The organism is Actinoplanes sp. NPDC048967 (assembly GCF_040649415.1).
Taxonomy (GTDB): Bacteria; Actinomycetota; Actinomycetes; order Mycobacteriales; family Micromonosporaceae; genus Actinoplanes.
On record NZ_JBEZFL010000002.1, the window covers coordinates 549,621 to 1,006,170 of the forward strand.

413 protein-coding genes, 7 tRNA genes, 1 other RNA gene, 5 pseudogenes and 1 riboswitch (2 of these 427 only partly in view) are annotated in these 456,550 nt (G+C 70.9%); of the genes and pseudogenes, 225 read left to right on the forward strand and 201 right to left on the reverse strand.

The annotated features are described in order from the left end of the window. The 4 genes from AB0C12_RS09325 to AB0C12_RS09340 form a co-directional block, all read left to right on the forward strand. Positions 1 to 722 carry the 3' portion of an MFS transporter gene (locus AB0C12_RS09325; protein ID WP_360545904.1) on the forward strand. 541 nt of this gene lie to the left of the window's left edge, so only the last 722 of its 1,263 coding nucleotides appear in the window; its start codon lies off the left edge, out of view; its stop codon occupies positions 720 to 722. Between the two features lie 11 nt (positions 723 to 733). After that, the gene (locus tag AB0C12_RS09330) at positions 734 to 1,744 is read left to right on the forward strand and encodes a GNAT family N-acetyltransferase (protein ID WP_360545906.1); all 1,011 of its coding nucleotides are present in this window, start codon (positions 734 to 736) and stop codon (positions 1,742 to 1,744) included. Between the two features lie 137 nt (positions 1,745 to 1,881). Next, positions 1,882 to 2,349, forward strand: coding sequence for a hypothetical protein (locus AB0C12_RS09335; RefSeq protein ID WP_360545908.1), 468 nt, complete (start codon positions 1,882 to 1,884; stop codon positions 2,347 to 2,349). A 406-nt stretch (positions 2,350 to 2,755) separates the two neighbouring features. Beyond that, complete coding sequence (locus tag AB0C12_RS09340) at positions 2,756 to 3,892, forward strand: amidohydrolase family protein (RefSeq protein WP_360545910.1); 1,137 nt, start codon at positions 2,756 to 2,758, stop codon at positions 3,890 to 3,892. Positions 3,893 to 5,019: 1,127 nt separating this feature from the next. Here the strand turns inward: AB0C12_RS09340 and groL are convergent. Next, on the reverse strand, positions 5,020 to 6,642 hold the full coding sequence (gene groL / locus AB0C12_RS09345) for a chaperonin GroEL (protein WP_360545912.1): 1,623 nt from the start codon (positions 6,640 to 6,642) through the stop codon (positions 5,020 to 5,022). Positions 6,643 to 6,983: 341 nt separating this feature from the next. On the opposite strand from groL, the gene AB0C12_RS09350 reads away from it, so the two are divergent. Together AB0C12_RS09350 and AB0C12_RS09355 are read left to right on the forward strand one after the other, a co-directional pair. Continuing rightward, positions 6,984 to 7,502 (forward strand): GNAT family N-acetyltransferase, encoded by a 519-nt coding sequence (locus tag AB0C12_RS09350; RefSeq protein WP_360545914.1) that lies wholly within the window; start codon positions 6,984 to 6,986, stop codon positions 7,500 to 7,502. Further along, on the forward strand, positions 7,502 to 7,993 hold the full coding sequence (locus AB0C12_RS09355) for a hypothetical protein (protein ID WP_360545916.1): 492 nt from the start codon (positions 7,502 to 7,504) through the stop codon (positions 7,991 to 7,993). The genes AB0C12_RS09350 and AB0C12_RS09355 overlap by 1 nt, the downstream gene beginning before the upstream one ends. Here the strand turns inward: AB0C12_RS09355 and AB0C12_RS09360 are convergent. Both AB0C12_RS09360 and thrC read right to left on the reverse strand, forming a co-directional pair. Beyond that, complete coding sequence (locus AB0C12_RS09360; RefSeq protein WP_360545918.1) at positions 7,932 to 8,876, reverse strand: GNAT family N-acetyltransferase; 945 nt, start codon at positions 8,874 to 8,876, stop codon at positions 7,932 to 7,934. The genes AB0C12_RS09355 and AB0C12_RS09360 overlap by 62 nt on opposite strands. A gap of 239 nt (positions 8,877 to 9,115) precedes the next feature. After that, a complete protein-coding gene (thrC, locus tag AB0C12_RS09365; protein ID WP_360545920.1) occupies positions 9,116 to 10,396 on the reverse strand; it encodes a threonine synthase in 1,281 nt (426 codons plus the stop codon). 11 nt (positions 10,397 to 10,407) lie between these two features. Next, positions 10,408 to 10,547: riboswitch (SAM riboswitch) on the reverse strand. Between the two features lie 203 nt (positions 10,548 to 10,750). Between thrC and AB0C12_RS09370 the strand changes: the two genes are divergently transcribed. The 6 genes from AB0C12_RS09370 (at position 10,751) to AB0C12_RS09395 (ending at position 16,365) form a co-directional block, all read left to right on the forward strand. After that, positions 10,751 to 11,329 carry a DUF4956 domain-containing protein gene (locus AB0C12_RS09370; RefSeq protein WP_360545922.1) on the forward strand — a complete coding sequence of 193 codons (579 nt, stop codon included), beginning with the start codon at positions 10,751 to 10,753 and terminating at the stop codon, positions 11,327 to 11,329. Beyond that, positions 11,326 to 12,174 (forward strand): polyphosphate polymerase domain-containing protein, encoded by an 849-nt coding sequence (locus AB0C12_RS09375; protein ID WP_360545924.1) that lies wholly within the window; start codon positions 11,326 to 11,328, stop codon positions 12,172 to 12,174. Before AB0C12_RS09370 ends, AB0C12_RS09375 begins: the two co-directional genes overlap by 4 nt. After that, positions 12,153 to 13,856 (forward strand): carbohydrate-binding domain-containing protein, encoded by a 1,704-nt coding sequence (locus AB0C12_RS09380; protein ID WP_360545926.1) that lies wholly within the window; start codon positions 12,153 to 12,155, stop codon positions 13,854 to 13,856. Before AB0C12_RS09375 ends, AB0C12_RS09380 begins: the two co-directional genes overlap by 22 nt. Positions 13,857 to 13,953: 97 nt before the next feature. Beyond that, a complete protein-coding gene (locus AB0C12_RS09385) occupies positions 13,954 to 14,943 on the forward strand; it encodes an ATP-binding cassette domain-containing protein (RefSeq protein WP_360545928.1) in 990 nt (329 codons plus the stop codon). Next, positions 14,940 to 15,947: an ABC transporter permease subunit gene (locus tag AB0C12_RS09390; RefSeq protein ID WP_360545930.1), complete on the forward strand. Its 1,008-nt coding sequence runs from the start codon at positions 14,940 to 14,942 to the stop codon at positions 15,945 to 15,947. The genes AB0C12_RS09385 and AB0C12_RS09390 overlap by 4 nt, the downstream gene beginning before the upstream one ends. A gap of 79 nt (positions 15,948 to 16,026) precedes the next feature. Continuing rightward, a complete protein-coding gene (locus AB0C12_RS09395; RefSeq protein ID WP_360545932.1) occupies positions 16,027 to 16,365 on the forward strand; it encodes a DUF3263 domain-containing protein in 339 nt (112 codons plus the stop codon). On the opposite strand, the gene AB0C12_RS09400 is transcribed toward AB0C12_RS09395, so the two are convergent. After that, a complete protein-coding gene (locus AB0C12_RS09400; protein WP_360545934.1) occupies positions 16,362 to 18,575 on the reverse strand; it encodes an AAA family ATPase in 2,214 nt (737 codons plus the stop codon). The two genes, AB0C12_RS09395 and AB0C12_RS09400, sit on opposite strands and share 4 nt — an antisense overlap. 78 nt (positions 18,576 to 18,653) lie before the next feature. Here AB0C12_RS09400 and AB0C12_RS09405 point away from each other — a divergent pair, with 78 nt between their 5' ends. The 3 genes from AB0C12_RS09405 to AB0C12_RS09415 are packed head-to-tail and all read left to right on the forward strand — an operon-like array spanning position 18,654 to position 23,028. Then, positions 18,654 to 19,358 (forward strand): hypothetical protein, encoded by a 705-nt coding sequence (locus tag AB0C12_RS09405; protein WP_360545936.1) that lies wholly within the window; start codon positions 18,654 to 18,656, stop codon positions 19,356 to 19,358. A gap of 47 nt (positions 19,359 to 19,405) precedes the next feature. Then, complete coding sequence (locus AB0C12_RS09410) at positions 19,406 to 22,177, forward strand: alpha/beta fold hydrolase (RefSeq protein ID WP_360545938.1); 2,772 nt, start codon at positions 19,406 to 19,408, stop codon at positions 22,175 to 22,177. After that, complete coding sequence (locus AB0C12_RS09415) at positions 22,174 to 23,028, forward strand: ABC transporter permease subunit (RefSeq protein ID WP_360545940.1); 855 nt, start codon at positions 22,174 to 22,176, stop codon at positions 23,026 to 23,028. The genes AB0C12_RS09410 and AB0C12_RS09415 overlap by 4 nt, the downstream gene beginning before the upstream one ends. A 53-nt stretch (positions 23,029 to 23,081) precedes the next feature. Here the strand turns inward: AB0C12_RS09415 and AB0C12_RS09420 are convergent, their stop codons facing one another. From AB0C12_RS09420 to AB0C12_RS09435, 4 genes are all read right to left on the reverse strand, one after another. Further along, complete coding sequence (locus AB0C12_RS09420) at positions 23,082 to 23,666, reverse strand: DUF305 domain-containing protein (protein WP_360545942.1); 585 nt, start codon at positions 23,664 to 23,666, stop codon at positions 23,082 to 23,084. After that, positions 23,663 to 24,454 (reverse strand): lytic polysaccharide monooxygenase, encoded by a 792-nt coding sequence (locus AB0C12_RS09425; protein ID WP_360545944.1) that lies wholly within the window; start codon positions 24,452 to 24,454, stop codon positions 23,663 to 23,665. The genes AB0C12_RS09420 and AB0C12_RS09425 overlap by 4 nt, the downstream gene beginning before the upstream one ends. Positions 24,455 to 24,544: 90 nt before the next feature. Continuing rightward, entirely contained in the window at positions 24,545 to 25,876 is a 1,332-nt protein-coding gene (locus tag AB0C12_RS09430) for a HAMP domain-containing sensor histidine kinase (protein ID WP_360545946.1), read from the reverse strand. Further along, positions 25,873 to 26,559, reverse strand: coding sequence for a response regulator transcription factor (locus tag AB0C12_RS09435; RefSeq protein ID WP_360545948.1), 687 nt, complete (start codon positions 26,557 to 26,559; stop codon positions 25,873 to 25,875). The genes AB0C12_RS09430 and AB0C12_RS09435 overlap by 4 nt, the downstream gene beginning before the upstream one ends. A gap of 110 nt (positions 26,560 to 26,669) precedes the next feature. Here AB0C12_RS09435 and AB0C12_RS09440 point away from each other — a divergent pair, with 110 nt between their 5' ends. Further along, positions 26,670 to 27,203: a DNA mismatch repair protein MutL gene (locus AB0C12_RS09440; protein ID WP_360547085.1), complete on the forward strand. Its 534-nt coding sequence runs from the start codon at positions 26,670 to 26,672 to the stop codon at positions 27,201 to 27,203. Positions 27,204 to 27,213: 10 nt separating this feature from the next. On the opposite strand, the gene AB0C12_RS09445 is transcribed toward AB0C12_RS09440, so the two are convergent. Beyond that, positions 27,214 to 27,999 carry a DeoR/GlpR family DNA-binding transcription regulator gene (locus tag AB0C12_RS09445; RefSeq protein WP_360545950.1) on the reverse strand — a complete coding sequence of 262 codons (786 nt, stop codon included), beginning with the start codon at positions 27,997 to 27,999 and terminating at the stop codon, positions 27,214 to 27,216. Positions 28,000 to 28,187: 188 nt separating this feature from the next. On the opposite strand from AB0C12_RS09445, the gene AB0C12_RS09450 reads away from it, so the two are divergent. The 3 genes from AB0C12_RS09450 to nagA are packed head-to-tail and all read left to right on the forward strand — an operon-like array spanning position 28,188 to position 31,171. Next, a complete protein-coding gene (locus tag AB0C12_RS09450) occupies positions 28,188 to 29,111 on the forward strand; it encodes a sugar isomerase (protein WP_360545952.1) in 924 nt (307 codons plus the stop codon). A 36-nt stretch (positions 29,112 to 29,147) separates the two neighbouring features. After that, positions 29,148 to 30,074, forward strand: coding sequence for an ROK family protein (locus tag AB0C12_RS09455; RefSeq protein ID WP_360545954.1), 927 nt, complete (start codon positions 29,148 to 29,150; stop codon positions 30,072 to 30,074). Continuing rightward, on the forward strand, positions 30,071 to 31,171 hold the full coding sequence (gene nagA / locus AB0C12_RS09460) for an N-acetylglucosamine-6-phosphate deacetylase (RefSeq protein WP_360545956.1): 1,101 nt from the start codon (positions 30,071 to 30,073) through the stop codon (positions 31,169 to 31,171). Before AB0C12_RS09455 ends, nagA begins: the two co-directional genes overlap by 4 nt. A 6-nt stretch (positions 31,172 to 31,177) precedes the next feature. Here nagA and AB0C12_RS09465 read toward each other — a convergent pair whose 3' ends face one another. From AB0C12_RS09465 to AB0C12_RS09475, 3 genes are all read right to left on the reverse strand, one after another. Continuing rightward, a complete protein-coding gene (locus AB0C12_RS09465) occupies positions 31,178 to 32,008 on the reverse strand; it encodes a hypothetical protein (protein WP_360545958.1) in 831 nt (276 codons plus the stop codon). A gap of 372 nt (positions 32,009 to 32,380) precedes the next feature. Continuing rightward, the gene (locus AB0C12_RS09470; RefSeq protein WP_360545960.1) at positions 32,381 to 33,136 is read right to left on the reverse strand and encodes a phosphatase PAP2 family protein; all 756 of its coding nucleotides are present in this window, start codon (positions 33,134 to 33,136) and stop codon (positions 32,381 to 32,383) included. Between the two features lie 15 nt (positions 33,137 to 33,151). Next, positions 33,152 to 34,561 carry a serine protease gene (locus AB0C12_RS09475; protein WP_360545962.1) on the reverse strand — a complete coding sequence of 470 codons (1,410 nt, stop codon included), beginning with the start codon at positions 34,559 to 34,561 and terminating at the stop codon, positions 33,152 to 33,154. Positions 34,562 to 34,673: 112 nt separating this feature from the next. Between AB0C12_RS09475 and AB0C12_RS09480 the strand changes: the two genes are divergently transcribed. Then, on the forward strand, positions 34,674 to 35,906 hold the full coding sequence (locus AB0C12_RS09480; protein ID WP_360545964.1) for a DUF4032 domain-containing protein: 1,233 nt from the start codon (positions 34,674 to 34,676) through the stop codon (positions 35,904 to 35,906). Here AB0C12_RS09480 and AB0C12_RS09485 read toward each other — a convergent pair. Next, positions 35,903 to 37,687, reverse strand: a complete 1,785-nt coding sequence (locus tag AB0C12_RS09485; RefSeq protein WP_360545966.1) for an NAD-binding protein — start codon at positions 37,685 to 37,687, stop codon at positions 35,903 to 35,905. The genes AB0C12_RS09480 and AB0C12_RS09485 overlap by 4 nt on opposite strands. 118 nt (positions 37,688 to 37,805) lie before the next feature. Between AB0C12_RS09485 and AB0C12_RS09490 the strand changes: the two genes are divergently transcribed. Then, positions 37,806 to 38,729, forward strand: coding sequence for a hypothetical protein (locus AB0C12_RS09490; RefSeq protein ID WP_360545968.1), 924 nt, complete (start codon positions 37,806 to 37,808; stop codon positions 38,727 to 38,729). A 65-nt stretch (positions 38,730 to 38,794) separates the two neighbouring features. Here AB0C12_RS09490 and AB0C12_RS09495 read toward each other — a convergent pair whose 3' ends face one another. Further along, on the reverse strand, positions 38,795 to 42,076 hold the full coding sequence (locus tag AB0C12_RS09495; RefSeq protein WP_360545970.1) for a S8 family serine peptidase: 3,282 nt from the start codon (positions 42,074 to 42,076) through the stop codon (positions 38,795 to 38,797). A 229-nt stretch (positions 42,077 to 42,305) separates the two neighbouring features. Between AB0C12_RS09495 and AB0C12_RS09500 the strand changes: the two genes are divergently transcribed. Then, entirely contained in the window at positions 42,306 to 42,782 is a 477-nt protein-coding gene (locus AB0C12_RS09500; RefSeq protein WP_360545972.1) for an MSMEG_6728 family protein, read from the forward strand. Here AB0C12_RS09500 and AB0C12_RS09505 read toward each other — a convergent pair. The 3 genes from AB0C12_RS09505 to AB0C12_RS09515 form a co-directional block, all read right to left on the reverse strand. Then, on the reverse strand, positions 42,779 to 43,966 hold the full coding sequence (locus AB0C12_RS09505) for a low temperature requirement protein A (protein WP_360545974.1): 1,188 nt from the start codon (positions 43,964 to 43,966) through the stop codon (positions 42,779 to 42,781). The genes AB0C12_RS09500 and AB0C12_RS09505 overlap by 4 nt on opposite strands. Next, positions 43,963 to 44,391, reverse strand: coding sequence for a GNAT family N-acetyltransferase (locus tag AB0C12_RS09510; RefSeq protein WP_360545976.1), 429 nt, complete (start codon positions 44,389 to 44,391; stop codon positions 43,963 to 43,965). The genes AB0C12_RS09505 and AB0C12_RS09510 overlap by 4 nt, the downstream gene beginning before the upstream one ends. A gap of 14 nt (positions 44,392 to 44,405) precedes the next feature. Then, positions 44,406 to 44,479 (reverse strand) — tRNA-Thr (locus tag AB0C12_RS09515). A gap of 174 nt (positions 44,480 to 44,653) precedes the next feature. Here AB0C12_RS09515 and ugpC point away from each other — a divergent pair. Then, positions 44,654 to 45,736, forward strand: coding sequence for a sn-glycerol-3-phosphate ABC transporter ATP-binding protein UgpC (ugpC, locus tag AB0C12_RS09520; RefSeq protein WP_360545978.1), 1,083 nt, complete (start codon positions 44,654 to 44,656; stop codon positions 45,734 to 45,736). A gap of 49 nt (positions 45,737 to 45,785) precedes the next feature. Here the strand turns inward: ugpC and AB0C12_RS09525 are convergent, their stop codons facing one another. The 5 genes from AB0C12_RS09525 to AB0C12_RS09545 form a co-directional block, all read right to left on the reverse strand. Further along, positions 45,786 to 49,247 carry an Hsp70 family protein gene (locus AB0C12_RS09525; protein ID WP_360545980.1) on the reverse strand — a complete coding sequence of 1,154 codons (3,462 nt, stop codon included), beginning with the start codon at positions 49,245 to 49,247 and terminating at the stop codon, positions 45,786 to 45,788. Between the two features lie 57 nt (positions 49,248 to 49,304). Beyond that, a complete protein-coding gene (gene rlmB, locus AB0C12_RS09530) occupies positions 49,305 to 50,432 on the reverse strand; it encodes a 23S rRNA (guanosine(2251)-2'-O)-methyltransferase RlmB (RefSeq protein WP_360545982.1) in 1,128 nt (375 codons plus the stop codon). After that, positions 50,432 to 51,847, reverse strand: a complete 1,416-nt coding sequence (gene cysS, locus AB0C12_RS09535) for a cysteine--tRNA ligase (RefSeq protein WP_360545984.1) — start codon at positions 51,845 to 51,847, stop codon at positions 50,432 to 50,434. The genes rlmB and cysS overlap by 1 nt, the downstream gene beginning before the upstream one ends. A gap of 89 nt (positions 51,848 to 51,936) precedes the next feature. Beyond that, on the reverse strand, positions 51,937 to 53,337 hold the full coding sequence (locus AB0C12_RS09540) for a class II fumarate hydratase (RefSeq protein ID WP_360545986.1): 1,401 nt from the start codon (positions 53,335 to 53,337) through the stop codon (positions 51,937 to 51,939). Then, complete coding sequence (locus AB0C12_RS09545; protein WP_360545988.1) at positions 53,334 to 56,360, reverse strand: BTAD domain-containing putative transcriptional regulator; 3,027 nt, start codon at positions 56,358 to 56,360, stop codon at positions 53,334 to 53,336. The genes AB0C12_RS09540 and AB0C12_RS09545 overlap by 4 nt, the downstream gene beginning before the upstream one ends. 377 nt (positions 56,361 to 56,737) lie before the next feature. Here AB0C12_RS09545 and AB0C12_RS09550 point away from each other — a divergent pair, with 377 nt between their 5' ends. Further along, positions 56,738 to 57,259: a hypothetical protein gene (locus AB0C12_RS09550; protein ID WP_360545990.1), complete on the forward strand. Its 522-nt coding sequence runs from the start codon at positions 56,738 to 56,740 to the stop codon at positions 57,257 to 57,259. A gap of 20 nt (positions 57,260 to 57,279) precedes the next feature. On the opposite strand, the gene AB0C12_RS09555 is transcribed toward AB0C12_RS09550, so the two are convergent. From AB0C12_RS09555 to AB0C12_RS09565, 3 genes are all read right to left on the reverse strand, one after another. After that, on the reverse strand, positions 57,280 to 58,947 hold the full coding sequence (locus AB0C12_RS09555; RefSeq protein WP_360545992.1) for a fumarate hydratase: 1,668 nt from the start codon (positions 58,945 to 58,947) through the stop codon (positions 57,280 to 57,282). Between the two features lie 59 nt (positions 58,948 to 59,006). Beyond that, positions 59,007 to 60,323, reverse strand: a complete 1,317-nt coding sequence (locus AB0C12_RS09560) for a hypothetical protein (protein ID WP_360545994.1) — start codon at positions 60,321 to 60,323, stop codon at positions 59,007 to 59,009. A 63-nt stretch (positions 60,324 to 60,386) separates the two neighbouring features. Beyond that, a complete protein-coding gene (locus AB0C12_RS09565) occupies positions 60,387 to 60,872 on the reverse strand; it encodes an Lrp/AsnC family transcriptional regulator (RefSeq protein ID WP_360545996.1) in 486 nt (161 codons plus the stop codon). 88 nt (positions 60,873 to 60,960) lie between these two features. Between AB0C12_RS09565 and hppD the strand changes: the two genes are divergently transcribed. From hppD to hisC, 5 genes and pseudogenes are all read left to right on the forward strand, one after another. Further along, positions 60,961 to 62,115 carry a 4-hydroxyphenylpyruvate dioxygenase gene (gene hppD, locus AB0C12_RS09570; protein WP_360545998.1) on the forward strand — a complete coding sequence of 385 codons (1,155 nt, stop codon included), beginning with the start codon at positions 60,961 to 60,963 and terminating at the stop codon, positions 62,113 to 62,115. Positions 62,116 to 62,125: 10 nt separating this feature from the next. Continuing rightward, positions 62,126 to 62,800, forward strand: a complete 675-nt coding sequence (locus AB0C12_RS09575) for an RDD family protein (RefSeq protein ID WP_360546000.1) — start codon at positions 62,126 to 62,128, stop codon at positions 62,798 to 62,800. Then, positions 62,797 to 62,946, forward strand: a pseudogene (locus AB0C12_RS09580) (DUF2510 domain-containing protein); the annotation flags it as partial. The gene AB0C12_RS09575 and the pseudogene AB0C12_RS09580, both read left to right, overlap by 4 nt. Positions 62,947 to 63,687: 741 nt before the next feature. Next, positions 63,688 to 64,308 (forward strand): RDD family protein, encoded by a 621-nt coding sequence (locus AB0C12_RS09585; protein WP_360547087.1) that lies wholly within the window; start codon positions 63,688 to 63,690, stop codon positions 64,306 to 64,308. Then, entirely contained in the window at positions 64,305 to 65,381 is a 1,077-nt protein-coding gene (gene hisC, locus AB0C12_RS09590; RefSeq protein WP_360546002.1) for a histidinol-phosphate transaminase, read from the forward strand. Before AB0C12_RS09585 ends, hisC begins: the two co-directional genes overlap by 4 nt. A 5-nt stretch (positions 65,382 to 65,386) precedes the next feature. On the opposite strand, the gene AB0C12_RS09595 is transcribed toward hisC, so the two are convergent. Then, positions 65,387 to 67,633, reverse strand: coding sequence for an FtsX-like permease family protein (locus AB0C12_RS09595; RefSeq protein ID WP_360546004.1), 2,247 nt, complete (start codon positions 67,631 to 67,633; stop codon positions 65,387 to 65,389). Further along, positions 67,627 to 68,352 (reverse strand): ABC transporter ATP-binding protein, encoded by a 726-nt coding sequence (locus tag AB0C12_RS09600; protein WP_360546006.1) that lies wholly within the window; start codon positions 68,350 to 68,352, stop codon positions 67,627 to 67,629. The genes AB0C12_RS09595 and AB0C12_RS09600 overlap by 7 nt, the downstream gene beginning before the upstream one ends. Positions 68,353 to 68,507: 155 nt before the next feature. Here AB0C12_RS09600 and AB0C12_RS09605 point away from each other — a divergent pair, with 155 nt between their 5' ends. Further along, the gene (locus AB0C12_RS09605) at positions 68,508 to 69,656 is read left to right on the forward strand and encodes a sensor histidine kinase (protein ID WP_360546008.1); all 1,149 of its coding nucleotides are present in this window, start codon (positions 68,508 to 68,510) and stop codon (positions 69,654 to 69,656) included. Positions 69,657 to 69,728: 72 nt separating this feature from the next. Continuing rightward, entirely contained in the window at positions 69,729 to 70,484 is a 756-nt protein-coding gene (locus AB0C12_RS09610; protein WP_360546009.1) for a response regulator transcription factor, read from the forward strand. Here the strand turns inward: AB0C12_RS09610 and AB0C12_RS09615 are convergent. Continuing rightward, positions 70,393 to 71,595 (reverse strand): MFS transporter, encoded by a 1,203-nt coding sequence (locus AB0C12_RS09615; RefSeq protein WP_360546011.1) that lies wholly within the window; start codon positions 71,593 to 71,595, stop codon positions 70,393 to 70,395. The genes AB0C12_RS09610 and AB0C12_RS09615 overlap by 92 nt on opposite strands. Before the next feature lie 46 nt (positions 71,596 to 71,641). Between AB0C12_RS09615 and AB0C12_RS09620 the strand changes: the two genes are divergently transcribed. Continuing rightward, positions 71,642 to 72,754 carry an ROK family protein gene (locus AB0C12_RS09620; RefSeq protein ID WP_360546013.1) on the forward strand — a complete coding sequence of 371 codons (1,113 nt, stop codon included), beginning with the start codon at positions 71,642 to 71,644 and terminating at the stop codon, positions 72,752 to 72,754. 5 nt (positions 72,755 to 72,759) lie between these two features. On the opposite strand, the gene AB0C12_RS09625 is transcribed toward AB0C12_RS09620, so the two are convergent. From AB0C12_RS09625 to AB0C12_RS09645, 5 genes are read right to left on the reverse strand one after another with little or no spacing between them, the layout of a single operon-like run. Then, on the reverse strand, positions 72,760 to 73,545 hold the full coding sequence (locus tag AB0C12_RS09625) for an SMP-30/gluconolactonase/LRE family protein (RefSeq protein WP_360546015.1): 786 nt from the start codon (positions 73,543 to 73,545) through the stop codon (positions 72,760 to 72,762). 47 nt (positions 73,546 to 73,592) lie between these two features. Then, entirely contained in the window at positions 73,593 to 74,717 is a 1,125-nt protein-coding gene (locus tag AB0C12_RS09630; RefSeq protein WP_360546017.1) for a PQQ-binding-like beta-propeller repeat protein, read from the reverse strand. A gap of 15 nt (positions 74,718 to 74,732) precedes the next feature. Further along, positions 74,733 to 75,191: an SRPBCC family protein gene (locus AB0C12_RS09635; RefSeq protein WP_360546019.1), complete on the reverse strand. Its 459-nt coding sequence runs from the start codon at positions 75,189 to 75,191 to the stop codon at positions 74,733 to 74,735. Positions 75,192 to 75,229: 38 nt separating this feature from the next. Next, positions 75,230 to 76,354, reverse strand: coding sequence for a fumarylacetoacetase (gene fahA, locus AB0C12_RS09640; RefSeq protein ID WP_360546021.1), 1,125 nt, complete (start codon positions 76,352 to 76,354; stop codon positions 75,230 to 75,232). Beyond that, a complete protein-coding gene (locus tag AB0C12_RS09645; RefSeq protein WP_360546023.1) occupies positions 76,351 to 77,196 on the reverse strand; it encodes a hypothetical protein in 846 nt (281 codons plus the stop codon). Before AB0C12_RS09645 ends, fahA begins: the two co-directional genes overlap by 4 nt. Positions 77,197 to 77,273: 77 nt before the next feature. On the opposite strand from AB0C12_RS09645, the gene AB0C12_RS09650 reads away from it, so the two are divergent. Then, positions 77,274 to 78,428 (forward strand): homogentisate 1,2-dioxygenase, encoded by a 1,155-nt coding sequence (locus tag AB0C12_RS09650; RefSeq protein WP_360546025.1) that lies wholly within the window; start codon positions 77,274 to 77,276, stop codon positions 78,426 to 78,428. A gap of 55 nt (positions 78,429 to 78,483) precedes the next feature. On the opposite strand, the gene AB0C12_RS09655 is transcribed toward AB0C12_RS09650, so the two are convergent. After that, entirely contained in the window at positions 78,484 to 79,728 is a 1,245-nt protein-coding gene (locus tag AB0C12_RS09655; protein ID WP_360546027.1) for a chitosanase, read from the reverse strand. A 282-nt stretch (positions 79,729 to 80,010) separates the two neighbouring features. Here AB0C12_RS09655 and AB0C12_RS09660 point away from each other — a divergent pair, with 282 nt between their 5' ends. Genes AB0C12_RS09660 through AB0C12_RS09685 form a run of 6 tightly spaced genes read left to right on the forward strand, consistent with a single transcriptional unit; the run spans position 80,011 to position 86,623 of the window. Further along, on the forward strand, positions 80,011 to 81,198 hold the full coding sequence (locus AB0C12_RS09660) for an ROK family transcriptional regulator (protein WP_360546029.1): 1,188 nt from the start codon (positions 80,011 to 80,013) through the stop codon (positions 81,196 to 81,198). 37 nt (positions 81,199 to 81,235) lie between these two features. After that, positions 81,236 to 82,561, forward strand: coding sequence for an ABC transporter substrate-binding protein (locus AB0C12_RS09665; protein WP_360546031.1), 1,326 nt, complete (start codon positions 81,236 to 81,238; stop codon positions 82,559 to 82,561). 3 nt (positions 82,562 to 82,564) lie between these two features. Then, a complete protein-coding gene (locus tag AB0C12_RS09670; protein ID WP_360546033.1) occupies positions 82,565 to 83,482 on the forward strand; it encodes a sugar ABC transporter permease in 918 nt (305 codons plus the stop codon). After that, complete coding sequence (locus AB0C12_RS09675; RefSeq protein ID WP_360546035.1) at positions 83,479 to 84,360, forward strand: carbohydrate ABC transporter permease; 882 nt, start codon at positions 83,479 to 83,481, stop codon at positions 84,358 to 84,360. Before AB0C12_RS09670 ends, AB0C12_RS09675 begins: the two co-directional genes overlap by 4 nt. Continuing rightward, entirely contained in the window at positions 84,357 to 85,613 is a 1,257-nt protein-coding gene (locus AB0C12_RS09680) for a 6-phospho-beta-glucosidase (RefSeq protein ID WP_360546037.1), read from the forward strand. The genes AB0C12_RS09675 and AB0C12_RS09680 overlap by 4 nt, the downstream gene beginning before the upstream one ends. Continuing rightward, a complete protein-coding gene (locus tag AB0C12_RS09685) occupies positions 85,610 to 86,623 on the forward strand; it encodes a BadF/BadG/BcrA/BcrD ATPase family protein (protein ID WP_360546039.1) in 1,014 nt (337 codons plus the stop codon). The genes AB0C12_RS09680 and AB0C12_RS09685 overlap by 4 nt, the downstream gene beginning before the upstream one ends. Positions 86,624 to 87,031: 408 nt before the next feature. Here the strand turns inward: AB0C12_RS09685 and AB0C12_RS09690 are convergent, their stop codons facing one another. The 5 genes and pseudogenes from AB0C12_RS09690 to AB0C12_RS09710 all read right to left on the reverse strand — a co-directional run bounded on the left by AB0C12_RS09690 (position 87,032) and on the right by AB0C12_RS09710 (position 90,550). Then, positions 87,032 to 88,051, reverse strand: coding sequence for a hypothetical protein (locus AB0C12_RS09690; RefSeq protein ID WP_360547089.1), 1,020 nt, complete (start codon positions 88,049 to 88,051; stop codon positions 87,032 to 87,034). Positions 88,052 to 88,172: 121 nt separating this feature from the next. Beyond that, positions 88,173 to 88,652: a 2-C-methyl-D-erythritol 2,4-cyclodiphosphate synthase gene (ispF, locus tag AB0C12_RS09695; RefSeq protein WP_360546041.1), complete on the reverse strand. Its 480-nt coding sequence runs from the start codon at positions 88,650 to 88,652 to the stop codon at positions 88,173 to 88,175. Between the two features lie 13 nt (positions 88,653 to 88,665). Next, positions 88,666 to 88,905: pseudogene (locus AB0C12_RS09700) on the reverse strand (2-C-methyl-D-erythritol 4-phosphate cytidylyltransferase); the annotation flags it as partial. A 654-nt stretch (positions 88,906 to 89,559) separates the two neighbouring features. Continuing rightward, positions 89,560 to 90,006: pseudogene (locus tag AB0C12_RS09705) on the reverse strand (2-C-methyl-D-erythritol 4-phosphate cytidylyltransferase); the annotation flags it as partial. A gap of 58 nt (positions 90,007 to 90,064) precedes the next feature. Beyond that, positions 90,065 to 90,550 (reverse strand): CarD family transcriptional regulator, encoded by a 486-nt coding sequence (locus AB0C12_RS09710; RefSeq protein ID WP_026206027.1) that lies wholly within the window; start codon positions 90,548 to 90,550, stop codon positions 90,065 to 90,067. A gap of 341 nt (positions 90,551 to 90,891) precedes the next feature. On the opposite strand from AB0C12_RS09710, the gene AB0C12_RS09715 reads away from it, so the two are divergent. After that, positions 90,892 to 91,656 carry a hypothetical protein gene (locus AB0C12_RS09715; RefSeq protein WP_360547091.1) on the forward strand — a complete coding sequence of 255 codons (765 nt, stop codon included), beginning with the start codon at positions 90,892 to 90,894 and terminating at the stop codon, positions 91,654 to 91,656. Between the two features lie 385 nt (positions 91,657 to 92,041). On the opposite strand, the gene AB0C12_RS09720 is transcribed toward AB0C12_RS09715, so the two are convergent. From AB0C12_RS09720 to AB0C12_RS09735, 4 genes are all read right to left on the reverse strand, one after another. Further along, the gene (locus AB0C12_RS09720; protein WP_360546043.1) at positions 92,042 to 92,500 is read right to left on the reverse strand and encodes a DUF6023 family protein; all 459 of its coding nucleotides are present in this window, start codon (positions 92,498 to 92,500) and stop codon (positions 92,042 to 92,044) included. A 9-nt stretch (positions 92,501 to 92,509) separates the two neighbouring features. Next, positions 92,510 to 93,562, reverse strand: coding sequence for a type III polyketide synthase (locus tag AB0C12_RS09725; protein WP_360547093.1), 1,053 nt, complete (start codon positions 93,560 to 93,562; stop codon positions 92,510 to 92,512). Positions 93,563 to 93,625: 63 nt separating this feature from the next. Beyond that, the gene (locus tag AB0C12_RS09730) at positions 93,626 to 94,786 is read right to left on the reverse strand and encodes an acyl-CoA dehydrogenase family protein (protein WP_360546045.1); all 1,161 of its coding nucleotides are present in this window, start codon (positions 94,784 to 94,786) and stop codon (positions 93,626 to 93,628) included. Continuing rightward, positions 94,783 to 95,508 carry a methyltransferase domain-containing protein gene (locus AB0C12_RS09735; protein ID WP_360546047.1) on the reverse strand — a complete coding sequence of 242 codons (726 nt, stop codon included), beginning with the start codon at positions 95,506 to 95,508 and terminating at the stop codon, positions 94,783 to 94,785. Before AB0C12_RS09735 ends, AB0C12_RS09730 begins: the two co-directional genes overlap by 4 nt. A gap of 46 nt (positions 95,509 to 95,554) precedes the next feature. Here AB0C12_RS09735 and AB0C12_RS09740 point away from each other — a divergent pair, with 46 nt between their 5' ends. The 6 genes from AB0C12_RS09740 to AB0C12_RS09765 all read left to right on the forward strand — a co-directional run bounded on the left by AB0C12_RS09740 (position 95,555) and on the right by AB0C12_RS09765 (position 100,955). Further along, complete coding sequence (locus AB0C12_RS09740) at positions 95,555 to 96,391, forward strand: UbiA family prenyltransferase (protein ID WP_360546049.1); 837 nt, start codon at positions 95,555 to 95,557, stop codon at positions 96,389 to 96,391. 81 nt (positions 96,392 to 96,472) lie between these two features. Then, entirely contained in the window at positions 96,473 to 97,240 is a 768-nt protein-coding gene (locus tag AB0C12_RS09745) for a hypothetical protein (protein WP_360546051.1), read from the forward strand. Positions 97,241 to 97,249: 9 nt separating this feature from the next. Further along, the gene (radA, locus tag AB0C12_RS09750; RefSeq protein WP_360546053.1) at positions 97,250 to 98,701 is read left to right on the forward strand and encodes a DNA repair protein RadA; all 1,452 of its coding nucleotides are present in this window, start codon (positions 97,250 to 97,252) and stop codon (positions 98,699 to 98,701) included. 181 nt (positions 98,702 to 98,882) lie between these two features. Then, the gene (disA, locus tag AB0C12_RS09755) at positions 98,883 to 99,986 is read left to right on the forward strand and encodes a DNA integrity scanning diadenylate cyclase DisA (RefSeq protein WP_212987880.1); all 1,104 of its coding nucleotides are present in this window, start codon (positions 98,883 to 98,885) and stop codon (positions 99,984 to 99,986) included. A 13-nt stretch (positions 99,987 to 99,999) separates the two neighbouring features. Next, the gene (locus AB0C12_RS09760; RefSeq protein ID WP_360546056.1) at positions 100,000 to 100,431 is read left to right on the forward strand and encodes a hypothetical protein; all 432 of its coding nucleotides are present in this window, start codon (positions 100,000 to 100,002) and stop codon (positions 100,429 to 100,431) included. Then, positions 100,428 to 100,955, forward strand: coding sequence for a GNAT family N-acetyltransferase (locus tag AB0C12_RS09765; protein WP_360546058.1), 528 nt, complete (start codon positions 100,428 to 100,430; stop codon positions 100,953 to 100,955). The genes AB0C12_RS09760 and AB0C12_RS09765 overlap by 4 nt, the downstream gene beginning before the upstream one ends. Positions 100,956 to 100,961: 6 nt before the next feature. On the opposite strand, the gene AB0C12_RS09770 is transcribed toward AB0C12_RS09765, so the two are convergent. The 3 genes from AB0C12_RS09770 to AB0C12_RS09780 all read right to left on the reverse strand — a co-directional run bounded on the left by AB0C12_RS09770 (position 100,962) and on the right by AB0C12_RS09780 (position 102,901). Beyond that, positions 100,962 to 101,768: an adhesin gene (locus tag AB0C12_RS09770; RefSeq protein WP_360546060.1), complete on the reverse strand. Its 807-nt coding sequence runs from the start codon at positions 101,766 to 101,768 to the stop codon at positions 100,962 to 100,964. Between the two features lie 81 nt (positions 101,769 to 101,849). Continuing rightward, positions 101,850 to 102,401, reverse strand: a complete 552-nt coding sequence (locus AB0C12_RS09775) for a peptide deformylase (protein WP_360546062.1) — start codon at positions 102,399 to 102,401, stop codon at positions 101,850 to 101,852. Further along, complete coding sequence (locus AB0C12_RS09780) at positions 102,398 to 102,901, reverse strand: ACT domain-containing protein (RefSeq protein WP_360546064.1); 504 nt, start codon at positions 102,899 to 102,901, stop codon at positions 102,398 to 102,400. The genes AB0C12_RS09775 and AB0C12_RS09780 overlap by 4 nt, the downstream gene beginning before the upstream one ends. A 25-nt stretch (positions 102,902 to 102,926) precedes the next feature. Between AB0C12_RS09780 and AB0C12_RS09785 the strand changes: the two genes are divergently transcribed. Then, positions 102,927 to 103,829 carry an A/G-specific adenine glycosylase gene (locus tag AB0C12_RS09785; RefSeq protein WP_360546066.1) on the forward strand — a complete coding sequence of 301 codons (903 nt, stop codon included), beginning with the start codon at positions 102,927 to 102,929 and terminating at the stop codon, positions 103,827 to 103,829. Positions 103,830 to 104,212: 383 nt separating this feature from the next. On the opposite strand, the gene AB0C12_RS09790 is transcribed toward AB0C12_RS09785, so the two are convergent. The 11 genes from AB0C12_RS09790 to AB0C12_RS09840 form a co-directional block, all read right to left on the reverse strand. Then, positions 104,213 to 104,785 carry a DUF4291 domain-containing protein gene (locus tag AB0C12_RS09790; RefSeq protein WP_360546068.1) on the reverse strand — a complete coding sequence of 191 codons (573 nt, stop codon included), beginning with the start codon at positions 104,783 to 104,785 and terminating at the stop codon, positions 104,213 to 104,215. Positions 104,786 to 104,882: 97 nt separating this feature from the next. After that, entirely contained in the window at positions 104,883 to 107,405 is a 2,523-nt protein-coding gene (locus tag AB0C12_RS09795) for an ATP-dependent Clp protease ATP-binding subunit (RefSeq protein WP_360546070.1), read from the reverse strand. Between the two features lie 355 nt (positions 107,406 to 107,760). Beyond that, complete coding sequence (locus tag AB0C12_RS09800) at positions 107,761 to 108,114, reverse strand: Lsr2 family protein (protein WP_212987871.1); 354 nt, start codon at positions 108,112 to 108,114, stop codon at positions 107,761 to 107,763. A 133-nt stretch (positions 108,115 to 108,247) separates the two neighbouring features. Beyond that, a complete protein-coding gene (gene lysS / locus AB0C12_RS09805; RefSeq protein WP_360547094.1) occupies positions 108,248 to 109,756 on the reverse strand; it encodes a lysine--tRNA ligase in 1,509 nt (502 codons plus the stop codon). A 52-nt stretch (positions 109,757 to 109,808) separates the two neighbouring features. Further along, on the reverse strand, positions 109,809 to 110,567 hold the full coding sequence (locus AB0C12_RS09810) for a type III pantothenate kinase (protein ID WP_360546072.1): 759 nt from the start codon (positions 110,565 to 110,567) through the stop codon (positions 109,809 to 109,811). Between the two features lie 117 nt (positions 110,568 to 110,684). Beyond that, a complete protein-coding gene (gene nadC, locus AB0C12_RS09815) occupies positions 110,685 to 111,548 on the reverse strand; it encodes a carboxylating nicotinate-nucleotide diphosphorylase (RefSeq protein ID WP_360546074.1) in 864 nt (287 codons plus the stop codon). Then, positions 111,545 to 113,191 carry an L-aspartate oxidase gene (locus tag AB0C12_RS09820; RefSeq protein ID WP_360546076.1) on the reverse strand — a complete coding sequence of 549 codons (1,647 nt, stop codon included), beginning with the start codon at positions 113,189 to 113,191 and terminating at the stop codon, positions 111,545 to 111,547. The genes nadC and AB0C12_RS09820 overlap by 4 nt, the downstream gene beginning before the upstream one ends. 62 nt (positions 113,192 to 113,253) lie before the next feature. Then, positions 113,254 to 114,189 carry a septum formation family protein gene (locus AB0C12_RS09825; RefSeq protein ID WP_360546078.1) on the reverse strand — a complete coding sequence of 312 codons (936 nt, stop codon included), beginning with the start codon at positions 114,187 to 114,189 and terminating at the stop codon, positions 113,254 to 113,256. Between the two features lie 92 nt (positions 114,190 to 114,281). Then, positions 114,282 to 114,710, reverse strand: a complete 429-nt coding sequence (gene panD, locus AB0C12_RS09830) for an aspartate 1-decarboxylase (RefSeq protein WP_360546080.1) — start codon at positions 114,708 to 114,710, stop codon at positions 114,282 to 114,284. Continuing rightward, the gene (gene panC, locus AB0C12_RS09835; protein WP_360546082.1) at positions 114,707 to 115,543 is read right to left on the reverse strand and encodes a pantoate--beta-alanine ligase; all 837 of its coding nucleotides are present in this window, start codon (positions 115,541 to 115,543) and stop codon (positions 114,707 to 114,709) included. Before panC ends, panD begins: the two co-directional genes overlap by 4 nt. Next, positions 115,540 to 116,427 (reverse strand): Rossmann-like and DUF2520 domain-containing protein, encoded by an 888-nt coding sequence (locus AB0C12_RS09840; protein WP_360546084.1) that lies wholly within the window; start codon positions 116,425 to 116,427, stop codon positions 115,540 to 115,542. Before AB0C12_RS09840 ends, panC begins: the two co-directional genes overlap by 4 nt. Before the next feature lie 146 nt (positions 116,428 to 116,573). Here AB0C12_RS09840 and AB0C12_RS09845 point away from each other — a divergent pair, with 146 nt between their 5' ends. Both AB0C12_RS09845 and AB0C12_RS09850 read left to right on the forward strand, forming a co-directional pair. Further along, positions 116,574 to 117,551, forward strand: coding sequence for an SAM-dependent methyltransferase (locus tag AB0C12_RS09845; RefSeq protein ID WP_360547096.1), 978 nt, complete (start codon positions 116,574 to 116,576; stop codon positions 117,549 to 117,551). Further along, a complete protein-coding gene (locus AB0C12_RS09850; protein WP_360546086.1) occupies positions 117,548 to 118,690 on the forward strand; it encodes an NADH-quinone oxidoreductase subunit D in 1,143 nt (380 codons plus the stop codon). Before AB0C12_RS09845 ends, AB0C12_RS09850 begins: the two co-directional genes overlap by 4 nt. A 3-nt stretch (positions 118,691 to 118,693) precedes the next feature. Here the strand turns inward: AB0C12_RS09850 and AB0C12_RS09855 are convergent, their stop codons facing one another. The 4 genes from AB0C12_RS09855 to AB0C12_RS09870 all read right to left on the reverse strand — a co-directional run bounded on the left by AB0C12_RS09855 (position 118,694) and on the right by AB0C12_RS09870 (position 123,456). Continuing rightward, on the reverse strand, positions 118,694 to 120,583 hold the full coding sequence (locus AB0C12_RS09855) for a hypothetical protein (RefSeq protein WP_360546088.1): 1,890 nt from the start codon (positions 120,581 to 120,583) through the stop codon (positions 118,694 to 118,696). 258 nt (positions 120,584 to 120,841) lie between these two features. Further along, positions 120,842 to 121,840, reverse strand: coding sequence for a glycine betaine ABC transporter substrate-binding protein (locus AB0C12_RS09860; protein WP_360546090.1), 999 nt, complete (start codon positions 121,838 to 121,840; stop codon positions 120,842 to 120,844). A 162-nt stretch (positions 121,841 to 122,002) separates the two neighbouring features. Next, positions 122,003 to 122,719, reverse strand: a complete 717-nt coding sequence (locus AB0C12_RS09865; RefSeq protein WP_360546092.1) for an ABC transporter permease subunit — start codon at positions 122,717 to 122,719, stop codon at positions 122,003 to 122,005. Then, positions 122,716 to 123,456 carry an ABC transporter permease subunit gene (locus AB0C12_RS09870; RefSeq protein ID WP_360546094.1) on the reverse strand — a complete coding sequence of 247 codons (741 nt, stop codon included), beginning with the start codon at positions 123,454 to 123,456 and terminating at the stop codon, positions 122,716 to 122,718. The genes AB0C12_RS09865 and AB0C12_RS09870 overlap by 4 nt, the downstream gene beginning before the upstream one ends. 2 nt (positions 123,457 to 123,458) lie before the next feature. Here AB0C12_RS09870 and AB0C12_RS09875 point away from each other — a divergent pair, with 2 nt between their 5' ends. Then, positions 123,459 to 124,472, forward strand: coding sequence for an ABC transporter ATP-binding protein (locus AB0C12_RS09875; RefSeq protein ID WP_360546096.1), 1,014 nt, complete (start codon positions 123,459 to 123,461; stop codon positions 124,470 to 124,472). 162 nt (positions 124,473 to 124,634) lie between these two features. On the opposite strand, the gene AB0C12_RS09880 is transcribed toward AB0C12_RS09875, so the two are convergent. The 7 genes from AB0C12_RS09880 to folP all read right to left on the reverse strand — a co-directional run bounded on the left by AB0C12_RS09880 (position 124,635) and on the right by folP (position 129,083). Beyond that, entirely contained in the window at positions 124,635 to 125,126 is a 492-nt protein-coding gene (locus tag AB0C12_RS09880; protein ID WP_360546098.1) for a hypothetical protein, read from the reverse strand. Positions 125,127 to 125,205: 79 nt separating this feature from the next. After that, a complete protein-coding gene (locus AB0C12_RS09885; RefSeq protein WP_360546100.1) occupies positions 125,206 to 125,490 on the reverse strand; it encodes a hypothetical protein in 285 nt (94 codons plus the stop codon). A 31-nt stretch (positions 125,491 to 125,521) separates the two neighbouring features. Further along, on the reverse strand, positions 125,522 to 126,784 hold the full coding sequence (locus AB0C12_RS09890) for an ABC transporter permease (RefSeq protein WP_360546102.1): 1,263 nt from the start codon (positions 126,782 to 126,784) through the stop codon (positions 125,522 to 125,524). A 76-nt stretch (positions 126,785 to 126,860) separates the two neighbouring features. Further along, entirely contained in the window at positions 126,861 to 127,340 is a 480-nt protein-coding gene (locus AB0C12_RS09895) for a DUF3180 domain-containing protein (RefSeq protein ID WP_360547098.1), read from the reverse strand. Positions 127,341 to 127,375: 35 nt separating this feature from the next. Beyond that, complete coding sequence (gene folK, locus AB0C12_RS09900; protein ID WP_360546104.1) at positions 127,376 to 127,903, reverse strand: 2-amino-4-hydroxy-6-hydroxymethyldihydropteridine diphosphokinase; 528 nt, start codon at positions 127,901 to 127,903, stop codon at positions 127,376 to 127,378. Further along, complete coding sequence (folB, locus tag AB0C12_RS09905; protein WP_360546106.1) at positions 127,900 to 128,259, reverse strand: dihydroneopterin aldolase; 360 nt, start codon at positions 128,257 to 128,259, stop codon at positions 127,900 to 127,902. The genes folK and folB overlap by 4 nt, the downstream gene beginning before the upstream one ends. Continuing rightward, positions 128,256 to 129,083: a dihydropteroate synthase gene (gene folP / locus AB0C12_RS09910; RefSeq protein WP_360547100.1), complete on the reverse strand. Its 828-nt coding sequence runs from the start codon at positions 129,081 to 129,083 to the stop codon at positions 128,256 to 128,258. Before folP ends, folB begins: the two co-directional genes overlap by 4 nt. 389 nt (positions 129,084 to 129,472) lie before the next feature. Here folP and AB0C12_RS09915 point away from each other — a divergent pair, with 389 nt between their 5' ends. From AB0C12_RS09915 to AB0C12_RS09945, 7 genes are read left to right on the forward strand one after another with little or no spacing between them, the layout of a single operon-like run. Then, positions 129,473 to 129,766 carry a hypothetical protein gene (locus AB0C12_RS09915; RefSeq protein WP_360546108.1) on the forward strand — a complete coding sequence of 98 codons (294 nt, stop codon included), beginning with the start codon at positions 129,473 to 129,475 and terminating at the stop codon, positions 129,764 to 129,766. Positions 129,767 to 129,782: 16 nt separating this feature from the next. After that, a complete protein-coding gene (locus tag AB0C12_RS09920) occupies positions 129,783 to 130,145 on the forward strand; it encodes a hypothetical protein (protein WP_125811387.1) in 363 nt (120 codons plus the stop codon). Between the two features lie 43 nt (positions 130,146 to 130,188). Then, on the forward strand, positions 130,189 to 133,830 hold the full coding sequence (locus tag AB0C12_RS09925; protein ID WP_360547102.1) for an ATP-binding protein: 3,642 nt from the start codon (positions 130,189 to 130,191) through the stop codon (positions 133,828 to 133,830). Position 133,831: 1 nt separating this feature from the next. Beyond that, on the forward strand, positions 133,832 to 135,799 hold the full coding sequence (locus AB0C12_RS09930; RefSeq protein ID WP_360546111.1) for an MFS transporter: 1,968 nt from the start codon (positions 133,832 to 133,834) through the stop codon (positions 135,797 to 135,799). A 6-nt stretch (positions 135,800 to 135,805) separates the two neighbouring features. Then, entirely contained in the window at positions 135,806 to 136,357 is a 552-nt protein-coding gene (locus AB0C12_RS09935; RefSeq protein WP_360546113.1) for a hypothetical protein, read from the forward strand. Beyond that, positions 136,354 to 137,502, forward strand: coding sequence for a M23 family metallopeptidase (locus AB0C12_RS09940; protein ID WP_360546115.1), 1,149 nt, complete (start codon positions 136,354 to 136,356; stop codon positions 137,500 to 137,502). The genes AB0C12_RS09935 and AB0C12_RS09940 overlap by 4 nt, the downstream gene beginning before the upstream one ends. Beyond that, positions 137,499 to 138,101 (forward strand): hypothetical protein, encoded by a 603-nt coding sequence (locus AB0C12_RS09945; protein WP_360546117.1) that lies wholly within the window; start codon positions 137,499 to 137,501, stop codon positions 138,099 to 138,101. Before AB0C12_RS09940 ends, AB0C12_RS09945 begins: the two co-directional genes overlap by 4 nt. A gap of 3 nt (positions 138,102 to 138,104) precedes the next feature. On the opposite strand, the gene AB0C12_RS09950 is transcribed toward AB0C12_RS09945, so the two are convergent. Further along, the gene (locus tag AB0C12_RS09950; protein WP_360546119.1) at positions 138,105 to 138,617 is read right to left on the reverse strand and encodes a hypothetical protein; all 513 of its coding nucleotides are present in this window, start codon (positions 138,615 to 138,617) and stop codon (positions 138,105 to 138,107) included. A gap of 155 nt (positions 138,618 to 138,772) precedes the next feature. Here AB0C12_RS09950 and AB0C12_RS09955 point away from each other — a divergent pair, with 155 nt between their 5' ends. Genes AB0C12_RS09955 through AB0C12_RS09965 form a run of 3 tightly spaced genes read left to right on the forward strand, consistent with a single transcriptional unit; the run spans position 138,773 to position 142,296 of the window. After that, positions 138,773 to 141,358: an FtsK/SpoIIIE domain-containing protein gene (locus AB0C12_RS09955; RefSeq protein WP_360546121.1), complete on the forward strand. Its 2,586-nt coding sequence runs from the start codon at positions 138,773 to 138,775 to the stop codon at positions 141,356 to 141,358. Beyond that, positions 141,355 to 142,023, forward strand: coding sequence for a hypothetical protein (locus tag AB0C12_RS09960; protein WP_360546123.1), 669 nt, complete (start codon positions 141,355 to 141,357; stop codon positions 142,021 to 142,023). The genes AB0C12_RS09955 and AB0C12_RS09960 overlap by 4 nt, the downstream gene beginning before the upstream one ends. Positions 142,024 to 142,035: 12 nt before the next feature. Then, complete coding sequence (locus AB0C12_RS09965; RefSeq protein ID WP_212987844.1) at positions 142,036 to 142,296, forward strand: hypothetical protein; 261 nt, start codon at positions 142,036 to 142,038, stop codon at positions 142,294 to 142,296. A 128-nt stretch (positions 142,297 to 142,424) separates the two neighbouring features. On the opposite strand, the gene AB0C12_RS09970 is transcribed toward AB0C12_RS09965, so the two are convergent. The 7 genes from AB0C12_RS09970 to dacB all read right to left on the reverse strand — a co-directional run bounded on the left by AB0C12_RS09970 (position 142,425) and on the right by dacB (position 150,259). Then, entirely contained in the window at positions 142,425 to 142,826 is a 402-nt protein-coding gene (locus tag AB0C12_RS09970; RefSeq protein ID WP_360546125.1) for a RidA family protein, read from the reverse strand. A gap of 28 nt (positions 142,827 to 142,854) precedes the next feature. Next, the gene (folE, locus tag AB0C12_RS09975; RefSeq protein ID WP_360547104.1) at positions 142,855 to 143,523 is read right to left on the reverse strand and encodes a GTP cyclohydrolase I FolE; all 669 of its coding nucleotides are present in this window, start codon (positions 143,521 to 143,523) and stop codon (positions 142,855 to 142,857) included. After that, positions 143,523 to 145,556: an ATP-dependent zinc metalloprotease FtsH gene (gene ftsH / locus AB0C12_RS09980; RefSeq protein ID WP_360546127.1), complete on the reverse strand. Its 2,034-nt coding sequence runs from the start codon at positions 145,554 to 145,556 to the stop codon at positions 143,523 to 143,525. The genes folE and ftsH overlap by 1 nt, the downstream gene beginning before the upstream one ends. Positions 145,557 to 145,938: 382 nt before the next feature. After that, positions 145,939 to 146,514 carry a hypoxanthine phosphoribosyltransferase gene (gene hpt / locus AB0C12_RS09985; RefSeq protein ID WP_360546129.1) on the reverse strand — a complete coding sequence of 192 codons (576 nt, stop codon included), beginning with the start codon at positions 146,512 to 146,514 and terminating at the stop codon, positions 145,939 to 145,941. A 127-nt stretch (positions 146,515 to 146,641) separates the two neighbouring features. Beyond that, positions 146,642 to 147,691 (reverse strand): tRNA lysidine(34) synthetase TilS, encoded by a 1,050-nt coding sequence (tilS, locus tag AB0C12_RS09990; protein ID WP_360546131.1) that lies wholly within the window; start codon positions 147,689 to 147,691, stop codon positions 146,642 to 146,644. A gap of 12 nt (positions 147,692 to 147,703) precedes the next feature. Beyond that, positions 147,704 to 148,765 carry a zinc-dependent metalloprotease gene (locus tag AB0C12_RS09995; protein WP_360546133.1) on the reverse strand — a complete coding sequence of 354 codons (1,062 nt, stop codon included), beginning with the start codon at positions 148,763 to 148,765 and terminating at the stop codon, positions 147,704 to 147,706. Between the two features lie 60 nt (positions 148,766 to 148,825). Further along, positions 148,826 to 150,259: a D-alanyl-D-alanine carboxypeptidase/D-alanyl-D-alanine-endopeptidase gene (dacB, locus tag AB0C12_RS10000; protein WP_360546135.1), complete on the reverse strand. Its 1,434-nt coding sequence runs from the start codon at positions 150,257 to 150,259 to the stop codon at positions 148,826 to 148,828. 516 nt (positions 150,260 to 150,775) lie between these two features. On the opposite strand from dacB, the gene AB0C12_RS10005 reads away from it, so the two are divergent. Next, positions 150,776 to 151,279 carry an inorganic diphosphatase gene (locus AB0C12_RS10005; protein ID WP_023562899.1) on the forward strand — a complete coding sequence of 168 codons (504 nt, stop codon included), beginning with the start codon at positions 150,776 to 150,778 and terminating at the stop codon, positions 151,277 to 151,279. Between the two features lie 63 nt (positions 151,280 to 151,342). On the opposite strand, the gene eccD is transcribed toward AB0C12_RS10005, so the two are convergent. After that, a complete protein-coding gene (gene eccD, locus AB0C12_RS10010; RefSeq protein WP_360546137.1) occupies positions 151,343 to 152,779 on the reverse strand; it encodes a type VII secretion integral membrane protein EccD in 1,437 nt (478 codons plus the stop codon). Between the two features lie 305 nt (positions 152,780 to 153,084). On the opposite strand from eccD, the gene eccCa reads away from it, so the two are divergent. Beyond that, on the forward strand, positions 153,085 to 157,062 hold the full coding sequence (eccCa, locus tag AB0C12_RS10015; RefSeq protein WP_360546139.1) for a type VII secretion protein EccCa: 3,978 nt from the start codon (positions 153,085 to 153,087) through the stop codon (positions 157,060 to 157,062). A 210-nt stretch (positions 157,063 to 157,272) separates the two neighbouring features. Next, positions 157,273 to 158,565, forward strand: a complete 1,293-nt coding sequence (gene mycP, locus AB0C12_RS10020; RefSeq protein ID WP_360546141.1) for a type VII secretion-associated serine protease mycosin — start codon at positions 157,273 to 157,275, stop codon at positions 158,563 to 158,565. Between the two features lie 76 nt (positions 158,566 to 158,641). Here the strand turns inward: mycP and AB0C12_RS10025 are convergent, their stop codons facing one another. Continuing rightward, the gene (locus AB0C12_RS10025) at positions 158,642 to 159,022 is read right to left on the reverse strand and encodes a hypothetical protein (RefSeq protein WP_360546143.1); all 381 of its coding nucleotides are present in this window, start codon (positions 159,020 to 159,022) and stop codon (positions 158,642 to 158,644) included. Between the two features lie 40 nt (positions 159,023 to 159,062). Between AB0C12_RS10025 and AB0C12_RS10030 the strand changes: the two genes are divergently transcribed. After that, entirely contained in the window at positions 159,063 to 159,605 is a 543-nt protein-coding gene (locus AB0C12_RS10030; protein WP_360546145.1) for a PadR family transcriptional regulator, read from the forward strand. Next, on the forward strand, positions 159,592 to 160,209 hold the full coding sequence (locus tag AB0C12_RS10035; protein WP_360546147.1) for a GyrI-like domain-containing protein: 618 nt from the start codon (positions 159,592 to 159,594) through the stop codon (positions 160,207 to 160,209). Before AB0C12_RS10030 ends, AB0C12_RS10035 begins: the two co-directional genes overlap by 14 nt. Here the strand turns inward: AB0C12_RS10035 and AB0C12_RS10040 are convergent. From AB0C12_RS10040 to AB0C12_RS10060, 5 genes are all read right to left on the reverse strand, one after another. Then, on the reverse strand, positions 160,206 to 161,384 hold the full coding sequence (locus AB0C12_RS10040; protein ID WP_360546149.1) for a MarP family serine protease: 1,179 nt from the start codon (positions 161,382 to 161,384) through the stop codon (positions 160,206 to 160,208). The genes AB0C12_RS10035 and AB0C12_RS10040 overlap by 4 nt on opposite strands. A gap of 22 nt (positions 161,385 to 161,406) precedes the next feature. Then, positions 161,407 to 162,090: a CoA pyrophosphatase gene (locus AB0C12_RS10045; protein ID WP_360546151.1), complete on the reverse strand. Its 684-nt coding sequence runs from the start codon at positions 162,088 to 162,090 to the stop codon at positions 161,407 to 161,409. Beyond that, a complete protein-coding gene (locus AB0C12_RS10050; RefSeq protein ID WP_360546153.1) occupies positions 162,087 to 162,806 on the reverse strand; it encodes a TlpA disulfide reductase family protein in 720 nt (239 codons plus the stop codon). The genes AB0C12_RS10045 and AB0C12_RS10050 overlap by 4 nt, the downstream gene beginning before the upstream one ends. Further along, positions 162,803 to 163,600 carry an endonuclease III gene (gene nth / locus AB0C12_RS10055; protein ID WP_360547106.1) on the reverse strand — a complete coding sequence of 266 codons (798 nt, stop codon included), beginning with the start codon at positions 163,598 to 163,600 and terminating at the stop codon, positions 162,803 to 162,805. Before nth ends, AB0C12_RS10050 begins: the two co-directional genes overlap by 4 nt. Before the next feature lie 87 nt (positions 163,601 to 163,687). Beyond that, positions 163,688 to 164,884, reverse strand: coding sequence for a CapA family protein (locus tag AB0C12_RS10060; protein ID WP_360546155.1), 1,197 nt, complete (start codon positions 164,882 to 164,884; stop codon positions 163,688 to 163,690). 203 nt (positions 164,885 to 165,087) lie between these two features. On the opposite strand from AB0C12_RS10060, the gene AB0C12_RS10065 reads away from it, so the two are divergent. The 3 genes from AB0C12_RS10065 to AB0C12_RS10075 all read left to right on the forward strand — a co-directional run bounded on the left by AB0C12_RS10065 (position 165,088) and on the right by AB0C12_RS10075 (position 169,468). Next, positions 165,088 to 165,765: a Crp/Fnr family transcriptional regulator gene (locus AB0C12_RS10065; RefSeq protein WP_203768799.1), complete on the forward strand. Its 678-nt coding sequence runs from the start codon at positions 165,088 to 165,090 to the stop codon at positions 165,763 to 165,765. A gap of 224 nt (positions 165,766 to 165,989) precedes the next feature. Then, a complete protein-coding gene (locus AB0C12_RS10070; protein ID WP_360546157.1) occupies positions 165,990 to 167,441 on the forward strand; it encodes a carboxyl transferase domain-containing protein in 1,452 nt (483 codons plus the stop codon). 20 nt (positions 167,442 to 167,461) lie between these two features. Next, positions 167,462 to 169,468, forward strand: coding sequence for a biotin carboxylase N-terminal domain-containing protein (locus tag AB0C12_RS10075; RefSeq protein WP_360546159.1), 2,007 nt, complete (start codon positions 167,462 to 167,464; stop codon positions 169,466 to 169,468). Between the two features lie 5 nt (positions 169,469 to 169,473). Here AB0C12_RS10075 and AB0C12_RS10080 read toward each other — a convergent pair whose 3' ends face one another. From AB0C12_RS10080 to AB0C12_RS10100, 5 genes are all read right to left on the reverse strand, one after another. Next, complete coding sequence (locus AB0C12_RS10080) at positions 169,474 to 170,988, reverse strand: serine/threonine-protein kinase (RefSeq protein WP_360546161.1); 1,515 nt, start codon at positions 170,986 to 170,988, stop codon at positions 169,474 to 169,476. Positions 170,989 to 171,019: 31 nt separating this feature from the next. Continuing rightward, positions 171,020 to 174,664 (reverse strand): adenylate/guanylate cyclase domain-containing protein, encoded by a 3,645-nt coding sequence (locus AB0C12_RS10085; protein ID WP_360546163.1) that lies wholly within the window; start codon positions 174,662 to 174,664, stop codon positions 171,020 to 171,022. After that, complete coding sequence (locus AB0C12_RS10090) at positions 174,661 to 175,473, reverse strand: MBL fold metallo-hydrolase (RefSeq protein ID WP_360546165.1); 813 nt, start codon at positions 175,471 to 175,473, stop codon at positions 174,661 to 174,663. The genes AB0C12_RS10085 and AB0C12_RS10090 overlap by 4 nt, the downstream gene beginning before the upstream one ends. A gap of 95 nt (positions 175,474 to 175,568) precedes the next feature. Next, on the reverse strand, positions 175,569 to 176,054 hold the full coding sequence (locus tag AB0C12_RS10095) for a RidA family protein (RefSeq protein WP_360546167.1): 486 nt from the start codon (positions 176,052 to 176,054) through the stop codon (positions 175,569 to 175,571). After that, positions 176,051 to 176,206 (reverse strand): DUF4177 domain-containing protein, encoded by a 156-nt coding sequence (locus AB0C12_RS10100; protein ID WP_212987823.1) that lies wholly within the window; start codon positions 176,204 to 176,206, stop codon positions 176,051 to 176,053. Before AB0C12_RS10100 ends, AB0C12_RS10095 begins: the two co-directional genes overlap by 4 nt. A gap of 162 nt (positions 176,207 to 176,368) precedes the next feature. Between AB0C12_RS10100 and AB0C12_RS10105 the strand changes: the two genes are divergently transcribed. The 3 genes from AB0C12_RS10105 (at position 176,369) to AB0C12_RS10115 (ending at position 179,511) form a co-directional block, all read left to right on the forward strand. Then, on the forward strand, positions 176,369 to 177,280 hold the full coding sequence (locus tag AB0C12_RS10105) for a hypothetical protein (RefSeq protein ID WP_360546169.1): 912 nt from the start codon (positions 176,369 to 176,371) through the stop codon (positions 177,278 to 177,280). Positions 177,281 to 177,302: 22 nt separating this feature from the next. Then, complete coding sequence (locus AB0C12_RS10110; RefSeq protein WP_360546171.1) at positions 177,303 to 178,253, forward strand: ArsA-related P-loop ATPase; 951 nt, start codon at positions 177,303 to 177,305, stop codon at positions 178,251 to 178,253. Positions 178,254 to 178,350: 97 nt separating this feature from the next. After that, a complete protein-coding gene (locus AB0C12_RS10115) occupies positions 178,351 to 179,511 on the forward strand; it encodes an ArsA family ATPase (protein WP_360546173.1) in 1,161 nt (386 codons plus the stop codon). Positions 179,512 to 179,515: 4 nt separating this feature from the next. Here AB0C12_RS10115 and AB0C12_RS10120 read toward each other — a convergent pair whose 3' ends face one another. Continuing rightward, positions 179,516 to 179,818, reverse strand: a complete 303-nt coding sequence (locus AB0C12_RS10120) for a WhiB family transcriptional regulator (protein WP_041832981.1) — start codon at positions 179,816 to 179,818, stop codon at positions 179,516 to 179,518. A gap of 313 nt (positions 179,819 to 180,131) precedes the next feature. Between AB0C12_RS10120 and AB0C12_RS10125 the strand changes: the two genes are divergently transcribed. Next, positions 180,132 to 182,531, forward strand: coding sequence for a transglycosylase domain-containing protein (locus tag AB0C12_RS10125; RefSeq protein WP_360546175.1), 2,400 nt, complete (start codon positions 180,132 to 180,134; stop codon positions 182,529 to 182,531). A gap of 147 nt (positions 182,532 to 182,678) precedes the next feature. Here AB0C12_RS10125 and AB0C12_RS10130 read toward each other — a convergent pair whose 3' ends face one another. Beyond that, positions 182,679 to 183,131 carry a GatB/YqeY domain-containing protein gene (locus tag AB0C12_RS10130; RefSeq protein WP_360546177.1) on the reverse strand — a complete coding sequence of 151 codons (453 nt, stop codon included), beginning with the start codon at positions 183,129 to 183,131 and terminating at the stop codon, positions 182,679 to 182,681. 25 nt (positions 183,132 to 183,156) lie between these two features. Between AB0C12_RS10130 and AB0C12_RS10135 the strand changes: the two genes are divergently transcribed. After that, entirely contained in the window at positions 183,157 to 184,050 is an 894-nt protein-coding gene (locus tag AB0C12_RS10135) for a metallophosphoesterase (protein WP_360546179.1), read from the forward strand. A gap of 72 nt (positions 184,051 to 184,122) precedes the next feature. Then, a tRNA-Pro gene (locus tag AB0C12_RS10140) sits at positions 184,123 to 184,199 on the forward strand. 140 nt (positions 184,200 to 184,339) lie between these two features. Here the strand turns inward: AB0C12_RS10140 and AB0C12_RS10145 are convergent. Both AB0C12_RS10145 and AB0C12_RS10150 read right to left on the reverse strand, forming a co-directional pair. After that, positions 184,340 to 184,630 (reverse strand): hypothetical protein, encoded by a 291-nt coding sequence (locus AB0C12_RS10145; protein WP_360546181.1) that lies wholly within the window; start codon positions 184,628 to 184,630, stop codon positions 184,340 to 184,342. Between the two features lie 123 nt (positions 184,631 to 184,753). Continuing rightward, positions 184,754 to 186,313, reverse strand: a complete 1,560-nt coding sequence (locus tag AB0C12_RS10150; RefSeq protein ID WP_360546183.1) for an alpha/beta hydrolase — start codon at positions 186,311 to 186,313, stop codon at positions 184,754 to 184,756. A 133-nt stretch (positions 186,314 to 186,446) separates the two neighbouring features. On the opposite strand from AB0C12_RS10150, the gene AB0C12_RS10155 reads away from it, so the two are divergent. Continuing rightward, complete coding sequence (locus AB0C12_RS10155) at positions 186,447 to 186,797, forward strand: DoxX family protein (RefSeq protein WP_360546185.1); 351 nt, start codon at positions 186,447 to 186,449, stop codon at positions 186,795 to 186,797. Here AB0C12_RS10155 and AB0C12_RS10160 read toward each other — a convergent pair. After that, on the reverse strand, positions 186,781 to 188,052 hold the full coding sequence (locus AB0C12_RS10160; RefSeq protein WP_360546187.1) for a PQQ-binding-like beta-propeller repeat protein: 1,272 nt from the start codon (positions 188,050 to 188,052) through the stop codon (positions 186,781 to 186,783). The genes AB0C12_RS10155 and AB0C12_RS10160 overlap by 17 nt on opposite strands. Positions 188,053 to 188,086: 34 nt before the next feature. On the opposite strand from AB0C12_RS10160, the gene cutA reads away from it, so the two are divergent. Next, positions 188,087 to 188,419: a divalent-cation tolerance protein CutA gene (gene cutA / locus AB0C12_RS10165; RefSeq protein WP_360546189.1), complete on the forward strand. Its 333-nt coding sequence runs from the start codon at positions 188,087 to 188,089 to the stop codon at positions 188,417 to 188,419. Here cutA and pyrE read toward each other — a convergent pair. Continuing rightward, positions 188,397 to 188,912 carry an orotate phosphoribosyltransferase gene (gene pyrE / locus AB0C12_RS10170; protein WP_360546191.1) on the reverse strand — a complete coding sequence of 172 codons (516 nt, stop codon included), beginning with the start codon at positions 188,910 to 188,912 and terminating at the stop codon, positions 188,397 to 188,399. The two genes, cutA and pyrE, sit on opposite strands and share 23 nt — an antisense overlap. Positions 188,913 to 189,079: 167 nt before the next feature. Between pyrE and AB0C12_RS10175 the strand changes: the two genes are divergently transcribed. Next, positions 189,080 to 189,376, forward strand: a complete 297-nt coding sequence (locus AB0C12_RS10175; RefSeq protein ID WP_360546193.1) for a hypothetical protein — start codon at positions 189,080 to 189,082, stop codon at positions 189,374 to 189,376. A gap of 66 nt (positions 189,377 to 189,442) precedes the next feature. Here AB0C12_RS10175 and AB0C12_RS10180 read toward each other — a convergent pair whose 3' ends face one another. Continuing rightward, the gene (locus AB0C12_RS10180; RefSeq protein WP_360546195.1) at positions 189,443 to 190,537 is read right to left on the reverse strand and encodes a glycoside hydrolase family 19 protein; all 1,095 of its coding nucleotides are present in this window, start codon (positions 190,535 to 190,537) and stop codon (positions 189,443 to 189,445) included. A gap of 203 nt (positions 190,538 to 190,740) precedes the next feature. Between AB0C12_RS10180 and AB0C12_RS10185 the strand changes: the two genes are divergently transcribed. Beyond that, entirely contained in the window at positions 190,741 to 192,027 is a 1,287-nt protein-coding gene (locus AB0C12_RS10185; RefSeq protein ID WP_360546197.1) for a methyl-accepting chemotaxis protein, read from the forward strand. A gap of 108 nt (positions 192,028 to 192,135) precedes the next feature. On the opposite strand, the gene AB0C12_RS10190 is transcribed toward AB0C12_RS10185, so the two are convergent. Together AB0C12_RS10190 and AB0C12_RS10195 are read right to left on the reverse strand one after the other, a co-directional pair. Then, entirely contained in the window at positions 192,136 to 193,200 is a 1,065-nt protein-coding gene (locus AB0C12_RS10190) for an aspartate-semialdehyde dehydrogenase (protein ID WP_360546199.1), read from the reverse strand. A 7-nt stretch (positions 193,201 to 193,207) separates the two neighbouring features. Then, positions 193,208 to 194,473, reverse strand: a complete 1,266-nt coding sequence (locus tag AB0C12_RS10195) for an aspartate kinase (RefSeq protein WP_212987807.1) — start codon at positions 194,471 to 194,473, stop codon at positions 193,208 to 193,210. A 221-nt stretch (positions 194,474 to 194,694) separates the two neighbouring features. Between AB0C12_RS10195 and AB0C12_RS10200 the strand changes: the two genes are divergently transcribed. The 5 genes and pseudogenes from AB0C12_RS10200 (at position 194,695) to AB0C12_RS10220 (ending at position 200,438) form a co-directional block, all read left to right on the forward strand. Next, entirely contained in the window at positions 194,695 to 195,501 is an 807-nt protein-coding gene (locus AB0C12_RS10200; protein ID WP_360546201.1) for a hypothetical protein, read from the forward strand. Between the two features lie 205 nt (positions 195,502 to 195,706). Next, positions 195,707 to 197,452, forward strand: coding sequence for a 2-isopropylmalate synthase (leuA, locus tag AB0C12_RS10205; RefSeq protein ID WP_360546203.1), 1,746 nt, complete (start codon positions 195,707 to 195,709; stop codon positions 197,450 to 197,452). A 106-nt stretch (positions 197,453 to 197,558) separates the two neighbouring features. Beyond that, a complete protein-coding gene (locus tag AB0C12_RS10210) occupies positions 197,559 to 198,236 on the forward strand; it encodes an HNH endonuclease family protein (RefSeq protein ID WP_360546206.1) in 678 nt (225 codons plus the stop codon). Between the two features lie 152 nt (positions 198,237 to 198,388). Continuing rightward, positions 198,389 to 198,790 carry a hypothetical protein gene (locus AB0C12_RS10215; protein WP_360547108.1) on the forward strand — a complete coding sequence of 134 codons (402 nt, stop codon included), beginning with the start codon at positions 198,389 to 198,391 and terminating at the stop codon, positions 198,788 to 198,790. A 76-nt stretch (positions 198,791 to 198,866) separates the two neighbouring features. Further along, positions 198,867 to 200,438 (forward strand): annotated as a pseudogene (locus tag AB0C12_RS10220) (beta-N-acetylhexosaminidase). On the opposite strand, the gene AB0C12_RS10225 reads toward AB0C12_RS10220, so the two are convergent. From AB0C12_RS10225 to ffs, 9 genes are all read right to left on the reverse strand, one after another. Next, positions 200,435 to 201,544: an oligopeptide/dipeptide ABC transporter ATP-binding protein gene (locus tag AB0C12_RS10225; RefSeq protein WP_360546208.1), complete on the reverse strand. Its 1,110-nt coding sequence runs from the start codon at positions 201,542 to 201,544 to the stop codon at positions 200,435 to 200,437. The pseudogene AB0C12_RS10220 and the gene AB0C12_RS10225 overlap by 4 nt on opposite strands. Next, entirely contained in the window at positions 201,541 to 202,524 is a 984-nt protein-coding gene (locus tag AB0C12_RS10230) for an ABC transporter ATP-binding protein (protein WP_360546210.1), read from the reverse strand. Before AB0C12_RS10230 ends, AB0C12_RS10225 begins: the two co-directional genes overlap by 4 nt. Positions 202,525 to 202,530: 6 nt before the next feature. Beyond that, on the reverse strand, positions 202,531 to 203,472 hold the full coding sequence (locus AB0C12_RS10235) for an ABC transporter permease (RefSeq protein WP_360547110.1): 942 nt from the start codon (positions 203,470 to 203,472) through the stop codon (positions 202,531 to 202,533). Between the two features lie 14 nt (positions 203,473 to 203,486). Then, on the reverse strand, positions 203,487 to 204,494 hold the full coding sequence (locus tag AB0C12_RS10240; RefSeq protein WP_360546212.1) for an ABC transporter permease: 1,008 nt from the start codon (positions 204,492 to 204,494) through the stop codon (positions 203,487 to 203,489). Positions 204,495 to 204,585: 91 nt separating this feature from the next. Beyond that, a complete protein-coding gene (locus tag AB0C12_RS10245) occupies positions 204,586 to 206,265 on the reverse strand; it encodes an ABC transporter substrate-binding protein (RefSeq protein WP_360546214.1) in 1,680 nt (559 codons plus the stop codon). 148 nt (positions 206,266 to 206,413) lie between these two features. Beyond that, entirely contained in the window at positions 206,414 to 207,007 is a 594-nt protein-coding gene (recR, locus tag AB0C12_RS10250; protein WP_360546216.1) for a recombination mediator RecR, read from the reverse strand. 4 nt (positions 207,008 to 207,011) lie between these two features. Next, the gene (locus AB0C12_RS10255) at positions 207,012 to 207,320 is read right to left on the reverse strand and encodes a YbaB/EbfC family nucleoid-associated protein (protein ID WP_239130031.1); all 309 of its coding nucleotides are present in this window, start codon (positions 207,318 to 207,320) and stop codon (positions 207,012 to 207,014) included. Positions 207,321 to 207,415: 95 nt separating this feature from the next. Next, complete coding sequence (locus AB0C12_RS10260; RefSeq protein ID WP_360546218.1) at positions 207,416 to 211,099, reverse strand: DNA polymerase III subunit gamma and tau; 3,684 nt, start codon at positions 211,097 to 211,099, stop codon at positions 207,416 to 207,418. Between the two features lie 68 nt (positions 211,100 to 211,167). After that, positions 211,168 to 211,263, reverse strand: an RNA gene (ffs, locus tag AB0C12_RS10265) — signal recognition particle sRNA small type. A gap of 80 nt (positions 211,264 to 211,343) precedes the next feature. Between ffs and AB0C12_RS10270 the strand changes: the two genes are divergently transcribed. The 3 genes from AB0C12_RS10270 to AB0C12_RS10280 all read left to right on the forward strand — a co-directional run bounded on the left by AB0C12_RS10270 (position 211,344) and on the right by AB0C12_RS10280 (position 214,327). Continuing rightward, positions 211,344 to 211,431 (forward strand) — tRNA-Ser (locus AB0C12_RS10270). A gap of 140 nt (positions 211,432 to 211,571) precedes the next feature. Beyond that, positions 211,572 to 213,290 carry a hypothetical protein gene (locus AB0C12_RS10275; protein WP_360546220.1) on the forward strand — a complete coding sequence of 573 codons (1,719 nt, stop codon included), beginning with the start codon at positions 211,572 to 211,574 and terminating at the stop codon, positions 213,288 to 213,290. A 50-nt stretch (positions 213,291 to 213,340) separates the two neighbouring features. Next, complete coding sequence (locus AB0C12_RS10280) at positions 213,341 to 214,327, forward strand: hypothetical protein (RefSeq protein WP_360546222.1); 987 nt, start codon at positions 213,341 to 213,343, stop codon at positions 214,325 to 214,327. On the opposite strand, the gene AB0C12_RS10285 is transcribed toward AB0C12_RS10280, so the two are convergent. The 7 genes from AB0C12_RS10285 to AB0C12_RS10315 all read right to left on the reverse strand — a co-directional run bounded on the left by AB0C12_RS10285 (position 214,282) and on the right by AB0C12_RS10315 (position 219,392). Further along, on the reverse strand, positions 214,282 to 215,559 hold the full coding sequence (locus AB0C12_RS10285; RefSeq protein WP_360546224.1) for an MFS transporter: 1,278 nt from the start codon (positions 215,557 to 215,559) through the stop codon (positions 214,282 to 214,284). The genes AB0C12_RS10280 and AB0C12_RS10285 overlap by 46 nt on opposite strands. Continuing rightward, positions 215,556 to 216,170: a helix-turn-helix domain-containing protein gene (locus tag AB0C12_RS10290; protein WP_360546226.1), complete on the reverse strand. Its 615-nt coding sequence runs from the start codon at positions 216,168 to 216,170 to the stop codon at positions 215,556 to 215,558. Before AB0C12_RS10290 ends, AB0C12_RS10285 begins: the two co-directional genes overlap by 4 nt. A 32-nt stretch (positions 216,171 to 216,202) precedes the next feature. Then, a complete protein-coding gene (locus AB0C12_RS10295; RefSeq protein ID WP_360546228.1) occupies positions 216,203 to 216,544 on the reverse strand; it encodes an STAS domain-containing protein in 342 nt (113 codons plus the stop codon). Positions 216,545 to 216,627: 83 nt separating this feature from the next. Further along, positions 216,628 to 217,152 (reverse strand): DUF6886 family protein, encoded by a 525-nt coding sequence (locus AB0C12_RS10300; RefSeq protein ID WP_360546230.1) that lies wholly within the window; start codon positions 217,150 to 217,152, stop codon positions 216,628 to 216,630. A 105-nt stretch (positions 217,153 to 217,257) separates the two neighbouring features. Next, on the reverse strand, positions 217,258 to 217,467 hold the full coding sequence (locus tag AB0C12_RS10305; protein ID WP_203768881.1) for a hypothetical protein: 210 nt from the start codon (positions 217,465 to 217,467) through the stop codon (positions 217,258 to 217,260). Positions 217,468 to 217,695: 228 nt separating this feature from the next. Further along, on the reverse strand, positions 217,696 to 218,169 hold the full coding sequence (locus tag AB0C12_RS10310; RefSeq protein ID WP_360546232.1) for a universal stress protein: 474 nt from the start codon (positions 218,167 to 218,169) through the stop codon (positions 217,696 to 217,698). Then, on the reverse strand, positions 218,166 to 219,392 hold the full coding sequence (locus AB0C12_RS10315) for an ArsB/NhaD family transporter (RefSeq protein WP_360546234.1): 1,227 nt from the start codon (positions 219,390 to 219,392) through the stop codon (positions 218,166 to 218,168). Before AB0C12_RS10315 ends, AB0C12_RS10310 begins: the two co-directional genes overlap by 4 nt. Positions 219,393 to 219,450: 58 nt before the next feature. On the opposite strand from AB0C12_RS10315, the gene AB0C12_RS10320 reads away from it, so the two are divergent. After that, complete coding sequence (locus AB0C12_RS10320) at positions 219,451 to 219,864, forward strand: glutaredoxin domain-containing protein (RefSeq protein WP_360546235.1); 414 nt, start codon at positions 219,451 to 219,453, stop codon at positions 219,862 to 219,864. Here AB0C12_RS10320 and AB0C12_RS10325 read toward each other — a convergent pair. Both AB0C12_RS10325 and AB0C12_RS10330 read right to left on the reverse strand, forming a co-directional pair. Next, positions 219,794 to 220,219 (reverse strand): DUF2809 domain-containing protein, encoded by a 426-nt coding sequence (locus AB0C12_RS10325; RefSeq protein WP_360546237.1) that lies wholly within the window; start codon positions 220,217 to 220,219, stop codon positions 219,794 to 219,796. The two genes, AB0C12_RS10320 and AB0C12_RS10325, sit on opposite strands and share 71 nt — an antisense overlap. 14 nt (positions 220,220 to 220,233) lie before the next feature. Continuing rightward, positions 220,234 to 221,310, reverse strand: a complete 1,077-nt coding sequence (locus tag AB0C12_RS10330) for a hypothetical protein (RefSeq protein WP_360546239.1) — start codon at positions 221,308 to 221,310, stop codon at positions 220,234 to 220,236. 117 nt (positions 221,311 to 221,427) lie between these two features. Here AB0C12_RS10330 and AB0C12_RS10335 point away from each other — a divergent pair, with 117 nt between their 5' ends. The 4 genes and pseudogenes from AB0C12_RS10335 to AB0C12_RS10350 all read left to right on the forward strand — a co-directional run. Continuing rightward, complete coding sequence (locus tag AB0C12_RS10335; protein ID WP_360546241.1) at positions 221,428 to 222,441, forward strand: hypothetical protein; 1,014 nt, start codon at positions 221,428 to 221,430, stop codon at positions 222,439 to 222,441. Then, positions 222,441 to 222,950 (forward strand): SigE family RNA polymerase sigma factor, encoded by a 510-nt coding sequence (locus AB0C12_RS10340; RefSeq protein ID WP_360546243.1) that lies wholly within the window; start codon positions 222,441 to 222,443, stop codon positions 222,948 to 222,950. The genes AB0C12_RS10335 and AB0C12_RS10340 overlap by 1 nt, the downstream gene beginning before the upstream one ends. A 594-nt stretch (positions 222,951 to 223,544) precedes the next feature. Next, on the forward strand, positions 223,545 to 224,396 hold the full coding sequence (locus AB0C12_RS10345) for a hypothetical protein (RefSeq protein WP_360546246.1): 852 nt from the start codon (positions 223,545 to 223,547) through the stop codon (positions 224,394 to 224,396). 29 nt (positions 224,397 to 224,425) lie between these two features. Beyond that, positions 224,426 to 224,752, forward strand: a pseudogene (locus AB0C12_RS10350) (tyrosine-type recombinase/integrase); the annotation flags it as partial. Positions 224,753 to 224,870: 118 nt separating this feature from the next. On the opposite strand, the gene AB0C12_RS10355 reads toward AB0C12_RS10350, so the two are convergent. Beyond that, complete coding sequence (locus tag AB0C12_RS10355) at positions 224,871 to 226,148, reverse strand: hypothetical protein (RefSeq protein ID WP_360546248.1); 1,278 nt, start codon at positions 226,146 to 226,148, stop codon at positions 224,871 to 224,873. A 482-nt stretch (positions 226,149 to 226,630) separates the two neighbouring features. Then, a tRNA-Ser gene (locus tag AB0C12_RS10360) sits at positions 226,631 to 226,720 on the reverse strand. Positions 226,721 to 226,828: 108 nt separating this feature from the next. On the opposite strand from AB0C12_RS10360, the gene deoD reads away from it, so the two are divergent. Then, positions 226,829 to 227,536 carry a purine-nucleoside phosphorylase gene (gene deoD / locus AB0C12_RS10365; RefSeq protein ID WP_360546249.1) on the forward strand — a complete coding sequence of 236 codons (708 nt, stop codon included), beginning with the start codon at positions 226,829 to 226,831 and terminating at the stop codon, positions 227,534 to 227,536. A 7-nt stretch (positions 227,537 to 227,543) separates the two neighbouring features. Here deoD and tadA read toward each other — a convergent pair whose 3' ends face one another. From tadA to AB0C12_RS10385, 4 genes are all read right to left on the reverse strand, one after another. After that, the gene (tadA, locus tag AB0C12_RS10370; protein WP_360546251.1) at positions 227,544 to 228,005 is read right to left on the reverse strand and encodes a tRNA adenosine(34) deaminase TadA; all 462 of its coding nucleotides are present in this window, start codon (positions 228,003 to 228,005) and stop codon (positions 227,544 to 227,546) included. Beyond that, on the reverse strand, positions 228,005 to 228,526 hold the full coding sequence (locus AB0C12_RS10375; RefSeq protein ID WP_360546253.1) for a tRNA adenosine deaminase-associated protein: 522 nt from the start codon (positions 228,524 to 228,526) through the stop codon (positions 228,005 to 228,007). The genes tadA and AB0C12_RS10375 overlap by 1 nt, the downstream gene beginning before the upstream one ends. A gap of 129 nt (positions 228,527 to 228,655) precedes the next feature. After that, positions 228,656 to 228,859: a hypothetical protein gene (locus tag AB0C12_RS10380; protein ID WP_212987928.1), complete on the reverse strand. Its 204-nt coding sequence runs from the start codon at positions 228,857 to 228,859 to the stop codon at positions 228,656 to 228,658. Positions 228,860 to 228,926: 67 nt separating this feature from the next. Next, complete coding sequence (locus tag AB0C12_RS10385) at positions 228,927 to 229,313, reverse strand: hypothetical protein (RefSeq protein WP_360546255.1); 387 nt, start codon at positions 229,311 to 229,313, stop codon at positions 228,927 to 228,929. A 94-nt stretch (positions 229,314 to 229,407) separates the two neighbouring features. Between AB0C12_RS10385 and AB0C12_RS10390 the strand changes: the two genes are divergently transcribed. Next, a complete protein-coding gene (locus AB0C12_RS10390) occupies positions 229,408 to 230,160 on the forward strand; it encodes a peptidoglycan DD-metalloendopeptidase family protein (protein ID WP_360546257.1) in 753 nt (250 codons plus the stop codon). Positions 230,161 to 230,234: 74 nt separating this feature from the next. Here the strand turns inward: AB0C12_RS10390 and AB0C12_RS10395 are convergent, their stop codons facing one another. Then, the gene (locus AB0C12_RS10395) at positions 230,235 to 231,374 is read right to left on the reverse strand and encodes a hypothetical protein (protein ID WP_360546259.1); all 1,140 of its coding nucleotides are present in this window, start codon (positions 231,372 to 231,374) and stop codon (positions 230,235 to 230,237) included. 102 nt (positions 231,375 to 231,476) lie between these two features. On the opposite strand from AB0C12_RS10395, the gene AB0C12_RS10400 reads away from it, so the two are divergent. Together AB0C12_RS10400 and AB0C12_RS10405 are read left to right on the forward strand one after the other, a co-directional pair. Continuing rightward, positions 231,477 to 232,484, forward strand: a complete 1,008-nt coding sequence (locus AB0C12_RS10400) for a prephenate dehydrogenase/arogenate dehydrogenase family protein (RefSeq protein ID WP_360546261.1) — start codon at positions 231,477 to 231,479, stop codon at positions 232,482 to 232,484. 40 nt (positions 232,485 to 232,524) lie between these two features. Beyond that, on the forward strand, positions 232,525 to 233,097 hold the full coding sequence (locus tag AB0C12_RS10405; RefSeq protein WP_360546263.1) for a DinB family protein: 573 nt from the start codon (positions 232,525 to 232,527) through the stop codon (positions 233,095 to 233,097). Here AB0C12_RS10405 and mtnA read toward each other — a convergent pair. After that, on the reverse strand, positions 233,094 to 234,056 hold the full coding sequence (gene mtnA / locus AB0C12_RS10410) for an S-methyl-5-thioribose-1-phosphate isomerase (protein WP_360546265.1): 963 nt from the start codon (positions 234,054 to 234,056) through the stop codon (positions 233,094 to 233,096). The genes AB0C12_RS10405 and mtnA overlap by 4 nt on opposite strands. A gap of 22 nt (positions 234,057 to 234,078) precedes the next feature. Beyond that, positions 234,079 to 235,920: a M48 family metallopeptidase gene (locus AB0C12_RS10415; RefSeq protein ID WP_360546267.1), complete on the reverse strand. Its 1,842-nt coding sequence runs from the start codon at positions 235,918 to 235,920 to the stop codon at positions 234,079 to 234,081. A gap of 141 nt (positions 235,921 to 236,061) precedes the next feature. Between AB0C12_RS10415 and AB0C12_RS10420 the strand changes: the two genes are divergently transcribed. From AB0C12_RS10420 to AB0C12_RS10460, 9 genes are all read left to right on the forward strand, one after another. Next, complete coding sequence (locus AB0C12_RS10420; RefSeq protein ID WP_360546269.1) at positions 236,062 to 237,021, forward strand: hypothetical protein; 960 nt, start codon at positions 236,062 to 236,064, stop codon at positions 237,019 to 237,021. Positions 237,022 to 237,037: 16 nt separating this feature from the next. Next, positions 237,038 to 238,105, forward strand: coding sequence for a PHP domain-containing protein (locus tag AB0C12_RS10425; RefSeq protein WP_360546271.1), 1,068 nt, complete (start codon positions 237,038 to 237,040; stop codon positions 238,103 to 238,105). A gap of 38 nt (positions 238,106 to 238,143) precedes the next feature. Then, the gene (locus AB0C12_RS10430) at positions 238,144 to 239,814 is read left to right on the forward strand and encodes a DUF885 domain-containing protein (RefSeq protein ID WP_360546273.1); all 1,671 of its coding nucleotides are present in this window, start codon (positions 238,144 to 238,146) and stop codon (positions 239,812 to 239,814) included. 560 nt (positions 239,815 to 240,374) lie between these two features. Next, positions 240,375 to 241,451 (forward strand): hypothetical protein, encoded by a 1,077-nt coding sequence (locus AB0C12_RS10435; RefSeq protein WP_360546274.1) that lies wholly within the window; start codon positions 240,375 to 240,377, stop codon positions 241,449 to 241,451. Next, positions 241,438 to 244,212 (forward strand): ATP-binding protein, encoded by a 2,775-nt coding sequence (locus tag AB0C12_RS10440; protein ID WP_360546276.1) that lies wholly within the window; start codon positions 241,438 to 241,440, stop codon positions 244,210 to 244,212. The genes AB0C12_RS10435 and AB0C12_RS10440 overlap by 14 nt, the downstream gene beginning before the upstream one ends. Further along, on the forward strand, positions 244,209 to 244,679 hold the full coding sequence (locus AB0C12_RS10445) for a roadblock/LC7 domain-containing protein (RefSeq protein ID WP_360546278.1): 471 nt from the start codon (positions 244,209 to 244,211) through the stop codon (positions 244,677 to 244,679). Before AB0C12_RS10440 ends, AB0C12_RS10445 begins: the two co-directional genes overlap by 4 nt. Beyond that, positions 244,676 to 245,146 carry a DUF742 domain-containing protein gene (locus AB0C12_RS10450; RefSeq protein ID WP_360546280.1) on the forward strand — a complete coding sequence of 157 codons (471 nt, stop codon included), beginning with the start codon at positions 244,676 to 244,678 and terminating at the stop codon, positions 245,144 to 245,146. Before AB0C12_RS10445 ends, AB0C12_RS10450 begins: the two co-directional genes overlap by 4 nt. Further along, positions 245,124 to 245,753 carry an ATP/GTP-binding protein gene (locus AB0C12_RS10455; protein ID WP_360546282.1) on the forward strand — a complete coding sequence of 210 codons (630 nt, stop codon included), beginning with the start codon at positions 245,124 to 245,126 and terminating at the stop codon, positions 245,751 to 245,753. Before AB0C12_RS10450 ends, AB0C12_RS10455 begins: the two co-directional genes overlap by 23 nt. 107 nt (positions 245,754 to 245,860) lie before the next feature. Next, complete coding sequence (locus AB0C12_RS10460; protein WP_360546284.1) at positions 245,861 to 246,580, forward strand: hypothetical protein; 720 nt, start codon at positions 245,861 to 245,863, stop codon at positions 246,578 to 246,580. Between the two features lie 11 nt (positions 246,581 to 246,591). On the opposite strand, the gene AB0C12_RS10465 is transcribed toward AB0C12_RS10460, so the two are convergent. Genes AB0C12_RS10465 through AB0C12_RS10475 form a run of 3 tightly spaced genes read right to left on the reverse strand, consistent with a single transcriptional unit; the run spans position 246,592 to position 254,189 of the window. Then, the gene (locus AB0C12_RS10465; RefSeq protein ID WP_360546286.1) at positions 246,592 to 251,523 is read right to left on the reverse strand and encodes a DNA repair ATPase; all 4,932 of its coding nucleotides are present in this window, start codon (positions 251,521 to 251,523) and stop codon (positions 246,592 to 246,594) included. Continuing rightward, a complete protein-coding gene (locus AB0C12_RS10470) occupies positions 251,520 to 253,586 on the reverse strand; it encodes a flotillin family protein (RefSeq protein ID WP_360546288.1) in 2,067 nt (688 codons plus the stop codon). Before AB0C12_RS10470 ends, AB0C12_RS10465 begins: the two co-directional genes overlap by 4 nt. 27 nt (positions 253,587 to 253,613) lie before the next feature. Continuing rightward, positions 253,614 to 254,189 carry a hypothetical protein gene (locus AB0C12_RS10475; RefSeq protein WP_360546290.1) on the reverse strand — a complete coding sequence of 192 codons (576 nt, stop codon included), beginning with the start codon at positions 254,187 to 254,189 and terminating at the stop codon, positions 253,614 to 253,616. A 493-nt stretch (positions 254,190 to 254,682) separates the two neighbouring features. Here AB0C12_RS10475 and AB0C12_RS10480 point away from each other — a divergent pair, with 493 nt between their 5' ends. The 4 genes from AB0C12_RS10480 to AB0C12_RS10495 all read left to right on the forward strand — a co-directional run bounded on the left by AB0C12_RS10480 (position 254,683) and on the right by AB0C12_RS10495 (position 259,327). Further along, a complete protein-coding gene (locus AB0C12_RS10480; RefSeq protein WP_360546292.1) occupies positions 254,683 to 256,029 on the forward strand; it encodes a glycosyltransferase in 1,347 nt (448 codons plus the stop codon). A gap of 33 nt (positions 256,030 to 256,062) precedes the next feature. Next, entirely contained in the window at positions 256,063 to 257,259 is a 1,197-nt protein-coding gene (gene wecB / locus AB0C12_RS10485) for a UDP-N-acetylglucosamine 2-epimerase (non-hydrolyzing) (protein WP_360546294.1), read from the forward strand. Then, a complete protein-coding gene (locus AB0C12_RS10490) occupies positions 257,259 to 258,896 on the forward strand; it encodes a polysaccharide deacetylase family protein (RefSeq protein WP_360546296.1) in 1,638 nt (545 codons plus the stop codon). The genes wecB and AB0C12_RS10490 overlap by 1 nt, the downstream gene beginning before the upstream one ends. A 65-nt stretch (positions 258,897 to 258,961) precedes the next feature. Then, on the forward strand, positions 258,962 to 259,327 hold the full coding sequence (locus tag AB0C12_RS10495) for a hypothetical protein (protein ID WP_360546298.1): 366 nt from the start codon (positions 258,962 to 258,964) through the stop codon (positions 259,325 to 259,327). A gap of 3 nt (positions 259,328 to 259,330) precedes the next feature. Here the strand turns inward: AB0C12_RS10495 and AB0C12_RS10500 are convergent, their stop codons facing one another. Beyond that, complete coding sequence (locus tag AB0C12_RS10500) at positions 259,331 to 260,092, reverse strand: dienelactone hydrolase family protein (protein WP_360546300.1); 762 nt, start codon at positions 260,090 to 260,092, stop codon at positions 259,331 to 259,333. A 183-nt stretch (positions 260,093 to 260,275) separates the two neighbouring features. Between AB0C12_RS10500 and AB0C12_RS10505 the strand changes: the two genes are divergently transcribed. Next, positions 260,276 to 261,703 carry a cellulose binding domain-containing protein gene (locus tag AB0C12_RS10505; protein ID WP_360546302.1) on the forward strand — a complete coding sequence of 476 codons (1,428 nt, stop codon included), beginning with the start codon at positions 260,276 to 260,278 and terminating at the stop codon, positions 261,701 to 261,703. Positions 261,704 to 261,833: 130 nt separating this feature from the next. On the opposite strand, the gene AB0C12_RS10510 is transcribed toward AB0C12_RS10505, so the two are convergent. After that, positions 261,834 to 262,436: a TetR family transcriptional regulator gene (locus tag AB0C12_RS10510; protein WP_360546304.1), complete on the reverse strand. Its 603-nt coding sequence runs from the start codon at positions 262,434 to 262,436 to the stop codon at positions 261,834 to 261,836. A 106-nt stretch (positions 262,437 to 262,542) separates the two neighbouring features. On the opposite strand from AB0C12_RS10510, the gene AB0C12_RS10515 reads away from it, so the two are divergent. Both AB0C12_RS10515 and AB0C12_RS10520 read left to right on the forward strand, forming a co-directional pair. Then, complete coding sequence (locus AB0C12_RS10515; protein WP_360546306.1) at positions 262,543 to 263,034, forward strand: MarR family transcriptional regulator; 492 nt, start codon at positions 262,543 to 262,545, stop codon at positions 263,032 to 263,034. Further along, positions 263,031 to 264,638 carry an MDR family MFS transporter gene (locus tag AB0C12_RS10520; protein WP_360546308.1) on the forward strand — a complete coding sequence of 536 codons (1,608 nt, stop codon included), beginning with the start codon at positions 263,031 to 263,033 and terminating at the stop codon, positions 264,636 to 264,638. Before AB0C12_RS10515 ends, AB0C12_RS10520 begins: the two co-directional genes overlap by 4 nt. A 204-nt stretch (positions 264,639 to 264,842) precedes the next feature. Here AB0C12_RS10520 and AB0C12_RS10525 read toward each other — a convergent pair whose 3' ends face one another. Together AB0C12_RS10525 and AB0C12_RS10530 are read right to left on the reverse strand one after the other, a co-directional pair. Then, entirely contained in the window at positions 264,843 to 266,270 is a 1,428-nt protein-coding gene (locus AB0C12_RS10525; protein WP_360546310.1) for an MFS transporter, read from the reverse strand. Positions 266,271 to 266,400: 130 nt separating this feature from the next. Next, positions 266,401 to 267,072 (reverse strand): TetR/AcrR family transcriptional regulator C-terminal domain-containing protein, encoded by a 672-nt coding sequence (locus tag AB0C12_RS10530; protein WP_360546312.1) that lies wholly within the window; start codon positions 267,070 to 267,072, stop codon positions 266,401 to 266,403. Positions 267,073 to 267,276: 204 nt separating this feature from the next. On the opposite strand from AB0C12_RS10530, the gene AB0C12_RS10535 reads away from it, so the two are divergent. Both AB0C12_RS10535 and AB0C12_RS10540 read left to right on the forward strand, forming a co-directional pair. After that, the gene (locus tag AB0C12_RS10535) at positions 267,277 to 268,881 is read left to right on the forward strand and encodes a GGDEF domain-containing protein (protein WP_360546314.1); all 1,605 of its coding nucleotides are present in this window, start codon (positions 267,277 to 267,279) and stop codon (positions 268,879 to 268,881) included. Positions 268,882 to 268,988: 107 nt separating this feature from the next. Next, positions 268,989 to 269,816 (forward strand): SAM-dependent methyltransferase, encoded by an 828-nt coding sequence (locus AB0C12_RS10540; RefSeq protein WP_360546316.1) that lies wholly within the window; start codon positions 268,989 to 268,991, stop codon positions 269,814 to 269,816. 934 nt (positions 269,817 to 270,750) lie between these two features. Here the strand turns inward: AB0C12_RS10540 and AB0C12_RS10545 are convergent. Then, a complete protein-coding gene (locus AB0C12_RS10545; protein WP_360546318.1) occupies positions 270,751 to 271,122 on the reverse strand; it encodes a hypothetical protein in 372 nt (123 codons plus the stop codon). After that, complete coding sequence (locus tag AB0C12_RS10550) at positions 271,100 to 271,351, reverse strand: hypothetical protein (protein WP_360546320.1); 252 nt, start codon at positions 271,349 to 271,351, stop codon at positions 271,100 to 271,102. The genes AB0C12_RS10545 and AB0C12_RS10550 overlap by 23 nt, the downstream gene beginning before the upstream one ends. 258 nt (positions 271,352 to 271,609) lie before the next feature. On the opposite strand from AB0C12_RS10550, the gene AB0C12_RS10555 reads away from it, so the two are divergent. Continuing rightward, positions 271,610 to 271,846: a DUF397 domain-containing protein gene (locus tag AB0C12_RS10555; protein WP_203768943.1), complete on the forward strand. Its 237-nt coding sequence runs from the start codon at positions 271,610 to 271,612 to the stop codon at positions 271,844 to 271,846. Positions 271,847 to 271,895: 49 nt separating this feature from the next. Here the strand turns inward: AB0C12_RS10555 and AB0C12_RS10560 are convergent, their stop codons facing one another. Then, positions 271,896 to 272,786, reverse strand: coding sequence for a helix-turn-helix transcriptional regulator (locus AB0C12_RS10560; RefSeq protein WP_360546322.1), 891 nt, complete (start codon positions 272,784 to 272,786; stop codon positions 271,896 to 271,898). Between the two features lie 313 nt (positions 272,787 to 273,099). On the opposite strand from AB0C12_RS10560, the gene AB0C12_RS10565 reads away from it, so the two are divergent. Then, positions 273,100 to 273,426: a hypothetical protein gene (locus AB0C12_RS10565; protein ID WP_360546324.1), complete on the forward strand. Its 327-nt coding sequence runs from the start codon at positions 273,100 to 273,102 to the stop codon at positions 273,424 to 273,426. Positions 273,427 to 273,620: 194 nt separating this feature from the next. On the opposite strand, the gene AB0C12_RS10570 is transcribed toward AB0C12_RS10565, so the two are convergent. Then, positions 273,621 to 274,022 (reverse strand): Rid family hydrolase, encoded by a 402-nt coding sequence (locus AB0C12_RS10570; RefSeq protein ID WP_360546326.1) that lies wholly within the window; start codon positions 274,020 to 274,022, stop codon positions 273,621 to 273,623. Further along, positions 274,019 to 274,903, reverse strand: a complete 885-nt coding sequence (locus tag AB0C12_RS10575; protein WP_360546328.1) for an NAD(P)-dependent oxidoreductase — start codon at positions 274,901 to 274,903, stop codon at positions 274,019 to 274,021. The genes AB0C12_RS10570 and AB0C12_RS10575 overlap by 4 nt, the downstream gene beginning before the upstream one ends. Before the next feature lie 79 nt (positions 274,904 to 274,982). Here AB0C12_RS10575 and AB0C12_RS10580 point away from each other — a divergent pair, with 79 nt between their 5' ends. The 7 genes from AB0C12_RS10580 to AB0C12_RS10610 all read left to right on the forward strand — a co-directional run bounded on the left by AB0C12_RS10580 (position 274,983) and on the right by AB0C12_RS10610 (position 278,447). Beyond that, complete coding sequence (locus tag AB0C12_RS10580) at positions 274,983 to 275,870, forward strand: LysR family transcriptional regulator (RefSeq protein ID WP_360546330.1); 888 nt, start codon at positions 274,983 to 274,985, stop codon at positions 275,868 to 275,870. Between the two features lie 14 nt (positions 275,871 to 275,884). Next, on the forward strand, positions 275,885 to 276,196 hold the full coding sequence (locus AB0C12_RS10585) for a CU044_2847 family protein (RefSeq protein ID WP_360546332.1): 312 nt from the start codon (positions 275,885 to 275,887) through the stop codon (positions 276,194 to 276,196). Beyond that, positions 276,193 to 276,642 carry a hypothetical protein gene (locus AB0C12_RS10590; RefSeq protein ID WP_360546334.1) on the forward strand — a complete coding sequence of 150 codons (450 nt, stop codon included), beginning with the start codon at positions 276,193 to 276,195 and terminating at the stop codon, positions 276,640 to 276,642. The genes AB0C12_RS10585 and AB0C12_RS10590 overlap by 4 nt, the downstream gene beginning before the upstream one ends. Positions 276,643 to 276,852: 210 nt before the next feature. Continuing rightward, positions 276,853 to 277,203, forward strand: coding sequence for a helix-turn-helix domain-containing protein (locus AB0C12_RS10595; protein WP_360546336.1), 351 nt, complete (start codon positions 276,853 to 276,855; stop codon positions 277,201 to 277,203). A 100-nt stretch (positions 277,204 to 277,303) separates the two neighbouring features. Further along, complete coding sequence (locus tag AB0C12_RS10600) at positions 277,304 to 277,894, forward strand: malonic semialdehyde reductase (RefSeq protein WP_360546338.1); 591 nt, start codon at positions 277,304 to 277,306, stop codon at positions 277,892 to 277,894. A gap of 66 nt (positions 277,895 to 277,960) precedes the next feature. Continuing rightward, the gene (locus AB0C12_RS10605; protein WP_360546340.1) at positions 277,961 to 278,254 is read left to right on the forward strand and encodes a hypothetical protein; all 294 of its coding nucleotides are present in this window, start codon (positions 277,961 to 277,963) and stop codon (positions 278,252 to 278,254) included. A 19-nt stretch (positions 278,255 to 278,273) separates the two neighbouring features. Beyond that, a complete protein-coding gene (locus AB0C12_RS10610) occupies positions 278,274 to 278,447 on the forward strand; it encodes a hypothetical protein (RefSeq protein WP_360546342.1) in 174 nt (57 codons plus the stop codon). Between the two features lie 3 nt (positions 278,448 to 278,450). On the opposite strand, the gene AB0C12_RS10615 is transcribed toward AB0C12_RS10610, so the two are convergent. Beyond that, complete coding sequence (locus AB0C12_RS10615; protein ID WP_360547112.1) at positions 278,451 to 279,287, reverse strand: phosphoribosylaminoimidazolesuccinocarboxamide synthase; 837 nt, start codon at positions 279,285 to 279,287, stop codon at positions 278,451 to 278,453. 250 nt (positions 279,288 to 279,537) lie between these two features. Here AB0C12_RS10615 and AB0C12_RS10620 point away from each other — a divergent pair, with 250 nt between their 5' ends. The 6 genes from AB0C12_RS10620 to AB0C12_RS10645 all read left to right on the forward strand — a co-directional run bounded on the left by AB0C12_RS10620 (position 279,538) and on the right by AB0C12_RS10645 (position 287,222). Beyond that, the gene (locus AB0C12_RS10620; protein WP_360546344.1) at positions 279,538 to 282,126 is read left to right on the forward strand and encodes a Z1 domain-containing protein; all 2,589 of its coding nucleotides are present in this window, start codon (positions 279,538 to 279,540) and stop codon (positions 282,124 to 282,126) included. Beyond that, positions 282,123 to 283,115, forward strand: coding sequence for a PD-(D/E)XK motif protein (locus AB0C12_RS10625; protein WP_360546346.1), 993 nt, complete (start codon positions 282,123 to 282,125; stop codon positions 283,113 to 283,115). The genes AB0C12_RS10620 and AB0C12_RS10625 overlap by 4 nt, the downstream gene beginning before the upstream one ends. A 155-nt stretch (positions 283,116 to 283,270) precedes the next feature. Beyond that, positions 283,271 to 285,043, forward strand: a complete 1,773-nt coding sequence (locus AB0C12_RS10630) for a hypothetical protein (protein WP_360546348.1) — start codon at positions 283,271 to 283,273, stop codon at positions 285,041 to 285,043. A 61-nt stretch (positions 285,044 to 285,104) separates the two neighbouring features. Further along, on the forward strand, positions 285,105 to 285,950 hold the full coding sequence (locus AB0C12_RS10635) for a hypothetical protein (protein WP_360546350.1): 846 nt from the start codon (positions 285,105 to 285,107) through the stop codon (positions 285,948 to 285,950). After that, positions 285,947 to 286,705 carry a DUF6339 family protein gene (locus AB0C12_RS10640; protein ID WP_360546352.1) on the forward strand — a complete coding sequence of 253 codons (759 nt, stop codon included), beginning with the start codon at positions 285,947 to 285,949 and terminating at the stop codon, positions 286,703 to 286,705. Before AB0C12_RS10635 ends, AB0C12_RS10640 begins: the two co-directional genes overlap by 4 nt. A 28-nt stretch (positions 286,706 to 286,733) precedes the next feature. Further along, complete coding sequence (locus tag AB0C12_RS10645) at positions 286,734 to 287,222, forward strand: very short patch repair endonuclease (protein ID WP_360546354.1); 489 nt, start codon at positions 286,734 to 286,736, stop codon at positions 287,220 to 287,222. Here the strand turns inward: AB0C12_RS10645 and AB0C12_RS10650 are convergent. Further along, positions 287,189 to 288,268 (reverse strand): DNA cytosine methyltransferase, encoded by a 1,080-nt coding sequence (locus AB0C12_RS10650; protein WP_360546356.1) that lies wholly within the window; start codon positions 288,266 to 288,268, stop codon positions 287,189 to 287,191. The two genes, AB0C12_RS10645 and AB0C12_RS10650, sit on opposite strands and share 34 nt — an antisense overlap. A 143-nt stretch (positions 288,269 to 288,411) precedes the next feature. On the opposite strand from AB0C12_RS10650, the gene AB0C12_RS10655 reads away from it, so the two are divergent. Continuing rightward, positions 288,412 to 289,236 carry a DUF1206 domain-containing protein gene (locus AB0C12_RS10655; protein ID WP_360546358.1) on the forward strand — a complete coding sequence of 275 codons (825 nt, stop codon included), beginning with the start codon at positions 288,412 to 288,414 and terminating at the stop codon, positions 289,234 to 289,236. Positions 289,237 to 289,240: 4 nt separating this feature from the next. Here AB0C12_RS10655 and AB0C12_RS10660 read toward each other — a convergent pair whose 3' ends face one another. After that, positions 289,241 to 289,747, reverse strand: a complete 507-nt coding sequence (locus AB0C12_RS10660) for a pyridoxamine 5'-phosphate oxidase family protein (protein WP_360546360.1) — start codon at positions 289,745 to 289,747, stop codon at positions 289,241 to 289,243. A gap of 82 nt (positions 289,748 to 289,829) precedes the next feature. Here AB0C12_RS10660 and AB0C12_RS10665 point away from each other — a divergent pair, with 82 nt between their 5' ends. From AB0C12_RS10665 to AB0C12_RS10680, 4 genes are all read left to right on the forward strand, one after another. Then, positions 289,830 to 290,282 (forward strand): helix-turn-helix domain-containing protein, encoded by a 453-nt coding sequence (locus AB0C12_RS10665; RefSeq protein WP_360546362.1) that lies wholly within the window; start codon positions 289,830 to 289,832, stop codon positions 290,280 to 290,282. Between the two features lie 147 nt (positions 290,283 to 290,429). Then, complete coding sequence (locus AB0C12_RS10670; RefSeq protein WP_360546364.1) at positions 290,430 to 292,007, forward strand: hypothetical protein; 1,578 nt, start codon at positions 290,430 to 290,432, stop codon at positions 292,005 to 292,007. A 109-nt stretch (positions 292,008 to 292,116) separates the two neighbouring features. Next, positions 292,117 to 292,626 (forward strand): SigE family RNA polymerase sigma factor, encoded by a 510-nt coding sequence (locus tag AB0C12_RS10675; RefSeq protein WP_360547114.1) that lies wholly within the window; start codon positions 292,117 to 292,119, stop codon positions 292,624 to 292,626. Beyond that, positions 292,623 to 293,678: a hypothetical protein gene (locus tag AB0C12_RS10680; protein WP_360546366.1), complete on the forward strand. Its 1,056-nt coding sequence runs from the start codon at positions 292,623 to 292,625 to the stop codon at positions 293,676 to 293,678. Before AB0C12_RS10675 ends, AB0C12_RS10680 begins: the two co-directional genes overlap by 4 nt. A gap of 72 nt (positions 293,679 to 293,750) precedes the next feature. Here AB0C12_RS10680 and AB0C12_RS10685 read toward each other — a convergent pair whose 3' ends face one another. Beyond that, complete coding sequence (locus AB0C12_RS10685) at positions 293,751 to 295,019, reverse strand: hypothetical protein (RefSeq protein ID WP_360546368.1); 1,269 nt, start codon at positions 295,017 to 295,019, stop codon at positions 293,751 to 293,753. A 45-nt stretch (positions 295,020 to 295,064) separates the two neighbouring features. Beyond that, entirely contained in the window at positions 295,065 to 295,757 is a 693-nt protein-coding gene (locus AB0C12_RS10690; protein ID WP_360546370.1) for a hypothetical protein, read from the reverse strand. An 18-nt stretch (positions 295,758 to 295,775) separates the two neighbouring features. Between AB0C12_RS10690 and AB0C12_RS10695 the strand changes: the two genes are divergently transcribed. The 3 genes from AB0C12_RS10695 (at position 295,776) to AB0C12_RS10705 (ending at position 298,346) form a co-directional block, all read left to right on the forward strand. Then, on the forward strand, positions 295,776 to 296,162 hold the full coding sequence (locus AB0C12_RS10695; protein ID WP_360546372.1) for a hypothetical protein: 387 nt from the start codon (positions 295,776 to 295,778) through the stop codon (positions 296,160 to 296,162). Positions 296,163 to 296,674: 512 nt separating this feature from the next. Continuing rightward, a complete protein-coding gene (locus AB0C12_RS10700) occupies positions 296,675 to 297,193 on the forward strand; it encodes a SigE family RNA polymerase sigma factor (protein WP_360546374.1) in 519 nt (172 codons plus the stop codon). Then, complete coding sequence (locus AB0C12_RS10705; RefSeq protein ID WP_360546376.1) at positions 297,186 to 298,346, forward strand: hypothetical protein; 1,161 nt, start codon at positions 297,186 to 297,188, stop codon at positions 298,344 to 298,346. Before AB0C12_RS10700 ends, AB0C12_RS10705 begins: the two co-directional genes overlap by 8 nt. Positions 298,347 to 298,902: 556 nt before the next feature. On the opposite strand, the gene AB0C12_RS10710 is transcribed toward AB0C12_RS10705, so the two are convergent. Further along, positions 298,903 to 298,975, reverse strand: a tRNA-Arg gene (locus AB0C12_RS10710). A gap of 169 nt (positions 298,976 to 299,144) precedes the next feature. On the opposite strand from AB0C12_RS10710, the gene AB0C12_RS10715 reads away from it, so the two are divergent. Beyond that, positions 299,145 to 299,699, forward strand: coding sequence for a SigE family RNA polymerase sigma factor (locus AB0C12_RS10715; RefSeq protein WP_360546378.1), 555 nt, complete (start codon positions 299,145 to 299,147; stop codon positions 299,697 to 299,699). Continuing rightward, entirely contained in the window at positions 299,699 to 300,376 is a 678-nt protein-coding gene (locus tag AB0C12_RS10720) for a hypothetical protein (RefSeq protein WP_360546380.1), read from the forward strand. The genes AB0C12_RS10715 and AB0C12_RS10720 overlap by 1 nt, the downstream gene beginning before the upstream one ends. Positions 300,377 to 300,430: 54 nt before the next feature. Here AB0C12_RS10720 and AB0C12_RS10725 read toward each other — a convergent pair. Then, a tRNA-Ser gene (locus AB0C12_RS10725) sits at positions 300,431 to 300,524 on the reverse strand. Positions 300,525 to 301,349: 825 nt separating this feature from the next. Between AB0C12_RS10725 and AB0C12_RS10730 the strand changes: the two genes are divergently transcribed. Next, the gene (locus AB0C12_RS10730; RefSeq protein ID WP_360546382.1) at positions 301,350 to 302,363 is read left to right on the forward strand and encodes a hypothetical protein; all 1,014 of its coding nucleotides are present in this window, start codon (positions 301,350 to 301,352) and stop codon (positions 302,361 to 302,363) included. On the opposite strand, the gene AB0C12_RS10735 is transcribed toward AB0C12_RS10730, so the two are convergent. After that, positions 302,350 to 303,123 (reverse strand): type II CAAX endopeptidase family protein, encoded by a 774-nt coding sequence (locus AB0C12_RS10735; RefSeq protein ID WP_360546384.1) that lies wholly within the window; start codon positions 303,121 to 303,123, stop codon positions 302,350 to 302,352. The two genes, AB0C12_RS10730 and AB0C12_RS10735, sit on opposite strands and share 14 nt — an antisense overlap. 156 nt (positions 303,124 to 303,279) lie before the next feature. Here AB0C12_RS10735 and AB0C12_RS10740 point away from each other — a divergent pair, with 156 nt between their 5' ends. Next, complete coding sequence (locus tag AB0C12_RS10740) at positions 303,280 to 304,389, forward strand: globin domain-containing protein (RefSeq protein WP_360546386.1); 1,110 nt, start codon at positions 303,280 to 303,282, stop codon at positions 304,387 to 304,389. On the opposite strand, the gene AB0C12_RS10745 is transcribed toward AB0C12_RS10740, so the two are convergent. Beyond that, positions 304,386 to 305,945 (reverse strand): peptide deformylase, encoded by a 1,560-nt coding sequence (locus tag AB0C12_RS10745; RefSeq protein ID WP_360546388.1) that lies wholly within the window; start codon positions 305,943 to 305,945, stop codon positions 304,386 to 304,388. The genes AB0C12_RS10740 and AB0C12_RS10745 overlap by 4 nt on opposite strands. A gap of 398 nt (positions 305,946 to 306,343) precedes the next feature. On the opposite strand from AB0C12_RS10745, the gene AB0C12_RS10750 reads away from it, so the two are divergent. Continuing rightward, positions 306,344 to 307,060, forward strand: coding sequence for a hypothetical protein (locus AB0C12_RS10750; RefSeq protein ID WP_360547116.1), 717 nt, complete (start codon positions 306,344 to 306,346; stop codon positions 307,058 to 307,060). A 29-nt stretch (positions 307,061 to 307,089) separates the two neighbouring features. Continuing rightward, positions 307,090 to 308,004, forward strand: coding sequence for a phosphotransferase (locus tag AB0C12_RS10755; RefSeq protein WP_360546390.1), 915 nt, complete (start codon positions 307,090 to 307,092; stop codon positions 308,002 to 308,004). A gap of 16 nt (positions 308,005 to 308,020) precedes the next feature. Here AB0C12_RS10755 and AB0C12_RS10760 read toward each other — a convergent pair whose 3' ends face one another. Then, positions 308,021 to 310,012: a hypothetical protein gene (locus AB0C12_RS10760; RefSeq protein ID WP_360546392.1), complete on the reverse strand. Its 1,992-nt coding sequence runs from the start codon at positions 310,010 to 310,012 to the stop codon at positions 308,021 to 308,023. A gap of 265 nt (positions 310,013 to 310,277) precedes the next feature. Here AB0C12_RS10760 and AB0C12_RS10765 point away from each other — a divergent pair, with 265 nt between their 5' ends. Then, on the forward strand, positions 310,278 to 310,991 hold the full coding sequence (locus AB0C12_RS10765; protein ID WP_360546394.1) for a class I SAM-dependent methyltransferase: 714 nt from the start codon (positions 310,278 to 310,280) through the stop codon (positions 310,989 to 310,991). A 69-nt stretch (positions 310,992 to 311,060) separates the two neighbouring features. On the opposite strand, the gene AB0C12_RS10770 is transcribed toward AB0C12_RS10765, so the two are convergent. After that, a complete protein-coding gene (locus AB0C12_RS10770) occupies positions 311,061 to 311,591 on the reverse strand; it encodes a YbhB/YbcL family Raf kinase inhibitor-like protein (protein ID WP_360546396.1) in 531 nt (176 codons plus the stop codon). 345 nt (positions 311,592 to 311,936) lie between these two features. Between AB0C12_RS10770 and AB0C12_RS10775 the strand changes: the two genes are divergently transcribed. Then, the gene (locus tag AB0C12_RS10775) at positions 311,937 to 313,136 is read left to right on the forward strand and encodes an ATP-binding protein (protein ID WP_360546398.1); all 1,200 of its coding nucleotides are present in this window, start codon (positions 311,937 to 311,939) and stop codon (positions 313,134 to 313,136) included. Here AB0C12_RS10775 and AB0C12_RS10780 read toward each other — a convergent pair. Together AB0C12_RS10780 and AB0C12_RS10785 are read right to left on the reverse strand one after the other, a co-directional pair. Further along, positions 313,133 to 313,774, reverse strand: coding sequence for a GNAT family protein (locus tag AB0C12_RS10780; RefSeq protein ID WP_360546400.1), 642 nt, complete (start codon positions 313,772 to 313,774; stop codon positions 313,133 to 313,135). The two genes, AB0C12_RS10775 and AB0C12_RS10780, sit on opposite strands and share 4 nt — an antisense overlap. Positions 313,775 to 313,816: 42 nt before the next feature. Beyond that, entirely contained in the window at positions 313,817 to 314,557 is a 741-nt protein-coding gene (locus AB0C12_RS10785; protein ID WP_360546402.1) for an NlpC/P60 family protein, read from the reverse strand. Between the two features lie 336 nt (positions 314,558 to 314,893). Here AB0C12_RS10785 and AB0C12_RS10790 point away from each other — a divergent pair, with 336 nt between their 5' ends. Then, on the forward strand, positions 314,894 to 315,235 hold the full coding sequence (locus tag AB0C12_RS10790) for a YciI family protein (RefSeq protein ID WP_360546404.1): 342 nt from the start codon (positions 314,894 to 314,896) through the stop codon (positions 315,233 to 315,235). Then, complete coding sequence (locus tag AB0C12_RS10795; RefSeq protein ID WP_360547118.1) at positions 315,223 to 316,434, forward strand: RNA polymerase sigma factor; 1,212 nt, start codon at positions 315,223 to 315,225, stop codon at positions 316,432 to 316,434. The genes AB0C12_RS10790 and AB0C12_RS10795 overlap by 13 nt, the downstream gene beginning before the upstream one ends. On the opposite strand, the gene AB0C12_RS10800 is transcribed toward AB0C12_RS10795, so the two are convergent. Both AB0C12_RS10800 and AB0C12_RS10805 read right to left on the reverse strand, forming a co-directional pair. Continuing rightward, complete coding sequence (locus tag AB0C12_RS10800) at positions 316,403 to 316,864, reverse strand: DUF427 domain-containing protein (RefSeq protein ID WP_360546406.1); 462 nt, start codon at positions 316,862 to 316,864, stop codon at positions 316,403 to 316,405. The genes AB0C12_RS10795 and AB0C12_RS10800 overlap by 32 nt on opposite strands. 4 nt (positions 316,865 to 316,868) lie before the next feature. Beyond that, complete coding sequence (locus AB0C12_RS10805; protein WP_360546408.1) at positions 316,869 to 317,162, reverse strand: hypothetical protein; 294 nt, start codon at positions 317,160 to 317,162, stop codon at positions 316,869 to 316,871. A 48-nt stretch (positions 317,163 to 317,210) separates the two neighbouring features. Here AB0C12_RS10805 and lipB point away from each other — a divergent pair, with 48 nt between their 5' ends. Continuing rightward, positions 317,211 to 317,843 (forward strand): lipoyl(octanoyl) transferase LipB, encoded by a 633-nt coding sequence (gene lipB, locus AB0C12_RS10810; RefSeq protein WP_360546410.1) that lies wholly within the window; start codon positions 317,211 to 317,213, stop codon positions 317,841 to 317,843. Here lipB and AB0C12_RS10815 read toward each other — a convergent pair. The 3 genes from AB0C12_RS10815 to AB0C12_RS10825 are packed head-to-tail and all read right to left on the reverse strand — an operon-like array spanning position 317,812 to position 319,786. Continuing rightward, the gene (locus tag AB0C12_RS10815) at positions 317,812 to 318,591 is read right to left on the reverse strand and encodes a TIGR02452 family protein (RefSeq protein ID WP_360546412.1); all 780 of its coding nucleotides are present in this window, start codon (positions 318,589 to 318,591) and stop codon (positions 317,812 to 317,814) included. The genes lipB and AB0C12_RS10815 overlap by 32 nt on opposite strands. A 12-nt stretch (positions 318,592 to 318,603) precedes the next feature. Next, on the reverse strand, positions 318,604 to 319,224 hold the full coding sequence (locus tag AB0C12_RS10820; RefSeq protein WP_360546414.1) for a hypothetical protein: 621 nt from the start codon (positions 319,222 to 319,224) through the stop codon (positions 318,604 to 318,606). A gap of 10 nt (positions 319,225 to 319,234) precedes the next feature. Beyond that, positions 319,235 to 319,786 carry an NAD(P)H-dependent oxidoreductase gene (locus tag AB0C12_RS10825; RefSeq protein WP_360546416.1) on the reverse strand — a complete coding sequence of 184 codons (552 nt, stop codon included), beginning with the start codon at positions 319,784 to 319,786 and terminating at the stop codon, positions 319,235 to 319,237. A gap of 90 nt (positions 319,787 to 319,876) precedes the next feature. On the opposite strand from AB0C12_RS10825, the gene soxR (AB0C12_RS10830) reads away from it, so the two are divergent. Together soxR (AB0C12_RS10830) and AB0C12_RS10835 are read left to right on the forward strand one after the other, a co-directional pair. Further along, complete coding sequence (gene soxR / locus AB0C12_RS10830; protein WP_360546418.1) at positions 319,877 to 320,302, forward strand: redox-sensitive transcriptional activator SoxR; 426 nt, start codon at positions 319,877 to 319,879, stop codon at positions 320,300 to 320,302. A 354-nt stretch (positions 320,303 to 320,656) separates the two neighbouring features. Next, a complete protein-coding gene (locus AB0C12_RS10835; protein ID WP_360546420.1) occupies positions 320,657 to 321,295 on the forward strand; it encodes a hypothetical protein in 639 nt (212 codons plus the stop codon). Positions 321,296 to 321,445: 150 nt separating this feature from the next. On the opposite strand, the gene AB0C12_RS10840 is transcribed toward AB0C12_RS10835, so the two are convergent. Together AB0C12_RS10840 and AB0C12_RS10845 are read right to left on the reverse strand one after the other, a co-directional pair. Further along, on the reverse strand, positions 321,446 to 322,420 hold the full coding sequence (locus AB0C12_RS10840) for an NAD(P)H-quinone oxidoreductase (protein WP_360546422.1): 975 nt from the start codon (positions 322,418 to 322,420) through the stop codon (positions 321,446 to 321,448). Positions 322,421 to 322,541: 121 nt separating this feature from the next. After that, a complete protein-coding gene (locus AB0C12_RS10845; RefSeq protein WP_360546426.1) occupies positions 322,542 to 324,401 on the reverse strand; it encodes a ricin-type beta-trefoil lectin domain protein in 1,860 nt (619 codons plus the stop codon). A 240-nt stretch (positions 324,402 to 324,641) separates the two neighbouring features. Between AB0C12_RS10845 and AB0C12_RS10850 the strand changes: the two genes are divergently transcribed. Beyond that, a tRNA-Ser gene (locus tag AB0C12_RS10850) sits at positions 324,642 to 324,729 on the forward strand. A 67-nt stretch (positions 324,730 to 324,796) separates the two neighbouring features. On the opposite strand, the gene AB0C12_RS10855 is transcribed toward AB0C12_RS10850, so the two are convergent. From AB0C12_RS10855 to AB0C12_RS10865, 3 genes are all read right to left on the reverse strand, one after another. Further along, on the reverse strand, positions 324,797 to 325,399 hold the full coding sequence (locus AB0C12_RS10855) for a hypothetical protein (protein WP_360546428.1): 603 nt from the start codon (positions 325,397 to 325,399) through the stop codon (positions 324,797 to 324,799). Next, on the reverse strand, positions 325,396 to 325,917 hold the full coding sequence (locus AB0C12_RS10860; RefSeq protein WP_360546430.1) for a SigE family RNA polymerase sigma factor: 522 nt from the start codon (positions 325,915 to 325,917) through the stop codon (positions 325,396 to 325,398). Before AB0C12_RS10860 ends, AB0C12_RS10855 begins: the two co-directional genes overlap by 4 nt. Positions 325,918 to 325,997: 80 nt before the next feature. Beyond that, positions 325,998 to 326,468 (reverse strand): hypothetical protein, encoded by a 471-nt coding sequence (locus tag AB0C12_RS10865; RefSeq protein ID WP_360546432.1) that lies wholly within the window; start codon positions 326,466 to 326,468, stop codon positions 325,998 to 326,000. A gap of 143 nt (positions 326,469 to 326,611) precedes the next feature. Between AB0C12_RS10865 and AB0C12_RS10870 the strand changes: the two genes are divergently transcribed. Next, positions 326,612 to 326,935, forward strand: a complete 324-nt coding sequence (locus AB0C12_RS10870) for a hypothetical protein (RefSeq protein ID WP_360546434.1) — start codon at positions 326,612 to 326,614, stop codon at positions 326,933 to 326,935. Then, entirely contained in the window at positions 326,936 to 327,505 is a 570-nt protein-coding gene (locus AB0C12_RS10875; protein ID WP_360546436.1) for a DinB family protein, read from the forward strand. Here the strand turns inward: AB0C12_RS10875 and AB0C12_RS10880 are convergent. Together AB0C12_RS10880 and soxR (AB0C12_RS10885) are read right to left on the reverse strand one after the other, a co-directional pair. Continuing rightward, positions 327,493 to 328,089, reverse strand: a complete 597-nt coding sequence (locus tag AB0C12_RS10880; protein WP_360546438.1) for a hypothetical protein — start codon at positions 328,087 to 328,089, stop codon at positions 327,493 to 327,495. The genes AB0C12_RS10875 and AB0C12_RS10880 overlap by 13 nt on opposite strands. A 73-nt stretch (positions 328,090 to 328,162) precedes the next feature. Continuing rightward, on the reverse strand, positions 328,163 to 328,612 hold the full coding sequence (gene soxR, locus AB0C12_RS10885; RefSeq protein ID WP_360546440.1) for a redox-sensitive transcriptional activator SoxR: 450 nt from the start codon (positions 328,610 to 328,612) through the stop codon (positions 328,163 to 328,165). Positions 328,613 to 328,651: 39 nt separating this feature from the next. On the opposite strand from soxR (AB0C12_RS10885), the gene AB0C12_RS10890 reads away from it, so the two are divergent. Then, positions 328,652 to 329,332, forward strand: a complete 681-nt coding sequence (locus AB0C12_RS10890) for a transketolase (protein WP_360546442.1) — start codon at positions 328,652 to 328,654, stop codon at positions 329,330 to 329,332. Positions 329,333 to 329,337: 5 nt separating this feature from the next. Then, positions 329,338 to 330,225, forward strand: coding sequence for a transketolase (locus tag AB0C12_RS10895; protein WP_360546444.1), 888 nt, complete (start codon positions 329,338 to 329,340; stop codon positions 330,223 to 330,225). Here the strand turns inward: AB0C12_RS10895 and AB0C12_RS10900 are convergent. Then, the gene (locus AB0C12_RS10900; RefSeq protein WP_360546446.1) at positions 330,222 to 330,677 is read right to left on the reverse strand and encodes a hypothetical protein; all 456 of its coding nucleotides are present in this window, start codon (positions 330,675 to 330,677) and stop codon (positions 330,222 to 330,224) included. The two genes, AB0C12_RS10895 and AB0C12_RS10900, sit on opposite strands and share 4 nt — an antisense overlap. 58 nt (positions 330,678 to 330,735) lie before the next feature. Beyond that, complete coding sequence (locus AB0C12_RS10905; protein ID WP_360546448.1) at positions 330,736 to 331,866, reverse strand: acetyl-CoA C-acyltransferase; 1,131 nt, start codon at positions 331,864 to 331,866, stop codon at positions 330,736 to 330,738. Between the two features lie 36 nt (positions 331,867 to 331,902). On the opposite strand from AB0C12_RS10905, the gene AB0C12_RS10910 reads away from it, so the two are divergent. Together AB0C12_RS10910 and AB0C12_RS10915 are read left to right on the forward strand one after the other, a co-directional pair. Continuing rightward, the gene (locus AB0C12_RS10910) at positions 331,903 to 332,325 is read left to right on the forward strand and encodes a PH domain-containing protein (RefSeq protein WP_360546450.1); all 423 of its coding nucleotides are present in this window, start codon (positions 331,903 to 331,905) and stop codon (positions 332,323 to 332,325) included. A 91-nt stretch (positions 332,326 to 332,416) separates the two neighbouring features. Further along, positions 332,417 to 333,127: a PASTA domain-containing protein gene (locus tag AB0C12_RS10915; protein ID WP_360546452.1), complete on the forward strand. Its 711-nt coding sequence runs from the start codon at positions 332,417 to 332,419 to the stop codon at positions 333,125 to 333,127. On the opposite strand, the gene AB0C12_RS10920 is transcribed toward AB0C12_RS10915, so the two are convergent. Beyond that, positions 333,100 to 334,014: a rhomboid family intramembrane serine protease gene (locus tag AB0C12_RS10920; RefSeq protein WP_360546454.1), complete on the reverse strand. Its 915-nt coding sequence runs from the start codon at positions 334,012 to 334,014 to the stop codon at positions 333,100 to 333,102. The genes AB0C12_RS10915 and AB0C12_RS10920 overlap by 28 nt on opposite strands. A gap of 32 nt (positions 334,015 to 334,046) precedes the next feature. After that, the gene (locus tag AB0C12_RS10925) at positions 334,047 to 334,571 is read right to left on the reverse strand and encodes a peptidylprolyl isomerase (protein WP_360546455.1); all 525 of its coding nucleotides are present in this window, start codon (positions 334,569 to 334,571) and stop codon (positions 334,047 to 334,049) included. Positions 334,572 to 334,771: 200 nt separating this feature from the next. Between AB0C12_RS10925 and AB0C12_RS10930 the strand changes: the two genes are divergently transcribed. Next, entirely contained in the window at positions 334,772 to 335,503 is a 732-nt protein-coding gene (locus tag AB0C12_RS10930; RefSeq protein WP_360546457.1) for a hypothetical protein, read from the forward strand. Between the two features lie 70 nt (positions 335,504 to 335,573). Here AB0C12_RS10930 and eccB read toward each other — a convergent pair whose 3' ends face one another. The 3 genes from eccB to AB0C12_RS10945 form a co-directional block, all read right to left on the reverse strand. Further along, entirely contained in the window at positions 335,574 to 337,043 is a 1,470-nt protein-coding gene (gene eccB, locus AB0C12_RS10935) for a type VII secretion protein EccB (protein ID WP_360546459.1), read from the reverse strand. 64 nt (positions 337,044 to 337,107) lie between these two features. Next, a complete protein-coding gene (gene corA, locus AB0C12_RS10940; protein ID WP_360546461.1) occupies positions 337,108 to 338,247 on the reverse strand; it encodes a magnesium/cobalt transporter CorA in 1,140 nt (379 codons plus the stop codon). 310 nt (positions 338,248 to 338,557) lie between these two features. Next, complete coding sequence (locus tag AB0C12_RS10945) at positions 338,558 to 339,652, reverse strand: PLP-dependent aminotransferase family protein (protein ID WP_360546463.1); 1,095 nt, start codon at positions 339,650 to 339,652, stop codon at positions 338,558 to 338,560. Between the two features lie 237 nt (positions 339,653 to 339,889). Between AB0C12_RS10945 and AB0C12_RS10950 the strand changes: the two genes are divergently transcribed. From AB0C12_RS10950 to AB0C12_RS10960, 3 genes are read left to right on the forward strand one after another with little or no spacing between them, the layout of a single operon-like run. Continuing rightward, positions 339,890 to 340,621 carry a phosphocholine cytidylyltransferase family protein gene (locus AB0C12_RS10950; protein WP_360546465.1) on the forward strand — a complete coding sequence of 244 codons (732 nt, stop codon included), beginning with the start codon at positions 339,890 to 339,892 and terminating at the stop codon, positions 340,619 to 340,621. Then, the gene (locus AB0C12_RS10955) at positions 340,609 to 341,670 is read left to right on the forward strand and encodes an iron-containing alcohol dehydrogenase family protein (RefSeq protein WP_360546467.1); all 1,062 of its coding nucleotides are present in this window, start codon (positions 340,609 to 340,611) and stop codon (positions 341,668 to 341,670) included. Before AB0C12_RS10950 ends, AB0C12_RS10955 begins: the two co-directional genes overlap by 13 nt. Continuing rightward, positions 341,645 to 342,382, forward strand: a complete 738-nt coding sequence (locus AB0C12_RS10960) for a CDP-alcohol phosphatidyltransferase family protein (protein WP_360546469.1) — start codon at positions 341,645 to 341,647, stop codon at positions 342,380 to 342,382. Before AB0C12_RS10955 ends, AB0C12_RS10960 begins: the two co-directional genes overlap by 26 nt. A 1-nt stretch (position 342,383) precedes the next feature. On the opposite strand, the gene AB0C12_RS10965 is transcribed toward AB0C12_RS10960, so the two are convergent. Together AB0C12_RS10965 and AB0C12_RS10970 are read right to left on the reverse strand one after the other, a co-directional pair. Continuing rightward, positions 342,384 to 343,904 carry an arylsulfotransferase family protein gene (locus AB0C12_RS10965; protein WP_360546471.1) on the reverse strand — a complete coding sequence of 507 codons (1,521 nt, stop codon included), beginning with the start codon at positions 343,902 to 343,904 and terminating at the stop codon, positions 342,384 to 342,386. A 30-nt stretch (positions 343,905 to 343,934) separates the two neighbouring features. Continuing rightward, positions 343,935 to 345,125: a glycosyltransferase family 4 protein gene (locus AB0C12_RS10970; RefSeq protein ID WP_360546473.1), complete on the reverse strand. Its 1,191-nt coding sequence runs from the start codon at positions 345,123 to 345,125 to the stop codon at positions 343,935 to 343,937. A 25-nt stretch (positions 345,126 to 345,150) separates the two neighbouring features. On the opposite strand from AB0C12_RS10970, the gene AB0C12_RS10975 reads away from it, so the two are divergent. From AB0C12_RS10975 to AB0C12_RS11030, 12 genes are all read left to right on the forward strand, one after another. Continuing rightward, on the forward strand, positions 345,151 to 346,011 hold the full coding sequence (locus AB0C12_RS10975; RefSeq protein WP_360546475.1) for a DNA-formamidopyrimidine glycosylase family protein: 861 nt from the start codon (positions 345,151 to 345,153) through the stop codon (positions 346,009 to 346,011). A 253-nt stretch (positions 346,012 to 346,264) separates the two neighbouring features. Further along, positions 346,265 to 347,761 (forward strand): sugar transferase, encoded by a 1,497-nt coding sequence (locus tag AB0C12_RS10980; RefSeq protein ID WP_360546477.1) that lies wholly within the window; start codon positions 346,265 to 346,267, stop codon positions 347,759 to 347,761. 45 nt (positions 347,762 to 347,806) lie between these two features. Then, positions 347,807 to 349,018: a histidine kinase gene (locus AB0C12_RS10985; protein WP_360546479.1), complete on the forward strand. Its 1,212-nt coding sequence runs from the start codon at positions 347,807 to 347,809 to the stop codon at positions 349,016 to 349,018. Then, on the forward strand, positions 349,015 to 349,758 hold the full coding sequence (locus AB0C12_RS10990) for a LytTR family DNA-binding domain-containing protein (protein WP_360546481.1): 744 nt from the start codon (positions 349,015 to 349,017) through the stop codon (positions 349,756 to 349,758). The genes AB0C12_RS10985 and AB0C12_RS10990 overlap by 4 nt, the downstream gene beginning before the upstream one ends. 224 nt (positions 349,759 to 349,982) lie before the next feature. Beyond that, a complete protein-coding gene (locus tag AB0C12_RS10995) occupies positions 349,983 to 350,678 on the forward strand; it encodes a response regulator transcription factor (protein ID WP_360546483.1) in 696 nt (231 codons plus the stop codon). Beyond that, on the forward strand, positions 350,675 to 351,826 hold the full coding sequence (locus tag AB0C12_RS11000) for an ATP-binding protein (protein ID WP_360546485.1): 1,152 nt from the start codon (positions 350,675 to 350,677) through the stop codon (positions 351,824 to 351,826). Before AB0C12_RS10995 ends, AB0C12_RS11000 begins: the two co-directional genes overlap by 4 nt. Before the next feature lie 580 nt (positions 351,827 to 352,406). After that, the gene (locus AB0C12_RS11005) at positions 352,407 to 353,960 is read left to right on the forward strand and encodes a DUF4173 domain-containing protein (RefSeq protein WP_360546487.1); all 1,554 of its coding nucleotides are present in this window, start codon (positions 352,407 to 352,409) and stop codon (positions 353,958 to 353,960) included. A 74-nt stretch (positions 353,961 to 354,034) separates the two neighbouring features. After that, a complete protein-coding gene (locus AB0C12_RS11010) occupies positions 354,035 to 354,430 on the forward strand; it encodes a hypothetical protein (RefSeq protein ID WP_360546489.1) in 396 nt (131 codons plus the stop codon). Next, the gene (locus tag AB0C12_RS11015; protein WP_360546491.1) at positions 354,427 to 356,064 is read left to right on the forward strand and encodes a cation acetate symporter; all 1,638 of its coding nucleotides are present in this window, start codon (positions 354,427 to 354,429) and stop codon (positions 356,062 to 356,064) included. Before AB0C12_RS11010 ends, AB0C12_RS11015 begins: the two co-directional genes overlap by 4 nt. Positions 356,065 to 356,173: 109 nt before the next feature. Then, positions 356,174 to 356,809, forward strand: coding sequence for a hypothetical protein (locus AB0C12_RS11020; RefSeq protein ID WP_360546493.1), 636 nt, complete (start codon positions 356,174 to 356,176; stop codon positions 356,807 to 356,809). A 90-nt stretch (positions 356,810 to 356,899) separates the two neighbouring features. Continuing rightward, positions 356,900 to 357,676 (forward strand): ABC transporter ATP-binding protein, encoded by a 777-nt coding sequence (locus tag AB0C12_RS11025; RefSeq protein ID WP_360546495.1) that lies wholly within the window; start codon positions 356,900 to 356,902, stop codon positions 357,674 to 357,676. Next, positions 357,667 to 359,265, forward strand: a complete 1,599-nt coding sequence (locus AB0C12_RS11030) for an ABC transporter permease (RefSeq protein ID WP_360546497.1) — start codon at positions 357,667 to 357,669, stop codon at positions 359,263 to 359,265. The genes AB0C12_RS11025 and AB0C12_RS11030 overlap by 10 nt, the downstream gene beginning before the upstream one ends. Here AB0C12_RS11030 and trpS read toward each other — a convergent pair. Then, positions 359,259 to 360,284, reverse strand: a complete 1,026-nt coding sequence (gene trpS, locus AB0C12_RS11035; protein WP_360546499.1) for a tryptophan--tRNA ligase — start codon at positions 360,282 to 360,284, stop codon at positions 359,259 to 359,261. The two genes, AB0C12_RS11030 and trpS, sit on opposite strands and share 7 nt — an antisense overlap. 161 nt (positions 360,285 to 360,445) lie before the next feature. Between trpS and AB0C12_RS11040 the strand changes: the two genes are divergently transcribed. The 12 genes from AB0C12_RS11040 to AB0C12_RS11095 all read left to right on the forward strand — a co-directional run bounded on the left by AB0C12_RS11040 (position 360,446) and on the right by AB0C12_RS11095 (position 372,487). After that, the gene (locus AB0C12_RS11040; RefSeq protein ID WP_360546501.1) at positions 360,446 to 360,985 is read left to right on the forward strand and encodes a flavin reductase family protein; all 540 of its coding nucleotides are present in this window, start codon (positions 360,446 to 360,448) and stop codon (positions 360,983 to 360,985) included. Between the two features lie 109 nt (positions 360,986 to 361,094). Continuing rightward, a complete protein-coding gene (locus tag AB0C12_RS11045) occupies positions 361,095 to 361,493 on the forward strand; it encodes a DUF485 domain-containing protein (protein WP_360546503.1) in 399 nt (132 codons plus the stop codon). After that, positions 361,493 to 363,172 (forward strand): cation acetate symporter, encoded by a 1,680-nt coding sequence (locus AB0C12_RS11050; protein WP_360546505.1) that lies wholly within the window; start codon positions 361,493 to 361,495, stop codon positions 363,170 to 363,172. The genes AB0C12_RS11045 and AB0C12_RS11050 overlap by 1 nt, the downstream gene beginning before the upstream one ends. A 70-nt stretch (positions 363,173 to 363,242) precedes the next feature. Beyond that, entirely contained in the window at positions 363,243 to 364,208 is a 966-nt protein-coding gene (locus AB0C12_RS11055) for an NAD-dependent epimerase/dehydratase family protein (protein WP_360546507.1), read from the forward strand. 110 nt (positions 364,209 to 364,318) lie between these two features. Next, the gene (locus tag AB0C12_RS11060) at positions 364,319 to 365,581 is read left to right on the forward strand and encodes an LCP family protein (protein WP_360546509.1); all 1,263 of its coding nucleotides are present in this window, start codon (positions 364,319 to 364,321) and stop codon (positions 365,579 to 365,581) included. 164 nt (positions 365,582 to 365,745) lie between these two features. Then, positions 365,746 to 366,951, forward strand: coding sequence for an LCP family protein (locus tag AB0C12_RS11065; RefSeq protein ID WP_360546511.1), 1,206 nt, complete (start codon positions 365,746 to 365,748; stop codon positions 366,949 to 366,951). Positions 366,952 to 366,966: 15 nt separating this feature from the next. Continuing rightward, positions 366,967 to 367,302 (forward strand): rhodanese-like domain-containing protein, encoded by a 336-nt coding sequence (locus AB0C12_RS11070; RefSeq protein WP_360546513.1) that lies wholly within the window; start codon positions 366,967 to 366,969, stop codon positions 367,300 to 367,302. Beyond that, the gene (locus AB0C12_RS11075; RefSeq protein ID WP_360546515.1) at positions 367,299 to 368,096 is read left to right on the forward strand and encodes a glycerophosphodiester phosphodiesterase family protein; all 798 of its coding nucleotides are present in this window, start codon (positions 367,299 to 367,301) and stop codon (positions 368,094 to 368,096) included. The genes AB0C12_RS11070 and AB0C12_RS11075 overlap by 4 nt, the downstream gene beginning before the upstream one ends. Positions 368,097 to 368,181: 85 nt before the next feature. Next, positions 368,182 to 369,624 carry an ATP-binding protein gene (locus AB0C12_RS11080; RefSeq protein ID WP_360546517.1) on the forward strand — a complete coding sequence of 481 codons (1,443 nt, stop codon included), beginning with the start codon at positions 368,182 to 368,184 and terminating at the stop codon, positions 369,622 to 369,624. 72 nt (positions 369,625 to 369,696) lie between these two features. Then, a complete protein-coding gene (locus tag AB0C12_RS11085) occupies positions 369,697 to 370,581 on the forward strand; it encodes a DUF5926 family protein (RefSeq protein WP_360546519.1) in 885 nt (294 codons plus the stop codon). Positions 370,582 to 370,662: 81 nt separating this feature from the next. Further along, complete coding sequence (locus AB0C12_RS11090; protein WP_360546521.1) at positions 370,663 to 371,742, forward strand: hypothetical protein; 1,080 nt, start codon at positions 370,663 to 370,665, stop codon at positions 371,740 to 371,742. A gap of 4 nt (positions 371,743 to 371,746) precedes the next feature. Continuing rightward, a complete protein-coding gene (locus AB0C12_RS11095) occupies positions 371,747 to 372,487 on the forward strand; it encodes a glycoside hydrolase family 16 protein (protein ID WP_360546523.1) in 741 nt (246 codons plus the stop codon). 6 nt (positions 372,488 to 372,493) lie between these two features. Here AB0C12_RS11095 and AB0C12_RS11100 read toward each other — a convergent pair whose 3' ends face one another. Next, the gene (locus AB0C12_RS11100) at positions 372,494 to 373,696 is read right to left on the reverse strand and encodes an arginine deiminase (protein WP_360546525.1); all 1,203 of its coding nucleotides are present in this window, start codon (positions 373,694 to 373,696) and stop codon (positions 372,494 to 372,496) included. A gap of 341 nt (positions 373,697 to 374,037) precedes the next feature. On the opposite strand from AB0C12_RS11100, the gene AB0C12_RS11105 reads away from it, so the two are divergent. The 5 genes from AB0C12_RS11105 (at position 374,038) to pheA (ending at position 377,678) form a co-directional block, all read left to right on the forward strand. Beyond that, on the forward strand, positions 374,038 to 374,772 hold the full coding sequence (locus AB0C12_RS11105; RefSeq protein ID WP_360547120.1) for a hypothetical protein: 735 nt from the start codon (positions 374,038 to 374,040) through the stop codon (positions 374,770 to 374,772). A 180-nt stretch (positions 374,773 to 374,952) separates the two neighbouring features. Further along, a complete protein-coding gene (locus AB0C12_RS11110) occupies positions 374,953 to 375,426 on the forward strand; it encodes a hypothetical protein (RefSeq protein ID WP_360547122.1) in 474 nt (157 codons plus the stop codon). 72 nt (positions 375,427 to 375,498) lie between these two features. Further along, positions 375,499 to 375,891 (forward strand): ACT domain-containing protein, encoded by a 393-nt coding sequence (locus AB0C12_RS11115; RefSeq protein ID WP_212992339.1) that lies wholly within the window; start codon positions 375,499 to 375,501, stop codon positions 375,889 to 375,891. Between the two features lie 147 nt (positions 375,892 to 376,038). Beyond that, positions 376,039 to 376,677: a hypothetical protein gene (locus tag AB0C12_RS11120; protein WP_360546528.1), complete on the forward strand. Its 639-nt coding sequence runs from the start codon at positions 376,039 to 376,041 to the stop codon at positions 376,675 to 376,677. A gap of 44 nt (positions 376,678 to 376,721) precedes the next feature. Continuing rightward, positions 376,722 to 377,678 carry a prephenate dehydratase gene (gene pheA / locus AB0C12_RS11125; RefSeq protein WP_360546530.1) on the forward strand — a complete coding sequence of 319 codons (957 nt, stop codon included), beginning with the start codon at positions 376,722 to 376,724 and terminating at the stop codon, positions 377,676 to 377,678. Positions 377,679 to 378,643: 965 nt separating this feature from the next. Here the strand turns inward: pheA and AB0C12_RS11130 are convergent. The 3 genes from AB0C12_RS11130 to AB0C12_RS11140 form a co-directional block, all read right to left on the reverse strand. Then, on the reverse strand, positions 378,644 to 379,378 hold the full coding sequence (locus tag AB0C12_RS11130) for an AIM24 family protein (protein ID WP_360546532.1): 735 nt from the start codon (positions 379,376 to 379,378) through the stop codon (positions 378,644 to 378,646). A 63-nt stretch (positions 379,379 to 379,441) separates the two neighbouring features. Continuing rightward, a complete protein-coding gene (locus tag AB0C12_RS11135) occupies positions 379,442 to 379,804 on the reverse strand; it encodes a metallopeptidase family protein (RefSeq protein WP_360546534.1) in 363 nt (120 codons plus the stop codon). Positions 379,805 to 379,849: 45 nt separating this feature from the next. Next, positions 379,850 to 380,278 carry an OsmC family protein gene (locus AB0C12_RS11140; protein ID WP_360546536.1) on the reverse strand — a complete coding sequence of 143 codons (429 nt, stop codon included), beginning with the start codon at positions 380,276 to 380,278 and terminating at the stop codon, positions 379,850 to 379,852. A 67-nt stretch (positions 380,279 to 380,345) separates the two neighbouring features. On the opposite strand from AB0C12_RS11140, the gene AB0C12_RS11145 reads away from it, so the two are divergent. The 4 genes from AB0C12_RS11145 (at position 380,346) to AB0C12_RS11160 (ending at position 384,187) form a co-directional block, all read left to right on the forward strand. Continuing rightward, a complete protein-coding gene (locus AB0C12_RS11145) occupies positions 380,346 to 381,107 on the forward strand; it encodes a hypothetical protein (protein ID WP_360546538.1) in 762 nt (253 codons plus the stop codon). 48 nt (positions 381,108 to 381,155) lie between these two features. After that, positions 381,156 to 382,460 (forward strand): serine--tRNA ligase, encoded by a 1,305-nt coding sequence (gene serS, locus AB0C12_RS11150; RefSeq protein ID WP_360546540.1) that lies wholly within the window; start codon positions 381,156 to 381,158, stop codon positions 382,458 to 382,460. A 108-nt stretch (positions 382,461 to 382,568) separates the two neighbouring features. Further along, positions 382,569 to 383,381 carry a Cof-type HAD-IIB family hydrolase gene (locus AB0C12_RS11155; protein WP_360546542.1) on the forward strand — a complete coding sequence of 271 codons (813 nt, stop codon included), beginning with the start codon at positions 382,569 to 382,571 and terminating at the stop codon, positions 383,379 to 383,381. Next, positions 383,381 to 384,187, forward strand: a complete 807-nt coding sequence (locus tag AB0C12_RS11160) for an HAD family hydrolase (RefSeq protein WP_360546544.1) — start codon at positions 383,381 to 383,383, stop codon at positions 384,185 to 384,187. Before AB0C12_RS11155 ends, AB0C12_RS11160 begins: the two co-directional genes overlap by 1 nt. Here AB0C12_RS11160 and AB0C12_RS11165 read toward each other — a convergent pair. Both AB0C12_RS11165 and ddaH read right to left on the reverse strand, forming a co-directional pair. Next, positions 384,184 to 384,759 (reverse strand): bacterial proteasome activator family protein, encoded by a 576-nt coding sequence (locus tag AB0C12_RS11165; RefSeq protein WP_360546546.1) that lies wholly within the window; start codon positions 384,757 to 384,759, stop codon positions 384,184 to 384,186. The two genes, AB0C12_RS11160 and AB0C12_RS11165, sit on opposite strands and share 4 nt — an antisense overlap. Positions 384,760 to 384,794: 35 nt before the next feature. Further along, positions 384,795 to 385,622 carry a dimethylargininase gene (gene ddaH, locus AB0C12_RS11170; RefSeq protein WP_360546548.1) on the reverse strand — a complete coding sequence of 276 codons (828 nt, stop codon included), beginning with the start codon at positions 385,620 to 385,622 and terminating at the stop codon, positions 384,795 to 384,797. A gap of 68 nt (positions 385,623 to 385,690) precedes the next feature. Here ddaH and AB0C12_RS11175 point away from each other — a divergent pair, with 68 nt between their 5' ends. Continuing rightward, on the forward strand, positions 385,691 to 386,149 hold the full coding sequence (locus AB0C12_RS11175) for an Lrp/AsnC family transcriptional regulator (RefSeq protein ID WP_360546550.1): 459 nt from the start codon (positions 385,691 to 385,693) through the stop codon (positions 386,147 to 386,149). A gap of 36 nt (positions 386,150 to 386,185) precedes the next feature. Further along, positions 386,186 to 388,024, forward strand: a complete 1,839-nt coding sequence (locus tag AB0C12_RS11180) for a beta-propeller domain-containing protein (protein WP_360546552.1) — start codon at positions 386,186 to 386,188, stop codon at positions 388,022 to 388,024. Here the strand turns inward: AB0C12_RS11180 and AB0C12_RS11185 are convergent. The 3 genes from AB0C12_RS11185 to AB0C12_RS11195 form a co-directional block, all read right to left on the reverse strand. After that, the gene (locus AB0C12_RS11185) at positions 388,021 to 389,109 is read right to left on the reverse strand and encodes a hypothetical protein (protein WP_360546554.1); all 1,089 of its coding nucleotides are present in this window, start codon (positions 389,107 to 389,109) and stop codon (positions 388,021 to 388,023) included. The two genes, AB0C12_RS11180 and AB0C12_RS11185, sit on opposite strands and share 4 nt — an antisense overlap. A 57-nt stretch (positions 389,110 to 389,166) precedes the next feature. Continuing rightward, on the reverse strand, positions 389,167 to 389,409 hold the full coding sequence (locus AB0C12_RS11190) for a DUF6457 domain-containing protein (protein ID WP_360546556.1): 243 nt from the start codon (positions 389,407 to 389,409) through the stop codon (positions 389,167 to 389,169). A 61-nt stretch (positions 389,410 to 389,470) separates the two neighbouring features. After that, positions 389,471 to 390,070: an NTP transferase domain-containing protein gene (locus AB0C12_RS11195; RefSeq protein ID WP_360546558.1), complete on the reverse strand. Its 600-nt coding sequence runs from the start codon at positions 390,068 to 390,070 to the stop codon at positions 389,471 to 389,473. 116 nt (positions 390,071 to 390,186) lie between these two features. Here AB0C12_RS11195 and fdhD point away from each other — a divergent pair, with 116 nt between their 5' ends. After that, positions 390,187 to 391,014 carry a formate dehydrogenase accessory sulfurtransferase FdhD gene (gene fdhD / locus AB0C12_RS11200; protein ID WP_360546560.1) on the forward strand — a complete coding sequence of 276 codons (828 nt, stop codon included), beginning with the start codon at positions 390,187 to 390,189 and terminating at the stop codon, positions 391,012 to 391,014. Between the two features lie 73 nt (positions 391,015 to 391,087). Beyond that, the gene (locus tag AB0C12_RS11205) at positions 391,088 to 392,740 is read left to right on the forward strand and encodes an alkaline phosphatase D family protein (RefSeq protein WP_360546562.1); all 1,653 of its coding nucleotides are present in this window, start codon (positions 391,088 to 391,090) and stop codon (positions 392,738 to 392,740) included. Between the two features lie 56 nt (positions 392,741 to 392,796). Here the strand turns inward: AB0C12_RS11205 and AB0C12_RS11210 are convergent, their stop codons facing one another. Together AB0C12_RS11210 and AB0C12_RS11215 are read right to left on the reverse strand one after the other, a co-directional pair. Then, positions 392,797 to 394,452, reverse strand: coding sequence for a DUF4192 family protein (locus tag AB0C12_RS11210; RefSeq protein WP_360546564.1), 1,656 nt, complete (start codon positions 394,450 to 394,452; stop codon positions 392,797 to 392,799). A 96-nt stretch (positions 394,453 to 394,548) separates the two neighbouring features. Continuing rightward, positions 394,549 to 395,052, reverse strand: a complete 504-nt coding sequence (locus tag AB0C12_RS11215; protein WP_360546566.1) for a GNAT family N-acetyltransferase — start codon at positions 395,050 to 395,052, stop codon at positions 394,549 to 394,551. A gap of 56 nt (positions 395,053 to 395,108) precedes the next feature. Here AB0C12_RS11215 and AB0C12_RS11220 point away from each other — a divergent pair, with 56 nt between their 5' ends. The 5 genes from AB0C12_RS11220 to AB0C12_RS11240 all read left to right on the forward strand — a co-directional run bounded on the left by AB0C12_RS11220 (position 395,109) and on the right by AB0C12_RS11240 (position 402,002). Beyond that, positions 395,109 to 395,990, forward strand: a complete 882-nt coding sequence (locus tag AB0C12_RS11220) for a fructosamine kinase family protein (RefSeq protein ID WP_360546568.1) — start codon at positions 395,109 to 395,111, stop codon at positions 395,988 to 395,990. A 146-nt stretch (positions 395,991 to 396,136) separates the two neighbouring features. Next, on the forward strand, positions 396,137 to 397,144 hold the full coding sequence (moaA, locus tag AB0C12_RS11225) for a GTP 3',8-cyclase MoaA (RefSeq protein ID WP_360546570.1): 1,008 nt from the start codon (positions 396,137 to 396,139) through the stop codon (positions 397,142 to 397,144). 1 nt (position 397,145) lies between these two features. Next, entirely contained in the window at positions 397,146 to 397,403 is a 258-nt protein-coding gene (locus AB0C12_RS11230; protein ID WP_360546572.1) for a MoaD/ThiS family protein, read from the forward strand. Then, positions 397,400 to 398,716: a metallophosphoesterase gene (locus AB0C12_RS11235; protein WP_360546574.1), complete on the forward strand. Its 1,317-nt coding sequence runs from the start codon at positions 397,400 to 397,402 to the stop codon at positions 398,714 to 398,716. Before AB0C12_RS11230 ends, AB0C12_RS11235 begins: the two co-directional genes overlap by 4 nt. Positions 398,717 to 398,840: 124 nt before the next feature. Beyond that, positions 398,841 to 402,002, forward strand: a complete 3,162-nt coding sequence (locus AB0C12_RS11240) for a UvrD-helicase domain-containing protein (RefSeq protein WP_360546576.1) — start codon at positions 398,841 to 398,843, stop codon at positions 402,000 to 402,002. Between the two features lie 147 nt (positions 402,003 to 402,149). Here the strand turns inward: AB0C12_RS11240 and AB0C12_RS11245 are convergent, their stop codons facing one another. Further along, positions 402,150 to 402,638 (reverse strand): prepilin peptidase, encoded by a 489-nt coding sequence (locus tag AB0C12_RS11245; RefSeq protein ID WP_360546578.1) that lies wholly within the window; start codon positions 402,636 to 402,638, stop codon positions 402,150 to 402,152. A 386-nt stretch (positions 402,639 to 403,024) separates the two neighbouring features. Here AB0C12_RS11245 and AB0C12_RS11250 point away from each other — a divergent pair, with 386 nt between their 5' ends. Together AB0C12_RS11250 and AB0C12_RS11255 are read left to right on the forward strand one after the other, a co-directional pair. Next, entirely contained in the window at positions 403,025 to 403,723 is a 699-nt protein-coding gene (locus tag AB0C12_RS11250; RefSeq protein ID WP_360546580.1) for a hypothetical protein, read from the forward strand. A gap of 90 nt (positions 403,724 to 403,813) precedes the next feature. Next, positions 403,814 to 405,016 carry an ATP-binding protein gene (locus AB0C12_RS11255; protein WP_360546582.1) on the forward strand — a complete coding sequence of 401 codons (1,203 nt, stop codon included), beginning with the start codon at positions 403,814 to 403,816 and terminating at the stop codon, positions 405,014 to 405,016. A 12-nt stretch (positions 405,017 to 405,028) separates the two neighbouring features. Here AB0C12_RS11255 and AB0C12_RS11260 read toward each other — a convergent pair whose 3' ends face one another. Further along, positions 405,029 to 405,511, reverse strand: a complete 483-nt coding sequence (locus AB0C12_RS11260) for an N-acetyltransferase (RefSeq protein ID WP_360546584.1) — start codon at positions 405,509 to 405,511, stop codon at positions 405,029 to 405,031. 85 nt (positions 405,512 to 405,596) lie between these two features. Here AB0C12_RS11260 and AB0C12_RS11265 point away from each other — a divergent pair, with 85 nt between their 5' ends. Continuing rightward, on the forward strand, positions 405,597 to 406,139 hold the full coding sequence (locus tag AB0C12_RS11265) for a DoxX family protein (RefSeq protein ID WP_360546586.1): 543 nt from the start codon (positions 405,597 to 405,599) through the stop codon (positions 406,137 to 406,139). 105 nt (positions 406,140 to 406,244) lie between these two features. Next, positions 406,245 to 407,726 (forward strand): glycosyltransferase 87 family protein, encoded by a 1,482-nt coding sequence (locus AB0C12_RS11270; protein WP_360546588.1) that lies wholly within the window; start codon positions 406,245 to 406,247, stop codon positions 407,724 to 407,726. 245 nt (positions 407,727 to 407,971) lie between these two features. On the opposite strand, the gene AB0C12_RS11275 is transcribed toward AB0C12_RS11270, so the two are convergent. The 4 genes from AB0C12_RS11275 to moaC are packed head-to-tail and all read right to left on the reverse strand — an operon-like array spanning position 407,972 to position 410,596. Beyond that, positions 407,972 to 408,403, reverse strand: a complete 432-nt coding sequence (locus tag AB0C12_RS11275; RefSeq protein ID WP_360546590.1) for a molybdenum cofactor biosynthesis protein MoaE — start codon at positions 408,401 to 408,403, stop codon at positions 407,972 to 407,974. Beyond that, on the reverse strand, positions 408,400 to 409,626 hold the full coding sequence (locus AB0C12_RS11280; protein ID WP_360546592.1) for a molybdopterin molybdotransferase MoeA: 1,227 nt from the start codon (positions 409,624 to 409,626) through the stop codon (positions 408,400 to 408,402). Before AB0C12_RS11280 ends, AB0C12_RS11275 begins: the two co-directional genes overlap by 4 nt. Then, positions 409,623 to 410,108 carry a MogA/MoaB family molybdenum cofactor biosynthesis protein gene (locus tag AB0C12_RS11285; RefSeq protein WP_360546594.1) on the reverse strand — a complete coding sequence of 162 codons (486 nt, stop codon included), beginning with the start codon at positions 410,106 to 410,108 and terminating at the stop codon, positions 409,623 to 409,625. The genes AB0C12_RS11280 and AB0C12_RS11285 overlap by 4 nt, the downstream gene beginning before the upstream one ends. Further along, positions 410,105 to 410,596, reverse strand: coding sequence for a cyclic pyranopterin monophosphate synthase MoaC (gene moaC, locus AB0C12_RS11290; protein WP_360546596.1), 492 nt, complete (start codon positions 410,594 to 410,596; stop codon positions 410,105 to 410,107). Before moaC ends, AB0C12_RS11285 begins: the two co-directional genes overlap by 4 nt. Positions 410,597 to 411,173: 577 nt before the next feature. Here moaC and AB0C12_RS11295 point away from each other — a divergent pair. The 4 genes from AB0C12_RS11295 to AB0C12_RS11310 all read left to right on the forward strand — a co-directional run bounded on the left by AB0C12_RS11295 (position 411,174) and on the right by AB0C12_RS11310 (position 416,117). After that, positions 411,174 to 413,690 carry a bifunctional diguanylate cyclase/phosphodiesterase gene (locus tag AB0C12_RS11295; RefSeq protein ID WP_360546598.1) on the forward strand — a complete coding sequence of 839 codons (2,517 nt, stop codon included), beginning with the start codon at positions 411,174 to 411,176 and terminating at the stop codon, positions 413,688 to 413,690. Further along, complete coding sequence (locus AB0C12_RS11300) at positions 413,687 to 414,931, forward strand: glycosyltransferase 87 family protein (RefSeq protein WP_360546600.1); 1,245 nt, start codon at positions 413,687 to 413,689, stop codon at positions 414,929 to 414,931. The genes AB0C12_RS11295 and AB0C12_RS11300 overlap by 4 nt, the downstream gene beginning before the upstream one ends. Before the next feature lie 7 nt (positions 414,932 to 414,938). Then, positions 414,939 to 415,361: a zf-TFIIB domain-containing protein gene (locus tag AB0C12_RS11305; protein WP_360547124.1), complete on the forward strand. Its 423-nt coding sequence runs from the start codon at positions 414,939 to 414,941 to the stop codon at positions 415,359 to 415,361. A gap of 69 nt (positions 415,362 to 415,430) precedes the next feature. After that, positions 415,431 to 416,117: a maleylpyruvate isomerase N-terminal domain-containing protein gene (locus AB0C12_RS11310; RefSeq protein WP_360546602.1), complete on the forward strand. Its 687-nt coding sequence runs from the start codon at positions 415,431 to 415,433 to the stop codon at positions 416,115 to 416,117. A gap of 4 nt (positions 416,118 to 416,121) precedes the next feature. Here the strand turns inward: AB0C12_RS11310 and AB0C12_RS11315 are convergent, their stop codons facing one another. After that, positions 416,122 to 417,354 (reverse strand): SUKH-3 domain-containing protein, encoded by a 1,233-nt coding sequence (locus AB0C12_RS11315; RefSeq protein WP_360546604.1) that lies wholly within the window; start codon positions 417,352 to 417,354, stop codon positions 416,122 to 416,124. A 124-nt stretch (positions 417,355 to 417,478) separates the two neighbouring features. Here AB0C12_RS11315 and AB0C12_RS11320 point away from each other — a divergent pair, with 124 nt between their 5' ends. The 5 genes from AB0C12_RS11320 to AB0C12_RS11340 are packed head-to-tail and all read left to right on the forward strand — an operon-like array spanning position 417,479 to position 427,992. Continuing rightward, positions 417,479 to 417,892 (forward strand): YbaB/EbfC family nucleoid-associated protein, encoded by a 414-nt coding sequence (locus AB0C12_RS11320; RefSeq protein ID WP_360546606.1) that lies wholly within the window; start codon positions 417,479 to 417,481, stop codon positions 417,890 to 417,892. After that, on the forward strand, positions 417,885 to 418,217 hold the full coding sequence (locus AB0C12_RS11325) for a hypothetical protein (protein WP_360546608.1): 333 nt from the start codon (positions 417,885 to 417,887) through the stop codon (positions 418,215 to 418,217). Before AB0C12_RS11320 ends, AB0C12_RS11325 begins: the two co-directional genes overlap by 8 nt. Next, the gene (locus AB0C12_RS11330; protein ID WP_360546610.1) at positions 418,214 to 426,769 is read left to right on the forward strand and encodes a toxin glutamine deamidase domain-containing protein; all 8,556 of its coding nucleotides are present in this window, start codon (positions 418,214 to 418,216) and stop codon (positions 426,767 to 426,769) included. Before AB0C12_RS11325 ends, AB0C12_RS11330 begins: the two co-directional genes overlap by 4 nt. Beyond that, complete coding sequence (locus AB0C12_RS11335; protein ID WP_360546612.1) at positions 426,756 to 427,265, forward strand: hypothetical protein; 510 nt, start codon at positions 426,756 to 426,758, stop codon at positions 427,263 to 427,265. Before AB0C12_RS11330 ends, AB0C12_RS11335 begins: the two co-directional genes overlap by 14 nt. Then, complete coding sequence (locus AB0C12_RS11340) at positions 427,258 to 427,992, forward strand: hypothetical protein (RefSeq protein WP_360546614.1); 735 nt, start codon at positions 427,258 to 427,260, stop codon at positions 427,990 to 427,992. The genes AB0C12_RS11335 and AB0C12_RS11340 overlap by 8 nt, the downstream gene beginning before the upstream one ends. Here AB0C12_RS11340 and dnaB read toward each other — a convergent pair. Next, positions 427,989 to 429,431 carry a replicative DNA helicase gene (dnaB, locus tag AB0C12_RS11345; RefSeq protein ID WP_360546616.1) on the reverse strand — a complete coding sequence of 481 codons (1,443 nt, stop codon included), beginning with the start codon at positions 429,429 to 429,431 and terminating at the stop codon, positions 427,989 to 427,991. The two genes, AB0C12_RS11340 and dnaB, sit on opposite strands and share 4 nt — an antisense overlap. A 574-nt stretch (positions 429,432 to 430,005) precedes the next feature. Here dnaB and AB0C12_RS11350 point away from each other — a divergent pair. Next, entirely contained in the window at positions 430,006 to 434,373 is a 4,368-nt protein-coding gene (locus tag AB0C12_RS11350) for a hypothetical protein (protein WP_360546618.1), read from the forward strand. A 275-nt stretch (positions 434,374 to 434,648) separates the two neighbouring features. Here the strand turns inward: AB0C12_RS11350 and rplI are convergent, their stop codons facing one another. The 5 genes from rplI to AB0C12_RS11375 all read right to left on the reverse strand — a co-directional run bounded on the left by rplI (position 434,649) and on the right by AB0C12_RS11375 (position 437,598). After that, positions 434,649 to 435,098, reverse strand: a complete 450-nt coding sequence (gene rplI / locus AB0C12_RS11355) for a 50S ribosomal protein L9 (protein WP_360546620.1) — start codon at positions 435,096 to 435,098, stop codon at positions 434,649 to 434,651. A 14-nt stretch (positions 435,099 to 435,112) separates the two neighbouring features. Further along, on the reverse strand, positions 435,113 to 435,352 hold the full coding sequence (rpsR, locus tag AB0C12_RS11360) for a 30S ribosomal protein S18 (RefSeq protein ID WP_007073789.1): 240 nt from the start codon (positions 435,350 to 435,352) through the stop codon (positions 435,113 to 435,115). A 35-nt stretch (positions 435,353 to 435,387) separates the two neighbouring features. Continuing rightward, positions 435,388 to 435,951: a single-stranded DNA-binding protein gene (locus AB0C12_RS11365; RefSeq protein ID WP_360546622.1), complete on the reverse strand. Its 564-nt coding sequence runs from the start codon at positions 435,949 to 435,951 to the stop codon at positions 435,388 to 435,390. Between the two features lie 68 nt (positions 435,952 to 436,019). Beyond that, entirely contained in the window at positions 436,020 to 436,310 is a 291-nt protein-coding gene (gene rpsF / locus AB0C12_RS11370) for a 30S ribosomal protein S6 (protein ID WP_023563150.1), read from the reverse strand. Positions 436,311 to 436,599: 289 nt separating this feature from the next. Beyond that, positions 436,600 to 437,598, reverse strand: a complete 999-nt coding sequence (locus AB0C12_RS11375; RefSeq protein ID WP_360546624.1) for a hypothetical protein — start codon at positions 437,596 to 437,598, stop codon at positions 436,600 to 436,602. Positions 437,599 to 437,748: 150 nt separating this feature from the next. Here AB0C12_RS11375 and AB0C12_RS11380 point away from each other — a divergent pair, with 150 nt between their 5' ends. After that, positions 437,749 to 438,525 carry a deoxyribonuclease IV gene (locus AB0C12_RS11380; protein ID WP_360546626.1) on the forward strand — a complete coding sequence of 259 codons (777 nt, stop codon included), beginning with the start codon at positions 437,749 to 437,751 and terminating at the stop codon, positions 438,523 to 438,525. A gap of 660 nt (positions 438,526 to 439,185) precedes the next feature. Here AB0C12_RS11380 and AB0C12_RS11385 read toward each other — a convergent pair. Further along, entirely contained in the window at positions 439,186 to 439,614 is a 429-nt protein-coding gene (locus tag AB0C12_RS11385; RefSeq protein WP_360546628.1) for a hypothetical protein, read from the reverse strand. Between the two features lie 151 nt (positions 439,615 to 439,765). On the opposite strand from AB0C12_RS11385, the gene AB0C12_RS11390 reads away from it, so the two are divergent. Continuing rightward, a complete protein-coding gene (locus AB0C12_RS11390) occupies positions 439,766 to 441,484 on the forward strand; it encodes a hypothetical protein (protein WP_360546630.1) in 1,719 nt (572 codons plus the stop codon). A 2-nt stretch (positions 441,485 to 441,486) separates the two neighbouring features. Here the strand turns inward: AB0C12_RS11390 and AB0C12_RS11395 are convergent, their stop codons facing one another. From AB0C12_RS11395 to AB0C12_RS11405, 3 genes are all read right to left on the reverse strand, one after another. Then, on the reverse strand, positions 441,487 to 443,004 hold the full coding sequence (locus tag AB0C12_RS11395; protein ID WP_360546632.1) for a glycosyltransferase 87 family protein: 1,518 nt from the start codon (positions 443,002 to 443,004) through the stop codon (positions 441,487 to 441,489). A gap of 128 nt (positions 443,005 to 443,132) precedes the next feature. Then, positions 443,133 to 445,724 (reverse strand): transglycosylase domain-containing protein, encoded by a 2,592-nt coding sequence (locus AB0C12_RS11400; RefSeq protein ID WP_360546634.1) that lies wholly within the window; start codon positions 445,722 to 445,724, stop codon positions 443,133 to 443,135. A gap of 450 nt (positions 445,725 to 446,174) precedes the next feature. Further along, entirely contained in the window at positions 446,175 to 446,642 is a 468-nt protein-coding gene (locus AB0C12_RS11405) for a DUF5318 domain-containing protein (RefSeq protein WP_360546636.1), read from the reverse strand. 164 nt (positions 446,643 to 446,806) lie between these two features. On the opposite strand from AB0C12_RS11405, the gene AB0C12_RS11410 reads away from it, so the two are divergent. The 3 genes from AB0C12_RS11410 (at position 446,807) to AB0C12_RS11420 (ending at position 449,188) form a co-directional block, all read left to right on the forward strand. Beyond that, positions 446,807 to 447,403, forward strand: coding sequence for a PadR family transcriptional regulator (locus AB0C12_RS11410; RefSeq protein ID WP_360546638.1), 597 nt, complete (start codon positions 446,807 to 446,809; stop codon positions 447,401 to 447,403). A gap of 20 nt (positions 447,404 to 447,423) precedes the next feature. Beyond that, positions 447,424 to 448,503: an inositol-3-phosphate synthase gene (locus AB0C12_RS11415; RefSeq protein ID WP_360547126.1), complete on the forward strand. Its 1,080-nt coding sequence runs from the start codon at positions 447,424 to 447,426 to the stop codon at positions 448,501 to 448,503. A gap of 334 nt (positions 448,504 to 448,837) precedes the next feature. Then, positions 448,838 to 449,188 carry a hypothetical protein gene (locus AB0C12_RS11420; protein WP_360546640.1) on the forward strand — a complete coding sequence of 117 codons (351 nt, stop codon included), beginning with the start codon at positions 448,838 to 448,840 and terminating at the stop codon, positions 449,186 to 449,188. Between the two features lie 161 nt (positions 449,189 to 449,349). Here the strand turns inward: AB0C12_RS11420 and AB0C12_RS11425 are convergent, their stop codons facing one another. Both AB0C12_RS11425 and AB0C12_RS11430 read right to left on the reverse strand, forming a co-directional pair. Then, positions 449,350 to 449,808 carry a methylated-DNA--[protein]-cysteine S-methyltransferase gene (locus tag AB0C12_RS11425; RefSeq protein ID WP_360546642.1) on the reverse strand — a complete coding sequence of 153 codons (459 nt, stop codon included), beginning with the start codon at positions 449,806 to 449,808 and terminating at the stop codon, positions 449,350 to 449,352. A gap of 29 nt (positions 449,809 to 449,837) precedes the next feature. Further along, on the reverse strand, positions 449,838 to 451,268 hold the full coding sequence (locus tag AB0C12_RS11430) for a CCA tRNA nucleotidyltransferase (protein WP_360546644.1): 1,431 nt from the start codon (positions 451,266 to 451,268) through the stop codon (positions 449,838 to 449,840). A 69-nt stretch (positions 451,269 to 451,337) separates the two neighbouring features. Between AB0C12_RS11430 and AB0C12_RS11435 the strand changes: the two genes are divergently transcribed. The 4 genes from AB0C12_RS11435 to sigM all read left to right on the forward strand — a co-directional run. Next, entirely contained in the window at positions 451,338 to 452,237 is a 900-nt protein-coding gene (locus AB0C12_RS11435; RefSeq protein WP_360546647.1) for a hypothetical protein, read from the forward strand. Positions 452,238 to 452,288: 51 nt separating this feature from the next. Continuing rightward, positions 452,289 to 454,055: a murein biosynthesis integral membrane protein MurJ gene (murJ, locus tag AB0C12_RS11440; protein ID WP_360546649.1), complete on the forward strand. Its 1,767-nt coding sequence runs from the start codon at positions 452,289 to 452,291 to the stop codon at positions 454,053 to 454,055. A 176-nt stretch (positions 454,056 to 454,231) separates the two neighbouring features. Continuing rightward, on the forward strand, positions 454,232 to 455,773 hold the full coding sequence (locus tag AB0C12_RS11445; protein ID WP_360546651.1) for a protein kinase family protein: 1,542 nt from the start codon (positions 454,232 to 454,234) through the stop codon (positions 455,771 to 455,773). Between the two features lie 44 nt (positions 455,774 to 455,817). Next, a protein-coding gene (gene sigM / locus AB0C12_RS11450; protein WP_360546653.1) for an RNA polymerase sigma factor SigM crosses the window boundary here: on the forward strand, positions 455,818 to 456,550 show its 5' portion. It continues 59 nt past the right edge of the window; 733 of the gene's 792 nt are visible here — the first part of the coding sequence; its start codon is at positions 455,818 to 455,820; its stop codon lies beyond the right edge, outside the window.

Here is a 456,550-nt window from a genome sequence, read left to right on the forward strand (position 1 = left end):
GCTATCTCGTGTCGGCGGCGCTGCTGCGCACCCTGCCGGCCCGGCGGGGGCACCGCCCGGACCGGCCGACCCCGATGGGCGCGATGATCCGCGAGGGCTGGGCGTACGTGACGAGGCACCCGATGATGGGCCCGGCCATGTGGTCGGCCACCGCGTCGAACTTCGTCAACGGCGCCTACCTCGCACTCTTCCCGCTCTACCTGGTCCGCGAACTGCACGCCCCGGCGGGCGTCGTCGGCCTGCTGCTCGCCGTTGACGGCGTCGGGACCCTGATCGGCGCGGCGCTGACGACCCGGGCCACCAACACTCTCGGCACGGCGCGCGGACTGATCATTCTGGGCTTCGTGGAAGCCGCTGCCGCCTTCGTCATCCCCGCCGGCACCGGCCGGGTGGCGTACCTCGGCTTCACCGCGGGCGTGCTCGTCTTCGCCGCCACCGGCTGCGTCTTCAGCGTGACCACCCGCACGTACCGGCAGATCGCCAGCCCGCCGGAGCTGCTGTCCCGGGTGATGGCGACGGTCCGGTTCGTCTCCTGGGGCGCCATCCCGGTCGGCGGGCTGGTCGCGGGTGCACTGGCCGGACCCCTCGGTGCCCGGGCCACCTTGCTGATCGTCGCGGTGGCCTCGGTGGCCGCGCCACTCGCGCTGGTGTTCTCCCCCGTACGCGGGCGCCGGGACCTGATCGAGCCGACCACGCCGGAGCGGGAGGCGGTCGTTGGGTAGGTTCGGCGGTTGTGGACAGCGAGTTCTGGATCTCCGAACTGACCGACGACGACGTACCCGCCGTGGTGGCGCTCTGCCGGAGCGCCCTGGACCTGCCCGAGGACGCCGCCGAGGCCGCGGAGATCGTGCTGCGCCTGCGCGAGACCACCGGCACTGACGGTTGGTCGGCCACTCCCCGCAGAATCACCGGCTTCATCGCCCTGCGCTCAGCCGGCGCGAGCGCCGCGGCCGGTGCGGCCCTCTCCGGGGAGCCGGTGTCGGTGACCGGCGGCCGGGTGATCGGGGTGGTACTGGGCTCGGTGTCGCACCGGGACCGCTCGATCGGCCACGTCGACCTGATCGCCGTGGACCCCCAGGAACGCCGCCGCGGCGTGGCCCGGGCCCTGATCTCCCGGGTCGAGGGCGCACTGGCCGGCCTCGGCGCCGGCGACGTGGTGATCGCCGGCAACGCCCCGTACTACGCCTGGCCGGGCATCGACGTGCGCTACACCCCGGCGATCTGCGCGGCGATGGCCTTCGGCTTCGAACAGGACCAACCCGCCTGGAACATGACGGTGGACCTGACGACGAAAGCCTCCGGAGCCGCACCGGGCGCAACGGCCGAGGACGAGGCCCGACTGGCCGGCGAAGGCATCACCCTCCGCCGGGCAGGCGCCGAGGACGTCCCGGCCCTGGTCCGCTTCACCCTGGCCAACTTCGGCGAAGGCTGGGCCGGCGAGATCACCCACTCGGTGGGCCGGGACCAGGCCGGCTGCCACCTGGCCCTGGCCAAGGACGGGGCAATCCTGGGCTTCGCCGCCTACGGCTCGTCCCGCCCGTCCTGGTTCGGCCCGATGGGCACCGCACCGGCCGCCCGCGGCTCGGGAATCGGCGCGCTGTTGCTCCGCCGCTGCCTCGCCGACCAACGAGCCGCCGGCCACACCCAAGCACAGATCGGCTGGGTCGGCCCCCTCCCGTTCTACGCGAAAGCCGTTGCGGCCCGAGTAGAACGCGTCTTCCTCCTCTACCGCAAACAGCTCTGACGTTCGCCTTGTACTGCGGGTTGTGTGACGGGGATAAATACGAGCGGCTGCCCGTCGGCCGTACGAGAACTCAGTGGTGGCTCCAGCGTTCCTGGTGGACGCGCGGGGCAGTCGTCGGCCTGGCCTTCGGAACAGTCATGTTCGTCGTCTCATGGGCGAGCGACGACGATTCCGATCCGACAGGACAGCTCATCGGCGCGGCGGCCTCAGCGGTGCTGTTCGCCCTCGTGACGGGTCTCTTCATCAGGTCCTACGAACGACGAATCTTCCAGGCCGGCGGGCATACCCTGACCCCGGAGGAGAGATTTACGGTCGTGCACAGCGTTGACGCCGGGCGGTGGCCGGACGACGTACGGCTGCATCCATCGGCCTCCCGGCTGGTGGACCAGCGGCTACGCCGCACGATGACGCCTGCTGTCGAGATCGCGGTGTTCGGCCTGATGCTCGCCGTGGCCGTGTTGAATGTGGTCCTGAACGGGCCGTGGTGGTGGCTCGCCGTCGTCTTCTGGGCAATCGCAGGTCCTTGGTCGATGCGGAGCGCCAGGCGCAGCCGCGCCGGGGCGCAGGCCTTGCGCGATGCCGCGCCGGCCCGCAGGCCCCAATAACGCCGCTGACGTGAAGCTCTGCCAGCCGCGCCAGTTCTCGATCATCGTCGGATCCCCCGAGAAGCGGTTGGCCGGTCCAGCGAGCTACCTGCAAATATCCGGCTCTGCCACCGGATGGCGCCAGCGAAAGCCGTCACCAGCGCCATGGTGTCCGCTTCAACCTTCCACAGTGGACCATAACCTCGGTCGAGGCTCGAAAGCCGGCCGGGAGATCGCGCCAGGAGCCTTCTAACAGTCGTCTCAGATTCGCTTGTTACGAATTCGGCGTCAGCTGAGCGAGGGGTCGTCAGCTCCACCACAGCCGCCGCGCGGTTCCTCGCGGTGCCACCGGTCGGCGCTGCCGCGATGCGCGAAAACCCGTGCCCTTCGCATACCAGACCACACAAACGCGTGAAGAGAGAATGACATGAAGCCCATGGGACGCCGCGGCTTTCTGGCCGCTGCCACGGCACTTGGCGCTGGTGCCGGCCTGTCCGCCTACGCCGCTGTTTCGGCAGCGGACGAGAACAAGACTCCGGACAGGAAGCCGGACATTGCGATGCGAGACCGGGACCTGCCCTTCATCGGCACGGAGGAGACCTTCTCGACTCCCGAACTGTTGAAACTGAACTCCATCAACGAGGATCACATAGCGTTCCTCGAGGAGATCGGTCTTTCGGATCTGGGCCAACGCCGCATCGGCGACATGGACGCGGGGGGACTCAACGTTCAAATCCTCTCCGCGCACACACCATCCGTGCAGAACGTCCCCGGGAAAAGGGGCATCGATCTTGCCTACCGTCTGAACCGGCAACTTGTGGACGGGCCGATCGCCAAATATCCGGGCCGTTTCAAGGCCTTCGCCACCTTGCCCCTGCAGAGCCCGGAAGCGGCGGCGGACGAACTGGAACGCTCGGTTCGGGAAGATGGCTTCCTCGGCGCCCTGACCAACGGACACATCACCAAGAAGTATCTCGATCATCCCGACTTCGAACCTGTGCTGGCCCGGGCCGTCGCTCTCGACGTGCCGATCTACCTGCATCCCGGCTATCCGGCTGACGAGGTTTTCAAGATTTACTACAGCACCACACGGTCCGAATACACCGAAGAGTTCCAGGACTACATTTTCAGTGGGTCCGGATACGGCTGGCACCAGGAGGTGCTGACCCAGTGCATTCGGATGATCACGTACGGGGTCTTCGACAGATTCCCCCAACTGAAAGTCATCATCGGCCACATGGGCGAAGGTCTTCCCTTCTACTACAAGCGGATCCTGGAAGACATGGGCGAGCCGACCGAAGATTCGCTCAAGAAGCCCTTCGGGCAGTACTTCCAGGACAACTTCTGGATCACCACCAGCGCATTCCCGCAGACCGAACTGCTCGATCTCCTGCTGAAGTTCATAAGCGTGGACCGAGTGATGTTCGCAACCGACTACCCGTTCGCGGACATCAAGGCCCAGACCGACTGGTTCCGCGGAGTCGATCTGCCGCGGGAGGACAAGGAGAAGATCGCGTTCCGAAACGCAGAGAACCTGTTCAAGATCAAGCTGCCCGTGAAGTGACGCGCCAGTCCGAGCGGAGCGACTCTGTCACCGATCTGGCGGTGCTGCGGCAGCAGGACGGCATGTGCGGTCTGGTGGCTTTGATCCGACCGCGTGGCAGGTCCTGGATGCGATCGACACCGCGGCCTTCGCACCGCCGCCGACCGGCGCTGAACCACCGACCTCAGCACGGCCTTCGAACGCCTCGCCGCGCTACCCGAGCCCGTGACCTGACAACGGGAACCACCGCCCACCACGACCAGGAACCAGGGAGCAACCGGGCCCACGGTCGGACAGCACCGCCTGCCCGGACTCCGGCGTCGACGCCAAACCCGCCGCGACCAGAACCCCGGCCGCCTTGATGAAAGACGAAGGCTGACGCCCTGCCAGCCGTCGGCCCGAAGTCACCCAGTTCGTTCCTGCGCCGGAACGGGTTCGTCGATGCTGTCAGCCGAGCACCGCGGCTAGCCGGCGTAAGAGGCTGCAACCGGCAGAAGAGGCGGCCCAGGAGGGAGGGTTGGCCAAGCGAACAAGCTCCGAATCTGCGTAAGGGCTGGCCAAGCGCCACGTTGCGGCCGGACGAGGCCGACCGGACGAAGCGCCGCGGGGCGACAGGCTACGGCCAGCCAACAGGCCGGCCAAGCGACGACGCCGCCCAGCCGCCCAGGCCAGCCAGGCGCCCAGGCCAGCCAGCCGCCCAGGCCAGCCAGGCGCCCAGGCCAGCCAGCCGCCCAGGCCAGCCAGCCGCCCAGGCCAGCCAGCCGCCCAGGCCAGCCAGCGACAACACCGGCCAGGCGAGAAGCGGCGGCTGGGCGACAGGCTGCGGCTGGGCGACAGGCTGCGACTGGGCGACAGGCTGGCAGGCGAAGAGCCGGCGGTCAGCGGCCCGAAACCGGCCGGCCCAAAGCCCCCACGACCGACCCGACAAAGACCCCGATGCCCGACCCGCCACCGGAAGCTCCGAAGGGAGTGCATGAAGCAGCAAGCCGAACCACAACAGGGCTTGGGGGCGGGGGATGACCCACGCAGATATCAAGCTTGACGGGCTGCGTGGGTCATCCCCCGCCCCCAAGCCCCCCATGCAACCAGCAAAAGGCGGGCCGCCCAAAAAAACTGGCGACCCGCCCCTGCCAACAAAAGCGAAGGACTTAGAAGTCCATGTCCCCGCCACCCGGAGCACCGGCCGGAGCCGGGTTCTTCTCCGGCTTGTCCGCCACAACAGCCTCGGTCGTGAGGAACAGCGCAGCGATCGACGCGGCGTTCTGCAGCGCCGAGCGGGTGACCTTGGCCGGGTCGATGATGCCCGCGGCCAGGAGGTCGACGTACTCGCCGTTGGCGGCGTTCAGGCCGTGACCCGCTTCGAGGTTACGGACCTTCTCCACCACGACGCCGCCCTCGAGGCCGGCGTTGACGGCGATCTGGCGCAGCGGGGCGTCGAGCGCGACCTTGACGATGTTCGCGCCGGTGGCCTCGTCGCCGACCAGGTCGAGCTTGTCGAACGCGGTCTTGCCGGCCTGCACGAGCGCCACGCCACCGCCGGGGACGATGCCCTCTTCGACGGCCGCCTTCGCGTTGCGGACGGCGTCCTCGATGCGGTGCTTGCGCTCCTTGAGCTCGACCTCGGTGGCCGCGCCGACCTTGATGACCGCAACGCCGCCGGCCAGCTTGGCCAGGCGCTCCTGCAGCTTCTCGCGGTCGTAGTCGGAGTCCGACTTCTCGATCTCGGCGCGGATCTGGTTGACCCGGCCCTGGATCTGCTCGGCGTTGCCGGCACCGTCGACGATGGTCGTCTCGTCCTTGGTGATGACCACCTTGCGGGCCTGGCCCAGCAGGCTCAGGTCGGCGGCGTCGAGCTTGAGGCCGACCTCTTCGCTGATGACCGTGCCACCGGTGAGGATGGCGATGTCGTCCAGCATGGCCTTGCGGCGGTCACCGAAGCCCGGAGCCTTGACGGCGACGGACTTGAAGGTGCCACGGACCTTGTTGACGACCAGGGTGGCCAGGGCCTCGCCCTCGACGTCCTCGGCGATGATGATGAGCGGCTTGCCGCCCTGCATGACCTTCTCGAGAACGGGGAGCAGGTCCTTGACCGCGGAGATCTTGCTGTTCGCGATGAGGATGTACGGGTCGTCGAAGACGGCCTCCATCCGCTCGGCGTCGGTCATGAAGTACGCCGAGATGTAGCCCTTGTCGAAGCGCATGCCCTCGGTGAGCTCCAGCTCGAGCCCGAAGGTGTTGCTCTCCTCGACGGTGATGACGCCTTCCTTGCCGACCTTGTCCATGGCCTCGGCGATGATCTCGCCGACCGTGGAGTCACCGGCGGAGATGGAGGCGGTGGAGGCGATCTGCTCCTTGGTCTCCACGTCCTTGGCGAGCTTGCTCAGCTCGTCGGAGACGGCGGAGACGGCCGCCTCGATGCCCCGCTTGAGGGCCATCGGGTTGGCGCCGGCCGCGACGTTGCGCAGGCCCTCGCGAACCAGGGCCTGGGCCAGGACGGTCGCCGTCGTCGTGCCGTCGCCGGCCACGTCGTCGGTCTTCTTGGCGACCTCCTTGACCAGCTCGGCGCCGATCTTCTCGAAGGTGCCCTCGAGCTCGATCTCCTTGGCGATCGACACACCATCGTTGGTGATGGTGGGAGCGCCCCACTTCTTCTCGAGCACGACGTTGCGGCCCTTGGGGCCGAGCGTCACCTTGACGGCGTCGGCGAGCTGGTTCATACCACTCTCGAGGCCGCGACGAGCTTCCTCGTCAAATGCGATGATCTTGGCCATACGGCTTTGTCCTCCTGGACATTCGCGGCGCCGGGCCGGTCCGGCCCGCTTTCCGCACGTTGAGAACCATGCGGACGTCACCACCTGGCGATGTGACGTCCTCAGGCCGAGCCGGATAGCCCGCGACGACCGGTCCCGTGCCCCGGCACCGATGGCGGTGCCGCAGCCGTGACCCCACCGTCCCGACCTGCTGGCACTCACATGGCGCGAGTGCCAATCACTTGTTTAGCACTCTGCTGGGGCGAGTGCAAGCAGAACGGACCGCCCGCACGGGTGCCCGCGGCGGTCGTTTATCGGCGTCCGACTTGCCCCCACCTGGGCGACGAGGTAGGCAGAGCAGCATGACCAGCACTGTCGCGCCCACCATGACCGTGCACCGGGTCACTCCCGCGGACGCCGGCCGGATGCGCGCGCTGCGGCTGGAGATGCTGGCCGACAGCCCGCTCGCCTTCCTGGAGACCCTGGCCCAGGCCGCGGCCCGGCCGCACGCCGACTACCGGCGCCGGATCGCCCAGGCGTCGACCGGCGGCCAGCTGGCCCAGTTCGTGGCCGATCCCGGGGGCCGGCTGATCGGTCACGCGGGCGGCACGGTGCTGCCGGAGGACCCGCGCGCGACGGTCGTCTTCGCGGTCTACATCACACCGGCCCAGCGCGGCCGGGGCGTGTTGCGGGAGCTGGTCGAGGCGGTGGCCGAGTGGTCGGTGGCGATGGGCCGCGGTGAGCTGATGCTCGAGGTCGTGGTCGGCAACGACCGGGCGGTCCGGGCGTACGAGCGGCTGGGCTTCGAGGACACCGGCGTACGGGTGCCGCACCCGGTCGTCCCCGGTCTGCTGGAGCTGCAGATGCGCCGGCGGGCCTGATGGGCGCCGGGTGGCCGCTGGCCCGTACGGTGCTGACCGCCCTGAACGGCACCACACTGGTAGGCCTGGGCATCGCCGCACTGACCGGCACCAAGGTGCGCCGCGGTCCCGGCGGCATCCTGATCGCGGAGGGCTACCGCCGCAAAGCACCCCCGGCGACCTGCTTCACCATCGGCTCGGTGATCATCACCCGGCGGACGGCCGAGTGGCTGCTGGACGAGAGCCGCGCCGCGCTGCTGGCCCACGAGAGCCGGCATGCCGGGCAGTACGCGGTGCTGGGCCCGCTGTTCTGGCCGGCGTACTGGCTGTCCTGCGGCTACTCGTGGACGATGACCGGCACCTACGGCACGCGTAACGCCTTCGAGCGGCACGCGGGCCTGGAGCACGGCGGTTACCGGGTGGCCCCGCTGCGGCCGGGGCTGCGCCGGTTCAGACGGTCAGCTGCCACTGGGTCCAGCGATCCACCGGCCGGAAGCCCATCGCCTCATTGATCCGGAGCATGTGCTCGTTCTCCTCGGCGTTGGAGGTGTCGATCGCCCGCAGGCCGGGGCGCGCCGTACGCGCGTACCGCAGGTTGTGGTTCTTGATCGCCAGCCCGAGGCCGTGCCCGCGGTGGTCCGGGTCGACGATGGTGATGTTCTGCCAGGCGTGCCAGCCGGTGTCGTTCTCGCTCGCGATCATCGTCCAGGCGACGAGGCGTCCGCTCTGCTCGTGCACGGCGCCGGTGTGGAACGTCGTACGCCTCCGGCTGCGCAGCGTCTCCTCGGCCGCACGGACCCGGGCAGCGTCCACTTTCTCGGACTCCACGGCCAGTTCGCCGGTGGGCGCGTCCTCGTTGAGCCGGCTGTCCAGGTAGCCGATGTCGTCCAGCAGTTCCTCGGGCGCCTCGTCCGTCCATCGGACGAGCCGGTAGCCGGGCGGCGCGGGGCTGTCGCCGGGCAGGGGGCCCGTGATGTCCAGCCGGCTGCGGATCTCCACCAGGGCCGGGATCGCGCCCGCGGCCCGCGCGAAGGCGTCGGCGGCCACAGCCTCTGTGATCAGGTGCCGGCGGCCGAGCTCTGTCGCGCGGCGCACCGCGTGGGAGAGCAGGGCCCGGCCGGTGCCCCGGCGGCGGTGGTCCGGGTGGACGAAGAGCTCGACCATGACGTTGGCCAGGTTGTCGAGCTGCGGCAGGTACAGCTCGAGGTGGCCGGCCGGGGTCCCGTCGTGGACGGCGAGGTACTGCTCCGCCCGGTTGCCCGGCCACGGGTGCCGCAACCGGGTGCGATAGGTCTCGAAGGAGCTGAACGGAATGTCGGGGGCGTCCGCTTCGGCGGCGGCCCGGTCGATCTCGTAGGCCGCCCGCTCGTCGGTGAGGGGAACTATCCGCAGCATCCCGACAGCCTGCGCCGCCGGCCAGCTGACCGCGACTGAGATTTGGTCGGGAGGACGCGCGCACAGCGCCTCCGGCACTGGGTCGTTGGGCCCCCAGGAGATTGTCGCCAAGCTCGAAGGTGGGGCCACGTACGGCGTCGCGTCCTCCCGCGTAGAGCATCCTGCCGACCCTGAGATCCTCGCGCAAGTCCTCGCGGGTAGGAATTCTCGACGTTAGGCAGAGTGCTGACTACCGTGTGTCACCCGAGCAGGCCGGCATCCCGGGCGCCGCGGAGGGACGGCTTGATCCGGTGGGTGGGTCCGACCTGGCCCGCGACGGCGTCCAGGGTCTTGAGGCCCTCGCCGGTGTTGTAGACCACCGTCTCCTTGTCCGGGTCGAGCTTGCCGCTGGCCACCAGCTTCTTGAGCACGGCCACGGTCACCCCGCCGGCGGTCTCGGCGAACACGCCGGTCGTGCGGGCGAGCAGCTGGATGGCGTCGCGGATCTCGTCGTCGTCGGCGTAGTCCATCCAGCCCCCGGTGCGGGTCACGGCCTCGATGGCGTACGCGCCGGCGGCCGGGTCGCCGATGTTGAGCGACTTGGCGATGCCGGTCGGCTTGACCGGGATGATCTGGTCGGTGCCGTTGTGCAGCGCGGTGGCGATGGGGTTGCAGCCGGCCGACTGGGCGCCGAAGACGGTCCAGCCGCCCTCGGGGGCCTCGACCAGGCCGATCTCCACCAGCTCGGTGAACGCCTTGTCGATCTTGGTGAGCAGCTCGCCGCTGGCCATCGGCACGACCACCTGGGCCGGGATCCGCCAGCCGAGCTGCTCGGCCACTTCGTAACCCAGAGTCTTCGAACCCTCGGCGTAGAACGGGCGGACGTTCACGTTGACGAAGGCGGTGTCCTCGAACTCGTCGGTCTCGACCAGCTCGCCGCAGAGCCGGTTGACGTCGTCGTAGGAGCCGTCGATGGCGACCAGGTCGCCGCCGTACACCGCGGTGGTGATGACCTTGCCCTGCTCCAGGTCACCCGGGATGAAGACGATCGAGGGCACCCCGGCCCGGGCGGCGTGCGCGGCCACGGAGTTGGCCAGGTTGCCGGTGGAGGCGCAGGCGAAGCGGGTGAAGCCGAGCTCGCGGGCGGCGGTGAGGGCCACCGAGACGACCCGGTCCTTGAAGGAGTGGGTCGGGTTGGCCGAGTCGTCCTTGACCCACAGCGGGGCCCGCAGGCCGACCTCGGCGGCCAGCGCGTCGGCGCTGACCAGCGGGGTCAGGCCGGGGTCGAGGGTGACGCGGGTGGCCGGGTCCTGGCCGGTCGGCAGCAGGGCGGCGTAACGCCAGATGTTGTGCGGACCGGCTTCGATCTGCTCGCGGGTGACCGCGGCCAGCGCGGCGGCGTCGTACGCGACCTCGAGGGGACCGAAACACTCATAACAGGCGTGCTGCGCGGCCAGCGGGAACTCGGCGCCACAGCCACGGCACACGAGGGCGCGGGCGGGGCTGGTGGACTGGCGGGGGGCGTCGACGGTGGACGTCACAATGAGGCTCCTTCTCATCTTTCCCCCGGCGTCGGTGGACGCGCGTGGGGACGGAATTAGCACCTGCCACACGCTGGGCCTCGCCATCGAGACATGTGTGGTGGTTGCCGGGGCGTCATCGGGCCGTTCCCTCAGCCCCTCTGGATGAGGTATTCAGTTGTGTCCCTCACCTTACGGCGTGGGCGGCCAAAGCGCTGCCAAGCATCCCGAGGTGTGAGCTTCAGCTCCCGGGTGCGCGTCCCACTGATCGATGTAGGTCGATTGATTCACAGCAATCTCCGAGGTTGAAACGCGCGCTCCGGCCCTACTGTCCATTGAAAGTTATGGATTTGTTGGCCGGATGGAGGACCCCCCGTGCTGTACGCGATCGATCTCGTCGCGGTGTCCGTGCTCGTCTTCGGGCTCTACTTCCCCCGGCACCGCCGCCGTGACCTCGTCGTCGCGTACCTCGGTGTCAACGTCGGCGTGCTGGCCGTGGCCGGCTCGCTCAGCTCGGGCACCGTCGGGGCCGGCCTGGGTCTCGGGCTCTTCGGCGTGCTCTCGATCATCCGGCTGCGCTCCACCGAGCTGGACCAGCACGAGGTGGCCTACTACTTCTCCGCGCTGGCGCTGGGCATCATCGGCCCGCTGGGCGGCGGTGCGGTGTGGCTGGCACCGGCGCTCATGGCGCTCATCCTCGTGGTGATGTTCCTGGGCGACCATCCCCGGCTGTTCCGCGGCTACCGGCGCCAGGTGCTGGTCCTCGACTCGGCGACCACCGACGAACTGGCCCTGGTCGCCCAGCTGGAACAGGTGCTCGGCGCCCGGGTGCACGCGGTCTCGGTCGAGCGGGTCGACCTGGTCAACGAGACCACGGTGGTCGAGGTCCGGTACTCGCGGACCCGCTCGGTGGCCGGCACCCGCGTGGCCGCGGCGGCCGGAGCCCGCCCGTGACCGCCGCGCCCCCGCGGCTGGAGGGCCTGGCCGGCCTCGGCCCGATCGGGCTGGCCGAGCTCACCACGCAGGCCGAGCTGCAGGTCAGGCGCGACCGCAAGTACGTCCTGCCGCTGTGCGAGCTGGCCACGCTGCTGCCCGCGCTGGGCCGCGACACCCGGATCCTGGACATCGACGGCAACCGGCTGTTCCGCTACGCCTCGGTCTATTTCGACACCGCGGACCTGGCCTGCTTCCGGCTCACCGCGCTGCGCCGGCGCCGCCGGTTCAAGGTCCGCACGCGGACCTACCTGGACTCCGGCACGTGCCTGCTGGAGGTCAAGACCGAGGGGGTACGCGGCGGCACGGTCAAGACCCGCCTGGCGTACGAGCGGCAGCACCACGACGACCTCGGACCCGGCCGCTGGTTCGTCGACGCCGTGCTGGAGGACCTGGACGTGAGCGGCCTGGTCTTCGCACCGGCGCTGGCCACCCACTATCGGCGCAGCACTCTGTATCTGCCGGCCTCGCAGAGCCGGGTGACCATCGACATCGACCTGTCCTGGACCGGGCCGGGCCGCAGTGCCCCGGACCTGAGCCCGCCGGACCTGAGCCTGCCGGGCATCGCCGTGGTCGAGACCAAGACCAGGGCGGCGGCCTCCGAGGTCGACCGCCTGCTGTGGGCCCGGGGTCACCGCCCGGCGTCCATCTCCAAGTACGCCACCGGCCTGGCCGCTCTGCGCCCCGAGCTGCCTTCCGCCCCGTGGCGCCGGCTGCTGCGCCGGCACTTCCACCCCGCTGCCCCGGCCGGCCCCGCGCCGGCCGCCGACCGAAGGATCGAGACATGCACCGTTCCCCCGTCCTGACCGCCGCGCTCGCCGGCGCCCTGGCCCTCGCACCGGGTGCCGCCGCCCGGGCCGCCGACCCGGTGGTGCTCGCCGCGGGCCCGGCCGCGGCGCAGGCGCTGGCCGCCAACGCCCCCGACCATGACGACCCGGCCGATCACGTCTGGAGCGAGTCGGCCGTCGCCGCAGTGACCCTGACCGGCTCCGGCGCCACGTCCACCAGCAGTGGCGTGTCGATCAGCGGCAGCACTGTCACGGTCACCGCCGCCGGCACCTACCGCTTCGCCGGTTCGCTCACGAACGGGCGGATCGTGGTCAACAGCACCGGGGCCGGCCTGGTGCGGTTGATCCTCAACGGCGTCACCGTCGCCAACTCGGGCACCGCGCCGCTCTCTGTCGTCGCCGCCGACGAGGTCATGGTGGTGCTGGCCGACGGCACCACCAACCGGCTCACCGACCCGGCGACGTACACGACCGCGGTCAACCCGGGCGCCGCCCTGTCCAGCGCGGCCGACCTGACCATCACCGGCACCGGGGCGCTGACCGTCACCGGCAACGCCGCCGACGGCATCGCCGGCGACGCCGGCCTGGTCATCGACTCGGGCACGATCACCGTCACGGCCAAGGACGACGGCGTCCGGGGCCAGGACTACGTCGTGCACACCGGCGGCACGCTGGGGGTCACGGCGAGCGGCGACGCGATCAAGTCCGACGAGACGACCGACGCCACCGAGGGGTACGTCTACCTGGCCGGCGGCGCCCGTACCCTCACCGCACCCGCCGGTGACGGCATCAGCGCGACCACCGACGTCATCGTCGCGGGCGGCAGCCTGACCGCGACGACCGGCGGCGGCAGCACCACGGCCCCGGGCACGGCCTCGACCAAGGCCGTCAAGGCCGGCGTCAGCGTGGTCGTCAGCGACGGGCAGCTCAACCTGAACGCGTCCGACGACGGGATCAACTCCAACAACCTGATCACCGTCGACGGCGGCACGCTGACCGTGGCCAGCGGCGACGACGCGGTGCACGCCGACACCGCCCTGACCGTCTCCGCCGGCAGCGTGACCGTGACCAGGTCGTACGAGGGTTTGGAAGCCATGCAAACCACGCTCGCCGGCGGCACAGTGACCGTGACCGCGACCGACGACGCCGTGAACGCCGCCGAGGAGGGCGTGGACGAGAGGCAGGTCGCGCCCAACGCCTTCATCAAGGTCACCGGCGGCACGGTGACGGTCAGCGGCGGCACGGACGGGCTCGACTCCAACGGCATCCTGGCCATCTCCGGCGGCACGGTCATCGCCAACGGCTCGCCCACCCGTGGCGGCGGCGAGGGCGGCCTGGACTCCAACGGCGCGCTGACCATGACCGGCGGCTCCATCCTGGCCACCGGCCTGACCGCGTCGACCAGCGCGCTGCCGTCCGGCGGTCAGGCCTGGGTGGCGTACTCGTTCGGCGCGAACCAGCCGGCCGGCACGATCGTGCACCTGGCCACCGCCGCGGGCACCCAGCTCGCCTCGTTCCGCAGCACCCGGGTGCTCAAGGGTGTGCTCTTCGACCTGAGCTCGCTGACCCGGGGCACGTCGTACCGGATCTACACGGGCGGCTCGGTCTCCGGCACCGACGCGGGCGGCGGCCTCCATCTGGGCGGCACGCTCTCCGGCACCCAGGTCGCCTCGGTGACGGCCGGCAGCGGCCGCGCCTGAGCTCTCCCCGGATCGGCCGTGACCCCGTCCTGGCCCCCGGACGGGGTCACGGCCCGTTTCGCCGGGATCTGTGGCGGAGAGTGATTAGGGTGACGGCGTGAATGCTGTCCTCGAGATACAGGGCCTGCGCAAGACCTATCGCAGCCGCAAGGGGGTGCGCAGGGCGCTGGACGGCTTCGACATGGTCGTCGAGGCCGGTCAGGTGCACGGCTTCCTGGGGCCCAACGGCTCGGGCAAGACCACCACGCTGCGTACGCTGCTCGGCCTGATCCGGCCCAACGGCGGCCGGATGGCCCTGCTCGGCCGGGAGGTCCCGCAGGCTCTGCCCGAGGTCGCCGGCCTGGTCGGTGCCATCGTGGAGAGCCCGCAGTTCTTCGGCAACTTCTCCGCCCGCGACACCTTGTCCCTGCTCGCCGACGCCGGCGGTGTCGAGCGGGTGCGGGTCCACGAGGTGCTGGAGCTGGTCGGGCTGCGGGACCGGGCCACCGACCGGGTCAAGACCTACTCGCTGGGCATGAAGCAGCGCCTCGCCGTCGCCTCCGCCCTGCTCAAGAACCCGCAACTGCTGATCCTGGACGAGCCGGCCAACGGCCTGGATCCGGGCGGTATCCGGGAGATGCGCACGCTGATGCGCAACCTGGCCGAGTCGGGGATGACCGTGGTGCTCTCCAGCCACATTCTCGGCGAGATCCAGCTCATCTGCGACTCCGTCACGATCATCTCGGCCGGGCGCCGGGTGGCCGCCGGTGGCGTCGCCGAGGTGCTGGCCCAGCACGCCACCTCCTCGGTACGGGTCCGCGTCGAGTCGATCGCCGACCTGACCGGCTCGGCCGGGGCGTTGCGTGAGATCGGCGCCCAGGTCGTCGTCGAGCCGGACCACCTGATGGTCAGCGGCATCGCGCAGCCCGGGGCCATCACCCGGACGCTCGCCGCCCGCGGCGTCTACGTCAGTGAGCTGGCCCCGGTCGCGGTCGACCTGGAGAGCGTCTTCCTGGAGCTCACCGGCACCGCGCCGGTCGAGGGCGAGCACCGCCAGGTCGACGAGTCCGCGGCCGCCCCGGCGATCAACGGCGGGTGGGGACAGTGAGCCTCTACACGGCGGAGACCCGCCGGCTGACCAAGCGCCGCTTCACCCGGTTCTTCGTGCTCGGCACGCTCCTGGTGCTGGCCGCCATCGTGGCCGGGATGTTCCTCACCAACCACAAGGCGTCGCCCGAGCGGCTCGCCGCCGCGCAGGCCGAGGCCGACAGCCAGTACCAGATGGCCGTGCGGCAGGCGAGCAAGGAGACGACGGACTGTCAGGCGGCCCAGGGCACGCCGGCGGCGCAGAACTATCCGCCCTGCGACCAGATCTACCAGCCGGTCCGGGACGACTTCCGCGCCGAGTGGTACATGGACCCGACGTTCAACTTCCGCGAGCAGTTCGGTTTCCTGGTGACCGCACTCGCCGCGCTGCTGGCGGTGACGGCGTTCGTGATCGGCGCGACCTTCGTGGGCGCGGAGTGGAGCAGCGGCGGCATGATGAACCTGCTGCTGTGGCGCCCGCGCCGGCTCCAGGTGCTGGGCACCAAGCTCGGTGCGCTGCTGGTGAGCCTGGCCGCGTTCACGGTGGTGGTCTCCGCGGTGTGGACCGGGCTGTTCGTGCTGATCGCGCAGCTGCGCGGCACGCTGGCCGGGATGACCTCGGGTGCCTGGCAGTCCATTCTGCTCATGGAGCTGCGCGGGCTGGTGCTGGTGCTGGCGGCAGGCGCGGTGGGCTTCGGCCTGGCGTCGCTGGGCCGGCACACGGCGATGGCCCTGGGTGCCGCGATCGGGGCGATCATCGTGTTCCAGTTCGGCCTCGGCACCGTGCTGACCCTGGCCAAGGTGCCGTTCGTGGAGGCGTACCTGGTGCCGGTGTGGACGCAGGCCTGGATGGACAAGTCAGCCGTGGCCACCGACTGGGACTCGTGCGACTACTCCAGCACCTCGGGGTGCGAGCCGGCCACGGTCACCATCACCTGGCCGATGGCCGGCGGGGTGCTGGCGGCGGTGGTGCTCCTCGTTGTGGGGGCAGCCATGTGGACTATGCGTAGCCGAGACATTACTTAAGGTAGCTTCGGCTGCATCGGCACTCACGGACGGCGGGGATCGTCGGCGGCCACTATGCTGACGATCCCTTCGTACATCTGTGCGTGCTCTCCCACCGCCCAGGAGCGCCATGCAGCCCGACGCCTCTCTCAACCAGCAGCACGTCCCCGCGCCCCGCGAGGAGACCCCGGCCGAACCGGCCGAAGCGCCCGCCCTCACCGAACGCGAGGTGCAGATCCTCGCGTTCGAGAGCAAGTGGTGGAAGCACGCCGGCGCCAAGGAACAGGCCGTCCGCGACGCCTTCGGCCTGTCCTCGACGCGCTACTACCAGCTCCTCAACGGCCTGCTGGACAACCCGGCGGCGCTGGCCCACGACCCGGTCCTGATCGGCCGGTTGCGCCGGCTGCGCTCGACCCGGGCCCGCACCCGCCGCCGCTAGCCGGGGGCGTGTGTGGAGGCATAGGCCTCAAGCCACGCGACCTGCACCGGATCGAGCGAGGCCCGCACCCGCTTGCGAGCCGTCGCCACGTGCTCGGCGGTGACCGTCGAGGCGTCCAGCGACTCGCGCATCGCCGACAGGGCCGCCTCGCGGATCAGCGCCGCGCAGTCCGCGGCGGAGAAGCCCTCCAGCTCGGCGCCCAGCTCGTCCAGGTCGACGGCGCTGTCCAGCGGCACGGACTTGGCCGAGGCCCGCAGGATGGCCGCCCGCGCCTCGCCGTCCGGCGGCGGTACGAAGACCAGCCGTTCCAGCCGGCCCGGCCGCAGCAGTGCCGGGTCGATCAGGTCGGGCCGGTTGGTCGCGCCGATCACCACCACGTTGCGCAGCGACTCCACCCCGTCCAGCTCGGTCAGCAGCGCGGCCACGACCCGGTCGGTCGTGCCGCCGTCGGTGGACTGGCCGCGGGTCGGGGCCAGCGCGTCCACCTCGTCCAGGAAGACGAGGGTGGGCGCAGCCTCACGGGCCCGGCGGAAGAGCTCCCGGACCGCGCGCTCGCTCTCGCCGACCCACTTGTTGAGCAGCTCGGCACCCTTGACCGACAGCACGTTGGCCTTGCCGGTGCCGGCGATCGCCTTGACCAGGTACGTCTTGCCGCAGCCGGGCGGGCCGTAGAGCAGAACACCGCGCGGCGGCTGCACCCCGAGCCGGGCGAACGTGTCGGGATAGGTCAGCGGCCACAGCACCGATTCGGTCAGGGTCTGCTTCACCTCGGCCATGTCACCGACGTCGTCCAGCGTGACCTGGGCGACCTCCAGCGTCGACTCGGCCATCGAGGTCGGCCGGACCACGTCCAGCGCGCCCTCGAAGTCGGCCATGGTCACGGTGGGCGACTCGGCGTCCTTCTGGCGCAGCGCGGCGCGTACCCCGGCCTCGCGGGCCAGCGCGCCCAGGTCGGCGGCGACGAAGCCCGGGGTACGCCCGGCGATGTCATCCAGCCGCACATCCTCGGCCAGCGGCATACCGCGGGTCAGCACCCGCAGCTGCTCGCGCCGCATCGCCGCGTCCGGCAACGGCACCGCGAGCTGGACAGCCAGCAGATCCGGCGACCGCAGCCCGGGCTCCACCGCCTCGGGACGGCTCGTCGTGCCCACCACCGCGCCGCCGGAGCGCAGCAGCTCACCCAGCACCTGCCGGAACACCGTGGCCAGCGGGCCGGGCTCGTCGCGCGGCGCGAGCGCCTCGACGTCGGCGATCAGCAACACCGTCGGACCGCCCGCGCGGGCGTCCCGGGCCAGCTCGCGCAGCCGGGCCGCGGCCGAGTCGTTGGTCAGCGCCGCCAGCTCCGGACCCCAGACCGGCAACACGGTCGCGCCGACGTTCGCCGCGACCGCGTGCACCAGCGCCGACTTGCCCGAGCCGGCCGGGCCGGTCACCAGCACCCCCAGCGACACCGTGGTGCCCAGCCGGCCGAGCACCTCGCCGTGGTGGAAGCCGAGGTCGAGCAGCTCGATCAGCTCCTGGGCCTGCGTACGCAGCCCGGGCAGGTCGTCCAGGCTGGGCGGGGGCGTCTCCGGATCGGTGGAAGCCGGCTGCCGGGCTGCCGCAGCAGTGGGAGCCGGCTGGTCCCGTACGGTCGAGAACTCCCCGTCCTGCCACCCCACCACCGTGTCCATGGTGACCAGCGCGGCATCGGCGTCCTCGACCGCGACCACCGTGAGCAGCGTGCTGGTCCAGGCGTAGCCGACCCGGTTGGCCAGGCTGCGCCGGGCGGCCTCGACCAGCGACCGGTCGCCCGCGTCCAGCAGCACGTCCTGCGGCAGCAGCGAGACGTTGTCGCCCGCGGTGACCACCTTGCCCAGCAGCGCCAGGCGCAGCATCTCCGGCGACACCACCGCCACGATCTCGGCCGGGCCGGTCAGCGTGACCCGCCGGGCCTGGACGACCGGCACGGGCGTCACGGTCACCTGGCCGCCGTCGCGCAACCCCAGATTGCCGATGATCAGATCGTCGGCGTAGAGCAGCGCCCGGCTCGCTGTCGGCTCGGCCCGCGCGGCGAGACCCGCGGTGGTCCGCCGGCCGGCCAGGCGCAGCGGATCGCCCGGATTGATGGCGAGCGCGGCCATCACCTCGGGGTGCAGGCGGACGATGCCGCGCCGCGCGTCGAGGGCCGCCGTCCGCTGGGTCACGGTCAGCGTGAGGTCGTCTGGCACCGGGGAGGCCTCCGTTTGGACGAGGGGACTAGGTTGACACGCTAGCCGCCGTACGCCGCCCGGGGAGGCACCACCGCGATGAGGCTTCGTCACGCCACTTTGGCCGTTGTCACGCTGACCCTGCTGGGGGTCGCCGGCTGCGGTGACGACTCCGACGACACGGCGCCCGCCGCGCAGGCACCGGGCGTCTCCGCGGGACCGTCCGCCGACGGCGGGCTGGGTGTTCCGGGAGCCTCGGCCGCACCGGGTTCCTCGGCTGCTCCGGGCACGCCACCCACCGAAGGCACGGCTGCCGCCAAGCCACCGAAGAAGGGCGGCGGGGCCGCGCAGGGTCCGGCCGGCAAGCCCGCGGTCTCCCCCGACGTGCTGACCGCCGCCGGGATCGGCCCGTACCAGGTGGGTGTTCAGCAGAAGGAGCTGACGTCGGCCGATCTGGTGGGCAAGGTCACCAGGACCAAGGACACCTGTACGACCGCCAAGGGTCTGGGTGAATACCACACGCCGGCCCTGGCGTTCACCGGCGGCAAGCTCCAGCGCCTCACCGTGACCAGCCCGAAGGTGGCCACTCCGAAGGGCGCCAAGGTCGGCACCGGCTACGCGAACCTCAAGGGCATGTACCCCGGTGGCAAGCAGCTCGACGACTGGGTCGGCGCCAGCGCCTGGTACGCGGTCGACGGCGGCAACGCTCTGCTGTTCCGGATCAAGGACGACAAGGTGACCGCGATCGACGCCGGTGCGGGTCCGGCCGTGCAGTTCTTCTACACCGACAAGCAGGGCTGCTAGGCACGTTCACAGCTCCCGCTCAGCGGCCCGCGGCTAGCGTGGGCCGCATGTCAGCCCTCACGACCCGGCTCCGCCGTGCCCTGCCCCGAGTGACACGGCGGCGGGTGGTGGCCGGATCGGTGGCCCTCGTCCTGATCGCCGCCCTCATCGGCTGGGCCGCGCTGCCCGAGCGCCACTCCTGGACGGCGGTGGACCAGCAGCTGACCGTGCTCTCCGGCCCGTCCGGCACCGAGCCGGTCGACCTGGACACCCGGTTCTACCTGCCGTCGGGCGACAACGAGGTGCCGGCGGTGCTGCTCGGCCACGGCTTCGGCGGCAGCAAGAATTCCGTCAGCGACGACGCCGAGTCCCTGGCCGACCGCGGGTACGCCGTCCTGACCTGGACCGCCCGCGGCTTCGGGCGCAGCGGCGGCGAGATCCACCTGGACAGCCCGGACTACGAGGTCAAGGACGCGCAGCGGCTGCTGGACTGGCTCGCCGAGCAGCCGCGGGTGCGGACGGATGCGGCCGGGGACCCCCGGGTCGGCGTGGTCGGCGGCTCGTACGGCGGCGCGCTGGCCCTGCTGCTCGCCGCCCAGGACCCCCGGGTCGACGCGATCGTCCCGCTGATCACCTGGAACGACCTCGGCAAGGCGTTCTTCCCGCAGTCCGCGACCGGGGTCACCGCCCCCGGCGTCTTCAAGAAGAGCTGGGCCGGCCTCTTCTTCGGCAGCGGCTCGGGGCCGCTCGGAGCCGGGGCGGTGGACGCTCCGCCGGTGCCGGTCCCGGTGGCGAACCCCGCCTGTGGTCGCTTCGCCGCGGACGTCTGCGCGGCGTACCTGAAGATGGCCACCACCGGCACCCCGGACGCCGCGACGACCGCGCTGCTCCAGCGCTCCAGCCCGGCCCCGGTGCTGAACAAGATCAAGGCACCCACGCTGCTCATCCAGGGCGCGGTGGACACGCTGTTCCCGCTCTCGGAGGCCGACGCCAACGCCAAGGGCATCGCGGCGACGGGCACCCCGGTCCGGGTCGCCTGGTTCACCGGCGGCCACGACGGCGGCTCCGGCCCGCAGACCGACCAGGACCGCACCAAGTTCCTCACCGCGCAGTGGCTCGACCACTACGTGAAGAAGGACGGCGCCACCCCGGCCAACAGCTTCACCTACTCGCGGGTGGCCGGCTTCAGCGCGCTGGACCGGGGGCTGGTCACCAACGGGTACTCCGATCCGACGTACCCCGGCCTGACCGGCACCGGCCGCGCCGAGGTCACCGTCAGCGGCGCCGCCCAGCCGATCGCCAACCCGCCGAACGGCAACCCCGGCGCGCTGTCCTCGCTGCCCGGCGTGGGCGGCCAGCTCAGCTCACTGCTCGGCAGCGTGGCCGGTGACCTCGCCGGTCAGCACGCCGAGTTCGACTCGGCGCCGGTCACGGACGCGATCGAAGTGGTCGGCGCGCCCACCGTGCGGCTGCGGGCGGCCTCCCCGACCGGCTCGGCGACCCTGTTCGTCAAGCTCTACGACGTCGACCCGAACGGCACCGCCACCCTCAGCGGCGGCCTGATCGCGCCGGTCCGGCTCACCGGGCTGCCGACCGACGTGAGCGCGGCCCAGCCGGTCACCGTGACGCTGCCCGCGATCGTGCGCCGGATCGACGCCGGGCACACCGTCCGGGTCACGGTGGCGACCTCCGACCAGGCGTTCCTGACGCCGCCGGACCCCACGACCTACACCGTCGCGGTCGAGCCGGCGGTCAGCCTGCCCACGGCGGTGGGCACGCCGATCGCCAACCCCCAGATCGTCTGGCGGTACGTGCTGCTGGGCGTGCTCGCGGTCATCATCGCCGGGCTCGTCGTGGTCCTGGTCGTGCGCCGCCGCCGGCTGCGCCGCCACGAGGCCCCGACAGTCGACGAGTACGCCGAGACGCCGCTGGTCGTGCGGGGCCTGCGCAAGGCGTACGGGGACGGTTTCGTCGCCGTCGAACGGGTCGACTTCACCGTCGAGCGCGGCCAGGTCGTCGGCCTGCTCGGTCCCAACGGCGCGGGCAAGACCACCACGCTGCGGGTGCTGATGGGCCTGACCATGCCGACCGAGGGCGACGCGCTGGTCTTCGGGCACCGGCTCGAGCCCGGCTCGCCGGTGCTGTCCCGGGTCGGCGCGCTGGTCGAGGGCCCGGGCTTCCTGCCGCACCTGACCGGGCTGCAGAACCTGCACGCGTACTGGCAGGCGACCGGCCGGCCGGCGGCGGACGCCCGCTTCGACGAGGCGCTGGAGATCGCCGGGCTGGGCGACTCGGTGCACCGCAAGACGAAGAACTACAGCCACGGCATGCGGCAGCGGCTGGCCATCGCCCAGGCCATGCTGGGCCTGCCCGAGCTGCTGGTGCTGGACGAGCCCACGGACGGGCTGGACCCGCCGCAGATCGCCGAGATGCGCCGGGTCCTGAAGCGCTACGCGACCGACGGCCGGGCGGTGCTGGTCTCCAGCCACCTGCTCGCCGAGGTGGAGCAGACCTGCACGCACGCGGTGGTGGTGAACAAGGGCCGGATCGTCGCGGCGGGACCGGTCGACGACATCGTCGGCGAGAGCCCGTCGGTGCAGCTGGAGGTGTCCGACGTACCGGCCGCCGAGCTGGTGCTGGCCGGGATGGACGTGCGGTCGGTGACCCCGGAGGGTGCTTCGGGGCTGATCGTGGACATGAACGGCACGCCGCGTACCGAGGTGGTGGCCTCGCTGGTGCGCGCCGGGATCGGGGTGGACCGGGTGGTGCCCCGGCGGCGCCTGGAGGACGCGTTCCTGGCCCTGGTGGGCGACAACTCGCGAGGAAGTGGAGACCGATGAGCGCCGCTGCGACGGGCTACCGGGCGACGGCCACCATGCCGTTGCTGGCCGAGGTACGCCGGCAGGCATCCCGCCGCCGGACCCAGCTGGCCCTGGGCTTCATGGCCCTGCTGCCGGTGATCATCCTGCTGGCGTTCGAGTTCGGCGGGGACGGCGACGACGACAACGGCGGCGGGGCCTTCGCCAGCCTGGTCGACCTGGCCACCTCGGGCGGGCTGAACTTCGCCCTGTTCAGCATCTTCGTGTCGGCGGGCTTCCTGCTGGTCGTGGTGGTCGCCCTGTTCTGCGGCGACACGGTGGCCAGCGAGGCGAGCTGGGGCAGCCTGCGCTACCTGCTGGCCGTCCCGGTCCCCCGGGCTCGGCTGCTGGGCGTGAAACTGGTCGTGGCGCTGGGTTACTCACTGCTGGCCCTGCTGACGCTGGCCGGCACAGCCCTGCTGATCGGCACCGTGCGCTACGGCTGGCATCCGCTGGGCAGCACGGTGGCGGCGGAGATCCCGGCCGGTGAGGGCGTGCTGCGCCTGCTGGCGATCCTCGGCTACCTGGCCGTGGTCCTGCTGGTGGTGGCCGGCCTGGCATTCCTGCTGTCGGTCCTGACGGACGCGGCCCTGGGCGCGGTCGGCGGCGCGGTGCTGCTCTGGATCCTGTCCGGCATCCTCGACCAGATCACGGCGCTGGGCTCGATCCGCAACTTCCTGCCGACCCACTACAGCGACGCCTGGCTGGGCCTGCTGTCGACCCCGATGCAGACGGACGACGTGGTGAAGGGGGCCATCTCGGCGGTCTGCTACGCGACGATCTTCTGGTCCCTGGCGTTCTACCGCTTCACCCGCAAGGACATCACTTCCTGAACGCGAAGCGGCGGCCCACCCCGCCAGGTGGACCGCCGCTGGTTCTCGGTGCCTCAGCTGTTCATGAGCTGGAGCATCTGCTTGATCTGATCGGCCCGGGAGGCCTTGACCCGGTCCGCGAACGCCTTGGCCTCGGCGTTGCTGCCCTTGGTCGTCTCCAGCTGGGCCATCTCCACGGCGTTGTGCTGGTGGGCGACGAACAGGTTCAGGAACGCCGTCTCGAAGGCCGTGCCCTTGGCGTCCTTCAGCGCCGCGATCTCCTCGTCGCCCGTGGCCGGGAGGCCACCGTGGTCGGCGTGGGCGCTCGGCGCGTGGTCCACCTTGGTCGGTGCCGACCACTGCTCCAGCCAGCCGGTCATCAGTTTGACCTCGTCGGCCTGGGTGACGTCGATCGCCTTGGCCAGGGTGCGGATCTCGGTGCGCCCGGCGCGCTTCTCGGCCAGGCGGACCATCTCCAGGCCCTGCTCGTGGTGCGCGACCATCATCTGCAGGTACATCACGTCGGTGGCGTTGTGGCCGCCTTCGGCCTGCACCGCCGCCTGGGCCGCGACCTCGGTCACCGGCGCTTCCTTGGCCGTGCCGCAGGCGCCGAGCAGCAGGGCGCCCGCCATCAGGACTGTCGCGTAGCGGAGTTTCACAGCGGCAGCCAGAGAGCGAGGGTGTAGATGGACGGCTCCCAGCTGCGGATCGACGAGTGCGACTGCCGGCACTGGTAGGTCTTGCCCTGGTAGGTCACCTTGTCGCCGGTGCGGTACGCGACGCCCGGCGCCCACTTCTTGCCGTCCTCGGCGATCGGGACAGCGGGAGCCTTGGTGGTCGCTGTGGGAGCCGCAGTCGGGGCAGTGGTCGGCGCGGCGGTGGTCGGCGCCGTGGTCGGCTTGGTGGTCGGTGGCGTCGTGCCTCCGGATCCGCCGCTGCCGCCCACGTTGAGGTCGATGCAGCTGTAGAAGGCGTTCGCCGTGTCGCCGATGTTCCAGACCGCCAGCACCTTCTGCTTGCCGGGGAACGCGCTCAGGTCGACCTTGTGGGTGACCACCGCATCGGGCTGCGCGTTGCCGCCGTCGACGGTCGCGACCTTCTTGTCACCGATGAAGTATTCCCAGTTGCTGGTGCGGTGCCGGGCCGTCATCACCCAGGTGAAGGTGACCGTGGAACCGACCGCCTTGGCCGGCCAGTTGCGGCTCTCGTCGGAGAGCACCGAGAAGCCGGCCACCCCGCCGTCGCAGGATCGCCGGCCCTTGGGGCCCTCGACGCTCTGCGGCTCGAACTGGATCTGCCCACAGTTGGCGACCGCGCCGGACGCGCACAGCGCCTGCCGGCTGGGCGGGGCGGAGACGTAGCCGTGCGCGAGGGCGGGCGCCGCACCGACCAGCGTCGAGCCGAGTGCTCCGAGTGCCACCAGCGGATAGGCGATGGACCTGCGCATCGTCTTGGTCTCCCAACGTGTCGTGCGGTTCGGACAGCGGGAAACGTAACGAGGCTTTCCATAAAGAAGCCTTAAAGGCAACGGAAACAATCATGAAGCAGCGCCGCGCCGACGGCGGCCCGCCGGGCGCGGGGCAGCCACGGCCCGCTCTCCTTCCGGTACGGGCAGCAGCATCGCGATCCGGGCCCCGCCCAGCGGCCCGCGCTCGATCATCAGCCGCCCACCGGCCGCCTCGGCGACCCGGCGCACGATGTCCAGCCCCAGCCCGGACGAGCCGGCCCCGCTGACCCCGCGGCGCACCGCGGCGGCCGGATCGCTGATCCCGGGTCCGGCGTCGTCGACCAGCAGCCCTGCCTCGGAGACGGTCACGCGGAAGGCCACGCCCTCCGGGGTGTGCGCGAAGACGTTGCCGAGCAGGGCGTCAACGGCCAGGATCAGCTCGCTGCGGGGCAGCGGCACCGGTACGGGATGATCACCGCCCACCACCTGCCAGGGCCGCGCCTGGTCCTCGGCCAGCGCCGACCAGAAGGCCAGCCGCTCGGCGAGCACCTCGACCAGGTCGGACTGCTGGGCGCCGCGGGCCTCGACGCCGAGCCGCGCCCCCGCGATGATCGCCTCGAGCTCCTCGTCGAGCATGTCGCAGGCCTGGCGCATCCGGTCCGCGATCAGCCCCGGCGGCATCGCCTCGGCGTCCAGGCGCAGCGCGGTCAGCGGTGTCCGGAGCCGGTGCGACAGGTCGGCCGCGAGCTCGCGTTCGGCGTCCAGCAGCCGGCGCAGGTCGCCGGCCATCGTGTTGAAGGCGACGGCGGCGTCGCGCAGCTCCGGCGGCCCGGACGGGGTGACCCGGGCGGTGAGCTCGCCCGCGCCGAGGCGGCGGCTGGAGCCGGCCAGGTCCCGGGTCGCGCGGACCAGCCGGCTGCCGAGCCGGTCGGCCACCAGCGTCGAGCCGGCCACCAGGGCGATGGCCAGGCCACCCAGGGCGAACCAGGCCGGCCACACCCCGCGCCGCATCTCCGCCTCGGGAACGTAGACCTCGATGACCACCGCCCGGCCGTCGCTGAGCACGCTGGGTTGCAGGTAGGCCAGGCCGCCGGCCGCCGGCGCGGTCACCGGCCGCCGGTAGGAGGTCGCCGAGGCGACGTCCGCGCCGGTCACGTGGGTGGTGCCGACCGGGGCGATGCCGGGCAGGTGCACCGCGAGCCGGCCCGCGCTACCGGCCACCGTGCTGGCGACGGCGCTGGTCAGCAGCTTGGGGTCGGCGTTCACGGCGAGGGCGGCGACCATGGCCGCGGCCTGCTGGCGGGCGTCACCGATGGCCCGGTCGTGGGCAATCTGCCGGGTCGCGAAGATGAGCGGCACGAGGAACGCCAGCGCGACCATCGACGTGATGGCCAGCGCCAGCCGGTTCAGCTGCCACCTCACTGGGGTTCGACCATCATCACGCCGACCCCGCGCACGGTGTGCAGGAACCGGGGCGCCGCGGCCGTCTCGCCGAGCTTGCGGCGCAGCCAGGAGATGTGCACGTCGATGGTCTGCTCCTCGCCGATCCGCGACTGGTTCCACACCTCGGTCAGCAGCTCCCGCCGGCTGACCACCTGCCCGACCCGTTCGGCCAGGTACGTGAGCACGTCGAACTCCCGCCGGGTCAGTTGCAGCGGCTTGCCGTGCAACGACGCCTTGCGCTGCCGCGGGCTGATCGTGAGCTCACCGACGGTGATGGTGTTGGGCGTGGTGTCGGCCGCCGCCCGGGTCCGCCGCAGCACCGCCTCGATCCGGGCCAGGATGTGCCCGCCGGAGAACGGCTTGGTCACGTAGTCGTCGGCGCCGGCGCTGAGCAGCGTGATGATGTCGGCCTCGGCCCGCCGGGCGGTGGCCACGATGACCGGCACCTCGGACACCTGCCGCATCATCCGCAGCGCGTCCGTGCCGTCGATGTCGGGCAGGCCCAGGTCGAGGATCACCAGATCGGGCCGTTCCTGGGTGAGGATCCGGAGCGCCTCGGTCGCCTGGCCGACCGGCCGCACCACGTGCCCGGCGTCGGACAACGCCCTACTCAGGGCGGCCGTGATGTAGCGATCGTCCTCGACCAGCAGAATCAGCGCCATGGCGACACCCTAGAACCAAGTGGGATCATGGTCGCGTGCGATCTCCCCTGGCTCCCGTGCTCGGCTGGTGTGCCGCGACCGTCACCAGCGTGGCGCTGGCGTCGGTGGCCATGCTGCCCGTGCTGCGCACCGCGACGCCGGACGAGAGCTCGCTCGTCTCGGTGGATCAGCTGCGCGACTCCGGGCAGGCCGGGCCCTCGCCGCTGCCGCCGCCCAGCACGTCCCCCACCGCGGAGCCCGAGCCGGAGCCCAGTGCCACGACCACCACCAGGGCGCGGCGGCCGACCTCAGCGCCGGCGCGCACCTCGGCCACGCCGTCCCCGCCGCGGACGACGACCACCACCGCTCCCGCCGAGAGCACCACCACGACCGAGGACGGCTGGACGGTGACCACGGACGGTGACGGCAGCAAGTCGTACGTGCGCTCGTTCCGGGTCGAGGGTGGCTCTGCGGTGATCCGGGTGACCGAGGACAACGTCAAGGTGGTCACCGCGACGCCCAGCGACGGCTTCTCGGTGGCGACGGTGCAGAACAGCCCGGACAACCTCGCGGTCTACTTCAACGAGGTCAACCACAGCTTCATCATCCATGTGGCCTGGAACATCAACAAACCGTTCGCCGAGGTCAGCGAGATCGGCGAGTAGGCCCGGCGGCTCAGGCGCAGACCACCTGGACGCCCGCGTCGCGGAAGCCGGCCAGCAGCTCTTCCGGGGCCCCGGAGTCGGTGACCAGTGTCTCGACCTTGCTGATCGGGCAGATCCGGGCGAAGGCGTGGCCGCCGAGCTTGGACGAGTCGGCGATCACCACGACCCGCTTGGCCCGGGCGACCATCAGGCTGTTCATCGCCGCCTCACCCTCGTGGTGGGCCGCCGCGCCCAGCTCCACGTCGAGCGCGTCCACACCGAGCAGCACGATGTCGAGGGTGACCTCCTTGAGCAGCGCCCCGCCCAGCGGGCCGACCAGCTCGAAGGACTGCGGACGGACCACGCCGCCGGCCACCACGATCTTCATCCGGGAACGGACCAGCAGCTCGTTGGCGATGTTCAGCGCGTTGGTCACCACGGTCAGCTGGGCACCGTCGCCGCTGGTGTTGAGGTCGGGCCGGACCGCCAGGGCCCGGGCCACCTCGGTCATGGTGGTGCCGCCGTTGAGACCGACCACCGTGCCCGGCACCACCAGGTTGGCCGCCGCCTCGCCGATGCGCTGCTTCTCCGCCGAGTGCTTGGCGCTCTTGTAGCGCAGCGGCAAGTCGTAGGAGACGCCGTTGGCGACCGCGCCGCCCCGGGTCCGGGTGATCATCTGCTGCTGCGCGAGCTGGTCGAAGTCGCGGCGGATGGTGGCCTGCGAGACGTCGAGCCGGCCGGCGGCGTCCTCGACGCTGACCCGGCCGCTCTCGGCCAGTAACTCGAGCAGGGCATTCCACCGCGCGTACCGGTCCACCCGAGCTCCCTGCTGCACGTTTCGTGATAAGAGTGTGCACATTAGTGCGCGAAACCTCACGAAGCAAAGAGCGTGCCTGCTCGAACACGCTCCGGTGGTTGCGGATGCGCAGACCTTCCACGCAGAATGACGCTCGAAATACCGGTGAACCGAGCGCATCTGCGCAGGCGATTGTAGGGAAAACTGCCATGAGTCACGTCAAGGTGGAGATCGCCAGCCAGCCCGACTGCTGGCTGCAGGCCGCCAAACTCGCCGACTCGCCCGGCCTGCCCGGCCCGGGCGAACGGGTCGCGGTCGTGGGTTGCGGCACCTCCTGGTTCATGGCGAAGGCCTACGCCGCCCTCCGGGAGCAGTCGGCCCTCGGCGAGACCGACGCCTTCCAGGCCTCCGAGTTCCCGCTCGGCCGCAGCTACGACCGGGTCGTCGCGATCACCCGTTCCGGCACGACGACCGAGGTCATCGAGCTGCTGGACGCGCTGGACGGCCGGACGCCGACCACCGTCATCACCGCCGACGGCGCCGAGCCGGCCGCCGCGGTGGCCAAGGACGCGGTGGTGCTGGACTTCGCCGACGAGCTCTCCGTCGTGCAGACCCGCTTCGCCACCAGCACCCTGGCGATGCTCCGGGCCCACCTGGGCGTCGACATCGAGCCGATCGCCGCCGACGCCGAGGTCGCCATCCGCCTGCCGCTGCCCGTGCACCCCGCGCTGGCCCAGCAGATCACCTTCCTCGGCCGCGGCTGGACGATCGGGCTCGCCGAGGAGGCCGCCCTCAAGTGCCGCGAGGCCGCGGCGTGGTGGGCCGAGGCGTACCCGGCGATGGACTACCGGCACGGGCCCATCTCGATCGCCGGCCCCGGCCGGGTGGTCTGGGCGTTCGGCGAGATCCCGGCCGGGCTGGCCGACGACGTGGAGGCGACCGGCGCCGCGTTCGTGCACAGCCGCTACAACGGCGGCTACGCCGCGCTGGGCAGCTGGTGCGGCGGCCGGGCCCCGCTCGACCCGATGGCCGACCTCGTCGTGGCCCAGCGGGTCGCCGTGCTGCTGGCCACCAGCCAGGGGCTCGACCCCGACCACCCGCGCAACCTGACCCGCTCGGTCGTCCTCACGTGAACGCCCGCCCCGGCCCGCGCGGCGAGAGGTAGCACCGTGAGCAACGACGTCGTGGTGGCGCTGGATGTCGGCGGCACCGGCATGAAGTGCGCCCTGGTGCGCCCGGACGGCACGGTCCACCACGCCGAGCGGCACCCGACGCTCGCGGCCCGGGGTCCCGAGGCGGTCACCGCGAACATCCTCGACGTCGCCGCCGGCCTGGCCGACCGGGCCCGCGCGGACGGGTTGACCCCGGTCGCCGCCGGTGTCGCCGTGCCCGGCGTCGTCGACGAGGAGACCGGCACCGCTGTGTGGTCCAGCAACGTCGGCTTCCGCGACGTACCGCTGCGGGCTCTGGTCTCGGACCGCCTGGGCGTGCCCGCCGCGCTCGGCCACGACGTCCGGGTGGGCGGCATGGCCGAGGCCCGCCTCGGCGCGGGCCGCGAGGAACGGCACGTGCTCTTCATCGCGATCGGCACCGGCATCGCCGCCGCGCACGTGGTCGACGGCAAGGCGTTCGCGGGCGCGCACGGCGCGGCCGGCGAGGTCGGCCACGTCATCGTGCGGCCCGGCGGCCCACCGTGCGGCTGTGGTGCCCGCGGCTGCCTCGAATCGGTGGCGTCGGCGTCCGCGGTCGGCCGCCGCTACGTGGAGCTCTCCGGCATCACCGGGGTCACCGCCTCCGACGTCGTCACCCGCGCGGCCGCGGGCGAGGAGCTGGCCCGGACCGTCTGGACCGAGGCCGTCGAGGCGTTCGCGGACGGCCTGCTCACCGCCCAGGCGCTGTACGACGCCGGGATCGTGGTGCTCGGCGGCGGGCTCGCCGAGTCCGGGGAGGCCCTGCTCGCCCCGCTGCGGATCGCCCTGGACGCCCGGATCACCTTCCACCGGATGCCGCGGATCGTGCGCGCGGCCCTGGGCGACACCGCTGGCTGCCTGGGCGCGGCTCTGCTGGCCCTCGACACCCTGGAGGCACCCTCTTGACGGAGAAGATCAGCGGCCGCGTCGTCCGGCCCGGGGCAGTGGTCCCCGGGTACGTCGAAGTGGACGGGCCGACGATTCTGGACGTCACGGAACGGGGCCACCCGGGCGACGACATCATCGTCCCGGGTTTCGTGGACCTGCACTGCCACGGCGGCGGCGGGCACACGTTCACCCAGGGCGACCCGGCGGCGGCCCGCGCCGCGGCGGCCTTCCACCTGCGCCACGGCACCACGACGATGCTCGCCAGCCTGGTCAGCTCCCCGTACGAGCTGATGCGCGACGCCACGACGGCGTACCGGCCCCTGGTCACCGACGGCACGATCGCCGGGGTGCACTACGAGGGGCCGTACCTGTCCCACACCCGCTGCGGTGCGCAGAACCCGGCCTTTCTGCGCGAGCCGTCGCTGGCGGAACTGAGTGCCCTGGTCGAGCTGGGCCGGGGCGCGGTCCGGATGGTCACCATCGCCCCCGAACTGCCCGGCGCCCTGGACGCGGTGAAATACCTGACCGGGCACGGGGTCGTCGCGGCCCTGGGACACACCGACGCGACGTACGAGCAGACCCTGGCCGGGGTCGCGGCCGGCGCGACCGTCGGCACCCACCTGTGCAACGGCATGCGACCGGCTCACCACCGCGAGCCGGGTCCGATCATCGCCCTGCTGGACTCCCCCACGATCGTCTGCGAACTGGTCGCCGACGGCATCCACCTGCACGACGGGATGCTGCGCTTCGCGGCCCACGCGGCCGGACCGGCCCGCACGGCACTGGTCACCGACGCGATGGACGCGGCCGGGATGCCGGACGGCCGCTACGAACTGGGCGGCCAGGAAGTGACGGTCGCCGACCGGGTGGCCCGGCTGGTCCGCGACGGCTCGATCGCGGGCAGCACACTGACCATGGATGCGGCGTTCCGGCAGGCGGTGGGCGCGGGGCTGGACCTGCCGGCGGCGGCGGAGATGGCGGCGACGACACCGGCCCGCGTCCTGGGCCTGGCCGACGAGGTGGGGGCGCTGGAGGCGGGGTTGCGGGCCGATCTGGTCGTGCTGGCGCCGGATCTGACGGTCAAGCGCGTGATGCGCGCCGGCGCCTGGCTCTGACCGGCGTCACTGCAGCGGGAACGGTTTGCCCAGCGGCCTCTGCTCGAGGTCGTTCAGCACCTTCCGGCAGTCGATGTTGTGCGAGACGTACGGGTTGCCCTGCAACGCCTCGAACAGCGGGCGGTCCCCGTGCAGCTGGTCGGCCTCGTTGTGGCAGGTCAGCCGGTACTGCACCTGCGACTGCGGGATGCGCATGATGTACCGGGTGTCGGCGTGCAGGACCGTCACCCACTCCTCGTTCTCGTCGATCGGGTAGCCGACGAAGCGGTTGGCCGTCTCGATGGTCAGCTCATCGGCGCGGACCTGCCTGTTCTGGGTGGACACCACCGCCGGGTCGGTCACCTGGAAGGCCTGGGCCGAGACCCACGGGACGTCGAGGCTGAAGAGGAAGAGGCCGGCCATCGCGCCGGCGCCCAGGTAGACGATGGACAGCCCGCGCAGTCCGGACAGGATCCGGCGGCGGCGCCGGCCCAGCTCGCCGGGCAGGTCCGCCCACACCCGCCGGTAGCGCCGGATCACCATCTCCCACCAGACCGCCACCAGCAGCACAGCCACCCCGCGGACCAGGTAGGTCAGCGGTGAGGCCAGCGCTGTCAGGATGACCACGATCGCGATCAGGGGCCAGAAGGCCGGCCGGATCCGGTCCCGGAACATGACGGCGAACCAGGCCGTGCCGAGCGCGACGGCCGGCAGCACGTAGTACGCGTAGATGGTCACCGTGCCCAGCGCGACCTGACTCGGCGTCGCGACGAGCAGTGCGGTGGTGGTCGTGAGCGAATAGTGGGCGACCCCGTACGACTTGATGATGAACAGCAGCAGCAGGAGCGCTGATCCCACCGCAACCACGTCCCGGAATTCCGGGCCGGACCGGGGGTCAGGATCGCGGTGCACCCTCGAACGCAAATGGGAGAGGACTGCGGCCGGGTGATCGACGGGGCGGGCGTGGCGTCGGGACATCCTGGGAAGCGTCATCGCTGAGCTGTCCTCTCGAACCGCTGACGGTCCTGACGCCTCAGAGGGTAGGGCAACTACGCAATCGCCGGTGTCCGGTCACTCAGAGCTTTCGGAAGAGCGAGCGGGGGGCGGGGTCACGGAATACCTTTGGGGTCCCGAGACTCGCCGGGGACCTTAATTTACCCGCCCCCCGTAGCCGCGCGGTCCACGATGGGTCGCTCAGTCCGGCTCACTGGCCAGCATCGTAAACCGGGCCTACGACAAGAACTGCGGAGCCTGCAGTCCGGCCGGGCGGTCGATGCCGCGGGGCAGGCCGGGCAGCGGGATCGTGTCCCACGGGATGCGGGCCAGCAGCCGGGTCAGGATCAGGCCGAGCAGCAGTCCGGCCACCGAGTCGGTGATCCAATGGAAGGCCAGCCAGGTCGTCGTGCAGAAGACGATGGCCGGTGGCAGCACCCGCAACGCGAGGTACGCCCGCGGCGACAGCACCGGCCGGTCCAGCGACCGCAGCACCGCGTTGAGCAGCACCGCGATGACGCCGTACCAGGCCAGCGCGTTCGCCACGTGCCCGGACGGGTAGCTCATCGCCTCGATGCCGGAGGCGTGGGCGTTGAACAGCACCAGCCGGTCGGGGCCGTCGAAGGCCGGGGCCGCGCGGTCCAGCCAGATCTTCAGCGGGCCGATCGTGACGTAGGTCAGCACGAACACCGCGGCGAAGACCAGCAGCGGCCGTACCGAGCGCCGCCGCCAGGCCACCAGCCCGGCCAGCAGCAGCGCGACCGGCATCAGCACCTGGCCGCCCTGGCCGAGGTAGTTGAGCACCCGCAGCAGCACGTAGAACGGTGTCGGCCGGTGCGTGCCGGCCCAGTCGGCCACCCGCTCGTCCAGGGTCAGCAGGTGGCCGCGGGCCAGGGCGACGGTCAGCACGACGAAGCCGGCCAGCAGGGCCAGGTCGATCAGCCAGGGCAGCAGCCGGCCGCGTCTCGTCACTGTCGCCACCGGAGCCCGCATGGCGCATACGGTACGTCAGAGATACGACTTGATCTTGGCGTTCAGCAGGTCGGCGCGGACTCCGGAGTTGGGGCAGCCGCCGAAGTGGTGCAGCGCCACGACCCGGTTGGTCTTGCGGGACAGCACCGGGCTGCCGCTGGATCCGCCCTCGGTGTCGCAGTAGTACGAGACGTCCGAGTCCGCGGCGTACCCGTCGAAGGCGGGGTCCGCGACAGCGCAGGTGCCGGCCCGGGCACCGTTGCGCCCGGCGATCCGGGTCGGCTCGCCGGCCGGGTGCTGCGGCACGTAGAGCTCCTGGCCCTTCGCCGGCCGGGCGGTGTCCAGGCTCAGGTAGCCGAACTTCTGCACCGCGCGGAAGTTCTCCACCGTGAAGAGTGTGAAGTCCAGCACGTGCTCGGTGGCCAGCACCTTGTCGCCCCAGACCTTCGTCGGCTTGAAGACCTCGAAGCCGCCGCAGGTCGCGCACTGGTAGTTGAACCACACCTCGGTCTCGTACGCGTTCGCCGAGTTGTCGAAGCAGTGGTTGTTGGTCAGCATCCGGTTCTTGCTGCCGACCCGCCAGCCGGTGCACAGTTCGGTGCCGTTGATCAGCAACCGGGCGATGGCCTTGGAACGGGTGTAGGCCACCGGGTCGGCCGAGCGGTAGCAGACCGCGTCCTTGCTCTCGTCCGAGCCGCAGACCGACTCTTCCCGGCCCGTCCGCCCGGGGGCGGTGAGCTGGGACTCCGGCACGCGCGCCTGTTCCTGGCGCGAGTAGCCGCGGGCCACCTGGTCCACGTTCACGCCGAGCCGGCCGAGCAGCGAGCCGACCAGGTTGCCGCCCCCGCGGTGCATCTCGACGATCGCGGTGTCACCGGTGATCGACATGGCCCAGCGGTCGGTGGACACGCCGTCCAGCAGCCGCGGCGCGTCGTACCGGTAGGACTCGCGGCCCTTGCCGTCGGAGACCGTCACGTAGTCGCCCGGCAGCATCGCCATGCGGCTGAAGTGCACCTTGACGTAGGAGGCCCGCGGGTAGTGGAAGACCTCACGTTCCGGGGCGCCGTACCCCAGCAGTTTGTCGATCGACAGCAGCTCGCCGACCTTCTGGCGGCCGTCGCCGCCCTTGGCCGTGGCGGACTCGGCGGTCCGGCCGCCGGGCTCGGCCGGCGAGGCCGACGCGGACGCGCCGGCCTGCGGCTTCACGGTCCGGTCGTCGGCGCCGGCGTCGGCGGCCGGGCTGCTGCTCGGGGTCCCGGCCGGGCCGGTCGTGGCCGCGGGCTGCTGCGCAGCGACGGGGGTACGGGCTGACCGCGCCTCCTGCCAGGAGCCGACCGGGCGACCCTCGTCCGCCGAGTACTTCCAGGCCGCCGCACCGGCAGTGCCGGCCAGTGCCAGGGCCGCACTCGCCCCGACGACGATGCTCACCGCGCGTCGCAAATTCACTCCTGCCCCTCGAGTCACATCGCCGACATACGAAACAATCCGGCGATCTCGCTTCTGTGTAACGAGCCACGTGCGGCAGCGACGTGCGCCCCGCAGCGTGCACACTGGGCACGTGCGCATCACGTCCGCCCTAGTCGACCCGGCGCTGCTGGACCTGCCGTGGAACGTGCCGCTCGAGGAGTGGCCCGCGTCCCACCTGGTCGCGCTGCCGCAGGGCATCTCGCGGCACATCGTCCGCTTCGTCAAGCTCAACGAAACCGTCTACGCCCTCAAGGAGACCCGGGAACGGATCGCCGAGAAGGAGTACGACCTGCTCCGCGCCCTGGAGCGGATCGACTTCCCGGCGGTGGAGGCGGTGGCCATCGTCAACGACCGCCAGGACGACGACGGCGAGCCGCTGGAGTCCGTGCTGATCACCCGGCACCTGCAGTTCTCGCTGCCGTACCGGGCTCTGTTCTCCCACACCCTGCGGCCCGAGACGATGAACAGGCTGCTCGACGCGCTCGCCGCGCTGATCGTGCGGATGCATCTGATCGGTTTCTCGTGGGGTGACTGCTCGCTGTCCAACACGCTGTTCCGGCGGGACGCGGGCGCCTTCGCGGCGTACCTGGTCGACGCCGAGACGGGCAACCTCTACCCGAAGCTCTCCGAGGGCCAGCGCAGCGAGGACATCGAGATCCTGCGGCTCAACATCTTCGGCGAGTGCCTGGACCTGCAGGCCGCGGAGCTGCTGCACGAGGCGATCGATCCGGAGACCGTGGTCGACGACATCGTGGCCCGCTACGAGCGGCTGTGGCACGAGGTCACGTACGAGCAGGAGGTGCGGCGCGACGCCCGGCACGACATCGAGGGCCGCATCCGCCGCCTCAACGAGCTGGGCTTCGACGTCGCCGAGGTGGACATGTCCACCGTGGACGGCGGTTACCGGGTCCGGCCCAAGGTGGTGGACGCCGGCTACCACACCCGCCGGCTGCTGCGCCTGACCGGCCTGGACGCCGAGGAGAACCAGGCCCGGCAGCTGCTCAACGACCTGGACGCGTACCGGGCGGAGTCGGATCTGGTCGACGAGCAGCAGGCCGCGCACCGCTGGCTGACCGAGGTGTTCGAGCCGGTGGTCCGGGCGGTGCCGGCCAACCTGCGCCGCAAGCTGGAGCCGCAGGAGATCTTCTCGCAGATCATCCAGCACAAGTGGCTGCTGTCCGAACGGGCCGGCCGGGACGTGGGCATGGGCCCGGCCGTGCAGTCGTATCTGACCGACGTGCTGGCCCACAAGCCGGACGAGCAGGCGGTCCTGGGCGTCGAGGTGAGCGCCCTGACCGACGGCGAGCCGGTCAGCGCGGGCTAGCCGCCCTCGTCGAGCTGGGGCGTCGGCTCGGCGGGCGGCGTCGCGTGCTCGACCAGCGCCCGCAGGCCGGCCCGCCGGGCCACGATCATCACCCGGTCGCCGGCGGCCAGGATCCGCCGGGGGTCCGGCGCCCAGTCCACCCACTCGGAGCCGGCCACGGACAGCCCGATCACCCGTACGCTCAGCGGCCGGTCGGCCTGGCTCAGCGTCGCCCCGTCGAGCGGGGACCCGGCGTAGACCTGCACGCCGGCCACCAGCAGCGCGTGCCGGTCGACCGGGATCGTGGCGAGCACGTCGCGGTCCAGCATCGCCGCGGCGAACGCGGGCGCGGCCAGCCGGGAGACACTGCGCGAGCTGTTGATGGTGAAGGCGGTCTGCACCCGTTGGGCGAAGTCGTCGTCGAAGAGCCGCAGCACCACCCGCAGATCCGGGCGCACCGCGCGGGCGTTCAGCGCCGCCTGCAGGTTGGTGACGTCGTCGGTGGAGACGACGACCAGCGCCTTGCTGGTGGCGATGGAGGCCGCCCGCAGCGTCTCCTCCCGGGCGGCGTCGCCGACGATGAACGGCACACCCAGCTGCTCGGCGGCCTTCGCACCCCGGGCGTCGGCCTTGCGGTCGATCGCGACCACCTGTACGCCGAGATCGACGAGCTGGCGCAGCACCCGGGTGCCCACGTTGCCCAGCCCGACCACCACGATGTGGTCCTCGTGCCCGGCCGCGGCCCGTCCGCTGGACAGGGCCAGCCGGGCGTTCACCATGCCCTCGACCACCGCCGCCGTGATCAGCGGCAGCAGCGCCAGCCCGGCGATGGTCAGCACCAGCTGCGCGGCCTGCGCGACCCCGTTGCGTTCCATCTCCACATCGGACGAGCCGACCACCGTCAGCAGCGTCACGTAGATGGACTTCCAGAACCCGTTCACCCGGTCGGCGTGCACCAGGACGGCGCCGGACACCAGGGTGATGACCAGGGTGGCCAGCACGGCGATGCCGAGCTTGCGGCTCAGGGCGGCCCGCAGCGCCCGGCCCATCACCCGCAGCGGGCGGCGGCGCCGGCGGGCCCGGACCAGGCGCTGGGCGGCGACGGTCTGCCCGGCCGGGCGCCCGGTCGCCTCGGCCAGCACCAGGTCGGTGGGGCGCTCGGCCTCCGGCGCCGGATCGGCGGGCAGCACGTCGACCCGGCCGGCGCCGTCCGCCGCCGTCAGCGCGCAGACCACGTGCTCGGCCCGGACATCGGCGCGGCGGGCCACGTACAGGGTGCGGCCGGCCAGGCGGACGTGGGTCGGTGCCACCTCGCCGAGGGACGCGGCCACGAACGCGGGAGCGGCCATCGCGGCGTCGGAGAGCACCGCACAGTCGGCGAACAGGCGGCGGACGCCGTACCCCAGACCGGTGTTGAACATCCGGATCACCAGGCGCAGGTCGGGCTCGACGGCCTGGGCGCAGAGCGCCGCGTGCAGGTTGACCACGTCATCGGGCATCACCAGGGCGAGCGCCGCCGCGCCGGCCAGCCCGGCCGAGCGGAATGTGCGCTCGTCGAGACGGTCGGCCCGGATCACCCGTACGCCGCGCAGCGTGGCCAGGTCGGGCACGTCGGCCCGGAGCCGGGCCGGGACGATCACCGTGAGCCGGATCCGGTGCCCGGCGTTGGCCAGCTCCTCGGCGACCGTGTAGACCAGCGCGTCAGCGCCACAGACCACGAAGTGCGGGCGGGTGTCGGCGGTGCGCCGCAGCCGGGAGACCAGGGATCGGCCGGGTGGTTCGCGGGCTGGTTCGACGGCCATGGCGGCATCGTAGCCAGCGGATCATCGCTGCTTGAACCCGTTGCTCCCCGAACCCTCCATGCAGGCCACTCGTTGGCCTTTCCGACCGATTGGTCCGAGTTCATGCTGGAGGAGATCGATGCGCAAGTGGTTCTACGCCGGGGCGGTGGTCGGCGGTTTCCTGCTGCTCGGCGCGGCACCCGCGCAGGCTGATGTGGTCCCGGCACCGGCCGGCGGACTGCTGGGCTCACTGGGCGGCGGCGCCACCCAGGGGCTCGGGCTGGACCCCGCGGGTGGACTGAACCTCGCGAGCCCGCTGGACGGCTCGTCGCTCATGGACGTCAAGCCGGGGCAGAACTCCGCCGACCTCACCGGACCCGCGTCGGGCCTGGCGGCGCAGGACGAGGCCCGTACCCGCGAGGCGGATGAACCCGCCGGTCGCCGGCCGGCCGGTGGCTCGGCCCCGGCGGACCTGCCCGTGATCGGCGGACTCACCGGCGGCTCGTCCAGCGGCAGCCTGGGCAGCGGCAGTCTGGGCGGCGGCAGTCTGGGCGGCGGCGCATCCCGCGGCACGGGCGGCGGCCTGACCGGCGGCGGGTCGGGCGGCGGTCTGCCGACCGGCAACCTGAGCAACCTGATCCCGGCCAACCTGCTCGGCGGCGGCCTGCTCGGTGGCGGGCTCACCCCGGACGGCCGTACGGCGTCGGCCGAGGCGCCCCGCGAGTCGGCGCTGTTCGACGGTGGCGTGCCGCTGCTCGGTGGCCTCGGCGGGCTGCTGCCGGCCAACGAGACGCCGCGCACCCTTCCGGCGACCGGCGACGACACGCCCACCGGCATGCCGGCCGGCGGTACGGCCGTCGACCCCGCCCTGGTCGACCCGGTTCCCGGGAAGCCGGCCGACGGACCGACCGGCGACGACCAGGCGGCCGCGCCGGCCGCGGACCAGCCGGTCGACGACCCGCGCCTGCACGAGGAGCCGGTCGACGACGAGGCCGGCGGCAAGAAGCGGTCCTTCTCGGACGGTGGCCGGCCGATCGCCGGCGAGGACGAGGACTTCCGGTAGGACCGGGGACAAAAGCACGAGCCCGCCCCCGGTCAGCGCCGGGGACGGGCTCGTGGTGTCGGTGTTTAGTTGACCGCGCCGATCGAGACGGTGCCGCGGCCGACGACCGCGCCCTCGTCCGTGATCAGCGTCATCTCACCGAACAGGCTGCGACCGGCCGCGGGCGCTGCCGTGGCGGTCACCGAGCCGGTGACCTTGGCCGTGGCACCGTTGGCGAGGTTCAGCACCGTGGCCGGCACCGTCATCGCGCCCAGCGCCGGGCTCAGGAACACGTCCCGGTAGTCGTACTGCGTGCTGCCCGAGGGCACCGCGTAGCCGTCCACCACGACCGTGTACGTGCCGGCCGCCGGGTTCGGGATCGACACCGACTCCTCCGAGTCGCCGTCGGCCGACTGCGCGACCTGCTCGCCGTCGAGCAGAACCGTCAGGTCCAGGTCGGCCGCGGCGTCGCTGACGTTGCCGATCGCCACGTCGAGGCGCTGCGCACCGGCAGGCACGTCGACCGTGTACTCCTGGCTCGCCCCGTCCTCGATCGTCGGCCGCTGCGAGAGCGCGCTGCCGAGCGGGCCGCCGGTGGCGGTGAGCCGCAGCGGACCGAAGTTGTTCTTGACGGTCCAGCTGACCGGCGTGGCCGCACCGGCCGTGACGCTGGGCAGCTCGACCGTCGCCGGCTCCACCGTGACGCCCTGCACCTTGGCGGTCAGCTCGTACGGGTTGCGCAGCGACGGCGAGGTCCGGCGGGACTCCACCTCGAGCTCCCACACGCCCGGCATCGGGTTCTCGTACGCCCGCTCCTGCGGCTTGCAGGCGGCCCCGTCCGAGAAGTTGGTGTAACACGCCGTGCTGGCCGTGCTCTCGACCGGAACGCCCCACGGGTTGATGGCGATCCAGCGGGTCTGCGAACCGGTCGCGATGCCGGACAGGTCGACCTGCAGCGCGCTGGCGCCCTCGGGCACGGTGATGAAGTACGAGTCCGACGAGTTGCGCTCGACGGAACCCTCGACGGTCATGTCGAACGCCGGCTTCTTCGGCGCCACGCTGGTGACGACCGTGTTGAGCACCTCGAAGTCGGTGACGGACGTCTTCGGGTCGTCCACCTCGAGGATGGCGCTGTTCAGGCCCTCGGCCGGCGTCACCTGCACGGAGACGTTCACGGTCTTGTTCAGCGGCAGCGAGACCGACGACTGCGAGCGGAACGACCGCTTGTCGCCGACCCAGGAGAGCCGGTGCGTGACCGAACCCTTCGGACCCGACGTACGGGTGAGCTTGACGGTGTAGCTCTTCGACTGACCGGCCTTGAGGCCACCGGCACCGCTCGCGCAGCGGTTGTAGATGCCGGTGCCCTGGTTCGGGGTGTCGAAGTCGGCCGAGAACGGCGTGCAGACCGGCGCGGACGAGGTGTACCTGCGCGCCTCGACCGTACGGGCCAGCAGCGCCCAGGTGCCCGGAACGTCCATCAGGCCGTTGCCCTGACCGGCGACCGAGGTGTCCGCGATCCGGTCGGCCGAGGTGTAGAGCGCCCGGCGCAGCTGGGCCGGGGTGACGTCCAGGTCGGTCGCCCTGGCCGCGGACAGCAGCAGCGCGGCGCCGCCGGTGGCCTGCGGGGAGGCCATCGAGGTGCCGTTGAACATCGCGTACCCGGTCGGCAGGCTGTAGCCGGCCTCCGCGATGGCCGGCTGGTCCAGCCAGGTGTTGACGGTGGAGATGGCCGAGCCCGGCGCGGTCAGGTTGGGCTTGAAGCCGCCGTCCTCACGGGGGCCACGCGACGAGAAGTTGAACAGCGCGTTCTTCTTGCTCACCACGGAGCCGTAGTTGGCCAGCCAGGTCTCCTTGCTGACGCTGGCCGCCACGCTGACGACGTCGGTGGCCACCGACGGGTCGCCGATCGTGTTCACCCCCGGGCCGGAGTTGCCGGCCGAGATGAACAGCTGCACGCCGTAGTCCTTGATCAGCTTGTCGTACAGCTGGGCGCGGGCGTTGTTGCCGTCGTTCAGGGCGGGCAGGCCGCCGATCGACATGTTGACGACGTCGACGTGCCGGTTGACGACCAGGTCGACCATGCCGGTGGTCAGCGCGGCCGCGGTGCAGCCACCGCCCCAGGAGCAGGCCCGCGCGGAGACGATCTTGGCGCCGGGCGCCTGCCCGTCCAGGTTGGTGTTGCCGAGCATGTCGTTGGCGGCGGTGATGCCGGCGACGTGCGAGCCGTGCGCGTCCTCCGGGATGCCGATGTTGACGTAGTCGACCGTGCCGAGCCCGAGCACGGAAGCGTCGACGTCCTCGCGGTACTCGACAACGAACGGCATGCGCTCGGCGATCGCGGTGGCCGGGTTGTCGGTGCCGAAGTGCCCGACGTCGAACTTCTCCCGGTACGGCCGCATCACGGCGTCGTCGGTGAAGTCCTTGTTCTGGTTCGTGTCCACCCGGATGTCGTGGTTGACCGGGTTGTAGAGGATGCCGAACACGTCGGTGGTGTCACCGTCGCGGTTGACGTCGCCGCCCGGCTCACTGGCCGCGGTGATCGCCTCGGTGAAGCGGTTGACCTTCCAGGTGCCCGCGGGCGCCGTCCAGGTCGCGCCCAGATAGGTGAACGTCGGGCCGGCCACCTCGGTGGCCATGGCCCGCCAGGTCGCGTCGCCCTCGGTCACCGGGTCGGTCGCGGTCACCCAGTCGACGATCTTGCGCTCGCCGGTGGTGGTCTTCTGCAGCGCCGGGTGCTCCAGCTCGACGCCGGAGTCCATGATGCCGATCGTGACGCCGCGGCCGTCCCAGGTCGGGTGCTGCTTCTTGAAGGCGACGGAACCGATCTCGTTCGTCGGCATGTACGGGTTCGCGGCCGGCGTGGTCGCGCCCGGGCCGGGAAGCGTCGCTGCCTGCGCGGCACCCTTGGCGCCACCGCGCCTGCCCGCCTCCGGGTCGGGGAGCTTGACGACCTCGTCGAGGTCCACCGCCGAGATGCCGGGCAGCTTCGCGGTTCTGATCACCTTGGCGGTGGGGACCGAGGCCAGCACGTAGCCGACCTTGTCGTAGCGCTGGGCGACCGTACCGCCGAGCTTCTTGACCTCGGCCGCGACGTCGGACGCCTCGCCGGACTCGGTCGAGATGATCAGGGTGACGTTGCGGACGCCGCTGCTCTCGGCTTTGGCCAGCAGCTCGGCGTCGTGCGAGTCCAGCTCGTCGGTCGGGCCGTCCTTGGGGGTGGCCGGGTCCGCCACCGGGGCGGGAGCCGGTGCCCGCAGGGGCGCGGCATTCGCGGGTGCGGGGCCGCTCAGCGCGGCGGCGCTGACGACCACGCCCGAGGCGAGCAGCGCGGTGAGTGTGCGCCGGCCCCGAGAAGATTGTTGTCTCACGTACGGGTCCTCCGAGGAGATGGGCGCTCGGGGGGTACGAGCACCTCTGAAGCGGATCGTGGAGTTCACGCGCTTCGATGTCACTACGGGAGGACGCATCGTGACGAGGACGTGACATTCAAGATTGCGCATGCAACCCAGGTATCGACGGAAGAACTACGGCTTCAAAACCGTTGCACCGCAAGACATCCTGTTTCGAACCAGGACTTCAAGGGCTGAAGATCATCTGATGCAGACATTCCTTCCCTACCCGGACTTCCTCACCAGCGCCCGCGCCCTCGACCAGAAACGGCTGGGCAAACAACGGGTGGAGACCGTGCAGGTGCTGCGCGGGCTGACGCTGCCGACGTACGGCTGGCGCCACCACCCGGCGGTGAAGATGTGGATCGGCTACGAAGAGGCGCTCGTCCGGTACGGCCTCGACATGTGCGAGATCTGGATCTCCACTGGTCGGGCCGACACGACGGCCGCCACGATGCGGGCGGACGTCGCCGAGGCCCGCGGCATCACGGTGATCCGCACCCAGGACGAGCTGGCGGCGGCCGGTGAGCTGCCATCCTGGCTCGGCGACGAGGCGCTGCACCTGAGTCACCGGTCCGCACTGTTCCGCAAGGACCCCGACTTCTACCGGCCGCTGTTCGGCGAGGTCCCGGCCGACCTGCCGTACGTCTGGCCGCCCTCGGACCGGGCGCGCGACACCCCCTAGTGCCCGGACTCGATGCGGTCCGGCACCCGGCGCCCGGCGGCCACCGTGATCGCCACCAGCACCACCAGCAGCCCCGCGATCACCAGCACAGGCTCCGGACCGAACGGCGCCAGCAACGCCAGCACGGCCACCGCCGGATAGGCCACCACGAGCGCCCCCTGCTGGTGCGGACGAATGTGCAGCAGCCAGACGAAGAACAGATAGAGCGCCACCGGCACGGCCAGCGCGAACCCGGCCGTGACCCCCGAGATGTGCGCATGGTGGGTGGCGTGGTCGACCGCCACCGCGATGCCGACCCCGGCCGCCGCGGCCGAGCCGAAGATGAAGTAGTGGCCGTAGCCCCACAGCATCCCGGCCCGCAGCGAGGTCAGCAGCCCCTGCGCCGAACGGTCGAAGTACAGCCACCACAGCGCGAAGACGACGACCAGCCCGGCCACCGCGATCGACACCAGGTCGGCGACGTGATCGCCGGTGTCGAGGCCGGTGCGGATCGCGATCGTCGCCGCCGACACCGCCTCGCCCAGCATGATGATCGTGAACAGGCCGTAGCGTTCGGCGATGTGGTGCGGGTGCCAGGTGGTCGGGCCGCCCGGGGCCCGCTCGGCGATGATCGGCACCAGCAGCTCGGCGACGACCAGCACCAGGAACGACGGCGTGCCCCAGCCTTCCGGCAGCGCCAGCCGCAGCAGCCAGAGGACCTGGACGACAGCGATGCCGGCCGCGTACAGCAGTGCGGTGGCCCGGCGCTGCTGATCGGCGCGGGCGGCCCGCAGCCACTGCGCCACCATGGCCAGCCGCATGATCACGTAGCCGATCGTGATGCCGACGTAGTTGCCGTCGTCGAACGCCGAGGAGACGCCGGCCGCCAGCACCAGCGCCCCGGCGATCTGCACGAACGAGGTGATCCGGTAGACGTCGTCGTCGGTGTCGTACGCCGAGGCGAACCAGGTGAAGTTCATCCAGGCCCACCAGATGGCGAAGAAGACCATCAGGTAGCTGGTGACCCCGTCCCACACGTGGTTCTCGGAAACGGCGTGGTGCAGCGGCACGGCGGCCTGCGCCACCGCGACCACGAAACAGAGGTCGAAGAAGAGCTCGAGCGGGGTCGCGACGCGGTGGTTCTCGTCGGCCGACCGGGCCCGCATCGGCGTCAGCCAGCCACGCCGTGCCTCGGTGAACGTCATGTCGCCCCGTCTCCCCCAGTGAGATCCCAGTTCAGCAGCACGAACGGCGTCTGCTCGGTGGCGCCCGCCCGGCGGTAGGTGGCCTGTGCGGCCTCGTTGTCGACCTCGGTCGCCACCCACATGCCGTAACAGCCGCGCTCGCGGGCCAGCTCGGCCAGCGCCCGGACCAGGGCCGTGCCGACGCCGAGCAGCCGGGCGTCGGGCAGGACGCCCAGCTCGTACACGAACATCTCGGTGCCTTTGTCCGGGTGGGTGGTCTCCACCCCGGAGATCATGCCGACCGGGCGGTCGCCGAGATAGGCGAAGAGCAGATGGTGATCCGGCTGAGCGAGAAACTTCTCCGTCGCGGCCGCCAGCGGCGGCCCGTCGAAAAGAGCTGCCGCGAGGTGTACGGCCGCGACGTCCACGACCCGCTCGATGCGCATGGCGCCACCCTAGGAGCCCCCGGTCGGAATCGAACCGACGACATCCTGTTTACAAGACAGGTGCTCTGGCCAACTGAGCTACAGGGGCGCGGGCATCAGCATACCGGTTGCCGTCTGACAGGCCGAAACGCCCTTTACCGGGCGCTCGCCTTGGCAGTTGCGGAAAAAAGACCTACGGTGACCAGCGTGTGGCTCACCACACTGTTCCTCCCACTCGGATCGTCCGGCACGTTCCTGCCGGTGGAAAGGAAGTAGATTCACCATGGCTACGGTCACGTACGACAAGGCGTCCCGGATTTATCCCGGACAGGAGCGCCCCGCGGTCAACGAGCTCAGCCTCGAGATCGGCGACGGCGAGTTCCTGGTCCTGGTCGGCCCCTCCGGTTGCGGTAAGTCCACCAGCCTGCGGATGCTCGCCGGCCTCGAGGATGTGGACCGCGGTCGCATCCTGATCGAGGGCAAGGACGTCACGAACCTCCCCCCGAAGTCGCGTGACATCGCGATGGTGTTCCAGAACTACGCCCTGTACCCGCACATGTCGGTGTACGAGAACATGGCGTTCGCCCTGAAGCTGCGCAAGACCCCGAAGTCGGAGATCGACCGCCGGGTCAAGGAAGCCGCCCAGCTGCTCCAGCTCGACGAGTACCTGAGCCGCAAGCCGAAGGCGCTCTCCGGCGGTCAGCGCCAGCGTGTCGCCATGGGCCGCGCGATCGTGCGTGAGCCGCAGGTCTTCCTCATGGACGAGCCGCTGTCGAACCTCGACGCCAAGCTGCGCGTGCAGACCCGCTCGCAGATCGCCACCCTGCAGGCCAAGCTCGGCATCACCACCGTCTACGTGACCCACGACCAGGTCGAGGCCATGACGATGGGCCACCGGGTGGCGGTCATGCTCGACGGCGTGCTGCAGCAGTGCGACACCCCGCGGGCGCTGTACGACAAGCCCGGCAACGTCTTCGTCGCCGGCTTCATCGGCTCCCCGGCCATGAACATCAAGACCGTCGGCCTGACCGAGGGCGGCGCGAGCTTCGCGGAGCTGGCCGTGCCGCTGACCCGCGAGCAGGTCGCGGCGGCGCAGGGCAACGGCAAGGTGACCATCGGCTTCCGCCCCGAGGCGACCGACCTGGTCGCCCCGACCGCGGGTGGCCTGCCGATCGTCGTCGACCTGGTCGAGGACCTCGGCTCGGACGCCAACGTCTACGGCCACGCGGCGCTGGAGGGCAGCTCGGAGCGGTTCGTGGTCCGCACCGACCGGCGCAACATGCCGACCATGGGCGAGACCGTGTTCATCAAGCCGCAGACCGAGAGCGTGCACGTCTTCAACGCCACCACCGGCGAGCGCATCTGAAGCAGGTAGTCAGCTGAACGGGCGGTCCCTCCAGGGGCCGCCCGTTTCGCTATCCGGCGAACCGCTGGATGATGAAGTCCGCGTCGGCGACACAGGCCAGGTGGCTGGTGTCCCAGGCGCAGGTCGAGGACCGGACGTCGGCCAGCGACCCGAGCGGAACGGCCTTGTCACCGACGTGCTCCCCGGCCAGCGCGGGATCGTCCGCGGAGGTCGACAGCGCCTTGGAGAACTGCAGGGTGTTACCGGCGTCCAGCCGTCCGGCCACCCCGGCCCGGGTCCAGGCGACCCGCCCGTCGGAACCCACCAGGCTGACCTGCGCCGGCGACGTGTTCTGCGGGACGAGCACCGCCTCGCCGACCGCGACCAGATCCTCGGCGTTCGCCACGGCACGCCGCCACACCACCCCGCCGTCGGCGGCGTTGACGGCCACCACCTGCGCGGTCTTGGCGTCGGAACCGGTGGTCTCGATCAGGCAGATCCGATCCGCGCCGCACGGCGTCAGATGCTCGAGCCGCGAGTTCGGGCTCGGCGGGGTGTAGAGCAGCTTCGGCTCCAGCTTCTTCAGGTCGTAGGCGAACAGCCGGTGCGCATCGGTGGACTCGGCCACGATGAGCCGGCCGTTGTGCGCGATGATCTTGTCGTCGGTCTGCGCCACGCTCTGCCGCGGACCGGCCACCACCTCACCGCTGTCGGCGTCCCTGACCTGCGCGGAGTCGTCGGCACCGATCTGCACGATCCGCTTGTCGTCATCAAAAGGCTCGGCGAACGCAACCCCGTCGGTGCCGGCCGGACCGGCGAAGTCATCCTCGGTCGTGACGGCGACGACCTGGGTGGTGGTCTGCCCGTACTCGCTCTTGGGGTTCCGCTTCTCCCACAGACCCTTGCCGGTGCGCGGATCGAGCCCGAGCAGCCGGCCCTCGCGGCGGTCGATGAGAACCACCCGGTCCCCGGCGAACAGCACGTTGTCGTAGCCGTCCATGGCCCGTTCCCAGCGCTTCTTGCCGTCGTCCGCATCGAGCAGCACCACCCGCCGCTGCCCCGTGATCGAATCAATGCCGGTGATGGCGACAACAGCGCCGGGAATGGTGAAGAAGAACTCCCAGCGGTTGGCCGACCCGGCGGCCGTGCTGGTCCAGGCGGTCTTGCCGGTATCGGTCGCCGCCGCGACGACCCCGAGCGTGTTCGTGTCGTCGGCACTGGCGAAATAGGCCCGCCCGTCCCGCAGCGCGGCGGCACTGAAGGCGGAACTGACCGGCACGGCGGGCTTGACCCGGTGCAGATCGGCGAGCGGCTCGTAGTCCAACGCCGGATACCCCGGCCAGAACAGCACGACAACGGTCGCGGCGGCCCCCAGCACGACGGCCGTCACGGCCGCGACGATCCAGACCAACTTCCGCTGGTACGCCGGGAGCTTGGCTCGCGCCCCCGGCTCCCCGGCCTCGCCCGGATCAGGATGCGTCGAGGCCAGCCACGGCTCGGCCCCCGGCGGAGTAGCAGCGCCCGAGACCGGGGCACCCGACACCGGGTGAAGGACGGGGCCGCCACCGACGTTCCCGAAGGCAGCAGCCTCACCCGTCGCCCAGGGATCAACAGGCTCGGCGTAGTGCGGCTCCGCACCCTGCGACCCGCCGGCGGCCACCACAGCGGCCGGCTTCGCATGCTGCGACGGCCCCGGCGGCTGATGCGACGGCCTCGCGGACGGCGGCTGCGGCGACGCCGCGAGCGGCTGTGGCGGCGGCATCGCGGCCGGCGGCTCGGAGTGTTGTGCCGGGGCGGCCCCCTGGGCGGAAGGCAGCGAGGCGGCGGCCACATCCGTCTCCGTGGGGATCGCCGCGGCGGCAGAGGTGGGTTGCATGGCTTCCGTGCTGAGCAGCCTCGGTGCATCGCCCTCGGTCGCGGGCGCAGGATGGGTCATGGTGTCAGAGATCGGCGGCACCGCCGCCGGCCGCATCGGCGCAGCCGGCGTCGCCGCGCTGTCCACCGCTTCGGCACCCACCGACCCGGCCGAGGCCGCCAAGCTGTCCGTTGTTGCCGCGCTGTCCGTTGTTGCCGCGGCGGCCCGCGCGGCCGTGACCGCCGGATCATCCGGCGTCCCAGCGCCCACCGATGCCGCCCCCGCAGCCGCGTTACCCGGACCGGTCGCGCGCTCCTGCCCGGGCGGGGTCGCCGCGCTTTCCGGCGCCGCAGCCCCCATCCGCGCGGCCTGATCCACCGCATCATCCGGCGTCGCGGGGGACACTGGCGCGGCCGAAATCCCCGCGCCGTCCGGCACGGCTCTGGCCGCCGCATCATCCGGCGTCGCGGCGGACACTGGCGCGGCCGAAATCCCCGCGCCGTCCGGCACGGCTCTGGCCGCCGCGTCATCCTGCGTCACCACGCCCGCCGGCGGGACCACCGCGTTGTCGGCCGCGGCGACCACGATGATCGCGCCCTCCGCCACCGGCAGTTCCGGCTGTTCCAGCACCGTAGGCGCGATCCCCAGCTCCCCGTGCAGCAGCCGAGCCACCAACGGCACCCGCGAAGACCCGCCGACCAGGAACAACCCGGCCAGCTCGGTCGGCGCCACCCCAGCCGCCCGGATCACCACGCCGGCCTCGGCCACCCCGCGCCGCAGCAACGGCCCCGCCGCGGTCTCGAACTCGTCCCGGGTCAGATGGGCCGCATGCTCCACCCCCGGCACCGGCACCGGAGCGAGCGCCGTACGGGAAAGCATCTCCTTCGCCCCGCGAACGTCCTCCCAGAACTGCCGCCGGGCCCGCCACTGGGCCAGGGTGACCGGCTCGGTCAGCGCCGCCCACGCACCTGGCTCGCTGCCACTCAGCTCAGCCCCGAGATGCTCGACCAGCGCCGCATCAAGATCGAGCCCGCCCAGGTCGTCGATGCCGCCGGACGCGGCGACCGCGAACCGCGGCAGCCCCTCCGGCGTGACTCCCTCGTTGCGGACGACGGCGATGTCCAGCGTGCCGCCGCCGAAGTCGAAGACGGCCAGCGCCGATCCGACCGGCACCGGGCGGCGCAGTACGTCCACGAAGTAACGCGCCGCCGCGACCGGCTCGGGCAGCAACTGCGTGGCCGGCGGCCAGCCGGCTCGGGCCAGCGCCGTCGTCAGGACCTCGCGACGCCGGGCGCCCCAGGCCGCCGGATAGGTCAGCACGGCCGGCGGCAGGAACCCGGTGGCCGCGACGGCCTCCCGGGCCACCGCGCCGAGCGGGGCCGCCAGCAGGTCAGCCGTCGGCACCTCGGTGTCGCCGAGCAGGACGGTTTCCGCGTCGACGTGCCGTTTCGGGTTCGGTTCGAGCCGGCCCGGCTCGGCCTGACCGAGCCGGACCGCGTCCCGGCCGACATGCAGCCGGCCGGTGGTGTCCAGGTAGACCGCCGACGGCAGCAGCGGCTGGCCGTCGAAGAGCAACGGCCGGGTGCGGCCGTCGGGCCGGCGCAGCATCGCCACCGTATGGGACGTGCCGAGGTCGACGCCGAGCAGCCAACCGCCGCGCGCCATGCCGTCGGTCATGCCCTGCTCCTCCGCGCCACGGTCCACTCGGCCCGTCACGTTACAGGCAGGCCGCGATTACCCGTAGATGCGGCGGCGGGACACCTCGGCGAGGGTGACCGCGGCGGCGACGCTGGCGTTCAGCGACTCCACGTCGGACATCATCGGGATGCTCACACGCAGGTCGCAGGTCTCGCCGACCAGCCGGGACAGGCCACGCCCCTCGGAGCCGACGACCACCAGCAGCGGGCCGACAGCGACCTCGAGCTGGTACAGGTCGGTCTCGCCGTCGGCGTCCAGGCCGATCGCGGTGAAACCGGCCTGCTGGGCCGCCTTGATCGAGCGGGTCAGGTTGACCACCTGGGACACCGGCACCCGCGCGGCCGCGCCGGCGCTGGTGCGCCACGCGGTCGCCGTGATGCCCGCCGCCCGGCGCTCGGTCATGAAGACGCCGTGCGCACCGAACGCGGCCACCGAGCGGATCACCGCACCCAGGTTGCGCGGGTCGGTCACCCCGTCGAGGGCCACCAGCAGCGGCGCGGTCTGCTCCATCGCCGCGGCCACGAGGTCGTCGAAGTTCTCGTACGCGAACGGGGGCACCTGCAGCCCGACGCCCTGGTGCAGGACGCCGCCGGTCATCCGGTCGAGCTCGAGCCGGCTGATCTCCAGGATCGGGATGCCCCGGTCACCAGCCGTGCGGACGATCTCGACGACCCGGTCGTCAAGATCGATGCCCTGCGCCACGTAGAGGGCCGTCGCCGGGATGGACGCGCGCAGCGCCTCGTTCACCGGGTTACGGCCGAGCAGCAGCTCGGGACCTTCCCGGGTCGGGTTGGACTTGCGCCCGGGGGCGATCCGGGGACCGGTGCGGCCCTGCGGGCGGTTGCCCCGCTGCTGGGCCGGCCGGCCGGTGGTGCCCCGGCCGCCGCCGCGGCCCCAGGTGGTGTCCTTGGTGCCCGGGATGCCGACCTTGGGCGCGCGGCCCTCGGCGGCGGCGGCGCGCCGCTCCTTCTCCTGCTTGCGCGCCGTCTTGTCGGGCAGCTTCTCGGTGCCGGAGTAGCCCTTGTGCCAGGGCCGCTCGTCGGCGGGCAGCGTCTTGCCCCGGCCCTTGAGGCCCGAGCTCGACCTGTTCTTACCGCCGGAGCCGGCGGTGGCGCCCTTCTTGGCCGACACGCGCTTGCTCACATTGAACGAATTACCCGGCATCAGTGCTGCTCTCCTACCGTCCAGCGCGGCCCGGCCGGAGTGTCCTCCACCTGAACTCCCGCGTGTTTCAACTGGTCGCGGACCGAGTCGGCCGCCGCCCAGTCCTTGCGTGCGCGCGCCTGTGCGCGCTGCTCGAGTGCGAGCGCCACCAGCGAGTCGACGATCGGCTTGAGGTCGCCGCCCTCGTCGCCGCTGCGCCAGGCGTCGTCGAGCGGGTCCAGCCCCAGCACGCCCAGCATCGCCCTGACCTCGGTCAGGGCGGCGCGCACGCCGGTCTCGTCGCTCGCGGCCAGCGCGGTGTTGCCCTCGCGGATCGTGTCGTGCACGACGGCCAGCGCCGCCGAGGTGTTCAGGTCGTCGTTCATCGCCGCGGCGAAGGCCGGCGGCACGTCCTTGGGCCGGCCGGAGCCGACGACCTCGACCGCCCGCTGCACGAAACCCTCGATCCGGCGGTACGCCGTGGCGGCCTCCCGCAGCGCCTCGTCGGAGTAGTCGATGCGGGAGCGGTAGTGCGGCACGCCCAGGTAATAGCGCAGCTCGACCGGGCGGATGCCCATGGCCAGCACCGCCTGCACGTCGATCACGTTGCCCAGCGACTTGCTCATCTTGGCCTCGCCGAGGTTGAGCAGCGCGTGGTGCACCCAGTGGCGGGCGAACGACAGCCCGGCCGAGTGCGACTGGGCGATCTCGTTCTCGTGGTGCGGGAAGGTCAGGTCGAGGCCGCCGCCGTGAATGTCGAACTCGGGGCCGAGGTAGCGCCGGGCCATCGCGGAGCACTCGATGTGCCAGCCGGGCCGGCCGCGGCCCCACGGGGAGGCCCAGGACGCGTCACCCGGCTCGTCGGCCTTGACGCCCTTCCACAGGGCGAAGTCGGCGGGGTGGCGCTTGCCGCGTTCGGGGGCCTCGCCGGCGGAGAGCATGTCCTCCGGGCGCTGCCCGGACAGCGAGCCGTACTCGCGGTAGCTGGGGACGTCGAAGTACACGTCGCCGGTGCCCTCGGCCGACACGTACGCGTGCCCGCGCTCGATCAGCTCGGCGATCAGCTCGTGCATCTCGGTGATGTGCCCGGTGGCCAGCGGCTCGTACGTCGGTGGCAGCACGTTGAGGGCGCGGTAGTCGGCGTCGAGGACGAGCTTGTTCGCGTACGCGATCGCCCAGAAGGGGCGGCCCGTCTCCAGCGACTTCACCAGGATCTTGTCGTCCACGTCGGTGATGTTGCGGACGAAGGTCACGTCGAGGCCGATGTGCAGCAGCCAGCGCCGCAACACGTCATAGTTGACCGCTGATCGCAGGTGACCGATGTGCGGCACCGACTGGACGGTGAGGCCGCACAGGTAGATACCGACCTGACCGGGCGTCATCGGGACGAAGTCCCGGACGGATCGGGTCGCGGTGTCATGCAGGCGGAGCGTCACCGTACAAGGGTACCGACCTCCGCCACGAAGTAACCTCCCGCCCGAGTGACGCCGGGCGGGAGGTTATCCACAAGCTCGTCCACAGCCGCTCAGGGGCGGGTCATCCGGAGCACGTCGAGGGCCGTGTCGAGCTGCTCCTCGGTCAGCGTGCCGTTCGCCACGTGACCCCGCTCGATGACCACGGCACGGATGGTCTTGTCCTCCTTGAGGGCCTGCTTGGCGATCGCCGCGGCCTCGTCGTAGCCGAGGAAGCGGTTGAGCGGCGTGACGATGGACGGCGATCCCTCGGCGTAGCCGCGGACCACGTCCTCGTTGACCTCGAGCCCGTCGATGCAGCGGTCGGCGAGCATCCGGGCCGCCGCGGCCAGCAGCTTGATCGACTCCAGCAGGTTGCGGGCCATCACCGGCAGCATCACGTTGAGCTCGAAGTCGCCCTGGGTGCCGGCGAAGGCGACCGCCGCGTCGTTGCCGATGACCTGGGCCACGACCTGACGGACCGACTCGGGGACCACCGGGTTCACCTTGCCCGGCATGATCGACGAGCCCGGCTGCAGGTCGGGCAGGCGCAGCTCGCGCAGGCCGGCCCGCGGTCCCGAGCCCATCCAGCGGATGTCGTTCACGATCTTGTACAGGCTGACCGCGACGACCCGGAGCTGCCCGGACGCCTCGACCAGCGCGTCCCGTGCCCCCTGGGCCTCGAAGTGGTTGCGCGCCTCACTCAGCGGCAGCCCGGTCATCTCCTTGAGCAGCGAGATCACCGCGGGCGCGAAGCCGGGCGGGGTGTTCACCCCGGTGCCGACCGCGGTGCCACCCAGCGGCAGCTCGGCCAGCCGGGGCAGGGTGTCGGTGAGCCGGTCGATGCCGTTCTGGATCTGCGCCGCGTACCCGGAGAACTCCTGACCCAGGGTGACCGGCGTCGCGTCCATGAGGTGGGTGCGGCCGGACTTGACGACCTGCGACCAGTCGTTGGCCTTCGCGCTCAGCGCGACCACGAGGTGGTCCAGGGCCGGGATCAGGCTGCTGGTCATCGCCTCGGTGGCGGCCAGGTGGATCGACGAGGGGAACACGTCGTTGCTGGACTGCGAGGCGTTGACGTGGTCGTTGGGGTGCACCGGCCGGCCCAGCGCCCGGGTCGCCAGCTCGGCGATGACCTCGTTGGTGTTCATGTTGGACGAGGTGCCGGAGCCCGTCTGGAACACATCGATCGGGAACTGGTCGTCGTAGCCACCGTCGGCGACGTGCGCGGCAGCCGTCACGATGGCCTTGGCCAGGTCGTCCTCAAGCACCCCGAGCGACGCGTTGACCTGCGCGGCCGCGCCCTTGATCTGGGCCAGGGCCCGGATGTGCGCGGGTTCGAGCCCGCGTCCGGAGATCGGGAAGTTCTCCACCGCCCGCTGGGTCTGCGCCCGCCAGAGGGCGTCGGCCGGGACCCGGACCTCGCCCATGGTGTCGCGTTCGATCCGGTAACCGCTCTCGTCAGTCGTCGTCACGCTTCCATCCTGCCCCCGCCGGCCGGGGTCCGCAGTTGATCCGCGCCACTGTCGAGCGCCGCCAGCCGCCGCTCGACGTCGTGGCGCTCGGGCACGCCCATCCGGTCGAACATGTCCAGCGCCTGCTCCAAGAGCCGACGAGCGGACCCGGCATCACCCTGCGCGAGATGGACGGCGGCCCGGCCGGACAGAGCCAGTGCCCACTCGTACGGGAACCTGGTGCGCGCCAGACGCAGCGCGTCCTCGCAGCTTTCCGCGGCACCGGCGACGTCGCCGGCCGCCAGCAGAAAGGCACCGCGGTGGACGCGGTACCAGGCCCCGTACCGGTGGTGACCGATGCGGTCGACGACCGCGATGGCCTGCTCCACCTGCTCGATGGCCGCCCCGGTGTGCCCCTCGGCGTGATCGAGCTGAGCCAGTTGGCCGAGGCCCTCGGCCTCACCGATGGTCCATCCGACCGAACGGCTCAGCCGCAGCGCCGCGGTGAGCATGCGTCGGGTGGTGGCGGCACCGGCCAGCCCGGCCTGCCACTTGACCCGGGCGATGTGGTGCAGGCTCGACGCGACGCCCACGGCGTCTTCGGTCGTGCTCGCCAGCTGCAACCGCAACCGCAGGTGGTGCAACGCCGGTCCGAACCGGCCGAGCCGGGCGTGGCCGGCCCCGACAGCACCGTGTTGCAGCCCCGCGTGTACCAGGTTGGACGGGACGCTCAGACCGATCCGCAGGGCTTGCAGGCTACTTTCGATCATCTTGTCGAAGCGGCCCTCGGACTCGTAGATGACGGCCAGATTGCCCATCGACCGCACGGTGTTGACAGCGTTGGTCCCGCGGCTGAGCCGGGTCGCGAGCTCGAGCAGACCCCGGGCCTCGTCCCGGCGGCCGAGGCGCTGCGCGGACGAGGCGAGATAGTTCGCACTGATCGCCACCGCGGAGTCGTCGCCCAGCTCCCGCGCCGCATCGAGTCCGCGGCGCAGCAACGCGTCGACCTCCGTGACGTAGCCCCGGGTGTAGAGGAAGCGCCAGGCCGCCCGGGCCAGCCGCCACACCAGTTCCGGCTGGTCGGCGGCCATCGCCGCGTCGGCGAACGCGGCCAGATTCGGCCGTTCCCGCTCCAGGTGGGCGACAGGATCCGCGAGGGCGGCGGCCAGGTCCGGGCGGCGCGGCACGGCCCCTCCCAGGTCCGCTGCCACGATGGCACGCTGCGGTCCGTCGTTCGCGGCGACGAACGCGTGCAGATGGAAATCGAGCAGGCGCCCCACGGCGTCCCGGCGCTCGGCCGCGGACAGCTCCGCCGCGAGCATCTCGGCGTACTCACGGAGCAGATCGTGCAGCCGGTACACCTCCGGCTCGGGCTCCTCCACCAGGTGCACGTCGAGCAGGTCGTCCAGCAGGTCGCGGGCGGACGCCAAGGACTCGTCCGCGAGGGCCGCGGCGGCGAGCGCCTCGAACCGCTCACCGGGGTGCAACCCGAGCAGCCGGAACATCCGCTGGGCCCGCTCCGGCAACTGCCCGTACGACAGGGCGAACGCGCTCGCCACCGTACGGTCCTCGGCCGCCAGCTCGGGCAGTGCCGCGTCGCCCAGCCGGCGCAGCAGGTCGGCGACGTGCCAGCGGGGGCGGTGGGCGAGCCGGGCACCGGCCAGCCGGATGGCCAGCGGCAGCCGCCCGCAGCGCCGGACCACCTCGAGGGCGGCCTCGGGCTCCGCGGCGACCCGGGCCCCGACGATCCGGGCCAGCAGCGCCACCGCCTCGGCGTCGTCGAGGACCGGCAGCGATTCGGGCTGCACCCCGTCCAGCCCGGCCAGCCGGCGCCGGCTGGTGATCAGCACCAGCGCGTTGCCGGAGGCCGGGAGCAGTGGCAGGACCTGGGCCGTCGAGGCGGCGTTGTCGAGCACGACGATGGACCGGCGGGTGGCCAGCTCACCGCGCCACAGCCGGACCCGCTCGTCCAGGTGGTCGGGGATGTGGTCGGCCGGCACGCCCAGCTGCCGGAGCAGCGTCACCAGGGCCGCCTCGGGCAGCAGGGGCCGTTCATCGCTGTGACCCTGCAGGTCGACGAAGAGGCTCGCCTCGGGGAAGCGGCTCCGGAGCAGCCCGGCGAGGTGGACCGCGAAAGTCGTCTTGCCGCTGCCCGCCATCCCGTCGACGACCCGGACGGCCGGTACCGGATCAGCGCTGTCCAAGGTCGCCAGCAAGCGGGCGGTCAGCTCGTCCCGGCCGGTGAAGTCACCGACCACCCGTGGCAGGCTGTCCACCGCTTCCGGACCGGGCGCGGACTGCTGCGGGGCGGCCGGCTCACCGAGCAGGATCTGCCGATGTACTTCCTGCAACGCCGCACCCGGCTCGATACCCAGCTCCTCGCGCACCAGGTCGCGGAAGCGGCGGTACTCGGCCAGGGCTCCGGCCTGGCGCCCGGCCCGGTGCAACGCCAGCATCAGTTGCGCGCGCAGCCGCTCCCGCAACGGGAATCGCTCGACGAGCCCGGTCAGCTCGGCGAGCAGGTCCGGGTCCGGGCCGGCGACCAGGTCCAGGTCCACCCGGTCCTCGACGGCCGACGCGTACTGCTCGTCGAGCACGGCGCCGCGCTGCCGCACCGCCGGCACGTCCAGGCCCGTCAGCACCGGCCCGCGCCAGAGGCCCAGAGCTTCCCGGAAGAGTTCGCGAGCCGCCACGGTGTCTCCGCCCGCGGCCACGGCCCGGGCCTGACTGATCAGCCGGATGAAGACAGCGGCGTCGAGGTCTTCCTCCCCGCAGCCGATGCCGTAGCCGGCCGGGTCGGTGAGGATGACGTCCGGCCCCAGAGTCCGGCGTAGCCGGGACACACAGGTCTGCAGCTGACCGCGTGCCGTCACCGGTGGCCGATCCGGCCACACCGCGTCGATCAGCTCCTCGAAACCGACGATCCGGCCCGGGTGCAGCAGCAGCATCGCCAGCACCACGCGGTCGCGGCCGGCGGTTATCGCCACCTCCCGCCCGGCGGCGGTCACCGACAGCGGTCCCAGAATGCGGAACGTCAGCAGCATGTGCGCCACCACCGGCTGACCCAACGGTCCGCGCGGGTCGCCAGCAGGCCTGGTCGCACCGGAGGTACACCTCATCTCCGCAGGTCGATCGGCATCGACCATAGCCGAATTCCACTCGCGGACCGGGCCCCGCCGAGAGCGGAACGACAGCGGAACGAGAGCGCCTCAGGGCAAGCTGTGGGACAGGCCGTTCCACTCCGATGTCCTACATCGCCCCAGAGGAGCGGAACGGCCCAACGGGGGGTGTTCAGCTCGTCCGCGACGATGTCGCGGACGAGCTGTTCGCGTTCCGGCGCCGGACGCCGGTTGGACGCCACCCGGGCCGGAACGTATCGTCGCGAAGGGTTTGGACTTCCCCGACGAACAGGATCTTTGTCATGCGAACCGCCCTCACCGCTGTCTGGATCGCCTGCGTGCTGCTCACCGCGACCGCCTGCAGCAGCGACGACAACGGCGCCGAGCCGATCGCCGAAGCACCTGCGGCGGAGGCGCCCTCGTCGGTGACGAGCACCGTGCCGGAGCCGGACTACGAAGCCAGCGACCGCAAGGTCTGCGCGACGCTGACCAAGGTCTTCGACGCGGACGTGGCCCAGTTCGGCACCGCGATGGGCAAGATGATCGCCTACAAGGAGGCGAAGCAGACCCCCGAGGCGGAGCAGGCCCGCAAGTCGGCCAGCAAGGAGCTCAAGGAGGTCGCCGCCAAGGTGCGCCAGGCCACCGCGGACGCCGAGAACCCCGAGCTCAAGCAGGCCGGCGCGGTGTCGGCGACGAAGTTCGCCAAGAGCGCCGACGACAAGGCCCTCTTCGACAAGGTGAAGACCACGAAGGACCTGGACCGGACGCTGGCGACGAAGATGCCCGACTGGATGGACCCGGTCGCCGGCCTCTGCGGCAGCTGAGCGCCGGAAGCCGGACGGCCTTACCGCCGGCCGATGCTCAGCACCGGCTTGGTGACCTCGGCGAAGAAGTCGTTGCCCTTGTCGTCCACGACGATGAAGGCCGGGAAGTCCTCGACCTCGATCTTCCAGACCGCTTCCATGCCGAGCTCCGGATACTCCAGGACCTCGACGTGGCGGATGCAGTCCTGGGCCAGCCGGGCCGCCGGGCCGCCGATCGAACCCAGGTAGAAGCCGCCGTGGCTCTGGCAGGCGCTGGTCACCTGGCCGGAGCGGTTGCCCTTGGCCAGCATCACCAGGGAGCCGCCCGCGGCCTGGAACTTCTCCACGTAGGCGTCCATCCGGCCGGCGGTCGTCGGGCCGAAGGAGCCCGACGCGTAGCCCTCGGGCGTCTTGGCCGGGCCCGCGTAGTAGACCGCGTGGTCGCGCAGGTACTGCGGCATCGGCTCGCCGGCGTCGAGGCGTTCGGCGATCTTCGCGTGCGCGATGTCGCGGGCGACGACCAGCGGGCCGGTCAGCGAGAGCCGGGTCTTGACCGGATACTTGCTCAGCTCGGCCCGGATCTCGGCCATCGGCCGGTTCAGGTCGACCCGGACGACCTCGTCGGTCTCCAGGTTGTCGTCGGTCACGTCCGGGAGGTAGCGGGCCGGGTCCGGCTCGAGGCGCTCCAGCCAGACGCCCGAAGGGGTGATCTTCGCCAGCGCCTGCCGGTCGGCCGAGCAGGAGACCGCGATCGCCACCGGGCAGGACGCGCCGTGCCGGGGCAGGCGGATCACCCGTACGTCGTGGCAGAAGTAACGGCCGCCGAACTGTGCGCCGATGCCGAAGTCGCGGGTCAGCTCGAGGACGGCCGCCTCCAGCTCGACGTCGCGGAAGCCGTGCGCGGACATCGAGCCGGTCCGGGGCAGGTTGTCCAGGTACTTCGCGCTGGCCAGCTTGGCGGTCTTGAGGGCGTACTCGGCGCTGGTGCCGCCGATCACGACCGCGAGATGGTACGGCGGGCAGGCCGACGTGCCGATCAGGCGCAGCTTCTCGTCCAGGAACTCCATCATCCGCGCCGGGTTCAGCAGCGCCTTGGTCTCCTGATAGAGGTACGACTTGTTGGCCGAGCCGCCGCCCTTGGCCATGAACAGGAACTTGTACGCGTCCGGCTGGCCGCCCGGGTCCTCGGCGTAGAGCTCGATCTGGGCCGGCAGGTTGGAGCCGGTGTTGCGCTCGTCCCACATCGTCAGCGGCGCGAGCTGCGAGTAGCGCAGGTTCAGCCGGGTGTACGCCTGGTAGACGCCCTGGGCGATGGCCTGCTCGTCGGTGCCGTCGGTCAGCACGTGCCGGCCGCGCTTGCCCATCACGATCGCCGTACCGGTGTCCTGGCACATCGGCAGCACGCCGCCGGCCGCGATGTTGGCGTTGCGCAGCAGGTCCAAGGCCACGAACCGGTCGTTCGGGGAGGCCTTCGGGTCGTCGATGATGGACCGCAGCTGAGCCAGGTGGGCCGGGCGCAGGAAGTGCGCGATGTCGTGCATGGCCTCGGCCGTCAGCAGCGTGAGCAGGCTCGGGTCGACGGTCAGGAACCGCCGGCCGCCGGGCCCCTCGACCACGTCGACACCCTCGTCGGCCAGGAGTCGATACTCGGTCAGGTCGTCACCCGTCGGCAACAGTGGCGAGTACGAGAAAGCGGCGGCTCTGCTCATGACGGGCAAGCCTAGGCCAGCGCCCGTACGAGGCGCGAACCAGCACGGTCACGGGTCGATCACTGTGCGGGCGACGAGCCGAACGGCAGGTACGCCATGTCCCGCCCGGCGACCAGGATCAGGCCCCCCGGCCCCACCGCGAAGACCTTCGCATCGGTACGCGCTTCGGTCAGCACCCCACCGGTACGCGGGCTCAGCGCGATCACCCGGGCCGGCTTGCGCTGGGCCACCACCGCCGCGTACGGCGTCAGCGCGGCCTGCGTGTCCGCGGTGATGCCCCGCCGCCAGGCCACCTTGCCCCGGCCGAAGGACCGGGCCACCAGCGTCCGTTTGTCCTCGGTACGGACCAGCGCGTACTGGTCGTCGACGGCGAGGACGTCCTGGCCCCGTTCCCCCCGCCAGAGCACCCGGCCGTCGTGGGCGGAGATCAGCTCGCGGCGGCCCACCGGGTCGACGCCGAGCACGACCTCGTCCCCGCCGGCCGGGTCGTGTTCCTGCTTGCAGGACGAGCCGTTGTCGGCGGTCCGCAGGTTGAGCCCGTCCCGCTGCCAGACCGGCCGGCCGTTGGGCGGGTCGTGCGCGACGACGCCGTAGTAACAGGTGCCGTCGCGGGCCTCGCCGGTGACCGTGAGGACCCGGCTGCCGACCACGGCGACGCGCTGGTCCCCGGCCGGGGTACGGGTCTGCACGACCCGGCCCTGAGCGGTGTCGATCACGTCGATCTTGCCGTCGCCGGGCAGCCCGACGAGATTGGGCAGCCGCCTCGGGCCGCCCGCCCGGTTGTCGATCTGCGACGAACTCAGCGGCTGCGTGTCGGGCAGGTCCGGGTTGGCCGCGTCCAGCACGAAGCCGATGCCGGGGGTGCCGATCGTCCACATCGGCTGGCTGCCGCGCGGCTCCCAGGCGCTCAGCTCGCACTCCCCGGCCTTGGGGCAGCGCAGGTCGAGGACCGCGTCGGCGTAGGTCCACACGGCGGTGGCCTGGGTGTCGCGGCGGCGGACCGCGCCGGTGGCCGGGTCCAGGACCTCGTACCCCTTGGTCAGCAGGCGCCCGACGACCACGACCGCGTCGCTGTCGCCGCCGGCGACACCGGCCCAGTCGGCGTCCGACTTCCAGAGCCGGACCCCGGCGGTGATCCCGTACGCCTCGACGGACGTCCGGTATTCGACGACGACAGCACCGCCGCTGATCGTGACGCTGCGCGGTGAGCCGCCGATGGGGGTCTGCCAGGTGGCGACGCCCTCGGCGATCGGGTCGCTCTGGTTGATCCAGGACCAGATCTTCGGGAACGGGTTCCACACGCCGGTGGTGGCCAGGATGACGACGACCACGACGCCGACCAGCGCGTAGCCTTTCGCCGACCCGCCGGAAGCCACGTCGGACACGGTAACGAGATCGACAGGCCCCGACTGCCAGCCCGAAAGGCCCGTGTCGCGGGCTTATGCCCGGCTTGCCGCCCGGACCAGCGGCATCGTGCGGTACGGGATCTGCTCGGCCAGCGCGATGATGGTCGACGCCCGCAGGATTCCCTCGTAAGTGACGATCTCGTCGATGACCCGTTGCAGGTCAGCGTTCGAACGGGCCACGATCCGGCACATCAGGTCCCCGCTGCCGGTGATCGTGTGCGCCTCCAGCACCTCCGGGATGTCCGCCAGGTGCGCGGTCACCGCCGGGTGGCCGTACCGCTGACTGATCTCCAGGGTGACGAAGCTCATCACGCCGTAGCCGATCGCGGCCGGCGACACGTCCGGGCCGAAGCCGCGGATCGCGCCCCGCGCGATCAGCTTGTCCAGCCTGGCCTGGACCGTACCGCGGGCCACCGCCAGCCGTCGGGAGAGCTCCAGCACGCCGATCCGGGGCTCCGCCGCGAGCAGCGCGAGGAGCTTGCCGTCGAGCGCGTCCAACTGCACACCTTGTCCAGCCATAGTGCCTCAGCACTCTACCGAATGTGCAGACTGACCAGCAGCAAATCCAACTATTGCCCAGCGGGCGACGGAGGGCCAGCCTCTGGACATGACGCAGATGTTGGAAACCGCCACCGAGACCGTCGACGTTTTCCCCGTCAAGGGCGTCGACCACCTCCAGTTCCTCGTGGGCAACGCCAAGCAGGCCGCCCACTACTACTCGACCGCCTTCGGGATGACCTGCGTGGCCTACCGCGGTCCCGAGCAGGGCTTCCGCGACTACGCCGAATACGTGCTGGTCAGCGGCTCGGCCCGGTTCGTGGTCACCGGGGCGGTGCACGCCGGGGCGCCGCTCGCCGGGCACGTCACCAGGCACAGCGACGGCATCTTCGACATCGCGCTGGCTGTGCCGGACGTGGACGCGGCGTACAAGCACGCACTCTCCGCCGGCGCCACCTCGGTCAGCGAGCCGCACGACCTCACCGACGAGCACGGCACCGTCCGGCTCGCCGCCATCGCCGCGTACGGCGACACCATCCACACCCTGATCGACCGCTCGAAGTACGACGGACCGTTCCTGCCTGGCTTCGTGGCCCGCGGCCCGATCGTCGACCGGCAGCCCGCGATCGACGCCGGCCTGCAGCCCAAGCGCTTCTTCCAGGCGGTCGACCACGTCGTCGGCAACGTCGAGCTCGGCAAGATGGACGAGTGGGTGGCCTTCTACGGCCGGGTGATGGGCTTCACGAACATGGCCGAGTTCATCGGGGACGACATCGCCACCGACTACTCCGCGCTGATGTCGAAGGTCGTCGCCGACGGCACCCGCAAGGTCAAGTTCCCGCTCAACGAGCCGGCCGTGTCGCAGCGCAAGTCGCAGATCGACGAGTACCTGGAGTTCTACGGCGGCCCCGGCGCCCAGCACATCGCGGTGGCCACCAACGACATCCTGGCCAGCGTCGACGCGATGCGGGCGGCCGGCTGCGAGTTCCTCGACACGCCGGACTCGTACTACGACGACCCCGAGCTGCGGGCGCGCATCGGTGAGGTGCGGGCCCCGATCGAGGAGCTGAAGAAGCGCAAGATCCTGGTCGACCGGGACGAGGACGGCTATCTGCTGCAGATCTTCACCAAGCCCGTGCAGGACCGCCCGACGGTCTTCTTCGAGCTGATCGAGCGGCACGGGTCGCTCGGCTTCGGCAAGGGCAACTTCAAGGCCCTGTTCGAGGCCATCGAGCGGGAGCAAGAGCTGCGCGGAAACCTGTAACACTGTCTTCGTGACGCAAGCGAACGACGACGCCGCGGCCGCGGCCGGCCCGCCCACCGGTGAGCCGGTCCGCGCCCCGGTGCCGCCGCAGACCCCGTACGGCCCCGCGCCGCACTACGGTCCACCCCCGCAGTACGGGTGGCGCCCACCGCCCGTGCCGCTGGCGCCCGACGGAAGGCCGCTGGCGGACTTCGGCACCCGCCTGCTCTCCCACCTCATCGACACCTCGATCCTCACCGGCATCGCGATGGTGATCTTCGTACCGGTGATCTTCGGAGCGTTCTTCGTGCTGATGCCGGACCTCGTCGACCCGGTGACCGGCACCGCCACGAGCGTGACGGCCGACGAGGTGGTGGCCGACTTCTTCCTGCCGCTGCTGCTCATCGAGCTGGGACTGGTCCTGGTGCTGCTCGCGGGCTACTACATCTACTTCGTCGAGATGATGTACCGCAGCGGCCAGACGCTCGGCAAGAAACTGATGAAGATCAAGGTCGTGCCGTTCGAACCGGGCGCGACGCTGACCCGCGGCATGGCCGCGAAGCGGTACCTGATCGAATTCGTGGCCGGCACCGTCGTGCCGCTCTTCTACTACGTCGACGGCCTGTGGCAGCTGTGGGACAAGCCCTACCAGCAGACCCTGCACGACAAGGTCGCCAAGACCGTCGTGATAAAGGTTGCGCCATGACTTCGCTGCCCGCCGGTTGGTACAAGGACCCGGCCGACCCGACAACCCAGCGCTGGTGGGACGGCGAGGGCTGGCTCGGCAAGGCCCTCCCGGCCGACGTGACGCCGCCCGACGGCCCGCCGCCGGCCGAGGAGCCCGAGCCGGCCGCGCCTGCGGCTCCGGGTGCGGCTGGGTCGGCTGGGGGTGCCTTGGGTGGCTCCGCTGCGGCGCATGGAGCGCCGGGCGCGCATGGAGCGCCGGGCGCTTCCGCGCAGCAGAAGCCGGGATCGCCGGCCGCCGGGCCGCCCGCCGGCTGGGGTGCTCCGCCGCCGGGCTACGGGCCACCACCTCCCGGCTGGACGCCACCTCCGGGCTGGACGCCACCGCCAGGCTGGACGCCGCCCGCCGGACATCAGCCGCCCGCCGGACATCAGCCGCCCGCCGGACATCAGCCGCCCGCCGGACATCAGCCGCCCGCTGGATATCAGCCGCCCGCTGGATATCAGCCGCCGCCCGGATGGACGCCGCCGCCGGGCTACGGTCAGCCCCCACCCGGATGGGCGCCACCGCCGCAGGGGTGGGCGCCTCCGCCCGGCTGGACGCCCCCGCCCGGCTGGACGCCGCCGCCCGGCTCTCCGCCTCCGGCGGACCTCCAGGCCTCAGCGGGCACGCAAGCTCCCGGGCATCCCACCTCGACGCCGGGCTCACCGGCCGCGACGGGCTCACCGGCCGCGACGGGCTCACCGGCCGCGGCAGGCTCACCGGCCGCGGCAGGCTCACCGGCCGCGGCGGGCTCACCGCCGTGGACCGGGAATCAGCCGCCCCAGGGCTGGCCGCCGCCCCCGCAGGGCTGGGCTCCGCCGCCCGGTTGGGTCCCGCCCCCGGGCTGGGCCCCGCCGCCCGGCTGGGTGCCCCCACACGCCTACGCCTACCAGGTGCAGGCCCGCCCGCACGGCCAGCCCTTGGCCGGCCTGGGCCGCCGCCTGGTCGCCCGGCTGATCGACATCGTCGCCGTGCTGATCCTCAACGTGCTGGTCAACGGCTGGCTGGCGTACCAGTGGTGGCTCGAGGTCGAGCCGATCTTCCGCGCCACCATGGCCGATCCGTTCACCAGTCCGCAGCCCGCCTCGCCCCGTTCCAGCTACCTCATCCTGACCATGCTCGTCATAGCCACCGCCCTGTGGTTCGCCTATGAGGTGCCGGCGCTGGCCAACAGCGGCCAGACCCTCGGTAAGCGGCTGCTGCAGGTCAAGGTCGTGAAGCTGGAGAACACCGAACCGCTCGGCTTCGGTCGCGCGTTCGGCCGGTGGGCCCGGCTCGGCATGTGGACGCCGCTGTGGAGCTGTTACGGGCTGGGCTTCGTGGCGCAGCTCGTCGACTCCGGCTCGGTGCTCTTCGATCAGCAACTGCGCCAGGCCCTGCACGACAAGTCGGCCGCGACTGTGGTCGTCGCCGTGCCACCCGGCCATCGGGAGCAGCCCGTGAAGGCGCCCGAGAACGCCGACGACTCCACCGGAGGGAAGAGATGAGCAGGCTGACCCGCGCCGACCTGGAGGCGCTGCCGGCGTACGTGCCCGGCCGCAGCGTCGCCGACCTGGCCCGTGAGCTGGGCATCGCCGAGGCGATCAAGCTGGCCAGCAACGAGGTGCCGTTCGGGCCGCTGCCCGGCGTACCGGAGGCGGTCGCGGCGGCGATGACCCGGTCGCACCGCTACCCCGACATGGGTGTGCTGGAGCTGCGGGACCGCCTGGCCGAGCGGTACGGCGTCAGCCCCGACCGGATCGTCACCGGCTGCGGCTCGGTGGCCCTGGCCGAGCACCTGGCCAAAGCGACCTGCCTGCCGGGCGACGAGATCGTCTACTCGTGGCGGTCGTTCGAGGCGTACCCGATCATCTCGGCCGGGGTGGGCGCGACCAGCATCCGCGTGCCCAACACTCCTGGTCACGGCCACGACCTGGCGGCGATGGCCGAGGCGATCACCGACCGGACCCGCCTGGTGCTGGTCTGCAACCCCAACAACCCCACCGGTACGAGTGTGCGCAAGGCGGAACTGGACCGGTTCCTGGACGCCGTACCGTCGGATGTGCTGGTGGTCCTGGACGAGGCATACCGCGAGTTCGTCACTGACGACCAGGTCCCGGACGGCCTGGTGACCTACGGCGACCGGCCGAACGTGGTCGTGCTGCGCACGCTGTCCAAGGCGTGGGGCCTGGCCGGGCTGCGGATCGGCTACCTGGTGGCCCAGCCGGAGGTGGCCGCGGCGATCCGCAAGGTGCTGACTCCCTTCTCCACCAGTCTGGTGGCCCAGGCGGCGGCGCTGGCCGCGCTGGACGCCGAGCAGGAGGTGGTCCGCCGCTGCGCGCTGGTGATCAGCGAACGGGAGCGGGTCACCGAGGCGCTGCGCAAGCTGTACCCGGACGTTCCGGCCAGCCAGGCCAACTTCGTCTGGCTGCCGCTGGGTGACCAGGCGATGGCCTTCGGCGCGGCGTGCGAGCAGCGGGGCGTCATCGTCCGGCCGTTCCAGGGCGACGGTGTCCGCATCACCATCGGCACGCCGGAGGAGAACGACGCTCTCCTGGCGGCCGCCGAGGCGGCTCTCTAGCGGCTTCACCTCGACGGCCGGGCGCGCAGGGCGGACGGTGTGCTCGCCACCAGAGCGAGCACGAGACACGCGGCGACGATCGCCGAGATCAGCGGCCAGGGCACGATCACGCTGATCTCGGCGCCGACCTGAGCGGCCAGGGAGCCGGCCGAGCCGAGCAGGGCCAGCATCGCGGTCGCGCCGCCCAGCAGGGATCCGATCGTCACGACCAGGGTCGACTCCAGGGCCACCGTGCGGGCGACCTGGCGTGGGGTGGCTCCGGCCAGGCGCAGGACGCGGTAGTCGCGTACGCGGTGGCGGGTGGACATGAGCAGGGTGTTGGCCACGGCCAGGGCTCCCGCCCCGGCCGACATGACCAGCAGGAGCAGCGTGAACGACCAGACCAGGCGGTCCTCCTCGGCGTCGGCCCGCTCGGCGTACGTGGCCACGGGGACCAGCTCCGACCCCGGTGTGGTGGCGGCCGTGGCGGTGAACGCGGCCGGGGCCAGTGCTGACCTGTCGTGGTCCCGGACGACGTCACGGGCCAGTACGAGCTCCGCCGGGACCGGGCCCGCCGGTGCTTCACCGGTTATCCGCAGCGTTTCCCGTGCCCCGTCCGCGTAGGTGAGCGTGACGCTGTCGCCGAACTTCCCGGCAGCGTCCGGGCTCACCAGTGCCGTGCCCGGCGACTGAGTGGGCAACCCGACAACGGCGACCGACGCGCCGGCCACGTACACCTGGGTCGGTAGCGGCGCGCCGGGCGCCGCGGCGTCGGTCAGACCCGGCGTGCCGTTCGGGATCAGCACTGTCCCGGTGTCCACGGTGGTGGCCCGGCGGACCGCGTAGGCCGCTGTCGAGGTCTGGACCGTGCCGGTGATGAAGACCCCGAAAGCCACGGTGAGCAGCACCGGCGCGGCGGTCGAGGCCGTGCGCCGGACCCCGGTCAGGGCACTCTCGCGGACCAGCGATCCGGTGATGCCGGTGACCGGCCACAGCAACAGCCGGACCAGCAGCGGCACGACCACGGGAGCCAGCAGGGCCGCTGCCACGATCAACGCCATGGCACCGAGCAGCGCGAACTGGGCCATGTCGGTGACATCCGCCGCGGTCGCGGTGTAGATGCCGGCGGCGGCACCGATCGCGGCTGCCGTCAGGCCGGCGATCCAGCGCGAGCGGGACATCGGCCGGTCCTCGACCTCAGCGACTCGCAGGGCCTCCAACGGGCCGATCCGTGATGCCCGGCGGGCTGAAGCCGCCGCCCCGAGCAACGACACCAGCGGCCCGGCCAGGAACGCCACGGCCAGGGCCCAGGGCTCCCAGTGCACGGTGAACCCGACCGGCTGGAAGCGCGCGTCGACCAGGAACCCGTCCAGCACCAGCGCCAGCACTGCGCCCAGCAGCACACCCAGCGCGGCGGCCACCCCGCCCACCAGCAGGGCCGACCGGTACAGAGTGGATCGGATCTGCCGCGGCGTCGCCCCGACCGCCCGCAGCAGCCCGATCTCACGGCGGCGCTGGTTGACCCCGAAGGCCGAGGTCGAGGCGACCAGGAACACGCAGGCGAAGCCCGCCAGCGCCACGGTCGCGGTCAGCACCTGCGTGCCGATCCAGCGCAGGCGGGCATCGGCACGAGGCTCCAGAGCCCCACGCCCCGCGCCGGTCAGCACCGTTCCGGCACTCCCGACGACTGCACGCACAGCAGCCGGGTCGGGATCGCCGCCGAGCCCGATCGCCCGGACGCCCGGTTGCAGCCGGGCCGCGACGGTCCCGGCCACGAGCACTGCCGAGCCCTCGACGTGGCCGGTGACCCGCCATGAGGCCGGCCCGGTCGCGGTCAGCACCGTGACCTCGTGGCCGATCGGCACCCCCAGATCACTGCCGACGACCACGTCCCGTTCCCCGGTCGGAGGTGTCCCCGCGACCAGTCGGGCCGCGCCCGCGCTCCAGCCGTACCCCGTGGTCAGGCCGGGGACCGGCCGCCCGGAGCGGACCGGCTGCGCGTAGAACGGCCGGTCCTGCACGACCGCTGTCACGCCCGGCAGCTTGCCCAGCCGATCCGCCAGCTCCTGAGCCGTGGCGGCGGGCCAAGGCACCGGCTCGGCGAAGAATTCGGCCGGATTCGTCGCGGCCGGGCTCTGCACCACGACGCCCAGCCCCGCGAACCGGTCCGGAACGCGGGGCCGGGAGGACGTCCAGAGCAGGAGCGCCGCCGCCACGATGGTCGTGCTGAGCACCACGGCGACGAACGTGCCGAGCCGGTCGCGGGTCAGCACGCCGACTCCAGCATGGTCATCCGGGCCGCGATGGCACCCGCGTCGGCCCCGGTGAGCTCCCCGGCGAGCCGGCCGTCGGCCAGCAGCAGCACCCGGTCGGCCATCGCCGCGGCGACCGGGTCGTGGGTCACCATGACGATCGTCTGGCCGTGCTCGTCCACCAGCGCGCGCAGCAGGTCGAGCACCTGCCGGGACGTACGCGTGTCGAGCGCGCCGGTCGGTTCGTCGGCGAACACCACGGCCGGACGGGTGATCAGCGCGCGGGCGATCGCCACCCGCTGCTGCTCACCCCCGGAGAGCTCGCTCGGGCGGTGCCGGGCCCGGTCGGCCAGCCCCACCGCGCCCAGTGCGGCGGTCACCTCTCCGGCGGCCGGGCGGCGGCCGGCCAGGCGCAGCGGCAGAGCCACATTCTGCGCCGCGCTGAGCGACGAGACCAGGTTGAACGCCTGGAAGACGAAGCCGACCCGGTCGCGGCGCAGCCGGGTCAGCGCTGTCTCGTCCAGGTCACCGAGCGGTGTGCCGGCGATCGAGACCACACCGCCGGTCGGGCGGTCCAACCCCGCGGCGCAGTGCAGCAGCGTCGACTTGCCGGAGCCGGACGGCCCCATCACGGCGCTGAACGTCCCCGGCGGGAAGTCCACGTTCACGTCGTCGAGGGCGAGCACCTGCCGGGTGCCCGAGCGGTAGATCATCCGCACGTCGCGGAGGGAAACGGCCATGGCGAAAACAATGTCGGCTCCGCCGCGGCCCGTCGTCATGCTCAGGACGACACCTTGAGTCCTCCTTGGGCAGGACGGCCGGCCGCCGCTTCATCCTCAGGTATGACGACTCAGGGACGACGACCCCGCAGCCCGGCGCCGCTAGGGTCGGAAACGTGCCTGTCCCGCCTTTCCAGCTCTGGCGACCCGGCCGGGTCCAGCGACGCATTTTCGATGCCGTCCTGGCCGCCGCGGTCACGCTCGTGTGCCTGCTGTCGGCTGTCGAGTCACCGGCCGCAGGCCCCCACGAGCCCGCCTGGGTCACCCTCGTCGCAAGTCTGGCGATGGGTGCGCCACTCGCGGTCCGCCGGCTCGTGCCGCTGGGTGCCGCGGCGGTCGTGCTGAGCGCGGCGGCGGTCTGCCTGGCCACCGGCCTGGTTCCGGACTTCGCTTTTCCCGGGCCGGTGCTGGCGGCGGGCATCGCGCTGTATTCGGTCGGTGCGCAGGTTCCCGGCCGCCGCGCGGTCGTGACCCTGGTGGCCGGGGCCGCCCTGGTGGCCGCGGCCACGGTGGTCGCCGGCGACTCCGCCGACGGTCCGGGGTCCTTCGAGGTGGCCCTCGTGGTGCTGGTTTTCGGGGTCTGCTGGCTGCTCGGCTGGACGCTGCGCGAACGCCGGGCCCATGCGGCCCGGACGGCCGCGCAGGCGACCGCGCAGGCGGTGACCGAGGAGCGGCTGCGGATCGCCCGCGAGATCCACGACATCGTCGGGCACAGCCTCACCGTGATCGCGGTCAAGTCGGCGATCGGCAGCCACGTCGCCGCCGAACGGCCGGCGGAGGCCGGTGCTGCCCTGGACGTCATCGCGGCGACCAGCCGCAGTGCCCTCACCGAGCTGCGCCGCGCGGTCGGCGCCCTGCGGACCGACCCGGACTTCGCCCCGACGCCGACCCTGGCCGAGCTTCGGAAGCTGGCCGACCGGGCCGCCGAGGCGGGGATCGACGTACGGCTCGACGTGCGCGGCGACTGCGAGGTGCCGGAGGGTGTCGCGCTGGCCGCGGTTCGCATCGTGCAGGAGTCTCTGACCAATGTCGTCAAGCACGCGGGGCCGACCAGCTGCCGCGTCGACGTCGAGGGGGTGCCGGGCGAGCTCCGGGTGGAGGTGACCAACGACGGCACGACGGCACGACGGCCGGCCGTCGACGGTGCGGGCCTGACCGGCATGCGCGAACGGGTCGCCATGCACGCGGGAGCGCTGACCGCCGGTCCGCGGGACCAGGGCGGCTTCCGCGTCCGCGCGACCCTGCCCTACGAGCAGCCCGCATGAACGCCCGGCTGGCGATCCCCAATGAACGGCCGGCATGAACGCCCGGCTGGCGACCCCCAACGAGCAGCCGGCATGAGCGCCCGCAGCGAGCCGATCCGCGTTCTCATCGCGGACGACCAGGCGCTCGTGCGTGCCGGTTTCCGCCTGCTCATCGACGTCACCCCCGATCTCGTGGCGGTGGGCGAGGCCGCCGACGGCAACGAGGCCGTGACCCTGGCCCGGCGCGAGCAGCCCGATGTCGTCCTGATGGACATCCGGATGCCCGAGCTCGACGGCATCGCGGCGACCCGGCTGATCACCGGCTCGCCCGAGACGCCGGACACCAGGGTGCTGATCCTGACCACGTTCGACCTCGACGAGTACGTCTTCGCCGCGCTGCGTGCCGGGGCCAGCGGCTTCCTGCTCAAGGACGTGTTGCCGGCCGACCTGGTGGCCGCCGTCCGGGTCGTCGCCGCGGGTGAGGCCCTGCTGGCGCCCACGGTCACCCGGCGGCTGATCACCCACTTCGCCGGGCTGGCGGAGTCGGCGAGCGAGCCCGCCGATTCGCTCGCCGGCGTCACGGACCGCGAGCGTGACGTGCTCACCCTGGTCGGCCGGGGCCTGTCGAACACGGAGATCGCCGAGCATCTGCGGCTGAGCCTCGCCACCGTCAAGACGTACATCGGGCGGTTGCTGGCCAAACTGCAGGCGCGGGACCGGGCCCAGCTGGTGATCGTGGCGTACAAGACCGGGCTGGTCAGACCGCTGCCGGCGCCTGCTCCGGCACCGGGGCGCGCACCGGGAAGGCCCGCCGAGCCACCAGGACAGTCAGGGCGGCGACCCCGGTGAGCACCGCGGCCAGCGCCGGCAGCCACCCCAGCCGACCGGCCGACACGAAGCGTTCGCCGAGCAGGGCGCCGCCGCCGATGCCGATCTGGAAGGCGACCACGTAGACGGCCGAGGCGGCGTCGCGGGCCAGCGGTGCGACCCGCAGGATCGCCGCCTGCAGCACCACCGGGATCGCCGTGAACGTGCCGCCCCAGATCAGCGCGGCCAGCACGGTCGGGGCGGCGCCGAGCACGGGCGCGAGCGCGATCAGCGAGAGGGCCATGAGGACGATGAGCGTGATGAGCAGCGGTCCGGGTCGCCGGTCCACGAAACGCCCGACGATCGCGTTGCCGATCAGGCCGGCGGCGCCGTAGCCCAGCAGCAGGGCGCTCAGGCCGAAGCCCTCCAGCCCGCCGTCGCGGCGCACCAGCGGGGCGATGTAGGTGTACGCCGCGAAGTGCCCGATCACCAGCACCACCGTGCTCAGGCAGACCGCCGCGACCGGCCCGTTGCTGATGATCCGCACCGACGCCTTCAGCCGGGCTCCCGCGCGCACGGTCAGGTCCTGGGGCAGCGCCGGCAGCTTCGGCAGCACGATCAGCAGCGCCACCACGCACGCGGCGCCGGCCACCGCCAGCACGGCCAGTGCCACCCGCCAGCCCAGCCATTGACCCAGGGCCGTGCTCAGCGGCACGCCCAGCACGATGGCCAGCGAGTTGCCGAAGAACACCAGCGCGGTGGCCCGTCCGGCCCGGTCCGGTGGCACCAGCCGGGCCGCCACCGGGGCGATCGTCGACCAGAAGACGCCGTGGGCCACCGCACAGATCAGACGCGACAGGGTGAGGATGAGCAACGAGCCCGCGAAAGCGGCGATGAGCTGGGAGATTGCAAATATCGCCACGGTCACGGCGATGAGCAGATGCCGCGGGATCCGCATGGTGAGCGCGGTCAGCGGGATGGTGGTCAGCGCCGCCACGACGGCGTAGCTGGTCAGCAGGAGGCCCACGTCTGCCTCGCTGACCGCCAGGCCGTCGGCGATCTGCGGGAGCAATCCGACCGGGAGCGTTTCCGCGGTGACGTAGACGAAGCAGGCAGCGCTGAGCACGATCAGTCCACCTCGGTGCTGGCTCACCACACGACAATATGCTCTTGATCCGAGCAAATGAAGGGGGAACGCTGTGCCGACGCGCGCAACCGAGCTGCTGCGGGTGGTGCACGCCCGTCCCGGCGTCACCCGGGCGGACGCCGCCCGGCTCATCGGCGTCGGCACCGGCGCGACCACCGAGCTGGTCGGCCGCCTCGGGCAGGCCGAACTGCTCGCGGAGGGCCCGACCGCACCGAGCGGGGCCCGCGGCCGCCCGACGACCGCCCTGATCCCGCACCCCCGCGGCCCGCTGATCGCGGCCGCCTCGATCACCCACGAGTCCTGGCGGGTCGACGTGGTCGAGCTGGGCGGCAGCATCCTGGCCACCGCGGGCGAGGAGCTCGCGGGCCGGGCGGGTGACGAGGTGGTCGCGGCGCTGGGCGCGGCGGTCCGCCGGCTGCGGCACGAGTACGGCGACCGGATCCGCGGCATCGGGATCGCCGTGCCGGGCACCGTCTCCCGCGACCTCATGCTGGACGCCAGCAACCTCGGCTGGCACGACGTCGACCTGGCGGTGGCCTGGCCCCGGGCCGAGATCTTCGTGGCCGGCAACGACGCCACGCTGGCCGCCTCGGCCGAGTCCCGGCGCGGAATGGCCGTCGGTGCGGCGGTCGCCCTGCACCTGCGCATCGAGGCGGGCCTGGGCGGCGCGGTGGTGGACGGCGGCAAGGTGCTGATCGGCGCGCTGGGTGCGGCCGGCGAGTTCGGGCACATGCCGTTCGGCGACCCCGCGGTGCGCTGCCCGTGCGGCGCGTACGGCTGCTGGGGCACCGCCGTGGACGGCTCGGCACTGGCCCGGCTGCTGGGCCACGAGCCGCCGCGCGACCTGATCACGTACGCCCGGCGGATCATCACCTCGCCGGAACCCGAGCCGGCCGCTGCCGCCGCGACCGTGGCAACCGCCCTCGGCCGGGGCATCGCGGGCCTGGTCAACGGCCTGGACGCGGACCTGGTCACGCTGGGCGGGCTCGGCGTCGACCTGCTCGCCGCCGCGCCGGAGCAGCTGCTGACCGCGTACGAGGCGGGCCTGATGAGCTTCCGGCGTGCGGCCCCGCCACCGGTGGTGCCGGCGCTGCTGGGCGACGACGGCCCGATCGCGGGCGCGGCGGAGGAGGCGTGGACTGCCCTGCTGACCCGGCTGGTCTGAAGGGGCTAGAGGGTCACGGCGACGAGCTGGCCGGCCGGCCCGTCCGTGCTGGGGTAGACCGCGGTGACCGCGTACAAATTGTCGTCACCGACCGCGCACGCGAAGCCGCCGCGGTCCAGCTCGACGGTCCGCAGGATCTCGCCGCCCTCGCGCACCCGCACGCAGCACTTGTTCGGCACGTCGGCGTACCAGACGGCACCCTCCGCATCGATGCAGATGCCGTCCGGGACGCCCGTGCCCAGCGCCGCCCAGGTCCGCCGGTCGCCGAGGCTGCCGTCCGCCGCGATGGTGAATGCCGTGAGCCGGCCCGCGTACGACTCGGCGACGATCAGGGTGCGGTCGTCGGCAGTCACCGCCATGCCGTTCGGGAACCGCACGCCGTCAGCCACCTGCCGGGCCGTGCCGTCCGGGTCGACCACGGCGATCAGGCCGGGGGCCGGCTCCCCGCCCGGGAAGTCGAAGCCGATGTTGTTCACGTAGGCGTGCCCGCGCGAGTCGACGGCAATGTCGTTCCACGGATGCGTCCCGCCCAGCGCCGTCAGGTCCGCGTGGGTGACCAGGCTGCCGTCCGGCTCGCGGCGCAGCAGCAGCCCGCGTCCGGTGATCACCAGCAGCCGCCCGTCGGGCAGCCAGTCGATGCAGAACGGGAAGTCGTCGATGCGGGCGACCACCTCGGGCTGGTCGGCGTTCATGACGACGATCTCGCCGGCGCCCCAGTCGCAGAACCAGAGCCGCCCGTCATGCCACCGGGTCGACTCGCCCATGACCAGGCCGTCCAGCACCACTCGCATGCGATCCACCCTAGAGTGCGTCCATCCGGCATGACGGCCGGCAGACTCTAGATAGCAGCGATGACCACGGGGTCCGTCGTGTAGAAGCTCGAATCCGGCAGGAGCCGCTGGACCGCCACATAGCCGTCCGTCAGCTGCCAACCGTCCGGCGTCCACGGCTCGACGCGCTCGTCGGGCACATAGAGCGGGAAGGTCGCCCGCTGCGCACCGGTGGCCGCGTCCAGCACGATCAGCCGCCGGTCCGGCGTGAGCAGCACGACCCGCCCGGCCCGGACGCCGAGCACCTGCGCCGCGCCGGTCCAGCGCCACACCTCGCTGCCCGCGCGGGAGGCCACCACAGCGCCGCCCGACGCGCTCAGCACCAGGTCGCCGCCGGCCGTGGCGTCCGGGGCGTCCAGGGCGGGAACCCGTTCCGGTCGCCGGCCGCCGGTCAGCCAGCCCTGACCGGTCCCGTCGCGCAGGCCGGCGCAGTCCGAGCGGGCCACGTCGCACCCGATCGCGGTGAACGGCCCGGCCGGCCAGCCCCGGACCGGGTTGCCCGACAGCACGTCCCATGCGCCTGAGCTGCACACGTACCGGCCGCCCGCGGTCACGAAGCCGGCGCCGCAGCCGGGCGGCAGGGTCACCGCCCAGCGTTGCGTGCCGTCCGCGCCGGCGCGGGCGATCAGCTGCCGGCCGTCGGTGATCAGCACGCTGGTCCCGGCGGTGTGCAGGCCCGGCGGGGCCCAGACCGCCGCGGAGCCGGTGCGTCCGGTGAAGGGTTCGGCGCCGGGCCCGGCGGCCCGCCAGACCGGCTTCCCGGTACGGCCGTCCAGCGCCACGAGCGCACCGTCCGACCACCGGGTGACCACCGTGGCCGCCACCGCGACGATCCCGGTGAGCTGCTCCGGCCAGCGCCGGAACGACCACCGCGGGGTGTACATCGTCTTCGCCTCGACCGGTCCGTCCGCCTTGACCAGGCGCTTGCCCGCGTAGACCCGGACGCTGCCGGCGACGATCAGCGGCGCCATCGTGGTCTTGCCGGTGACCCCGGGCGGCCGGGTGACGGCGACGGGCAGGGCACCGGTGGCCGGCTCGAGGACCTCGGCGGGGGCCAGCACGCGCCAGCCGATCAGGACCGCGGCCGCCAGCACGACGACGGCGGCCGGCACGCGCAGCAGCTTCCCGGTCACCACAGGGACGATAGGTCAGGCGGCGGCGGCCAGGTCCTCCAGGTCACGCCGGAGCGCGCCCTCGACCGTACGGGCTGCCAGCCCGCCGAAGACCAGCGCCAGGAACCGGCCCGCCGGCGCGGTCGGGGTGCCGTCCTGGACCACGGTGACCATCGTGCCGCCGCGGTGCCGGCCCTCGAGCACCGGCACGAACGTGTAGGTCATCCGGTATTCGGCGCCGATGCCGGGCGAGCTGACCACGAAGCGCTGCGGGCTCACGCACTCGTCGACGCGGAACTCCTCGGTGATCTCCGTGCCGTCGGCCATCGTGCGGGTCTCGCGCCATTCGGTGCCCGCGCCGAACGGGCCCTGGGTGAGCAGCTCGACGGCGATGACCGTGGACAGCCGTTCGCAGCGACTCGGCAGGTCGGTGAAGACGCGCCACACGGCAGCCACCGGCGCCTCGACCAGCCGTGTCACCGCAACCGTGGACATCCCCGACCTCCCGCCTACAAGGTACGGCGAGTCGTCCCTCAGCGACAGACAGTTCCGGTTACGGACCCCAGCCCGATCGGCGCGCCGTCCACGCCGGGTGCGGTCGCGCTGATGGTGACCGTGTCGCCGTCGAGCAGGAAGCCCCGGGCCGAGCCGTCGTCGAGCTTCACCGGCTCGGTGCCGTTCCAGGTCAGCTCCAGGAACGAGCCGGCCTGCGCGCGTTCCGGGCCGGAGACTGTGCCGGAGGCGAAGAGGTCGCCGGTGCGGACGCTGGCGCCGTTGACGGTCAGGTGGGCGAGCTGCTGGGCGGGCGTCCAGTACATCTGGGCGAACGGTGGTGAGCTGACCGTGGTCCCGTTCCAGTCGACCGTCAGGCTCAGGTCCAGGGCGTCGCCCGGGGGCCTGAGGTATTCCGCCGGTACCGGGTCCTGCGCGACCGCCGGCACGAGAGCACCGGACAGTGCTTCGAGCGGCACGACCCACGGCGACACCGACGTGGCGAACGACTTGGCCAGGAACGGCCCGAGCGGCTGGTACTCGAAAGCCTGGATGTCGCGGGCCGACCAGTCGTTGACCAGGACCACCCCGAAGACGTGCTCGGCGAAGTCGGCCGTGCTGATCCGCCGGCCCGGTACGCCCACCACGAAACCGACCTCGGCCTCGACGTCGAGCCGCCGGGACGGCCCGAACTCGCCGGGACCGAGCTGACCGGCGGGCCGCTCGACCGGGGTGCCGGAGACCACGACCGTGCCCGCGCGCCCGTGGTAGCCGATCGGCAGGTGCTTCCAGTTCGGCTGGAGCCCGGGTCGTTCGGGCCGCAGGATCCGGCTGACCTGGGTGGCGTGGTGCTCGGAGGAGTAGAAGTCGGTGTAGTCGGCCACCTCGAACGGCAGGTGCAGCTCGACGTCGGCCAGCGGGACGGCCGGCAGCGTGGGGGCCAGCTGGACGACCCGGGCCCGGATGGCACTCCACAGCGGACGTCCCAGCGCCATCAGCACGTTGAGCGCCGGCTGCCGCAGCGCACCCCCGGCCAGGATCAGGTCCTGCTCCTCGGCCCGGGACAGGTCCAGCACCGCGTCGCCCAGCCGGACGCCGATCCGCCGCACCCCGTCGCCGGTGCTGAACACGCCGTACGGGAGGTTGCGCAGGTCGAAGAGGGTCACTCGTAGCCGCCGTTGATCAGGCCGAGACGGATGAGCTCCGTCAGCGGCTCCAGCACGTTGAAGGCCCCGAAGCCGACCCACAGCGGCCGTGGCTCGGTCCGGCGCGAGCGGGCCGGCTCGACCAGCGGCACCGGATGCGTCGCGGCCAGCGCCTCGGCGACCTCGGCCACCTCACCGCCGTCACTGGCCGCCGCCGACGCGACCAGCACGTTCAGGAAGCCGTGGTGGGTGAAGCCGGTCTCCGGGTCGGTGTGCCGCAGCGCGTGGCGCAGCCCGGCGGCGAGCTTGAACGGCAGGTTGCGGTCGCGGCAGGCGCAGATGACCGCGGCCAGCTCGACCGGGGTGGGGAACAGCTCGGAGGCCAGCCCGCCGACCCGGAACTTGGGCGCGATCCGCAGGCCGTCGGCGCGCTGGGCGGCCACCGTGTCGAGGCCCGCGAGCAGGCCCCAGCTGAGCGGGATCTCCGCGTACACGTCCAGGTCGGGGGTCTCGACGGCGAGCGCGCCGAGCGCACTCAGGCCGGGCTGCGGGTCCTCGCCGCGGCGGGCGACGGCCGCCTCGACCCGGGCCACGTCGCTGCCGGCGGCCCGCAGCTTGGCCACCACCGCGGGCAGAGCGCCGATCGCGGCGTCGTTGACGACGCCGACGGCCAGGCCGCGGGGAGAGAGATCAAGATTGACGAGCGACGACGGTACGAGCAATGCCCCGATCAGTCCCGAATACCAGGAGTCACGGTGTTTGGTATGAGCCGCCAGCGCCTCCGGGGTCCCGATGATGCCCGGCGGCAGCAGGGACGCGTCATCGACGAGTCCTGCGAACAGCGGCGGCACCAGCGTTGACACGAAACTGAACCTAATGGACGCTTCGAGAGGCGGACAACACCGTCCGTAATGTCAGTTTTCTAGGGGTGGTGGCAACGATGCCGTACTACCGCAGCGTCGGGGAGATCCCCCGTAAGCGGCACACCCAGTTCCGCCGGCCGGACGGCGGACTCTACGCGGAGGAGTTGATGGGCCAGGAGGGCTTCTCCTCCGACTCCTCCCTGCTCTACCACCGGTACGCGCCGACCGCGATCAGCTCGGCCGAGGTGCACGAGCCGCCGGTCACGAGCCAGTCGCCGAACCTGCCGCTCAAGCCGCGCCACCTGCGTACCCACAAGCTCGACGCCGGCCCGGGCGACGCGGTCCTGGGCCGCCGCCCGCTGCTGGCCAACGGCGACGTCCGGATCGGTTACGTGGTCGCCGACCGTCCGTCACCGCTCTACCGGGACGCCGTCGGCGACGAATGCCTGTACGTCGAGGAGGGCGCCGCCACGATCGAGACGACCTTCGGCGCGCTGCGGGTCGAGGCCGGCGACTACGTGATCATCCCGACCTCGGTGGTGCACCGGATCGTGCCGGACGGCCAGGTGCGGATGCTGACCATCGAGGCGACCGGGCACATCGGGCCGCCGAAGCGCTACCTGTCGGTGCGCGGGCAGTTCCTGGAGCACTCGCCGTACTGCGAGCGCGACGTCCGCGGCCCGGACGAGCCGCTGCAGGCCGAGGGCACCGACGTCGAGGTGTACGTCAAGCACCGCGCGGGCTGGACCCGGCACGTGTACGCCCACCACCCGTTCGACGTGGTCGGCTGGGACGGCTGCCTGTACCCGTGGGCGTTCTCGATCCACGACTTCGAGCCGATCACCGGGCGGGTGCACCAGCCGCCGCCGGTGCACCAGACGTTCGAGGGGCCGAACTTCGTGGTGTGCTCGTTCGTCCCGCGCAAGGTCGACTACCACCCGCTGGCCATCCCGGTGCCGTACAACCACCACAACGTCGACTCGGACGAGATGATGTTCTACACCGGCGGCAACTACGAGGCCCGCCGGGGCTCGGGCATCGAGCAGGGCTCGATCTCGCTGCACCCGTCGGGCTTCACGCACGGCCCCCAGCCAGGCGCGGTGGAACGCGCGATCGGCGCCGAGGCCTTCGACGAGCTCGCCGTCATGGTCGACACCTTCCGCCCCCTGGACCTCTGCGACGCCGCACTGTCCGTCGAGGACACCGGTTACGCCTGGACCTGGAACAGGTGAGAAAAGGCGGGGGAGCTTGTGGCTCCCCCGCCCCTCTTTCCCCGGTGTGGTTTGACTATCCGATGTGGAACTGGTCGCCGTAGACGGCGAAGTCCAGCGGGGTGTTCAGGTCGAAGTTGCCGTTGCGCAGGAAGACGCGCTGGGCGGTGTCGATCCGGGTGACGTCGGAGTGGGCTTCTTCCTTCTTCATCTCCACGACGCGCTCGTCGAGGAAGGCGTTCAGCCAGGTGGTCTCGTTGCCACCCTGCGACGGCGGCTTGGCCAGCTTCAGCGCCCGGCTGCGGATCGACCGCATGCCCTCGTAGCCGTGCACCACCGAGGCGTCGTAGTACGCGAACTGGCCCAGGGCCCGGACTCCGTCGGACTTGCCGTCCCGCACGGACGGGTTGAAGTACACCCGGTCCCGCTCGGATTCCTGCGCGGCCTGGAACACCGGGTCGGCCGCCGCGGTCTTCCAGTCCCGGGTGAAGTTCGGGTCGAGCCCGGAGTGCGACGAGGTCCCGTTGACGTTGCGCAGCGCCGGCAGGTACTTGGCCAGCACGTTGCCCGGCTTGGTGGCCGTGTACGCCTCGACCAGCTCCAGCATGTCGCCGGTGCCGGAGCAGAAGCCGATGATCCCGGCGGTGTAGCCCCGGCCGTCCTTGATGTCCTCGATGTAGGAGAACTGGGCCCGCCAGTTGAGCGAGGAGTTCTCGGCGGCCGAGACGATCTGCATCGCCACGTCCTTCTTCGCCGGGTTGTCCAGGCCGACGCCGCTGTTCGGCGGGGTCGTGGTGGGTGGCGTGGTCGGCGTGGTGGTGCCGCCGGGCAGGGTCCACTTCTGGTTGGCGCCGGTGCCGCAGGTCCAGATCTGCAGCCGGTTGCCGTTCGCGGAGTTGTTGTCGGGTACGTCGAGACACTTGCCCGAGCCGGTGTTGATGAGGGTGCCGCCGGTGCCCGCGGTCCACTTCTGGGCGGCCGTACCGTTGCAGTCGTAGATCTGGATCTTGGTCCCGCTGGCCGTGCCGGCGGCGGTCACGTCGAGGCACTTGCCCAGCGCCCGGATCGTGTTGTCGGTGTTGCCGACACTCCAGGTCTGAGCGCCGGTGCTGTTGCAGTCGTAGAGCTGCACGGCGGTTCCGTTCGCACTGTTGGCGGCGGCGACGTCGACACATTTGCCGCCGAGGCCCTTGATGGCTCCCGCGGTCGCCGCGCTGGCCGGCATGAGGCTGTAGGCGATGCCGGCCGCGGGGATCAGCACACCGCCGAGGGCGTACGCGATCAGCTTCTTGCGGCGGTGCGGTCGTGAGGGGATGGTCATGGCGCTCCTCGTGGGGGTGGAGGCGGGTGGGCGCGCAGGGTTGAGCCATCGATGACGGGCGTTGGGGGTGCCCGTCGCCGAGGCGATGAGTGGTCACGCTAGGTCAGTTAAGTTGATTAATCAATCCCTGTCGATTAATCACTTTTGCCCGCTCCGGGGGTGATTCACCCGGCCGACTTGCCGCATGGGGGAAACGCAGCGCGACGAAGTATTGACAGCTCAACAGCGGCAGCCCTACGGTCCAGCTAATTGTTAGCTGATTTGCCAATCCGAGGGGGCCCCGTGCCGCGACTGGCGGGATCGTCCAAGCTGCTGCGCGCCATGAACGAGAGCGCGGCGCTCGCCCACCTGCTCGAGCCGGGCCGGCTCACCCGGGCCGATCTGCGCCGGCTGACCGCGCTCTCCACCCCGACCATCTCCGAGGTGCTGCGCCGGCTCACCGATGCCGGCCTGGTGACCGTCGTCGGCTACAACAGCGGCCGCCCGGGGCCGAACGCGGAGATCTATGCCGCCAATCCGGACGCAGCGTACGCCGCCGCGGTGTCGGTCCGCGACATCGGCGCCAGCGGAGCACCGTCGGTCGAGGCCGCGCTCTGCGATCTGACCGGCGCCGTCCGGGCCCGGATCGCCACCCCGGTCGACTTCCTGCAGACCGATCCCCGGACCGCGCTGGTGGACGTCGTCGCCGAACTGAGCAATGCGGCCGGCGTCCCGGCCGACCGGGTCCACCACGTGCAGCTCGGCGTGCCCGGCTCGTACGACGTCGGCGCGGCGACGATCCGGCACGTGGACGTGCCCGGCCTCGGCCGGGCCGGCCTGGTCCCGGAGCTCGCCGCGGCGCTGGGCACCCACGTCGGCGTCGACAACGACGTCAACCTGGCCGCGGTGGCCGAGCGGCGCCGGGGCGTGGCCCGCGAGGTCGACGGCTTCGCGCTGCTCTGGCTCGGCCAGGAAGGCCTCGGTCTGGCCATCGACATCGCCGGCACCCTGATCCGCGGTGCCCGCGGCGGTGCGGGCGAGATCGGCTACATGCCGCTCTACTCCCCGGATTCCACCCATCGCAAGGTCGACCTCCAGGACCTGTTCGGCGGCGCGGCCATCCTCGCCCTCGGCCAGGACCACGGCGTCTCCGGCGGCACCCCGTACGAGATCGTCGCCGCCGCGGCCGCCGCCCCGGACGCCTCCGGCGAGTTCTTCACCCACCTGGCCGACCGGATCGCGGTCGGCCTGGCCGCCGTGATCGCCGTGCTCGACCCCTCGCTCGTCGTGCTGGCCGGCCCGGTCGCCCAGGCCGGCGGCCAGACGCTGCTCACCGCGGTCAAGGGCGCCCTGCGCCGGGCCGCCCCGCTGGACAGCACCATCGCCGTCACCACGATCGACGACGACGCGGTCCTGCTCGGCGCCCTCGACGCCGGGCTCACCGCCGTCCGCGAGGCGCTGATCGCCTCGATCCGCGACAACCAAGCCTGAACCCCCTGCCGCACCACCCCTGAGAGGACCCCTCGAAGTGAACAAGCGGATACCTCATGCCCAGAAATCGATCGTCGCCGCCGCAGCCGCTCTGCTGCTGACCGCTGCCTGCACCCCCGCTGCCAAGGAACAGAAGATCGCCGACCCGGGTACGGAGGTGTCCGGCACGGTCGAGCTGTGGCACTTCTTCACCGAGCGCGAGGCCGCCGCCATCGACACGGTGATCAAGGACTTCACCGCCGGCCACCCGAACATCAAGGTGACGGTGAAGCCGGGTCAGGACGACTCGAAGATGACCCAGGCCATCGGGGCCGGCAACGGGCCGGACATCGGGCTCTCGTACTCCACCGACATCGTGGGCAAGTTCTGCTCGTCCGGGGCCTGGGTGGACCTGGCGCCGTACATCAAGCGGGACAATGTGGACCTGAACCGGCTGAACGAGACCACGCGCTCGTACACTGAGTTCGACGGCAAGCGTTGCGCGATGCCGTTCCTGGCCGACGCGTACGGCATCTACTACAACAAGGACATGTTCGCCAAGGCGGGCATCGCCGGCCCGCCCAAGACCCTCGACGAGCTGACCGAGGACGCCAAGAAGCTCACGGTCAAGAACAAGGACGGCTCACTGAAGACGGTCGGCTTCCTGCCGCTCTTCGACTTCTACGAGAACGCCGCCGCGCACCTGGCCCCGGCCGTCGGCGCGAAGTGGCTCACCCCCGACGGCAAGTCGGCGGTCGGTGCCGACCCGGCCTGGAAGACCCTGATGACCTGGCAGAAGAGCCTGGTCGACTGGTACGGCTACGAGAACCTGCAGAAGTTCCGGGCCGGCCTGGGTGACGAGTTCAGCGCGGACAACGCCTTCCAGAAGGGTCAGGTGGCGATCAACGTCGACGCCGAGTACCGGCTGGCGTTCCTCAAGGACCAGGCGCCCGACCTCAAGTACGGCGTCGCGCCGATCCCGGTCAGCGACCCGGCCCGGTACGGCGGCGGCTACGTCACCGGCAACATCATGGGCATCTCGAAGAACGCCAAGAACCCCGAGGCGGCCTGGGAGCTCATCAAGTACCTGACCACCGACGACAAGGCCATCGTGAAGCTGGCCAACTCGCTGAAGAACGTGCCGACCACCACCGGGGCCATCAGCGATCCGGGGCTGCAGGTGGAGCCCGAGTTCAAGGCGTTCATGGACATCTTCGCCAACCCGAACTCGCTGACCTCGCCGCCGGCCGCGTCCGGGCCCGCGTACCAGGAGACCTTCGGCACCTTCGCCACGAACTGGCAGTCCGGCAAGGTCAAGGACCTGAACGCCGGGCTGGCCGACGCGGACAAGCAGATCAACAGCGTGATGACCCTGGGCGGCTGAGCCATGCGCCTGCGCCGCAACCTGACCGCGTGGTCGTTCCTCGCCCCCGCGCTGATCGGCATCGTGGTGTTCTTCATCTACCCGCTGCTCAGCGCCGTGTACTTCTCGTTCACCAAGTTCGACCTGCTCACCGTGCCCGAATGGGTCGGGCTGGCGAACTACCGGCGGATGGGCGATGACCCGTACCTGCTCCAGTCGATCCGCAACACGTTGTGGATGGTCGTGGTGTTCGTACCCGTCCGGATCATCAGCGCGATCGGGCTGTCCATGCTGTTGAGCCAGCTCAAGCGGGGCGCGGGCTTCTTCCGGACGATCTTCTACCTGCCGGCGCTGGCACCCCCGGTGGCCGCCACCATCGCGTTCGTCTACCTGCTCAAGCCGGGTACGGGTCCGGTCAACAACTTCCTGGCCCGGATCGGCATCGAGGGACCGCTCTGGTTCAACTCACCCGAGTGGTCCAAGCCGTCGCTGGTGCTGCTCGGCCTCTGGGGCATCGGCGACATCATGATCATCTTCCTGGCGGCGGTGCTGGGCGTCCCGGCCAGCCTCTACGAGGCGGCCGCACTCGACGGCGCGAACGCCTGGCACCGCTTCCGCTACGTCACCCTGCCGACCATCCAGCCGGTGATCCTGTTCGCCACGGTCACCGGCGTGATCTACACGCTCCAGTACTTCGACCAGGCCGCGGTGGCCGGGTCCATCGCCAGCGGGCAGGCCGTGACCGGCGGCGGCATCTCGTCGTCGTTCGGCTTCCCCGAGGGCTCCACGTTCACCTATCCGCTCTGGCTCTACACGGTCGGCTTCCGCTACAACGCGCTCGGCTACGCCAACGCGATGGCTGTCGCGCTGTTCGTGGTCGCGCTCTCCGTGACGGTCATCCTGCTGCGCCGCTCCAAGGCCTTCTCCGGGGAGGAACAATGACGGCTCTGCTGGAACGGCCGGCCGCGGCCGCGCCGCCCACCATCCGACAGGTACGCCGTCAGCACCGGCTGGCGTGGATAGCCCGGCACAGCATCGCGATCGTGCTGGCCATCATGTTCCTGACCCCGGTGGTCTACCTGTTCCTGATCTCGGTGATGACCAGCAACCAGGCGCTGACCAGCGACTACTGGCCCAACACGTGGCACTTCGAGAACTACGTACGGGTCTTCGAGATCACCCCGCTGCCGCGCTACCTGCTCAACACGGTCATCTACGCGGTGTCCGCCACGGTGCTGATGCTGCTGTCCAGCGTGCCCGCGGCGTACGCCCTGGCCAAACTCAGGTTCCGCGGCCGCAACGCCATGTTCCTGACCGTGCTCTGCGTGATGATGCTGCCCCCGCAGGTCGTGACCGTCCCGCTCTACCTGATGTGGGCCCGGTACGGCCTGACCGGCTCGCTGGCCCCGTTGATCATCCCGATGCTGTTCGGCGACGCGTTCTGCATCTTCCTGCTGCGCCAGTTCCTGCTCACCATCCCGACCGACTACCTGGACGCGGCCCGGGTCGACGGCTGCGGCGAGTGGCGCACCCTGCTGCGGGTCGTGGTGCCGATGGCCCGGCCCGGGATCGCGGCGGCCGCCCTGTTCCAGTTCTTCTACGCCTGGAACGACTACTACGGCCCGCTGCTCTACACCAGCGAGAACGAGCACGCCTGGACCCTTTCCCTGGGCCTGGCCTCGTTCCACGGTGTCCATCACGTCGACTGGAACCTGGTCACCGCGGCCACGGTGCTGGCCATGGTCCCGATCGTCGTCGTGTTCTTCTTCGCCCAGAAGGCATTCGTCCAGGGCGTCACACTCACGGGAGTCAAAGGGTGAAGATCGCTGTCGTCGGCGGCGGGTCGACGTACACGCCGGAGCTGGTGGACGGGTTCGCCCGGCTCGGCACCATGGTGTCGGAGCTGGTGCTCATCGACCCGGCGCGGGAACGGCTCGACATCGTCGGCGCCTTCTCGGCGCGGATCTTCCAGCACTACGGCCACCCGGGCAAAGTCACCTGGACCACCGACCTGGACGCCGGCGTCACCGACGCCGACGTCGCGGTCATCCAGTTGCGGGTCGGTGGTCAGGCGGCCCGGATCAGCGACGAGACGTTCCCGCTGGACTGCGGCTGCGTGGGTCAGGAGACCACCGGCGCGGGCGGACTCGGCAAGGCGCTGCGTACGGTGCCGGTCGTGCTCGACGTGGCTGCCCGGATCCGGGCCCGGGCCAAGCCGGACGCGTGGATCGTCGACTTCACCAACCCGGTCGGCATCGTCACCCGGGCGCTGCTCGACGACGGGCACAAAGCGGTCGGCCTGTGCAACGTGGCGATCGGCTTCCAGCGCCGCTTCGCCCGGATGCTCGGCGTGGAACCGGCCGCGGTCGTCCTGGACCACGTCGGCCTGAACCACCTGACCTGGGAACGCGCCGCGTACGTGGACGGCGTCGACCGGCTCCCGGAACTGCTGGCGGCCCACCTCGGCGAACTGGCCGGGGAAGTGGACCTGCCGGCGGAGGTGCTGACCACGCTGGGCAACGTACCGAGCTACTACCTCAGCTACTTCTACGCCCACGACCGGCACGTCCGGCAGTCCCGCGGAGCCCAGACCCGCGGCCAGCGCGTCGCGGAGATCGAGGCGACGCTGATGGAGATGTACCGCGATCCGGCCCTGGTCGAGAAGCCGGCCCTGCTCGGCGAACGCGGCGGCGCCTACTACTCGGAAGCCGCGGTGGGCCTGATCGCCGCCCTGCACGGCCACGACCCGGACGGGGTCCACTCGGTCAACATCCGCAACAACGGCACCCTGCCGTTCCTGCCGGACCAGGCGGTGATCGAGGTGTCGGCCCGGGTGGGCCGCCCGGGCCCGGTGCCGCTCCCGGTCACCCCCCTGGCCCCGGACCTGGCCGGTCTGGTCGCGCACGTCTCCGGGTACGAGGAACTGGCGCTGGACGCAGCGGTACGCGGTGGCCGCAACCGGGTCTACCGCGCCCTGCTCGCCCACCCCCTGATCGGCCAGCACGAGGACGCCGAGGCGCTGACCGGCAAACTGCTCGCCGCGGGTGCGCAGCACCTGGCCTGGGCTCGATGAAGCCGCTGTACCTGGCCGTGGACGGCGGCAACTCCAAGACGGACGTCGTCCTCGGTACGGCGGAGGGCGAGATCCTCGGCTTCGTCCGCGGACCGACCAGCTCCCCGCACATCCTCGGACTCACCGGCACGATCGAGGTGCTGCGGGACCTGATCGCCGCGACCCGCACCGACGCCGGGCTGCCCCCGGGAACGCCGATCGACCTGGCCGCGGTCTACCTGGCCGGCGCCGACCTGCCGATCGAGGTCCAGCGCCTGCACACGGCCATCGAGGCGCAGTCGTGGACCGCGCAGACCATCGTGGACAACGACTGCTTCGCCCTCATGCGCGCGGGCACCTCGATGCCGGACGCGATCGCGGTCGTGTGCGGCGCGGGCACGAACTGCGTGGGCCGGGCCGCCGACGGACGCACAGCCAGGTTCCTCGCCCTGGGCCCGATCTCCGGCGACTGGGGCGGCGGCCACGACCTGGCCGACCACACGCTGCGCATGGCCGCCCGAGGCGAAGACGGCCGCGGCGACGAGACGTCACTATCACAGGCGGTCGCGAACCACTTCGGTTACTCGACTGTGGAGGAGGTGAGCATTGCTTTGCACCTCGGCGAGCTGGACCCGACCCGGGTCCGCGAACTGACGCCGCTGCTGTTCAAGATCGCCACGGAGGGCGATCGGGTGGCCGGGCAACTGGTCAACCGCCAGGTGACGGAGATCCTGGCCCAGCACCGGGTGGCGGCGACCCGGCTCGGCCTGCTGGAGGAACCGCACGCGCTGGTGCTGGGCGGCGGGGTCCTCCGGGCGCAGCACCCGGTGCTGCACGACCAGGTGGTCCGGGGAGCGGTGGCACAAGCTCCACAGGTACGGGTCGGTGTCCTGGACACGCCACCGGCTGTGGGGGCGGCGCTGCTGGCCCTGGATGCTCTCGGCACGGCCGGCCGAGCCGAAAAAGCAGTACGCACAACCCTCGCCGCTGTCGAGCCCGGCGCCGCTCCGCTCTTCGGAGCCGCAGCCTGAGCCTTTCCCTGGCGGTTCGGCGGCTCCTGCCGGCGGTTGGGCCGCGTTCCTCCCTCGGCCATTGGGGTTTGGCGGCTTCCCGGCCGTTGGGCCGCCTTGCCCTGGGTTCGGCGGCACTTCTTGGCCGTTGAACCCGCTGCCCGCGGGTGACCCCCTGCCCGCAGATGGCCCCTGCCCGCGGGTGACCCCCTACTCGTGGGTGGGCCCTTCCCCCAGATGGCCCCCCTGCTCGCGGGTGACCCCCTACTCGCGGATGGCCCCCTGCCCGCAGATGGCCTCTGCCCGCGGATGGCCCCCTGCCCGCAGATGGCCTCTGCCCGCGGATGGCCCCCTGCCCGCAGATGGCCTCTGCCCGCGGGTGGGCTGCTCTTACTAGCGTTGGCCGCACGTCCCGGCGTTGGGCTCCACCTACCGGCGCTGGGTCAGAACGGCGAGCTCGGCGGCGGCAGCGACAAGCATCGCGATGACCAACGGGATGACGCCGCCGAGCACCGCGAACGCCACCAGACCCAGCGGCGCCAACGCCGTCGCATAGACCGCGGCGACCAGCCGGCCCGCTCCGCGGATCTCGCCGAGAGCAATACCGATGGGCACCGGCAGCGCACGCGTGAGCCAGACCGCGACGGCCACCACGACCACCACTCCGATGACCCCGCCCCACATCCGGGCCACGCCGGTGCTGGCGGTGGTCATCACCGCGGCGAGCACGGCGGCGATCAGCACCCCGTTGCTGCCGTACAGAACGGCCTGCCGGAACGTGTCCGCGACCAGGGCCGAGCGGTCGAGCACCGGGCCGGCCGGCCGGGTGACCGGAGGCGGCGGCGGGGCCGGCACCTCCTCGGCGACCGGCTCCGGAACGGGCAGGGCGGCGTCGGCCAGGCTCTCGAGCGCCAGCGCCCACCGGCGGCGTTCCAGCCGGACCACGCCGACGTCCTGCTGCGCGTCGCCGATCGTGGCGTCGAGGTCGAGGGCTTCCCCGTACGCCCGCTGCGCCAGGTCGAACAACCGCAGCCGCGCCGCCACCACTGCCAACACCAGATGCGCCTCGGCGTCGGTGGGCGTGAGCCGTACCCCGTTCCACGCGGCATTGAGTGCGTCCTGGCCGTTACGCGCCTCACTCAGCAGGGCCGCCCCGGTGCGCTGCGCGTACGGGTCAGCCGGCCAGGCCGCCAGAATGGACGCCGCCACCTCGGCGGCCTCGCCGAACCGCCGCTCGTCCGACAACGCCATAGCCCGGGCGACCAGCGGCCCCACTGTCCCGGGTGCGGCCGTGACGGCCCGGTCCGCGGCAGCCAGCGCATCCACCGGTTGCGCCGCGGCCAGGTGCACCCGCGCCAACGTGGTCAGCAGCGCGGCGTCATCAGGCGCAGCGGCCAGACCACTGGCGATCTCCCCGGCCGCCTCGTCGTAACGGCCGAGGTCAGCCATCAGGAGGGCCCGCTGCCGGTACTCCTCAGGGGTGGTTTCCGGCTCGGACTGGGACGTGGGCTCGCTCGACACCCATCGAGCGTAGGTCTTCGGCCGCGAGATCACCCCGTCCGGGGCAGCCTCATGCCGAATAGATCAGCGCGGTGGCGACAGCAGCAAGCCCTTCACCACGCCCGGTGAGCCCGAGCCCATCCGTGGTGGTGCCGGAGACGGTGACCGGCGCACCGACCGCCGCGGAAAGCACCTGCTGCGCTTCTTCACGGCGCTTACCGATCTTCGGCCTGTTTCCGATGACCTGAATCGACACGTTGCCGACCGCGAAGCCGTGCTCGGCAAGCCGCCGAACGGTCTCAGCCAGCAAGGTCACCCCGGCGGCGCCGGCCCACTCCGGCTCGGCGGTACCGAAGTTGCTGCCGAGATCACCGAGCCCGGCGGCGCTGAGCAGCGCATCGCAGGCGGCATGGGCGGCAACATCGGCGTCGGAATGCCCGGCCAGCCCGGACTCACCGGGCCACATGAGGCCGGCCACCCAGCAGACCCGCTGGGGATCGAAGGCGTGCACATCGGTGCCGATCCCGACACGCTGGCTGGGCGGGCTCACAGAAGTCACCGCGTCAGGCTACGTGCAGCAGCGCCTCGGCGATCACCAGGTCCAGCGGACGGGTGATCTTCATGGCGAGCTCCGACCCGGGCACACAGGTGACCGGAACGCCGGCCTTCTCGACCATCCCGGCATCGTCGGTGTGGGCGCCGAGCCCGGCAGCATGCGCAGCGGCAAGCACATCCCGCCGAAACCCCTGCGGCGTCTGCACACTCCGCAGAACAGACCGATCAACCGTCCCGAGCACAACTTCCACCGGAATGCGGATGGGGCTGAGGCCAGCAGGATCAGCAACAGCACGGCCGGGTTCGGCAGAAACGGCAAGGACCGAGTGTGCGGTGTCGGCAAGATCAAAGGGATCGGCCGGATCAGCCAGATCGACCGAATCGGCGAGGTCGGCCGGATCGGCCGGATCGGCCGGGTCAGCCGGATCGGCCGGGTCAGCCGGGTCAGCCGGATCGGCAGGGTCAGCCGGATCGGCCGGATCGGCCGGGTCAGCCGGGTCAGCCGGATCGGCCGGATCGGCCGGGTCAGCCGGGTCAGCCGGATCGGCCGGATCGGCCGGGTCAGCCGGATCGGCCGGATCGGCCGGATCGGCAGGGTCAGCCGGATCGGCGAGATCGACCCGGTCGGCGGAGGCAGCTGAGACAGCGAAATCGGCCCGAGCGGCGGAGACAGCTGAATCGGCCGGGTCCGCGGGGTCAGCCGGATCCCCCAGATCCGCTGGGTCTGCGCGGTCCGCCGAATTATCAAGATCGACAGGGCTCAAGCCGGCAGGGCCGACGGAAACGACGTCGGCAGGGCCGGCAGAGCTGCGGTTGGCATACCCGCCACCGGGAGAGCCGAAGCCGGCAGAACCGGCCGAACCAACGTCGGCGCGGTCAGCACCATCGACGGGGTCGACTAGACCGACCTCCTTGATGGTGTCGACCACCGGCAGAACCGGAATCACCGCCGGCCGCCCACTGCGAACAGCGGCCGCGACCGACTCGATCAGCTCCGGCGGCGTAAGAGCGCGCGCCGCGTCGTGCACCAGCACGATCCCGACATTCTCCGGTACGACCGCCAGCGCCGCCGCCACCGAATCCTGGCGCTCAGCCCCGCCCGCGACCACAGTCACAGCGGCCACCGGGGCAAGCAGCCCTCGCACCGCGTCGACCTCAGCAGCCGGGGCGGCCACGACGATCAGGCGCACCGACGGGGCTGCCGCGATGCGCCGGACCGTGTGCACGAGAAGGGGCTCCCCCGCGAGCAGGCGCAGGGCCTTCGGACCGCCCGGGCCCAGGCGCAGACCTGCGCCGGCGGCCGGAACGAGGACCGCGACGTCACCGCGAGCATTGAGCTGCGCGGTCACGTCGCGGTCCTGTTCGGCTGCTGTCACCGTGGGGGGTGGTGCTGAGGTGGTGGGAACGTCAGGCCTCGGTGAGCACCTTGTCGAGGAGGACTTCCGCCTCGTCCTTGGTGCTCTTCTCGGCGAGGGCCACCTCACCGACGAGGATGTCGCGGGCCTTGGCGAGCATGCGCTTCTCCCCAGCCGAGAGACCACGCTCGCGCTCACGACGCCAGAGGTCACGGACGACCTCGGCGACCTTCAGCGGGTTACCGCTGGCGAGCTTCTCGAGATTGGCCTTGTAACGCCGCGACCAGTTGGTCGGCTCCTCGGTGTGCGGTGCGCGGAGGACGTCGAAGACCTTGCCCAGGCCCTCCTCGCCGACCACTTCGCGCACGCCGACGATCTCGGCGTTCTCAGCGGGCACCCGGACAGTAAGGTCGCCCTGGGCGACTCGCAGAACGAGATATTGCTTCGGCTCGCCCTTGATGACCCTAGTCTCGATTGCCTCGATGAGTGCGGCCCCGTGGTGGGGGTAAACAACGGTCTCGCCGACACTGAAAACCATAGGTTCGAAACCCCTTTCGCTGTGTCTAGGGTAACACGCTCAGGCAGCGATGTCCCACCCTGGCCGTGACTGTTAGTGCAGCTCAGAGGCCCTGTGAGCCGTCTTTCTACCGCTTGACATGCGGGCGAAGAGCTGCCTCAGTAACGGAGGGTGACTACGTCGTGACCACTTGACTCAGCGAGTCGGATATTCCGGACCTGAAGCCTTTGCGAGGTCAAGCTTATCGCTAGCGACCGGAACCGCCCACCACTGGCGGTCGAGGGCGTGCTTGGGGGAGGCTGGACGCAGGTCCCCGGCCACGCGAGACTCGTCGGCAGGGGGGAGGGTGAATCGTGGGCAGTATGAGCGACAACGGCGGCAACTGGCCGCCCGATGGCGGCTCCCCTGACGGTCTGCCGGACCTCCCCGAGGAGTGGGGCGTCATCGTCATCCCGGATGACCTCTCCGAGCTCTCCGATGAGGTCAGCGCCGTCCAGGCCGAGCTGCACCGCTCGCAGGAACGCACCGGCTGGCAGCAGTTCACCGACCGCCCCGGCATGCGCGCCCTCCGCCGGGTCGGCGCCGCCTGCCTGCGCGCCCCGGTCCTGATCATCTCGATGGCCGTCCTGGTCACCGTGGCCAGCCTGTTCGCCTCGGCCTGGCCCGGGCCGTCCCGTTCACCGGCCACCCAGCGCACCGCGACCACGACCGACGACCGCGGTGACATCCTGCCCGCCCTGGAGCTGATGGGCGGCGACGGCAAGACCGTCCCGCTACGCGGCCAGCTGCCGGCGGTCGTGCTGCTCACCGACGGTTGCGACTGCGCCGACCTGGTGGCCGACACCACGGCCGCGGCGCCGCCCGGGATCGCCGTGGTGACAGTCGTCGCCGCTCCCGTCGCTGGACAGACCGGTGGCGCCCCGCCCACGAACGCCGTACCACAGACTCAGTCCAGGACAGTGCGCGCGCTGCGTGACCCCACCGGGGAGCTCCGCGCGGGGCTCCAACTCGGCATGCCCGACGGCACCGCGGCGGTTTTGCTGGTCAACCGCGGGGGTGAAATCGTCCGCAAGATCGCCCGGACGTTCTCGATCGAGGACTTCCGCCCCGACCTGGCCCGACTCTGACGCTGCGTGACAACCCTCGCCCGGCAAGCCTCGGGCGGCCCCGGAGACGGTCGGCAAGATCCGCCCGGTAAGTGACGCTTGTCATGAGGCGCAGCAAATGCGAGACGGGGCCGCGCACAAGGCGGCGCAAGACGGGCTGCCTGCGCGAAACGGACAGCCGCGGACGGACCAGCATGCGAGGCGAGTCAGCCGACGAGCGGACCGGCATGCCGAGCCGAACAGCGCGGAAGACGAACCAGCACCCCGACGGGCTGATCGCGAGGCGAGTCAGCCGACGAATGGAGCAGCTCGCGCGCCACAGCTCGACCCACAAAACGGGCCAGCGCGGACCGGGCCAAGACGCGAAACGCACCAGCCCGGGAGACGGGCCGGTCCGCGAAGAGGATCAGTAGGAGCGGGTCCGGATCACGCGCCAGCGGAAGACCGCCGCGCCCCGGGTCTCTGCTGACACCGCCATGAAGAGGTTGTCCGCGAGGCCGACCGTCAGCTCCACCGGTTCCGGCTCCTCCGCCGAACACGGCACCGCCCGCCCCGAATCCTCCCCCGTAGCGCTCAGCCGTACCCGGACCTGGCCGTCACCCACGCACAGCATCGCCAGCGCGTACGCGCCCCCGACCACCGACGTGTTGCGTTCCTTGCGTCCGCCCGCAGCCAGCACCATCGTCTCCGCCCCCGCCTGCCGGGGCAGGTCAGGCAGCAGCCGTTCGACCGTGGCCCGGCCGGCCACCACCGCCGGGTCCTCTCCCACCTCCGGGGCCGCGCGCACGAACCACACGCCCCCGACCAGCAGCAGGACCAGGGCGAACGCGTACAGCGTCGCGCCCGCGGCCCGGTCCTCTCGCACGCGACAACACTAGGGTGTGTCGAGCAGGACGCCATAGAGCGTGAGGCCCGGCCCGAAAGCCAGCATCACGACCCGGCGCGGTGGCTGCGGCCTGCGCCGCAGCGCGTCCAGGACCAGCAATACCGTCGGGGACGAGCAATTCCCGTACGTCGCCAGCACCTCGCGGGACGCCGCCATCGCCTCGGTCGTCAGTCCGAGCTGTTCCTGCACCACGTCGAGGATTTTCGGGCCGCCGGGGTGCACCGCCCAGCCGTCCACGTCCGCGATCGTCAGGTTGTTGCGGGTCAGCAGGTCGTCGACCATGGCCCGGACGTGCAGGGCCAGCACGTCGGGGACCTGCGGTGACAGGCCCATCCGGAAGCCCAGGTCGGTGACGTCCCAGGTCATGTGGCCGGCTGTGGTGGTGTCCGTGAGCGCGGCGACGTCGCTGACGACGTACCCTCCGGGTCTGCTCTCCGGGGTGAGCACGACGGCGGCCGCGGCGTCCGAGAAGAGCGCGTGCGAGACGATCTGCTGGATGTCCGCCCGCGAATCCGCGGGCTGGATGTGCAGGCTGGTGAGTTCGGCACAGAGCAGCAGCGCCGGACGGCCGCGGGCCGCGACGTAGTCCGCGGCCGTGCCGAGGCCCGGAAGCGCGGCATAGCAGCCCATGTGTCCGACGAAGAGCCGCTGCAGTGACGGCGCCATGCCCATGTCGCGGGCCAGCAGGATGTCCAGGCCGGGCGTCGCGTAGCCCGTGCAGGAGCAGACGGCGAGCAGGCCCAGCTCGTCGGCGGCGACGCCGGCCTCGGTGAGCGCGCGGCCGACCGCCTCCTTGGCCAGTGGCATGGCCTCGACCTGGTAGCGGCGCATCCGGCGCTCGGTGGACCAGCCGGAGACGTCCTCCAGCAGCGGGCTGACCGCCGCCTGCCGGGTGCGTACCCCCGAGTTGGCGAAGATCCGCTTCGCCAGTCCGCGGCGGCCGCCCGTGTAGTGCTGCGAGAAGAAGCCCTCCCACAGGTCGTCCTGTGCCGCTGCCGGTGGCAATGCCGTACCCAGGCCGGCGATCACTGCCTGACCGATTCTTTTCACTTGTGCCTCCCCAGGCCGAACCCCGCCGACTGGTGCCTTACCCGCGAAAAGCGTTCACCACCGCGGGGCGGAGCCTTGCGAGTCCGGATCACCGCCCAGCGCCTCGACGCCGAGCCAGTCCGCGCACACGTCGGAGGTCGCGGGCTGTAGTGATCCGGCCCGGGCGTCGCGGTAGAGGCGTTCGAGCGGGTGCCCGCGCCGCATCGCCGAGGTGCCCGCCGCCTCCAGCATCGAGGCGGCCACCTCCGCGGCCGTCGTCCCGGCCAGCAGCTTGGCCCGCCACACCCAGCGGTTGGTCTCCGCCTCGCCGGGCTCCTCGTCGACCCGGCGGGCGGCCTCCATGACGGCCAGGTGCGCTGCCGCGACAGCCGCGTCCGCGCGCCCGATCCGCGCCCGTACGGCCGGCAGGTGCCCGAGTCCCCGGGCGGTGACGTGCTCGACTGCCGCGTCCACCGCCGCCCGGGCCACCCCCACGTAAACCGCCGCGTAGCTGGCCACCATCCAGTGCGGGGCGAGCTGGGCGACCACGAGCGCCAGCCCCTCCACCCCGCCGAGCAGGGCTGTGGTGGGGACGGTGACGTCGATGTGCACGTCGTTGGAGCCGGTCGCGCGCATGCCCAGCGCGTCCCAGGTCCGCTCGACGGTCAGGCCCGCACCCGGCGGGACCAGGAACTGCGAGACCTTGTCCGGGTCAGCCGAGCTGCGGGCCGCCACCAGGTACGCGTCCGCGTGCCCCGCCCCCGAGCAGAACGTCTTGGCCCCCTTGATGTGGAAACCCTCGTCGGTCTCCTCGTAACTTGTGGTCATCTGGGAGAGCCGGGAGCCGGCGCCGCGCTCGCTCATCGCCACCGCGTACCAGCTGCCCTCGGCGGCCGCGCGCAGGTAGCGGTCGCGGGCCTCCAGCGCCTCGGGTGGCAGGCCCAGCGCCTCGGCCAGTTCGTTGGTGACGCCGCCGAGCGCGCCGGTGACCGAGGCGTGCATGTTGAAGATCAACGCCGTGGCGCCGTTGCCCCGGGCCAGCTCGTAGGCGACCGCCGCGTAGTCGGCGAAGCCCGCTCCCGCGCCGCCCAGCCGCTCGGGCACCATCAGCCCGAACATGCCCGAGCGGCGCAGGTCGGCGAAGTCGGCCGCCGGGAACACACCCTCCCGGTCGTGCTCCGCGGCCCGGGCCGCGAACCGCGGCGCCAACCGGCGCGCCTCCTCGACAGTCGTCATGCCATCTCCCCCTGTTTGCGGCCCATGCCCTGGTAGACCACTGCGGTGGAACGGGTCGGGATCATCCGGCCCAGCGGACCCGCCCCGGGACCGGTGGGCAGGAACAGCCAGCGGATCAGCCCGACCACGCTCGGCCGCAGGCCGCGGACCAGCAGCTGCACGCCGTGCTTGGCGCATTCCACGGTCAGCTCGCCCGGATCGACGAACAGGTCCGGGTCGTGCAGGCCGACCGGCGCCACGCCGAAGCGCTCGCCGAGCGTGACCGTCAGGAACCGGCCGGCCCAGGTGCCGTTGACCGTGTCCAGTACCAGCAGCCCGCCCGGCCGCAGCACCCGGCACAGCTCGGCCACCGCGGCCTGCAGGTCGGTGACGTGCTCGAGGATCTCGCCGGCGACCACCACGTCGGCCGAGCCGTCGGCCAGCGGCAGCGCGGTGATGTCGCCGGTCACCGGAATCACTCCCCGGGCCGCGGACTGCTCCAGCCCGGCGCGGCGCAGATCGACGCCGACGTGCCGGTAGCCGAGCCGCTCGACGTGCGGGGCCAGCAGGCCGCCGCCGCATCCCGCGTCGACCAGGACCGCCGCCGGGCGCTGCGCCGGTGGCACCAGCGCGCCGCGGGCCCGCGCCAGCCAGTGCAGGATCTCGAAGCCTCCACCCGGCCGCCACCACTCGCCGGCCAGGTCGTCGTACTGACGAGGATCGTTGCGGGGCAGCGGGGGCATGTGATCGAGCGTGGCACGAGTGGGTCACAACCACCACACTGCTTTCATGTTCCGACCCGTCGCTCTGCTCAAGGCCTCCCACCCCGAACCGGGCGGAGCCGTCACCCTGGCCATGACTCTGCTCGCCGTCGGGGTGGGGCATCGGGGCTGGAGCGTGCTCGGCGTCGCCGCCGCGATCGGGGCCACCCAGCTCTCCGTGGGCTGGGTGAACGACTGGCTGGACGCCGATCGGGACCGGGTCGCCGGGCGGACCGACAAACCTGTGGCCTCGGGGGTGGTCTCCCGCCGTACCGTGGGGGTCGCGGGCCTGGTCGCCTCGCTGGCGATCCCCCTGCTCGGGCTGCCCTTCGGGGCAGCCGCCGCGATCTGCGTCACCCTGGTCGGGATCTTCGCGCTGCTCTACGACTGGCCGCTCAAGTCCACCCCGCTGTCGGTGCTGCCCTACCTGGTGGCTTTCGGGCTGATGCCGGCCTTCGTGGTGCTCGCCCTGCCGGGTCACCCCTGGCCGCCGGCCTGGCTGGTCGCCGCGGGCGCGCTGCTCGGCGGCGGGGCGCACTTCGCCAACGTGCTGCCGGACCTGGCCGACGACGCCGCGACCGGCGTCGTCGGGCTGCCGCACCGCCTCGGCGCGACCGGATCCCAGTTCGCGGCGGCGGGTCTGTTGCTGGCCGCGACCCTCACCCTGGTCTTCGGACCGGACGGGCCGCCGTCGTGGCCGGGCATCGCGGTCGCCGCGGCCGCCGTCTTGGTCCTGCCGCTGGGCTGGTACGCGGGTCAGCGGGCACTCCGCCGCGGCACCCGGCAGGTCGCGATGTTTCGATCGGTCATCGTGGTGGCACTCCTCGACGTCGTGCTGCTCGTGTTCAGCGGCCGGGTGGTGTGAATGGACGGGTCGCCGTACGCGCCGGATCCACGCCCTCTAGGCTGATCCGCGGAGCATTCTCGAGTTTCTTGGAGGACTGTGATGCGCTCGCCGGGAACCCGCCGCGCCGCTGTGGCCACGGGTGTCGCCACGCTGGCCGCCATCGCGCTCGCCGGCTGCAGCGCTGGTCAGGTCGCCGAGACGGCCCTCAAGAACCCGTCGGTCTACGGCGTGAACTCACAGAACTCCGACGCCTCGGTCTACATCCGCAACCTCGCGGTCGCGTACGACGGCACGACCGGTTACGCGGCCGGCGCCGCCGCGCCGCTGCAGCTGGGCCTCTACAACCAGACCAGGCAGGCCATCACCGTCCTGGTCAGCAGCCAGCCGGCCACCGACACCACGGAGCAGGACACCGTGGTCTCCGCGCGGTCCGTCGGCCTGGTCGGCGGCGCCTCGACGGCGCCTTCCGCGCCGTCGACGGCCATCCCGGAGCCCTCCGGCAGCCGGCCCTCGGACACCGAGGACGACCAGAACAGCAACCAGATCCCCAGCCCGGACCCGAATACCAACCCGAGCCCGGGCGAGGCGCCCTCGACCGCGCCCACCCCGGCGGGCGCCGCGGCGCGGCCGGCCCGGATCGAGATCGGACCGCTCGGCGCGGCCACCTTCCTGCCCGAGGACGCCGAGAAGCTGCAGGCCATCGGCCTGAGCGGCAAGCTCGTCCCGGGTCAGTCGATCAACCTGGTGTTCGAGTTCAGCAACGGCGCGCAGCCGCTGGTCCTGCAGGCCCCGATGGCCATCCCGCTGAGCCCGGCGTCGCGGGCGCCCGGCATCGGTCCCGAGGAGAATCTCGGCGAAGGGGAGTAAGTCCCCGGTTTGTCATACCGGCGGGCTAGCGTGACTGGTGTGACGACTTCCCGCACTCCGTCCCGCGCCCGCTCTGAGCCGCGGCCCGCCTATCAGTGCGACGCGTGTGGGCACCAGCCGCCCAAGTGGCTGGGCCGCTGCCCCGAGTGCAACGAGTGGGGCTCGATCATCGAGTCCACCTTGACCGGTCCCGTGGTGTCCGGCCGGGTGGTCAGTTCGCGGATGCCGTCCGAGCCGGCCCGTCCCATCAAGACCATCAGTGCCGCCCCGGCCAAGGCCGTGCCCAGCGGCGTCTCCGAGCTCGACCGGGTGCTCGGCGGCGGTCTGGTGCCGGGCGCGGTGGTGCTGCTGGCCGGCGAGCCCGGCGTGGGTAAGTCGACCCTGCTGCTCGACGTGGCCCAGCAGTGGGCCGCGGGCACCAACACCCCTTCGCTGGTGGTCAGCGGCGAGGAGTCGGTCAGCCAGGTGCGGTTGCGGGCCGAGCGGCTCGGCGCCCTGCACGACAATCTTTATCTCGCCTCCGAGAGCGACCTCGGCGCGGTCCTCGGTCACCTCGACGCGGTCAAGCCCGGGCTGCTGATCATCGACTCGGTGCAGACCATCTCCGCGCCCGGCACCGAGGGTGTGCCCGGCGGTGTCACCCAGGTCCGCGCCGTCACCGCGGCCCTGGTGAGCATCGCCAAGGAGCGCGGGGTGGCCACCGTACTGGTCGGGCACGTCACCAAGGACGGCTCGGTCGCCGGTCCGCGGGTGCTCGAGCACCTGGTCGACGTGGTGCTGCACTTCGAGGGCGACAAGCACTCGTCCCTGCGCCTGGTCCGCGGCGTGAAGAACCGCTACGGCCCGGCCGACGAGGTGGGCTGCTTCGAGATGCACGAGACCGGCATCGTCAGCCTCGCCGATCCGTCCGGGCTGTTCCTCACCCGCTACAACGAGCCGGTGCCGGGCACCTGCGTCACCGTGGCGATGGAGGGCCGCCGGGCGATGGTCACCGAGGTGCAGGCCCTGATCGGCGCCCAGGTGCAGGGCTCGCCCCGGCGCACCGTCTCCGGGCTCGACAGCGCCCGGCTGGCCATGGTGCTGGCGGTGCTGCAGCGCCGGATGGAAAAGATCAAGCTGCACGACCGGGAGGTCTTCGCGGCCACCGTCGGCGGCATCCGGGTCACCGAGCCGTCGGCCGACCTGGCGATGGCCCTGGCGGTGGCCTCCGGCGCGCTCAACCTGGCGATGGCCCCGCACCTGGTGGCGATCGGCGAGGTGGGGCTGACCGGCGAGGTGCGCCGGGTCGGCGCGATCGGGCGGCGGCTGGCCGAGGCGGCCCGGCTGGGCTTCCGCTTCGCCCTGGTCCCACCCGGGTACGGCACCGGCGAGGGCGACAGCCCGCCCAAGGGCATGCGCGTCGTCGAGGTGGGCGACCTGCAGACCGCGGTGCAGTGGGCAGCCCGGGCGTCAGCCGAATGAGCCGCGCCGCACGCTCACCGGCAGTGACCGTCGATCACGCTCTGGAGCCCCGGCGGAACCGCGGCTCGTTGACCTGGATACGAGTCCGTAGAATGTACAGGTGCCGCTCGACCGCGATGCCTCATCAAACCGCCATGCCAATGGCGCTGCTGCCGGCGTCAACGGTTCGGCAGCCCGCCCGATGACCCCGACGACGCCCGGCCTGACCGGCGGTGGAGTCAGCGGTGACCCGCTGCGCGCCAACCTCGCCCTGATGGCTCCGGGCACCGCCCTGCGCGACGGCCTCGAGCGCATTCTGCGCGGCCGCACCGGCGCGCTGATCGTGCTCGGCTACGACGCGGTGGTCGAGCAGATCTGCACCGGCGGTTTCCCGCTCGACGTGGAGTTCTCCGCGACCCGCCTGCGCGAGCTGTGCAAGATGGACGGCGCGGTGGTGCTCTCCAGCGACGGCACCCGCATCGTCCGGGCCGCCGTGCACCTGATGCCCGACCCCGGCATCCACTCCGAGGAGTCCGGCACCCGGCACCGCACCGCCGAGCGGGTCGCCAAGCAGTCCGGCTTCCCGGTGATCTCGGTCAGCCAGTCCATGCACATCATCGGGCTGTATGTGAACGGCCAGCGGCACGTTCTGGACGACTCCGCGGCCATCCTGTCGCGCGCCAACCAGGCCCTGGCCACCCTCGAGCGCTACAAGCTGCGCCTCGACGAGGTCTCCGGCACGCTCTCCGCGCTGGAGATCGAAGACCTGGTCACCGTCCGCGACGCGGTGGCGGTCGTGCAGCGCCTCGAAATGGTCCGCCGCATCGCCGACGAGATCTCCGGCTACGTGGTCGAGCTGGGCACCGACGGCCGCCTGCTGGCCCTGCAGCTCGACGAGCTGATGGCCGGCGTCGACTCCGACCGCACCCTGGTCATCCGCGACTACCTGCCGACCGGGCGCAAGGCCCGCACGCTCGACGAGGCCCTGGTCGAGCTCGACCTGCTGACCGCCACCGAGATGATCGACCTGGTCGCGGTGGCCAAGGCGATCGGCTACGCGGGCGCCTCCGACGCGCTGGACGCGGCGGTCAGCCCCCGCGGGTTCCGGCTGCTGGCCAAGGTGCCCCGCCTGCCGGCCCAGATCGTCGAACGCCTCGTCGACCACTTCGGCAGCCTGCAACGCCTGCTGGGCGCCACGGTCGAGGACCTGCAGGCAGTGGAAGGGGTCGGCGACGCCCGCGCCCGCGGGGTCCGCGAGGGCCTGTCCCGCCTGGCCGAGGCCTCGATCCTCGAGCGCTACGTCTAGGCTTCGCCTCACCATGACTGCTATCCCCACACCCCTGCCCGCGCCCAACGATCTGACCTCCCTGGTCCTGCGCGCGGACTTCAGCGACGATGCGGCCTGGGACGAGCTGCGAGCCGTGATGCGCAGCGAAGGAGCCCACCGCAGCGCCACCTACGTCAGCGACCCGGCGTACGCGGGGGTGACGATCCAGAACCTGGTGGAGGCGGACGCCGCCGCGAGCGAGGACGACAAGCTGGCGTACCTGTTCCTGGCCGACCAGGTCGCCCTCACCGACGACGAGCACCCGCTGCTCGCGATCGACCTCGCCGAGGAGCCGGGCCGGACATTCCGGGTACGCCCGGCGTCGTTCACCGACGTCTCGGCCAACCTGGCCGTGGGCAACGTGGACTTCGCCGACTTCGCGGACGACACCGACGACACCGGCACGTACCACGGCTCCGAATGAGCATCGAACAGCCGACAGTGCGCTTCGTACGCCTGCCACCCCCGGTCCTCGAAGCTCTGCTGGCCGGCGATCTCGCGGCCGCGCGCACGGCGACCGGCATTCCGCTGTCGAAATGGTTCCTCAGCGACGAGGTGACGTGGCTCTGGCGCCTGCGCCTCGACCAGATCGCGGCGGATCCGGCGTCCGCCGACTGGATCGTCCGCGCGGCGGTCTCGGTGCCTGACGGGGTGGTGGTGGGAGCGGGCGGCTTCCACGGGCCGCCGGACAACGCGGGCATGGTCGAGATGGGCTACAGCACCGACCCGGCTTACCGCAGGCGCGGCTACGCGAAGGCCATGGTGACCGAGCTGCTGCGGTGGGCGGCTGGTGAGGAGTCCGTGGTGACGGTGCGGGCGAGCATCAGTCCGCAGAACGTTGCCTCGCTGGCGACCATCGCGGGGTTCGGGTTCGAGCACGTCGGCGAGCAGTGGGACGAAGAGGACGGGACGGAGTTCCTCTACGAGCGCCCCGCCCGGCCGGCCTAGACCGACTCAGGCGGTGATGTTGATGGTGACCGGGGCGCTGACCTTGGCGCCCAGCCGGAAGTGCATCTCGTAGACGCCCGCGGCCGGCGCCGTGCCGGTGGCCAGCCCGCCCGAGCACTTGTTGGCCTGCTTGCCGTTCCAGGTCACGTTGTATTCGCGCTCGCCGTTCGGCGGGAACGTGCGGACCTCGGAGCCCTTCACCGTGCTGCACGTGTCCGAGGACCAGACCCGGCCGGCTCCCTGGCCGAGGTAGAGCTCCTGGAGGTCCGGGCCGACGTCGCGGGTGCACGTACGGGCCGAGATGTTCTTGATCTTGAGGCGCACCGCCAGCGGGGCACCACGGCGGACCGTGGTAACGGCCGGCATCGGCGTCAGGGACATCTCCGCGTCGGTGCACACACCACTGGCTGCCGCCACGTTCGTGTCGGTCGTGCCGCCCTGCGTACCGTCCTGAGTGCCCTGGGTGCCGCCCTGAGTGCCGCCTTGGGTGCCGTCGCCCGGGTTTCCGCCGGCGCCGGCCGACGGGTTGGTCCCGGCGCCGCTGGCGGTCAACTCGCCCGGGTCCGGCAGCGACGGGTTGCCCGCGCCCGGTCCGGGGTCGGTGAAGGACGGCTCTTCCTCGGGGGTGTTGGACGCCGAGGGAAGCGTGAGCGGCGCCTGCGAGGAAGCGCCCTTGCCGCGGTTGCTGTCCTTGTCGTCCCCGCCGGAGCAGGACACGAACAGCACGATGACGCCGAGCAGCAGTGCTCCGAGCACCACAGCGCGACGCCGCCAGTACACGGCGGCAGGAAGGGGACCGACCGTCGAACGCATGATGGGTGCACGGTATCCCCGCGAAGGGGGCATGACCGCCGCGACGCGCCGATAATGCGACACCGTCTCGCGCGCTGATCGTTAGAGATAGACCTTGCGCTGGTAGACGGCGTGCGCACCGGCGACCCGGTCGAGGAATAGTTTTCCGGAGCAGTGGTCGATCTCGTGTTGCAGGGCCCGCGCCTCGAACGCGTCGGTGGTCAGCCGCACCGGCTCACCCGTACCCGGAAGAACGGCCTCGACCACCACCCGGCCGGCGCGTTTCACGTCGCCGGTCAGGTCCGGCACGGACATGCAGCCCTCCCGGCCGGGCCGCCACCGGCTCGCCTCGACGACCCGGGCGTTGCACAGCACGAACGTGCCGTGCGCGGTCACCGTCTTCGGGTGCTCGGTCACGTCCACGACGAACACCTGCGCACCCACCCCGACCTGCGGCGCGGCCAGGCCGACGCAGCCGGGTGAGACCCGCATGGTGGCGACCAGGTCCGCGGCGAGCTGCACGATCGCCGGGTCGGCCGGGTCGACCTCGGCGCCGGCGCTGCTGAGCACGCCGGCCGGGGCGGTGACCACGGGCAGCACCTTGCCCTCGACGCCGAGCACGTCGGGCTTCCAGTCGGCCAGGGCGTCGCTCACAGGACGTCCGACTCGGCGCGGCGCAGGGTCACCTCGACGCCCAGCTCCTGCGCGGCCACGGCGAGGCGGGCAGCCAGGTCGTCGGCCGCGCCGGGCGGCACGTCGACCTCGGCGATCAGGACGTAGAGCGGGCCGGTCAGGCGGGTGGTGAGATCGGTGATGTTGCCGCCGGCGGCGGCGACCACCCGGGTGACGGCCGCGACGATCCCGAGCCGGTCGGCGCCGTGCACGCTGACCAGGTACGGCTCCCCGGCCGCGTCCGTGTCCGCCTCGGGAGCCACCGCCCGGACGGTCGCCAGCAGCCCGCTGAGCGGGGCCAGCGCCTTCTCCACATCGTCGGCGGCGGCGCCGGTGCAGATCAGGGTCATCGCGAAGTGTCCGCGCAACCGGGTCATGGTGGAGTCGGACAGGTTGGCCCCGACCCCGGCGAGCGCCTCGGAGACGTCGGCGACGATGCCGGTCCGGTCGGGACCGATGACGGTGATGGCAAGCTCGTTCACTCCGGCATCCTAAGCTGGTGCGGTTATGACGCTCGCCGACTCGGTCATCAAGTGGTACGACGCCAACGCCCGCGACCTGCCCTGGCGGGTCCCCGGCACCAGCGCCTGGGCGGTACTGGTCAGCGAGGTGATGCTGCAACAGACACCGGTGGTCCGGGTGACACCGGCCTGGCAGGCGTGGATGACACGCTGGCCGGAACCGGCGGCCCTGGCCGAGGATCCCCCGTCCGAGGCCATCCGGATGTGGGGCCGGCTGGGTTATCCGCGCCGGGCGATGCGGCTGCACGCGTGCGCGGTGGCCATCGTGGAACGCCACGGCGGGCAGGTACCGGACGACCTGGAGCAGCTGCTGGCGCTGCCGGGCGTGGGGATGTACACGGCCAGGGCGGTGGCGACTTTCGCGTACGGGCAGCGTCACCCGGTCGTGGACACCAACGTCCGCCGGGTCGTGTCCCGGGCGGTCGCCGGTGACCCGGACGCGGGACCGACCACGACGACGGCTGACCTGGCCGCGATGGCGGAGCTGCTGCCCATCGAGCCGGCCCGGGCGGCCCGGGCCAGCATCGCGTTCATGGAGCTGGGGGCGCTGATCTGCACGGCCCGCTCACCGCGCTGCCCGGACTGCCCGTTCGAGGCGGTGTGCGCGTGGCGGCAGAGCGGCGCCCCGGCGCCGGCGGGTCCGACCCGGCGTCCGCAGAAGTACGCGGGCACCGACCGGCAGGTCCGGGGTCTGCTGCTGGAGGTGCTGCGGCACTCGACCGGGCCGGTGCCCCGGCAGCGGCTGGACGCGGTCTGGGCGGACGAGGTGCAGCGGGCGCGGGCACTGTCCGGGCTGGTCACGGACGGGCTGGTCGAGCCGCTGGACTCCGACGCGGACCGGTTCGTTCTGGCCGGCGATCATCCACCCCGCTTCCCCCCGCTGACCTAGCCGCCCGGGGCCCGGCCGGGTCGTCGCCGGGCCGTGCAAAGCCGGGCCGTCCAAAGCCGGGCCGCCCAAAGCCGGGCCGTCCAAAGCCGGGCCGTCCAAAGCCGGGCCGCCCAAAGCCGGGCCGTCCGAAGCCGGGCCGTCCGAAGCCGGGCCGTCCGAAGCCGGGCCGTCCGAAGCCGGGCCGCACACGGCCGGCCGGCCGGCCGGGCGGGCGGCAGGGCGGCAGGGCGGGCGGCCGGGCGGCCGGAGCGGCAAGGCAGCCCGAACGGCAAGGCCGCCGGAGCGGCAAGGCAGCCGGAGCGGCAAGGCAGCCGGCAAGGCAGCCCGAACGGCAAGGCCGCCGGAGCAGCAAGGCCGCCGGAGCAGCAAGGCCGCCGGGCTGTTCACGCCGCGATGGCCGTCGCCAGGTCGGCCGGGAGCGGGTAAGGCCGTTCCGGCGGCAGCAAGGCCGGGTCGCGGGTGGACTGCACCCGGCGGGCCAGGTCGGTCACGTCCCGGATCGACACCGTCCACTCGTCCACGTACCGCGGTACGGCCTCGCCGCCCAGGCCGAGCTGCAGCGACCGGTACGGCAGCGCCCCGAGCTGCAGCGAACGCTCGGGGTCCCACTGCACCCGTACGGGACTGCGCCGCACCCGCCGTGACCATTCGGCGCGCGTTTCCCCGCTGCCGGTCTGGTAGTGGCTGATGCACGCGTGGGCCAGCGCCCACTCGAACCCGGCCCGGGTGATCTCCACGGCGAGGACGCGCTCCTGACCGGGCTTCTCGCCCCAGCCGCAGCGGTACATCATCCACAGGAACGACGGCTTGATCCACGTCATCCGGTCCCGCTTGAACGGGGCCACGAAGCGGCCGGCGCGTACGGCCGGGTCGGCGATCTCCGCGCGGTACGCCTGGTAGACGGTGATCGTGTCGGCTGTGTGGACCGCTCGGATCTGCCGTTGAGGTACCTGCATGCGGTTGATGATCGGCCGGGGCGCCGTACCGCGGCCAGTGAATAAACGCGGAACGGCCCGGCGCCGAAGCACCGGGCCGTTCCAGAAACCGTGCTGATTACTCCTCGGTCGCGGCCGCGCCGAGGTCGGCGGGCACCGCGTCGGGGACCGTGGCACCGCGGTCGGCGCCGGTGAAGGTCAGCTTCGACTTCTCGATGTTCTCCGGGTCGCCCTCGCAGTCCACCACCACGATCTGGCCGGGGCGCAGCTCGTTGAAGAGGATCTGCTCGGACAGGGTGTCCTCCAGCTCGCGCTGGATCGTCCGGCGCAGCGGCCGGGCGCCCAGAACCGGGTCGAAGCCCTTCTTCGCCAGGAACTTCTTCGCGTTGTCGGTCAGCTCGAGGCCCATGTCCTTGTTCTTGAGCTGGGTCTCGATCCGCGCGGTGAAGATGTCCACGATGTGCAGGATCTCGTCCTGGCGCAGCTGGTGGAAGACGATCGTGTCGTCGATGCGGTTGAGGAACTCCGGGCGGAAGTGCTGCTTCAGCTCGTCGTTGACCTTGACCTTCATCCGGTCGTAGTTGCTCTCCACGTCCTCGGACGCCTGGAAGCCCAGCGACACCGCCTTGGCCACGTCACGCGTGCCCAGGTTGGTGGTCAGGATGATCACCGTGTTCTTGAAGTCCACGATGCGGCCCTGACCGTCGGTGAGACGGCCGTCCTCCAGGATCTGCAGGAGCGTGTTGAACACGTCCGGGTGGGCCTTCTCGATCTCGTCGAAGAGGACCACGGAGAACGGCTTGCGGCGGACCTTCTCGGTCAGCTGGCCGCCCTCGTCGTAGCCCACGTAGCCGGGAGGGGCACCGACGAGGCGGGACACCGTGTACCGGTCGTGGAACTCGGACATGTCGAGCTGGATCAGCGCGTCCTCGGAGCCGAAGAGGAACTCGGCCAGCGCCTTGGAGAGCTCGGTCTTACCGACGCCCGAGGGGCCGGCGAAGATGAACGAGCCCGAGGGGCGCTTCGGGTCCTTCAGGCCGGCGCGGGTACGCCGGATCGCCTTCGAGACCGCCTTGACCGCGTCCTCCTGGCCGATGACCCGCTTGTGGAGCTCGTCCTCCATGCGGAGCAGCCGGGAGGTCTCCTCCTCGGTCAGCTTGTAGACCGGGATGCCGGTCCAGTTGCCGAGGACCTCGGCGATCTGCTCGTCGTCGACCTCGGAGACGACGTCGAGGTCGCCCGCCTTCCACTCCTTCTCCCGCTGCGCCTTCTGGCCCAGCAGCTGCTTCTCCTTGTCGCGCAGCTGCGCGGCCCGCTCGAAGTCCTGCGCGTCGATCGCGCTCTCCTTGTCGCGGCGGACCTGGGCGATGCGCTCGTCGAAGTCGCGGAGGTCCGGCGGCGCGGTCATCCGGCGGATGCGCATCCGGGCGCCGGCCTCGTCGATCAGGTCGATCGCCTTGTCCGGCAGGAAGCGGTCCGAGATGTACCGGTCGGCCAGCGTCGCCGCGGCCACCAGGGCGGCGTCGGTGATGCTGATCCGGTGGTGGGCCTCGTAGCGGTCCCGCAGGCCCTTGAGGATCTCGATGGTGTGGGCCAGCGACGGCTCACCCACCTGGATCGGCTGGAAGCGGCGCTCGAGCGCGGCATCCTTCTCGAGGTGCTTGCGGTATTCGTCAAGAGTGGTCGCACCGATGGTCTGCAGTTCACCACGCGCGAGCATGGGCTTCAGGATCGAGGCGGCGTCGATGGCGCCCTCGGCGGCACCCGCACCCACCAGGGTGTGGATCTCGTCGATGAACAGGATGATGTCGCCGCGGGTGCGGATCTCCTTGAGCACCTTCTTGAGGCGCTCCTCGAAGTCACCGCGGTAGCGGGAACCGGCGACGAGCGCGCCGAGGTCGAGCGTGTAGAGCTGCTTGTCCTTGAGCGTCTCGGGCACCTCGCCCTTGACGATGGACTGCGACAGCCCCTCGACGACGGCGGTCTTGCCGACGCCGGGCTCGCCGATCAGCACCGGGTTGTTCTTGGTACGGCGGGAGAGCACCTGCATGACCCGCTCGATTTCCTTCTCCCGGCCGATGACCGGGTCGAGCTTGCCCTCGCGGGCGGCCTGGGTCAGGTTGCGTCCGAACTGGTCGAGCACCAGGGACGTCGACGGGGCGGCCTCGCCCGCGGCGGCTCCGGCGGCGGCCGGCTCCTTGCCCTGGTAGCCGGAGAGCAGCTGGATGACCTGCTGACGGACCCGGTTGAGGTCGGCGCCGAGCTTGACCAGCACCTGGGCGGCGACGCCCTCGCCCTCACGGATCAGCCCGAGCAGGATGTGCTCCGTGCCGATGTAGTTGTGGCCGAGCTGCAGGGCCTCGCGCAGCGAGAGCTCCAGCACCTTCTTGGCCCGCGGCGTGAACGGGATGTGCCCGCTCGGCGCCTGCTGGCCCTGACCGATGATCTCCTCGACCTGCTGCCGGACACCCTCGAGGGAGATGCCGAGGCTCTCCAGAGCCTTCGCGGCAACGCCTTCGCCCTCGTGGATGAGACCGAGCAGGATGTGCTCTGTCCCGATGTAGTTGTGGTTGAGCATCCGGGCCTCTTCTTGGGCCAGGACGACAACCCGTCGCGCTCGGTCGGTGAACCGCTCGAACATGCCCTCGTGCTCCTCACGTGCCGTGCGCCAATGAACTGGCGGGGCCAGCGCACGGGTATCGGTGATACCTGTGCTCTCTCACTCTATCGCCGCCGGGAGACTCTGCTGGGCCCTCTAGCCCTCTGGGGACGTCCTGCGCCGATGTTCTCCCCAACTTCGCACGCTCAACGGCTGTTCCCCACCCTTGCGGAGTACGCGCACAGCGAAATCCCGCGCGCCCGAAGCTCCGTCCACAGCCTGTGGACAACGCTCGTCACCCCTGTGGATAACTTACGCAAGCTCGGCGAAGAGCGCGCGAAAAGCCGAAGGGTCCGTGACGCTCGCGCGCCCCGGACCCTTCGTCAGACCGATCGGCTCAGCGGCCGGGCCCCTTGGCGTGGAACTCGTCCACGATCTCCTGCGGGATCCGGCCCCGGTCGGAGATGTCCTTGCCGGCCTTCTTGGCCCACTCCCGGATGGCCTTGTTCTGCTCGCGGTCGGCGGTCGCCCCGCCGCGGCCGCGGGCGGCCCGGCCGCCGACGACGACCCCGCCGCGGGCGACCTTGGACCCCGCGCCCACGTACGGCGCGAAGATGTCGCGCAATTTCGCCGCGTTCGACTCGGACAGGTCGATCTCGTACTGAATGCCGTCGAGGGCGAACTTGACGGTCTCCTCGGCGTCACCGCCGTCGAGGTCATCGACCAGCTTGTGAATGATCTGCTTGGCCACGCGCCGTTATCCTTCCGAACACAGGTTCTCTGTTCACCCAATCCCCGTGAACAATAACGCCCGGGCCGCGTGATCCGTCAATGGCGGGCGGCCGATTGCCGCGGTGCCGATGTAAATCGTGTCCCGGTACGCCCTACTCCGGGCGTACCAAGGGGAACAGGATCGTTTCCCGAATGCCCAGCCCGGTGAGCGCCATCAGAAGCCGGTCGATTCCCATTCCCATGCCACCGGCGGGCGGCATTCCGTACTCCATCGCGCGCAGGAAATCCTCGTCGAGCTGCATTGCCTCGGCGTCGCCGCCGGCGGCCAGCAACGACTGCGCGACCAGGCGCTCGCGCTGCACCACCGGGTCGACCAGCTCCGAGTACGCGGTGGCCAGCTCGAATCCCATGACGTAGAGGTCCCACTTCTCCGTCAGGCCGGGCTCGGAGCGGTGCGCCCGGGTCAGCGGCGTCGTCTCCTCGGGATAGTCGCGCACGAAGGTCGGCTGCTGCAGGGTGTGCTGTACGAGGTGCTCGAAGAGTTCCTCGGCGAGCTTGCCCGGGCCCCACTTCGGGTCGACGGAAAGGTCATGCTTTTCGGCATACCGCTGCAGGCTCGCCAGATCTGTGCGGACGGTCACTTCTTCACCGAGCGCCTCGGACAGAGAACCGAAGAGCGTCACCGAACGCCACTCGCCGCCGAGGTCCAACTCGGTGCCGTCGAAGTGCGTCACGATGTGTGAGCCGGCGGTTGCGTTCGCGGCCTCCTGAATCCACTCACGTACCTGCTGCTGCATGACGTTGTAGTCGGCATACGCCTGGTACGCCTCGAGCATCGCGAACTCCGGCGAGTGCGTGGAATCCATGCCCTCATTGCGGAAGTTGCGGTTGATCTCGAAGACCCGTTCGATGCCGCCGACCACGGCCCGCTTCAAAAAGAGTTCCGGAGCGATACGCAGATAGAGATCTATGTCGAGTGCGTTGCTGTGCGTCACAAACGGGCGCGCGGTGGCCCCGCCGTGCAGCAACTGCAACATCGGCGTCTCCACTTCGAGATAATTGCGCGCGAACAGGGACTCGCGGAGGCTGCGTACCGCGGTCGCCCGGGTCCGGACCATCTCCCGGGCCTGCGGGCGCACGATCAGGTCGACATAGCGCTGCCGGACCCGGGTCTCCTCGCTCAGCGGGCGGTGCGCGACCGGCAGCGGGCGCAGGGCCTTGGCGGTCATCGTCCAGGACGAGGCGAGCACGGAGAGCTCACCCCGGCGGCTGGTGATCACCTCGCCGGTGATGCCGACCAGGTCACCCAGGTCGACCAGGCGCTTCCACTGCTCGAGGGCCTCGGCGCCGACCTTGTCGAGCGACAGCATGGCCTGCAGCTCGGTGCCGTCACCGTCGCGGAGCGTGGCAAAGCAGAGCTTGCCGCCGTTGCGGACGAAGATCACCCGGCCGGTGATCCCGACCGTGTCGCCGGAGGCGGTGTCGGTGGCCAGCTCGGCGTACTTCTCGCGGATCTCGGCGAGCGTCGCGGTGCGCTCGAAACCGACCGGGTACGGCTCGACGCCCTCGGCCAGCAGCCGGTCCCGCTTCGACCGGCGGACCCGCATCTGCTCGGGTAGGTCCTCGGCGGGGTCAACGGCTGGGGCGTTCTGCTCGGTCACGGCATGACTCTCTGTCGGGGTTCGGGTTGCGGACGAGCCTACTAAGGCCGGTTCAGACGTTCCGCTCATATACCATCCGCAGCCCGATCAGCGTGATCATCGGCTCGTGCGCGGTGATCGTCCGGCAGGCGTCCTTGACCAGCCAGGCCAGGCCGCCGGTGGCGATGACCGAGCGTACCGACCCGATCTCGGCGGTCATCAGCTCGACGATCCGGTCCACCTGGCCGGCCACGCCGTAGTAGAGGCCGGACTGCAGGCACTCCACCGTGTTCTTGCCGATCACCGAGCGGGGCTTGGCCGGCTCGACCTTGCGCAGCTGGGCGGCCCGGGCGGCCAGCGCGTCGAAGGAGATCTCGATGCCCGGCGCGAACGCCCCGCCCAGGAACTCGCCGCGTGCGCTGATCACGTCGAAGTTGGTGGTGGTACCGAAATCGACCACGATCGAGGGACCACCGTAGAGGGCGTGCGCGGCCAGCGTGTTGACCACCCGGTCCGCGCCGACCTCCTTCGGGTTGTCGATGGCCAGCTGCACCCCGGTCTTCACGCCCGGCTCGACGATCACATTGGGCAGGTCGCCGTAGTAGCGCCCGAGCATCGTCCGCAGTGATCGCAGCGCCGCCGGCACCGTCGAGCAGGCGGCCACCCCGGTGATCTCCACCGCGTCGCCGGCGAGCAGGCCACGGAACATCAACCCGAGCTCGTCGGCGGTGGACCGGGCATCGGTCTTGATCCGCCAGTTGTGGACGATCTTGTCGCCGTCGAAGGTGGCCAGAACAGTGTTGGTGTTTCCGATGTCAATGCAGAGAAGCATCAAAATCCCGATCGATCGAAGGTACGGGCGTCGGGCTCCACAACCGCAGCACCGGCGACTACACCACACCAGTCTTGGTCACGCCGGCCGGGCCGCCCCGCCGGGCGGCCCAAGCTCTCAACGGGGGCGGAGGTCCAGGGCGATGTCCAGGATCGGGGACGAGTGGGTCAGCGCGCCGACCGAGAGATAGTCCACGCCCGTGCCGCCGTAGGCCCCGACCGTCTCCAGGGTCAGATTGCCGGTCGCCTCCAGCTCGGCCCGGTCGCCGACCGCGGCCACCACCTCGCGCAGCAGCTCCGGCGTCATGTTGTCGCAGAGCAGGAAGTCCGCGCCGGCCTCGACCGCCTCCCGGGCCTCGGCCAGCGTGGTCACCTCGACCTGCACCGGTACGCCCGGGAAGGTCGAGCGGACCAGGCGGTAGGCCGCCGTGATGCTGCCGGCCGCGAGCTTGTGGTTGTCCTTGATCATGGCCACGTCGTACAGGCCCATGCGCTTGTTGGTGCCGCCGCCGACGCGGACCGCGTACTTCTCCAGCGCGCGCAGGCCCGGGGTGGTCTTGCGGGTGTCCAGCACCGTCGCCTTGGTGCCGGCCAGCTCGTCCGCCCACTTGCGGGTGTGGGTGGCCACACCGGACATCCGGCAGAGCAGGTTCAGGGCGGTGCGCTCCGCGGTCAGCAGCGAACGGGTCGGGCCGGTCACCACGGCGAGGACGTCGCCGCGGACGACCCGGGTGCCCTCCTCGATCCGCTGGTCGAAGGTGGCCGTACCGCCGGAGGTGGCCGCGAAGACCTGGGCCGCGACCGGCAGGCCGGCCACGACGCCGGGCGCGCGGGCCACCAGCTCGGCCGTGTCGACCTGGTCGCCCGGGATGGTCGCCTCGCTGGTCACGTCGCGCGGCGGGTCACCGAGGTCCTCGGCCAGCGCCGTGTAGACGACCCGCTCCACCTCAGCCAGGTCCAGCCCCACCGTGCGGTCCGTCATGCCATCTCCTCGAAGGTCTGGGTGATCGCACCCTTGGCGTCGATCGCGTCCAGCAGGTGCCCGCGCCACTCGTCCAGGGCGTTCGGATAGTCCTCGCGCCAGTGGCAGCCGCGCGTCTCCCGGCGTTCGGCCGCCGAGGCCACCAGGGTGGCCGCGACGGTCAGCAGGTTGGTGGCCTCCCAGGCCGCGTTGTGCGGGGTGCCGCGCTGCTCGCCGAGGCGGGCCAGCTCCTTCGCCGTGGCGGCGAGCGAGTCGGCCGAGCGCAGCACGCCGGCCCCGCGGGTCATCGCCCGCTGCAGGTCGCCGCGGATCGCCGGGGCGACGACCCAGCCGGGCTCGCCGGTCGGGGCCACCGGATCGGCCTGCGGGGGCAGCTCGGCCACGATGTCGTCGGCAATGCGTCGCGAGAAGACCAGGCCCTCCAGCAGCGAGTTGCTGGCCAGCCGGTTCGCGCCGTGCACACCCGTGCAGGCCACTTCGCCGCAGGCGTACAGGCCGGGGATGGAGGTGCGGCCGCGCAGGTCGGTGCGGACGCCACCGGAGGCGTAGTGGGCCGCCGGGGCGACCGGGATGAGCTCCGTGGCCGGATCGACGCCGGCCGCCCGGGTGGACGCCACGATCGTCGGGAACCGCTGCTCCAGGAACTCCTTGCCCAGGTGCCGCGCGTCCAGGAAGACATGGTCGGCCCCGGTGGCCCGCAGCACCCGGTGGATGCCCTTGGCCACCACGTCGCGCGGGGCCAGCTCGGCCAGCTCGTGCTGGCCGACCATGAACCGCTTGCCGGTCTCGTCGACCAGGTGGGCGCCCTCGCCGCGCAGCGCCTCGGAGATCAGCGGCCGCTGCACCGAGGTCACCCCGGCGGTCATGAACGACGTCGGGTGGAACTGGACGAACTCCACGTCGGTGACCCGGGCTCCGGCACGCAGAGCCAGCGCCACGCCGTCGCCGGTGGAGACGGCCGGGTTGGTGGTGGAGGCGAAGATCTGGCCCATGCCGCCGGTGGCCAGCACGACCGCGCGGGCCAGGATCGCGCCGACACCGTCCTCGCTGCCCTCACCGAGCACGTGCAGGGTGATGCCGCAGGCGCGGCCATCGGCGGCGCGCAGCAGGTCCAGCACCAGGGCGTGCTCGACCAGGCGGATCCACGGGTCGCGGTGCACCGCCTCGTGCAAAGCCCGCTGCACCTCGGCACCGGTGGCGTCGCCGCCCGCGTGCACGATCCGGTCGGCGCGGTGCCCGCCCTCGCGGGTCAGCATCAGTGAGCCGTCGGCGTTGCGGTCGAACTCCGCGCCCATTCGCATCAGCTCGCGGATCCGGGCCGGGCCCTCCTCGACCAGGACGCGTACGGCTGCGGGGTCGCACAGGCCGACCCCGGCGATCTCGGTGTCGAACGCGTGGGCCTCGGGGGTGTCCAGCGGGTCGAGCACGGCCGCGATGCCGCCCTGGGCCCAGCGCGTCGAACCGTCATCGATGTTGACCTTGGTGACGACGGTGACGTGCAAGCCCGCCTCGCGCAGGTGCAGGGCGGCGGTCAGGCCCGCGACGCCGGAGCCGACCACCAGCACGTCGGTGGTCTCGGTCCAGCCGGGCTCGGCGGCGGCCAGACGGCGGGGTAGCGCCGGAAGGTCGGCAAGATGCGACATGCGCTCAGTCAACATCGCGCGGGCGCGGAAATCACGGGCGGGGCGGTAAGAAGTGCCGGGCGTTACTGGTACTGGACCGGCATGGCCTTGCCGCCCTTGCTCTTCAGCGAGGACGTGAGGGTCGTCGCGTCCAGCCACAGGTAGCAGCGCACCCCGCGGTCGCCCAGTTCCCAGACGTCGTTCCCGCCCGGCAGCGAGATCACGCCGGCGCGGAACTGCAGGTCGTCGTCGTCCGGTACGCCGACGTAGGAGGCGATCCGGCTGCGGCACCCGTCGTGGAACTTGTCCCACTGCTCGGTGGTCCGCGGATAGCCGACGTTGCCGGCGTCCCAGATGCCCACGAACTCCGCGTTGTGTTTGGCCGAGCACTCCCGGGCCGGCATCGTGCTGATTTTGCCGTCCTTGTCGAGCAGCACGCTGTAGCAGGTCAGCAGCAGCGGCGAAGCGGGCTCGTCGAGCGCCCCGCGCAAACTGCCGACCCGCTGCACCAGGCCGCCGTCGTCCTCGACCGAGCTGCTCACCAGCACCTCGCAGCGGTACCACCGGGCGCCCCCGGTCCAGGCGGCCCGGGTCGGCTGGGTCACCCCGATCCAGAGCCGGGCGGTGCGCCACGGCCCGCCCACGTACGCCGTGGTCTTGGCATCGCAGTTCTGGTACGCCGCCCGCGCCCCCGCCGAGTCCTGCGCCGGCGGTTCGGACGCCTCGGCGGCCGGGCTGGGGTACGTGCCGACGTACACGGTCTCGGTGCGGTGCTTGAGCTTGCAGTCGACTTCCTCGTACGTCGACCGGGGCCCGGACGTCGTGAAGTTGGCCAGGTGGCACGTCTCCGCGGCCGGGGTGAAGCCGGTCGGTACGCCGATCGCCGCCCAGCCGTCGGTGAGGTCCCCGTCGACGCCGGCCGGATTGCCGCACCCGGCGGCGAGGGCCAGCGTGAGCAGGCTCAGCGCCGCCGCGACCGGCCACCGCCGCGCACGGCGCAGCCGGGGCAGGTGTCGCATGAACCGAGCCTCCCGAGAGCCGGCCGATGTCCGATTTGTCGATCATAGGGCAATCGACCCGACCGGTACGGCGGCTTGGCGGAGAACCCCGGTCAGCCGGCCAGCAGGGCGCCGTCCGCGCGTACGGGATCACCGGCCATGCCGTCCGCGACCGCGGCCGGATCCGCGCCCAACTCGATGATCTTGTTGGCCGCGTCCACGTGCACGACCCGCGGCCGGTACGACCGGGCCTCAGCGTCGGTCAGCTGCCCGTACGAGATCAGAATGACCAGGTCACCGGGGTGCACCAGGTGCGCGGCAGCGCCGTTGATGCCGATGACGCCCGTGCCGCGCTCGCCCGGGATCACGTACGTCTCCAGCCGCGCGCCGTTGGTCACGTCGACGATCGCGACCTGCTCGCCGGCCAGCAGGTCGGCCGCCTCCATCAGGTCGAGGTCCACGGTCACCGAGCCCACGTAGTGCAGGTCGGCCTGGGTGACCGTGGCCCGGTGGATCTTGGACTTGAGCATGGTGCGGATCATCGAGCGGCCTTTCCCAGCAGGACCGGAACGTTGTCGATCAGCCGGGTGCTGCCGACCTTGGCCGCGACGAGCAGCCGCGCGGGCCCGTCGGCGGGCGCCGGGCCGAGCAGCGGGTCGGTCAGTGCGAGGTAGTCGACCTGCACGCCGGGCTCGTCGGCGAGGATCTTGCCGGCCGCCTCGAGCACGCTCTGCGCGTCCGTCTGCGCGGCCCCCTCCCGCAGGGCGTGCGACAGCGTCAGCGCCGCCACCCGCTGCTCCGCCGACAGGTAGCGGTTGCGGCTGGACAGCGCCAGACCGTCGGCCTCGCGGACCGTGGGGACGCCGACGATCTCGACGCCGATCTCCAGGTCCTTGACCATCCGGGTGATCAGGGCCAGCTGCTGGAAGTCCTTCTCGCCGAAGAACGCCAGGTCGGCCCGGGTCAGCAGGAGCAGCTTGGCGACCACGGTGAGCATCCCGGAGAAGTGCCCCGGGCGGCTGGCGCCCTCGAGGATCTCGCCCATCGCGCCGGCGTTGAGCGTCACCTGCGGCGTGCCGCCCGGATACATCTCGTCCCGGTCCGGGGCGAACACCACGTCGACCTGCTCGGCCCGGCACGCCTCGACGTCGGCGGCCAGGGTGCGCGGGTACTTGTCGAAGTCCTCGTTCGGCCCGAACTGCAACGGGTTCACGAACACCGTGACGATGACGAAGTCGCCCCGCTCCCGGGCGACGCGCATCAGCTGCCGGTGCCCCTCGTGCAGGGCACCCATGGTCATCACGACGGCGACCCGGCCGGGCGCGGCGGCACGGACGGCGGCCAGCTCGGCCCGGGTGTGGATGAGCGCGGTCATGAAGGACTCCCTACGGTCGCCTGGGCGAGAACATCCATCAACAGCGTCGCGTCCTGCGGCCGCAGCCGCCCGGCGGCGATGGCCCGGTCGGCGGTGCGCCGGGCGAGGGCGAGATACGCCGGTACGGACTCCGGCGCGATCCGGCTCAGGTGCTTGGCCACGGTGCCCGCGTCACCCCGCGACACCGGCCCGGTCAGCGCGGCATCACCCAGGCTCAGTGCGTTGTCCAAGGCCGCGTGCAGCAACGGCGACAGCACGGCCCCGGGGTGCTCGACACCGGCCGCGCGCAGCAGGTCGGCGGCCTCGTTGACCAGCGTGACCAGGTGGTTCGCGCCGTGCGCGAGGGCCGCGTGGTAGAGCGGGCGGGCATCCTCGGCGATCCACTCCGGCACCCCGCCCAGGTCGGTGACCAGCCGCGCGGCGAATGCCCGGTCGCGGGCGGTGACGCCCCAGGCGATGCCGGGCAGCCGGTCGAGGTCGGTGTCGGCGCCGGTGAAGGTCATCGCCGGGTGCAGCGCGAGGCCGTCGCGATCACCGAGGACCGCCAGGCCGTGGGCGCCCGAGGTGTGCGCCACGACCGTGCCGGAGCCCAGCGAGCCGGTCGCGACCAGGCCGGACACGACGGCGGCGAGGTGGTCGTCCGGAACGGCGAGCAGCAGCAGATCGGTGGCGGCCCGGGCGACCTCGTCGGCGGGCAGGATCGCGGCCTGCGGCAGGAGGCGCTGGGCGCGCTCCCGCGAGGCGGCGGAGACGGCAGCCGCGGCGACGATCCGGTGCCCGGCGTCCGCCAGAGCGGCACCGAGGACGGCACCCACCCGGCCGGCTCCGACCACACCCACGACCAGGGGGCGAGCGCGCTTTCCGGCGCGCGGCACAGCGCTCATAGAAAGATCCAGTCCTCGTGATGGGGTACCGGTCGATCGCAAGTATGCGCCGATGTAACACGCTCGTGACAAGGGCGTGTGAACAACTGCACCGGCCGTTTAGGCCTAGATTGGCAAGCGTGACGAGCCTGGGATGGCGAGCGGCGATGACCACCGCCCTGTACGGACCGGGCGGCTTCTTCACCCGGGCCACCGAGGGCCCCGCGGACCACTTCCGGACCAGCGTGCACGCCTCCCCGCTGTTCGCCCGGGCCCTGCTGCGACTGATCAGCGAGGTCGACGCCGCGCTGGGCCGCCCGGCCACCCTCGACGTCGTCGACGTGGGCGCCGGTCGCGGCGAACTGCTCGCCGCCCTGCACGCCCTGCTCGACACCGACCCTGCGCACGGCCTGGCCCACCGGATCCGCTTCGCCGGGGTCGAGGTCGCCGCCCGGCCGGCGGGCCTGCCGGCCGACATCTCCTGGCAGCGGTACGTGCCCGAGCAGGTCACCGGGATGCTGCTGGCCACCGAATGGCTGGACAACGTGCCGCTGGACGTGGCCGAGGTCGACACCGAGGGCCGGGCCCGGCGGGTGCTGGTCGACCCGGCCACCGGCGCGGAGCTGCTCGGTCCCGACGTGGACGCGGCCGACCGGTTCTGGCTGAGCCGCTGGTGGCCGGCGGCCCGGCCCGGCGACCGGATCGAACTGGGCTGGCCCCGCGACGTCGCCTGGGCGGACGCGGTCGCGGCGGTCCGGCGGGGTTGCGCCCTCGCGATCGACTACGGGCACGTGCGCTCGGCGCGGCCACCGCTGGGCACCCTGACCGGGTACCGGGACGGACGGCAGGTGCCACCCCGGCCGGACGGCAGCACCGACGTGACCGCCCACGTGGCTGTCGACTCGGCCGCGGCGGCTGCCGGGACGGCGTACCGGATCATCAGTCAGCGGGCCGCCCTGCGCGGCCTCGGGATCGGCGGCGGCCGGCCACCGCTGGACCTGGCCCGCAGCGACCCGGCGGCCTACCTGCGGGCACTGAGCTCGGCCGGCGCCGCCGGCGAACTGATCGACCCGGCCGGGCTGGGCGGGCACTGGTGGCTGCTGCACGAGGTGGGCATCGAGCTCCGTGGGACGATGCTGGCATGAGCGACCTCCGGGAGATGACGGTCGGCACGGGGTCCGGTCTGGACACGGCCGACATGGTGCTCAACATCGGCCCCCAGCACCCGTCCACGCACGGCGTGCTGCGGCTCAAGCTCACCCTCGACGGCGAACGCGTGACGTCCTGCGAGCCGATCGTCGGCTACATGCACCGCGGCGCCGAGAAACTCTTCGAGGTGCGCGACTACCGGCAGATCATCGTCCTGGCCAACCGGCACGACTGGCTGTCGGCGTTCTCCAACGAGCTGGGCGTCGCCCTGGCCGTGGAACGCCTCATGGGCATCGAGGTGCCCGAACGCGCGACCTGGCTGCGAATGGCGCTCGCCGAGCTGAACCGGGTGCTGAACCACCTGATGTTCCTCGGCTCGTACCCGCTGGAGATCGGCGCGATCACCCCGATGTTCTACGCGTTCCGCGAGCGGGAGACGCTGCAGGCCGTGATGGAGGAGGTCTCCGGCGGCCGCATCCACTACATGTTCAACCGCGTCGGCGGCCTCAAGGAGGAGGTCCCGGCGGGCTGGACGTCCCGGGCCCGTACGGCGATCGACGAGGTGCGCCGCCGGATGCCGGACATCGACCGGCTGATCCGGCGCAACGACATCTTCCTGGCCCGCACGGTCGGCGTGGGCGTACTGACCGCGGAACAGGCGGCGGCGTACGGCGCCTCCGGCCCGGTGGCCAGAGCCAGCGGCCTCGACCTGGACCTGCGGCGCGACGAGCCGTACCTGGCGTACGACCAGTTGGACGTGCCCGTGGTGACCCGGGCGGCCGGCGACTGCCACGCCCGCTTCGAGGTGCTGCTGGACCAGGTGTATGTGTCCCTGGACCTGGCGCAGGCCTGCCTGGACCGGGTGGACCAGCTCAGCGGTCCGGTCAACGTGCGCCTGCCGAAGGTGGTCAAGGCGCCGGAGGGCCACACGTACGCGTGGACGGAGAACCCGCTCGGCATCAACGGCTACTACCTGGTGTCCCGAGGCGAGAAAACCCCGTGGCGCCTCAAACTGCGTACGGCCTCGTACGCCAACGTCCAGGCGCTGGCGACGCTGATCCCCGGCTGCCTGGTGCCGGACCTGATCGCGATCCTGGGGTCGATGTTCTTCGTGGTCGGCGACATCGACAAGTAGCGCCTACCGGCGGCCCCGCGGCTCGCGGCTGCGCGGCGTCCGGACGGGCTGGGCGGCCATGGGGTCGGGGCCGTACTGGTCGGCGGGCCGGCCGTAGGTGTTCTGGGCGGTGCCTTCAGGCTGGTCGGGCTGCGGGTGATCGTTGTCGAGCACGAAGCCGCCGGACGAGTCCTGGGCGAAGAACGGCGAGTCCGCGCGGCCGAAACCGCTGCTTCTCGGGCGGTCGTCGGCTGTGGGGTCGGGGTAGCCGTAGCCGCCGGTATCGGGTTGGTCCTGGGCGGTGGGATCGGCGTAGCCGTAGTGGCCCGGGGCTGAGGTCCAGGCCGCGGCCCCGGTTTCGGCGTAGCCGTGGCTTTGGTCGGCGTAGCCGCTTTGGTCGGCGTAGCCGCTTTGGTCGGCGTAGTCGCTTTGGCCGGCGTAGTCGCTTTGGCCGCCGTCGAAGTCGGACTGCGCGTCAAAGCCGGACGCGGCATCAAAGCCGGACTGGGCGTTGATGCGGGACTGGGCATCAAAGCCGGACCGGCCGTCGAAGCCGGCTTGGGCATCAAAGCCTGACTCGGCGTCGAAGCCGGACCGGCCGTCGAAGCCGGCTTGGGCATCAAAGCCTGACTCGGCGTCAAACCCGGACTCGGCGTCGAAGCCGGACCGGCCGTCGAAGCCGGCTTGGGCATCAAAGCCTGACTCGGCGTCAAACCCGGACTCGGCGTCGAAGCCGGCTGGGGCGTTATGGCCGCCCGGGACGGCGTAGCTGCCGGGGACGTCGTAGCCGGCGCCGTAGGACGCGGCGCCGTGCGCTTGCGGCTCCGGGAGGGCGCTCAGGCCGTAGCGGGCGATGTCCGTGCCTGTGTCGGGGGCCGCATGCCGTCGGGACGGCCGCTGCGCCGGCGGGGCATCCTTCGCGTAGCCGGCGTCGGCGGTGGCGTCGTATTCGGCGGCTGCCCCGCGCTCGGCCCAGGCCGATCCGGACAGTCCGGGCCCGTAGGGGCCGCTGTGCCCAGCAGAGTGGGCGTAACCATCGGGGTTTGTCGGTGGCACCCCCGCGGCACCGCGCTGACGCGGCGCCGCAGCAGCGGGCCGCGCCGTGGCGACCGCTACCGGCGCCGAAACAGCGGCTGCGCCGGAGGCCCTGGGCGCCGACATGGGCGTCACGGCCGGAGCCACGGATGCGGTCGCCACCACCGGCCTGGCGGTGCCGACAGGCCCGGAGTCACGATCCGGATCCGGCAACCACCCACCGGCTTGCGCCTGCCCAGGCGCGGCGGGCGATCCCGGCACCGGCGCGGACGCCCGGCCACCGATCCGGGCCGCCTGGACCACGCCGCCTGCGGGCCCCGACACAGCGGCCGACGCCCGGCCACCGGAGCCGACCAACCCGGCCTCGCGACCGACTCCCTGCACCGGCCCACCGGCCCGACCCACTTGCGCAGCGCCCGCGGCAGCCCCCGGCACGGCGGCCGACGCCCGGCCACCGGTCGTGTGCCCAGCCGGCACCCGGCCAGCACCATTCGACGCGCCGGGCATCGACTCAGCGCCCGCCGGCCCGGCACCCATCCGCCCGGCCGCATCCACCGGCCCGGCACCATTCGGCCCGGCACCCATCCGCCCGGCCGCACCGACCGGCCCGGCGCCCATCGGCCCGGCCGCGCCCATCGGTCGCGGTCCCGCCGAGGCCAGCGCAGCAGCCGGCGACCCGGCCGCCCGCATCCGCGTCATCTCGTCCTGCAAGGCCTTGACCCGCTGGCCAGTCCCCCGGGCGCTGGCCGCGATCTCCTCCCGCAGCTCGTCGCGCATCGCCGTCACCTGGTCCTCGACGTCCATCTTGAGCAGCACCGGATCGTTGCGGACCAGCAACGCCGCGCCGATCAGGACCACGCAGACCGCGATGAGCAGCACCGCGAAGCGGATCGAGTTGTCGCTGCCGCCGAGCAGCGCGACGAGGGCGGCGACCGGGGCCAGGCCGACGCCGGCCCAGATCAGGGCCGTGAGTAGGCGGGCGTTGGGCGACGCCTCGGGGTCCCGGTCAGGCATGGTCGCAGATGCTACCGAGAGCGGCAGGGGTCGCGAAACGGGCAGATGCGGGGCATCGCGCTTGCGATGCCCCGCATCCGGGGTGATTCGGCCGGCCGGTGAGGAACCGGTGACAGCTGGTCGTCAGCCGGCGGCCAGTGCGCCGTCCGAGCTGAAGACCAGGCCGACGCTGATGGTGCCCTGCTTGAGGCCGGTCTTGGTGAGCGGGCCGCCCGCGTCGAGCGAGCTGAACTTGCCCGCCTCGAACTTGTAGGTCTCGACGAGGCCCTGCTGGCACTTGGGCCGCTGCGGGCACTCCGGCGGGCCACCCAGGACGGTCGCCGCACCCGAGCACTTGGCCGCCAGCTCGGACAGGGTCTTGACGGAGTACTTGGTGGCGAAGGCCTCCGTGGTGGCGAAGGCGTTCTGGTCCTGGGCCGTGGAGGGCTTGCCGAAGACCAGGCCGACCTTGTCACCGAGGGCGGTCAGGTTGGTCATCGTGGTGTCGAGCTGCGGCGAGGACGGGTCCTTGGCGCTCTTGCCGTCGACCTTGCCGGACAGGAACGTCGCCAGGGTGGCCGCGTACTCCGGGACGACGTCGATGTCGCCCTTCTCCAGGGCCGGCTCGTACAGCTCGCGGTTGCCGATCTGCTGGACCTTGACCTTGTAGCCCGCGGCCGTCAGCGCGATGTTGTAGAGCTCGCCGAGGGTCGCGTTCTCGCTGAAGTTGGCCGCGCCGACCGTCAGGTCGCCGCCGGGGCCCTTCGCGATGCCGGTGGTGATGGAGTTGGCCGTGGCGAACTCCTCGGCGGCCGCCTTGGACGACTTGCGGTCGATGTCGACGGCCTTGTTGAGCTCGATCAGCTTGGTCGTGTCGAGCGCCGCGGAGACCTTGTCGAGGGCGGCGATGAGCTGCGGCGACGAGGCCTTCTTGTTGATCGCGGGAACGATGTTGTCGGTGTTCTGCAGGTTTTTGTCGTCGGTGAGCACGACGAGCTTGTCGCCGGCGACGGGGGCGCAGCCGTTGCCCGCGGCGGAGCTCGCGGGGGCCTCCGTGCCGGAGGAGCCGGACTCGCCGCAGCCGGCGAGGATGACGGCGGCGGTCATGAGGGTGCCGGCCGTCAAGAGCAGGTGTCGACGCATACTGCCGCCTTCTGTGTCCCGGCACGGCCAGGGGCCGCGCCGCGTGTCCGACGGGCAGTCGGTGTCCGATGCCCGTGTGTTTTCAGTTTGTCGGGCGCGCTGAGCGGCCCACTTCCATTCCTACTCGCAGGGTCCGACAAGTTTCGTAACGATGCGAGACCATTACCCGGCCGGGGCCGCTGCGGTGGGCCGGCGGCGCCGGTCCGTCCGGAGCGCAGCCGGTGTCACCAGTCGTTGTACGCCTGCGAGCACTGCTTCCACCAGCAATGCGAGCAGCGCCACAGCGATGCCGCCCGCCACGATCTGCCCGCCGCCGCCGTTGCTCATGCCGATCCCGAAGCCCGCAGAGATGATCTCGCCGAGCCCACCGCCGTTGACGAACGCGGCCAGCGCGGCGGTGGCCACCACCTGCACGGCCGCGGTGCGCAGCCCGGCCGCCAGGTACGGCACCGACAACGGCAGCTCCACCCGCCGCAGCACCTGCCCGCCGGAGAGGCCCATCCCGCGCGCCGCTTCCCGGGTCTCCGGGTCGATCTGGCGCAGCCCCGTGTACGCGTTGGCCAGCAGCGGCGGCACCGCGAAGACGGCCAGCGCGACGACCACCGGGGGCTGGCCGAAGCCGAGCGGGGTCAGCGGCAGGATGGTGAGCAGGGCCAGAGTGGGGATGGCCAGCGTCAGGTTGGCGAAGGTGAGCACCGCTCCGCCGCCCCGGCCGCGGTGACCGAGCCAGATGCCGAGCGGCCAGCCGATGACACAGCCCAGCAGCACCGCCCACAGGCTGATCAGCAGGTGTTCCTGGAGGCGGTCGAACAGGCCGCCGGGGTTGGTCCAGTTGAGCGGGTCGTTGAGCCAGACGAAGCCCTCTTGGAAGTAGTTCACGAGCTGCGCTCCCTCGCCCACGGGGTGAGCAGCCGGCCCACTCCGGCCAGCGCCAGGTCGAGGACCAGCGCCAGCCCGACGCAGAGCAGCGTCCCGGTCATGATCTCGGCCTTGTAGAAGTTGTTCCGGAAGCCGCCGAGGATCATCTCGCCGAGGCCGCCCTTGCCGATCAGCGAGCCGACTGTGACCAGCGCCACGGTCGAGACGGTGGCCAGCCGCAGGCCGGTGAGGATGCCGGGCAGGGCCAGCGGCAGCTCGATGCGCCACAACCGGCCGAAGCGCCCGTAGCCCATGCCGGCTGCCGCGTCGCGGACCTCGGCCGGGACCTGGGTGAGCCCGGCCAGCGAGTTGCGGGTGAGCACCAGCAGCGCGTACAGCACGAGGGCGATCAGCACCGACGTGTCGCTGGTCGTGCCGACCGCCGGCGCGACCAGGGCGAGAAGTGCCAGCGACGGGATCGTGTAGAGGACGCCCGAGAGTGCAAGAATCGGGCCGGTCAGTGGACGCCACCAGTAGGAGACGACCGCGAGCGGCAACGCGACGATCAGCGCGATGATCACCGCACGGGCGGTGAGACCCGCGTGGAACTGCAGTGCGGACAGGATCTCGCCGGCGTTGTCGTGGACATAGCGCCACGAGAACCACGGATTTCCCGGCCCGTCATCGGCGGGGGCGGCCAGCTCCCCGGGAGCAGCGAGGGGCCACGCAGGCACCGGGGCCCTCGACAGGAAGGACATACGTGGACGCTACCGCGATCAACGACTCCGGCGCTGGCCGGACCGCGGCGTCTATCACGCTCGAGAACGTCGGGAAGGTCTATCCGGACGGGACCGTGGCGGTCGGCGACATCAGCCTGGAGGTGCGGGCGGGCGAGCTCGCCGTGCTGATCGGGCCGTCCGGGTGCGGCAAGTCCACCGTGCTCCGCATGATCAACAGGCTGATCGAGCCGTCCAAGGGCCGGATCCTGATCGACGGCGCGGACGTCTCGCAGCAGGACCCGGTCGAGCTGCGCCGGCAGATCGGCTACGTGATCCAGAACGTCGGGCTGTTCCCGCACCAGAGCATCCGCACCAACATCGGCACGGTGCCGCGGCTGCTGGGCTGGAACCGCAAGCGGATCAAGGACCGCGCGGAGGAGCTGCTCGAGCTGGTCGGGCTCGACCCGAAGCGCTACGGCGGCCGCTATCCGCACGAGCTCTCCGGCGGTCAGCGCCAGCGGGTGGGCGTGGCCCGGGCCCTCGCGGCCGACCCGCTGGTGCTGCTCATGGACGAGCCGTTCTCCGCGGTCGACCCGATCGTGCGCGGCCGGCTGCAGGAGGAGTTCCTCCGGCTCCAGGAGGCGGTCCGCAAGACCATCGTGCTGGTCACCCACGACATCGATGAAGCCGTACGGCTGGGCGACCGGATCGCGGTGCTGGCCGAGGGCGGCCGGCTCATGCAGTACGCGACCCCGGCCGACCTGCTCAGCAAGCCGGCGTCGGCGGCGGTGAGCGAGTTCGTCGGCACCGACCGGGGGGTACGGCGGCTGGCGGTGACCCCGGTGCGCGACGCGATGCGTCCGGTCGGGCAGATCGAGGAGATCGAGCGCCTGCCCACGGTCGACGTCTCAGGCACCCTCTACGACGCGCTCGCCGTGATGCTGACCAGCGACTCGCTCAACGTCGTGGTGGTCTCCGACGGCAAGCCGGTGGGCGCGGTGTCCCGCTCGGCCCTCTTCGACGCCCCGAACGCGGAAGCGGCGGCCCCGGCCTGACAGCGATCCGCGGCGTGACCGGAGGACGGGGAGATCGTCCGGTCACGCCGCGGGGTGTCGCGGCGGTGCGGTGCCCGCGGGGGCGGCGGTCACCTGGTGCCGCGGCGGGCCCGGATCGTACGGCGGCGCGGGACGCCGCACGGCCGGGCCGGGAACGAGGCTCTAGCGGGTGCCGCGCCGGCCGCCGAGGGTGGCGAGTCCGATGATCCAGCCGACGAAGAGGCCGTAGGTGGCGCCCTCGCCGGCCGTCCGGAACGCGCCCAGCAGCGACGGGTTGGCCAGGAACAGCGTGGTCAGCAGGGCGGCGAAGCCACCGGCGAAGATGTAGGACGCCCAGCCGGCGAAGAACTGGCTGATCGTGCCGCGGGCCCGGGCCAGCTGGGAGCCGGGCAGCAGGTAGAGGAAGACCAGCGTCAGCACGACCACCAGGATCGCCTTGAGGTCGCCGATCACGATCGAGCGCAGCGAGTCGTCGGAGTCGAAACGCCAGTGCGGCCAGGCCAGCAGGCGCAGCCACCAGCCTCCGGCGGTCTCCGGGTTGGTGTTGTCCTGGGCCCAGTCGGCGTACCAGGGGCTGCCGAAGACCAGGACGAGTATCAGCGCGGCTATCGTGCCCGCGCCGGGCGCAGTTTTGTAGCGGTTGGTGAGAGCCATGAACCCGCTATTTCCCTGCGGATTCCGCTCGCCAAACGCGCCGGAACTGATATCCGTGAATGTGTGCCTTGCGGTGGTCTCAGTGCTTTTGCAGGTAATCGATGAAGGCTGCCCGGAGCAGCGGCTCCTGCTCCCCGTACCCGTGTCCGGTCAGTTCACGCCACAGAGCGACCGCTTCTTCGATCGTCGGGCCCACCGTGTTCGGCGCGCCGTCCAGCGACGCCGCCTCGTCCGCGTCGGGCAGGTGCTTGAACACCGACCAGAAGAAGCTCAGGTCACGGTGCTCCCGCGCCTTCGCGAAGGCCCGCTCACGCAGCTCCTCGGTGGGCAGGGCGTCCAGTTCGGCGAAGGTCGAGTCGGTCATGACTGCCAGCATAGGGCGCCACGGCGCGTCCTCAACGGGCGCTGCCCCAGGGCCCCTCGTCCCAGCGCAGGGGCTTGCTGTCCGGCGGCTCGGGCGAGGTGGACCAGGTCTGCGGCATGTCCGGGGTCCACGTGGTGCCGGCCGAGGCCGCGGCGTTCCAGTCCGCCGCCGCGGGCACCAGCAGCGGGCGCCCGTACGTCTCGACCAACCGGGTGACGATCAGGCCGCCGCCGACCGCGCAGGCCGCGATCGCGAACAGAGCGATGTCGAAGTCGCGGCGGGCCGCGTAGTCCAGGAAGAGCGTCAGCCCGGCCACCGCCAGCAGCGTGCCGAAGATGCCGCCGCGCCGGCCGTACGCGCTGGTGCCGGCGAGCAGGGCCGCGCCGAAGGCGAGGCCGGTCCACTCCAGGCCGGTGCCGGGCGCGATGGGCGCGGTGGACTGGGCCGCCATCAGGATGCCCGCGCCGACCGCGAAGACCGACGAGAGCACCAGCGCGGCGATCACCGGGAACGCCGCGGCCACCCCGCGCCGCTGGGCCGGGTCGCCGGCCGGTCGCTGCCGGCCGACCAGCCGCCGGATCGGCATCACGGTGCCCAGCGCACCACCGATGACCGCCAGCAGGGCGAAGCCGCCGAAGAGGTAGAACGCCTGGTTGGCCGGGTCGTAGCCGGCCTGGACGGTGACCGGCGCGGTGCGCAGCTGGTCGTAGACGATGACGCCCATGGCCCCGCCGAGCGTCGCGGCCCAGCCGGGCACGTGCAGCACGAGCACGAAGACGGCCGCGATCAGGCCACCGGCGGCGGCCACGATCAACGCCGGCACGGCCGCCTGGACCAGGCCCTCGTCACCGTTCTCGGCGAAGTGCAGCGCGGCGCCCAGGGCGATCGGGCCGACCGCGAGATTGGGCACGCCGGCGCGCAGGGTCAGGCCGGCGCCGAGGGCGAGCAGGCCGATCGAGGCGCCGGTGATGAGCAGAGTGTCCAGCGCCGGGCGGCGCAGGCTGGCCGGATCGAGCCGATAGAGCAGGTACGCGATCGCGGCGACCGCCAGCAGCAGGACGATCTCCCAGCCGATGTGGATGCCCAGCCGGTCGCGCCCGTCGTCGAAGTCCCCGCCGCGGCGGCCGGTGTCACCGGCCGGCTCGACGAGCTGAACGCCCTCGCCCTCGTCGGGATCGAGATCGCGCCGCCGGGCCCGGAAGTCGGTGGCCGCGATGCCGGCCCGGTACGCCGCCGGGTCACTTTCGCCCTGGTCACCGGTATTACGCCGATATGTGGTCTCGTCGTAGGCCATCTCGCACACCTCCTTCGCCGCCGGCACAGCATACGGAAACGAGGGGCCCTCAGTTCAAGTCCCGGATCGGACTCGATCAGGACCTTCCGGCCTGCCGTCCCGGGCCGCCGCCGTCCTTCTGGTCGGGTTGCTCCGGCACCCGGCAGGAGCGTTCCAGCCACAGCGCCGCGCCGACGAGCGCGAGCGCCGCGACCACCCCGGCGATGGCGGCCGGGACGTCGTCACGAGCGGCCCTGGTCGGCTCCAGCGCCAGCCAGGCCAGCAGCCCGGCGGAGAAGCCGCCGAACAGCGCACCGGCCAGCGCCGACGCCTTGGCCAGGACGGCATACCGGGCGACAGCCAGCGGGTCGACCCGGGGCGCGCCGGGCTTGCGCTGGATCCGGGCCGCGGTGTTCTGCGCGAGGGTCGCCTCGACGACGGCCAGCGTGCCGAGCACGATGATCGGCAGCCAGGGCAGCCGGGGCATCTGCGAGTACAGGGCGCTGAGCAGCAGCCAGCCGACCGCGGCGGCGGCCAGCCCGGCCACCACCAGGACGGACAGGCTGGTCGGCCGCATCGACGGATCGGGTGCGCCACCGCCGGGGTTACTGCTCACTCTTGTGACTCTAACGGCAGATCGGGCCGCGGGGTCAGCGCGTTCGCGTCGGCGGTGAGCTCAGGGGCGTTCAGCAGGTCGGTGACCCAGCCGTGCCCGGGCAGCTGGGCGTAGGGCTGCAGATCGAGCCAGGGTTTGAGCACGAACGCCCGCTGGTGCGCCCGGGGATGCGGCAGGGTCAGCTCCGGGTCGGCACTGAGCACGGGCGTGCCGTCGTCCTGCCAGACCGCGATCACGTCCACGTCCAGAGTGCGGGGGCCGAAGCGCCGCTGCGGGTCCCGGACGCGGTCCGCCGCCTGCTCGACCGCGCGGACCCGGGTGAGCCAGCCGGCCGGATCCGCCGCCGGGTCCACGGCCAGGACCACCGCATTCAGGTACGCCGGCTGGTCGGCGTCACCCCAGGGCGGCGTCTCGTAGACCCCTGAGACCAGGACGACGCTCTCGCCGAGCTGCTCCACCGCGCCTTTGAGGTACGCGTACCGGTCGCCGAGGTTGCTGCCCAGCGAGAGGATCGCCCGGGTCATCGGGCCCGCCGGACGGTGACCGCCACGTCGGCGAACTCGAGCGGGATGGGTGCCTGCGGTTTGTGCACGGTGACCGTGGCCGCGGTGACCCGGGGGTCCGCCAGGCAGACCGCCGCGAGCCGGTCGGCCAGTGTCTCGATCAGGTTGACCGGCTCGCCGGCGATCACCTCGGCCAGCCGGCCGGCCAGCTCGCCGTAGTGGACGGTGTCGGTGACGTCGTCGCTGGCCGCCGCCCTGGTGAGGTCGAGTTCCAGCTCGACGTCGACCACGAAGTCCTGGCCGTCGCGCCGTTCGAAGTCGAAGACCCCGTGGTGGCCCCGGACGCGCAGGCCGTGCAGGGAGATGCGGTCGCTCACGGCGTACCCCCAGGTGTTGATCGTGAAATGCGCGGGCTGCCGGTGGCGCGCCACACGGCCAGGGCGTCGACGGTCGCGCGGACGTCATGGACCCGGACGCCCCACGCCCCGGCCGCGACCGCCAGCACCGAGGTGGCGATCGTCGCCGCTTCGCGGCCGTCAACGGGCCGCGGCTCGCCGTCCGGCCCGGCGAGCAGTCGCCCGAGGTAGGTCTTGCGGCTGGCCGCGAAGAGCACCGGATGACCGAGAGCGATCAGCTCGTCCAGGTGTGCGCTGAGGGCCCAGTTGTGCTCGGCGCGCTTGGCGAAGCCGATGCCGGGATCGAGGATCAGCCGCCCGGGGTCGACGCCCGCGGCGACCGCGGCGTCCACCCGCTCCAGCAGCTCGGCGCGGACCTCGGCGACGACGTCGTCGTAGTGCGCGAGGTCGAGCATCCGGCGGGAGTGCCCGCGCCAGTGCATGAGGATCCACGGACAGCCGGCGTCCGCCACCACGGCGGCCATGCCGGGATCGGCCAGGCCGCCCGAGACATCGTTGACCAGCGCGGCTCCGGCGGCCAGGGCCGCGGCGGCCACCTCGGCCCGGGTGGTGTCGATGCTCAGCGGTACGCCGGCGCCGGCCAGCGCCTTGATCACCGGCAGCACTCGCGCGATCTCGGTCGGACCGTCCACCCGGTCGGCGCCCGGCCGGGTGGATTCGCCGCCGATGTCGATGATGTCGGCCCCGTCCCGGTGCAGCGCAACGGCGTGCTTGACAGCGGCGTCGACATCGGCATAGCGCCCGCCGTCGGAGAAGGAATCCGGGGTCACGTTGAGCACGCCCATCACGACCGGGTGATCTTGCTGCAGCAGCGGATCGCCGCTGACCTGCGCGGTCGTTGCGATACCGGTCGGATCAGTCACGGGAAGAAGGTACCGGGCCTCAGGTTTTAGAACATGTGTACGATGCAACGTGACTCATCTTCAGTCATGTCTTTACCTTGGGTAACGAATCAGGCAGCTTGTAGGTAAGAAGTACGGCCCGTACTCTTCGGAACTGGGCATCATTGAAGGACCGAAGAGAGCAGACGGGCTTTGGGTAGGACAGGAGCGCCCTGAACAGCTCACTCGACGCGGTGAGCTGGAAGTAGCACCATATGGGCGTTGCCGTCAGCGAGGCTTTACAACTGCAGTGTGCTCGGCGCCCTCACGCCGGGCACCCGGGAGGTTTACCGATGATCGCCACAGAGTTCGCCACGCAGGTCGTAGCGGCCCTGCAGCAGGGCACCCTGGCCGCCCCCGAGCCCAAGGGCATCAACACCGAGGGCGTCGTCACCTTCTTCGCCAGCAACATCGCACCGATCCTGCTCGCCGTCCTGGGCATCATCTTCATCGGACGGGCGAGCCGCGGCGAGATCTCGAAGGTGCTCACCAGCTCCGCGATCGCCATCGTCGGCCTCGCGTTCATCGCCGGCGCCGCGACGTTGTTCTTCGTCGGCGACTACCTCATCAGCCTCATCTTCGCCTGAGGCCGCGGGCGGACACATGCGGCTGCGCACCGATGACGACATCTACCGGGCACGCCTTGTCTATCTGGGCCCGCCCGGATACACGCTGCCCATGCATCTGCCGTATGCGCAGTATGGGATGTTCGTCCTACTAGTGCCTTTGTTCGTGTTTCTGCACTACCTCATCACGTTCGAGATCGACGCCTTCCCCGCCTGGGAGATCGCGCTGGCCATGGTCACCACCTCCTACGTGTTCCGGCACGTCGACCCCGACCGCCCGGCCCGGATGGTCATCCGCACCGCGCTGACCGACTGGCGCCGCACCCGCGAGCCGGCCGTCGAGCAGCGCGACCCGAGACTCGTCGCCACGCGCATCAGGGTTCGGGAGGAGTTGGTATGACCAGTTTCGCCAATCTCGTCGCATGCCCGAACGGGGCCCGTTCATGACCGCTACCCCACCGCCCGGGCATTCCCGCGCGGAATCGTCCCTCCCGGGCAGGCAGAGTAACGCTGTGCGATCGGACAACCACTCTCCGGATGAGAGTCCAGATCAGGTGCCGGGTCCGGGCCACGGCGCTGTCGCGGTCTTCCAGGCCCCGCAGCCGGTACGCCCCCGCACCAACGGCGCTCCCCCGGTCGACCCGATGGACATCGATTCGCCGTTCCTCGATCTCTTCGGGGGCACACCGGCCCAGCCCACCGCGCCGGCAGCCGAGCCGGAGCCGCCCGCCGACGACCCGGACGTGGATTTCGACTTCGGGTTCGACTTCGACAGCGCGGACGCGAGCGGGCAGACCTCCGGTGCCCCGGCGACGCCGACCAGCCCGGCTTCGCCGCCCATCGGACCGAAGACAGCTCCTGCCCCCGCCGAGTCTTCGCCGGAGTCCGCAGGGACCACGGCGGCTGCCAACGGGGCTGTGTCGGCTCTGTCGGGGCCTGGAGTCGGTGCCCCGGGCGCTGCCCCCAGCCCTGAGGCCGGCGCGCCGCCATTCACCGAGCCTGCCGCCGGCATCAACGGGCAGCCCTCCGGTCCCAACGGGCAACTTCCGGGCCGCAACGGGCAGCCGTCCGCGGTCGGTGGGGATCCGGCGATCGCGCTGCCGTCCGTACCGTCGGCGAACGGTGCCGGGCCCGGCACTGCGCCGGCCGCTGCACCGGTCTCGCCCTTCATGCGGGCGCCGGCCGGGCCGCAGGCCGACTTCTACGACGAGCGCGAAGCTCCGGAGTCCGACTTCGAGGACTGGCCCGACGACGTCCACCCCGGGGTCACCCCGGTCACGGCACCGCAGACCGTCCAGAGCCTGCCGCTGTGGCAGACCGCCGTGGGGCCAGGGGTGACTCCGGTGGCAGCCGTCGAGGCGTACCACCCGGGCGCGCCGGCCGAGGCCGATGCCCGCACCGACCTGCCCGCGCCGATGCCGGAGAAGGCGCCGGCCAAGCGGCGCGGCCGCCGCAAGGAGCCGGCCAACCTGCCGGCCGTGCGGCCGAAGAAGAACGAGGTCAAGGCGGCGCCGCTGCGCCCGCACAAGCTCAAGTTCAGCGACCGCGACCCCAGCATCGAGCTGGAGATCAGCGAGATCGCCGGGCACCTGACGTTCACCCAGAGCACGGTGACCGCGTGGTATTCGCTGCCTGAGGTCCGCTGGGCGTTCCGCCCCGACGCCGAGCGCGAGGCGCTGCTCTCCGCCATCTCCGAGCAGTACGCGGGCCTGGCCGGCTTCCGGCTGCATCTGCGGCGCACCAACCGGCCGTTCCCCGCCGACGAGTGGGCCCGCACGGTCGACTCGCACACCGCCAAGCCGCTGCCCGACGTCGCGGGCGCCACCTCCTGGTCGGACCACCTCGTGTCGGCGCAGCGGCACCTGCTGTCGGTGAACCACGCCGAGGGCCAGACGTACCTGGGCGTGACGTTCGCCCGGCGCTCGCTCGGTGACACCTTCTCCGAGCGCATCCTGCGGATGTTCGGCAAGGGCACCTCCGACGGGGAACGACGCAAGCTCGGCCGTACGGTCGAGCAGTTCGACGAGGTGCTGAACGCGTTCGGTATGCGCGGCCGGCGGGTCACCCCGCAGGAGCTGGAATGGCTGCTGTTCCGCTCCGTGGCGCTGTGCATGTCCCCGCCCGGCCCGCTGTCGCCGATCTCGAACGGCCACTGGGAGCGCGGTGACCTGCTCGCGCTGACCGAGCAGGTGGAGCGCTACCGCACCCCGTACGGCTCGACGGTCAAGCTGGTCAACCGGATGACCGGCGAGGAACGGCACGTCGCCGTGCTGTCCGTGGGCCGGATGGAGCCGCTGGAGATCCCGGAGAAGCACGAGCCGTGGATGCACTTCCACGAGCGGCTGCCGTGGCCGATGGAGCTCTCCTCGCGGATCGACATCCTCGGCTCGAACAGCTCGTTCAAGAACCTCGAGCACCGGCTCCGGATGATCCGCTCGCAGCAGCTGGACTACGCCGAGCACGGCATCGACGCCCCGCCCGAGCTGGAGCGCCTGGCCAAGCGGGCGCTGGTCATCGGCGACGAGATGACCACCGGGCTACCGGTCGAGTCGGCCCGCGCGCACGGCTGGCACCGGATCGCCGTCGGTGGCCGCACCCGCGAGGAGTGCCTGGAACGGGCCCGGCGCCTGATCCAGCTCTACTCCCGCGAGCTGCGCATCTCGCTGCAGCACCCGAAGAACCAGGATCAGCTGGCCCGCGAGTTCATCCCGGGCGAGCCGATCGCCAACACCGGCTACGTGCGCCGGATGCCGGTGAAACTGCTGGCCGCGGCGCTGCCCCAGGCCGCGTCGACGGTCGGCGACCGGCGGGGAGATCTGATCGGGCGTACGTCCGGAACGTGCCGCCGGCCGGTATTCCTGGACCTGCACTTCCCCATGGAGGTCCGGGAACGCTCCGGCCTCGGCGTCCTGGTCGCGGAGCCCGGCGGTGGCAAGTCGACACTGATGGGCGCGCTGGGCTACCTGAACGCGCGCCGCGGTGTGCAGGTGACCCTGCTCGACCCGTCCGGCCCGTTGGCCCGGCTGTGCGCGATGCCGGAGCTGAAGCCGTACTCGCGGGTGCTGAACCTGACAGGCTCGGAGCAGGGGACGCTGGCGCCGTACGCGCTGATCCCGACCCCGGTCCGCAGCGAGTTCCCGGCCGGCCCCGGCGGCGACCGCGAGTACGAGATCGCGGTCTCCAACGCCCGGGCCGAGCGCCGCATGCTGGTCCAGGACATCTGCTCGATGCTGGTCCCGCCGCAGGTGGCCAAGGAGGCGTCCACGGCGACGCTGCTGCGGCACGCGGTCCGCCAGGTGCCGGCCGAGGAGACCTCCACCCTCGACGACGTCATCGCCTGCCTGCAGGGCCTCGACGACGACGGCAAGGAACTGGCCAACCTGCTCCTGGACACCGCCGAGATGCCCCTGGCGCTGCTGTTCTTCGGCCGGCCCCCGGCGCACCTGCTCAGCGCCGACTCGGCCCTGACGGTCATCACGATGGCGGGCCTGCGCCTGCCCGACATGAAGATCGAACGCGAGTACTGGTCGGCGGAGGAATCCCTGGCCCTGCCGATGCTGCACACAGCCCACCGCCTGGCCGTCCGCCGCTGCTACGGCGGCTCGATGGCCTCCCGCAAAATGGTCGGCCTGGACGAGGCCCACTTCATGGAAGGCTGGCGCTCCGGCCGGTCGTTCCTGGTCCGCCTGGCCCGCGACTCCCGGAAGTGGAACCTGGCGGCCTTCGTGGCCTCCCAGAACCCCCGCGACATCCTCGGCCTGGACGTACAGAACCTGGTGTCGACGGTCTTCGTGGGCCGCATCGCCGAGGACCAGGAAATCGCTTCGGAAGCACTGCGCCTGCTCCGGGTCCCGGTCCACGACGGCTACGAGGCGACGCTGGCATCCCTGTCGCAGGCGGACACCTCATCGTCGACCCGCCTGGGCTTCCGCGAATTCGTGATGCGCGACGTCGACGGCCGGGTGCAGAAGGTCCGGGTCGACGTGTCGTACGTCGACGGTCTGCTGGACTACCTCGACACGACCCCGGCAGCCGCGAAGGCGACGCCGACGGCGATTCCGTCCTTGTCCGACCTGGAGGTCTGAGATGGTACGGCGGGGATGTGCGCTGGTGCTGGTGATGCTCGTGGCGGTGGTGGCGAGTGTCGCTTGGGCGGTGGCCGCGCCATCAGCCGCCACGGCGGGGCCGTTGCGCGCGCCAGGTGGTCCCTGCAACGTCGAGGAGTGGAACAAGGACCTCAAGGGCTGTGTCGGCCGCCTCACTGTTGAGGTGCAGAACGACGTGACCTGCGTCAAGGCACCCACGCCGAGTGCACCGAATTCCGGTTTGGCCGGCTGGTTCGCCGAGCGGCCCGCGTCCTCCACCCTGAATGGCCCCCAAGGCATCTACAGCCAGTACGGCTACGCCGGTTACAACTTCACGACCTACGATCTGGGCGGTTGTGGAGCCGCTCTGGTCGAACCGGCGAGCAAGTTCGAGACCACGGTGGCCAACGGCGAGTTCATGATCGCTACCGCCGTGATCGGCGCCTCCAACGCCCTGCGTGAACGAGCCTGGGATCCGCAGGCCCTGTGGGGTTGGGCCGACCCGCTTGTCGACCAGGCCACCAGGGCTGTCTACGAGAAGGTCTTCAGCGTCTTCGGCGTCATCACACTGGCCGTCGTCGGTCTCTACCTGATCTGGCGCTCCCAGCAGGCCGACATGGGCGCGGCCACGACAACAGCAGGTTGGGCGATCTTGATCATGGTCGCCGTGACCGCCATCGCGGCCTGGCCCGTCAGATCGGCGAACCTCGCCGACCAGACGTTGATCACCACCCTCGGTGTCGTGCACGACGCGGTGGGACCACGGGCTCAGGACGGCGACACCTCCGGCTGCAAGCTGGGCAAGCCGGACGCCTGCAAGGACAACCGCCCGCCGGCCGTTCGCGCCAGTGACACGGTCACGGAGACCATGCTCTACCGCAACTGGCTCCGTGGGGTCCTCGGCTCGGCGGACAGTCTCACGGCGCAGAAGTACGGCCGGGCTCTCTACGACGCCCGGTCCTTCACCTGGGATGAAGTGCAGAAGATGCGCGACAACCCGGACACCCGGCCGACGACCCTCGCCTCGAAGAAGGACCAGTGGGAGAAGGTCGCCGAGACGATCAAGACCGAGGACCCGGAAGCTTACGAATACCTTCAGGGCGCCAACGGCATGGATCGAATCGGCGCGGGCTTCATCGCCGTGCTGGCCGCTTTCATGTTCGCGATGTTCGACCTGACCGCATCGTTGCTGGTCCTGCTCGGCTTCTTGATCTTCCGCTGGGCGGTCATCGCTGCTCCGATCCTCGGCACAGTCGGCCTGCTGCGGCCGGCCAGCTCGGGCATCCGGCGCCTCGGTAACGCTGTGGTGGCAGCGATCTTCAACATCGCCATCTTCGGCACCGGCGCCGCGATCTACCTCTTCGCGGTGGACCTGATCATGAATACCGCCAGCCTGGCGGGCTGGTTGCAGGTCGTGCTGGTCTGGCTCGTCGGAGTGGTCGGCTGGCTTCTGCTGCGGCCGTACCGGCGGATCACTCAGCTCGGCGGCAAGGACGGCACCGCCGCCATCACCTCCGCCGGCTCCTGGCATCGCCGGTTCTTCCGGGACATGCGGGAGGCCGCCAAGCTCGACGTGGCCGAACCGGGCGGCACGAACGAACCCCTCATCGGCAAGGGCCGCACCGTCTACGTCGACCAGAGCAACCTGCGCCCCGAGGCGCGGTTGGAAGATCCCTCGCATGGTTCGGCCGGACGTGGCGGCCAGACGTCGGTGGCGGGGTCGGACCGCAGCGGCGCGGCTCCGGCCGCGCGTCCGGACGGCAACGAGACGATCCGCGAGAGTGCCGAGCCGGGCGACCGCAACCCGGTCCCGGTGACGGCCTCCGCGATGCGGCAGCGCCGGTCGTCCACCTGGACCGAGCCTGATGTGGCGGAGCGGCCGGCCTCCTTTGCCATCTATCGGCCGGAGACAGGAAGCACGACCCGGGAAGAGCCGGCGACCCCGCGGGTACGCACCGAGGCGAAGTGATCGCCGATGCCGAGATTCCTGGAACGAAGCCTCACCGGACTCTTCCGGTCCCGATGGGGCGTCGCCCTGGTGATCGCCGTCCTGGTACTGGCGATTGTCGGGATCGGCAGGATCTTCTCCGACGGCACCACCGCCGCCCCGATCACGGACCGGGTCTCGCCGGGCCCGACAGCGACGATAGACCCGAGCCAGGACGACGACGGCGTCATCGTCGACGACGACCCGCCACCGTCGCCGACCACCAGCCCGGGCAGCGCCGAACCCGAGGCGGTCGCGTATGCCTTCGCCGCCGCATGGGTCGACCATAAGAACGTCTCGGCCAGCACGTGGCACAACGGTCTGGTGCCGAACGCGACCAAGGACCTCTCGGACGAGTTGGAAGGGGTCGACCCGGCCGACGTGCCCGCCGACAAGGTCGTCGGCCGGCCCACGCTGGTGCCGGTCGGGGACGGCCTGGTCAACGCGGTCGTCACGGTGGACTCCGGGAAATTGACGTTGCAGCTGGTGGCCCCGGACGGGCGATGGCTGGTGGACGACATCGATTGGGAGGGCCCGTGAACGTGCCGCGGCCACGCGGGGTCGCTCTGCTCGTAGCCCTGACCGCCACGCTCGCGCTGCTCTGCTGTGGCGGCGCCGTCAGCGCCCTGCTGGTGGGTGAGTTCGACGACAAAGAGGAGAACCTGAACCTCCTCAGCGCCAACTGCGGCGTCGGCGGCCCCATCGACCCGAAGGGGAAGCTGCCGCAGGTCGGGTCATACAGCGCGGAGCAGATCAAAAACGCGGCGATCATCATCAGCGTCGGCAAGCAGTTGAAGCTCCCGCCGCGCGCCTGGGTGATCGCGGTGGCGACGGCGATGCAGGAATCCAATCTGAGGAACCTCGGCCACCTCGGCAAGCGCAACGACCACGACTCACTCGGCCTCTTCCAGCAGCGGCCGAGCAGCGGCTGGGGATCGCCGGCCCAGGTCACCGATCCGGTCTACGCGGCGACCAAGTTCTACGGAAAGCTACGGAAGGTGAAGAACTGGGACAGCCTGGCACTCACCCGGGCCGCTCAAAAGGTGCAGATCAGCGCCTACCCGGGCGCCTACGCCAAGCACGAGCCCGTCGCCACCCAGATCGTGAACATGCTCGCCGACGGTGCGGCGAACGCGGTCGGCAACTCGCTCGCCATGACCTGCCCCGAGCTCGGCGAGGTGTCCGCGTCCGGCTGGACCAGCCCGCTCGCCGCCACCGGCAAGGGCTTGAAGAGAAGCCAGAAGATGGTCGTGGGGTCCGGCTTCCGCACCGCGAGTCGGCCGCGTCACCAGGGCGTGGACCTCATCATCGGCACCGGCAACCCGGTACGGTCGGTGGCCAGCGGGGTCATCTCCCGGATCAAGTGCGACGAGACGTTCAGCGGGAGGAAGGACTGTGACGTACCGGGCTATCCCGGCAAGGGCGGCTGCGGGTGGATGCTGGAGATCCGGCACCCCGGCAAGATCATGACCCGCTACTGTCACCTGGTCCGCCGGCCGGACGTCCAGGTGGGACAGAAGGTGGCCGCCGGCCAGATCGTGGCCACCAGCGGCACCAGCGGCAACTCCTCGGGCCCGCACCTGCACTTCGAGGTGCATCTCAACAACGACCGGTCCAGTGCCAGTGCGGTTGATCCGGTGCAGTTCATGGCCCAGCGCGGATCACCGCTGGGAGCGGCGCAATGACCGGTGGCGCGATGCCCGACCCGTTCACCGGCTCCGAGTGGACCCCGGACCCGCCGCGCCCGGTGGTGCCGACGGCCGCGATCATGGCCGGCCAGCTGCGTGGTCGTCGGGTGCTCATCGGCCTTCCCGGTCACGGGTGGCGGGGTGACCTGCGGGCCGACGAGAAGGTCGTGCAGGGCAGCCGGACCTACGTACCGGTGATGCCGGAGGCCGAGTGGTACCGCGCCGAGGCGGAGCAGACCGAGGTCTTCGCGCCCCTCGTACCAGTCGAGCGGGTATGGGTCGAAGAACTCGGGATGGCGGCCCTCAACTCCGCACCTGGCGACGTCGTGTCCAGGCTCGTGTCCCTCGACGAGCCGCCGCGCCGGAATCCGGTCGCCGCTCTGGACGCAGCCGCTCTCACCGGACGGCGAGTCGTCCAGCTGCTGGAGGACGGCGGTGAGCGACGCGATCTACGGGCGGTCACCGAGCTGCACACCAGCGACGAGGGTGACATCTGCGCGCGCGTGACGACGGAACTGGACTGGTACCGCTGGGGCTGGAGCGGGCGAGCGCCGAGCACGCTCGAGGTTCCGGTCCACCTGCTCTGGGTGGAATGAGCGTCAGACCACGGGAGCAGCGTTACAGACCCGCCACCCGTCGTCGTCGACCATCGAGAACTGCCAACGGTCCGTTGTGCGCTCGCTGCCGTCCGCGATCGTCCGGCGGATGTCGGTGCTGACCGTCGTCCTACCGCCTTGCTCTGAGATCGTGAGGCTTGTCCAGTCGACCCGGATGCCGATCGTGAAGCGTTGCTCCCGGCTCTGTATGTCCGTCCGGAAGGCGTCGAGCCGCGAGAGGTCCAATCCCTGCTTGCAGGTGAACAGCTCTACTTCCTTGTCGTCCCGGTTCACCAGGTAGGCGCGCAGGAACTGGTCCACCACCGCGTCCGGCTTGCTTCTTTCGATTTTTGTCGCCTCGTCGTAGAACGAGATGAACACGCCGACCCCGCCCAGGCACAGCAGCGCCAGAATCCCCGCTCCCATCGCGAGAATGAGCCGGAGTCGCCGGTTTCGCGGCTTTCCTGCCGCGGGCGGTGGCGCCGCGGGCTGCGGGGTCGGGTTCGGGGGCTGCACCCCTATGAGGTTAGTGCGTTCCGCTGTGGACGGGCGGTGGGCAGCCCGCCGGGTGGTGCGCTCTGCCCGTACTGGGAGAATTGCGTATCGGCTGCGCGACGTGGTCCTGCGGCCGCTGCAAGGTACGGTTTGAGCGCACACACGGAGGTGAGGCGGTGGAGTCGACGCGGCGCATCGATCAGGCCGCTGCCCTGCACCGCCAGGCGGAGGCCACCGTTGAGGCGGCCGCCGCGGCGCTGGAGTCGCAGGGGCCGTCCGCTGTCGACCCGCTCGAGCAGCATCATCTGGCTGAGGAGTTGCGGGCCGCCGCGAGTGAGCTGGCGCCCGGCTGGCTCGGCGCGCCGCTTGATGCCCAGTCGGCGACCACGCCGTTGGGTGGTTCCTATCCGCCGCAGTTCGTGCGGCTCGGGATGGCTCAGCCGCTTGACGACGCCCGTTTCCCCGCGGTCATTCCGCTGCTCGGCACCGGGCATCTCACCGTCGACGCCGACGCCCGCGACCCGCGGGTCGCCGGACTGCTGCGCTGCCTGCTGCTGCGCCTGCTCGCGACTGCGCCCGCCGGGTCGCTGCTGGTCCGCGCCGTCGACGGTACGGGCGGAGGCACCGTCTTCTCCCCTTTTGCCGCGCTCGCCGACGCGGGTCTGCTGTCCCCGACCGCCACCGACCGCGCGCAGCTGCGGGATGTGCTCACCGAGGCCGAGAAGTGGCTGCGGCCCGTTCGCGGCGGCGCGGTCCGCCGGGGCCGGCGGGACAGGATGATGTTGCTGGTCATCGCCAGCCTGCCGGAGCTGACCGAGGGCGCCGATCTGGTCCGGATCGCCGCGCTGGCGCAGCAGGGTCCCGAGTCCGGCCTGCACCTCATCGTGGCCGGCTGGCCGCCGCCACCGTTGACCGCGGAGACGACCCAGGCGCCGCTACCCCGCACGACTCAGGTGTCGCTGCGTAACCCGTACGCGGTGGTCGGCGACCCGCCCGGGGCGACCTTCGGCTCCATCCCGGAGGCCCTCTGGTTGAATGCCCCGGTTTTTCTCGACGACGATCCGCCGCCGCACCTGGTCGACGCGGTGTGCCGGGAGCTGGCCGCCCATTCCGCCGCGGCTTCGCAGGTGACGCTGGCTGATCTGCTGCCCGACCCGGGTGAGGAGATCTGGACCGGGGACGCCGCCGACGGGATCGGCACCACGGTCGGTCACGACGGCGACACGCCGCTGGTGCTGTGGTTCAACGACCTGACTCCACACTGGATGGTCGGTGGGCGGTCCGGCGCCGGCAAGACGGCCTTCCTGATCAACGTCCTGTACGGGCTCGGCACCCGTTACAGCCCCGACGAGCTGGGTCTCTACCTGCTCGATTTCAAGGAGGGCGTCTCGTTCGCCGAGTTCGTGCCGACCCAGCGGGACCGCACCTGGCTGCCGCACGCCCGGGCCGTCGGCGTCGAGTCCGACCGGGAGTACGGCCTGGCCGTGCTGCGCGAGCTGGACGCCGAGATGACCCGGCGTTCGGTGGCGTACAAGCGGGCCGGGGTGACCCGGTTCGCCGATCTGCGCGCGGTCGCCGTCGAGGAGGGCCGCGGCCGTCCCATGCCTCGCATTCTCTGCGTCATCGACGAGTTCCAGGTGCTGCTGGCCGGCAACGATCCGATGGCCGGCGAGGCGGTCCAGCTGCTGGAGTCGCTCGCCCGCAAGGGCCGCTCGTACGGCATCCACCTCATCCTGGCCAGCCAGACCGTCCTCGGCGTCGAGGCCCTGTACGCCAAACGCGACTCGATCTTCGGCCAGTTCCCGGTGCGGATCGCGCTCCCGGGCGGCGGCGATGTCCTGGAGCCCACCAACGACTCCGCGGCCGGCCTGCCCCTGGGCACCGCGGTGGTCAACACGGCCGGCGGGCTCGGCGGCCCCCGGGGCGCCACCCGGGGTCACGAACGCATCGTGCGCTTCCCGGATCCGCACGCCGACCGGGCCGTGCTCAGCGACCTGCGGCACAAGCTGTGGGGCGCCCGCGATCCCGAGGCCACCCCGCCGCGCATCTTCGCCGGGTACGCCCGCCAGCACCTCGCCGACGACCCCACCTACCGGGCCGCGCTCGCGGGTCGCGGTGGACGACCGGCGGCGCTGCTCGGCCGGGTCATCGACGTCGGCCTGTCGTCCGCGGCGTTCCCGCTGGACTCGTCGCCGGGGCGGCACCTGGCGGTGTTCGGCTCGCGTCCGGACGGTGCCGAGGTGCTGGAGGCGGCCGCCCGCAGTGTCGCGGCGTTCCACTCACCCCGTACCACCAGGTTTGTCATCTCCTCGCTGGTCGCCGAGGGCGACGAGATCGCCAAGGCCCTCGCCGTCGAGATCGGCCACCGCCAGGAGGTGGTCGTGGTCGACGCGGCCGGCCTGGCCGCGGAGATGGATCTTGAGCGGCCCGGCTACCGGGTGGTGTTCGGCATGGACGCGATCAGCCCGGGGACGCTGCCGTCGCTGCGCCGGGTGCTGCGCGAGGGGCCGGGGCGCGGCGTGCACCTGCTGTCGTGGTGGCGTGGGCTGCGCCGGTTCAGCGAGGAGACGGGTGGCAGTGCGGGCCGCGAGGACGTGGCCGGCCTGGTCTTCCTCAACGTGCCGCAGCAGGACGTCTGCATGATGGTCGGCAAATCGCTGGACTGGCAGCCGCGGGAGAACCGCGCGCTGCTGCACGACCGGCACGCCGACCGTACGGTGACGATCGTGCCGTTCGTCGAGCCCGAGAGTGACCAGGCATGACTGAGCGCACCGAGGGCGCGGCACCGGAGGCTGTCGCCGGGCCGTGGGCCGCGTATGTGGCCGCGGCGCAGCGTCTTGACGCGGTGCGCCGGGCTGCGAGTTCGGCGGCCGGCGAGCAGGCGGCCACCGTGCAGGCCGCGCAGCAGGAGCTGGCGTCGGTGCGGGCCCGGCTGGCGCCGCAGCGCGCCCGGCTGGTGCAGGATCTGGGGGTCCCGGTGGCCTCGCTGACCGCACAGCCCGGTGAACGCGCGCTGGCCGCGCAGAGCGTCGCGGCCGGTCCGGAGGCGATCCTGGCAGCGCTGCGGCAGGCGCGCGGCACCGCGGACGCGGCCGACGCGGCCATGCTCAACGGGGCCGGGCCGGCGGCGCCGTGGCGGCCGTGGGCCCGCAACCTGCTGGTGTACGGGCCGTTCGCCGCCGCCGTGCTGATCGTCCAGATCGTGCTCTACCTGATCGCCCCGTCCGGCTCCCTGCCCACATACGCGCTGCTGTGCGGGCTGAGCATGCCGTTGCTGGCGTTCGGGCTGGGCTGGCTGACGATCGGCTTCGTCTACGGCGGCGGCCCCGCGAAGGTGGACCGCACGCCGATCGTCGGCGCGATCGCATGCCTGACCCCCGTGCTGCTGACCTGCATGGGTGTCGGCCTGCTCGCGTTCATCCGGTGAGGAGGGGCTGACATGGCCAGCGTCGAAGAGGTCAAGGCGAACGTGGCGGCGTCCGTGGACGGCACGCAGCGGGCGGTGGCGAGCATCCAGCAGGTCACGGACCAGCTGGACGATGCGCTGGCCCTGCTGCGGATGACGGCCATCGGGTCGTTCCATCCGTCGGTGGCCACCGCGATCGCCCAGCTGGAACAGGCCCGCACCCGGCTGGACGAGGCCCAGACCCTGGCCCGGTCGGCGATGGACAGCGCCGACGCCTACCGCATGATCGTCTAGCCCGGCAGCCGGCGCGCCGGTGCAGCCGGCGGGCCGGTGCAGCCGGCGGGCCGGTGCAGCCGGCGGGCCGGTGCAGCCGGCGGGCCGGCGCAGCCGGCGGGCCGGCGCAGCCGGCGGGCCGGCGCTGCCTAGCCCGGCAGGGCCGCGGTGAGGTCGATCTCGACGAGCTGGCCGCCGAAGCCGAGCGCCGCCACCCCCAGCAGCGTGCTCGCCGTGGTGAACGCCGGGGCCAGCTCCGAGGCCACGAGCCTGTCCCACACGCCTGCCAGCACGGCCGTCTCCGTGCTCACCACGTAGATCACCGAGCGGGCCACGTCGGATGGCTTCGCGCCGGCCGCGGCGAGCACGGCCAGGCAGTTGGCGATGACCTGGTCGGTCTGGGCTGCGTAGTCGCCCGGACCGACGACCTGGCCCGTGACGTCGAGGGGGCACTGGCCGGCCAGGTGGGCGAGGCGGCCGGCCGAGGTGATCGTGACGTGGCTGTAGCCGGGCGGCTCGTGCACACCGGCGGGGTTGAACTTCTCCAGCATCGCGCCAGTATCGCGAATCGGGCGGCGATCAGCGCGCGTTTATCAGCGCCATCGCCTCGGCGCGGACCTTGCCGTCGGTCTGGAACGCGCCGCGGACGGCCGAGGTGACCGTACGGGCGCCGACCTTGCGGATGCCGCGCATCTCCATGCACATGTGCTCACACTCGAGCACCACGATGACGCCCCGAGGCGCGAGCTTCTCCATGAGCAGGTCGGCGATCTGCGAAGTGAGCCGTTCCTGCACCTGGGGGCGGCGGGCGAAGACCTCGACCAGCCGGGCCAGCTTGGACAGGCCGGTGATCCGGCCGTCGACGCCGGGGATGTAGCCGACGTGCGCGACACCCTTGAACGGCAGCAGGTGGTGCTCGCAGAGGCTCATGAGCTCGATGTCGCGGACGAGCACGAGCTCCTCGTGGTTCGCCTCGAACGTCGTGGTCAGCACCTTGGCCGGGTCGACCCGCAGACCGGCGAAGAGCTCCGCATAGGCTCGGGCCACCCGGGCCGGGGTGCGCTGGAGACCGTCGCGGTCCGGGTCCTCACCGATGGCGATGAGGATCTCCCGGACCGCTTTCTCGATGCGGGCCAGGTCGACGGCCTGCTCGACCGGGGTGCCGGTGAGCTTGCCGTCGACCAGACGCGCGGCGAGGTAGTCAGGCTCGTCGGAGTCGTTGGGCTCCGTCGAGCTGCCGTCGGTGATCAGTGGTTGCCTTCCACCGAGCCGTTCGGCGTGCTGCCCGCATTCGGGTTGACGCCACCCACGGCGACCTGGCCGTCGGCTTCCGCCTGGGCCTTGAGCTTGTCCCGCTCGGCAGGGGTGAGGACCGGCGGCGCCTCGGACGGGAGCCGCTTGCCGAAGCCGTTGAACGGGGCCATCGGCGGCCGCTTCTGCACCCGGGCGCAGATGCGGTTCATGTCCTCCTGGGTGATGGTCTCCTTCTCGATGAGCTCGAGGACCATGTTGTCCAGGACGTCGCGGTACTCGACCAGGATCTCCCAGGCCTCGTCGTGGGCCAGCTCGATCAGGGCCCGGACCTCGGAGTCGATGTCGGCGGCGACCGAGTCCGAGTAGTCCTTCTCGTGGCCCATGTTGCGGCCCATGAACGGCTCGTCGCCGCTGGTGCCGTACTTGACGGCGCCGAGCTTGGAGCTCATGCCGTACTGGGTCACCATGGCGCGGGCCAGGCCGGAGGCCTTCTCGATGTCGTTGCCGGCGCCGGTGGTGGGCTCGTGGAAGACGAGCTCCTCCGCCGCCCGGCCACCCAGCGCGTACGCCAGCGTGTCGATCATCTCGGCGCGGGTCTGGGTGTACTTGTCCTCGGTCGGCAGGACCAGGGTGTGCCCCAGCGAACGGCCACGGGGAAGGATCGTCACCTTGTGCACGGGCGCGGAGTGCGGCAGCGCGTACGCCACCAGCGCGTGCCCGCCCTCGTGGTAGGCGGTGATCTTCTTCTCGTTGTCGCTCATCGCGCGGGAGCGCCGCTCCGGGCCGGCGATGACCCGGTCGATCGCTTCCTCGAGGTAGAAGTTCGAGATCGCGCGCTTCTCGTTACGGGCGGTCAGCAGCGCGGCCTCGTTGATCACGTTGGCCAGGTCGGCACCCGAGAAGCCGGGCGTGCGGCGGGCCACCGAGTCGAGGTCGACGTCCGGAGTGAACGGCTTGCCCTTGGCGTGCACCCGCAGGATGGCCTTGCGACCCTCCATGTCCGGGTTGTCCACCGGGATCTGCCGGTCGAAGCGGCCCGGGCGCAGCAGCGCCGGGTCGAGGATGTCCGGCCGGTTGGTGGCGGCGATGAGGATGACGCCACCCTTGGTGTCGAAGCCGTCCATCTCGACGAGCAGCTGGTTGAGCGTCTGCTCGCGCTCGTCGTGACCGCCGCCCATGCCGGCCCCGCGGTGCCGGCCGACCGCGTCGATCTCGTCGACGAAGACGATCGCCGGGGCGTTGGTCTTGGCCTGCTCGAACAGGTCGCGGACCCGGCTCGCGCCGACACCCACGAACATCTCGACGAAGTCGGAGCCGGAGATCGAGTAGAACGGCACCCCGGCCTCACCCGCGACGGCCCGGGCGAGCAGGGTCTTACCCGTGCCCGGCTGGCCGAAGAGCAGTACGCCCTTGGGGATCTTGGCGCCCAGCGCCTGGTACTTCGCCGGGTTCTGCAGGAAGTCCTTGATCTCCTGGAGCTCCTCGACGGCCTCGTCGGCCCCGGCCACGTCCGCGAACGTGGTCTTGGGCATGTCCTTGGTCAGCATCTTGGCCTTGGACTTGCCGAAGTTGAGCACGCGGGAGCCGCCGCCCTGCATCTGCGACATGAACAGCAGCAGCAGGATGACGAGGATGGCGATCGGCAGCAGGTTGACCAGCAGGCTCAGCAGGATGCTGTCGCCGGACACGGTGGCGTTGACCGTGCCGGTGATCCGGCCGGCGGCCTTGGCCTCCTGGACGTCGGCCCAGATCTCATCCGTGAGTTCGTACGGATACTGGGTCTCGATCTTGTCGGTGGACTTGCCGTCGAACCGCTCCGGTGTCGCCAGTTCGAGCTGGAGCGTCTGCTCCTTGTCCTCCTGGATGACCTTCTTGATGCCGGGCTGGTTGAGTCGTTCGAGGACGACGGAAGTATCAACTCGCTGGTAGCTCGGACCACTGGTGAAGAATGAGCTCAGCGCAATCGCACCGATGATCACCAGAATGATCCAGACCACCGGGCGGCGGAAGAAACGCGTACGTTCCATACTGTTGTCGGGCGCCTGATGCGCCCGGACCCTCCTGATCGGCGTCCTGGTCACCTGGGTTGACTTGCCTCCGCCACCGGGCGCCGATGATGGCTTTCCCCGCGGTGGAGACTCAGCCGCATCGATAACCTGAAGCCGCTCCGGCAAACTTCACCGGTGCGACCGCTACCGATCCGACCCCTCCGGCGCTTGTGACACTGCGCCATCGGTCACTCGACCGTACACCGTGGCCGCCTCTTGCGACTGGTCCAGCCCGGCCTCCGGGACCCCTTCGGTCACCCCCTGTTCATGCCGGAGCCCCGGCTAAACAGGCACAGAATCGGACAATACAGCCCGGTTACGGACCATGCCGCCGATTCCTGAGAGTCGGCTGGGAGACCGTTCAGCTACGGGCGTACACCTCTGGCTTGAGCACTCCGACGTACGGAACCTCGCGGTAACGCTCCGAGAAGTCGAGTCCGTAGCCGACCACGAACTCGCTGGGGATGTCGAAGCCCACGTACTTCGTCGGCACCGGCACCTTGATCGCGTCCGGCTTACGGAACAGCGCCACCACCTCGACGCTGGCCGGCTGCCGGGACTGCAGGTACTTCATCAGCCAGGACAGGGTCAGGCCGGAGTCGACGATGTCCTCGACGATGACCACGTGCCGGCCGGCGATGTCGCGGTCCAGGTCCTTGAGGATGCGCACCACCCCGGAGGAGGTCGTGCCGGAGCCGTAGGACGAGACGGCCATGAACTCCATCTCGGAGGAGGGGCCCTGCCGGCCCAGCGCACGCGCGAAATCCGCCATGAACATGACCGCGCCCTTGAGCACGCAGACCAGCAGAATGCCGCCCTCGGCCTCCGCGTAGTCCGCGGCGACCTGCTTGGCCAGCTCTTCGGTCTTCTCGCGGATCTGCTCCTCGGAGATGATCACGCGGTCGATGTCGGCGTCGTACCAGGAGCCGTCTGCCATGCGCCTAGCGTGCCGCATGAACGTGGCCGGTCGTGGCCGGGGGCAGCGGTCCGTGCCCGTCCAAGCGCAGGTTATGGGGCGAATCAGGCCCCGGCGTCCGGACCGGGAGCACAGCCAGTGACAACTGTCACAAGCCGGCGGGCACCAGGTCACCCGCTCGGCGACCCACGACGATCCCTCCGGGCAGCGACGCGGGGCCCTGGCCGTGCCAGTCGGTCACCAGCGCGTCCAGCGCGAGGACGTGCCGGTGCGAGAGCGCGGCGCCCGGCGCACCCAGCTCGCGGGCCCAGGCGCGCAGCACCCGGCTCCGGACGGCCGCGGGCATTGCCACCAGGGCACCCACCGAGAGACCGGCGCCCGACCGGCACGCGCCGAGGGCCTCGGCGGCAACTCCATCGAGGTACCTGACGTCGGTGGCGACCAGCGAGGCGGTCCGCGCCAGGTTGGCGACCACCGCCGGGCCCAGCGCCGCGATCAGCGCCGGCAGGGCGTCGGCCCGGACCCGGGACCGGGTGTACGCGGGGTCGGTGTTGTGCGGGTCGTCCCAGGCCGCCATCCCGAGAGCGGCACAGGCCTTGCGGGTGTCGGCCCGGGTGACGTCCAGCAGCGGCCGGACGAAGACCCCTTTCCGGTACGGCATCCCGGCCAGCCCGCGCGGTCCCGCACCCCGGGCCAGCGCGAGCAGCACGGTCTCGGCCTGGTCGTCGCGGGTGTGCCCGAGCAGCACCGCCGCGGCGTTATTTCGCTCGGCGACGGAGGAAAGGGCCTCGTAGCGCGCGTCCCGGGCGGCGGCCTCGGGTCCGCCGGGACGGCCGGCCACGTCGACCGTGGCGATCTCCACCGGGTCCAGCCCGGCCGACCGCGCCCAGTCGGCGACGGCAGCGGCCCGGGCCGCGGAGCCTTCCTGCAATCCGTGGTCGACGGTCACCAGCCCGGCCCGCAAGCCGAGGCGGGGCGCCACGAAGGCCGTCGCGGCAGCCAGAGCGAGCGAGTCGGCCCCACCGGAACACGCGACAAGAACAAGCTGCCCGGACCCCGGCTGCGACGCCCCGCCCGTCCCGGCCGCCGTTTCCGGGACCTCGCGCGGGCCCGCGCCGCCCGCCGCGCCCACGCCGGAGCGCAGCGCCCGGCGGACTGCGGTGCGGACGGCCGCGACCGAAAGCGCGATCCTGGCCACGGCCGGAGACCGTTAGGAGGAGGCCAGCCCGACCGGCCCGTGCACCCGGGCCACCCAGGCGTCCGGGTCGCCCAGCTCGTCCAGCCGGGGCAGGGTCAGCGGCGAGTCGAAGATCCTGTTGAAGCCGGCCATCCCGACCCGTTCGACCACGCCGTGCACGAACTTGTGACCCTCCGCGTACTGCCGCATCTTGACCTCGATGCCGAGCAGCCGGCGGATCGCCTTCTCCAGCGGGTTGCCGCTCTCGCGGCGCTGGTTGAACTTGGCCCGGATGGACTCGACCGAGGGAATGACCTCGGGCCCGACCCCGTCCATGACGAACTCGGCGTGGCCCTCCAGCAGCGTCATCAGCGCGGTCAGCCGGTCCAGGACCGCCTTCTGCGCCGGGGTCTGCACCAGGTCGATGACCGAGGAGCGGCTGTCCGGGTCGCGCAGGGCGTCGGAGAGGGTGGCCACTCCGCGGCGCATCCGTTCGAGGATGTGCTCGCCGTTCTGCGAGGCGTCCACGAAGGCCTGGACCTCGCCGAGGAAGTAGCCGCGCATCCACGGCACGGCCGTGAACTGGGTGCGGTGGGTGACCTCGTGCAGGCAGACCCAGAGCCGGAAGTCGCGCGGATCGGCGCCGATCTTGCGCTCGACCTCGACGATGTTCGGGGCGTTGAGCAGCAGCTGGCCCGGCTCGGCGGAGAAGACCTCGTACTGGCCGAGGACCCGGCCGGAGAGGTAGGCCAGCACGGTGCCGGCCTGCACGCCGGTGACCCGGGAGCCGATCGCGTCGGCGACCGCCCCGGGCTGTTTGTCCCCGGAGAGCCGGGTGACCAGCGGGATGATCACCTGCTTGAGGCCGGCGATGTTGACCGCCGCCCAGTCCTTGCGGTCGACGACCCGCACCGGCGGGGCCTCGACCTGGGCCGTCAGCCCGGTGTAGGCCGCGACGTGTCCCGCGGCCTCCTCGGTGAGATCGCGCAGCTGCGCCACCACCTGCGTGGCTTCCTCGTAGGACACCGCGGGTCCGGATTTCGACAGCGCGCCCGCGGTGGCGGCGGCCAGATCCCAGTCAACGAACTGCGCCATGCCGTCCACCGTACCCGCGTCCGACCAGCCGCCGGCCCTGAGAAAACCCCTAGGGCAGGCCTAGGAGCAGCCGCAGGTGACCAGCTTGGCCGCGATCTTGTCGAGGGCCTGCCGGGCGGCGACCGACTCGCCGGTGCGGTCGGCCATGATCGCGAAGACCAGCAGCCGGCCGTCCGCGGTGACCAGCTGGCCGGAGATCGTGTTGACCCCGGTCAGCGTGCCGGTCTTGGCGCGGACCAGGCCCTGGCCCACCCGGTTGGGCGCCGGGGTCACGAAACGGGTCCGCAGCGTGCCGGACCAGCCGGCCACCGGCAGCCCGCCGAACACGGCGCTGAGCTCGGGATTCTTGCCGCTGGCGGCCAGCTTCAGCGTCTCGGTCAGCAGGTTCGGGCTGATCCTGTTGCGCCGGGACAGGCCGCTCGCGTCGGACAGCGCGGCCTCGTCGGCCGGCAGGCCCAGCTCGCCCAGCTTGGCCACCATCGCCTCGGCCGCCCCTTCGAAGGACGGCGTCTTGTCCGCGGCCAGCGCGACCTGGCGGGCCAGCGCTTCGGCGATCACGTTGTCGCTCTGCTCCAGCATCCAGTCGACCACGTGCACCAGCGGCGGCGATTCGACCTTGCCCAGCTCAGCGCCGGGGGCCGGGGCCGCGCCGGCCGCCGCGGAGGGCGCCGCCGAGGGTGTGCCGGACTCGACGGCGGCGGGCGCCTCGCCCTTGCCCACCTTGCCCGCCGCGAGGCCGAGCTGCTTGGCGAAGGCCCGGCCGGCGGCCAGCGCCGGGTCCGAGAAGCGGGGGTCGCCGCCGAACTCGTTGTGCACCGGCTCGATCCGGCCGGCGTTGGTCATCAGTGACTGGATCTTGGCCACCTGCCCGCCGCCGATGACATCGCCGTCCCAGCCGAGCGCGGTGAGCGGGCCCTCGTACAGCGAGGTGTCGACGGTGATCTTGGTCGGGGCCTGCCCGGCCAGCGCCGTCTTGACCTGGGCGGCGAGCTTGTCCAGCCGGGCCGCGCCGGGGAACTGGCCCTTTGCCCCCACCGACAGGGTGGGGTCGCCGCCGCCGATCAGCACGACCTCGCCCGGCTGGGCGCCGGCCACCGCGCGGGTGGCGAGCCGGTAGGCCGGGCCGCGGGCCGCGAGCGCGGCGGCCGCGGTGAGCAGCTTGGTGGTGGAGGCGGGCGTGGTCATGGTGTCCGCGTTCTGCTCGAACAGGGACTCACCGGTCGCGACGTCGGCGATCGACACGTTGACCTGCGGGCCGAGCGGGCCGGCCTTGAGCAGCGACGCGATCGCCGCGCGGACCCCGGCGGCGGTGGGCGCGGTGCCCGAGGTGTCCGCCGCGGCCAGCACGGGTGTCGGCGTCGGGTCGGGAGTAGGGGCCGCCGAGGGGCTCGAGGCCGGGTCCGCGGACAGCCAGCCGTCCACCGGACCGGGCCGGACCACCAGCACTCCGGCCGCGGCGACCACGACCAGCACGAGGGCTGCAAGAAGCGACAAGACGACGGTACGCCGCGACTTACCCGTACCCGGCTCCGCCGCTGCCGGTACCCCGGCCGGGGGAACGGCCGGGCCCGGTGCCGGACTTCCGGGCTGACCCGGCGGGTCGGCCGGGTGTTGCGCCGGCGGTGGAGTCACCGGGGCCGGCTGAGGCGCAGAGGGCCCCTGAGCAGCCTGGGGCTGCGGATGAGCGATGTTCAGCGGCACCGAGGCGCGGCCGTAGGTCGTCCCGGCGGGACGGGGCGCCGGCGGTGTCACCGGCGCTGCGGCCGGCGGCACACTGGCCCGCCCTACCGGCGAATGACCGTTTTCCGGTCCTGACACGCCGTCGTACTCAGGAGTGTTCTGTGAATCTTGCCTCCCCACGAGCCCCTCCTCCGTACGTGGCGTCAGACTTAGGGGAGACTACAAACATCCGGCACACCGGTGCGCGCGGATCCTCGGGGCCGATTCCTGCTCCCGCTCCGTCGCCACGCCCTGCCGGGTCCGACTGCGGGGCTAACAAGGGAGCGAACGATGGATTTCGACGTCTTGGTTGAGATCCCCAAGGGCCAGCGGAACAAGTACGAGGTCGACCACAAGACCGGCCGGATCCGACTGGACCGGACGCTCTTCACCGCGACGCAGTACCCGGCTGACTACGGGTTCATCGAGGGCACTCTGGGTCAGGACGGCGACCCGCTGGACGCCCTGGTGCTGATCCAGGAGCCGACCTTCCCCGGCTGCCTCGTGCGGGCCCGGGCGATCGGCATGTACCGGATGACCGACGAGAAGGGCCGCGACGACAAGGTCCTCTGCGTGCCCTACGAGGACCCCCGCCAGGAGCACCTGCGCGACATCCACCACCTGGGCGAGTTCGACCGGATGGAGATCCAGCACTTCTTCACGGTCTACAAGGACCTCGAGCCCGGCAAGTCGGTCGAGGGCGCGACCTGGACCGGCCGGGTCGAGGCCGAGGAGGAGATCCGGGCGTCGTTCAAGCGCGCGGAGGCCGCCGAGCACCACGACGAGGGTCACTGATCTGACAGACAGACGCGGCGGCCGGGCTCTTTTGCTCGACCGCCGCGTTTTTCGTGGCCGGGGTCAGATGCTGAGGTTGCTGGCCATGCCGTAGAGGCCGATGACGGCGCACGCGACCGGGATGACCGCCACCACCGCGAGGGTGTCCAGCAGGTCGGCGGCCCGCCCCAGGTACGGCGACGGGGGCCGGCGGGTCCAGGTCGCACCGGCGGCGACCGCGGCCAGCGCCACCAGCAGGACCGTGACGCCCAGGCCGAGCAGCATCGCCTCGCCCGCGCCCCAGAGCAGGTCGACTCCCAGGGCGAAGAGCCCGAACAGCCCGGCGGAGATCAGCGGGAGCCGCTGGCGCAGGGTGACGAACAGCCGGCAGCGCAGCAGCAACGCGGCCACAGCGAGACCGCTCAGGATCTGCGCGGAAAGGCCGCCGGCGGACGCCAGCACCACGAAGGCGCCCGCGCAGAGCAGGGCGTGCCCGATCAGCAGGCCGGTGAGCAGCTCCTCGGTGCGGCTGACCGCGGCGAAGACCCGGGCCCGGTCGGGGCGTTCCCGCGCCGCGTCCATCGCCGAGCTGCGGGCCGGGGCGCCGGTGAAGCTCTGCTCCGCCTCGCTTCCGGTGGGCAACGTCACCGGCGGGGTGGGCATCTTGCCCAGGCGGATCGCCAGCAGCGGCAGCGCGCCGATGCCGCAGACCAGCGCGGACAGCAGGATCGCCGCGGCGCCGGCGGCCGTGGTGAGCAGGGCGACGAGGGCGGTCAGCGCCCCGAACAGGCCGATCATGATGCCGGCGGTGAAGACCCGCAGGGACGCGGCCACCCCCACCGCACCCAGGGCGGCGACCAGCAGCAACGCCACCGAGCCGGCGAGCAGCTCGGGGCCGCCGATCCAGGACAGCAGCGCGAAGACGCCCACCGGGTCGCCCGAGGCGATCAGCACAGCGCCGCCGACGAACGCGTACGGCAGCGCGCAGCCACCGAGGACCGCCCCGGCGCGCGCATCCCCGTACGCCCGGGAGGCCGTGATGCCGGCCAGCGCGAGCAGCAGGCCGACGCCGAGCCCGAAGAAGGCCGCGCCGCCCCAGGCCGGTCCGGCCGCGAGCACCGCGAGCAGGCCGATGGACAGCAGCACCGCGCAGCCGGCCAGGGTGGCCGTGCGGGTCGAGGCCGGCGACCAGATCGTGCCGCGGCGCCGGGCGCCCTCGGCGATCGCCTCGACGACGTCGTCGTACTCCAGCTCGGGCCAGTTGTCCCGGGCCGGCACCAGGTGCAGCACCTCGCCGTCGCGCACACCCTGCGGGAACAGGCCCTGGGCGGTGGCCAGCGCGACGCCGTCGGTGCGGCGCAGCAGCCAGCCGCCGTGCTTCTCACCATCGTCGGCCAGTCCCTCGCCGGCGTGCCGGAGGACCTCGGGCAGCAGCTCGGCCAGCGGTACGTGCTCGGGCAGCGCCACGTCGACCCGGCGCTGCGGCGCGCTGATCGTGACTCGGGCCAAGCCCACGCTCATGACAGCGCCACCTCTCGCATGCCCTTCCGGCCCTCGCGGTCGCGGCCGTCGCCCACGATCTGCGGGCGGCGCTCGGTGCAGGCGGTCATGCCGTTATTCCCATCGATAGTGGTAAGCCTTCAGTCGACTTTAGGGTGGGGGCGGGGCGGTCGGACGGGGAGGCTGCGGAACGGTGGGGACTTTACCTACCATGAGCCCTGCGCGGTGACCGGTCGCTGGTCATGCGGACGGGGCACAGCCACCACTCGCCAAAGTGGATGATGTGCGCAAGGCGGGTGGTTGCGGATGAAAGGGACACTCTCGGTATGAGCACGGTGGTGATCAAGCGGGCTGCCCGGCGGCCGGCGCCGGAGATCCCGACCGGCGAGCTCGCCGTCGATCCGCCGCCCGAGATCCCGCAGGCCGTCGGCGGCCGCTGGACCCAGGCGATGATGGTGCTGCCGATGCTCGGCGGCTCGGTCGCGATGGCCATGATGATGGGCCGCGGTGGCGGCGGCGCCTTCTCCTATGTGGTCGGTGGCCTGTTCGGCGTCTCGTCGCTGGCCATGCTGGCCACGTCCTTCGGCGGCAGCGGCGGGCCCAAGAAGGCCGAGATGATGGCCGCCCGCCGGGAGTATCTGCGGCACCTGTCCGGTCTGCGCCGGCGCGTGCGCGACACCGCCAGCCGGCAGCGCATCGGCCTGTTCTACCGCCACCCCGACCCGCAGCAGCTCTGGTCGACCGCCGAGAGCCACCGGGTCTGGGAGCGCCGCTCGGCCGACCCGGACTTCGGGGTCGTGCGGCTCGCCGTCGGCCCGCAGACCCTGGCCACGCCGCTGATCCCGCCGGTCACCCGGCCGCTGGAGGATCTCGAGCCGATGACCGCCGGCGCCCTGCGCCGGTTCCTGGACGCGTACTCCGTGGTCCCGGACCTGCCGGTGGCGGTCTCGCTGCGCGGCTTCGCCCGGGTCTTCATGCGCGGGCAGGGCCCCACCGGCGAGGCCGACGCGCGCGCCCTGACCCGGGCCGTGCTGGCCCAGCTCGCGGTCTTCCACGCCCCCGACGACCTGATCATCGCCGTCTGCGCCGGTCCCGAGCGCCGCGCGATGTGGGAATGGGTCAAGTGGCTGCCGCACAACCTGCACCCGTCGCGCACCGACCGGCTCGGCCAGGTCCGGCTCGTCGCCAGCGCCGGACCCGACCTGGAGAAGCTGCTCGAGGATGTGATCGGCAACCGGCCCCGGTTCAACCCGGCCGGCAGCAGCGGCAACGGCCCGCACGTGGTGATCGTGCTCGACGGCGCCGACCTCAAGGGCGCGACGCAGCTCGACGACGGCATCGACGGCGTCACGGTGCTGGACCTCGACGACGTGCCGCCCCGGCTGCTGGACCGCTCGCTGCTGGTGCTGGAGGTCAAGCCGGGCAGCGGCCGGCACGAGCTGCACACGTACGCGATGGATCACGCCGCGGACGTCGGCACGCCGGACCGGCTCAGCGAGGAGGAGGCCGAGGCCGTCGCCCGCCGGCTGGCACCGTTGCGCCTGGCCGCGATGTCGCGTTCCTCCGACACCCCGATGGCCACCGAGATGGGCCTGGCCGAGCTGCTCAACCTGGGCGACCCGGACTCGTTCAGCGTCGCCCAGGCCTGGCTGCCCCGGCCCAACCGGGACAAGCTGCGGGTGCCGATCGGCCTCGGCGCGGACGGCGGTGCCATCGAGCTGGACCTCAAGGAGTCCGCCCAGGACGGCATGGGCCCGCACGGCCTGCTCATCGGGGCCACCGGCTCCGGCAAGTCCGAGCTGCTGCGCACGCTGGTGCTGGCGCTGGCCGCCACCCACTCCTCCGAGACGCTGAACTTCGTACTCGTCGACTTCAAGGGCGGCGCGACCTTCTCCTCGCTGGACCGGCTGCCGCACACCGCCGCCGTGATCACCAACCTGGCCGACGAGCTGCCGCTGGTCGACCGCATGGTGGACGCCATCGACGGCGAGCTGCTGCGGCGCCAGGAGCTGCTGCGCAAGGCCGGCAACTTCGCCAGCCTGCGCGACTACGAGAAGGCCCGGGCCGGTGGCGCGGCGCTGTCACCGCTGCCGTCGCTGCTGGTCATCTGTGACGAGTTCTCCGAGCTGCTCTCCGCCAAGCCGGACTTCATTGACCTTTTCGTCCAGATCGGCCGGCTGGGCCGCTCGCTCGGCGTGCACCTGCTGCTGGCCAGCCAGCGACTCGAAGAGGGCCGGCTGCGCGGCCTCGACACCCATCTGTCGTACCGGATCGGTCTGCGGACCTTCTCGGCGCTGGAGTCGCGGGCCGTGCTCGGCGTGCCCGACGCGTACGAGCTGCCGCGCTCGCCCGGCCACGGCTACCTCAAGTTCGGCACCGAGCCGCTGGTGCGGTTCAAGGCCGCGTACGTGTCCGGGGCGTTCCGCAAAGCCGGCGGCGGCGGTCCCGGCGCGACCCGCGACGGCTCGGCGCCACAGGTGCTCTCCTACTCGACGCACTACGTGCCCGCGCCCAAGCCGGTCAAGCCGACCAAGCCCGTGCCCGAGGAGACGCCGGCCGGCGAGAGCCTGCTCGACGTCATGGTGGCCCGGCTCAACGGTCAGGGCCCGCCGGCCCACCAGGTGTGGCTGCCGCCGCTGAACCAGTCGGCCGCCCTGGACGAGCTGCTCGGCCCGGTCACCGTCGACCCGGCCCGCGGTCTGGCCTTCGCCAACCCCGAGCTGCACGGCGCCCTGCAGGTGCCGATCGCGCTGATCGACAAGCCGCGCGAGCAGCTGCGCGACGTCATGTGGCTGCAGCTCAGCGGGAGCGCCGGGCACGTGGCCGTCGTCGGCGGCGCCCAGTCCGGCAAGTCCACCGCGCTGCGCTCGCTGATCTGCGGGCTCGCGCTGACCCACACCCCGGCCGAGGTGCAGGTCTACTGCCTCGACTTCGGCGGCGGCTCGCTCGGCACGCTCAAGGACCTGCCGCACGTCGGCGGTGTCTACGGGCGGCTCGACTCGGTCGGCGTACGGCGTACGGTCGGCGAGGTCTCCACTCTGCTCACCGAGCGCGAGGCCCGCTTCGGCGAGCTGGGCATCGACTCCATGTCGTCGTACCGGCGGCGCCGCGCGGCCCAGGCCGGGCTCAACAACGGCGCCGGCACCGACCCGTTCGGCGACGTGTTCCTGGTGGTCGACGGCTGGACCACGCTGCGCAAGGACTACGACGAGCTCGAGGGCGTCATCACCGACATCGCCACCCGCGGCCTCTCGTACGGCATCCACGTGGTCACGAGTGCGCCGCGCTGGATGGACTTCCGCCCGGCGATCCGCGACCTCTTCGGCTCCCGGGTCGAGCTGCGCCTCGGCGACCCGACCGACTCGATGGTGAACCGGCGCGCGGCGGTCAACGTGCCGGAGAAGGCCGGCCGGGGCCTGGTCGAGCACCCCACGGACAAGAACAAGAGCCTGCACCTGCTGACCGTGCGGCCCGAGCTGAGCGGGGCCGGCGAGACGGCCGAGCTGGTCAAGATGATCGCGACCAACTGGTCCGGGCCGGTGGCGCCGCGGGTGCGGTTGCTGCCGCCGTCATTGCCGTACGCGGACATCGACCTGGCCCGGTCCACCGGCCTGCGCCTGCCGATCGGCATCGCCGAGTCGGATCTGCAGCCCGTCGAGATCGACTTCGCCGGTGACCCGCACTTCCTGCTGTTCGGCGACGCCGAGTGCGGCAAGTCGTCGTTCCTGCGGGCGCTCGCCACCACCGTGATGCGGCGGTTCCGGCCCGAGGAGGCCCGGCTGATCCTGGTCGACTACCGGCGCAGCCTGATGGATCTGCCCGAGTCCGACCACCGGATCGGCTACGGCATCCAGGCCGCGAAGACGCTGGAGCTGATGGAGTCCGTGGCCGGTTACATGGAACGCCGGCTGCCCGGCCCGGACGTCACCGCCCAGCAGTTGCGCGAGCGGTCGTGGTGGACCGGCCCGGAGTTGTTCGTGCTGGTCGACGACTACGACCTGGTCGCCTCCGGCCCGACCAACCCGCTGGAGCCGATCGTGGAGTACCTCCCGCAGGCCCGCGACGTCGGCCTGCACCTGATCGTGACGCGGCGGGCCGGTGGCGCCAGCCGGTCCATGTACGACCCGGTGATCCAGCGCCTGCGCGAGCTGTCGTCGCCGGGCCTGGTGATGTCCGGGCCGAGCGACGAGGGCGCGCTCATCGGTCCGATCCGGCCGACCCTGATGCCACCAGGGCGTGGTCGTCTGATGACTCGGCGTGAAGGAGTGCGGTTGATCCAGCTGTCACATCTGCCGCCGTACTAGCCCCCGACCTGCGCCGTCACACCTATGGTGCGATCCGCATCGACAGACCCCAGCAACAACGCGCGGATTCGGAGTAATCTCCCAGCATCGACCGTCCATCATCAGAATGGTCATGCCGCCAGTGAGCGCTGTGAGCGAAGCACCGCGTGCGTCCCGCCGATCGAGGCGCGACGATGCCGTACGCCGTCAGGCCTGCGGCGGTGCCCGTTGGTGAACGCCCGGCATCTGCCCGCTCGGCTCGCCGCCGCCACCAGCGTCGCGGGCCTGTGCATCGGCCTCGGTGGCGTGCCCGCGTTCGCCGCCAAGGCCGAGATCGAGCCCACCGCCACGGTCCCGAGCACGCTCAACGGCCCGCTCACCGAGCCGGAGCCCTGGCTCGGTGACTCGGTTCGCGCCGAGCAGTGGCATCTCAAGACGCTGAACGTGGCGGGCGCCTGGACGTACGCCTCCGGCGCCGGCGTCACGGTCGCCGTGATCGACTCCGGCGTCGACTCCGGCCACAAGGACCTCCAGGGCCAGGTGCTGCCAGGCCTCGACCTGGTCGACTCCGGCGGCGACGGCGACACCGACCTGGTCGGGCACGGCACCACGGTCTCCGCCCTCATCGCCGGCCGCGGTGACGACGAGGCCGGCGTGGTCGGCATCGCCCCCAAAGCCAAGATCCTTCCGGTCCGCGTCCTGGACCGCGAGAACCGCTACGACGACGCGCTGATCGTCGCCAAGGGCGTGCGCTGGGCCGTCGACCACGGCGCCCGCGTCATCAACCTGTCCCTCGGCGGCAACGGCAGCAGCCCGGCCCTGGCGGCCGCCCTGGACTACGCGTTCGCCAAGGACGTGGTCGTGGTGGCCTGCACGGGCAACGCGAACGCGTCGACCTCGTCGGGCGTCTGGTATCCGGCCCGCGAGCCCGGCGTGATCGCGGTGGCCGGCATGGAGAAGGCCGGCGACGTGCTGTGGTCGGGCTCGATCACGGGCAAGGAGACGGTGGTGACCGCTCCGGCGACCCAGCTGGTCGGCGCCCGGCCGGGCGGCTACTGGCGGGTGCAGGGCACCAGCTTCGCGGCCCCGATGGTCTCCGGCACCGCGGCGCTGGTCCGCTCCCGCTGGCCCACGATGTCGGCGGCCGAGGTCGTCAACCGCATCATCAAGACGGCCAAGGACTGCGGCCCAGCCGGCCGCGACGGCCAGTACGGCTACGGCCTGGTCGACCCGACGGGCGCGCTGACCGCCGAGGTCCCGGCGGTGCTGCGCAACCCGCTGGACACGACGGCCTCACCGGGCATCGCCGGCTTCGGCAACGCCCCGGCCTCGGGCCAGGCCCAGTCGGCGCCGAACAACGCGATCGTGGGCGCCCGCGTCCCGGGCGCCTACGGCACAGCGGCCCGGGCGGGGGATGCTCAGCCCCCGACCTCCCCGCGCGGCTGGGGAGTGGCGGGTCTGCTGTTCATGGTGTCGGTGGTGGCGGCGATCCTCACGTTCCGCCGCTTCGCCCGCGTCGTCTGACCCGACCGGCCCGCGCCGCCGTGAACGCGGGGTGGCTGCCAGACGCGGGGCCCGCTGCGCTCGGCGTCGCTCGGATTCAGTCGCCCAGCGTGCCGTCGGGACGTCCCGCCGGCCCGATCCCGCGCGGCTCCGGGTCCCGGGGCGCCGAGGCCACGAACGCGGCGATCGTCTGCCCGAAGAGCCCGTTCACGATCCCGCAGTCACGGCAGACGAAATCATCGTCGAGCCGGCCGTTCGCGCAGTGCGCACAGCTCCCCCGGTCCCGCGGGTCGTGGTAGCCGCGCAGCGCCTCGGTCAACGCCCGGGCCACCGGCAACCGCAGCGGCAGCCGCTCGGTCTCGTCCCCGAGCCCGACCACCAGCTCACCCACCAGCGGCGCCGCCGGATCCAGCCCGTCGAGGCGGGCCACGAAATCGCGTAGGGCCGCCAGAACCTCGGCGGAGTGCGGCGTCGACATGCCGACCACCCTACTTTTACTCCAGCACTAGAGTAACGGCATGGGTCGCGAGCTCACCCCCGCCGAACTGCTCGTCATGGGCCTGCTCGCCGAGCGCCCGCGCCACGGCTACGACCTCGACCAGGTCATCGTGGCCCGCGGCATGCGCGAGTGGACCCCCGTCGCTTTCTCCTCGCTCTACTACCTGCTGCGCAAGCTGGAGACCGACGGCCTCATCGCCCCGGTCACCGGCGGCAGCCCGCGCCGCCGGGTCTACGCGCCGACCAGCGCCGGGCGGCAGCTCACCGCCGAGGCCACCCGCAGAGCGCTGGCGACCCTGTCCCCGCCGCACCCGCCGGTCCTCATCGGCCTGGCCAACGCACCGATGCTCGATCCGGCGACCACCGTCGAGGCCCTGCGCGCCCGCAGCGACGCTGTCACCGCCGAGCTCGACCGGCTGACCGCCCACCGCGACCAGCAAGCCGCCGGCGCCCCACCGGCGGTCGCCGCCCTGTTCGACTACGCCCTGGCCATGCTGGACGCCGAGCACGGCTGGATCCGGCGCACCATCGAGTCCCTGGAGGCTCCGGATGTCCAAAGTTGACCTCAAGCGCGACCAGCGGACCCTCTACGCCCCGCCGACCGGCCGGTACGCCGAGGTGGACGTCCCCGCCCTGCGCTACCTGGCCGTCGACGGCAGCGGCCGCCCGGGCTCGCAGAGCTACCAGCAGGCCGTCGAAGCGTTGTTCACCGCGTCCTACGCCGCGAAGTTCCTCAGCAAAAGCGAGCTGGACCGCGACTACGTCGTCATGCCCCTCGAAGGCCTGTGGTGGTCCGACGACATGACCACCTTCCTGACCCGGGAGAAGGACCGCTGGTCGTGGCGGATGCTGATCCGCCAGCCGGACTGGCTCGACGAGCAGTTCCTGGCCACGGCCGTCGAGCAGGCCCGGGCCAAGAGCCGGGATCCGGAACGCCTGCTGCGGGTCGTCGAGCTCACTGAGGGACGCTGCCTGCAGACCCTGCACCTCGGCTCGTACGACGAAGAGGGCCCGATCCTGGCCCACCTGCACGACAAGCTGCTGCCCAGCCGGGGACTACGCCCGGTCGGCCGGCACCACGAGATCTACCTCAGCGACGCCCGCCGGGTGGCCCCGGAGAAGCTCCGCACGATCCTCCGCCAGCCGGTGGCCGCCGTCGACGGCTAGGCGCAGTCGCCGGTCTTGACGCCTCTGGTGCGTTCGATGCCCAGCCTGGCCGTGCCCGAGGCCTCGGCCGCCGTCAGCGCGAAGCCCACCGTCTGATCGTCGGCCGCGGCCGCGAAGATCACGCCGAGCACGTCGCCGTTCGGGGCCACCAGCGGGCCGCCGGAGTTGCCGCTGCGGACCTTCGCGTAGATCGTGTAGATCTCCCGGGTCACGTCGCCCGAGTCGTAGATGTCCGGGCCGGTGATGTTGCTGACCTCGCGGACCCGGGCCGACTGCGCGTCGTACGGGCCGTCCAGCGGGTAGCCCAGCACGACCGCGTTGGCGCCCGTCCCGGCCGGCTTCTTGACGAACGGCATCACCGGCGCCCGCAGGCCCGGCACGTAGATGACCGCCAGGTCGCGTTCCGGGTCGTAGACCACGACCTTGCCGTCCAGCCGGTCTTTCGTGGTCTCCACCTGCACGTTACGGGTGCCGGCGACCACGTGCGCGTTGGTCATGACGCGCTCGTCGGCGTACACGAAGCCCGAACCCTCGATGCGCCGCGAACAGCTCGGCGCCGTGCCCAGCACCTTGATCACCGACTTGCGGGAGTTGACCACCACCGGGGCCTTGGCCAGCGCCGGGTCCGGCGCCGCGACCTCGCGGGCATTGGTCCGGGCCAGGCCGCCGAAGACGTCCGGGAAGCCGTTGGTGTTCAGCGACTCGCGCAGCCCGGCGGAGAGCGCCTGGGCCTGCTCCGGCATCAGCGAGTTGATGCCGTTGAGCACGGCGCTGCTGCGTACCTGCTTGTTGATGCCCGGGAACGGCGTCGACCCCAGCGGTACGGCGATCAACCAGGCCACCAGCAGCACGGCGACGAGCGAGACCACCGCGCCGCCGGCGTCGTCGAGCCGCTGCAGCGGCGGGCTGCTGATCGAGCGGCGCAGCCGGGTGCCCAGCCAGCCGGCCAGGGTCTGCCCGAGCACGGCCAGCGCGAAGATCGACACGAGCGAGACGACCAGCCGGACCGTGCCGTCCGCGAACTGGTTCGCGATCAGCGGGCCCACCTGGAGGCCGATCAGCACACCGCTGAAGAACCCGCCGAAGGACAACGCACCGATGACGAAACCCTGCCGGTAGCCACTGATCGCGAAGACCAGCATGAGCAGGATCAGGATTCCATCGACCACAAGCACTCGCTCAGAGTAGAAGTGACGGTCACGAGACCACCTCGTCGGAGGCGGCCGGCACGGCAACCGGGGTGTCGGGCAGTTCCATGAGCCGGCCGGGCTGCCACGGCCGGCTCCAGCCGGCCATGTCCAGCAGAGCCGAGACGACCCCCGCGGTGAAGCCCCAGACGAGCATGCCGCGCACCTGGAACGCCGGGCCCACCCAGCCGCTCGGATGCCGTACCCGGATGCGGTTGGCCGGGTCGACCAGCTCGGCGACCGGCAGCCGGGCCACGTGCGCGACCTCGGCGGGCTGCCGCACGTGCACCGGGTGCGGGGCGTGCCACCAGGCCAGCACCGGGGTGACCACGAAGCGGCTGACCGGGATGTAGAGCTCCGGCAGGGTGGCCAGCACGGTCGCGCTGGCCGGGTCGAGACCGACCTCCTCGTTCGCCTCGCGCAGGGCGGTGGCCGCCGGGTCGGCGTCGGTGGGGTCAGCCGCGCCGCCGGGGAAGGCTGCCTGCCCGGCGTGGTTGCGCATGGTGGCGGCCCGCTGCAACACCAGCAGGTCGGGCTCGCCCGGCCGCTGCTCGCCGAGCAGCACGAGAACCGCGCTGGCTCGGCCGCCGCTCGCCGGTGCCCGCAGGGCGGTGAAATCTTCGGTACGGGCAGAGCCGACCCGGGTCAGCAGCGGCTCCCACCAGTCGGGGAGGCCGTCCGGAAGCCCGCTCACCCGGTCACCGTCACGCCGGTGTGGGTCCGCACGAGAACACCGAGGGTGGGCTTGTCGAGGGCCTTGCCGGTGTAGAGCTCCCGGCTGCCGTCGGCGGCGATGAAGACGGTGACCGGCAGGGCAACCTTGCCCAGTGCAGTGAGCAGCTGCTGGTCGGGGTCGAACAGCGTCGGGAACGAGACGCCCCGGCCCGCGGCGAACGACGCCCCGGCGTCCCGGGAATCCCGGGTGTCGACGCCGATCACCCGCAGCCGGCCGGCGGTGGCGTCGGAAAGCGCCTGCATGACGGGCAGCTCCTCCCGGCACGGTCCGCACCACGAGCCCCACAGGTTGATCACCGCGGGCCCGCGCAGGGCGGTGAGCCGGACCGGGCCGCCACCGGTGAAGCACGGCAGCGAGACATCCGGCAGATCAGCAACGGGCCCGGCCGCCACTGGCCCCGCCGAAGACAGCGGAACCGCGGAAGGTGCGGCCGCGGAAGACGGAACCGCGGAAGGCGGAGCCGCGGAAGGCGGAGCCGCGGAGGTGAGCGACGCCGCGGAAGGCGGAGCCGCGGCCAGGGGTGCGGTGAGCGCAGCGCAGTCGGTGAAGGGTGACGCCGCGTCCTCGGCGGGTGACGGGGGCGGCACCTCGGTGGCCGTGCACGCGGCGAGCAGCAGCGCCAGGGGCGGCGTCAGCCACCGCGCCAGCACCGGCCCGCCCCGGACTCGGCTCACGGGGCCTCCGGCGTCAGGACGGCCGCGTCCGGCACCAGCTCGGGGTCGACGCCCGCCTGGGCCGCCAGCTCCTTCGCGCGTGGACCCTTCAGAAGCTTCGCCGCCGGGGCCGCCTCGGTCGGGCCGGTGCCGTACGAGGGGCACATGGTGGCCAGGGTGCACGCCCCGCAGGCGGGCTTGCGGGCATGGCAGACGCGGCGGCCGTGGAAGATGATGCGGTGCGACAGCATCGTCCAGTCGCGCTTCTCGATCAGGTCCGCGACCAGGAACTCGATCTTGACCGGGTCCTCCTCGTGGACCCAGCCGAAGCGGTTCACCAGCCGGCGGAAGTGGGTGTCGACCGTGATGCCGGGGACGTCGAAGGCGTTGCCCAGGATCACGTTCGCCGTCTTGCGGCCGATGCCCGGCAGCGCCACGAGCTGGTCAAGCCGGCCCGGCAGCTCACCGTCGTGGCGTTCGAGCAGGGCCTGACCGAGCTTGATCAGCGAATCGGTCTTCGCCCGGAAGAAGCCGGTCGGGCGCAGGATCACCTCGAGCTCGGCACGGTCGGCGGCGGCATAGTCGGCCGCCGAGCGGTACTTGGCGAAGACCGTCGGGGTGACCTCGTTGACCTTCTTGTCCGTGCACTGCGCCGACAGGATCGTGGCCACCGCCAGCTCCAGCGGAGTGCTGAAGTCCAGCTCGCAGTGCGCGTCGGGATGGGTCTCGGCCAGCAGTCTGGCCATCTTGCGGGCCCGGCGTTTGCGCCCGATCGGGGTCTCCCCCGCGAAGCGCTTGACCGACCGGGCGAGCACGGCCGCACCTGCGGTGGCGGCAACGACGGGACGACTCACGCGAGCAAGAGTACGTCGCACCCACGACCGCCCCGGGTCACATACCCGTCACCGGGGCGCCGTGATGGATCCGTCCTCACCGATGGTCGCGGCGGTGTCACCGAAGTCGTCCGCGGAGAGCTCCCGGACCCGGTCCCGGCCGCGCTCTTTGCCGCTGTCCCGGACGGGCCTGCCGGTGCTGTCCAGGTACGTCGACAGGAACTTGCCGCCGGTGAACCCGCCCTCGCGGGTCAGCGTGACGTGCAGGATGCCGCCGTACTTGAGGACGCCGTCGCTGCTGAGCGTCTTTCCGCCGCCGGCGAAGTTGCCCAGGCTGTACGCGATCAGCTTGCCCTTGTAGAACTGCATGCCGCGCAGCACGTGCGGCCCGTGCCCGACGACGACGTCAGCGCCCGCGTCGATGACCGCCTTGGAGAACTTGATCGGGTCGCCCCGGTTCTCGCCGAAGAACAGCTCGTTGCCCGGCTTCACGTGGCCCATGCCGGAGCCCTCCGCGCCCATGTGCACCTGCACCACGACGACGTCGGCCTTTCCGGTGGCCTCCTCGATCACCGTGCGGGCGGCGCCGAGGTCGTTGAGGTTGTTCGCGCCCGCGTACGGGGAGAAGCCGACCACCGCGACCTTGATCCCCTTGACCTCCACGACGGTGATCTGACCCTGGGCCCCGGTGTGCTTCAGCCCGGCCTTGTCCAGCGCCTGGACCGTGTTCTTGTAGCCCTGCGTGCCGAAGTCCTTGGAGTGGTTGTTCGCCGTGTTCATCAGCTCGAAGCCGGCGTCGACCAGGTGCTCGGCGTACGCCGGCGGGGAGCGGAAGGCGAAGCAGTTGGCCCGGGGCGGGCTGCCGCACTTGGACGTGCCGGTGTCGCCGGTGAGCGGCTGCTCGAGGTTGCCCATCACCAGATCCGACTTCAGGCCCTCCTGGACCGAGTCGAAGAAGCCCTCGCCGTTGTTGGCGGGCAGCTTGTTGGGCGCGCTGCCCATGATGATGTCGCCGGTCGCCGAGAACGTGAACGAGTCCTCGACCGTGGCCGATTCCGTCTCCTGCTTCCCGGGGGAGGCCGAAGTGGGGGCGGCGGCGGAGGAGGCGGGCGGCGCCTTCCAGACCGGGGCGGCAGTGTCGGATCCCCGATCGGCCAGGGCCACGCCACCGAGGCCGGCGCCCGCGAGCACGGCGACAGCGAGGGTGATCGTGAGGGCGGGGCGGCCGAACAGGCCCGGGCGGCGCGGTGGGGGGTGGGAATTCATCGACGAGGACGATACCGTCGGCCGACAAGCGGGGTCGACCGTCGAACGGCCGGTCCTTGCTCACCGAGAGCGACGATTCTTTCGACGTCCGGGGGCCGACCGGTTACGCTGCGAGATCTGGATCGAGGGGTGCCCGCCCGTTTACGGCCCGCGTGCGCCTAGACTGATCGAGCGCGGCGAAGCGCGTATTCGGAGGTACAGCGATGGATGAGGTACTGGCTCGCAGCGGGATCTTCCAGGGCGTTGACCCGGAGGCTGCCGAGGCACTCGCCAAGGAGATGGAGACGATCGAGGTCCGCAAGGGCGACATCGTCTTCAATGAGGGCGAGGCGGGTGACAGCCTTTACATCGTTCTCTCCGGCAAGATCAAGCTTGGTCGCCGGGCCGCGGACGGCCGGCAGAACCTCGTCTCGATCATGGGTCCGTCGGACATGCTCGGTGAGCTGTCGCTGTTCGACCCCGGTCCGCGGACGGCCACGGCCACCGCGGTGACCGACACGCGCCTGGCCCGGCTCAAGAAGTCGTCGCTGCGCCCGTGGTTGAACAACCGGCCGGAGATCGCCGAGCAGCTGCTGCGGGTGCTCGCCCGCAGGCTGCGCCGGACGAACGACGCACTGGCCGACCTGATCTTCACCGACGTGCCCGGCCGGGTGGCGAAGAACCTGCTGCAGATGGCGGGCCGCTTCGGCACCCGCGACGGTGGCGTGCTGCGCGTGACGCACGACCTCACCCAGGAGGAGCTGGCGCAGCTCGTCGGCGCCTCCCGGGAGACGGTCAACAAGGCGCTGGCGGATTTCGCCTCCCGCGCCTGGCTGCGGCTCGACGGCAAGAGCGTCATCATCCTGGATCCGGAAAGGCTCGCCCGCCGCGCGCGGGTCTGACCGGCAGAGCACCACGAGCACGACGAGGGGCCGTCCTGATGGGCGGCCCCTCGACGGCGTGTCCACCCACCTGATCAGGGGACAAAGCCGCCCTCTCATGATCCGTGTCGCACCCGGTCGGCCGCTCGTTACGGAGGTGGTCGAGAGGCACTACACGGGTGAGAGGCGCGGGGTTTTGAAGATGGTGGCGGGCGTGCAGCGCAGGGCAGGGCAGAGGTGATCCCGTGACCGTGCTCGAGACCGCGATCGACCCGCGCAACCCGGCCTACCTGCAGAGCCGTAGCGCGATGCTGGAGCGGCTGGCGGAGCTCGAGGCGGCGCTGGAGGCGGCCCGCGCGGGCGGCGGCGAGAAGTGGGTGACCCGGCACCACGCGCGCGGCAAGCTGCTGCCCCGCGAACGGGTCGAGATGCTGCTCGACCAGGACAGCCCGTTCCTGGAGCTGTCCCCGGTGGCGGCCTGGGGTTCGGAGTTCCCGATCGGGGCCAGCGTGGTGACCGGCATCGGCGTGGTCGAGGGCGTCGAGTGCGTGGTCATCGCCAACGACCCGACGGTGGACGGGGGTGCCGTCAACCCGTACACGGTGGAGAAGATCCGGCGGGCCGCCCGGATCGCCTCGGTCAACCGCCTGCCGCTGGTCAATCTCGTGGAGTCCACGGGCGCGGCGGCCCCGGCCGGCCCGCCGCCGGGCGGGGCGATCGCCCGCGACCTGAGCCAGCTCACCGCCGACCGGGTCCCGACGGTCTGCGTGGTCTTCGGCGCGACGACCGGCGACGCCGCCTACCTGCCGGCCCTTTCCGACTACACGATCATGGTGCGCGGGCACGCCAAGATGCTCACCATCCACCCGCAGCCGGTCCGCGCGGCCGGCGCCAACGGCCGGCCCGCGCCCGAGGTCCGCAGCGCGCCCACGGTGCCCGCCGGGGTGACCGGCCCGGCGGACCAGCTGGCCGAGGACGAGCGCGACGGGCTGCGGCTGGCCCGTCAGTGCGTCCGGCGCTTCAACTGGCGCAAGCGCGGCCCGGCGCCGCGCTGCTTCCCGCCGAACCCGCCCAAGTACGACGCCGAGGACCTGCTGAGCATGGCCGGCGCCGACCCGGCGACGGTGTTCGAGCCGCGCGAGGTGCTGGCCCGGATCCTCGACGGCAGCGACTTCGACGAGTTCAAGCCGACCCAGGGCACCGCGCTGGTGACCGGCTGGGGCGAGCTGCACGGCTACCCGATCGGTGTGCTGGCCAACCTGGGCGGGGCGTTCTCGCCGGCCGAGACGCAGAAGGCCGTGCACTTCATCCAGCTCGCCAACGCGACGGCCACGTCTCTGCTGTTCGTGCAGTACACCGGCGCGCCGGCCGCCGAGGCCCACGAGGCCGCGGACGTGCGGCACGGCGCCCCGCTGGTGCACGCCGTGGCCAAGTCGACCGTGCCGCACCTGACCCTGATGATCGGCGCCCGGCCCGCCGAGGAGGCCGGCGGCATCTACGGCCGGGCCTACGAGCCCCGGTTCCTGTTCAGCTGGCCGGTGGAACGGCCCGCGGAGGGTTCACCCCCGCTCGGGAAGCTGCCCGACGACGGCGTCATCGATCCGCGCGACACCCGTACGGTGCTCGGCCTCTGCCTGTCCGCCGTGCACAGCGCGGCTGTCGAGGGCGCCGAGCACGTCGGCGTCTTCCGACCCTGAAGTCCCTGAAAGGTAGACCAGTGATCCGACGTCTTCTGGTGGCCAACCGCGGCGAGATCGCCCGCCGGGTATTCGCCACCTGCCGCCTGGTCGGCATCGAGACGGTCGCCGTCTACTCCGATGCCGACGCCGACGCGCCGCACGTCACCGAGGCCGACTACGCCGTCCACCTGTCCGGCAACACCGCGGAATCGACGTACCTGCGGGGTGATCTGATCATCGCCGCGGCCAAGCGGGCCGGGGTCAACGCCATCCATCCGGGTGACGGCCGGCTGGCCGAGGACCCCGGGTTCGCCGCCGAGGTCGCCGACGCCGGGATGATCTGGGTCGGCCCGCCGGCCAAGACGCTGGGCACGGTGCAGCACAAGATCGAGACGAAGGCCATGGTCGCCGAGGCCGGGGTGCCGGTACTGCCGACGCTGACCGACCCGGCCGAGATCACCGACTTCCCGGTGCTGATCAAGCCGGCGACCGGACACGGCGGGCAGGGCATGCGGGTGGTCCGGGACCCGGTGACGCTGGCCGAGGCGATCTCCTCGACCCGTCAGGAGACCGGTGACACGGTCTTCTGCGAGCCGTACGTGGAGAACGTGCGGCACATCGAGGTGCCGATCATCGCGGACGCGCACGGGGCCGTGGTGCCGTTCGGTGAGCGCGAGTGCTCGGTCCAGCGGCGCTATCAAAAGATCATCGAGGAGACCCCGTCCCCAGCGGTCGATCCGGCGCTGCGTGAGGAGCTGTGCCGGGCCGCGATCATCGCGGTACGGGCCATCGGCTTCGTGGGCGCCGGCGCCGTGGAGTTCCTGCTGGACGAGCACGGCGACTTCTGGTTCCTGGAGCTGACCCCCACCCTGCAGGTCGAGCACGCCGTCACCGAGTGTGTGTCCGGGTACGACCTGGTCCGCCTGCAACTGCTGGTGGCCGAGGGAGGCAGCCTGCCGATGCCCGGTCCGCCGCCGATCCGCGGGCACGCCATCGAGGTACGCATCTGCGCCGAGGACCCCGCGTACGCGTGGCTGCCCGCCTCGGGCACACTGCACCGTTTCGCCGTACCGGATGTGGCCGGTTCGTTCCGCCCGCTGCCCCAGCCCGGCCTGCGCCTGGACGCCGGCGTGATGGACGGCACCGTGGTCGGCGTGCATCACGACTCGACGCTGGCCAAGCTCGTCGCCTGGGCCCCGACCCGGCAGGAGGCGGCGCGGATGCTCGCGTCGGCGCTGACCCGGACCCAGTTGCACGGCGTGGTCGCCAACCGGGACCTGCTGGTCCGCGTCCTGCGTCACCAGGCGTTCCGGGTCGGTGACGTGGACACCGGCTTCCTGGACCGGCATCCGGAGGTCTTCGCCCCGCTGCTGTCCTCGGTGGACGCCGTCCGCATCTCCTGCCTGGCCGCCGCCCTGGCCGGGGCCGCGGCCCGGCGGGCGACCGCCCCGGTGCTGCAGTCGCTGCCGTCGGGCTGGCGCAACGTCCCGTCCGGCTCGCAGACCGCCGTGTACGACGGCCCGGCCGGCCCGGTGGAGGTCGGCTACCGGATGAACCGGCACGGCGAGCTGGCCGGCTGGTGGGTCCGCGCGGTCGACCCGGAGGAGCTGGACCTGGCCGGGCTGGGTCAGGCCCCGACGCTCGACGACCATCCGCCCACGGTCGTGGTGCACGCCGACGGCGGCCGGGTGGACCTGGACGTCAACGGCATCCGGCTCAGCCTCAAGGTGCACCGGGTCGGCGACATCTCCTACGTGGACAGCCCCGAAGGCTCGGTCACGCTGCGTGAGCTGTCCCGTTTCCCGCTGCCGGCCCCGGAGACCACCGAGGGCTCACTGATCGCCCCGCTGCCCGGTGCGGTCCGCCGGGTCCTGGTGGTGCCGGGTCAGCGGGTACGCGCCGGTGAGCTGCTGCTGACGCTGGAGGCGATGAAGCTGGAGCACCCGGTGCACGCGCCCTCGGCCGGGGTGGTCGCCTCACTGCCGGTGCAGCCGGGCGCCGAGGTCGACACCGGCGAGCTGCTGGCGGTGCTCGACCCGGAGTGACGGGCTCAGCCGCGGGCCAGCACCGGACCGCGGAGCTGGTCCCGGCCCTGACCGGCCAGGCAGCGGAAAGTACGGTCGGCGCTGGTCGGCGGCAGCACCGACAACGCCCACTCGGTGCTGTCGGTACGGGTCGTCGTGCGCCGGAAGGTGGCCGTGCTGCACACCTTGCGCACGATCGGGTCGGTGGTGACCGCGTCCCGGTCGTGGGGTTCCACTCCGGACGGCAGCCGGCCGATCGCGAAGACCTCCCAGCTGTGCGGCCGGGTGCACGAGATCTTGCGGGCGGTCCGGCCGTCGTCGGCCCGCCGCGTGTAGCACTCCACCTGTTCGGGGCAGTGCGCGTGGGCAGCGGCGCAGCCGGGGAGCCGGGACAGCGCCACGGGCACGGTGGAGGTCGCCGGCGCGGCCAGCCGGGTGGCGAACGACCGCACCTTGGGGCCGTGCGCGGACGCCAGCCAGGCGCCGCCCAGCGAGGTCGCGACCAGCAGGAAGACCCCGAAGCCGCCGAAGAGCCACTTGCGCTTGGCGCGCTTGCGGCCCTCGGTGTGCACGGTCGGCGTCTCGTCGGCGCCGTGCACCTCGCGGGTGGGTGACACCGGCGGCACCGGCCGCGGGTTGCGGGGCATCGGCTGCGGTTCGGGCGGCTGGAACGTCGACGCGCGGTAGACCGTCGGCGGGACCTGGTGGCCGGTCTGACCGAGGTGCACGCCGCCGAGCATCTCGCGCAGCTGCTCCGCGGTGGGGCGGGCCCGGGGGTCGTTCGCCATGCCGTACCGCAGGATCTCGGTGAGCGCGCGCGGCACGCCCGGCAGCTCCGGGATGGGCTGGTTGAACAGGTCCATCAGCGTGATCAGGCTGGGGCTGCGGTCGGACTCCCAGCGCGGCGGGCGGCCGCGCATCACGGCGTAGAGGGTGGCGCAGAGGGCGTACACGTCGACCGCGCCGGACGGCTCGGCGTGCGAGAACATCTCGGGCGGGGCGTACGCCGGAGTGAGCACCTCGAGGGTGACCGACGAATCGCGCATCTCCCCGAGCACGGCCAGCCCGAAGTCGGCGAGCACGGCCGGGTTGAAATGCGAGTACAGGATGTTCGCGGGCTTGACGTCGCGGTGCAGCACCCCGTTGGCGTGCGAATGCACCAGCGCGTCGGCGATCTTCACGCCCAGGTCGCGGGTCTCGGCGGCGGTCAGCGGGGAGACCCGCATCCGGTCCAGGTACGACCCGTCACAAAGTTCCATGATCAGGTACGGGTGCTGGTCGACCGTCACCCCGACGTCGAAGAGGTCCACCACGTGCGGGTGCGACGACATCCGCCCGGCCGCTTTGGCCTCGCGCAGGAAACGGGCCTGGTCCCGGGCGTTGTCCAGGGTCCTGTTCTCGACCTTGATGGCGACGTCACGACCGACGGAATCCTGCGTCGCACGGTAGACAGTGGCGTACCCACCTCGTGCCATAACCGTCAAGCCGGACATGCCAGGCACGTACGGCGCGGGGAGACGGCCAGGCGGGGTGTCGGTCACGGGTTAGAAAATACGCGACCGGGAGTCAGCTTCATCCCGGCACGTCAGACGCGTACGCGACAGATTCCGGCGGTTCCACGATGGAATGGGCCAGAGCATCCCTCAATTCCTCCGCCGCGACCCTTTCACTGACCTGTTCCGAGGAGTACGCGAGCAGCACAGCCTCCTCGGCCGCACCCCGCGCGAGGTCCAGCGATCCGGCCGCCGCGTGCACCCGGGCGAGCACCATGGCGGCGACCACTCCGCTGCGGACGTCCTCGGCCGGCACCTCGCGGGCACGCCGGATCCAGGTCGCCGCCGCCTCGACGTGACCGTCGGCGAGCAGGGCGGACGCGTACGACGCCAGCGCGTGCCGGCGGGAGAAGAGCAGCGAGCCGCCGGTGTCGCTGGCGATCGGGGCGAGCAGCCCGACCGCGGTGGCCGCGTCACCGGCCCGCAGCCGCGCCTCGGCGAGCAGCACCCGCGGCCCGACCTGCGCCGGCGCCAGGGGGTTGTGCGGCTCGACCGCGGTCATCACCCGGCGCGCGTCCGCCTCGGCCGCCTCCACGTCACCGCGTTGCAGCGCCACGAAGCCGCGCAGGGTGCCGGCCATGCCGAGCAGCAACGGGTGACCGGTCCGGTCGGCGTACTCCAGCGCGTCGGTGAGCAGGTCCTCGGCGTGCTCGGGCTCGTTGAGGCCACGCGCGATGGCGCCGCGGACGACCAGGGCCAGCCCGCGTCCCCAGTCGTCGGAGACCGCGGCGAAGTCCCGGTACGCCCGGCGCGCCTCGCCGTCCGCCTCGGCCAGGTCACCGAGCTCGGCTGCCGCGTACGCCTCGACCGCCCGCAGCGTGCCCACCGCCCAGCCCTCACCGACCCGGTCCCCGAACGGCAGGAAGATCCGGGCCAGCCGGCGCGACTCGTGCAGGCGTCCGGCCAGCAACCGGGCGAACGCCGTGGTACCGCGCAGCCAGGACCGGCCCACCGGGTCACCCAGCTCGGCGAAGAGGCGGGCGGCCCGGCCGAGCACGGCGTCCGTACCCGCGAAGTCACCCCGGGTGGTGGTCACCCAGGCCAGGTTCTGCAGCGCCCAGGCCTGCCCGTGCCGGTCCCCCGCGGTGAGGGTGACCTGGTACGCGGCCGCGAACCGGCTGCTCGCCTGGCTCAGCTTGCCGGCCAGGAAGTCGGCCATGCCCAGCCGGCGCATCGCGTTGGCGCGTTCCGGGGCCAGCTCAGCCTCGGTCGCCACGTCCAGCGCCTGCTGCCAGGCCGCGACGGCCCGGGACGTGTCGCCCAGCGCCTCCTGCGCGCGGCCGACGACCAGCAACGCCTCGGCCCGGCACACCGGCTCCTCGTCGGCGCTGCCGGCGATCTTCTCGCCGTAGGTCAGGGCCTCGTTGGCCCGGCCCAGGCGCAGCAGGGCGCGGGCGTGGACCAGCTGGTCGGAGAGCGGCAGGCCGTCCTTGGCGATGGCGGCGGCCCGTTCCGCGTACGCGATCGACGCGGCCGGTTCGATGTTGGCCAGGGCGCGGCGGGCCAACCGGCCGAGGGCGGCCACCCCCAGCGGGGCCACGTCGCGGGCGGTCGCGTCGGGGCGCAGCCGGACCGCGTCGGCCAGCTCGACCGCACACTCGGCGTGGGTCGCCACGAAGGCATCCCGCTCGTTCTCGCCGAGGCTGAGCCGGCTGGCCCCGTCGTAGCCCAGCGCTGTCACGGTTTCCGGCGCGGCCCACCGGGCCAGGTACGCATGCCGGTCGGCCAGGTCGGCCTTGCCCAGCCCGGCGTACGCGGCCTCGCGCATCAGCGGGGTGCTGAACGCGTATCCGCCGCGGACCCGGTGCAGCATGCGACGTTGCAGCAGCTCGTCGATGGCCCGTTCGAGCTCGACGGCCGCCACCGCACCGGGCCGGGCGTCAGCGGGCGCCCGCCGCTCACGCAGGGCCTCGATGACGCCGGTGGGCACCGTGTCACCGACGACGGCGGCGTCGCGCAGGACCGAACGCGGCTCGGTCGGCAGCGCGTCGATGCGGGCGGCCAGGACTGCCGCGAGGTCGCGGGAGAGCAGCTGGCTGCCCATCGAACCGTCGGCGAGCTGCCACTTGCCGGCGGCGTTGGCGCCCACGGCCGGCATCAGCGCGCCGCGTTCCATCAGCAGCGTGACCAGCTCGGCCAGATAGAACGGGTTGCCCTGGGCGGTGGCGAGCAGCCGGTCGGCGTCGGACTGGGCCAGCTTGCCGCCGTTCAGGTAGGAGGTGAGCAGCCGGGACGCGTCCGCACCGCGCAGCGGCGGCAGGGTGTGGATCTCGGCGTCGGCCAGCCGGGTCAGCGCGCCGGCGGTCCGGACCAGCTCCGGGCGGCCGAGCAGCAGCAGCACGACCGGGCCTTCGAGGCGCGACAGCACCGCGCCGAGCGCGTCGATCGTCTCGGCGGTCGCGTCGTGCAGGTCATCGACGATGACGACCAGCGGCGTCTCCCGGGCCAGGGCGCTGAGCAGGCCGGCGACCGCGATCGGGATGGTCTCGGTCTCCGGGCGGGCGCCGCCGGTGGGCTGATATTCCGCGACGGCGGCCGGGCCGACCGGGTTGGCCGGGGCCTCGCCGTAGCCGAGCAGGGCCAGCAGGCGGTCGATGTCGAGCTCGGGTGGCTCGCCGTCGCGGCTGAGCCGGGCCACGAGCTTGCGCAGCCGCTCCTCGACCACCGTGCGGTTCATAGTCGCGGCCACGTCCTTGGGCAGGCCGACGGACTTGCGCACGAGGTCGGCCAGCGGCGCGAAGCGGCGGCGCTCACCGAACGCCCGGCAGCGCGCCCGCAGCACCCGGGCCCCGGTGTGGGTGGCGAAGCGGCCCGCGCCGACGTCATAGCCGGCCGCCAGCCGCTTGACCTCGCCCGCGAACCGGGTCTTGCCGATGCCGGCCTCGGCCGTCATGACCATCACCCGGGGTGTGCCCGAGTCGATCACCTCGGCGAGCCGGCCGGACACCCGGCCCAGTTCGGTCTCGCGGCCCACGAACGGGGCCTCGTCGCCCAGACCGGACCGGGTGCCGGGTGCGTCGTGCAGACCGAGCAGCTCGTACGCGGGCACCGGCTCGCGTTTGCCCTTCAGCCGCAGCGCCCGCAGCTGCCGCCAGGAGGCGACGTGCCGGGTGCCGGCCGAGGTGCGCGAACCCGCGTAGACGGCGCCGACCGCCGCAGCGTCGGCGAGCCGGGCTGCCGTGTTGACCGTGTCGCCGATGACCGTGTATTCGATCGAGGCCTGGATGCCGGCGACCACCTCGCCGGTGTTGAGCCCGACGCGCAGGCCCAGGGGTGCGCCGCCGCCGCGCTCGTCGTCCAGCACGCGACGGACCGCGCGCTGCATGCTCAGGGCGGCCCGGACGGCGCGTTCGGCGTCGTCCTCGTGCGCGACCGGCGCGCCGAAGACGGCCATGATCCCGTCGCCGGTGAGCTTGTCGACGTGCCCGCCGAAGGTCTTGACGGCACCGGCCAGCGCGGCCAGCACACGGTCGGTCACGGCGCCCACACGCTCGGGATCCAGGTCCTCGGACCAGGACGTGAAGTCGGAGAGGTCACCGAAGAGCACGGTGACGATCCGCCGCTCCGCCGCAGGCAGCGTGGCCGCGGCGGGCAGGGCGGCACCGCAGTTGTGGCAGAAACGGGCACCGGGAACGGCGACGGTTCCACACACAGGACAGGTCACAGCGGGTCCAACTGTTCCGGGGTGGGCTGTGATTCCCGCCTCAGGTAAGCGAGTTGCGCGCGCGCCGACCAAACCGCTGCGAAACGGACTCTTGGTGCGATGTCCGGGTAGACGACGTCGACGATCGCCTCGGCCGAGTCCGCCCCGGCCGTGATCGCGGCCCGGACCTGGCCGAGCCGCTCCTGCCGGTGGGCCAGATAGGCCCGGGCCACCGCGGCGCAGTCGGGGAGCGCCGGCCCGTGCCCGGGCAGCATGAGCACACCCTCGTACGCCGCCAGCCGCTCCAGGCTCGTCAGGTACGCCCCCAGGTCGCCGTCCGGCCACGCCACCACGGTCGTGCCCCGCCCCAGGATGGTGTCGCCGGTGAAGACGGCGCGCTCGTCGCCGCACTCGACCAGGAAGCTGACCGAGTCGCGGGTGTGCCCCGGCGTGTCCAGGACCTGGATCTCCAGGCCGTCGGCGCCGAGCTGCTCATCGCGGCCCAGCGGCCCGGCGAGCACCCCGTGCTTCGGATCGGCCGCCAGGACGTGGGTGCCACCGAGGAGCTCGGACAGGCGCGCAGCACCCTCCACGTGGTCGTGATGACCGTGAGTGACGAGGATGAACAGGAACGGTCCGTGTCCGGCGATCCGGGCGAGATGCCCCTCGTCGAGCGGGCCGGGATCGATGACGATCCCGTGCTCGGCCCCCGGGGCGCGCAGCACCCACGTGTTGGTGCCGTCCAGCGTCATCGGCCCGGCGTTGGGGGCACGCAGCAGCGTCACCCATGCCGGTAACTCCACGACCTCGGCGGCCCCCATGCACCGCATCGTACGTCGCGCCGCGCTGACCGTCCGGGGACCGGATGTGCGATCCGGTCACCGGCGGTCACGACGCGACGGCAAAACCACACGCGGTGAGGGATTCAGGCGATCTCGGCGATGACCTCGACCTCGACCGGCGCGCCCAGCGGCAGCTCGGCGACGCCGACGGCGCTGCGGGCGTGCCGGCCGATCTCACCCAGCACGTCCCCGAAGAGGTTCGAGGCGCCGTTGACCACGGCGGGCTGGCCGGTGAAGCCCTCGGCCGACGCCACGAAGCCGGTCAGCTTGACGATCTTCACGAGCCGGCCCAGCCCGACCAGCGCGTCGATCGCCGCGAGGGCGTTCAGCGCGCAGTAGCGGGCCAGCTCGGTGCCCTGCTCGACGGTCACGTCGGCGCCGACCTTGCCGACGTACGGCAGCTTGCCGTCCACCATCGGCAGCTGGCCGGAGACGTAGACATAGTTGCCGGACTGCACGGCCGGCACGTACGACGCGAGCGGCGGCACCACCGACGGCAGTGTCAGCCCCAGCTCCGCGAGGCGGGCGTACGCGTCGGCGCCGCCCTCACCCGTCACCGGCGTGGTCACGACTTGGCCCGCTTCATGTACGCGATGAGCTGCTCGGAGTTGGGCCCGGGAACGACCTGCACCAGCTCCCAGCCGTCGTCACCCCAGTTGTCGAGGATCTGCTTGGTCGCGTGGACCAGCAGCGGCACGGTCACGTACTCCCACTTCTGCATTGCTCGTCCAGCTCCCTGTCACTCGTACGGGCTGCTCCGGGCGGCTGCCCGGCGACGGCGACAGCCTAGCCAGGCGGCCGGAGCTGCCTCGCGGCTGTCCGGATTTCGTTACGCTGAGCACCGGGGCGTCGCGGCCCCGACTCCGCCGGCCGAGGGGGCACGATGACGCAACCGCAGCAGGGCGAGACGGCGCGGCCCTCGTCGATCGCCGCCGCGGAGGCGCCCGCGTCCGACTTCATCGACGCTCCGCCCCCGGCCGAGCTGCCCGAATGGCCGCCGGTCGGCGCCTATCCCGGCGAGCCCGGCCACCCGGCCGAGCTAGCCATCGGTTCTGCTGACACGCAGGTCCTCTCGGCGCAGCCCGCCGAGACCGAGGTGCTGATCGGTGAGCCGGTGTGGCATCAGCCGCCGCCGACCGAACCGTTCCACGCCCGTCACGAGAAGCCCGGCGAGTGGCGCACCGAGCCGCCGCCCCACCTGGCCCTGGAGCACTCGCCGCCGGCCGAGGTGCAGCCCGGCGTGCAGCACGACCAGCCCACCGAGGCCATCCCGCTGAGCATGCTGCCGCACCCGTGGGAGGTGCCGTTCGACCCGCACGCCACCGAGACCGTGCTGCTCGACGCGCCACGCAAGCACAAGCGCCCGTTCTGGGTGGCGGTGGCCCTGGTCCTCACCCTGCTGATCTTCGGCGGCGGCACGGTCTCGGCCTATCTGCTGCTGCGCGACGCCGAGAGCGGCAAGGGCGCACCCGACCCGGCCACCGCGGTCAACAGGTTCATGACGGCGATCTACACCCAGCAGGACCCGAAGACCGCGGGGGACGTCGTCTGCCGCGAGGCGCGCGACGAGGAGAAGCTCAAGGCCCGGGTCGACCAGATCAAGGGGTACGCGAACGAGTACGACGCCCCTTCCTTCCGCTGGAACGACCCGGCCGTCTCGGGGCAGACCGACGAGAAGGCCACGGTCGGCGTGCAGCTCACGATGACCACCGACGACGAGAAGACGGCCCAGCAGCAGCTGACCTTCACCGTGGTCCGCAAGACCAGCTGGCTCGTGTGCGACGTGAGCGGCTGAGTTCAGGCCGTACGCTCGATCTGTGGCAAGCAATGAGTGGCCGGCGCGCCTGCACGTCGTGACCGGCAAGGGTGGCACCGGCAAGACGACCGTGGCGGCGGCGCTCGCCCTCGGGCTGGCCGCGGGCGGTCACCGCACGCTGCTCGTCGAGGTCGAGGGCCGGCAGGGCATCGCCCAGCTGTTCGGCACCGATCCGCTGCCGTACGCGGAACGCCGGATCGCGACCCCGGCCCGCGGCGACGGCGAGGTCCGGGCGCTGGCGGTGGACCCCGAGGAGGCTCTGCTGGAGTACCTCGAGATGTTCTACCGGCTCGGCGCGGCCGGCCGCGCGCTGCGCAAGATCGGTGCGATCGACTTCGCCACCACCATCGCCCCCGGCCTGCGCGACGTCCTGCTCACCGGCAAGGTCAAAGAGGCCACGACCCGCTCGTCGGACGGCCGCCGGGTGTACGACGCGGTCGTGCTGGACGCGCCGCCGACCGGCCGGATCGGACGGTTCCTGAACGTCACGGCGGAGACCGCCAAGCTGGCCAAGATGGGTCCGATCAAGACCCAGAGCGACGGGGTCGCCTCGCTGCTGCGCTCCCCGATGACCGCCGTGCACGTGGTCACGCTGCTGGAGGAGATGCCGGTCCAGGAGAGCCTGGACGCGATCGGCGAGCTGTCGGCGCTGGGCATCCCGGTCGGCCGGATCATCGTCAACGGCGGCCGGCCGCCGCTGCTGGCCACCGGAAAGATCACCAAGACCGAGCTCAAGCGCGGGCTGGCCGCTGCCGGCCTGCCCACCGACGCCGCGACCGTCAACGGTCTGCACGCCGAGGCCCGGGCCCACCTGACCCGCCGGGAGCTGGAGGAGTCGCTGCGCTCGGAGCTGGCCGAGCTGGGCCGCCCGATGCTGGAGCTGCCGCTGCTGGCCGGCGGGGTGGACCGCGACGGGCTGCACGAGCTGGCCGACCTGCTGCTCAACGCCTGACCCGGCCGCTTCCCGGGGTGCGGCCGGAGTGTCTGACCCGCCACACACCGCAGTGCTGCACGCCGCGCGGGGGGCTACGAGTCAGTACGCTCGGAACGTGGCCGCTGATCAGACCGCCCCTCGCCTGGACGTCGACGCTCTGCTGGCCGATCCGGCCACCAGAATCGTGGTCTGCTGCGGCGCCGGTGGCGTGGGCAAGACCACCACGGCGGCGGCGCTCGGCCTCCGCGCGGCGGAGCAGCACGGCCGGCGCACGGTGGTGCTCACCATCGACCCGGCCCGCCGGCTCGCCCAGTCCATGGGCCTGACCGAGCTGGACAACACCCCCCGGCAGGTCAAGGGCATCGACACCGAGGCCACCGGCGGCGAGCTGCACGCCATGATGCTCGACATGAAGCGCACGTTCGACGAGGTCGTGCAGGCGCACACCTCGCCGCAGCGGGCCGCCGAGATCTTCGCCAACCCGTTCTACCAGGCCATGAGCTCGACCTTCTCCGGCACCCAGGAGTACATGGCGATGGAGAAGCTGGGCCAGCTCCGCGCGGGCGACGAGTGGGACCTGATCGTGGTCGACACTCCGCCGTCCCGCTCGGCCCTGGACTTCCTGGACGCCCCGGCCCGGCTGTCCCGCTTCCTGGACGGGCGGATGCTGCGCCTGCTGATGGCCCCGGCGCGCGGCGGCCGGAGCATGTTCAGCCTGGTCACCGCCTCGTTCGGGATCTTCTCGCGGGCGGTGCAGAAGATTCTCGGCGCGCAGCTGCTGACCGATCTGTCGGGCTTCGTGGCCGCGCTGGACTCGATGTTCGGTGGCTTCCGGCAGCGCGCCGACGAGACGTACCGGATCCTGCAGGACCCGCAGACCGCGTTCCTGCTGGTCGCGGCCCCGGAGCGGGACGCCGTCCGGGAGGCCGCGTATTTCGCGGAGCGGCTGGTCGCGGAGCGGATGCCGCTCGCCGGCCTGGTGCTCAACCGCACCCACGAGACCGCCTTGCCGACCGTGACCCCGGCCGCGGCCGAGGCGGCGGCCGCCGAGCTCGACGCGGCGGGTGATCAGCAGGCGACCGCGGACGCGCTGCGCATCCACGCGGCCCTGCTGCGGCAGATCGACCGGGAGGTACGGGTGGCGGCCACGTTCACCGAGGCCTTCCCGGACGTCCCGGCCGTCGCAGTGACAGCGCAGCCCGCCGACGTGCACGACGTCGACGGGCTCCGGACAATCGGTGCTGCCCTGTCCCGGGACCAGGTGTCCCGACCCTGAAGGATCAGCGGGTGGAGACGAGCACCTTGTCGGCGCCCTTCTCCCGCAGCGCGGCTTCGAACATCTTCCGCCAGCTCGCCACGTGCGGGTGCCGGCGCAGCAGTGCGCGCCGCTCCCGCTCGGTCATGCCTCCCCAGACGCCGAACTCGATCCGGTTGTCCAGAGCGTCGGCCAGGCATTCGTAGCGGACCGGGCAGCTGCGGCAGATCCTCTTCGCCACGTTCTGCTCGGCGCCCTGCACGAACAGCGCGTCAGGGTCGCCACTCTGACATGCCGCCATACTGGGCCAGTCGCTGATCATCCCCATCTGTTCACGTCCCCCCTTGCTTCCCCTGACGCCGGCGGACTCATGTCCCCTCAAGTCACACAGGCGTCGTGCGATAGCTCGCCGGATCATCATGCTCTGTAGTCGGGCGATTACGCAACGTTGTCCCTCAAAAACGTATACCTCGGTAGTTCCGGGCATCCCGGGCTGACCGGACGGCGGGAAGTTCACAAAAATTCCGGGAAGACGCCACGCGCTGCCGGCGGAACAGGCAGAATCATTCTGGGCGAACCGTGACCTTCTCGACACGCAGTCACGGATATCTTTCGCGTACCCTGCTCAGGTGACCTCCTGGATGCGCAGACGCGATCACAACATCTTCGCCAACGCGACCTCGCTGCTGATCTGCGGCCTGCTCGCGGGCGTGGTGGTGGCCGCCGCGGCGTTCCCCGCCGTGGCCATGTCCGGCCTCGCGGCCAAGGCCGGCGGAGAGACGTTCGCCAGCCTGCCGAGCGAGCTCAAGCAGGCGAGTGCCCCGCAGATCAGCCGGGTCTTCGCATCGGACAACAAGACGCTGATCTCGGCGTTCTACGACGAGTTCCGCAGCGAGGTCCGGCTGGCCGACATCTCGATCAACATGCAGAACGCGATCATCGCCGCCGAGGACCACGAGTTCTACAAGCACAACGGCGTCGACATCAAGGGTGTCGCCCGGGCGTTCGTCAACAACAAGAGCGGCAAGTCCCAGCAGGGCGCCTCGACGCTGACGATGCAGTTCGTCCGGATGTCGCTGGCCTACTCGGCGACCAGCCCGCAAGAGGTCGTCGACGCGACCAAGGACACCCCCAAGCGCAAGATCAACGAAATGAAGTACGCGCTGCAGATCGAGAAGGATCTCACCAAGCAGAAGATCCTCGAGGGCTACCTGAACAAGGCGCCCTTCGGCAACGGCTCGTACGGCATCTTCGCCGCCAGCCAGGTCTACTTCAGCAAGAAGCCCAAGGACCTCACGGTCGCCGAGTCCGCCCTGCTGGCCAGCATGGTGAAGGCCCCGACCGCGTTCAACCCGACCACCGCCAGCGGCTACCCGCAGGCGCTGGACCGCCGCAACTACGTCATCAAGCAGATGCAGGATCTCGGCTTCGTGACGCCGGCGGACGCCAAGAAGGCCACGGACACCAAGATCAGCCGTACGGTGAAGCGCCCCGGCAACGGCTGCGTCTCGGTGGCCAAGAACCACTGGGGCTTCTTCTGCGACTACTTCTACCGCTGGTGGCTGAGCCAGGACGCCTTCGGCGCGACCACGTACGACCGGGAGCGGCGCCTGAAGAGCGGCGGCTACCGCATCCAGACGTCGATGGACATCAAGGCGCAGCAGGCCGCCCGGGACAACATCGGCGAGCACATCTCGCAGAACAACCAGAACGCGCTGCTGCTGGCGGCCATCCAGCCCGGCACCGGCAAGGTCCGGGCGCTGGCGGCCAACCGCAAGTTCAAGCTGGACGACCCCGCCGATCCGAAGAACAAGATCTCCTCGGACCCGGCCAAGGCCCGCAAGAAGATCCGCGGCACGTACCCGAACACCACCAACCCGCTGCTCACCGGCGGCGGCGACATCACCGGTTACCAGGCCGGCTCGGTGTTCAAGATGTTCACCATGGTGGCCGCGCTGGAGAACGGCTACCCGCTGGCCTACTCGATCAACGCCCCGGCCAAGGCCGTCACCAAGTACCGGATCGCCCCGGGCCGGTCGACCTGCAACGGCATCTACTACTGCCCGAGCAACTCGGGCGGCAAGGCCGGCGGCATCACGAACATGTGGACGGGCTTCAGCCGCTCCATCAACACGTTCTTCGTGCCGCTGCAGGAACGGGTCGGCGCGGAGAAGGTGGTCGACGTGGCCCAGCGCTTCGGCGTGAAGTTCCGCACCAAGACCGACATCGACCTCGCGTCGAGCCGCGAAGCCGCCCACCAGTGGGGTGCCTTCACCCTCGGCGTCTCGTCCTCGACCCCGCTGGAGATGGCCAACGCGTACGCGACGCTCGCCGGCGACGGCATGTACTGCGACCCGACTCCGGTGCAGCAGATCATCTCGCGGACCAACGAGAAGATCGACATCGGCAAGCCGCACTGCACCCGGGCCACGTCCCCTGACGTCGCTCGCGCGGCGCTGGACGCGGCCCGCTGCCCGGTGGGTGACAACGCCCAGCTCGGCAGCTGCGGCGGCAGCCGCACGGCCGGCGCGGCCCGCGGCATCATCGGGCACCCGATCTTCGGCAAGTCCGGCACCACCGACAACGACAAGACCGCCGCGCTGATCATCGGGAGCACCTCGCTGACGGTGGCCGGCTACCTGGTCAACCCCGACTACCAGAACCACAAGGACCGGATGTCGCACGGCATCGTGAACCCCGCGGTCTGGAACACGATGGCCGACTACATGCGGGGCAAACCCAGGGTCCAGTTCAAGAAGCCGGGCAGCTCGAAGATCTCGATCGGCGAGCAGCGCTCGATCCCAGGCGTGGAATGCGCAACGATCGCCGGCGCGATAGCCCGGGTGGAGAGCGCGGGCTTCACGGCCTCGGTGGGCCAGGAGGTCGAGTCGGACTGCCCGAAGGGCACGGCGGCGGGCACCAACCCGCCCAACCGGACGATCAAGAACGGCTACGTCAGCATCGAGATCAGCAAGGGCAAGGGCGGCGACGACAAGCCGGAGGCTCCGGACAAACCGAAACCACCAGGACGACGGCGCTGAGCGACGACGGGCGGGCCACCTTCGGGTGGCCCGCCCGCTTCGTTTCCGGCGGTGCTTCGCAGCCTTCGGCCGGCCTGTTCGCTGCGTGCCCGCGGTGCCTTCGCCAGCCTTCGGCCGGCCTGTTCGCTGCGCTGGCGGTGTGCTTCGTCAGCCGAGCTGCTTGCGTACCGCTGCTGCCACCCGGCCGCCCTCGGCCCGGCCGGCCACCGCCGCCTGGGCCGCCTTCATGGCCGGGCCCATCTGGGCCTTGCCGGTGAAACCGCCGGCCTGCAGCGCCCCCGCGACCAGCTCGGCGATCTCGTCGTCGGTGAGCTGCGCCGGCAGGTAGCGGTCCAGGATCTCACCCTCGGCGTTCTCCTTCGCGGCCTGATCGGTGCGGCCGGCCCCGGCGAAGGCGGTCGCCGCCTCCCGGCGCTTCTTCGCCTCCTTGGTCAGCACGGCGAGCACCTCGTCGTCACTGAGCACCTTGGCGGCGTCCCCGGCCGTCTCGGCGTTGCGCACAGCGGTCAACGCCATCCGCAGCGTCGAGGTCGTCAGCTCGTCCCGGCTCTTCATGGCGGAGTGCAGGTCATCGTTCAGGCGGTCTTTCAACGTTCCCATGGACGCCCAAACTACTCTGGCCTCCATGCGCAAGCGTCCCTTTATCTCCCTGGCCGCCGGTGTGACCGCCGCCGGTGGTGCCGCCCTCGCCTACGCCTCGCTGATCGAACGCAACCTGTTCACCCTGCGCCGCATCGACGTCCCGGCGCTGGAACCGGACGCCGAGCCGATGCGCATCCTGCACATCTCCGACCTGCACATGATGCCGGACCAGCGCCGCAAGCAGGCCTGGGTGGCCGCGCTGATCGGCACGGACCCGGACCTGGTGGTGGTCACCGGGGACAACATGGCCTCCCCGGAGGCGATCCCCGGCGTCCTGCGCGCCCTGGACCCGCTGCTGCACCTGCCCGGCGCCTTCGTCTTCGGCTCGAACGACTACCGCGGCCCGCTGTGGAAAAACCCGCTGCAGTACCTGCTGCCGGACCGCGAGTACGTGCAGGGCGTGGAACTGCCGGCGGAAGACCTGCGAGCGGCCTTCACCGACGCAGGCTGGACCGACCTGAACAACGCCCGAACCGTGATCAAAGCCGGCGGCCGCTCAGTGGAACTGGCCGGCGTCGACGACCCCCACGTGGACCGCGACGACTACCCGTCCGTGTCCGGCCCGGCCTCAGCAGGAGCGGACCTGCACATCGGCGTGACCCACACCCCGGCCTCCCGCGTCCTGGACCCGATGGCCGCAGACGGCTTCAACCTGCTGCTGGCCGGCCACACCCACGGCGGCCAGGTCTGCGTCCCCGGCTACGGAGCGCTGACCACGAACTGCGACCTCCCGACCGCGATGGCCAAGGGCCTGCACCGCTGGCCGGGCTCAGACGCCTGGCTGCACGTATCGGCGGGCCTGGGCACCCACCCGACGGCACCGATCCGCTTCGCCTGCCGCCCGGAAGCCACAATCCTGACCCTGATCCCGCGCTGACCTGCGGTTTCACGGACCAGGGATACCGATTTCGCGACGGCCGAAGCGTCGGCTAGTATTGCTGAGCACGCTCGGGGTGTGGCGCAGCTTGGTAGCGCGCTTCGTTCGGGACGAAGAGGCCGTCGGTTCAAATCCGGCCACCCCGACCAGAGTTAGTGCAGGTCAGGCCCGGTCACCGGAAACGGTGAACGGGCCTGCTGCCTTTCCAGCGGCATTTCGGTAGCTCCGAGCAGCGGCCCCGCTCCGGCAGCCGGTGCGTAGCGCGGCCTCGTTTGCCACATCGGCGGGGCTATCCCATGGTGGAGAGGCGGCGCAGCGCCGCCGGGGCGACGATTCGCAGGGTCGCGTTCTGCTCGGCACACACGGCGAGCGCGTCCCCCAGCGCTTCCCGGGTGGCCACGACCGCCTCGTCGTCGGCGATGGTCGCGGCCTCGTTGAACGCCAGGGTCAGGGTGGTGAGCGGTTTGTCACGCAGCTGGAACGCGCCGCTCACCAGCGGGAGCAGCCGGCGCATGTCTTCGGCCGAGAGCGTTCCGAAGATGTGGATGGTGTCCTGGTCATCGGTGAACATTCTGCTCATCTGAAGATCGTAGACGGCGCGGATATCGGCTCCTGGCTTCAGCGGGTCTGCGGTCCCGCCGAGGCAACTCACCACGAAAGTCAGGGCCGGTCCCTCGAAGGAAGCCGGCCCTGACCGTAGAGGTCACCTACACGCGAGATCCTCAGCCGGAAGCTCGCCCATCGTCAGGTACGCCTCGAGCGCCCCGATCGCACAACCATTCGGCTTCGGGTGGACCAGCACACCGTGCCCACCCGCATCCACCGTCACCAGCACCGCGTCCGATCCCATCGCCCGCCGCATCCCCTGCGCCGTCCGCAGCGGCGTCGACGGATCCCGCTCGTTCTGCAGGATCAGCACGTTCCGCTTCCCTGTCTCCTTCACCACCGGCTCCGGCCCAGCCGGCCGCACCGCCCAGGCCGAGCAAGGCGCCACGTTCGCCGGAGCCCCACCCATCAACGGATTCGCCGCCCGGTCAGCCGCCACATTCCGCGCGTACCTCCGGACATCCCGCGGCCAGGCCTTGTCCCCGCAGCTGTAGGCCCACCCGGCCGAGAACAGATTGTCCTGCGGCACATCGGCCAGCGTCCCGTGCGCGACCAGCCCGTTGGCCAGCCCGGCCAGGAACGCACGATCGCCGTCAGTGGCCCGCCCCGCCGCCACATTCCCAGCGGCCCGCCACAGCTGTGCCATCGGCGCCGACGCACCCATCAGGCTCGCGTCGCTGTACGACAGTTGCCACGTGAACATCCGGACGAAGTTGCCGTTGATCGGCGCCTTCGTCTCCGCCAGCTTGACCGGCTTGCGATCGAGCGCGGCCGTCAACGCCAGGTAGTTCTTCCGGACCGCCCGCGCGGTGCTGCCCAGCCGCACGGTCTCAGCGTTGGCGACACCGAAGGCGGCCAGATCCGGCCATCGGTCCTCCATCGCCCCGCTGAAGGCCTGGAAGTCGGCGTAACCACGCTCGTTCGGGTCCACCGAGCTGTCGATGACCATCCGGTCGATCGTCTGCGGGAACAGCGCCCGGTAGGTCGAGCCGACGTACGTGCCCCAGGAGATGCCGTAGTAGGAGACCGTGCGCTCGCCGAGGGCCCGGCGGATCTGGTCCATGTCACGGGCGACGTTCGCCGTGGTCAGGTGGGGCAGCATCGGGCCGGAGTGGGCGGCGCACTGCTCGGCCATGCGCTTGGCGTAGGCCACGTTCGCGCCGATCGAGCCGTCGGCGGACGGGAACGACAGGATGCCGTACTGCAGGTCGCGGACCAGTTCGTCGGCGCCGCGGCCGCAGCTGATCGGGGTGCTGTAGCCGATGCCTCGTGGGTCGAAGGCCACGAGGTCGTGGCTGGCGCGGACCTCGGCCGGCAGCAGCCCGCCCAGCGCCGTGGGCACGTCGAGGCTGGCGCTGGGGCCGCCGCCGTTGGTCATCAGGACGCCCTTGCGTTTCGCCGGGTCGGCCGCCGGGATCCGGGAGATCTCGATCGCGATGGTGCGGCCGTGCGGGTGGCGGTAGTCGAGCGGCACCTGCAGCGTCGCGCACTGCTGGGGAGCCGGCGCGCCGGTCGGGCAGGAGCCCCACTTGACCTCGGATCCGGCCGGGCGGGCGGTGGGCGCGGCTGCCCCGGCCGGTGCGAACGAGGTGACCGCGACTGCGGCCGCGGCGGCGGCCAGCGCCAGGCGGCGGAGGGACGGGGTGTGTGAACTCATGTCCGAAACCCTAGGAAAGACGGGTACGGGCATCGATCCATCTGGCTGCCCGCCGTAGGTACAGCCAGCTGGAAGGTGTCACGTTTCGCCGGGCCGGTTCGTCCCTTCCCTTACAGGCCCAGGAGGGACGTTCATGTTCGCTGCTTACGTCACGGTCACCGTCATCGGCGCGGTCTTCGCCGGCACCGCCGCCGTCTTCTATCTGATCGGCCACGACTTCCCTAAAGCTCAGGCCGACATGAAGCGGGTGCCGCGCTCTTGGCTGCCCTGGCTGGGCTTCTGCCTGGCCGCCGGTTCGCTGGGGCTGCTCGCCGGGTTCGCCGTACCGTTGCTCGGCGCCCTCGCCGCCGCCGGTCTCATCCTCTATTTCGTCGGCGCGTTCGTCGCGCATCTGCGGGTCGGCTCCCGCCGGCTCGTGGGCCCGGCTGTCTTCCTCACCACCTCGGTGGCCGCCTTCGTGCTGAACCTCAGCTATCACTCATGAGCTGCCAGACGTTCGCCCGCCCGTTGCGGTTCGCGCAGGCCAGATAGGCGGCGACGGCGAGACACCGTTCCAGGGACATGCCGTCGAGGCGCCCGATCGTGCGTACCTCGTCGCCGGGGCCGAGCTGCTGGATCCAGGTGCGCCCGGGCTCCGCCATGTCCACGCGCAGCAGCAGGGCACCCACCTGCTCGCTGTGGCCCAGCATCGACCGCATCCGTCCGGTCGCCGGATCGAGCAGAGCCCGGCGTGCGGTGTGCCGGGCGTCGGTGACCATCAGCCGCGCCGGGCCCGGTATCCGTAGTGCCGCGGAGTCCGCGCCCAGCCGCCAGTCCGTGCTGGACCAGCGGGCGTCGCCGGTCCCGGCGTCCAGCACCGTCATGCCGGCGGCCGTCGACACACACAGGTACGCACCACAACCCGTCGGCCAGCCGAACGGGATCGCCTTGCGCCACAGTTGCCGCAGGTCGGTGAGCCGGTACGCGGTGACCGACCCGGCGCCGCCCTCCCGGCGGGTCAGATACAGGCGGTCGCCGGACGTCACGAAGCGCGTGGTGTCGCCGTCCCCGGCGAACCGGCCCAGGTTCAGCTCGACACCGAGGTCTGCCGTGGCGCGCACCGTGCCGTCGGCCAGGCTGAGCACGGCGGCGCGGCCCTGCCGGTCCACTGTGACGATCCGGCCGGCGTCGCCGACGTCGAGGTAACCGGCGGCGTCCAGGCGCCGGGACCACAGCGGCTTCCCGGTCCGCAGGGCGGCCCGCTCCAGGACGATGTACTCGATGGCGGCGCCGGCCGAGGTCATCAGGACGCTGTCGTCGGTCGCGGTGAGCACCGTGGTGGCGCCCGCGGTCCGGCGCCACAGGACGGTGCCCGTGTCGCTGTCCAGAAACGAGGTCTGGGCGTTCTCCGGTGAGGTCACTGTCAGGACGTCGGCGCCGGCCAGTTCGAGGTCGCCCACGGATTGCGGCAGGGCGGTGGTCCACTGGACCGAGCTGTCGGCCAGCGAGTACCGGCGTACCAGGGCCTGCCGGCCGACGAAGCTCGACGTGAACAGGGCCGACGGCGCGAGCGTGAAGGCTCCGGCCAGGTCGTCGGTGACCAGGATCGGGCGCACGCGCGGCGGCTCGGCCGGCCCGGCGCCCGCCAGCGCCAGCGTGGCCAGCAGGACCAGACCCAGGGCCATCGGCCGTCTGCGGGTGGCGCCGGGAGACGGTGGTGTTTCCGGTACGGCGGAAGCGTCGCCGAGATCGATCACCACCAGTCGAGCATCGCACCGCGGCAGAATCCTGGCCATGACCGACGAACAGATCTGTGAGGTTGTGGTCACCGCGGCCGACGGCGAGTGGCTGGCCGGTTTCACCCGGCGCCTCGTCGAGGACCGGCTCGCCGCCTGTGGGCACCAGACCACCGCGATCCGCTCCATCTACCGCTGGGAGGGTGCGGTGCACGACGATCCGGAGGCCCGCGTCGCCTTGCACACGCGGGCCTCACTGGTGGAGCGGATCGTCGCCCGGGCCGACGCCGAGCATGCTTACGACGTACCGTGCGTGCTCGCCCTGCCGGTGACCGGGGGTAATCCCGCCTACCTGGAGTGGGTCCTGGCTATGACAGATCAGCCCGGGTGAGCAGCGCCCGGAGCTTGATGCCCTCCTGGGCCAGCGACTCGGCGCCGCCTTCCTGGCGGTCGATCACGCACAGCGCGTGGTCGACGTGGGCGCCGAGCTTGCGCAGCTCGCCCGTCGAGATCACCACCTGGCCGCCGGAGGTGACGACGTCCTCGACCACCAGCACCCGGCGGCCGGCGACCTCGGCGCCCTCGGCCAGGCGGGCGGTGCCGTACTTCTTGGCCTCTTTACGGACGAACGCGCAGGGCAGCTTGGCGTGCCGGCCCAGGGCGGTCACCACCGCGATGCCGCCCATCTCGAGCCCGGCCAGCACCTCGGTGCCCTCGGGGATCAGCACCGCCATCTGCTCGGCGAGCCGGTCCAGCAGCACCGGGTCGGCCTCGAACTGGTACTTGTCGAAGTATTCCGTGGCGGTGCGGCCGGAGCGGAGCACGAACTCGCCGGTCAGCCGGCTCACGTCGCGGACCTGCCGCGCAAGGTCAGAGTCAGTCACCGGAACAGCCTGTCAGGCGGTCCGCCGCCGGTGCCGCCGGGGGCCTGGCGCCACCATCCAAACAAAAGTCACCCGTACGCGTAGTTGATCTGCGGGCGCGCATTAATGGTGTCCTGTTTCGGCTATTTTGCGGGCTATAGGCCGTCAATTTCGCTGAAAGGCTTGTCGTGACACCCTTCGCGCTGCTCTTCCTCTTAGCCCTCGCCGGTTCGTCCTGTTTCGCCATCGGTCGTGCCCTCGGTCGCGGCGAACGCTACGAGAAGGGCTATCGCGAGGGCTTCCGGGACGGCGAGACCGGCTCGCTGGCCCGGGCCGCGCGGCTGATCCAGATCAACGAGCGCCGGTCGATCGCGCCCGCGCTCGAATCGATGCTCGTGCCCAGCACCGTGCCCCAGCAACTGCCCGCCCGGTCGGTCAGCCCGGCCGTCGTCGGGGTCCCGGCCCGGCCGCAGCTCGCGCTCTGAGCCGGACAAACGGCAGCGGGGGTACGGCCGCAGCGACCGTACCCCCGTGCACCCGGCGAACAAAGATCAGCAGGACAGGTTGCCGCCCGGGCTCACGCCGAGAATGCTCGTGAACCGGTTGTAGGCGTCGATCCGGCTCTGCACCTGGGCGGGGTTGCCGCCGTTGCACTCCAGCGAGCCGTTGATGCTGCGGATCGTCTCACCGAAACCGCGGCTGTTGACCATGGCGTCGTGCGGCGTCATCGAGCCCGGCCCGCGCTGGGTCATCCAGTACCAGACGGCGGTCTGGTAGGCGACCGACGCCTCGTTCTTGACCCGGTCCGGGTTGTTGAGCAGGTCGATGCCGAGCGCGTCGCCGGCCGCCTTGTAGTTGAAGTTCCAGCTCAGCTGGATCGGGCCGCGCCCGTGGTACGCGTTCTGCCCGGCCGGGCAGCCGTACGACTGGGACCGGTCGCAGTACAGCGGCCAGTTCGCCTGGTTGATCTCCTCGACGTAGACCAGGCCGCCGGACTCGTGGTTGACGTTGGCCAGGAAGGCCGCGGCCTCCTGCTTCTTGACCGTGTCGCTGCCGGTTTTGGTGAACGCGGGGTACTTCTTGATCGCGTCGATCAGGCCGGAGTACGAGTAGAACCCGATCCGGTTCGGGAACATCTGGTTGAACTGCGCCTCGCTGACCGGGAAGCCCCCGGATCCGACGGGCGGCGGGGTGGTCGTGCCGCCGCCGCTGCAGTTGTACGGCTCCCAGTACCAGGTGCTGATGACCGGGTCGTAGCCCGGGTTCTCGTTCTTGGCCCGGTAGTAACCGCCGTTCGTGTACCGCACGATCGAGCCGGCCGGGTAGAACGTGCCCGCGGCCCAGTTCGGGTAGTTGCAGGTCGTGTTGCCGGGCGGGGGCGTGGTGCCGCCACCGCAGGCGCCGTTGTCGGCCCAGACACCCGAGCCGCCGGTGCTCGGCGCCTCGCCCTGGGTCCACCACTTGGCGGTCCAGTTACGGCCGTTGTACGAGGCCCGCTGGCTTCCGGTGTAGACGGTCGAACTGTTGTAGGCGGCGACGCAGGCCTCGGCCGCGTTCGATGCCGTCATGGGCAGCACGGCCGCGGCGGCGCCGGCCAGGGCGACGCTGAGCGTGGCCACGATCGATAGGAGCCGTTTTTTGGACATGGCTCACCTTCCGTGCGTCGGGGGACGCGCACTGGTGCGAGAAGAGCGGGGAGTTACATCGACTCAACTAGATGCGGCCGTATTTGTAAAGAAACTTCAAGGATTAATTCGGGCGGCAACCGGAGAGCTACTGCCGGACACCGGCGACGGCACCGCGGGCGGCACATCCTGATCCAGGACCCCGCCATGTGAAAGGTGCACCGATGACCCTGCTCAGCCGCCTCGTACCCGACGTCACCCTGTCGGAGCAGGCATTCGCCGCCCGGCACCGCGTGCTACGGCTGCTGCTGTGGACGCACGTGCCGGTGATCCTGACGCTCGGCTTCTTCAGCGGCGAGCTCAGCCCGGGACACCACGCCACCCTGCTGCTCTGCGTACTCGGCGCGGTGCTGGTCTGCGGGGTCGTCTCCGGCACCGCGGCGACCCAGCGCGGCCAGGCCATCGCCGCCAGCGTCGGCTTCCTGCTGGCCGCGGACGCCCTGGTGCACGCCGGCGGCGGCATGATCGACCTGCACTTCCACTTCTTCGTGGTGATCGCCCTCATCGGCCTCTACCAGGAGTGGATCGCCTTCGCCCTGGCTGTGTCCCTGGTCGCCGCGCACCACTTCGGTATCGGCCTGATCGCGCCGGAGCTGGTCTTCGCCCACACCGACCACAGCACCAACGGCGTGCTGGGCCGCGCCCTGCTGCACACGTTCTTCGTGCTGGCGATGGCCGCCGCTCAGATCACGTACTGGCACTTCGACGCCGCGGCCCGCCGCGAGAACGAGCGCCGGCAGGCCGAGCAGGCCGAGGAGAACGCGAGCCGGCTGCGGGCCGCCGCCGACGAGGCCGCCCGCCGTGAGGAGATGGCCCGCGGCGAGGCCGCATCCCAGCTGGACCGGGCCGAGCAGATGGCCGTCCGCCTGGAGGACGTCCTGCAGCACACCAGCGAAACCGGCGCCCGCCTGCGCACCGACGCCGACGAGGCCCTGAGCGGCTTCGAGTCCGCCCTGTCGGATGTGGCCCGCACCGTCGAGCACGCCAGCGACCAGGTCGGCACCACCCTGTCGGACGCCGACGTGGCCCTGAAGTCACTCGAGGAACTGCGCACCTCCGTGGCCGACATCGCGACGATCGCCGGCCTGATCCAGGCGGTCGCCGACCAGACCAACCTGCTCGCCCTGAACGCGACGATCGAAGCCGCCCGCGCCGGCGAGGTCGGCAAGGGCTTCGCGGTCGTGGCCAGCGAGGTCAAGCAGCTGGCGGGCCAGACCGCGGAGGCCACGGCCCGGATCGAGTCCACGGTCAACGAGGTGACCACCGGCGCGGCCGCGGTCGGCGCGGCGGTGTCGGGCATGACCAGCCGGCTCAGCTCGGTGGCCGACGCCCAGCGGCTGGCGTCGTCGGTCATGGGCGAGCAGGTGACGCTGGCCGGCCAGACCCGCGGCCTGGTCATCGACGCGGCGGACGAGGTGGCCCGCTCGGCATCGGCCGTCAGCGTCCGCTGACCCGCCGACGGGACGCCTGACAGCCCGTTCTCGGGCGGTGTCGAAGTCAGCCTGTCCTGAACCGGTAGTTGCAGGGTGGGATCCCGGTCAGGGCTCCCACCCGGGGGCTCAGCGCTTGGCGATCTCCGCCGCCAGCAGCTCCGCGATCTGCACCGTGTTCAGCGCCGCGCCCTTGCGCATGTTGTCGCCCGTGATGAACAGGTCCAGCGCCCGGGGGTCGTCCATCGCCCGGCGGATGCGGCCCACCCAGGACGGGTCGGTGCCGACCGCGTCGATCGGCATCGGGTATTCGCCGGCTTCCGGGTCGTCGACCAGGATCACGCCCGGGGCGTTGCGCAGCACCTGGCGCGCGCCCTCCGCGTCCAGTTCCGAGCCGAAGACCGCGTGCACCGCGATCGAGTGGCCGGTCACCACCGGGACCCGCACGCAGGTCGCGGAGACCTTCAGCGCCGGCAGGTTGAGGATCTTGCGGCTTTCGTTGCGGAGCTTGAGCTCCTCCGACGACCAGCCGTCCGTGGCCAGGTCGCCCGACCACGGCACCACGTTGAGGGCCATCGGCGCGGTGAACGGGCCCAGGTCGTCGCCGACCGCCTGGCGGACGTTGCCCGGCCGGGAGCCCAGCGTCCGGTCCCCGGCCACCTTCATCAGCTGGTCGTGCAGGGTGTCCACGCCGACCTGACCGGCTCCGGAGACCGCCTGGTAGCTCGCCAGGACCAGCTCGCGCAGGCCGTACTCGCGGTGCAGCGGGGCGATGGCCATGATCATGGCCATCGTGGTGCAGTTGGCGTTGGCGACGATGCCGCGCGGGCGGCGCCGCAGCTCCTCCTGGTTGACCTCGGGAACGACCAGGGGGACGTCGGCCTCCATCCGGAACGCCGACGAGTTGTCGACGACCGTGGCGCCGCGCTCCACCGCGATCGGGGCCCACTGGATCGAGACGGCGTCGGGCACGTCGAACATCGCCACGTCGACGCCGTCGAAGACCTCAGGGGTCAGCTCCTGGACGACCAGCTGCTCGCCGCGGCAGGACAGCTCCTGGCCGGCCGAGCGGGCGGACGCGATCAGCCGGATCTCGCCCCAGACGTTGCGGCGGGAGGTCAGCAGCTCGCGCATGACCGTGCCGACGGAGCCGGTGGCTCCGACGACAGCCAGCGTGGGCTGCTGCTGCGGCATCCGCCGGCTACCGGCCGGTCCCGGCGTAGACCACAGCGGTCTCGTTGCCACCGAGCTCGAACGTGTCGTGCACCGCGCGTACCGCGGTGTCGAGGTCGCTGTCGCGGCAGACGACCGAGACCCGGATCTCCGAGGTCGAGATCATCTCGATGTTGACCCCGGCCTCGCCGATGCAGGCGAAGAACGACGCGGCGACGCCCGGGTGCGAGCGCATGCCGGCGCCGATCAGCGACACCTTGCCCACGTGGTCGTCGAAGAGCAGCGACTTGAAGCGGGTCTGCTCCTTGATCTTGTCCAGGGCGGCCATCGCGGTGGGGCCGTCGGCCTTGGGCAGCGTGAAGGAGATGTCGGTGCGGCCGGTGCCCTCGGTCGACACGTTCTGCACGATCATGTCGATGTTGATCTCGGCCTGGGCGACCGTCTCGAAGATGCGGCCGGCGGCGCCGGGCTCGTCGGGCACCCCGACGATCGTGATCTTCGCCTCGCTGCGGTCGTGGGCGACCCCGGTGATCAGCGCTTGTTCCACTCCCGCGTCCTCCATCGATCCGGTGACCAGCGTGCCCTGCTTGTTCGAGTACGAAGAGCGTACGTGGATCGGCACCTTGAACCGCCGGGCGTACTCGACACATCTCAACATCAGCACCTTCGCCCCACCCGCGGCGAGCTCGAGCATCTCCTCGTAGGTGATCTGCTTGATGTGCCGGGCGTTCGGGACGATCCGCGGGTCGGCGGTGAAGACCCCGTCGACGTCGGTGTAGATCTCGCACACGTCGGCGTGCAGCGCGGCGGCCAGCGCGACAGCGGTCGTGTCGGAGCCGCCGCGGCCCAGGGTGGTGATGTCCTTGGTGTCCTGCGAGACGCCCTGGAAGCCGGCCACGATCGCGATCGCGCCCTCGTCCAGCGCGGTGCGCAGCCGGCCCGGGGTCACGTCGATGATCCGGGCCTTGCCGTGCACCGAGGTGGTCAGCACGCCGGCCTGCGAGCCGGTGTAGGACCGGGCCTCGTACCCCAGGTTGTGGATGGCCATGGCCAGCAGCGCCATCGAGATGCGCTCGCCCGCGGTGAGCAGCATGTCCAGCTCACGGCCGGGTGGCAGCGGGCTGACCTGGTTGGCCAGGTCGAGCAGGTTGTCGGTGGTGTCGCCCATCGCGGACACCACGACCACCACGTCGTCGCCGGCCTTGCGAGCGGCCACGATGCGCTCCGCCACGCGCTTGATGCGCTCGGCATCAGCGACGGACGAACCGCCGTACTTCTGCACCACGAGGGCCACGGCAGCCGGCTCCTTTCCACCCCACACGTGCCGACGCCGCCTGGCCAGGAGATCAGCGGCCCGGCGGCGCCAGTCGGTCAATCGCCACCCAGACTAGCGGCGGGCGTCCCGATCGCTGACACGCGATCCCAGATTCCGGCCGCTGCGACATACGACACGCCGGGAAAGGGTTCCGGTGCCCGCAACGACCGGTCCGGGCGATGAGAGGCGAGAATGTCTCGATGCGCTCCCGCCCCGCCACGCGTGTGTTGCCCACGCTGGCCGCCGCCCTGCTCACCCTCGGCGTCTCCGCCTGCGGTGACTCGGCGCCCGCGCAGGAGCCCACCGCGTCCCCGTCGGCGTCCGCGCCGGCTCCGGACCAGGACGCCCGGGTCGCCCTGGCCGCGCGGGCCGCGCTGGCCGAGGACCACCGCTTCTCCGCGATGTACACCCTTCAGACGCCGGGCTTCGCCCCGCGCTCGGTCCTGGCGACGGTCGCGGTCGACGGATCGTGGCGGGTGGACATCCCGTCCGGCGCCCTCGGCGGTACGGCTGACGTGTCGATCGCCCAGCTCCCGGCCGGGCTGTTCCAGTGCGCCATCCCGTCGGCGACCAACCCGGTCAGCCCGTCCTGCGTACGGGTCGCCGACGCCGGCAAAAAGGTCCCCCGTGAGTTCGACCCGAAGGTGCAGCGGGTCTTCCGGCAGTGGCTGCCGGTTTTCACCGATCGCCAGTCAGCCCTGTCCGTGACCGCCGCCCAGCCGCTCCAGGGCTCCACCGGGCGGTGCTTCTCCGTCGACACGATCTCCGCCTCGCTGTCCGCGCCGGTCGACGTCGGCATCTACTGCTACGCCGACGACGGCCTGCTCACCGCGGCCCGGGTCAAGTTCGGCACGCTCACCATCGCGGGTGCGCCGGCCGCGGCCCCGCCCACGATCGACCTGCCCGGCCCGGTGACCGGCGGCCAGCCGATGGGCCAGGACGCCCCGCCGCCACCGCCGGTGGTCGAGCAGCCGGTGGTGCCGTCCCAGCCGGTACCGTCCGCGTGAAGCCGCCCGCCTGACCTCCTGCTTCCCACGATCCGGGCGTAGGGTTGGGCAGGTTCACGATGATCACGTAGGGTGACGTTCGACATGTGGCAGGCGCTTCTCCTTCGCTGCCGCGACGAGGCCCCATCCCAGGCCGGCACCTCGTCGCGGAGTTGACGCGCGCCGGTCGTTCCTCGGAACTGACCACTTTTCAGGAGCCCTCACCATGTCTTCCACCACGGATGTAACCGGCGACCCCATCGCGCGTCAGCGCTCCAGCCGGATGCCGTTCCAGCGTTACCAGCCCTACCAGCAGCAGTTCACGGTCGACCTGCCCGACCGGCAGTGGCCCGCCCGCCGCATCGAGGCCGCGCCCCGCTGGTGCGCGGTCGACCTGCGCGACGGCAACCAGGCCCTGATCGACCCGATGTCCCCCGAGCGCAAGCGGCGGATGTTCAGCCTGCTGGTCGCGATGGGCTACAAGGAGATCGAGGTCGGCTTCCCGGCCGCCAGCCAGACCGACTTCGACTTCGTCCGCCAGCTCATCGAGCAGGACCTGATCCCGGACGACGTCACGATCCAGGTGCTGGTGCAGTGCCGCGAGCACCTGATCGACCGCACCTTCGAGTCGATCCGCGGCGCCAAGCGGGCCATCGTGCACTTCTACAACTCGACCTCGACGCTGCAGCGCCGGGTCGTCTTCGGCCTGGACAAGGCCGGGATCACCGACATCGCGACGACCGGGGCGCGGCTCTGCCAGAAGTACGCCGAGATCCACACCCCGGACACCGAGATCTTCTACGAGTACTCCCCCGAGTCCTACACCGGCACGGAGCTGGAGTACGCGCTGGAGATCTGCTCGGCGGTCATCGACGTCATCGACCCGACGCCGGACCGCCCGCTGATCATCAATCTGCCGGCCACCGTCGAGATGGCCACCCCCAACGTGTACGCCGACTCGATCGAGTGGATGCACCGGCACCTGCCGCGGCGCGAGAGCATCATCCTCAGCCTGCACCCGCACAACGACCGGGGCACCGCCGTCGCCGCCGCCGAGCTGGGCGTGCTGGCCGGTGCCGACCGCGTCGAGGGGTGCCTGTTCGGCAACGGCGAGCGCACCGGCAACGTGGACCTGGTGACCCTGGGGCTGAACATCTTCTCCCAGGGCATCGACCCGATGATCGACTTCTCGGACATCGACGAGATCAAGCGCGCGGTGGAGTACTGCAACCAGCTGCCCGTGCACGAACGCCACCCGTACGTCGGTGACCTGGTCTACACCGCGTTCTCCGGCTCGCACCAGGACGCGATCAAGAAGGGCCTGACCGCGCTGCGGGAGGACGCGAGCGAGGCCGGCGTGGACGTGGACGCCTTCACCTGGGGCGTGCCGTACCTGCCGATCGACCCGAAGGACGTGGGCCGCAGCTACGAGGCGGTCATCCGGGTCAACTCGCAGTCCGGCAAGGGCGGGGTGGCGTACATCATGAAGGAGGAGCACAAGCTCGACCTGCCGCGCCGGCTGCAGATCGAGTTCTCCGGCGTGGTGCAGCACTTCACCGACACCGACGGCGGCGAGGTCGGCCCGCAGCAGATGTGGGACATCTTCGCGGGCGAGTACCTGGTCGACCACCAGCAGTTCGGCATCGTCGAGCTGGAGCGTTACAGCACGGCCACGGTGGACGGCAAGGTCGAGATCGACGCGGAGATCCGGCACCGCAACACCCGGCGCCCGGTCGTCGGGGTCGGCAACGGCCCGATCGACGCGTACGTGCAGGCCCTGCAGCCGCTGGCCATCCAGGTACGGGTCCTCGACTACGCCGAGCACGCCCTGTCCTCCGGTCACGACGCCCAGGCCGCCGCGTACGTGGAGTGCGAGGTCAACGGCCAGACGGTATGGGGCGTGGGGCTGGACGCCAACATCGTCACCGCCTCGATCAAGGCCGTGACGAGCGCGGTCAACCGCGTCCGCTGAGCATTTGTTCCGCGCGCCGTCCAGGTTCACCCGGGCGGCGCGCGGGACGTATCCGGCACGGATGACGACTTTCGCCAAGCGGGCGTAGGGCGCATACGCTTACTTCGTGCCCCCTCGTATCACTCCTTTGTGGACTCTGCGTGTCGCTGCCGCCCTGCTCACCGTGACCGTCGCCGCCGGTTGTGAACTGCCCGCCGAGAACGGCTCGGGCTCCGGCCCGGCCCCGACCGGCGGCACCACCACGAAGTCCGATCCCACCGCGGCCCGCAAGAAGCTCGACGCCCTCAAGGTCGTCACGAAGACCGGCTCGATGCGCGGCTACAGCCGGGCCAAGTTCCCGCACTGGAACAGCACCGGCAGCAACTGCGACGTCCGCGACACGGTCCTCAAGCGCGACGGCAGCAAGGTCAAGGTCTCCGGCTGCAACGTGGTCGCGGGCACCTGGATCAGCGTCTACGACGGCGACAAGATCACCGACCCGGCCAAGGTGGACATCGACCACGTGGTGCCCCTGGCCAACGCCTGGCGTTCGGGCGCGGCCGCCTGGACCACGGACCAGCGCGAGGAGTTCGCCAACGATCTCGACGATCCCCAGCTGGTGGCGGTTTCGGCCGCGTCGAACAGGTCAAAGGGTGACCAGGACCCGTCCACCTGGAAACCCGAGCAGACCGGCTCGTGGTGCCAATACGCTCAGGACTGGATCGTGGTGAAGAGCCGGTGGAAGCTCACGGTCACCACCAAGGAGAAGGTCGAGCTGAAGAAAATGCTGGAGAAGTGCCGATGACCAAGCACAAGCCCGCCGCCGAGACCGCTACCGCCGAGTCCGCCGCTCCGGCCACGGCTCAACCCACCGCCACCACGCCGACGGCTGCGGCCGCGCCGGCAGCTGCGGCCACGCCCGCGTCTGCGGCCACGCCCGCGACGGAAGCCGCACCCGTGGAGCAGGCCGCTGTCCCCAGCGGCGCTTCCGCCGAGCCGGCCGCGGCGGCGGCCGACCCCGCCCCCGCAGCTGAGGCCGCGGCCCCCGCAGCCGCCGCCCCCGCAGCCGCCGCTCCCGCAGCCCCTGCCTCCGCAGCCCCGGCCTCCGCGGCGACGAGCCGGACCACCGACATCGTCGCCGGTCAGGGCGGCGTGATGACCGACGAGGCCGGTGTCATCACGGGCGACGTGACCCTCCTGACGGAGCTCTCCGGCGACCAGGTCACCATCCGCGCGCAGTACAAGGACGCCGACGAGTGGTATGCCGTGACCGGCGCGAAGACCACTCTCAAGGACCCGGCCGACCTCGACGCCGTCCATGCGATCGCGGTCGGGCTGCTGAACCGGCCCGAGGGCTGATCAACTGCACGGAACCTTTACAGATAGACAAACCCGAATGTAGCGTCGGGTCGTGGCCAGACCTGTCGTGACCCGCATGCTCATCGTCGCAGCTCTCGGGCTGCCCACTGCCGCGCTCCCCACGGCCGCCTCAGCCGCTCCGGCGGTAGGCGCGGTCCCGGCGCTCAGCAGTGTCATTCCCGCGCCCGTCGAGGTGCGACCCGTCGCCGGCGCGGATTTCCGGCTCGGGCCGCTCACCGTGATCCGCACCCAGCCCGGTTCGGCCGCGGCCCGGACCGTCGGTGATCAGCTCGCCCGCGCGCTGCGCCCGGCGACCGGCTATCCGCTGCCCGTCCTGCCCGCCGCCCCGCGCGTGCTACCGACCATCTCACTGCTGCTCGGCGCCGACGAGGCGCAGCTCGGTGACGAGGGCTACCGGCTCAGCGTCGATCGCCGGAGCATCACCATCCGGGCCAACAAGGCGGCCGGGCTCTTCGCCGGGACGCAGACGCTGCGCCAGTTGCTGCCGCGGGAGATCGAGTCCCGGACCGTCGTGCGCCGGGCGTGGAGCGTGGCCGGTGGCAGCATCGTGGACCATCCGCGGTTCGCGTACCGGGGGGCGATGCTCGATGTGGCGCGGCACTTCCACACCCCGGACGAGATCAAGGCGTACGTCGACGAGATCAGCCGCTTCAAGATCAACTACCTGCACCTGCACCTGTCGGACGACCAGGGCTGGCGGATCCAGATCGACAGCTGGCCGCGGCTGACCACGGTCGGCGGCGGGCCCGGCACCGGCGTCGACGGCACCGGTCCCGGCTACCTGACCAAGGCCGACTACCGGGACCTGGTCCGGTACGCGGCCACCCGGCACGTGACGATCGTGCCCGAGATCGACATGCCCGGGCACGTCAACGCCGCCCAGGTGGCCTATCCCGAGCTGACCTGCGACGGCGTGGCCCCGCCACCGCGTACGGACACCGCGGTCGGCTACAGCTCGCTGTGCATCGGCTCGGAGACGACGTACCGGTTCGTGGAGGACGTCATCCGGGAGCTCGCCGCGCTGACGCCGGGGCCGTACCTGCACATCGGCGGCGACGAGGCCCACGCCACCACCGACGCCGACTACCTGACCTTCCAGCAGCGCGTGCTCCCGCTCGTCGCCAAGTACGGCAAGACCGCGTAAGGCTGGAACGAGATCACCAAGTCGCCGGCCTCCGCGAACGCCGTGGCCCAGTTCTGGGACACCGCGACCACCAACCCGACCGTGGTGGCCGCCGCGGCCCGGGGCACCAAGGTGGTCATGTCCCCGGCCAACCGGGCCTACATCGATCAGAAGTACGACGCGAACACGCCGCTCGGCCTGTCCTGGGCCGGCTACATCGAGGTCCGCACCGCGTACGACTGGGACCCGGCGACCCGCCTCACCGGCCTGCCCGCCTCCGCGGTCCTCGGCGTGGAAGCGCCGCTCTGGTCGGAGACGCTGCGCGACCTGGACGACATCGAGTTCATGGCGTTCCCCCGCCTGCCCGCGATCGCCGAGTTGGGCTGGTCCCCGCAGAGCACCCACGACTGGGCTTCGTTCCGCGAGCGGCTCGCCGCGTACGGCCCCCGATGGACCGCACGCGGCGTCGACTTCTATCCCTCGCCGCAGATCGACTGGAGCTAGGGGGTCGGCAGGTCCGTCGAGGTCTGGATCAGCTCCCCGCCCGTGGAGGGCGCGGTGGTCGAATCCGGGCGCACGATCTCCGCGCGTACCTCGTGCATCTTGAGCCCGCCGCTGAGGATCTCCTCGGCGTAGTGGCAGGCCACCCGCTGGCCGGAGTCGTCGAACACCCGCAGCTCCGGGCGTTCGCTGGCGCAGCGGGTCGGCTGCGCCCACGGGCAGCGGGTGTGGAACCGGCAGCCGTTCGGCGGGTTGGCCGGCGACGGCAGGTCGCCGGCCAGCAGGATCCGCTCCCGCCGGTCCTCCACCTGCGGGTCCGGGACCGGTACGGCCGACATCAGAGCCTTGGTGTACGGGTGCAGCGGCCGGTCGTACAGCTGGTCACCGTCCGCCTCCTCGACCAGTGAGCCCAGGTACATCACGCCGATGGTGTCGGAGATGTGCCGGACCACGGCCAGGTCGTGCGCGATCACCAGGTAGGTCAGCCCCAGCGAGTCCTGCAGGTCACCGAGCAGGTTGACCACCTGCGCCTGGATCGACACGTCCAGCGCGGACACCGGCTCGTCGGCCACGATCAGCTCGGGGCCGAGCACCAGGGCCCGGGCGATGCCGATCCGCTGCCGCTGCCCGCCGGAGAACTCGTGCGGATACTTGTTCAGCGCCGAGGCCGGCAGACCGACCGAGTCCAAGGTGGACTTCAGCCGCTTCTGCACGTCGGCCTTGTCCTTGTGCAGGCCGTGCGCCTTGAGCCCCTCGACGAGCAGGGACTCCACCGACTGCCGCGGGTCCAGACTGGACAGCGGGTCCTGGAACACCATCTGGATGCGGCGCCGGAACAGCCGCATCTGCTCGCCCTTGAGCGAGCGCACGTCGGTGCCGTCGAAGGTGATCCCGCCGCTGGTCGGCTCGACCAGCCGGAGCAGGCCCCGGCCCAGCGTCGACTTGCCGCAGCCGGATTCGCCGACCAGGCCGTAGGTCTCGCCCCGCTTGACCTTCAGGGAGACACCGTCAACGGCATAGACATAACCCACCGTACGGTCGAACAGCAGTCCGCTCTTGATCGGGAAGTGGACCTTGAGGTCGTCGATCTCCACAAGTGCGTCGCTCACACCGGCACCTCCTGCGGTACGGGGTTCGTGCACCGCAGCGCGCCGCCGCGGAAGGTGGGCTCGAGGGGCACCGTGTCGCCGATGCAGGCGTCGATCACCCGGTCACAGCGCGGTGCGAAGGCACAGCCCTCCGACCACGGGATGTTGTCGCTGACCGAGCCACGGATCTGGTGCAGCCGCCCGCCGCGGTCGAGATCCAGCCGCGGCACCGACTGCAACAACCCGTGCGTGTACGGGTGCCGCGGCTCCGCGAACAGGTTGTGCCGCTCGGCCCGCTCGACCACCTTGCCGGCGTACAGGACGTTGACCGTGTCGCAGAGACCGGCCACCACCCCCAGGTCGTGGGTGATCATCACCAGCGCCGTACCGGACTCTTCCACCAGCTGCTTGAGCAGCGTCAGGATCTGGGCCTGGATGGTCACATCCAGGGCCGTCGTCGGCTCGTCGGCGATCAGCAGGCGCGGCTTGCAGGCCAGCGCGATGGCGATCAGCGCCCGCTGCCGCATACCGCCGGAGAGCTGGTGCGGGAACTCCTTGAGCCGCCGCATCGGGTCCGGGATGCCGACGGCGTCGAGCAGTCCCCGGGCCTCGCGCAGCGCCGCCTGGCGGGTCCGGCCCTGGTGGCGTTCGAGCACCTCGGCCACCTGCAGGCCGAGCGGGAGCACCGGGTTCAGCGAGGACAGCGGGTCCTGGAAGATCATGCCGATGTCCCGGCCGCGCCGGTCCCGCAGGTCCTGCGGGCGCAGCTTGAGCAGGTCGGTGTCCTCGAAGCGGACCTCACCGGTGACCTTGTTGCCGCGGCGCGGCAGCAGACCCATGATCGCCAGGCTGGTCACCGACTTGCCGCAGCCGGACTCGCCGACCAGCCCGACCGTCTGGCCGGGTTCCACGGTGAAGCTGACGCCGTCCACCGCGGTGAAGGGCTTGGCGCCCTTGCGCTGGAAGACGACCGACAGATCACGAACGTCGAGCAATGGCATGACTGATCACCGCCGGTTCTTCGGGTCGAGCGCCTCGCGCATGCTCTCGCCGAGCAAGGTGAAGCCGAGGGCCACAAAAATGATCGCCAGGGCGGGGAGATAGGCCAGCTCGGGGCGGACCTCGAAATACCGTACGCCGTCCACGCCGAGCATCAGGCCCCACTCGGCCCGGTTGATGTCCGGGTCGCCGAGGCCCAGGAACGACAGCGCGGCCGCGTCCAGGATCGCCACCGCGAAGGTCAGCGTGGCCTGCACGATGACCGCGGTGAGCGAGTTCGGCAGCATGTGCCGCAGCACGATGTCGCGCCGCCGGACGCCCAGCGCGCGGGCGGCGAGCACGTGGTCGCTCTCCCGTTGCGCCAGCATCGACCCGCGCAGCAGCCGGGCGAAGATCGGCACATTGACCACCGCCACGGCGATGATCACCGTCCATTGGGTGGACCGGCTGGCCAGGGCCACCAGCGTGATCGCCAGCAGCAGGCTGGGCAGGGCCAGCATGACGTCGGTGAGCCGCATGATCAGCACGTCGAGCCAGCCGCCGACGGCGCCGGCGATCGCGCCGAGCACAACGCCGAACAACAGGCCGATGAACGTGGCCAGGACGCCGACGAACAGCGTCTGCCGGGCGCCGTAGATCATCCGGGACGCGAAGTCGCGGCCCAGCGGGTCACTGCCCAGCGGGTGCCCGGCGGTGGCGCCCGGGATGGTGTCGACGGTCAGGTCCTTGGTCAGCTCCGGGAACCGCTGCACGGGGTCGTGCGGGGCCACCAGCGGCGCGAAGATCGCGATGATCAGGAACAGCAGGATGATGATCGCGCCCACCATGGCGGTGGGGTTGCGCAGCAGCCGGCGGCCGGCGTCGCGGATCAGGCTGACCCCACCGGCCTCGGACGTCCGGGCGGTCAGCTCCTCGATCCGGCGGCGCTTGTGGTCGGCGAGCGTCGCCAATCCTCCGGTTCCGCTCACTGCACACGCACCCTCGGGTCGATGACGGCGTACGAGAGGTCGACCAGCAGGTTGACCACGATGAAGACGGCTGCGGCGAGCAGGATCAACGCCTGCAGCACGGGGTAGTCACGGCCACCGCTGATCGAGTCGGTGATCAGGGTGCCCAGACCGCCCCAGTTGTAGACCTTCTCGGTCAGCACCGCGCCGGCCAGCAGAGCACCGGTCTGCAGGCCGATGGTGGTGACCACCGGCAGCAGCGCGTTGCGCAGCACGTGCCGCTTGCGGATGGTGGTGTTGCGCAGGCCCTTGGCGTCCGCCGTACGGATGTAGTCCTCGTCCAGGACGTCCAGCACGCTGGCCCGGGTGATCCGGATGATGATCGCCAGCGGGATCGTGGCCAGGGTGAGGGCCGGCAGCACCAGGTGCCAGAGGGCATCGGCGGAGGCGTCGAACTCCCGGGTGAGCAGCCCGTCCAGGACGAAGAAGCCGGTCACGTCCGTGTTGTCCATGCCGGTGGTGATCCGGCCGGACGGCGGGAAGATGTGGATGTTCTGGGTCAGCAGGTCCTTGAGCAGGTAACCCAGGAAGAAGATGGGGATCGAGATGCCGATCAGCGTGACGATGATCGTGGCGTTGTCCAGCAACCGCCCGCGGTACCGGGCCGCGATGTAGCCCAGCGGGATACCCAGCCCGATCGCGATGATGATCGCCGCGATGGCCAGCTCGATGGTCGCCGGGAAGGACCGGCTGATCACGTCCATCACCGGCTCGCCGGTGCGGATGGAGTTCCCGAAGTTGCCGGTCACCACGTTTTTGACGAAGCGCCCGTACTGCGTCCAGATCGGCTGGTCATAGCCGAGGGCCCGGGTCAGCAACTCGCGGGTCTGCGGGGTCGCGCGTTCGCCCAGCAACGCGTCGACAGGCCCGCCGGGAAGGCTGCGCAGCCAGAAGAAAACCAGGGTGGTCAATGCAATCAGGGTGACGACCAGCTGGATCAGGCGGCGCAAGATGACTCTCACCATAAGGAATGACGCATCCTGTCAGAATCGCGCCGGACGGCCCGGCCCGGGAGATCATCCCGGTCCGGGCCGCGGCGGTGCCTGGTGCTACGGACTACTTGGTCAGCGTGACGGTGTTGAATTCCTCGTTGGTGAGAGGACTCGGCACCAGACCCTCGACGTTCTTCGTCGTGACCAGCGCCGGCGGGGCGTGCCAGAGCGGGACGGCCGGCAGCCACTTGGTGGCGAGGTCGCGGTTGACCTGCTCCCACGCGGTCTTCTTGGCCGCCATGTCGACGGTCGCGTCGGCCTTGCCGATGGCGGTGAACATCTCGGTCATGTCCTTGTCGCCGAACTCGGCCTTCTCGCGGCCGAAGAACGTGCCGACGAAGTTGCCCGGGTCGTTGTAGTCGCCGGTCCAGCCGAGGATGTGCAGGTCCTGCTTGCCGAACTGCTGCACGTCGTCCTTGAAGCCGCCGTTCCACGGCCGCGGGACACCGTTGACCTTGATGCCGGCGGCCTGCAGGTCGTTCGCCAGGACGGTGAAGATCTCCTGCGGGTTCGGCATGTACGGCCGGGAGACCTCGGTCGGGTAGTAGAAGTTGAGCGTCAGACCGGTCGCGCCGGCCTCGCTCAGCAGCTGCTTGGCCTTCTCGAGGTTGTAGTCGTACTTCTGCACGTCCGCGGCGTAACCGAGGACCGTGTTCGGCATGAACTCGTCGGCCACCGTCGCGCCGCCCGGGCCCTTGGTCTGCACCAGCTGAGCGCGGTTGAGCGCGTACGCGATCGCCTGCCGGACCCGCAGGTCCTTGAGCTTCGGGTTCTTCTGGTTGATGCCCAGGTAGAGGATGTTGAAGGCGGGCCGGTCGAGCACCTTGTAGCCCTCGCCCGCGAGCGCCTTGCGGTCGGCCGGGGCCGGGAAGTCGATCGCCTGCACCGTGCCGGCGCGCAGCTCCTGCTTCCGGGTGTTCTCATCCTTGATGATCTTGATGATCATCTTGTCGACCTTGGCCTTGTCGCCCCAGTAGTCGGGGTTCTTGTTCAGCGTGATCTCGCCGGTCGCCTTGTTCCAGCCGCCGTACGTGAACGCGCCGGTGCCGGTCGGGTGCTCGTTCGCGAACGCGCTGTATGCGAAGGAGTCGCCGTTCTGGGTCACCTTGTCGGCGTCGTACTGCTTCATCGCGGTCGGGCTCGCGATCGAGAACGCGGTCAGCGCGAACGCGCCCGGGAAGGCGCCCTTGTACTTCTTCATCGTCACGACCGCCGTGTTGGCGTCCTGCGCCTTGCAGTTGTCGTAGACGGCGTCCGGGCTGCCGGCGAAGCCGCCGAACACGTCGGCGTAGTAGATCATCTGGGACTGGGCGGCCTCGCCCTTCATGTTGTACCAGCGGTCGAAGTTCGCGCAGACCGCAGTGGCGTCGAGCGCGCTGCCGTCGTGGAACTTGACGCCCTGGCGCAGCTTGAACGTCCAGATCTTGCCGGTCGGGTCGTTGCTCCAGCTCTCGGCCAGACCGCCCTGCAGCTCAGCGGTGCCGGGCTTATGTTCGATCAGGGTGTCGTACATCTGCCGGATCGGCCGGAACGACTCCCCATCGTCGTTGAAGATCGGGTCGAAGTTCTTCGGGTCTCCGGCGCCCGCGAAGATGAAGGTACCGCCGGTAGCGGCCTTGCCTTCGTCGCCACCGCTGTCGCGGTCGCTGTCGGCGCAGCCGGCAGCACCGATCGCCAGAGCCGCAATGACACCGGCGGCGATGACCGTCCGGAGCCTCTTCGCCTGCATCCTCGATGCACGCATCGTGTTCACCTCGTCCTGTGGGTACGGACAAACGCGGCGACCATTGGCCACCGTTGGCGCGACCCTAACCGCTCAGTAGCGAACACATCGTGGGTTGGTATCGGATCGTGTCTTTTCCCAGTCTGCGGAACGAGGCCGCCACGTACGGTCAGACGGCGCGACGTCCCTCGAACGCACGACCCAGGGTGATCTCGTCGGCGTACTCGAGGTCGCCGCCGACCGGCAGACCACTGGCCAGCCGGGTGACCGCGATGCCCATCGGCTTCACCATGATCGCGAGGTAGGTGGCCGTGGCCTCACCCTCGGTGTTCGGGTCGGTGGCCAGGATCAGCTCCTTGACCTCGCCGGTGCCGAGCCGGATCAGCAGCTCCCGGATCCGCAGGTTGTCGGGCCCGATGCCCTCCAGCGGATTGATGGCGCCACCCAGGACGTGATAGCGACCGCGGAACTCACCGGTCCGCTCGATCGCGACGACGTCCTTGGGCTCCTCCACGACGCAGATGACCTCGTTGCTGCGACGGGTGTCGCGGCAGACCCGGCACTGCTCCGACTCGGCGACGTTGAAGCAGGTCGTGCAGAAGCGGACCAGCTCCTTCACCTTGCGCAGGGAGCTGGCCAGCCGGTTCACGTCGGCGGGATCGGCGGACAGGACGTGGAAGGCGATCCGCTGGGCGCTCTTCGGGCCCACACCCGGCAGGCGGCCCAGCTCGTCGATCAGGTCCTGGATGGCGCCCTCGTACACAGGCTCAGAATCCCGGGAGGGACAGGCCGCCCAGGCCGCCGGTGGCCGGACCCATCTTCTGCTCGGTCAGCTCCCGCACCGCCTCGGACCCGTTGTGGATGGCGGCGAGCACCAGATCCTCCAGCGTCTCGACGTCCTCCGGGTCGACCGCCTTCGGGTCGATCTTGATGGACTTGAACTCGCCCAGCCCGGTGACGACCACGGTGACCAGGCCACCGCCGGCCGTACCGGTGACCTCGGCCTCGGCCAGCTCGGCCTGCGCCTGCGCGACCTGCTGCTGCATCTTCTGCGCCTGCTTCATGATCTGCTGCATGTTCGGCTGTCCACCGGGGCGCATCGCATAGCTCCTTAAAACGGGGGTAGTCCCGACCATTGTCCAGTGCCCCGCACGCGCGGCACGGAACCGGGTCAGGACTCGCTGATCTTCTCCGCCCCGAGAGCGTCCCGGAGCAGCTGTACGGCCTGCTGCTCACTGCTCTGCCGGGCGGTCTTCTCGTCGATCACGTCATCGAGCGGCTCGTCGCCGGGGTCGAAGCCCTCGAACGCCGGGCCGCCTTTCGCCAGGCCGCCTTTCGCCAGGCCGCTGCCGTTGGACCGGGCGGCATCGGGGCGGGGCGGGCCGTCGTACTCCGGGTCGTAGGGGGCTTCCTCGGTCGGTGAGCCGTCGGACCAGGCGCCGGTCTTGGCCGGCGAGGCCGCGTTGGTGCCGCGACCGGCGCCGGCGGCAGCGGCCCGGGCTGCGGCCAGACCGCTGGACGGGGGTCGCCCGCTGGTCACCGGGGCTGCGGCGGCTGCGGGTGCGCTGTTACGGGATCTGTCCGCTGCGGCGCCGGACTGCTCGGCTGGGCGTGCCCGGTCGTCGATGGTGTTCGGGCTTGGAGCGTCCGAGACAACGCGGTTGGCCGGGGCGGGGTTGCCCGGGCCGTCGCTGCCTTGGCCGCCGCTCGGGCCACCCATGCCTTGGCCACCGCCCGGGCCAGCTCCTTGGCTGCCGCCCAGGCTGCCGCCCTGTCCGCCACTCGGGCCGCCGCTCAGGCCCGCTCCCTGGCCGCTGCCTGGGCCGCCGCTCAGGCCGGCTCCCTGGCCGCCGCCCGGGCCGCCACTCAGGCCCGCTCCCTGGCCGCCACTCAGGCCCGCTCCTTGGCCGCTGCCTGGACCACCGCTCAGCGCGCCGCCTGGGCCGCCACTCAGGTCCGCTCCTTGGCCGCCGCCCGGTGCGCCGCCTGAGCCACCGCTCAGGCCCGCTCCCTGGCTGCCGCCCGGCGCGCCGCCTGAGCCACCGCTCAGGCCCGCTCCCTGGCTGCCGCCCGGGCCACCGCTCAGCGCGCCGCCCGAGGCGCCACTCAGCGCGCCGCCCGGGCCGCTGAAGCCCTGACCGCCGCCCGGGCCGTCGATGTCGACGCCGATCGGGGTGGTCTGGCCGACGCTGGGGTCCGCGAAGGCCGGCCCGCCGGACCGGCCGGCGACCGCGGCACCACCGGGCCGGGCCGGCTCCGGCCACTCCTCTTCCTCGACCGCAGGTGCCGCAACCTGGGTGGCCACCGCGGTGGCGAGTCCACCGGGACGGGCCGGCTCCGGCCACTCGTCGCCGGCGTCGCTCGCGACAGTCGCCGAAGCGCGGGGGGCAGGGTCCCGCTGCCGTGCGGGGGCCCCACCGGTGGTCGGTGCGGTGCGGGCCGTCTCCTGGCGAGGCGGCCCGTCCTGGCCCTGCGGTGAACGCTGAGCGGGACCGGCCGGACCACCACGCGGACCCAGCGGGGCGGAACCGCCCGAACCCGGCGACGGACCGCTCTCACCGGCGACGTCGCAACGGATCTGCCAACGGCCGCCGAGTGCCTCATAGAGGGCGTCGGAGATCAGCGTCGGCTCCGCGGCGACCATCTTGGCGTGCGCGGGGAAGCGGAAGGTCAGGACAACCGTCTGGCCCTCCAGGTCGCGCACAGTTGCGCCCTGGGCGAGGGCGGCGATCTTTTTGCTCTTGCGGCTGACCGCCGTCATGATCTCGGGCCAGACCTCGCGGATCGCCGCTGCCGACAGCTGCCCGGTGGCCTGGGCCTGCGGGGCGTAACCGGGCTCTTCCGGAGCGTCGGGCATGAGGCCCGCGGGCTCAGGCCGACGGGCGGCTGGGCCACCGTTCGGGCTGCCTGAGACGGGACCCGTGGGGACAGGAGCGCCCGAGGCGGGGGCAGCGGGCCCGGCACCCGGAGGGACCGGACCGCCCGAGACGGGGTTTGTCGAGACTGGGATGCCGGAAGCGGGAACGGCGGAAACCGCAGACGGACCGGAATCGGCCCGCGCGGAAGGGGCCGCCGCGGACCTCCCACCGGCGGAGACCGGCGCGGCCGGAGATCCCGGACTCCGCGCCGACGTGACCGGCCCGGACTCCGTCGCCCAGGGCGGCTCAACGTCCGGTTCGGTCTCCCAGGGCGGCCCTGGATCCGGCTCCGGCTCCACGTCCCACGGCGGCCCGAGATCAGGCTCACCAGCGACCGGGGGAGCCACTCCAGCCGCGGACGACCCAGCCGCCGAAACGGGCGCCGCCGCAGACGACCCAGCCGCCGAAACGGGCGCCGCCGCAGACGACCCAGCCGCCGAAACGGGCGCGGCCGCAGACGGTCCAGCGACAGAAGGCCCAGCCGCGGACGGCGTGGCCGCGGACGGCCCAGCGGCGGAAACCGGCGCGGCCGCGCCAGGCATCGCCGAAACCGGAGCAGCGGAGCCCAACCCGGCCGACGAAACCGGCGCAGCGGCCCCGCCACCCGGCCCCGACGACGCGGGTCCCGGCACGGAACCGGACGCAACACCCCCAGCGGGCGCCCGCCGCCCAGCCGCAGCCGCAGCGGCACGAGCAGCGGAGATACCCCCACCCCCACCCACCGGCGCCGGGGACTGCGCTGCGGTGGCGGGCTCCGGGCGTACCTCGTCGGTGGTCAGCGTGAGACGCCGCTCCATCCGCTCCAGGCGCTGGAGGAGCGCGTTGTTCGCGTCGTCCGCGCCCGGCAGCAGCATGCGGGCCGTGATCAGCTCGAGGAGCAGCCGCGGCGCGGTTGTGCCGCGCATCTCCACCAGGCCGTTGTGCACGATGTCCGCGCAGCGGGACAGGGTCGCCGGGCCGAGCCGGGTCGCCTGCGCGCCCATCTGCTCGAGCTGGTCGGCCGGGCCGTCGATCAGGCCCTTGCCGACCGCGTCCGGCACCTGCTGCAGCACGATCAGGTCGCGGAAGCGTTCGAGCAGGTCGGAGGCGAAGCGCCGGGGGTCGTGGCCGGCTTCGGCCACGCGGTCGATGGTCTGGTACGCCGCCGCCCCGTCACCAGCCGCAAGCGCGTCGCACATCTCGTCGATGAGCGCCACGTCCGTCACGCCGAGCAGCGAGACCGCCCGCGGGTAGCTCACTCCTTCGGGGCCGGAGCCGGAGATGAGCTGGTCGAGCACCGACAGGGTGTCCCGGGCGCTGCCACCGCCGGCCCGGACGACCAGTGGCAGCACGGCCGGGTCGACGTGCACGCCCTCGGCCTCGGTGAGCTGCTGCAGGTACGGCCGGAGCACCGCCGGCGGGATCAGCCGGAACGGGTAGTGGTGGGTGCGGGAGCGGATCGTGCCGAGGACCTTTTCCGGCTCCGTGGTCGCGAAGATGAACTTCACGTAGTCCGGCGGCTCCTCGACGAGCTTGAGCAGCGCGTTGAAGCCGGCCGACGAGACCATGTGCGCCTCGTCGATGACGTAGATCTTGTAGCGGCTGCTGGCGGGCGCGAAGAACGCCTTTTCCCGCAGGTCCCGGGCGTCGTCGACGCCGCCGTGGCTGGCCGCGTCGATTTCGATGACGTCGATCGAGCCGGCGCCGTCGTTGGCCAGCGACCGGCACGAGGCGCAGACCCCACACGGCTCCGGGGTCGGGCCCTGCTCGCAGTTGAGCGAGCGGGCGAGGATGCGCGCGCTGGACGTCTTGCCACAGCCCCGCGGCCCGGAGAACAGATAGGCGTGATGCAGCCGGCCGCTGCGCAGTGCCTGCGACAACGGCTCGGTGACGTGCTCCTGCCCGATGACCTCGGCGAAGGTCCGGGGCCGGTACTTGCGGTAGAGGGCGAGTGCCACTCCTGCCACCTCCTGCGACGACCGCGCCATTCTCCGTCGAGGGTGTGACAACAACAAACCCCGGGGAACGAAAGGACCCCCCGTGCACCCGCCAGAGCTCGCTTATCCTTGCTGCCTTCCGGCCCTGGGGAGGTTCACAAGATGACGCCGCACGAGGGGCTGCGAACAGAGTACCTGGCGCGGCGTGGGCGCCGCGCGGCCCTCCCGCGCAACGCGGCCCGGGCGGGCCTGTATTCTGGCCGACGGAGGATTCGCCTAGAGGCCTAGGGCGCACGCTTGGAAAGCGTGTTGGGATAAAACCCTCACGAGTTCGAATCTCGTATCCTCCGCCAGCTCGACCCGCACGACGCCAGGGCCGGTCCTCGTTGGGATCGGCCCTTCTGCGTGCGTGGTGTCAGGCGCGGAGCTGCCGGATCGCCCCCAAGTTGATCTCGGCTGACAGGATGAGCGTCCCTTCGGACATGGGACTGACGTGACCTCTGAGTTCGGCGTCCGGGCCCGGCGGAGGCTGCGCCTGTCCCGATCGCTCTCCGTGCTGCTGCTGCTCATGGTCGTCGCGGCCGCGGTTCGTCTCGGTCTGCTCCTTCTGGAGTGGCCGGCGAGCAACAGTGACGAGGCCACGATGGGACTCATGGCGATGCACATCGCCGAGGGCGCTCATTTCCCGAGTTTCATGTACGGCCAGTCGTACATGGGTACCGCGGAGGCATATCTGCCCGCAGCTGTGTTCCGGGTGTTCGGGCCGTCCCTGGCCGGGCTGCGCGTCCCGATGCTGCTGTTGTTCCTGCTCTTCCTGGCCGCGCTGTATGTGCTGGCCCGGCGTCTGTACGGCGATGCGGTGGCGTTGGTCTCGGTCGGGTTGCTGACGCTCGGGTCACGAGAGTTGTACGGCCATCAGCTCGTGGCCCAGGGTGCGATGCCCGAAACGCTGCTCATCGGCACCCTGCTCCTGCTCCTCGCCCATCGACTGCTGGACACGCCGGCCGACCCGAGCCACGCGGGTGCGCAGCGGTGGCGGCTGGCCGGCTGGGGCGCCGCCGCCACGATCGGGTTGTGGAGCACCCTGCTGACGGCTCCGTTCGTGCTCACCTCGGCGGTGCTGGTCTGGATGACTCTCCGCCGACGAGCGGCCTCACCGCCGGGCGGACTGTGGGCACTCAGCGGCGGACTGCTGATGGGCGCTGTGCCGTGGCTTCTGCACGACTTCACTCACCCGTGGCGGGACAGTGGTGTGGTCAGCGTCGTGACCATGTACCTCAATGGTGGCACCGGGCTGAACGGCGAACAGTCGGCCGGTCTCACCAGCCAGGTGACCAACACGGTGACGACCAGCCTCCCGTACGTCACCGGCGGCTCCGCGATCGCCCACCCGTTCTCCCGGCCCGCCTGGGCCTTCGGCTATTCGGAAAGCTGGCATCCACCGACGGACGACGCTGTGGCCACACTGTGGGGGATCGCCCTCATCGTGCTGTGGACCGTGGGGCTCTTCACCTGCATTCGCGTCCTGCGTCACCGGCGCAGCGCGCCGGACCAGCGAAGTGGTGAGGCGCCCGCCCGGGCCCAGCTGTACGGCAGGCTGGCGATGCTGACCGCAGCCGGTCTGACGGTCGTGGCCTTCGCCGCCAGCCCCACACCAGGCGTCGCCCCGGCCAACAACGCCCGCTATCTCATCGGCGTCCTCGTCGCCACCCCAGCCGTCGTGGCCGCCATGTGGAGTCTGTGCTCGGTGGCACCGCGATTCGGCGGGCCGCTGCGGACCGCGGTGCTGATCTTCGTGGCCATGACGCTGACTCTGGGCACTGCACAGGCTTACCGGGACGCCTCCCGAGCTCCGGGCGAGGCCACCAGCCGGCAGCTGATCGAGGCACTACGCCGCGAAGGCATCACCCATATCTACAGCGGTTACTTCGACTGCAACCGGCTGACCTTCGTCAGCCGGGAGCAGATCATCTGCGCTGTGCTGTTCGGCAGTCCCGCCGAAGGGCTGCATCCGGGGTTCGATCGCTACCTGCCCTACCGGACCGAAGTGCGGGCTGACCCGCTGGCGACCTACGTGTTCCGCTCCGGCGACTCCCGCAACACCGCCCTGGGCCGCCTGACGTGCCACTGGCAGAAGCGGTGGCACTTCGCCGGCTACGAGATATGGCAGCCGGCCGCCGGCTGCCCCGTCCCCGCCGCGCAGAATGGCTGACGCACCCAATTCGGTGGCCTGATCGGCCGCGGCGGGCGAGCATGGTCGCCATGGCGAGGGACCGGCTGTGGTTGCCGCTGCAGGGCGGCCTGCCACCGGTCGGCAGCGTGTCCGGCCCCGTCGTGGAGATCGCCTGTGACGAGTCCGGCTTCTCCGGCAGCAACCTGCTCGATCCCACCACCCCGGTGATCACCCATGCCAGCGTCGACCTGAGCGTCGGCGAGGCGGTCGGGTTGATCGCGGCGTTGCGGTCCGGGTTCCGGTATTCGCCGTACGAGTTCAAGTCGGGGCAGTTCCTGCGGAGTCCGCAGGCGGGCGAGGCGCTGGATTGGTTTCTCTCGGAGCTGCGCGGCCGGGCGAACGTTCAGCTGGTCGACAAGGAGTTCTTTCTCGTCACGCGGATCGTCGACTTCTTTCTCGGGGAGCCTTCCTACGCGGCCGGCACCCGGCTCACCCAGCGGAATCGGCCGGCGGCTTCCCGCCTTTACCGGGCCGGGCGGTCGGCCGGGGACGCGTGGGGCGTCTTTCTCGCTGCGTTCGTCGAGCTGGTACGGCTCAAGCGGCGGCACCGCCCCGATCCGGAGGCGTTCGCCCAGTTCTTCCGGGCGCGCGATGAGCTGGGTCCGGACGCACTTGACGGGCTCGACCGGGCACGCGTGCAAACGGTCCTGGCCCGGCTGTTCGACGACGACCGGTCGATCCCGCCGCCGCTGGAGCCGATGCTGCCCGCGCTGGCCGAGACCGTGCTGTTCTGGAGCGGCGGGCACCGGCAGGTGCTGGTGATCCACGACGAGCAGAGCGCCCTCACCGCCGGGCGGTTGCGGCAGTTGCAGCAGTTGCTGGCCGACGAGGCCGGGTTGCCGCCGGGCGGGGTGTCGCCGCTGGCCGGGCTGGTCACTGTGGACTCCCGCGATGATCCACGGGTGCAGGTCGCCGACCTCCTCGCCGGGGTGGCGCGGCGGTTGCCAGGGTCTTCCGGCGACGGGCTCCTTCAGCCGTTCCTCTCACCGACGTCGCTTCGTGATGGGCCGCCGTGAGCCGCGTTCGCCAGTTCGGCCGGTGGCGTCAGCGATTCCATCGTGCGTACCCGGGGCAGCGGTGACCGCAGCAGCCACCAGGACCCGAGCATCCCGCCCGCTGCGGCGATCAGCAGGGTCGGCCGCAGGCCGATGCCGCCGCCCAGCAGGCCACCGACGACCGCGCCCAGCGGCCGGGCCCCGTAGTTGATCGTGCCGAACACGCCGGCCACCCGGCTGCGCATCTCGTCGGCCATGACCGCGGCCTGCACGGAGTTCAGGTTGATGTCCATCATCATCACGCCGAAGCCGGCGATGGCCTCCGCGACGGCCAGCGAGGTGGCCGCCAGCCACACCGGCCCGCCGGCCAGGGCGATCACCGCGGTAGGGGCCGGGAAGAGGATCGCGCCGAGCAGCATCATCCGGCCCACCCCGAAGCGCCGGGACAGCCGGGGGGCGAGCGCCGCCCCGGCGAGGCCGCCGAGTGCGCCGAGCCCCAGCGCCAGGCCGATGACCCCGACCGGCAGGCCGAGCGTACGGGTGGCGAAGAGCACCACCAGCGCCTGCGCGACGTAGCCGAAGAAGTTGACCGTGGTGACACAGCCGAGCCCGGCGCGCAGGTACGGATGACCGAGCACGTACCGCAGTCCGTCGCGGGCGTCCGTGAGCAGTGACCGGCGTGGTTCGACCGGCACGGGCGCCACCTGGATCCGGCCGATGAGCAGCGCCGAGCCCAGGAACGACACGGCGTCCACCAGCATCGCCACCGGCGCGGTGAGGGCCTGGATGAGCAGGCCGCCCAGTGCCGGACCGGCCACGAAGGACGCGGACCGGCTCACGCTGAGCTTGCTGTTCGCCTCGACGTAGCGGCTGCGGTCGACCAGGGCCACGAAGAACGAGGGGTACGCGGCGGAGAACAGCACCTGCCCGGCCCCGGCCAGCAGCGCCACGGCGAACAGCTGTCCGAGGGTGACGACGCCGAGCCAGTGAGCGACGGGCAGGCTGAGCAGCGCGGCGGCGCGCAGCAGGTCAGCGGCCACCAGCAGGCGCTTGCGGTGCGCCTGGCGGTCCACCCACGAGCCGACGAGCAGCGAGAGCAGGTTCGGCGTCCAGACCGCGGCCGTCAGCAGGCCGACCTGGGTGGGCGTGGCGGACAGGGTGAGCACGGCGATCAGCGGCAGGGCGAGCTCGCTGATCCGGTCGCCGAACTGGGAGATCGTCTGCCCGGCCCACAACCGCTCGAAGCGCCTCACGACTCCTCCCCCGGGACCGGCCGGAAGTCGTCCGCTCCCGGCAGGTAGTGCCGCAGGATCCGGACGATCCGGGCGCCGGCCGGTGCTTCCGCTTCGGCGCGGTGCACGTACGGCGCGATCAGCTCGTCGATGCGCCCACTGAGCTCCGCCAGCTCGTCGGGGGTGAGGGGCACGCTGGTGTTGGAGATGCCGGCGACCTGCTGCCACCGCGCCGGCAGGGTCGGCCCGACGTCAGCGAGCCAGGCGTTGACCTGGTGCTGGGCTGCCATGGCGAGCTGCTCGCCGAGGGCCCGGGCGGCCAGCCGCGACTCCGGGTCGTCGCCCATCGTCACCGAGAAGCCGCGCGACTTGGCTTTCCACCAGCGCTGCCGGCGGTCGCCCGGCACCTCCTCCGGGTCGGCGTCGGTGACCAGGCCGAAGCCGGCCAGGTGCCGCAGGTGCCAACTGGTGACCGACGGCGTCGCTCCCACGTGCGGCGACAGCGCGGTCGCGGTCGCGGGTCCGTTGCGCTGGAGATAGGACAAGATCGCCAGCCGTACGGGGTGAGCGAGCGCTCGCATCGTCTGCGGGTCGGTGACCTGCAGATCGCCGAACGGATTCGTGAGAGACATGTTTCGAGAGTAGTCTCTCACATCTCGGGTCGCTACCCCTGCGCCGCGGCGATCGCCTCGTCGACGGTCGGGAAGATGGCGAAGTACCGGCTCAGGCCCACGGTCTCCAGCAGCGACACGAGGAAGCGGTTGGCCCCCGCGAAGCTCAGCCACCCACCCCGGGCGACGATCACGTGCTTGGCCGTGATGAAGGCGCTGAGCCCCACGGAGTCGCAGAACTTCAGGTCCGCGAGGTCCACGACGATGCGCGGCACCGGCCGTTCCAGGAGTTCGGCCAGCAGTTCATGGAGCTGGGTGGCGGTGTCGGCGTCGAGTTCGCCCTTCAGGCGCAGCACGGCGACATCGGAGCGGAGGTCGGTCACGGTGGCCTGCATGGAGCATCACTTTCGTCCTGGTTAAGGGGATTCACAGCGTAGATCCACCCGAACGGCCGATGGCGGACAGTTCGTCCGCTCCTTCACCGTCGCGGCGTCGCGTTGCGCAACCGGATCCCGCTGAACCGCAGCGAGCTCGCGGCGACCGCGTCCATGACCGCCCACAGGTTGCTGACCAGCCGCAACTGGATCCCGGCACCCTCGTGCAGGGCGAGCAGGTCACCGACGGGCTCGGCCGGTCCGAGCGGGGTCACGGCGGTGGTGGCAACCATCGCGTGCGGCTGCGGGGAGCCGAACGGGCGGAACGATGCCGCGTCGAAGCGGTACGCGTACAGGCGGACTGCCTGCAGAGCCGGCAGCCAGCCGTACTCGATGGCATGCACACGGCGGTCGCCGAGCCAGCGGCGGTCGGCCGCGGTGGTCTCCGGACCCGTCCAGGCCAGCACCCGGGGGCAGTCTCGGGGGAACCAATAGGCCGGCGCCTGCTCGGCGTCGACGGTCCACACGTACGGCTCGGGTTGCTGGGCAGTGGCCGCGACGTGCGGCACGAAGCTAGTGATGGCGGGGTCTTCGGAGAAGTGCAGGACCTGACCGGCGAGGGGACGCACCGCTGGTTTCTAACAGAATCGGGCCGGGCCCCGCAGGGTCCGGCCCGATCGAGAATGTGGCTGGCCGAGAAGTTCAAGCGTGCGGCACAGCCCGGCTCCTGGCGCTCAGAGCTTGCGCCACTGCCAGCGTGGACCGCGCCACGCGTCGGCCAGGATCAGCGCGGACGCCTTTCCTGGACACTGCTGCACCTTGGATTTGCCCTGGGGGCCACCCATCTGGGCTTCGACCTCCCAGACCTCGCCGTCGGTGCGGACGTAGACATCCCGGCGCGCGAGCCGGTTGTCACCATTCCACCAGTGCTGCTCAACTCTCACCTGACCAACCTTAGGGCAGACATAGACACCTTTGCGCGAGGCCGTCGTGTGAAACTTTTTCGCCGCCAGGGTGGGACGGGTTGTCCGATCCGGTGGATTTCGGCCCTACGCCTTGCGCAGACGCGACATATTAGGGCGGCGCCTTAACTGTTACTCCGGGTAATCTTCCCAGGTAACAACGTCGCTCCGCCAGGGACGAAACGGTACCGACGCGCATCCGTCACCTGATCAGCGAATTTGATCATGGTGGGGCGGCGGCAGCAGGGTCCCGAGGCCCGGCGTCGACTCCGGCCAGACAAGGAAAATCTGGCACGGTGCGTGATCGACGACGAATCGGGTGTGGTGTCCGAGACTGCGCGGCCCCAGCCGGCTGCGGTCACCGTCGCGGGCCAGCACCAGAAGATCCACATTGGCGCACGCGGCCACCACCTCACGCTCCGGCCGGCCCCGCCGTACCTCTCGGGCGGCATCCCGGCCGAGCCGGGCCGCCGCCGCGTCCAGCAGCTCGGTCTCGGCCCGGGCCAGCAAATACTCACCCTGATCGGTCGGGCCGGAGCGGCCGAGCAGACCCACCGGGCCACTCAGCGCGGCAGCCGTCGCGACATCCACGACGTGCAAGAGCGTCACGTCACCGGGCAGGGGGCGCACCGCATCGACACAAGCCGCCCAGGTGCCCTCCGCGACCCACACCAGGATCCTCACACCCCAGACACTCGCAGACTCACCCACAGTGACGCCACCCCGACGATCAAGCAGGCCGGCACGGTGAGTGCACCGAGCCGCAGAAATTCACCCGTCACGGGCGGGTGACCACTCTTGTGCAGGATCTGGCGCCACAAAAGAGTGGCGAGCGAGCCGACGTAGGTCAGGTTCGGCCCGATGTTGGCGCCCAGCAGCACGGCCAGCACCAGACCGGGACTGTGCGCGGTGAACGGCAGCAGCATCAGGGTCGCCGGCAGATTGTTGAGCACGTTCGCCAGCAGGGCGGCCAGGAAAGCCATGGCCAGCAGGCCGAGCAGGTCGGCGTGGTGCGGGGCGACCCGGTCGACCAACGCGCCGAAGCCGCCCCGGCTCACGCCCAGCACGACCACGCCCAGCGCCAGGACGAAGACGCAGAAGCCGGGATTCGCCTTCCGCAGCAGAGTGGGCACGCCGACCCGCAGCCGTACGGCGAGCACCAGCGCACCGGCCAGAGCCACCCACGCCGGGTGGACGCCCAGCGGGGACGCCAGCGCGAAGCCGGCCAGGGTCACGCCGAGCACCGCCAGGGCGAAGCGCGGGGCCGGCACCGCCTCGACCGGCGGCCGGTGTGGTGGCGTGGCCAGATCGTCGGCGAAGAAGCGGCGCAGGATCACGTACTCGACGGCGATGACGGCGAGCCAGGGCAACGCCATCAGCCCGGCGAACCCGAGGAACGACAGGCCGGCCGCGGACATCGCCAGCAGGTTGGTGAGGTTGGACACCGGCAACAGCAACGAGGCGGAATTGGCCAGGTGGTTGCAGGCGTACACGTGGGGTTTGGGCCGGATGGCCAACGCCGAGGCCGTGGTGAACACGACCGGCGTCAGCAGCACGACGGTGGCATCGAGGCTGAGCGCGGCGGTGACCGAGGCGGCGATGACGAACACCAGGCCCAGCAGCCGACGCGGCGAACCCTTGCTCCACCGCGCCGCGGCCGCGCCGGCGAAGCGGAAAACCCCGCTCCGGTCGGCCAGGTACGCGAGCAGCAGCACAGCGGCGAGGAAGGCCACCGTGGGACCGAGATCACCCAGCTCGTGGAGCGCATCACGCCACGGCACGAGCCCGGCCAAAACGGTGAGCACCGCCGCCGGTACGGCTCCGACGGCCTCGGGCAGACCCCGGGGTCGTACGACAGCAAAACCGAGCACCGCGAGGAGCAGCAACAGGGAGATCGCGGTGGACACGATTGCGCACCCTACTGCTGGTCGCGGCCTCGCGCACAGCTCGCGTAGCGTCTCCATCATGCTTCGTCGATGGGGTCAGGCCGGCCTGTTCCTGGCGCTCGGCGCCCTGCTCTGGATCATCGGCGGGTCGGTGTTCTCCTTCCTCGCCTTCGCCCTGCTGGCGGCGTTCGTGTCGCCGCTGGTCTTTCCCCGGTCGATGCCGGCCGCGGAGGCACAGCGCCGCAGCGCCGCGGACGGGCGCGCCATCGTCTACTGGCGGCCGGGCTGCCCGTTCTGCCTGCGTCTGCGCGCCGTGCTGGGGATCACCTCGCGCCGCGCCTACTGGGTGGACATCTGGCAGGACCCGGAGGGCGCGGCAGCGGTCCGCGCGGTCGCCGACGGCAACGAGACCGTCCCGACGGTCATGCTGGCGGGGAGCCCACACGTGAACCCCGATCCGCGGTGGCTGCGGAGCCGGCTGCGCGCCGGCTGACCAGCCGTTGCAGGACGACCAGCGGCACGACACCGACCGGATACCAGGCGACGTCCACCCAGTCGAAGCTCGCACCCAGCACCAGCCGCGCCACCGGACTCCGCTCGGACAGCGCCTCGGGAACGCCGGTGAGCTGGAAGAATTCCACCGCCCAGCAGAAGCCGACGGCGAGGATCCCGGCCCGGACGGGCGGGACCGCCGGCCCCAGCAGAAAGACCCCCGCATAGATCATCGAGGCGTAGAGCGCCGTGCCCGAATACTGCTCGAGCCCGCCGTCGCTCACCGACCGGATCCCGAAGGCGAGCCCGACGATCACCACGCCTGCGGCAAGGGCCGGCAGTCGTCCCCGCACCATCCGCAACTCGTCGCTCAGGTGCCGCGGATCGTGAACGTCTTGGACACTCCGCCCACCGCATAACTGTCGCCCGGCGCGTACACGCGGTAGGAGTAGGTGGCCTTGCCCGCCGGGGTGGCCGCGAGGGTGAACCGGCCGCTGTCGCGCACCTTGGCGGTGCTGACCTTGCGCCAGGTCTTGTCCGGGTAGAGCCGCTGCAACTGCATGACCTTGCCCTTGTGCAACGGGGTGGCGCTGCCGTTGACGTTGACACTCTTACCGACCGGCGCCGATTTCGCGGCCGGGGCCGCACTGACGGCATAGCGCTGGGTGCGCACGTGCCCGCCGTCCGAGGCGATGACCGTCATCGGGTACGACATAGCCGGCTGATCGACGCCAGGCACCCAGACGCATTGCAACCACTGCCGTTGAGTGGCGTTGAGGGTCCGCTGGTACGTGCCGTCCGCGCGGGTCTTCACCGTCGTGATGTTGCCCGGCTCCGCGCAGCCGTTGTCGGAGCTCAGCCGCAGCGACAGATTGGCCCAGGGCTTACCGGTGGTGGTGTCCCAGGCCCGGACCCGCTGGGTGACCGGCTTGCCGGCCGGAGCCGGCTCCGGCGAGAACGTCATGTCCAGACCCGGCCGGTGCGAACTCTGCACCTGGAGGCTGGGTGTGTCGACCAGCGTCCGCGGATCGGTGTCCAGCACATTGGCATAGGTCTGATCCGCGGCATAGATGCTGATCGGCTGCACTGTCCCGCTCCAGGCCGAGGTGACCGGAAGCTTGCCGGTCCAGATCCCGTCCTTGTCGGTGCCTTCGGCCAATCTCAACAGCACCAGGGAATTCGGCGAGGCGTTCAACCGGAGCCGGGGCGAAGCCAGCTCCTGGCCCGCCACATACTCGATCGGCTGGACGCCGGTCTCGTCGGTCAGCCGCACCCGCACCCCGACCAGCTGGGTCTGGATGCCGGACACGGTGACCGAGGTGCGGTCCAGGGTGATCGACTCAAGCCGGGGCGGCGCAGTGTCCGCAGCCGACGCGGCAGATGCCGGCCCGGCAGGAATGAGGGACAGCACGGCAGCAACTGCCGGCGCGACGAAAGACGTTCGCATGATGCGCACTGTACGGATCACGCGCAGCCCTGTCCGACCTGTTCCCAGGGAACCTCCCGGCCTCTTCGATGTCTTTGTCACTGCGGACCGGAAACCGTGGAACAGACGGGAACAACGATGACGGAACGAATCCGCGCACTGCTCGACGAGGCGGTTGCCGGAGTGGGGCCGCGCAGTCCTGACCCCGTACCGGAGGTGCTGCGCCGGGGGCGGGCCCGGCGCCGGCGGCTGGCCGTGGCCGGGACGGCCGCCGCGGTGGCAGTGGCGGTGTTCGCTGTCGGCGGGATCGTGGCCGCGAACCGCGGCACGTCCGGCAAGACACCGGCGTCACGCCCGTCCAGCGAGCATTTCGAGGCCACGGTGAGCGGCGGCTATGTCCGTACCGGCGGGCTGGCCGTGCCGATCCCGCCCGGCTGGCCGGTGATCCAGGACAAACGGCTCACCTACTGCGAGGTCCCGGCGAACGTGTTCCTGGTGAATGTCGCGATGACGGACGCGCCCTGCGGCCCCACCCGCCACGCCTTCGTCGGTCCCTGGCGTCCTTACGGCACCCCGGCATCGGTCGCGGAACTGGCCCTGATCAACGAAGTGGTCCTGCCGGGCGGGCAGCCGCTCTGGCTCAGCGGCAACGAACTGGCCAACGTGCGGGCGGCTCCGTCAGCCAGCGTGAACGCACCGTGGGCGGCGGCGAGTATCTCCATCCGCGGGCAACGGCCGCAGGTCGAGGCGCTGCTGCGCGGCATCACCGCAAACCCGGTCCCCCCGGCGCGACTGACGCTGCCCGAAACCTCGCCGGCCGTGCAGCTCAGCGTGAGTGCCGAGAAGCAGCTCACCTCGGCGGACCCCGCGGTGATCGAGCAGGTCCGGGCCCTGCTGGCGGCCCTGGATCAACCGGTACGGCCAGGGGAGCTGCCGTGTCCGGGAGCGACGAAGGTGACCGGCACCTGGAAGCTGGCCGGCACGGACATGGCCGCGCTGACGTTCACCGACCCGATCGGCCATCTGGCCTCGGCCGAAGTAGCGATCAGCGCCGGCGACACCTGCGCGTTCGCCACGTCGTCGCTGGGCGGCCGGGTGCACCTGCCGGCCGGCTTCCTGGGCCGCGTCGAGCAGCTGCTCGGAGGCCGCTGATGAACGCACCGGACGGCTTCGCCGACTTCGTGCACGCCCGGTACGCCGCCCTGGTCCGGCACGGAACGCTGCTGACCGGCGACCACGGGCACGGGGAGGACCTGGTGCAGGAGGCGCTGGTGAAGACCCTGCGGGCGTGGTCCCGGCTGCACCCCGACGGCGACCCGGACGCGTACACCCGCCGGGTGATGGTGCGGGCGGCGTGGCGGGCGGGCCGGCGCCTGTGGCATCGGGAGGTACCCACCGCCGTGCTGCCGGAGGGGACGGGCGGCGACCCGTACGAGCCGCAGGACACCGCCAGGCTGGTGCTGGGAGCGCTGCGGGCGTTGCCGGCCCAGCAGCGGGTGGTGCTGGTGCTGCGGTACTGGGCCGGCCTGAGCGAACTGGAGATCGCGACGATGCTGGGCTGCTCCACCGGCACGGTGAAGAGCCGGGCGAGCCGGGCGATAGCCGCCCTGCGCCGGGCCGACGGGCCGCTGGCCGAGGAATTCGAGAGAGTGCGCGCCTAGCCCGGAAAAGAGAGATGCCCGGTGACTCGCGGAGTCACCGGGCGTCTGCCCTGCTTGCTGGCGGTGGTGAAGGGATTTGAACCCTTGGAGGGCTTGCACCCTCACACGCTTTCGAGGTCTGTGATCAACGGTCCGCGGCAGGTCGGCACCGTGCGTGACCTGGGCTAGGCGCCTCTGCCGGTAGTCAGCGACCATGCGCGAACGCTGACGAACGAGACCAGATCTGAGACCATGGACTCTCCATCTCGAACGAGGTAGAGGCATTGGCGCTGACGTGCATCGTGTCGTGAACGCCCAGCCCACCGCTTCGGTCGCTCTTGGCCTAGCGTCGTTCCAGCCCGGGGCGATGTGAAGCGTAGCCCTCTCCCCGATTTCTCCAAGCCATCAAGTCAGCGAGGACGGAGCGAGCCGCTCACAAAGCACCGAACACCATGGCCGGATACCCACAACGCCACTACAGCTGAGACGAGCCGCCCGGCAGGCCGTGCGATTTACTACTATGTAGACGTGAACAAGCGATTGTCCCCGTCAAGGGAAAAGTCGATTCCCAACAAGCGTCTAAGGGGCTCCTTCCGAATTACTCGGGAGGAACCGATGTCAGACGACGATCTTTCAGAGGTGTCCTTCGGTGTTTTAAGCATGACGCCAGCACTTAGACTTGAGGAGAGTGCTCTTTGGCGGCGGTCGACAGCGCTCAAGTGGACGATAGCAGGAATGTTGGTGATTGGCGCCTTAATTGCCTTTGTCACCAACTTCTGGGAAGTAAAAATACGAGAGGCCCAGGGTCAGCGCACAAGCTTCGCCGAGGTGTTTTTTAGCGGAAGCTTCGGGGACAAGGACCCCGTGACCTTTCTCGGCGTCTTCATAGGCGCGGTATTTGCTGTGGGGCTTTTCTATTGGCAGCGCTCCACGCACCTTGACTCATTCAAAGTTGGTATGGCGTCAAGAGCGCTAGAGCGCGCAGAGGGGAAACTTGCAAGCCAAAATGCGATCTCCCTCCCACAACTATGGTCAGTAACTCAGAAGAGGCTGGATTTTTACCACGGCATCGCAACCGCTCAAGCCCGTGTCAGCTTCCGGAATGCTCAAGCTGCCATGGTGGCCGGCTTCGGCGCTGTGCTCATCGCTGCGGTTTATGCATCTTCAGCACGCACGGGCACAGCAGCAGTTGCTACGGCAGCGCTGGGTGGAGCGGGGGCGGCCCTGGCGGCTTATATCGGGCGCACGTTCATACGAGCCCAGGAGTCCGCCGCAAACCACCTAAAATCATACTTCCTCCAGCCTTTGGAATTCTCTAAATTCCTTGCAGGTGAGCGCCTCTTGATGCTTTCTTCTGAAAATAACCGAGATTCAATCATTGGCTCAATGGTTACTGCTATTCTCGGCGGCCAAAACCCCACCTTAGAGGCGAGCCAAGATAGCTCATCGCAAAACGGAGCCACATAGCAGCACGTGCGCTGCACTTCAGTACGGCCGAGGGGGACTGGGTGTTCACGACGCCGACCGGCGGAGCGCTGAACCCGCGCACTGATTACACGGAGTGGAAGCGGCTGCTCAAGAAGGCTGGCTTGCGGGATGGCCGGCTACACGACGCGAGGCACACAGCCGCCACGGTCCTTCTGATCCTAGAAGTGGCCGAGCGGGCCGTCATGGGCATCATGGGCTGGTCCGATTCCGGCATGACGAAGCGATACCAACACCTCACCGCCCAGGTACGCCGTGACGTAGCTGCGAAGGTCGGTGGGCTGCTCTGGCAGCCGCCCACCGACGGCTCCGACGAGTCGGACGACGGAGCGGTCTGATCCTGGCGCAGGGTAACTGACATAAGCCTGAGAGGTGCCCGGTGACGCACCCAATGACACCGGGCACGTCTTGGCGTCAGTGCAGGTACAGCCTTGCGCACTAGTCCACCCCGAGAGGTCATGACACCTTACCCCGACTTAGGTATCTGCGCAGATCGTTGGGCTTGTTGAGCAACGAAAGTAGGTACATGAATCCCAGCAATGAAAGGTCCGGTGGGACCTCGCCATCGTGACCGGCTAGAAGTGCATTGTTTTCTTGTACAGCAGTGAGACGGTTAGTGCCATGACCATGAGTGGCATTACGCAGAATCTTTATGTACTGTGCTGTCGCCCGCTCAGGTGTTATGCCCTGCACTGTCGATGCCAGGAAAAACCCATCGCGCATCTGCTTCAGTGCAGTTATGCCACGTTCTGCCGATGGGAGCAAGACCGCCGCCGCCCCAGCTGGAAGTGACGAACGCAGGGATTCGAGTGTCTTCTCGGCGAAGCTCAAGTCACATAGGTCATTGATAGATTTCCCTAGGAGCCGTTCAAGAGTGTCTAGAACCGTAAAAAGAAGAACCAACTGAGCATTCTTGTCACGATGAGAAGTGATGATAGAATTAACTCTATTGAACAGTTGCTCCACCGTCATGAGTGCCTGATGATGCCTAGCTGGATCGTATGCACCGGTCGGCTCGGCGAATAATACGGGATCGGTAATTGCACTGAATAGGTCATTGAGCCGATTGACCCACCATGTCGCAGCTTCGGAACAGGAAGCCGCCTCAAGCTCTGGGTTCTTCCAGGTCGAGACGGCGGCTCCCGCCGACGGCAGCAGGTGGAGCATTTCAGCTGCCCTAGGGCGCGTGCCCGCCAATGGCCGGCCAAGACTGAAGAGGATTGCCCCGAAAGATCTAACAGCCGCGAAGCCCCATACTCCGGGAGTCAACGAACCCATCAGCGGTCCGAGATACACATCAAATCCATACAGGCCTTTAAGAAGTCCCGAGCCACTCGCGAAAACGCTCTCGCCCGCGTCGAGCAATTCCTGCAGGTGCTTGGCGTCACCTTGACGCAGCTGCGGATCGTATTGGAGACGCAAAAGCACGCTGGTAAGCTTCGCGCGGTGCAGGAGGGCGGCAGTCCGTCGAACGAGATGGACGCTGCAATTTTGAAGGGGACGTATGGACAGTTCCCTTTCAAGAGGAGTGGCCAGAAGGTCTTGATAGATCTTTCCGAGTGTGGTCGGCAGTCCACTCGGAGACTCCACCGTGGCGAGCAGCTTCCAATAGTAAAGAAGATCTATGATGTCTTCGGTATTTTGGGCCCGCTCACCGAGGCTGTTGACGTGGGCAATAATTGTCGGATCAGAGCCGGGAGACTTGACGCCGCCTTTTCTCTCCGCAGAGACCACAGCTTCGAAGTTCGGCTGCCTACGCGCTGGCCCTGCTAGGTCATCTATCTCAACCAGACTGGGCCGTGAACGCCGGTATGATTCCTCAGTTTGTATGGCATATCCGTCAGCCACCTGCCGCGCTCGAATTTCTGCGCGGGTAAAAAATGGCTCAGCTTTGCCACCCCAAAACCACGGGGGTAGTGATAGGTGAACGGATGTACGCGAGACGGGTGCAGCTTTCACGAACGCGAGACTACTTTGGAGCGGCCGGGTCACCAAAGGCATTAAGCCTGCTGGTTGATGAAGGACGGCGCTCAACGGCAGAGCTAACAACTCGACTCGTCGTCCCCCGTCTCGCCTCCTCGGATGTTCAACGTAAGGGGTGTCGGGCGCTGGGGTTGCGGCTCAGGGCCGCGCAACCCTGATGAGACCAAGACTGAGACCAGACAGAGAGACGCCCGGTGACTCGCTGGGAGTCACCGGGCGTCTGCCCTGCTTGCTGGCGGTGGTGAAGGGATTTGAACCCTTGGAGGGCTTGCACCCTCACACGCTTTCGAGGCGTGCTCCTTAGGCCGCTCGGACACACCACCGCGCAGTAGATTACCGGATGGCTCGGGGCGTCCGCCGCCGGGTTACCCACCCGGGCAAAGCGCGAGGTCGTGGCACCTCGGCCCCACCCGCCTGGCAGGATCTCGACCATGAGTGTGCACATCGGCGCGCAGCCGGGCGACATCGCCGAGCGGGTCCTCCTACCGGGTGACCCCATGCGGGCGAAGTGGATCGCCGAGACGTTCCTGACCGATCCCGTCTGTTACACGCAGGTGCGGGGCATGCTGGGCTTCACCGGCACCTGGCAGGGCGTACGGGTCTCCGTCCAGGGGTCCGGCATGGGCATGCCGTCGGCCTCGATCTACACCCACGAGCTGATCAACGAGTACGGCGCCCGGTCGCTGATCCGGATCGGGTCGTGCGGGGCGCTGGCCATGGACCTGAACCTCGGTGATGTCATCGCCGCGATCGGGTCCGCCACCGACTCGAACATGAACCGGGTGCGCTTCGACGGGCTGGTCGACTACGCGCCGGTCGCGGACTTCTCGCTGCTGCGTACCGCGGCCGACGTCGCCGACCGGCGCGGCGTCGCGCTGCGGGTCGGCCCGATCCTGGCCGCGGACGCCTTCTACACCGACCGGCCGGACCTGTACGACACCCTGGCCGACTACGGCGTGCTCGCCGTCGAGATGGAGTCGGCCGCCATCTACACGATCGCGGCCCGGTACGGCGCCAAGGCGCTGACCATCCTGACCGTCAGCGACCACATCAAGCGCGGCGACAAGATGGATTCCGCCCAGCGTGAGCAGGGCTTCTCCGACATGGTGCAGATCGGCCTGGACACCGCCATCGCCTGAGGACCACCTAGCGGGCGTCTCCCTGGCCGCGGAAGAAGTCCCGGAGCAGCGTGGCGCATTCGTCCTCCAGGATGCCCGCGTAGACCTCGGGCCGGTGGGTCAGCCTGCGGTCCCGGACCACGTCCCAGAGCGAGCCCACCGCGCCCGTCTTCGGCTCCCAGGCGCCGAAGACGAGCCGGGACACCCGGGCCAGCACCAGCGCCCCGGCGCACATCGTGCACGGCTCCAGGGTCACCACGAGGGTGCAGCCGGTCAGCCGCCAGCTGCCGGTCAGCACGGCGGCCCGCCGCAACGCGATGATCTCCGCGTGCGCGGTCGGGTCGCCGGTCAGCTCGCGTTCGTTGCCGGCCGCGGCCAGCTCGACGCCGTCCGGGTCGTAGACGACCGCGCCCACCGGCACGTCCTCCGCCGAGGCGGACGCCACGGACAGTGCCCGTCGCATCCAGGTCTCGTGCCGGGGCCGGAGCATCAGACCTCGCGCAGCTCTTCCAGCTCGTCGCCGCAGCCGAGCTGCTGGCAGATCTCCGCGGTCACGTCGGCCGGGAGCATGCCTTCGAGCCCGCACAGCGTCAGCAGCCGGTGCGAGCTGACCCCCAGGTCGGCGAGCAGCTCGACGTCGCCCACCGGGTCGGCGTCGGGGTCGGCGGCCGGCCGGTCGTCCTCGTCGTCGTCATCGGCGCGCGGCGCGGCCAGGTCGTCGAGCTCCAGCGCCGGCGTCTCGACGTCGGCGAGCAGCAGAGCCCCGAGCCGCGACTCGTCGGCGAACGCCGAGTCGGAGCAGAACACCCGGACGTCCTCGCCCTCGTCCAGGCGCAGGATCACCAGATACTGGTCGTCGGCCTCGGCGAACAACAGCGACAACTCGGCGTCCGGCTCGGCGTCACGCAGCCGGTCCACCACCTCGTCGAGGTCGGCGACGCCGGTGAGCTGGAGCTCGGTGGCCGTCCAGCCGTTCTTGCCCCGGGCGACGGCGGCAGCGAAAGTCGACACGAATCCCCCCACGAAACCTGCGGTCCTCAGCGCCTGACGGTAGCCGGTGGTGCGCCGCTGATGCCGCGCCACGCCCCGAAGGGAGTAGCTATGTAACGAACTTGCATGGGTTTTCCGCCGCGGGTGGGCTCAGTTGGCGTGGCGGCGGCGATTCGCGATCAGTTCGCGGAGCCGGGCGCCGCGCAGGCGTTGCGGCTGGCTGTGCTCGCGGGCGGACTTGGCATCGGCCAGTGCGGCCAGAAGCTCCAGTCGGCGACGGCGACGATCGGGGTCGAGCCGTTGCGGTACGTGGGCCATGAGGCCGAGCGTGCCCAGCCGCGCGACGTTCGTCAAGGCCGAGTGCGCTGCGCCACCACAGGGGCACGGTTCGTCGATGACAAGGGGGTGCAGAGCTGGACAATCACCACAGCGGCCAGTCGTTCGTGGAGATCCACCGGGCTGTCACGAAACCTCCGGCGATCGACAGGCCGATGCCCGCCGCGAGGCCCACGCCGGTGGCCACGCCGCGGTCGCCCAGCACCGCCAGCACGATGGCGACCGCCCAGGCCGAGACGGCGGCGGTGAGGGTCCACCACGCATAGCCGGCCAGGTCACGGCCGAGGCTGCCGAAGAGGGCGAACCAGACCAGCGTCGCGCCCACGCCGGAGAGCAGCGGGGCGACGGCGATCGGGTGCGGCTCGCGGTAGACGGGCCGCGGGGGCAGGCCGATCGGGGCGGACGGACGGTCGGGCAGCCAGCCGGCGGGTGGCTGTGCCGCCGCGGGCCAGGCCCCGTGTTGTTCGGCCATGTCGCCTCCATCCGGCGGGGTCGGACGATCCCCGGCCAGCCTATCCACCCCCGCTGGGTCAGCGGGAACTGTTGGCGTCTGCCAGGATGGCCCGGTGCTTTCCCTGCGTACCCTCTCGGTCCTGACCGTCGCGGCGTTCTCGCTCGCGGCCTGCGGCTCGCCGGGCGACGCGCCCACGACCACCAGCGCGCCGCAGTTCCTGGAGCCGTCGCAGACGGCGCCGGCGGTTCCGACGCCGGACCCGGCCGGCACCCCGGAAAAGGCGCCGGCGGGCACGGTGACGTCCTCGGCGACCCCGAAGAAGACGCCCAGCAAGGCGCCCGCGACGGCGCCGGCCGGGCTGAAGTACGCCTTCCCGGTCAAGGCGTCCAACGTGGCCTTCCACCCGACGCACTCGAAGTATCCGGCGACGGACATCTTCGCCGACTGCGGTGAGACCGTGGTGGCGACCACCAGCGGCGTGGTGCTCGAGGTCAGCCGCAAGGACCAGTACGTGAAGGGTGCGCCGGACGGCCCCCTCAACGGCGGTCTGTCGGTTTCGATCCTGGGCGACGACGGCGTGCGCTACTACGGCTCGCACCTCAGCAAGATCCAGACCGGGATCAAGGCCGGTGTCCGGGTCAAGACCGGCCAGCAGCTCGGCAAGGTCGGCCACACCGGCAACGCCAACAACGTGTGCCACCTGCACTACGGCATCTCGCCGCCGTGCGCCAAGACCGGCGACTGGAAGGTCCGCCGCGGTGTGGTGTGGCCGGCGACGTTCCTCAAGTCCTGGCGGGCGAAGGGCAACAAGAGCCCGGTCGCCACGGTCGCGAAGTGGAAGAAGTCGCACAACTGCAAGGCCTGACGCACAGCACAGGGCCGCATCCCTCGCCCAAGAGATGCGGCCCCGCCGTGCGGATAAAGCTTTCCGGAGTCGGCTCAGCCGAACTGCGCGAAGCGTTTCTGTGAGCGCCCGCCGATCGTGGTGAAGGCGCCGCCCACGGCCAGCGCGCCGAGGCCGGGGTTGACGGCCATGGCCAGCACGCCTTCGACGCCGTTCGCGTCGGCGGTCCAGTCGCGCAGGTGGCCGTCGGTGGTGGCAAGGGCCGCGAGCTTGATCCGGTCGTCCGAGCCGTCCAGGCAGGTGCCCTGACTTCCGGTACGCGCGGTCCGGCACGCCCGGTCGAAGTGCCCCCCGACGTAGACGGTGTCGCCGAGCACGCCGATCGCCTGCGCGTTGCCGTCGAAGGTGGCCGTCCACCGCTTGACCCCGGTGGTGCTGTAGCTGCTGGCCGCGCCGCCCTGGCCGCCGTGCGCGGTGTAGACGCCGGTCGAGGTGACCGCCACGGCGTAGGTGATCACCGGGGGCCGGGGCTTGAAGCCGGTGACGATCGCGGCCGAGGACGGGTCCAGGGCCACCAGCCGGTCGTACCCGCTGGTGCCGTTGACTTTGTGGAACTTGCCACCGGCGTAGACCCGGCCACCGCCGGTCGCCAGCGACTCGACCTGGTCGTCCGCGGTCGGCTTCCACTTGGTGTCCAGAGCCCCGGTGGTCAGGTTGAAGGCGGCCAGCCGGGTGCGGCTCTGCCCGTTGACCTTGGTGATCGAGCCACCGAGGTAGAGCCGGCCTCCGGTGGCGGCCAGCGCGTACGGGCGGCCCTCGATGGTGTGCTTGAAGGTGCCGGCGACCGCGCCACTGCGCCCGTCGAGCCGGGCCAGGCTGTCGCGTCGCCGGCCCCCGACCGTGCCGAAGTCCCCGCCGACGTACACGGCCGAGCCGCTGGTGGCGATCGCCTTGACCCGGCCGTCCGCGACCGGCGCCCAGGGCAGCAGCTCACCGGTGACCGCGTTGATCGCGGCGAGCCGGCTGCGCGCAACCACCTTGCCCTTGACGACGGCGGCGGTGAAGTCGCCGCCGACGTAGACGGTGCTGCCGGAGTACGCGACAGCCAGCACGGTCCCGTTGAAGCTCGGCACGGCGTCCGATGATTCCGACGGTGCCGCCTGCGCCGGCGCGGCGAGCATGGCGATCGCCGCAGCCATCACGCCGATAACGGCGACTTTGTCCCTGTACGTCACATGATCACCGTAAAGGCGATGATCATCCTCGACCAGTGGCGAAACGGACCAAAACCGACAGGTCCGTACGGCTGATGCCGATCGTGTGCGAGAGTCTGCCGCGTGAACGTCGCAGTCATCGGCCTCGGTCTCATCGGCGGCTCGCTCCTGCGGGCCCTGGCCGCCCACGGGCACCACGTGGTCGGCTACGACGCCGGCGAACAGACCCGGGAGGCCGCGCGCGGGCTGGCCAGAGCGGCCGAGCTGCCACCCTCCGCCGATCCGGGCACCCGGACCATCGTCATCAAGGGCGACTGGCAGGTGGCCGAGAGCATCCCGGAGGCCGTCGCGGGCGCCGAGCTCGTCGTACTGGCCGTGCCGCTCCCGGCGCTGCCCGGCGTGCTGGCCGAGCTGACCGGCCACCCCGGCCTGATCACCGACGTCACCTCGGTCAAGGGTCCCGTGCGCGACCTGCTGCACGGCCGCCGGTTCGTCGGCGGACATCCGATGGCCGGCAAAGAATCGTCCGGCTTCCTCGCCTCCGAACCTCACCTGTTCGACGGTTGCGCCTGGGTGCTGTGCCTGGAGGAGGACGGCACCGACCTGGCCGACTGGCTGACGCTGGCCGGCCTCGTCACGACGCTGGGCGCCCGCGTCGTTCCCGTCACCGCCGCCGAGCACGACCGGGTGGTCGCCGAGATCAGCCACGTGCCGCATCTGCTGGCCGCCGCGCTGAGCACGGTGCTGACCGGCAATCCGCTGGCGGGCACGCTGGCCGCCGGCTCGTTCCGGGACGGCACCCGGGTGGCCGGCACCCGGCCGGAGCTCATCGCGGCCATGTGCGGCGGCAACGCCCCGGCCGTCCGGGAGGTGCTGGGCGGGATCCTCGCCGAACTGCGGAGCTACGGCCGGGAGCTGGTCGCGCCGGATCCGATCGCGGCCCTCACCGAACGGCTGCGGGTGCCGAGCGAACTGCGCCGGGCCTGGCCTGCGGCACCCGGCGAGCCGGCCGAGCTGACCGCCGAGCCGGGCGCGCTGCTCGCGCTGGGCCGGGCCGGAGGCTGGGTGACCGCGGTACGCGATGACCAGGTCTCGACAATGCGGCCAGGAAGTGACCGCAATAGTTCCTAGGCTGAGGCGGTAAGCCGGACAACAGGACAGGAGACAGGTCATGCCTGGTCAGGTCGGTGCCATCGCCAACGAGCAGGAGGGTCTGCTCGCGTACCTCGCCCAGATGCGGTACGTCGTCAGGCTGACCGCGTACGGCCTCAGCCCCGAGCAGTTGCGCGCCACGCCCACGGCCAGCCCGCTCACCGTCGGCGGCCTGATCAAGCACTGCGCGTCCACCGAGGAGGGCTGGATCGACGTCGTCCGGCGGGAGCCGCGCGAGCTGGACTACTCCGCGTACGAGGAGAACTTCGCGCTCAGCGACGGCGAGACGATCGACGAGGTCTTCGCCCGGTACGACCGGATCGCCGCCCGCACGGAGAAGACCGTGGCGGAGATCGGCGACCTCGACCGGGCCGTGCCGGTCGACCACTCCGTGCCCTGGAACCCCAAAGACCTGGACAACTGGTCGTTGCGCTGGGTGCTGCTGCACCTCATCCAGGAGACGGCCCGGCACGCGGGGCACGCCGACATCATCCGGGAGTCCGTGGACGGCGGGACCGCGTACCCGATCATGGCCGCCGCCGAGGGCTGGCCGGAGTCGCCCTGGATGAAGCCCTGGCAGCCCGCTTCCTAGGGCCGCTCGCCGCGGTCGAGGCGGATCACCCGGCGGTCCGTCACGATCGCGGTCACCAGGTCGTACGGGGTCACGTCGAAGGCCGGGTTGACCGCGGCCGCATAGTCGGTGACCTCGGCCGCGCCCCGGTCCTCGATCTCCACCGCGGCACCGTCCGGGGTGTCCAGGTCCACAGTCGACTCCGGTGCGACCACGACGAACGGCAGGCCGGCCCGCCGGGCACCGAGCGCGTGCGCGTAGCTGCCGACCTTGTTGATCACGTCACCGTTCGCGCAGATCCGGTCCGCGCCCAGGATCACCGCGTCGGCCTCGCCGCGGGCCAGCAGGAACGGCCCGGCCGAGTCCACCGCGACGCGGAAGTCGATGCCGGCCTCCCGCAGCTCCCACGCGGTCAGCCGGGCCCCCTGCAACAGCGGCCGGGTCTCGCTGGCGATGACCCCGGCCAGCGCGCCCCGGCGATGCAGTTCGGTCACGACCCCCAGGGCGGTGCCGCCGGTCACCGCCGCGAGCCCACCGGTGTTGCAGTGGGTCAGCAGCCGCGGCCGCGCCCCGCACAGCTCGACCATCAGGTCGGCGCCGAGCGCGGCCATCGCGGCCGAGGCGGCGATCTCCTCGTCGCGCACCACGCACGCCTCGGCCAGCACGGCCTGCGGCCCGGCGCCGAGCAGCGCCGCTGCCCGCCGGGCCCCGCGGGCGAGGTTCACGGCAGTCGGCCGGGCCCGCTCCACCAGCTGTACGGCGTCAGCCCGCGCCCGCTCGTCCCCGGCGAACTGCCTGGCTGCCAGGGCCACCCCGAAAGCCCCGGCCACCCCCAGCGCCGGCGCCCCGCGCACCGCCAGCGACCGGATCGCCGCGACCAGCTCGGCGACCGTGGTGAGCCGCAACACGCGCACCTCACCCGGCAGCGCCGTCTGGTCGATGATCTCGATGGCGTCGTCCACCCAGTCGATCGTCCGCATGGGCGGAGCCTAACCAACCAGCTCAGACCACCGAGCGGTCGGCGATCCGGTCCAGCACGCCGAGCAGGGCGTCCCGGCTCTCGCCGAGCTGCTCCCCGGTCCAGCGCTCCTCGACGGTCACCGTCACACCGGCGTGCGTGCGCAGCTCCGCCCTCACCGGGGTGCGCTTGGTGATGGTGGCCGCGACGATCTCCTCGTACGGCAGGAACCGGAAGCGGGTCGCGAGCTCCTCCACCGGCCCGGACGTCAGCAGGGCGCGCAGCCGGTCCTTGCCGTTGTCGGTCGCCTTGGGCGCGGGCACCAGGACCAGGCCCCGGTCCAGCAGCACCAGGTCGGTGTGCAGGCCGTCGACCTTGAGGTTGGCCATCGCGCCGATGATGTCGGAGCCGCTCGCGGTGGCCCGGCGCTCGACGATCGCCGCCGCCTCGACCCGGATGCCGGCCTCGGCCAGCCGGGCCCGGGCCTCCTCCAGCGTGGCCGGCGAGACGGCCAGCTTCGCCATCTCCTCGTAGTCCAGCTCGGCGCCGTGCGCGTCGACCAGCGTGACCGGCTCGGTCCACGAGTGCCGCCAGTACGCCGTGCCGGAACGGACCGCCGCCAGCGTGAACAGCATGTCCATCGCGCCGACGAACTTGCCCGCCGCCTCCTTGCGGGTGGCGTTCGGGTAGAACTCCTCGGCCAGCTCGCCCAGCCGGCCGGCCGCCACCAGGTCGAACAGGGTGCCCAGCCCCGGGTCCTCGGTGCCGGTGAGCCGGCCCAGCGAGCGGAACACCCGGTCCGCCTTGCGCTGCAGGCCCGCCGTGGTCGCGGCCGCGGTGAACTGCGGCCAGGACAGCACCTGGCGGCTGCCGACGTCGACGACCTCACGCTGCAGGGCGATGCCGGCGGTGGTGATCGAGGGCACCAGCATCGCGGCGGGCCGGCCGTCCACCGGGTGCGCGACCTGCGGCGCGTTCCGCATGAGGGCGATCCGCTCGGCCTGCGACGGGTGCGTGTCCCAGCGGGACCGGTGCTGCTCGGGCTGGTCGTCGCGCAGCCTGCCGAGCTCCTCGTGCCGGGCCGCGACGAGCCGGCCGAAGCCGCCGAAGAAGTCGTCCGGCGCGAAGCCGGCCTCCCAGCCCTGGTTGATGTACCGGTCGAAGTAGAAACCCCAGGCCGCGTCGATCACCGGCAGCTCCCGCAGGGCGGCGACGGCCACGTCGGGACCGGCGACCCGCACCGAGGCCCGGTCGGCGTCCAGCTCCTGGCGGCGCGAGACGGCGTTGTCGACCAGCAGATAGAGCCGGGCGTAACCACGGAAGGTCCAGCCGACCGGGTTCCACGGGCCGATCCGGCCGATGGTGTGCCCGATCGCGAGCCGCCCCCGGTACGCGACCGCGCCCAGCCGGGTGTGCTTGCCGGAGTAGTGGCCCAGCTCGTGCGCGACGACCGAGCGCAGCTGGTCGACGTTCATCGCCTGGAGCAGCGGCATGCCGAGGTACAGCCGGCGCCGGCCGCCGATCAGGCCGAGCAGCTTGGTGTCCTCGCTGACCGCGGCGTTGACCTCGGGCACCAGCCGGATCTCGTCGGGCGTACGGGTGCCGACCTCGTGGGCCAGGTGGTGCACCAGGGCCCACAGCTCGGGTGCCTCGTGCGGCGCGACGATGAGACCGTGCAGCGGCTCCGGCTGGGTCCGGATCGCCCGCCACAGCCCGACGACGGTGGCGCCCACCGCGAAGAGCAGTGGCAGGCCTAGTTTGATGCCCACGCCGGCGTTGCCGACGGTCGAGATCCACACGACCAACGCCAGCACGGCGACGAGCTGGAGCAGGGCGACGACGTAAAAACCGAGCAGCATGAAGACGGACGCGGCGGCGCGCAGCATGGTGTTTCCTCCCCGTGGCACCGCCCGTCTGCTCCGGACGGCGCAGGGAAGATATCGGCCTCGATCTTCGCCCGGCAACCCCTTCCGGGCAGGTCCGCGCGCGTCTAGCATCCCGTCCGGAGCCGAGGAGGACTCATCGCCATGTGGCCGTTCAAGCGCGCCGGCAGGTCGGCTGCCGTCATCGACCCCTGTCTCGGCGACGGGACCGCCCGGCGGCTCGACGAGGCGGCCGGCCGCGGCGACTGGTCCACCGTCTCGGCCGTGCTGACCCCCGTCGTGGATCAGGACCTGCGGGCCTTCTACGTCGGGGTGCTGGCCGACCGCAGCGGACCGCAGCCGTGGATCGGCAAGTGGCTCGCCGCCGAGCCCGAGTCCGCACTGCCGCACCTGGTCAAGGGCGCGCACGCGGTCCAGTGGGCGTGGGAGGCGCGCGGCAGTGGCACGGCCAGCACGGTCTCCGAGGAGCAGTTCGCCGCGTTCTTCCACCGTCTCAAGATTGCCGAGGACAGCCTGGACGAGGCGGTGAGCCGGGACCCGGCGGACGCCACCGCCTGGGCCGAGCTGATCAGCACGGCAATCGGCCGCCGGCTCGGGCTCGACGAGGCGGAGCGGCGGTTCAAGGAGGTCGTCGCCCGGCACCGCTGGCACCGGGCCGCGCACGCCCGGATGCTCCAGCAGAAGTGCGCCAAGTGGGGCGGCAGCGACGAACTGGCGCTGACGTTCGCCCGGGACACCGTCGACCTGATGCCGGCCGGCTGCTCGCTCGGCTCGATGGTGGCGGTGGCGCATTTCGAGGCGGCGCTGCAGGCCGACGGCAGCACCGAGGACTACCTGTCCCGGCCGGAGGTGCGCGCGGAGGTGCACGCGGCCGCGGACAAGTCCGTCGGGCATCCCGACTTCCGCCGCATCCCCGGGCACCAGACCGCCGACGGCTGGTTCGCCCTGGTCTTCCACCTGGCGGGCGACCACGCGGCGGCGGCCGAGCGTTTCGACGCCATCGGCGACCTGCCGACCGAGCTGCCGTGGGGCTACTACCGCGACGCCGGAAGGGCCTACGCGCGCTACCGCGCCAAGGCTTACCGAGCAGCCGGCCGCTCCTGAGTCCTAGTCTGGCGCCATGGCATCTCGTGATCCAGTCGCTGACCTGCGGCGTATCGCCTTCCTGCTGGAACGGGCGAACGAGGCGACGTACCGGGTGAAGGCCTTCCGGTCCGCGGCCGCGACGGTCGCCGCCCTGCCCGCCGCGGAGCTCGCCGAGCGGGCGGCCGCCGGCACGCTGTCGGAGTTGTCGGGCGTCGGCGATGTCACCGCCCGGTGTGTCGCCGAGTCGCTGAACGGTGAGGAGCCGGCCTACCTGCGGCGGCTGGCGGCCACCGAGGGCACTGATCTGCAAGGCGCCGCGGCGGCGCTGCGCGAGGCGTTGCGTGGGGACTGCCACGCCCATTCCGACTGGTCCGACGGTGGCTCGCCGATCGAGGAGATGGCGCTGGCCGCGGTCGAGCTCGGCCACGAGTATCTGGTCCTCACCGACCACTCACCCAGGTTGACCGTGGCCAACGGTCTGACCGCCGCGCGGTTGCGGCGCCAGCTCGACCATGTGGCCAAGCTGAACGACGCGCTGCCGGACGGCTTCCGGATCCTCACCGGCATCGAGGTGGACATCCTGGCCGACGGCTCGCTGGACCAGGAGGACGAGCTGCTGGCCCGCCTGGACGTCGTGGTCGGTTCGGTGCACAGCAACCTGCGCGACGACTCGGCGAAGATGACCCGCCGGATGCTGGCGGCGATCGAGAACCCGCACCTGGACATCCTGGGCCACCTGACCGGCCGCAAGGTGGCTGCGGCCGGCGCCGGCGACAAGGGGCACCGGGCCGGGCGGACCCGCCCGCCGAGCGACTTCGACGTCAAGAAGGTGCTGGCCGCGTGCGTCGAGCACGGCAAGGCGGTGGAGATCAACTCGCGGCCGGACCGGCTCGACCCACCCAAGCGGATGCTGACCGTGGCGGTGGAGGCGGGCTGCCTGTTCAGCATCGACACCGACGCGCACGCGCCCGGCCAGCTCGACTGGCAACGGTACGGCTGTGAGCGCGCGGCGCTGTGCGGCGTACCGGTGGACCGGGTGGTGAATTCGTGGCCGGCCGACCGCCTGCTGGAGTGGACCGCCGGTCACTCCGGCGGCAATTAGGGGACGCACCGCGCCGGTGGCTCCCGTAGGGTCGGCGCGTGGGACAGATTGATGACCTCGCCAACAACTACGTCGACGAGTGGGCTCCGCTCAACCCGACCGGTGCGACCTTCATCGGCGTGGCCGGCCACGACGCCGAGCTCGACGATCTCTCGCCGGACGGCTTCGCGGCCCAGGCCGAGCTGACCCGGAGCACGCTGGCCCGGCTGGATCCGTTGGAGCCGGCGACCGAGTCCGAGCACGTGGCCAAGGACGCGATGCAGGAGCGCCTGGGTCTCGAGCTGGCCCGCTACGACGCCGGCGACATAGCCAGCGACCTCAACGTCATCTCCAGCCCGCTGCACGGGCTGCGGATGGTGTTCGACCTGATGCCGACCCAGGGCGAGGAGGCGCTGGCGAACATCTCGGCCCGGCTCGCGAGTTTCCCCCGGGCGCTGGAGCAGTACAAGCGGACCCTGCTCGAGGAGGCCGCGCGCGGCAACGTCAGCGCGCGGGTGCAGATGGTCGAGGTCGCCGAGCAATGCGACGCCTGGACAGATCCCTCGCGGGACAACTTCTTCCACCGGCTGGCCGACGGGCTCGGCGCCGACGGCACGCTCGGCGCGGAGCTGCAGCGCAACGCCGCGGCCGCCACCGCCGCCACGGCCGGGTTCGGGGAGTTCCTGCGCGCCGAGCTCGCCCCGCACGGCCGGGACAAGGAGGCGGCCGGGCCGGAGCGCTACGCCCGCGCGTCGCAGTACTTCCTGGGTGCGCGCGTGGACCAGGCGGAGACGTACGCCTGGGGCTTCGAGGAGCTGGCCCGGCTGGAACGCGAGATGCGCGTGGTCGCGGCGGAGATCGCCGGCTCCGGTGCGAGCGTCGACGAGGCGGTGGCGGTGCTGGACGCCGACCCGGCCCGGCGGATCCCCGGCAAGGACGCCTTCCGCGACTGGATGCAGGCGCTGGCCGACAAGGCGGTGTCGGCGCTCGACGGCACCCACTTCGACATCCCGGAGCCGGTCCGCGCCATCGAGTGCTGCCTGGCCCCGACCAGCGACGGCGGCATCTACTACACCGGGCCGAGCGAGGACTTCAGCCGGCCCGGGCGGATGTGGTGGGCCGTGCCGGAGGGCATGACCGAGTTCTCCACCTGGCGGGAGGTGACCACCGTCTACCACGAGGGCGTGCCGGGTCATCACCTGCAGATCGGCCAGACGATCTACCGCGCCGAGCTGCTCAACCGCTGGCAACGACTGCTCTGCTTCTGCTCGGGGCACGCCGAGGGCTGGGCCCTGTACGCCGAGCGCCTGATGGACGACCTCGGTTACCTGGCCGACCCGGGTGACCGGCTGGGCATGCTCGACGGGCAGGCGCTGCGGGCCAGCCGGGTGATCGTGGACATCGGCATGCACCTGGAGCTGGAGATCCCGCGCGACAACCCGTTCGGCTTCCACCCCGGTGAGCGCTGGACGCCCGAGCTGGGCTGGGAGTTCCTGCGGGCGCACACCCGGATGAACGAGGAGGTGCTGCGCTTCGAGTGGAAGCGGTACCTGGGCTGGCCGGGGCAGGCGCCGTCGTACAAGGTCGGCGAGCGCATCTGGTTGCAGGCCCGCGAGGACGCGAAGGCCCGCCAGGGTGCCGACTTCGACCTCAAGGTCTTCCACCGGCAGGCGCTCGACCTCGGCGCTCTGGGCCTGGATCCGCTCCGGAAGGCCCTGGCCCGCCTCTGACCGCTTGATCCACACCAGCCAGAACGGCCCGCCCGGCCTTCCGCCGGGCGGGCTTTCTCATGAAATCGTCCGCATCGCGAGACGGACAGCGTGTCCGTCTAACTACTCTGCGTATCATTTTAGCGCTACGTAAGGTGTTCGTTACCGAACGGAGACAATGCGGGACGGCGCCATCGGCTTCCATTGTGGAACGCTTTCCTTGCTACCCAGCAAGCGCCGAACGCGCCTACGAAGTTCGTTCGCCGCGCTGTGAACGGCAACCCCGAGCATCCTTTTCTATCCGTCCCGGTGCTGGCAGAGGCCGGTTTCCGCCGCGCGGTACAACCACCGCGCCCCCGAGGCGTATCCCCCGATCAGCCGAGCCAACTCTGACCCTTGGAAAGGGGTCGCATGATTATTTCTCGGATAGATTGACCCGGATCGGTGCGCCCGCTTGGCTACGGAGGGTAGCCGCCAAAACGGTCTATCGCGGATGCATGGCGGAGGAATTGGCAATGTCAGTCTCGGTGGACAACCGGCGAACCCGTACGCGCTCAGCGCTGGCGGCTGTTTTGACGGTCTTGATTCTTGTCCCGGCGGCGATCCTGTTCGCCAGCGTGTGGGGCACCATCTCCGACAAGCGCGACGACACGCGGCTGGAGAAGCAGGGCGTGGAGTACATCTCCGCCCTTGCTCCCCTGGTGAGCTCACTCGCCGAGGCACAGTCCTCGGCCCTGGCCGGCGTCACGGCCGCCCCCGGCTCGCTGAGCGCCGCGATCAACGGTGTCGCGGCGGTGGACCAGCGCCTGGGTGACGAGCTGAACACCCGGGACCGCTGGACCGGCCTCAAGCAGAAGATCGACCAGCTCGGCAAGGTCACCGGCGGCCCGGTCGCGGTGTTCCAGGCGCACGTCGAGGTCACCGACCTCACCCTGGAGCTCTACGACACCGTGCGGGACAACGCCGAGCTGGCCCGGGACCCGGACAACGACATCTCGCACCTGCAGGAGGCCGTCGCGGTCGATCTGCCGGAATCCGTCGTGCAGGTCAGCCGGATGGGAGACCTCAGCCAGCTGGTCGCCCGGGCCGACGACAAGGCCCGCGCGCAGATCGCTCCCCAGTTCGGCGCGGCCGTGCAGGCCGTGGACTCCTCGGTCAACGAACTCACCGACAACCTGCAGGCCGCGGTCGACGACACCAGCAGCGTCTCGCTGAGCGGCAACCTGGTCAACGGGCTGGACTCGTTCCGGCGCGGGGTGGAGTCGCTGACCCGCGGCGCCAACCCGGGCGGCGCCCCGAACGCGGCCACCATGGCGACCGCGCAGAGCCAGCTGCAGACCTCGCTGGCCAACCTCTCCGGCATCGTGACCCGGGAGATGACCGCCCTGCTCGACGACCGGCTGGACAGCCTCGACAACGACATGATCGTGGCGCTGGCCTCGGCCGCCGCCGCCGTCCTGCTGGTCGCCGCGGCCATGATGGTGCCGCTCACCGGCAGGGGCCAGCGGCTCTTCCCGGCGGCCCCCGAGGCGGGTCCCCGCGACCTGAACGTGGGCCCGACCGGACCGGAGACCGACCGCACCGAACCCGGGCACCGCGCACCGGCGTACGGCGAGGTCAACCCCACACGGCGGGAGCGATCCGGTGCTCTTCGGTAAGCTCCGCATCCTCGGCAAGCTGACGCTGCTGGTCCTGGTCCCGCTCCTCGGGGTCGTCCTGCTCGCGCTGCCGATCGTCGCCAACCGCATCGACGTGGCCGGCAAGGCCCAGGACACCGCCGACACGGTCCTGCTGGCCACCCGGGTCGGCTCGGCCGTCCAGGAGCTGTCGGAGGAGCGCCTGCTCTCCGTGGGCTTCCTGTTCGGCCTGGTCGGTCAGCCCCAGCTGGTGGTGCAGAGCGCCGAGTCGACCGACCGCATCCTCGCCCTCAAGCGTCTCGACCAGCCGCTCACCCCGCAGCTCACCCGGGCCGTGGACGCGATCAAGCGGCTGGAGGGCACCCGGGCCAACATCCTGAACCGGACCATCCGCCCGGACCAGATCTCGGCCGAGTTCACCGCCGTGATCACCCCGATCCTGGACGGGCTCGACCTGCAACGCGCGGCCGACCTCACGACCGCCACCGGCCGCCAGGTGTTCGCGCTGGACCAGGCGCTGCGCAGTGACGACCTGATCAGCCAGGCCTCCAGCCAGCTGACCGCGGCCGTGGCGACGCAGAACGCCGGACTGACCAACCTGTTCTCGTCCACCCTGCTGCAGCTGCAGTTCATCATCGGTGGCGCGCAGGCCTACTTCACCCCCGATCAGTACAAGCTGTACCTGGGCGCCCAGCAGGCGTTCTCGGCCCGCGTGGGTGACCAGTTCTTCGCCCGCGCGGCCACCGACCCCGCCTCGGCGGTCAAGCTGCTCAAGCCCGACACGCTGTACCCGTCGCTGCTGTCCGTCATCGTGCTCGGCGGCTTCGTGGAGAAGCGGATCGCCGCCGACGTGGACGCCGCCGTGGCCGACGACCGCCAGGACGCCCTGCGCACGGCCGGCCTGGTCGGCGGTGGCGCGGTGCTCCTGCTGCTCATCGTCATCGCGCTGTCACTGTTGATGGCCCGCGCGGTCGCCCGGCCGCTGCGCCGCCTGACCGGCTCCGCCGAGCGCATCGCCCGCGCCGCCGAGGCCGAGCTCGAGCGGGTCGCCGACGACGACGCCGAATCGGCCCGCCCGATCCGGCTCGACGCGGTCGACGTGCAGGCCCAGGACGAGATCGGTGACCTGGCCCGGGCCTTCGACCGGGTGCAGAACACCGCCGCCCGGCTGGTGGAACGGCAGGTGCTGGGCCGCCGCAACGTCGCCCAGATGTTCGGTCACGTCGGTCGCCGCACCCAGAACCTGGTCGGCCGCCAGCTCGCCCTGATCGACAACCTGGAGCGCCGGGAGACCGACAGCGACCGCCTGCGCGAGCTGTACCGGCTCGACCACATGTCCAGCCGCCTCCGCCGGAACGCGAGCAGCCTGGTCGTGCTCTCCGGTGCCGTCGGCGCGAACGACCACATGGCCCCGCTGTCCCTGTCCGACGTCGTGCGGCTCGCCCTCGGTGAGATCGAGGACTACACCCGCGTGGACGTCGAGGTGCCGGAGGAGATCGTGGTCGTGCCGGCCGTACTGGCCGACCTGACCCTGCTGCTCGCCGAGCTGATGGAGAACGCGACGTCGTTCTCGCCGCCGCACACCCGGGTCACCGTCAGCGCGGCGGAGCTGCGCGGCGGAGCCCGCCTGGCGATCGTCGACCGTGGCCTGGGCCTGGCGCCGGAACGCCTCGCCGAGGAGAACGCCCGGCTGACCCGCCGTGAGCGGCTCGACCTGGCCCCCAGTGAGGTGCTCGGCCTGTTCGTGGTCGGCCGCCTCGCCCGGCGGCACGGCATCGAGGTCACCCTCACCGACACGCCCGAGGGCGGCGTCACCGCGTGGGTCGACCTGGGCCCGGCCCACCTCGTGGCACCTCGCGAGGCCATGCCGCCGATGCAGCCGATCCAGGCCACCGTGCCCAGCCACCACACCGAGTTCGCGCCGCTGATCGCGGGCGCGTCGGGCCGGTCGGTGCCGGGCAGCGCCCAGCCGTTCGACCCGAACGTGCTGCACCGCGCGACCAAGACGCTGGAGGCGGGCCGCTCCTGGAACGCCTTCGCCCCGGTCCGCGCCGGTGCCCCGGCGCTGGAGGCGGCCCCGAGCGGCTACGCGGAGCAGCAGGCCCACCAGTCGGCGTACGAGGTGCCGGCCGGTTACGACGCCGGCACGCCGGTGGCCGGGCGCTTCCCCGCGACCGCCCCGGAGCTGCCGTCGGCCGGCCGGTACGCCGAGCCGGAGGTGGTGGAGGGACCGATCGTCATGTCGGCGCCGTCCGACGCGATTCAGCTCCCGCGCCAGCGCACCGAGGCGGAGTCGTACCACCGCCCCGAGCCGAACAGGTTCGAGCAGCCGGCTCAGCCCGTACCCCCGGTGCCGCAGCAGCGCACGAGCCCGGAGGGGCGCAACGGTGCCCCCGTCACCCCGCTGCGCCGTCGCGTGCCCGGCAACCAGCTGCCGGTGGAGTCCGGGCCGAAGCTGCCGGTAACCCCGCCGACCTCGGACGACGCCCTGGCGGCCCGCGAGGCGTTCGAGGCCTTCGAGGCCGGCGTCTCCCGCGCCCAGTGGGACGTCATCGAGCAGGACATGTCGTCCCCGCCGGCCGCCGGCCACCCGCCGCTGAGCCGCCGGGTGCCGGGCGCGACGCTGCCGGTGGGTGACCCGCCGATGAACCCGGTGCCGGCCGCCTCGCCGGCCCAGCCGCTCGACCCGGACGCCGCGCGCGCACAGATGGAACAGTTCGAGTACGGCGTCGCCCGCGCATTGCACGAAACCCAGCCACAACCAGAGGGACAACCGCGATGACTTCCCCCTACTCCACCGAAACCGGCAACGGTCGCGACTACGCGCAATCCCAGCTCAGTGCCGAGGCCAAGACCTTCAACTGGCTGCTTGACTCGTTCACGTCCGGCACCGCGGGAGTCGTCGAAGCGATCGCCGTCTCGTCCGACGGTCTGCTGATGGCCATGTCCGCGATCAAGGACCGGCCCAACGCCGAGCGTCTCGCGGCGGTCGTGTCCGGCCTGACCAGCCTGGCCGGCGGCGCCGCGAGCTGGTACGCGCTGGGCAGCCTCAACCGGGTCATCATCGACATGGCCGACGGCTACCTGCTGGTCACCGCGATCAGCGCCGGCTCGGTGCTGGGCGTCATCGCCGACCGCACCGCCAACCTGGGCACGCTGGCGTACGAGATGACGTTGTTCGCCACGCGGGCCGGCGGCGCACTCAGCCCGCGGCTCATCGCTGAATTGAAGAACGCCGTCCAGCAATGAGACAACCGGCCGACCCCGACGACCCGGAACACCCGGCGGCGCCAGGTGTCCGGCCGTATCTGCGCAACACGGGCACCGGCGCGCGGTACCAACCGGCACCGCCGTCGGCGCCCCCTCCCGGGCCCCCACCCGGCGAGCAGACCACGTCGCTGCGTCCGTTCGTCCTCACCTCCGGACGCGTCGACGGGCTCGACCCCAACATCGGGCTGGAGACCCAGGTCAGCTCGCACCCGGGCGCGCTTTCCGCGCGTCTGTCGCCCGAACAGCGGGCGATCGTGCACCTCTGCGGCGAGCCGCTGTCGGTGGCGGAGATCTCCGCCCGGCTCCGGATGCACCTCGGCGTCACCCGGATTCTCGTCGGCGACCTGAGGGCCGCCGGACACCTTGACGTTCACGTGTTGGAGAACGACTTCCCCGACCCCGAGACCATCATGCGAGTGATCCGTGGACTTCGATCCATATCCTGACCGCCGCGTCGTCGGCACGGCACGGGTGCCCAACGGGCCCCAGCGGACCGCACCCCCGGTGCCGGTCAAAATCATCGTGGCCGGCGGCTTCGGCGTGGGCAAGACGACCACCGTGGGGGCCATCTCCGAGATCTCGCCGCTGACCACCGAGGCGGAGATGACCATGGAGGGGGTCGGCGTGGACGACCCGGGCCAGGCGTCCGGCAAGACCACCACGACCATCGCCATGGACTTCGGCTGTGTGACCATCGACCAGACGCTGAAGCTGTACCTGTTCGGCACGCCGGGCCAGACCCGCTTCGCGTTCATGTGGGACGACCTCGTCCGTGGCGCCCTGGGCGCGCTCGTCGTGGTCGATACGACCCGGATCGATGACTGTTATCCCGCGGTGGACTATTTCGAGCGGGCCGGGCTGCCGTTCGTGGTCGGCGTCAACACCTTCAACGGACAGCTGGGCTACAACCTGGACGAGGTGCGCTGGGCCCTCGCCGTCCGCGATGACGTGCCGATCGTCCAGTTCGATGCCCGCTTCCGGGGGTCGGTGCGGGATGCTCTGCTGGTGGTCCTGGACCAGGCTCTCGACAAGGCCATGAAGATGCGGTCGTAAGGTGGCGGGGCTCACTGTGCGCCGGGTCGCTTCGTAGCCGGTTCCCAAACCGCCCCCGGAACGGGCACAGTATTACGGGCGACTGCAGGTGACGGGAGGACGGTGACGTGCGAGGCGGACTGGACGACGCGCTCGACAAGCTGGCGCGCCGGGACGAGCTGCGCCGCCGGGCCGCGGCGGAGGCCAACGGCACTCCACCGGCGGTGACGGAGCTGGTCGAGGCGATCGCCGCTGTCGTCGGCCGCAACCCCGAGCTCGGCGTGACCGTCGGCGTCGAGGGCGCGGGCGACCCGGTGCTGCTGCACTTCGCGGTCGAGGACGGCATCGTGCAGGTCAGCGCGGACAACACGGTCGCCGACCGGGTGGCCGAGGCCGCCCCGACATCACCCCGGCACGCCGACTTCGACATCGACCTGGACGAGCCGGAGGCGTACACCCCGCCGCAGGGCTACCGCTTCGAGCAGCCCGCGGAGAACGGCCAGGAGACCCGCCGCCTGCACTATCAGGAGCCGATCGACCACGACCGGTACGCGGAGCCGGCACCCCACCGCGCGGAGCAGTTCCAGCCGCACCCGTTCGCGGCGACGCCACCGCCGGAGGTGCCGCCGCAGACGACCCGGCGCATCCACGCCGAGCAGCACCGGGCCCCGGAGGAGCCGAGCGCGGCCCAGCGCCTGGCCGGCCAGCAGGACCAGCAGCGCGGCATGCCGACGCCCCTTCCAGAGCCGATCCCGCTGCGGGTCGAGCCGGAAGAGACGGAGATCGCGGCGAAGCGCCTGGCGGCTCTGCTCCGCGACAACCCGTCCCTGCTCCGCTCCCAGGACTGACGCCCCGCGCCTCAGCTCGGCTCGGCCAGGCGGGTGATGGCTTTCTCGATGCCGCCGACCCGGTCCGCGAGCAGACCCACCGCGCCCACCGCCCGGCTCATCGGGTCGTCCCCGTCGCCGCCCAGCGCCTGCTCGCGCAGGAACGCCTCCTTCACCTCGGCCCACCGCTTCTCCTGCTCCGGGGTCAGCCGCCCGCGCAGCTCGGCCAGCTTCAGCAGGTTCGCCTCCGCGCCGGTTGTCAGCGTCTGCGCCTCGCCGCGGTAGTGGTCGTCGATCACCAGCTCCAGCTCGGCCTCGTTCATCACCGGGACGATGCGTTCGGCCAGCTTGTTCATGTTGCGGTACGAGCCCTGGAGCTTGAACGGCGGCTCGGTGCGGGCCGAGTCGGACTGTCCGGCCGAGGCGATGTACGCCTGGTTGTTACGCAGCACCACCCGTTGCACCCGGCGCATCTTGCGGAGCACCGACAGCACCTGTTCCAGGTCGGTCGCCGAGTACGCGTGGCTGAGCCGGTCGGGCCGTACCGAGTCGTCGCCTTCGGCCAGCCGGACCAGCAGGGGCAGGTCCGCGCGGTCACGGGTGGACAGCGGCGCCAGCACCTGGTTGGAGGTGAGGGCGTTCTCCAGGTACGACATCTCGAAGACGTCGTCGCGGCCGGCCAGGACGTCGCCGAGGTTCCACACGTCGGCCCGGTTGGCCAGCATGTCCGGGATCCGGAAGCGCTGCCCGCTCTCGGTGTACGGGTTGCCGGCCATGCACACCGCGAACCGCTTGCCCCGCATGTCGTACGTGCGGGTCTTTCCTTCCCAGACGCCCTCCATCCGGCGCTGCGCGTCACAGAGCGAGATGAACTTCTGCAGCAGCTCCGGTGAGGTGTGCTGGATGTCGTCCAGGTAGAGCAGGACGTTGTTGCCCATCTCCAGCGCGAAGGAGATCTTCTCGACCTCCTGGCGGGCCGTCGCGTTCGGGGCCTCGGCCGGGTCCAGCGAGGTGACGTCGTGGCCCAGGGCCGGCCCGTTGACCTTGACGAAGACCAGGCCGAGGCGGTTGGCCACGTATTCCATCAGGGTCGTCTTGCCGTAGCCGGGCGGGGAGATGAGCAGCAGCAGGCCGGACTGATCGGTGCGTTTGGCGTCGCCCGCCGCGCCCAGCTGGCGGGCCAGGTTGTCGCCGATCAGCGGCAGGTAGACCTCGTCGAGCAGCCGGTTGCGCACGAAGGCGGTCATCACGCCGGGCTTGAACTCGTCGAGGCGCAGGCGGTCGCGTTCGGCGGCGGCCAGGGCGGTCCGCTGCTTCTGGTACGCCCGGTACGCCGGCACCACCGTGGCCCGGAACTCGCGGGTACGGGTCAGCACCTCGTCCAGCCGCAAAGTGATCTTGCCGTCGACGATCCGCGGGTGGTTGCCGAGCAGCCCGCCGACGGTCACGGTCAGCGCCGCCGCGGAGTCGTACCGGGTCAGCGCGGTCCCGGTCAGCTCCAGGGCCACCGCCTCGGCGAGGTCGTCGGCCGACCCGGCGTCCGGCTGCGCGGCCAGGAAAGCGGTCAGCCAGGTGGTGACGAGCTGCTGCCGCGCCCCGAGATCATCCGCGAGCGCCCGCAGGTCGTCGGCGTAGTCGCGGGATGCCGTCGCCGGGCCGCTGCCCAGCGCCCGGTGGAAGCGTTCGACCAGGGTGCGGGCCGCGGCGCTGGTGACGAACCCGGCCGGCGGGCCCGCCAGCTCCGCCACCAGGTATTCACCCACCAACAGCTCGGTCCCGGCCGCCGCGCTGAGCTCGGCGCAGAGCTCGGGCAGGGCGGAGCCGGCCGAGCCGAACATTTCCCGGGCGCGGACCAGCGACGTGGCCCGCCGGGCCCAGGCCTCCTTCTCGTCCGACCGCCCGGCCGTCGCTGACCGGGCCGAAGACTGCTCGCCGGCGCCGAAGACCCAGAAGAGCTGGGCCGCCGCGCGCACCGGGCCCGGATAGCGCAGCAGGCCGGCGGTGGCGTGCAGCCGGACCAGTGCCTCCAGGATCAGGGCCGCGTCGGCGTCGTGGACACCGCGCTCGTAGCCCTCGTCGTAGCGGGCTTCGGCGGCCCGGCGCACGACGGTCAGCAGCGTGCCGTCAGCGGCCGCCGTCGCCATGCCCGCGGGATCGTCGGCCAGCAGAGCGGCGGCGAGGTGCTCACTGCGGTAGACCGCGGCGGTCTCCGAGACCACCGTCTGGTTCCAGAACGGCCGGGTGGCCGCGAAGGAGGCGTCCCGGACCGGCGCCCGGTAGTCCGTGCCGGTGACGGCGAACGCCAGCTCGTCGCCGTCCGGCACCAGCGTCAGGTCGATGGCCTGGGTGTTCACCGCGAACGTGTGCCGGCCCAGCCGGATGGTGTTGCCGTCCGCGCCGTACAGGTCGAGGCGGTCCCGCAGGGCCCGGCCGGCCTCCTGCCGGGCGGCCTTGACCCGCCCGTCCAGCTCCTCGGCCCGGACGGTGTCGCCGAGGGTACGCAGCTCGCCCGCGACCGAGCGCAGCTTGCCGACCATCGGATCGGTGGCGAAGTAGGTGTTGACCTCGTCGAGGGTGCCCAGCGCGGCGACCCGGCGCTGCACGCTGGCCAGGGTGCGCTGGGCGGAGTCGACCAGCCGGTCGGCCCGCCGCGCCCGGTCGTCGAGCAGCGACTGCCGGCGGGCGGCGAACGCCTCGTAGACCTCGGAACGCTTGGCGCTGAGCTGGTCCACGAAGTCGTCGAAGTCGCCGAACCGCGACTCCAGCGCCTCCACCTGGAGCATGAGCTTGGCGACCTGCTCGTCGCTGCGTTCCGGGGTGTCCGCGGCGGCCAGCCCGGCCGTGACCGACTGGCCCAGCAGGGTGAACTCCGCCGCGAACGCGGCCCGGCCCTCGACCGCGGCCAGCTCGCGCCGGCGGGCGTCCAGAGTGGCGCGGGCCCGGTTGACGCCGCCGAGCACCTCGCCGATGCGTTCCAGGATGGCGACCCGCACAGTGGCATCGGCGATCTCCAGGCCGCCCACCACCTCGGTGACGACCTGGAGGCCGTCGGCCTGCTCGGTGAGCCGTTCGCCGACGGGCGCGGCCTCGGCCACGGTGGCGATCCCGGCGGCGTCGGTGACCAGCTGCTCGACCGACTGCTGGTAGCCGGCGAAGGCGTCCGCGCGCTGGAGGAACTCGACCGCGCGGCGGGCGGTGGAGTCCACCTCGGCGGCCAGGTCGTGCTCGAGGGAGTCGAGCCGGGTCAGGTCGACGTAGCGCAGCTCGCGCAGGGTCACGATCCGGCCCTGGGCCTGGCGCAGCGACGCGAGCTGGCGGATCCAGGCGTCCGTCGTGGTGGGCACCTCACCCCGGGCCCGGCGGATCAGCGAGGTGGTCGCGGCGGCGGCCTCCTCGACCGCGGTGGCGGCCTGGGTGGTCAGCTCCTGCACCGACTCGTACTCGTCGAGGACCTGCTCGGCGGTGGCGCGGACCTCCGACAGCGGGGTGCGCAGGTCGCCCAGCTCGCGCTCGCCGAGCCAGTGGTAGTGGTCGAAGAGCCGGCCGCACGCGGCGATGATGGCCTCGAAGACCGCACCGGAGGGCGTCATCTCGTCGACCATCCGGGCCACCGACAGGGTGTCGGCGATGCCGCGCACCAGGTCGGCGTTGCCCACCCGGTCCAGCGGCCCGGTGCCGACCGGCTGCGCCGCGGCGTACGTGTCCGAGACGTACGGCGTCTGCCACACCTGCATCGGGTGCACCCGGGTCGGCTCGTCGGTGACGTGCCGGAAGGCGATGAGCGTGCCGTCGTCGAACAGCGAATACCCGTTGCAGGTGATCGGGGTGGCGACCTCCTTGCGGATCACGTTGTACGGCAGCAGCAGATACCGCCCCGCGGCCCGCGCGTGGAAGACGTAGAGCACGTCCTCACCATTGACCGAGCGGACGACGCGCTCGAACTCGAGATCGGTGACGTCCGCGTCGAATGTCTTGGCCAGCCCGGTGGCCAGGTAGTAGCCGCCCGGGAAGATGATGCCCTGGTCCTCGGGCAGCCGCTGGCAGGCCTGGCCGATCCCGTCGAGGCGCCGCACGTCCCGGGTACGGGTGTTGAAGATCAGATACCGCTGGGTGGTCTCCTTGTACGGCAGCACCCTGAGCAGGATCAGCGGCCCGATCCGGGCGTACGCGATCTCCGCGTCGGCCAGGCTCTGCAGCGGCTCGTCGACCGGCTCGGAGAAGATGCCCTCGCCGTCCTCGGTGTTGTTCTCCACCTTGACGGTCAGGGTGCCGCCGACCGTCTCCACGAAGACCTCGTCCTCGATGGACACGTGCGGGTGCCGGCCCAGGACGTGCTGCTCGCGGGTGGTCGGCGTCCACTCGAAGTCGTGCGACGGCGGGAAGACGTGGTCGCGTTCGCCGCGGTTGTCCACGTACGCCACCGAGCCGTCGACGCCGACCTTCCAGCGCAGCACCTTCAGGTCGTCCGCCCGCGCCCCGGTCTGGAAGACCGCCAGCAGCAGGCCCTCCAGCCGGCGCAGCTGCAGCAGGTGGGTCTCGCGGTAGTACCGGTAGAGCTCGGCGAAGTCGCGCTGGAAGACCGGGTCGTCGAGCAGGCCGGGCAGCTCGGTGCCCGGGTCGAAGCGGAACGCCTCGCCGTCGCGGCCGAAGCCGTGCACCGAGAAGACGTCGTCGATCGACGTCTCGGTCTTGAGCCCGATGAACACGTTGTAGCCGAACAGCATCGCGCCGCCGACCTGCACCACGTCCCGGGGCACACAGTTGTTGACCGTTCGGATGCGCTCGGTGCCGAGCAGCCGCATCTGCTGCCCGCCGAACGTCTCCACCCGGCGGGCGTTGAGCGCCTCGGCCCGCGTGGCCAGCTCCTTGGCCTGGCCACCGAGCCGCGCGCGCAGCACCTCGTAGGTGCCGGCATCCAGTGCCGCGGCCTCGGTGGCCGCGGCACTCACGGGCGCGCTCGTCACTGCTGGGCCACCACCGTGCCGTTGGCCGGGGTCGCGGTCAGGGACGAGACCCTGGTGTCGGCGACGCCCAGCTTCTTGGCCGCGGCGAGCAGCTCACGCAGCTTGCCCGAGTCCTCGCCACCCTTGCTGATCTGCTGGGTGAGGAAGGCGGCCAGCGTCAGGTTGGCCACGTCACCGGTGGAGACCGAGCCGAGCAGCCGGCTCAGGTCGTCGGTGATGCTGGCCGAACCGTCGAGGTAACGCGAGCCGAGGCCCTGTGCCACAGTCGAGTGCTCGACGAAGCCGTCCAGGCTCTTGCCCATCGTGATCGAGCCGAGCAGCTTGTCGAAGAAGACCGAGTCGCCGCCGACGATGTCGATGTTCGCCTTCTCCAGGCCGGCTGCCACGACCATCGCCTGCGACTCGGCGATCTCCTTGTGCACGGTGATGCCGGCGAGCCGGATCTCCTTCTCCGTCTCCAGGCGCAGCCGGTATTCCTCGTGCTCGCGGGTGGCGTCGTCCAGCGCGCCCATCGCGGCGGCCTTCTCGGTCAGGCCCTCGGCCTCGCCCTTGAGCTTCTCGCGGATCGCTTCGGCGGCGACCAGCGCCTTCTCCCGCTCGACGATGGCCTCGGCGCGGCCGGTGAGCTCGGTGACCTCGGCGTTGGCCCGGCCGGTCTTCTCGATGACCTCGGCGTTGCGCTCGCGCACCTGCACGTCGGCCAGCCCGGTGGCGGCCGCCTCGGCCTGCGTGCCCTCGGCCAGCCGGATCTTGGCCCGGGCGTCCAGCTCGGCGGTCTGCTGCCGGGCCTCGGCCAGCAGCAGTTCCTCGCGGGCCTTGAACCGGGCCGCGGTCTCGGCCGCCTCGGCCGCCTTGATGTCCTTGACCAGCGCCTCCTGGGCCTCGGCCTCGGCGTTGATGACCACGGCCTGGCGGGTGCGCTCGGCTTCCTCGACGACGCGCAGGCGCTTGATGTTCTCCTCCTGCTCGGCGACCGTCTTCTCCACCGCGATGCGCTCGCGGATCACCTCGGCGATGGCCCGCTTCTCACCCTCGACCTCCTTGTCCTTGGAGATCGTGGACAGCTCGGTCTCGCGTTCGCGGCCGATGACCTCGAGCATCCGGTCCTTCTCGATGCGCTCGGTCTCGATGGCGATGACCCGCTCGCGGTTCTTCTCGGCGACCGCGATCTCCCGGTCCTTGTTCTGCTTCTGCACGCCGAGCTGCTGCTCGGTGCGCAGGTGGGCGCCCTCGGCGCGGAGCCGCTCCTCGGCCTGGGCGAGCTGGATCTCCGCCGTCTCGCGGGCCCGGATGGTCTCGATCTCCCGGTTCTGCTTGATCTCCGCGTCCGCCTGCCGGCGCTCCAGCTCGAGGATCGCCTCCCGGGCGTCCACGTTCTGCCGGGTGATCTCCTTCTCCTCGTTGCGCCGGAAGTCGTTGGTGCGGACCGCCTCGATCGCGGTCAGCTCGGTGATCTTCCGGATGCCCTGGGCGTCCAGGATGTTCTTCGGGTCGAGCGAGTGCATCGGGGTCTGCTCGAGGAAGTCGATGGCCGCGTCCTCGAGGCTGTAGCCGTTGAGGTCGGTGCCGATCACCTCGATGATCTGGTCCCGGAACTCATTGCGCTTGGTGTAGAGGTCGACGAAGTCCAGCTGCTTGCCGACCGTCTTGAGCGCCTCGGAGAACTTGGCGTTGAACAGCTCCTGCAGCGTCTGCTCGCTGCTGGCCCGGGTGGTGCCGATCGCCTGGGCGACCTTGATGACGTCCTCGGTGGTCTTGTTGACCCGGACGAAGAAGGTGATCCGGATGTCCGCCCGGATGTTGTCCCGGCAGATCAGGCCCTCCCGGCCGGTCCGGGAGATCTCGATGGTCTTCACCGAGATGTCCATCGTCTCGGCCTTGTGCAGCACGGGCAGCACGACCGCGCCGGTGAAGGTGACGTCGACCCGGCGCACCTTCGACACGATGAGCGCCTTGCCCTGCTCCACCTTGCGGAACATGCGGCTGAGGAAGAAGACGACGCCGAGCACGATGAGCAGCACAACGGCGATGAGCACACCGAGACCGGTGGAAATCACATCCATCATTGATCCTTCTTGCCGAGGGGCTGACTAGAGAGCTACGTCTGCGGGGACGATCCAGAAGAACTCGCCGTCCGCGTCGAAGTCGTAGAGCACGGCGACCGTGCCGGCCCGGAGATCGTCGTTGCCGGCCTGGCGGACCTGCACCACCGCCGACGAACCGTCGGGTGAATGCACCTCCGCCTGGCCGAAGGTGGCGGTGACCCGCCCGGTGCGTACGACGCAGGTCATCCCGACGAAGTCGGCCCGCGACGGCTCGGTGCCCGACGGCAGGAATCGCCGCAGCAGCAGCACGGCCAGCCGGGCCACCACCCACGCGACCACCAGGGCGCCGGCCAGGACCAGTCCGGCCGGGATCGCGCCGAGCAGCTCGCCGCCGGCCAGCGCGGCGAACCAGGCGACCGCGACGAGCAGCGAGAGCACCACCGAGGCGGGCACTCCGCCGAAGCCGAGGAAGCCGAGGAAACCACCGCCGGTGTCGCCGCCGTCGCCGTCGGGGTCCGCGCCGCCGACGATGACGACGAGCCAGTAGCCGATGACGACGACCAGGAGCGGGGTCAGGATGACGGCGGGGAAGCTGAGTGCAGCCTCGAAGAACCCGCCCATGCCTACGCCCCGTTTCCCCGTGTGCCGACCGCGATCGGCCGCCCGGAAAGGTGGGCGGCCCGTGTTCCTGCGGTGATGTCGATGATCGCAGGAGCCGTCAACGTGTGTTGTCCCCGAACCGACCAGTTCGCGCTGTCTCTTCAGTCGGAAGACCGACGGTTCCTCACGGACAGTGATCCGATGGCCTCCCTGGGCGACACACGTCGGCGAGACGCTCCGCACCACTCTCAGTAACCGAATCTTCGCTCCGGCACCCCTCCCGTCCGGGTTTGTCAGTTGGTGTCCTCACGCGGGGTGACGCGGCTTTTCGGGGCCTTCACGGTGATTCGATCAGCCTGAGATGTCTGTCATAGGCCAAAAGGTCAGTTAGGCCCGGCGGTCCGGTCGCCGCCCTTGTGTCACGCTGGGTAGCGTCTTAATGTCCTAATACGTCCAAGAGCGCGGCCCTGAAACAACGGCCGGCAACACGGACAGCGACGAAGGGAGGCGAGTGATGACGGCAGCTGACAGCTGGTACCTGGTGATCGTCGGATACGCGATCATGCTGGCCTGGCCGGTCTCCACGCTCGCCCTGGTGAGCTTCGCGGTGCGCTACGCCGCGTCGCACCGCACTGCCGTCGTCAGCCGCTCGCTGGCCCACGGCGACGGCACCCCGCAGCACTTCTGGATCATCGTGCCGGCGCTGAACGAAGAGGTCGTCGTCGGCAACACCGTCAACGCCGCCCTCGGCCTCAGCGGACCCGGCGGCACGCTGGCCCGGGTGCTCGTGGTGGACGACGGCTCCGACGACCGCACCCCCGAGGTCCTCGCCGCCATCGACCACCCGCGGCTGCGGGTGCTGCGGCGGGAGCTGCCGGAGGCCCGCAAGGGCAAGGGCGAGGCTCTCAACGCCGCGTACCGCTACATCGCCGAACGCACCGCCGAGGAAGGCGTCGACCCCGAGAAGGTCGTCATCGGCATCATCGACGGCGACGGTCAGGGCAGCCGCAACATCCTGCTCGAGGTGTCGCGCATGATGCGGGACACGACGATCGGCGCCGTGCAGGTGCAGGTCCGCATCCGCAACCGCAACAAGCTGCTCGGCGCGGTGCAGGACCTGGAGTTCGGCGCGATCGTCAACGCCTGTCAGAGCCTGCGGGACACCATCGACACCGTCGGCCTCGGCGGCAACGGACAGTTCACCCGGCTGTCCGCGCTGCTCGCCCTGGGCGACGCGCCCTGGTCCGCGTGCCTGGTCGAGGACCTCGAACTGGGCCTGCGGATGCACCTCGACGGGGTCGGCATCCGCTACACCCCCCGGGCCTCGGTCACCCAGCAGGCCGTCGTCGACCTGCGCCGGCTCACCCGCCAGCGCACCCGCTGGGCCCAGGGCAACATCCAGTGCGTCCGGTACCTGCGCCGGCTGATGAGCTCGAAGCGGATCAGCACCACCTCGCTGCTCGAGGTCATGCACTACCTGATCTCCCCGTGGATCAACGCGGTGGTCACCGTCGTGCTGCTCGGCGCGGTCACGATCGCCACGGTGGGCCTGCTGATCGGCCACCCGGTGCCCTACCTGCACAGCTGGGGGGCGCTCGGCGAGAGCGGCGCGATGTGGTTCGCCGTCACGTTCTTCCCCGGCTTCGTCTGGGCGCTGGTGCACCGCTACCGGCTGCGCGACGAGACCCTGCGCCGGCTGCTGATCGCCGCGGCCGCGTACCCGATCTTCCTGCTTCTCGGTCTCGTCGCCACCTACCGCGCGATCGGCCGGCAGGCCACCGGCCGGCAGGCCTGGGCCAAGACCGAACGGCTCGCCGAGGAGCCGCTGCCGCACCACCTGCAAGTCGCACTCGCCGCCTGAAGGTCTCCCCCTCCCGGAAGAAGGCTCCCCCACATGTCGCTCCCCGAGATCCACCTGATCGGCGGCACCCGCCCCGAGGCCGTCAAGCTCGCCCCCGTCGCGCTGGCCATGCGGGCCGCCGGCCTGGTCACCCCCGTCCTGGTCGCCAGCGGTCAGCACCCGGCGATGGTCAGCCAGGCGCTCGCCGCCTTCGACCTCACCCCGGACGTCACGCTGCAGGTCGAGCGCGGCACCGGCAGCCAGGCCGAACTGCTCACCGAGATGATCCGGCAGCTCGACACGCTCTGGGCCCGGCGGACCCCCGCCGCCGTGCTGGTGCAGGGCGACACGACCACCAGCCTGGCCGGCGCGCTGGCCGCGTTCTGGCGCCGCATCCCGGTCGTGCACCTGGAGGCCGGGCTGCGCTCCGGCGACCTCGACTCGCCGTTCCCCGAGGAGGCCAACCGCCGCCTGGTCGCCCAGGTCGCCGCGCTGCACCTGGCCCCGACGCCGCTGGCCGCCATGAACCTGCTCGACGAGAACATCGCCACCGCGGACGTGCTGATCACCGGCAACACCGTGGTGGACGCGACCCTGGCGGTCGCCGGGCGCCGGCTGCCGTTCGAGAACCCGCAGGTCGCCGCGGCCCGCGCCGGTGCCACCGGACGCCGGCTGGTCGTCGTGACCGCCCACCGGCGCGAGTCGTGGGGCGCGCCGCTGGACCGCATCCTGGCCGCGGTACGCCGGCTGGTCGAGCGGTACGCCGACATCGACGTGATCCTGCCCAGCCACCCCAACCCGGCCGTCCGCGCCCAGGTGGAGGCCGGGCTCGGCAACATCGAACGGGTCACGGTCACCGACCCGCTGCCGTACCCCGACCTGTCCCGGCTGCTCTCCGAGGCCTACCTGGTGCTCACCGACTCCGGCGGCATCCAGGAGGAGGCACCGTCGTTCGGCGTACCGGCGCTGGTGCTGCGCGACGTCACCGAGCGGGTCGAGTCCCTGCACGCCGGCTGCGCCAAGCTGGTCGGCTCCGACACCGACCTCATCGTCGACGAGGCGTCCGCCTTGCTCGACAGCAAGGTCCGCCGCGACGCGATGACCGCCGGCGGCAACCCGTACGGCGACGGGCTCGCCGCCGCCCGTACCGCCCAGGCCACCGCGGCCCTGCTCGGCCTCGCTCCGGCACCGTCCCCCATGCCCACCGGTGTCGCCACCGCCACCACCGCCACGTTCGGAGCGTCCTTCTGATGCGTATGTCCAAGCTCTCCCGCCGTGCCCTGCTCGGTGCCGGTATCGCCGTCACGGCGACCGCGGCCCTCGGGGTCGGTGTGGTCAACGCCGACGCCGCCGTGCGGACCGCCGCCACCACGTCGATCGCCGCGAAGTCCGGCAAGGCCGCCCCCGGCGGTGGCACCGCCAAGACGCTCGTCCTCTACGACACCACCGGCGACTACGGCTGGATGGGCGAGGTCTACGCGACCCAGACGGCCAACCTGAGCTCGCACTTCGGCTCCTGGACGGCCGCGCCGGTGGCCGGCTACCGGGCCGGCGACCTGTCCGCGTACACCGCGGTGATCTACCTCGGGTCGACCTACGACGAGCCGCTGCCGACCGCTTTCCTGGACGACGTCACCGCCACCACCAAGCCGGTGACCTGGGTCTTCGACAACATCTGGCAGCTGGCCGCCCGGGACGCCACCTTCGCCGCCACCCGCGGCTTCACCAGTGGCGCGTTCGACTTCGCCGCGGTGGCCGAAGTGGAGTACAAGGGCCGCAAGCTGACCCGGGACACCACCGACAAGTCCGGGATCATGAATCTGGGCATCACCGACGCCACCAAGGTCAAGACCCTGGCCACGGCGGTACGCCCGGACGGCACCACGTTCCCGTGGGCCGTGCAGTCGGGCAACCTCACCTACGTGGGCGAGATCCCGTTCGCGTACGTGACCCACGACGACCGCTACCTGGCCTTCGCCGACCTGCTCTTCGACTCCCTCGGCGACACCGGCGTCTCCCGGGACCGGCACCGCGCGCTGGCCCGCATCGAGGACGTCGGCCCGGACTCCGACCCGGCCGAGCTGCGCGCGATCGCCGACTACCTGTACGCGCAGAAGGTGCCGTTCAGCGTCGCTGTCTACCCGCGCTACCGCGACCCGCTGGGCGTGCAGAACGGCGGCCGGGCCCAGGACTACACCCTGGTGCAGAAGCCCAAGGTGGTGGCGGCGCTGAAGTACATGCAGCAGCGCGGCGGCACCCTGCTCATGCACGGCTACACCCACCAGTTCGGCGGCGTGGCCAACCCGTACGACGGCGAGAGCGCGAACGACTTCGAGTTCTACTCGGCGCACGTGGACGCGAACAACAGCGTCATCTACGACGGGCCCGTACCCGGTGACTCGGCCGCATGGGCGGCCAGCCGGATCGCCGCCTCGGGCCTGACCTTCGCCCTGGCCGGCCTGGGTGTGCCCAGTGTCTTCGAGTTCCCGCACTATGCCGGCAGCGCCGTGGACTACCAGACGGTCAACTCGGTCATGGGCAAGCGCTACGACCGCGGCCTGTACTTCCCGGGCGTGCTCAGCGGGGCGAAGTTCGACTACAAGCGACAGTTCGGGCAGTTCTTCCCGTACACCGTCCGTGACGTCTACGGCTCGGTGGTCATCCCGGAGAACATCGGCAACGTCGAGCCCGAGGCGTTCAACAACCACCCGGCCCGGCTGCCCGCCGACCTGCTCGCCTCGGCCGGCCGCAACCTGGTCGTCCGCGACGGGGTGGCCAGCTTCTTCTACCACCCGTACCTGGGCACGGATCACCTGAAGGACCTGGTCACGGGCATCAAGGCGCAGGGTTACACCTTCGTCAGCGGTGCCTCGATGCTGAACGGCTGACCATAAGATGACCAGTGGCCGCTGCCCTGCCGGGCGGCGGCCGCTGTGCTGACGAGGGAGTTTCGATGTCGGGTACGGCGGAGGTCGTCGCCTTCTACGCGCAGTCCTGGATCAACTGTGACCCCCGGGCGGTACGCCGGGTGATCGCCGGCGACGCCGAGATCGAGTGGAACCTGGACGGGCCGGTCGACGACGAGGAGCTGGTGCAGACGCTGGACCGGATCGCGGCCTTCGCCGACTCGGTCACCGTCGTGTCGACCACCTGCGTCGACGACCGCGCCGCGCTCGTCTACGACTGCGTCGCCCCCTTCGGGACCGTCCGCATCGCCGAGTTCGTCACGGTCGCCGACGGTGCCATCAGCGGGATCCGCCAGGTGTACGACGTGGTGGCGTTGCGCCGCTACTTCCCGGGCCTGCTGGACGACGACTGATCGTCAGCGGGCCGGGGTGGGTAGCGTGCTGTCGAGCAGCTCGAAGAGCTTCTCCCAGTGCCGCTTCTCGGCCTCGGCGGAGTAGGCGGCGGTGTCGGCCATGGTGAAGCCGTGCTCGGCACCGGGATAGATCTCCGACCGGAACCGCACGTCCGCCGCGTCCAGGGCCGCCTCGAGCCGGTCGATCTGCTCCTGCGGCATCGTGTGGTCGTGGTCCGCGTGCGCGAAGTACACCTCGCCCTTGATCCGGCCCACCTGCAGATGCGGGCTGTCCGGCTCCTCGGTGGCCAGCCGGGCGCCATGGAAGCTGGCCAGCGCGACGATCCGCTCCGGGTACGCCGTGATCGCCTTGAGCGCGTTCAGACCGCCCATGCAGTAGCCGACGATGGCGTCCGGACCGGCCGAGACCCCGTCCTGGGCGGCCAGAAAGTCGAGGTAGGCCCGGGAGTCCCGGGTGATCGCGGCGGTGTCCAGCTGCTGCATCATCGGCATGAGCCGGCCGAAGACCTTTCCGCGCTCCTCCGGGTCGGCCAGGTTGGAGGTGTCGGCGACCGGCGACCGGGCGCTGCGATAGAAGAGATTGGGCGCCAGGACGGCGTAGCCCCGTTCCGCGATCCGCTCGGCCATCTCGTAGAGCCGCGGCCGCAGCCCGAAGGCGTCCATGAAGAAGAGCACGCCCGGGAACGGCCCGTCGCCGTCCGGCACCACCAGGTACGCGTCCGCGGTCCCGTCCTCGGTCGGCACGTCCACCATCGTCTTGCGCATGCCCTGCCTCCTGAGCGGCGTCGGTGATCTGTTCGACCGTACTGCGGCATTCCTACCCTCCGTGCATCGCACTCCACGCCGCAGCCCCGTGCTTGAGACAGATTTAAGGAATTTCCCCTCTTTCTTTAATGCACCCAGAGTCAGGATCAACGCCGTCGGCGTCCCCCGCGAACGGAGTCATCCATGGCACGCAACCGTCTTCGCCTCTCCATCTATCTGACTGCGGCGTTACTCGCTGTAGGCGGGGGTGCTCTCGCAGCGGTCGCGGCGACAACTCCGACCGCGGGCACCGGCGGACTGACGGCTACGTTCAGCAAGGACTCCGACTGGGGCTCCGGCTACCAGGCGCGCTACACGATCAAGAACAACGGCAGCTCGGCCGTCACCGGCTGGCAGCTGACCTTCGCACTGCCGGCGAGCGCCAAGCTCGGCAGCTCGTGGGACGCGGCGGTCACCACTTCGGGTACGACGTCAACCGCCAAGGACCGGGGTTACAACGCCTCGATCCCGGCCGGGTCCACCGCCGAGTTCGGCTTCATCGTGGCCGGCAGCGGCGCACCGACCAGCTGCACGATCAACGGCGCCGCCTGCACCGGTGGCGGCCCGGCGACGACCACCGCCCCCACCACCGCTCCCACCACCGCTCCACCCACGGCGGCTCCCACCAAGACGCCACCGACCACGGCGGCTCCTACCAAGACGCCGCCGACCACCACGGCTCCGGCCGCCGGCAACGTCCTGGTCGCCCCCTACGTCGACATGGGACTGTTGTCCAACGGCAGCACCACGCTGGCGCAGCTGGCCGCGAGCGGGAACGTGAAGTCGTACACCCTGGCCTTCGTCACCAGCGCCGGGTGCAAGGCCAGCTGGTTCAACGCCTTCGACCCGCGGGCCGGGCAGTTCGGTGACCAGATCAAGGCGCTGCGCGCGGCCGGCGGTGACGTCAAGGTGTCCTTCGGCGGCGCGACCGGCGTCGAGCTCGCCCAGGCGTGCACCGACGTGAAGGCGTTGCAGGCCGAGTACCAGGCGGTCGTCTCGGCGTACGACCTGAAGTACATCGACCTCGACATCGAGGGCGCGGCGGTCGCGGACCCCACCACGATCGCCCGCCGCTCGACCGCGCTGGCCGCCCTGCAACGGGCCAACCCGGGCCTGAAGATCTCGCTGACGCTGCCGGTGCTGCCGGAGGGTCTGACCGCCGACGGGCTCAATGTGGTGCGGTCGGCCAAGAACGCCGGCGTCGACCTCGACCTGGTCAACATCATGGCGATGGACTACGGCCGGTCCGCGCAGGACTACGGCGACCTGGCCATCCAGGCCGTGAAGTCGACCAAGGACCAGCTCAAGGCCATCTACGGCGGCAGCGACGCAGCGGCGTTCCAGAAAGTCGGCGTGACCCCGATGCTCGGCAAGAACGACGACAACGGCACCTTCAGCCAGAGCGACGCCCGCGACCTGGTGGCCTTCGCGAACGCCAACCACGTGGGCTTCGTGTCCTTCTGGGAGACCAACCGCGACCGGAACGCCTGCACGGGCGCGCTGTTCCAGTGCACGAACGTGGCCCAGGCCCCGTTCGAGTTCAGCAAGATCTTCGCCACCTTCCAGGGCTGACCGCCCGTCCCCGCGGAAGGGTTTCCCCGAACCCTCCACCCATCGCGCGGCGTCGAGAGCCCCCACTCTCGGCGCCGCGCCCCCGTGTCCGGCGTGGGGCGGGAGCAGCTCGACGGCAGCATCGCGCCGATCAGGCGAAGCCGCGACCGGCCTCCGCCAGCGCACGATCGACCAGGTCCGGCAGGGACGTGTCCGCCGGGGCGTCGAGCCAGATGTGCACGGCCACCCGCAGCGAGGTCATGAAGGTCGCGGCCGTCAGCCGGGCGCGTACCCCCGAAGGGTCGGGCTGGTCCGAGCGGGCCGCGACCGCGGCGGCCAGCTCGCGCTCCACCGCCGCGAAGGTGTTGAGCTGCTGTGTGAGCAGCGCGGGCTGGCTGCGCAGCATCCGGGTCTGCGCCACCCAGGCCGGGTCGAGCTCACCGACCTGCCGGTAGAACTCCCGGGCCGCCTCGGTCAGCGCCTGCCACGGCCCCTCGCCGGCCGGCCGGGCCGCGATCATGCCGATCAGCACCGCGATCCGCTGGTGGTCGCCGTGCAGCAGCGCCTCTTCCTTGCTGGCGAAGTAGTTGGAGAACGTGCGGCGGGAGACCCCGGCCTCGTCGGCGATGGCCTCGACCGTGATCTTGTCCGCGCCGTGGGCGATCGCCAGGCGCACCGCGGCCTCGTGCAGGGCCTGCCGGGTCGCCACCTTCTTGCGCTCGCGGAGGCCCACCTCGGCGGTCGTCGTGCTCATGGATCGAGCCTAGCCAGGATGTGACTCACTTCCCAATGAGCAAACTTGCGCAGTGGGCAACATCGGCCGATAGTTGTATGTGGCAATCAACTGGAGGAGATGGCACATGGCCCACGACGCCGGCCCCGCGGCTCGTCATGAGCTGCTCACCAACGTTCGCGACCTGCTCAAGGCCGTCCGCTTGTTCAAGAGCGACCTGCCCGCCCGGCACGAGACCGTGGTGCCCACCGGCACCATCGGCGTGCTGGCGACGATCCACGCCATCGGCGGCGAGCCGGTCGGCGGGTGCCACCTGAAGGACCTGGCCGCCCGCTGCGCGCTCGACCCCTCGACGGTCAGCCGCGCCGTCGCCGCCCTGGTCCGTTCCGGCCTGGTCGCCCGCACCGCCGACCCGAGGGACGGCCGCGCCAGCGTGCTCACCGTCACGCCGAGCGGGCTGCACACCCTCGACGAATTCAACCGCCTGGCGGACGAGCGCCTCGCCGACGCCCTCCGCGACTGGAGCCCCGAGGACATCGCGCTGCTCTCGGGGCTGCTCCAGCGCTTCGCCACAGACCTGCTGACCCGTACCGATCGAAACCTGGAGGTCGCGCGATGAGCGCACCCACCGTCACCCGCGCCGAACCCGGCGCGATGAGCCACCGCCAGATCATGGAGGCCCTCAGCGGCCTGCTGCTGGTGCTGTTCGTCGCGATGTCCAGCGCCACCATCGTCTCCACCGCGCTGCCGAAGATCATCGGATCGCTCAACGGCAGCCAGACGCAGTACACCTGGGTCGTCACGGCCAGCCTGCTGACCGCGACCGCCACCACCCCGATCTGGGGCAAGCTCGCCGACCTCTACAGCAAGAAGCTGCTGGTCCAGCTGGCCATCGTGCTGTTCATCGCCGGCTCGGTGGTGGCCGGCTTCTCGCAGACGGCCGGCCAGCTCATCGCCGCCCGCGCGTTCCAGGGCATCGGCATGGGCGGCGTGCAGGCGCTGGTCCAGGTCGCGATCGCCGCGATGATCCCGCCCCGTGAGCGCGGCCGGTACAACGGCTACCTCGGCGGCGTGCTCGCCCTGGCGACCGTCGGCGGCCCGCTGCTCGGCGGCGTGATCGTCGACACCTCGTGGCTGGGCTGGCGCTGGTGCTTCTTCATCGGTGCCCCGATCGCCGTGATCGCCCTGGTCGTGCTCCAGCGCACCCTGCACCTGGCGACGATCCGCCGGGACAACGTGAAGATCGACTACGCGGGCGCCTCGCTCATCGCGGCCGGCGTCAGCGTCCTGCTGATCTGGGTGTCGTTCGTGGACAGCTCGTTCGACTGGATCTCGTGGCAGACCGGCGCCATGGTCGGCGCGGGCCTGGTGCTGCTGGCGCTCGCGGTCTGGGTCGAGTCCCGGGCGGCCGAGCCGGTGGTGCCGCTGGAGATCGTCAAGCAGCGCACCACGGCCCTGTCGATCCTGGCCAGCCTGGCGGTCGGCATGGCGATGTTCGGCGGCTCGGTCTTCCTGGGCCAGTACTTCCAGATCGGCCGGGGCTACAGCCCGACCGAGGCCGGCCTGCTCACCATCCCGCTGATGGCCGGCGTGCTGGTCTCCTCGACCATCTCCGGCCGGATGATCAGCAACTCCGGCAAGATCAAGCCTTACATCGTGGCGGGCACGCTGGTGCTGGTGGCCGGCTTCGCGGCCCTCTCGGTGATCGACCACCAGACCCCCCTCTGGTACGTGGGAGTGGGCATGGCCCTGGTCGGCATCGGTGTCGGCATGTCGATGCAGAACCTGGTGCTCGCGGTGCAGAACTCGGTGCAGCTCAAGGACATCGGCGCGGCCAGCTCGACGGTGGCGTTCTTCCGCTCGCTCGGTGGCACCATCGGCGTCTCGGTGCTCGGCGCGGTCCTGGCCCACCGGGTCACCGACTCGATCACCACGCAGCTCGCGGCGGCCGGCGTCCCGGCGTCGAGCTCGGGCGGCGACACCAGCAGCCTCAACCTGGCCGAGCTCCCGGCGGCGATGCAGCACATCGTCCGGGCCGCGTACGGCGACGCGACCGGCCACATCTTCCTGATCTCGGCGGCCATCGCGGTGGTCGGCGTCATCGCGGCCCTGCTGTTCAAGCAGATCACGCTGCGCTCGACGATCGACCTGGCCAAGGCCGCCCCGGAGGCGAAGAGCGCCGAGGACGAGTCGACGATCCCGGCCGGATCAATCAGCCGGTAAGCAAAGCAACAAACAGCGGCGCCCGGGGATCCCGGGCGCCGCTGTCGTATCGGCGGCCCGGGCTCCTTCCGGGTGCCGCTTCGGATCAGCGGCCCGGATCCTCCGGGACACCGCCTCGGGCCAGCCGCCCGAACCCTGCCGGATATCGCTCGGGTCAGCGGCCCCGGAACCTCCCGGGTGCCGTCGCCGGCCGGCCGGTCCAGGTCAGGCCGCAGCCGCGGCCTCGGCCATCTGATCCGCGGTCGGGCGCAGCCGCGGGGCTCCCAGAGCCATCACGATGTTCGCCGCCGCGAAGAGCGCCGCGATCATCAGGCCCCGTTCGAAGCCGCCGACCAGCGCATCCTGCTGCCCCGCCCCGCCGGTCACCAGCGACTCGACGTGGGACGTCGCCAGCGTCGTGATCGCCGCCAGTCCCAGCGCCCCGCCGACCTGGTAGCCCGCGTTCACCACCCCGGAGGCCGCACCGGCGTGGTCGTGCGAGACATCCGCGACGGCCGCGATCGAGGCCGGGGTGCCGACCGCGATGATGCCCATCCCGAACAGCACCAGGCCGGGCAGGATCGTCAGGGCGTACGAGCCGGTGGCGTCGGCGCCGGACAGCAGCAGCAGGCCGACCACGCTGAGCGCCGCGCCGCCGAACTGGACCGGCTTGGTGCCGAAACGGGTCACCAGCTGCGACGCGATCACCGCGCTGGCGATCGCCGCGATGCCCATCGGCAGGAACTGCAGGCCGGTCTCCAGCGCGGTCAGGCCGCGGACCTGCTGCAGGAAGATCGCGGTGAGGAAGAACATCGCCAGGAACGCGGCGCCGTTGAGGGCCAGCGCCACGATCGACGTGGTCAGGCCCCGCGAGCGGAACAGGCTGAGCGGCACCAGCGGCGCCGCCGACCGGCCCTCCACCCGGACGAAGGCGGCCAGCAGGGCCAGGCCACCGGCCAGCAGCCCGATCACCTCGAAGGACGACCAGCCCAGCGGCTCGGCCCGGATGACGCCGAGCACGATGGCCAGCAGGCCGGCCGTGCTGAGCAGGGCGCCCGCGACGTCGAAGGTGCGCGTACCGGTGGTGGTGACCTTGGATTCGCCGACGAAGAGCGGGACGATCGCGGCCAGCGCGATCGCGATGGGCACGTTGACCAGGAAGACCCAGCGCCAGCTGAGCGAGTCGACCAGCAGGCCGCCCGCGATCACGCCGAGCGTGCCGCCGAGGCCGGCCAGGCCGCCCCAGACGCCCATCGCGATGTTGCGCTCCCGGCCGTGCTTGAACGTCACGGTGAGGATGGCGAACGCGGCCGGCGACAGCAGCGCGCCGCTCAGGCCCTGGATCGCGCGCATCACCACCAGTTGCTCGGGATTCTGCGCGAGGCCGGCGATCAGTGAGGTCAGACCGAACAGCGCCAGCCCGACGATGAAGACCCGGCGGCGGCCGAGCAGGTCAGCGGCACGGCCGCCGAGGAGCAGGAAACCCCCGAAGAGCAGGGTGTACGCGCTGACGACCCACTGCAGCCCGGAGGCCGAGAAGCCCAGATCCCGCTGGATGTCAGGCAGCGCCACGTTCACGATCGTCACGTCGAGCACGACCATGAACTGGGCGACCGCGATGACGGCCAGGGTCGACCACGGATTGCGTTGCACCGGTTCCACCTCCACCGAGCGCCGCCCTGTGCGGCGTACATGTACACCGTAGATGTACGGCGTATAGGCGCGTCAAGCGGCGGACCGGGTGCTTCGGTGTGACGAACGACGCGCTGATCAGTCGCGCTGATCAGTCGCGCTGGAGGCCGCGCACGCCCTGGACCAGCAGGTCGAGGTTGAGGGCGAAGTAGTCGTCCTCGTCGCGGCAGACCACCAGCGCGGGCGCGGCGGCGATGACGTTCGGGTAGCGGGTGGGCGACAGCGACTCGAGCCGGGCCCGCTTGTCCCGCAGGGCCTGCTCCCGCTCCTCGCCGGGCTGCCACGGCCCGGGCGCCGGGTCCGCGCCGACCAGCGTGATGACCGAGCAGATCAGGAAGGTGCCGACCTCCGCCGCCCGGCCGGCCCCGAAGCCGGCGTCACGGAGCAGGCCGAGCACCCGCTCGGCGATCCGCAACCCGGACTCGGCGATGAGGATGCGGCGCAGCGCCAGGCCCGCAATGGCCGGGTGCGGGCGGATCGCCACCAGAAACGCCAGCAGGATCTCGCGGAGCTGATCGTGCCACGGGGCGTCGCTGGGCTCGGGCAGCCGTACGGCCTCGATCAGGTGCTCGGCGAGGCCGTCGAGCAGGCTGTCCTTGTCGCTGAAGTGCCAGTACATGGCCATCGGCGTGACGCCGTGCTCCTGCGCCAGCCGGCGGATCGTGACCGCCTCCAGCCCCTCGGCATCGGCCAGCGCGATCGCCCCGACCACGATCGCCTCACGGCTCAGTCGTACCCGGGTCGCATCGCTCCGCTTGGCCATCCGGCAACTGTACGACGTACATGGCGGGTTCCCCGCGGTGGCGGCGAGGTGGATCACGTCTGCGACGCTGGGAGCCAACACTCACTCACGGCTAGCCTTTGGGGACGGAGCGCAATGTCCCGTACACCTGAAAGGTTTGTCATTTTTCTTCAGCCAGGGGTCCGCGGTGTCGATGATTCGCGGTGAGGGAAAGGGGTGAGCCTGATGAACGTACGCCAGGACGACGCGGCGCGGCTGTCGGCTGCCCTGACGGAGATCGAGGACCAGTACCTCTGGGACGCCGACGCCACCCTCACGACCGCCGTCGAGATCGAGGAGCAGGCTCTCGCCCTCGCGGACGAGCGGCTCGTCTTCCGGGCCCGGCTCTGCCAGGCCAACATGCTCATGCGCAAGGGCGAGGTCGCGGCGGCCGCCCGGCGGATCTGGAAGATCCACCAGTGGGCCACCGACCACACCGACCACATCGTGCTGGCCCGCACCCACCTGGTCTGGGCCAACATCCACCGGCACCTGGGCGACGCCGCCCAGTGCCTGGAGCACTCCGTGCTCGCCGTCGAGCTGCTCGACGAACGGGCCACCGCGCACATGCAGGTCTGGCACCGGGCCAAGCTGGCCGACGCGCTCGGCCTGGCCGGCTCGATGGACGCGGCCCGGCAGCGCTACCAGCAGACCGAGGAGCTGGCAGTCGATCTCGGCCTGCCCCGGCTGCTCATGGGCATGCTCAACAACTACGCGTACACCGAGCACGCCGCCGGCGAGAACGGCCGGGCCCAGGAGGTCGCGCGCCGGCTCCAGCTGGTGGCCGAGCAGCACGGCTTCACCCTGGACCCCGCGGTGCTCGACACCATCGGCGTCATCGAGATCGAGAACGGCAACTACCTGGCGGCCGAGCGGACCCTGCGCGAGGCGGTCCGGCGCCACCACGAGGGCAACTACGAGGACGCGGACGCGCTCGCGGAATACATGCTGACCCTCGCCCGCGCCCAGCGCTTCCTGCGGGCCACCGACCGCGCCCAGGTCAACCTGGACATGTCCCGCAGCCTCTGTGTCGAGCGTGGACTCGGCGACGTGCTGGTCCGGGTGCACCAGGAGCAGGCCGAGCTGCATGCGGCGCGGGGTGAGTTCGCGGAGGCTTTCGCCGTACACAAGATCTTCTTCTCCGCCCACAACGCGCTGCACTCGTCGCAGCGGGAGGCCCAGGCCCGCACCCGGCAGGCCATGTTCGAGACGACCGAGGCGCGGCAGGAGGCCGAGCGGTTCCGCGAGCAGGCCCGGCGCGACCCGCTGACCGGGCTGCGCAACCGGCGCTACCTCGACGAGGAGCTGCCCGACCTGATCGACGCCGGCGGAGCGCTGACCGTGGCGATCGTCGACCTGGACCACTTCAAGCGGATCAACGACCAGCTGTCGCACGACGTGGGCGACCAGGTACTGGTGCTGGTGGCCAAGCTGCTGGAGACGGAACTGGCGGCGGTCTCACCGGACGGCTTCGTGGCCCGGATGGGTGGCGAGGAGTTCCTGCTGGTGCTGCCCGGCACCGACGTGTCCGAGGCGACCAGCCGGCTGGACGGCATCCGCGAGGCGGTCAGCTACTACGACTGGACCGAACTGACCCACGGCCTGCCCGTCACCGTCAGCATCGGCGTGGCCGGACTGCGCGACGCCCCGACACCGACCCAGGCCGGCCTGCTGTCCACCGCGGACCGGCACCTGTACGTGGCCAAGCACGCCGGACGCGACCGAGTGATCTCCATGGCCCCGCGCGACGCCCGCCACCGGTCGTACCGGGACAGCGCTTCCGCGGCCTGAAACCGTGGTTCGATCGAGCGACATGGCTGAATCCTGACCGGATCCGCCCACTAGGCTCGGCCCCGTACGTCGGGGACGGCCAGGGGTGGTCCGGACAGGAGGCGGTCGTGACGCAGCACGGCAGAGTTGTCCCGCCGGCCGAGCCAGCTCCGCCGGAGGTAGACATCAACGTGCCGCACTCGGCCCGCATCTACGACTACTGGCTGGGCGGCAAGGACAACTTCGCCGTCGACCGGGCCGTCGCCGAAGCCATGATCACGGCCATTCCCGGCATGCGCCGGATGGCCGGCGAGAACCGCAAGTTCGTCCACCGGGCGGCCCGCGACCTGGTGGCCCGGGAAGGCATCCGGCAGTTCCTGGACATCGGCACCGGCATCCCGACCCGGCCCAACCTGCACGAGATCGCCCAGCGCATCGACCCCCGCACCCGGGTGGTCTACGTGGACAACGACCCGATCGTGCTGGTCCACGCCCGCGCTCTGATGATCAGCACGGAAGAGGGCCGCAGCGAGTACATCTCAGCCGACCTGCGCCGGCCACGGTCGATCCTGACGGACGAGCTGCTGGCGGCGACGCTGGACCTGACCTCGCCGGTCGGCCTGACGCTGATCGCGATCCTGATGCTGCTGGCGGACGCGGACGACCCGTGGGCTCTGGTGGCCGAGCTGCGGGACGCGATGCCTTCGGGCAGCGTGCTGGCGCTCACCCATCCGACGGCTGATTTCAACCCGGCCCAGGTGCACCAGGCAGTGGCCACGGCGACCGGCGCGGGAATGACGCTGGTGGCGCGCACTCAGTCCGAGATCCGGCGCTTCTTCGGGGACTGGGAGATGCTGGAGCCGGGGTTGGTGCCGGTGTCCGCTTGGCGGCCGGATCAGCCTGCCGAGGATCCGCAGGCGGCTTATTACTGGGCGGGCGTGGCCCGCAAGCCTTGACCTGGCTTGGCTTGGCTGGGCCTGGGTGTGGTTCGCCCAGCCGCGAACCGGGTGCGCTTTCGCCCTGGCAGGGATTCCGGCGCGCTTCTGCCTAGGCAGGGACCCGGGTGCACTTCGGTCCGGGCGGGGACCCGGGTGCACTTCCGTCCGGGCGGGGATTCCCGCGGTTTCGCCCGAGCGGGAATCCGGCGCAGTTCTCCTGGGCCGGAGCACAGCGCAGCCCCTCGGCCGGGAGCACGATGCGGTTCTCCCGGCAGGAAGACCGGCGCGGTTCGTCTGGGCGAAGATTCCGGCGCGGCTCATCTGGACGGGAGCACTGGGGCGGTTCTACCCGCCCAGAAATTCCGGCGCGGATCCACCCCAGCCGGGAGCACGGCGCGGTTTCGCCTGGCGGGCGCACCCCGCAACGTCATCTCGCAACCTCGGGTTGACCGCGCGGTTCCGCCCGGGCAGGAGCACAGCGCGGTTCACCCGGTCGGAGATTCCGGTGCGGTTTCGCCGGGGCGGGAGCACGGGCGAGGTTCCGCCCGGCCGGGACCACGGCGCGGCTTCACCCGAGCGGAGGAATCCGGCGTGCTCGCGCCCACGCGGAAGCCGGACGCGCACTGCACGGACGGAGGACTCGAGCACGGCTTCACCCGGGCGGGAGCTCGGGTTTGGAGCGACAGCAAGATGTGCGAGCGCAGCGAGCGAGCTCAGCCATGCAATCAGATGGCAGGGAGCGCAGCGACCGGTCTCGGCGGGAGCGACGTCCAGCACCACCCACTCAGGCACGACATCCAGCTCTTGACCTTGATCCTGGTCTGGTTCCCAAAAGGGGCCCGGCCGAGCGATCCGGCACGGGGGAACCGGACCGCCCGGCCGGAGTCGGGCGGCGCGCCTTGCGACGCGCTCGGAGCGACACCCGTGGGCGTCGCTCGGAAGTATGAATTTGTCAGGCCCGCAGGCGGGTCCGCCTTCGTGGCGGCGGGTGCGGCAGGCGGCCGGCGCGGACCAGGACCTGGCGGCGTGATCCCTCGCGGCCGGCCTGGTCGATCACCGTGCCTTCCACTTCGAGCCAGGTGTCGCCCTCGTACGGGATCGGCTTGCTCCACTCGACGCGGTCGACCCGGAGGGTGAGGGGGCCGATGCCGTAGCAGTAGTCGTTCTCCGCGAAGACGTGGACGGGCCAGCGCGGGACGCTCAGCTGGATGCGTCCACTGCGGATGATCGGGGCGGCCAGGGCCCAGACCTTGCGGCCGGGGGCCGTCCCGGAGCGCCGTCGGCGCGCGCAGTGGACGTGCTCAGTGACTCGCGTCGGGATCACCGCCGTCGTTCGGGTGGTGCTCGGCCTGGGGGAACCGGTCGGGGCGGGTCTGGGGGTGGCGGACGCCGCCGAAGCGGTGCGAGGCGGTGGTGACCCGCATCGACGCTGCCTCCGTGCCGCCGGTGAGCGGGTCGTCCCGGTAGACCAGCGCCGGGTTGCCCCGCCGGATGTCCGCACCGTCGGCGTCGGCGTGCTCCGGCTGCTGCGGACCGGCGTTCGGGACCGTCATGCTCGTTTCCTCCCGCTCGGACGCCCCCGCCAGGGAGCCTCGCGTCGCGCAGTGCCGGAGTCGCAGAGGCGTTTCCGCGACCGAACCGTCACTCAAAGATGTCACCCTCCGTGACCCACTTTCCGTGGGGCTCGTGCGTTATCATGCTCACAATCATGTGAGAACGCAAGGCCAAATGCACGTGCATTTGCACAGCAGGTAGCCGGCGTGACACACAGAGCCGGTCCCCGGACCGGTCAAACCGTTAGGGAGCAAGTAATGACGCGCATTGTTAACGGCATGCCCGCCGGGCAGCTGGAGGGTGTGACCTGGCAGAAGAGCGGCCGGAGCAACCCCAGCGGCAACTGCGTCGAGTGCGCCGCACTCCCGGACGGCAGCGTCGCCATGCGGAACTCACGCGACCCGGAGGGTGCGGCCCTGATCTACACCCCGGCGGAGATCGAGGCGTTCCTGGGCGGGGTCCGCGACGGGGACTTCGACAACCTGCTCCGGTAGCTCACCCCTGAGGGTGATTGACACACAGTGATGACGCCGACCCAGTGGGTCAGCCGAGCCGGCCTACCTCGTGCAGCAGCTTGCCGAGGATTTCCTGGGTGTGGCTCGGCGGCTCGGCATCGATGCAGACGCGTTCCATCGCGATCGCGTAGTGGTCGACGTCGTCACGCTTCTCCAGGTAGATGGCGCTCGTGAGCTGCTCGACGTAGACCACGTCGGGCAGCTCCGGCTCCGGGAAGCGCAGGATGGCGAACGGTCCCCCGGCCGCGGCGTGCCCACCGGCGTGGAACGGGATGATCTGGAGCCGGATGTTGGGCTTCTTGGCCGCCTCGATGAGCGCCTCGATCTGGGCCCGCATGACCTCGGGGCCACCGATCGGCCGGCGCAGCACGGCCTCGTCGATCACGGCCCACAGCTGGGGCGGCTCGGTGCGGTCGAGGATCTGCTGGCGCTGCCGGCGCAGCTCGACACGGCGGTCGATCTCGTCGGCATTGGCGCCGGCGTGACCGAGCAGGATGACGGCCCGGGCATACTCCGGCGTCTGGAGCAGGCCGGGAACGAACTGGATCTCGTAGGTGCGGATCAGCGACGCCGCGGCCTCCAGGCCCAGATAGGACTGGAACCAGGGCGGCAGGATGTCACCGAAGTGATGCCACCAGCCGGGGTTGTTGGCCTGCCGGGCCAGACCCAGCAGCGCCTCCCGCTCGGCGTCGTTCTTGACGCCGTACATGCTGAGCAGGTCGGCGACGTCGCGCTCCTTGAAGCTGACGCGGCCGAGCTCCATCCGGCTGATCTTCGATCCCGAGGCGCGGATCTCGTAGCCCGCGTCCTCCCGGCTGATGCCCTTGCCCTCGCGCAGCCGCCTCAGCTGGGCACCGAGCAGGATGCGCAGCACGGTAGGACCGCTGTTCAGCGGCTCCTCCTGCGTACCCGCGCTCACCTGACTCCTCAACGATCGTCTCCGGGATGCAAGTTGCACCCCCTTCGCCCCAGAGCATCCTAAGGGGGAGATCGTCCGGCCGGAAACCGATCGATCGGCCACCCCATCGCCGCGCACGAGTCAGATGCACGTGCAGACGGCCTTGCGGACGCACTGGATCCCGAGCATGATATCTGACAGGCGGTTACTTGGGTGCTGACAGTGCGTACTGAAAAGTATGTCCTTTTTCAGGTTCAGCGCCTGGGACGAGCGCCTGGTGTCCCTGACGACGTGTCCGCCCGACGAACGAGTCCCGGAAACAGGAGGCTCTCGAATGTCGACCCCGTCCATAGCCCCACCCCAGCGAGACCCGGCGGATGTCGCGCCGGCCGACAGTTACCACAAGGCCGACCCGGTCTGGGTCTACCGCGACGGCTGGCGGGCCGGCGTGATCGAGGCCGCCTCCCCGCGCGCGGTCACCGTGACCTACCGGCCGGGATCTCACCGGGGCACAGGAGTCGACACGTTCACGGCGTCCTATGTGACCTCTCGAGCTGATGAGGACCCCGCGCTCGACCGGAGGGCCAGCGGGCCGCTGATGACCCGGCGTCCCCGGATCGGCACCGACGGCGCGGCAGCGATGGGCGGCCTGGCCTCGTGACCGGAGCCATTGCGCTCGCCGCGGTGATAGGGCTGGCCAGTCTGCTGGCCGGCGTCGCTCTAGGGTGGTATCTGCGCCGGAGCAACGACTGGTGCGCCCACTGTGGCGACCAGTTGAGCTGTGAAGGTTGCGGCAGTAAGGCGGCGTGGCCCAAGCCTCGTGAGGCCGAGCTGAGCCTGCGCCCCGGCCCCTGATCAGCTCGCTGCGGTGACCTCGACCTCGAGGACCGCGCCGGGCAGGAAGAGGCGGTTCACCTCGACCGTCGTGCTCGCCGGCGGCTTGCCGGGAAAGACCTTCCGCCGGACGACCGCGTAGTCGCCCAGCTGGGAGAAGTCGGTCAGGAACGTGCGGACGTGCAGCACGTCGCCGAAGCCCGCGCCGTGCGCGGCCAGCAGGCCCCCGATGATCTCGAAGATCCGCTCAGCCTGTGCCGTCATGTCTCCCGGAGCCAGCACCGCGCCGAAGTCGTCCACGGCCACCTGACCGGAGAGCACCAGCAGCGCGCCGCCTCCGCCGAGCTCAAGGCGCGCCACGTGGGCGAAGCGGTCGCCGAACGGCGCGGCAACGGATGCCGGGTTGTCGAGCGTCACCTTCACGGCCTTGCCTCCGAAACGATCGCGGCCTCCGAAACGATCGCGGCCCCCGGAACGGTCGCGGCCCCCGAAACGCTCGCCGCCCCCGGAACGATCGCGGCCCCCGAAACGCTCGCCGCCCCCGGAACGATCGCGGCGAGATCGGCCGACTGATCGGGAACCTCCCGCAGCACCGCGGCCGCCGCCCGCACCATGGGCGGAGAAGCAAACCCCGACACCAGATCAAGATCCTTGGCCGCGAGCGCAATCGGAAAGGCCGCCCCGGCCGCAGTCGCGCGGACGACCGCACCACCAAGAGCTCCCCGCGAAACCACCGACAACGCCGTCTCCACATCCACCCCGACGGCCCGAGCGACGGCAACCGTGTCGGCCAGCGCGGCAAGCCCGGTGACCAGCGCTGTATTGGCCACCAGCTTCAGCGCGGCGCCACTGCCGAGAGCACCGCAGCGATGCACGGTGCCCAGCGACTCCAGCACAGGCTGCACTCGCTCGACATCCCCGCCCGCCAGCACGTTCAGCCGTCCGGACTCGACAGCCGAGACGCTGCCCAGCACGGGCGCGTCCACCAGGGTGACGCCATCGGGCACCCGGAGCGCGCGTACCGCCTCCGGCCCGATAGTCGACATCTCGATCAGAACACTTCCCGGCCGCAGAGCCGCAGCCTCCACAACTTCCCGAACGGCCGCGGCGTCGGTGAGCATCGTGATGACAACCTCCGCCTCAGGGACGGCCGGCGTCGGCGCGACGCGAGCTCCTGCCGCCGCCAGCGGCACGGTCTTTTCCGCCGTACGGTTCCAAACGGTCACCTGGTGACCCGAGTCAAGCAGCCGGCGCGCGACAGCAGCGCCCATCCGCCCGGTGCCAAGAACAGCGATCGATGCCATGGGCCGACGCTAGCCAGGCAGGAGTCATGCCACCAACGAATGTTCGGCATCTGTGTCATGCGCAGTTAGCATGCCGAGGGTGCAGACCCAGAGCCTCGAAGTCTTCGTGGCGGTCGCCCGGGGCAAGTCCTTCACCCGCGCCGCCCGCTCCCTCGGCTACACCCAATCGGCCATCTCCCGGCAGATCGCCGTGCTGGAGAAGGATCTCGGAGCCGACCTCTTCGACCGGCTACCGCGCGGCGTCGAACTCACCGAACAGGGCCGCGCCCTGCTCCCGCACGCCGAGGCGGTGCTCGACCGGCTGCACACGGCGCAGCGCGACCTGGACTCGCTGCGCGACATCGGCGGCGGCCGGCTGCGCGTCGGCGCCTTCCCCACGGCGGTGGCCGCTCTGGTGCCCCGGGCCCTGGCCGCATTTCGTACGGCGTACCCGGAAGCGCAACTGTCCCTGATAGAGGGTCTGACTCCCCGCCTCCTGGACCGGCTCGCTGCGGGTGAGGCCGACCTGGCCGTGGTCAGCGCCCCGCCGGACCGCCCGCTGGACGCGACCCGCTTCGACCTGCACCACCTCCTCGACGAGCAGCTCCTGGTCGCGGTGCCACCCGGGCACCCGCTGGCCGACCGGCACACCGTGCGGTTGGCGGATCTCGCCGGTGATCCGTTCATCGCCGGGTCCGCGACCGCCGAGGAGACCCTGCTGCGGGCGACCCTGCCAAGCGGCTTCCGTCCCCGGATCGACATCGTGGCGGCCGAGTGGACCGGCAAGCTGGGCTGCGTCGCGGCGGGCCTCGGGGTGGCCCTCGTTCCGGCGCTCGCGGTCCGCGCCACCCCGGCCGACCTGGTTCTGCTCCGGCTGCATCCCGACGACGCCTCGGTCCGCCGGATCTTCGCCGCCACGGCCCGCCGGCCGACGCCCACCGTTGTCCACATGCTCTCGCTACTGCGGCAGATCGCCGCGACGATCTGAGGCAGGATGTGTCCGTGGCTGCGTACATGGACCTGCCGATCGACGGCGACGAGACCATCCGGGTGGAGATCAGCAATCAGGGCCTGGTGCGCGCCGGCGCCGGCGACCTCATCGGTACGGCGACCGAGCGCCTCGACGAAGCGGTCGGTCAGGTCGTCCGGATGGGCCGCAAGGTCATCCAGCAGGCCCGCGAGGTGACGGACGCCCCGGAGGCGGTCGAGCTGGAGCTGGGCCTGAAGCTGACCGCCAAGACGGGCTTCGTCATCGCCGAGTCCAGCGGCGAGGCCCATGTGAAGGTGATCCTCAAGTGGACGGTGGGCGCTTGACCACGTTCCTGCTGATCTGGGACGCCAGCGAGACCGGTTACCCGTCCGCCAACCTCGCCGCGGACATCACTGCCACGGCTGCGGGGAAGGTCGTCGCGGGTCGGTGGACGTTCGGGTCTCGCCGGGGTGGCACGGCGCCGGGCGACCGGGTCTTTCTGCTGCGGCAGCGGGCCGACCGCGGCATCGTCGCCAGCGGGACCTTGGCTGACGGGTTGATCTTCCCGGCCGGGCACTGGCGGGGGCAGCCGGGGAGCACGTTCTACGCCGAGGTGCTGTGGGACAGGGTGCTGCCGGTCGCCGAGCGGTTGCCTTTCGAAGAGCTGCTGCACGACGTGCCCGGGCACGATTGGCGGCATATCTACGGCTCGGGGCAACAGGTGCGGCCGCCGGCGGACGTGGCTCTGCAACAGCGCTGGGACGAGCATCTGGCCGATCTGCGACGGTGATGATCCGGGTCCGGCGCAGCCGGGACCCCGGGCCGCACAGCGCTGCCGGCCGGCTGGGTCGGCGCGAACATGATCGCGGGCCGACGGGCCACGTCCGGCGCAGCCGAGACCTGGACCGGCCGGCGGGCCGCACGAGCCGGCCCAGTTGGGGCCCGCTGCCGGCCGGCTCAGCCGATCCGGCCGCTGTACCGGCGATGTTACGTTTGGCTGGTGACAGCGGTCCCGGAGCAGATGCCGGTCGACGCGGGGCAGTGCGCCCGCGGCGACGTGGCCCTGACCCGCGCCTTCCAGTTCCTCGGCAAGCGCTGGAACGCCGCCGTCCTCGGCAGCCTCGCCGCCGGTCCGGCCGGATTCCGGGAGCTGTCCCGCAGTATCGAGGGCATCAGCGACTCGATGCTCGCCAACCGGCTGGTCTCGCTGACCGAGGCCGGGCTCATCACCCGTACGGTCGCGGCCGGGCCGCCGGTAACCGTGGCTTACGCGCTGACCGAGCGGGGCCGCGCATTGATGCCGGCACTGGAGCAGATCTCCCGCTGGGCGCGCGAGCACCTGCCCGCCTGATTATTCCCGGTGTCTTGAGCCTCACCTTTGTGGCACTCCACGACGCCTAGCTACTAGCTTTTTAGAAGTGAATACTACTTCCGTAGCTACCGAGCGCCCCTTGTCCCGTCTCGACGAGGCCGGACGCGCTCTGCTTTTCACCGAGGCCCGCACGGCCAACACCTTCGCGGACACCCCGGTCACCGACGAGGAACTGGCCGCGGTGTGGGAGCTGGCCAAGTGGCCGCCGACCGCCGCCAACCTTCAGCCACTGCGGGTGCTCTACGTGCGGACGCCGGAGGCGAAGGAACGGCTGGTCGCCCACATGAATGAGGGCAACCGGGCCAAGACGGCGTCCGCGCCGGTCACCGCCGTCCTGGCCGTCGACACCGACTTCCACGAGCATGTGCCCGAGGTCTTTCCGGTCAACCCAGGCCTGAAGGACGTCCTGGCGGACGCCCCGGAGATGCGCGACGGGATGGGGCGATTCAGCGCCGGGCTGCAGATCGGCTACTTCCTGCTGGCGGTACGGGCGGAAGGCCTCGTCGCCGGCCCGATGGCCGGCTTCGACAGCGAGGCGATCGACAAGGACTTCTTCCCCGACGGGCGCTTCAAGTCACTGCTCGTCGTGAACATCGGCCACCCCGGCGAGAACCCGTGGTTCCCGCGCCTGCCGCGGCTCTCCCACGACAACACAGTGGTCTGGGCCTGACGCGTTTCGGCCCGTCCGGGCTGGGTAGCTGAGATCGTCGGCTCCCCGCGGCGGAGGTGGTCCACGGTGCGCGATCCCGCATTCGAGGCAATCGTGGCGCGGTTGTGCGCCGACGATCCGGAGTTCACCGGCCGGTTGAAGAAGCTCGGCGGCCCACCCTCAAAGATGCGGGTGGGCTCAGCCGTACTCCTGTGGGCGATCGCACCGGTGTGCGTCGTTCTCGGCGGGTGGACCGGGTTGCTGATAGCCGTGATCGCGGTGGCGTACGGCTCGTACCTGAAATGGTCCGGGTCGATGTTCGCCGCGGCCGGATCGCACGAGTCCCTCCGACGGCGCCGCCGTCCGGGCGCTTCGCTCTGACCGACCTGGAGGCAACGCCATGACCGACCCGGCAACCGAGGAAGACCGCCCGGCGACCAAGGAGGAAGCCGCGGCGATCGTCCGCGACGACCCGGCCCTGCGCACAGCAACGGACACAGCCGACGACGACGCGGCCACGGACGACGACGCCCGCACCGCCGACTCGGCCCCGACCGGCGAATCCCGGGACTGACGCTCAGCGCCAGCGGTCGCCGGTGAGCCGCTCGTACACCTCGACGTACCGGTTGCGGGTGGCCTCGACGACCTCGTCGGGAATCTCCGGCCCGGGGGCCGTCCGGTCCCACCCGGTCAACGACGAGGACCAGTCCCGCAGGAACTGCTTGTCGAGATACCGCTGGGTGCCACCGGGCTGCCACTCGTCAGCGGCCCAGAAGCGCGACGAGTCAGGCGTCAGCAGCTCATCACCGAGCTTCAGCGCACCCCCGGAGAACCCGAGCTCAAGCTTGGTGTCGGCAATGATGATCCCCTTGCCGGCAGCAACCTCGGACCCCCGCCGATAAACCTCGAGCGTGATCCGCCGCAACTCCGCGGCGACGTCGGCACCGACCGAACCCTCGACGTCCGCGTACGTGATGAACTCGTCGTGCCCCTCACCGGGAGCAACCTTGGTGGTCGGGGTGAAGATCGGCTCGGGCAGCTTCGACCCCTCGATGAGCCCGGGCACAAGCTCAACCCCGGAGACGGCGCCACTCTTCTCGTACTCCTTGAGCCCGGACCCCGCAAGATAACCGCGAGCAATGCACTCAACCATGACCATCTCGAGCCGCTCGCACCGCACCGCGCGACCGGCCCACTCGGCGGGCACATCGGTGGCGGAGATGATGTGGTTGGGCACCACGTCGGAAAGCTGGTCGAACCACCAGAGCGAAAGCTGCGTGAGAATCTTCCCCTTGTCGGGGACGGCGGTGGGCAGGACCACGTCGTAGATCGAAATCCGATCAGAAGCGACGAGCAGAATGTCGTCGCCATCGGCGTAGACATCCCGGACCTTTCCCGAGTGCAACAGCTCCACGAGTACCCCTTCGATGCGCGCCGGCTCCGTCGGGATCACGCTAGCCGAGGCCTCGCCGGGCCGGACACAGGGCCGCGAGCAGCGACGGCCGGTCGCAACGGTGAAACCTCTGACCGATCCTGACGGCTGGAACCGGTGGAGCCGACGCCGAACCGGTGGGCGTCCGATCATCCATCCATCGATGACAAACCGACCGAAGGTTTACGGGTCTCCTGGGCTGACACCCACCTGTGACTGAAAGTATGTCGTCATGACTGCCGAGGATTTGGACGACCAGTACGAGGCCTTCCAGTCGATCGCGGACAGGGCGACGCCGGACAAAGCAGTCCAACAGCTCCGCCTCCTCAGGGTGCCGGAAGACATCATCGAGAAGATCCGCGCTCGTCACGAGGCCGAGGTCATCAAGATCCGCGAGATGCGCGAACCCAACGTGGTCTACATGTCCGGGCGATTGACCTGGTACACCGGACCGCGGGAAGGCGACCGATTCTGGCCGGCTCTCGAGAAGACGCTGCGCAGCGGATCTCGTCCTTGGAAGGACGACGCCATACGGTCGCTGGACGAATCCTCGACCAAGGTCGTCGGACTCCTGGACCATCCCGACACCGATGAGTTCCGGAGCATGGGTCTCGTCCTTGGCTACGTCCAATCCGGCAAGACTGCCAACTTCACTGCAGTGATGGCGAAAGCTGCCGACCGTGGCTACCGACTCTTCATCGTGCTGTCCGGCATCCACAACGGTCTGAGGCGGCAGACCCAGGCACGTTTGGCGCGTGAACTGGTGCAGACGAATCCCGCGCACTGGCACGAGGTCACGACGGTCGACGAGGACTTCCGGCCCACGGGTAACGCGGCTGCGTACCTCACGGCCCGCAATCAACAAGTGCTGCTGGTGGTCAAGAAGAACGCAGCAGTGTTGAAGAAGTTGAACAAGTGGCTTGCGTCCGCGAAGGACTACCTCCGTGACTGCCCAACGCTCGTCATCGACGACGAGGCGGACCAGGCGACCGTCGGCGGCAAGGTCATCAATCCCCTGATGGGTGAATTGCTCCGCGCGTTCACCAAGGTCGGCTACGTCGGTTACACGGCCACGCCGTTCGCGAACCTGCTGATCGATCCCGCGATGAAGGACGACTTCTATCCGCGGGACTTCGTGGTCAGTCTGCCCGCGCCCAAGGGCTACCAGGGACCGGAGGTGCTCTTCGGCCGCGATCCGCTCGACGGTGAGGACGTCGGAGACATCCCCGGCGGCGAGGACATGATCCGCGAGATACCGGAGGACGAGATCGCGGCTGTCCGGCCGATGAGCCGAGCGGCAGCTGCGGAGTTCATGCCGGAGATGACCGACCAGCTCCGTCGATCGATCTTGTACTTCTGGCTCGCGACAGCGGCCCGCCGCGTACGCGGCACCGGCGTCCCGCACTCGACCATGTTGATCCACACCACCCTCCAGACGGGAATCCACGAGGACTTCCGCATACCCCTCGGCGATCTGCGGCAGGAAGCCGTCGCCGCGCTTCAGAACGACGAACACGACTTCTACGCCGAGATCGAGGAGTTGTGGGCGGAGGAGACCTCCCGGGTCAGGGCCGAGGACTTCGGCGAGAAGGCCGTGCCGTTCGACGCGGTGCTCGCCCATCTGCCGGCAGTCATCGACGAGAGTCGGGTCGTCGTCGACAACAGTCGCAGCCGGGACCGACTTGACTACGAATCCGGTCCGGTCGTCGCCATCGCGGTGGGAGGCAACACCCTGAGTCGCGGCTTGACTCTGGAAGGGCTGGTGACCAGTTACTTCGTCAGGGCGACATCCGCCTACGACACGCTGCTGCAGATGGGCCGCTGGTTCGGCCATCGTGCGGGTTATGCCGATCTGCCCCGGATCTGGATGACCGCCGAGCTGGCCGGCTGGTTCCGCCATCTCGCCGTCGTCGAGGCGGAGATCCGTAAGGACATCGATCGCTATCTGACCGAGGACAAGAATCCGCTGACCTTCGCGGTCCGGATCCGTACGCACCCGAAGATGCTGGTGACCGCGCCTGCCCGGATGAAGTCGGCGGTCACCGCCCACGCGGCCTACGGTGGCGACCTCGTGGAGAGCAGGTACTTCCGGACCGGCGACGATGCGGCGCCGTGGTTGCGACAGAACGAGGCCGCCGCGGTGACATTGATCGAGGCGGCGGAGAGGCACGGCCGTCAGCAGGACGGCCGATCCTTGGATCGGCAGCTGTGGCGGGACGTCTCATATCGCGACGTACTCCGCTTCATCGACCAGTACCGGTTCGACGAACGCTCGGAGGAGGCAAGACCCGAGCTGTTGAAGCAGTACATCCGGAAACGTGTGCAGAGCGGCTCGTTGGAGTCGTGGGACATCGCCGTGATCGGCAACTCCAAAGCAGGGGCCGACCGATGGAAACTGCCGAACGGCAGGCAGTTCGGCCTCAACAGCCGAAGCCGGATCAACAAGGTCGAGGATCCGGTGGCTGACATCAAGACGCTGTCCGGACCCCGGGACGCCGTCATCAACCTGCAGGTACCGGAGGGCTTCGACGTCACGCGGCGTTCGGAGGTCGACGCCCTGAGGCAAAAGCAACGGCCCCATGCCGGCCTGATACTGCTCTATCCGATCGACCCGGTGTCGGCCAGTACGAGACAGGGCCGTTTCCCTTTGCTTGCGCCGCACGACGTGGTCATGGGAGCCGCGTTCGTTTTCCCCAAACCCACCACGGTCGAGGACAGCCGAGTGGAGCACGAGTACGTCTCAGCGGACCTCTCCGGGGTCTATTGGGAGGAGGAAGACCCCGAGGCGCTGCAGCACGACGACGAGGACGACGCTGAATGAGCGACCTGAGGGCCGTAATCAATGATCATTGGAGAGCGCTGGGCGCGGTACAGCGGGGAACGGCCTGGTTGACATCGGCGTTGCCCGTGGAATCGGCCGGACTGCCCATGCTCTGTGCCATCGGTCCGGACGGCAACCGGCATCTTCTCGTTCCGCTTCCCCCGGGCGACCGGCCCCGGCCCGACCTCAGGTCGGCAGCGGTTCACCTGCTGCCGTTGACTCTGGAGCCGGAGGCCAGGCCGGTGCACTACGCCGATCTTGTCTTGTTGAGAGCGGACCTCGCGGAGATCTTCACCGGTCTGTGTGCCGATGTGCTCGCGGCGTTGGCGGCCGAGCCCGACGATGTGCTGGTGGCGATCGGCCAGGTCCTGGGCGGCTGGCGTGAACTGCTCCGCAGTGGAAGCAAACTCGGGATCGAACAATTGGCCGGCCTCTTCGGAGAACTCACCGTTCTGAATCGCCTGCTCGACCTACGCCCGGATCTCCTGAAGAGCTGGCAGGGGCCCCTGCGAGCACCGCAGGACTTCGTTCTCAACGCCTCCGCTATCGAGGTGAAGGCGACGGCCTCGTCGGAGGGCCGGATCGTGCGGATCCATGGCATCGACCAGCTCGCCGCGCCTGCGGGTGGATTGATGCTCTGGTGGCTACGCCTGGACACCGGGGACACGGGCGGCATCGCAGTACCCGAGCTGATCCGATCCACCGCGAGGCGGTTGGACCGTCCGCAGGACCTCTGGCAGCTTCTCGCCCGATCCGGATACTTCATGGCCGACGCCGATCGATACAAGGGCCTGCATTTCACCGTGGTCGAGGAAGCGCATTATCGAGTCGCCGAGGACTTTCCCCGCATCGTGGCCGCATCGCTGGCGTCCGACCTTCCGCCCGGTGTGTCCGACGTCCGGTATGCCGTGGACCTGAACTTCGCGCCCGCGCCCATGCAAGAGGACGAGGTCGCTGACTTCCTGGACTCGATGGTGGGACGAGGATGAAGCCCCGTTGGTACTCACAGCCGTTCCCGCCCGCCGGTTCCATCAGCGCGGAAGGCATCAAGCGCACCCTGGGCAAGCCACCGATACCCTGGCCGGCGATCCTGGTCCGCGAGTCGGCCCAGAACAGCTGGGATGCACGACTCGGAGGACGGCCCGTGAGGTTCACGATCGACCTGACGATCGTGTCCCCTCAGCACGTCAACGCTTGGCGAACGCTCCTGCTCGAAGGCGCACCGCACAGCGACAAGTTCCGGCTACGGCAGTCGCTGAGAGGTCGGGAAGGACAGTCTGCACTCATCCGGACGCTGACCATCAGTGACCGTGGCACCAAAGGCCTCGGCGGACCCACGCGAGCAGATACCGCCCGGGGCGATGAACCGCGCGATTGGGTGTCCTTCGTGTTGAACGTCGGGGATCCGCCCGACACCAAGAACGGCGGCGGCACTTACGGGTACGGCAAGGGAATCCTGTACCAGACCTCGCGAGCGGGCACCATCATCGTGCACACCCGGACCGCGACGGGCGCCGGTCTGCAGAACCGTCTCATCGGCATCTGTCTCGGCGAGTCCATGGAGCTCGGCGAAGCGGAACAGACGAAGCCGTACACCGGGCGTCATTGGTGGGGACACGTGGAAGCCACCCACGTCGAGCCGCTGCTCGGCGATGAAGCAGTTAGGGTGGCGGCCGAGCTCGGGCTCCCGGCTTTCAAGGATGACGAGTCGGGGACGGACGTGGTCATCGTCGATCCGGACTTCGGCGATGACACGGACGAGGGCACCGCTCGCTACCTCGCCGACTCGACCGCTTGGAACCTCTGGCCGGTGATGCTGGAGGATCGTGGCGACGAGCGGCTGATCGTCGAGGTACGGCACGACGGCATCGACATCCCCGTACCCGTGCCGGAGAAGACGCGGGGACTGAGGACCTTCGTCTCGGCGTACCGGCGCCTCCGATCCGGTGAGGGTGTTCAGACCCTCAGTTGCGGAAATCCGAAGCGTCAACTCGGTCGGCTCTCGCTGGAACGCCAACTCATCCCGGCCTACGAGCCGCCGCCTGCGGCGCAGGATCTCGGCATCACCCACGCACCTCATCACGTCTGCCTCCTACGGTCACCGGAACTCGTGGTCAAGTACCACGCCGGCCCGGAACCGATCAGCGCGAACCTTGCGTACGCCGGTGTCTTCCGAGCCTTCGACGACATGGACAGGACCTACGCCGCCGCGGAACCACCCACGCACGATGCATGGGTGTTCGCCCAGCTCGACGGCACCGAACGGACCTTCGTGCGGACGACATTCGCCAGGCTCAAGGAACGGCTGACCGAATTCGCGCGGCCCGCCGAGGTCAGAGTGGAGAGCACTCGTGCGCCGCTGGGCGCCGCGAGCAACTTCCTCGGTTCGCTGGTCGCCGCCGCCGGCGGCACTGGGGCCGCGTCAGCCTTGTTCTCCGCCGATCCGTCGCCTCATCAAGCCGGTCCACCACCCCCAGGCTCGTCGAGCTCGGCTCCGCTGCCGACCGATGGCGAATCCGATCCGTCGAACGGCGGAAGCCGAACGAAGAGTGTCACCGCTCCTCGCAACCGCTCTGTCCTCAGGCTTCGGGGAGAGCCGTATTTCGAGGACTCCGAGTCGGGATTGGTCCTTGTCCAAGACCTGATCGTCGTGGGAAGCGGTCGACTGCGGGCCAAGGGAACGGCCGACATCATGGTGGCGGACGGTACGCGTGAGCAGGAGCCGCCGGAGAGTGCCGGATCTCCGGCGATCACCGGGTGGCGAATCGGGGATCAGCTCATTCCCGGGGACGTGCTCCTCCTGGAAGCCGCCGAAGCCGGCACCGAGGTCGGACTTGTGATTCGTCCCGTGGTCGACACCGTGACCCAGGTGGACGTGATCGCTCTCCGCGAGGAGGGAAAGCCTGATGGCAGGTAGAGGAACTCGCGCTTGGCCCTATCGAAGGTTCGCTCCCGGCGCCGTCAAGGCAACGACCTGGGTGATCGACCCCGACTCGGATCAGGAACGGGATGTCCCGGGGAGTTTGCCCGACTGGGACTATCAGACCGATCTCAGACTGCGCCGCAGCATGACCGTCGACCTGGCGGACGGCCGCCGATCCGCAGGCCTGGACAGCGGTGTTCCGTTGGCGATCAGTGTCCGGTGGAATGCGGTGCCTTCCCTCGTGCGGGGATCGGCGGCGTGGGTTCCGCTCGACGACGATCGACGCGAATGGACCGTCGACGTCATCCTTCCGGGTGATCGACTCGGCGGGGTACTCCATGTCGAGACGTCCGTCGTCCTCGCCGGCGAAGCGGAACAACGGCCCGCTGTCGCACATCGGCCGGGAAGCGCGCTGTGGAACGATGCGACCGAGATCCGGCTGCAGGGTGATGCGCCGTTGTTCCCGATAGCTCTGGTGCCTTTCTCGAAGTCGAGCCTCCCGGACAAGGCGGCGTGGTTCCTGGAACTCGGGTCGGACCTCGAGGCGAGTGCGCTCGGCGCGATTCAACTGCTCGTCAATCAGGAACATCCGGCAGTCGTCGCTGCGATCAGCCGCGCCGGGAATCCGGGGGACGTCGATCGCACCGTGCTTTCCGCGCTCAAATCCGACGTCATCAAGAGCATGCTCGAACGCGCTGTCACGGACGAAGCGTTCGAAATGACCGAGGATTTCGGCAAGGACACTCTGGGCGCCGTACTGCAGGGCCTGGTGCGCACCTACATGTCGAGCTACGTGCAGGAGGACCTGCTCGACATCCGCCGGATCCAGAGCAGCGACCCACCACTGTTCGGCGCGATCGTCCAGGCCGCCACGGAGTTCCTGCTGGAGACGAAGCGATGAGCGTTCTCTATCCGCGTCTGCCCGACAAGGCCGCCAAGGGCCTCTATGCAGAGATGGTCGATCTCCGACCCTCGGATTTGATCAACCGGGTCGAGACGTCCCATCTCGCTCAGTACTTCTCACCCACCGGCGGCACTCGAGTGACGGTCGAGGGGCTCCTGAATATTCGCGGGCTGATCCGGGACATCGCCGCCGAGTTCGGGTTTCCCGACGAAACCGTCGGAAGACGGCTCAACCGTTTCGATATCGGCATCGCGCAAGCGCTGCACACGCACATGGGGCTCGTTCCGGCCGAGGCTGCGGTACGACCGATGTGGGCGTTCCTGGCTGTGGTTCTGCTGCCGGACGTCGCTGTGTGGCGATTCCCTCGGCCGCCGGGAGATCGGGTGCTGGCCACCGACATCACCCGGCACGTCTTCGGCCGCCTGTGGTGGCGGGCCGAACTGCTGCGTGACAGTACGCGGAGTGATGATCCGTACCACCTGCTCGATGTGTTCTCCGAGCGCAATTTCGACCAGATCCTCGCTCGACGACGTTCCATCGGAGGATCGCCAGACCTCGTACGAGCGCTGGCGAAGGAGTGGCCGCGGATCTGGATGGGCACCAACGAGACAGAGGTTCTTCGGGACACCCTCAAACACCTCATGCGCCGGGGAGCATTTCAGGATCTGTTCGGCCTGCCCGAGCATCTCCTCCGGCCCGAGATAGCGATCGCCATCAGCACTGCGAAGGCCGCCCGCTCCGAACGTAGCTGAGCGGGATTGCGCAGGTAATCTGACCCGCATGGCATCGGCATCCCGTCCTGTTCCGAGCTCCGCGGGAGTGTCAGGACGCATGAGCCGGCAGCGGCGCCGCGACACCGAGCCGGAAGTGGCGATCCGCCGGCTGCTGCACGCGCGAGGGCTACGGTTTCGCGTCGCCTTCCCGATCCCCGGTATGCCACGGCGCAGCATGGATGTCGCCTTCACCCGGGCGCGCGTCGCTGTTTTCGTCGACGGTTGCTTCTGGCACGCCTGTCCTGAGCATCAGACGAGTCCGGCCGCCAACGCGGCATGGTGGTCGGCCAAGCTCGCCACCAATCAGGCACGGGACCTCGCCACGAACGCTCATCTCACGGCATCGGGTTGGCGCGTGATCCGCATCTGGGAACACGAGGACCCGGAGGTGGCAGCTGCACGAATAGCGGAGGAAGTGTCCGCAGGCGCGCCCTCGGCCGATGAGGTACGCCTCACGAGTGCTCAGAGTCTCTCGTCCAAGCTTTCTGCGAGATAGCGCCCCAGCGATTCGGCGAGTTCCACGGGCACGGCATTGCCGATCTGCTTGGCTATCTGAACCTTCGAGCCGCACCACCTGAAGCCGTCAGGAAAGCCTTGCAGCCGGGCAGCCTCCAGATGAGTGATCGCTCGATGCTCGCTCGGGTGCAAGTAGCGGCCTTTTTCCGGCTTGAAGAACTCGGTCCTGATCGTCACGGATGGACGGTCCCACCGGAGCCTGCCCATGACGTCAGCGGAACCGGTCGTATGCTTTCGCCAGCAGTCACTCTGGAGTTCGTAGGGCAGGTTGAACCGGTTGCCGCCCTCCGGGATCTCCCGGAAACGCTGCCGCGAGATCTCTTCGTACCTCCTGGTGACGTGGAGGAACCGGCCCTCGAACGCGCCCGGCAGGCGCACGCCGTGATGATTGACGAACGTCGGCGGCAGTGCCTGCCGATCCTCGTGGATGTGCTGCGGGATCCCGGCGAGGCTCTCCCGGACGGACTTCCATCGATCGCGCGGTACGTGCCCCATGGGCACATCAATCGGCTTCAGCTCGTTACGGGTGCCGATGACGATCGCCCGCCGCCGGACCTGTCCGGCACCGAATTCAGCGGCGTTGACGATTCGCTCGTCGAGCGAGTAGTCCTTCAGCAGGCCGCCGTCGACCTCGGCCTTGAGCAGGCGGAATTCGTCACTGGTCAAGAATCGGTCAACGTTCTCGATGACGAACGCCAGCGGCTGGATGTCCTTCAACACCCGCACGTATTCGCGCCACAGTTGGTTGCGCGGGTCGTCGGACCGTTTGGACCCCAGATTGGAGAAACCCTGGCAGGGCGGCCCACCGACGATGACGTCCGCCCGTGCGGCCTGCCCCTCCGGCTGCCAACCGACGATGCTGCCGTGGTGGACGAGGCCCTTGCCGAAGTTCTCGGTGTAGGTGGTCGCGGCGGCCGTGTCAATCTCCACTGCACCCACGGTCCGGTAGCGGCCCGTGGCGTGGAATCCGGTGGTGATCCCCCCGCACCCGGCGAACAGGTCAACGACTCGGAAGGTCTGGGCCATGATCTGTACCCTAGCCGGCCGCGGAAGTCATGGCCATGAGCTCGTAAGTCGTGTCACCCACAACGGGCGCTCAACCGAGCCACGGGCCGGTCTCAGCCCGGGCGCACGTTTCAGAAATCGGCGTACAGGTCAATGGCAGGTCCATGCCCTCCCTCCCCACGCAGGCCCGTGGCGCCGCTTCGCGCACAGCCAACAGCACCTGGCTGGAACATCTGACCCGTGGCGGCCTGGTGGGGTACGGCATCATCCACCTGCTCTTCGCCTGGCTCATCCTCCAGATCGCGTTCGACGGCTCCGGCACAGACGGCGACCAGTCCGGCGCCCTGCACCGCCTGGCCGAGAAGCCGTTCGGCACGTTCCTCATCGTGGTCATCGTCGTCGGCCTCATCGCCATGACGCTCTGGCAGCTTCTTGAGGCCGCCGTCGGCCATCGCGCCGAGCGGGGACGGCATCGCCTGTACGAGCGCATCGTCTCGGCCGGCCGCGCGCTGTTCTACGCCTACTTCGCCTTCACCGGCATCAAGGTGCTCCGGGGCAAGAAGGCCTCGAGCGCCGACACTCAGCAGAAGGCCAGCGAGGATCTGATGGCTTCGACCGGCGGCCGGATCACTGTTGGTCTCGCCGGCATCGTGATCGCCGCGATCGGTGTCGGGCTGGTGATCTACGGGGTGCGGAAGAAGTTCGAGAAGCACCTCAAGATGAGCCGGATGACCGCGAAGATGCGCCGGCTCAGCGAGCGGCTCGGCGTCGCCGGCTACGCCGCCAAGGGCACCGCGTACGGGATTGCCGGGGTTCTGTTCCTGATCGCGGCCGTGCAGTACGACTCGGACAAGGCCCGCGGCCTCGACGCGACCCTGAACGTGCTGTCCGAGCAGAGCTACGGCCCGTGGCTGCTGGCCCTGACCGCGCTCGGCATCGCCGCGTACGGGCTGTTCTCGATCGTGCAGGCCCGCTACCGCAAGGTCTGATCCGTCAGCCGAGGACCCCGCCCAGCGCGCTCGGCAGCCGCGTCGTGAAGTCCACCAGCCCGACCCACGTCGGGCGTACCACGATCCTGGCCTGCCGGGTGCCCGGCTGGTCCATCTGGGCCAGCATCGGCTCCGCGCCGTCGCCGAGATAGCGGCGGGCCGCCGCCGCATACTCCTCGGCCAGCCCGTCCACCTCGGTGATCTCCGCAAGACCGCGGATGGTCAGGCACTGCGGCGGCGCGTCATCGGTGTCGATGGTCAAGGCCACTGCCGGCTTTGCCCGGAGGGCAGCGACCCTGGCCGCCGGGTGGCGGATCCCGGCGTTCGGCCCTCCCGTGTACGTGGCCATGACGATCTCCCGGCCGTTCCAGTGGAACCAGGTCGGTACCACCCGCGGCGTGCCGTCCGGCCACACGAATCCCAGCCGTGCGGGGATTCGTGAGGTCAGCAGCTCCTGGGCCAGCGGCGTCTCCAGCAGTCCGAGGTGACCTTGCGGCAGAGTTCCGGTCATCGTGCGCCTCCCGAGTGAGTTCCTTGGGGGAACTTAACAGACTTAGTTCCCTGAAGGAACCCGGTAGAGCTAACCTGGGCCGATGCAGCGCACCCAGTTCGGCGAGATGGCGTGTTCGATCGCCCGCACCCTGGACGTCATCGGCGAGCCCTGGTCACCGCTGATCCTGCGGGACGTATGGGTCGGCATCCGCCGCTTCGACGAGATCCAGGCCGACCTCGGCATCTCCCGCAAGGTGCTGACCGAGCGGCTCAAGCTGCTCGTCGAGGCCGGCGTGCTGGCCCGGCAGCAGTATTCGGAACGGCCCGCTCGCAGCGAGTACGTGCTGACTCCGAAGGGCGCTGAGCTCGTCGACCTGCTCATGGTCATGGTCAAGTGGGGCGATCGGTGGACGGCCGGCGAGGCGGGACCACCGGTGCTGTACCGGCATCACGCGTGCGGCGAGATCGCGCACGTGGAGCTGCACTGCTCGGCGTGCGATCAGCCGATGTCGGCCGACACCATCGACCTGCTGCCCGGGCCCGGGCAGCGCTAGCGACAACGCCGGGTCCACTGTGGTTGGTGACGGCACTCGGAGGGACAACGCGACGGGCACCGCTGTGACATGATCACCGGCACCTCTTCTCGATGTCGGGCCGGACGTACGGCCGACGTCACCCCTCCAACCAAGGGGAAAGTCACAGTGCTCTCAACCTTCAGCCGTGCCCGTCTCGGACGGTATCTGGCCGTCTCCGCCGTGGTTCCCGCCCTGGTGCTCAGCACCGGCGGCGCCGCTGTGGCCGCGACCAACACGCTCACCCTCACCGTGCTGAACCGCTCCGGGGCCAAGGTCTCGGTCTCCGCCACCGTGGTCAACCTGGCCAGCAGCTCGCAGTACACGGTTCGCAGCAACAAGAAAAAGAAGCTGCCCAAGGGCAGTTACGCCGTGCTCACCTCGATCACCAGCGGCAGCACGACCACGCTCGGCGGGCGTACGGTCAAGGTATCCGGATCCGCCAAGCTGACCGTCGACGCCCGCCAGGGCCGCCGGGTCAACCTCGCGGTGAGCCCGGCGCCGGCCGGCCTCTCCCGCAACCTCAGCGCCCGGATCTGCACCAAGACCAGCGCGAGCTACAACGTCGAGGCGTACGGCGACACCGTGTACGTCATCCCGACCACCTCCAAGAAGATCGCCTTCGCCGCGCTCGGCACGTGGAGCGACAGCTCCGCGCTGGCGGACGCGTACGCGGTCGTGCACCAGACGACCGGCGTACCGAAGAAGCCGACCCGGACCTTGAAGGTTTCCTCGCTCGGCACCGTCTCCGTGGTGTCGAACCTCGGCCCGGCCGGCTCGAACAACACCGATGTGGCGGTGCAGCCGATCAAGCGCGGCTGCGCCGACGACATGTACAGCGGTCTGTGGTCCACCGACCGGCCGTCCCGCGCGAAGCTGAAGCTGACGCCCGGCGCCTGGCACATCCGGTCCGGCACCTCCGCGGCTACCAGGAACGGCGAGACCTGGAACATCGGCTCGTACTTCGCCGAGCGCAAGGTTGCCGGCGGCAAGTCGTCCACGGTCCGCTTCTACAACGCCGCCTGGGGCCCGAGCACCCAACTGCCGACCACCCTGTACGGCCGGGTCTCGTTCCGTTTGAACGAGATGTTCACCGACCCCGCCTTCACCCGCAACGACACCGGCGGCGAAGGCGGCGACAAGGCGACGGCGACCCTGTCCTTCAAGGGCAAGACGGTCAAGACGAAGAAGGACCGGGGCTGGGAGCCCGACATGACGGTCCTGGACTACAAGGTGAAGAAGGCCGGCTGGTACACGCTCACCAACACGGCCACCCGGTACTACCCGGAGATCAGGTACCCGGCCGGCATGCTCTCCACCAAGAGCGTGGTCAGCTACCGCTTCTACACCAAGCCGAAGAGCAACGCCCTGGCCGAGGTCAACTCCGTCACGATGGTGCCGACCGGGCTCAACGGCTGGAACAAGGCGGGCGGCAAAACCACGAACGTCGCGCTGAAGCTGAACCGCTACACCCAGGACCCGGACGCCAAGCGCGGCAAGAACCCCAGGTTCAAGTCGCTGGGCGTGAAGATGTCGGCGGACGGCGGCAAGACCTGGCGCACGGTCAAGGTCAAGAAGATCAAGGGCGTCTGGACCGCCGTGGTCCCGAACCCGGCCTCGGGCGCGGTGTCACTGCGGGCGCGGGCCACGTACAAGAGCGGCGGCTACACGGACGTGACGATCTATCGCGCGTACGGCATCAGCTGAGAGCACGACCGACGAAGCTGGGCATCCCGGAAGGGGTGCCCAGTTCTCGTTTTCAGAAAGTTCGCCACTGTGACAACCGACCGAGCTGCTGAGGTGTCCTAAGTCCGTGATGAGATGGGCAGCACCGGATCACTTCGCCGAATTCGTGCGCAGCAGACACGCCGCGCTGTTGCGTTACGCGTACCTGCTGTCCGGCGATGCCCACCTGGCCCAGGACCTGGTGCAGGACGCTCTCGAACGCACCGGCATCGCCTGGCGGCGCATCGAGCGGCAGGGCGACCCGGAGGGCTACCTGCGCCGGATCATCACCAACCGCTATCTGAACCGGGTCCGTTCGCTGCGCCGGGAACGCCTGGTCGGTGACACCCCCGACGTCGGCGTGACCGGCGTCGAGCCTACCGACGACTCCCTGTTCCGGCTGCTCGACTGCCTGCCACGCCAGCAGCGCGCGGTCATGGTGATGCGCTATTACCTGGACCAGTCCGAGGCTCAGATCGCCGAGACCCTCGGCTGCTCGACCGGAACAGTGAAGAGCAATGCGTCCCGGGCGCTCACCCGGCTGCGCCGCGAGCTCACCTCCGATGCCCACCTGCGACCGGTAGAAGAAGGTACCCGATGAGAATCGACCCGCAGACGATCGAATCGGACCTGCGCGCCGCGATGCATGCCGTACCGTCGCCGGTCACCGCTGGGCCCGACCCGGTGGCCCGGGTCGAGGCCGGCATCACCGGCCGCCGACGCCGGCGACTGCTGGCTGTCACGGCCGCGGCAACGCTGGTCGCCGGTACGGCCGTCGTCGGCGCCGGCGCCATCAAACAGGACCCGGCCCCGTCGACCACGGCTGTCAGTGCCGAGCCCGTCGCCGCGCCGCAGCTGCTCCGCCGTTCTCCGCGCCCCGAGCGGCAGCCGTGCCGGCTCGACAACGTCGGCTCGGTGGAATGGCTTGTGCAGTCGGCGCCGTGGGGATTGTCGACCGGACTCGCGCTCCGGCCGAACAACAGCGAGCGCTGCACCTTGTCCGGCCGACCGCAGTTGTCCGGGGTCAACAGCGCCACCGGCGCCTCGGAGCCCATCGCCGTCGCTGACCTGGGCCCGCTCGACAACAGCATCACTCGCCAGTTCCCGGCCACCATCGACCCGGCGGAGCCGGCCCGGCTGCAGATCCGTGGCGACAAGTGCCCGGTCGGGCAGAAGCCCCGCTCCTACCGCGCCTTGATGCTCACTGTCGGCACCAAGAAGTTGCCGCTGCCGAGCTCGCGACGCCTGACCGGGATCTGCGGCGCGGACGTCAGCCCCTGGTTCGTCGAGCCGCCCATGCTCTACGCCGCCCTCAACGCCAAGCTCCGGGCGCCCGCGGTTCTGCGCCTGGGACAAGACTTCACCTACACCGTACGGATCGACAACGTTTTCGAGCGCGACTACCCGCTGTCCTCATGCCCCGTCTTCCGCCTCGGCGTCGCCGACGTGGACACCGGGCCTTGGCAACGCATCAACTGCACGCAGACCAGCATTGCGGGGCACGACAGTATCGAGTTCACCTTGCCCGGTCACATCCCCCCGGACATCGGGCCCGGCCCGCACAAACTCACCTGGATGGCCGCGATGAGCACCGGTGAAGTCGCCGTCGCCGATCTGGGAACTGACGGCACAGCCGTCACCATCACGCGTTGACCAGCACCTCACCGGCCGGAAAGCGGACGGAGAGCAGACGACGACCCGTAGCCTGCTCTCCGCCCACCGAACTCATCGTGCTTTCAGCACCTGCTTCAGGCAGAACGACAGCCCGTCCTGGGACCGGTGCGACGCCACCCGGGACTTGTAGACGACTGCCCCGGGCACGACCCGTTTCACGAGGGTTGCCGCGGTGCCGCCGGCGACCACAGGGTCCGTATCGGACGAGATCACGCAGGTCGTCGTTTTCGGCAGCGACAGCTTTCTCGAGGGCTCCCCGGCGCAGGGCAGCATGAGCTTGGCGACAATCTGTGACGCCGCGTCCCGCGACAGGCCCGCCTTCAGCTTTTCACTCGACGTGGTGGCCGAGCAGATCTCGTCCAGCTGCGCCAGGAAAGCGGGGGATACGGAGTTGGTGCCGTAACGGTGCCAGATGTTGTCGGAGAATCGGCCGACAACCTCCGGATCGTGGTCCTTGGTCACCGCTTCGGCGGCTTCCCCCTTCTCCGATTCGGCGGCGTAGCTCAAGCCCACGATCGCCGAGGCGACATCGAACTTCGTCACCGGCAGCGAACGGGAGGGTGCGGACGCCTGCGAAAAGACCCGAGGGGTCTGACCGAATGATTTCTCGATCAGTTCCGTTCGCCGCGATGCGAAGGACGCGGCATCCACACCGATGGGGAACGGCCGCGCCAGAACGGACCAACGAAGGTCACGAGTCGCTTCGGCACCGACCAGATAGCTGTAACGCGCCACCCCGAACGAATGGCCGATGAATCCTTCGACCTCGAGCGACTCCTTGGCGATGACGGTGCTCACCACATCCGCATAGTCCTGCGGCGTGAATCCCCATCGACCCTGTCCGATCCGGCACTTTTCATGCAACGCGGCGGCCTGATCGGTGACGTCCTGCGCACCGGCCCGCACGCTCTCGTAGTATTTCGTACCGGCCGCGGCGCAGGAATCGTCCAGGGACTGCGTGACCCAGGGCTCCTCGATGACGAGCATGTTGTAGCCGCCGAGCTGCGGGACCTGTTTGGCGTAGCCATCCAGGTGGTAGGTCCCGGACAGCGGCGCGATCCCCGGTCCACCGAGGTCGAGAATGACGGTCCGCTTGGTATCGGTAGTTGCCCGGACGACGCTGTACCGCCATTCACGCCCACGCAGTTGCACGCTCGCGCACGACTCGCGGGCTTCCTCACAGGGATCCTTGGGCTCCGCAGCCGCCTCCGCGACCGGCTGCGTCTTCACGTCCCCGGAGTCCAGGAAGCCGGCGACCGCGATGGCAGCAGCCAGGATGACAACGATGATCGCGGCAAAGGGCAGCCGGCTGAAAGACAACCGGCTGCCCCCTCCGCGCGAAGTGTTTTTCGCGCTCATTGCCAGTTACCAGCCACTGTCCTTGCGGACGAACTCGTCGAGAGTGGTCAGGTTCAGGTCGCCGTACTTACGGTCGACCGCCGCCCAGGTGTAGTCGGCCCAGGTCGGGACGACCGTCTTGTCCTTGGCCGTGTAGTCCCCGGCCGTGTCGCCGTACAGCACGACCTTCGACGTCTTGCCCAGGAACTGGACGCCGATCTCCTTCCGGCCCCACGTGCCCACCGGGTTGGTGGAGTCACAACGGTGCAGAGGGATGCCGATCTGGCCACTGACCCCGGCCGCGCTGGCCCCGATGGTGACGGTCTGGGTGGCCTCGCACGTCGTGGCACTCGCCGTCGGCGTCGCCTGGTTCAGCGACGTGATGGCGTCCGAGCCGGCCCACGGCCGGGACCGGATGGTGAACTCGCGGGTGTACGGAATCCACGAGTAGTTGGCCCGGTGGAAGCGGCCGAACCGGTTGTAGATCCAGTGGCGGGTTCCGCTCTCCGCCCACTTCTCCCAGCACGACCAGAGGTAGTGGTCACTGACCCCGGTCGACTCCCAGTACTGCTCGATGCAGCCGTACTTGTACCGGTACATGTTCTTCGGCGCCGTGCCGTAGTCGTACCCGTTTCCGGCGGGCGCGATCTTCTCGTCAGTGGCGGTGTCGAGGAAGATGCTGCCGAAACCGACCGGCGTCTCTTCCTTGTCCTCCGTCACCTTCGCGACCGTGAGTTTGTGAGGCGCCTTGCCCTCGTCCCAGAGCAGGTGAACCTCAGCTCCGGCCCGATTGGGATCCGGAACTGCCGCCACCTGAACCTCGGCGGTGTCGGTGAGGCGACCGGCACGCGCCAGCTTGTCGAGGTGTCCCCTGACCCGACCCTGCAACTTCGTGTTCTTCAGTTCAATCTTGTTGGCGCGCAGAGTCGCTTTCTCAAGCGCCTTCACATCCACTGTCTTCACCGCAACGACCGGCTTCTCGTCTGCCTGAGCGGCGCTCGGGAAAAAGAGAACGGTCGCCACAGTCGCCATTGCGACCATGACGTGGTCGAGCTTTCGGGCAGCATTGTGCTGACGTTTCTGGGGTGGTATTTGCACGCCTTACTTCCTCCCGTGAGGACCTAGTGATCTAGGTCGGCGCGAGCGTAACAGCGGACAGGCATGCTTCGATGTCCCGTCGGGAGCAGGCAAAGACGACGGTCACTTGTGGACCGTTGCGCAAGGTGGCGCAGTGTTAATACGACGCCGACAAAAGTCCTGATCAACTAGCGCCGTTGTCACGCTGAGTTGCCGAACTGCGACCGAACCCTAGGTGAAAGTGATCCACAACACAGCAAAACTATGGGTCCTTTGAGCGTTATGTCGGTTCGGTTGGAAGCGATCAGGATCGGTCATCACGGCGAAATCGACGGCGTCCTGCCGTACCGGCGAGCTCCGAGCGGGCCCAGACAGCAAGAAGGCCTGAACCGCGATACGCAGCTCAGGCCCCGACCAACTGCGGCTGCGCGCGTACCTGGACGGCGTCGCTGAGGTCTTTCACGGTCGAAGAGTGGGCGCCGCACCAACCGCGCGCTTGAACTCAACCTTTCGAGGGGCCGGCACCGTCGGTTGAGTGAACGGCTACCGGAAGGACGAGGATGCGGGGAGACTCCCGGGCCGGCGACGAACCCTACGTCAGCTACGTGACGGCACGACTGCCAGCGTTACACCGCGCGGCTTTCCTGCTGTGCGGCGGGGACGCCCACCGCGCGAACGACGTGGTGCAGGCCACGATCACCCGGCTGTATCAGCACTGGAAGCGGGTGTCGCGCAGCGACAACATCGACGCCTACGTGCACCGGATGCTGGTGCACGCGGTCGTCGACGAGCGGCGGCACTCATGGTCGCGGGTGCAGCTGGGCGGGCGGCCGGTGGAGGTCACCGGGGATGACCCGCACGCCGGGGTGGACGAGCGGGACAGCCTGGTGGCCGCGCTGCGCCGGTTGCCGCCGCGCCAGCGGGCCGTGCTGGTCATGCGGTTCCTGCTCGACCGGCCGATCGAGGAAGTGGCCGAGGCGTTGAACTGCTCCGTGGGCACGGTTAAGAGCCAGAGCTCCCGCGGGCTGGAGGCGCTGCGGTCGATGCTGGCGACGATTGAGGAGCGCGGGGATGGATGAGAACGAGCTGAAGGGCCTGATGCTGGCCGTCGAGGTGCCGCCAAGCTCTGCCGACGTGCAGCAGGCGATGGCCGCCGGTCGGCGACGCAACCGGGGTCGGGCGTTGCTCGCCGCGGGAGCCGGGGTGGCAGCGTTCGCCGTGATCGGCACGTTCGTGGTGACCGCACCGATGCGAGCGGGGCCGCACGACACCACCGGGACGCCGGACAGCACCGCCCCCGCACAGGCGAAGAGCCGATGCGTGCCGACGCTGCTGAAAACACCCGGCGGGGCGCCCGCAACGGTCATGACCATTGACCCGGACGGCGCGCAGGTCGGCGGCCGGCTGGACGTCAACCCCCCACAGGCGATCCTGTGGCGGGACGGCAAGGTGGTCGACCTGCCGACTGGCGCGACCGGAACGATCGCGGACGTGGCCGGCGACACGGTCGTCGGGTATTCGACGACACCGGCCGAGGAAAGCACCGGCTGGGTGTGGCGGGGCGGGAAGGTGACCCCGCTGGCGAAGGTCAAGGGCTACCCGTGGACCCACCCGCACGCCGTCAACGCCAAGGGAGTCATCGCCGGATGGGTGCACGGCACGAAGCCGGACGACACGATCCCTGTCACCTGGTCGCCCGACGGCACGGTGCACCCGTTGCGGCTGCCGGTGTACCGGCCGGGCGAGCGCTCGGGGACTGCGCGCGACATCGCCGACGACGGCACGATCGTCGGCGAGGCCGACGGGTTTCCGATGCTGTGGTGGCCCGACGGCACCCCGGAAGGGCTCGGCACGCCGTGGGGCGATGAGAACAAGAACGGGATCGCGTGGGCGATCGCGGGCCGGTACGTCTATGGCAGCGGCGACGGCGTCGAGACTCGCTGGGTACTGCAGGACGGCGCGGTGTTCAGCACGGCCAGCCTGCCCGACGCCGGTGAGCTCGGAGCCCGGGCCGGCACCGCCGACGGTACTGCCCTGCTGGCCGGGGACGGCCTGGAGAAGCCGGCCGGACGGATCGGCCTCGACGACAAGGGCCCGGTTCCCGTTGACGAGCTGCGAGGCCCCGACGGTGAGATGACGATGGCGACGGCGATCAGCGCCGACGGCAACACGATCGGTGGCACCGTTCTCGGCGGCGGCCGCGGCCGTCCGACGATCTGGCGCTGCCATTGAGGTTCTGCCTCGTAGACCTTGGCCGCCGGGTATGGCACGGAGCAATCGAGCATGTCGCCGAAACGTGGTCTGCCCGCAATGGTCCTCTGCGATCGGCAAGAACAACGGATGAAACGCGTAGCTCCGTGCTCCGGCAACCTCGGCCAACTCGTCGACTTCGCCTGGCTCCTCACCGTCGTCCGCCGGCCACAGGCCGACAAGAAATTTCGGATCTCCAACGCGTCGGCAATCGGCAGGGGCGGGATCAAGGGGTCGAGCATCCTAGGGTTCATGCCGTCGGCCAGCTGCCACCAATGTCGCAGCTCTGCAGGCACCGGCCTACCCCAAAGCCACCGCGCCACCAGGCGGCCGGGTGGACGAACAGTCGCTCCACTCTTCAGGCCGGTCAAGTCGTTCGCGCTGACGGACCCAAGAGCCCAGGTCAGCATCTGTCCGGATGATCGACGGAGCATCAGCCGAGCACCACGCTCCCAGAGACCGGGAACCGGCCCGCCAATCATGGGAACGAGAAAGGCCGTTACCCGCGTTTCCGCGGGTAACGGCCTTCTGAAGTCTGTGCGCCCGAAGGGACTCGAACCCCTAACCTTCTGATCCGTAGTCAGATGCTCTATCCATTGAGCTACGGGCGCTTGCCTTACGTTTCCGCTGGTCCCGGCCATTGCCGCACCCGGACCTGCTAGACGACGACTCTAGCATGCGGTCCCGGACGCCCCCCAAGCCGGTCCGGACCCCCTCCCCGCCCATGCAACCCTTGCGGCTCCCCATCCGTCTGGGGGCTGTGAGATACGAGGAGAGCTCGTGAGTAGCGAGCGAGATGCGCAGTTCCATGACTTCGTCCTGGCTCGCCGGGCCGGCTTGGTGCGGACCGCCACCCTGCTCACCGCCGGGAATGCGCATCTCGCGGAAGATCTGGTGCAGTCCACGCTGACCAAGCTGTACCTCGCCTGGCCCGCCTTTCAGCGCGCGCACAGCCCGGACGGTTACGTACGCCGCGTCCTGGTCAATGTCCTTGTCGACGAACGGCGGCGGTTGTGGTGGCGGCGGGAGCGGCCCACCGCCGAGTTGCCCGATCGGCCGCATCCGGGTGATCCCGGGCCGCCCGGTGAGCTCGATGAGCGGCTGCGGACGGCGTTGCGGGAGCTACCTCCGCGGATGCGCGCTGCCGTTGTGTTCCGCTACTTCTACGACCTTGATGTCGCTGAGACCGCCGATGCGCTCGGGTGCACGCAAGGGACCGTCAAGAGCCAGACCGCCCGCGCGCTGGACCGCCTGCGGGCCGCCTTGCAAACGCGGGCCCAAGGGCAGCCCAGTGAGCAGAATCGCACCTTTCTTCGCCAAGGAGTGACCTCGTGATGGACCTGCGTGATCAGCTCGACTCGATCGCCGGGTCGGCGGTCGCCCCCACCGCGGCCGACGCGGACGCCGACCTGGCCCGGGGCCGCCGGGCGCTGCGCCGCCGCCGTACCGCTCAGACGCTCGGGGGTTCCGCCTTCGCCGCGGCCGCCGTCGTCGCGGCCTTCGTCTTCACCACCGGAATCGGCAGCGGCGTTCCGGGACCGGGCGCGACGGACAGCGGCACCACCGTCTCGACCACCCAGCTGGTGTCCTACAAGGGCAAGCAGCCCAAGGGTTTCGTCCTCGACAAGGTGCCGGACGGCTGGTTCGTGCAGGCCGACGACGACAGCAGCATCGTGCTGGCGCCGAGCCGCATCAAGGGCAAGCCCGGCGTCGACCCGTCCCAGGATCCGCTGTACGACCCGCGCAGCTTCGAAGGCAAGATCGCCGTCATGTTGCAGAGCCGCGACCAGGGCGGCCCACCGGCGGGCACCGAGGTCAAGGTCGGCGACCGGGACGGCGTGCTGGCCAAGTCGGCCGACAACGACAGCGGCCGGACTCTGTGGGTCGAGCAGCCGTCGGGCGTCTACCTGCAGATCCAGTTCTGGGCGGACCTGGGGCTGAGCCACGAGCAGATGGTCGACTTCGGTGCCGGCGTACACGTGACCAAGGCTGCCAAGCAGGGGGCCGGCTGATCCGCCCTGCGCGAAAGGGCCGTGAGCGTAAAGCTCACGGCCCTTTCGCGTGCGTGGCGGAGACTCCGGGATTCGAACCCGGGAGGGGCTATAAAACCCCAACCGCATTAGCAGTGCGGCGCCATAGACCGGACTAGGCGAAGTCTCCTCCGGTGGCTCGCAGGCCACCGACGGTTGAGGATACCGGACCGCCCGGGGGCCCGGCAAAGAGGTTGCCCCTAGGCCACGCCGATCATCGAAATCCGGAGAAATCGACGGACCGCACCGTCTTCCAACAGGTGAAATGACCGCCACGCGACTAGGCTGCCTCGGCATGGAGGAGAACGAGCCGAAGCAGCGCCGTCCGCGGACATCCAACCCCGCGTTCAGCACGCCTGACCAGCCAACTCCCCAGACGAAACCGGCGAAGGCGCCCCCGGCGGTGACCTTCCGGCCACCGGCTGCCGACAAAACCTCTTCCGGTACGGGCACAGACGCACCAGAAGCAACACCGCCGCCCCGCCCGCAACGGAATCCAGCGAAGTCCACGCCGCGCAAGGCAACGGCCCCGCAACGCCCGGCGAAGTCGGCTCCCACCCCCACCCCAGCCCCGCCGGCGGGGGAGAGCTCGCCGCGCCCGAGCACCGGCAACCAGCCGCCCAGCCGCAGCCGAGCGCAAGCCGCCGCGAAGTCGGCCCCGCCCCGCATCCAGGCCGCAACGGACGCGCCCGCCCAGGAAAGCGCCCAGCCCGCCAAGGCAACGCCCGCCGCGAAGACGGCGCCCCCAGCCAAGGCAGCCCCCGCCACGAAGACGGCGCCCCCGGCCAAGGCGACCCCAGCGAAGCGCCAGCCGCGCAAAGCCACCCCACCGCACGCAACGGCGGCGCAAGGAGAGGCAGCGCCGGTCAAGAAGGCGGCGAGGCCGGCGAAGAAGGCAGCGGCGACCATCAAGGCAGCCGCCGCGGAGATCGCCCCGGCCGTGGTCACCCCGGACATGACCACAGTGCCCGATGAGCCACCCACCGCCACGCCGCCGCCGGCCCCGACGCCGTCGGCCAAGACGCCGTCGGCCAAGACGCCGTCGGCGCAGCAGCTGCCGGCCGAGACGCTGCCGAACGAGACCTCGCCGAGCCGGCAACATGCCAACGACAATGGATCGGCTGCCGGCGACGGATCAGCCGCGAAGGGCAACGCACCCTCGGCGGATGACGAGCTGATGCCCGACGACACGTCGAACCTGGCTGCCGACGTACAGGAAAAGGCGACATCCCCGGCTGCCGAGCCCCCGGCTACGGCCCCGGGGCAGCCGGGGGCTGCCGTCCCCGTTGCCTCGACCCTGCCGCCCGCCGTCGCCGCCATGGCGGACACCCTGTCCGGCGTGCGGACCGAGGCCTGGCCCGCGCTGATCGCCGATCCCGGCCACGCCCCCGAGCTGCTCGCTCTCGCCGCGCTGCAGACCATCGGTCCGCGCGCCGGCGAGTGGGCCGCGCGCACCCGCGCCGCTTATCCCGCCGCCGGACCGGACGCGTTGGCCCGGCTGGCTGTCTCGCAGTTCACCCGGTTCGGCAGTGTCAGCAGTGTCTTCGCCGCTGTCGCCGGGTCGTACGCGCCGATCGCCCTGCTCGGTGCGGCCGCCTACACGCACGCCGAGCTGGCGTTGCATGTCGCCGCCGCGTACGGGCTGGATCCGACCGACCGCGAGCGCGCGGTCGACCTGCTGGTGCTGACCCGGGTTCATCCCGTCCGGGAGGACGCGGTGGCGGCGCTCGCCACGGCCGAGCAGCACAGCTACGACAACAGCGGGCTCACCGACGCCACCTGGCGGCTGGGCCGGATGATCGCCGTGCAGGCCGGTGGGTGGGCGGCCGTCCGGGCGGTCAATCACTTCTTCCCGGGCACCAGCCTGCTGGTCGCCACGCTGACCAGCCGGGGCGCCGCGCGGGCCATGGCCGCGCGGGCGACCGTGCACTACCGCGCGCTGAGCCGGGGGTCGGTCACAGCCAGCTGAGCCAGTCCTTGGGGAGCAGCGTGTAGCCCACGAAGGCGGCGATGTCGAGCAGGCTGTGCGCCACGATCAGCGGCATGACCCTGCCCTTGCGCAGGAAGAACAGTGCGAACACGACGCCCATCACGGCGTTGCCCACGAACGCGCCGAAGCCCTGGTAGAGGTGGTACGAGCCGCGCAGGACCGCGCTGGCCGCGACGATGTAACCGAGGCGCCAGCCCATTTCGCGCAGGCGGGTGATCAGGTAGCCGACGACGATCACTTCTTCCAGGATCGCGTTCTGCATCGCCGCGATGATCAGCACCGGGACGGCCCACCACACCGGTTGCAGGGCGGCCGGGACGATCTGGGCGTTCAGGCCGAGCGTCGCGGCCGCGTACACCAGGAGCAGGCCGGGGATGCCGATGGCCGCGGCCAGGGCAGTGCCCCAGCCGGCGTCGCCGGCCGGGCGGCCGAAGTCGATGCCGAGCGTTCGGGCCGGGTCGAGCCGGTCGCGGTTCAGCAGATAGAGCGCCAGCAGGACCGGGATCAGGGCGAAGAAGATGCCGAGCAACTGGTACGTGAGATCGAGGTAGGGCCGCGGCGACTGTGACGGGTTCAGCGTGGCGGTCTGCTGGGACAGCGGCTTGCCGGCCGTGAGCTTGGCCATCAGGGACACCACCGCGTAGACCGCGGACTGGCCCAGGGACAGCAGCAGGACGATCACTATCTCCAGGCGGAGCTGCTTGCGGGTGGCCTGGGGCCGATCTAGAGCTACCGTCACGCCACCACTCTAGATTTGGCTCAGCCGTTCGAGTGATCGCGTTCATGCACATTCGGACCTATCGGGGCAAGCGACTCGCCGTGTGTCGGCAATTGTGCGGCGTACATCGCACTTCGGGTGCGATGCGTTACCCGGTGTTTTCTCCAGGCTGAGGGCATGGGAGACCTCGCTCGTTTGCTCAAGGAGAGTTGGAGCCTCGTCGAGGAGCATCAGGACAAGGTCGCCGGCTACTTCTACGCGCGGATCTTCCTGTCACACCCGGACCTGCGGGACCTGTTCCCCGTGCACATGGACGTCCAGCGCGCCCGGCTGCTCAACGCCATCGTCACCGCCGTGCAGACGCTGGAGGATCCGGAGAAGTTCGACGAGTACCTCCGGTCGCTCGGTCGTGATCATCGCAAGTTCCACGTGGAACCAGCCCACTACGAGGTGGTCGGCGGGGCGCTGATCGAGGCGATGCGGCAGTTCGCGGGCGAGCAGTGGGGCGTCGAGTACGACCAGGCCTGGGCCGACGCGTACGCGGTGATCGCGGCCAAGATGCTCGCCGGCGCCGAGGCCGACACCAACCCGCCGTACTGGTATGCCGAGGTCACCGCGCACGAACGCCGGGCGACCGACATCGCGGTCTTCACCGTCATGCCGATGCAGCCGCTGGAGTACCGCGCCGGCCAGTACCTCAGCCTGGAATGCCCGCGCTTCCAGCCCAGGCTGTGGCGGACCTACTCGCCGGCGAACGCTCCCCGGCGCGACAACACCCTGGAGTTCCACGTCAAGGCGGTCGGGGCGGGCTGGGTCTCGAGCGCACTGGTGCGCCGGCTGGAGGTCGGCGACATGATCCGGCTGGCCGCGCCGATGGGCTCGATGAACCTGGACCGGCGCTCCACCCGGGACGCGGTCTTCGTCGCCGGCGGCACCGGCCTCGCGCCGATCAAGTCACTGCTGGAGGAACTGACCCGCTACAACCGGACCCGCTGGGTGCACGTCTTCTTCGGCGCCCGCACCCGCGAGGACCTGTACGACCTGGCCGAGCTGAACCGGCTCGCCGCCCGCTACCCCTGGCTCTCGGTGGTGACCGCGTGCAGCGACGATCCGACTTTCCCCGGCGAGCAGGGCAACATCTCCGACGTCGTGGCCCGCTACGGCCCGTGGAACGAACATGACTTCTTCGTCTCGGGCTCCGGCAAGATGGTCAAGGCCACCCTGCGGACCCTGGCCGAGCTCCAGGTCCCATCCGTACGGATCAAGTACGACAGCTTCTCCGACTAGTAGTTCCACGGCTGGCCGGTCTGGCGGTACTCCTCGACCGGCACGAGGTTGGCCCCGGGGACCATCCGGTCCACGTACAGCCGGCCCTCGAGGTGGTCGATCTCGTGGCTGACCAGGCGGGCCATGGCCTGCTCGAAGGAGGTGATGACCCGGGTCCCGTCGAAACGGGCGTGCTCGACGTCGACGCGCAACGGCCGGACCACCAGGCCGCGGTAGTCGAAGAAGGAGAGACAGCCCTCGTACTGCTCATCGGTCTCGCTCGACTCGTCGACGACCCGCGGGTTCAGCAGGACCACGGACTCAGCGCCACGTTCGGGTGGGCGTACCACGGCGGCGGCAACCGCCAGGCCGATCTGCGAGGCGGCCAGTCCCACTCCCTTGCTGAAGTCGTGCAGTCCCTCCAGCCGTTCGAGGGTGGCCCGCAGACCGGCGACCGCGTCGCGGGCGGCCGCCTCCTCCCGGGGCAGTTGGAAGTGCCGGGCGCGCTGGCGCAGCAGGTCCGCGCCGCGCTGCACAATGCCGATTCCGCGCATGCGCTGGCTCGCTCTCAGCTCATGGCCGTTGGTGCGGCGCTCCTGACCGTTGCGGGGCTTGGGGACTCCTTCGTCCGGGGTGGTCGGGGCGGATTCGCCGCGGAACCGCCACTCGAGGCGGTACCGGGCGTTGAGCAGCGGCGCGTCGGTCGACCACTCGAAGACCGCGCGGCGTGCGTCGTTGTGCCGCTCCAACGGGGTACGCACGGGCACCTCGGCGGCCAGCGAGGTCTCGACCCCCCACACCTGCGGCTCGAACTCGACCGGGAAGTTCAGCCGTACGGTGAGGTTGCGGGTGGGCAGGCGGACGGCCCGCTGGAACCACTGGCCCCACTTCTCCTCGCCGACGGTGTAGGCGTACTCGATCGTGGTGCGCTCGCCGGGATAGAGCGGGAACTGGCCGTGGTCGTTGGCGAAGAGCAGCCAGACCTCCTTGGCGGCGTCCCGGTCGAGCTTGAGCCGCCACTGCATCGGCTCGGTGGCGGCACCCTCGCCGGCGACCGCGCGCAGATCCATCTCCTCGAAGCTCAGCGGATGCTGGCGGTGGTGGCGGTTGGAGCCCTGCGGGTCGTGCGGATACCGGTCGACGGAGATCTTCACCAGATAGCGGGTGACCGGTTCCACCCCGGCGTTGTAGAGCGCGCGCCGGATCACACACCGATAAGCCCCTTCGGTGTACGTGAGCTCGGCCACCTCCTGCTCGACGATGAGGCCGGTGCCCGGCGGCATCCACTGCGCGGGCACGGGAGGGTCGCGGTGCAGGACGGGGCCGCGGGCGTGCCGCAGTTCGTCGTACTCCTGGAATCTCTGCCAGATCGCGCCGCCGGCGGCCAGGACCGCCTCCGCGCGCCGGGCGAAGTCCTCGGTGGGCTTGTGCCGGCGGCCCTCGACGTGACTGACGTAGGACGGATCGAACCCCATGCGCGCGGCGAGCTGCTTCTTCGTCATCCCGCGCTCGACCCGCCATTGCGCGAGCGCCGACACGAAGTGGTCGGCAGCCCTCTCGACAGGCGAGGTGGTCATCACGGATGTCCCCTTTGCGACAGGAATTTCAGTGTCCATGTCTTCCGGTGTCCGCATGGGGCTAGTAGCGCGTTGCCGACAGATACCTTGACGAAACCGGCAACGGCGCAACGCTCGGTTAGGTCACCCTTGCTGGGGGTATTTCCTCGAAGAACACCTGTCTGGGGCCGGGTTTGTGGGGGTTGTGCTGGCGTGGTTAGGTTAGCCTTAACAAGGTATGGTGGGCCGTCCTGACCAGCGAAGCGTGGCGAGGTGACAGTGGTGATCCAGCGGATGAAGCCGCGTTGCCTCTCCCTGAGCGGCGCACCCCGGTGACCACCGCGCTGGATCGTGTCGTTTCCGATCACTCCGCCCACCCGGCGCAGCCTCTGGCCCCGGTGACCGCGACTCTGCGGGCGATGTTCGGCACGAGCACCGAGCTGCCCGGCCTGGCGCCGGACCTGATGGTCCAGGATCCGACCGGCTGGCAGCCCACCTCCGACCTGGCCGGGGCCAGCCTCGACACCCTGCTCGACTCGTCCCGCGAACGCTGGCAGGCCCAGCCGCACGCCGCGGCCGCACTGGCCTGGAAGGCCTACACGTACTGGCTGGCGCTGCCGGCCGTGCTGGGTTGGGCCTCCGCCCGCCGGGTGCCGCTGCTGACCGGCACCGACGTGCTGATGCACTTCAACGACCCGCGGCCGCTGGTCACCATCGGCCTCCGCAGCGACATCACGGTGGCGGTGCTGCCGTCCGACCCGCTGGCGCTGAGCGGTCTGGCCCAGGTCCGGGTCGTCGCCGACGAGGCGGCCCTGCTCGAGGAGCTGCGGCGCTCGCTGCTGGACGAGCATCTGACGCCGTTGCTGGAGGCGATCCACACGAAGGTGCGGCTGGGGCAGCGCACTTTGCTGGGGTCGCTGTCGTCCGGGGTGGCTTACGCGGTGCTGCGGTCGGCGGATGTGCTGCCGGGTTCGTCGGCGGAGACGATCGCCACGCTGCTGGGCACGCTCGGGGTCGAGGACCTGATCGAGCTGGTTCCAGGGCGGGGCGGAAACCTGGATGTGCAGCGCAAGACTTGTTGTCTGGCCTTCACGTTGCCCAAGCCCAAGGTCTGCGTGGGCTGCTGCATCAAGTAGTGGCACCGACCTGGCTCAGCGAGCCGACTGTGGATGCCTTGCGAGCTGCGCTGCGTACGGTCGCGCCGGACCTGGCCGGCGGCACGATCGTGCCTCGCGGCCTGGAGCCGAGCGACGACCCCCAGTGGTGCGCGGCGACCGCTGTTGTCGACGGCCGATTCGTGGTCAAGTTCGCCTGGGCCGAGCCACCCGCACTGCGGATCTGCCATCAAGTAGGGCTGATGGAGACGCTTCGGCTGGCCGCACCACGGTTGCCGCTGCCGGACGTGGTGGCAGCGGCCCGCGATCCGGCGATGCTGATCACGCGCCGAGCGGCCGCGGTGCCGTTCTTCGACGTGCGGCACTCCATTACGCCGGCTGACCGGCCGGCGGTAGCGGCTGATCTTGCTGCGACCCTGGCCGCTCTGCATGACCCTGAGGTGCTGCAAGCGGTGTCCGAGGCAATGGGCCCGCTACCCGAGCCGACCGCGTATGCCTCGACGGACGCCCTCCGAGCCGGGCTCGGGCCGCTGATCCGACCCGACCAGCGGGACCGGATGGTGGCCTGGTGTGACTGGGCTGACCGGGCGCTCGCCGCGCCGGGCCGGACCGTGCTCGTGCACGGCGATTTCCACGGCGACAACCATCTCTGGGATCCCGAGTCGTTGCGGCTGCGCCTGGTCGTCGACTGGGAGACGGCGGGCACCGGCGAACCCGAGTTCGACCTGCGCTGTCTGCCGGGAGACTGCGGTATCGAGCTGTTCGCCGCGACGGTGACGGCCTACGAACAGCTGTCCGGCATGAGGGTGGACGTGGACCGGGTCATGGCCTGGCACCTGCGCACCGTTCTCGGTGACGCGCTGTGGCGGGCCGGGGCCGGGGTCTCCCTGCCGGACCATCGCACGCCGGCGCAATGGGTGGATGATCTGGACGCCAGATTCACCGCCCTCGGAACATTCCGCTAGGCAGCCTCAGGTCGGGTTACTGGTCGACCTTCTCCGCGTCGACGAGGTTGCGGACGTTCCAGACCCAGGCGCCGCCGGTCCAGGTCGGCTGGAAGCCCAGCAGCTGCGTCATCGCCCGCAGCATCTCGATGTCGCGGACCTGCGGGGTCAGCACCACCACCCCGGCCTTCCAGTACCGCAGATCGGCCAGGGTCATCTCGCGCCGGGTCTCGGTGATCTCCGGGATCGGGTTGCCCTGCTTGATCGACGCCATCAGGCCGCTGGTCGGGCGCCACGGCGGGGCGAACTGGGCCGAGCGGTCCGTCGGGTCGAGCGGGTTGCGGCTCGGCAGCAGGGCGTACGCGCTGACGATCCGCATGTCCTGGCCCGTGTAGGCACTCCAGCGCAGCGGGTCCGGATATGAACTGTCCGGCAGGGGCAGGGCGACCAGCGTGTGGTCTTCGTCCACGTACTGCTTCCAGGCACCCGAGGTCACGAAGGCCGGGACCGGGTCCATCGGGGTCGTGCGCAGCGGGGTCGGCGTGAGCGGGACCAGGGCCATGGCCACCGCGGTGATCATGGCCACGCGGACCGGGCCGCGGGCGGCCGGCTGGGCCTTCATCAGGTCCGAGGCGCGCTGGCAGCCCAGCGCCAGCATGATGGCGACGATCGGGGCGATCGCCAGGGCCCAGCGGGTCGGCACGGCCGAGTTGAGGATCGGGACGCTGTGCAGCAGCGACCACAGGCCGGGAACGCCGGTGTCGACGCCGTTGAGCCGGATGCGCGGGCCGAGAGACATCGCGCCGAAGAACAGGGCCACGCCGGCCAGGGTCACGATCGTCACGCTGCGGCGCATCCAGGCGACCAGGCCGAAGAAGAGGATGACCAGGCCCCAGCCGAAGAACGCGTTCTCCTCGGCGGCGTTCTGGGCGAGGCGGCCCGCGGTCACGCTGTTTCCAGCGATGGAGCGCTGCGCGTACGCGGTGAAGGAGCCCAGGTCGGCCCCGAAGTAGCGGACGAACTCGGGCAGTCCGTGGTAGCTCTGCGGCCCGAAGAACTGCACGTACAGCGGGTAGGCCAGCGCGGCCAGCGTGGCACCGGCCGCGACACCGAGCCCGCGTACGAAGGTGGCGATCTCGCCCGGCTGACTGCGGCGCCGCGTGACGGCCATCACTACGCAGAAGATGCCCAGCCCGACCGCGGTCATGAAGAGGATCTCGAGGTTGATGAACGCCTGCCAGACCAGCAGGCCCGCGAGCAGCAACCCGTTGCGGACCGTCCGGCCCGGTGTCCGCAGCGCGAGCGTGCGCCAGATGATCAGCGGCACCAGGAACTGCGAGACGATGTTCGGGTGGCCGCCGGCGTGCGAGATCATGCTCGGCGCGAAGGTGGCGAACAGCGCGCCGACCCACGCCGCCAGCCGGGAGCTGACGAACTGGCGGGACAGCACGAAATACCACGAAATACCGGTGACTGCCAAGGCCAGCGTAAGAAACGCGTTGAACGCCACATGCGGACCGAAGATGGCAGTGACGGGCGTCATCGGCAGCGAAACGGCCAACACCGACGTGTTGGCCATCATGTTCACCCCATCGGGGTAATTCATGCGATCCGAGAAGAACGGATAAACGCCATCCGTGAGCACGCGTGCACCGTGCGCCAACATCCACTCAAAGAATGCCTGATCCTGAGGATCATCGCGCAACTCATGATCAAGATTGAGCCACAACGGGGCGGTGATGAAGATCGCTACCGCAATGAAGGTGACTATTGCGAGAACATCTCGCCAGGTGAGAGACCGCCACCACCGCGGCCGCGGCGCCGGCTCCGGCTGCCCGCCGGCCTCGACGCCGACGGCGGGTGTGACCGAACCGTCAACAGCGGGTATGACCGAGATCGGCGCGGCGGCGACCTCGCTTTCCAGCGCGCGCAGCTCCGCGTCCAGGTCTTCGGCGTCGGCGGCGGGGTCAGGCGGCAGAACGTTCCCGCCGGCCGACTGGCCTGTCGAGTCAATACCCGTAATCGTCATAGCATCGGCGAGCCTAACCGAGGTTGGTAACAGTGTTGTGACGGGCGGCGCAGGCGTGATCGACCCGATATCTAAGCATGTATTTCCGCTCACTGGCCCGCACAGTGCATGATGGGTAAGGCCGGTGGGTACCCACGGCTCAATGTCTCAATCAGGCAAAAAATGAGCGGGCGCCCCCCGCTCAACTTTCGGTTGCGCGCAGCGGATGGTTAACTCTTCCGGTCCCGCTGTCAGCTCGGATCGGCAAGACGAGGGAACCTTACTTATGGCAGACATCACTGGAGACCAGCGGATCCAGTCCGAAGTGCTCGAAGGCCTCGCCACGGCCGTGAACCACCGTCGGTGGTTCGTGGAGCTCGCTCTCCCGTACCTGGGCGACAACCCGATCGAGATCGGCAGCGGCCTGGGCGACTACGCACTGGAGTGGGCGGAGCACCTGCCCCGCTTCACCGCGACCGAGGCCGACCCCGACCGGCTGGTGCAGCTCAAGGAGCGCCTGGCCGACCACGACAACATCGACGTGCGGCAGATGCTGCTGCCCTCGCCCGAGGCGAACGGTGAGTACAGCGCCGCCGTGTCGTACAACGTCCTCGAGCACATCGAGGACCACGTCGGCGCGCTGCGCAGCATGGCCGATCTGGTGCGCCCGGGCGGCCGGATCATCCTGATCGTGCCGGCCTTCATGTTCGCGATGAGCCAGGTCGACATCGCGACGGGCCACATCCGCCGCTACACCAAGAAGACGATGCGCGCCGCCATGACCGAGGCCGGCCTCACCATCGAGAAGCTGCACTACGCGAACGCCCTGGGCCTCATCGGCTACTACGGCGCGACCAGCATCTTCAAGCTGGCGCCGAAGGAGGGCCCGATGGTCAAGGTCTACGACAGCGTCGTGCTGCCGGTCACCAAGGCCGCCGAGAGCATCGTGAAGCCGCCGTTCGGCCAGTCGGTCTTCGTGGTCGCCAAGGTTCCCGGCTGATCCCGTACCGATCGACGAAGCCCGCCGGATCCATGATCCGGCGGGCTTCTCCGTGTCCGGAGCCCGGCGTCAGCCCTTGACCTGGTACGTGGGCCGGATCGTGGCCCGGGCCAGCGTGTGGAACGCCAGGTTGAAGCCGACGTACGCCGGGGTGGCGTCCGCGCTCACCTCGAGCCGGTCGACGTCGATGGCGTGCACCGCGAAGACATAGCGGTGCGGGCGGTCACCGGGTGGCGGGGCCGCGCCGCCGTAGCCGGTGTCGCCGTAGTCGTTGCGTACGGTGAAGGCGCCGTCCGGCAGCGGATCGACGCCCCGGTCGAGCTCGGTCACCGAGGCCGGCAGGTTCACGGCCACCCAGTGCCAGAAGCCACTGCCGGTGGGCGCGTCGGGGTCGAAGCAGGTCACGACGAAGCCACGGGTCTCCGCCGGGAACCCGGACCAGGACAGCTGCGGGGACAGGTTCTTGCCGCCGACGCTGGTGTGCGCGTACAGCTCGTCGAGCGGTCGGCCGTCCGCCATGTCTACGCTGGTCAGCGTGAAGGCCGGGACGGGCGGCAGGATGTCGTACGGATCCGGCGCTTCGGCTCGCTCCAGGCTCATGCTCGGTTGTCCTTCCACGTCGTCCGGCACCCAGATGGCACCGGTTGCTGACTTCCCCCGTTTGCCGACGGTAACCGCGTGAGGTGTCACACATCTTTCGGCCTGATATCCGGCGCGGATGCAGAAACGCACAGGTGGTGCGCGTGTCCAGGCTTGCCCCGGGCGATAGTGGTGTCAGACATCCGACCGGGTGCGCAGGGCAGAGATCCCCGTGCTCGGTTGCGATCGGTCGCCTCCACGGCGTCCAGCAAGTCGGCACCCGCCCTCCGCGACGGGTGCCGACTGCTATGTGGGATACCGGCCCGAACCATTACATATGCCGTGAAGCGGTGAGAGCATCAGAATGTGAGAGTCGCTGCTCCGCCCGACGAGGAAGGCCGCCTGGCCGCCCTGCACGAGGCCCGGGTGCTCGACACCCCGCCCGAGGGCGACTTCGACGACATCGCCATGCTGGCCTCGGAAATCTGCGGGACGCCGGTCGGCATGGTGAGCCTCGTCGACGTCGAGCGGCAATGGATCAAGGCCAAGGTCGGGGTCGACTACGAGGAGTCACCCCGCGACGAGTCGTTCTGCGCGCACACCATCCAGGAGCACGACGTGCTGGAGGTGCCCGACGCCGGCGCGGATCCCCGTTTCGCGGCGAGCCCGTTCGTCACCCGCGACAAGTTCCGGTTCTACGCCGGCGCCCCGGTCGTCCTCGACGGCACCCACGCCGTCGGCACCATCTGCGTTCTCGACAAGGTGCCGCGGGCGCTGACCGCATCGCAGCGCCGTGCCCTGCGCTGTCTGGCCCGGCACACCGCGGTCCAGCTCGAGCTGCGCCGCTACGCCCAGCATGCCGGGATCGTCGCCGACCGCATGCGCCAGCTCGACCGGATGAAGGACTCGTTCCTCGCCGGGGTGAGCCACGAGCTGCGGACACCCCTGACGTCGATCCGCGGCTATCTGGAGATCCTGCTGGCGGACGGCTTCGACCCGGAGACGTCGCAGCGTTTCCTGGCGGTCATGCAGCGCAACTCGGACCGGCTGCTGCGGCTCATCGACGATCTGCTGACGGTGGCCCGCCTCAACGAGGGCGGCATGGAGCTGCACCTGGCCGAGCTGGATCTGGCCGAGCTGGCGCAACAGGTCACCACGGCGTGCCGGCCGCTGGCCGAGCACCGGGACGTGGCCCTGCACAACCTGATGGACCGGCCGGTGCTCGCCCGCGGCGACGGCCGGCGGCTGGGCCAGGCGCTGAACCACCTGGTGGTCAACGCGATCAAGTTCACCTCGCCGGGCGGCGAGATCATCGTACGGGGTACGGCCGGTGCCGAACCGGAGCTGGTCATCGTCGACACCGGGGTGGGCATCCCGGCCGCCGAACTGCCGCACGTCTTCGACCGGTTCTTCCGCAGCACGGCCGCCGACCGGATGGCGGCGCCGGGCCCGGGCCTCGGACTGTCGATCGTCAACCTGATCATCGAGGCCCACCACGGCAGCATCCACCTGGACAGTGAGCCGGGCGTGGGCACGACAGTCCGCCTGACCCTGCCCCGCGCCTAGGCTCCGAACAGGGGCCGGCAGGGCGGCAGACCTTCGATCCGTACGCCCACAGTGCGAGCCGCCGCCCAGCCGGCCCGGTCCAGCCGCAGCCGACGGCCCACCACCGCCTCGCCGCGGACCACGTGCCGGGCGATGCCGTCGTCGGCGTAGCCGAGCTTGCGCGAGACGCCGTACGAGGCCGCGTTGTCCGCGAACGCCTCCGTGACCGCCCACTGCGCGCCCAGCCCGGTGAACGCCAGGTCGAGCACGGCCGCCCGCATCTCGGTGCCGAAGCCCCGGCCGTGGTGAGCGCGGCCCAGCCACGATCCCGTGCCGACCTCACGCAGCGTGCCGAACTGCCGGGCTTCGAGCGCCTGGGTGCCGATGACCTGGCCGTCGTGCACGGTCACGAAGTGCAGCGACCAGTTGTCCGGCGTCCATTGGCCCCACATCCGCCACTGGAACTGCAGCGTGCTGCGGGCCACTTCCTCGGCGGTGCCGTCGGTCCACGGCACCACGAACGGCTGCCGTCCGGGGTCGTGCACCCCCGCGGCGGCGACCTCGGCGAGCTGCGCGAGGTCGGCCAGGTCCGGAACGCGCAGTTCGAGCCGCGGCGTGTGCAGCCGCAGCCCGAACAGTGGCCAGTGATCGGTGATCATGCGAGGAATTCTCGCGGCTCGTCACCGGCCGGCGCCAACTCTTTAGAACCGCTCGATGTGCAACCCCCGGTAGAGCCGCCGATAAACGACACCGGTCCGCGAGTTGCCGGCGTCGATCATCATTCCGCCGCCCATGTAGATCCCCACGTGCCCCGGCCCCACGACCAGATCACCGGGTTGCGCGGCGGCCCGGGAAACCGTCCGGGCGCGGGCCGCCTGGGCTCCGGAGGAATGCGGCAGGCTGAGCCCGGCCTGGGCGTACGCACGCTTGGTGAATCCCGAGCAGTCGAACGAATTCGGCCCCTCACCACCGCGCCGGTACGTCTTGCCGATCTGCGAACGGGCGTACGCGATCACCGACGACATCCGCATCGACGTGCGTACCCGGGTCACCGCCCGGCGCTTGGGCACTGCCCGGCGCTGCGGCGCGGCGCGGTGCTTGGCCACGGGCCGCACCGCGGCACGGGGCTTGACCACCACCGTGGTCTGCCGGGCGGCCGCCCGGCGAGCGGCGAGCGCCCGTCGGACCGCGACCCGGCGCTGAGCGGCCGCCCTGACCTCGGCGACGTGGCGGGCGTGGGCTGCCCGGCGTACCTCCTGAATTTTCTTCGTCTCCCGCTGGGCGGAGCGCTGCGCCGCACGCAGCGCGACCGCTGCCGGACGGGCGGCGGACCGGCGCACTGCCGAGCGTGAAGCTCGCTGCGCCGCGCGGGCCACCAGGGCCGGCTGGCTCTCCACCACCACGGCGGGCGCGGCGGCCGGTGCGGGATTCGGCGGGCCCATGGGAGTTTCGACGGATTCGAGAACCGGCGTGCTCACGGCGAGCGCGAGGGCGCCGGCGGCCAGGACGCGGCCGGTGGACGGACGGGACAGCGAAGCCTCCGAGTTCGGCCCGGGGCTCTCACGCGAATCCCAATTCGGTGCGACGGATGGTGCCGTCGTGCCGGTTGTCATCCGTGAAACGGCGACAATGGGAACCCAGGCGATATAGGTAATTCCGTCGACCATGCCAACACACATTCGGCGCCACGTGATGAAGAACCGAAAAAAAACGCTCCCGGAGTGTCGCGCCGAGCGTGCCCCGAACGTGTATATGTCATCCATCGTGCGGAGGAAAACGTGAGGACATACCTGCTCAGCATCTATCAGCCGGACGGACCACCACCCGCGCCGGAGGTACTCGAACCGGTGATGGCCGAACTGGCGGCAATCGCCCAGGACATGCAGGACGCCGGCGCTTTCGTGTTCTCCGCCGGGTTGTGCCCGCCGAGCTCCGCCACGGTGATCCGGGCCCGCGACGGCGGTGTGCTGCTCACCGACGGGCCCTTCCTGGAGAGCAAGGAGTTCGTCGGCGGTTTCACCGTCATCACCGCCCCGGACCTGGACGCCGCCCTGCAGTGGGGCGAGCGGATGGCGGCGGCCACCACCCTGCCGGTGGAGGTGCGGCCATTTCAGAACTGACCGACGTCTTCCGGGCCGAGTACGGCCGCGCGGTCGCGGTCCTGACCCGGGTCCTCGGCGACCTCGACCTCGCCGAGGAGGCGGTGCAGGACGCGTTCACCGTGGCCAGTGCGAAGTGGCCGGCCGCGGGCGTGCCGCCGAGCCCGGCCGGGTGGATCATCACCACCGCCCGCCACCGGGCCGTCGACCGGCTGCGGCGCGAGTCCGTCCGGGCCGCGAAGGAGGCCGAGGCCGCGATGCTCGTCCCGTCGTCACCGGCCGAGGAGGAGACGGACCAGCTGCGGCTCATCTTCACCTGCTGCCATCCCGCGCTGGCCCAGCCGGCACAGGTCGCCCTGACGCTGCGGCTGCTCGGTGGGCTGAGCACCGCGGAGATCGCCCGGGCGTTCCTGGTGCCGGAGCCGACCATGGCCCAGCGCATCGTCCGGGCCAAGGGCAAGATCCGGGACGCGGGCATCCCGTACCGGGTGCCCGGCGACGCCGAGCTGCCGGGCCGGCTGCGGCCCGTCCTGGCCGTCCTCTACCTGATCTTCAATGAGGGGTACGCGGCCGCCACCGGCCCCACGCTGACCCGCGACGACCTGTGCACCGAAGCCGTCCGGCTGACCCGGCTGCTGACCCGGCTGATGCCCGCGGAGCCGGAGGTGCGGGGCCTGCTTGCGTTGCAGCTGCTCATTCTCGCCCGCCGGCCGGCCCGCACCACTGTGGACGGCGCGATGATCCGGCTCGCCGATCAGGACCGGTCACAGTGGCACCCGGCATTGATCGCCGAGGGGCAGCGGATCGTCCGCGAATGCGTACGTCAGGGACAGCCCGGGCCGTACCAGCTGCAAGCGGCGATCAATGCCGTGCACAGCGCCGCGCCGAGCGTGGCGGCGACCGACTGGCCCGCCGTCGTGCAGCTCTACGACCAGCTCCTGGCCCTCGCGCCCAGCCCGGTGGTGGCGCTGAACCGCGCGGTGGCGGTGGCCGAGGTTTCCGGTCCGGCGGCCGCGTTACCGCTGGTGGAGGCGCTTGACCTGGGTCAGTATCACTTGTTCCACGCGGTCCGAGCCGACCTGCTCAGACGGCTGGGCCGGGCCGAGGAGGCGGCGGCCGCCTACACCCGGGCAACCGAGCTGACCGGCAACGCCGCCGAGGTCGCCTTCCTGCGGCAGGCCCGGGAGCTCACCAGCCCCGCGTCCCCGGACCACCCTTGAACGGTCCGGCGATGTCCGAGGTGATCCACCCGCCGTAGAAGTCACCCTCCTGCGGGCGGACCAGCTCACCGTCGACCCGGCACTCGTCCACCCGGCTCGGATAGAAGGCGACCGCTCCGGCCAGCTCGGCGTACGCGGGTGACGGCCGCTCGTAGGACCAGGCGGCGTCGGCCACCCGGGTCTCGCCGACGACCAGGTCCCAGTAGCCGGCGGTGCCCTTGAACTCGCAGAACGAGCTGCCCCGGGCCCGTTCGAGGGTGCCGGGGGTAATGGCGTCGGCGGGCACGTAGTAGACCGGCGGGTGCGAGGTCTCCAGCACCCGCCAGCACTGGTCGCTGTCGACCAGAGTCACCCCGGCGTGTGCCACGGTGATGCGGGCGGCGCTGCGCTCGAGCCGCGGCGGGCGCGGGTAGTCCCAGACGGATTCCACGTCTTCACGGTACGTCGCTCACCTCGAGCACCCGGGTCGTCGGAGCCGCGTCACCCAGGGCGTCCCGCAATGCCAGCCGCTGCGGGTCGGCGAGCACAGCCTCCAAGCCGGCCCGGGACTCGAACGCCAGGATCTGCACCTCCGAACGGCCGTCCGCGGTGCGCAGCCGGCGTTCGACCGTGCCGCCGTACCGGGCGAGCAGGGCCAGCACCTCGTCCTCGTACCGGCTGCCGGCCTCGGCGTGCCCGGCGGCCATCTCGACCAGTGCCACGATCCGCAGGGGTCCCTGTTCCGTCATGCCGGCGAGTATCGCAGCGACGCCGTTCGGCGGCGCAGACTGGAGGACATGCAGCGATTGGATCTGGGTGAGGTGCCGTACCAGCAGGCGATGCAGTGGATGGCGACCTGGACGGCCGAACGCCGGGCCGGCACCGCACCGGACCGGTTGTTCCTGCTCAGCCACCCGGCCGTGATCACCTACGGGCACACGACCCCGCTGACCGACCTGCCCGGCGACCTGGCCCGGATCCCGGCCGTGCCGGCCGACCGCGGCGGCCACGCGACCTATCACGGTCCCGGCCAGCTGGTCGGCTACCTGGTCATCGACCTGCACGAACGCGGTCCGGGCGACGTCGTCCGGTGGCTGGAGAACAGCCTGATCGCGGCTCTGGCCGAGCTCGGCTTCCGCACGATCCGCCGGGACACGCCGAAGGGCTCGCCCAGCCTGGTCGGCGTGTGGACGCCGGACGGCCGCAAGCTGGTCTCGATCGGCATGCGCATCCGCGGCGGCGTGACCAGCCACGGCTTCGCCCTCAACATCGACCCGGACCTGTCGGTCTTCGACTCGTTCGTGGCGTGCAGCCTCGACGACGTGGCGATGACCTCACTGCGGCAGCTCTCGGCGACCGAGGGGGTGCCGATGCCCACCGAGGCGGAGGTCCGCGACGCTATCTTCCGGCAGCTGGAAAAGCAGCCGTGAACTCGTCCCGGTTCGGGCCCAGGACCGCGAAGACAACGTGCTCCATGGGGTGAGCCGTCAGCGCCGCGACGAAGGCGGCCGCCACCGTCGCGGGGTCGTTGCCGAAAACCCCGCAACCCCAGGCGCCCAGCACGATCCGGCGATGGCCGTGCGCGGCGGCGACGGCGAGGACCCGCCGCGCCCGGCGGCGCAGGATCGCGGGGACCTCGGCGACCAGCTCCGGCTGATTGCCCCGGAGGGCGGCGAGATTGGGCGCGGCCGCGGTGAGGAACGTGACCGGGTACGGCGGGAGCAGCGTCGCCTGGTCGTCCCGGAAGACCGGCACGCCCGGTGAGTAGATGACCCGATCGGTGTAGGTGAGCTCGGCCTGGGCCCGGTGGAACGCGTAGAACTCGCCGGCCGCGCGCAGGCACGGATACAGCGCCGAGCTGCGGGCAACGCTTTCCTCCTGGGCCTGGGCTCCGTTGAGGAAACCGCCGCCCGGGCTCCGGGCCGAGGCGAAGACCAGCGCCGCGACGTCACCACCGAGGCGTCGCGCGGCGGCCAGGGTGGACTCACCGGTGACCTCGACGCGCCCGGCCACCGCGGGCCCGCCCTCGGGGAGCTCGTCGGTGGGCAGGTAGAGCCGGGTGCCGGCGATCGCGGGCCCGGCGTCGACGCGCACCTCGGCGCCCTGCGGATCGCGGTACCAGCCCCGCTCGGCGATCTCCACGGTCTCGCGGGCGATGGCTTTCAGTCGTGCGCTCATGATGGGTTCAGGCTAGGCGGTCAGCGTTCGGTAGAGGTGGTAGCGGGTGACGCTCTGGTGGCGTACCCCCGGCATGGTCTGGACCTTGTCCCACAACGGCCCGGACGAGATCCCGCGGCCGGTGGCCGCCAGGGCTTTGCGATGCGCGTCGGCGCTGACCCATTCGGCGTAGTTGAGCACGTGCCGGCCGTCGGTGCTGACGTGGAAGAACGCGCCCAGCCCACCGGCGGGCAGGGCCGTGTCCTGGTCCAGGGCGGCAAAAACCGCGTCCACCCAGGTACGCGCGACCGCGTCGTCGTCCGTGTCGACCCGCACAGCAACCATCGCGCCCGGGGGCGTGCCTTCGTTTGACCTGCTGCCCCGGTACAGGTGATACGCGACGTGGTCCCGCCGGACCGGGCCGGCGGCGGCCTCATCCGTCCATTGTGCGTAGTCACGCAGCAGGTCGCCGTCCGCGTCGATGAACAACGAGTACGCCAGCAGCCCCTCCGGCCACGGAGCACTCCGCCGAGCGGCAATGACGGCATCCGCGGCCGCCACCAGCCGATCGGCGCTGCCCGCCGCCCACTCGCCGGACACCACGAAGCCGGCATCACCGCGGGCCGGGTCCGGGAACTCCTCGCCGATTCGCATGATCGCCACCTCAGGCCGTCACGTACGGGCGAGCCTGGTGGGCATCGCGCAGGGTGATGCCCCACCAGGTGAGGCGGTCCAGCAGCCGATGCGCGGCGGCGCCCGGCTCGCGCGGATCAAGGGGCCGGCCGTCCGGGCCGAAGCAGGACCGGCCGCCGTGGAAGCTGACGGTGTCGCGCACGGTGACGGCGTGCAGCTCGGCGAAGACCGGTCGCAGGTGCTCGACGGCGCGCAGCCCACCGGACAACCCGCCGTACGAGACGAAGCCGACGGGTTTGGCGTGCCACTCCCTTGAGTGGCTGTCGATCACGGCCTTGAGCGGCGCGGGATAGCTGTGGTTGTACTCGGGCGTGACGACCACGAACGCGTCGGCCGCCGCTAGCCGCGCGGTGACCGATCCGGCTCCGGCTCCGGCTCCGGCTCCGGCCAGGTCGATGATTTCGGCGTCCACGTCGGTGCGGCCGGCGGCCTCGCCGGCGAACCAGGCGGCGACGGTGGGCCCGAAGCGGCCTTCCCGGGTGCTGGCGACGATGACGGCGACGCGGAGCGGATGTGCTGACATGGGGTCCTCCTCGGTCGGTGCGGTGACGGCACCGACGCTAAAACCCCAACTAATGTTGAGGTCAAGCAGCGAGCTGGGAGGTGGCGTCGGATGGAGCTGACCGTCGGGGAACTGGCGGCCCGCAGCGGCGTCGCGGTGTCGGCTCTGCACTTCTTCGAACGCCAGGGCCTGATCAGCAGCCGGCGCACGGCCGGCAACCAGCGCCGGTACCGCCGCGACGCGCTGCGCCGGGTGGCGTTCATCCGGATCGCCCAGCGGGTCGGCATCCCACTGAAGGAAGTGGGGGCGATCCTGGCGCTGCTGCCGGACAACCGGACGCCGAACCGGGAGGACTGGGCCCGGGTGTCGCAGTGCTGGCAGGAGGAGCTCGACCAGCGGATGCGTCACCTGCAACAGCTGCGGGACGACTTCACGGGGTGCGTGGGCTGCGGGTGCATGTCGATCGACCGGTGCCCGTTGATCAACCCGGACGATGAGCTCGGGCGGGCGGGGCCGGGGCCGCGCCGGCTGCTGTGAGCGGGTGATTGCTTCAGGGGATCGGACCTGTCAAAATCGGACAAATCCCCCTGATGTTGGTGAGAGGTAGTCCCCCTGATGCGCCGTTCCGCCGTGCTTGCCGTTGTGACTGTTGTAGCTTCGGTGCTTCCTGGCCAGGCGCTGCCCGCCCAGGCCACGCCGGGGTCGGCGCATCAGAAGCTCGACGCGGCGCCGGCGGCCGTCCGTCAAAAGCTGGATGCGGCACGCGCCGCGGTGCACACGAACCCTGACGCGGCGGCAGTGCCGATGAGGCCCGATGCGGCGCCCGCGGAGGCCCGTCAGACGCTGGATGCGGCACGCGCCGCGGTGCACACAAACCGCGACGCGGCGGCGATGCCGATGACACCCGGTGCGGCGCCGGCGGCGGTGCGGATGACCTTTGATGCGGCGCCGGAGCCGGTGGCCAAGGGCGAGGCTGTCACCCTGGCCGGCCGGGTGTGGCGGACCGCGCGGGGCAACCAGGCCCGGGTCGACTTCTACTTCCACGCGAACGGGACGCCGGCGAACTCGTTCACGTATCAGGGCTTCGCGACGACCACGGACGCCGGGCACTTCAGCCACCGGGCCGTCGCGCAGACCACCGGCACGTGGAAGGCCGTCTACGCGGGCTCGACGAGCCGCCGGAACGCCGCCCGGCTGGACGCGGTGCAGGTCTTCCAGCGCCGCTCGCGGGAGATCGCCGGCTGGTCGCAGCAGACCGGTGCGTGGCAGAGCCCGACGATCCGGATTCCCACCCAGGACTACAAGGCGATCTTCTCGTGGACGTGCCCGCAGGAGGGATCGCCGTTCGTCCACCTGGCGTGGACCGGCCAGGGCGGCGGCTCCGAGTACGTCCACGGCGCCAAGCCGACCGGCACCCTGACCCTGAACGGCCACGCGGGTGCCCGCAACGGCTTCTTCAAGGTCAACACCTCGGCCGACTGCACCTGGCGGGTGCGCGTCTTCTCCGGCATCGCCGCCTTCCAGGTCTGAGCCCCCGCTGCCACCCTTCCCCGCCCGCACCCGCGCCGCCGGCAATCCGCACCGCGGCCTTCCAGGTCTGAGCCCCCGCTGCCACCCTTCCCCGCCCGCACCCGCGCCGCCGGCAACCCGCACCGCGGCCTTCCCAGGTCTGACCCCCGCTCAGGGGAGCAGCAGGATCTTGCCCAGGTGGTCGCTGCTCTCCATCAGGCGGTGGGCCGCCGCGGCCTCCGCCATCGGGAACGTCCGGTCGATGATCGGGCGGATCGCCCCCGCATCGACCAGCGGCCAGACCCGCTCCCGCACGCCTTTGACGATGCGGGCCTTGTCGGCGGCCGGTCGCGCCCGCAGGGTCGTTGCGGACACCGAGCCGCGCTTGGCCATCAGCGCACCCAGGTCGAGCTCGCCGCGCCGCCCGCCCTGCAGGCCGATGATCGCAATGCGGCCGTCCGGGGCCAGCGCGGCCACGTTCCGGTCCAGGTATTTCGCGCCGATGATGTCCAGGATGACGTCGACGCCCCGGCCGCCGGTGGCTTCCCGGGTCTCCGCAACGAAATCAGCCGACGTGTAGTCGATCACCAGGTCGGCGCCGAGGGCGCGCAGCTGCTCATGCTTGGCCTCGCGGGCAGTGACCAGCACCCGGGCGCCCAGGGCCTGGCCGAGCTGGATCGCGAAGGTGCCGATGCCGCCGCCCCCGCCGTGGATGAGCAACGTCTCGCCTTTGCGCAGCCGGGCGATGTCGACCACGTTCGACCAGACGGTGCAGGCGACCTCGGGCAGTGCCGCCGCCTCCTGCACGGACATCTGCTGCGGGATCGGCAGGAGCTGGCCCGCGGGCACCGCCACCTGCTCGGCATAGCCGCCGCCGGCCAGCAGCGCGCAGACGCGCTCACCCACGTGGTGGCCGGTCACGTCGGCGCCGATCGCGGTGATCACGCCGGAGCATTCGAGGCCGGGATAGGGCGGAGAGCCGGGCGGGGGCGGGTAGTGGCCCTGGCGCTGCATCACGTCGGCCCGGTTGACCGCCGCGGCCGTCACCTCGACGACCACCTCGCCGGCGGCCGGGGACGGGTCCGGCACCTCGGCCCAGACGAGAGCTTCGGGGCCGCCGGGGTCTTCGATCGTGATCGCGTGCATGGGTATCAGCTTGCCCGACACGTACGACAAAAACAGGAGAAGGCCCGCGGGTGGCACCCACCGCCACCCGCGGGCCTTCCGTCTCTTGGGGGTGCCCGCCTGGTACCCCCGATCGGGCGGCTTACGCCGGTACGGTCCACCTCTGATTGGCGGCGCCGGTGCACGCCCAGATCTGCAGCTTCGCCCCGTCGGCGGTGTTGTTGTCCTTGACATCGAGGCACTTGCCGGAAGCCGCGTTGACCAGCGAACCGTTGCTGACGGTCCACTTCTGGCTGGCCACCGTGCCGATGCAGTCCCAGAGATGCACCGCGGCGCCGTCGGCGGTTGAGTTGTTCGACACATCAAGGCACTTGCCGAGGCCGCGGACGGTGTTGTCGGAGCCGACGGTCCACGTCTGGTTGGGGCCACCGGTGCACGTCCAGAGCTGCGGCAGGTTGCCGTTGGCGGTCGAGCCTCCGGTCACGTCCAGGCACTTGCCGCCCAGACCCGAGATCGCACCGGTACGCGTGGCCGGCGGCGTACCCCCGCCCTGGGTCCCGCCCCAGGTGAAAGTCGCCGACGTCCGGGTCGGCAGGCTGTACACAAAGGACTGCCCGCCCCAATTGACCTTGACCGTCTGCGCACTGCCGCTGGTGTTGTACGCGATCAGCGCCTTGGACCCGTCCGGGTTCTTCCACGCCACGTTCTTGACGGTCGCGTTCGCGGTGGAGTCGATGCGCACCGCGCCGGGCTTCACGAACTTGGTCAGGTGACCCATCGTGTAGTACTCGATCGTGTAGTCGACCTGCCCGCTACGGCCGTCCCCGTTGTGCACGGTGACCAGGCCGGTGCAGGTGCCGCAGCCGCCGTTGTGCGGCCCCATGTTCTGGTCGACGGCGAGGCTCCACTTGGTCCACGACCGCGCCCAGTTGCGGGTGTAGTCGATGAGGTTGTTCATGTCCTCGGCCTGCTGGTTGCCGACCCAGGTGCCCCCGGAGTGCTCGGTGAAGTACTGGTTCATGGCCGGATACTGGTTGCGTACCGTGGTGGCCTTGCTCGGATCGCCGCCGTAACCGTGCCACCCGACGCCGCCGAAATTCGGGTGGTTGCGGATCGCGGCGTCATTGACCAGGGGTGCGCCCCAGGTGTCGTAATCGCTGTAGTTCCAGTCGTGCACCAGCAGCTTGGTGCTGAGCCCGGCAGCCTGCAGGGCCGGGAGCAGGTCGTTCTTGGCGAACGACTGCAGACCGGAAACGCTCCATTGCATGGAGGGATAGCCGGGACAGCAGCCGGGCTCGTTCTGCTCGGTGACGTAATTGACCGGTACGCCCTGAGCCGCGTACCCCTGGATGTACTTGACGAAGTACTGCGCGTACGCCTTGTAGTACTCGGCCTTGAGGTACCCCTGGTCGTAGTTGTTGTTGTCCTTCATCCACGAGGGCGCGGACCAGGGCGAGGCCATCACGACCAGGTTGGGATTGAGGCTGCGAGCCTGCTTGGTGAGGGCGAGCACGTCGACATCCCGGGCCAGCGTGAAGTCGTTGACGTCGCAGCAGGTCCCGTCGTACGAGTAGCTGGACCGGGCGAGGTCCGAGGAACCCATGACGTTGCGGGTGGCGCTGACCCCGATGCCGGCGGTGGGACTGAAAAGCTTGGTCATCACGTCGTTGCGCGTGGCTGCGGAAAGCGCGCCGCTGCCGTTGATGAGCCAGGCAGCGGTGTCGGTGAACGAGGCGCCGGCGCCTTCGAACTGCTGGTAGGTGGTGTTCTCGTTGACGGTGATCGTCTGGGTGGCGCTGCCGGTGCTGCCGGCGAAGGCGATCGGGGTCTGCTGCTGGAGGCCGCGGGCGACGGTGCGGCCGCCGCTGTCGCTGGTGGTGGTGGTGAGGTAGATGTTGACCTGCTCATTGGCGGCGAACGCGCTGGGGGCGAGCACGATGCCGGCGCCGGCCGCGAGTACTACGGCGGCGGCGAGCGCGGTCCTTCTTCCGGGGACGGGCATGGTGGGGGACTCCCTTGACCGAAGGTGGGGGGCCTGGCCGGGATAGGAAAGGCAGCGAACAATAAACATGCGGGTCGATGCCGTGTCAACCGCTGCCGCTCCACCTTGAGGGCAGGTTTGCGCAGCTCAGATGCCTGTTAAGAGAGTTAATATAAGTTTCGCTCAGGCGGCGGCGCGCAGGGCGGCCCGTCCCTTCCGTCCCCGCGCGCCTGGATCTGGCAGACTGAGTGCCGCCGTACGGGAGGGCTCGCCTAGTGGCCGATGGCGCCGGTCTTGAAAACCGGTGAGGCGTTCCGCGTCTCCGTGGGTTCGAATCCCACGCCCTCCGCTCAGCACTCGTCTCAGCCCCGGCCTCGGCCCGTCGATCTCGCCCGAGCCGATCCACGCATCGAGGCTCAGTCCTTGCTGCAGAACGGTGGGCTGCCGCTGGTGATGCCCAGCTCCGCGCACTGGTAGCCGCTGCCCTGGCTGTGATAGCGCCACCCCGTATCCGACCTGTAGCGGAACAGATAGACGCCGTCGCCCCGGCCTGGACCTTCCGGGGCGGCCGTGGCCCAGGTTCGCCAGCACTCCACGGTCGAGGCGGGGAAATGCCAGTTGTCCGGCAAGGCCTCGTCCGGCGGCAGGTCGCGGGCGATCCGCTCGAGCGATTTCGGCGAGGGACAGTCGGGGTACTGGGGGCGCTCACTGGTGGGGGTGGACTTCGGCACCTTCGATGAAGGCTCGGTGGTGCTGGGCACGGCCGAGGTGGGCGTGGTGCTGGACGGCGGCGTCGCGGTCGCGGCCGGGATCAGCGGTTGCTGGCGGCTGCCGATGAGGAAGGGTGCGGCGCCGGCGACGGCGAACACCACCACGGCCGCCGCGGCGCCGGTGGCGATGCGGTTACGTCGTTGTACCTGGCGTGACCGGTGCAGCGTGCGCTCGTACATGTCGGTGGTTCCGCCGTGCTCGGCCAAGTCGGACATGGCTCGACGCAGCGGGCCGAGGTTGTCGGTCATGACGCTTCCTCCATCTCGGCCGAGATCAGGGCGGGTGCCAGTTGCCGCATGCGGGCCAGCGCCTTGCTGGTCTGGCTCTTGATCGTGCCGACCGAGCAGTGCAGCAGTTCCGCGGTTTCGGCCTCGCTGCGATCCTCGAAGTACCGCAGCACCAGCACGGCTCGTTGCCGCCGGGTGAGCTGGGCCAGGACGTCGTGCAGGGCCAGTTTGAGATCGGTACGCCGGGCGTGGTCGCTGCCGGGCTGGACCACGTCGGCCAGCTCGCCCGGCAGCGACTCGGCCGGTCTGCGGCGTCGCCACCGGCTCACCTGCTGGTGGTACATGGCCGTGCGGGTGTAGGCCTCGAAGTGCCCGGGGTCGTCCAGCCGATGCCGGCCCCGATGGGTACGGGCCAGCGCCTCTTGGACGAGGTCTTCGGCGAGGTGCCGGTCACCGGTCAGCAGGAACGCCGTCCGCAGCAGCGCCGGTGACCGGGTTCGCACGAAGTCCGCGAACATCTCGTCTCTCGATTGCGACATGCTTGGCATCTGCTCCCCGTGCCGACTGTGCCGCCCACCGTAATCGGTCTGGATCATGACCGTGCCCCCGTCAGCTGGGGTCAGGAGGCGTCACAGAATGGTGCGTCCTCCTTGATGCCGAGGTCCTCGCAGTGGTAGCCACTGCCCTGGCTGTGGTACCGCCAGCCCGAGCCGGCCCGGTACTGGAACAGGTAGACGCCGTCGCCGGTGTTCGGGCCCTTCACGCCGGCCGTCGCCCAGTCCTTCCAGCACTTCACCTGAACGAAGTTCCAGTTCTCCGGGAGGGACTCGTTCGTCGGCACGCCCCGGTCCCGGGCCACCCGCTCCAGGGTCTTGGCCGGTGGGCACTCGACGCCGTTCGCCGCCTCGGTGGCAACGGGACCCGTCGGAGACTTGGTGTCCGGCACCTTCGTGGCCTCCGTGGTCGGGGCCGCTGTGGTCGGAGCCGTCGACGGCGGGGCCGCCGCGATCGGAGCGGGAGTGGAACCGCATGCGGTGAGTGCGAACAGGAGGCCGGCTACGGGCAGCAGCAGACGGTGGCGAGCAGACATGTCAGGTTCCCCCGGATGGTGTGATGAGCGCTTACATCCGGGCATACGCCAACCGCAGCTGCCGGGTTGCCGCCGATCGAGAACAATTTGCGGGGTCCACCCGTGGCCTTCCCTCCGGCTCGTCGTTGCGGCAAGCTGGCCGTATGGGTGAGGTGCTTCCGATGCCGACCGTCGGCGACGTCTTCCAGGATGTACGCGGCGACGACCGCACCATGCGGGTCAGCTACCACCAGGACCGCGGCGTCATGGTCGTGTCCCTCTGGGCCGGCCCGGTCTGCCGAGGCTCCTTCCGCCTGGCCGCCGAAGAGATCGGCCGCCTGGCTGCGCTCCTCTCCGACATCGTTTCTTCGACCGGCACCCCGGAAGAAGCCACCGTCGTCGCCGAGGCGAGTACGAGGACCGCCCCGTCTCCGGACCAGACCGGCGACGTGAGCATGAGCATCCTGCCGATCCCCCGGGTCGCCTGAGTGGACGCAGTCAAGGACACCCTGCTCGAAGAGCTCCAGTTCACCCGCCAGGCCCTGGTCTGGAAGCTCGACGGCCTCTCCGAATACGACATCCGCCGCCCGCTGACGGTAACCGGGACCAACCTCCTCGGCCTGGTCAAGCACATGGCCACCTGGGAGGCCCGCTACCTCGGTGAGATCTTCGGCCGGCCGTTCCCGGAGTCGCTGCCCCGGTGGCAGGACGCGGACGGCAGCGACCTGTGGGTGACCCCGGAGGAGACCCGGGACCAGGTCGTCGACTTCTACCGGCGCGCCTGCGACCACGCGGACAGCACAGTCAAGGAGCTGCCCCTCGACGCACCGGGGCACGTGCCGTGGTGGCCGCGGCCCAATGTGAAGCTGTTCGCGATCATCGTGCACGTGCTCAACGACACCACCCGGCACGCGGGCCATGCCGACATTCTGCGCGAGCAGCTCGACGGCCGGACCGGCGTGGCGGCGGGATATGCGGACCCGATCGACACGGCCGCCCGGGAGGACCACTGGGCGAAGGTTGAAGAGGCGGCCAAGGCAGTGGATCAGCGCACCTGAGGTCGAGCCTGGTCGGGATCCTCCAGCCTGACGGGTTGCCCGGCTGGGCGGGTGAACGCGCAGGTTCGCCGGATGCCGTAGACGTCTGTGAAGTCCGCTCGTGGCGTGAAGGTGGCTGCCCTCGCGTAGGCGTCGGCGGTGGAAGGCCACGGCATTTCGTAGGGGCGGAGGTCCCAGGCCAGCGAATCGGCCGCTCCGGCGACCAGCACCGGCCGGCGCACCACCTGATCAAGATCCGTCCGGCCGTCCTCCACCCGCTGCAGATGGCCGGCCACGTCTGTGATCGGCGCAGAGCCGTAGTTGCCGAGCATGACTCGATACTCGGTGAGGCCGAGCCGATCGCTTCCGACCAGCAGAACGTCGTGCAGGACGACCGCACGAGCCTGCGCGTCGCGCGCCGCCTCCTGCTCCTCGCGGAATCGCTTGTCCTCGTCGCGCCGGGTCTTGCGCTCCTCCTTCAGAGCTTTCGCCTGGTAGAAAAGGGCGAACGCGGTGATCAGCGCAGCGGCCGCGGCCGCCAGAGCGGCGACAGGGTCCGCCCAGGACGTCGACTCAGCAGCGACAATCTGCAATGAGACCATCACTCCCGGACAGTAGGCCCGCCCGCAATGTTGACGCCTCCGCCGGACGGCCGATATCAGCCGACTCGAGCCACCGTCAGGCCGGCGGATTAATGATCATTTGGGGGCCTGCGCCGCGGGCGGCCAGGCGGTCCTCCGGGTTGATCAGTTTGCAGCGGCTCAGGCTCAGGCACCCACACCCGATGCAGCCGGTCAGCTGATCGCGCAGCCGTTCCATCATCGCGATGCGCGCTTCCAGCTTGCGCCGCCATCTTGCCGACAGCCGGGCCCAGTCCGCCTTTGTCGGGGTGCGGTTCTCCGGTAGCTCCGCCAGCGCCTCCCGGATCTCGTCCAGGGACACCCCCACCTGCTGGGCGATCCGGATGAAGGCGATCCGGCGCAGCTCGTGCCGCTCGTACCGGCGCTGGTTGCCGCCCGTGCGCGTCGACCGGATGAGGCCTTCGCGTTCGTAGTAGCGCAGCGCCGACTGGGCCACGCCGCTGCGAGCGGCCATGTCGCCGATGGTGAGGAGCTCCACTGCCGACATCCTTGAGTTGAAGTGAACTTTAACTTGCAGAGTGAGCCTATGACTACGACAGCGGTAAATCCAGATCTGCTGGGCACTCTGCTGACCCGGCTGACCGGTGACGAGAAGCACGCACCCAGCGCGTACTCGACGCTTGATGTGCTCTGGGTGCTCTACGACCGCGTCCTGCGGGTCACGCCCGAGACCGTGGAAGCGCCGGACCGGGACCGGTTTCTGCTCTCCAAGGGGCACGGGCCCGCCGGCTACTACGCCGTGCTCGCCGCGAAGGGGTTCATTCCCGTCGACTGGCTCGATGATCTCGGCGGGCCGCGGAGCCCGCTCGGCCACCACCCCGACCGGGTGCTGATCCCGGGCGTGGAGATCGGCACCGGCTCGCTGGGGCACGGGCTCGGGCTCGGCGTCGGCACCGCCCTGGGCCTGCGGGCGCAGGGATTCGACGCCCGGACGTTCGTGCTGCTCGGCGACGCCGAGCTCGACGAGGGTGCCAACCATGAGGCGATCGCGTACGCGGCCGCCGCCCGGCTGGACAAGCTCACCGCGATCGTCATCGACAACCAGTCGTCCACCCACGGCTGGCCCGGCGGCATCGCCGGCCGGTTCCCGGGCTGGACCGCCTCCACTGTGGATGGCCGGGACCACGAGGCCATCGAGATCGCCCTGCGGCAGCGCGACCGCGACCGTCCGCACGTCGTCGTGGCCGCCGTCGAGAAGAAAGGCTGAGGATCATGCGTGACACCTTCGTCGCCACCACCACCGCGCTGCTCGAGGAGGACCCGCGGACCGCCGTCGTCATCGCCGACATCTCCGGCGACGCGTTCGCGCCGGCTCAGCGCCGGCATCCCGACCGGGTGCTCAACGTCGGCATCCGCGAGCAGCTCATGGCCGGGGTCGCCGGTGGGCTCGCACTGACCGGGCTGCGACCGTACGTGCACTCGTACGCACCCTTCGTCATCGACCGGGCGTACGAGCAGATCAAGCTGGACCTGGGCCACCAGGATGTCGGCGCCGTCCTGGTCAGCATCGGTGCCTCGTACGACGCGTCCAGCGCGGGTTACACCCACCAGTCACCCGGCGACGTCGCCCTGCTGGACACTCTCGAGGGCTGGACCGTGCACGTGCCCGGCCACCCGAACGAGGTGCCTGCCCTGCTGCGGGCGGCCGCGCGCAACGATGACCGGATCTACGTGCGGCTCTCGACCCAGCAGAACAGCCGGGCGTACGCGCCCACGGACAAGTTGCAGGTCGTGCGGCAGGGCTGGGCCGGCGCGCCGGTGGTGCTGGCGATCGGGCCGATGCTCGATCCGGTGCTCGCCGCCACCGCTGACCTGGACGTCACGGTCGCGTACACGCTCACGCCGCGGCCGCTCGACGACCGGGGTCTGCGGGAGCTGGTCAGCCGCGAGGTGGTCGTGGTGGAGCCCTACCTGGCCGGCACGTCGAGCCGGCTGGTGGCGGCGGCGCTGTCCGACGTACCCCATCGCAGTTTGCATCTCGGGGTGGGCCGCGCGGAGCAGCGGCGATATGGCACCCCCGCCGACCATGCGCGCTGGCACGGCCTGGACCCAGCCGGTCTGCGCGCGTCGATCAGCGCGTTCCTGCGGGCCGGCAGTTAGGCGGCGACGGTGGCCGGGAACGCAGGTGTGCGGCGCTCGCGGAACACGTGCTTGAGCAGCGTGTCGACGTGCCACACCTGCGCCGGCTCGGCCAGGCGCATCCGGAAGCGCTCGCGCACCCCGTCCACCGCGGTCGCCGCGACGTCCACGACGGACGTGCGCAGGTCGGGGTTCCAGGTGACGTCACTCAGGTGCCGCAGGTTGGCGTTCAGGTGCAGCCGCAGCCGGTGCAGCACCCGGGTCTCCTGGATCACGACCATCCGGCGGTACGTGAGCAGCAGCAGGAAGTCCCCGGCCAGCGGCCGGTCCGGACTCACACACCTGGTGACCAGCACCGTGGCGTCGTCGGGCTCCACACAGCGGCGGAAGATGGGCATGTGCCGGCTCACGGTGGGGATCGCAACCCCGGCTTCGGCGGCGGCGGGAAGGAACGTACGGGAGAACACGTCCATGTGCCGTTTAACGGCCGCGGAACGGGGAAGCAGCGGGGAACACCCGATGAATATCGAATTACAGAAGTTCGAGCACCGTGGCGTTGGCCATTCCGCCGCCCTCGCACATCGTCTGCAGGCCGTAGCGGACCTTCGTCTGTCGCATGTGGTGGATCATCGTTGTCATGATCCGGGCCCCGGAGGCGCCGAGCGGATGGCCCAGGGCGATCGCCCCGCCGCGCGGGTTGAGGCGGGACGGATCGCCGCCGGTCTCCGCCAGCCAGGCCAGCGGTACGGGCGCGAACGCCTCGTTCACCTCGTACACGCCGATGTCGTCCAGGGTGAGACCCGCCTTGGCCAGCGCCTTCGCGGTGGCCGGGAGCGGCGCGGTCAGCATGATCACCGGATCGGCCGCTGCCACCACCGCCGTGTGCACGCGGGCGAGCGGCCGCAGGCCGTGCGCCGCCGCCCAGCGTGAGCTGGTGACGGCCAGGGCGGCCGCGCCGTCGGAGATCTGCGACGCGGAGCCGGCGGTGACCACGCCGTCGGCCTTGAACGGCGTCTTGAGCGCGCCCAGCTTTTCCAGCGTGGTGTCGCGCCGGATGCCCTCGTCGCGGGTGACGTCACCGACCGCGACCACCTCCGCGTCGAACTCGCCGGCGTCCTGAGCCTTCGCCGCCGCGTCGTGGCTGGCCAGCGCGTACTCGTCCAGCTGCTGCCGGGACAGGCCCCACCGCTCGGCCATCATCTCGGCGCCGACGCCCTGGTTGAAGACGGTCGTGCCGTAACGCTCGGCCACGGCTGAGCCGTACGGGTCGGCGCCGGCCGCGCTGGAGCCCATCGGCACCCGGCTCATCGACTCGACGCCGCCGGCCACCACCAGGTCGGCCTGCCCGGACAGCACGGTCGCCGCCGCGAAGTGCAGCGCCTGCTGGCTGGAGCCGCACTGCCGGTCCATCGTCGTGGCCGGCACCGACTCGGGCCAGCCGGCCGCCAGCACGGCGTTGCGGCCGACGTTCCACGACTGCTCGCCGACCTGGGACACACAGCCCCACATCACGTCCTCGACGTCCGCCGGGTCGATGCCGGTGCGCTCGGCCAGCGCCCGCAGCACCACCGCTGACAGGTCGACCGGATGCACCTGCGCCAGTCCGCCGTTGCGACGTCCCACCGGAGTGCGTACCGCCCCCACGATCACCGCGTCTCGCATACTGCCGACGGTACGCCGGGCTGCCATAGTGGTTCCATGTCGCCTCTTCAGTGGCGGGTGCGGCCCGTCCTGCCGATCGCCAAACTGCTCGGCGCGGTGGCCCTGGTGGTGCTGGTCGTGGCGTTCGGCCGCGAGGACCCGGTGCAGTGGTTCATCGCGGGGGTGGTCGCCGCCGCGCTGACCGGCTGGGCGGTCCGGGACCTGATCGCGCCGGTCCGGCTCAGCGCGGACACGAGCGGGGTGACCATGGTGGTCGGCTTCGTCCGGCGCCGGCACGTGGCCTGGCCGCAGATCGAACGCGTACGGGTGGACCGCCGCGAGCGGATGGGCCTGCGCAACCGGCTGCTGGAGATCGACGCGGGCGACAGCCTGCACCTGTTCAGCCTGCACGAGCTGGGCACGGACCCCGAAGAGGTCGCCGAGTCCCTCAACGCCCTGCGGGCCAACGCCCCGCTCTAGGGTAATTGCGGGGATCTGTCCCCACCCGGCCGGTACGGCGGCGATGATCGTCTCTGGTGGTCATCGCCCGTATCTGTGCTGAGGAAACCGCATGCGTTTCACCCTTCCGTCCCGGCGACCCGTCATGCCCCGGCCCCGGCCGCCGTTACCGCCGGCCGAACCGATCGACGTGCCCGGTGAGCTGCCGCAACCGGCGAGCCGGTTGCCGTGGCGCTCTCCCCGCTGGGCTCGTCCGTTCACTCCGCCGATCCTGGTCGGAGCTCGCTGGTCGGACCGCCGCCGGGGTCTGACCGGGATCGCGGCGGCGGGCGCAGCGATGGTGCTGCTGTGCTTCGGCGTCGGGTGGGTCACGAACGCCGATCAGGTGCGGCTGGGCCGGGGTTCCGGAGCGGTCAGCACCGGATGGACGGCAACCGGCCAGGCGGAGAAGGCCGCGGACGACAGAGCCACCGCGCGGCAGGCCGCGGACGACAAGGCCGCGGCTGCAAAGGTGCTGGCCGCGAAGGTCGCCGATGCCCGGGCCGCAGCCGCGAGGAGGGCGGCCGATCGGGCCCGGGCTCGCGAGGAGGTCGCCATGCCCGCTCTCGTTGGTCTCGGGGTGGCCGGTGCGCTGGACGTGGCGGCCCGCGCCGGCCTGACCGACGTCTCGGTGTGCCGCCCGCCGGCCGGCGAGGCTCCGGCCCGGCGGTCGGAATGGCGGGTCACCGGTCAGGACGTGGCCGCCGGGACCCGGATCAGCGCCGACCGGCGGGTCTGTCTGACCGTTACCGGACGTCAGCTCATCAAGGACAGCGTCCGGTAGACAGCCAGCGCCAGCAGGATCACCAGGATCGCCGCGCAGCCGACCCCTTGGACCAGGTTGCGTTTCTCCTTGGGCGCGTACGCCAGCACAGCCGCCGTCGCCGCGCCGACGACCAGTCCGCCGAGGTGTCCCGCGACCGAGATGTTCGAGATGACGAAGGTGAAGACGACGTTGATGACGATCACCGGCAGGATCGGCGCCACGCTCAGATTCAGGCGCTTGAGCAGCACGAAGATGCCAGACATCAGGCCGAAGACGGCCGTCGACGCGCCCGCGGTCATGGAGTTCGGCGCGGAGAGCAGATAGGCCGCCACGTTGCCACCGAGGCCGGCCAGCAGGTAGAGCCCCACGAAGCGGGCCGGGCCGAGCACCCGTTCGATGTCGCGCCCGAGGAACCACAGGGCGTACATGTTCATCAGCAGGTGCAGCACGCCGTAGTGCAGGAACATTGCGGTGAACAGGCGATACCACTCGCCGTGGGCGATGCCGTGCGGGACCACGTCGCCGGCCGGGCCGTACACGGCGGAGCCGAGCACCGCGCCCCACTCGGTGAGCGGGGTACTGCCGCCCAGCAGGCCGCCCCAGCCGCCGCCGGCGATCGCGTTCGCACCGCCGCTCAGGATGGAGACCAGCATCACGACGACGTTGACGCCGATGAGGACCTTGGTGGTCGTGCCGGCACGGCCGGCCACGCTGCCGCCGAAGGCGGTGCGGGCCGGCCGCTGCGTGCGCCTGCCCTGGGCAACGCACTCCGGGCACTGGTGGCCGACCGAGGCCTCGTTCATGCAGTCCGGGCAGATCGGCCGCTCGCAGCGGGTGCAACGGACGTAGGTCTCTTTCGACGGGTGTCGGTAGCAGACCGGCGCCGTCACCGGAGACTCACTCATACCCACAACGGTACCCGGACGGGGTAACGGAACTACGCGCGCTCGATCTCCACGCGCTCCACCACGACGTCCTCGCGCGGACGGTCGCCCGGACCGGTCGGCGTGGTGGCGATCGAGTCGACGACCTTGGCCGACTGCTCGTCGGCGACCTGGCCGAAGATCGTGTGCCGGCGGTTGAGGTGCGGGGTGGCGCCGACGGTGATGAAGAACTGCGAGCCGTTCGTGCCCGGGCCGGCGTTCGCCATGGCGAGCAGGTAGGGCCGGTCGAACTGCAGCTCCGGGTGGAACTCGTCGGCGAACTGGAAGCCCGGGCCGCCGCGGCCGGTGCCGGTCGGGTCACCGAGCTGGATCATGAAGCCGGCGATGACGCGGTGCGAGATCGTCCCGTCGTAGTACGGGCCGCTGCCCTTCTGGCCGGTCCGCGGGTCGACGTAGTCCTTGGTGCCTTCCGCGAGCTCCACGAAGTTGCGCACGGTCGCCGGCGCGTGGTCCGGGAAGAGCTGGAGCCGGATCGGGCCGTGATTGGTGTGCAGGGTGGCGTAAAGAGTCTCGGCCACGGGTACTCCCATCAGTGTCGCGGTCGCCGGTCGCTAGGTGGAGGACCGGCGCTGGACAGTTCTTTGCAGTTCGGATCCTCCCCCATGTGTCTGATCCGGCAACGCGGGGGTACCCAAGAAGGCAACATGACGTGGGAGAGAACCACAGGAGGTGGGCACTGGTGTTCGCAACGATGCGACGGAAGAACCGCAGCGCAAAGATGAAGAGCGAGCTCGGTCAGAGCGTTGATCACTTCAAGCGTGCGGCATCGCTCGCCGCTCAGGAGACCAGCGCGACCGTGGGTCCCCGTTTCTATGCCGCCCGCGACCGCGTGCAGCCGACGGCCACCAAGGCCAAGGATGCCGCGTCGAGCAGCTGGGGCAGCGCCGTGGCGACGCTGACCCCGTTGGTCACCGCCGCGACCGAGAAGGCACAGCAGGTGAGCAAGACCACGGCCAAGGCCAGCAAGAAGGACCTCAAGGCCAGCAAGAAGGACGCGAAGAAGAACGCCAAGAAGCTGCAGAAGCGGGCCGACAAGACGCTGGGCCGCAAGCAGAAGAGCCGTACGGGCAGCAAGCTCGGCGGTCTGCTGCTGGCCGGCGCCGCGGTGGGTGCCGCGGGTGCCTACGTGCTGCGCAAGCGCCGTCAGGAGCAGTGGGACGAGTACGACCCGAGCCCCGCGACGACTCGGATCACCAGCACCGACGAGGCCCTGGCCAAGCCGGCCGACCTGTCCGGTCCGTCGGGCTTCGTCACGCCGAAGGGTGAGACCGGCCCGGTCGTCGGGGCGGTCGGCTCGGACCCGGCCAAGGGCGTCGACCCGGCGGTCGGTGCCGGCACGGCGGAGCCGGCCATCGAGCTCGTGGACGCCGACCCGGTCGACCAGACCCAGTCGGCGCAGCACAGCCCGAAGGTGGCCCGGCTGGCCAGCGGCGGCCAGAAGAAGAACTGACCCCCGGTAACGCAGATCGTGCAGGCGGGTGGGCGCTCCGAACGGAGCCGTCCGCCCGCCTCGCTGCGTCTCAGCCCTCGGTGGAGTCGCCCTGGCGAGCGCGCACCGGGTCGAGCGCCGGTCCCTGGGGCAGCAACGAGACGAGCTGGCCCGGGATCGGGGCAGGCTCGACACCGGCGTAGCCGAGGCGGGGCAGCACGTCCCGGTTGGCGACCGGATAGCGGCGGCCGGTGTCCGTCACGATGCTGACCGTGCCGCTGCCGGCCGGCGCCGTGGGTGAGGCGGCGGCCACGACCAGCGCGCCCTTGCCCCGCGGCACGTGCACCAGGTCGGCCTGCACGCCACCGGCGACGGCCGGCGCGCCGGCGACCGGGCTGCCGTTCGGGGCTGTCGGGCCGATCCGGATGCTCAGCACGCCCTGGCCGGCGTCACCCTTGGCGTCCTCGCCGTCGTAGCTGAGGCATACCTGCTCCGGGCCGTTGAGCAGCACCGGGACCGCCGGCGGCAGGCCCGCGGCGGCGGCCTCGCCGATCAGCTGGATCCGCGAGTGCGGCAGGCTGCTGTACAGATTGAGGTCCATGTCCTGGCGGTCGTACGCCTCCGGGTCGACCTGCAGCAGCCGCGCCTGCACGTCGGTGATGTCGGCCACGCCGTCGCCCAGCACGACTCCCCACTTGTCCGTGCCGCTGGCGTCGCCCCGGATGCGCAGCAGCTGGCCGATCTCGAAGTCGTCGATCGCCGGCGACGGGTCACCGAGGTCCCGGATCCCGGGCGGCTTGAGGTCCGGCCCGATCGGCACCGCGTTGATCCAGGCCGCCGCCACCGGCAGCGGCTGCTGGGTCCAGCCCAGGAAGGACTGGGTGCGCTGGAGCCGGCCGGCCGGGATCAGGAACCGCTTGTTGTTGTAGACCAGATAGGTGCGCCCGGACGGGTCGACGACCAGGAGGCCGCGCAGGTCGGCGGCGGGGGTGTCGGCCCGGGGCACGGGCAGCACGGTGCCGTCGGTGAGCCGGTCGCCGACAACCAGCAGGCTCTGCGCCGGGGTGCCCGAACCGGAGTCGGCCGGCGTCCGCGAGCAGACCGTCCACACCCGCTTCACCATCCCGCCCTTGGCCGCCGGCAGCGAGTCGGGGGCGTCCGGGATGCCGAGCGGGTCGCCCAGCGGCACCTTGGCCAGGCTCTGCGACGAGGCGTCGACCATCTTGGGCTCGGTCGCGTTGGCGATCAGCAGGGCCGAGCTGTAGTTGAGCACCGGGTGCATCCGGTCGTCGGACTTGAGGTAGACGAAGCGGGCGCCCGAGCCCTTCTCCAGGAAGACCACCGCCTCGTTGCGCGGCTCGACCGAGCTGCGCCCCTTGAGCAGGCCGTAGACGGCGGCGCCACCGACGGCCAGCGAGGCGACGACCAGGCTGATCAGGGCGGCGCTGCCGGCCCGGCGCAGCGGCGAGCGGTGCGGATCGGGGTCGTGGGTGACCAGCGCGGCCACCACCCGCTGCTGCGAGTACTGGTACGAGTGCAGCTGATCCTGGCGTGACGGCACGCGGCTTCCCTCCCCAGGGCGACCCCGTCACTGTAAAGGGCGGCCGGGTGCGGTGGGGGGCGGGTCAGAGCCAGCCGTTGCGGCGGAACGCCCGGTAGAGCAGCACGGAGATGGCCAGCATCAACGTGACCAGCGCCGGGTAGCTGTACTGCCAGCCGAGTTCGGGCATGTGCTCGAAGTTCATGCCGTACACGCCGGCGATCGCGGTCCAGACCGTCGCGATGCCGGCCCAGGCGGCGATCTTGCGCATGTCGTTGTTCTGGTCGACCGTGACCTGGGCCAGCCGCGCCTGCAGGATCGAGTTCAACAGGTCGTCGTACGAGGACACCTGCTCGACCGTACGGGTCAGGTGGTCCTGCACGTCGCGGAAGTAACGCCGGATCTCCTTGGGCACCTGCCGGCTCTGCGGCGAGGTGATCGTGGCCAGTGGCCGCTGCAGCGGCACCACGGCCCGGCGGAACTCCACGATCTCGCGCTTCATCTGGTAGATCTGCTGCACCGGGCTGCCGCTGTCGCGGGAGAAGGCGCCCTCCTCGATGATGTCGAGATCGGCCTCCACCTGGTCGGCCACCTCGATGTACGCGTCCACCACCCGGTCGGTCACCGCGTACGCGACCGCCCACGGCCCCTGCGCGAGCAGCTCGCCCCGGGCCTCCATGTCGGCCCGCACGGGCGCCAGCCGGGAGGCGTCGCCGTGCCGGACCGTGATGACGAAGCGCTCACCGACGAAGATCATCATCTGCCCGGTCTCGACCACCTGGGAGGTCTCGGTCAGCTCGCCGTGCGGCACGTAGCGCGCGGTGCGCAGCACCAGGAAGTGCACCGAGTTGAACTGCTCCAGCTTGGGCCGCTGCTCCGCCTTGACCGCGTCCTCCACGGCGAGCTCGTGCAGGTCGTACGTGCGGGCGATGGCGGCCATCTCCGCGGCGGTGGGCTCGTGCAGGCCGAGCCAGACGAAGGCGTTCTCGCGGCTGCACGCCTCGCGCAGCGCCTCGTCCGGGGTGAAGTCGCCGGACTCGCGCTTGCCGTCGACGTAGACGCCGCAGTCCACCACCGCGGTGCCGTGGAAGGGCTCGCCCGGTTCGGCCGGCCGGCCGTCGTCCGCGCCGAGGAACCGGTTCATCGCCCGGACCGGGGCAGTCCAGGCCCGGGACAGTGACCGGTTGACGCCGGTGGTCCGGTTGCGGTGCACGTCGTCGCTCATGGCTGCCTCCCCCAGGGGTGATGTCGGCCGGCCTCGCGGTGAGGCCTGCACGAGGCTACGCCCGTTACCTTGCCCGGCCGGGCCACCCGCATGCCGGTCGGCCGGGTGGCGCCGGACGGACCGGCCGCATTTCGGGGGGTGAAGGTGCGATCGGCCCGCCCGGCGCCGGGGGGCGGGGGTGGGTGTCGACGCACCGGGCCGCATGGTCATGCAGCCGGTGCAGCAGCATTGTGAGCCGAACGCCGGTCCCGGGGAAACCCGGGACCGGCGTCTGAGGCGCAGTGTCGGAAACCCGACAGTCAGGCAGGTATCAGGCGGAGACCTCGGCGATGGCCGCCGCGAGCCGGCGGACACCCTCGTCGATCTGGTCGACGGTGACCGCGGAGAAGGCCAGCCGCACCGACGACTTACCGCCGTCGAGCAGGAAGTCGCTGCCCTTCACCACGGCGACACCCTTCTTCATGGCCGCCGGGAACAGCTTGTCCACGTCCACCGAGGACGGCAGGTCCACCCAGAGGAAGTAGCCGCCGTCCGGCTCGGTGAAGGTGGCGCCGGGGATGTGCTCGCGCAGCGAGGCGGCGAGGACCCGGGCCCGCTCGGCGAGCGCCGTGCTGACCGTCTGCACCGACCGCTCGATGTCGCCGGAGACGCAGAACTGGTGCACGATCGCCTCGGACACCATGCCGGGCGAGATGTAGAGGTTGGTGGCCTTCTTGGCGATGGCGTCGATCAGGGCGGCCGGGCCGACCAGATAGCCGACGCGCACACCCGGGCACACCGTCTTGGTGAAGCTGGAGGCGTGCACGACCACGTTCTCGGTGTCCATCGACAGCATCGACGGCAGGGCCTCGCCGCGGAAGCGGATGTCCACGTACGGGTCGTCCTCGAAGATCGTGAAGCCGTACTCGACCGCCAGGCTCAGCAGCGCCCGCCGCTTCTCCAGCGAAAGCGTGACACCGGCCGGGTTCTGGTAGTTCGGGATGATGTGCGCGAGCTTCGGGCGCAGGCCCGCCTCGAGCATCCCCTTGAGCTCGGCGACGTCGATGCCGTCCGGCTCGATCGTCACCTGGTGCACCTTGCCGCCCAGGTTCTGCAGGTTCAGCAGGGTGCGGTCGTAGGTCGGCTTCTCCACGATCACGTCGTCGCCGGCCTTGACCAGGTGGTTGAAGAGGAACGCGTCGGCCTGCAGCGAACCGTTCGTCACGATGACCTGGTCCGCGTCGACGCCGTGCTTCTCGGCGATCCACTTGCGCAGCGGGACGTAACCGACGGAGGTGCCGTAGGCGGTCACCCCGGCCGGATCGGCGTCGAAGGCCCGGGCGGCGGCGGCCTTGAGGCCCTGCACGTCGATGATGTCCAGGGACGGAGCCCCTCTTGCGAACGAGATCAGCTGCTCAGCGGTCATGCCCCAAGCTTACGAGCAGGCTCTATGGCATTTTTCGTGTGTCCCCCGGCCCCGCTGTCCGGCGGCGGAGCTCTCGTCGGGGCCGGCGACGGCCGCATTTCTTCCAGCGCCGGTGACCGGCACGCAGGCTTTTTCCGCACTGGCCGAGGACGGCTCCGCGGTCCTGCACAATCTCGGTATGTGAACCCACCGCTATCCTCGGCTGGCACGCCCCTCACTTCGGGAAGGAACCACCCCATGATCGGCTTGGTACTCGCCGCCGGCGCCGGACGCAGGCTGCGTCCCTACACGGACACGCTGCCGAAGGCGCTGGTCCCCGTGGACGGGGAGACCACGATCATGGACATCTCCCTGCGCAACCTCGCGGCGGCCGGGCTGACGGACGTGACGATCGTGGTCGGCTACCAGGCCGGCGCGGTCGAGGAGCGCAAGGACGCGTTCGAGCAGAAGTACGGCGTGAAGATCTCCCTGGTGCACAACGACAAGGCCGAGGAGTGGAACAACGCCTACTCGCTGTGGCTGGCGCGGGACCACTTCGCCCAGGGTGCCCTGCTCGTGAACGGCGACACCGTGCACCCGGTGAGCGTCGAGCAGACCCTGCTGGCCAACCGCGGCCCCGGCATCCTGCTCGCCATCGACAATGTGAAGAAGCTTGCTGACGAGGAGATGAAGGCAGTCTTCTCGGCGGATGGCCGGCTGGAGAAGATCACGAAGCTGATGGACCCGGCCGAGGCCTCGGGCGAGTACATCGGCGCCACGATCATCGAGGCCGAGGCGGCCGCCGCCCTGGCCGACGCGCTGAAGGCGACCTTCGAGCGCAACCCCGACCTCTACTACGAGGACGGCTACCAGGAGTACGCCGACCGCGGCGGCGAGATCCGCGGTGCGGCGATCGGCGACATCCCCTGGGTCGAGGTGGACAACCACGACGACCTCGCCAAGGCGCGGGACATCGCATGCCGTTACTAGCCCGCAGCGTCCAGACGCCGCTGCACATCGACGTCCGCCGGGGCGCGGTCGCGGACCTCAGCGCGATCCTGGCCGACGGCCGGATCTCGTCCGGCGGCGACGTCGCCGTGGTCGTGGGGCCGGGTCAGGGCGAGCGGATCGCCGAGATGATCCAGCCGTCGCTGCGGTCGGCCGACATCTACACCACCGCCGGTGGCACCCTCGACGCGGCGATCGACCTGGGTGCGAAGCTCCGCTCCCGCTCGTATGACGCCGTGGTGGCGATCGGTGGCGGCAAAACGGTGGACACGGCGAAATATGCGGCGACGCGCTACGCCCTGCCGATGGTGTCCGTGGCGACCAGCCTGGCCAACGACGGCGTGGCGTCCCCCGTGGCGAGCCTGATCCACGACGGCATCAAGCGCTCCTACGGCGTGCACATCCCGCTGGCCGTCATCGTCGATCTCGACTTCGTCGAGAACGGTCCCGAGCGGGTCAACCGGTCCGGCATCGGCGATGTGATCAGCAACATCAGCGCGCTGGCCGACTGGGAACTCGCCCGGGCGGTGCGCGGCGAGCCCGTCGACGGTCTGGCTGCCTCGCTGGCCCGGATGGGCGCCGAAGCCGTGCTGACCATGCCGGGCGACATGACCGACGACGCGTTCGTCACCGTGCTCGCGGAAGCCCTGATCTCCAGCGGTCTGGCCATGGCGGTCTGCGGTAGCAGCCGTCCGTCCAGCGGAGGCTGTCACGAGATCATGCACGCGACGGACTCGCTGTTCCCGGGCGCCGCTTCCCACGGCGAACTGGCCGGCCTGGGCGCACTGTTCTGTACCTTCCTGCGCGGGGACGAACGTCGCTTCGCGCAGATGTCGGATTGCCTGGTGCGGCACCGGTTGCCGCGCACGCCGGCCGACGTGGGCCTCACCGTGGAGCAGTTCGTCGAGGTCGTCGACTTCGCGCCGCGGACCCGGCCGGACCGCTACACCATCCTGGAACACCTCGCGATGTCACCGGACGAGATCCGCAGGAAGCTGGCCGAGTATGACGACGCCATCGCCCGCCGCTGAGCCGACAGTGGACCGCCCGCCCACCGCCGCCGACTACTACGGCGTGAACCGGGGCGGCGGGCTGTTCAGCGAGGCGATCAGCCAGCGGGTGGGGGCCCGGATCGCCGTCTTCGCCCACAAGCACCGGCTCGCCCCGACCGTGCTGACCGTGGCCAACCTGGGGCTCAGCTGCCTGGTCTCGTTCGTCGTGGTGGCGGCGGCCGGACCGGTTGCGGACGGCCAGGTGTGGGCCTGGCCGGTCGGGCTGCTCGCGCTGGTCGGCTGGCAGTTCGCGTACGCGCTGGACTGCTCGGACGGCCAGCTGGCCCGGGTCACCGGCCAGACCAGCGCGGCCGGTGGCCGGGTCGACGTGCTGTGCGACGTGGCCGGTCAGATCGCGCTGGTGGCGGCCCTGTCCGCGGTGGCCGAGGCGCAGGTGCCGGAGACCCCGGCGTGGCTGGTCGCCGCCTTCGCGGGCACCTGGATGGTCAACCTGGTCACCTCGGTGATGCAGACGGGCAGCCAGGCCTCCAGCATGGTGACGAGCCGCTCGCTGCCCGTCCGCGTGGTCAAGCTGGTCCGCGACTACGGTGCGGTGATCGCCCTGGCCGGCCTGGTGCTGACCCTGGCGCCACAGTGGACGATCTTCGTGATCGGCGCCTTCACGCTGGTCAACGGCGCCTTCCTGGCCGCCAGCATCGCGTTCTCGGGCCGGGCGGCCCTGAAGGGCTGACTCAGACGCGGACGGGGATCGCCGACGAGGTCCCCAGCACCTTGCCGCTGCTGTCGAGCGCTTCGGCGACCACGTACTCCGGGGTGCCCGGCAGCTTCAGGGTGGTCTCGAAGCCGGTGCGGCCGGCCTCGGCGGTCTGGTCGAGCGCGCGCGGCTGGCCGCCGGCCCGGGCCCGCCACTTGGCGACCTTCGTGCTGCCGTTCCAGCTCGTGCTGACGACCACGTTGCCGCCGTCGACGTGCAGGCCCAGGGCGGGCTGGTCCAGCGGCGCACCGGCCCACTCAGCCTTGTACGCGCGGTACGACTGGTTGTCGAGCGGCAGATGTCCGTCGAGCCGCACGGTGCCGTCCGGGGCGTACTCGGTGAAGTAGGGCTTCTGCCCCCAGCCGATGAACGAGCCGCCGTCGGCCAGCTCCCGGAAGTTGCCCTGCGTCGGCGCCGACAGCTTCTCCGGGTGCAGGAACTCCTGCACGAAGGTGACCGCCCGGGCGCCCTCGTCGATCTTGAAGACCAGGCCGCGGGACTGCTCGCGCTCCTTGGTGACGCCGGCGCCGTTGTCGAAGACGCTGTACGACCCGTCGCGCCGGCGCCGGAAATCGTGCTGCCAGCTGAACTTGGACTTCTCGTCGACGGTGAGGTCCGACTTCTTGCCGCCGACGCGCCAGTGCACCGCACCCGACTTGCGATCGATCTTGTAGACGGCCCAGGTGTGCCGCGCGGAGGCGAGGATGTGCCCGTCCGCGTCGAGCCCGACCGAGTTGGCGTGGAAGTAGTCGTACGGCAGGTGCGCGGAGTCACCCTCGGGCAGTGGCGCGTACGACTCGGCCAGCTCGACGTGGTCCCGGGCCCGCCACTCGAAGAGCCGCTTGCCGGTCTTGATGTCGATCTCCTGGATCACCCCGTCGTGCAGCACGCCGTCGGCCGGCCCACCGAGCGCGGACAGGTCGTACGGGACCGGGTCGTAGACCCAGAAGATCGCGGTGTCGTCCGGCGTGATCACGAAATCGTGCTGGTCGGCCTGCTCGGAGCCCGCCGCCCGGACCCGGGTGATCTCCCGGTACGAGGTGTCCGCGATGACGAACTCGCCCTGCCCGACACCCTGCCCGCCGGTGCCGCCGATGGTCCCCTCCCACCAGGTCAGGACCGGCTTGTTCCGGTACTGCTGGACCTTGAAGTCGATCGCCACCGTGGCCGGGTCGGGCACTTTGCGGAACCAGACCGGCGAACCCTTGTCGTCCACGATCAGCGGGCCCCACAGCCCGGCGCCGGACGCGGGGGTCAGGAAGATGTAGCCGGGGGCGGTGGCGTTGGCCGGCGTCGTGATCGTGACGTCGGGCAGCGTGCGCAGGTCGGGGCGGGACCGGTACTTCGCGGGACCGGCCTGCGGGGCGGCCTGTGGGGTCTCGGCGTCGTCCCGGCGGTCGGCGATCGCATAGCCGGCCCCGGCCCCGGCCGCGGTGAACACCACGGCACCGCCGACGCCCAGCAGGAGGTTGCGGCGCGAAAGTTTGGCTTCGGTCACGGGGCCAGCTTTCCCCGTTTAGATGGTGATCTACCTCGATGCGGGATGAGAATTGCCTGTGAGCCCGGCATAGATGTCGATGAGTCGCCGGGTCACCACGTCCGGGTGGAACGCGCGCAGGTAGCGGTCGCGGGCGGCGGGCGCGGCCGCCGCGGCGTCGACGCGGGCGATCGGCAGCGCGGTGGCCAGCTTCTCCGGGTCGGGCCCGACCGCCCAGCCCGCCGGGGTCACGGTCTCGCCGATCCCGAGCAGGTACGGGATCCCGCCCACGTCGGTGCCGAGCACCGGCCGGCCGGCGGCCATCGCCTCCAGGATCACCGTCGGCAGCACGTCGTCCCAGGTCGGCACGGCCACGATCACGGAGGCGGCCCGGCGGGCGGCGACCATGCCGGCCTGGTCCAGCGCGCCGAGATAGGTGACGTCGGCCCGCTCGGCCGCGGCCTGTTCGGCCAGCGGACGCAGCTCCCCGTCGCCCGCGATGCGCAGCTGCCCCAGCGTCCCGTCGGGGTGCCGGCGCCACGCGTCGAGCAGCAGCGCCAGCCCCTTCTCCGGGGAGAGCCGGGCGGCGTACAGGAAGCCGTCACCCAGCGGCTCCGGATCGCCGGGATCCGGCAGGCCGTTCGGCTTGATCACGATGCGGTCGTCCGGAATGCCGTAACTCCGCAGGTGCTCGGCGATCCGATGAGTCAGCGCGATGTAGCGGTCCACCGACTTCCAGGTCGGCCGGTGCACCGCCAGCGTGGTCGCCATCAGGGCACTCTGCGCCGCCGAGCCGCGGTAACACTTGTGCACGACGGCCGGCCAGCCCACCACCTTGCCCCGGCAGTCGTGGCAGTTGTGCCCGTCCCGGAAGTACAGCCCGGACGAGCAGACCTGCCGGTAGTTGTGCACGGTCTGCACGACCGGCACGCCGTGTGCGTGCGCGGTCCGCACGACCGACGGCGACAGCAACGGGTACGGGTTGTGCAGGTGCAGCAGATCCGGGCGCTCCCGCCGCAGCAGGTCGGCGAGGTCCCGCTGCGCCGCCCGGCCGAAGATCGGCGACAGCGGCAGCAGGGCCTTCTGCGCCAGCGGCAGCTCCCCGATCGAGTCGGAGGCGCGCTGGAACGGCAGCACCTCGATCCCGGCCGCCGTGAGCTGCGCGATCTCCGTGTCGACGATGACGTTCTCGCCGGACGGGATGGCCTCGCGATATCTGTTGTGCGCTACGACGACCTTCACGCCGGGAAACGCTACCGTTGAGGGCGTGCCGGAGCTTCCCGAGGTCGAGGCGCTCGCTGCGTACCTGCGGGAGCGTGCGGTCGGCCATGCTGTCCAGCGTTTCGAGGTCTCGTCCTTCAGCGCGCTGAAGACCTACGACCCGCCCGCCTCCGCCGTCGCCGGCCTGGTCGTCACCGCCGCCGGCCGGCACGGCAAGTTCCTGGATCTCGGCCTGGGCCCGGAGCTACACCTGGTCGTGCACCTGGCCCGGGCCGGCTGGTTGCACTACCGGGATTCCTTCAAGTCCCCGGCGCCGCTCAAGCCGGGCAGCGGGCCGATCGCGATCCGGGTACGCCTGGACGACGAGTCCGGCTTCGACCTGACCGAGGCCGGCACCCAGAAGTCACTGGCGGCGTACCTCGTGCGTGACCCGGCCGAGGTGCCCGGCGTGTCGCGGCTGGGACCCGACGCGCTGGAGGTCGACCGCGACCAGTTCGCCGAGCGGCTGCGCAGCCGGCGCGGCCAGGTCAAGGGTGTGCTCACCGACCAGGAGGTGCTGGCCGGCATCGGCAACGCCTACTCCGACGAGATCCTGCACGTGGCCAGGATGTCGCCGTTCGCGCTGACCAACAAGCTGACCGACGAGCAGGTCACCACCCTGTTCGAGGCGATGCGGCAGGTGGAGACCGACGCCGTGACCCGCTCGGTGGGGCAGAAGGCCGCCGAGCTCAAGGGGGAGAAGCGCGCCGGGATGCGGGTCCACGCCCGTACGGGTCTGCCGTGTCCCGTGTGCGGTGACACGGTCCGCGAGGTCTCCTTCGCGGACAAGAGCCTGCAGTACTGCCCGACCTGCCAGACGGGCGGAAAGCCGCTCGCGGACCGCCGGTTGTCCAAGTTGATCCGATAGTCACGCAGCGTGCACATACCGTTCCGTGGGGGAAAGCGGGCACAACGTCCCCTTCTTCTGGACCGTTCCATCGGTATAGTGGCCCGGTCCCACGCTTCGTGCGCGGCGCGCTAGGGACCGGCGGCCCCGCCGGAGCCCCCAGGGCCGTGGCGGTGCGTAATGTTCTCGGTGTGGGCGGTACGTGATGCGGGAGGACGTAGGCGAGGTGACCACAAGCCTCCAACGCCCGGGAACCAGCAAGAGCCGGAGCGGCATGCCGTACGACAGTTTCGAGTGGCAACAGGAACCGCCGCCCAGTAACGGCGTACCCCGGTCGGCCTGGACCCGTTCCCACCGCCGGCTGTCGCGCTGGCACCGGCCGTACACGCTGATCCTGATCTTCCTGGATTTCGTCTCGGCCATCCTGGCCAGCGCCCTGGCCGTCACCTTCATCCAGAAGGCCAGCTCAGGTTTCCAGGGCCGGGAGAACATCTTCTACTTCGTCGCCTTCGTCGGCCTGCCCCTGGGCTGGATCTTCACGCTCTGGGCCAACGGCAGCTACGACCGGCGCTACCTCGGGCTGGGCAGCGAGGAGTTCAAGCGGGTCTTCCGCTCCTCCATCACGGTCGTGGCCGCGGTCTCGCTGCTGGCCTTCGGCACGCGCACCCAGCTCTCCCGCGTGACGGTGGCCTACGTCTGCGTCGCCGCCCTGATCTTCATCCTGTTCTGCCGCTACTCGGCCCGGCAGGTGCTGCACGTGGCGCGCCGGCGCACCGGTCACGGCGCGCACCGGATGATCCTGATGGGCACGCTGCCCGAGGCCCTCGAGGTCTACACGGCTGTCACCCGCAGCCCCGCCGCCGGCCTCATCCCGGTGGCCATCCACCTCACCGACGGTTACTCCGCGGCCAGAGGCATCGAGACACCCGTGCCGGTCTACGCCGGCCGGGACGTGCTCGCCCTGGTCCGTGAGGTCGGCGGCGACACGATCGCGGTCTGCGGCTCGGCCAGCGCCGAGCCCGGCGAGCTGCGCCGCCTGGCCTGGGCCCTGGAGGGCACCGGCGTCGACCTGGTGGTCGCCCCGCAGCTCACCGACATCGCCGGCCCGCGCGTGCACATCCGCCCGATCGAGGGCCTGCCGCTGCTGCACGTCGAGGAGCCGACGCTGTCCGGCCCCGGCTGGCTGGCCAAGAACCTGCTCGACCGGGTCGCCGCCTTCTTCGGCCTGCTCTTCCTCAGCCCGGTCCTGGCCGTGATCGCCATCGGCATCAAGATGGCCAGCCCCGGCCCGGTCTTCTTCCGCCAGCCCCGGGTCGGCCACGAGGGCCACACCTTCCGGGTGTGGAAGTTCCGGACCATGGACGTGGACGCCGAGGAACGCAAGGCGACGCTGGAGGAGCTCAACGAGGCCGACGGCATGCTCTTCAAGATGAAGGAGGATCCCCGGATCTTCCGGTTCGGGAGCAAGCTGCGGGCCACCTCCCTGGACGAGCTGCCCCAGCTGATCAACGTGCTCAAGGGCGAGATGTCGCTGGTCGGGCCGCGCCCGCTGCCCGCCGACGACGGCGACTACCTGGGCGACGTGCGGCGGCGGCTGCTGGTGCGCCCGGGCATCACCGGCCTGTGGCAGGTGTCGGGCCGCTCCGACCTGTCCTGGGACGAGGCGGTCCGGCTGGACCTCTACTACGTCGACAACTGGTCGCTCACGTACGACCTGGGCATCCTCTGGCGGACCATCTGGGTAGTGCTGAAGCGCAAGGGCGCGTATTAAGTCCACGCGCTGGTTTTTCCGGAAGTTTCCGGTCAGGATGCGTGCGTGGCTGGTCAGGTCGGCAGTGTGCTGGCGGTTCTTGCCGTGCTGGCCGCTCTGGTCGGTGCGGTCGTCGCCGTGCTGCGGCTACGGGCCCGGCGAGGGATCGCCACGGCGGGACAGCGGGCCACGTACGACGTTCTGCACACCGCTTCGCTGGCTGCCGAGCCGCTGCGTACCGGGCTGACCCCGTCCTCGGCCGCCAAGGCCGCGCGGCATCTGCGGCGCCTGGTCGGCGCGCCCGGGCTCACCGTCGCCGACGGTGAGCGGTGCCTGGCCTTCGACGGACGCGGCGGGCACCACAGCGGCCAGTTCACCGCCGCGGCCGACCGGGCTGTCCGGGCCAACCGGTCGATCGTGCTGGGCGGGGCCGACCTGCCCTGCGACCGGATGGACTGCGTGGTCCGCGGCGCGGTCGTGGCCCCGCTGACCGGCGCCGACGGGCAGGCCGTGGCCGCGCTGGTGGCGGTGGCCGACGATCAGCCCGCGCCCGGACTGGTCCAGGCCACCATGGAGACCGCTCGCTGGGCCAGCTCCCAGCTGGCCCTGGCCGAGCTGGACTCCTCCCGCGAACGGCTGGCCCGCGCCGAGGTACGCGCCCTGCGCGCCCAGATCAGCCCGCACTTCATCTACAACGCGCTGACCGCCATCGCCTCCTTCGTGCGCACCGACCCGGAACGCGCCCGCGAGCTGATCCTGGAGTTCGCCGAGTTCACCCGCTACTCATTCCGCGCGCACGGCGACTTCACCACCCTGGCCGAGGAACTGCGCTCGATCGACCGGTACCTGACCATCGAACGCGCCCGGTTCGGCGACCGCCTCCAGGTCCGCCTGCAGATCGCGCCCGAGGTGCTGCCGGTCGGCCTGCCGTTCCTGTGCCTGCAGCCGCTGGTGGAGAACGCGGTCCGGCACGGACTGTCGCGTAAGCCGGGCGTCGGTATGGTGAGCATCGAGGCCCGGGACGCCGGTGCCGAATGCCACATCACGGTCGAGGACGACGGGGTCGGCATGGACCCGGCGGTGCTCGCGGCGGGCATCGCCGAGGCGGTCAACGCCCGCGACGACGACGCCGGGCAACATGTCGGGCTCTCGAACGTGGATGAGCGGCTGCGCTCGGTGTTCGGAGACCATTTCGGGCTGGTGGTGGAGACCGCGCCGGGCGCGGGGACGAAAGTGAGCATGCGGGTGCCGAAATTCCATCCCGGGGTACGGGCATGAGCCTCGTCGTGCTGGCCGTGGATGACGAGCCGCCGGCCCTGGACGAGCTCGCGTACCTGCTCAACGCCGATGATCGGGTCGCCTTTGTGCACCGGGCGGGCGACGCCACCGAAGCGCTGCGGGTGCTGCGGGACACCGAGGTCGACGCGGTGTTCCTGGACATCCGGATGCCCGGGCTGGACGGCATGGAGCTGGCCCGGATCCTGCACCGGTTCGCCCGGCCACCGGCGATCGTGTTCGTGACCGCCTACGACGACGGCGCGGTGGACGCGTTCGACCTGGGCGTGACCGACTACGTCCGTAAGCCGGTCCGCTCCGAACGGCTGGGCGAGTCGCTGCGCCGCGTGGCCGGCCTGCGCGCCACCCCGCCCCCGGCACCGGCGAAGCCGCAGGACGAGCCCAGCATCCCGGTCGAGCTGGCCGGCACCACCCGGATGCTGCCCCGCTCGTCGGTGCGCTGGGTCGAGGCACAGGGTGACTACGCCCGGCTGCACACGGTCGACGCGTCCCACCTGGTCCGGGTGTCGCTGGCGACGCTGGCCGAGCGCTGGGCCGACGCCGGTTTCGTCCGGATCCACCGCTCGTACCTGGTGCAGCTGCGCCTGGTCGCGGAGCTGCGGCTCACCCAATCGGGTTACGTCGTGGCGATCGACGGCGCCGAGCTGCCGGTGAGTCGCCGCCACACGCGGGAGCTGAAGGACAAGCTCATCCGCGCGGCGAAACACGACTGGACCCGCTGAACCGCCTGTTACCCCCACCCGATCCACAGGGTTATCCACAAGCCCACAGCGTTATCCCCAGAGTTATCCACAGGCCGATCATCTTCACAGGTTGTCCACAAAGCCACCCCCGCGCCTGCACGACTGGTCAATAGGCTGCTCGGCGCGGGGGCGGACCGGCGGTCACGGGGGCATGCCGGCTTGCCCCGGCCTCGCACGATGCGGGGCGGAGCAGAGGGGGCGCGGTGACGGCAAAGAGGGTCCTCGTGGTCGAGGACGAACGCACCATCGCCGAAGCGGTGGCCGCCCGGCTGCGCGCGGAGGGCTTCGAGGTCGACGTCGCCGGCGACGGCCCCGGTGCGGTCGACGCCGCCCGGCGCACCCGGCCGGACGCGATAGTCCTCGACGTCATGCTGCCCGGCTTCGACGGCCTCGAGGTCTGCCGGCGCATCCAGGCCGAACGCGGCGTGCCCGTCCTCATGCTCACGGCCCGCGACGACGAGACCGACCTGCTGGTCGGGCTGGCGGTCGGCGCGGACGACTACCTGACCAAGCCGTTCTCGATGCGCGAGCTCACCGCCCGGGTGCACGCCCTGCTCCGCCGGGCCGGTCGCAGCTCCGCCCCGAGCGAGCCCACCCCGGCGGAGTCACAGCTGCTGCGCTTCGGCGACCTGGAGATCAACCTGGCTGAGCGCCGCGTCCAGCGGGCCGGCGTCGAGGCCAGACTGACCCCCACGGAGTTCGACCTGCTCGTGCACCTGGCCGGCCGGCCCCGCACGGTGCTGCCCCGGGAACGGCTGCTCGCCGACGTGTGGGGCTGGGCCGACGCCTCGGGCACCCGTACTGTCGACAGCCACATCAAGGGCCTGCGTCGCAAGCTGGGCGCCGACCTGATCCGTACGGTCCACGGCGTCGGGTACGCCCTGGAAGTCGAACGATGACCTCCCCGCTGCTCAGCCGCCTGCTGCGCTGGGTGTCGCGACCGCTGAGCCTGGCCCTCGGCTGGCTGGCGCCCGCGCTCGGCCTGCTGCCCCGCCCACTCGACCCGGTCCGCTCGATCAAGGCGAAGCTGTCGGTGGCGCTCGGCCTGGCCGGCGGCGTCGGCCTGCTGATCTTCTGGTGGAGCCTCGACTTCATGCGCGTGGAGCTGTCCTGGTTCGCGATCGCGGTCGCCCTGGGGCTGGTCACCCTGCAGGTGGCGGCGCACGGCACCACTGTCCCGCTGCGAGAGATGACCGATGCGGCCCGGGCGATGGCCCGCGGCGACTACACCCGCCGGGTCCGCGCCACCTCCCGCGACGAGATCGGCGAACTGGCCACGGCGTTCAACCAGATGGCGGCAGACCTGGCCGCCGCGGACAGGCAACGGCGCGAGCTGATCGCCAACGTCTCGCACGAGCTCCGCACCCCGATCACCGCCCTGCGCGGCCTCCTGGAGAACATCGTCGACGGCGTCTCCGACGCGGAACCGGAAACGATGCGCACCGCCCTGACCCAGACCGAACGCCTCGGCCGCCTGGTCACGGAACTGCTCGACCTGTCCCGCCTGGACGCCGGTGTGGTCCCGATGGCCAGCGCACCGATCGACGTCCGAAGCTTCCTGAACGACGTGATCCGCGAAGCAACCGTGAACGCGGACGGCGCCGGCCACGACGTCCACTTCGTGGTCGCAGCCCCGGCCCTGCGCATCGAAGGCGACCGCGAACGCCTGCACCAGGTCTTCGCCAACCTGCTCGACAACGCGGCCCGGCACAGCCCACCGGGCGGCACGGTCACAATCCGGGCCGAACGCCACGACGACCACGTGGTGGTGGCGGTGGCGGACGAGGGCGAAGGCATCCCGCCGGCCGACCGCGACCGGGTCTTCGAACGCTTCACCCGAGGCGAACGGGCCAAGGACGGGGGTACGGGGCTGGGCCTGGCCATCGCCCACTGGGTGGTCCAGCTCCATGGCGGAACGATCGCGGTCGTCGACCCGGCCTGGGCCCCGACCGCCAACTCACCGGGGACGACTGTGCGGGCGCAGCGGCCGGGCTGCCTCATTCATGTGACTTTGCCCTTGCAGCCGGGTCGTCCCTCGCTCTCTTGACGCCGTTCGGCTCTCACACCTCCTGGAGGAGGACCTCACCGTGTCCACGACTCAAGCTCCGACGCCCGAAAACGAACCGGCCGGCGCGCCTGATCACTCAGCGGGCGACCAGGCCACTGCATCGGCGCAGACTGCACCGCCGTCGGCCGCGCCGAGTGGCACCAGCTCGACGGGCGACAAGGTCACGGCCGGGCCGGCGTCGTCCTGGCCGACTCAGGTGGTTCCGCCGGCATCGGCTGCGGCGACCGCCACGGCCACGCCTTCGGCCCAGCCGGCGTCGCCAACCGGCAGCAGCCCCGCAGGCGGCCCGGCTGCATCCCCGCTCCCCGCCCAACCCGCAGCCTCGCCAACCAGACCCGGCCCGGCAACCGCACCGGGCGGATCCGTCGCCACGCCATCGCCTGCTGAGCCGCCGGCTCAGACAAAGCGGGTGGCAACCCCGGAATGGATCCGCGCACAGTCCGCCGGCCGACCCGGCGCCCCGGCGAGCCGCACCGCCCAGACCAGCCACACCCAACCTGCCCTGGCGGCACAGCAGACACCGCGGCAACCAGGCACTCCCGGCGCACAACCGGCCGCCATGCCGGTAGCCCAACTGCACGGACCATGGGCCGACGTATCCCTGTTCGGCAACCGCTGGCCCGGCCCCACCCGCCCAGCCTCCCGCGCAACCATCGTCGCCCTCCTGGTCGCCGCCGCGGTGGCCGCTCTGAGCGTCCCGCTCGACCGAGCCGGCGTCGGCTGGTTCGTCACCGCGATCGCCGGCGCTGCCGCCCTGGTCGTCGCCCGCATCGTGCCGGATCCTGCACCCAGGACCACCGGCCCTGCCCCGCTCGTCCGCCGCGGCCCCCGAACGCTCAGCAACGCCCGCTACTTCTGGTCGCCGGCCACCGTCGCCCTGCTCGCAGTCGGCACGTTCCGGGCCGCGGGCTGGCTGTTCTTCCTCTGCCTGTGCACCGCCGCGATCACCGGCGCGCTGGCCGTAGCCGGTGGACGTTCCCTGCGGGCGATGGTCGTCGCTGTGCTCATGGCTCCCCTCGCGAGTTTCCGCGCTCTCCCCTGGGTCCGGCGCGGGTTCGCCGCCGTCCGCGCGAAGGGTGGCGGCAAGGGTCTGCGGGTCACCGCCACGGTCTCCGTCTCCGTCGCTTTGCTCGTGGTCTTCGGATCGTTGTTCGCCTCGGCCGATGCCGCCTTCGCCGATCTGGTCGGCCGGGCGATGCCGGACATCAACGGCGTCACCGTCTTCCGCTGGGTCTTCGTCTTCGTCGTCACCGCGTTCGTCCTCGGCGGCGCGGCGTATCTGCGGGCCGCGCCGCCGGATCTCGACGGGCTGGCGCGACCCGGTGGTCGTCGGGTCGCCCGGCTCGAGTGGGCGGTGCCGTTGACGTTGCTGGTGCTGCTGTTCGCCATGTTCGTCGCCGTGCAGCTGACCGTCCTGTTCGGAGGGTCGAAACATGTTCTCGACACCGACGGCCTGACCTACGCCGAGTACGCCCGCGGCGGCTTCTGGCAGCTGCTGGTCGTCACCGGGCTGACGCTCGTGGTTCTCGCCGGGGCGGCCCGCTGGGCACCGCGGGACACCGGCACCGACCGCGTCCTGATCCGCGTGATCCTCGGCGCTCTCTCCCTGCTCACCCTGGTCGTGGTCGCCTCGGCCACACATCGCATGGACCTCTACGCCGACACGTACGGCCTGACCCGGCTGCGCCTGCTCGTCTCGCTCTGTGAGCTGTGGCTGGGCCTCGTCTTCGTGCTCATCCTGATCGCGGGCATCCGGCTCACCGCGCTCTGGCTGCCCCGCGCCGTGGTCGCCGCCGCGGTGCTGGCCCTGCTCGGACTGGCCGGCGCCAACCCGGACCGGCTGATCGCCGACCACAACGTCACCCGGTACGAGCAGACCGACCGGATCGACACCCGGTACTTGTCCAACCTCTCGGCCGACGCGGTCCCGGCCCTGGACCGGCTGACCGGCGCCAACCGGAACTGCGTGCTGGCCCCGATCGCCGCCGAGCTCAAGCAGAACGAGGACGACTGGCGCGGCTGGAACCTGGGGCGGCACCAGGCCCGGGATCTGCTGGCCCACAAGCCGGCGCCCGCACCGCGGAGTTGCCCGGGCGACTACCCCTCGTACTGACCGGGGAGGCAGCCGTGGCCGCCGGGCCGAGGTCGTGTCTTGACATCGGCGCGGCGGCGGCAAGACTGCCGGGCATGGACGGCGACCCGACGGACGGCACCAAGGTACGGCGTACCCGCGTCGTCCTCGGTGAGGCGGCCGCGCGCCGGCCCGCGCCCGATCCCGCCCGGGCCGACCTCGCCGAGCAGACGCCGGTCGGTGAGGCCCTGGTCAAGGGGCTGGTACGGGCCCAGCTGGCGCTCGCCCTGCGACTCTCGCTGGTCGTGGTGACCGGGCTCGGCGCGCTGCCGCTGCTGTTCGCCGTGGCGCCCGCGGTCGGCCGGGCCAAACTGCTCGGCGTCAACCTGCCCTGGCTGCTGCTCGGCCTGCTCTCCTTCCCGTTCCTGATCGGGGTCGGCTGGGCCTACGTGCGCTGGGCCGAACGCAACGAGCAGGACTTCACCGCCGTCATCAACAGGCCGGAAGGGTGAACCCGTACGTCGTCCCGGGGCTGATCCTGGTCGTGGCAATCACGGTCGGGATCGGTGCGTACGGGCTGCGCTTCGCCCGTACCACCTCCGACTTCCTGGTCGCGTCCCGTTCGGTCAGCCCCAGCTGGAACGCCGCCGCGATCAGTGGCGAGTACCTCTCCGCCGCGTCCTTCCTCGGCGTCGCCGGCCTGGTGCTGCGCTACGGCGTCGACGTGCTCTGGTATCCCGTCGGGTTCGCGGCCGGCTATCTCGCCCTGCTGCTGTTCGTCGCGGCCCCGCTGCGCCGTTCGGGTGCGTTCACCCTGCCGGACTTCTGCCAGGTGCGGCTGCGGTCGCCGGTGCTGCGCCGGCTCGCCACGGTCTTCGTCGTCTTCATCGGCTGTCTCTACCTGGTGCCGCAGCTGCAGGGCGCCGGCCTGACGTTCACCACGGTCACCGGCGGCCGGTACGAGTGGGGTGCGCTGCTCGTCGGCCTGGTCGTCACCGCCAACGTGGCGCTGGGCGGGATGCGGGCGATCACCTTCGTGCAGGCGTTCCAGTACTGGCTGAAGCTGACCGCTCTGGCCGTACCGGTGATCTTCCTGGTCATGCAGTGGCAGTCGGACGGGCGCCCGGCCGTGACGCCCCCGGCCGGCCCGACGTTCTCGGCGACCACGACCGTGACCTTCACCGATGCGGCGACCCTGACGCTGCCCGACGGCTCGCAGAGCCGGGTCGTCGAGGGCGAGGAGCGCACCTTCGCGGCCGGTGAGGCCGTGCCCGAGGTCAGCTCCGTCGACGACAACCGCGGCGCCGACTGGCTGCTGCCCGGCGGTGACACCACGCTCTTCGCCACCTATTCGCTGATCCTCGCCACGTTCCTGGGCACCATGGGCCTGCCGCACGTGCTGGTCCGCTTCTACACCAACCCCGACGGCGCCTCGGCCCGGCGGACAACCCTCGTGGTCCTCGCCCTGGTCGGCTGCTTCTACCTGCTGCCCACCCTGTATGGCGTCCTCGGCCGGATCTACACCCCGCAGCTGCTGATGACCGGCCGCACCGACGCCGTGGTGCTGCTCCTGCCCGAGGCGGCGCTCGGCGGCGGACATCTGGGCCAGTTCCTCGGTGCCCTGGTCACCGCCGGCGCCCTGGCCGCGTTCCTGTCCACCTCGTCGGGCCTGCTCACCAGCGTCGCCGGGGTGGTCTTCACCGACATCCTGCACGCCGACCGGGGTGGTTCCGTGCGGGACTTCCGGCTGGCCACCGTGCTCGCCGCCATCGTGCCGATGGCGTTGTCGATCTACGTCGCCAACATGGACGTCTCGCGGGTGGTCGGGCTGGCCTTCGCCGTGGCCGCGTCGAGTTTCTGCCCGCTGCTCGTGCTCGGCATCTGGTGGCGGGGGCTCACCGATGTCGGCGCGGTGGCGGGGATCCTGGCCGGCGGCGGGGCCGCGATGGCCGCGGTGCTGATCACGGTGCTGGGCCCGCCCCTGTCCGGCTGGCCGGCGCAGCTGATCGAGCAGCCCGCGGCCTGGACGGTGCCGCTGGCCTTCCTGGTCATGGTGGTCGGTTCGCTGCTGAGCAAACGCCGGGTGCCGGCCGACATCGGGGCGACCATGCTGCGGTTGCACGCCCCGGAGTCGCTTCGTCTCTGAGGATGACCCTTAACAATATTTAATAAACTTGTCTGAACTCTTCGCGGCGCCCGCCCCGTAGCTAACGATGCTGCAACGGGGCAGCCGGACGAACGCGAAGGAGCGCTGCATGTACCGCAGGAACAGGATGAGCGGCCGGGCCCGGAAACTGCTGATCGGCGTGGCGGCCGCGACACTGGCCGGCGGGGCGTTCGCGGTGAGCACCGGCATGAGCAGCGCGGGCGAGAACTGCGCGGGCCTGGACGGCGCCCTGCGCAACAACCTGGACTTCATCGCCGGCCAGCGGGCCAACCCGGACGCCCTCTCGGACGCGCGCATCGCCAACCGGCAGGCCGTCGTCGACCTGATCAACCAGCGCCGCGCGGCCGCCGGCTGCACCGGCAACGTGCAGGCCGCGCCGACGAAGGCACCGACCAAAGCCCCGACCAAGGCGCCCACCAAGGCTCCGACCAAGGCCCCGGCCCAGGCCCCGACCAAGGCCGCTCCGGCAAATGCCGGCGACGTCGTCTGCAAGGGCTCGACCGTGACCCTGTCCGGTGAGGCCGGCGCCCCGGCGGCGTCCAGCGGCACGTTCCCGATCGGCACCACACTCAAGGTGACGAACCTCGACAACAACAAGAGCATCACCGTCAAGGTGGCGACCCCGTCGGGCAGTTGCGTGCTGCTCAACAACGCCGCCTTCGAGGAGGTCCGCGAGGCGGGCAAGTTCCTCATCCGGCGCGCCGTGATCGAACGGGTGGGCTGAACGGGGGTCCGCCCTTTCCAGGTGTGACAAGTGGCCCGGACCATCCGCAGGGGTGGCCCGGGCCGCTCACCAACCGTTAGGTTCGGGGGCATGACGGTTCCCCACCAGCGCCTGAGCCCGGATCCGGCGCTCGCGCTGCGTGGTCTCGTCAAGCGGTTCGACACCAAGCTGGCGGTCGCCGGCATCGATCTCGACGTGCCGGCCGGCTCGTTCTTCGGCCTGCTCGGCCCCAACGGCGCCGGCAAGACCACCACCCTGTCGATGGCCGTCGGCCTGCTGCGGCCCGACGCGGGCCAGGCCCGGATCCTGGGGTACGACGTGTGGGCCGACCCGGCCGCGGCGAAGGCCCGGATCGGCGTGCTGCCCGACGGCGTACGCCTCTTCGACCGGCTCACCGGCACCGAGCTGCTGGCGTACCACGGGCTGTTGCGCGGGATGGACGCCGACGTCGTCGATCAGCGTTCCGCCGAGCTGCTGGACGTGCTGGCCCTGGGGGCCGACAACCGCACCCTGGTCGTCGACTACTCGGCGGGCATGAAAAAGAAGATCGGCCTGGCCTGTGCCATGTTGCACGCGCCCCGGCTGCTGGTGCTGGACGAGCCGTTCGAGGCGGTCGACCCGGTGTCCGCCGCGCTGATCCGCGACATCCTGCAGCGTTATGTCTCCGGCGGCGGCACGGTCGTCTTCTCCAGCCACGTCATGGCCGTGGTCGAGCGGCTGTGCAGCCACGTCGCGATCCTCGCCGACGGCTCGATCCGGCTGGGCGGCACGCTCGCCGAGGTCCGGGGCGAGCGCTCGCTGGAGGACGTCTTCGTCGAGGTCGTCGGTGGCCGGACAGCGACCGGGTCGGAACTCGCGTGGCTGTAGGCGTCCGGCACTTCGTCAAGCTGAAACTGCGCATCACCGCGAACGGCCTGCGGGGTCAGACCTGGCGGGTGGCCCTGTTCGTGCTCGGCACGGTCCTCGCCGCGTGCGCCGCCGTCGGCGGATACGCCCTGTTCAGCCTGCCCGGCCTGCTCGGTGAGCAGCGGGCCGCCGAGGTGGCCCTGCCGTTGGCCGGCGGTCTGCTCGTGCTGGGCTGGCTGTTCCTGCCGCTGGTCTTCTTCGGCGTGGACGAGTCCCTCGATCCCGCCCGTTTCGCGCTGCTGCCGTTGCCCCGGCGCACGCTGATCCGGGGCCTGTTCGTCGCGTCGCTGGCCGGGGTGCCGGCGCTGGCCACGTTCGCCGGGACGCTGGGCATGGTCGACTCGGCGGCCCGGCTCGGCGGCCCGGCGGCCGCCCTGGTCGAGTTCGTCGGCGTGGTGACCGGCATCCTGCTCTGCGCGGCGATCAGCCGGTCACTGACCAGCGCCTTCGCGACGGCGCTGCGGTCGCGGCGGGCCCGGGACCTGGCCACCGTGCTGCTGGCCTGTGTCGCCGCGCTGCTCGGGCCGCTGCAACTGGCCGCGCTCGCCGGGGCCGAGAACGCCGACTGGACCGGTGTCGCCCGGGTGGCCGACGTCGTCGCCTGGACGCCGTTCGGGGCGCCGTACAGCATGGGTCTGGATGTGGCCGCGGGCCGGCTGTGGGCCGTACCGGTGAAGTTCGTCCTGGTCCTGGTCACGATCGGCCTGTTGCTGTGGTGGTGGTCGGCGACCCTCGAACGCGCGATGCTCGGCTCGGTCGGCCGGTCCGGCCGGCGGGAGCGGACGGCCTCGGCGCGCAAACCGGTCGCCCAGCTCGTGCCCGGCTGGCTGCCCCGCACCCGGTTCGGCGCGCTGACCGCGCGCGAGATGCGGTACTGGTGGCGCGAGACGCGGCGGCGGGCCAGTCTCATCACGTTCAGCGTGGTCGGCGTCTTCCTGCCCGTCTTCATCGGCGTGAGCAGCGGCACCGCCGGCGCCCCGACCGGCATGCTGATCTTCGTGGGCGCGCTGGCCGCGGTGAGCCTGGCCAACCAGTTCGGCTTCGAGGGCAGCGCCTACGCGGCCAACGTCGTGGCCGGCGTCCCCGGCCGGCTCGAGCTGACCTCGCGGGTCGCCGGCTTCTCCGTGTACGTGGTCCCGTCGCTGCTGGTGATCGCGATCGTGGTGGGGGTCGCCGTGGGCCGCCCGGAGACGATCCCCGCCCTGGTCGGCATGCTGGCCGCGGCGTACGGCGTCGGCCTCGCCCTGGTCCTGCCGATCTCGGTCCGGGTCGCATACGCGCTGCCCGACACGGCCAACCCGTTCGCCCTGTCCTCGGGCGGCGGCATGGCCAAGGGCCTGCTGACCTTTGCGGCTCTGTTCGGCGCGGCGCTGATCACCGTGCCGATGCAGCTCGTCGCGTTCCTGGCGCACGACGTCTGGCTGTGGGTGGGCCTGCCGATGGGCCTGGTCTACGGCGCCGGCGCCCTGCTGCTCGGGCTCCACCTGGCCGGTCCGATGCTGGACAGGCGGATGCCCGAGCTGCTGGCCACGGTGACCGCACGTCAGTAGAGGGTGCCCATCGCCTCCCGTACCTCCTGCAGGGTCTGGTCCGCGACGGCGTCGGCCCGCGCGTTGCCGGTCCGCAGCACCTCCCGCACCAGACCCGGTTCCTGCGCGTATGCGGCCCGCCGCGCCCGCATCGGAGCGAGGAACTCGTTGACCGCCTCGGTGACCGTCCGTTTCAGGGCGGCGGCCCCGGCGGCACCGATCGTCGCGGCCACCTCGTGCGGGTCCTGGTCCAGGCAGAGCGCGGCCAGCTGGACCAGCCCGGACACCGCCGGCCGGGCCTGCGGATCGAAGGTGATGTGCCGGTCGGCGTCGGTCTTGGCCCCGCGGATCAGCCGCGCGGTCTCGTCCGCGGTGGCCGACAGGGCGATCGCGTTGCCCCGGCTCTTGCTCATCTTCGTCCCGTCGGTGCCCAGCAGCAGCGGCGCGGCGCCCAGCAACGCCTCGGGCACCGGGAAGACCGGCCCGTAGCGCTCGTTGAACCGCCGGGCCACCGTCCGGGTGACCTCGACGTGCGGCAGCTGGTCCTGACCGACCGGCACCAGGTTGCCCTTGCAGAACAGGATGTCGGCGGCCTGATGCACCGGGTAGGTGAACATCAGCCCGCTGACCGAGCTCTGCCGGGAGTGCGCGATCTCGTCCTTGACGGTCGGGTTGCGCTGCAGCTCCGGCACGCTGACCAGGCTGAGGAACGGCAGGACGAGCTGGTTGAGGGCCGGCACCGCGCTGTGCGTGAAGATCGTCGCCCGGTCCGGGTCGAGCCCGGCGGCGAGATAGTCGAGGATCAGCCCCTCGACCGTGGGTACCAGCCGTTCAGCGACGTCGCGGTCGGTCAGCACCTGGTAGTCGGCGACCACGACGACCAGGTCGACCCCGCTCTGCTGGAGGCGGACCCGGTTGCGCAGGGTGCCGAAGTAATGGCCGAGGTGCAGCGGACCGGTGGGCCGGTCACCGGTCAGCACGCGGAAGTCGCCGGGCCGGGCGGCGATCCGGTCCTCGAGGCTCAGTGTCTGGGTGGTCATCTCTGTCTCCCGGGAAGGTCGTGGACGACCCGGGAAACACAGAACGGGCCGTCCGATGGGACGGCCCGCGCGTGCGGAAGTGGCGGCCGTCGCTAGGACGGGCGCCAGCTCTGCGGGCACGCGGTGTTCACGCGACCGATATTACCGCCACGGGCGGCACAATGTTTCCCGTGAAACCTGTCGAGCCCGGCGCGCACATCCACTCCAGCGACCCGTTCGCCACCCCGGAGCAGGACAAGTCCGCGGTGCGGCGGCTGCGCGGGCGGCTGGCCGCGCCCGTCACGCTCTGGACCACGCCCGGGCCCGCCGGTCTCACCGTCTCCTCCATGCTGGTCGCCGACGGGGAGCCCGGCCGAGTGCTGGGACTGGTCGACGAGGAGAGCGACTTCTGGGACGCCGTCTCGGTCGCCGGTCGTTTCGCCGTCACCCCGCTCGGCCCCGGCGACCAGCAACTGGCCGATCGTTTCGCCGGGCTGATGCCCGCCCCCGGGGGACTCTTCGCCGGCGACGACTGGACCGAGACGGACTACGGCCGGGTGCCGGCGGGCGCGGGCACGTGGGCGGGTTGCCGGCTGGACGGGCAGCGACCGTACGGCTGGGGCCTGCTGGTGGAAGCGACGATCGAGACGATTCAGCTCGATGACGCCGGGCTCGTCCCTTTGCTCCACTTCCGCGGCCGGTACCGCGGGCTCGACCGGTAAGCGCAACAGGGGCGCCGCTCGGCGCACCTGACGACCGGCAGCCAGTGATCGCCACCACTGCTTCGTACGGTGCGGAAAAGACCCGCCCCCACGAAGGTGGTGAGCCACGTTGACAACCGAAACGACCCCGACCGAGAAGTATCTCGAGGTCCAGCGATCCGATGAATTCGCCGGGTTGCGCCGCAAGCTGCGCAACTTCATCTTCCCCGTGACCGTCGCGTTCTTCCTCTGGTACGCGCTCTACGTCCTGCTCTCGGCGTACGCCCGGGGCTTCATGTCCGTGAAGCTCATCGGGAACATCAACGTCGCGCTGCTGCTCGGCCTGCTGCAGTTCGTCTCGACGTTCGTGATCGCCTGGTACTACTCCCGGTTCGCGGCCCGGGAGATCGACCCGACCGCCGACAAGATCCGTGAGGACCTGACGGCCGGTGCCGCAGCCCGCGGTGCGGCGACGCCCGCCGCCCGTGCGGACGACGCCCCCGAGACCGACACGGAGGCGGCCAAGTAATGGAACCCCACCTCTACCTCGCGGCCGAGGCCACCTCGTCGACGAGCCGCACCCTGACCATCACGCTGTTCCTGATCTTCGTCGCGATCACCCTGGGCATCACCATCTGGGCGAGCCGGCAGACCAAGACGGCGACCGACTTCTACGCCGGTGGCCGGTCGTTCTCGGGCTTCCAGAACGGCATGGCGATCGGCGGCGACTACATGTCGGCGGCCTCGTTCCTGGGCATCGCCGGCCTCATCGCCCTGTACGGCTACGACGGCTTCCTGTACTCGATCGGCTTCCTGGTCGCCTGGCTCGTCGCGCTGCTGCTGGTGGCCGAGTTCCTGCGCAACTCGGGCCGGTACACGATGGCCGACGTGCTGGCGTTCCGGATGCGTCAGCGACCGGTGCGTACGGCGGCGTCCGTCTCCACCATCGTGGTGTCGATCTTCTACCTGATCGCCCAGATGGTCGGCGCCGGTGCGCTGGTCAGCCTGCTGCTCGGGATCAAGCCCGGCACCACGTTCCTGGGCATGGACGCCGACACCGCGAAGATCGCCACGATCATCCTGGTCGGCGCGCTCATGATCGTGTACGTCGTGGTCGGCGGCATGAAGGGCACCACGTACGTGCAGATCGTCAAGGCGTTCATGCTGATGACGGGCGCTCTGCTGATGGTTCTGCTGGTGCTGGCGCACTACAAGTTCAACCTGTCGTCGCTGCTCGGTGACGCAGCCGAACAGTCCGGCAAGGGTTCGGCGTTCCTGGAACCCGGGTTGCGGTACGGCGTGGAGACAGCCGGTGATGCGGCGAAGACGTTCTACAGCAAGATGGACCTGCTGTCGCTCGGCATCGCCCTGGTGCTCGGCACGGCCGGCCTGCCGCACATCCTGACCCGGTTCTACACGGTGCCGACCAGCAAGATCGCCCGCAAGAGCGTGCTCTGGGCGATCGGCATCATCGGCACGTTCTACCTGTTCACCCTGGCCCTGGGCTTCGGCGCGGCGGCTCTGGTGGGCGGCAAGGCGATCACCGCCCAGGACAAGGCCGGCAACACGGCCGCGCCGCAGCTGGCCCAGGCGCTGGGCATCGACTACTTCGGTGGTGACACGGGCGGCGCGGTGCTGCTCGCCATCATCGCGGCGGTCGCCTTCGCCACCATCCTCGCGGTGGTGGCCGGCCTGACCCTGGCGTCGTCGTCGAGCGTGGCGCACGACTTCTACGCCAGCGTCATGAAGCGCGGCCAGGCGTCGGAGCGCGACGAGGTACGGGTCGCCCGGATCTCGGCGTTCATCATCGGCGCCGTCGCGATCCTGCTGTCGATCTTCGCCCAGAGCCTGAACGTGGCCTTCCTGGTGGCGCTCGCCTTCGCGGTGGCCGCCTCGGGCAACCTGCCGGCGATCCTCTACAGCCTGTTCTGGAAGCGGTTCAACACTTCCGGGGCGCTGTGGGCCATCTACGGCGGTCTGCTCTCCGCCGTGGTGCTGGTGTTCTTCTCGCCCGTCGTCTCCGGCTCGCCGACGGCGATGTTCCCGGACAGCGACTGGCACTGGTTCCCGCTCAGCAACCCCGGCATCATCTCGATCCCGATCGGCTTCCTCTGCGGCTGGATCGGCACGGTGATCTCGAAGGAGACGGACGCGGACAAGTACGCCGAGCTCGAGGTGCGGTCGCTGACCGGCTTCGGCGCTCACTGACGGACAGGCGGTACCGGCCGGGGCCGACGCGCGAAATGCGCGTCGGCCCCGTTCGCTTAGAGTGTCGTCCATGTCAGTGCAACAGCGGTACGGCGCAGGCCATCGGATTCTCGTCAGCGGCGGCGCCGGCTTCGTGCCGTCCCACGTCGTCGACGCTCTCGTGGACCGGGGCTGCACCGTCGTGGCGATCGACAACTTCGTCACCGGGGCCAAGGAGAACGTGGCCCACCTGGCCGGCGAGCCGCGCTTCACCCTGATCGAGGCCGACCTCGTCCAGGGCCTGCCCGCGCACCCGGCGATGGCCGAGCGCTTCGACGCCATCCTGCACATGGCGTCCCCGGCCAGCCCCACCGACTTCGCCAAGCTGCCGCTGGAGATCCTCAAGGTCGGCTCGGTGGGCACGCTCGCGCTGCTCGACCGGGCGGTCGCGGACGCGGCGCGCTTCCTGATGGCGTCGACCTCCGAGGCGTACGGCGACCCGCTGGTGCACCCGCAGCCGGAGTCGTACTGGGGCAACGTCAACCCGATCGGCGTGCGGTCGGTCTACGACGAGTCCAAGCGGTTCGCCGAGGCGGCCACGATGGGCTACCACCGCTTCCACAACCTCTCCACCGCGATCGTGCGCATCTTCAACACGTACGGCCCGCGGATGCGCCCCGACGACGGCCGGGCCATCCCCACCTTCATCAGCCAGGCGCTGCGCGGTGCCCCGATCACCGTGCACGGCACCGGCACTCAGACCCGGTCGATCACCTACGTCGACGACCTGGTCCGCGGCATCCTGCTGCTGCTCGACTCGGACGAGACCGGCCCGATCAACTGCGGCACCGAGCACGAGCTGACCATGCTCGAGCTGGCCGAGCTGATCGTGCGGCTGTGCGGCAGCGACTCGAAGATCGATCTGGTCGAGCGGATGGCCGACGACCCGGAGAAGCGCCGCCCGGACCTGACCCTGGCCCGCACCCTGCTCGGCTACGAACCGCAGGTCGGGCCGGAAGAGGGCCTGCGCCGCACGATCGACTTCTTCAAGGGCTGAGCATTTCGCCACGGTAGTGAACGTTTCACGAGCAGTAATTGTCTCCTCCCTTCGTGCCGCGCCAGTGTCGATGCACGCTATGCCCGGTTCCGGGTACGTAACCTGAAGTCATGTCTGCGACCACGTCCCCTTGGGGTAGCTCCTCCGGCCGGGCTTCCGTGCCGGGCTCGATGAGCCGGGCCTCGGTGCCCGGCTCGGGCCGCGCCGGCGGCGGCGGTCCCGCATCGGCCCGCGCCGGTGTGCCGCGTGGTGGTTACGACAACTGGCCGCCCCGCGGCTCGGGTGGCGGCCCCGGCGGACCGGCCGGCCCGCCGCGGGGACCCGGTGGCGGCGGCAACTACCCCGGCCGGCCGTACAAGGGCAAGCGCAAGCCGCGCTGGGGCCGGATCGCGATGGTCGTCGGCGCGGTGGTGCTGGTCGGCGGTCTGGTCGCCGGCATCTCGCTGTACGGCTACGCCAACGGTCTCAACGACGACCTCAAGCGCACCGACGCCTTCTCCGACATCACCAAGGGCCGTCCGGTCAAGACCGTCGACGGCGCGCTCAACATCCTGCTGGTCGGCAGCGATTCCCGGGACCCGGACGCGACCAAGGAAGACACCAACGAGTGGCGTGCGGACACGCTGATCGTCATGCACATCCCGGCCGACCACAAGTCCGCCCAGCTGGTGTCGATCCCCCGCGACCTGTGGGTGCAGATCCCCTCCGGCAACTCGGCGGACTGCAGCAGCGGCAGCCGCGCCAAGATCAACGCGGCGTTCGCCTTCGGTGGCCTGCCCCGGGCCGTACGGACCGTGGAGTGCATGACCGACGTGCACCTCGACCACGTGCTGGCGATCGACTTCGGCGGCTTCAAGGAGGTCACCGACGCCCTCGGCGGCGTGGACCTCAAGGTCGAGCAGAACATCACCTCGATCCACAAGCCCTTCCGCAAGTTCAAGAAGGGCACCATGCACATGAACGGGGCCGAGGCGCTGGACTGGATCCGCCAGCGCAAGCAGTTCGCCCGCGGCGACTTCGCCCGCATGCAGCACCAGCAGGAGTTCCTGAAGGCGCTGATGGACAAGGCGGCCAGCTCCGGCACGCTGAGCAACCCGGCCAAGCTCAACGACTTCCTCAAGGCGACCACCAGCGCGATCACCGCCGACCAGGACTTCTCACTGACCGACATGGCCCTGCAGTTCCGCAGCCTGCGCGGCGAGAACCTCACTTTCATCACGAGCCCCAACCTGGGCAGTCAGACGATCTCCGGACAGAGCGTCGTCGTCTCCGATCGGGAGAAGGCACTTGCTTTGTACAAGGCGATCGCTGCCGACAAGATGGATGAGTGGATGACCTCGACGAAGACGCCGGCGAGCCAGGCCAACGGCTGATCCGGCACTAAACCGGGCAAAGGGCGCGGGTCGGCGGTCACCGCCGGCCCGCGCCCTTTGTTTAACGCTGCGTGTCATCGATATGAAACGCACAAGGCCTCGCAAGAGATCGAAGTTGAACGTACAGTGATGTCCGCCCGGATCCCGACCCGCTTGGAGAGCGCATGACCGTCCAGACCCCCCGACGTGCTTCGTCGCTGGATCGGGACGCCGTCACGGCCCCCAAGCGCACCGCTTCGGCCGGGCCGCCCGGCCCGCCCAAGGGCGGCAAGAAGGGCACCAAGGGCAAGAAGGACCCGATCTGGGCGAAGGCGACCCTGATCTTCGGCGCGGTCCTGATGATGGCCAGCGGCGCCGGCATCGTCGGCACCAAGTGGGTGGTCAGCAGCGCGACCAGCGCCGTCACGCAGGACAACCTGCTCGGCAACACCAAGAAGACGGCGGCCGAGGGCGGCAACAGCCTCAAGGGCCCGATCGACCTGCTGCTGATGGGCGTGGACGCGCGCAAGCGCTGGGCCGTCGACGATCTGCACGCCGACACGATCATCATCCTGCACATCCCGGCCAGCCACGACCAGGCGTACCTCGTCTCGGTCCCGCGCGACACCGAGGTGCAGGTCCCCGCCTTCGCCAAGAGCAAGTATCCGGGCGGCACCGCCAAGGCGACCGAGGCGTTCTTCCACGGCGCCCAGAACGGCGGCGGCTGGGCCGGCGGCGCGCAGCTCATGGCCCAGACCTTGAAGAACACGACGGGCATCAGCTTCGACGGCGCGGCCATCATCGACTTCAACGGCTTCAAGGGCGTCATCGACGCGCTCAAGGGCGTGAAGATGTGCGTGGACCAGCGGGTCAAGTCGCACCACATGGTCAAGGTGGGCGGCAAGCCGATGTATCTCGCGGAGGCCCGCAAGACCGGTAAGTCGCAGACGCCGATCTGGCACGAGAAGGGCTGCCGGGAGATGGAGGGCTGGGAGGCCCTCGACTACGCCCGCCAGCGCTACGGCCTCAAGAACGGCGACTACGACCGCCAGCGCCACCAGCAGCAGCTGATCAAGGCGATGGCCAAGAAGGCCAGCGGCAGCGGTGTGCTGACCAACCCGGTGAAGGTCAGCGGGCTGATGAAGGCCGCCGGCAAGGCCTTCGTGCTGGACACCGGCGGCGTGCCGGTCGCGGACTTCATCTTCACCCTCAAGGGGGTGGCCGCCAACGACCTGGTGCTGCTGCGCAGCAACAACGGCTCGTTCGCCGGCAACGGCAACGGCCGCGAGGCGATCACGCCCAAGACGATGGAGATGTACCGGGCCGTCAAGCAGGACAAACTCGCCGACTTCATCATCGGCAACCCGGACGTCGTGGCCCAGGAGAAGTAGCTCTACGCTGGTCGGGTGTTCGGACCTCAGGTACCCAGCGTGACGCCGTCCCAGGTGCAGCCCACGGCCTACCTGCTCGACGTGCGGGAGCCCGACGAGTGGACGGCGGGCCACGCGCCCGGCGCTCACCACCTGCCGATGATGGAGGTCCCGGCGCGCGTCGCCGAGATCCCCCAGGACACCGAGGTCGTGGTGGTGTGCCGCTCCGGCGGGCGCTCCGGCCAGGTGGTGTCGTATCTGATGGGCAACGGGTGGGACAACGTCCGCAACCTCGACGGCGGCATGCAGGCGTGGGCCGGCGACGGCCGCGATGTCGTCAGCGAGAACGGGCAGCCACCCCGCGTCCTGTGACCTCCGGCCGGCCTCTGGTCTTCGCCCACCGGGGCGGAGCCGACGCGCTGCCGGAGCACACTCTGGCGGCCTATCTGCGCGCCCTCGACGAGGGCGCCGACGGCGTGGAGTGCGACGTCCGGCTGACCCGTGACGGGCATCTGGTGTGCGTGCACGACCGGCGGCTCAACCGGACCAGCAACGGCACCGGCCTGGTCAGTGCCAAGACGCTGGCCGAGCTGGAGGAGCTCGACTTCGCCTCCTGGCACCCGGCCGCGGCGGCCGAGGAGTGGCTGGCGGACCACGTCCGGCTGCTCACGCTGGATCGTCTGCTCACCGCTCTGCGTGACCGCGGCCGCCCGGTGCGCCTACTCATCGAAACCAAACACCCGTCACGGTACGGCGCTGACGTCGAGCGCCGGCTGGTCGAGATGCTGCGCCGGTACGGCCTGGCGGAGCCGAAGCCCGACGACCCCATCCACGTGACCGTCATGTCGTTCGCGGCCCTGGCCCTGCGCCGGATCCGCCGGCTGGCTCCTCGGATCCCGACGGTCTACCTCCTGGAGATCGTGCCACCCGGCGTGGGCCGCGGCCGGCTGCCCTTCGGCGCGCGGATCGCCGGTCCGGGGATCGGCCTGATCCGGTCCCGCCCGCAGCTGGTCTCCGCGCTGCGCGCCGCCGGCCACCAGACCTACATCTGGACCGTCAACGAGGAACCGGATCTTGATCTGGTGCTGGCCCAGCATCCCGACGGCATCATCAGCGACCGGCCGAAGTTCGTGCTCGATCGCCTCGAGAAGGTACCGCCCGTGTGACCCCGGCCACTCTCGACCCGGTTAGCGGCAAGATCCACACCAACCGCTCTGCCCAAAAGCCCGTAAGCGAGGCAGACTCGCAGACATGCCGGATCGTCCCGACTACGCCGCGCTGACGCGAGGGCAGATCGAGCTTCTGAGGCGGATCAACGCCGGTGAGGCCGGCCTGGCCGTGCTGAACCAGCTCGTCCGCCTGGCCCAGGACGTGCTGGGCGGGCTCGGCGCCGGCTTCGCCGAGTACAGCCCCGGACACGGCCGGATCATCGCCGCCAGCGGCATCTGCGCCCGCGCGCTGGGCCGCCGGGTCGACCGCGCGGACGCCCGGCTGACCACCGGCAGCCGCACCCAGCTGGTCCCGCTCGACGACGAGACGGCCGCCCAGCTCGACGGCGAGCACCACCGGGTCCTCGTCGCCCGCTGCGAGATCGGCGGCCTGGTGGTCGGCGCCCTGTACGTCTACTACGCCGAGCAGGACGGCGAACCCGCCCCCGAGCACCACGACGTGCTGGAATTGCTCGCCACCAACATCGGCCACATGTACGGCGACCAGGCCGGCCTGCCCGTGCACGGCGACGGCCCGGTGGTGGCCGCCCTCTCCGACGGGCTGACCATCATCGACCGCGACGGCATCGTGCAGCTCTGGAACCCGGCCGCCGAGCAGCTCACCGGCCGTACCGTCGGCGAGATGCTGGGCCGCCCGCTGCAGTTCCCGGTCCCGCCGCCCGGCCAGGTGCTGGTCCACCGGCTGCCGTCCGGCCGGCTGCTCAAGGTCACCGCCGGGGATCTGCCCAACACGGCCGCGATGCGGGTCGTCACCTTCCGGGACTCCACCGACCAGGACCGCCGGCACGAGGACCGCGACCTGTTCGTCGCCGTCACCAGCCACGAGCTGCGCACCCCGGTCACGGTGATCAAGGGGTATGCGGACACGCTCACCAACCACTGGGAGACCCTGGGCGAGGACGGGCGCCAGGAAGCCGTCCGGGTGATCGGCGCCCGCGCCGGTGAGCTCGCCCGGCTGGTCGACCGGCTGCTCTCGGCCACCAGCGACGACGGTGAGGTCGGCGTCCACCCGCCCGGCCCGTTCGATCTCGTCGACGGCCTGCGCCACGCGGCCGGGCAGCTGCCCGAGGACCTGCGCCGCCGGCTGGTGCTCGACCGGCTGCCGGCCGAGCTGCCGAAGGCGTTCGGCGACCGCGACTCGCTCGCCACGATCCTCACCGAGCTGGCCACCAACGCGGACAAGTATTCGGGCCGCGACACGGAGGTCGAGGTGAGCGCCGACGCCGACGAGACGACGGTGACGTTCCGGGTCGCCGACCGTGGCATCGGTGTCAAGCCCGAACACGTCGAACGCGCCTTCGAACGCTACTGGCAGGGCGAGTCCCACGACCGCGGCCGCAACCCGGGCGCCGGACTGGGCCTCTACCTGGTCCGCCGCATCGTGGAACGCCAGCACGGCTGGGTCTCGCTGCGTCCCCGCGACGGCGGCGGCACGGTGGCGGAGGTCCGGCTCCCGCGGGCCTGACCTGATGATCCTTTTCGCCGCGGACGGCCCGGAGTGCCTGGATCGCGCGGCCACCGCCTAGGCTGGTTCGCCGTGAGCAAGCGTCGAAACCCCCGCGCCGCGGCCAACGCGGCCCCCAAGCGCCAGAAGGTGCGTGACATCTTCGTCGCCCGGCCGTTCGAAGGCCTGGCCGACGAGCCGGAGTGGATCGCGCTGCGCGAGCTGGTTCCGGCCGCTTCCGCGCCGCTGACCCTCAAACCCGAGATCATCTCCGAGTACGGGGACCGCCCCGTCACGCTCTCGACGGTGCTCCCGATGGCCTGGCCGGCGATGACCCGCCAGGACGGCCGGGTCTTCGTCGGGTTGCAGCGGCACGTGCAGTCCGGGGACGTGTCCCGGGACATCGCTGTGGCCATCCTGTGTGCCCTGCAGACCGAGCCGGGTGACACCGTGGCCGTGCCGGCCCTGCCGGGTGAGGGCCCGCGGCTGCAGGACATCCTCGTGGACGGCCCGCTGGACATCACGATGCACGACGGCTTCGAGTACTGGCTCGACGCCGAGCAGGCCGAGGACGCGAACGTGAAGGCGTCGCTGGAGCGGGCCAACGCCTCGATCTACCCGACCGTGCGACTGGGGGTGCCGGCCGCGTACTGGTGCCGGGTGCAGCCGGACAAGTCGCACGTGCGCTGGGTGCTGCCGCAGGAGGAGGACCCGGCGCTGGACGCGCTGGCCCGCCTCTCCGCGAGCGGCGACCTGCTGCTCGGCGAGCACACGAAGTTCGCCGGCATGTTCCGCGCGCACGGCCTGCTGGTCCCGGTCTGGGACGTCCCGGGTGAGCCCGAGGCCGGCGACTGGGAGGCCCCGCTGGCCGACTTCGCCAAGCGTTACACCGACATCCTGGCCGAGACCGCCCCGCTGGACGCCGCGGCCCGCCGGGCCAAGCAGGGCCTCGTGAGCCGGCAGCTGACGCTGCGCTGACCGCACCGACCCGTTCGGCGGGGTCGTACGCCCTCGCCGAACGGGTCGGACAGGCTCGCTCTGATTCCGTACAGTGCGGCCATGCGCACGTCAATCGCCGCTGCGATGACAGCGGCAGCTCTCTCATCCGTGCTTCCAGCCGCGCCGGCACTCGCCGCGCCGGCGGCGGACACCGCTCCGCCCGAGGTCCACTCCATCACCTTCGCCGAGTCCGCCGTGACGGTCTCCGGCCTCGAGACCCACTTCGTACAGGTACGGGTCCGGCTCACCGACGAAACCGGTGTCCAGCAGGAGGACTACGTACCCAGCGACCAGGCCGCCGGTCCCTCCGTGCAGGTGAACGGCGGGCCGAACAGCTACGTCGTGCTCCGGCGCACCGAAGGCACCGACCAGGACGGCATCTGGACCGGCTCGCTGCCGGTCACGTCGGTCTGGAGCGGGAAGATCGAACCGACCCGGGTCTACGCGCTCGACCAGACCTTCCAGAACCGGCTGGACGTCGATCCCCGCACGATCATCGAGACGCCCAGTCTCGAGGTGCAGAGCTCGCACCGGCCGATGATCGAGATGACCTTCAGCCCGGAGCCGGCCACCAAGGGCCAGCCGGTGACCCAGCGCATCCGGGCCTGGGACGCCACCACCAACGCACCCTGGCCGAACCTGCCCCTGACGATCAGCTCGGACAACGGATGTGTCGAGCCGGCCGGCTCCCTGTCCCGCCGCACCGGCGCCGACGGCACGTTCCAGCGCACGCTCAGCGGCGACGAGGCCCAGTGGCTGCAATGCGCCTGGGTGGCCGGCGAGGCCCAGCCCGGCCAGCCGTGGCCGCCCACCTACCTCGCGGTCACCAGCGCCCACGTCCGGTACACCCGCTACGTGGTGACCGCGACGCCCGCCGCCACCTCGGTGCCGGCCGGCACCAACGTGAACGTCGACGGCAACGTCACGCCGCTCGCGGTGGGCAAGACCGTGCAGTTGCAGCGCCGCTACCCGGACAACACCTGGCGCAAGGTCGGCACCGCCCTGATCCGCGCCAGCGGCCGCTACACCCTCGTGGCGACCCCGGCCGGCCAGGCCACGTACTCGTACCGCGTCTACGCGCCCGGTGACTACCGCGCGGTCGGCGGCACTTCCAAGGTGTTCACCATCCGGGGCACGTGAGTCGATGGAGGACCGCTTCGCCGGCGACGCGCTCGATCTCTCGGTGTGGCTACCGCACTATCTGCCGCACTGGAGTTCGCGCGCGTCGTCCGCGGCGACCTATGTGGTCGCCGACGGTGAGCTGCGGCTGAGCATCCCGCCTGAGCAAGGCCTGTGGTGCGAGGGGGTGCACGACGGCCCGCTGCGCGTCTCCGGCATCCAGAGTGCGAGCTTCTCCGGCCCGGTGGGCAGCCCGGTCGGCGGCCAGCCGTTCCGCGACGGCCTGCTGGTGGCCAGCGAGGAGCCCGAGTTCTGGGGCTACACCCCGCTCTACGGTCACATCGAGGCGCGTGCCCGCGGAGTGCTGTCGGCCCGGTCCATGATGGCCTTCTGGCTGTCCGGCATCGAGGACAAGCCGCAGCACTCCGGCGAGATCTGCGTGATGGAGATCTTCGGTGACGCGGTCCGGCCGGGCTCCGCCGACGTCGGCATCGGCCTGCACAAGTTCCGTGACCCCGGCCTGACCGAGCAGTGGTCCACAGTGCCGCTGGCCATCGACGTCTCGGAGTTCCACACATACGCGGTCGACTGGCAGCCAGGATCGCTGGTGTTCAGTGTGGACGGCACGGCGGTGCGTACGATCGGCCAGTCCCCGAACTATCCGGTCCAGCTCATGCTGGCCGTCTTCGACTTCCCGGACAGGGCGACCGGCGACGAGGACGGGCCGGTGCCCGAGATGATCGTCTCGCACGTGCTGGGCACCTGACCGGCCTCAGCCCGGGGTGCGCTCGATCGGGCAGCTCATGCAGCGCGGACCACCCCGGCCGGAACCGAGCTCCGAGCCGCTGATCGCGATCACCTCGATGCCGGCCCGTTCCAGCTGGGCGTTGGTCTCGACGTTGCGCTCGTAGGCGACGCAGAGCCGGGGCGCGATGGCCAGCGTGTTGTTGCCGTCGTCCCACTGCTCGCGTTCCGCGGTGACCGGATCCAGCCCGGTGTCGATGATCCGCAGCCGGTCGATGCCCATCGCCTCCGCGGCCGCGTCCAGGAACGGCCGGGACGGGCCGACCACCGGCTCACCGTCGAAGCCCGCCGTCACCGGGTACGCCCGCAGCGTGTCGGCGATGTTGGGATACATCACCACCGCGTCCACGTCGACCATCGTGCAGACCGTGTCGAGGTGCATGGTCGCGCGTTCCTGAGCGATCGGGACGGCCAGGATCGTGTGGGCCAGCCCGGCGGCGAAGACGCGGCGGGCGAGGCGCTCGGCCCCGGCCGGGGTGGTGCGCTCGCCGACCCCGATGGCCAGCACGTCCGGCGCGAGCAGCAGCACGTCGCCGCCCTCCACGTGCTCCAGGCCCGGCTGGTAGAGCAGCTCGGTGCCCGCGAACCGCGGGTGATGGGTGTAGATGGCCCGGGTCAGGGTGGTCTCGCGGTTGCGGGCCGGCATGGCCAGGCTGGTGACCGCGACCTGGTCGCGCACCCAGACCGAGGAGTCGCGGGTGAACAGCAGGTTGGGCAGCGGGTCGATGACGAAGTCGAGGCGGTTCATGAGCTGGTAGACCAGCCCGCCCGACCGCCCCGGGCCCGGCTTGACCTCCTCGTGCGCCAGGCCGGCCATGAGGACCTGGGCCAGCTCGCGGGGCGCCAGGTCGGCCAGGTGGGCCGCCACCCGCTCGCGCAGGGTGTCGCCCAGACGGGGGGTGTTGAGCACGCTCTCGGTCAGCGCCTCCCGCGCCGCGTCCACGGCGAGCGTCTCCTCGAGCAGTTCGCCCAGGTAGAGGACCTCGACGCCGCGATCGCGCAGGGCCGCCGCGAACGCGTCGTGCTCCTCCTGGGCCCGGCCCACCCACGGGATGCCGTCGAACAGCAGGGAGTCGTTGTTGCGCGGGGTCAGTCTCGCGAGCTCGGCGCCCGGCCGGTGCAGCATGACCGTGGCTAGCCGGCTCACTTCGCTGTCGACGTAGTGGGCCACGGGTCGAGCCTAGGGGCTGACGGGCCTCGGGGCGCGCCCACCGGCGAGGGTGATCACTGGCGAGCCGTACGGGCCGGAGCCATGCTGTGACTTAGCGCGCAGAAATCTGGGACAACGCTGCGCGATCAAGGTAGGTAAGGCTAACTTGTCGGGGACGTTTCGGATTCTCGGGGAGCCCTAGGTCGTGTGATGCACCATACGGAAAAAGTACTTGTGCGTGAATGCGGCATTCATCCCCACTCATTCCGCTTTCTTTCCGGTCTGATGACTTGCTTGAGTACCGGGTCCAACACGTACCGTAGTGGAAAGAGAGCCCGATGGACCTTTTGCCGGAGGTCGCAGTGACTGTCTTCCCCGCACGTCCCGCCCTGCCCGTGCCGTCTCGCAACTACCCACCCGCCATCGATCCTCGACGCACCGCACCGCCCGCGGCGCTCGAGCCCCGCCAGAGCCCCGTCGAGTGGGCCCGCCGTCGCCGCGCCGAGCGCGAAGCCCGCCGCCTCGAGGCAGCCGGTGCCCGCGCACTGACGCGCCTCGACCGGCTCGGACCCGCCTGGCACATCGTCGACTGGCCCCGCACCGACTCGCTGGGCTACGAGAGCGACCCCACCGACGACCGCGCCGGATTCCTCGCGATCGGCCCGGGCGGCGTCTACGCCGTCACCGTCGCCGACCACGGCCGAGCCCGGGTGCTGATCGCCGGGGACGTCGTCCAGATCAACGGCAAGCGCCCGGCGTACGTCGCCGAGGCCCGCCGTGACGCCAAGCGCGCCGGCCGGGCCATGAGCTCCGCCGTCGGGCTGAGCGTGCCCGTCACCCCCGTGCTGGCGTTCGTCGGCTCCGGGGTGATCAGCGTGCACGGTCTGCCCAAGGACTGCCTCGTGGCCACCCACAAGGAGCTCGACCGGTTGCTGATCGCCGGTGGTGCGCGGATCTCACCCGCCACCGCCAGCAAACTCTCAGCGGTGGCACAACACCCGGCCACCTGGGCAAACGCGCCTTATCGGCCGAACGGCGACTACCGGTGGCTGCCAAGCGGCCAAACGGCCGCTGACAAGCGGGCGACCCGCCGGTAACGTTCCCTGCAGAGCACCGCTTGCCGTCGAAGGTTGACGTGAGCGACGCCGGCCGGACACTCGAGGAGCCGAGGCTAAGCTTCGGACCCGGGCAGTCCGGCCGGAGTCAGGTCACGCAGGCCGGGTCACACAGCCGGGCCACACCGGGCCGGGACGGCACGGATGAAGAGGGAGGTGCGGGTGGCGCACGTCGAGCTCTCACTCTCGGGAGCGTTTGTGCCGCAGGCGCGTACGCCGGCCGAGTCCGAGTTCGTCTCTAGCGTCGACCGCTGGGCGGCGACGGTCTGGCAGGCCGTCGAGCCCTGTCTGGTCATCGACACGGCCTTCAGGATCGTGGCCGTGTCGCCGTCGGCGAGCGATCTCCTCGGACTGGGCAAGGGCCTGGACGCGGTCGGGCAGCCACTGCTCGGCGGCGAAGGCTCCCTGCGCCTGATCGACTTCACGGCCGGCGGGGGCGACCTCACCGAGCAGGAGATCGAGAAGATCCCGCCGCTGCTGGCCCTCACCAGCGAACGGCTGGCCCGCGGTCTCATGCGCGTCCAGCCCAACGGCGAGGACAGCCCGCTCACGGTCGACGCGATCGCGAGCCCGCTGTCCGAGGGCGGCCGGGTGGCCGCATCCCTGACCTTCTTCTCGGCGATCCGGTACTCGTAACCCGTTCGTGTGGCGATCAACGCACCGGCTACCCATTGGGATCGCGGGGGTCCGGACCGTAGTGTTCCCCTCATGCTCGATCTAGATCTGCTACCAGCGGAGTACGCGGTGTGCCGGCTGCCGGCCGGTTCAGCCCTGCCGGCCTCCCTGAGCAGCGGTCCGGACGACAAAAGCGTCATTTCGGTGACCTGGGCACCCGACGAGCTCTCGGTGATCTGCCCGGCCGACCGGGTGCCGGAGGGCGCCGTCGTCGAGGCCGCCTGGCGCTGCCTGCGCGTCGTCGGCCCGCTGGACCTCGCGCTCACCGGAGTGCTGGCGTCGCTGATCAGTCCGCTGGCCGCCGCCCGGGTCAACATCGTCGCGTTCTCGACGTACGACACGGACTATCTGCTGATCCCCCAGGTGCGGCTCACCGAGGCGGTCGACACGCTGACCGCCGCCGGTCACCGGCTCGCCTCCGCCTAAGGCTCCCGTCCGCCCGGGTCTCGCGTCGCCCGGACTCGCGTCGCTGACCTCGCGTCGCCTGGTCTCGCGTCCGCCCTGTCTCCGCGGCCGCCCGGATTCACGTCTCCTGAGGGCGCGTTCCGGGGCCGGAGCACCTACCATGGGCCCGTGCTGCGCATCGTCTGCTGCCGATTCCTGGCACTCGCCGGGCTCATGACGCTGCTCGCCGCCTGCGGGGAGCCGCCGGCCCCGGCGCCCACCGCACCCCCGGACGCGCCGGGCGGTGCCAGCGCCTCCTCGGGCGGGCCTTATCCACTGCCCAGCGGCATCACCGCGCCCGTCCCGGTGCCCACCGGCGGGTTGCCACCGGGCGGCCTACCGCCGGGCGGTCTACCGCCGGGCGCGCTGCCGACGCTGCCCTACGTGCCGCAGGCGACGCTGCCACCTCCGGTCGTCACCACGACACCGCCCCGCACCACGACCGCCGCGCCCACCCCGACCACGACGCCGGCCCCGAAGTGCCGCAGCGGGCCGACAGCCGCGCAGGTGGTCGCGGTCCTCAAGGGCCTGCCCGGAATCCCCGACCGCGAGCTGGCCGTGTCCGACGGGCCGTTCTGCGCGGGGTCGTGGCAGTTCGCCCAGGTGCAGATCGCCGGGGAGGACCCCAAGAAGGCCGAGCAGCTCTTCGTCGTCACGACCGGCACCCCGACGGCCCTCAAGGTGATCGAGGCGGGCACCGACGTCTGCAGCGTCGAGGTCCAGACCAAAGCCCCGGCGGGCATCCGGGTCCGGGCCTGCGGCGCCTGACCGGTACGGGGTGAGCGGCGCCGGTTGCCGCTAGGCTCGCTGACATGCCGGGAAACCCGCCCACCCGCTTCGTCTACCTCGGTCCCGAAGGCACCTTCACCGAGCAGGCGCTGCGCACCATCCCCGCCGCCGAGCACGGCATCCGGACGCCCGCCCGCAGTGTCCCCGAGGCGCTCGAAGCGGTCCGTGCCGGTGAAGCGGACGCCGCCCTCGTGCCGCTGGAAAACTCGGTCGGCGGCGCGGTGCCGGTCACCTTGGACGAGCTCGGCACCGGAGCGCCCCTGGTCATCACCCGCGAAGTGGTGCTGCCGGTGGAATTCGTGCTGGCCGCCCGCCAGCTCATCGGCCTGCACCGGATCCGCTCGGTGGCGGCCCATCCCCAGGCCTCCGCCCAATGCCGCAACTGGCTGAGCACCCACCTGCCCGACGCGGTGGTGGTCGACGTCCTGTCGAACGCGGCCGCGGCGATCAGCGCGGCCACCGGCGAACACGACGCGGCGATCTGCGCCCCGATCGGCGTACCCCGCAACAACCTGACGATCCTGGCCGAGAAGATCTCGGACCACGCGGACGCCGTGACCCGCTTCGCCCTGCTGACCCGCCCGGGCCGCCCCGCACCCCCCACCGGCGACGACGTGACATCCCTGGCCGTGATGATCGACCACGACCGCGTCGGAGCGCTGCTGTCGGTGCTGACCGAACTGGCGGTCCGCGGCATCAACCTGTCCCGCATCGAATCCCGCCCGACCGGCGAACAGCTCGGCGTCTACGTCTTCTTCCTGGACTGCACCGGCCACGTGGCGGAGCCCCGGCTGGGTGAGGCACTGCAGGGGCTGCGGCGAATCTGCGCGGAGGTGCGCTTTCTGGGGTCGTACCCCCGGCATCGCTGGTCCAAGGCGGCGGCCGAAGAGCCGGCGCCGTCCCAGCCGGGCCTGACCAACGCGGACTTCGCCGACAGCGCGGCCTGGCTGTCCCGCCTCCGCTCCGGCGAACCCAGCTGACCGGCCCCGCCCACCTGCCGTGCCGGCACCGGCTCTGGTGGCGATGATCCGCCGCGGCACACCGCACTCATGCTCGACTCGCGGTACGCCTGAGCGAACCGGCCGGCGGCGTCGGTAGGAGCGGCGAGATCGCGGATCCGTCGGTGCGCTTTGGCCGACACTGCGGCGGGAGGCCTTGGGCGAGCCATACCGCAACGGCCGACCCCCGCGGAGCCACGCGTCGGCTTGGCTGACTACGGCCCGCCGTTGCGCCGCGGTAGCGGCCCGAACCGCGACTCCGGTCGATGAGACCCCGCCGTTCGGTCCCGGCGGCGGGAGGCCTCGGGCGAGCCGTACGGCACGGCCGACCCCGCGGAGCCAAGCGTCGGCCCTGGCTGACTACGGCCCGCCGTCGCGCCGCGGTAGCGGCCCGAACCGCGACTCCGGTCGCTGAGACCCCGCCGTTCGGTCCCGGCGGCGGGCCGAACTGCGGCGACCATGCGCCAGCCCCAACCAGCCAAGACCACGCCACACCACCGCGACAGCGGACCGAACTACGGCGACCACGCGCCAGCCCCAACCAGCCAAGACCACGCCACACCACCGCGACAGCGGACCGAACTACGGCGACCATGCGCCGGCCCCGACCGGCTGAGGCCGCGCCGCCGCAGCGGGCCGACCTGGGAGGTCAGGCGAGGACGCTGACCCAGGTGCGGGCAGGTGGGTTACCGCCGCGATTGCCGGACCGCTGGCGAAGCCCTGCGCCATGAGCCGGGCGACAGGTAGCAGCCCATTGGGTTCATCGAGCGGAGCGTGGGAGCGCGGAGCGCGGGGTTTGTCGAGCGGAGCGAGGCGAGGGGGACCACGCACGGACATGGCAGGGTGCGGGCGTCCGCGAGCGAAGCGGCGGATGCCCGCACCCGGTCTCGGCGGGAGCGACGGTCAGTGCCATGCAATCAGGCACGACCGCCTGAACTTGATCTTGCTCAGTTCCCCAGCAGATTGCCGAGGATGCCGCCCTGCTGCTGCTGGCCCTGGGCGGCGCCCGCGAGGCCGCCCGGCGGTTCCTCGGACGGCTGCACGACCACGAAGCCCTGGCCGGCGAAGCTCATCGTGAAGCGCTCGCCCGTGCTGCGGCCCAGCAGGGTGCCCAGGCCCATCTGCTCGGCGCGGTGGTAGCCAGTCTGCAGGTTGGCCGACCAGCAGATCGCCGCCTGCGGGTCCACATAGGTCGGCTGGTCGACGCTCAGCACGACCGGGGTGCCCTTGGTCGTGACCGCGATCCGGCCATAGCCGGAGAAGACGCAGTTGAACAGGCCCGCGTTGGACATCATGCCGACGCCCTGGACCATTTTGATGTCGTAGTTCAGGGTGCTGTCGAAGGCGAGCACGTTGGCGCCGTTGATGGAGAGGGCGTCGCCCGGCTCGATGTCGATGATGTGGATGTCGGCGGCGTTCTCGGCCAGGAACACGTCGCCGCGGCCGCTCACCTTCATCAGCGGTACGCCTTCGCCGGTGAGCTTCTGCTTGAGGAACTTGCCGAGGCCGCCCGAGCCGAGGGCTTCGAACTGCACCTGGCCCTGGTACGCGACCATCGTGCCGACCCGGGCCATGAACTCACCGTTCAGCTCGGCTTTGAGAAGTTTCGAGTTCTGCAGTCGCAGTCCCGGCTGGTTCGATTCCTTCTCGAGGTTGTCGGCCGAGAACAGTTCGCTGCGCATTGGGTCCTCCTGTTGGCGTGGAGTACCAGGGTAGGCGCACTCAGCAACGGCCGGGTCCGCCTTTCAGCCCCATCCCAGCTCGTGCAACCGCTGGTCGTCGATCCCGAAGTGGTGGGCGATCTCGTGGACGACGGTGATCGCCACCTCGTCGATGACGTCCGTCTCCGTGTCGCAGACCTGCAGCGTGGGCAGCCGGTAGATGGTGATCCGGTCGGGCAGCACGCCGGCGTAGTCCCAGCCGCGGTCGGTCAGCGCGGTGCCTTCGTAGAGGCCGAGCAGGCCCATGCTGCCGTCGGGCGGCAGGTCCTCCACCAGGATGACCACGTTGCTCATCACTTTGAGCAGTTCGGGCGGTACTTCGTCCAGGGCCTCGCCGACCAGGTCCTCGAAGCGTTCACGGCTCATCTCGACCGGCACGCCGCCCATTGTGCTCCACCCGCGAGCATGCGCGGGTGGAGCACGGGCCGGGCGTCAGGCGAGCTTGGCGCTCAGGGTGATCTCGGCGCCGGGCGACAGCAGCCGGGAGATCGGGCAGTTCTCCTTGGCGCCTTCGGCGATCTTGGCGAAGGTGCCCTCGTCGATGCCGGGGACGTCGCCCACGGTCTCGAGGTCGATGCGGGTGACGCCGAAGCCGGCGTCGCCCTTGTCGAGGTGGACCTTGGCGGTGGTCTCCACGGAGGTCGGCGTGAAGCCGGCGTCCGCGAGGCCCTTGGAGAACGCCATCGAGAAGCAGCCGGCGTGCGCGGCGCCGATGAGCTCCTCGGGGTTCGTTCCCTCGCCCTCCTCGAAGCGGGACTTGAAGGAGTAGTTCCCTTCGTACCCGCCCTTACCGGTCTTGATGGTGCCGGAGCCTTCGGTGAGATTGCCCGACCAGCGGGCGGAAGCAGTGCGAATAGGCATACGCCTGACGCTAGTCCATGTCCGTGAGCACTGGTCGGTGGACGGGGTACGGGCAATGATGGATCTCATGCCGGAGACCGGAGAGGCCGTCGTCGAGTTCGGCCCGGACGACGACGCGGAACGCCCGCCGCGACGCCGTGCGGCCATGGGCGATTTCCTGACCGGGCTCGCCGGTGACCGCCGGGTCGTGCCGCTCGCCGCGGCCCTGGGCGGGGTGGCCCTGTTCGGCTCGCTGGTCTCCGAGTGGCAGGTCACCGAGATCGACGCCACCTTCTGGGGCGACGGCGAGGTGGGCACCCGGTCGGCGCAGACCATGCTGGCCGACCTGGACGGCTGGAGCGGTGGCTACCTGACGGGCTTGTTCCTGCTGATCGCCGCGGCGGTGCTGACGCTCTTCGGGCCGCCGGCCGGCCGCCGGTACGCCCGGCCGGCCGCGCTCAGCGTCGGCGGGACCCTGCTGGCGATGGTGCTGGCCATCGGCTCGTATCTGGGCGACATCAGCGGCGCCGTCGGCCAGCTCACTCTGACCAACCTCGAGGAGGACCAGGTCACCGTCTCGAACGGGCGGGGCCTCTGGTGCGCGGGTGTGGGCGTGGCGCTGGTCCTGCTGGCGATGGTGCTGGCCGGGCGGCACCAGGCGACGGCGCCGGTGCCGGTCGGCGCCCCGGAGGAGGAGGGCCCGGCGGTCGAGGACGCGGCTCCGGTCTGGTCGTGGCGGCGCCCGCCCACCGGCGACGAGGACCAGCCGCCCGACGCGCCGTTCGACCTGACCGTGACCGCCGCGAAGCCGTTCACCACCTCCCAGGACAACACCGACAAGCCCAGCTGAGGCATATCGGGGTGAAAGCGGGACATCGTCGCCGGTAGGCTCGTCGTCGTGATTGACCTGCGTCTCCTCCGTGAGGATCCCGACCTGTTCCGCGCCAGCCAGCGTCTGCGCGGCGAGTCCCCGTCGAAGGTCGACGACCTGCTGCGCGCCGACGAGGAGCGCCGGGCCGCGACCCAGAGGTTCGAGGCCGTCCGGGCGGAGCAGAAGTCTCTCGGTGGTGAGGTGTCGCGGGCCAAGGGCGACGAGCGGGCCGCCCTGCTGGCGCGCACCAAGGAGCTCAGCGCCACGGTCAAGGAGCTGCAGGCGGCGACCGTTCGGGCCGACCAGGCCCTGCGCGAGGCGCACCTGGCGGTGCCCAACCTGGTGCAGGACGGCGTCCCGCCGGGCGGTGAGGACGACTTCGTCGTGCTGCGCGAGGTGGGTGACCTCCCGCAGATCGAGAACCCGAAGGACCACCTGGAGATCGGCGAGGCGCTGCGGGCGATCGACACCGAGCGCGGCGCCAAGGTGTCGGGTTCGCGGTTCTACTTCCTCACCGGGGTGGGCGCCCTGCTCCAGCTGGGCATGCTCCAGCTGGCCATCGCCCAGGCCGTCGAGCACGGCTTCATTCCGTCGATCACCCCGGCGCTGGTCAAGCCCGAGGCGATGGAGGGCACCGGGTTCCTGGGCGCGCACGCGAGCGAGATCTACCGGCTCGAGGCCGACGACCTCTACCTGGTCGGCACGTCGGAGGTGGCGCTGGCGGCGTACCACTCCAACGAGATCCTCGACCTGGAGAACGGTCCCGAGCGGTTCGCCGGCTGGTCGTCGTGCTTCCGCCGGGAGGCCGGTTCGCACGGTCGGGACGTCCGGGGCATCCTGCGCGTGCACCAGTTCGACAAGGTGGAGATGTTCTCCTTCTGCAAGCCGGAGGAAGCCGCCGACGAGCACCTGCGGCTGCTGGCCATGGAGGAGGAGATGCTCGCCAAGGTCGAGATCCCGTACCGGGTGATCGACGTGGCGGCCGGTGATCTCGGCTCCAGCGCGACCCGCAAGTTCGACTGCGAGGCCTGGGTGCCGTCGCAGGGCCGCTACCGCGAGGTCACCTCGACGTCTAATTGCACAACGTTCCAGGCTCGCCGGCTCAACATCCGCTACCGCGACGAGGACGGCAAGCCGCAGACGGCCGCGACGCTGAACGGCACGCTGGCCACGACCCGCTGGCTGATCCCGATCCTGGAGAACCACCAGCAGCCCGACGGCTCGGTGCGCGTCCCGAAGGCCCTCCAGCCGTACCTGGGCGGCCGCGACGTCCTCGAGCCCCCGTCCAACCGCCCCGCCGCCACCCTAAATCGGACTGAAGACCGTCGTTGACCAACTGGTAACCGGCCCGCTACCTCGAGGCATAGCCGCTGGTAGCCGGGCCGGTGTAACGTTTTCCTTCCGCCCTCCGCGGGGGTTGTCACACCCTCGGAGGAACACATGGCCAAGCCTGGACTGCCCAAGCTGATCGCCACAGACCTTGACGGCACGCTCGTGCGCAGTGACGACACCGTGTCCGCGTACACCCATGAGGTTCTGCAGCGGGTCCGGGCCGCCGGCATCCGCATCGTCGGCGCCACCGGCCGTGGCCCCCGCCTGACCAGCCTGGTCCGCAGCGACATCCGCGACGCCGACTTCCTCGTGCTGGCCCAGGGCGGTTGGGTGATCGACCAGCAGGAGGGCCAGATCCTGCGCAGCGAGCGGCTTCCGGGCCGGGACCTGGCTGCCGTCCTGGCCGATCTGGAGGCCGAGGTCGGACCGCTGTCGGTGATGGTCGAGGCGCTGGAGCACGACGACTCGCCGCTCTGGGGCGACTACGACCCCACCTGGCGCTACCCGGTCGTGGTCGAGCGCCGCTCCCGCGCGGAGTGCCTGACCGGCGACGTGATCAAGGCTTTCGCGCGGTCGTTCGACCACCACGTCGACGACCTGCTCACCGTGGCCCAGCGGATCGTGCCACCGGACGTGGCTTCGGTCACTCAGGCCGGCCTGAACTACATCGAGATCTGCCCGCCGGAGGTCGACAAGGGCACCGGCCTGGCGGTGGTCGCGCAGGCCGTCGGCGTCGACCCGGCCGACGTACTGGTGTTCGGCGACATGCCCAACGACCTGCCGATGTTCGCCTGGGCCGGGTGGAGCCGGGTGGCGGTGGGCAACGCCCACCCGACGCTGCTGGCGGTCGCCGACGAGGTCACCCTGACCAACGACGAGGACGGCGTGGCGGTCTATCTGGACCGGCTACTGTCGAGGTGATGCCACCCTTTCGCCTTGTCGCTTCCGACATCGACGGCACCCTGATCCGGACCGGCGGCACGCTCAGCCCCCGCACCATCGGGGTCCTCGACCAGCTGTACACCCGCGGCGTCCCGACCATCCTGGTGACCGGCCGGCCGGTGCGCTGGCTGCGCCAGCTCTACGACCAGATGGCCGAGCCGCTGCCGGCCGTCTGCGCCAACGGCGCCGTGGTCTACGACCCCGACACCGACGAGATCCTGCGGGCCGCGCCGCTCTCGGTCGAGCTGCTCATGGACGTGACCCGGCAGCTGCGCGAGGCGGTGCCGGACGTCACGCTGGCCGTCGAGGTCGAGGACGGACGGAGCTTCTGGTACGAGGAGAAGTGGCCCCTGCACTGGGACGGCGAGCACAAGCAGGTCCGCGTGCTCGCCTCGCCCGAGGAGCTCACGTCCGTGCCCGCGGTCAAGCTGCTCGCCCGCTCGGCCAGTTACGGCCCGGACGACTTCGCCGAGCTGGTCAGCCGCACACTGGGCGGGATCGCCGAGGCCACCCACTCGTCGTCCTCGGCGCTGGTGGAGATTTCCGCCGCCGGGGTGACCAAGGCGGCCGGGCTGGCCTGGCTCTGCGAGCGGGAGGGCTTCACCGCCGAGGACGTCGTGGCCTTCGGGGACATGCCGAACGACCTGCCCCTGCTGGCGTGGGCCGGCCGTTCCGTGGCGATGGGCAACGCCCATCCCGCCGTCCGTGAGGTCGCCGACGAGGTGACGCTCACGAACGACGAGGACGGCGTGGCCGTCTATCTCGAGGAGCTCTTCGGCCTCTAGAGGTACTGCCCGGTGCGGCCGCTGCCGTCGCCGGCACCCTGGCTCGGCATGCCGGGGATGACGCCGTTGGGGCCCATCGGCAGGGCCGGGCGGCCGGCGCCACCGCCGCGCATCTGCTCGAGCTGGAGCCGGGCCGCCATCTGCTGCGCGACCAGAGCCGCCTGGATGCCGTGGAACAGGCCTTCCAGCCAGCCCACGAGCTGGGCCTGGGCGATGCGCAGCTCCGGCTCGCTGGGCGGCGTGTCGCCCTCGAACGGCAGCGACAGCCGTTCCAGCTCCTCCTGCAGCTCGGGCGCGAGGCCGTCCTCGAGCTCCTTGATCGAACGCTGGTGGATCTCGCGCAGCCGGCCCCGGCTCGCCTCGTCCAGCGGCGCCGCCCGGACCTCCTCGAGGAGCTGCTTGATCATGCTGCCGATCCGCATGACCTTGGCGGGCTGCTCGATCAGGTTGCCGGGCTCCTCGGGCTTGAGGTTGCCGTCGGTCCCCACCGTGCCCAGGGGGCGGCCGTCGGGGCCCACCACGATGACGGAGTCGTCTTCCTGCTGGTCTGTGGTGCGGGTGTCGTCGGTCATACGATCCATCTTGCCGCAGCCGGCCCAGGGCCCGATCAGGGGCGTAGCTCCGCGACGGCGCACTTGACCGATCCGCCACCCCGCTTGAGCTCGGTGAGCTCCACCAGCACGGGGGTGTAGCCGTGCGCCCGCACCTTGTCGGCCATCGCCGTCGCCTCGGTGTTGAGAACCACGTGATGACCGTCACTGACCAGGTTGAGGCCGAAGGCCTCGGCGTCGGCCCGGTCGGCGATGACCGCGTCCGGGAAGAGCTGGCGCAGCACGCGCTGCGAGGCCGCGGAGAACGCGTCCGGGTAGTACGTGATGTGCCGGTCGTCGAGCGCGGCCAGCGCGGTGTCCAGGTGGTAGAACGCCGGGTCGACCAGCTTGAGCGAGATCACCGGCCGGCCCAGGACCTCCTGGGCCTCGGCGTGCGCGGCCGGGTCGGTGCGGAAGCCGTGACCGGCCAGGATCAGGCCGCCGTACGCGCCGGGCAGGTACGCGAAGTCACCCTCACCCTCGTTGACGTGCTCAGGGTCGGCGAAAGTCCACGGGCCGCCGGCGTAGAACAGCTGATGGGCGGCAGCCTCGGCGGCACGCTGGGGGAACTTGAACCGCGCGCCGTAGACCCGGCCGTCGACGGAGAAGGCGCCGTTGGCCGCGTAGACCATGTCCGGCAGGCCGGGCCGGGCGTCCAGGACGTGCACGGCATGCCCCAGGTCACTGAGCGTGTCGCGGAGCAGGTGCCACTGCTTGAGCGCGAGGGCCGGGTCGACCGGGACGGTGGTGTCCATCCAGGGATTGATGGCGTACTCGACCGTGAAGTGCTCGGGCGGACACATGAGATATGTCCGGTTTCGCGGCAAGCGCTCCGTGTGGCTCATGAGGTAAAGGCTAGGTACGCTGGCACGGCGGAAAACAGCCCTAACTCTTGCTCGTCGGAGGCGAATCGTTGCAGATGGACGCCGTTGACCAGCGAATCATTGCGTTGCTCGTGGCGGACGCGCGCGCCTCGTACGCGGAGATCGGCGCCAAGGTCTCGCTGAGCGCGCCCGCGGTGAAACGACGCGTCGACCGGCTGCGCGCCACCGGGGTCATCAAGGGATTCACGACCGTCATCGAGCCGGCCGCCGTGGGGTGGACCACCGAGGCGTTCGTCGAGCTGTTCTGCACCGGGCGGACCACTCCGGCCCAGATCACCGTGGCCACCCGGCGGCATCCCGAGGTCGTGGGGGCGTACACGGTCTCCGGTCAGGCCGACGCGCTCGTGCACCTGCGGGCCGCCGACATCGGGCATCTGGAGCAGGCCCTGGAACGGCTGCGGGCCGAGCCGTTCGTGACCTCCACCCGCAGCATGGTGGTGCTGTCCCGGCTGGTCGAGATCCCCACCCCGGTGCCCGCGCCGAATTGACCGGAACCCGGGACGGTCACGCGGCGTCCCACCCCCATGTCGCGCCGTCTGCTGTTCTGCGCCGTCCTGGCCCTCACCGTCCCGCTCGCCGGCTGCACCGCTGATGCCCCGGCACCCCCTCCTCCGCTGCCCACCTCCGGCGGCGGCGCGATGCGACTGGTCGCGTTCGACTCCTGCCGGCAGCTCGGCGACGATCTGCGTCGGGCGGCCAAGGCCAGCGTCGGGCCGTACGGTCTGCCCGGCAGCGAGCTCGTCTATCCGGAGGTCCTCCGCGACGGCGCCCGCACCATGGCCGACGCGGCCGGCGCGGCGCCGGCGACCGGGGTCCCGGACTTCTCCGGCACCAACGTGCACGAGCAGGGCGCCGACGAGCCCGACCTGATCAAGACAGATGGGCGGCGGATCGTCACCGTCCACAACGGCACCCTGCGGGTCGTCGACGTCGCCACCCGCAAGGAGACCGGCAAGGTAGACCTCGAGGCGGGCATCCAGGGAGGCGCGCTCCAGCTGCTGCTCGCCGGCGACTCGGCCCTGGTGCTCGTGCCGACGGCCGGCTACCGGACCTACCTCTCCGACCGCCCGGACCCGGGCGAGCAACGGGCGCAGGTGCTGCTGGTCGACCTGAGCGGCACCCCCACCGTGGTCAGCCGCTACCGCGGGGACGGCAATCTGGTCGACGCCCGGATGACCGGCAGCACCGCCCGCGTCGTCCTGCGCAGCGCACCGCGGATCACCTTCCCGACCGGCATCGGCATTTCCGACGAGAAGAAGCAGCTCGCCGCGAACCGCGAGGCGATCGACGCCGCGCCGGCCGAGGCCTGGCTGCCCCGCTGGGAGGTCACCGACAACACCGCTACGACGAAGGGTCAGGCGGACTGCGGCCGGGTCAGCCGGCCCACCGACTACTCGGGCGCCGCCCTGGTCAGCGTCCTCACCTTCGACCTGACCAGGCCGACCCTGGGCAGCGGGGACCCGGTCACGGTCGTCGCCGACGGGGACACCGTCTACGCCACGCCGGACAGCCTCTACCTCGCCAACGACGACCGCTGGCGCTTCGACCGGCTCCCCGGCCGCATCCCGGACCGGGAGCGGCAGCAGACCGAGCTCTTCAAGTTCGCCCTGACGGGCAACCAGCCGCCGGCCTACCGGGCGTCCGGCACCGTGCCGGGCTACCTGATCAACCAGTACGCGATGTCCGAATGGGACGGGCACCTGCGCGTCGCCACCACGGACGGCGTGACGGATCGCTCAGCCGTACGGGTGCTGGCGGACCGCGACGGCCGGCTCGTGCCGACGGGCGTCGTCGACGGGCTCGGTAAGGGTGAGCGGATCTACTCGGTGCGCTTCCTCGGCGCCCGCGGTTATGTGGTCACGTTCAAGCAGACCGACCCGCTCTACAGCCTCGACCTGCGCGACCCGGCGAAGCCCACGGTCACCGGCGAACTGAAGATCACCGGCTATTCGGCGCACCTGCAGCCGGTCGGCGAGGACCGGCTCATCGGCATCGGCCAGGAGGCGGACAGCAACGGGCGCATCCAGGGTCTGCAGGTCTCCCTCTTCGACGTGGCCGACCCGGCGAACCCGAAGCGGCTCGCGCAATACCACCTGCCGGGCGCCTACTCCAGCGCCGAGTACGACCCGCACGCCCTGCTCTGGTGGCCGGCGACCCGCACGCTGGTCGTGCCGGTGGAGGAACGCGGCGTGCTGGCCCTGCGGGTGACCGACGACGTCACCCTTACCGGCGAGGTCGGCCAGACCAGGCTGCTGCGGTCGCTGGCCATCGGGACCGAGCTGTGGACGCTGTCGGAGAACGGCCTGCGCGCCTCCGACCTGTCCACGCTGGACCAGCTGGCCTGGGTGCCGCTGGGAAACTAGAGGTACATCCCCGGCCGGTGGTCGTCGCCGTCCTTGGCGTCCTTCGGCGGGGCCGGCTTGTCGCCCTCGCCGAAGAAACGCTTGCCGCCGAACTCGCCGTGCAGCCGGTCGTCCAGCTCGTCGGCCAGGCCGGTCATCACCTGCACGGCCAGCATGAGGTGAGTTGCCTGGAAGTTGCGGCCGAAGACCGGGATCGACGCCCACACGGTGTCCTGGGCGCAGTAGAGCCGGCCGATCGGCATCCTGTTGGTCAGCTCGGACAGCTTGACGTAGAGCTGCTCGGTCGGCTCCACCTCGGTGAGGATCGGTGAGAAGACGTCGACCAGCGGCGGGTTGTCCCGGCACCGGACGAAAACCATCGCCGAGCCGGCCCGGATGCCGATGTCCCCGTCGGTGTCGACCTGCAGCTGGTCGACGGTGGTCTTGCTCATGGTGGCGACGACCGTGCGCACCCGCTCCTCGAGCGGGATGACCTCGTCGGCGGCGTTGGCCAGCGCCTCGGAGAGCACGCCGTCCTCGTCCAGGTCGTCGAGGCTGAGCTCGTCGTCGATGCTCGGCTCGTGCCGGGCGGTGCCGATCGGCGCGGTCTCGATCGGCTCGTCCTCGTCGTCGTGCACGAGGTAGACCAGGAACGCGGGGTGCGGGGCGCCGTACACGTCGCGCAGCGTGCGGGACACGACCGTGGCCAGCTGCTTGGCGCCGTCGGTGGTGGTCCGCAGACCGAACGAGTCCCGCGAGCCGGGCAGCACGCCCGGCGGGGACCAGCCCAGCGCGACCAGGTCGGCGACCGAGGCGCGGTTCATCCGGAAGCCCTCCGGCAGGCCGGCGTTGCCGACCGCGAGCGCCTCGATGACGCCGTCCGGCAGCACCCGGATGCTCACCGAATAGACGGCGGTGCCGGTGCCCGAAGCGGTCGGGTCGAGCGTGATGTCGACGTGCGCGCCCTCGGCCAGGGTGGGCAGCAGCGTGGCCAGCGCGCTCGCGAACTCCCGCCAGGCCTCGGTCACCTTCGCCCGCAGGTCGGCCGTGGTCGGCTCGTCCAGCAGCACGCCCTCAGGCTGGTCAGCAGTGTTCTCCGCCGTCATGATCGGTACCTCCGCCCGCCACCCTATCGAGCGCGCGGCGCGCTCACCGGCCGCGTCTCATTCCCGACCGTCGGCCGGCCAGTCAAGGGCCAGCGAGCTGAGCCGGGCGGCGACATCCGCCGGGTCCGCGCCGCGGCCCACAGCCAGACCCATCAGGTACGCCGTGACGGGCGCACCCGGGCGCACGACGTTGTGGGCGACATCGCGGGCGACGTCCAGCACGGCCTTGGCCTCGACGTCGCCGGGGCTCAACCCGAGCTCATCGCAGGCCGCCGCGATCCAGGTGTCGAGCACGTTCACCGGCCTGCCCTTTCGCCGTACCTCTTGATCAGAGTGACCCGCCCAGCCGGCCCGCCCCCGGTCACCGGGCCCATTCCTCGGCGGTGCGGAGGTCGTCGTCGGTGTCGCAGTCGAACCAGGGCGGTGGCCCCGGGCGGCGCCAGGACACCTCTATGAAGCGCAGCTGGTCCATGAGCGCGTGCATCGGGGCGCCGTGCAGGCTGCCCCGCTCCTCGGCGACCCGCTTCAGCGCGTCCCGCAGAGCCGTGGTCCGCCAGACCCCGCAGAGCGACTGCAGCCGTCCCTCGGCGTCCCGGTAGACCGCGCCCTGCATCGGCGCCGACTCGACGGTGAGCCGCAGCACGTCGATGGCCTCGCCGGTGAGCAGCGGCAGGTCGGCGGCGAGCAACGCGGTGAAGCTGACGTCGGCGGGAACCAGCTCGAGGCCGGCAGCGGTCGCGGCGACCGGGCCACCACCGGGCGGCTGCTCCGTGGTGGAGGCGACCGGCACCGGAAGATCGGGAGGCACGCGCCCGACCACCACCTGCGGGTCGGCATCGTGCACCGCGGCCAGGACACGCGTCAGCATCGACTGCCCGGCCACCGGGATGGTGGGCTTGTCCGCACCACCCATCCGACGTGCCGCACCGCCGGCCAACACCACCGCCGCGAATCCCCCCACGTACGTACCGTATCCCGTGGGGGACATGAGCGTGACTGTGCGGACGGCATTGCGCCGTGCGCCGGTGCCGGCTCGCGCCCTGACGTGGGCCGCAGCGGCCGACATACGCTCGGGTGATGGCGCGCACGATGAACCGGCGACCCGTGTTGAAGATCAACCTTGCTGGGCCGGCCGAACCGCGCCGGCGCCCCGACGACCTGGCCGCCGAGGAGCCGCTGGAGATCCGGCTGCGCAAGACCCCGCTGGCCGTGACGATGCGGACCCCGGGGCAGGACATCGACCTGGCCATGGGCTTCCTGCTGACCGAGGGCATCATCCGTACGGCGGCCGACGTGGTCACCGCGCAGTTGTGCGCGGGCACTGACACGCCGAACACGTACAACGTGGTCGACGTGGTGCTCGGCGCGGACGTGCCGCCGCCGGTGACCGACCCGAGCCGCAACTTCTACACGACCAGTTCGTGCGGGGTGTGCGGCAAGGCCAGCATCGACGCGGTCCGCACCCGGTCACAGTTCGACGTGGCCGCGGACGGCAGCACCGTGCCGGCCCGGGTCCTCGCCGAGCTGCCGGACCGGCTCCGGGCGGCGCAGCGCACCTTCGACCGTACGGGCGGGCTGCACGCCGCCGGCCTGTTCACCGCCGAGGGGGAGCTGGTGGTGATGCGCGAGGACGTCGGGCGGCACAACGCCGTCGACAAGGTGATCGGCTGGGCGCTGCGCGAGGGGCGGCTGCCGCCGGCCGGGCACGTGCTGCTGGTCTCCGGGCGGGCCAGCTTCGAGCTGACCCAGAAGGCCTGGATGGCCGGGATTCCGCTGCTGGCGGCCGTGTCGGCGCCGAGCACGCTGGCGGCCGAGCTGGCCGACGAGGCGGGGATGACGCTGGTCGGATTCCTGCGCGGACAGACCATGAACGTGTACGCGGGGACGCAACGCGTGACCGTCTGAGCTTCGTACGGACTTCCACGGCCCTTCACCCGGTCCACGCGGGTGAGACATTCACGGTCATGAGGCTGCCGGCATGGCACTCTCACGACGTACCCTCCTGCTCAGCAGCGCTGCGGTGGGCGCGGCCGGCGCCGCGAGCGTCTGGCCGCTGGCTGCCTCGGCGGCGCCGTACCGCGGGCCGCTGCGCGCCGATCCGTTCACCCTCGGAGTGGCCTCCGGCGACCCGGAACACGACGGCTTCGTGCTCTGGACCCGACTGGCCCCGACCCCACTCGCCGACGACGGTCTGGGCGGCATGCCGTCCCGCGACGTACCGGTGCAGTGGGAAATCGCCGGCGACGCCCGCTTCCGCCGGATCGTGCGCCGCGGCGTCGCCGTTGCCCGGGCCGCAGCGGCGCACACCGTGCACGTCGAACTGCACGGGTTGGCGCCGGCCCGCGAATACTTCTACCGCTTCAAGGCGGAGCGGTACGTGTCACCGACCGGCCGTACCCGGACGGCCCCGGCGCCGTGGGCGAGCGGCGGCACCCTGGCGATGTCGTTCGTGTCCTGCTCGCAGTACGAGCACGGCTACTTCACCGCGTACCGGCGGCTGGCCGAGGACGAGCCGCAGCTGATCCTGCACCTGGGCGACTACCAGTACGAGTACGGGCCGGACACGTACACCATCCCCGGCGGCAACCCACGCGACCACCAGGGCCCGGAGACGGTGACTCTGGCGAACTACCGCCAGCGGCACGCCCAGTACAAGAGCGACCCGGACCTGCAGGCAGCGCACGCGGTCGCGCCGTGGGCGGTGGTCTTCGACGACCACGAGATCGAGAACAACTGGGCGGACAAGGTCCCGGAGCAGCCGGACCCGAACTTCCTGGCCCGCCGCGCCGCGGCCTTCCAGGCCTACTACGAGAACATGCCGCTACGCCGTACCTCGATCCCCCGCGGCATCGACATGCAGCTGTACCGGCGCCTGCACTGGGGACGGCTGGCGACGTTCCACATGCTCGACACCCGCCAGTTCCGCGACGACCAGGGCTGCGGCGACGGCTACCAGGACTGCCCGGCCGCGACGGACCCGGCCCGCTCGATCACCGGCGCGAAGCAGGAGAAGTGGCTGCTCGACGGCTTCCACCGCTCGACGGCCCGCTGGGACATCCTGGGCCAGCAGGTCTTCTTCGGCCAGCGCGACAACAACGCAGGTCCGGCGAAGGTGGTGAGCATGGACTCGTGGGACGGCTACGCGGCCTCCCGCGACCGCATCACCCGAGGCTGGGTGGACGCGGGGGTCCGCAACCCGGTGGTCCTGACCGGCGACGTGCACGCCCACTGGGCGGACGAGCTGAAGCTGGACTACACGGACCCGACGTCACGCACGGTCGGTACCGAGCTGGTGTGCTCGTCGATCACCTCCACGGGGGACGGGGCCGATGTGGCCTCGGGGCAGCACCCTTGGGCGGCCTGGAATCCGCATCTGCGGTTCTACAACAACCAGCGGGGTTACGTCCGGACGACGATCACGAAGGACGCGATGACGGCGGACTTCCAGGTGTTGCCGTACGTGACCCGGCCGGGGGCGGCTGTGCATACGCGGGCGAGCTTTGTGATCGAGGATCGGGTGCCCGGGTTGCAGCAGGTTGCTGACAATCCGACGCCGGGTGGGGCTGCTGTGCTGCGGAGCGGCCGGGATCTGGGGGCCGATACGGTCCGGCAGGAGTCTGCGAGGCCCTGATCGGTTCGGCCGGGCCATCCCGTTTGATCTTGATGGCCCGGCCGGCCGGCCGAGATTCAGATCCGGCGGTGAGCTGCTCGGCGTTGCTTGGGGCCTCGTCTTTCGTGCTTTCCCGCTCCGTCGCCGGGCCGAGCCGCGGGCGCGGCGTCGGGCCCGACTCGGACCGGGAGCTTCTCGCCGCGCTTGACGCTGTCCGGCTTCGGGACGTGGCGGCCCGGCCGGGGCAGATCGGGCTTCGAATTCTCGGACTGTGCCTGCGGAACACCGTCGCTTTCGTCAGGCTCTTCCGCTTCGGGCGAGGCGTCCATCGGTGGCAGGCCATCCACGGCCGGCCAGCCGTCGAGCGTCGACGGGGGCAGCCCGGTGAGGATCGCGGCCTGCATGAGCACCCCGAGCTGGTAGTCCTGCTTGTATTCGAGAGCGCGCTCAACGGCGACGCTGGCCAGCGGACCCATCCCTTTGCGCCAGGACACGAAAGCCAGCAGCGCCGCCGGCGCCGAACGGTAGCGGGGCTCCACCCGGCGCACCAGGTCCGACCAGAGCGCCAGCTCCCAGTCCTCTGTTCGCGTGCGGACCCAGGCGTAGTCACGGACCGGCAGGTGGAGCAACAGCACGCCGAGCCATGCGGCGTCGTCATCGCTGAGCCGCCCGCCGGTGCTGTAGCAGCGCTCCGCCTCCCGCACCGCCAACCGGCCCGCACGTCGCACCAGGGCGAAGAAATAGTCCTCGTCCGACACGAACTCCGGGCTATCAGCGACCTCGTCCGGTGCTTCCGGCATCGGCATCTTCAGACCGAGGCTTGCCCAGAGGACGTTGCCCAGGCGTAGTTCGGCTGGTCCGGGGCGGCTCCGGCCGCGAGCGGCCATCGCAGGCTGCTGGACGGTCGCCTTGTGGAAACGGGGAGTCCGGGCCGGGTCGCTGCGGCTTCCGTCGGTCGGCGGGCCGTCCCGATGCGGGCCGTCCCGATGCGCGCCGTCCCGATGCGCGCCGTCCGGATCCGCGCCGTCCCGATGCGCGCCGTCCCGATGCGCGCCGTTCGGATCCGCGCCGTCCGGATGCGGGCCGTCCAGATCCGCGCCGTCCGGATGCGCCCCGTCCGGATGCGGGCCATCGGGTGTCTTGGCTTCCCGGGGTGGTGGGCGTTCGCCGGCGAGCGCCGCCAGGCGCAGGACCGCCCGCGGTGTCGCTGCCTCCATCGCCTCGCGATCGTCACCCGTCACCGGCGCGAGCTGCTCCGACAGGGCTCCCCGATCAGGCAGTGCGACCGCTCCCGCGAAGGTCGCTTCGGCCGCCACCACGCTGTGCGCCGGCTCGCAGGGCTGGCCTTCCGGCGGGCAGCACGATGAGTCGGTGCACAGGTATGACCGGAACCTGCCGTCTTCCACGTGCAGCTCGTCGACGACCGTCGCGCCGGCCTTGCGGAACGCGTCCGAGATGCGCATCACCGCTGGCGCCACGCGGGACTCTTCGCCGTACCCGATGATCGTGACCGCCTCGGCGTCCTGGCGCAGGACGACCGTTGCCAGGTGCAGGACCGCGGCCCGGGCTTCTTCCTCGGGTGCGGTGAGCTCGGGCAGGTCGATGCGCACGGCGAAGGTGATGAGCGTGCCCCGCAGCGCCACCACGACGAGGCTGTCCGCCGGGTGGAAGCCGATCAGGAACGGCACGGCTGAGATGAGCTCGGCCGGTGAACTGACCATCTGCTTTTTCATGCCCGGCAGCGTGGCCGAATTCAGCTCGCCGCCGCCTGCCAAACCTGGCTCCTGTGGATAACCCGGTTATCCACAGGCGTCCCCCACGACCCGGGCTCAGGAACGAAACTGCAACGCATGCAACTCGAGCCCGTCCTGCTGCCAGTCATGGGCATGCCGGTCCAGGTCCATGGTCAGTTCGATCGACGACACCACGTCATAGCCGGCCGCGTGCAGGCTGCGGATCGCGTCGACGTTGCGCGACGACGGCGAGATCGTCAGCGAGACCATGTTGCGCTTCTTCGCTTCCGCGGCGACGTGCCGCAGCAGCTTGCGGCCGACCCCCTTGTGCCGGTGGGAGCCGGTCACGACCACGGGCTCCACCTCGCCGGCGCGGCCGCGCATGATGAGCCCGACCAGGCCGATCACCCCGTCATCGGCGTGGTCGGCGACCCAGAGCCCGCTCAGGTCCAGCCGGGTGAGGTATTCCTCGAAGCCCGCTCCGGCATCGTTGGCGGCATCGCCGTACATCTGGTTGTGCTGATTGGTCAGCTCCGACCACAGGCGGCGACCAGCGCTGTGGTCGCTCGGCCGGTACGAACGCACCGCGACAGGTGTCATGCCGACATTTTGACTCCGATCCGAGCACGCCGTAACCCGAAGTGGAAGATAAGGCGGTGGATCTGGCGTACCTGCGCGCGCACCCCCAGCATCTCCCGACATTTCTCACCCATCAGCGGATCCGGGAAACCCCCGTCGGGGGCGGTGACGTATGCACCGCATCCCGCCTGACCTTGGACGATGGCGCTTCACTGTTCACCAAGACGTGGCCGTCCGGCAGCGCTCCCGAGCACTTCTTCGCGACCGAGGCGGCCGGCCTGCGATGGCTTCGCGAGGCCGGGACCGTGCCGATCCCGGAGGTGCTGGTGGCGCTTCCGGAGATGCTCGCGCTCGAGTGGATCGACTCGGGCCCGCCGTCCACGGCTGCCGCCGAGCGGTTCGGGCGGGAGCTGGCCGGGCTGCATCTCCGGGGCTCGGATACCTTCGGCGCGCCTTGGCCTGGGTTCATCGGGCCGTTGGCTCAGGACAACACGCCCTCCGCCGGGCCGTGGGGGCCGTGGTTCGCGGAACGGCGGCTGCGGCCGTACCTGAAGATCTCGGCCGACAGCGGCGCCCTCCCACCGGCGGACGTCGCGGTCGTGGAGCAGGTCATCGAGCGGATCGAGGGGTACGGCGGGGACGAAGCGCCGGCTCGGATCCACGGCGACCTGTGGCCGGGGAACGTCCTGTGGGGCGCCGACGGGCGGGCCTGGCTGGTCGATCCGGCTGCGCACGGTGGGCACCGGGAGACCGACCTGGCGCAGCTCGCGCTCTTCAGCGGGGCGCCGCACCTGGAGACGATCATGCGGGCGTACGCGGAGGAGTGGCCCCTGGCAGACGGCTGGCGCGAGCGCGTACCCGTGCACCAGTTGCATCTCCTGCTGGTGCACACGGCAGCGTTCGGCGGGGTCTACCGCAGCTCAGTGCGCTCCACGGCCGACGCCGCGCTACGCAGCTGAGCGCTCGGCGTGCCCCGGACCACAGAGCATGCGACGCCAAATGTCACATCCAAGCGCTACGTTCGATCAATGAGCGAGTGTGCCGGGCGATCCGGATGGCACCGAGCTCCTGCCGACGTGGCCTACCAGCGGGGCGAGGGGTCGACATGAGTGTGCTCGCTGACCGCTTCGGACGGGTCGCGACCGATCTGCGGGTGTCGTTGACCGACCGGTGCAATCTGCGCTGCTCGTACTGCATGCCCGAGGAGGGCCTCGCGTGGATGCCACGTGAGCAGCAGCTGACCGATGACGAGGTCAGCCGCCTGATCCGGATCGCCGTCGAGCAGCTCGGCGTCACCGACGTACGGTTCACCGGCGGCGAGCCGTTGATCCGGCGAGGGCTGACGGGCATCATCGCCGCGGCCGCCGCGCTCGAACCGCGGCCGAAACTCTCCATCACCACCAACGGCATCGGGCTTGATCGGCTGGCGGGTGCGCTGCGGGACGCCGGCCTGAATCGCGTCAACGTCTCCCTGGACACCCTGTCGCCGGCCCGGTTCCTGGAGCTCACCCATCGCGACCGGCATGCCGACGTGCTGAAGGGCCTGGCCGGGGCAGCCCGCGCCGGACTCACCCCGGTGAAGATCAACACGGTGCTCATGCGCGGGGTCAACGACGACGAGGCTCCGGCGCTGCTGCGCTTCGCTCTCGACCACGGCTACCAGCTCAGGTTCATCGAGCAGATGCCGCTGGATGCTCAGCACCAGTGGGACCGGCACGAGATGGTCACCGCTGAGGCGATCCTGGCCTCGCTCGAGCCGTACGGGCTACTACCCGATTCGGTTTCACGTGGAACAGCGCCGGCCGAGACCTGGCTCGTGCCCGGCTATGTCGACGCGGCGGGCAATCCGGCCCGCGTCGGGGTGATCGGCAGCGTGACCAGGCCCTTCTGTGGTGACTGCGACCGCACCCGGCTCACCGCGGACGGCCAGGTCCGCAACTGCCTCTTCGCCACGGAGGAGTCGGACCTGCGCGGGTTGCTGCGCTCGGGGCGGCCGGACGCGGAGATCGCCAAGGCCTGGCAGGCCGCGATGTGGGGCAAGCGAGCGGGCCACGGGATCGACGACCCCTCCTTCCTGCAGCCGGTCCGCCCGATGTCAGCGATCGGGGGCTGACGTGTCCAGCGGCGCGGGCGTGGTTGAAATCAGGTACTTCGCGGGGGCGCGGGCTGCTGCCGGCTGCTCGTCGGAAAGCGTCGCGGCCGGGTCACTGGAGGACCTCACCGTGGTGCTGGCGCAGCGGCACGGCGAGCGGCTCGCGATGGTGCTGAAGGCGGCCAGCTTCCTGGTGGACGGACTCGCCTGCCATGATCGACAAGCGGCATTGCCCGCCGGCGCGACGGTGGACGTCCTGCCGCCGTTCGCTGGGGGTTGAGCTTGATCGCGTTCGTCGCGCTCATCATCGTCGTCATCGGCCTGATCCACTTCTACCTGTGGAAGCGGCTGGTGCGGGACCCGTTCCGGGCCGGGCGGGTGCGCAGGTTCGGCGGTTTCGTGGCGGTTGCGCTGGCCGTGCTGGTGCCGGCGACCCTGATCGGGGTGCGGTCCGGGCACGTCGAGTGGCTGGCCTGGCCCGGGTACCTCTGGATCGCGCTGATGTTCTACCTGCTGGTGACGCTGGCGGTCCTGGAGATTCCGCGGCTGGTGATCAACCTCTGGATCCGGGCCACGAGCAAGTCCGAGAGCCTGACGAAAGCCCACCCTGGCGCCGAGGCCACAGCCACGACGGTCGCCGCGGCAGTAGCCAGGCCGACTTCGACGGACGCGGAAGCGCCCCAGCCGGCGCCCGTCGTCAGCCTCGCGACCGGAGCCGACGCTGACGGAGGAAGTAAGCCCGAGGTCCCCACCGATCCCCCGGGCTCGCAGGGGATCGACCGGCGGCTCCTCCTCGCCCGCGGCGCAGCGATCTTCGCCGGGCTCACCGCCGCCGGCATCACCGGCTACGGCGTCAAGACCGCACTCGGCCCCCCGCAGCTCGACCGGGTCCAGCTCCCCATGGCCAAGCTCCCCCGAGCCATGGACGGCACCCGCCTCGCCGTCGTCTCCGACATCCACCTCGGCCCACTGACCGGCACCAACCACGCCGCCCGGATCGTCGATCTCATCAACTCGGTCAACGCCGACATCGTCTGCATCGTCGGCGACCTGGTCGACGGCAGCGTCGCCGAGCTGGGCCGGTTCGCCGCGCCGCTCGCCACCATCAAGTCACGCCGGGGCGCCTACTTCGTCACCGGGAACCACGAGTACTACTCCGGATATCAGGAGTGGGTCGCCGAGGTGGCCCGGCTCGGGGTCAAGCCACTGCGGAACGAGCGGCTCGAGCTGGACGGGCTCGACCTGGCCGGTGTCAACGACATCGGCGGCGTCGACTTCGGGGACGGGCCTGATCTGCGGCGCGCGCTCGGGGACCGCGACACCAGCCGGCCGGTTGTGCTCATGGCTCATCAGCCCGTCGTCGCCCGGGACGCTGCTCCGTTCGGCGTTGACCTTCAGGTTTCCGGGCACACCCACGGTGGTCAGATGGCTCCCTTCAACCTGCTCGTCAAGCTGGAGCAGCCGGTGGTCAGCGGGTTCGGCACGGTCGACGGCGTGCCGGTCTACGTCACCAACGGGGCCGGATTCTGGGGTCCGCCGGTGCGGGTGGGCGCGCCGCCGCAGGTCACTGTCATCGAGCTGCGTACCCCTTAGCAGTGAATCTTGGGGGTTGCGCTGAGCCACGGGGCACATCTCCGCAGGATTCAATCGTGGATCGGTTATGTCACTTCGCGCGTGGCGGCTCGTGGCGCGCCGGGCGCTCGTGACAGGATGCAGCGTGCCCTCGGTTAGCGCAGGGTCCTCGGTCACCGCGGACACATACGTCGCGGATCTGCACATCCACTCCAAGTATTCGCGGGCCTGCAGCCGCGACCTCACCCTGCCGAACCTGGCCTGGTGGGCTCGGCGCAAGGGCATCGCCGTGCTCGGCACCGGGGACTTCACGCATCCCGCCTGGTTCGACCACCTCCGGGAAAATCTGGTCCCCGCCGACGAGCCCGGCCTCTACCGGCTCGGCGCCGACGCGGAGCAGGAGGTCAGCCGCAAGCTGCCGCCGATCCTGCAGAGCAGCACCGACGCCCGGTTCATGCTCAGCGTCGAGATCTCCACGATCTACAAACGGGACGACCGCACCCGCAAGGTCCACCACCTGATCTACATGCCGGACCTGGCCGCCGCCGCCCGGTTCAACACCGCGCTCGGCCGGATCGGCAACCTCACCGCGGACGGCCGCCCGATTCTCGGCCTCGACTCCCGCGACCTGCTCGAGATCGTGCTCGAGGCCAGCCCCGACGGTTACCTCGTCCCCGCGCACATCTGGACCCCGTGGTTCTCCGCGCTGGGCTCGAAGTCCGGCTTCGACGCCATCGCCGACTGCTACGCCGACCTCGCCGAGCACATCACCGCCGTGGAGACCGGGCTCTCCTCCGACCCGGCGATGAACTGGCGGGTCTCCAGCCTCGACCGCTACCGCCTCGTGTCCAATTCGGACGCCCACTCGCCCGCGGCGCTGGCCCGGGAGGCGACGCTCTTCACCGGCGCGCCCGACTACTTCGCGATCAAGGCCGGCGAGACGCTGGCGGGCACGATCGAGTTCTTCCCCGAGGAGGGCAAGTACCACGCGGACGGGCACCGGGCCTGCGGCATCAACTGGGCGCCGCAGCAGACCCGCGAGCACGGCGGCCGCTGCCCCGAGTGCGGCAAGCCGCTGACCGTCGGCGTGCTCAACCGCGTCGAGGAGCTGGCCGACCGCACCGACGGCGGCCAACGGGACCAGCAGGTCGTTCACCTCATCCAGCTCGCCGAGATCCTGGGCGAGATCAACGGCGTCGGGCCGAAGTCGAAGACCGTCGACGGCCAGCTCAACCACGTGGTCGCCAGCCTCGGCGCGGAGCTCGACATCCTGCGCAACGTCCCGCTCGACGACATCGGCCAGGCCGGCGGCGAGCAGCTGCGCGAGGCCATCGACCGGCTGCGGCGCGGCGCCGTGCGGCGGATCTCCGGGTACGACGGTGAGTACGGCGTCATCACCCTCTTCGAGCCCGGCGAACTGCGCAACAAGCAGAGCGCTCCGCAGGCCGAGACGCTGTTCGACATGATCCCCGTACCGGTGCCGCAGCAGCGCCGGGCCGAGCCGGCGATCGGCCGCGCCCCGGTCCCGAAGGCCGCCAAGGAGCCGAAGAAAAAAGCGCCGCCGCTGCCCCCGCCGGCCAGCCCGCACGAGCCGTTCGAGCCGATGCTGGCCGGCATGGAAGAGGTCGGCACCGGGCTGCTGGACCGCCTCGACGCCATGCAGCGGGTGGCGGCCTCCGCGCCCGGCGGTCCGCTGCTGATCGTGGCCGGGCCCGGCACCGGCAAGACCCGCACGCTCACCCACCGGATCGCGTACCTCTGCGCCGAGCTGGGCGTCTTCCCCGAGCGCTGCCTGGCGATCACCTTCACCCGGCGCGCCGCCGAGGAGATGCGCCATCGGCTCGACGCGCTGATCCCGGACGTGGCCGAGGACATCACGGTCGGCACGTTCCACTCGCTCGGGCTGACCATCCTCAAGGAGAACGCCAAGGCGGCCGGGCTCGGCGCGAGCTGGCGGATCGCCGATGACGCGGAGCGCGCCGCGGCTCGTGAGCAGGCCGGCGATGACGACCACGCGTACGCGAAACTGCTCCGTCAGCAGGACCTCGTTGACCTGGACGACCTGCTCACGATGCCTGTCGCGTTGCTGCGCGACGAGCCGGAGCTGGTCGAGCGGTACCGCAAGCGCTGGCAGTGGATCTTCGTGGACGAGTACCAGGACGTCGACGACACGCAGTACGAGCTGTTGCGCCTGCTCTCACCGGCGGACGGCAACCTGTGCGCGATCGGCGACCCCGATCAGGCGATCTACTCCTTCCGCGGCGCCGACGTGGGGTACTTCCTGCGCTTCAGCCGCGACTTCACCGATGCCCGGCTGGTCCGGCTCACCCGCAACTACCGCTCGTCCGCACCGATCCTGGCCGCCGCCGTGCAGGCCATCGCGCCGACCACGCTGGTGCAGGGCCGCCGGCTGGACCCGGCCCGCGTCAACCCCGAGTCGCCGCTGGTCGGTCGCTACTTCGCGGGCAGCGTGGCGGACGAGGCCGACTTCGTCGTCCGTACCGTTGACGAGCTGGTCGGTGGCCTGTCGCACCGCTCGCTCGACTCCGGCCGCGTCGACTCCCGCGCGGTCGCGCCGGGCACCCTGTCCTTCGCGGACATCGCGGTGCTCTACCGCACGGACTCCCAGGCACAGGCTGTGGTCGACGCGCTGTCTCGCGCCGGCGTACCGGTGCAGAAGCGGTCACACAATCGCCTGCGGGACCGGCCCGGCGTCCAGGTGCTGGCGCGCGAGCTGCGGCACGCCGACGGCCTGGCTGGACCACTGGCCGCCCGGGTCAAGCTGACCGCGCAGGTCCTGGCCCAGCGGTACGCCGCGCCGACCCTGGACGCCGAGCAGCTCGCGCCGGAGGACGTCTGGACGGCGGCCGACCTGCTCATGCCGCTCGCCCATCGGATCGGCGAGGACATGACCCGCTTCCTGCAGGAGATCGCCACGGGCGCCGAGGTCGACGCGCTCGACCCGCGGGCGGAGGCGGTCAACCTGCTGACCCTGCACGCGGCGAAGGGGCTGGAATTCCCGGTCGTGTTCCTGGTCGGCTGCGAGGACGGGCTGTTGCCGTTGCGCTGGCCCGGCGGCAAGCCGACGGATGACGAGACGGCTGAGGAACGGCGCTTGTTCTTCGTCGGGCTGACGCGGGCGCAGGACCGGCTCTATGTGAGCCACGCGGCGCGGCGCTTCCGGCACGGCAAGGAACGCGAGCAGTCACCGACACCGTTCCTGGACGCGATCGACGCGGGATTGTTCGAGCGCATGGGCGACGCCGTCCCGGCCCGGCCCAAGGACCGCCAGCTACGGCTCCTCTGAGCTGAGCACCACCATGACCTGCTCGTTGTCGCCGCATCGTGCTCCTGCGCGAAGAACACCTTGAGATCGGCTTCCTCGACGTTCCTGATTCCGCACCTCATCGCCCATGTCCGGAAGTCCGGCAGCAGCCTCCGGCATTCCTGGACGCTATGTGAGCAGGCAACCGAGCAGTGCGCCGGTCAGCAACGCCGGCCCCAGCGGCAGAGCGGTCCGGCGTCCCGCCCTCCTGGTCAGCAACAGCACCACCGCAACCGGACCGTTGATCAGATGCGGGGCCAGCAGCCCGACGACCACCGCCGGCCACCCCACGAAACCCAACGTGAAGCCCAGCACCGTGGCGAGCTTCACGTCACCCATTCCGAGCCCGCCCCCAGGCAGCAAAGCGATGATCAAATACACACTGCCGCTGAGCGCAGCCCCCAGAGTCGCCCGCACGAGATCGGCGGGCTCGCCGGTCAGCACAGCGACAGCGCTCAGAGGCAGCACCGTCCCCACCGCCAGCAACCCGACCAGCGGGTCCGGCAGGCGCAGGCAGCGCAGGTCGATCAAGGCCAGCAGGATGCCCAGCAGCGCCGCCGGAAGCAACACCACCAGCAGCGGCGCCGGCCCGATCGTGGCCCCCAACACGCCTCCCACCAGCGCACCTGTCGTCAAGGTCCACACCGGTGCCCGGGCACAGTCGCACGGTGCTCCGGCCCGCACCCAGGTCGGTAGATCGGCTGTGCAGTCAGCGCAGGTTGATCTCGGCCGGCTGCCGCGGGGCACCGCCAGGCGGTGCGCCAGGCGGGGGACGAAGGCGGCCGCCGCGCCGCCGAAGATCGCCGCGCAAACCGTCACCGTGAAAGACATGGGGCTGAACGGTAGTGGTCCGGCGTCCCCCGCGCGGGTCGCGTTGCCGACAGACGAGGCGAATGGCCCTGTTGTAGCCGAGTTGAGCCCAGCTCGGCGCGATTCCGGGAGAGAACGAGCGGGGCGTGCACGCTACGGTGGCGTACAGCGAACCCGCGCCTGGAGGAACCCCGATGTCGCAGAACGGCCCCTACCCCGGCCAGGGCTGGTCGGCCGGCGGACCGCCGGGTTCCGACGAGCCGTACACCGAGCCGGCCGATCCGTGGGGTGACGCCGCGACGCATTCCTCGCCGGTGCCCGAGACGGCCTGGGGTGGCCAGCCGATGTCGGTGCCGCCCTCGCAGGAGAATTCCGCGGGCTTCCACGGTGGCTATCCGGTGGCGCCGATGAACGGCGTGCCGCCCGTCTGGCAGCAGCCGCCGGCACCGCCGCCGCGTAAGCGCAACACTCCGATCATCGCCCTGGTGGTCGTGCTCGCTCTGCTCATCATCGGCGGGCTGGCGACTGCCGGTTGGTTGGTGCAGCGGGCCGGCAACCCGGAGGCCGGGCGGTCGGCCCAGCCCACCGCGTCGGCGAGCGCCACCAACGGCTCGGTGCCCGAGCCGCAGGGCAGTGAGGACGCGCGCTTCGTGGGCAAGGGCCAGTGCGTGCGCAACGAGGGTACGGCGGACGACAGCCCCGACCTCAAGATCGTGGTCTGCGCCAGCGGCACGTACCAGGTGCTCAAGCGCGTCGACGGCCGCACCACCGGCGAGGCTGACGCCGAGTCCAAGTGCAGCAAGGTCCAGAAATACACGAAGTGGTACTTCTACGACAGCGAGCTGGACAGCCTCGACTTCGTGCTCTGCCTCAAGGAGTATGGGGTCGACTAGCGCTCTCTAGGGCTGATGCTAGACACTCGTAGAGAGTGTTCGATTGCGAACTCTAGCTTTTCGGCTAGAGAGCCCGATACGGTGCTATCCGTGGATCCGGTCCGCAACCCGTACGCGCCCGGCGCCGGCCAGCGCCCGCCCGAGCTGGCCGGTCGCGGCCGTGAGCTGGATGCCTTCGACGTCGTCCTGGAGCGCGTCGCCCGGGGCCGTCCCGAACGCAGCCTGGTCCTCACCGGACTGCGCGGTGTCGGCAAGACCGTCCTGCTCAACACCCTGCGCTCGGCTGCCATCGGCCGGCTCTGGGGCACCGGCAAGATCGAGGCCCGGCCGGACCAGTCACTGCGCCGCCCGGTCTCCGCCGCGCTGCACATGGCGATCCGCGAGCTGACCCCGCACCACCGCAACCCGGAACGGGTCGACGAGGTGCTGGCCGTCCTGAAGGCTTTCGCACTGCGGGCCAACGACTCCTCGGCCAAGCTGCGCGACCGCTGGACGCCCGGCATCGACGTACCGGCCGCCCGGGGCCGCGCCGACTCCGGCGACATCGAGATCGACCTGGTCGAGCTGTTCACCGACGCCGCGTCGCTGGCCACGGACGTGGGCACCGGCATCGCCCTGTTCATCGACGAGATGCAGGACCTCGGCCCGACGGACGTGTCCGCGCTGTGCGCCGCCTGCCACGAGCTGTCCCAGCTCGGCGCGCCGCTCATCGTCGTCGGCGCCGGCCTGCCGCACCTGCCGGCGGTGCTGTCCGCGGCCAAGTCCTACTCGGAGCGCCTCTTCCGGTACCAGCGCATCGACCGCCTCGACCGGATCGCCGCGGACCTGGCCCTGTGCGCGCCCGCCGCCCGTGAGGACGTCGAATACGAGCCCAAGGCGCTGGACCTGCTCTACGACAAGTCGGGTGGCTATCCGTACTTCGTGCAGGCGTACGGGAAGGCGACCTGGGACCACGCGCCGACCTCGCCGGTGACCGCCGAGGACGTCCGGGTGGCCGCGCCGGAGGCCGAGGCGGAGCTGGCGGTCGGCTTCTTCGGCTCCCGCTTCGAGCGCGCCACCCCCGCCGAACGCGAGTACATGCGCGCGATGGCCTCCCTCTCCGGCGACTCGGGCAACGACATGGACGCCGCTGTGCCGACCGCCGACATCGCTGCCGCACTGTCCCGGCGCCCGGCCAGCCTGTCGCCGGCCCGGGACGCGTTGATCAAGAAGGGCCTGATCTACTCGGGCGAACGGGGGACGGTGGCGTTCACCGTGCCGCACTTCGGGCGATATCTACGGACCCAGCCCTGACCCGGTCGCGGCCTAGACCTGCCGCCAGGCCGACGGGTAGCGGGCTTCGACCGGCCGCAGGGCCAGAACCTGCCAGGCGTCGCCGGCCGAGGACCATTCGCTGGTGATCCCGTACGGGGCCGCCGGCACGAACCCGAACCGCCGGTAGTACGCCGGGTCGCCGAGCACCAGCACGAGCCGTTCCCGGGCCTCGGTGGCCCGCCGCAGCGCGTCCCGGACGACGCTGGTGCCGAACCCCTGCCGCTGTCGCTCGGGCGTGACGGCCACCGGGCCCAGCGCGAGCGCTTCCTCACCACCGACCATCACCCTGCTGAGCAGCGCGAACGCCACCAGGCGACCGTTTTCCCCGGCGACGACGGAAAACTCCGGCAGCCACGCGTGGGTCGGCCGCAGAGCCGCGACCAGCCGGGCCTCAGCCTCACCGCCGAACGCCGACTCCAGTAGTCGGCGAATGCCGTCGGCATCCTCGGGTTGCTCGATGCGCACCTCTGTCATGCCCGGAAAGCCTACGGTGGCCGCTCAGTGCCCCTGTCCACAACTCACCCGGCACACCGGCGCGGATCCGGGTATAACGAGGGTTATGAAGCCTGTGCGTACTGCAGCCCGTGCCATGCTCGGTGCGATCTTCGTGGTCAGCGGCATCCGCGTCGTGCTCGACCCGGATGCCAAAGTGACCGCGGCCAAGCGGGTCACCGACAAGGTCGCGCCGCTGATCGAGAAGGTCGATCCGCGCCTGCCCACCGAAGCGCGCGACCTCGTGCGGGCCAAGGCCGCGTCCGACGTCGTCGCCGGGCTGCTGCTGGCCAGCGGCCGCCTCACCCGGCCGGCCGCGCTCGCGCTCGCCGCCGGTCTGGTGCCGACCACCTTCGCCGGGCATCCGTTCTGGACCTACCCGCAGCCGCAGCGCGCGCAGCACCAGACCGACTTCCTGAAGAACCTCGGCCTGCTCGGCGGCCTGCTGCTCGCCGCCGTCGACACCCAGGGCAAGCCGGGCATCGGCTATCGCACCAGCCACGCCGTCGACCGCTCGCAGCGCTCCGTGCGCCGCGCGGTGCGGACAGCCCGCCGCGAAGCCAAGATCGCCACCGTCTCCGCGGCCGCCGCGCGCAAGATCCCCGGGTAAATCACCTAACGGGCTCGCCCGGCGTTAAGCCGTCGAAGCACCAGGGCGGCGGCGCGCTCGAGACCGGCGCCGTGCCGCCGGGTCGAGCCACGGGGAGGTCGCGCCATGCCCGCGATGCGGACTGCCGCGCGTCCGGCCACGACCAGGTGCCTGGTGGTCCTGCTCGCGTGGGTCGGCATCCTGGCCGCGATCACCACGATCGCCCAGCGGTACGGCTTCAGCGACCTCGCCGTGGACCGGGCGGCGATCGTCCACGCCCTCGCCGGCGACGGCCTGTACGCGTACCGCTCGCCGCTGACCCACCTCGGCACCGCGCTACCACCGCCCGCGTTGTTCGTCGTCTCCCCCGCGGTGTTCCTGCCGTTGCCGCTCGCCGGCTGGCTGACCGCCCTGGCTGGGGTGGCAGCCCTCGGCCTGTCGATGATCGCGCTGGTCAGCCCGGTCGCACGACGCTACGGCCGCCGCCCCTGGCCGGTCGTCCTGGCCGCGAGCGCGCTGGCCCTGACCATCGAGCCGGTACGCGCCGCCCTCGGGCTCGGCACGCTCGACCTGCTCGCGTTCGGCCTGGTCACCGCGGACATCGTGGCGCTGCGCCGAAGCGCCTGGGCGCGCAGCCGGGCGGCGTGGTGGCCGGGCCGGCCGGCATCCTCACCGCCGCGCGGCCGCACCCCGGGCGACCTGCTGCGCCGCGGATGGTCGACCGGCGCCTGGGCCGGTTTGGGGGTGGGGCTGGCGACGGCGCTGGCGGTGACTCCGGCTTTCTTCGTCGTGTACCTGGCGGTGACCAGGCAGTGGCGGGCAGCACTGACCGCAACGGGCACGGCCCTGGCCGCGGCGCTCGCCGCCTGGCTGATCAGCCCTCGGGAGACGGCCGCCTGGCTCGGCGAGGTGCTGTGGCGCATCGACCGCACCGGGCCGGTCGACGCGATCGCGAACCAGTCGCTGGCCGGCGTGCTGGCTCGGATCTACGACTCCGCGACAGCGCCGGTGCTTCTGTGGCTGTCGTTCTCGCTGCTGCTGATCGCGGTCGGGCTGATCCGGGCGCGCGCGGCCCACGCGGACGGGGATGAGATCGCCGCGTTCACGCTGGTCGGGCTGACGGTGGCGATTGTGGGGCCGGTGACCGACACCCACGAACTGATCTGGATCCTGCCGGCGGTGCTGATCCTGATCGACGCGGCGGCGCGACGGCGGGTGACGTCGCCGCGGCGGCCACCCGGTCGCCGGCCCGGGCTGACCTTCGCGGTGGCTGCGGGGCTGACGTATCTGCTGTTCGTGCTGGCTCCGATGTGGAGTCTGCGTGACTCGTTCTCGGACAACAGCTATGCGCTGGCCCTGATTCTGCTGGTCAACGCGTTGCCCTGGCGTCCGGGGGTGGCGCCGGCGTTTCCGATCAATCGGTGGTTGGGGCGGGTGTCTCCCCGGGCACGCCGGAAGGCGGCCAGCGCTGACCTGGGCGATGAGGGTGCCGCCCGCTCGGCGGGTAACAGCCCGGGTCCGGCTCGGCGGGTGGGGCCGGCGAGCCACCGGCCGGGCGGACCGCTCCCGGCGACAGCCATCCCGCCGCCGCGCGATCCGGGCCGCTGAGCCGCAGACACTGTGCCGCGGATGCGGCGCTACGGATGCGGCGCTGCGGATGCCGGGCCGCGGATGCAAGCCGTGAGCCACCGCAGGTGGCGGAAGCGTGGGGTTGAGGTCGCGCGAAGCGCGACGAGCTCAGCCATGCAACCACATGGCAGGGAGCGAAGCGACCGCTCTCGGCGGGAGCGACGGTCAGCACCACCCACCCACCTACGAGATCCAGCACTTGACCTTGAAGAATGTGAAGATCCTCAGGGGCAGTTCACCCACTCCTCGCTGCCGTCCGTGAAGACCTGCCGTTTCCAGATCGGCAGGCGCGCCTTGGCCTCGTCCACCAGCCGCCCGCACGCCGCGAACGCCGCCGCCCGGTGGGCCGTGCTCACCGCCGCCACCAGCGCCACGTCTCCGATGCCCAGCACTCCGACCCGGTGCGACACCGCCACCGCGTAGACGTCCGGGTCGGCCGCGATCTCTTCCGCCACCTCGCGCAGCACCGCCGCCGCGGACGGGTGGCCTTCGTATTCCAGGAGCGTCACGCCCTTGCCGTCGTCGTGGTCGCGGACCACGCCCTGGAAGGACACCACCGCGCCGGCTCGGGGATCCGCCACGGCTTTCTCGTGGGCGGCCAGATCCAGGGTCGTGTCGTGGACCTCGGCGATCCGCACTGTCTCGGTGGTGGTCACAGTCGCTCTCCCGGATACAGCGGCAGGGGGTGGAACGGGACCAGCTCGCCGGCGGCCGCTGCGGTGTCGGGGCGTACCACGACGAAGCCGTCGGCGGTGGCCAGGCCTCTCAGCATCGCCGAGCCGACGTGGCCGACCGGGGTGGCCCGGCGGCCGTCCTGGTCGAGGGCGGCCAGGGCCAGGTGGGTGAAGCCGCCACGGCCCGGGACGGGTGCGGTCAGCTCGACCTTGCGCGGCGCCGGCAGCTCCCGGCCGTGCAGGCCGGCCAGCAGCGGGGCGACCAGGGTGATCAGGGCGATCACGGCCGACTGCGGGTTGCCGGGCAGGCCGGCCAGGAAGCGGTAGCGACCGTCCGGGGACGGCACCTTGGCCAGCAGCATCGGGAAGCCGGGGCGGACCGCGACCGTGTTGATCACGTACTCCGCGCCGAGCTCGGCCAGGGCCGGGTGGAGATGGTCGACCGGGCCGTTCATCGTGCCGCCGGTCGTGCAGATCACGTCGGCGATCGTCAGTGCTTCGCGGATCGCGGCGACGTGCGCTTCGAGGGTGTCCTGCACAGGGCCGCGCACCGCCCCGGGGCTGACAGTCGCGCCGTAGCGGCGCAGCCAGGCGGGGACTAGCGGGCTCAGTGAGTCACGGACCCGGCCGGCCCCGGGCGAGCCGCTGGTCAGCAGCTCGTCGCCGAAGACCAGCAGGGCCGCGCGGGGTTGCGGGCGGACCGGGATCCGGTCGTAGCCGCAGGTCGCCGCCATGCCGAGGACCGCCGGGTCGACCGGGGTGCCGGCCGGCAGCAGCACCTCGCCGCGGCGGGCCTCGTCACCGGGCATCCGCCACTCGGGCTGGGGGCGGGGTGTGCCGCTGACCCGGCCCTCGGCGTCGCGGGTCGACTCCTCGACGCGGATCAGGGCTTCGGCGCCCTCGGGGACCATCGCGCCGGTGGCGATCTCGACGCAGGTGCCGTCGGCGGTGAGCGGGTCCGCCGCGCCGCCGGCCAGCACCCGGCCGGTCGGTCGCCAGGGCGCCGGGCCGCGGACGGCCCAGCCGTCGATGCTCGACGTCGGGAACGCGGGCAGATCGGTCAGCGCGACCAGGGGATCAGCGAGGGTGCGGCCGTCGGCCACGGCGAGCGGCACGTCCTCGGCAGGACCGGCCACCGCCCGGCCGGCCTCGTATCCGAACGTGCGTGCCTTGTCCCAGTCGACCGGGATGCTGTCTGCGCTCACTCGGAGAGCTTATGGTCGCTGCCGCCGATCTGGGCGACCGTGTGGACAAGGATCGGACCCAGCACGGCCAGGCCGTCGCGAGCGCCGCCGGTCGAGCCGGGCAGGTTGACCACCAGCGTGCGGCCCGCCACCCCGGCCAGGCCGCGGGACAACGCCGCCGACGGCACCTTTTCCCTGCTGTACGCGCGGACGGCCTCCGCGATCCCGGGCACCTCGAAGTCGAGCAGCGGACGGGTCGCCTCCGGGGTCCGGTCGGTCGGCGTGACACCCGTCCCACCGCTGGTGAGCACCACCTGGATCCCGTCCGTGACGGCGGCTCGCAGCGCCTCGGCCACCGGCTCGCCGTCGGGCACCACGACCGGCTCCGGGTCCACCTCGCAGCCCAGCTCACGCAGCCCGGCGACGAGCAGGGGACCGCTGGTGTCGGCGTAGACACCGGCCGCGGCGCGGTTGGAGGCGACGATGACGCGGGCGCGGATCACGGGCGGTCCTGCGGGCGCAGCCACTGGCCGGTCTTGCCGCCCTCCTTGCGCAGCACCCGTACGGCTTCGATGCTCGCCGCCGGGTCGACGGCCTTGACCATGTCGATCAGTGCCAGTCCGGCGGTGGCCACGGCGGTCAGCGCCTCCATCTCGACGCCGGTGCGGTCGGCCGTCCTGGTCGTCGCGGTGATGTCGACGCCGGTGCCGGTGATGCTGAGGTCGACGGTGACCCCGTGCAGCCCGATCGGATGACACAGCGGCACGAGGTCGGGGGTGCGCTTGGCGCCCATGATCCCGGCGATCCGCGCGACGGCGAGGGCATCACCCTTCGGCAGGCCGTCCCCGCGCAGCAGGGCGACCACTTCCGGGGTCGTGCTGAGCCGGCCGGCGGCGACGGCCAGGCGCTCGGTCACGTCCTTGGCTGTCACGTCCACCATGCGGGCTGCCCCATGGGCGTCGACATGCGTCATTTTCGCTGCGTTCGTCACCCGTACAGCGTATCGAGGGCGGCGGTGCGATCCCTTATTAACCCGCGGATCCTCTCGCTTCGTCAGCGATCACCAACTTTGCGTAGCCATTTTGATTCGCAATCCGTTCCGCGCGGTGAATTGGGCCATCGAGCGCTTTCCAGCGGGACACAGCGATGGGCTGGGAAGTAGATTGCAGTGCGGCCGCCACCCCGCGCACCAGGGCATTTGCGAGGGTTTGGGCCGAGTCGAGGCCGGGAATCCTTGCTCACCCACCGACTGCGGAGCGTCATTCGTCGGCTACGCATTCGGTACAAAGTTCTCGATACTCGCAATTCGTGAAACGAGCGACAAATCCTGCTTCCCCATTCCGTGATCCGTTCATAGCCTGTTGTCAGGAAACGAGCTGCGGCAGTTCGCAGAATTCTTCACAGCAGGAACCCGGCAATGGGCGCCCGGCATTCACGAGATGGGAGTTGCGAGATGCGTGAGACCGACTGGCACTGAAGCTGACACCCCGCAACCGTCACTCATGTCGACTGAGGGATTGACAGCCCGTACAGGCCTTGAGTCACCATGGGGTCATGGGAAGTTCGCAGTGAACGACGCGAAGACCGACAGGCAGCTCCGGCTGTATGTCGGTCTCGTCGCGTCCGGGGGGTTGGCCTGCCTCGGCTGGGCCGCCAACTCGCTCACCGCGATCCCACCCGGCAAGCTGCTCTACCTGGCCGCGCTGACCATCATCATCGCGTCGGCCAGCGGACGCCTCATCGAGCTGCGGGTGCGGTCGGACTACCGGGCGTTCACCTCGACCTCCGGTTCGATCCTGGTCGCCGTCGCCACCGTGCCGCTGCCGGTGGCCGTGATCTGCACCGCCATCGGCGTCCTGATCGCCAAGATCGTCCTGCGCGATCCGCTGAAGGTCAGCTTCAACGTCGCCAAGAACACGATCGCCGCCACCGCGGCCGCCTCCGTCGCCTACCTGGCCGGCATCCGGCCGCCGGCCGACCTGAGCTTCCAGCACGGGCCGACGCTCCGGCTCGTCGCCGGTCTGATCCTGGCCGCGGCGGCCTACGCCGTCGTCGACGACCTGCTGGGTCACACCGTGGTGGCGATGGCGAGCCGGACGTCCTTCCGGCAGTCCATCACCCGCAACTGGGACGTCGTCGCCATCGTCCGGCTGGCCAACGTCGCGATCGCGGTCCTCATCGTGCTCGTGGTCGCCCTGCAGGCCCAGTTCATCGTCGCCATGGTGCCGACCGTGCTGGCCCTGCAGTTCGCGACGAAGAACAACATCGGGCAACGGTCGGACCAGGAGGCCTGGCGGCGCCTGGCGGCCAGCACCGGCCAGCTCAACGTCACCGATCTGACCGGGGTCCTGCACGCCGCCGTGACCCGGGTGCCGGAGCTCTTCTCGGCCGACGGTGCCGAGATCGAGCTGCGCGACATCGGCCCACCGCGGCTGGTGCGCGGCTCGGCCAGCCGGATCTCCTACGAAGGACCGGCCGCGAGAGCGCCCGCCCGGACCGGGGCGGTCATCGAGGAGGACCTGCGGGGCCCGGCGAACGAGAGCATCGGCGTGCTGCGGCTGCTCTTCCGCAAGTCGGTCAAGCTGAGCGAGTCCGAGCAGTACAAGCTCCAGACCTTCGCGTCATCGCTGTACACCGCGGTGCAGAACGCGCGGGCCTACACGGAACTCAAGCGGATCAACGCCGACAACGCGTACGCGGCCGCGCACGACCCGCTGACCGGGCTGGCCAACCGGCGCGAGCTGCTGGAACAGGCACGTGGGCTCTTCGCGGCCCGGACCACCGACGGCATCTTCGCCCTGCTGCTGATCGACCTCAACCACTTCAAGGAGGTCAACGACACGCTGGGGCACACCGCGGGCGACGACGTGCTGCGCGAGGTCGCGCACCGCCTGGAGGCGGCCGCGACCCCGGGTGACCTGGTGGCCCGGCTCGGCGGCGACGAGTTCGCGATGCTTCTCACCGGACTGCCCACCCCGGCGGTGGCCGCGCACCGGGCCGCCGTGCTGCTCGACAGCCTGGAACGGCCGATCGAGGTCGAGGGCATGCAGCTCACCGTGCAGGCGGCCGGCGGCATCGCGCTGGCGCCCGGCAGTGGCGGCGTCCAGGAGCTGATGCGCCGCGCGGACGTGGCGATGTACCAGGCGAAGCGCGGCGGTCAGCGGACGGCGACCTACGCCCACGCGCGCGACACCGCCGACGTGGGCCGGCTCATGCTGGGCGGGGAGCTGTCCCGCGCGGTGGCCGAGCACGAGTTCACCGTGGACTTCCAGCCGATCGTCGACCTCGGCAGCGGTGAGGTGACCTCGGCCGAGGCGCTGGCCCGCTGGCACCATCCGCAGCACGGCCACCTCACCCCGGCACAGTTCTTGCAGACCGTCGAACGCTCCGGGCAGCTGCCGGGCTTCGTGAACGCGGTGCTGGAGCAGTCGCTGACCGCGTACCGGATGTGGCTCGAAGCCGGCTTCGACCTGCCGGTGGCGGTCAACGTCTCGCCGCGCAGCCTGCTCGACGAGACCTTCCCGGGGGCCGTGCTCGCCCAGCTCGCCCGGCACGCCGTGCCGGCCGACCGGCTGGTGCTCGAGCTGGCCGAGACCCTCACCCTGAGCCAGCTCGACGTCGTCGACCGGGCGCTGAACGAGCTGCGTGACGCCGGCGTACGGCTGGCCCTCGACGACTTCGGCACCGGCGTCTCCTCGCTCTCGGTGCTGTCCCGGCTGCCCGTGCACCAGCTCAAGATCGATCGTGGTTTCGTCCGGGCGGTCGAGACCTCCTCCGAGGCCGCCGCCGTGGTCCGCTCGACCGTGGACCTGGCACGCAGCCTGCACCTGACAGTCGTCGCCGAGGGAGTCGAGAGCGAGCCACAGCGTCTCGCGCTCTGGGAGCTGGGCTGTGTCGCGGGGCAGGGCCACCTGTTCGCGCGTCCGATGCGTTCCGGGCGGCTGCTGGCCACGCTGCAGCGTGGTTCCGGCGGGCGTCCGGGTGTGCTGGCCGGGGCATTGCACCCGGCCGGGTCCGTCGTCCGGATGCCCCGGCGCCGGACGCCCGGGCAGGGCAGATCTTCTCTGCCACACTTGCCCGCGTGACTCTGCTCGCGCGACTCGACCGGGCCCGGGACGGCCTCGCCGCCGATGCCGCGCTGTACGGCCTCGCCGCCGCGTTCGCCCTGGTGACCGCGCTGACCTCGACGTTGCTACCGCACCGGGCCTGGGGTGCCGTCGCCGTCTGGGCCTACCTCGGCGCGTTCCTGGTGGTGGCCGGGCAGCTGGTGCTGCGGCGGCCACGGTGGCGGATGGCGCTGACCTTCCTCGCCTGGGCCGGCACGGCGATCCTGCCGCTGGTGCTCGAGGCGGTGCAGCGGGCCGGTGGGCGTACCGGCCGGGCGCAGGAGGAAGTGCTGGTCGTCGAGCACATGGGTGAGCGGCTGGCGAGCACCGGGACGCCGTACCTGGGGCCGGAGGCGATCGCCGCGCTGCCGCCGGGTGAGCAGTTGCTGGGGTATGCGCCGTACCAGCCGGGTATGGCCGTTTTCGGCCTGCCGCGCGCCGCCTTCGGTGACGTCTGGTGGACCGACGCCCGGGTCTGGTTCGCGGTGGCGACCGCGGCCGCGCTGATCGTGGCCATCCGGCTGCTGCCGCGGGGCGCGAGCCTGGTGCGAGCGGTGCAGTTTGCGACCGTACTCCCGATCTGTGCCCTGACCCTGGCCACCGGTGGCGATGACCTGCCGGTCCTGGTTCTCGCCCTGCTGGCCCTGGCCTTGTGCGCGAGCCGCCGCTACGGCGCCGCGGGCCTCGCCGTCGGCGCGGCCGCCGCCCTCAAGCTCTTCGCCCTGCCGATCGTGGTCGTCCTGGCCGTCCTCGCCCTCACCACCGGCAACGGCCGCCGCTTCCTGCCCGGCGCGCTCGGCCTGCCGGTCCTGACGCTGGTGCCCGCGCTGCTGGTCGACGGGAACGCGTTCGTCGAGAACGTGATCCGCTTCCCGCTCGGGCACGGCCTGGTGACCAGCCCGGCCCAGTCGCCGTTCCCCGGCTACCTGATCACCCAGGCGGTGCCGGGCGGTCGTTATGTCGCGATCGGCCTGCTGGTCGCGGTGGCCCTGGCGATCGCCGTCGTGCTCGTCCGCCGGCCGCCGCGCACGGCCGCGACGGCTGCGCTCTTCTGCGGGTACGGCCTGCTGGCCGCGATCCTGCTGATGCCCACGACCCGTTTCGGATACCTGCTCTACCCACTCGCTCTGCTGGTCTGGGCACCCGCCCTCGGCGCAGCACTCAGCAGACCCACAGCAAGTACGGCACCACACGGAGACACAGCCTTGTACCGTTTGTGAGATGCAGATGACCTGTCCGAAGTGTCATGGCGAGATGCGGGTCTACGAGCGCAGCGGCGTCACGGTCGATCAGTGCACCGAGTGCCGGGGGATCTTCCTCGACCGGGGTGAGCTGGAGAAGCTCTTCGAGGCCGAGGCCAACTGGAACCGGCCGGGAGCGCCCGCCGCCCCGCGTCCCGCACAGGCCCCGCCCGTCGCCCCGCAGCCGGGTGGCTACGCCCCGCCCCCGCCCCCACCGCCGCACGGTGGTGGCTATGCATCACCGCCGCCGCCCGCCTACGGCCAGCCGGCATATCCCGCCGCTGCGCCCTATGGCGCGCCCCAGCCGCAGTACGGCGCCGGATACCACGGCCACTACCGCCAGGGTCACCACGGGCACTACCGCGGCCGTAAGAAGCACAAGGGCTTCCTCGACGACTTCTTCGGCTGAGCCGGCCGCCGCTGCCCGCCCGCGCCTTCTGGATGCGGGCGGGCTCGCGGCGTGCCAGGGTGCTGAGTCATGGGACTTCCCTCGTCCGCCGCTCTCGCCGAGGCCTTGACCGCCGCCTACGCCGGCGTGACGGCCGTCGTCCGTGATCTTGACGATTTCGACCTGCTGCTGCCGTCGGGCTGCCGCGGCTGGACGATCTGCGACCTGCTGCTGCACCTGAGCCTTGATCCGCAGCGGGCGCTGGTCGCGTTCGCCACCCCGGCCGACGGGCCGCCCGACACCGACTTCGTCACCTACTTCCGGTCCTTCCCAGGTGCTGGTGAGACCGGCGCCATCGCGCACGCCCAGTGGGTACGCCGCACGGCCGCGGCCTTCACCCGGCCGCACAGCGTCGTCGAGCGCTGGACCGAGACGGTCGCCGCCGCCGGGTACGCGGCCCGCCAGGCCGACCCGGCGAGCCTGATCCGTACGCAGAACCTGGTGCTCCCCGTCCCGGACTTCATCGCCACGCTGATCACCGAAGCGGTCATCCACCACCTCGACCTGATCGTGTCGTTGCCGGACGCGCCCGACCCTGCGCCCGAGGCCGCGGCGGTCGCCATGTCCACGGTGGACGGCCTCGCCGGGGGCGACGGTCTGCCGGAGTACTGGTCCGAGCCGGAAGCCCTGCTCAAATGCTCGGGCCGCGAAGAGCTCACCACCGACGACCGCGAAGCGCTGGGCGATCGCGCCGAGCTCTTTCCACTGCTGAGCTGACGACCTACCAGGTGCCGTCGTCGCGGACCCGTTCCGCCGGGCCGTCACCGGTCAGCAGGCTGAGCAGGCCCTCGTCCAGGGTCTCGCCCAGGAACCACTCGCCGCCCTGGTCCAGCGCGAACAACCGGCCGCGCTCGTCGATCGCCACGATCGCGTCGCCCTTGGCCTCCACGCCCAGCGGGAACAGCGGCGCCCCGATCACCTCGGCGAACTCACCCAGCACGTCCGCCGAGTGCGCCGCCGCCACGGGCTCGAGGTTGAGCCAGCGGACCCAGCGGCGTACCCCCGGGCCGCGCAGGCCGCAGAAGATCCCCGGGAAATCCATGATCGCGGCCCGGGCCGCCGGGAAGGGCACGTGCCGGAACCGCAGGCCGGGCACGTTGACCACGTCGTCGATCATGCCGTCGGCCAGCACCTCGGCCACCACCGGCTGCATCGGGCGCCAGCCCGCGTCGGCCAGGGCCCCGGCGACCGGGTCCGGGAAGCGACCGGGCTGGGCGATGTTCTCCGAGTACGGCCGGAAGGGCTCCACAAACGCCAGATGCGACCACGGCAGCAACGCGAAGTCGACGAGCGTCAGGATGCACGACTCACACGGCCGCGCCACGGTCGCGCCCAGCGGGTCGCCCCGGTCGCGGACGTAGTAGGCCTCGAAGTCGGCGGTGCGCAACCACGCGCGGGCTTCGTCCAGCGTCAACGGCTCACCACGCTGCCGGTCGGCCTCGTGCAGGGCGTCGGAGAGCACGATCAGCTCGGCATGACGGTCGGTGCCGCGCACTGTGCGCCCCGGCTCCAGGCTGCCGAGGTAGGCGCGGACCAGCGGATGATGGTCGATCTCCTGGTCGCCCTTCGCGCCGCGGGCGATGAACAGCCGGCCGTCGACGGTCAGATGCGCGGCGGTGGTGGGCGTCGGCCGGCGGCGAGCGTTGCGGCGCAGCTCCACCTCGGGATCGACCGTGCGGCGCTGGGCCACCACGGCCGGCTGGTGGGTGCGGTAGAGATCGGCGATCACCTCGGCGGGGACACCGGGATAGGTGGACAGGGCGCCGGTCTGGCGGTCGATGACCGTGCGGGCGCCGTCACCGGGGATGGGCAGCACGGTCGGCGGCTGTTTGGTCCAGACCACAAAACCGAGGTCGAACTCGGAGACCATGGGCAGGCACTCGTACCCCCGGCGCTCGGTCTCGCTGCGCGCCCAGCCGGCGGCGATCTCCTCGGCGTCCGCCCGCGTGATCATCTGAACCCCTGTCGCCCCGCATCCGTGTGCGGAGGTGAAACTACCGGACCACGACGCGTCGCGCCGCCCGGTAGGGTCACCTCGATCGATGGTCGGGTGCCGGGGGAGGACGACCGTGGCGGACATGGCGGATCGCGATGCCAACCACGCGCTGCGAGCGCGCTTCGACGACGTGTACGGGCAGTACCAGCGGCTCCGGTCCGGAATGGACGACATCCAGCAGCGGCTGGCGGAACTGCAGGTCACCGCGGAATCCGAGGACGGTCTGATCCGCGCGACGGTGGGCCCCCGGGGCCAGCTGATCGACCTGCGCCTGGACCGGCGGATCTACCGTGACATGGACGCGGCCGAGCTCGGCCGCAAGATCGTCGCGACCACGGAGAAGGCGGCCGCGCAGGTGGCGGAGCGGGTGCAGCAGATCATGTCCGGCTACCTGCCGGCCGACTCGGGCCCGATGCAGTTCATCCGGGACAACAACTTCGGCTCACTGCTGCGCCGGCAGGACGCGATCATGCGCGAGGCGGACGACAATGGCTGAGGAACTGTGGCTCGACCCCGACCGCGTGCTGAGCGGCGGCCGCGACCTGGCGGCGGCCGGCAAGCACCTGACCGCGGAGCGCTCCGGCGCCGGCGGCGAACTCGCCGCCATCAGCGGCCAGCGGCCCTGGGGCGCCGACGAGATCGGCCAGGCCTTCGAGAACAACTACCGCCCGATCGAGCAGCAGGTGCTGCTGGCCTGGGAAAAGCTCGGCCTGTACGTCGAGGGCCTGGGCGACGCGGTGGTCGACACGGTCCGTGAGGCCACCGAGACGGACCACCACGCAGCCGTCCAGGTGGAGCGGACGTACAGGACCCGCTCGTGACGATCCTGCCCAGCCCCATCCCGCACCCGCTCGACTACATGCCGTTCGACGTTCCCGGCTGGGCGTACGAGGCGCTCGAATGGGTGGTCGGCTTCGACTGGCCGGAAGGCAACGAGAAGACGACCTGGGACGTCGCCGACCGCTGGTACGCGCTCGCCCAGCGCCTGGCCGAACCGCGCGACGAGGCCTACGACGCGGCCGGCCAGGTGCTCTCGGGGTACGGCGGAGCGGGCGCACAGGCCTTCCAGGGCGCCTGGGACCAGCTGTCCGCGGACGAGAACGCGCCGCTCAACTCGCTCCTGGCCATCGCCGACGAGCTGGGCAAACTCGTCGAGGAATGCGGCTGCGACATCGAGGGCGCCAAACTCGAGGCCTGGATCGAGATCGGCCTGTTCCTGATCGAGCTGATCGGCATGGCGGTCGCCGTGGCGCTGACCCTGGGTGCGGCGTCCCCGGCGGCGGGCGGTCTGATCGCGGCGACCCGGCTGGCCATCCAGCAGATCTTCAAGCGGCTCATCGCCCAGCTCAGCAAGAAGGCGATCAAGAAGTCGCTGAAGGAGGCCGGGCAGCGGGCGGCCAAGCAGCTGACCACGAAGGCCGGCCTGAAGAAGCTCGGCAAGGAAGCCTTCAAGGAGGGCTTCGACGAGATGCGCGAGGAGATCGCCACGAACGGGGCGATCCAGGCGTACCAGAACTCGACCGGGCGGGCGCACGGCTTCGACGTACGGGATCTCGGGATGTCGGCGGCCGGCGGATTCGCGGGTGGGTTCGCGGCGAGCGGGGCGGGCATCGGCAAGGGCGGCCACGGCGGCGGGGGAATGACCCGCGGGATGGCCGCGGAGGTGCTCGGCGAGTTCGGCGGGGCTGCGGTCAGCGGGGACCTGCCGGATCTGGAGAGTGTCGCCAAGTCGGCCAGTTCGGGGGCCAGCGGGTCGCTGGTGGACGGTGCGCGGTCGGGCTTCGCGGACGGGTTGGCTGACAAGGTCGGCAATCTCGGGGTGCCTGGTGGTCCGGTGTCCCTCGGGTCGGAGTCCGCGGCCGGAGACGGGGGTACGGCCGGGCCGTTGTCGCCGGTGTCTTCGCCCTCAACCGGCGGTTCCTCGGGTGGGCCGTCGTCGAATGGGTCTTCGCATTCCGGGGCGGCGTTCGCGCCCTTGTCGGTTTCATCCGATCCGACGGCATATGGAAGTGGTGGTCCTGCGGCCGGGCCGGTGTCGGTTTCGACGGATGGCGGTTCTCGCTCGGCTGATGCGACGTCGGTGTCCTATGCGGCTCCGGCGCCGTCCGGTGGGGTCAATCTGTCGAGCCTTGCGCCAGTGGTTGATGCGTCTTCGTCTGTTGGAGGCGAGACTGGGGCTTCGGGCACTGCTATTGCTTCGGGTGCTTCGGCAGGGGCCGGTTCGTCTGGTGGGCTCGCGAGCGCTGCTTCCGGCACGCCGGGCGGGCTCGCCGGCTCTGGCGCGCCGGGCGGGCTGGCCAGCTATGGCGCGCCGGGCGGGCTGGCCGGCGGGACACCGGGCGGGTTCCCTGGCTCTGGCCCCGGCACGCCGGGCGGGCTGGCCGGCGGCGGCGGGACGCCGGGCGGGCTGGCAGGCCCCGGCACGCCGGGCGGGCTGGCCAGCGGCGGGACGCCGGGCGGATTTGCCGGATCCGGCTCACCCGGGGGGCTTGGTTCTTCTGGTCCGGCCGGTCACCAAGGTGGCGGCGGGTCGGTGTCCGCTGGGGCGGTGACCTCGGGTTCCGGTCCTTCTGTGGCCGGGACTTCGGTGTCGTCTCCGTCGGGTCCGGCTGGGCCTCCTTCGGGGAATGTGCCGTCGGTCAGCTCGGGTCCTCGCTCGCCTGCGCCCGCGAGTGGGCTCAGCCCGTGGTCTCCCTTCGGGACGGACACGTCGAGCAACGGCACCACGCCTCCGGCCCGGAGTCCCGGGATCGACCTGACTTCGCGCACGGATGCCCCCAACCGGCCGAACATCATCACCACGAATCCCTCGCTGCCCGGGAACGGGAACTCCCCGCTCGGCAACGGCACGCGCCCGACGCCGGCCGGCACCTCACCGACCGGCCCGAACGTCACGGGCCCGAACGTCACCAGCCCAGGAGTCGCCGGTCCGAACGTCACCAGCCCCGGTACCGGCGGCCCGAACGTCACCAGCCCTGGTATCGGCGGCCCGAACGTGACGGGCCCGAACAGCACGAGCCCGAACGTCGCCGGCCCGAACGTCACCGGTCCGAACGTCAGCGGTCCAGGTGTCGCCGGGCCGAACGTCACGTCGCCGCGGACTGGTCCTGACGGCAGCACTCCCGTCGGCAACGATTCGAACTCCGCGTCGCCACGGACTCCCGCCTCGCCGGTTGGTGTTGCTCGTGGGTCGGCTGCGGTTGATGTCACTGCGCCGGCGGCCAGTGCGACTGGGAGCGGGCTGCTTCCGGGGCGGACCGATCCCGGTGGACCGGCTCCGAGCAACCCGGCCACGCGACCGCCGCAGGTCCCCGGGCCTCGGGACGGGGCTGTGGACGTACCGTCGCGGTTGAGCACGACCCCGACGGATCCGGCGGCGGTCCTGGTCGGCGCTGCTCCCGGCCGCGGCCTGCCGCCGCAGACGGCGGCCGCACCGGAGCCCGAAGTGGACGGTTATTTCCGGTACGCGCGGGAGCTGCGCGAGTCGTATGCGACGCACCGTCGTCAGGAAGTGATCGACGCGGTCGAGGGCAAGGCGGAGAGCGCGCGCCGCCGGGCCCGGAGCGCGCGGCGGTCTGCCCGGGTCGCGCGTTTCCTCAAGTTCGATCCGCACATGGCGGCGTACTTCCAGGCCCACGTCGATGTGGCAACGGCGGAGGCCGAGCGGGCGGAAGCGCAGGCCGCGGCGCTGAAGGACCCGGCGTGGCGGCCGCCGCCCGGAACCATCACGGACGTCGCGCCCCAGCACTGGCACCGGGCCAATGAGGACCGTGGCCGGCTGGCGCGCGGCGCGGTGACGTTCGGCAACCGGTCGATGCTCACCGGTAACGACCATCCGCCGCCGATCGACGCGACCCGCCCCTACGGGACGAGGGCGGGCCTGCGCGAGCCGCTCGCCCAACACCAGGTCGATCTGGAAAGCGCGGTCCCCCGCGACGGCAACGGCGATCCGGTACGCGGTGCCGACCCGCGCGCGCCGTACTTCCAGCTGGTCAACGACGGTGGTTCGAAGGCCGACCCGACACGCGGGATCAACTGCCAGGACTGCGTGCTGTCGTTCTTCGACACGTACGTGCACGGCCGGCCCAGGGTCTCGGCGCCGCGAACATTCGACGGTTACGCAGACGGCGACTCGACAAAACCGCTGTACGGCGAGGCCATCGGCCCGGAACGCGTCGAACACGCGACCGGCGGCCGGTTCCAGTCACTGTGCGCAGGTGTGGGCGGCGACCACCCGGCGGTCGCGGGCCAGAAGATCCAGCAGGCGCTGGGTGACGTGTCCACGCAGCTGCTGGCGGGCGGGCACGGATCGTTCGCGTTCCTGGTCAACGCCTGGGAAGGCGGGTCGGCGCACGCGTGGGCGGCGGTGAACCAGAACGGCCAGATCCTGTTCGTGGACCCGCAATCAGGCCGGGTCGCGCCGCCGGGCACCAGCTTGTACGGCCACCTGGGACGTCCGGACGCGGCGAACGTGGTGGCGCTGGATGCGCTGGTGGTGGACGGCCGGGGCAACCCGATGCCGTTCGGCGGGAGGCCGGATGGGATCTGGCGGCCCAAGCAGACAACTCTGCCGCCTCCGCCTCCGCGACCGGCGCCGATCTACTACTCGTCGGCTTACCAGCAGCAGCCTGCTCCTTCGCCGGCGCCTGGTCCATTTCCGGCGCCCTCACCGTCGCCTGCGCCGACGCCTTCGCCGACTCCTCGTCCGGCGCCTGCACCCGCGCCCTCACCGGTGCCGCCGCCTGCGCCGGTGCCTTCGCCCTCGCCTGCGCCGGTGCCTTCGCCTGCGCCGGTGCCTTCGCCTTCGCCCGCGCCCTCACCGGTGCCGCCGCCTGCACCGGTTCCCTCGCCCTCGCCTGCGCCGGTGCCTTCGCCCGCACCTGACCTTGGGCCTTCGCCGGTGCCTGGGCCAGACCCCGCGCCCGAGCCGGCGCTCTGGTCCGCACCGCCGCCGGCGCCTGACCTCGCGACGCCGCCCGCACCCACGCCCGACCCTGTGCCGGCGCCTCGGCTACTCGCAACCCCATCCCCTTCACCGGCTCCCGATCTTGTCGAGCCCACGCCGACTCCCCGCGATGAGACGCCGGATGCCCTGCTGGCGGACGACCTCGACCGGGTCAGCCAGGCCGAACCGGTCCCGCCGTTCGATCCGCGACCGGACCCCGATCCGCAGCCCAGCCCGCCGACACCGACACCGGCACCAGCACCAGCACCGGAGCCTTCCGTCACGCCGCGGCCCGCTCCCAACCCGATCCCGTCACCTCGACGCCCGGTCGACCGCATCGCCGAAGCGCTGGCCCCGAAGCCCGCGCCGGTGGACCGCATCGCGGAAGCCCTGGCTCCCCGCGACGACCGGCAGCCGACGCATGGCAACACGCCGAACTCCACCGATCCGAACTCCACCCATCCGAACTCGCCGATCGACGAGGCACTGAAATCCGGCACGCCGAATCAGACCGCCGGGATTCACCCCGACCGGGCCGAATGGCTGGAACAGGTGCGGCTGGCCGAGCACGACGCGCGGGAACGGAAGTCGTACCGCGAGTACATGCAGCACGCCCGCGCCACGCACGAGGACAACCGGCGCGCCGAGTACGCCGACTACCTGGTGCGGATCGCTGATGGGCAGCGGACCAAGGTGCTCGACCTGGGCATGCAGGCGGATGCCGCCCTCGCATCGGGTTCCACGCTGCTCGGCGAGCACCTTCGGGCCGAGGCGCGGCGTACCAGCGAGGACGCCGACGAACTGGAGCTCAAGGCCCGCCAGGTGCTGGCCGGGGAGTTCGCGCCCGAACGGGTCGAGGTCGAGCCGGCGGACTGGGTACGGATCAACGACGACGTCGGCACGATGGCGCTGGGCGGGGTCGAAACCGGGGATCAGTCGGCGCTGACCGGCGACGGCGTTCCGCCGCCGGTCGACCAGAGCCGGCCGTACGGGAAACGGGGCGGGTTGCGCGCGCCTCTCGCCGTACATCAGATTGATCTGGAAAATGCCATGCCGCGCGATGCGGACGGCCGGGTGGTGCGCCTGGCCGATCCCCGGCAGGGGAATTGGTTCGGCCTGGCGAACGACGGCGGCCCGGCCGCGGACCCGACCCGCGGCATCAATTGCGTGGACGGCGTGCTGTCACTGTATGAGACCTACGTGCATGGTCGCCCCCGCGTCTCGGCGCCGCGCACATTCGATTCATACGCGTACGGCGACCCGACCCGTCCATTGGGCGCGGAGGATCGGGGCCTGGCCCGTATCGAGGACACCGTCGGCAGTGAATTCCAGGGGCTGTGCCCGTACGTGGGTGGGCTGGATCCGCAGCAGGCGAAACAGGCTGTGGACACGGCCATGACGAACCTGCACAACCATCTGTACAACGCGGGCCATGGCGCATTCGCCTTCATCGTGACGGACTCGGAGGAAGGCACGGCCCACGCGTGGGCGGCGGTGAACCAGAACGGCACAATCCTGTTCCTGGACCCGCAAACGGGCCGCCTGTCGGAAGAGGCGCCGCTGTACTCCCACGCAGCAGTAAAGAACAACGGCAACGTCATCTCGATGGACGCGGTGGTGGTGGATGGACAGGGTCGTCCGGCGCCGTTGCCGTACCACGAGGCCGGCCTGTGGAGCCGGTCGTCGCTGGAGCCCACCGGCGCGACGCCCGCTGACCCCGCCGACGACCGTGTCGGCCCTCACGAGGGGGACACGGACGGGCGGGACCCGCGGCCGCCGGTGGATGAACAGAGCGCCTCAACGGAGGTTGAACCGCTCGACGACACGGATGAAGATGCGGATGTTCGGCTATCAGGCGATCCTGCGATCCGATCTCTCAGGAGCGGTAACGAGCCTGGTCGCCTACCAAGTGCTACTGGACAACCCTTTCCAAGCGGTGATCTGGAGCGTCCCGCGGAGAGCCTGGATCAGCGCTCCGGGTCTGGCGGTCCCGATCCTGTACGACCACAAGTACCAGGAACGCCGGGAACAGGTGAGTCGGCCCGCGGCGGAACAGATCGCGGTGGAGAGCCTTCACACAGAACTTCCGAGCGAGAAAACGCTCCAAGCGATGTGCGCGGAGGGCGAAAGGATGGGCTGGACCTTCGGTCCACCTCGCCAGTAGCGCCTGATATCTCGACGTCGGCGGACACCAGGGTGGCCGAACCGGCGCGAATTCCGGTGTCCGAGATGGTCGCTGAGGACTTTGATCCACGCGAGGCGGAACGCCGTCAGCTGGCGGCACTCGAGCCAGAGCACAGAGCTCTCATTGAGGACTCCGTCGACCGAGCCAAGAAGGACGCCGCCCGGCTGCAGGTGACCCTTGAAGACGTGGTCGCATCGATCAACGACGCCTTCGGCGATGGCGCCGCTCAACTCGTCGGCGTCAAGAACTCTTATAAGACGAAGTCCTCACTGGCCCGCGCCTTCGCCGCCGAGTTCGAATCAGAGGGAACTCTTCCCGACAAGTTCTTGGAAGATACCAAGGACAGGGTACGATTCTCGATTCAGCTTCACGAGCGGGACTATCACCTACGCGCCGCGGCCGCCATTGCCGACCTAAGAAGTCGTAGCCACGACATCAGAAAGATAGTTAACTTCTGGGGTGGCGGCGGGCGTCACAATGGGTTCAACGTTACGGTTGCCGACCCAAATGGGGTGGTTTTCGAGCTACAGTTCCCGACTGAGGCATCGCGATCGGTCAGCGAGCTCACTCACGGACTGTACGAGGTATTGCGCCACAACTTCGCTCCGTACCCGGCGCGAGTCGATGCTTTCCTTCGCATTCTTGCCATCAACATTCGAGAAGGTATCGACGATAGGCTGCCGGACGGCGTCGACGAGTTAAAAGCCATGCGCTTCTCAGCTTGGAAGGATGTCGACTCAACGTTCCAAACTTGGATCCAGTCGACAGGCACACAGTGGAACAAATATCTCGGCGACCTCCATGCCGAGCGTTCATCGTTCGATAAGATTCTCGAACGAAATAGCCTGACCCTGGCAGACGTTCTTGAAAGCGACGGATCGGATGACGATGACCGACACGGAGTTCGGCTATCAGGCAATCCTGAAGTCCGACATGTCAGGCGCAGTGACGAGCGTGATCGCATACGAGGTGCAGAATCACCACTCCCTGCGAGCAGTGATGTGGAGCGTGCCACGGAAGGCGTGGATCTACGCCCCCGCGATAGCAGCGACATTCCTGTTCGACCCGAGCTATCAAGAGAGAATACGACCACTGAGTCGAACGGAAGCAGAACAAGTCGCCCGGGAGATCCTCCAGGCGGAGCTGCCGACGGAGCAGACGCTTCTGGAGATGCTCGACGAGGGCAAGAAGATGGGTTGGGACTTCGGTCCTCCGCGTCAGTAGCTGGCACGCGCCCGCTTCCCGAGCCGTCGGTCGGACGTGCGCCGCAGGCATCAGATGCGAGACGCTCTCACGACGATCCGGAGGAACCGGCAAGTCCAACAACGTCACGGGATGTCGATAACCGATTGGGAGCTCGGCTACCGAGCAGTCACGGACTCGGAGTCGAACACGGTGACGAGTCTTATCGCGGCGACATTTCTGTTCAACCCGAGCTATCAGGGGAGGACTCGGCCGCTGGACCGCACGAAGGCGGAACCGACCGCTCGCGCGGCCCTGCACTCGGAACTGCCGAAGGAACAAGCGCTCCTGGAGATGTTCCGAGAGGGCGAGAGGATGGGCTGGGAATTCGGCCTACCCCAGGCATCGGAGACGCTGCTCCAGATGTGCCAGGAGGGCAAACCGACAGCCCCGATCTGAAGCCCTCGCCGGAACTGACCTCCGAAGCGCCAGTCGCAGGTGAAAGCTTGCCCACCAACGCCGGCCCCGTAGTGATCAACGGTCTGATCGGCCAGATGCAGGGCGCACTCGGCGACGACTTCGCCATCGGCGCTCACTACCTGGAGCTTTTCGAGTACGAGCACGAACGCCGCCAGGCCGAGCGCCTAGGCCAATCCTTCGACGTCCGGGCTCTCGAGGCTGCTCACGGGCGATCCGACGGCCTCGGCAACCCCGATGTCCTCCTGCGAACCGACAGCGCCGATGTCGGTGCGTACGGTGATCTCAAGCGGTTGGATCCCGACCTGAAGGCCGACCGCAAGGATGCGGATTTCTCCCGGCGGGTCGAGAAACGCCTGCGTGAGCCGTTCGGGCAGGATCCGCGGATCACCGTGGCGGTCGTCGACGGCCGTGACGTCGGGCTGACGATCGACGCGGCCGTCCGGGGGATCCGGCGCGCGCTCGGGTTCTGGCGGCAGCAGGGGCGGGATGTCCTGCCTGAGCAGCGCATGATCGTCTTTACGGGCGACGGAGGGTCTGTCGTGTGGCGTGGTGACACGGGAGACATCAATGTCAGTGCGTGAGCAGCTCTTCGTGCGGACCGACGGGTCGCCGGCGGAGGTCGCCGAGTTCGTGGCCAAGCTGATCGGTGGCCGGACCGAGGTACGCGACCAGCAGGTCTGGCTGCTCGTTGACACCGCCCGCCTGGTGCCGGGCGTCGAGGGTGAGTTCGGCGGCCCCGTCGTCGCGCACAACTCCGAGGCGGCGTTCCGGCCCGCCGGTGAGTTCGAGGCACCGGACGCCTACAACGTCGAGTTGCGGCTGTGGCAGGCCGGCGGCCGCCGCGTGGAGCCGACCACCGGCGCCGACATCGAGGAGCGCGCCGCGACCGCCGTTTTCCAGGCGCTGGCGGCCTCCGCCGGCCTTGCCGTGATCCACGTGCATGACGACGACGTGCTGCTGCGCGCCGCGCTGCCCGGCGCGGGCGCGATCGAGTTCCCCCGGGGCACGACGATCTACGACTGGGACGAGGACAAGTGGAACGGCTTTGTCCTACGGACCGAGCCGGGCGATGCCTGACCCCAGCGAAAACCTTCACCTGTACGAGTACGGCGAGGCTTACGACGATCTCCGGCCGGCGTTCTTCATCGACGAGCGGGTCTACGGCGACCCGCAGTTCGCTCAGTCCGTCGTTGAGTCCGCGGACGCCGCGATGACTCGAGCCGGCGTCATCTACGAGGTCGAGGTGACATCCGGACGGCATGCGACCCGGCCCATCGGCGTGCCGACCTGGGAGGAGTTCAAGCAGCGGCACTTCGTCGACGGCGTGCCCCTACCGGTACGTCCTGCGCGCCACGACCCCGATGTCCCACCTTCCTGGGCAGCCATGATTCGCGCCGTCGAGGATGCGCACCGCGCCTTTCGTGAGGAACTCATCCAGTTGGTCACCACTGCCCTGCCCGGTCAGGACATCTTCACCGCGCACGACCCAGGCCCCCAGCGCCGGTCGGCCGGCTCGGTGAACTGGAGTGAGGAGAGCTTCGGCTTCGAGGTGACGATCCACGCCGGCCTGGGTGAGCTGCCCCCCGCCGAGGCCTTGGACCGGGTCAGCACCCTGCTGGCAGCACACGGCTGGCGGCTTGAGGAGCGCATCACCCGACCGGCCGGCGTCGCGGTGGAGGGCTTCCGAGACCATTTCGCTGTCCTCGTGGACGCCCGGCCGTCAAAGATCACCGTGCTCGGTGAGTCGCCTCTCTACCGGGCACCGGCCGCCCCTGCCTCCGCCTTCGTGATTGAGCCGCGCTAGACGATCGCCATGTCGACGAAGCGGGACAGGTGCAGTTGCGCTGCCACCGTCACCGTGTCCGTCGGGCCGTTTCGGTGCTTGGCCACGATGAAGTCCGCCTCGCCCGCACGCGGGGACTCCTTGTCGTAGTAGTCGTCGCGGTGCAGCAGGATCACCACGTCGGCGTCCTGCTCGATCGAGCCGGACTCACGCAGGTCGGACAGCTGAGGGCGCTTGTCGGTGCGCTGCTCGGGGCCACGGTTCAGCTGGCTCACCGCGATCACCGGGCATTCGACCTCCTTGGCCAGCAGCTTCAGGCCTCGGGACAGCTCCGCGACCTCCTGCTGGCGGCTTTCCGTCTTTTTCGGGGAGGACATCAGCTGGAGGTAGTCGACCACGATCAGTTTCAGGTTGTGGCGTTGCTTGAGACGGCGGGCCTTCGCCCGGATCTCCATCAGGTTCATGCTCGGGGTGTCGTCGACGAAGATCGGGGCCTCGCTGATCTCGCCCATCCGGCGGGCCAGCTTGGTCCAGTCGTCGTCCGAGAGCTGACCGGAGCGCAGCACGTGCAGCGGCACCCTGGCCTCCGCCGACAGCAGACGCATGACGATCTCGATCTTGCTCATTTCCAGGGAGAAGATGGCGCTGGCGCAGTTCGCCCGGATGGCCGCGTTCCGGGCGAAGTCCATCGACGCGGTCGACTTACCCAGACCCGGACGGCCGGCCACGATGATCAGCTGGCCGGCGTGCAGACCGTTGAGCAGCCGGTCCAGGTCGGAGAAGCCGGTCGGTACGCCGGTCATCATGCCGTTGGTGGCGCCGACCGCCTCGATCTCGTCCAGCGTCGGCTGGAGCATGTCGGCCAGCACCGCGAAGTCCTCGGAGACCCGGCGCTCGGTCACGTCGTACACAGCCTGCTGGGCGAGGTCGACGATGTCGTCGACGTCCATGCCGCCGTTGCCGCCCGTGCCGTACCCCAGTTGGGTGATCTTGGTGCCCGCCTCGACGAGGCGGCGCAGCACGGCGCGCTCGGAGACGATGCGGGCGTAGTAGGACGCGTTGGCGGCGGTCGGCACGCTCTCGATCAGGGTGTGCAGGTAAGGCACGCCGCCGATGCGCTGCAGGTCGCCGGAGTCGGACAGCGCCGCCGCGACGGTGACGCCGTCGGCCGGCTCGCCGCGGCCGTAGAGCTCGAGGATCGTGTCGAAGACGGTCGCGTGGACCGGGCGGTAGAAGTCGTGTGATTTGAGGATCTCGACGACGTCGGCGATCGCATCCTTGGACAGCAGCATGCCGCCGAGCACGCTCTGCTCCGCGGCGATGTCCTGCGGCGGTGACTTGTCGAAGCCGCCGGTCTGGGGCGGCGGCCCACCGGCGCCTGGCGGGCGGCCACCGGAGGGCTTACCTCCCGGAGATGACTGCGGCCGGGAATCGGGTCGTGCGTCGTCGGTGATCGACATGCCGACCTACCCCTTCATCGTCGTTCCTGCTCCGTGATCAAACAGCCCGGGTACGACACTTTCGGGTGAGCAGGACCCCGGGTGAGTGACGGGGACCACAGATTCACCGGAAAAGTCGGCCCAGGCCACGAAGAGGGACCTGATCCGGCGCGGGTAACCATACGAAGCCGCACGTCACAGTCCCAAGCGGGCCGGTGGACGAGCCTCGGGACAACCTGTGGACAACTCGCCTCCTCCTGTGCGCGGCCCTGTGCACAGCCTGTGTACAACGCCTGGGGATTCCGGGAGGCGCGCCCATCTGAGCAGCACTTTTGTCGTCCCCACCGTGTGGAGAGATAAAAAGAACGCCTTCGTGAGCAAGCTGTCGTCCCAAGACATTGCAGATCGGACGCGCGCACGTCACGCTTTTCTGGTGGACCAACGGGAGTGGGACTACGGAGCCCGCCTGCCGCGCGAAAGGAGCGCGTCGGACTCCTGGACACCCACAAACCGCCCGGAAGATCCCGATTCGTCCGCTAAAGCGGAGCCCGGGGCCACCGTGTGGGGCACCGGCTCGCCGGCCGACACGGGCAGCATGCAGCCGATCCCCGAGGCTGTGGCCTGGTCGCTGCGGGCCGACGCCTGGGCGCAGAATCCCGAAACACCGGGTGAGTCTTCGGGCACGGTTAGTCGCTGGTCCGACGTAGCGGCGACCGGCCGCCCCGCATTGCCGGCCGAGGGCGTCGGCTGGCGCACCCAGACTTCCGAATGGCGCTCCACCGCGGAGAGCGCCCGCTGGCGGCAGACGACCGAGTGGCGTTCCGCTTCCGGCTCGCACGGCTGGCGCACGACCACTGAGGCCTGGCAGAGCGGCGACGCCGACGCGGTCATTCCGCCGCAGGCGGAAGCCCCGACCCGGCTCCCGGCCATCTCCGGCACGGCATGGCCGACTCCCTCGACCGATGACCAGGCCGGTTCGACCCCGAGCTGGCAGCCCCCCGACGCCACCCCGGCGTGGCAGCAGCCCGGTGAGCCGCGGCAGAGTCAGCCCAGCGCCACCCCACCGTGGGAGTCGGCGCGCGGCGAGGACCGGCCGGCGTGGCAGCAGTTCACGTCCTCCAGCGCCACCCCGTCGTGGCAGCCCGCCGACGCGCCTCCGCCCCGGCAGCCCGATGCCCGGCCGTCCTGGGACAGCCGACCGAGCTGGCAGGCCTTCGCCGAGACTCCCCGGCCCGCGGCCGAGCCGTCCTGGCGTGAGCCCGCGCGGCCGGCCGAGAGCTGGCAGACGCCCCAGCCGAGCGCCCCGACGTCACACTCCGGCAGCTGGTCGGCGCCCGTCGACGACGGCCGGCACCTCGTCCGTGAGGACGACCGCGCGGCCTGGCGCGAATCGGCCGCCGGACAGACGCGACCGGCCGACGGCCCGCCCCAGGTGGGGCGCCGCCGGGCCCCCGATGTGGGCTCTCGCACAAGCGGGGGTACGGGGTGGACGGCGCGTTCCGAAGCCGACAACTGGGCGGGCCACACCGACACCGGCAGCATGCCCGCGTTCCAGGACCCCGCGACCACCGACGCACCGAGCTGGCGTCGCGGAAGCACCGAACCGCCGGCGCCGGACGGCTGGCGCACGAGCACCACCACAAGCAGCTGGCAGAGCAGTCCGCCGGTGACCGACAGCTGGCGCAGCGCTGATCAGGCCCGCACCGAGGGCCGCCCCGACCAGCCCCGCACGGACAGCTGGCGCACGCCGCCGGCGGCCGAGGGTTGGCGCAGCGGCGACGAGGCCCGCGCCGACGGCTGGCGCGACACCGGCTCCTGGCGCCGCGACCCGGAGCCGGGCCCAGCGGTCGACCCGTGGGCGCAGAGCGCCGCCGAGACGGGCGTCATCCCGCTGCCCCTGCAGCCACGTGAGCGCGACTCGGAGAGCTGGCAGAGTCGTACGGACACCGGCAGCTGGCAGCGCGAGGCAGACACCACCGGCCGCCGAGGTCGCAGCGACCCGGGTGCGAACGGCGACAGCGGATTGTGGCAGCGCGGCGCAGAGTCCGGACGCACGGACACGGGTTCGTGGCAGCGCGAGACCGAGGTCGGCAGCCGCCAGAGCCGGATCGAGCCGAGCTCCTGGCAGCGCGAGCAGGACAACGGCCGCACAGACACGGGCTCATGGCGACAGGGCCCCGAAACCGGCCGCACGGACACCGGCTCGTGGCAACGGGGACCGGACAACGGCCGTACAGACACCGGCTCCTGGCAGCGCGGACCCGAAACCGGCCGCACCGACACGGGCTCCTGGCAGCGCGGAGTCGAGCCCGGCCGCACGGACACCGGCTCCTGGCAGCGCGGGCCCGAAAGCGGCCGCACCGACACGGGCAGCTGGCAGCGCGGACCGGACAACGGCCGCACCGACACGGGCAGCTGGCAGCGCGGACCGGAAGTCGGTCGGACCGACACCGGCTCCTGGCAACGCGGGCCCGAACCCAGCCGCACCGACACCGGCTCCTGGCAGCGCGGACCGGACAACGGCCGCACCGACACCGGCTCCTGGCAGCGCGGACCGGATAACGGCCGCGCAGACACCGGATCTTGGCAGCAAGGCGCCCCGAACGGTCGTGGCGCCGATGCAGGACCGCGGCGCCGCGAGATCGAGGCGCCCCAGGCCTTCCAGGCCCCGGCCGCCCCGCCGCGCGGCGGCGAGATCGAACGCTGGCCCGGCTCCGACCCACGCCGTGGACAAGAGCCCTACCGCGCCCCCGAAGCGGGCCCCGAGCCCCGCCGCGGCCAAGAGCCCTACCGCGGGCCCGAAGCAGGCCCGTCCCCTCGCCGTGGCCAGGACGCCTACCGCGGACCCGAGCCGGGCCCGGAACCGTGGCGTGGAGCCGAGCCAGGAGCAGAGCCATGGCGCGGAGCCGAGCCGCCGCGTGACTTCGAGGCCCCTCGCGGCCCGGAGCCCCGCCGCAGCCGGGACCGGCGCGACCTCGACGCGCCGCGCGGCCCGGAGCCCCGGCGCGGCGTCGAAGGCGGCCAGCGCAGCGGCGGCATCCCCCGCGGCCCGGAAGGACCGCGCGGACGGTCGCGCCCGGAGTTCGAGCGCGGACCGGAAGCCCCCCGGGAGTACGCGGACCGGGGCCGCCGGCGCGAACGTGACACCAGCTGGCAGCAGGAACTCGCGTCCGGCGCCTGGAACCGGGACCCTGAGTCGGATGTGTGGCTGCGTGACAGCGACACCGGCCAGTGGCACCGGCAGGAGCTCGAGGACGAGGAAGACGAGGACGATGACCGAGGCCCGGGCCGAGGTCCCCGCGACGACGATCGCGGTAACGGCGGCGGCCGGCGCGCCATCGAGAGCAGCGAGACGGTCTCTCGCCGCGACCGGGACGAGTCCGCGCGCTTCCGCAGCGAGGCGGCCGACGAGGACCGGGGTGGCCGGCGCCGCCCGGCCGAGCCCCGTTCGACGCGTCTGCAACTGACGGCGAGCGCGGAACCGCCGCTCGACCCCGAGGTCTGGCGCCGCGACGGCGAGCCACCGACCAGACCGATCCCCCCGCAGTCCCTGACGCGGCAGCGCGACGGCAACATGCCGGTCTCGGCGCAGCCGAGCACCTGGGACCGCGACCGGGACATGCCCGCGTCCGCCCAGCCCGGCACGTGGGACCGAAACGCACCGGCATCGGCCCAGCCCGGAGCTTGGGACCGCGAGCGGGACATGCCCGTATCGGCCCAGCCCGGCACGTGGGACCGGAACGCACCGGTGTCAGCCCAGCCGGGAGCTTGGGACCGCGAGCGGGACATGCCTGTGTCCGCTCAGCCCGCGGCCCGCGACCGCGAGGACATGGCGCCCGGATACCGGTCGCGGGAGACCGACCAGCCGTTCTCGGCGCCACCGGACCAGCGCCGGCGTACCGCCGCGCCTGATCTGGATGAAGCGGCCTACGACGCTGGGCCCGCCGGCCGCCCGGTTTCCGCCCAGCCCGCCTCCTGGCAGCGTGATGCCGATCCGACTTCCGCGCCGCCGGACCAGCGCTCCCGCGGCGCTGCATCCGTGCCGGGACCCGACTCCCTGCGCCGCGACGGCGGCACACCCGCGCGTCCCGTGTCCGGCACGGCGGCCGCTCCGGTGTCGTCCCAGCCCGGTGCCTGGCGGGCCGACGCCCAGGCCGCCGCCCGCACCGACGCCTGGCGCAACCAGCTGCGCGCCGAACAGGGCGAACCACCGCTGGTCAGCGACGCGGTGACCGAGATCCGTCCCCGCGAGCCGGGGGCGTGGCGGGAAGCTGAGGCGGAGGGTCCGGTCCGTGGCTCGGCGACCTACCGCGAGCACAGCACCGGGGACTGGCGGCGCGAGCTCAGCGCCGACAGCGACCTGGCCGACGGTGAGTCGCGGCGGATCAGCACGGCTGACTTCGTGCCGTTCCGGCCGCCGTCCAAAAACGGTGCCGCGGCGTCGGTGAAGGTGCCGGCCGCGAATTCGGCTGCCGAGGGTGCCACGGAGATCATTCAGCGTACGGGGGCCCGGTGGCAGGATCCGCCGGACACCCAGTGGCCGCCGCGCGGTGCTGTGGCTTCGGCCGCCGGCACCTACGAGCGGCGCCCGGTCAGCACACTGCCGTCGCCGTCGGCGCGGCAGAACGACCTGCTCGAACCAGATGAGGAACTCGAGGAGGACACCGGCGGTCCGCTCGCGGCCGTGGGTTACACGGTCGTCTGGTACGGCGTGCCGGTCGTCCTCTTCGTGCTCTACATGCTCGTGCTGAACGGCAGCCAGCAGGCGCACGCGCTCGACACCCTGGCCGGCGCCGCGCCGCAGTTCGGCCTGTCCCTGGTGCTGAGCATGCTCGTGGCGGTGGGCCTGCGCTGGGCGAGCGGCTCCTGGAAGGCAGCCAGTGTCGGCCTCGCCGCCGCGGTGATGGGCGGCGGCCTGGCGACCGTGCTGACCTCCGCCATCACCGGTCAATCCCTCAGCTGACGAGCAAAACCAACGCTGCTCCGAAGCAGGCCGAAGGCCGAAACGACCCCACGCGGCTCCGAAGCAGGCCGAAGGCCGAAGCAAGCCAAGGTACGAAGCGGGCCAAGCTCCGAAGCAGGCCGAAGGCCGAAGCAAGCCAAGGTGCGAAGCAGGCAGAGCTCCGAAGCAGGCCAAGCCGACGCAACGCCGAGGGCCGAGCCCAGCCAAGAGGCGGAAACGACAGAGCGCGCCGAACCCCGAAGGGCCGGCGCGCTCAGCGTGAGACGTGAAGCGTGTTACTTGGCGGCGACGACGTTCACGGGGAACGACGCAGTCACCTCGGGGTGCAGCTTGACCTGGACCTTGTAAGCGCCCGTGGTCTTGATCGGGGCCGTCAGCTCCAGCCGGCGCCGGTCGAGAGCCGGACCGCCCGCGGACTTGACCGCGTCCACGATCTCGGCCGGGGTGATCGAGCCGAACAGGCGGCCACCGGTGCCGGAGCGCGCCTGCAGGGTGACCTTCAGGCCCTCGAGCTGGCCCTTGACCTCGTTGGCCTGGCCCAGGTCGCGGATCTCGCGGGCGTCGCGCGCCCGCTTGATGACCGTGACCTGCTTCTCGGCGCCCTTGCTCCACTGGATCGCGAAGCCCTGCGGCAGCAGGTAGTTACGGCCGTAGCCGTTCTTGACCTCGATGACATCGCCGGGGGTGCCGAGGCCCGACACCTCCTGCGTGAGGATGATCTTCATATCGGTGCCTCCCCTCAGCGCGCCGTGGCCGTGTACGGCAGGAGCGCCATCTCACGGGCGTTCTTGACCGCGCGGGCGATCTGCCGCTGCTGCTGCGAGGTCACGCCGGTGACCCGCCGAGCGCGGATCTTGCCGCGGTCGGAGATGAACTTGCGCAGCAGCGCGGTGTCCTTGTAGTCGATGTAGGTGATCCCGTCCTTGTCGAGCGGGTTCACCTTCTTCTTCGGCTTGCGAAGTGCCGCAGCCTTAGCCATAGCTCTTGACTCCTGAAATCATGACCCGTACGGGCTTAGAAAGGTGGCTCGTCGTCGAACGAGGAGTTGCTGCCGCCACCGCCGCCAGCGGCGGAACGGGAGCTGGAAGCCGGGGCCGCCGTGGCCCAGGGGTCGTCGAAGTTGTTGCCGCCTCCGCCGCCGCTGGACTGCCGGTTGCCACCACCAGCGCCGCCGCCGGAGGCGCCGAAGCCGCCCCCACCGCCGCCGCCGGACCGGGACATCTTCTGCACCTTCGCCGTGGCGTAGCGCAGGGACGGGCCGATCTCGTCGACCTCGAGCTCATAGACGGTGCGCTTCTCGCCCTCGCGGGTCTCGTAGGACCGCTGGCGCAGCCGGCCCTGCACGATCACCCGAGCGCCACGCTGCAGCGACTCGGCGACGTGCTCAGCAGCGTCACGCCAGACGTTGCACGCGAGGAAGAGTGGCTCGCCGTCTTTCCATTCGCCCGACTGCCGGTCCATCGTCCGCGGCGTCGAAGCGATGCGGAACTTGGCGACCGCCGCCCCCGAGGGGGTGAAGCGCAGCTCAGGATCGTCGGTCAAGTTGCCGACGACCGTGATGGTGGTTTCTCCTGCCATGATCTTCTCCTCGCCGCTTCATGCGTTTTCGCAAGGAGGCTCCCAGAGCCCCCTGACAGAAACGACCGTCAGCGGGTCTCGGGCCGGATGACCTTGGTACGCAGGATCGACTCGTTCAGCCGGAGCTGACGGTCCAGCTCGGCCACGGCCTCCGGCGTCGCCTGCAGGTCGACGACGGCGTAGATGCCTTCGGCCTTCTTGTTGATCTCGAACGAGAGCCGGCGACGGCCCCACACGTCGAGCTTCTCCACCGAGCCGCCCGCGGTGCGGATCACGTTCAGGTACGTGTCGAGCGACGGTGCAACGGTGCGCTCCTCGAGACTGGGGTCGAGGATCACCATGAGTTCGTAATGACGCAAGACGTTCTCACCTCCTGTGGGCTGAACGGCCACGGTCTCTCCGTGGCAGGAGGTCTTGTGTCGCCCGCAACAGAAAACCGTGGGCGGCGCCCACGGCAGACCTGTTGCGAACCGAGCCAGCATACCCGGAGCCGGGCTGACGCCCAAAAAGGGCCCCGTCCACAGACGAGGCCCTTCGAGGTGGAAGCCGCGGGGCGTCCGGTCCGCATTCGCTGGGTGGGACCTGGGGAGGAACGACCACACCGATGAGGTTGGAACGGCCGCCCCGCGGAGCTTGCTGTGGAGTAGTCTACGCGACCCTTGCCCGAGATGCACGTTCCGACACAATTGCCCGAATTACTCCGATTGCTACGCCCAGCACGCTCACCGTGGCGATCACCGCGAGCACACCGATCGGCTGCGAGTCCGGCAGCGGGCGCATCGCCGCGACCGGCTCCGCCGCGACGATCCCGGCGGACGGACCGGCCGGGAGCTCCGGCGCGGCCGCCGTCGGCGACGAGGGCAGATCAAGCGTGGGTACGCCGGGAAGAATCGTCTTGTCGTCACCGGGCGGCATCCCCGAGAACGCCGGCACGGCTGCTCCCGCCGTACCCCGGGTCGGGGTCCTGGTCTTGACCCGCGGAGCCGCACCGCCCTGCGGCATCGCCTGGGCCGCCGTGGTCGCGGCCTGGGCTGCGACGCTGCTGGCGTGCGACGTGCCCGGCCGGATCGTCGCCGGCCGCCCGGCGGTCGTGGTCGACGACCGCTGTGGGCGGGTCGCGGGCGCGACCGAGTCGGGCAGCGTGGAGGTCGCCGTGCCCGTCGTGGCGGCCGGGGCCTCGAGCGTGCTGGGCGCGTCGGCGGGATCGGAGAACGTGTCCGCCGGCGCGGGAATCGGATCGGGATTGGCCGTCAGCGTCGGCGAAGCGGTGACCAGCACCGGCGTCGCCTGATCGGTGATCGCGCAGCTGGGATCGAGGGTGACCGCGGTCGTGCCGCGCCGGAAGACCACCTCGGTCGAGCCGTCGTCCGGGATCGTGCCCCGGGACTCGCCGTTCAGCCGCAGCCGGGCGCCGTGCCCGGTCCGGTTGACCAGCCGCACCCGGCCGTCCGCGGGCACGGACATGACCTCGACGGACGGCGTGGACTTGCAGGAGAGGCCGAGCACCCCGCCGCCCGCGAAGACCACCTGCCGGCCACCACCCTCGACCTGGTCGGCGTTGGCCGTGCCGGTCGTGAGCAGCGCGGCACCGAGCAGAAAACCACCCAGCGCCGTCGCCGTCACACGGTTTCGGACTTGCCGCGACATGCACCATCTCCCAGCTCGCACCGGTTGGCACCGGTACGTAGGTATGTGTGATCCGCTCGATTAACGACGCGCCGACAAGGCCGGTGACGCGCACGGTCGTCGGACGGCGACGGCCGGTGACCGTCGTACCCACGTCGTAGGCTCGGACCCATGCGCATCGGAGCCCATGTCGATCCCGCCGAACCCCTCGACGCGGCCGCCGCCCGCGGTGCTGACGCCGTCCAGTTCTTCCTCGCTGATCCGCAGGGCTGGAAGTCCCCGGCGGAGCGCCCGGACGCGGCTGCGCTCAAGGCGTCCGACGTGGACGTCTACATCCACGCGCCGTACGTGATCAATGTGGCCACGTTGAACAATCGGATCCGCATCCCCAGCCGCAAACTGCTGCTGACCCACGCCCGCGCGGCGGCCGCGGTGGGCGCGCGCGGCCTGATCGTGCACGGCGGTCACGTCAACGCCGGCGACGACATCACCGTCGGATTCGACAATTGGCGCAAAACCTTCGCGTACGCGGAGAAGGAAGGCGGCCTGCCGCTGCCGATCCTGATCGAGAACACGGCCGGGGGTGACCACGCGATCGCCCGCCGCTTCGACAACCTGGCCCGCCTGTGGGACGCGGTGGGCGAGTTCGGAGCCGGGTTCTGCCTGGACACGTGCCACGCGCACGCCGGCGGCGAAGAACTCCTCGACATCGTCGACCGGGTCAAGTCGATCACCGGCCGGATCGACCTCATCCACGCCAACGACTCGAAGGACAGCTTCGACTCCGGCCGCGACCGGCACGACAACCTCGGCAATGGCAAGATCGACCCGGAGCTGGTCGTGGCGGCCATCCGCGCCGCGGGCGCCCCGGCGATCGTGGAGACGCCGGGCGGCGTGGAAGGCCAGTCCGCCGACATCGCGCTGCTGCGCGAGAGGGCGGCCAGCTGACGCAGCGGCACGAGGGAGCAGCATGACGACCGAGCAGCCGCCGCAGCGCGGGGCCGACCCGACCGCGGGCGGAGCCGGGCCGGGGGAGCGCGCGGGCGGAGCCGGGCCGCAGGAGGGCGCTGGCGGAGCCGGGCCGCAGGAGGGCGCTGGCGGAGCCGGGCCGCAGGAGCGCGCGGGCGGTTCGGGCGAGGGATCGGGCGCGGTGTCCGCGACCGGACCGGGCGCGGCTGAAGCCGACACGCTTGAGTCCGGCGCGGCTAAATCCGGCTCCCCGGAAACCGGCGCGAGCCGATCGGGCGCCGTCGGATCGAGCGCCAGCGGATCAGGCACTGTCGGATCGAGCGCTCCCGGATCGGGCGCCAGCGGATCGAGCGCCAGCAGACCGGGCGCCAGCAGACCGGGCGCCAGCGAATCAGGCACTGCCGGATCGGGCGGCCCCGGATCGGGCGGCGCTGATTCTGGTGCGGTCACATCGCAGGCGACAGGAACCGGCGCGGCTCCCCTGATGGGAGACAGCGCCCGTCCGCCGACCAAGCCGGTCCGGCGGTGGGCTGGACTGCGGAGAGCCCGTGCCGGTAAGTCTGCAGCGGTCGCGCCGGGTGCACTGCGGCCCGCGGTGCCACCCCACAGCGGTTCGACAGCGGACCCTTTCGCCGGCTCTCAGTCCACGAAGGACCCGTCGGCAGCCGGCGCGGATCCCTCGGCAAAATCGCGCAACCCGGCGGTAGAGAGCTCCAGCCCGCCGGTCGCTGACGAGAGCGTCTTTCCCACCAACGGCCTGCCACCCGACCTGATCCCTCCGGCCAAACCGTCCAGCGCAGCCGCCGACGGAAAAACTAAGGAAGGAGACAAGGTCGATACCCGGCCGGACCGCGACACCACGGCCGCCGGTGACGACGCGCCCAGCACCAAACCCGGCGCCAAAGCCAGCAGCAAGACCACCGCAGAGTCAGGCTCCGCGAAGACAGCCACCCAAGATCCCGCGAAAGCCAGCGACACCAAGACCGACACCAAGCTCGACATCAAGACCGGCACCAAGGACGCCCCGAAGACGGACGCCGACAAAGACAAGAACGACAGCAAAGACACCGGCAAAGGCGACGAAAAAACCGACCAGGAAGCTCCCAGCGGAAAACCCACCCGCCGTCGGAAGCCCAAACTCCCCTCCACCCGCCCACCCGGCGCCCCGCCGGACCCGTGGACCGCCTTCGCCGAAACCTCCGAGCGCGCCCCCGGCCGCATGAAGAGAGCCACCCGAGCCCTGGGCCGCGCCCTCATCCACGAGTACGCCCTGGTCATCTACGGATCCCTGCTGCTCGCCGTCCTGCTGACCTGGCCCACCCTGCGCTACCCCCTGCACACGTTCCCGCAGGACATCTGGGATCCGTCGCGGCAGGCGTGGCAGGTGTCCTGGGCCGGGCACATCCTGATCACCGAGCCGGCCCGGCTCTGGCAGTCCAACGCCTTCTTCCCCGAGGCCTACAGCTACGCGTTCGGCAGCAGCCTGCTCGGTTACGCCCCGGCCGGCATGATCGGCAGTGGTCCGCTCGCCGCCGTCCTGCGCTACAACATCCTCTATGTGCTGGCTCACGCCCTGCTGGCCGTCGGCGGCTACGCCCTGATCCGTCAGCTCGGTGCCGGCCGCACCGGCGCCATCGTCGGGGCGGTCGCCTTCGCGTACGCGCCGTGGCGGCTGGCCCAGGAGGGTCATCTCGACATCATTTCCGCGGGTGGCATCCCGCTGGCCCTGGCCATGCTCGCCCGCGGTCACGGCTGGTCCATGCGGTACGGCTTTCGCCCCGGCCGCCGCCACGCCGGCTGGGCCACCGTGGGCTGGCTCGTCGCGACGTGGCAGGTCACTCTCGGGTTCTCGCTCGGTCTGCCGTTCGCCTATGTCCTTGCCGTGCTCATCGTCGTCGTCGGGTTCGCGGTGCTGGTCCGCCGGTTGCGTCGGCGGTCGCCGCGGCCCGTACTCGGGTGGCGGTTGCTGGTCACCGATCTGCTGGGGGCGCTGATCTTCGCCGGGGTCGGGTTGCTGATCGCGTTGCCGTACCTGCGGGTGCCGGACACCGGTCCGGCCGGCACCGAGATCCGGTTCTTCTCGGCTCCGCTGCGGTCGCTGTTGATCGGTCCGGCCGAGTCGCGGATCTGGGGCGCCCCGCACGCCGTTCCGCGTCAGTCACTGGGCTGGCCCGCCGAGATGGCGCTGCTGCCCGGGTTTGTGCTCTACGCCCTCGCGCTGGTCGGCCTGGTGTTCTCCGTCTGGCGGATGTGGCAACGCCTGCTGCTGCTCGTCGCGGTTGTCGTCAGCGTGATCCTTACCGTCGGCACCACGTTCTTCGAGGGCCGCTGGACCTATCTGCCGCTCTTCGGTCATCTGCCGGCGTCTTTCGGGGTGCGGATCCCCGGCCGGATGATGCTGTGGGTGACGTTGCTGCTGGCTGTGCTGGCCGCGGGCGCGGTCGCCGAGTTCGTGCGCCGGGCCGAGCATCTGGCCGCGCACCGGGTGCCGCCGTGGCCCGGTCCGTGGCTGCGGCTGGCGACGCTCGTGCCCCTGCTTCTCGTGCTGGTCGAAACGTGGAACGCGACCGCACACCCGGTGGTGCCGGAGCAGCCCGCGGCGATGCGGACCCTCACCGGCCCGATGCTGGTCCTGCCGACGACCGCCCTCACCGACCAGACCGTCATGCTCTGGTCGACGTCACGCTTCCAGGAGGTGGCGAACGGCAGCGGCGGTTTCGCCCCGCAGCGTCAGTCCGAGCTGCGCCGCTCGGTGGCCACTTTCCCGGACGTGGCCAGCATCGAATACCTGCGGCAGCGCCGGATCGGCACCGTCCTGCTGTTGCGGGCCGAGGTCGTCGGCACGCCGTGGGAACGCTCGGGTGACGTGCCGGTGGAGACCCTCGGCATCCGCCGCGAGGACCTCGACGACAACTCCGTGGTCTTCTACCTCGACTGAGCTCAGGCCACCGGGGTCGGCGGCGGCGCGACCGGCGCGCTGTCGTCGACGGCCGGTCGTGGCGTCACCCGCAGCCGCCGGCGCAGCGGTTCGATCCAACTGGCGTCCGGCGCGCCGTCGAGCACGCCGCCGTCGGGGTCGTCCCGGTAGTTGTGCCGGACCACATCCAGTTCCGGCCGCCAGATCTCGCGGATCACCAGCCCGCACAGGATCGCCACCGTGATCAGCCGCAGGCTCGAGGCCAGCACGAACGTGCCCTCCGGGATGACCGGCTTGCCGCCCGCGCCGAGCAGTTCCGCATAGAACGCCGCGAAGTAGCCGATCTCCGCCACTGTCCACGCGATGATCGCTCCCCAGCGGGGCCGGGCCAGCACGATCAGCGGCAGCAGCCACAGCACGTACTGCTGGGACCAGACCTTGCTGAAGATCAGGAACGCGGCCACCACCAGGAACGCGAGCTGAGCCAGCCGGGGCTTGCGCGGGGCCAGCAGGCACAGCGCCGCGACGCCGAGGCAGGCGAGCCCGGTCAGCGCGTACGAGACGTTGTTGAGCACCGGTACGTGGTCGCTGAGCCACTGGAACGGACCCTGGTCGCCGGCCACCCCGGTGTTCCACTTGGTGTCCAGGTAGCGGCCGATGTACCAGGACGTGCCCCAGTCGACGGGCCGTTCCCGGTTCAGGTCGAAGAAGCGCATCCAGCTGTCGCGGTAGAGCACAGCGACCGGGATGTTGACGATCAACCAGGCGGCCACGGCCGTGGCGGTCGCCGTCCAGAACTGCGGCATGCGTTTGGCCCGCAGGGCCAGCACGAACAGCGGCCCGAGGATGAACAGCGGCCACAGCTTGGCGGCGCCGCCGAGGCCGAGCAGCAGGCCGGCGGCCACCGGCCAGCGCCGGGCCCAGGCGTACAGGCCGAACACGGCCAATCCGATGGCGAGGAAGTCCCAGTTGACCGTCGCGGTGACCAGCACGATCGGGGAGAGCGCGAAGATCGCCGCGTCCCAGGGCCGGCGGCGGCGCAGCGCCAGGATCATCGCCACGGAGGCGACGGCCAGCGCCGACAGCACCAGCGCGTTGACGTTGTAGAACCACTTGCCCTGGTTGATCTGCGGGTACTTCTCGCCGAGGGCGTGCACCGGCAGGCCGAGCGCGCCCATGAAGTAGCCGGTGACCACCGGATACTCCACCGGGTGGTCCTTGTACGGGACCTTGCCCTTGTTGAGCCCCTCGGCGTAGTACAGCGCCAGCACGTCGGTGTAGCAGAACCGGGTGTACTGGACGTTCTTCTGCCAGTCGCCGTCCTGGCAGGGGGACTTCTGCACCCAGCTCAGCGCCAGCGTCAGGCAGAGCAGCCCGAGGACGATCCGCGGCACGGTCCAGAACCGCCCCCGGCGGGCTTCCGGGCGTACGGCGTGTTCGCCGAGCGGTCCGCCGATGGCCTGGGACAGCCCTCGGACGAATCCGTCCGATTCGGCGGGCAGGTCAGGCCGGTCGGTCTCCTCAGACGATGGCGCGCTCATGCTTTGGCATCATGCCGCATGCGCCGGACGGGCAGGAGACGCCCTACGGCACAGTCCGGCTACAACGTCACAAAAGCGAAGTGGCGCCCAGCTCCGCGGAGAGGGCGCCACATCGGGTGTCGAGGACGTCAGTTGCCGTCGTCGGCGTTCTCGTCGGCTTGCCCGCCGCCATCGGTGTTGCCGGTGTCCCCGTTCGGCGCTCCGGGCAGGTTGATGCCGGGCCCGCCGTTGCCGGGCCCGGCGTTGCCGCCGTTCCCGTTCCCGCCGTTCCCGTTGCCGTTGCCGCCGTTCCCGTTGCCGTTTCCGCCGTTGTTGTTGTCGCACTGCTGGAAGATTCCGCAGAACGGGTTCTGCGGATCACCGGCCGGCGGGGGCGGCGGCGGGGGCGGCTCGACGCCGTTGCCCTTCTTGCTCGGGTCGACGAACGCGGTGGAGTTCGGCAGGAACGGCTTGTTCTCGGCCTTGATCACCTTCGAGGCGGAGTCCAGGAACATCTTCCAGATCTCGCCCGGGATGGAGCCGCCGTTCATGGGCTTGCCAGGGGCCTTGAAGATCGGCAGCAGCTCCATCTGCTTGGTCTTTTTGTTCTCCTTCTCGCGGCCGACCCAGACGGAGGCCGCGATCTCCTTGGTGCCGCCGACCATCCAGGCGTCACCGTTGTCGCCGGGCTTACCGCCCTTGCCGGTGAACTCCCAGGTGCCGGTCTTGCCGATGGCCTTGCGGCCGTTGTCGAGGCTGATGCCGTTGATCCCGGGGATCTTCTGCATGACGTTCTGCACCGCGGCGGCGACGTCGGGGCTGAACGCCTTCACCGGGTTGAGCTTCTCGCCGGTGTTCTTGACCGCGACGAACTTGCCCGTCTTCGGGTCGCGCTGCGACACCGAGCGGACGAAGTGAGCCTTGTTGTAGACGCCGTCGTTGGCGATCGTGGCGACGCCGCTGGCGTGGTCGAGCGCGGTGATCGCGTACTGGCCGAAGCCGACCTCGCGGCCGTAGCCCTTCTTCTTGAGCTCGTCCTCGCTCAGCTTGTTGAGGTCGTAGCGGGCCGTGGTCTCCGGGTCACCGATCAGCTGGATGCCCGCCTTGTGGGCCATGTCGATGACCTTCTCCGGGCCCAGCTTGTCGGCGAGCCAGTAGAAGGTGAAGTTGTACGACTGCTCGGTGGACACCTCGAGCGTGCAGGCCTTCGGGTTCGGGCACTTCAGGCCGCCGCCCTCACGACCGGAGTTGCTGATCTTGCCGCCGCCGTTGACCTTCTTCAGCGTGGAGTCCCAGATGGTGTCCATGCCGTAGCCGTCGCTCAGCGCGGCGAGCAGCGTGTAGATCTTGAACGTCGAGCCGGGCGGCCGACCGCCACCGATGAACGTCTTGCCGTCGTCGGTGTAGTTCGGGCCGGCGTAGTCCCAGCTCGCCGCGTCCGGGCCGCCGTAGTAGGCCAGCACCCGGCCGTTCTCCGGGTTGATGGCGACCAGGGCGGACCGGTAGGTGGAGGACATCCCGTTCAGCGGCGACTTCTTGCTCTGGGCGTTCGCCGCCTTCTCGGCCTGCTCCTGCACCTCGGAGTTGATCGTGGTCTTGATCTGGAGACCACCCTGGTTGAGCTCGGCGTCGCTGATGCCCATGTCGCGCAGCTCGCGCTTCACGTACTTGACGATCTTGGCGCTCGGCTTGTTGTTGGCGCAGGTGGTGGTGCACTTGTCCGGATCCCACTTCAACCACGTCTTCGGGTATTCGGTCGGCGGGTTGATGCCCGCGGGCACGCCGGCCACCGGCAGCCCGGCCGGCAGGGCCAGCTCGGCCATGTTGCCGACCGTGTACCGCCAGCGGTCCAGGGCGTCGGGCATGCTGTTCTGCGGGTCGTAGCCCTTGTGCGTGGCCGTCGGCTCGGGCTGCTTGATCACCGCGGCGAGGATCGCGGCCTCGCCGGCCGTGATCGCGTTCTTCTGGCCGATCGGGGTCAGGACGGACTTGCCGAAGTACGCCTTCGCAGCGGCCTCGACGCCGTACGCGCCGCGGCCGAAGTAGACGGAGTTGAGGTAGCGACCGAGGATCTCGTCCTTGGTGTACTCGTCCTCCATCTTGCGGGCGATGACCGCCTCACGGAGCTTGACGTTGTACGTGATCTCTTTGCGCTTGGTCGCGTACTTCGCGTACTGCTGGGTGATCGTCGAGGCACCCTGGGTGTCGCCGCCGGTGAAGTTGTTCCACGCGGCGCGGGCGATGCCCTTCATGTCGATGCCGTTGTGCTTGTAGAAGCCCTTGTCCTCGGCGGACACCACCGCGAGCTTGACCAGCGGGTTGATGCTGCCGTCGGGCACGATCGACCGGTTGAACTGACCCAGCGAGGCGAGCACCTTGTTGTTGCTGGTGAGCAACTGGGTGGTCTGGGCCTCGGCGGTCGGCTCCTTGAAGTCGACGTTGTCGAAGAAATAGGTGCCGCCGACCACACCGGCGCCGAGCAGGATGACCAGCACCGCCGCGGCCGCGGTCAGGATGTTGGTCCGCCGGCGGCGCTTGGAGGCCTTGGTGAGGATCTTGCCGGCACTGCCCCGCTTGTCGTGCCCGGCACCGTCGGGATCGCCAGGGCCGCCCGGCCCGCCGACGCCCGGGGACACCGGCCGTACGGCTGCGCGCGCGACAGCGCCGCGGCTGCCGTAGCCCGGCGCGGCATCCGGGGGGCCACCCACGGAGGCCCGGCCGCCGACGCGGGCGGAACCCACGGATCCCGTGCCTGCCCCGACCGACGCTCGGCCCGCACCACCGACGGAGGCCCGGCCACCGACCGCGGCCGCACCGACGGAGGCGGCGCCACGCGGCGCGGAGCCGCCGACGCTCGCCCGACCGCCGGCCGGACGCCGGTAGGCGTCGGGCGAGGGCCGTTCGTCGTAGCCGGACTGGTCGTCGTCAGGCGTGGATGCAGCGGACGGCCCGGGCACTCGGGCCCGGGCACGCGCAGACTGCTGATCGCCGTACGAGTTCATTCGGTCACACCTACCGGTCGCGGTGGCGCGCCAGAGAAGCCCTGGAGGGGCTTCGGTGGCGATGCCACGGGCGGACGATTCTGGGCTGCGGGTCCGCAGCCGCCCTGTCGGATGTCAAGAATGACCGACTGCGGCGCTGGATGCCCGTATCGGTCGGGGTCGTGTCCACGTTAGCGACGTTGAGGCCGCTCACTGTCGGCCCTCCCGGCGATGTGACGACGACCCTGTCTCGCGGTGGCGGCCCGAGGCGGACGAGGCGACGGCCCCGCCCTGGTCCAGTTCGTCGGAGGTCAGCGCGTCCCGGCCGAGCAGGTACTGCTCGATCAGATGGTTCCACGCGCAGGACTGGCACACCTCGACCACGAAAACCTGGAACTCACGCAGCGTCATCGCCAGAACCGGAAGCTCCGCGAGCTTGCGGGCCTGCCCAGCGGACTGCTTGAGTTCATCGCCGTAGATGTAATGCACCAGGGTGAGGTTGTCGCGACGGCAGACCGGACAACGGTCGTCGGTCGGCTCGCCATGGAACCTAGCTGCGTTTTTCAGGTACGGCGACGCGTCGCAGACTTCCAGCGTCCCCACCTTGCCGTTGTGCACGTCACGCAGCAGCGCTCGCTTCTGAAGCGAGTAGTCGACCACCTGCCGCTGCGTACGCATGGCGAAGAGAGTACGCGGTCCGCACCCGTACGGCGACAGTCATCACACAGCGTGGCGCGGCGACTGCGCACGTATGACCGCCCTTGCGGTACGCCGCATCCCGATCTACGGTGACGATGTATCGGGCCGATACATCGTGGCGAGCAGTGAAGGGGGTGGGCGTCTTGTTGGAACTCGCGATCCTCGGACTGCTCCAGGAATCCCCGATGCACGGCTACGAGCTGCGCAAGGAGCTCGCCACCAAGCTGGGCACCATCCGCGCGGCGATCAGCTACGGCACGCTGTACCCGACTCTGAAGCGGCTGCAGACCGCCGGCTGGATCGGTGAGGCCGAGGCGGCCGACACCGAGATCATTCCCCCGCTCACCAGCAAGCGCGGCCGGGTTGTCTACAAAATCACCGCCGAAGGCAAGGAACGCTTCGCCGAGCTGCTGGCCCAGGCGGGCCCGGAGACGTACGACGACGCCGGGTTCGGCGTGCACTTCGCCTTCTTCTCCCGGACCGACCGGGCGACGCGGCTGCGGATCCTCGAGGGCCGCCGCCGCCGGATCGAGGAACGCCGGGAAGGACTGCGTGAGGTTCTCTCCCGCGCGTCCGACCGCCTCGACGCCTACACCCTCGAACTACAGCGCCACGGACTGGACGCCTGCGAGCGCGAGGTCCGCTGGCTGGAGGAGCTCATCACCAACGAGCGCTCCGGCCGATCCCCAGCCGGGGAGACACCCCTCGAAGACCCGAGTCCGCGTCAGGACCGGCCGTGATGAACAAGGAGGCAAACGCGATGGGCTCCGTCCGCGTCGCCATCGTCGGTGTGGGTAACTGCGCCTCGTCCCTCGTACAGGGCGTGGAGTACTACCGCGAAGCCGACCCCAACGACCGCGTCCCGGGTCTCATGCACGTGACCTTCGGCGACTACCACGTGTCCGACGTGAAGTTCGTCGCGGCGTTCGATGTGGACGCCAAGAAGGTCGGCATGGACCTGGCCGAGGCGATCGTCGCCAGCGAGAACAACACGATCACGCTGGCCGACGTCGCGCCCACCGGCGTGACCGTCCAGCGTGGACCGACCTTCGACGGTCTGGGCACGTACTACCGCGAGATGGTCGAGGAGTCGTCGGCCGAGCCGGTCGACGTCGTCAAGGCCCTGCGCGACGCCGAGGTCGACGTCGTCGTCTCCTACCTCCCGGTGGGTTCCGAGGAGGCCGACAAGTTCTACGCGCAGGCCGCGATCGACGCCGGTTGCGCGTTCGTCAACGCCCTGCCGGTCTTCATCGCCTCCGACCCGGCGTGGGCGCAGAAGTTCACCGACGCCGGCCTGCCGATCGTCGGCGACGACATCAAGAGCCAGGTCGGTGCGACGATCGTGCACCGCGCCCTGGCCAAGCTGTTCGAGGACCGCGGGGTCGAGCTGCTGCGCACGTACCAGCTCAACTTCGGCGGCAACATGGACTTCATGAACATGCTGGAGCGCAAGCGCCTGGTGTCGAAGAAGATCTCCAAGACCCAGTCGGTGACCTCCCAGATCCCGCACGAGATGGTCAAGAGTGACGTGCACATCGGCCCGTCGGACCACGTGCCGTGGCTCGACGACCGCAAGTGGGCCTACATCCGGCTCGAGGGCCGCAGCTTCGGCGACACCCCGCTGAACGCGGAGCTCAAGCTCGAGGTGTGGGACTCGCCGAACTCGGCCGGCGTCATCATCGACGCGGTCCGGGCGGCGAAGATCGCCAAGGACCGCGGCATCGGTGGCCCGATCCTCTCGGCGAGCTCCTACTTCATGAAGTCCCCGCCGGTGCAGTACAACGACCACGACGCCAAGGACGCGGTCGAGGCGTTCATCAAGGGCGACATCGAGCGCTGATCCAGCGCCAGAGGAAAGGCCGGACCGCGATGCGGTCCGGCCTTCTTCATGTGATCTTCGGCACGCCATAGCTAAGCTCATCGATGTGCGACTCACCACGGCCGCCGTCGTGCTCGCCCTCGCCGGGTCTCTGACGGCCTGCGCCGGCCCGGGCGACACCCCATCCGGTACGCCCGGAGCACGGTCCGAGACAGTAACGCTGTGGGCCAGCGCGGCACCCGCCCCGCCACCGGTGGTGCCGCCACCAGTCCCGGGCACACCCGGAGTGGGCTGCGACGGCCGGCGAATCCAGCCGGCTCAGCCGAAGCGGTTGAGCCCACCATCGCCGCGACCGATGACCAGCGCGGAGGCCGACGCCGCCGAACGGGCCCGGCGCGCGCTGGAGGCAGCCAACCCGCCGCTGCCCCGGCGTGGTCCGCTGCCGTCCGCGGCGGCCGCCCGGGCCGAGGCCTGCGCCCGAAATCTGTCGCCCCAGCTCAACCTGCTCATGCACGCCTCCGATGCGCTGGACGAGCAAACCCTGCGGGCAATGCTCACCCGCGAGGGGTTGACCGGGGTGGTGATCGGCCCGGGACCGAAATTCGCCGGGACGACCGGCAACGCCTGCGTGCACGGCAGCCTCGCCGGAGACGGTCCGGACCTGAGCATCGGCCCACCCGCCCCGGACGGCACCTGCCACCCCTGACCCCGGCCCGGCCCGCGCCAAGCCGCCCAACCCGGCCCGGTGACCCAACCCGGCCCGACCCGGCCCGGCCCGACCAGCGCGACCCGGCCCGACCAGCGCGACCCGGCCCGACCCGACCCAACCCGGCCCGGCCAATCCGGCACGACCGGGGCCTGCCGACTTCAGCTCCAGGCGCGTTCGAGCGCCACCCGGGCCTCCAGCTCCAGCAGCTGCCGCTTGCGGGGCAACCCACCGCCGAAACCCGTCAACTTGCCGCCCGCTCCGACCACCCGATGGCACGGCACGATCACCGGCACCGGGTTGTGATTGCAAGCCGTCCCCACCGCACGGGCCGCGCCCGGATCACCCAATGCCGTCGCGATCGCCCCGTAAGTGAGCATCTCGCCGTACGGGATAGCGGCGATCTGCCCCCACACAGCCCGCTCGAAATCGGATCCGCCGCGCAGCTCGACCGGCACCGTGAAATCCGTCAGCGCGCCGGCGAAGTAGGCCTTGAGCTGCTCGACGGCCGGATGCTCGGCCGCCTCGCCGAAGGTCGCGCCGAACCGCACGCCGACCACGACGTCGCCGTCGAGCCGGACGCCCAGCGGTCCGATGGGGGAGTCCACGAGCAGCTGCATGACCCGATTGTGCCGCGCGGGTACGACAGTCAGGAGCTGTGACCCTGCTCGCGGGCCCAGCGGCGCAACTCCGCCTCGGCCTCGTCGCGGTCCAGCGGCCCGCGGTCCAGCCGCAGCTCCTTGAGGAAACGCCAGGCCTGGCCGACGATCGGTCCCGGCGGCACGCCCAGCAGTTCCATGATCGCGTTGCCGTCCAGATCCGGCCGGACCCGGGCCAGGTCCTCCTCGGCCGCGATCCGGGCGATCCGCTCCTCGAGGGCGTCGTAGTCGGCGGACAGCGCCGCCGCCTTGCGCTTGTTGCGGGTCGTGCAGTCGGAACGCGTCAACTTGTGCAGCCGCGGCAGCAGCTCGCCGGCGTCGGTGACGTAGCGCCGCACCGCCGAGTCGGTCCACTCGCCGCGGCCGTACCCGTAGAAGCGCAGGTGCAACGCGACCAGCTCGACCACCTGGGACGTGACGTCCTTGGGGTACTTCATGGCCTTCATCCGCTGCTTGGTGAGCCGCGCGCCGACCACCTCGTGGTGATGGAAGCTGACCCGCCCGTCGCGGCCGACCGCCTTGGTGGCCGGCTTGCCGACGTCGTGCATCAGCGCCGCCATCCGCAGCACGAAGTCCGGCCCGGCGTCACCCTCGAGCCGGATCGCGTTGGTGACCACGATCAGCGTGTGCTCGTAGACGTCCTTGTGCTGGGCGTGCTCGTCGATCTCCAGCTTGAGCCCGGAGATCTCCGGGATGAACCGGTCGGCCAGGCCGGTGTCGACCAGCAGCCGCAGCCCGGCGATCGGGTCCAGCCCGCAGAGCAGCTTGGTGAACTCGTCGCGGATCCGCTCGGCGGTGATCCGGTCGAGGTCGGCGGCCATCTCCGTCATGGCCTCGACCACCGGCTTGTCCACGGCGAAGCGCAGTTTGGCGGCGAACCGGGCCGCGCGCAGCATCCGAAGTGGATCATCGGTGAACGACGACGCGGGCGAGTCCGGCGTCCGGATCAGCCCGGCGGCCAGATCCTCGAGCCCCCCGTACGGGTCGGTGAAAACGTGACCCGGCAGGCTGACCGCCATCGCGTTGATCGTGAAGTCGCGCCGGCGCAGGTCGTCGAGCAGGTTGTCGCCGTACTCCACGACCGGGTTGCGGGTCACCCCGTCGTACGCCTCGGCCCGGTACGTGGTGATCTCGAGCCGCAGGCCGTCCTTCTGGATGCCGATCGTGCCGAACTCGCGGCCGGTCTCCCAGATGGCGTCCGCCCAGCCCTTGACCAGGGCGAGCGTCTGCTCGGGCCGGGCGTCGGTGCAGAAGTCGAGGTCGTCGCCGAGCCGGCCGAGCAGCGCATCCCGCACCGAACCGCCGACCAGGTGCAACTCATGGCCGGCGGCGCCGAAACGGCGTCCCAGCTCATCGGCGACGGGGGAGACGCGCAGCAACTCCGTGACGGCGTTGCGCTGGGCTCGGCTCAACTCAGACATGGGACGACCAGGGTAGCGTCCCCGCCTCAGCGCAAGGCCGGTGGGCAGCGCACGGGCAGGGCGGGCAGGATGGACGGCGTGCCCGTTTCCGCGGCGCTGCGTCGCCTCAGTGAGGACCCGCGGTTCTGGTCCTTCCTGCTGGTGCACGACGGCGCGTTTCCCGATCCCGACCCGGCCGAGCTGCGCGTCAGCCTCCCGGTCACCGGCGGCTACGGCCTCGTGCTCGACCTCGATCTGGTCACCGGCGAGCAGACCCTCGGCCTGCGCGAGCCCGCGAGCAGCGAGCCCGTGCAGCTCGGCTGGGCCGCGCCGGGCCGGCCGTACCCGGCGGCGCTGCGCTGGCACGAGCTGGAGCTCTGCGCCCGGGTGATCGCCCTGGAGGATCCGACGCTGCCGCATCCGGGGCTGGTCGTGGCCCTCCTGTCACCGTTCGCGCCGCTCACCGCCGACGACGACGAGAGCGCGGCCGCGGCGGTGCGCGAGGCGGCGTACCGGTCGCTGCGCCGTGAGGTGCCGCCGGCCGCGCCCGCCGGTCCGGAGCAGGCGCCGCTGCCGCTCTTCGCGGCCGACGCCTGGTGGCCGCAGCCGCCGGCGCCCTCACCCCGGGTGATCGACGAGGCCGCCGTCGCGGCCTACACCGCCCCGGCCCAGTCGCGCCTCGAGGTCCGCGGCGGCTCCCGCTTCCCGGCCGACGGCCTGGCCGAGCTGGTACGGCGGGCAGCCCAGCGCCTGTCCCGGCTGCCCGAGGAGCAGTGGTACGCCGAGGTCCGGCCGCTGGCGCGGCACATCGCGGACACCGGCGACCTGCGCCCGGTCAACGATCTGCTCGGGGTGCTCACCGAGGCGGGCTGTGACCACCCCACCGTGCTCGACGCGCTGAGCGAGCCGATCGTGCCCATCGAGGCCTGCTGGATGGTGGAGACGCTGGCCGGTGCGCTGCCCGGCAGCCTGCTGCGCCGTCACGTGTGAGGCACCGCCTGGCTAGGGTGACGGTGTGTCAGTACCCCTGGGGAGGTCTTGGTGAACGGCGGCCTGTACCGGAGCGCGCACGCGGCGAGCGACGGTGACCCGCAGTCGTCCGACGGCGCGATCCTGATCTCCGTCGACGGCTCGGCCCCGACCGCGGCCGGTGACGAGGCGTTGCCGCCGGAGGACGTCCCGCCCACCGGCGGCGGCACCGAGGGCGGCAGCACGGCCGGCAACAGCGCCATCATGGCGGCCGGCAGCCTGGTCAGCCGGATCATCGGCTTCGTCCGCAACATGCTGATCGGCATGACGCTGGGCGCCGGCGTCGGTGACGCGTACACCAGCGCCCAGTTCCTGCCGGGTCAGATCTACGAGCTGCTGCTCGGCGGCATCCTGTCCAGCGTGCTGATCCCGTTGCTGGTCCGGCGGCGCAAGGCCGACCCGGACGGCGGGCTGCTGTTCACCCAGCGGCTGCTGACCTTCGCGGTCGTGACCCTCGGGCTCGCAACGGCACTGGTGGTCGCGGCCGCACCGCTGATCACCACGATCCAGTCCGGCGACAACACCACGGGCGCCTACCGGGACCTGGTCACCGCGTTCGCGTGGCTGATCCTGCCGATCATCTTCTTCACCGGCCTGTCCGCGATGATCAGCGCGGTGCTCAACGTCCGCGGGCACTTCGCCGCGCCGATGTGGGCACCCATCCTCAACAACCTCGTCGTCATCGCCACCTGCGGCGTCTTCATCGTGGTCTTCGGGACCACCAACGGCTTCCGCCCCGAGGACATGACGCCCGGGCGGATCCTGCTGATCGCCGGCGGCACGCTGCTCGGCATGGTCGCCCAGGCGCTGGGCCTGCTGCCGGCGCTGCGCAAGGTGGGCTTCGCCTGGAAGTGGCGGTGGGCGCCGCGCTCCCTGGGCCTCGGCGAGGTGGGCCGGCTGGCCGGCTGGATGCTCTGTTACGTCGGCGCCAACCAGCTTGCCGTCTTCGTCGTGGTCCGCGTCCTGAACGGCGTCTCGGGCAAGAACAACGCCAGCGTGCTCGCCTTCAACAACGTCTACCTGCTGACGATGATGGCGCACGGCATCATCGGCGTCTCGGTCATGACCGCGCTGCTGCCCAAGATGAGCGCCGCCGCCGCCGAGGGCCGCTACGCCGACGTCAGCGCCGACCTCAGCCGCGGCATCCGCCTGACGGTCACCGCCCTGGCCCCGATCGCCGTCGCGTACGGCGTGCTCGGCGTGCCCATCGCGGTCACGCTGTTCCAGGGCGGCGCCTTCACCTACGAGGACGCGTTCGCCACGGGCACGGTCCTGGTGGTGGCGGCCTTCGCTGTGATCCCGCTCTCTGTCAGTTACCTGTGTACTTATGCCTTCTATTCACTGCAGGGCAACAAGACGGTGGCACTGATCAACGTGCCCGTGGTCCTGCTGCGGATCGCCGGCTACTTCGTGCTCGCCGAGATGCTGTCGGAGTCGCTCGCGGCCGCCGGCATGACCGCCGCGAACGCCCTGTCCTATCTGCTGTCCGCGGTGATCTCGCTGGCCGTCCTGCGCCGCCGGATCGGCCGGCTCAACCTCGGCTCGGTGGCCAAGTCCCTGCTGAAGGTGCTCGTGGCGGCGGTCGTCGCGGGCGCGGCGGGCCTGCTCGTGGTGAACCTGCTGCCCGGAGGTGACACGCCCGGGCGATTGACAGCGGCACTTCAGGTCTTCGCGGCCGGCGGCGTGATCATGATCGTCTACCTGGCCACCGCGGCGCTGCTGCGGGTGCGGGAGATCAACCAGGTCGTCGGCATGGTGCGGCGCAAACTCGGGCGCTAGCGTGTGGAGAACCTGTGGATAAATCTCTGAACAGGTAATTTTCGGTCCCCGAGCGGCGGAAACGGTCCTGGCGGGCGGTGTCGGACGAGTGCCGCGGCGGGGGATGACGTGTAGGTCACTGGCTCGGGGCGGGTAAGGTCGTGGTCGACACGTGCGGACCCACCGAGGGAGGACGGGTGACCCAGGTCGGCGAAGGCCACGAGACCGCGGCCGATGAGGCCGGACCGGTCATGACCTTCGGTGCACCCACCGTCGGTGAGATCCTGGCCGAGCGGTACCAGCTCGAGGAACACGTCAACAACGACAGCGCGGGCCGGCAGGTCTGGCGCGGCATAGACGTGATCCTCCGCCGCCCCGTAGCCGTCGTGCTGCGGTATCCCGGCGGCGACTCCGCGACCGAGATGCTGCAGGCGGCGGTCGACGCGAGCCGCGTCATCCACCCCAACCTGGTCGGCGTCTACGACGCGATCGACGAGGGCTCCCGGGCGTACGTCGTGCGCGAATGGGTCGACGGCGAGGCGTTGCGCGAGCTCGTCGCGCAGGAGGGCCCGCTGGATCCGGCCCGCGCCACGGCGATCGCCCACTCCATCGCCGACGCGCTGGCCGCGGTCCACGCCACCGGCATGGTCCACGGCAACGTGCACCCCGGCACCACTCTGATCGGCGACGACGGCCGGATCGTGCTCGCCGACGCGCGGGCCGACTCCGCCGACAGCACCGAGACGGACGTGCGCTCGGTCGGCGGCATCCTCTACTTCTCGCTGACCGGCCACTGGCCGCACGCCGAGATCAGAGGCTCAGCGCTGCCCGACGCGATGCGCGACAGCAATGGCGCGGTCATCCCGCCTCGGCAGATCCGCGCCGGCGTCCCGGCCTATCTCGACGACCTGACCATGGACCTGCTCGACAAGCGGGTCGCGTCCCCCGAGGCCGACGCGCTCACCGCCGAGCTGGCCCGGCTGGACTCCGCCGACGACGAGTACGAGGACGTCGGCCCGCTGCGCTTCACCCAGGGCACCTCGGCCGAGCCGGTCCGCAGCACCCGCAAGATCGTCATCGGCATCGGCGCGCTGGTCGTCATCGCCGTGATCGGGCTCGTCTTCGGCATCCAGGCGATCAGCAAGTCGGGCGACGACACCCCGTCGACCACCCAGGCCAACACCGCGCCGCAGGATCCCGCGGGCGGCAACACAGGCACGGGCAACACCGACAACGAGGCCCCGGCCGCCGCCCCCAAGAAGATCGCCCTCACCCCCGACATGGTCCGCATCGTCGACCCGCCGGGAGGTGACCGCACCGACGAGGGTGAGGCCGCCTACACCGTCGACGACGACAAGGACACGGTCTGGAAGACCTCGGGCTTCCTGCAGGCCAAGTTCTACAACAAGCCCGGCATGGGCCTGCTGATCAACCTGGGCACGCCCCGCACGGTCAGCGAGGTCCGGGTCGAGACCTCGTCGCCCGGCATCGCGATGGACATCCGGACCGGCACCAGCGACCCGGGCAACAATTCCAAGGGCGACGAGCAGATCGTCAAGGACTACAAAAAGCTCGGCGACGGCGACACTGCCAAGACCGACGGCAACAACGCGGTCTTCCCGCTCTTCGACGAAAACCAGAAATACCAGTACATCCTGGTCTTCATCACCGAACTGCCGAAGGACAGCGACGGCAAGTACCGCGCCGAGATCAGCAAGGTCGAGGTCTACGGCAACTGACGGGGTGACTCACCCTGTCGCCACCCTCGACTAGATTGCTGGGCGTGACTTCCGGCGACGCGCAGAGCGGCCCGTCCGCCCCGGACAACCCCGGGCGGACGGACGCGGAGCTGCTGCGCGCCCACGTCGACGGGGACCCGCAGGCGTTCAACCACCTCATCCGCCGGCACCGCGACCGTCTCTGGGCGGTGGCGCTGCGCACGATCGGCGACCGCGAGGAGGCCGCCGACGCGGTCCAGGACGCGCTGCTGTCCGCACACCGCGGCGCCGCCAAGTTCCGCGGCGAATCCGCGGTGACCACGTGGCTGCACCGGATCGTGGTGAACGCCTGCCTGGACCGCATCCGCCGCCGCCAGGCGCACCCGACGGTCCCGCTGCCGGACGGCACCCGCTCGGACGACGGGCCCCACGGTCCGGAGCCGGCCGCCCCGGTCCAGGACCACGACACCGCGCTGGTGGTGCGGGCGGCGCTGGCGGCTTTGCCGGTCGAGCAGCGGGCCGCCCTGGTGCTGGTCGACGTGCAGGGCTATCCGGTGATCGAGGCGGCCGAGATCCTCGGGGTCGCCGAAGGCACGATCAAGAGCCGGTGCGCCCGCGGGCGGGCGCGGATGGCCCTGGCCCTCGGCCACTTGCGCACGGGCTCGGACACTCCAGGCCCCGGACCCGCAGCGGCCGGAGCCGCGGGGCGGGACGGGACGGCGGGGAAGACCGGGGGAGACGGCGATCACGCCGGGAACCGTGGGGCTGCCGCGCGCGTCCCATCCGGGTCGGCTACGA

Bases quoted from the DNA above. Each gene is read 5' to 3' on its own strand.
- AB0C12_RS10330 (WP_360546239.1), bottom strand. From the start codon at position 221,310: ATGCGAACGTCTTTCGTCGCGCCGGCAGTTGCTGCCGTGCTGTCCCTC.
- AB0C12_RS09890 (WP_360546102.1), bottom strand. From the start codon at position 126,784: ATGGCCTACGACGAGACCACATATCGGCGTAATACCGGTGACCAGGGC.
- AB0C12_RS10820 (WP_360546414.1), bottom strand. From the start codon at position 319,224: ATGCGAATCGGCGAGGAGTTCCCGGACCCGGCCCGCGGTGATGCCGGC.
- AB0C12_RS09920 (WP_125811387.1), top strand. From the start codon at position 129,783: ATGCGGCTGCGCACCGATGACGACATCTACCGGGCACGCCTTGTCTAT.
- corA (WP_360546461.1), bottom strand. From the start codon at position 338,247: ATGAGCGACGACGTGCACCGCAACCGGACCACCGGCGTCAACCGGTCA.
- rpsR (WP_007073789.1), bottom strand. From the start codon at position 435,352: ATGGCTAAGGCTGCGGCACTTCGCAAGCCGAAGAAGAAGGTGAACCCG.
- AB0C12_RS11380 (WP_360546626.1), top strand. From the start codon at position 437,749: ATGCGCATCGGAGCCCATGTCGATCCCGCCGAACCCCTCGACGCGGCC.
- AB0C12_RS10035 (WP_360546147.1), top strand. From the start codon at position 159,592: ATGTCCAAAGTTGACCTCAAGCGCGACCAGCGGACCCTCTACGCCCCG.
- AB0C12_RS11435 (WP_360546647.1), top strand. From the start codon at position 451,338: ATGGACGGCGTGCCCGTTTCCGCGGCGCTGCGTCGCCTCAGTGAGGAC.
- AB0C12_RS09740 (WP_360546049.1), top strand. From the start codon at position 95,555: ATGTTCCGACCCGTCGCTCTGCTCAAGGCCTCCCACCCCGAACCGGGC.
- AB0C12_RS09360 (WP_360545918.1), bottom strand. From the start codon at position 8,876: ATGCTGCGGATAGTTCCCCTCACCGACGAGCGGGCGGCCTACGAGATC.
- AB0C12_RS10090 (WP_360546165.1), bottom strand. From the start codon at position 175,473: ATGCGGTGCATGGGGGCCGCCGAGGTCGTGGAGTTACCGGCATGGGTG.
- AB0C12_RS10470 (WP_360546288.1), bottom strand. From the start codon at position 253,586: ATGGATGTGATTTCCACCGGTCTCGGTGTGCTCATCGCCGTTGTGCTG.
- AB0C12_RS09555 (WP_360545992.1), bottom strand. From the start codon at position 58,947: ATGAGCAGAGCCGCCGCTTTCTCGTACTCGCCACTGTTGCCGACGGGT.
- AB0C12_RS10610 (WP_360546342.1), top strand. From the start codon at position 278,274: ATGACCGACCCGGCAACCGAGGAAGACCGCCCGGCGACCAAGGAGGAA.
- AB0C12_RS11260 (WP_360546584.1), bottom strand. From the start codon at position 405,511: ATGACAGAGGTGCGCATCGAGCAACCCGAGGATGCCGACGGCATTCGC.
- AB0C12_RS10910 (WP_360546450.1), top strand. From the start codon at position 331,903: ATGTCGCCTCTTCAGTGGCGGGTGCGGCCCGTCCTGCCGATCGCCAAA.
- AB0C12_RS10555 (WP_203768943.1), top strand. From the start codon at position 271,610: ATGACGCGCATTGTTAACGGCATGCCCGCCGGGCAGCTGGAGGGTGTG.
- folK (WP_360546104.1), bottom strand. From the start codon at position 127,903: ATGACCCGGGCGATCCTCTCGCTGGGCAGCAACCTCGGCGACCGGTAC.
- AB0C12_RS10510 (WP_360546304.1), bottom strand. From the start codon at position 262,436: ATGAGCACGACGACCGCCGAGGTGGGCCTCCGCGAGCGCAAGAAGGTG.
- AB0C12_RS11065 (WP_360546511.1), top strand. From the start codon at position 365,746: ATGACCGTCCAGACCCCCCGACGTGCTTCGTCGCTGGATCGGGACGCC.
- AB0C12_RS10150 (WP_360546183.1), bottom strand. From the start codon at position 186,313: ATGAGTTCACACACCCCGTCCCTCCGCCGCCTGGCGCTGGCCGCCGCC.
- AB0C12_RS09565 (WP_360545996.1), bottom strand. From the start codon at position 60,872: ATGGCTGGACAAGGTGTGCAGTTGGACGCGCTCGACGGCAAGCTCCTC.
- pheA (WP_360546530.1), top strand. From the start codon at position 376,722: ATGCCGGGAAACCCGCCCACCCGCTTCGTCTACCTCGGTCCCGAAGGC.
- AB0C12_RS11315 (WP_360546604.1), bottom strand. From the start codon at position 417,354: ATGATCACGCGGGCGGACGCCGAGGAGATCGCCGCCGGCTGGGCGCGC.
- AB0C12_RS11365 (WP_360546622.1), bottom strand. From the start codon at position 435,951: ATGGCAGGAGAAACCACCATCACGGTCGTCGGCAACTTGACCGACGAT.
- AB0C12_RS10675 (WP_360547114.1), top strand. From the start codon at position 292,117: ATGAGATGGGCAGCACCGGATCACTTCGCCGAATTCGTGCGCAGCAGA.
- AB0C12_RS09450 (WP_360545952.1), top strand. From the start codon at position 28,188: ATGAGTCACGTCAAGGTGGAGATCGCCAGCCAGCCCGACTGCTGGCTG.
- AB0C12_RS10915 (WP_360546452.1), top strand. From the start codon at position 332,417: ATGCGTTTCACCCTTCCGTCCCGGCGACCCGTCATGCCCCGGCCCCGG.
- AB0C12_RS11130 (WP_360546532.1), bottom strand. From the start codon at position 379,378: ATGCGCAGCGAACTGTTCTCGGCCGACAACCTCGAGAAGGAATCGAAC.
- AB0C12_RS11180 (WP_360546552.1), top strand. From the start codon at position 386,186: ATGTCGCGCCGTCTGCTGTTCTGCGCCGTCCTGGCCCTCACCGTCCCG.
- AB0C12_RS10495 (WP_360546298.1), top strand. From the start codon at position 258,962: ATGTCGGGTACGGCGGAGGTCGTCGCCTTCTACGCGCAGTCCTGGATC.
- AB0C12_RS11020 (WP_360546493.1), top strand. From the start codon at position 356,174: ATGTACCGCAGGAACAGGATGAGCGGCCGGGCCCGGAAACTGCTGATC.
- AB0C12_RS10980 (WP_360546477.1), top strand. From the start codon at position 346,265: ATGCCGTACGACAGTTTCGAGTGGCAACAGGAACCGCCGCCCAGTAAC.
- AB0C12_RS10280 (WP_360546222.1), top strand. From the start codon at position 213,341: ATGGCGAGGGACCGGCTGTGGTTGCCGCTGCAGGGCGGCCTGCCACCG.
- AB0C12_RS11205 (WP_360546562.1), top strand. From the start codon at position 391,088: ATGGCACTCTCACGACGTACCCTCCTGCTCAGCAGCGCTGCGGTGGGC.
- AB0C12_RS09340 (WP_360545910.1), top strand. From the start codon at position 2,756: ATGAAGCCCATGGGACGCCGCGGCTTTCTGGCCGCTGCCACGGCACTT.
- AB0C12_RS09745 (WP_360546051.1), top strand. From the start codon at position 96,473: ATGCGCTCGCCGGGAACCCGCCGCGCCGCTGTGGCCACGGGTGTCGCC.
- AB0C12_RS09885 (WP_360546100.1), bottom strand. From the start codon at position 125,490: ATGACCGACTCGACCTTCGCCGAACTGGACGCCCTGCCCACCGAGGAG.
- AB0C12_RS10415 (WP_360546267.1), bottom strand. From the start codon at position 235,920: ATGCTGCGCGCCGCCGCGTCCGTCTTCATGCTGCTCGGTTTTTACGTC.
- AB0C12_RS10185 (WP_360546197.1), top strand. From the start codon at position 190,741: ATGACCCTGCTCAGCCGCCTCGTACCCGACGTCACCCTGTCGGAGCAG.
- AB0C12_RS09500 (WP_360545972.1), top strand. From the start codon at position 42,306: ATGCAGACATTCCTTCCCTACCCGGACTTCCTCACCAGCGCCCGCGCC.
- tadA (WP_360546251.1), bottom strand. From the start codon at position 228,005: ATGCTCCGGCCCCGGCACGAGACCTGGATGCGACGGGCACTGTCCGTG.
- AB0C12_RS09895 (WP_360547098.1), bottom strand. From the start codon at position 127,340: ATGCGGCCGACCAGCCTGTCCGTCCTGGTGGTGGCCGGGCTGGCCGCC.
- AB0C12_RS11215 (WP_360546566.1), bottom strand. From the start codon at position 395,052: ATGACACCTGTCGCGGTGCGTTCGTACCGGCCGAGCGACCACAGCGCT.
- AB0C12_RS09505 (WP_360545974.1), bottom strand. From the start codon at position 43,966: ATGACGTTCACCGAGGCACGGCGTGGCTGGCTGACGCCGATGCGGGCC.
- folP (WP_360547100.1), bottom strand. From the start codon at position 129,083: ATGGGCGTGCTCAACGTGACCCCGGATTCCTTCTCCGACGGCGGGCGC.
- AB0C12_RS09860 (WP_360546090.1), bottom strand. From the start codon at position 121,840: ATGCGTCGACACCTGCTCTTGACGGCCGGCACCCTCATGACCGCCGCC.
- AB0C12_RS10655 (WP_360546358.1), top strand. From the start codon at position 288,412: ATGCCCTCCCTCCCCACGCAGGCCCGTGGCGCCGCTTCGCGCACAGCC.
- cutA (WP_360546189.1), top strand. From the start codon at position 188,087: ATGACCGACGAACAGATCTGTGAGGTTGTGGTCACCGCGGCCGACGGC.
- mtnA (WP_360546265.1), bottom strand. From the start codon at position 234,056: ATGCGGACGATCGACTGGGTGGACGACGCCATCGAGATCATCGACCAG.
- AB0C12_RS11265 (WP_360546586.1), top strand. From the start codon at position 405,597: ATGAAGCCTGTGCGTACTGCAGCCCGTGCCATGCTCGGTGCGATCTTC.
- AB0C12_RS10650 (WP_360546356.1), bottom strand. From the start codon at position 288,268: ATGGCCCAGACCTTCCGAGTCGTTGACCTGTTCGCCGGGTGCGGGGGG.
- AB0C12_RS10565 (WP_360546324.1), top strand. From the start codon at position 273,100: ATGTCGACCCCGTCCATAGCCCCACCCCAGCGAGACCCGGCGGATGTC.
- AB0C12_RS09470 (WP_360545960.1), bottom strand. From the start codon at position 33,136: ATGCGGGCTCCGGTGGCGACAGTGACGAGACGCGGCCGGCTGCTGCCC.
- AB0C12_RS10645 (WP_360546354.1), top strand. From the start codon at position 286,734: ATGGCATCGGCATCCCGTCCTGTTCCGAGCTCCGCGGGAGTGTCAGGA.
- AB0C12_RS09825 (WP_360546078.1), bottom strand. From the start codon at position 114,189: ATGCGACACCTGCCCCGGCTGCGCCGTGCGCGGCGGTGGCCGGTCGCG.
- AB0C12_RS09545 (WP_360545988.1), bottom strand. From the start codon at position 56,360: ATGCTGCTGACGTTCCGCATTCTGGGACCGCTGTCGGTGACCGCCGCC.
- trpS (WP_360546499.1), bottom strand. From the start codon at position 360,284: ATGACCACCCAGACACTGAGCCTCGAGGACCGGATCGCCGCCCGGCCC.
- AB0C12_RS10155 (WP_360546185.1), top strand. From the start codon at position 186,447: ATGTTCGCTGCTTACGTCACGGTCACCGTCATCGGCGCGGTCTTCGCC.
- nadC (WP_360546074.1), bottom strand. From the start codon at position 111,548: ATGACGGACCGCACGGTGGGGCTGGACCTGGCTGAGGTGGAGCGGGTC.
- AB0C12_RS10130 (WP_360546177.1), bottom strand. From the start codon at position 183,131: ATGGGAACGTTGAAAGACCGCCTGAACGATGACCTGCACTCCGCCATG.
- AB0C12_RS09960 (WP_360546123.1), top strand. From the start codon at position 141,355: ATGACTGAGCGCACCGAGGGCGCGGCACCGGAGGCTGTCGCCGGGCCG.
- lipB (WP_360546410.1), top strand. From the start codon at position 317,211: ATGCAGCGATTGGATCTGGGTGAGGTGCCGTACCAGCAGGCGATGCAG.
- AB0C12_RS10520 (WP_360546308.1), top strand. From the start codon at position 263,031: ATGAGCGCACCCACCGTCACCCGCGCCGAACCCGGCGCGATGAGCCAC.
- AB0C12_RS11340 (WP_360546614.1), top strand. From the start codon at position 427,258: ATGCCTGACCCCAGCGAAAACCTTCACCTGTACGAGTACGGCGAGGCT.
- AB0C12_RS10990 (WP_360546481.1), top strand. From the start codon at position 349,015: ATGAGCCTCGTCGTGCTGGCCGTGGATGACGAGCCGCCGGCCCTGGAC.
- AB0C12_RS11155 (WP_360546542.1), top strand. From the start codon at position 382,569: ATGGCCAAGCCTGGACTGCCCAAGCTGATCGCCACAGACCTTGACGGC.
- deoD (WP_360546249.1), top strand. From the start codon at position 226,829: ATGAGTGTGCACATCGGCGCGCAGCCGGGCGACATCGCCGAGCGGGTC.
- AB0C12_RS09625 (WP_360546015.1), bottom strand. From the start codon at position 73,545: ATGCGAGTGGTGCTGGACGGCCTGGTCATGGGCGAGTCGACCCGGTGG.
- eccD (WP_360546137.1), bottom strand. From the start codon at position 152,779: ATGAGCGTGGGCTTGGCCCGAGTCACGATCAGCGCGCCGCAGCGCCGG.
- AB0C12_RS09770 (WP_360546060.1), bottom strand. From the start codon at position 101,768: ATGCGTTCGACGGTCGGTCCCCTTCCTGCCGCCGTGTACTGGCGGCGT.
- hppD (WP_360545998.1), top strand. From the start codon at position 60,961: ATGACGCAGATGTTGGAAACCGCCACCGAGACCGTCGACGTTTTCCCC.
- rplI (WP_360546620.1), bottom strand. From the start codon at position 435,098: ATGAAGATCATCCTCACGCAGGAGGTGTCGGGCCTCGGCACCCCCGGC.
- AB0C12_RS10745 (WP_360546388.1), bottom strand. From the start codon at position 305,945: ATGACCACCTCGCCTGTCGAGAGGGCTGCCGACCACTTCGTGTCGGCG.
- AB0C12_RS11115 (WP_212992339.1), top strand. From the start codon at position 375,499: ATGCTCGATCTAGATCTGCTACCAGCGGAGTACGCGGTGTGCCGGCTG.
- AB0C12_RS10785 (WP_360546402.1), bottom strand. From the start codon at position 314,557: ATGGGCCCGCCGAATCCCGCACCGGCCGCCGCGCCCGCCGTGGTGGTG.
- AB0C12_RS10100 (WP_212987823.1), bottom strand. From the start codon at position 176,206: ATGCAGAAGTGGGAGTACGTGACCGTGCCGCTGCTGGTCCACGCGACC.
- AB0C12_RS11350 (WP_360546618.1), top strand. From the start codon at position 430,006: ATGCAGCCGATCCCCGAGGCTGTGGCCTGGTCGCTGCGGGCCGACGCC.
- panC (WP_360546082.1), bottom strand. From the start codon at position 115,543: ATGACCGCGCTCATCCACACCCGGGCCGAGCTGGCCGCCGTCCGTGCC.
- AB0C12_RS10405 (WP_360546263.1), top strand. From the start codon at position 232,525: ATGCCTGGTCAGGTCGGTGCCATCGCCAACGAGCAGGAGGGTCTGCTC.
- AB0C12_RS11420 (WP_360546640.1), top strand. From the start codon at position 448,838: ATGACCAGCGCGGAGGCCGACGCCGCCGAACGGGCCCGGCGCGCGCTG.
- AB0C12_RS10720 (WP_360546380.1), top strand. From the start codon at position 299,699: ATGGACCTGCGTGATCAGCTCGACTCGATCGCCGGGTCGGCGGTCGCC.
- AB0C12_RS11010 (WP_360546489.1), top strand. From the start codon at position 354,035: ATGGACGGCGACCCGACGGACGGCACCAAGGTACGGCGTACCCGCGTC.
- AB0C12_RS11025 (WP_360546495.1), top strand. From the start codon at position 356,900: ATGACGGTTCCCCACCAGCGCCTGAGCCCGGATCCGGCGCTCGCGCTG.
- AB0C12_RS09335 (WP_360545908.1), top strand. From the start codon at position 1,882: ATGTTCGTCGTCTCATGGGCGAGCGACGACGATTCCGATCCGACAGGA.
- AB0C12_RS10815 (WP_360546412.1), bottom strand. From the start codon at position 318,591: ATGAGCGCACGACTGAAAGCCATCGCCCGCGAGACCGTGGAGATCGCC.
- AB0C12_RS11005 (WP_360546487.1), top strand. From the start codon at position 352,407: ATGCCGGTAGCCCAACTGCACGGACCATGGGCCGACGTATCCCTGTTC.
- AB0C12_RS11060 (WP_360546509.1), top strand. From the start codon at position 364,319: ATGTCTGCGACCACGTCCCCTTGGGGTAGCTCCTCCGGCCGGGCTTCC.
- AB0C12_RS10740 (WP_360546386.1), top strand. From the start codon at position 303,280: ATGGGAGACCTCGCTCGTTTGCTCAAGGAGAGTTGGAGCCTCGTCGAG.
- AB0C12_RS11055 (WP_360546507.1), top strand. From the start codon at position 363,243: ATGTCAGTGCAACAGCGGTACGGCGCAGGCCATCGGATTCTCGTCAGC.
- AB0C12_RS09930 (WP_360546111.1), top strand. From the start codon at position 133,832: ATGGTACGGCGGGGATGTGCGCTGGTGCTGGTGATGCTCGTGGCGGTG.
- AB0C12_RS10230 (WP_360546210.1), bottom strand. From the start codon at position 202,524: ATGCCATTGCTCGACGTTCGTGATCTGTCGGTCGTCTTCCAGCGCAAG.
- AB0C12_RS10420 (WP_360546269.1), top strand. From the start codon at position 236,062: ATGTGGCCGTTCAAGCGCGCCGGCAGGTCGGCTGCCGTCATCGACCCC.
- AB0C12_RS10180 (WP_360546195.1), bottom strand. From the start codon at position 190,537: ATGTCCAAAAAACGGCTCCTATCGATCGTGGCCACGCTCAGCGTCGCC.
- panD (WP_360546080.1), bottom strand. From the start codon at position 114,710: ATGATCCGCACCATGCTCAAGTCCAAGATCCACCGGGCCACGGTCACC.
- AB0C12_RS09715 (WP_360547091.1), top strand. From the start codon at position 90,892: ATGAGCGACAACGGCGGCAACTGGCCGCCCGATGGCGGCTCCCCTGAC.
- AB0C12_RS09685 (WP_360546039.1), top strand. From the start codon at position 85,610: ATGAAGCCGCTGTACCTGGCCGTGGACGGCGGCAACTCCAAGACGGAC.
- rlmB (WP_360545982.1), bottom strand. From the start codon at position 50,432: ATGCCGGGTAATTCGTTCAATGTGAGCAAGCGCGTGTCGGCCAAGAAG.
- AB0C12_RS10450 (WP_360546280.1), top strand. From the start codon at position 244,676: ATGAGACAACCGGCCGACCCCGACGACCCGGAACACCCGGCGGCGCCA.
- AB0C12_RS10190 (WP_360546199.1), bottom strand. From the start codon at position 193,200: ATGCCGCAGCAGCAGCCCACGCTGGCTGTCGTCGGAGCCACCGGCTCC.
- AB0C12_RS10475 (WP_360546290.1), bottom strand. From the start codon at position 254,189: ATGGGCGGGTTCTTCGAGGCTGCACTCAGCTTCCCCGCCGTCATCCTG.
- AB0C12_RS10125 (WP_360546175.1), top strand. From the start codon at position 180,132: ATGCGCAGACGCGATCACAACATCTTCGCCAACGCGACCTCGCTGCTG.
- AB0C12_RS10895 (WP_360546444.1), top strand. From the start codon at position 329,338: ATGCGTGACACCTTCGTCGCCACCACCACCGCGCTGCTCGAGGAGGAC.
- dnaB (WP_360546616.1), bottom strand. From the start codon at position 429,431: ATGTCGATCACCGACGACGCACGACCCGATTCCCGGCCGCAGTCATCT.
- AB0C12_RS11080 (WP_360546517.1), top strand. From the start codon at position 368,182: ATGCCGGATCGTCCCGACTACGCCGCGCTGACGCGAGGGCAGATCGAG.
- AB0C12_RS09970 (WP_360546125.1), bottom strand. From the start codon at position 142,826: ATGCTGGAGAAGTTCAACCCCGCCGGTGTGCACGAGCCGCCCGGCTAC.
- AB0C12_RS10770 (WP_360546396.1), bottom strand. From the start codon at position 311,591: ATGAGCCTGGAGCGAGCCGAAGCGCCGGATCCGTACGACATCCTGCCG.
- AB0C12_RS11270 (WP_360546588.1), top strand. From the start codon at position 406,245: ATGCCCGCGATGCGGACTGCCGCGCGTCCGGCCACGACCAGGTGCCTG.
- AB0C12_RS11090 (WP_360546521.1), top strand. From the start codon at position 370,663: ATGCGCACGTCAATCGCCGCTGCGATGACAGCGGCAGCTCTCTCATCC.
- AB0C12_RS10385 (WP_360546255.1), bottom strand. From the start codon at position 229,313: ATGGCCGAACAACACGGGGCCTGGCCCGCGGCGGCACAGCCACCCGCC.
- AB0C12_RS09600 (WP_360546006.1), bottom strand. From the start codon at position 68,352: ATGGCCGTTTCCCTCCGCGACGTGCGGATGATCTACCGCTCGGGCACC.
- AB0C12_RS10340 (WP_360546243.1), top strand. From the start codon at position 222,441: ATGAACGCACCGGACGGCTTCGCCGACTTCGTGCACGCCCGGTACGCC.
- AB0C12_RS10240 (WP_360546212.1), bottom strand. From the start codon at position 204,494: ATGGTGAGAGTCATCTTGCGCCGCCTGATCCAGCTGGTCGTCACCCTG.
- AB0C12_RS09405 (WP_360545936.1), top strand. From the start codon at position 18,654: ATGAGGCTTCGTCACGCCACTTTGGCCGTTGTCACGCTGACCCTGCTG.
- AB0C12_RS10325 (WP_360546237.1), bottom strand. From the start codon at position 220,219: ATGGTGCGGGGACGACTGCCGGCCCTTGCCGCAGGCGTGGTGATCGTC.
- AB0C12_RS09880 (WP_360546098.1), bottom strand. From the start codon at position 125,126: ATGGCTCTCACCAACCGCTACAAAACTGCGCCCGGCGCGGGCACGATA.
- AB0C12_RS11430 (WP_360546644.1), bottom strand. From the start codon at position 451,268: ATGTCTGAGTTGAGCCGAGCCCAGCGCAACGCCGTCACGGAGTTGCTG.
- AB0C12_RS10905 (WP_360546448.1), bottom strand. From the start codon at position 331,866: ATGCGAGACGCGGTGATCGTGGGGGCGGTACGCACTCCGGTGGGACGT.
- AB0C12_RS09435 (WP_360545948.1), bottom strand. From the start codon at position 26,559: ATGGCGCTGATTCTGCTGGTCGAGGACGATCGCTACATCACGGCCGCC.
- AB0C12_RS09690 (WP_360547089.1), bottom strand. From the start codon at position 88,051: ATGGCTGACCTCGGCCGTTACGACGAGGCGGCCGGGGAGATCGCCAGT.
- AB0C12_RS11050 (WP_360546505.1), top strand. From the start codon at position 361,493: ATGGAACCCCACCTCTACCTCGCGGCCGAGGCCACCTCGTCGACGAGC.
- groL (WP_360545912.1), bottom strand. From the start codon at position 6,642: ATGGCCAAGATCATCGCATTTGACGAGGAAGCTCGTCGCGGCCTCGAG.
- AB0C12_RS11185 (WP_360546554.1), bottom strand. From the start codon at position 389,109: ATGACGGCGGAGAACACTGCTGACCAGCCTGAGGGCGTGCTGCTGGAC.
- AB0C12_RS11145 (WP_360546538.1), top strand. From the start codon at position 380,346: ATGCCGGAGACCGGAGAGGCCGTCGTCGAGTTCGGCCCGGACGACGAC.
- AB0C12_RS09610 (WP_360546009.1), top strand. From the start codon at position 69,729: ATGAGCGCCCGCAGCGAGCCGATCCGCGTTCTCATCGCGGACGACCAG.
- AB0C12_RS11165 (WP_360546546.1), bottom strand. From the start codon at position 384,759: ATGACCGACGACACCCGCACCACAGACCAGCAGGAAGACGACTCCGTC.
- AB0C12_RS10955 (WP_360546467.1), top strand. From the start codon at position 340,609: ATGCCGTTACTAGCCCGCAGCGTCCAGACGCCGCTGCACATCGACGTC.
- AB0C12_RS10825 (WP_360546416.1), bottom strand. From the start codon at position 319,786: ATGTCAGCACATCCGCTCCGCGTCGCCGTCATCGTCGCCAGCACCCGG.
- leuA (WP_360546203.1), top strand. From the start codon at position 195,707: ATGTCTTCCACCACGGATGTAACCGGCGACCCCATCGCGCGTCAGCGC.
- AB0C12_RS09925 (WP_360547102.1), top strand. From the start codon at position 130,189: ATGACCGCTACCCCACCGCCCGGGCATTCCCGCGCGGAATCGTCCCTC.
- AB0C12_RS11335 (WP_360546612.1), top strand. From the start codon at position 426,756: ATGTCAGTGCGTGAGCAGCTCTTCGTGCGGACCGACGGGTCGCCGGCG.
- AB0C12_RS11140 (WP_360546536.1), bottom strand. From the start codon at position 380,278: ATGCCTATTCGCACTGCTTCCGCCCGCTGGTCGGGCAATCTCACCGAA.
- AB0C12_RS10865 (WP_360546432.1), bottom strand. From the start codon at position 326,468: ATGTCTGCTCGCCACCGTCTGCTGCTGCCCGTAGCCGGCCTCCTGTTC.
- AB0C12_RS10845 (WP_360546426.1), bottom strand. From the start codon at position 324,401: ATGCCCGTCCCCGGAAGAAGGACCGCGCTCGCCGCCGCCGTAGTACTC.
- AB0C12_RS09490 (WP_360545968.1), top strand. From the start codon at position 37,806: ATGCGCAAGTGGTTCTACGCCGGGGCGGTGGTCGGCGGTTTCCTGCTG.
- AB0C12_RS10705 (WP_360546376.1), top strand. From the start codon at position 297,186: ATGGATGAGAACGAGCTGAAGGGCCTGATGCTGGCCGTCGAGGTGCCG.
- AB0C12_RS11375 (WP_360546624.1), bottom strand. From the start codon at position 437,598: ATGTCGCGGCAAGTCCGAAACCGTGTGACGGCGACGGCGCTGGGTGGT.
- AB0C12_RS11305 (WP_360547124.1), top strand. From the start codon at position 414,939: ATGACCTGTCCGAAGTGTCATGGCGAGATGCGGGTCTACGAGCGCAGC.
- AB0C12_RS09525 (WP_360545980.1), bottom strand. From the start codon at position 49,247: ATGACCGACGGCATGGCGCGCGGCGGTTGGCTGCTCGGCGTCGACCTC.
- AB0C12_RS09790 (WP_360546068.1), bottom strand. From the start codon at position 104,785: ATGCAGGTACCTCAACGGCAGATCCGAGCGGTCCACACAGCCGACACG.
- AB0C12_RS10625 (WP_360546346.1), top strand. From the start codon at position 282,123: ATGAGCGACCTGAGGGCCGTAATCAATGATCATTGGAGAGCGCTGGGC.
- AB0C12_RS09785 (WP_360546066.1), top strand. From the start codon at position 102,927: ATGACGCTCGCCGACTCGGTCATCAAGTGGTACGACGCCAACGCCCGC.
- AB0C12_RS10890 (WP_360546442.1), top strand. From the start codon at position 328,652: ATGACTACGACAGCGGTAAATCCAGATCTGCTGGGCACTCTGCTGACC.
- AB0C12_RS10145 (WP_360546181.1), bottom strand. From the start codon at position 184,630: ATGAGCAGAATGTTCACCGATGACCAGGACACCATCCACATCTTCGGA.
- AB0C12_RS09655 (WP_360546027.1), bottom strand. From the start codon at position 79,728: ATGACCATCCCCTCACGACCGCACCGCCGCAAGAAGCTGATCGCGTAC.
- AB0C12_RS09670 (WP_360546033.1), top strand. From the start codon at position 82,565: ATGCGCCTGCGCCGCAACCTGACCGCGTGGTCGTTCCTCGCCCCCGCG.
- AB0C12_RS11405 (WP_360546636.1), bottom strand. From the start codon at position 446,642: ATGCGTACGCAGCGGCAGGTGGTCGACTACTCGCTTCAGAAGCGAGCG.
- AB0C12_RS10855 (WP_360546428.1), bottom strand. From the start codon at position 325,399: ATGACCGACAACCTCGGCCCGCTGCGTCGAGCCATGTCCGACTTGGCC.
- AB0C12_RS09380 (WP_360545926.1), top strand. From the start codon at position 12,153: ATGCACCGTTCCCCCGTCCTGACCGCCGCGCTCGCCGGCGCCCTGGCC.
- AB0C12_RS10065 (WP_203768799.1), top strand. From the start codon at position 165,088: ATGGATGAGGTACTGGCTCGCAGCGGGATCTTCCAGGGCGTTGACCCG.
- AB0C12_RS11325 (WP_360546608.1), top strand. From the start codon at position 417,885: ATGGCTGAGGAACTGTGGCTCGACCCCGACCGCGTGCTGAGCGGCGGC.
- AB0C12_RS09845 (WP_360547096.1), top strand. From the start codon at position 116,574: ATGACCACCGCCCTGTACGGACCGGGCGGCTTCTTCACCCGGGCCACC.
- AB0C12_RS10290 (WP_360546226.1), bottom strand. From the start codon at position 216,170: ATGTCTCTCACGAATCCGTTCGGCGATCTGCAGGTCACCGACCCGCAG.
- AB0C12_RS09735 (WP_360546047.1), bottom strand. From the start codon at position 95,508: ATGCCCCCGCTGCCCCGCAACGATCCTCGTCAGTACGACGACCTGGCC.
- AB0C12_RS10760 (WP_360546392.1), bottom strand. From the start codon at position 310,012: ATGACGATTACGGGTATTGACTCGACAGGCCAGTCGGCCGGCGGGAAC.
- AB0C12_RS10345 (WP_360546246.1), top strand. From the start codon at position 223,545: ATGTCAGACGACGATCTTTCAGAGGTGTCCTTCGGTGTTTTAAGCATG.
- AB0C12_RS09870 (WP_360546094.1), bottom strand. From the start codon at position 123,456: ATGTCCTTCCTGTCGAGGGCCCCGGTGCCTGCGTGGCCCCTCGCTGCT.
- AB0C12_RS10135 (WP_360546179.1), top strand. From the start codon at position 183,157: ATGCGCAAGCGTCCCTTTATCTCCCTGGCCGCCGGTGTGACCGCCGCC.
- AB0C12_RS10930 (WP_360546457.1), top strand. From the start codon at position 334,772: ATGAAGAGCGAGCTCGGTCAGAGCGTTGATCACTTCAAGCGTGCGGCA.
- AB0C12_RS10640 (WP_360546352.1), top strand. From the start codon at position 285,947: ATGAGCGTTCTCTATCCGCGTCTGCCCGACAAGGCCGCCAAGGGCCTC.
- AB0C12_RS09820 (WP_360546076.1), bottom strand. From the start codon at position 113,191: ATGTCGCATCTTGCCGACCTTCCGGCGCTACCCCGCCGTCTGGCCGCC.
- AB0C12_RS10005 (WP_023562899.1), top strand. From the start codon at position 150,776: ATGGATTTCGACGTCTTGGTTGAGATCCCCAAGGGCCAGCGGAACAAG.
- AB0C12_RS10870 (WP_360546434.1), top strand. From the start codon at position 326,612: ATGGGTGAGGTGCTTCCGATGCCGACCGTCGGCGACGTCTTCCAGGAT.
- AB0C12_RS10295 (WP_360546228.1), bottom strand. From the start codon at position 216,544: ATGCAGGCCACCGTGACCGACCTCCGCTCCGATGTCGCCGTGCTGCGC.
- AB0C12_RS10025 (WP_360546143.1), bottom strand. From the start codon at position 159,022: ATGTCGACGCCGCACTCCGCCGAGGTTCTGGCGGCCCTACGCGATTTC.
- AB0C12_RS10950 (WP_360546465.1), top strand. From the start codon at position 339,890: ATGATCGGCTTGGTACTCGCCGCCGGCGCCGGACGCAGGCTGCGTCCC.
- moaA (WP_360546570.1), top strand. From the start codon at position 396,137: ATGAGTGTGCTCGCTGACCGCTTCGGACGGGTCGCGACCGATCTGCGG.
- wecB (WP_360546294.1), top strand. From the start codon at position 256,063: ATGTCGCTCCCCGAGATCCACCTGATCGGCGGCACCCGCCCCGAGGCC.
- AB0C12_RS10700 (WP_360546374.1), top strand. From the start codon at position 296,675: ATGCGGGGAGACTCCCGGGCCGGCGACGAACCCTACGTCAGCTACGTG.
- AB0C12_RS10900 (WP_360546446.1), bottom strand. From the start codon at position 330,677: ATGGACGTGTTCTCCCGTACGTTCCTTCCCGCCGCCGCCGAAGCCGGG.
- eccCa (WP_360546139.1), top strand. From the start codon at position 153,085: ATGAGCACGGTGGTGATCAAGCGGGCTGCCCGGCGGCCGGCGCCGGAG.
- AB0C12_RS10445 (WP_360546278.1), top strand. From the start codon at position 244,209: ATGACTTCCCCCTACTCCACCGAAACCGGCAACGGTCGCGACTACGCG.
- AB0C12_RS09485 (WP_360545966.1), bottom strand. From the start codon at position 37,687: ATGGCCGTCGAACCAGCCCGCGAACCACCCGGCCGATCCCTGGTCTCC.
- AB0C12_RS09915 (WP_360546108.1), top strand. From the start codon at position 129,473: ATGATCGCCACAGAGTTCGCCACGCAGGTCGTAGCGGCCCTGCAGCAG.
- AB0C12_RS10805 (WP_360546408.1), bottom strand. From the start codon at position 317,162: ATGACGGAACAGGGACCCCTGCGGATCGTGGCACTGGTCGAGATGGCC.
- AB0C12_RS11395 (WP_360546632.1), bottom strand. From the start codon at position 443,004: ATGAGCGCGCCATCGTCTGAGGAGACCGACCGGCCTGACCTGCCCGCC.
- AB0C12_RS10945 (WP_360546463.1), bottom strand. From the start codon at position 339,652: ATGACCGCTGAGCAGCTGATCTCGTTCGCAAGAGGGGCTCCGTCCCTG.
- AB0C12_RS11390 (WP_360546630.1), top strand. From the start codon at position 439,766: ATGAAGAGAGCCACCCGAGCCCTGGGCCGCGCCCTCATCCACGAGTAC.
- AB0C12_RS10835 (WP_360546420.1), top strand. From the start codon at position 320,657: ATGCCGATGACACCCGGTGCGGCGCCGGCGGCGGTGCGGATGACCTTT.
- AB0C12_RS11415 (WP_360547126.1), top strand. From the start codon at position 447,424: ATGGGCTCCGTCCGCGTCGCCATCGTCGGTGTGGGTAACTGCGCCTCG.
- AB0C12_RS09350 (WP_360545914.1), top strand. From the start codon at position 6,984: ATGACCAGCACTGTCGCGCCCACCATGACCGTGCACCGGGTCACTCCC.
- AB0C12_RS10840 (WP_360546422.1), bottom strand. From the start codon at position 322,420: ATGCACGCGATCACGATCGAAGACCCCGGCGGCCCCGAAGCTCTCGTC.
- AB0C12_RS10680 (WP_360546366.1), top strand. From the start codon at position 292,623: ATGAGAATCGACCCGCAGACGATCGAATCGGACCTGCGCGCCGCGATG.
- AB0C12_RS10200 (WP_360546201.1), top strand. From the start codon at position 194,695: ATGCGCTCCCGCCCCGCCACGCGTGTGTTGCCCACGCTGGCCGCCGCC.
- AB0C12_RS11320 (WP_360546606.1), top strand. From the start codon at position 417,479: ATGGCGGATCGCGATGCCAACCACGCGCTGCGAGCGCGCTTCGACGAC.
- AB0C12_RS09510 (WP_360545976.1), bottom strand. From the start codon at position 44,391: ATGCGCATCGAGCGGGTCGTGGACGTCGCGGCCGTACACCTCGCGGCA.
- AB0C12_RS10765 (WP_360546394.1), top strand. From the start codon at position 310,278: ATGGCAGACATCACTGGAGACCAGCGGATCCAGTCCGAAGTGCTCGAA.
- AB0C12_RS11210 (WP_360546564.1), bottom strand. From the start codon at position 394,452: ATGAAAAAGCAGATGGTCAGTTCACCGGCCGAGCTCATCTCAGCCGTG.
- ftsH (WP_360546127.1), bottom strand. From the start codon at position 145,556: ATGGAACGTACGCGTTTCTTCCGCCGCCCGGTGGTCTGGATCATTCTG.
- AB0C12_RS10575 (WP_360546328.1), bottom strand. From the start codon at position 274,903: ATGGCATCGATCGCTGTTCTTGGCACCGGGCGGATGGGCGCTGCTGTC.
- soxR (WP_360546418.1), top strand. From the start codon at position 319,877: ATGGAGCTGACCGTCGGGGAACTGGCGGCCCGCAGCGGCGTCGCGGTG.
- hisC (WP_360546002.1), top strand. From the start codon at position 64,305: ATGAGCAGGCTGACCCGCGCCGACCTGGAGGCGCTGCCGGCGTACGTG.
- AB0C12_RS10920 (WP_360546454.1), bottom strand. From the start codon at position 334,014: ATGAGTGAGTCTCCGGTGACGGCGCCGGTCTGCTACCGACACCCGTCG.
- AB0C12_RS09440 (WP_360547085.1), top strand. From the start codon at position 26,670: ATGCTGCCCGTGCTGCGCACCGCGACGCCGGACGAGAGCTCGCTCGTC.
- AB0C12_RS11000 (WP_360546485.1), top strand. From the start codon at position 350,675: ATGACCTCCCCGCTGCTCAGCCGCCTGCTGCGCTGGGTGTCGCGACCG.
- AB0C12_RS10505 (WP_360546302.1), top strand. From the start codon at position 260,276: ATGGCACGCAACCGTCTTCGCCTCTCCATCTATCTGACTGCGGCGTTA.
- disA (WP_212987880.1), top strand. From the start codon at position 98,883: ATGACCCCGACGACGCCCGGCCTGACCGGCGGTGGAGTCAGCGGTGAC.
- AB0C12_RS11040 (WP_360546501.1), top strand. From the start codon at position 360,446: ATGTTTCCCGTGAAACCTGTCGAGCCCGGCGCGCACATCCACTCCAGC.
- AB0C12_RS09810 (WP_360546072.1), bottom strand. From the start codon at position 110,567: ATGCTTCTCTGCATTGACATCGGAAACACCAACACTGTTCTGGCCACC.
- AB0C12_RS10105 (WP_360546169.1), top strand. From the start codon at position 176,369: ATGACGCAACCGCAGCAGGGCGAGACGGCGCGGCCCTCGTCGATCGCC.
- AB0C12_RS10245 (WP_360546214.1), bottom strand. From the start codon at position 206,265: ATGCGTGCATCGAGGATGCAGGCGAAGAGGCTCCGGACGGTCATCGCC.
- AB0C12_RS10030 (WP_360546145.1), top strand. From the start codon at position 159,063: ATGGGTCGCGAGCTCACCCCCGCCGAACTGCTCGTCATGGGCCTGCTC.
- AB0C12_RS09995 (WP_360546133.1), bottom strand. From the start codon at position 148,765: ATGGCGCAGTTCGTTGACTGGGATCTGGCCGCCGCCACCGCGGGCGCG.
- AB0C12_RS10780 (WP_360546400.1), bottom strand. From the start codon at position 313,774: ATGATCACCGATCACTGGCCACTGTTCGGGCTGCGGCTGCACACGCCG.
- AB0C12_RS09765 (WP_360546058.1), top strand. From the start codon at position 100,428: ATGAGCATCGAACAGCCGACAGTGCGCTTCGTACGCCTGCCACCCCCG.
- AB0C12_RS11250 (WP_360546580.1), top strand. From the start codon at position 403,025: ATGTCGCAGAACGGCCCCTACCCCGGCCAGGGCTGGTCGGCCGGCGGA.
- AB0C12_RS10515 (WP_360546306.1), top strand. From the start codon at position 262,543: ATGGCCCACGACGCCGGCCCCGCGGCTCGTCATGAGCTGCTCACCAAC.
- AB0C12_RS10060 (WP_360546155.1), bottom strand. From the start codon at position 164,884: ATGAATTCCCACCCCCCACCGCGCCGCCCGGGCCTGTTCGGCCGCCCC.
- AB0C12_RS10500 (WP_360546300.1), bottom strand. From the start codon at position 260,092: ATGCGCAAGACGATGGTGGACGTGCCGACCGAGGACGGGACCGCGGAC.
- AB0C12_RS10665 (WP_360546362.1), top strand. From the start codon at position 289,830: ATGCAGCGCACCCAGTTCGGCGAGATGGCGTGTTCGATCGCCCGCACC.
- AB0C12_RS11310 (WP_360546602.1), top strand. From the start codon at position 415,431: ATGGGACTTCCCTCGTCCGCCGCTCTCGCCGAGGCCTTGACCGCCGCC.
- AB0C12_RS10425 (WP_360546271.1), top strand. From the start codon at position 237,038: ATGGCATCTCGTGATCCAGTCGCTGACCTGCGGCGTATCGCCTTCCTG.
- AB0C12_RS10750 (WP_360547116.1), top strand. From the start codon at position 306,344: ATGTTCGGCACGAGCACCGAGCTGCCCGGCCTGGCGCCGGACCTGATG.
- AB0C12_RS10660 (WP_360546360.1), bottom strand. From the start codon at position 289,747: ATGACCGGAACTCTGCCGCAAGGTCACCTCGGACTGCTGGAGACGCCG.
- AB0C12_RS09550 (WP_360545990.1), top strand. From the start codon at position 56,738: ATGCGAACCGCCCTCACCGCTGTCTGGATCGCCTGCGTGCTGCTCACC.
- fdhD (WP_360546560.1), top strand. From the start codon at position 390,187: ATGGCGCGCACGATGAACCGGCGACCCGTGTTGAAGATCAACCTTGCT.
- AB0C12_RS10860 (WP_360546430.1), bottom strand. From the start codon at position 325,917: ATGTCGCAATCGAGAGACGAGATGTTCGCGGACTTCGTGCGAACCCGG.
- AB0C12_RS10535 (WP_360546314.1), top strand. From the start codon at position 267,277: ATGAACGTACGCCAGGACGACGCGGCGCGGCTGTCGGCTGCCCTGACG.
- AB0C12_RS10730 (WP_360546382.1), top strand. From the start codon at position 301,350: ATGACCACAGTGCCCGATGAGCCACCCACCGCCACGCCGCCGCCGGCC.
- AB0C12_RS09945 (WP_360546117.1), top strand. From the start codon at position 137,499: ATGACCGGTGGCGCGATGCCCGACCCGTTCACCGGCTCCGAGTGGACC.
- AB0C12_RS10490 (WP_360546296.1), top strand. From the start codon at position 257,259: ATGCGTATGTCCAAGCTCTCCCGCCGTGCCCTGCTCGGTGCCGGTATC.
- AB0C12_RS10620 (WP_360546344.1), top strand. From the start codon at position 279,538: ATGACTGCCGAGGATTTGGACGACCAGTACGAGGCCTTCCAGTCGATC.
- AB0C12_RS11160 (WP_360546544.1), top strand. From the start codon at position 383,381: ATGCCACCCTTTCGCCTTGTCGCTTCCGACATCGACGGCACCCTGATC.
- AB0C12_RS09760 (WP_360546056.1), top strand. From the start codon at position 100,000: ATGACTGCTATCCCCACACCCCTGCCCGCGCCCAACGATCTGACCTCC.
- AB0C12_RS11095 (WP_360546523.1), top strand. From the start codon at position 371,747: ATGGAGGACCGCTTCGCCGGCGACGCGCTCGATCTCTCGGTGTGGCTA.
- AB0C12_RS10960 (WP_360546469.1), top strand. From the start codon at position 341,645: ATGACGACGCCATCGCCCGCCGCTGAGCCGACAGTGGACCGCCCGCCC.
- AB0C12_RS09675 (WP_360546035.1), top strand. From the start codon at position 83,479: ATGACGGCTCTGCTGGAACGGCCGGCCGCGGCCGCGCCGCCCACCATC.
- AB0C12_RS10480 (WP_360546292.1), top strand. From the start codon at position 254,683: ATGACGGCAGCTGACAGCTGGTACCTGGTGATCGTCGGATACGCGATC.
- AB0C12_RS09850 (WP_360546086.1), top strand. From the start codon at position 117,548: ATGAGCGACCTCCGGGAGATGACGGTCGGCACGGGGTCCGGTCTGGAC.
- ddaH (WP_360546548.1), bottom strand. From the start codon at position 385,622: ATGAGCCACACGGAGCGCTTGCCGCGAAACCGGACATATCTCATGTGT.
- AB0C12_RS09650 (WP_360546025.1), top strand. From the start codon at position 77,274: ATGCCGTACTACCGCAGCGTCGGGGAGATCCCCCGTAAGCGGCACACC.
- AB0C12_RS09415 (WP_360545940.1), top strand. From the start codon at position 22,174: ATGAGCGCCGCTGCGACGGGCTACCGGGCGACGGCCACCATGCCGTTG.
- AB0C12_RS11425 (WP_360546642.1), bottom strand. From the start codon at position 449,808: ATGCAGCTGCTCGTGGACTCCCCCATCGGACCGCTGGGCGTCCGGCTC.
- AB0C12_RS09795 (WP_360546070.1), bottom strand. From the start codon at position 107,405: ATGTTCGAGCGGTTCACCGACCGAGCGCGACGGGTTGTCGTCCTGGCC.
- AB0C12_RS09730 (WP_360546045.1), bottom strand. From the start codon at position 94,786: ATGACGACTGTCGAGGAGGCGCGCCGGTTGGCGCCGCGGTTCGCGGCC.
- AB0C12_RS09425 (WP_360545944.1), bottom strand. From the start codon at position 24,454: ATGCGCAGGTCCATCGCCTATCCGCTGGTGGCACTCGGAGCACTCGGC.
- AB0C12_RS09840 (WP_360546084.1), bottom strand. From the start codon at position 116,427: ATGAGCGCTGTGCCGCGCGCCGGAAAGCGCGCTCGCCCCCTGGTCGTG.
- ugpC (WP_360545978.1), top strand. From the start codon at position 44,654: ATGGCTACGGTCACGTACGACAAGGCGTCCCGGATTTATCCCGGACAG.
- AB0C12_RS09710 (WP_026206027.1), bottom strand. From the start codon at position 90,550: ATGGTTTTCAGTGTCGGCGAGACCGTTGTTTACCCCCACCACGGGGCC.
- AB0C12_RS09965 (WP_212987844.1), top strand. From the start codon at position 142,036: ATGGCCAGCGTCGAAGAGGTCAAGGCGAACGTGGCGGCGTCCGTGGAC.
- AB0C12_RS10530 (WP_360546312.1), bottom strand. From the start codon at position 267,072: ATGGCCAAGCGGAGCGATGCGACCCGGGTACGACTGAGCCGTGAGGCG.
- AB0C12_RS11135 (WP_360546534.1), bottom strand. From the start codon at position 379,804: ATGGGCGGCGTGCCGGTCGAGATGAGCCGTGAACGCTTCGAGGACCTG.
- AB0C12_RS10255 (WP_239130031.1), bottom strand. From the start codon at position 207,320: ATGCAGCAGATCATGAAGCAGGCGCAGAAGATGCAGCAGCAGGTCGCG.
- AB0C12_RS10550 (WP_360546320.1), bottom strand. From the start codon at position 271,351: ATGACGGTCCCGAACGCCGGTCCGCAGCAGCCGGAGCACGCCGACGCC.
- AB0C12_RS10320 (WP_360546235.1), top strand. From the start codon at position 219,451: ATGCTTCGTCGATGGGGTCAGGCCGGCCTGTTCCTGGCGCTCGGCGCC.
- AB0C12_RS09635 (WP_360546019.1), bottom strand. From the start codon at position 75,191: ATGTCCACGGTTGCGGTGACACGGCTGGTCGAGGCGCCGGTGGCTGCC.
- hpt (WP_360546129.1), bottom strand. From the start codon at position 146,514: ATGGCAGACGGCTCCTGGTACGACGCCGACATCGACCGCGTGATCATC.
- AB0C12_RS10335 (WP_360546241.1), top strand. From the start codon at position 221,428: ATGACGGAACGAATCCGCGCACTGCTCGACGAGGCGGTTGCCGGAGTG.
- AB0C12_RS10120 (WP_041832981.1), bottom strand. From the start codon at position 179,818: ATGGGGATGATCAGCGACTGGCCCAGTATGGCGGCATGTCAGAGTGGC.
- soxR (WP_360546440.1), bottom strand. From the start codon at position 328,612: ATGTCGGCAGTGGAGCTCCTCACCATCGGCGACATGGCCGCTCGCAGC.
- AB0C12_RS09410 (WP_360545938.1), top strand. From the start codon at position 19,406: ATGTCAGCCCTCACGACCCGGCTCCGCCGTGCCCTGCCCCGAGTGACA.
- AB0C12_RS09935 (WP_360546113.1), top strand. From the start codon at position 135,806: ATGCCGAGATTCCTGGAACGAAGCCTCACCGGACTCTTCCGGTCCCGA.
- AB0C12_RS09355 (WP_360545916.1), top strand. From the start codon at position 7,502: ATGGGCGCCGGGTGGCCGCTGGCCCGTACGGTGCTGACCGCCCTGAAC.